Source organism: Pseudomonas sichuanensis, from assembly GCF_024749065.1.
GTDB lineage: Bacteria > Pseudomonadota > Gammaproteobacteria > Pseudomonadales > Pseudomonadaceae > Aquipseudomonas > Aquipseudomonas sichuanensis.
The window spans coordinates 391,868-853,240 of record NZ_CP087185.1; the positions used below are offsets into that span (position 1 = coordinate 391,868).

400 protein-coding genes, 10 tRNA genes, 3 rRNA genes, 1 other RNA gene, 3 pseudogenes and 1 riboswitch (2 of these 418 only partly in view) are annotated in these 461,373 nt (G+C 63.3%); of the genes and pseudogenes, 265 read left to right on the plus strand and 152 right to left on the minus strand.

Going from position 1 to position 461,373, the window contains the following annotated elements; translation table 11 throughout:
- The 7 genes from LOY51_RS01840 to LOY51_RS01870 all read left to right on the plus strand — a co-directional run.
- Positions 1-133: the final stretch of a sarcosine oxidase subunit beta family protein gene (locus LOY51_RS01840; protein ID WP_110992277.1), read on the plus strand. Its footprint begins 1,118 nt before the window's first position; the window shows 133 of its 1,251 coding nt (coding positions 1,119-1,251); its start codon lies beyond the left edge, outside the window; it ends in the stop codon at positions 131-133.
- Between the two features lie 16 nt (positions 134-149).
- The gene (locus LOY51_RS01845; protein ID WP_110992278.1) at positions 150-485 is read left to right on the plus strand and encodes a sarcosine oxidase subunit delta; all 336 of its coding nucleotides are present in this window, start codon (positions 150-152) and stop codon (positions 483-485) included.
- The gene (locus LOY51_RS01850) at positions 482-3,496 is read left to right on the plus strand and encodes a sarcosine oxidase subunit alpha (RefSeq protein ID WP_125462281.1); all 3,015 of its coding nucleotides are present in this window, start codon (positions 482-484) and stop codon (positions 3,494-3,496) included. The genes LOY51_RS01845 and LOY51_RS01850 overlap by 4 nt, the downstream gene beginning before the upstream one ends.
- A 143-nt stretch (positions 3,497-3,639) precedes the next feature.
- The gene (locus LOY51_RS01855; RefSeq protein WP_125462282.1) at positions 3,640-4,272 is read left to right on the plus strand and encodes a sarcosine oxidase subunit gamma; all 633 of its coding nucleotides are present in this window, start codon (positions 3,640-3,642) and stop codon (positions 4,270-4,272) included.
- 13 nt (positions 4,273-4,285) lie between these two features.
- Positions 4,286-5,143 (plus strand): formyltetrahydrofolate deformylase, encoded by an 858-nt coding sequence (purU, locus tag LOY51_RS01860; protein WP_125462283.1) that lies wholly within the window; start codon positions 4,286-4,288, stop codon positions 5,141-5,143.
- A 250-nt stretch (positions 5,144-5,393) separates the two neighbouring features.
- Positions 5,394-6,593 (plus strand): formaldehyde dehydrogenase, glutathione-independent, encoded by a 1,200-nt coding sequence (fdhA, locus tag LOY51_RS01865; protein WP_125857155.1) that lies wholly within the window; start codon positions 5,394-5,396, stop codon positions 6,591-6,593.
- 175 nt (positions 6,594-6,768) lie between these two features.
- A complete protein-coding gene (locus LOY51_RS01870; protein WP_125857156.1) occupies positions 6,769-7,341 on the plus strand; it encodes a DUF2780 domain-containing protein in 573 nt (190 codons plus the stop codon).
- A gap of 139 nt (positions 7,342-7,480) precedes the next feature.
- On the opposite strand, the gene LOY51_RS01875 is transcribed toward LOY51_RS01870, so the two are convergent.
- Positions 7,481-8,830 carry an APC family permease gene (locus LOY51_RS01875; protein ID WP_258644161.1) on the minus strand — a complete coding sequence of 450 codons (1,350 nt, stop codon included), beginning with the start codon at positions 8,828-8,830 and terminating at the stop codon, positions 7,481-7,483.
- A 296-nt stretch (positions 8,831-9,126) separates the two neighbouring features.
- Between LOY51_RS01875 and LOY51_RS01880 the strand changes: the two genes are divergently transcribed.
- A complete protein-coding gene (locus LOY51_RS01880; RefSeq protein ID WP_125857158.1) occupies positions 9,127-10,512 on the plus strand; it encodes a hypothetical protein in 1,386 nt (461 codons plus the stop codon).
- 173 nt (positions 10,513-10,685) lie between these two features.
- Here LOY51_RS01880 and yihG read toward each other — a convergent pair whose 3' ends face one another.
- A complete protein-coding gene (gene yihG, locus LOY51_RS01885; RefSeq protein WP_125857159.1) occupies positions 10,686-11,573 on the minus strand; it encodes a 1-acylglycerol-3-phosphate O-acyltransferase, YihG family in 888 nt (295 codons plus the stop codon).
- A gap of 182 nt (positions 11,574-11,755) precedes the next feature.
- Here yihG and rloA2 point away from each other — a divergent pair, with 182 nt between their 5' ends.
- The 4 genes from rloA2 (at position 11,756) to creD (ending at position 16,018) form a co-directional block, all read left to right on the plus strand.
- Complete coding sequence (rloA2, locus tag LOY51_RS01890) at positions 11,756-12,256, plus strand: retropepsin-like aspartic peptidase RloA2 (RefSeq protein WP_125857160.1); 501 nt, start codon at positions 11,756-11,758, stop codon at positions 12,254-12,256.
- A 108-nt stretch (positions 12,257-12,364) separates the two neighbouring features.
- Positions 12,365-13,045: a two-component system response regulator CreB gene (creB, locus tag LOY51_RS01895; protein WP_125462289.1), complete on the plus strand. Its 681-nt coding sequence runs from the start codon at positions 12,365-12,367 to the stop codon at positions 13,043-13,045.
- Positions 13,045-14,478 (plus strand): two-component system sensor histidine kinase CreC, encoded by a 1,434-nt coding sequence (creC, locus tag LOY51_RS01900; protein WP_125857161.1) that lies wholly within the window; start codon positions 13,045-13,047, stop codon positions 14,476-14,478. The genes creB and creC overlap by 1 nt, the downstream gene beginning before the upstream one ends.
- 211 nt (positions 14,479-14,689) lie before the next feature.
- Entirely contained in the window at positions 14,690-16,018 is a 1,329-nt protein-coding gene (creD, locus tag LOY51_RS01905; RefSeq protein WP_258644162.1) for a cell envelope integrity protein CreD, read from the plus strand.
- A 147-nt stretch (positions 16,019-16,165) separates the two neighbouring features.
- On the opposite strand, the gene LOY51_RS01910 is transcribed toward creD, so the two are convergent.
- The 5 genes from LOY51_RS01910 to aceE form a co-directional block, all read right to left on the minus strand.
- Positions 16,166-16,780 (minus strand): glutathione S-transferase, encoded by a 615-nt coding sequence (locus tag LOY51_RS01910; protein WP_125462293.1) that lies wholly within the window; start codon positions 16,778-16,780, stop codon positions 16,166-16,168.
- A gap of 3 nt (positions 16,781-16,783) precedes the next feature.
- Positions 16,784-17,452 (minus strand): peptide-methionine (S)-S-oxide reductase MsrA, encoded by a 669-nt coding sequence (msrA, locus tag LOY51_RS01915; RefSeq protein ID WP_125462294.1) that lies wholly within the window; start codon positions 17,450-17,452, stop codon positions 16,784-16,786.
- A gap of 151 nt (positions 17,453-17,603) precedes the next feature.
- Entirely contained in the window at positions 17,604-20,297 is a 2,694-nt protein-coding gene (locus tag LOY51_RS01920; RefSeq protein ID WP_125857163.1) for a putative bifunctional diguanylate cyclase/phosphodiesterase, read from the minus strand.
- Between the two features lie 327 nt (positions 20,298-20,624).
- Positions 20,625-22,259 (minus strand): dihydrolipoyllysine-residue acetyltransferase, encoded by a 1,635-nt coding sequence (aceF, locus tag LOY51_RS01925; protein ID WP_125857164.1) that lies wholly within the window; start codon positions 22,257-22,259, stop codon positions 20,625-20,627.
- Between the two features lie 13 nt (positions 22,260-22,272).
- A complete protein-coding gene (gene aceE, locus LOY51_RS01930) occupies positions 22,273-24,918 on the minus strand; it encodes a pyruvate dehydrogenase (acetyl-transferring), homodimeric type (protein WP_110992293.1) in 2,646 nt (881 codons plus the stop codon).
- Positions 24,919-25,301: 383 nt separating this feature from the next.
- On the opposite strand from aceE, the gene glnE reads away from it, so the two are divergent.
- From glnE to LOY51_RS01970, 8 genes are all read left to right on the plus strand, one after another.
- Positions 25,302-28,235, plus strand: a complete 2,934-nt coding sequence (gene glnE, locus LOY51_RS01935; RefSeq protein WP_258644163.1) for a bifunctional [glutamate--ammonia ligase]-adenylyl-L-tyrosine phosphorylase/[glutamate--ammonia-ligase] adenylyltransferase — start codon at positions 25,302-25,304, stop codon at positions 28,233-28,235.
- 174 nt (positions 28,236-28,409) lie between these two features.
- A complete protein-coding gene (waaF, locus tag LOY51_RS01940; RefSeq protein ID WP_258644164.1) occupies positions 28,410-29,459 on the plus strand; it encodes a lipopolysaccharide heptosyltransferase II in 1,050 nt (349 codons plus the stop codon).
- A complete protein-coding gene (gene waaC, locus LOY51_RS01945) occupies positions 29,460-30,518 on the plus strand; it encodes a lipopolysaccharide heptosyltransferase I (RefSeq protein WP_125857167.1) in 1,059 nt (352 codons plus the stop codon). It abuts the gene before it with no gap.
- Positions 30,518-31,642, plus strand: coding sequence for a glycosyltransferase family 4 protein (locus LOY51_RS01950; protein ID WP_125857168.1), 1,125 nt, complete (start codon positions 30,518-30,520; stop codon positions 31,640-31,642). The genes waaC and LOY51_RS01950 overlap by 1 nt, the downstream gene beginning before the upstream one ends.
- Entirely contained in the window at positions 31,639-32,445 is an 807-nt protein-coding gene (rfaP, locus tag LOY51_RS01955) for a lipopolysaccharide core heptose(I) kinase RfaP (protein WP_125462302.1), read from the plus strand. Before LOY51_RS01950 ends, rfaP begins: the two co-directional genes overlap by 4 nt.
- The gene (locus LOY51_RS01960) at positions 32,445-33,179 is read left to right on the plus strand and encodes a lipopolysaccharide kinase InaA family protein (protein ID WP_258644165.1); all 735 of its coding nucleotides are present in this window, start codon (positions 32,445-32,447) and stop codon (positions 33,177-33,179) included. Before rfaP ends, LOY51_RS01960 begins: the two co-directional genes overlap by 1 nt.
- Positions 33,176-33,928, plus strand: a complete 753-nt coding sequence (locus tag LOY51_RS01965) for a lipopolysaccharide kinase InaA family protein (protein ID WP_125462304.1) — start codon at positions 33,176-33,178, stop codon at positions 33,926-33,928. Before LOY51_RS01960 ends, LOY51_RS01965 begins: the two co-directional genes overlap by 4 nt.
- A complete protein-coding gene (locus LOY51_RS01970; protein ID WP_258644166.1) occupies positions 33,928-35,373 on the plus strand; it encodes a lipopolysaccharide kinase InaA family protein in 1,446 nt (481 codons plus the stop codon). Before LOY51_RS01965 ends, LOY51_RS01970 begins: the two co-directional genes overlap by 1 nt.
- Positions 35,374-35,499: 126 nt before the next feature.
- Here LOY51_RS01970 and LOY51_RS01975 read toward each other — a convergent pair whose 3' ends face one another.
- The 7 genes from LOY51_RS01975 to LOY51_RS02005 all read right to left on the minus strand — a co-directional run bounded on the left by LOY51_RS01975 (position 35,500) and on the right by LOY51_RS02005 (position 43,849).
- The gene (locus LOY51_RS01975) at positions 35,500-35,676 is read right to left on the minus strand and encodes a DUF4175 domain-containing protein (protein WP_145964608.1); all 177 of its coding nucleotides are present in this window, start codon (positions 35,674-35,676) and stop codon (positions 35,500-35,502) included.
- Positions 35,673-36,785, minus strand: a complete 1,113-nt coding sequence (locus tag LOY51_RS01980) for a PepSY-associated TM helix domain-containing protein (RefSeq protein WP_258644167.1) — start codon at positions 36,783-36,785, stop codon at positions 35,673-35,675. The genes LOY51_RS01975 and LOY51_RS01980 overlap by 4 nt, the downstream gene beginning before the upstream one ends.
- Positions 36,786-36,839: 54 nt before the next feature.
- The gene (locus LOY51_RS01985; protein WP_125857172.1) at positions 36,840-39,278 is read right to left on the minus strand and encodes a TonB-dependent siderophore receptor; all 2,439 of its coding nucleotides are present in this window, start codon (positions 39,276-39,278) and stop codon (positions 36,840-36,842) included.
- Between the two features lie 174 nt (positions 39,279-39,452).
- On the minus strand, positions 39,453-40,397 hold the full coding sequence (locus tag LOY51_RS01990) for a FecR domain-containing protein (RefSeq protein ID WP_258644168.1): 945 nt from the start codon (positions 40,395-40,397) through the stop codon (positions 39,453-39,455).
- The gene (locus tag LOY51_RS01995; RefSeq protein ID WP_258644169.1) at positions 40,394-40,912 is read right to left on the minus strand and encodes an RNA polymerase sigma factor; all 519 of its coding nucleotides are present in this window, start codon (positions 40,910-40,912) and stop codon (positions 40,394-40,396) included. Before LOY51_RS01995 ends, LOY51_RS01990 begins: the two co-directional genes overlap by 4 nt.
- A gap of 292 nt (positions 40,913-41,204) precedes the next feature.
- On the minus strand, positions 41,205-41,915 hold the full coding sequence (locus tag LOY51_RS02000) for a 3'-5' exonuclease (protein WP_125857175.1): 711 nt from the start codon (positions 41,913-41,915) through the stop codon (positions 41,205-41,207).
- Positions 41,912-43,849 carry a putative nucleotidyltransferase substrate binding domain-containing protein gene (locus tag LOY51_RS02005; RefSeq protein ID WP_258644170.1) on the minus strand — a complete coding sequence of 646 codons (1,938 nt, stop codon included), beginning with the start codon at positions 43,847-43,849 and terminating at the stop codon, positions 41,912-41,914. Before LOY51_RS02005 ends, LOY51_RS02000 begins: the two co-directional genes overlap by 4 nt.
- A 209-nt stretch (positions 43,850-44,058) precedes the next feature.
- Here LOY51_RS02005 and LOY51_RS02010 point away from each other — a divergent pair, with 209 nt between their 5' ends.
- Positions 44,059-44,508, plus strand: coding sequence for a response regulator (locus LOY51_RS02010; protein WP_125857177.1), 450 nt, complete (start codon positions 44,059-44,061; stop codon positions 44,506-44,508).
- Positions 44,509-44,585: 77 nt separating this feature from the next.
- Here LOY51_RS02010 and LOY51_RS02015 read toward each other — a convergent pair whose 3' ends face one another.
- On the minus strand, positions 44,586-46,763 hold the full coding sequence (locus tag LOY51_RS02015; protein ID WP_258644171.1) for a malate synthase G: 2,178 nt from the start codon (positions 46,761-46,763) through the stop codon (positions 44,586-44,588).
- Positions 46,764-47,222: 459 nt separating this feature from the next.
- On the opposite strand from LOY51_RS02015, the gene LOY51_RS02020 reads away from it, so the two are divergent.
- Entirely contained in the window at positions 47,223-47,741 is a 519-nt protein-coding gene (locus LOY51_RS02020; protein WP_125462313.1) for a glycine cleavage system transcriptional repressor, read from the plus strand.
- 333 nt (positions 47,742-48,074) lie between these two features.
- Here the strand turns inward: LOY51_RS02020 and rarD are convergent, their stop codons facing one another.
- The 4 genes from rarD to LOY51_RS02040 form a co-directional block, all read right to left on the minus strand.
- Positions 48,075-48,962 (minus strand): EamA family transporter RarD, encoded by an 888-nt coding sequence (gene rarD / locus LOY51_RS02025; RefSeq protein ID WP_125857179.1) that lies wholly within the window; start codon positions 48,960-48,962, stop codon positions 48,075-48,077.
- Between the two features lie 64 nt (positions 48,963-49,026).
- Complete coding sequence (locus LOY51_RS02030) at positions 49,027-50,001, minus strand: serine/threonine protein kinase (protein ID WP_125857180.1); 975 nt, start codon at positions 49,999-50,001, stop codon at positions 49,027-49,029.
- A gap of 69 nt (positions 50,002-50,070) precedes the next feature.
- A complete protein-coding gene (locus tag LOY51_RS02035; protein ID WP_258644172.1) occupies positions 50,071-50,835 on the minus strand; it encodes a TOBE domain-containing protein in 765 nt (254 codons plus the stop codon).
- A 57-nt stretch (positions 50,836-50,892) separates the two neighbouring features.
- Positions 50,893-51,630, minus strand: coding sequence for a ComFC family protein (locus tag LOY51_RS02040; RefSeq protein ID WP_258644173.1), 738 nt, complete (start codon positions 51,628-51,630; stop codon positions 50,893-50,895).
- Between the two features lie 89 nt (positions 51,631-51,719).
- On the opposite strand from LOY51_RS02040, the gene bioB reads away from it, so the two are divergent.
- The 9 genes from bioB (at position 51,720) to LOY51_RS02085 (ending at position 62,172) form a co-directional block, all read left to right on the plus strand.
- The gene (gene bioB, locus LOY51_RS02045) at positions 51,720-52,778 is read left to right on the plus strand and encodes a biotin synthase BioB (RefSeq protein WP_125857183.1); all 1,059 of its coding nucleotides are present in this window, start codon (positions 51,720-51,722) and stop codon (positions 52,776-52,778) included.
- A 2-nt stretch (positions 52,779-52,780) separates the two neighbouring features.
- Positions 52,781-53,953: an 8-amino-7-oxononanoate synthase gene (bioF, locus tag LOY51_RS02050; RefSeq protein WP_258644174.1), complete on the plus strand. Its 1,173-nt coding sequence runs from the start codon at positions 52,781-52,783 to the stop codon at positions 53,951-53,953.
- Positions 53,946-54,677 (plus strand): alpha/beta fold hydrolase, encoded by a 732-nt coding sequence (locus tag LOY51_RS02055; protein ID WP_125462320.1) that lies wholly within the window; start codon positions 53,946-53,948, stop codon positions 54,675-54,677. The genes bioF and LOY51_RS02055 overlap by 8 nt, the downstream gene beginning before the upstream one ends.
- Positions 54,670-55,494: a malonyl-ACP O-methyltransferase BioC gene (gene bioC, locus LOY51_RS02060; RefSeq protein WP_258644175.1), complete on the plus strand. Its 825-nt coding sequence runs from the start codon at positions 54,670-54,672 to the stop codon at positions 55,492-55,494. Before LOY51_RS02055 ends, bioC begins: the two co-directional genes overlap by 8 nt.
- A gap of 1 nt (position 55,495) precedes the next feature.
- Entirely contained in the window at positions 55,496-56,176 is a 681-nt protein-coding gene (bioD, locus tag LOY51_RS02065) for a dethiobiotin synthase (RefSeq protein ID WP_125857187.1), read from the plus strand.
- A 131-nt stretch (positions 56,177-56,307) separates the two neighbouring features.
- The gene (locus LOY51_RS02070; protein WP_125462323.1) at positions 56,308-56,604 is read left to right on the plus strand and encodes a pyrroloquinoline quinone biosynthesis protein PqqE; all 297 of its coding nucleotides are present in this window, start codon (positions 56,308-56,310) and stop codon (positions 56,602-56,604) included.
- A 265-nt stretch (positions 56,605-56,869) separates the two neighbouring features.
- Complete coding sequence (locus LOY51_RS02075; RefSeq protein ID WP_258644176.1) at positions 56,870-58,675, plus strand: phenylacyl-CoA dehydrogenase; 1,806 nt, start codon at positions 56,870-56,872, stop codon at positions 58,673-58,675.
- A 311-nt stretch (positions 58,676-58,986) separates the two neighbouring features.
- Complete coding sequence (locus LOY51_RS02080) at positions 58,987-60,270, plus strand: GGDEF domain-containing protein (protein WP_258644177.1); 1,284 nt, start codon at positions 58,987-58,989, stop codon at positions 60,268-60,270.
- Between the two features lie 123 nt (positions 60,271-60,393).
- Positions 60,394-62,172 carry an acyl-CoA dehydrogenase C-terminal domain-containing protein gene (locus LOY51_RS02085; RefSeq protein ID WP_258644178.1) on the plus strand — a complete coding sequence of 593 codons (1,779 nt, stop codon included), beginning with the start codon at positions 60,394-60,396 and terminating at the stop codon, positions 62,170-62,172.
- A gap of 373 nt (positions 62,173-62,545) precedes the next feature.
- Here the strand turns inward: LOY51_RS02085 and LOY51_RS02090 are convergent, their stop codons facing one another.
- Complete coding sequence (locus tag LOY51_RS02090; RefSeq protein WP_125462327.1) at positions 62,546-63,469, minus strand: LysR family transcriptional regulator; 924 nt, start codon at positions 63,467-63,469, stop codon at positions 62,546-62,548.
- 210 nt (positions 63,470-63,679) lie between these two features.
- Between LOY51_RS02090 and LOY51_RS02095 the strand changes: the two genes are divergently transcribed.
- Positions 63,680-64,957 carry an aspartate aminotransferase family protein gene (locus tag LOY51_RS02095; RefSeq protein ID WP_258644179.1) on the plus strand — a complete coding sequence of 426 codons (1,278 nt, stop codon included), beginning with the start codon at positions 63,680-63,682 and terminating at the stop codon, positions 64,955-64,957.
- Between the two features lie 165 nt (positions 64,958-65,122).
- A complete protein-coding gene (locus tag LOY51_RS02100) occupies positions 65,123-65,281 on the plus strand; it encodes a YqaE/Pmp3 family membrane protein (RefSeq protein WP_009681539.1) in 159 nt (52 codons plus the stop codon).
- A gap of 121 nt (positions 65,282-65,402) precedes the next feature.
- Here LOY51_RS02100 and LOY51_RS02105 read toward each other — a convergent pair whose 3' ends face one another.
- The 11 genes from LOY51_RS02105 to LOY51_RS02155 form a co-directional block, all read right to left on the minus strand.
- Positions 65,403-67,226 carry a S9 family peptidase gene (locus tag LOY51_RS02105; RefSeq protein WP_258644180.1) on the minus strand — a complete coding sequence of 608 codons (1,824 nt, stop codon included), beginning with the start codon at positions 67,224-67,226 and terminating at the stop codon, positions 65,403-65,405.
- The gene (gene pqqE / locus LOY51_RS02110) at positions 67,192-68,340 is read right to left on the minus strand and encodes a pyrroloquinoline quinone biosynthesis protein PqqE (RefSeq protein ID WP_258644181.1); all 1,149 of its coding nucleotides are present in this window, start codon (positions 68,338-68,340) and stop codon (positions 67,192-67,194) included. The genes LOY51_RS02105 and pqqE overlap by 35 nt, the downstream gene beginning before the upstream one ends.
- A complete protein-coding gene (pqqD, locus tag LOY51_RS02115; RefSeq protein ID WP_110994308.1) occupies positions 68,312-68,587 on the minus strand; it encodes a pyrroloquinoline quinone biosynthesis peptide chaperone PqqD in 276 nt (91 codons plus the stop codon). Before pqqD ends, pqqE begins: the two co-directional genes overlap by 29 nt.
- On the minus strand, positions 68,584-69,339 hold the full coding sequence (gene pqqC / locus LOY51_RS02120; RefSeq protein WP_125857192.1) for a pyrroloquinoline-quinone synthase PqqC: 756 nt from the start codon (positions 69,337-69,339) through the stop codon (positions 68,584-68,586). The genes pqqD and pqqC overlap by 4 nt, the downstream gene beginning before the upstream one ends.
- 122 nt (positions 69,340-69,461) lie before the next feature.
- Complete coding sequence (pqqB, locus tag LOY51_RS02125) at positions 69,462-70,373, minus strand: pyrroloquinoline quinone biosynthesis protein PqqB (protein WP_258644182.1); 912 nt, start codon at positions 70,371-70,373, stop codon at positions 69,462-69,464.
- 77 nt (positions 70,374-70,450) lie between these two features.
- The gene (gene pqqA / locus LOY51_RS02130) at positions 70,451-70,522 is read right to left on the minus strand and encodes a pyrroloquinoline quinone precursor peptide PqqA (protein WP_008365141.1); all 72 of its coding nucleotides are present in this window, start codon (positions 70,520-70,522) and stop codon (positions 70,451-70,453) included.
- 167 nt (positions 70,523-70,689) lie between these two features.
- Entirely contained in the window at positions 70,690-73,005 is a 2,316-nt protein-coding gene (gene pqqF / locus LOY51_RS02135; protein ID WP_258644183.1) for a pyrroloquinoline quinone biosynthesis protein PqqF, read from the minus strand.
- A 213-nt stretch (positions 73,006-73,218) separates the two neighbouring features.
- On the minus strand, positions 73,219-74,001 hold the full coding sequence (locus LOY51_RS02140) for a carbon-nitrogen hydrolase family protein (protein WP_258644184.1): 783 nt from the start codon (positions 73,999-74,001) through the stop codon (positions 73,219-73,221).
- A 16-nt stretch (positions 74,002-74,017) separates the two neighbouring features.
- Positions 74,018-75,700, minus strand: a complete 1,683-nt coding sequence (locus LOY51_RS02145; RefSeq protein ID WP_125857196.1) for a flavin monoamine oxidase family protein — start codon at positions 75,698-75,700, stop codon at positions 74,018-74,020.
- Between the two features lie 162 nt (positions 75,701-75,862).
- The gene (locus LOY51_RS02150) at positions 75,863-76,177 is read right to left on the minus strand and encodes a helix-turn-helix domain-containing protein (RefSeq protein ID WP_110994302.1); all 315 of its coding nucleotides are present in this window, start codon (positions 76,175-76,177) and stop codon (positions 75,863-75,865) included.
- Positions 76,155-76,517, minus strand: coding sequence for a toxin (locus LOY51_RS02155; RefSeq protein WP_125462334.1), 363 nt, complete (start codon positions 76,515-76,517; stop codon positions 76,155-76,157). Before LOY51_RS02155 ends, LOY51_RS02150 begins: the two co-directional genes overlap by 23 nt.
- A 490-nt stretch (positions 76,518-77,007) precedes the next feature.
- Between LOY51_RS02155 and LOY51_RS02160 the strand changes: the two genes are divergently transcribed.
- Positions 77,008-77,298, plus strand: a complete 291-nt coding sequence (locus tag LOY51_RS02160) for a DUF3077 domain-containing protein (RefSeq protein ID WP_258644185.1) — start codon at positions 77,008-77,010, stop codon at positions 77,296-77,298.
- Positions 77,299-77,316: 18 nt separating this feature from the next.
- Here LOY51_RS02160 and LOY51_RS02165 read toward each other — a convergent pair whose 3' ends face one another.
- Complete coding sequence (locus tag LOY51_RS02165) at positions 77,317-77,778, minus strand: Lrp/AsnC family transcriptional regulator (protein WP_125857199.1); 462 nt, start codon at positions 77,776-77,778, stop codon at positions 77,317-77,319.
- Between the two features lie 145 nt (positions 77,779-77,923).
- Between LOY51_RS02165 and LOY51_RS02170 the strand changes: the two genes are divergently transcribed.
- From LOY51_RS02170 to prfH, 3 genes are all read left to right on the plus strand, one after another.
- Complete coding sequence (locus tag LOY51_RS02170) at positions 77,924-78,616, plus strand: CatB-related O-acetyltransferase (protein WP_258644186.1); 693 nt, start codon at positions 77,924-77,926, stop codon at positions 78,614-78,616.
- A 517-nt stretch (positions 78,617-79,133) separates the two neighbouring features.
- Positions 79,134-80,270 carry an RNA ligase RtcB family protein gene (locus LOY51_RS02175; protein ID WP_011531823.1) on the plus strand — a complete coding sequence of 379 codons (1,137 nt, stop codon included), beginning with the start codon at positions 79,134-79,136 and terminating at the stop codon, positions 80,268-80,270.
- A complete protein-coding gene (gene prfH / locus LOY51_RS02180) occupies positions 80,270-80,890 on the plus strand; it encodes a peptide chain release factor H (protein WP_258644187.1) in 621 nt (206 codons plus the stop codon). The genes LOY51_RS02175 and prfH overlap by 1 nt, the downstream gene beginning before the upstream one ends.
- A 182-nt stretch (positions 80,891-81,072) precedes the next feature.
- Here the strand turns inward: prfH and LOY51_RS02185 are convergent.
- From LOY51_RS02185 to rpsU, 5 genes are all read right to left on the minus strand, one after another.
- Positions 81,073-81,149: transfer RNA gene (locus LOY51_RS02185), tRNA-Ile, on the minus strand.
- A gap of 17 nt (positions 81,150-81,166) precedes the next feature.
- Positions 81,167-84,910, minus strand: a complete 3,744-nt coding sequence (locus LOY51_RS02190) for a bifunctional diguanylate cyclase/phosphodiesterase (RefSeq protein ID WP_258644188.1) — start codon at positions 84,908-84,910, stop codon at positions 81,167-81,169.
- Between the two features lie 119 nt (positions 84,911-85,029).
- Positions 85,030-86,880, minus strand: coding sequence for an RNA polymerase sigma factor RpoD (gene rpoD, locus LOY51_RS02195; RefSeq protein ID WP_125462338.1), 1,851 nt, complete (start codon positions 86,878-86,880; stop codon positions 85,030-85,032).
- Positions 86,881-86,947: 67 nt separating this feature from the next.
- The gene (gene dnaG / locus LOY51_RS02200; protein ID WP_125857209.1) at positions 86,948-88,936 is read right to left on the minus strand and encodes a DNA primase; all 1,989 of its coding nucleotides are present in this window, start codon (positions 88,934-88,936) and stop codon (positions 86,948-86,950) included.
- Positions 88,937-89,211: 275 nt separating this feature from the next.
- Complete coding sequence (gene rpsU / locus LOY51_RS02205; protein ID WP_003255575.1) at positions 89,212-89,427, minus strand: 30S ribosomal protein S21; 216 nt, start codon at positions 89,425-89,427, stop codon at positions 89,212-89,214.
- A gap of 205 nt (positions 89,428-89,632) precedes the next feature.
- On the opposite strand from rpsU, the gene tsaD reads away from it, so the two are divergent.
- Positions 89,633-90,658 carry a tRNA (adenosine(37)-N6)-threonylcarbamoyltransferase complex transferase subunit TsaD gene (tsaD, locus tag LOY51_RS02210; protein WP_110994294.1) on the plus strand — a complete coding sequence of 342 codons (1,026 nt, stop codon included), beginning with the start codon at positions 89,633-89,635 and terminating at the stop codon, positions 90,656-90,658.
- A gap of 33 nt (positions 90,659-90,691) precedes the next feature.
- Here the strand turns inward: tsaD and plsY are convergent, their stop codons facing one another.
- Positions 90,692-91,261 carry a glycerol-3-phosphate 1-O-acyltransferase PlsY gene (gene plsY / locus LOY51_RS02215; RefSeq protein WP_258644189.1) on the minus strand — a complete coding sequence of 190 codons (570 nt, stop codon included), beginning with the start codon at positions 91,259-91,261 and terminating at the stop codon, positions 90,692-90,694.
- Between the two features lie 74 nt (positions 91,262-91,335).
- On the opposite strand from plsY, the gene folB reads away from it, so the two are divergent.
- Positions 91,336-91,692 carry a dihydroneopterin aldolase gene (gene folB, locus LOY51_RS02220; protein WP_110994292.1) on the plus strand — a complete coding sequence of 119 codons (357 nt, stop codon included), beginning with the start codon at positions 91,336-91,338 and terminating at the stop codon, positions 91,690-91,692.
- A complete protein-coding gene (folK, locus tag LOY51_RS02225) occupies positions 91,683-92,192 on the plus strand; it encodes a 2-amino-4-hydroxy-6-hydroxymethyldihydropteridine diphosphokinase (RefSeq protein ID WP_125462341.1) in 510 nt (169 codons plus the stop codon). The genes folB and folK (LOY51_RS02225) overlap by 10 nt, the downstream gene beginning before the upstream one ends.
- Positions 92,193-92,487: 295 nt before the next feature.
- Here folK (LOY51_RS02225) and LOY51_RS02230 read toward each other — a convergent pair whose 3' ends face one another.
- The 11 genes from LOY51_RS02230 to LOY51_RS02280 form a co-directional block, all read right to left on the minus strand.
- Complete coding sequence (locus LOY51_RS02230) at positions 92,488-93,585, minus strand: multifunctional CCA addition/repair protein (protein WP_258644190.1); 1,098 nt, start codon at positions 93,583-93,585, stop codon at positions 92,488-92,490.
- Between the two features lie 59 nt (positions 93,586-93,644).
- Positions 93,645-95,213, minus strand: coding sequence for a SpoVR family protein (locus LOY51_RS02235; protein ID WP_110994289.1), 1,569 nt, complete (start codon positions 95,211-95,213; stop codon positions 93,645-93,647).
- Positions 95,210-96,481 carry a YeaH/YhbH family protein gene (locus LOY51_RS02240; RefSeq protein ID WP_125462344.1) on the minus strand — a complete coding sequence of 424 codons (1,272 nt, stop codon included), beginning with the start codon at positions 96,479-96,481 and terminating at the stop codon, positions 95,210-95,212. The genes LOY51_RS02235 and LOY51_RS02240 overlap by 4 nt, the downstream gene beginning before the upstream one ends.
- Positions 96,482-96,615: 134 nt before the next feature.
- Entirely contained in the window at positions 96,616-98,538 is a 1,923-nt protein-coding gene (locus LOY51_RS02245) for a PrkA family serine protein kinase (RefSeq protein ID WP_125462345.1), read from the minus strand.
- A 284-nt stretch (positions 98,539-98,822) separates the two neighbouring features.
- A complete protein-coding gene (gene glpE / locus LOY51_RS02250) occupies positions 98,823-99,152 on the minus strand; it encodes a thiosulfate sulfurtransferase GlpE (protein WP_258644191.1) in 330 nt (109 codons plus the stop codon).
- Positions 99,153-99,165: 13 nt separating this feature from the next.
- Entirely contained in the window at positions 99,166-100,032 is an 867-nt protein-coding gene (locus tag LOY51_RS02255) for a symmetrical bis(5'-nucleosyl)-tetraphosphatase (RefSeq protein ID WP_125857212.1), read from the minus strand.
- Positions 100,032-100,412 carry a Co2+/Mg2+ efflux facilitator ApaG/CorD gene (gene apaG / locus LOY51_RS02260; RefSeq protein WP_125462348.1) on the minus strand — a complete coding sequence of 127 codons (381 nt, stop codon included), beginning with the start codon at positions 100,410-100,412 and terminating at the stop codon, positions 100,032-100,034. The genes LOY51_RS02255 and apaG overlap by 1 nt, the downstream gene beginning before the upstream one ends.
- A gap of 125 nt (positions 100,413-100,537) precedes the next feature.
- Positions 100,538-101,338, minus strand: a complete 801-nt coding sequence (gene rsmA / locus LOY51_RS02265; protein ID WP_125462349.1) for a 16S rRNA (adenine(1518)-N(6)/adenine(1519)-N(6))-dimethyltransferase RsmA — start codon at positions 101,336-101,338, stop codon at positions 100,538-100,540.
- Positions 101,335-102,324: a 4-hydroxythreonine-4-phosphate dehydrogenase PdxA gene (pdxA, locus tag LOY51_RS02270; protein WP_125857213.1), complete on the minus strand. Its 990-nt coding sequence runs from the start codon at positions 102,322-102,324 to the stop codon at positions 101,335-101,337. Before pdxA ends, rsmA begins: the two co-directional genes overlap by 4 nt.
- Positions 102,321-103,640, minus strand: a complete 1,320-nt coding sequence (surA, locus tag LOY51_RS02275; RefSeq protein ID WP_258644192.1) for a peptidylprolyl isomerase SurA — start codon at positions 103,638-103,640, stop codon at positions 102,321-102,323. The genes pdxA and surA overlap by 4 nt, the downstream gene beginning before the upstream one ends.
- Positions 103,621-106,455, minus strand: a complete 2,835-nt coding sequence (locus LOY51_RS02280) for an LPS-assembly protein LptD (RefSeq protein WP_125857214.1) — start codon at positions 106,453-106,455, stop codon at positions 103,621-103,623. Before LOY51_RS02280 ends, surA begins: the two co-directional genes overlap by 20 nt.
- Positions 106,456-106,586: 131 nt before the next feature.
- Here LOY51_RS02280 and LOY51_RS02285 point away from each other — a divergent pair, with 131 nt between their 5' ends.
- From LOY51_RS02285 to LOY51_RS02295, 3 genes are read left to right on the plus strand one after another with little or no spacing between them, the layout of a single operon-like run.
- A complete protein-coding gene (locus LOY51_RS02285; protein WP_258644193.1) occupies positions 106,587-107,606 on the plus strand; it encodes an aminoglycoside phosphotransferase family protein in 1,020 nt (339 codons plus the stop codon).
- Positions 107,603-108,274 carry an N-acetylmuramate alpha-1-phosphate uridylyltransferase MurU gene (murU, locus tag LOY51_RS02290; RefSeq protein ID WP_125462354.1) on the plus strand — a complete coding sequence of 224 codons (672 nt, stop codon included), beginning with the start codon at positions 107,603-107,605 and terminating at the stop codon, positions 108,272-108,274. The genes LOY51_RS02285 and murU overlap by 4 nt, the downstream gene beginning before the upstream one ends.
- Before the next feature lies 1 nt (position 108,275).
- Positions 108,276-109,040, plus strand: coding sequence for a TerB family tellurite resistance protein (locus LOY51_RS02295; protein ID WP_125462355.1), 765 nt, complete (start codon positions 108,276-108,278; stop codon positions 109,038-109,040).
- A gap of 46 nt (positions 109,041-109,086) precedes the next feature.
- On the opposite strand, the gene LOY51_RS02300 is transcribed toward LOY51_RS02295, so the two are convergent.
- Positions 109,087-110,088, minus strand: a complete 1,002-nt coding sequence (locus tag LOY51_RS02300) for an alpha/beta hydrolase family protein (RefSeq protein ID WP_258644194.1) — start codon at positions 110,086-110,088, stop codon at positions 109,087-109,089.
- Positions 110,089-110,183: 95 nt separating this feature from the next.
- Here LOY51_RS02300 and LOY51_RS02305 point away from each other — a divergent pair, with 95 nt between their 5' ends.
- From LOY51_RS02305 to LOY51_RS02365, 13 genes are all read left to right on the plus strand, one after another.
- Positions 110,184-112,583, plus strand: coding sequence for a PAS domain-containing sensor histidine kinase (locus tag LOY51_RS02305; RefSeq protein ID WP_125462357.1), 2,400 nt, complete (start codon positions 110,184-110,186; stop codon positions 112,581-112,583).
- The gene (locus LOY51_RS02310) at positions 112,577-113,209 is read left to right on the plus strand and encodes a response regulator (RefSeq protein WP_172670942.1); all 633 of its coding nucleotides are present in this window, start codon (positions 112,577-112,579) and stop codon (positions 113,207-113,209) included. Before LOY51_RS02305 ends, LOY51_RS02310 begins: the two co-directional genes overlap by 7 nt.
- Positions 113,210-113,513: 304 nt before the next feature.
- Positions 113,514-114,626 carry an ABC transporter ATP-binding protein gene (locus tag LOY51_RS02315; protein WP_110994274.1) on the plus strand — a complete coding sequence of 371 codons (1,113 nt, stop codon included), beginning with the start codon at positions 113,514-113,516 and terminating at the stop codon, positions 114,624-114,626.
- Between the two features lie 48 nt (positions 114,627-114,674).
- Positions 114,675-115,709: an ABC transporter substrate-binding protein gene (locus LOY51_RS02320; protein WP_258644195.1), complete on the plus strand. Its 1,035-nt coding sequence runs from the start codon at positions 114,675-114,677 to the stop codon at positions 115,707-115,709.
- Positions 115,710-115,889: 180 nt separating this feature from the next.
- Positions 115,890-117,137, plus strand: coding sequence for an ABC transporter permease (locus LOY51_RS02325; protein ID WP_110994272.1), 1,248 nt, complete (start codon positions 115,890-115,892; stop codon positions 117,135-117,137).
- 11 nt (positions 117,138-117,148) lie between these two features.
- Positions 117,149-117,976, plus strand: coding sequence for an ABC transporter permease (locus tag LOY51_RS02330; RefSeq protein WP_125462360.1), 828 nt, complete (start codon positions 117,149-117,151; stop codon positions 117,974-117,976).
- A gap of 290 nt (positions 117,977-118,266) precedes the next feature.
- Positions 118,267-118,941, plus strand: coding sequence for a ribulose-phosphate 3-epimerase (rpe, locus tag LOY51_RS02335; protein ID WP_125462361.1), 675 nt, complete (start codon positions 118,267-118,269; stop codon positions 118,939-118,941).
- Entirely contained in the window at positions 118,938-119,756 is an 819-nt protein-coding gene (locus LOY51_RS02340) for a phosphoglycolate phosphatase (RefSeq protein WP_125857220.1), read from the plus strand. The genes rpe and LOY51_RS02340 overlap by 4 nt, the downstream gene beginning before the upstream one ends.
- A 70-nt stretch (positions 119,757-119,826) precedes the next feature.
- A complete protein-coding gene (gene trpE, locus LOY51_RS02345) occupies positions 119,827-121,308 on the plus strand; it encodes an anthranilate synthase component I (RefSeq protein WP_258644196.1) in 1,482 nt (493 codons plus the stop codon).
- 75 nt (positions 121,309-121,383) lie between these two features.
- Positions 121,384-121,977 (plus strand): aminodeoxychorismate/anthranilate synthase component II, encoded by a 594-nt coding sequence (locus tag LOY51_RS02350; RefSeq protein ID WP_125857222.1) that lies wholly within the window; start codon positions 121,384-121,386, stop codon positions 121,975-121,977.
- 9 nt (positions 121,978-121,986) lie between these two features.
- The gene (trpD, locus tag LOY51_RS02355; protein WP_125857223.1) at positions 121,987-123,036 is read left to right on the plus strand and encodes an anthranilate phosphoribosyltransferase; all 1,050 of its coding nucleotides are present in this window, start codon (positions 121,987-121,989) and stop codon (positions 123,034-123,036) included.
- Positions 123,033-123,866, plus strand: coding sequence for an indole-3-glycerol phosphate synthase TrpC (trpC, locus tag LOY51_RS02360; protein ID WP_258644197.1), 834 nt, complete (start codon positions 123,033-123,035; stop codon positions 123,864-123,866). Before trpD ends, trpC begins: the two co-directional genes overlap by 4 nt.
- 167 nt (positions 123,867-124,033) lie before the next feature.
- Positions 124,034-124,738, plus strand: a complete 705-nt coding sequence (locus LOY51_RS02365; RefSeq protein ID WP_258644198.1) for a lipoate--protein ligase family protein — start codon at positions 124,034-124,036, stop codon at positions 124,736-124,738.
- Here the strand turns inward: LOY51_RS02365 and crp are convergent.
- Positions 124,735-125,379: a cAMP-activated global transcriptional regulator CRP gene (gene crp / locus LOY51_RS02370; protein ID WP_110994327.1), complete on the minus strand. Its 645-nt coding sequence runs from the start codon at positions 125,377-125,379 to the stop codon at positions 124,735-124,737. The two genes, LOY51_RS02365 and crp, sit on opposite strands and share 4 nt — an antisense overlap.
- A 191-nt stretch (positions 125,380-125,570) precedes the next feature.
- Here crp and LOY51_RS02375 point away from each other — a divergent pair, with 191 nt between their 5' ends.
- Positions 125,571-125,993: an OsmC family protein gene (locus LOY51_RS02375; protein ID WP_110994264.1), complete on the plus strand. Its 423-nt coding sequence runs from the start codon at positions 125,571-125,573 to the stop codon at positions 125,991-125,993.
- A gap of 20 nt (positions 125,994-126,013) precedes the next feature.
- Here the strand turns inward: LOY51_RS02375 and LOY51_RS02380 are convergent, their stop codons facing one another.
- From LOY51_RS02380 to hemJ, 7 genes are all read right to left on the minus strand, one after another.
- On the minus strand, positions 126,014-126,445 hold the full coding sequence (locus LOY51_RS02380; RefSeq protein WP_258644199.1) for a hypothetical protein: 432 nt from the start codon (positions 126,443-126,445) through the stop codon (positions 126,014-126,016).
- Positions 126,442-127,479 (minus strand): DUF2157 domain-containing protein, encoded by a 1,038-nt coding sequence (locus LOY51_RS02385; protein WP_258644200.1) that lies wholly within the window; start codon positions 127,477-127,479, stop codon positions 126,442-126,444. The genes LOY51_RS02380 and LOY51_RS02385 overlap by 4 nt, the downstream gene beginning before the upstream one ends.
- A gap of 10 nt (positions 127,480-127,489) precedes the next feature.
- Positions 127,490-128,137, minus strand: coding sequence for a 2-polyprenyl-3-methyl-6-methoxy-1,4-benzoquinone monooxygenase (gene coq7, locus LOY51_RS02390; RefSeq protein WP_258644201.1), 648 nt, complete (start codon positions 128,135-128,137; stop codon positions 127,490-127,492).
- 65 nt (positions 128,138-128,202) lie between these two features.
- Complete coding sequence (locus tag LOY51_RS02395) at positions 128,203-128,541, minus strand: histidine triad nucleotide-binding protein (protein WP_125857226.1); 339 nt, start codon at positions 128,539-128,541, stop codon at positions 128,203-128,205.
- 64 nt (positions 128,542-128,605) lie between these two features.
- The gene (locus LOY51_RS02400; RefSeq protein WP_258644202.1) at positions 128,606-129,382 is read right to left on the minus strand and encodes an SDR family NAD(P)-dependent oxidoreductase; all 777 of its coding nucleotides are present in this window, start codon (positions 129,380-129,382) and stop codon (positions 128,606-128,608) included.
- A gap of 51 nt (positions 129,383-129,433) precedes the next feature.
- Positions 129,434-130,390 carry an NAD(P)H-dependent flavin oxidoreductase gene (locus LOY51_RS02405; protein ID WP_258644203.1) on the minus strand — a complete coding sequence of 319 codons (957 nt, stop codon included), beginning with the start codon at positions 130,388-130,390 and terminating at the stop codon, positions 129,434-129,436.
- Positions 130,391-130,420: 30 nt separating this feature from the next.
- Positions 130,421-130,846: a protoporphyrinogen oxidase HemJ gene (gene hemJ / locus LOY51_RS02410; protein WP_110994259.1), complete on the minus strand. Its 426-nt coding sequence runs from the start codon at positions 130,844-130,846 to the stop codon at positions 130,421-130,423.
- Between the two features lie 140 nt (positions 130,847-130,986).
- Here hemJ and argC point away from each other — a divergent pair, with 140 nt between their 5' ends.
- On the plus strand, positions 130,987-132,021 hold the full coding sequence (gene argC / locus LOY51_RS02415; protein WP_110994258.1) for an N-acetyl-gamma-glutamyl-phosphate reductase: 1,035 nt from the start codon (positions 130,987-130,989) through the stop codon (positions 132,019-132,021).
- Between the two features lie 165 nt (positions 132,022-132,186).
- Positions 132,187-132,537 (plus strand): iron-sulfur cluster insertion protein ErpA, encoded by a 351-nt coding sequence (gene erpA / locus LOY51_RS02420; protein ID WP_125462372.1) that lies wholly within the window; start codon positions 132,187-132,189, stop codon positions 132,535-132,537.
- 60 nt (positions 132,538-132,597) lie between these two features.
- On the opposite strand, the gene LOY51_RS02425 is transcribed toward erpA, so the two are convergent.
- The gene (locus LOY51_RS02425) at positions 132,598-133,689 is read right to left on the minus strand and encodes an anhydro-N-acetylmuramic acid kinase (RefSeq protein WP_125857229.1); all 1,092 of its coding nucleotides are present in this window, start codon (positions 133,687-133,689) and stop codon (positions 132,598-132,600) included.
- A 4-nt stretch (positions 133,690-133,693) separates the two neighbouring features.
- A complete protein-coding gene (locus tag LOY51_RS02430) occupies positions 133,694-135,121 on the minus strand; it encodes a peptidoglycan DD-metalloendopeptidase family protein (protein ID WP_258644204.1) in 1,428 nt (475 codons plus the stop codon).
- 213 nt (positions 135,122-135,334) lie between these two features.
- Between LOY51_RS02430 and tyrS the strand changes: the two genes are divergently transcribed.
- The 56 genes from tyrS (at position 135,335) to bfr (ending at position 178,963) form a co-directional block, all read left to right on the plus strand.
- Positions 135,335-136,534: a tyrosine--tRNA ligase gene (gene tyrS / locus LOY51_RS02435; RefSeq protein ID WP_125861227.1), complete on the plus strand. Its 1,200-nt coding sequence runs from the start codon at positions 135,335-135,337 to the stop codon at positions 136,532-136,534.
- Positions 136,535-137,105: 571 nt separating this feature from the next.
- Positions 137,106-138,642, plus strand: a 16S ribosomal RNA gene (locus tag LOY51_RS02440).
- Positions 138,643-138,728: 86 nt separating this feature from the next.
- A tRNA-Ile gene (locus tag LOY51_RS02445) sits at positions 138,729-138,805 on the plus strand.
- A 24-nt stretch (positions 138,806-138,829) separates the two neighbouring features.
- Positions 138,830-138,905 (plus strand) — tRNA-Ala (locus LOY51_RS02450).
- Between the two features lie 245 nt (positions 138,906-139,150).
- Positions 139,151-142,044 (plus strand): 23S ribosomal RNA (locus LOY51_RS02455).
- Between the two features lie 133 nt (positions 142,045-142,177).
- A 5S ribosomal RNA gene (gene rrf, locus LOY51_RS02460) occupies positions 142,178-142,293 on the plus strand.
- Together the 16S, 23S and 5S rRNA genes with 2 tRNA genes alongside form the textbook arrangement of a ribosomal RNA operon.
- Before the next feature lie 167 nt (positions 142,294-142,460).
- Positions 142,461-143,420, plus strand: a complete 960-nt coding sequence (gene birA / locus LOY51_RS02465; protein ID WP_125462375.1) for a bifunctional biotin--[acetyl-CoA-carboxylase] ligase/biotin operon repressor BirA — start codon at positions 142,461-142,463, stop codon at positions 143,418-143,420.
- The gene (locus tag LOY51_RS02470; protein ID WP_125462376.1) at positions 143,410-144,159 is read left to right on the plus strand and encodes a pantothenate kinase; all 750 of its coding nucleotides are present in this window, start codon (positions 143,410-143,412) and stop codon (positions 144,157-144,159) included. The genes birA and LOY51_RS02470 overlap by 11 nt, the downstream gene beginning before the upstream one ends.
- A 7-nt stretch (positions 144,160-144,166) precedes the next feature.
- The gene (locus tag LOY51_RS02475) at positions 144,167-144,592 is read left to right on the plus strand and encodes a hypothetical protein (protein ID WP_125462377.1); all 426 of its coding nucleotides are present in this window, start codon (positions 144,167-144,169) and stop codon (positions 144,590-144,592) included.
- A gap of 153 nt (positions 144,593-144,745) precedes the next feature.
- Positions 144,746-144,829: transfer RNA gene (locus LOY51_RS02480), tRNA-Tyr, on the plus strand.
- A gap of 24 nt (positions 144,830-144,853) precedes the next feature.
- Positions 144,854-144,927, plus strand: a tRNA-Gly gene (locus LOY51_RS02485).
- A gap of 28 nt (positions 144,928-144,955) precedes the next feature.
- A tRNA-Thr gene (locus tag LOY51_RS02490) sits at positions 144,956-145,031 on the plus strand.
- 79 nt (positions 145,032-145,110) lie between these two features.
- Positions 145,111-146,304, plus strand: a complete 1,194-nt coding sequence (gene tuf / locus LOY51_RS02495) for an elongation factor Tu (RefSeq protein WP_258644205.1) — start codon at positions 145,111-145,113, stop codon at positions 146,302-146,304.
- A 54-nt stretch (positions 146,305-146,358) separates the two neighbouring features.
- Positions 146,359-146,434: transfer RNA gene (locus LOY51_RS02500), tRNA-Trp, on the plus strand.
- A 43-nt stretch (positions 146,435-146,477) separates the two neighbouring features.
- The gene (gene secE / locus LOY51_RS02505) at positions 146,478-146,846 is read left to right on the plus strand and encodes a preprotein translocase subunit SecE (RefSeq protein WP_125462379.1); all 369 of its coding nucleotides are present in this window, start codon (positions 146,478-146,480) and stop codon (positions 146,844-146,846) included.
- Between the two features lie 9 nt (positions 146,847-146,855).
- Positions 146,856-147,389 (plus strand): transcription termination/antitermination protein NusG, encoded by a 534-nt coding sequence (nusG, locus tag LOY51_RS02510; RefSeq protein WP_110996446.1) that lies wholly within the window; start codon positions 146,856-146,858, stop codon positions 147,387-147,389.
- Between the two features lie 119 nt (positions 147,390-147,508).
- Positions 147,509-147,940, plus strand: a complete 432-nt coding sequence (gene rplK / locus LOY51_RS02515) for a 50S ribosomal protein L11 (RefSeq protein ID WP_027595466.1) — start codon at positions 147,509-147,511, stop codon at positions 147,938-147,940.
- The gene (gene rplA, locus LOY51_RS02520; RefSeq protein ID WP_125462380.1) at positions 147,940-148,635 is read left to right on the plus strand and encodes a 50S ribosomal protein L1; all 696 of its coding nucleotides are present in this window, start codon (positions 147,940-147,942) and stop codon (positions 148,633-148,635) included. The genes rplK and rplA overlap by 1 nt, the downstream gene beginning before the upstream one ends.
- Before the next feature lie 199 nt (positions 148,636-148,834).
- Positions 148,835-149,335: a 50S ribosomal protein L10 gene (gene rplJ / locus LOY51_RS02525; RefSeq protein ID WP_110996444.1), complete on the plus strand. Its 501-nt coding sequence runs from the start codon at positions 148,835-148,837 to the stop codon at positions 149,333-149,335.
- A 77-nt stretch (positions 149,336-149,412) separates the two neighbouring features.
- Complete coding sequence (gene rplL, locus LOY51_RS02530; RefSeq protein ID WP_003255496.1) at positions 149,413-149,778, plus strand: 50S ribosomal protein L7/L12; 366 nt, start codon at positions 149,413-149,415, stop codon at positions 149,776-149,778.
- Positions 149,779-149,996: 218 nt separating this feature from the next.
- Positions 149,997-154,070 (plus strand): DNA-directed RNA polymerase subunit beta, encoded by a 4,074-nt coding sequence (gene rpoB / locus LOY51_RS02535; protein WP_125857232.1) that lies wholly within the window; start codon positions 149,997-149,999, stop codon positions 154,068-154,070.
- Positions 154,071-154,134: 64 nt separating this feature from the next.
- Positions 154,135-158,334, plus strand: coding sequence for a DNA-directed RNA polymerase subunit beta' (rpoC, locus tag LOY51_RS02540; protein ID WP_125462382.1), 4,200 nt, complete (start codon positions 154,135-154,137; stop codon positions 158,332-158,334).
- 211 nt (positions 158,335-158,545) lie between these two features.
- On the plus strand, positions 158,546-158,917 hold the full coding sequence (gene rpsL, locus LOY51_RS02545) for a 30S ribosomal protein S12 (protein ID WP_003255492.1): 372 nt from the start codon (positions 158,546-158,548) through the stop codon (positions 158,915-158,917).
- 106 nt (positions 158,918-159,023) lie between these two features.
- The gene (gene rpsG / locus LOY51_RS02550; RefSeq protein ID WP_003246741.1) at positions 159,024-159,494 is read left to right on the plus strand and encodes a 30S ribosomal protein S7; all 471 of its coding nucleotides are present in this window, start codon (positions 159,024-159,026) and stop codon (positions 159,492-159,494) included.
- Between the two features lie 30 nt (positions 159,495-159,524).
- The gene (gene fusA, locus LOY51_RS02555) at positions 159,525-161,672 is read left to right on the plus strand and encodes an elongation factor G (protein ID WP_125462383.1); all 2,148 of its coding nucleotides are present in this window, start codon (positions 159,525-159,527) and stop codon (positions 161,670-161,672) included.
- Between the two features lie 27 nt (positions 161,673-161,699).
- Positions 161,700-162,893, plus strand: coding sequence for an elongation factor Tu (gene tuf / locus LOY51_RS02560; protein ID WP_016497741.1), 1,194 nt, complete (start codon positions 161,700-161,702; stop codon positions 162,891-162,893).
- A 141-nt stretch (positions 162,894-163,034) separates the two neighbouring features.
- The gene (rpsJ, locus tag LOY51_RS02565) at positions 163,035-163,346 is read left to right on the plus strand and encodes a 30S ribosomal protein S10 (RefSeq protein ID WP_003186070.1); all 312 of its coding nucleotides are present in this window, start codon (positions 163,035-163,037) and stop codon (positions 163,344-163,346) included.
- A gap of 80 nt (positions 163,347-163,426) precedes the next feature.
- Entirely contained in the window at positions 163,427-164,062 is a 636-nt protein-coding gene (rplC, locus tag LOY51_RS02570) for a 50S ribosomal protein L3 (RefSeq protein WP_011531887.1), read from the plus strand.
- A gap of 12 nt (positions 164,063-164,074) precedes the next feature.
- Positions 164,075-164,677 carry a 50S ribosomal protein L4 gene (rplD, locus tag LOY51_RS02575; protein WP_003255485.1) on the plus strand — a complete coding sequence of 201 codons (603 nt, stop codon included), beginning with the start codon at positions 164,075-164,077 and terminating at the stop codon, positions 164,675-164,677.
- A complete protein-coding gene (gene rplW, locus LOY51_RS02580) occupies positions 164,674-164,973 on the plus strand; it encodes a 50S ribosomal protein L23 (RefSeq protein ID WP_003255484.1) in 300 nt (99 codons plus the stop codon). Before rplD ends, rplW begins: the two co-directional genes overlap by 4 nt.
- 14 nt (positions 164,974-164,987) lie before the next feature.
- Entirely contained in the window at positions 164,988-165,812 is an 825-nt protein-coding gene (rplB, locus tag LOY51_RS02585) for a 50S ribosomal protein L2 (protein ID WP_003255483.1), read from the plus strand.
- A 16-nt stretch (positions 165,813-165,828) separates the two neighbouring features.
- Positions 165,829-166,104 carry a 30S ribosomal protein S19 gene (gene rpsS / locus LOY51_RS02590; protein ID WP_003255482.1) on the plus strand — a complete coding sequence of 92 codons (276 nt, stop codon included), beginning with the start codon at positions 165,829-165,831 and terminating at the stop codon, positions 166,102-166,104.
- Positions 166,105-166,115: 11 nt separating this feature from the next.
- On the plus strand, positions 166,116-166,448 hold the full coding sequence (gene rplV, locus LOY51_RS02595) for a 50S ribosomal protein L22 (protein ID WP_003103908.1): 333 nt from the start codon (positions 166,116-166,118) through the stop codon (positions 166,446-166,448).
- Between the two features lie 13 nt (positions 166,449-166,461).
- Positions 166,462-167,148, plus strand: a complete 687-nt coding sequence (gene rpsC / locus LOY51_RS02600; protein WP_011531889.1) for a 30S ribosomal protein S3 — start codon at positions 166,462-166,464, stop codon at positions 167,146-167,148.
- Positions 167,149-167,160: 12 nt separating this feature from the next.
- Positions 167,161-167,574 (plus strand): 50S ribosomal protein L16, encoded by a 414-nt coding sequence (rplP, locus tag LOY51_RS02605; RefSeq protein ID WP_009397508.1) that lies wholly within the window; start codon positions 167,161-167,163, stop codon positions 167,572-167,574.
- The gene (gene rpmC, locus LOY51_RS02610) at positions 167,574-167,765 is read left to right on the plus strand and encodes a 50S ribosomal protein L29 (protein WP_002555481.1); all 192 of its coding nucleotides are present in this window, start codon (positions 167,574-167,576) and stop codon (positions 167,763-167,765) included. The genes rplP and rpmC overlap by 1 nt, the downstream gene beginning before the upstream one ends.
- A gap of 2 nt (positions 167,766-167,767) precedes the next feature.
- On the plus strand, positions 167,768-168,034 hold the full coding sequence (gene rpsQ, locus LOY51_RS02615) for a 30S ribosomal protein S17 (protein WP_003255478.1): 267 nt from the start codon (positions 167,768-167,770) through the stop codon (positions 168,032-168,034).
- A 23-nt stretch (positions 168,035-168,057) separates the two neighbouring features.
- Entirely contained in the window at positions 168,058-168,426 is a 369-nt protein-coding gene (rplN, locus tag LOY51_RS02620) for a 50S ribosomal protein L14 (protein WP_008089810.1), read from the plus strand.
- A gap of 11 nt (positions 168,427-168,437) precedes the next feature.
- The gene (rplX, locus tag LOY51_RS02625; RefSeq protein ID WP_125462384.1) at positions 168,438-168,752 is read left to right on the plus strand and encodes a 50S ribosomal protein L24; all 315 of its coding nucleotides are present in this window, start codon (positions 168,438-168,440) and stop codon (positions 168,750-168,752) included.
- A gap of 20 nt (positions 168,753-168,772) precedes the next feature.
- Positions 168,773-169,312: a 50S ribosomal protein L5 gene (gene rplE, locus LOY51_RS02630; RefSeq protein ID WP_003255474.1), complete on the plus strand. Its 540-nt coding sequence runs from the start codon at positions 168,773-168,775 to the stop codon at positions 169,310-169,312.
- A gap of 13 nt (positions 169,313-169,325) precedes the next feature.
- Positions 169,326-169,631, plus strand: a complete 306-nt coding sequence (gene rpsN / locus LOY51_RS02635) for a 30S ribosomal protein S14 (RefSeq protein WP_023629181.1) — start codon at positions 169,326-169,328, stop codon at positions 169,629-169,631.
- Between the two features lie 210 nt (positions 169,632-169,841).
- Positions 169,842-170,234 carry a 30S ribosomal protein S8 gene (gene rpsH, locus LOY51_RS02640; RefSeq protein ID WP_110996348.1) on the plus strand — a complete coding sequence of 131 codons (393 nt, stop codon included), beginning with the start codon at positions 169,842-169,844 and terminating at the stop codon, positions 170,232-170,234.
- Between the two features lie 12 nt (positions 170,235-170,246).
- Positions 170,247-170,780, plus strand: a complete 534-nt coding sequence (gene rplF / locus LOY51_RS02645; protein ID WP_110996349.1) for a 50S ribosomal protein L6 — start codon at positions 170,247-170,249, stop codon at positions 170,778-170,780.
- Positions 170,781-170,790: 10 nt separating this feature from the next.
- Entirely contained in the window at positions 170,791-171,141 is a 351-nt protein-coding gene (rplR, locus tag LOY51_RS02650) for a 50S ribosomal protein L18 (RefSeq protein ID WP_011531893.1), read from the plus strand.
- 3 nt (positions 171,142-171,144) lie between these two features.
- On the plus strand, positions 171,145-171,645 hold the full coding sequence (gene rpsE, locus LOY51_RS02655; protein ID WP_046857343.1) for a 30S ribosomal protein S5: 501 nt from the start codon (positions 171,145-171,147) through the stop codon (positions 171,643-171,645).
- 2 nt (positions 171,646-171,647) lie between these two features.
- Positions 171,648-171,824 carry a 50S ribosomal protein L30 gene (gene rpmD, locus LOY51_RS02660; protein ID WP_011531895.1) on the plus strand — a complete coding sequence of 59 codons (177 nt, stop codon included), beginning with the start codon at positions 171,648-171,650 and terminating at the stop codon, positions 171,822-171,824.
- 3 nt (positions 171,825-171,827) lie between these two features.
- Complete coding sequence (gene rplO, locus LOY51_RS02665; RefSeq protein ID WP_110996350.1) at positions 171,828-172,262, plus strand: 50S ribosomal protein L15; 435 nt, start codon at positions 171,828-171,830, stop codon at positions 172,260-172,262.
- Positions 172,263-173,594, plus strand: a complete 1,332-nt coding sequence (gene secY / locus LOY51_RS02670) for a preprotein translocase subunit SecY (RefSeq protein ID WP_003257108.1) — start codon at positions 172,263-172,265, stop codon at positions 173,592-173,594.
- Positions 173,595-173,624: 30 nt separating this feature from the next.
- Positions 173,625-173,741, plus strand: a complete 117-nt coding sequence (rpmJ, locus tag LOY51_RS02675) for a 50S ribosomal protein L36 (RefSeq protein WP_032116397.1) — start codon at positions 173,625-173,627, stop codon at positions 173,739-173,741.
- Positions 173,742-173,870: 129 nt separating this feature from the next.
- Positions 173,871-174,227, plus strand: a complete 357-nt coding sequence (gene rpsM, locus LOY51_RS02680; RefSeq protein WP_003255457.1) for a 30S ribosomal protein S13 — start codon at positions 173,871-173,873, stop codon at positions 174,225-174,227.
- An 18-nt stretch (positions 174,228-174,245) separates the two neighbouring features.
- Positions 174,246-174,635, plus strand: a complete 390-nt coding sequence (rpsK, locus tag LOY51_RS02685; RefSeq protein WP_003255454.1) for a 30S ribosomal protein S11 — start codon at positions 174,246-174,248, stop codon at positions 174,633-174,635.
- A 15-nt stretch (positions 174,636-174,650) separates the two neighbouring features.
- Positions 174,651-175,271: a 30S ribosomal protein S4 gene (gene rpsD, locus LOY51_RS02690; RefSeq protein ID WP_110996351.1), complete on the plus strand. Its 621-nt coding sequence runs from the start codon at positions 174,651-174,653 to the stop codon at positions 175,269-175,271.
- A 22-nt stretch (positions 175,272-175,293) separates the two neighbouring features.
- Positions 175,294-176,295, plus strand: coding sequence for a DNA-directed RNA polymerase subunit alpha (locus tag LOY51_RS02695; protein WP_003255452.1), 1,002 nt, complete (start codon positions 175,294-175,296; stop codon positions 176,293-176,295).
- Positions 176,296-176,337: 42 nt separating this feature from the next.
- Complete coding sequence (gene rplQ / locus LOY51_RS02700) at positions 176,338-176,724, plus strand: 50S ribosomal protein L17 (RefSeq protein WP_003255451.1); 387 nt, start codon at positions 176,338-176,340, stop codon at positions 176,722-176,724.
- A gap of 171 nt (positions 176,725-176,895) precedes the next feature.
- Positions 176,896-178,335: a catalase gene (locus LOY51_RS02705; protein ID WP_125857233.1), complete on the plus strand. Its 1,440-nt coding sequence runs from the start codon at positions 176,896-176,898 to the stop codon at positions 178,333-178,335.
- A 163-nt stretch (positions 178,336-178,498) separates the two neighbouring features.
- A complete protein-coding gene (gene bfr, locus LOY51_RS02710; RefSeq protein WP_110996353.1) occupies positions 178,499-178,963 on the plus strand; it encodes a bacterioferritin in 465 nt (154 codons plus the stop codon).
- 65 nt (positions 178,964-179,028) lie between these two features.
- Here bfr and uvrA read toward each other — a convergent pair whose 3' ends face one another.
- Positions 179,029-181,863 carry an excinuclease ABC subunit UvrA gene (gene uvrA / locus LOY51_RS02715; RefSeq protein WP_178125880.1) on the minus strand — a complete coding sequence of 945 codons (2,835 nt, stop codon included), beginning with the start codon at positions 181,861-181,863 and terminating at the stop codon, positions 179,029-179,031.
- Between the two features lie 129 nt (positions 181,864-181,992).
- Between uvrA and LOY51_RS02720 the strand changes: the two genes are divergently transcribed.
- The 24 genes from LOY51_RS02720 to LOY51_RS02835 all read left to right on the plus strand — a co-directional run bounded on the left by LOY51_RS02720 (position 181,993) and on the right by LOY51_RS02835 (position 218,452).
- On the plus strand, positions 181,993-183,387 hold the full coding sequence (locus tag LOY51_RS02720) for an MFS transporter (RefSeq protein WP_125462386.1): 1,395 nt from the start codon (positions 181,993-181,995) through the stop codon (positions 183,385-183,387).
- A 9-nt stretch (positions 183,388-183,396) separates the two neighbouring features.
- Positions 183,397-183,945, plus strand: coding sequence for a single-stranded DNA-binding protein (locus tag LOY51_RS02725; protein ID WP_110996355.1), 549 nt, complete (start codon positions 183,397-183,399; stop codon positions 183,943-183,945).
- A gap of 196 nt (positions 183,946-184,141) precedes the next feature.
- A complete protein-coding gene (locus tag LOY51_RS02730; RefSeq protein WP_258644206.1) occupies positions 184,142-186,475 on the plus strand; it encodes a hypothetical protein in 2,334 nt (777 codons plus the stop codon).
- Positions 186,472-187,674: a PcfJ domain-containing protein gene (locus LOY51_RS02735; protein WP_258644207.1), complete on the plus strand. Its 1,203-nt coding sequence runs from the start codon at positions 186,472-186,474 to the stop codon at positions 187,672-187,674. The genes LOY51_RS02730 and LOY51_RS02735 overlap by 4 nt, the downstream gene beginning before the upstream one ends.
- A gap of 10 nt (positions 187,675-187,684) precedes the next feature.
- Positions 187,685-188,341: a DUF1266 domain-containing protein gene (locus tag LOY51_RS02740; protein WP_125857236.1), complete on the plus strand. Its 657-nt coding sequence runs from the start codon at positions 187,685-187,687 to the stop codon at positions 188,339-188,341.
- Between the two features lie 443 nt (positions 188,342-188,784).
- Positions 188,785-190,341, plus strand: a complete 1,557-nt coding sequence (tssA, locus tag LOY51_RS02745) for a type VI secretion system protein TssA (RefSeq protein WP_258644219.1) — start codon at positions 188,785-188,787, stop codon at positions 190,339-190,341.
- A gap of 33 nt (positions 190,342-190,374) precedes the next feature.
- Complete coding sequence (gene tssB, locus LOY51_RS02750; RefSeq protein ID WP_110996291.1) at positions 190,375-190,875, plus strand: type VI secretion system contractile sheath small subunit; 501 nt, start codon at positions 190,375-190,377, stop codon at positions 190,873-190,875.
- Positions 190,876-190,903: 28 nt separating this feature from the next.
- A complete protein-coding gene (tssC, locus tag LOY51_RS02755; RefSeq protein WP_110996292.1) occupies positions 190,904-192,376 on the plus strand; it encodes a type VI secretion system contractile sheath large subunit in 1,473 nt (490 codons plus the stop codon).
- A 6-nt stretch (positions 192,377-192,382) separates the two neighbouring features.
- The gene (tssE, locus tag LOY51_RS02760; protein WP_125462391.1) at positions 192,383-192,805 is read left to right on the plus strand and encodes a type VI secretion system baseplate subunit TssE; all 423 of its coding nucleotides are present in this window, start codon (positions 192,383-192,385) and stop codon (positions 192,803-192,805) included.
- A 133-nt stretch (positions 192,806-192,938) separates the two neighbouring features.
- Positions 192,939-194,726 carry a type VI secretion system baseplate subunit TssF gene (tssF, locus tag LOY51_RS02765; RefSeq protein WP_110996294.1) on the plus strand — a complete coding sequence of 596 codons (1,788 nt, stop codon included), beginning with the start codon at positions 192,939-192,941 and terminating at the stop codon, positions 194,724-194,726.
- A complete protein-coding gene (gene tssG / locus LOY51_RS02770) occupies positions 194,690-195,697 on the plus strand; it encodes a type VI secretion system baseplate subunit TssG (RefSeq protein WP_125462392.1) in 1,008 nt (335 codons plus the stop codon). The genes tssF and tssG overlap by 37 nt, the downstream gene beginning before the upstream one ends.
- A gap of 12 nt (positions 195,698-195,709) precedes the next feature.
- Positions 195,710-198,328 (plus strand): type VI secretion system ATPase TssH, encoded by a 2,619-nt coding sequence (tssH, locus tag LOY51_RS02775; protein WP_508134340.1) that lies wholly within the window; start codon positions 195,710-195,712, stop codon positions 198,326-198,328.
- 10 nt (positions 198,329-198,338) lie between these two features.
- Positions 198,339-199,859 carry a sigma 54-interacting transcriptional regulator gene (locus LOY51_RS02780; protein WP_258644229.1) on the plus strand — a complete coding sequence of 507 codons (1,521 nt, stop codon included), beginning with the start codon at positions 198,339-198,341 and terminating at the stop codon, positions 199,857-199,859.
- 83 nt (positions 199,860-199,942) lie between these two features.
- Positions 199,943-200,083, plus strand: a complete 141-nt coding sequence (locus LOY51_RS02785) for a type VI secretion protein (RefSeq protein ID WP_125462395.1) — start codon at positions 199,943-199,945, stop codon at positions 200,081-200,083.
- 18 nt (positions 200,084-200,101) lie between these two features.
- The gene (gene tagH, locus LOY51_RS02790; RefSeq protein WP_258644232.1) at positions 200,102-201,283 is read left to right on the plus strand and encodes a type VI secretion system-associated FHA domain protein TagH; all 1,182 of its coding nucleotides are present in this window, start codon (positions 200,102-200,104) and stop codon (positions 201,281-201,283) included.
- Positions 201,284-201,288: 5 nt separating this feature from the next.
- A complete protein-coding gene (gene tssJ / locus LOY51_RS02795; protein WP_110996300.1) occupies positions 201,289-201,795 on the plus strand; it encodes a type VI secretion system lipoprotein TssJ in 507 nt (168 codons plus the stop codon).
- Positions 201,792-203,123, plus strand: coding sequence for a type VI secretion system baseplate subunit TssK (tssK, locus tag LOY51_RS02800; RefSeq protein WP_110996301.1), 1,332 nt, complete (start codon positions 201,792-201,794; stop codon positions 203,121-203,123). The genes tssJ and tssK overlap by 4 nt, the downstream gene beginning before the upstream one ends.
- 2 nt (positions 203,124-203,125) lie before the next feature.
- Positions 203,126-203,995 (plus strand): type IVB secretion system protein IcmH/DotU, encoded by an 870-nt coding sequence (gene icmH / locus LOY51_RS02805; protein ID WP_258644235.1) that lies wholly within the window; start codon positions 203,126-203,128, stop codon positions 203,993-203,995.
- Positions 203,996-204,009: 14 nt separating this feature from the next.
- Positions 204,010-207,537 carry a type VI secretion system membrane subunit TssM gene (gene tssM, locus LOY51_RS02810; protein ID WP_258644237.1) on the plus strand — a complete coding sequence of 1,176 codons (3,528 nt, stop codon included), beginning with the start codon at positions 204,010-204,012 and terminating at the stop codon, positions 207,535-207,537.
- Positions 207,537-208,265 carry a PP2C family protein-serine/threonine phosphatase gene (locus LOY51_RS02815; RefSeq protein ID WP_125462399.1) on the plus strand — a complete coding sequence of 243 codons (729 nt, stop codon included), beginning with the start codon at positions 207,537-207,539 and terminating at the stop codon, positions 208,263-208,265. The genes tssM and LOY51_RS02815 overlap by 1 nt, the downstream gene beginning before the upstream one ends.
- Positions 208,262-209,308 (plus strand): serine/threonine-protein kinase, encoded by a 1,047-nt coding sequence (locus tag LOY51_RS02820; protein ID WP_258644239.1) that lies wholly within the window; start codon positions 208,262-208,264, stop codon positions 209,306-209,308. Before LOY51_RS02815 ends, LOY51_RS02820 begins: the two co-directional genes overlap by 4 nt.
- A 51-nt stretch (positions 209,309-209,359) precedes the next feature.
- A complete protein-coding gene (locus LOY51_RS02825; RefSeq protein ID WP_258644256.1) occupies positions 209,360-212,335 on the plus strand; it encodes a type VI secretion system Vgr family protein in 2,976 nt (991 codons plus the stop codon).
- A complete protein-coding gene (locus LOY51_RS02830; RefSeq protein WP_258644257.1) occupies positions 212,332-217,086 on the plus strand; it encodes an RHS repeat-associated core domain-containing protein in 4,755 nt (1,584 codons plus the stop codon). The genes LOY51_RS02825 and LOY51_RS02830 overlap by 4 nt, the downstream gene beginning before the upstream one ends.
- 946 nt (positions 217,087-218,032) lie before the next feature.
- Positions 218,033-218,452, plus strand: coding sequence for a hypothetical protein (locus LOY51_RS02835; RefSeq protein ID WP_258644258.1), 420 nt, complete (start codon positions 218,033-218,035; stop codon positions 218,450-218,452).
- Between the two features lie 988 nt (positions 218,453-219,440).
- Here the strand turns inward: LOY51_RS02835 and LOY51_RS02840 are convergent.
- Positions 219,441-221,072: a hypothetical protein gene (locus LOY51_RS02840; RefSeq protein ID WP_258644260.1), complete on the minus strand. Its 1,632-nt coding sequence runs from the start codon at positions 221,070-221,072 to the stop codon at positions 219,441-219,443.
- 506 nt (positions 221,073-221,578) lie between these two features.
- On the opposite strand from LOY51_RS02840, the gene LOY51_RS02845 reads away from it, so the two are divergent.
- The 14 genes and pseudogenes from LOY51_RS02845 (at position 221,579) to LOY51_RS02910 (ending at position 238,053) form a co-directional block, all read left to right on the plus strand.
- Entirely contained in the window at positions 221,579-222,097 is a 519-nt protein-coding gene (locus tag LOY51_RS02845) for an Hcp family type VI secretion system effector (RefSeq protein ID WP_125462404.1), read from the plus strand.
- An 84-nt stretch (positions 222,098-222,181) separates the two neighbouring features.
- Entirely contained in the window at positions 222,182-225,193 is a 3,012-nt protein-coding gene (locus LOY51_RS02850) for a type VI secretion system Vgr family protein (RefSeq protein ID WP_258644262.1), read from the plus strand.
- The gene (locus tag LOY51_RS02855) at positions 225,190-229,893 is read left to right on the plus strand and encodes an RHS repeat-associated core domain-containing protein (RefSeq protein ID WP_223811881.1); all 4,704 of its coding nucleotides are present in this window, start codon (positions 225,190-225,192) and stop codon (positions 229,891-229,893) included. Before LOY51_RS02850 ends, LOY51_RS02855 begins: the two co-directional genes overlap by 4 nt.
- Positions 229,894-229,903: 10 nt before the next feature.
- Positions 229,904-230,518, plus strand: coding sequence for a DUF8309 domain-containing protein (locus tag LOY51_RS02860; protein ID WP_258644264.1), 615 nt, complete (start codon positions 229,904-229,906; stop codon positions 230,516-230,518).
- A 272-nt stretch (positions 230,519-230,790) separates the two neighbouring features.
- Positions 230,791-231,216, plus strand: a pseudogene (locus tag LOY51_RS02865) (RHS repeat domain-containing protein); the annotation flags it as partial.
- Positions 231,217-231,576: 360 nt separating this feature from the next.
- Positions 231,577-231,984: an Imm44 family immunity protein gene (locus LOY51_RS02870; protein WP_125857247.1), complete on the plus strand. Its 408-nt coding sequence runs from the start codon at positions 231,577-231,579 to the stop codon at positions 231,982-231,984.
- A 769-nt stretch (positions 231,985-232,753) separates the two neighbouring features.
- On the plus strand, positions 232,754-233,143 hold the full coding sequence (locus LOY51_RS02875; protein WP_223811883.1) for an Imm10 family immunity protein: 390 nt from the start codon (positions 232,754-232,756) through the stop codon (positions 233,141-233,143).
- Positions 233,144-233,696: 553 nt separating this feature from the next.
- On the plus strand, positions 233,697-234,212 hold the full coding sequence (locus LOY51_RS02880; protein WP_125857248.1) for a hypothetical protein: 516 nt from the start codon (positions 233,697-233,699) through the stop codon (positions 234,210-234,212).
- Positions 234,213-234,579: 367 nt separating this feature from the next.
- Positions 234,580-234,900 carry a hypothetical protein gene (locus LOY51_RS02885; RefSeq protein WP_125857249.1) on the plus strand — a complete coding sequence of 107 codons (321 nt, stop codon included), beginning with the start codon at positions 234,580-234,582 and terminating at the stop codon, positions 234,898-234,900.
- 52 nt (positions 234,901-234,952) lie between these two features.
- Positions 234,953-235,261, plus strand: a complete 309-nt coding sequence (locus LOY51_RS02890) for a hypothetical protein (RefSeq protein WP_125857250.1) — start codon at positions 234,953-234,955, stop codon at positions 235,259-235,261.
- A 328-nt stretch (positions 235,262-235,589) separates the two neighbouring features.
- On the plus strand, positions 235,590-236,180 hold the full coding sequence (locus tag LOY51_RS02895) for a hypothetical protein (RefSeq protein WP_125857251.1): 591 nt from the start codon (positions 235,590-235,592) through the stop codon (positions 236,178-236,180).
- A 304-nt stretch (positions 236,181-236,484) separates the two neighbouring features.
- Positions 236,485-236,808 carry a hypothetical protein gene (locus tag LOY51_RS02900; protein ID WP_125857252.1) on the plus strand — a complete coding sequence of 108 codons (324 nt, stop codon included), beginning with the start codon at positions 236,485-236,487 and terminating at the stop codon, positions 236,806-236,808.
- Between the two features lie 139 nt (positions 236,809-236,947).
- Positions 236,948-237,667, plus strand: a complete 720-nt coding sequence (locus tag LOY51_RS02905; protein ID WP_258644269.1) for an SMI1/KNR4 family protein — start codon at positions 236,948-236,950, stop codon at positions 237,665-237,667.
- A 122-nt stretch (positions 237,668-237,789) separates the two neighbouring features.
- Positions 237,790-238,053 carry a PAAR domain-containing protein gene (locus tag LOY51_RS02910; RefSeq protein ID WP_011531938.1) on the plus strand — a complete coding sequence of 88 codons (264 nt, stop codon included), beginning with the start codon at positions 237,790-237,792 and terminating at the stop codon, positions 238,051-238,053.
- 349 nt (positions 238,054-238,402) lie between these two features.
- Here the strand turns inward: LOY51_RS02910 and LOY51_RS02915 are convergent, their stop codons facing one another.
- The 7 genes from LOY51_RS02915 to LOY51_RS02945 all read right to left on the minus strand — a co-directional run bounded on the left by LOY51_RS02915 (position 238,403) and on the right by LOY51_RS02945 (position 245,969).
- Positions 238,403-239,788 (minus strand): TolC family outer membrane protein, encoded by a 1,386-nt coding sequence (locus tag LOY51_RS02915; protein ID WP_258644271.1) that lies wholly within the window; start codon positions 239,786-239,788, stop codon positions 238,403-238,405.
- A complete protein-coding gene (locus tag LOY51_RS02920) occupies positions 239,788-241,875 on the minus strand; it encodes a peptidase domain-containing ABC transporter (RefSeq protein ID WP_258644273.1) in 2,088 nt (695 codons plus the stop codon). Before LOY51_RS02920 ends, LOY51_RS02915 begins: the two co-directional genes overlap by 1 nt.
- A 37-nt stretch (positions 241,876-241,912) precedes the next feature.
- On the minus strand, positions 241,913-243,070 hold the full coding sequence (locus tag LOY51_RS02925) for a JmjC domain-containing protein (RefSeq protein ID WP_258644275.1): 1,158 nt from the start codon (positions 243,068-243,070) through the stop codon (positions 241,913-241,915).
- 752 nt (positions 243,071-243,822) lie between these two features.
- Positions 243,823-244,035 (minus strand): hypothetical protein, encoded by a 213-nt coding sequence (locus LOY51_RS02930; protein WP_125857256.1) that lies wholly within the window; start codon positions 244,033-244,035, stop codon positions 243,823-243,825.
- Between the two features lie 51 nt (positions 244,036-244,086).
- Positions 244,087-244,398, minus strand: coding sequence for a hypothetical protein (locus LOY51_RS02935; protein ID WP_125857257.1), 312 nt, complete (start codon positions 244,396-244,398; stop codon positions 244,087-244,089).
- A gap of 143 nt (positions 244,399-244,541) precedes the next feature.
- Positions 244,542-244,745, minus strand: a complete 204-nt coding sequence (locus LOY51_RS02940) for a LuxR C-terminal-related transcriptional regulator (RefSeq protein WP_125857258.1) — start codon at positions 244,743-244,745, stop codon at positions 244,542-244,544.
- A 42-nt stretch (positions 244,746-244,787) separates the two neighbouring features.
- Positions 244,788-245,969 carry an HlyD family secretion protein gene (locus LOY51_RS02945; RefSeq protein WP_258644277.1) on the minus strand — a complete coding sequence of 394 codons (1,182 nt, stop codon included), beginning with the start codon at positions 245,967-245,969 and terminating at the stop codon, positions 244,788-244,790.
- Between the two features lie 400 nt (positions 245,970-246,369).
- Between LOY51_RS02945 and fdnG the strand changes: the two genes are divergently transcribed.
- From fdnG to LOY51_RS02980, 7 genes are all read left to right on the plus strand, one after another.
- Complete coding sequence (gene fdnG / locus LOY51_RS02950) at positions 246,370-249,438, plus strand: formate dehydrogenase-N subunit alpha (RefSeq protein WP_258644279.1); 3,069 nt, start codon at positions 246,370-246,372, stop codon at positions 249,436-249,438.
- A complete protein-coding gene (gene fdxH / locus LOY51_RS02955; protein ID WP_125462412.1) occupies positions 249,438-250,388 on the plus strand; it encodes a formate dehydrogenase subunit beta in 951 nt (316 codons plus the stop codon). Before fdnG ends, fdxH begins: the two co-directional genes overlap by 1 nt.
- Complete coding sequence (locus LOY51_RS02960) at positions 250,385-251,041, plus strand: formate dehydrogenase subunit gamma (protein ID WP_258644282.1); 657 nt, start codon at positions 250,385-250,387, stop codon at positions 251,039-251,041. The genes fdxH and LOY51_RS02960 overlap by 4 nt, the downstream gene beginning before the upstream one ends.
- Positions 251,042-251,045: 4 nt before the next feature.
- Complete coding sequence (fdhE, locus tag LOY51_RS02965) at positions 251,046-251,972, plus strand: formate dehydrogenase accessory protein FdhE (RefSeq protein WP_258644284.1); 927 nt, start codon at positions 251,046-251,048, stop codon at positions 251,970-251,972.
- Positions 251,973-252,126: 154 nt separating this feature from the next.
- Positions 252,127-253,554, plus strand: coding sequence for an L-seryl-tRNA(Sec) selenium transferase (selA, locus tag LOY51_RS02970; protein ID WP_258644285.1), 1,428 nt, complete (start codon positions 252,127-252,129; stop codon positions 253,552-253,554).
- On the plus strand, positions 253,551-255,473 hold the full coding sequence (gene selB / locus LOY51_RS02975; protein ID WP_258646601.1) for a selenocysteine-specific translation elongation factor: 1,923 nt from the start codon (positions 253,551-253,553) through the stop codon (positions 255,471-255,473). Before selA ends, selB begins: the two co-directional genes overlap by 4 nt.
- Before the next feature lie 9 nt (positions 255,474-255,482).
- Positions 255,483-255,578: transfer RNA gene (locus LOY51_RS02980), tRNA-Sec, on the plus strand.
- A gap of 121 nt (positions 255,579-255,699) precedes the next feature.
- Here LOY51_RS02980 and LOY51_RS02985 read toward each other — a convergent pair.
- Positions 255,700-256,692: an asparaginase gene (locus LOY51_RS02985; protein ID WP_258644294.1), complete on the minus strand. Its 993-nt coding sequence runs from the start codon at positions 256,690-256,692 to the stop codon at positions 255,700-255,702.
- A gap of 149 nt (positions 256,693-256,841) precedes the next feature.
- On the minus strand, positions 256,842-258,284 hold the full coding sequence (locus LOY51_RS02990; RefSeq protein WP_125462417.1) for an alanine/glycine:cation symporter family protein: 1,443 nt from the start codon (positions 258,282-258,284) through the stop codon (positions 256,842-256,844).
- Between the two features lie 179 nt (positions 258,285-258,463).
- Between LOY51_RS02990 and LOY51_RS02995 the strand changes: the two genes are divergently transcribed.
- On the plus strand, positions 258,464-259,267 hold the full coding sequence (locus LOY51_RS02995) for a helix-turn-helix domain-containing protein (RefSeq protein WP_110993334.1): 804 nt from the start codon (positions 258,464-258,466) through the stop codon (positions 259,265-259,267).
- A 148-nt stretch (positions 259,268-259,415) separates the two neighbouring features.
- Here the strand turns inward: LOY51_RS02995 and LOY51_RS03000 are convergent, their stop codons facing one another.
- From LOY51_RS03000 to LOY51_RS03010, 3 genes are read right to left on the minus strand one after another with little or no spacing between them, the layout of a single operon-like run.
- On the minus strand, positions 259,416-260,255 hold the full coding sequence (locus LOY51_RS03000; protein ID WP_125462419.1) for an alpha/beta hydrolase: 840 nt from the start codon (positions 260,253-260,255) through the stop codon (positions 259,416-259,418).
- Between the two features lie 9 nt (positions 260,256-260,264).
- Positions 260,265-261,074, minus strand: coding sequence for a TSUP family transporter (locus LOY51_RS03005; RefSeq protein ID WP_258644304.1), 810 nt, complete (start codon positions 261,072-261,074; stop codon positions 260,265-260,267).
- A gap of 14 nt (positions 261,075-261,088) precedes the next feature.
- Positions 261,089-262,129, minus strand: a complete 1,041-nt coding sequence (locus LOY51_RS03010) for a Fe(II)-2OG oxygenase family protein (protein ID WP_258644306.1) — start codon at positions 262,127-262,129, stop codon at positions 261,089-261,091.
- 271 nt (positions 262,130-262,400) lie between these two features.
- Between LOY51_RS03010 and LOY51_RS03015 the strand changes: the two genes are divergently transcribed.
- Both LOY51_RS03015 and LOY51_RS03020 read left to right on the plus strand, forming a co-directional pair.
- Positions 262,401-263,285, plus strand: a complete 885-nt coding sequence (locus LOY51_RS03015; RefSeq protein ID WP_125857266.1) for a sugar nucleotide-binding protein — start codon at positions 262,401-262,403, stop codon at positions 263,283-263,285.
- Entirely contained in the window at positions 263,278-264,210 is a 933-nt protein-coding gene (locus LOY51_RS03020; RefSeq protein ID WP_125462422.1) for an NAD-dependent epimerase/dehydratase family protein, read from the plus strand. The genes LOY51_RS03015 and LOY51_RS03020 overlap by 8 nt, the downstream gene beginning before the upstream one ends.
- Before the next feature lie 164 nt (positions 264,211-264,374).
- On the opposite strand, the gene LOY51_RS03025 is transcribed toward LOY51_RS03020, so the two are convergent.
- Positions 264,375-264,818 (minus strand): winged helix-turn-helix transcriptional regulator, encoded by a 444-nt coding sequence (locus LOY51_RS03025; protein WP_258644326.1) that lies wholly within the window; start codon positions 264,816-264,818, stop codon positions 264,375-264,377.
- Between the two features lie 100 nt (positions 264,819-264,918).
- On the opposite strand from LOY51_RS03025, the gene LOY51_RS03030 reads away from it, so the two are divergent.
- Positions 264,919-266,163, plus strand: coding sequence for an MFS transporter (locus tag LOY51_RS03030; protein ID WP_258644328.1), 1,245 nt, complete (start codon positions 264,919-264,921; stop codon positions 266,161-266,163).
- Here LOY51_RS03030 and LOY51_RS03035 read toward each other — a convergent pair.
- The 5 genes from LOY51_RS03035 to LOY51_RS03055 form a co-directional block, all read right to left on the minus strand.
- A complete protein-coding gene (locus LOY51_RS03035) occupies positions 266,151-266,834 on the minus strand; it encodes an OmpW/AlkL family protein (RefSeq protein ID WP_258644334.1) in 684 nt (227 codons plus the stop codon). The genes LOY51_RS03030 and LOY51_RS03035 overlap by 13 nt on opposite strands.
- 109 nt (positions 266,835-266,943) lie before the next feature.
- Positions 266,944-267,456, minus strand: a complete 513-nt coding sequence (locus LOY51_RS03040) for a DUF3299 domain-containing protein (protein WP_125466147.1) — start codon at positions 267,454-267,456, stop codon at positions 266,944-266,946.
- Positions 267,457-267,626: 170 nt separating this feature from the next.
- Positions 267,627-268,892 (minus strand): ABC transporter permease, encoded by a 1,266-nt coding sequence (locus LOY51_RS03045; RefSeq protein ID WP_258644336.1) that lies wholly within the window; start codon positions 268,890-268,892, stop codon positions 267,627-267,629.
- Positions 268,892-269,602 carry an ABC transporter ATP-binding protein gene (locus tag LOY51_RS03050; RefSeq protein WP_258644338.1) on the minus strand — a complete coding sequence of 237 codons (711 nt, stop codon included), beginning with the start codon at positions 269,600-269,602 and terminating at the stop codon, positions 268,892-268,894. The genes LOY51_RS03045 and LOY51_RS03050 overlap by 1 nt, the downstream gene beginning before the upstream one ends.
- Positions 269,603-270,190 carry a DUF2796 domain-containing protein gene (locus LOY51_RS03055; protein ID WP_258644340.1) on the minus strand — a complete coding sequence of 196 codons (588 nt, stop codon included), beginning with the start codon at positions 270,188-270,190 and terminating at the stop codon, positions 269,603-269,605.
- Positions 270,191-270,322: 132 nt separating this feature from the next.
- Between LOY51_RS03055 and LOY51_RS03060 the strand changes: the two genes are divergently transcribed.
- The gene (locus tag LOY51_RS03060) at positions 270,323-270,667 is read left to right on the plus strand and encodes a hypothetical protein (RefSeq protein WP_258644348.1); all 345 of its coding nucleotides are present in this window, start codon (positions 270,323-270,325) and stop codon (positions 270,665-270,667) included.
- A gap of 124 nt (positions 270,668-270,791) precedes the next feature.
- On the opposite strand, the gene trxA is transcribed toward LOY51_RS03060, so the two are convergent.
- The 3 genes from trxA to LOY51_RS03075 are packed head-to-tail and all read right to left on the minus strand — an operon-like array spanning position 270,792 to position 272,805.
- Positions 270,792-271,664 carry a thioredoxin gene (gene trxA, locus LOY51_RS03065; RefSeq protein ID WP_258644358.1) on the minus strand — a complete coding sequence of 291 codons (873 nt, stop codon included), beginning with the start codon at positions 271,662-271,664 and terminating at the stop codon, positions 270,792-270,794.
- Positions 271,665-271,692: 28 nt separating this feature from the next.
- Positions 271,693-272,352 carry a class I SAM-dependent methyltransferase gene (locus LOY51_RS03070; RefSeq protein WP_258644360.1) on the minus strand — a complete coding sequence of 220 codons (660 nt, stop codon included), beginning with the start codon at positions 272,350-272,352 and terminating at the stop codon, positions 271,693-271,695.
- Positions 272,353-272,805, minus strand: a complete 453-nt coding sequence (locus LOY51_RS03075; protein WP_258644362.1) for a YbaY family lipoprotein — start codon at positions 272,803-272,805, stop codon at positions 272,353-272,355. It lies immediately after the preceding gene.
- Between the two features lie 96 nt (positions 272,806-272,901).
- Between LOY51_RS03075 and nrdR the strand changes: the two genes are divergently transcribed.
- The 12 genes from nrdR to LOY51_RS03135 all read left to right on the plus strand — a co-directional run bounded on the left by nrdR (position 272,902) and on the right by LOY51_RS03135 (position 281,758).
- The gene (gene nrdR / locus LOY51_RS03080; RefSeq protein ID WP_016393425.1) at positions 272,902-273,366 is read left to right on the plus strand and encodes a transcriptional regulator NrdR; all 465 of its coding nucleotides are present in this window, start codon (positions 272,902-272,904) and stop codon (positions 273,364-273,366) included.
- Between the two features lie 2 nt (positions 273,367-273,368).
- Entirely contained in the window at positions 273,369-274,499 is a 1,131-nt protein-coding gene (gene ribD, locus LOY51_RS03085) for a bifunctional diaminohydroxyphosphoribosylaminopyrimidine deaminase/5-amino-6-(5-phosphoribosylamino)uracil reductase RibD (RefSeq protein WP_258644364.1), read from the plus strand.
- A gap of 42 nt (positions 274,500-274,541) precedes the next feature.
- Positions 274,542-275,207: a riboflavin synthase gene (locus LOY51_RS03090; protein WP_110993350.1), complete on the plus strand. Its 666-nt coding sequence runs from the start codon at positions 274,542-274,544 to the stop codon at positions 275,205-275,207.
- Between the two features lie 18 nt (positions 275,208-275,225).
- Entirely contained in the window at positions 275,226-276,317 is a 1,092-nt protein-coding gene (ribBA, locus tag LOY51_RS03095; protein WP_110993351.1) for a bifunctional 3,4-dihydroxy-2-butanone-4-phosphate synthase/GTP cyclohydrolase II, read from the plus strand.
- A gap of 91 nt (positions 276,318-276,408) precedes the next feature.
- On the plus strand, positions 276,409-276,885 hold the full coding sequence (ribH, locus tag LOY51_RS03100) for a 6,7-dimethyl-8-ribityllumazine synthase (protein WP_110993352.1): 477 nt from the start codon (positions 276,409-276,411) through the stop codon (positions 276,883-276,885).
- A complete protein-coding gene (nusB, locus tag LOY51_RS03105; RefSeq protein WP_110993353.1) occupies positions 276,882-277,382 on the plus strand; it encodes a transcription antitermination factor NusB in 501 nt (166 codons plus the stop codon). The genes ribH and nusB overlap by 4 nt, the downstream gene beginning before the upstream one ends.
- 17 nt (positions 277,383-277,399) lie before the next feature.
- Positions 277,400-278,356, plus strand: coding sequence for a thiamine-phosphate kinase (gene thiL / locus LOY51_RS03110; protein ID WP_258644373.1), 957 nt, complete (start codon positions 277,400-277,402; stop codon positions 278,354-278,356).
- Positions 278,353-278,856 carry a phosphatidylglycerophosphatase A family protein gene (locus tag LOY51_RS03115; RefSeq protein ID WP_023632630.1) on the plus strand — a complete coding sequence of 168 codons (504 nt, stop codon included), beginning with the start codon at positions 278,353-278,355 and terminating at the stop codon, positions 278,854-278,856. Before thiL ends, LOY51_RS03115 begins: the two co-directional genes overlap by 4 nt.
- A 17-nt stretch (positions 278,857-278,873) precedes the next feature.
- On the plus strand, positions 278,874-279,614 hold the full coding sequence (locus LOY51_RS03120; RefSeq protein WP_258644374.1) for a substrate-binding periplasmic protein: 741 nt from the start codon (positions 278,874-278,876) through the stop codon (positions 279,612-279,614).
- Positions 279,615-279,912: 298 nt separating this feature from the next.
- Positions 279,913-280,530, plus strand: coding sequence for a GTP cyclohydrolase II (gene ribA, locus LOY51_RS03125; RefSeq protein WP_125462436.1), 618 nt, complete (start codon positions 279,913-279,915; stop codon positions 280,528-280,530).
- On the plus strand, positions 280,527-280,946 hold the full coding sequence (locus tag LOY51_RS03130; protein WP_258644375.1) for an MFS transporter: 420 nt from the start codon (positions 280,527-280,529) through the stop codon (positions 280,944-280,946). The genes ribA and LOY51_RS03130 overlap by 4 nt, the downstream gene beginning before the upstream one ends.
- A complete protein-coding gene (locus tag LOY51_RS03135; RefSeq protein WP_258644377.1) occupies positions 280,946-281,758 on the plus strand; it encodes a cobalamin-binding protein in 813 nt (270 codons plus the stop codon). Before LOY51_RS03130 ends, LOY51_RS03135 begins: the two co-directional genes overlap by 1 nt.
- On the opposite strand, the gene LOY51_RS03140 is transcribed toward LOY51_RS03135, so the two are convergent.
- The 4 genes from LOY51_RS03140 to LOY51_RS03155 form a co-directional block, all read right to left on the minus strand.
- Positions 281,736-283,610, minus strand: a complete 1,875-nt coding sequence (locus LOY51_RS03140; RefSeq protein ID WP_258644383.1) for a TonB-dependent receptor domain-containing protein — start codon at positions 283,608-283,610, stop codon at positions 281,736-281,738. The genes LOY51_RS03135 and LOY51_RS03140 overlap by 23 nt on opposite strands.
- Positions 283,611-283,704: 94 nt before the next feature.
- Positions 283,705-285,600 carry a 1-deoxy-D-xylulose-5-phosphate synthase gene (dxs, locus tag LOY51_RS03145; protein ID WP_258644385.1) on the minus strand — a complete coding sequence of 632 codons (1,896 nt, stop codon included), beginning with the start codon at positions 285,598-285,600 and terminating at the stop codon, positions 283,705-283,707.
- Between the two features lie 174 nt (positions 285,601-285,774).
- Complete coding sequence (gene ispA / locus LOY51_RS03150) at positions 285,775-286,662, minus strand: (2E,6E)-farnesyl diphosphate synthase (protein ID WP_258644391.1); 888 nt, start codon at positions 286,660-286,662, stop codon at positions 285,775-285,777.
- On the minus strand, positions 286,659-286,901 hold the full coding sequence (locus LOY51_RS03155) for an exodeoxyribonuclease VII small subunit (RefSeq protein WP_011531978.1): 243 nt from the start codon (positions 286,899-286,901) through the stop codon (positions 286,659-286,661). The genes ispA and LOY51_RS03155 overlap by 4 nt, the downstream gene beginning before the upstream one ends.
- 224 nt (positions 286,902-287,125) lie before the next feature.
- On the opposite strand from LOY51_RS03155, the gene LOY51_RS03160 reads away from it, so the two are divergent.
- From LOY51_RS03160 to LOY51_RS03170, 3 genes are read left to right on the plus strand one after another with little or no spacing between them, the layout of a single operon-like run.
- Positions 287,126-288,529 carry an MBOAT family O-acyltransferase gene (locus LOY51_RS03160; RefSeq protein ID WP_258644393.1) on the plus strand — a complete coding sequence of 468 codons (1,404 nt, stop codon included), beginning with the start codon at positions 287,126-287,128 and terminating at the stop codon, positions 288,527-288,529.
- Positions 288,516-289,643 (plus strand): SGNH/GDSL hydrolase family protein, encoded by a 1,128-nt coding sequence (locus tag LOY51_RS03165; protein WP_258644394.1) that lies wholly within the window; start codon positions 288,516-288,518, stop codon positions 289,641-289,643. The genes LOY51_RS03160 and LOY51_RS03165 overlap by 14 nt, the downstream gene beginning before the upstream one ends.
- Before the next feature lies 1 nt (position 289,644).
- Positions 289,645-290,838 carry an SGNH/GDSL hydrolase family protein gene (locus LOY51_RS03170; RefSeq protein ID WP_258644396.1) on the plus strand — a complete coding sequence of 398 codons (1,194 nt, stop codon included), beginning with the start codon at positions 289,645-289,647 and terminating at the stop codon, positions 290,836-290,838.
- A gap of 120 nt (positions 290,839-290,958) precedes the next feature.
- Here LOY51_RS03170 and ribB read toward each other — a convergent pair whose 3' ends face one another.
- Entirely contained in the window at positions 290,959-291,609 is a 651-nt protein-coding gene (ribB, locus tag LOY51_RS03175; RefSeq protein ID WP_258644403.1) for a 3,4-dihydroxy-2-butanone-4-phosphate synthase, read from the minus strand.
- Positions 291,610-291,689: 80 nt separating this feature from the next.
- A riboswitch (FMN riboswitch) is annotated at positions 291,690-291,831 on the minus strand.
- A 93-nt stretch (positions 291,832-291,924) separates the two neighbouring features.
- Between ribB and LOY51_RS03180 the strand changes: the two genes are divergently transcribed.
- From LOY51_RS03180 to LOY51_RS03195, 4 genes are all read left to right on the plus strand, one after another.
- Complete coding sequence (locus LOY51_RS03180) at positions 291,925-293,130, plus strand: RtcB family protein (protein WP_258644405.1); 1,206 nt, start codon at positions 291,925-291,927, stop codon at positions 293,128-293,130.
- Between the two features lie 100 nt (positions 293,131-293,230).
- Positions 293,231-294,214 (plus strand): zeta toxin family protein, encoded by a 984-nt coding sequence (locus tag LOY51_RS03185; protein ID WP_258644406.1) that lies wholly within the window; start codon positions 293,231-293,233, stop codon positions 294,212-294,214.
- Positions 294,215-294,372: 158 nt separating this feature from the next.
- Positions 294,373-294,603, plus strand: a complete 231-nt coding sequence (locus tag LOY51_RS03190; protein WP_125857287.1) for a type II toxin-antitoxin system ParD family antitoxin — start codon at positions 294,373-294,375, stop codon at positions 294,601-294,603.
- A complete protein-coding gene (locus LOY51_RS03195) occupies positions 294,600-294,935 on the plus strand; it encodes a type II toxin-antitoxin system RelE/ParE family toxin (RefSeq protein ID WP_258644408.1) in 336 nt (111 codons plus the stop codon). Before LOY51_RS03190 ends, LOY51_RS03195 begins: the two co-directional genes overlap by 4 nt.
- 309 nt (positions 294,936-295,244) lie before the next feature.
- On the opposite strand, the gene LOY51_RS03200 is transcribed toward LOY51_RS03195, so the two are convergent.
- The 9 genes from LOY51_RS03200 to exaC form a co-directional block, all read right to left on the minus strand.
- On the minus strand, positions 295,245-295,943 hold the full coding sequence (locus LOY51_RS03200; RefSeq protein WP_125857289.1) for a LexA family transcriptional regulator: 699 nt from the start codon (positions 295,941-295,943) through the stop codon (positions 295,245-295,247).
- A 163-nt stretch (positions 295,944-296,106) separates the two neighbouring features.
- A complete protein-coding gene (gene ppa, locus LOY51_RS03205; RefSeq protein WP_003255365.1) occupies positions 296,107-296,634 on the minus strand; it encodes an inorganic diphosphatase in 528 nt (175 codons plus the stop codon).
- A gap of 94 nt (positions 296,635-296,728) precedes the next feature.
- On the minus strand, positions 296,729-297,544 hold the full coding sequence (locus LOY51_RS03210) for a M90 family metallopeptidase (protein WP_125462450.1): 816 nt from the start codon (positions 297,542-297,544) through the stop codon (positions 296,729-296,731).
- Between the two features lie 5 nt (positions 297,545-297,549).
- Entirely contained in the window at positions 297,550-298,197 is a 648-nt protein-coding gene (locus LOY51_RS03215; protein ID WP_125462451.1) for a DedA family protein, read from the minus strand.
- A gap of 333 nt (positions 298,198-298,530) precedes the next feature.
- The gene (locus LOY51_RS03220) at positions 298,531-298,989 is read right to left on the minus strand and encodes a GNAT family N-acetyltransferase (RefSeq protein ID WP_125462452.1); all 459 of its coding nucleotides are present in this window, start codon (positions 298,987-298,989) and stop codon (positions 298,531-298,533) included.
- Between the two features lie 106 nt (positions 298,990-299,095).
- Entirely contained in the window at positions 299,096-299,914 is an 819-nt protein-coding gene (eutC, locus tag LOY51_RS03225; RefSeq protein WP_258644411.1) for an ethanolamine ammonia-lyase subunit EutC, read from the minus strand.
- An 8-nt stretch (positions 299,915-299,922) separates the two neighbouring features.
- Positions 299,923-301,317, minus strand: coding sequence for an ethanolamine ammonia-lyase subunit EutB (locus LOY51_RS03230; RefSeq protein ID WP_125462454.1), 1,395 nt, complete (start codon positions 301,315-301,317; stop codon positions 299,923-299,925).
- A gap of 49 nt (positions 301,318-301,366) precedes the next feature.
- The gene (gene eat, locus LOY51_RS03235) at positions 301,367-302,815 is read right to left on the minus strand and encodes an ethanolamine permease (RefSeq protein ID WP_125857293.1); all 1,449 of its coding nucleotides are present in this window, start codon (positions 302,813-302,815) and stop codon (positions 301,367-301,369) included.
- Positions 302,816-302,992: 177 nt separating this feature from the next.
- Complete coding sequence (gene exaC / locus LOY51_RS03240; protein WP_125462456.1) at positions 302,993-304,513, minus strand: acetaldehyde dehydrogenase ExaC; 1,521 nt, start codon at positions 304,511-304,513, stop codon at positions 302,993-302,995.
- A gap of 266 nt (positions 304,514-304,779) precedes the next feature.
- On the opposite strand from exaC, the gene LOY51_RS03245 reads away from it, so the two are divergent.
- The 4 genes from LOY51_RS03245 (at position 304,780) to LOY51_RS03260 (ending at position 309,073) form a co-directional block, all read left to right on the plus strand.
- Entirely contained in the window at positions 304,780-306,747 is a 1,968-nt protein-coding gene (locus LOY51_RS03245) for a sigma-54-dependent Fis family transcriptional regulator (RefSeq protein WP_125857294.1), read from the plus strand.
- A 66-nt stretch (positions 306,748-306,813) separates the two neighbouring features.
- Positions 306,814-308,163: a UDP-N-acetylmuramate:L-alanyl-gamma-D-glutamyl-meso-diaminopimelate ligase gene (gene mpl / locus LOY51_RS03250; RefSeq protein WP_125857295.1), complete on the plus strand. Its 1,350-nt coding sequence runs from the start codon at positions 306,814-306,816 to the stop codon at positions 308,161-308,163.
- Positions 308,160-308,789: a flavin prenyltransferase UbiX gene (gene ubiX / locus LOY51_RS03255; RefSeq protein ID WP_125462459.1), complete on the plus strand. Its 630-nt coding sequence runs from the start codon at positions 308,160-308,162 to the stop codon at positions 308,787-308,789. Before mpl ends, ubiX begins: the two co-directional genes overlap by 4 nt.
- Complete coding sequence (locus LOY51_RS03260; RefSeq protein WP_125857296.1) at positions 308,786-309,073, plus strand: YceK/YidQ family lipoprotein; 288 nt, start codon at positions 308,786-308,788, stop codon at positions 309,071-309,073. The genes ubiX and LOY51_RS03260 overlap by 4 nt, the downstream gene beginning before the upstream one ends.
- Positions 309,074-309,198: 125 nt before the next feature.
- Here LOY51_RS03260 and LOY51_RS03265 read toward each other — a convergent pair whose 3' ends face one another.
- From LOY51_RS03265 to LOY51_RS03275, 3 genes are all read right to left on the minus strand, one after another.
- The gene (locus tag LOY51_RS03265; protein WP_125462461.1) at positions 309,199-309,843 is read right to left on the minus strand and encodes an oxidoreductase; all 645 of its coding nucleotides are present in this window, start codon (positions 309,841-309,843) and stop codon (positions 309,199-309,201) included.
- Positions 309,844-309,869: 26 nt separating this feature from the next.
- A complete protein-coding gene (locus tag LOY51_RS03270) occupies positions 309,870-311,603 on the minus strand; it encodes a C13 family peptidase (protein ID WP_258644416.1) in 1,734 nt (577 codons plus the stop codon).
- A gap of 113 nt (positions 311,604-311,716) precedes the next feature.
- Positions 311,717-312,172 carry a MaoC family dehydratase gene (locus tag LOY51_RS03275; protein WP_125462463.1) on the minus strand — a complete coding sequence of 152 codons (456 nt, stop codon included), beginning with the start codon at positions 312,170-312,172 and terminating at the stop codon, positions 311,717-311,719.
- Between the two features lie 148 nt (positions 312,173-312,320).
- Between LOY51_RS03275 and LOY51_RS03280 the strand changes: the two genes are divergently transcribed.
- The 3 genes from LOY51_RS03280 to LOY51_RS03290 are packed head-to-tail and all read left to right on the plus strand — an operon-like array spanning position 312,321 to position 313,996.
- Positions 312,321-312,683 (plus strand): CidA/LrgA family protein, encoded by a 363-nt coding sequence (locus LOY51_RS03280; RefSeq protein ID WP_125857298.1) that lies wholly within the window; start codon positions 312,321-312,323, stop codon positions 312,681-312,683.
- Positions 312,680-313,396 (plus strand): LrgB family protein, encoded by a 717-nt coding sequence (locus LOY51_RS03285; RefSeq protein ID WP_110993385.1) that lies wholly within the window; start codon positions 312,680-312,682, stop codon positions 313,394-313,396. Before LOY51_RS03280 ends, LOY51_RS03285 begins: the two co-directional genes overlap by 4 nt.
- Positions 313,397-313,405: 9 nt before the next feature.
- Positions 313,406-313,996, plus strand: coding sequence for an LON peptidase substrate-binding domain-containing protein (locus LOY51_RS03290; RefSeq protein WP_125462465.1), 591 nt, complete (start codon positions 313,406-313,408; stop codon positions 313,994-313,996).
- 87 nt (positions 313,997-314,083) lie between these two features.
- Here LOY51_RS03290 and LOY51_RS03295 read toward each other — a convergent pair whose 3' ends face one another.
- Together LOY51_RS03295 and LOY51_RS03300 are read right to left on the minus strand one after the other, a co-directional pair.
- Positions 314,084-315,400 carry a bifunctional DedA family/phosphatase PAP2 family protein gene (locus LOY51_RS03295; protein WP_258644417.1) on the minus strand — a complete coding sequence of 439 codons (1,317 nt, stop codon included), beginning with the start codon at positions 315,398-315,400 and terminating at the stop codon, positions 314,084-314,086.
- 3 nt (positions 315,401-315,403) lie between these two features.
- On the minus strand, positions 315,404-316,096 hold the full coding sequence (locus tag LOY51_RS03300) for a DNA-3-methyladenine glycosylase (protein ID WP_258644418.1): 693 nt from the start codon (positions 316,094-316,096) through the stop codon (positions 315,404-315,406).
- Positions 316,097-316,393: 297 nt separating this feature from the next.
- Between LOY51_RS03300 and LOY51_RS03305 the strand changes: the two genes are divergently transcribed.
- From LOY51_RS03305 to LOY51_RS03365, 13 genes and pseudogenes are all read left to right on the plus strand, one after another.
- A complete protein-coding gene (locus LOY51_RS03305; RefSeq protein ID WP_125857301.1) occupies positions 316,394-317,665 on the plus strand; it encodes a glutamate-5-semialdehyde dehydrogenase in 1,272 nt (423 codons plus the stop codon).
- A 34-nt stretch (positions 317,666-317,699) separates the two neighbouring features.
- Complete coding sequence (gene nadD / locus LOY51_RS03310) at positions 317,700-318,326, plus strand: nicotinate-nucleotide adenylyltransferase (RefSeq protein ID WP_189654551.1); 627 nt, start codon at positions 317,700-317,702, stop codon at positions 318,324-318,326.
- 44 nt (positions 318,327-318,370) lie between these two features.
- Positions 318,371-318,799, plus strand: coding sequence for a ribosome silencing factor (gene rsfS, locus LOY51_RS03315; RefSeq protein ID WP_110993391.1), 429 nt, complete (start codon positions 318,371-318,373; stop codon positions 318,797-318,799).
- A 9-nt stretch (positions 318,800-318,808) separates the two neighbouring features.
- Positions 318,809-319,276 carry a 23S rRNA (pseudouridine(1915)-N(3))-methyltransferase RlmH gene (rlmH, locus tag LOY51_RS03320; RefSeq protein WP_258644430.1) on the plus strand — a complete coding sequence of 156 codons (468 nt, stop codon included), beginning with the start codon at positions 318,809-318,811 and terminating at the stop codon, positions 319,274-319,276.
- A 16-nt stretch (positions 319,277-319,292) separates the two neighbouring features.
- Positions 319,293-321,191, plus strand: a complete 1,899-nt coding sequence (gene mrdA, locus LOY51_RS03325) for a penicillin-binding protein 2 (protein ID WP_110993392.1) — start codon at positions 319,293-319,295, stop codon at positions 321,189-321,191.
- Between the two features lie 38 nt (positions 321,192-321,229).
- Positions 321,230-322,333, plus strand: a complete 1,104-nt coding sequence (gene rodA, locus LOY51_RS03330) for a rod shape-determining protein RodA (protein WP_189654552.1) — start codon at positions 321,230-321,232, stop codon at positions 322,331-322,333.
- A gap of 17 nt (positions 322,334-322,350) precedes the next feature.
- Positions 322,351-323,361 (plus strand): lytic murein transglycosylase B, encoded by a 1,011-nt coding sequence (gene mltB / locus LOY51_RS03335; RefSeq protein WP_125462471.1) that lies wholly within the window; start codon positions 322,351-322,353, stop codon positions 323,359-323,361.
- Positions 323,361-324,359 carry a septal ring lytic transglycosylase RlpA family protein gene (locus tag LOY51_RS03340; RefSeq protein WP_125462472.1) on the plus strand — a complete coding sequence of 333 codons (999 nt, stop codon included), beginning with the start codon at positions 323,361-323,363 and terminating at the stop codon, positions 324,357-324,359. Before mltB ends, LOY51_RS03340 begins: the two co-directional genes overlap by 1 nt.
- 258 nt (positions 324,360-324,617) lie before the next feature.
- Positions 324,618-325,778: a D-alanyl-D-alanine carboxypeptidase family protein gene (locus LOY51_RS03345; RefSeq protein WP_110993396.1), complete on the plus strand. Its 1,161-nt coding sequence runs from the start codon at positions 324,618-324,620 to the stop codon at positions 325,776-325,778.
- Positions 325,779-325,850: 72 nt separating this feature from the next.
- Positions 325,851-326,126 (plus strand): DUF493 domain-containing protein, encoded by a 276-nt coding sequence (locus LOY51_RS03350; protein ID WP_110993397.1) that lies wholly within the window; start codon positions 325,851-325,853, stop codon positions 326,124-326,126.
- Positions 326,126-326,773, plus strand: coding sequence for a lipoyl(octanoyl) transferase LipB (gene lipB, locus LOY51_RS03355; protein WP_125462473.1), 648 nt, complete (start codon positions 326,126-326,128; stop codon positions 326,771-326,773). The genes LOY51_RS03350 and lipB overlap by 1 nt, the downstream gene beginning before the upstream one ends.
- A 2-nt stretch (positions 326,774-326,775) precedes the next feature.
- Positions 326,776-327,791, plus strand: a pseudogene (gene lipA / locus LOY51_RS03360) (lipoyl synthase).
- Between the two features lie 97 nt (positions 327,792-327,888).
- Positions 327,889-328,827 (plus strand): S66 peptidase family protein, encoded by a 939-nt coding sequence (locus LOY51_RS03365; protein ID WP_258644434.1) that lies wholly within the window; start codon positions 327,889-327,891, stop codon positions 328,825-328,827.
- A gap of 120 nt (positions 328,828-328,947) precedes the next feature.
- On the opposite strand, the gene LOY51_RS03370 is transcribed toward LOY51_RS03365, so the two are convergent.
- Positions 328,948-330,261: a lytic murein transglycosylase gene (locus LOY51_RS03370; RefSeq protein WP_258644435.1), complete on the minus strand. Its 1,314-nt coding sequence runs from the start codon at positions 330,259-330,261 to the stop codon at positions 328,948-328,950.
- A gap of 250 nt (positions 330,262-330,511) precedes the next feature.
- A complete protein-coding gene (gene arfA / locus LOY51_RS03375) occupies positions 330,512-330,676 on the minus strand; it encodes an alternative ribosome rescue factor ArfA (RefSeq protein WP_125857306.1) in 165 nt (54 codons plus the stop codon).
- 448 nt (positions 330,677-331,124) lie between these two features.
- Between arfA and LOY51_RS03380 the strand changes: the two genes are divergently transcribed.
- Complete coding sequence (locus LOY51_RS03380; RefSeq protein WP_258644438.1) at positions 331,125-332,441, plus strand: hypothetical protein; 1,317 nt, start codon at positions 331,125-331,127, stop codon at positions 332,439-332,441.
- A 27-nt stretch (positions 332,442-332,468) separates the two neighbouring features.
- Here the strand turns inward: LOY51_RS03380 and holA are convergent, their stop codons facing one another.
- The 3 genes from holA to leuS form a co-directional block, all read right to left on the minus strand.
- Positions 332,469-333,506, minus strand: coding sequence for a DNA polymerase III subunit delta (gene holA / locus LOY51_RS03385; protein ID WP_125857309.1), 1,038 nt, complete (start codon positions 333,504-333,506; stop codon positions 332,469-332,471).
- Positions 333,507-333,542: 36 nt separating this feature from the next.
- Positions 333,543-334,148: an LPS-assembly lipoprotein LptE gene (locus tag LOY51_RS03390; protein ID WP_258644441.1), complete on the minus strand. Its 606-nt coding sequence runs from the start codon at positions 334,146-334,148 to the stop codon at positions 333,543-333,545.
- 61 nt (positions 334,149-334,209) lie between these two features.
- Complete coding sequence (leuS, locus tag LOY51_RS03395) at positions 334,210-336,816, minus strand: leucine--tRNA ligase (protein ID WP_258644442.1); 2,607 nt, start codon at positions 336,814-336,816, stop codon at positions 334,210-334,212.
- Between the two features lie 239 nt (positions 336,817-337,055).
- On the opposite strand from leuS, the gene LOY51_RS03400 reads away from it, so the two are divergent.
- Both LOY51_RS03400 and LOY51_RS03405 read left to right on the plus strand, forming a co-directional pair.
- Complete coding sequence (locus LOY51_RS03400; RefSeq protein WP_125462479.1) at positions 337,056-337,370, plus strand: hypothetical protein; 315 nt, start codon at positions 337,056-337,058, stop codon at positions 337,368-337,370.
- Positions 337,371-337,499: 129 nt separating this feature from the next.
- The gene (locus LOY51_RS03405) at positions 337,500-338,261 is read left to right on the plus strand and encodes a YdcF family protein (RefSeq protein WP_125462480.1); all 762 of its coding nucleotides are present in this window, start codon (positions 337,500-337,502) and stop codon (positions 338,259-338,261) included.
- Positions 338,262-338,513: 252 nt separating this feature from the next.
- On the opposite strand, the gene lnt is transcribed toward LOY51_RS03405, so the two are convergent.
- The 8 genes from lnt to LOY51_RS03445 form a co-directional block, all read right to left on the minus strand.
- Complete coding sequence (gene lnt / locus LOY51_RS03410; RefSeq protein ID WP_125857313.1) at positions 338,514-340,031, minus strand: apolipoprotein N-acyltransferase; 1,518 nt, start codon at positions 340,029-340,031, stop codon at positions 338,514-338,516.
- Positions 340,032-340,039: 8 nt separating this feature from the next.
- On the minus strand, positions 340,040-340,879 hold the full coding sequence (locus LOY51_RS03415) for a CorC family transporter (protein ID WP_110993410.1): 840 nt from the start codon (positions 340,877-340,879) through the stop codon (positions 340,040-340,042).
- A gap of 26 nt (positions 340,880-340,905) precedes the next feature.
- Complete coding sequence (ybeY, locus tag LOY51_RS03420; protein WP_258644452.1) at positions 340,906-341,379, minus strand: rRNA maturation RNase YbeY; 474 nt, start codon at positions 341,377-341,379, stop codon at positions 340,906-340,908.
- Positions 341,372-342,370 carry a PhoH family protein gene (locus LOY51_RS03425; protein WP_125462483.1) on the minus strand — a complete coding sequence of 333 codons (999 nt, stop codon included), beginning with the start codon at positions 342,368-342,370 and terminating at the stop codon, positions 341,372-341,374. The genes ybeY and LOY51_RS03425 overlap by 8 nt, the downstream gene beginning before the upstream one ends.
- Positions 342,371-342,632: 262 nt before the next feature.
- The gene (locus LOY51_RS03430; protein WP_125857315.1) at positions 342,633-343,178 is read right to left on the minus strand and encodes a tetratricopeptide repeat protein; all 546 of its coding nucleotides are present in this window, start codon (positions 343,176-343,178) and stop codon (positions 342,633-342,635) included.
- Between the two features lie 246 nt (positions 343,179-343,424).
- The gene (gene hemL / locus LOY51_RS03435; protein WP_125462485.1) at positions 343,425-344,708 is read right to left on the minus strand and encodes a glutamate-1-semialdehyde 2,1-aminomutase; all 1,284 of its coding nucleotides are present in this window, start codon (positions 344,706-344,708) and stop codon (positions 343,425-343,427) included.
- A gap of 17 nt (positions 344,709-344,725) precedes the next feature.
- Positions 344,726-345,349, minus strand: coding sequence for a thiamine phosphate synthase (gene thiE, locus LOY51_RS03440; protein WP_125462486.1), 624 nt, complete (start codon positions 345,347-345,349; stop codon positions 344,726-344,728).
- 14 nt (positions 345,350-345,363) lie between these two features.
- Positions 345,364-346,161 carry a hydroxymethylpyrimidine/phosphomethylpyrimidine kinase gene (locus tag LOY51_RS03445; RefSeq protein WP_125462487.1) on the minus strand — a complete coding sequence of 266 codons (798 nt, stop codon included), beginning with the start codon at positions 346,159-346,161 and terminating at the stop codon, positions 345,364-345,366.
- Positions 346,162-346,425: 264 nt separating this feature from the next.
- Between LOY51_RS03445 and LOY51_RS03450 the strand changes: the two genes are divergently transcribed.
- The 4 genes from LOY51_RS03450 to LOY51_RS03465 all read left to right on the plus strand — a co-directional run bounded on the left by LOY51_RS03450 (position 346,426) and on the right by LOY51_RS03465 (position 352,427).
- Entirely contained in the window at positions 346,426-348,417 is a 1,992-nt protein-coding gene (locus LOY51_RS03450; RefSeq protein ID WP_125462488.1) for a sensor histidine kinase, read from the plus strand.
- 109 nt (positions 348,418-348,526) lie between these two features.
- Positions 348,527-350,179, plus strand: a complete 1,653-nt coding sequence (locus LOY51_RS03455) for an acyl-CoA dehydrogenase family protein (protein WP_258644456.1) — start codon at positions 348,527-348,529, stop codon at positions 350,177-350,179.
- Between the two features lie 124 nt (positions 350,180-350,303).
- Positions 350,304-351,791 (plus strand): AMP nucleosidase, encoded by a 1,488-nt coding sequence (gene amn / locus LOY51_RS03460; protein WP_190306030.1) that lies wholly within the window; start codon positions 350,304-350,306, stop codon positions 351,789-351,791.
- 6 nt (positions 351,792-351,797) lie between these two features.
- Positions 351,798-352,427 (plus strand): pseudouridine synthase, encoded by a 630-nt coding sequence (locus LOY51_RS03465; RefSeq protein ID WP_125857318.1) that lies wholly within the window; start codon positions 351,798-351,800, stop codon positions 352,425-352,427.
- A 37-nt stretch (positions 352,428-352,464) separates the two neighbouring features.
- On the opposite strand, the gene LOY51_RS03470 is transcribed toward LOY51_RS03465, so the two are convergent.
- Together LOY51_RS03470 and LOY51_RS03475 are read right to left on the minus strand one after the other, a co-directional pair.
- Positions 352,465-352,668, minus strand: a complete 204-nt coding sequence (locus tag LOY51_RS03470) for a DUF2788 domain-containing protein (RefSeq protein ID WP_011535816.1) — start codon at positions 352,666-352,668, stop codon at positions 352,465-352,467.
- Between the two features lie 53 nt (positions 352,669-352,721).
- Positions 352,722-353,198, minus strand: coding sequence for an Lrp/AsnC family transcriptional regulator (locus tag LOY51_RS03475; RefSeq protein ID WP_125462492.1), 477 nt, complete (start codon positions 353,196-353,198; stop codon positions 352,722-352,724).
- 436 nt (positions 353,199-353,634) lie between these two features.
- On the opposite strand from LOY51_RS03475, the gene LOY51_RS03480 reads away from it, so the two are divergent.
- The gene (locus LOY51_RS03480; protein WP_258644458.1) at positions 353,635-354,441 is read left to right on the plus strand and encodes a DUF6515 family protein; all 807 of its coding nucleotides are present in this window, start codon (positions 353,635-353,637) and stop codon (positions 354,439-354,441) included.
- 147 nt (positions 354,442-354,588) lie between these two features.
- Here the strand turns inward: LOY51_RS03480 and LOY51_RS03485 are convergent, their stop codons facing one another.
- The gene (locus LOY51_RS03485) at positions 354,589-355,458 is read right to left on the minus strand and encodes a cation diffusion facilitator family transporter (protein ID WP_125462494.1); all 870 of its coding nucleotides are present in this window, start codon (positions 355,456-355,458) and stop codon (positions 354,589-354,591) included.
- Positions 355,459-355,483: 25 nt separating this feature from the next.
- Positions 355,484-355,903, minus strand: coding sequence for a periplasmic Zn2+ metallochaperone PmcY (gene pmcY / locus LOY51_RS03490; RefSeq protein WP_125462495.1), 420 nt, complete (start codon positions 355,901-355,903; stop codon positions 355,484-355,486).
- 122 nt (positions 355,904-356,025) lie between these two features.
- Between pmcY and hrpB the strand changes: the two genes are divergently transcribed.
- Positions 356,026-358,554, plus strand: a complete 2,529-nt coding sequence (gene hrpB / locus LOY51_RS03495; RefSeq protein ID WP_258644459.1) for an ATP-dependent helicase HrpB — start codon at positions 356,026-356,028, stop codon at positions 358,552-358,554.
- 51 nt (positions 358,555-358,605) lie between these two features.
- On the opposite strand, the gene LOY51_RS03500 is transcribed toward hrpB, so the two are convergent.
- Positions 358,606-359,097 carry a hypothetical protein gene (locus LOY51_RS03500; protein WP_258644460.1) on the minus strand — a complete coding sequence of 164 codons (492 nt, stop codon included), beginning with the start codon at positions 359,095-359,097 and terminating at the stop codon, positions 358,606-358,608.
- Between the two features lie 149 nt (positions 359,098-359,246).
- Complete coding sequence (locus LOY51_RS03505) at positions 359,247-359,903, minus strand: YciC family protein (protein ID WP_125857325.1); 657 nt, start codon at positions 359,901-359,903, stop codon at positions 359,247-359,249.
- 156 nt (positions 359,904-360,059) lie between these two features.
- On the opposite strand from LOY51_RS03505, the gene LOY51_RS03510 reads away from it, so the two are divergent.
- Together LOY51_RS03510 and LOY51_RS03515 are read left to right on the plus strand one after the other, a co-directional pair.
- The gene (locus LOY51_RS03510) at positions 360,060-360,803 is read left to right on the plus strand and encodes a DUF2076 domain-containing protein (RefSeq protein WP_125462498.1); all 744 of its coding nucleotides are present in this window, start codon (positions 360,060-360,062) and stop codon (positions 360,801-360,803) included.
- A 157-nt stretch (positions 360,804-360,960) separates the two neighbouring features.
- Positions 360,961-361,440 (plus strand): NYN domain-containing protein, encoded by a 480-nt coding sequence (locus LOY51_RS03515; RefSeq protein WP_258644462.1) that lies wholly within the window; start codon positions 360,961-360,963, stop codon positions 361,438-361,440.
- A 132-nt stretch (positions 361,441-361,572) separates the two neighbouring features.
- Here the strand turns inward: LOY51_RS03515 and LOY51_RS03520 are convergent, their stop codons facing one another.
- Entirely contained in the window at positions 361,573-362,031 is a 459-nt protein-coding gene (locus LOY51_RS03520; RefSeq protein WP_125857327.1) for an Lrp/AsnC family transcriptional regulator, read from the minus strand.
- A 154-nt stretch (positions 362,032-362,185) separates the two neighbouring features.
- Between LOY51_RS03520 and yedA the strand changes: the two genes are divergently transcribed.
- Positions 362,186-363,082: a drug/metabolite exporter YedA gene (gene yedA, locus LOY51_RS03525; RefSeq protein WP_110992753.1), complete on the plus strand. Its 897-nt coding sequence runs from the start codon at positions 362,186-362,188 to the stop codon at positions 363,080-363,082.
- A 182-nt stretch (positions 363,083-363,264) separates the two neighbouring features.
- Positions 363,265-364,596 carry an RNA helicase RhlE1 gene (gene rhlE1, locus LOY51_RS03530; RefSeq protein WP_258644467.1) on the plus strand — a complete coding sequence of 444 codons (1,332 nt, stop codon included), beginning with the start codon at positions 363,265-363,267 and terminating at the stop codon, positions 364,594-364,596.
- A gap of 108 nt (positions 364,597-364,704) precedes the next feature.
- Here rhlE1 and LOY51_RS03535 read toward each other — a convergent pair whose 3' ends face one another.
- From LOY51_RS03535 to pmrG, 3 genes are all read right to left on the minus strand, one after another.
- A complete protein-coding gene (locus LOY51_RS03535) occupies positions 364,705-365,946 on the minus strand; it encodes a TIGR03862 family flavoprotein (protein ID WP_125861239.1) in 1,242 nt (413 codons plus the stop codon).
- Between the two features lie 273 nt (positions 365,947-366,219).
- Positions 366,220-367,134, minus strand: a complete 915-nt coding sequence (locus tag LOY51_RS03540; protein ID WP_258644468.1) for a histone deacetylase family protein — start codon at positions 367,132-367,134, stop codon at positions 366,220-366,222.
- Between the two features lie 147 nt (positions 367,135-367,281).
- Complete coding sequence (gene pmrG / locus LOY51_RS03545; protein ID WP_258644470.1) at positions 367,282-367,968, minus strand: lipopolysaccharide core heptose(II)-phosphate phosphatase PmrG; 687 nt, start codon at positions 367,966-367,968, stop codon at positions 367,282-367,284.
- A 183-nt stretch (positions 367,969-368,151) separates the two neighbouring features.
- On the opposite strand from pmrG, the gene LOY51_RS03550 reads away from it, so the two are divergent.
- The 4 genes from LOY51_RS03550 (at position 368,152) to LOY51_RS03565 (ending at position 371,412) form a co-directional block, all read left to right on the plus strand.
- Positions 368,152-368,721 (plus strand): GNAT family N-acetyltransferase, encoded by a 570-nt coding sequence (locus tag LOY51_RS03550; protein WP_125857331.1) that lies wholly within the window; start codon positions 368,152-368,154, stop codon positions 368,719-368,721.
- A gap of 88 nt (positions 368,722-368,809) precedes the next feature.
- Entirely contained in the window at positions 368,810-369,679 is an 870-nt protein-coding gene (tesB, locus tag LOY51_RS03555) for an acyl-CoA thioesterase II (protein WP_125857332.1), read from the plus strand.
- Complete coding sequence (locus LOY51_RS03560; RefSeq protein ID WP_258644472.1) at positions 369,676-370,266, plus strand: HAD family hydrolase; 591 nt, start codon at positions 369,676-369,678, stop codon at positions 370,264-370,266. Before tesB ends, LOY51_RS03560 begins: the two co-directional genes overlap by 4 nt.
- 135 nt (positions 370,267-370,401) lie before the next feature.
- A complete protein-coding gene (locus tag LOY51_RS03565; RefSeq protein ID WP_125857334.1) occupies positions 370,402-371,412 on the plus strand; it encodes a zinc-dependent alcohol dehydrogenase family protein in 1,011 nt (336 codons plus the stop codon).
- Positions 371,413-371,805: 393 nt separating this feature from the next.
- Here the strand turns inward: LOY51_RS03565 and LOY51_RS03570 are convergent, their stop codons facing one another.
- Positions 371,806-373,179: an ATP-binding protein gene (locus LOY51_RS03570; RefSeq protein ID WP_258644473.1), complete on the minus strand. Its 1,374-nt coding sequence runs from the start codon at positions 373,177-373,179 to the stop codon at positions 371,806-371,808.
- Complete coding sequence (locus tag LOY51_RS03575; RefSeq protein WP_125462510.1) at positions 373,176-373,898, minus strand: response regulator; 723 nt, start codon at positions 373,896-373,898, stop codon at positions 373,176-373,178. Before LOY51_RS03575 ends, LOY51_RS03570 begins: the two co-directional genes overlap by 4 nt.
- Positions 373,899-374,080: 182 nt before the next feature.
- Here LOY51_RS03575 and LOY51_RS03580 point away from each other — a divergent pair, with 182 nt between their 5' ends.
- The 5 genes from LOY51_RS03580 to LOY51_RS03600 are packed head-to-tail and all read left to right on the plus strand — an operon-like array spanning position 374,081 to position 380,033.
- A complete protein-coding gene (locus LOY51_RS03580; protein ID WP_258644481.1) occupies positions 374,081-376,408 on the plus strand; it encodes a TonB-dependent receptor in 2,328 nt (775 codons plus the stop codon).
- Positions 376,408-377,088 (plus strand): Fe2+-dependent dioxygenase, encoded by a 681-nt coding sequence (locus tag LOY51_RS03585; protein ID WP_125462512.1) that lies wholly within the window; start codon positions 376,408-376,410, stop codon positions 377,086-377,088. The genes LOY51_RS03580 and LOY51_RS03585 overlap by 1 nt, the downstream gene beginning before the upstream one ends.
- Before the next feature lie 16 nt (positions 377,089-377,104).
- Positions 377,105-378,217, plus strand: a complete 1,113-nt coding sequence (locus LOY51_RS03590; RefSeq protein ID WP_258644483.1) for an ABC transporter substrate-binding protein — start codon at positions 377,105-377,107, stop codon at positions 378,215-378,217.
- On the plus strand, positions 378,214-379,275 hold the full coding sequence (locus LOY51_RS03595; RefSeq protein WP_125857340.1) for a FecCD family ABC transporter permease: 1,062 nt from the start codon (positions 378,214-378,216) through the stop codon (positions 379,273-379,275). Before LOY51_RS03590 ends, LOY51_RS03595 begins: the two co-directional genes overlap by 4 nt.
- The gene (locus LOY51_RS03600; RefSeq protein ID WP_258644485.1) at positions 379,272-380,033 is read left to right on the plus strand and encodes an ABC transporter ATP-binding protein; all 762 of its coding nucleotides are present in this window, start codon (positions 379,272-379,274) and stop codon (positions 380,031-380,033) included. The genes LOY51_RS03595 and LOY51_RS03600 overlap by 4 nt, the downstream gene beginning before the upstream one ends.
- A gap of 108 nt (positions 380,034-380,141) precedes the next feature.
- Here LOY51_RS03600 and LOY51_RS03605 read toward each other — a convergent pair whose 3' ends face one another.
- Positions 380,142-380,858, minus strand: coding sequence for a FadR/GntR family transcriptional regulator (locus tag LOY51_RS03605; protein WP_125857343.1), 717 nt, complete (start codon positions 380,856-380,858; stop codon positions 380,142-380,144).
- A 326-nt stretch (positions 380,859-381,184) separates the two neighbouring features.
- Between LOY51_RS03605 and LOY51_RS03610 the strand changes: the two genes are divergently transcribed.
- The 4 genes and pseudogenes from LOY51_RS03610 to LOY51_RS03625 form a co-directional block, all read left to right on the plus strand.
- Positions 381,185-382,522 (plus strand): MFS transporter, encoded by a 1,338-nt coding sequence (locus tag LOY51_RS03610; RefSeq protein ID WP_125462517.1) that lies wholly within the window; start codon positions 381,185-381,187, stop codon positions 382,520-382,522.
- 16 nt (positions 382,523-382,538) lie between these two features.
- Positions 382,539-383,894, plus strand: coding sequence for a glucarate dehydratase (gene gudD / locus LOY51_RS03615; RefSeq protein ID WP_258644493.1), 1,356 nt, complete (start codon positions 382,539-382,541; stop codon positions 383,892-383,894).
- A 481-nt stretch (positions 383,895-384,375) separates the two neighbouring features.
- Positions 384,376-385,767, plus strand: a complete 1,392-nt coding sequence (gene gabP / locus LOY51_RS03620) for a GABA permease (protein WP_125857347.1) — start codon at positions 384,376-384,378, stop codon at positions 385,765-385,767.
- Positions 385,768-385,913: 146 nt separating this feature from the next.
- A pseudogene (locus LOY51_RS03625) lies at positions 385,914-386,501 on the plus strand (DUF1016 N-terminal domain-containing protein); the annotation flags it as partial.
- A 2-nt stretch (positions 386,502-386,503) separates the two neighbouring features.
- On the opposite strand, the gene LOY51_RS03630 reads toward LOY51_RS03625, so the two are convergent.
- A complete protein-coding gene (locus LOY51_RS03630) occupies positions 386,504-387,379 on the minus strand; it encodes a LysR family transcriptional regulator (RefSeq protein ID WP_258644494.1) in 876 nt (291 codons plus the stop codon).
- Between the two features lie 188 nt (positions 387,380-387,567).
- Between LOY51_RS03630 and LOY51_RS03635 the strand changes: the two genes are divergently transcribed.
- From LOY51_RS03635 to LOY51_RS03665, 7 genes are all read left to right on the plus strand, one after another.
- Positions 387,568-389,112, plus strand: coding sequence for an MFS transporter (locus tag LOY51_RS03635; RefSeq protein WP_258644496.1), 1,545 nt, complete (start codon positions 387,568-387,570; stop codon positions 389,110-389,112).
- Positions 389,113-389,274: 162 nt separating this feature from the next.
- Positions 389,275-391,794, plus strand: coding sequence for an McrB family protein (locus tag LOY51_RS03640; protein WP_258644504.1), 2,520 nt, complete (start codon positions 389,275-389,277; stop codon positions 391,792-391,794).
- Entirely contained in the window at positions 391,791-393,116 is a 1,326-nt protein-coding gene (locus tag LOY51_RS03645; RefSeq protein ID WP_258644506.1) for an McrC family protein, read from the plus strand. Before LOY51_RS03640 ends, LOY51_RS03645 begins: the two co-directional genes overlap by 4 nt.
- Positions 393,117-393,451: 335 nt before the next feature.
- Positions 393,452-395,167 carry a class I SAM-dependent DNA methyltransferase gene (locus tag LOY51_RS03650; protein WP_258644507.1) on the plus strand — a complete coding sequence of 572 codons (1,716 nt, stop codon included), beginning with the start codon at positions 393,452-393,454 and terminating at the stop codon, positions 395,165-395,167.
- Position 395,168: 1 nt separating this feature from the next.
- Positions 395,169-396,425, plus strand: a complete 1,257-nt coding sequence (locus LOY51_RS03655; RefSeq protein ID WP_258644509.1) for a restriction endonuclease subunit S — start codon at positions 395,169-395,171, stop codon at positions 396,423-396,425.
- Complete coding sequence (locus LOY51_RS03660; protein WP_258644511.1) at positions 396,422-397,711, plus strand: FRG domain-containing protein; 1,290 nt, start codon at positions 396,422-396,424, stop codon at positions 397,709-397,711. Before LOY51_RS03655 ends, LOY51_RS03660 begins: the two co-directional genes overlap by 4 nt.
- Positions 397,712-397,809: 98 nt before the next feature.
- Positions 397,810-400,956 (plus strand): type I restriction endonuclease subunit R, encoded by a 3,147-nt coding sequence (locus LOY51_RS03665; RefSeq protein WP_258646603.1) that lies wholly within the window; start codon positions 397,810-397,812, stop codon positions 400,954-400,956.
- A gap of 1,349 nt (positions 400,957-402,305) precedes the next feature.
- Here LOY51_RS03665 and LOY51_RS03675 read toward each other — a convergent pair.
- From LOY51_RS03675 to LOY51_RS03710, 8 genes are all read right to left on the minus strand, one after another.
- Entirely contained in the window at positions 402,306-403,562 is a 1,257-nt protein-coding gene (locus tag LOY51_RS03675; protein WP_258644513.1) for an integrase domain-containing protein, read from the minus strand.
- A gap of 187 nt (positions 403,563-403,749) precedes the next feature.
- Positions 403,750-404,141: a transfer-messenger RNA gene (gene ssrA / locus LOY51_RS03680) on the minus strand.
- A 94-nt stretch (positions 404,142-404,235) separates the two neighbouring features.
- Complete coding sequence (locus LOY51_RS03685) at positions 404,236-404,529, minus strand: PA2433 domain-containing protein (RefSeq protein WP_258644514.1); 294 nt, start codon at positions 404,527-404,529, stop codon at positions 404,236-404,238.
- 216 nt (positions 404,530-404,745) lie between these two features.
- Complete coding sequence (locus tag LOY51_RS03690) at positions 404,746-404,991, minus strand: DUF3077 domain-containing protein (RefSeq protein WP_258644516.1); 246 nt, start codon at positions 404,989-404,991, stop codon at positions 404,746-404,748.
- Complete coding sequence (locus tag LOY51_RS03695; protein WP_258644517.1) at positions 404,988-405,227, minus strand: hypothetical protein; 240 nt, start codon at positions 405,225-405,227, stop codon at positions 404,988-404,990. Before LOY51_RS03695 ends, LOY51_RS03690 begins: the two co-directional genes overlap by 4 nt.
- Positions 405,228-405,980: 753 nt before the next feature.
- Entirely contained in the window at positions 405,981-408,791 is a 2,811-nt protein-coding gene (locus LOY51_RS03700) for an FAD-binding and (Fe-S)-binding domain-containing protein (protein WP_258644519.1), read from the minus strand.
- Positions 408,792-408,860: 69 nt separating this feature from the next.
- On the minus strand, positions 408,861-410,006 hold the full coding sequence (lldD, locus tag LOY51_RS03705; protein ID WP_110995190.1) for an FMN-dependent L-lactate dehydrogenase LldD: 1,146 nt from the start codon (positions 410,004-410,006) through the stop codon (positions 408,861-408,863).
- Positions 410,007-410,069: 63 nt separating this feature from the next.
- Complete coding sequence (locus LOY51_RS03710) at positions 410,070-411,740, minus strand: lactate permease LctP family transporter (RefSeq protein WP_258644522.1); 1,671 nt, start codon at positions 411,738-411,740, stop codon at positions 410,070-410,072.
- A gap of 261 nt (positions 411,741-412,001) precedes the next feature.
- Here LOY51_RS03710 and LOY51_RS03715 point away from each other — a divergent pair, with 261 nt between their 5' ends.
- On the plus strand, positions 412,002-412,769 hold the full coding sequence (locus LOY51_RS03715; RefSeq protein ID WP_125462528.1) for an FCD domain-containing protein: 768 nt from the start codon (positions 412,002-412,004) through the stop codon (positions 412,767-412,769).
- Positions 412,770-412,891: 122 nt separating this feature from the next.
- Here the strand turns inward: LOY51_RS03715 and smpB are convergent, their stop codons facing one another.
- The gene (gene smpB, locus LOY51_RS03720; protein ID WP_011532120.1) at positions 412,892-413,374 is read right to left on the minus strand and encodes an SsrA-binding protein SmpB; all 483 of its coding nucleotides are present in this window, start codon (positions 413,372-413,374) and stop codon (positions 412,892-412,894) included.
- A gap of 161 nt (positions 413,375-413,535) precedes the next feature.
- Between smpB and LOY51_RS03725 the strand changes: the two genes are divergently transcribed.
- Entirely contained in the window at positions 413,536-413,970 is a 435-nt protein-coding gene (locus LOY51_RS03725; protein ID WP_110995193.1) for a type II toxin-antitoxin system RatA family toxin, read from the plus strand.
- An 85-nt stretch (positions 413,971-414,055) separates the two neighbouring features.
- Here LOY51_RS03725 and LOY51_RS03730 read toward each other — a convergent pair whose 3' ends face one another.
- A complete protein-coding gene (locus LOY51_RS03730; protein ID WP_258644538.1) occupies positions 414,056-414,577 on the minus strand; it encodes an outer membrane protein assembly factor BamE in 522 nt (173 codons plus the stop codon).
- Between the two features lie 97 nt (positions 414,578-414,674).
- Between LOY51_RS03730 and fur the strand changes: the two genes are divergently transcribed.
- Entirely contained in the window at positions 414,675-415,079 is a 405-nt protein-coding gene (fur, locus tag LOY51_RS03735; RefSeq protein WP_028691268.1) for a ferric iron uptake transcriptional regulator, read from the plus strand.
- Between the two features lie 148 nt (positions 415,080-415,227).
- On the opposite strand, the gene recN is transcribed toward fur, so the two are convergent.
- Positions 415,228-416,901 (minus strand): DNA repair protein RecN, encoded by a 1,674-nt coding sequence (gene recN, locus LOY51_RS03740; protein WP_125857386.1) that lies wholly within the window; start codon positions 416,899-416,901, stop codon positions 415,228-415,230.
- A gap of 182 nt (positions 416,902-417,083) precedes the next feature.
- Here recN and grpE point away from each other — a divergent pair, with 182 nt between their 5' ends.
- From grpE to LOY51_RS03780, 8 genes are all read left to right on the plus strand, one after another.
- A complete protein-coding gene (gene grpE, locus LOY51_RS03745; RefSeq protein WP_125857388.1) occupies positions 417,084-417,638 on the plus strand; it encodes a nucleotide exchange factor GrpE in 555 nt (184 codons plus the stop codon).
- Between the two features lie 101 nt (positions 417,639-417,739).
- Positions 417,740-419,665 (plus strand): molecular chaperone DnaK, encoded by a 1,926-nt coding sequence (dnaK, locus tag LOY51_RS03750; RefSeq protein WP_125857389.1) that lies wholly within the window; start codon positions 417,740-417,742, stop codon positions 419,663-419,665.
- A gap of 212 nt (positions 419,666-419,877) precedes the next feature.
- A complete protein-coding gene (dnaJ, locus tag LOY51_RS03755) occupies positions 419,878-421,002 on the plus strand; it encodes a molecular chaperone DnaJ (RefSeq protein ID WP_125462532.1) in 1,125 nt (374 codons plus the stop codon).
- 13 nt (positions 421,003-421,015) lie between these two features.
- Positions 421,016-421,822 (plus strand): 4-hydroxy-tetrahydrodipicolinate reductase, encoded by an 807-nt coding sequence (gene dapB / locus LOY51_RS03760; RefSeq protein WP_125462533.1) that lies wholly within the window; start codon positions 421,016-421,018, stop codon positions 421,820-421,822.
- Between the two features lie 325 nt (positions 421,823-422,147).
- Entirely contained in the window at positions 422,148-423,284 is a 1,137-nt protein-coding gene (gene carA, locus LOY51_RS03765) for a glutamine-hydrolyzing carbamoyl-phosphate synthase small subunit (RefSeq protein WP_125857392.1), read from the plus strand.
- A gap of 106 nt (positions 423,285-423,390) precedes the next feature.
- Positions 423,391-426,612 carry a carbamoyl-phosphate synthase large subunit gene (gene carB, locus LOY51_RS03770; RefSeq protein WP_125857394.1) on the plus strand — a complete coding sequence of 1,074 codons (3,222 nt, stop codon included), beginning with the start codon at positions 423,391-423,393 and terminating at the stop codon, positions 426,610-426,612.
- Positions 426,609-427,091 (plus strand): transcription elongation factor GreA, encoded by a 483-nt coding sequence (gene greA, locus LOY51_RS03775; RefSeq protein ID WP_189654514.1) that lies wholly within the window; start codon positions 426,609-426,611, stop codon positions 427,089-427,091. Before carB ends, greA begins: the two co-directional genes overlap by 4 nt.
- The gene (locus LOY51_RS03780; RefSeq protein ID WP_110995202.1) at positions 427,069-427,518 is read left to right on the plus strand and encodes an MFS transporter; all 450 of its coding nucleotides are present in this window, start codon (positions 427,069-427,071) and stop codon (positions 427,516-427,518) included. The genes greA and LOY51_RS03780 overlap by 23 nt, the downstream gene beginning before the upstream one ends.
- Before the next feature lie 12 nt (positions 427,519-427,530).
- Here LOY51_RS03780 and LOY51_RS03785 read toward each other — a convergent pair whose 3' ends face one another.
- Complete coding sequence (locus tag LOY51_RS03785) at positions 427,531-427,839, minus strand: YhbY family RNA-binding protein (RefSeq protein ID WP_027595032.1); 309 nt, start codon at positions 427,837-427,839, stop codon at positions 427,531-427,533.
- Between the two features lie 102 nt (positions 427,840-427,941).
- Here LOY51_RS03785 and rlmE point away from each other — a divergent pair, with 102 nt between their 5' ends.
- The 16 genes from rlmE (at position 427,942) to LOY51_RS03865 (ending at position 443,943) form a co-directional block, all read left to right on the plus strand.
- The gene (gene rlmE, locus LOY51_RS03790; RefSeq protein WP_125462536.1) at positions 427,942-428,568 is read left to right on the plus strand and encodes a 23S rRNA (uridine(2552)-2'-O)-methyltransferase RlmE; all 627 of its coding nucleotides are present in this window, start codon (positions 427,942-427,944) and stop codon (positions 428,566-428,568) included.
- A 203-nt stretch (positions 428,569-428,771) separates the two neighbouring features.
- Positions 428,772-430,679: an ATP-dependent zinc metalloprotease FtsH gene (ftsH, locus tag LOY51_RS03795; RefSeq protein WP_110995204.1), complete on the plus strand. Its 1,908-nt coding sequence runs from the start codon at positions 428,772-428,774 to the stop codon at positions 430,677-430,679.
- Between the two features lie 8 nt (positions 430,680-430,687).
- Entirely contained in the window at positions 430,688-431,539 is an 852-nt protein-coding gene (gene folP, locus LOY51_RS03800) for a dihydropteroate synthase (protein ID WP_125857395.1), read from the plus strand.
- A 16-nt stretch (positions 431,540-431,555) separates the two neighbouring features.
- Positions 431,556-432,896, plus strand: a complete 1,341-nt coding sequence (gene glmM / locus LOY51_RS03805) for a phosphoglucosamine mutase (protein ID WP_125462538.1) — start codon at positions 431,556-431,558, stop codon at positions 432,894-432,896.
- 65 nt (positions 432,897-432,961) lie between these two features.
- Entirely contained in the window at positions 432,962-433,717 is a 756-nt protein-coding gene (gene tpiA, locus LOY51_RS03810) for a triose-phosphate isomerase (RefSeq protein WP_125857396.1), read from the plus strand.
- A gap of 3 nt (positions 433,718-433,720) precedes the next feature.
- Positions 433,721-434,113, plus strand: coding sequence for a preprotein translocase subunit SecG (secG, locus tag LOY51_RS03815; protein ID WP_011532138.1), 393 nt, complete (start codon positions 433,721-433,723; stop codon positions 434,111-434,113).
- A gap of 20 nt (positions 434,114-434,133) precedes the next feature.
- Positions 434,134-434,219 (plus strand) — tRNA-Leu (locus LOY51_RS03820).
- A gap of 99 nt (positions 434,220-434,318) precedes the next feature.
- Positions 434,319-434,395, plus strand: a tRNA-Met gene (locus LOY51_RS03825).
- Between the two features lie 129 nt (positions 434,396-434,524).
- Positions 434,525-434,983 (plus strand): ribosome maturation factor RimP, encoded by a 459-nt coding sequence (gene rimP, locus LOY51_RS03830; RefSeq protein WP_016391791.1) that lies wholly within the window; start codon positions 434,525-434,527, stop codon positions 434,981-434,983.
- A gap of 60 nt (positions 434,984-435,043) precedes the next feature.
- A complete protein-coding gene (gene nusA / locus LOY51_RS03835) occupies positions 435,044-436,525 on the plus strand; it encodes a transcription termination factor NusA (protein ID WP_125462540.1) in 1,482 nt (493 codons plus the stop codon).
- Positions 436,526-436,552: 27 nt separating this feature from the next.
- Positions 436,553-439,093 (plus strand): translation initiation factor IF-2, encoded by a 2,541-nt coding sequence (gene infB, locus LOY51_RS03840; RefSeq protein WP_125857397.1) that lies wholly within the window; start codon positions 436,553-436,555, stop codon positions 439,091-439,093.
- 116 nt (positions 439,094-439,209) lie between these two features.
- Positions 439,210-439,608 carry a 30S ribosome-binding factor RbfA gene (gene rbfA, locus LOY51_RS03845; RefSeq protein WP_110995210.1) on the plus strand — a complete coding sequence of 133 codons (399 nt, stop codon included), beginning with the start codon at positions 439,210-439,212 and terminating at the stop codon, positions 439,606-439,608.
- A 3-nt stretch (positions 439,609-439,611) separates the two neighbouring features.
- Positions 439,612-440,529, plus strand: coding sequence for a tRNA pseudouridine(55) synthase TruB (gene truB, locus LOY51_RS03850; protein WP_125462542.1), 918 nt, complete (start codon positions 439,612-439,614; stop codon positions 440,527-440,529).
- 149 nt (positions 440,530-440,678) lie between these two features.
- Positions 440,679-440,948 (plus strand): 30S ribosomal protein S15, encoded by a 270-nt coding sequence (gene rpsO, locus LOY51_RS03855; RefSeq protein ID WP_009404303.1) that lies wholly within the window; start codon positions 440,679-440,681, stop codon positions 440,946-440,948.
- A 244-nt stretch (positions 440,949-441,192) separates the two neighbouring features.
- Positions 441,193-443,298 carry a polyribonucleotide nucleotidyltransferase gene (gene pnp, locus LOY51_RS03860; protein WP_125462543.1) on the plus strand — a complete coding sequence of 702 codons (2,106 nt, stop codon included), beginning with the start codon at positions 441,193-441,195 and terminating at the stop codon, positions 443,296-443,298.
- Positions 443,299-443,592: 294 nt separating this feature from the next.
- Positions 443,593-443,943, plus strand: coding sequence for a BON domain-containing protein (locus LOY51_RS03865; RefSeq protein ID WP_125462544.1), 351 nt, complete (start codon positions 443,593-443,595; stop codon positions 443,941-443,943).
- 79 nt (positions 443,944-444,022) lie between these two features.
- On the opposite strand, the gene LOY51_RS03870 is transcribed toward LOY51_RS03865, so the two are convergent.
- A complete protein-coding gene (locus LOY51_RS03870; protein ID WP_110995996.1) occupies positions 444,023-444,325 on the minus strand; it encodes a heme-binding protein in 303 nt (100 codons plus the stop codon).
- A 60-nt stretch (positions 444,326-444,385) separates the two neighbouring features.
- On the opposite strand from LOY51_RS03870, the gene LOY51_RS03875 reads away from it, so the two are divergent.
- A complete protein-coding gene (locus LOY51_RS03875) occupies positions 444,386-444,799 on the plus strand; it encodes a VOC family protein (RefSeq protein ID WP_125857402.1) in 414 nt (137 codons plus the stop codon).
- Positions 444,800-445,021: 222 nt separating this feature from the next.
- Here LOY51_RS03875 and LOY51_RS03880 read toward each other — a convergent pair whose 3' ends face one another.
- The 10 genes from LOY51_RS03880 to LOY51_RS03925 all read right to left on the minus strand — a co-directional run.
- The gene (locus LOY51_RS03880; protein ID WP_258644588.1) at positions 445,022-447,958 is read right to left on the minus strand and encodes a DUF748 domain-containing protein; all 2,937 of its coding nucleotides are present in this window, start codon (positions 447,956-447,958) and stop codon (positions 445,022-445,024) included.
- A gap of 78 nt (positions 447,959-448,036) precedes the next feature.
- Entirely contained in the window at positions 448,037-448,906 is an 870-nt protein-coding gene (locus tag LOY51_RS03885; protein WP_258644595.1) for an oxygenase MpaB family protein, read from the minus strand.
- A 40-nt stretch (positions 448,907-448,946) separates the two neighbouring features.
- Complete coding sequence (acs, locus tag LOY51_RS03890) at positions 448,947-450,881, minus strand: acetate--CoA ligase (protein ID WP_258644597.1); 1,935 nt, start codon at positions 450,879-450,881, stop codon at positions 448,947-448,949.
- Positions 450,882-451,130: 249 nt separating this feature from the next.
- Positions 451,131-452,795, minus strand: a complete 1,665-nt coding sequence (pgi, locus tag LOY51_RS03895; protein WP_110995991.1) for a glucose-6-phosphate isomerase — start codon at positions 452,793-452,795, stop codon at positions 451,131-451,133.
- Positions 452,796-453,033: 238 nt separating this feature from the next.
- A complete protein-coding gene (gene panC / locus LOY51_RS03900; RefSeq protein WP_125857410.1) occupies positions 453,034-453,897 on the minus strand; it encodes a pantoate--beta-alanine ligase in 864 nt (287 codons plus the stop codon).
- Positions 453,894-454,694, minus strand: coding sequence for a 3-methyl-2-oxobutanoate hydroxymethyltransferase (gene panB, locus LOY51_RS03905; protein WP_125462551.1), 801 nt, complete (start codon positions 454,692-454,694; stop codon positions 453,894-453,896). The genes panC and panB overlap by 4 nt, the downstream gene beginning before the upstream one ends.
- Positions 454,695-454,944: 250 nt before the next feature.
- The gene (gene folK, locus LOY51_RS03910) at positions 454,945-455,424 is read right to left on the minus strand and encodes a 2-amino-4-hydroxy-6-hydroxymethyldihydropteridine diphosphokinase (RefSeq protein WP_125462552.1); all 480 of its coding nucleotides are present in this window, start codon (positions 455,422-455,424) and stop codon (positions 454,945-454,947) included.
- Positions 455,425-455,426: 2 nt separating this feature from the next.
- Positions 455,427-456,821, minus strand: coding sequence for a polynucleotide adenylyltransferase PcnB (locus tag LOY51_RS03915; RefSeq protein WP_258644610.1), 1,395 nt, complete (start codon positions 456,819-456,821; stop codon positions 455,427-455,429).
- A gap of 812 nt (positions 456,822-457,633) precedes the next feature.
- Positions 457,634-459,082, minus strand: coding sequence for a sigma-54-dependent transcriptional regulator (locus tag LOY51_RS03920; protein ID WP_125462555.1), 1,449 nt, complete (start codon positions 459,080-459,082; stop codon positions 457,634-457,636).
- Between the two features lie 4 nt (positions 459,083-459,086).
- A protein-coding gene (locus tag LOY51_RS03925) for a sensor histidine kinase (RefSeq protein ID WP_189654515.1) crosses the window boundary here: on the minus strand, positions 459,087-461,373 show its 3' portion. Its footprint extends 689 nt past the window's final position; 2,287 of the gene's 2,976 nt are visible here — the last part of the coding sequence; its start codon lies off the right edge, out of view — the gene reads right to left on this strand; it ends in the stop codon at positions 459,087-459,089.

A 461,373-nucleotide genomic window follows, 5' to 3' on the forward strand; every position in this document is an offset into this window, starting at 1 on the left:
GGGCTCGGGCAACGTGTTCGCCGCGAGCCTGGCCAAGGGCGAAATGCACCCACTGGCCGCGCCGTTCTCCATGGACCGTTTCTACAACGGTGCGCTGATCGACGAACACGGCGCTGCTGCCGTCGCCCACTGACCCGGAGACAACCGTCATGTTGCATATTTTCTGTCCCCACTGCGGCGAGCTGCGCTCCGAAGAAGAATTCCACGCTTCCGGCCAGGCCCACATCCCGCGCCCGCTGGACCCGGCCGCCTGCTCCGACGAGGAGTGGGGTACCTACATGTTCTTCCGCGACAACCCGCGTGGCATCCACCACGAACTGTGGGACCACGTTGCCGGCTGCCGCCAGTACTTCAACGTCACCCGTGACACCGTGACCTACGAAATTCTGGAAACCTACAAGATCGGCGAGAAGCCTCAAGTCACCGCTGCCGGCAAGCAAAGCGCGGCATCCGCGACCGCCAAGGGCCAAGGGGAAAAAGTATGAGCCAGACCTATCGCCTCGCCAGCGGCGGCCGTATCGACCGCAGCAAGGTGTTGAACTTCACCTTCAACGGCAAGACCTACCAGGGCTATGCCGGCGACAGCCTGGCTGCCGCCCTGCTGGCCAACGGCGTCGACATCGTCGGGCGCAGCTTCAAGTACTCGCGCCCCCGCGGCATCATCGCCGCCGGTACCGAAGAGCCGAACGCCATCCTGCAGATCGGCTCCAGCGAAGCCACCCAGATCCCCAACGTGCGTGCCACCCAGCAGGCGCTTTACGCAGGCCTGGTCGCCACCAGCACCAACGGCTGGCCGAACGTCAACAACGACGTCATGGGCATCCTCGGCAAGGTGGGCGGCAGCATGATGCCGCCGGGCTTCTACTACAAAACCTTCATGTACCCGAAATCGTTCTGGATGACCTACGAGAAGTACATCCGCAAAGCCGCAGGCCTTGGCCGTGCGCCGCTGCAGAACGATCCGGACAGCTACGACTACATGAACCAGCACTGCGACGTGCTGATCGTCGGCGCCGGCCCCGCTGGCCTGGCCGCTGCCCTGGCCGCCGCCCGCAGCGGTGCCCGGGTGATCCTGGCCGATGAACAGGAAGAGTTCGGCGGCAGCCTGCTCGACACCCGCGAAACCCTCGACGGCAAGCCCGCCGCCGACTGGGTCAACGCCGTGGTCAAAGAGTTGGAAAGCCTGCCGGAAGTGACCCTGCTGCCACGTGCCACGGTCAACGGCTACCACGACCATAACTTCCTGACCATTCACGAGCGCCTCACCGACCACCTCGGCGACCGCGCCCCGATCGGCCAGGTGCGCCACCGCGTGCACCGCGTGCGTGCCAAGCGTGTGGTGCTGGCCCCTGGCGCCCACGAGCGCCCGCTGGTGTACGGCAACAACGACGTGCCGGGCAACATGCTGGCCGGTGCGGTCTCCACCTACGTGCGCCGCTACGGTGTCGCGCCGGGCCGCAAGCTGGTGCTGTCGACCAACAACGATCACGCCTACCGCGCAGCGCTCGACTGGCACGACGCCGGCCTGCAAGTGGTGGCCATCGCCGACGCCCGCCACAACCCGCGTGGTTCGCTGGTTGAAGAAGCGCGTGCCAAGGGCATTCGCATTCTCACCTCCAGCGCCGTGGTCGAGGCCAAGGGCAGCAAGCATGTCACCGGCGCCCGTGTGGCCGCCATCGATGTAAAGGCACACAAGGTCACCAGCCCAGGCGAGACCCTCGAGTGCGACCTGATCGCCACCTCCGGCGGCTACAGCCCGATCGTCCACCTCGCTTCGCACCTGGGCGGTCGCCCGGTATGGCGTGACGACATCCTTGGCTTCGTGCCGGGCGATGCCCCGCAGAAGCGCGAGTGCGTCGGCGGCATCAACGGCGTCTATGCCCTCGGTGACGTGATTGCCGATGGTTTCGAAGGCGGCGCCCGCGCTGCCACCGAGGCCGGTTTCAAGGCCACCGTCGGCACCCTGCCGAAAACCGTGGCGCGCAAGGAAGAGGCCACCGTGGCGCTGTTCCAGGTGCCGCACGACAAGGGCAGCAAAGGGCCGAAGCAGTTCGTCGACCAGCAGAACGACGTCACCGCCGCCGGTATCGAACTGGCCACCCGCGAAGGCTTCGAGTCGGTCGAGCACGTCAAGCGCTATACCGCGCTGGGCTTCGGTACCGACCAGGGCAAGCTGGGCAACATCAACGGCCTGGCCATCGCCGCCCGTTCGATCGGCATCACCATCCCGGAAATGGGCACCACCATGTTCCGCCCCAACTACACGCCGGTGACCTTCGGCGCGGTAGCGGGCCGGCACTGTGGCCACCTGTTCGAGCCGGTGCGCTTCACCGCCCTGCATGCCTGGCACGTGAAGAACGGCGCCGAGTTCGAGGACGTCGGCCAGTGGAAGCGCCCGTGGTACTTCCCTAAAGCCGGCGAGGATATCCACGCTGCCGTGGCCCGCGAGTGCAAGGCCGTGCGTGACAGCGTCGGCCTGCTGGACGCCTCCACGCTCGGCAAGATCGACATCCAGGGGCCGGACGCGCGCGAGTTCCTCAACCGCATCTACACCAACGCCTGGACCAAGCTCGACGTGGGCAAGGCCCGCTACGGCCTGATGTGCAAAGAGGACGGCATGGTCTTCGACGACGGCGTGACCGCCTGCGTCGGCGACAACCACTTCATCATGACCACCACTACCGGCGGCGCCGCCCGTGTGTTGCAGTGGATGGAGCTGTACCACCAGACCGAATGGCCGGAACTGAAGGTGTACTTCACCTCGGTCACCGACCACTGGGCGACCATGACCCTGTCCGGCCCCAACAGCCGCAAGCTGCTCAGCGAGCTGACCGACATCGACATGGACAAGGAAGCCTTCCCGTTCATGACCTGGAAGGAAGGCAATGTCGGCGGCGTGCCGGCCCGGGTGTTCCGCATCTCGTTCACCGGCGAGCTGTCGTACGAAGTGAACGTGCAGGCCAACTACGCCATGGGCGTGCTGGAGCAGATCGTCGAGGCCGGCAAGAAGTACAACCTGACCCCGTACGGCACCGAGACCATGCACGTGCTGCGTGCCGAGAAGGGCTTCATCATCGTGGGCCAGGACACCGACGGTTCGATGAACCCGGACGACCTGAACATGAGCTGGTGCGTGGGCCGCAACAAGCCGTTCTCGTGGATCGGCCTGCGTGGCATGAACCGCGAAGACTGCCTGCGCGACAACCGCAAGCAGCTGGTGGGCCTCAAGCCGGTCGATCCCAAGGTGTGGCTGCCTGAAGGCGCCCAACTGGTGTTCGACCCCAAGCAACCGATCCCGATGGACATGGTCGGCCACGTCACCTCCAGCTATGCCTCCAACTCCCTGGGCTATTCGTTCGCCATGGGTGTGGTCAAGGGCGGCCTCAAGCGCATGGGCGAGCGGGTGTATTCGCCACAGGCCGATGGCAGCGTGATCGAGGCGGAAATCGTCTCCGCGGTGTTCTTCGATCCGAAGGGTGAGCGGCAGAACGTCTAAGGCTCCGGCTGACAACATCGGACACTGTGGGAGCGGGTTCACCCGCGAATGCGATGCTGGCTTTACCGCCGCATTCGCGGGTAAACCCGCTCCCACAGGTTCGGTGCCCGCTCTGACCCACAAGAATTCAAGGCAGGTAAGAAATGAGCGCTATCAACGTCTTCCAGCAAAACCCCGGCCCTGATGCCAAGGCTCAGTCGCCACTGCACCACGCCGACCTGGCCAGCCTGGTCGGCAAGGGCCGCAAGAACGCAGGCGTGACCCTGCGCGAGAAGAAATTCCTCGGTCACCTGACCCTCCGCGGCAACAGCCACGACCCGGCCTTCGCCGGCGCCGTGCACAAGGCCCTGGGCCTGGAGCTGCCGGTAGCCCTGACCGTGGTCGCCAACGGCGACATCTCGCTGCAATGGATGGGCCCGGACGAGTTCCTGCTGATCGTCCCCGGCGGCCAGGAAGTGGAAGTCGAGAACAAGCTGCGTGCAGCCCTCGACGGCCAGCACATCCAGGTGGTCAACGTCAGCGGCGGGCAGACCCTGCTCGAGCTGCGCGGCCCCAACGTGCGCGACGTGCTGATGAAATCCACTAGCTATGATGTTCACCCGAACAACTTCCCGGTGGGCAAGGCCGTGGGCACCGTGTTCGCCAAGTCGCAACTGGTGATCCGCCGCACCGCCGAAGACACCTGGGAGTTGATGATCCGCCGCAGCTTCTCCGACTACTGGTGGCTGTGGCTGCAGGACGCATCGGCCGAATACGGCCTGGCCATCGAAGCCTAAGGGAGTACACAGCATGAGTCGGGCACCGGACACCTGGATTCTCACTGCCGACTGCCCGAGCATGCTCGGCACCGTCGATGTGGTGACGCGTCATCTCTACGAGCAGCGCTGCTACGTCACCGAGCACCATTCCTTCGATGACCGGCTGTCGGGGCGGTTCTTCATTCGCGTGGAGTTCCGCGCCCCGGACGGCTTCGACGAGGGCGGCTTTCGGGCCGGCCTTGCCGCGCGCAGCGAAGCCTTCGGCATGGCCTTCGAGCTGACCGCACCGCATCACCGCCCCAAGGTGGTGATCATGGTGTCCAAGGCCGACCACTGCCTGAACGATCTGCTGTACCGCCAGCGCATCGGCCAACTGGCCATGGACGTGGTCGCGGTGGTGTCCAACCACCCTGACCTCGAGCCCCTGGCCCACTGGCACAAGATCCCTTACTACCACTTTGCCCTGGACCCCCACGACAAGCCGGCGCAGGAGCGCAAGGTGCTGGACGTGATCGAGCAGACCGGTGCGGAGCTGGTGATCCTCGCCCGCTACATGCAGGTGCTGTCGCCCGAGCTGTGCCGCCGGCTGGATGGTTGCGCGATCAACATCCACCACTCGCTGCTGCCGGGGTTCAAGGGCGCCAAGCCGTATCACCAGGCCTACAACAAGGGCGTGAAGATGGTCGGTGCCACCGCGCACTACATCAACAATGACCTGGACGAAGGGCCGATCATTGCCCAGGGCGTCGAGGTGGTGGACCACAGCCACTACCCCGAAGACCTGATTGCCAAGGGGCGCGATATCGAGTGCCTGACTTTGGCGCGAGCGGTGGGGTATCACATTGAGAAGCGGGTGTTCCTGAACGCCAATCGCACGGTCGTTCTTTAAACGCCTGCGCTGGCCCTTTCGCGGGTAAACCCGCTCCCACAGGTTCCATGCAATACCTGTGGGAGCGGGTTTACCCGCGAAAGGGCCGGCACATTTTCAACTGCCGCAAAAAGACATCCCCCTGTCGCAACCAGTCACTGCGACATCCCCCATCAGGCCCACAATTCCTGCATTCCAGAAACACATGCCGCCCATGGATGGCGGCGCTTCAACCAACGCTGCATAAATACAAATCAAGCGAGGTAAGAGCATGTCTGGCAATCGTGGAGTGGTGTATCTCGGCGCTGGCAAGGTCGAAGTACAGAAGATCGACTACCCGAAAATGCAGGACCCGCGCGGCAAGAAGATCGAACACGGCGTCATCCTCAAGGTGGTCTCCACCAACATCTGCGGCTCCGACCAGCACATGGTCCGTGGCCGCACCACTGCCCAGGTCGGCCTGGTTCTGGGCCATGAAATCACCGGTGAAATCGTCGAGCTGGGCCGTGACGTCGAGCGCCTGAAGATCGGTGACCTGGTATCGGTACCCTTCAACGTCGCCTGCGGCCGCTGCCGCTCCTGCAAAGAGATGCACACCGGCGTCTGCCTCACCGTCAACCCGGCCCGCGCCGGTGGCGCCTACGGTTACGTCGACATGGGTGACTGGACCGGCGGCCAGGCCGAATACGTGCTGGTGCCTTACGCCGACTTCAACCTGCTGAAACTGCCGGACCGCGACAAGGCCATGGAGAAAATCCGTGACCTGACCTGCCTGTCCGACATCCTGCCAACCGGTTATCACGGTGCCGTGACTGCCGGCGTTGGCCCAGGCAGCACCGTTTACGTAGCCGGTGCCGGCCCGGTCGGCCTGGCCGCCGCCGCGTCTGCCCGCCTGCTGGGCGCCGCCTGCGTGATCGTCGGCGACCTCAACCCGGCCCGCCTGGCCCACGCCAAGTCCCAGGGCTTCGAAGTGGTCGACCTGTCCAAGGACACCCCGCTGCACGAGCAGATCATCGACATCCTCGGTGAGCCAGAAGTGGACTGCGCCGTCGATGCCGTAGGCTTCGAGGCCCGTGGCCATGGCCACGAAGGCGCCAAGCATGAAGCGCCGGCCACCGTGCTGAACTCGCTGATGCAAGTCACCCGTGTGGCCGGCAGCATCGGTATCCCTGGCCTGTATGTGACCGAAGACCCGGGTGCGGTGGACGCCGCCGCCAAGATCGGTGCGCTGAGCATCCGCTTCGGCCTGGGTTGGGCCAAGTCGCACAGCTTCCACACCGGCCAGACCCCGACCATGAAGTACAACCGCCAGCTGATGCAGGCGATCATGTGGGACCGCATCAACATCGCCGAAGTGGTGGGCGTGCAGGTGATCAACCTAGACCAGGCGCCGGAAGGCTATGGCGAGTTCGATGCCGGCGTGCCGAAGAAATTCGTGATCGACCCGCACAAGATGTGGGGCGCGGCGTAACGGATGTGGAGTGAAAAGAGCCCCTCTTGCCGAGGGGCTTTTTCATGCCTGCTTGCGTCATGCGGCGAGGTATCGTCCAGCCCGAACAGCGCCGACAATCGGCCCGGAACAAAGGTTCAAACCTCCAGTCAAACCCCTCGTTTCCCGGCCATTCCGGCCGACGAGGTCCCTCCCGATGAAAGCATTCACCCTGGCAACCCTGATGACCCTGGCCGCAAGCCCGGTGTTCGCCTTCAACCTCAGCGACGTCGCCAATGCGGTATCCGCCACGCAAAACCAGGAGCAGGGCGCCCAGGTGCAGGCGCCTGCGGCCCAGGCCAACCTGCTCAACACCTTGGGCAGCGAGTTGAAAATCACCCCCGAGCAGGCCATCGGCGGCGCCGGGGCGATGCTGGGGCTGGCGCGCAACAACCTCAGCGGCGATGACTATGGCCAGTTGACCAAGGCCGTGCCGGGGCTGGACTTGCTCTCGGGTGCCAGTGCATTGGGCGGATTGAGCGGCCTGGGGCAGTTACTGGGCAACGGCAAGACCGACTCGCCGCTGGGCAATGCGCTGGGTGGTGAGGTGCAGAACCGCAACGACCTGGATACCGCGTTCAAGGCGCTGGGCCTGGATACCGGGATGATCGGGCAGTTTGCGCCGCTGATCCTGCAGTACCTGGGGCAGCAGGGGATTGCCGGGTCGTTGCTGCAGAACCTGGGGAATTTGTGGGCAACGCCGGCGCCTTTGGCCCAGCCATCGGTCTGAGGGACTTGCAGGGCCGCTGCTGGCCCTATCGCCGGCAAGCCGGCTCCCACAGAGAAATCACCGTCCTTAAGTGCTGCGGTGAAACTGTGGGAGCCGGCTTGCCGGCGATGAGGCCGGTGCAGCCAGCGCACATTTACCGTCAGGCGACTTCGGAGAAGTCCACCAGGCTCACTGGGCGACGGAAGCCAGCGGTCAGCACGGCCAAGTAGGCAAGCCCCAGGGCAAACCAGCAAAGGCCAATCACCAAGGTCAGCGCCGACAGGCTGGTCCACAGCCACAGGGTCAGGCCCAACCCCACCAGCGGCACCGCGCCATAGCGCAGCAACCCCTTGAGGTTGCGATGCGCGCTTTCATTCACCAGGTGCGTCTTCACCACCGCCAGGTTCACCGCCGAGAACGCCACCAGCGCGCCGAAGCTGATCAGCGAGGCCAGGGTGGCCAGGTCGATCACCAACGCCAGCAGCGAGAACGCCGACACCAGCAGGGTGGCGAATACTGGTGTGCCGAAGCGCGGCGACAGATAACCGAAGCTGCGCTGCGGCAGCACACGGTCGCGGCCCATGGTGAACAGGATGCGCGACACCGCCGCCTGCGAGGCCAGCGCCGAGCCCAGGCTGCCGGCGACGAAGGCGGCGGTGAAGAAGTTGGCGAGGAACTGCCCGCCGGCCTTGAGCATCACTTCGTTGGCCGCCGCATCGGCGTTGGCGAAGTGGCTGCCCGGCAGCACCAGTTGGCTGACATAGGCCAGCACGGTGAACAGCAGGCCAGCGCCCAGAGTGGTGAGGATGATCGCCCGGGGCACGTCGCGGCGGGCGTCCTTGCATTCTTCGGCCAGGGTGGAGACGGCGTCGAAGCCGAGGAACGACAGGCACAGCACCGCCGCCCCAGCCATCAGCGCGCCGAAGCCCGGTGCGCTGCCGTCACCGCGCAATGGCGCCAGCAAATCCACCGGCTGACCGGCCAGGCCCTGCCACGACAGGGCGACGAACACCCCGATGAAGACAATCTGCGCGCCGACGATCAGGTTGCTGGTTTTGGCCACCGAGTGGATGCCGATCACGTTGAGCACCGTCACCAGGGCGATGGAGGCCAGCACGATGGCCCAGGCCGGGATGGCCGGGAAGGCGATGTTGAGGAACAGCCCGATCAGCAGGTAGTTGATCATCGGGATGAACAGGTAATCGAGCAGTAGCGACCAGCCGGCCAGGAAGCCCACGTTGGGGCCGAAGGCCATGTTGGTGTAGGAGTACGCCGAGCCCGCGACGGGGAAGCGCCGGACCATGAAGCTGTAGGAGGTGGCGGTGAACAGCATGGCCAGCAGAGTGACCAGGTAGGCGCCGGCAGTGCGGCCACCGGTGAGCTCGGTGACGATGCCGTAGGTGGTGAAGATGGTCAGCGGGACCATGTACACCAGGCCGAAGAACACCAGGGCGGGCAGGCCCAGGACACGGCGCAGTTGCGCGGGGGCGGAGCAAGGTTGGGTTGCCATCGATCAATCCTGGCTTTTTTGTAGTTGTGGTTGATCGATTTTTATCCACCAGGGTGGCTGGTGACAAACAAAGAGTTGCTAATGTCGATTATAAATCTGGATTTTAATCTGGAACACACACGGCTCTCGTGGGGTGCCTGCTTCGGCAGCGTTGGCGCAACCTGATATTTTTGCTAGTTATGCGCAATCGCAGAGATCGCTAGTCTGGGCGGGCCAAGGAAACGACTGTCGAGCACACTGTTTGTAACTTCCTCAACAGCCGTTGCGCGTGCAAATGACTATTGAGTGAGTGTGCGATGAAGAGAAACTACGTTGCCCTGTTGTTATTGTTTTTACTCGCGGCCTGTGCCCCGCTAGTTGAAAAACCGCCAGCGCCGGTTTCCCCGCCCATCGGTGTCGAACAGGCGCCGCCCACGCTGTCGGCGGCGCAGAGCCTGCGCCTTAGGGGGCCTGCTGCTGCTGCACAACTCAAAGGCTGGTACGACCAGACTGCAGACAACTGCGGCTCTGCAACGCGTCCGTCGTTTTTGTGCTCGGGTGTAATGTTGCGCGGTACGCTCAGTCGGCAGAGCTATTTTCCCTGGGACCCAAGCCCAGGCTCAGTAGCCAGTGGAGGGGTGTCCTTTGCCTGGATTCGAACGGACACCAACTTCAGAGATTTACCAATGAACTACAATAACGGATTTATTTTTTATCCGGTGCTCGATACACCTGCAGGCAAAAACTCCGATATCCAGATCATGTGTTCGTTCCCATTCGACGGCTGGACGGATATCCGCAATCAGCAGGGTTGCGGTACCACCACGCAATACCCAACGCAAAGTCGACCGTGCAGTGACCAGGGTATCAACACGGGCCAGCAGTGGATTACCCACTTCAACGCGGCGGCCGACAAATACAAAGCCCAATGTGGCTGGAACGTGAGGGAAGGTCAGCCTAATACGGCGGATAGGTTCAAACAAAGCACCGTCGGGCGTTCGCTGATCACGACTTCCCATTGGTACGGCAACAACGAACTGCGCTTGGCCACTTGGGCGGCGGGGACAGGGGCGCAGTTGCCGATTCAATCGTTTTTCTATGTGGCGGGTACTGCAGGACTTGCGTCGGCCCAAGATGATCAGCGGCGTTACTATCAGGCCTACAATCAGGTAGTTCCGGTTATTCAACTGACGTTTGCTTCCAACAAAAACGCAAAAGCGTCATTCATCTACAATGAGTCTGATCAAGTGGTAGGGGGAGAGGAGGGGCCAGACCCTATCGCGCTAATTGATTTCGAGAACGTGCCGCTACAGGAAAATGTCAAGGAGTTTAGCGTTCCCAGTGGGAAGTTTGTGGCGGAAAGGCCGGCCGGCGTTATTACAGTGCATAATAGAGTGCCCCCGTTATATAATATTTCCGGTCATCACTTGTTTCTGAAGTCAGAATATTATGGGGGAGCTATTTTTACGCCGAATTCGCCGGTGGGTGGCGTTTCATTTGACTATTGGCATGGCGCGGGTACAACGAACAATGCGGGTTTTGTTAGATACGTAGGTGGGGGTATATATAATTTATCTATAGAGCCAGGAACGCTTGTTGGGCGAGTCAACTTCATGGCTCCACCGGGCAAGAAAATAGAAAGTATATCTATTCTCTTGGTCCCACCCTCCAGTGCTATTGATAATATCAAATTATATGAATAAGCCTGGTTAAGAGATAAGGTCAGTCCGAGGTGCCTGCTGGTGTTGGCAGCAGGCAAATCGGACTCATGTGTGCGCAATGATCCTACTCCGATGTTCCGCTACTGCCATGCACTGGGTTCGTCGTGTTTTGTGACCGCTTTCGCCAGCTGTACCTGCGGTTGGAGCGGATTGCGTTATCGCATTTGCGTGCGCAACTGCTCAATCCGCTGGTCCTTCTCCACCCACAGCTGGTTCACCCAAGCCTGCACCGTCTGGCGAAACACCGGGTCGTTCTCGTAATCCCCCGCGCACAGCGCCGGGTCCAGCTCACGCACGCGAATGTCGATGATCACCCGGCTGATGCTGCCGTTGAGCAGGTCCCAGAACCCCGGGGCCTTGTCGCCCGGGTAGACGATGGTCACGTCCAGCAACGCATCGAGCTGTTCGCCCAGCGCCGCCAGCACAAAGGCCACGCCGCCGGCCTTGGGTTTGAGCAGGTGGCGGTAGGGCGACTGCTGCTGGGCATGCTTGGCCTGGGTGAAGCGGGTGCCTTCGAGGTAGTTGACCACGGTCACCGGCTGGCGCTTGAACAGCTCGCAGGCGGCCTTGGTGATTTCCAGGTCCTTGCCCTTGAGCTCCGGGTGCTTGTCGAGGAAGGCCTTGCTGTAGCGCTTCATGAACGGGTAGTCCAGCCCCCACCAGGCCAGGCCCAGCAGCGGTACCCAGATCAGCTCCTTCTTGAGGAAGAACTTGAAGAACGGCACGCGGCGGTTGAGGCTTTCGATCAGCGCGGGGATGTCGACCCAGGTCTGGTGGTTGCTGATGCACAGGTACGAGGTGTCCTGGCGCAGGGTGTCGACGCCGCGCACTTCCCATTGGGTGGGGATGCACAGGGCGAAGATGGCCTTGTCGACTTCCGACCAGCTTTCGGCCATCCACATCACCCCGGCGGAGGCATAGTCGCGTCCGCGCCCGGGCAGCACCAGCTTGAGCAGGGCGAAAACCAGCAGCGGGCCGATCATCACCAGGGTGTTGAGCAGCAGCAGGGTGGTGGTGAGCAGGCCAGTCAGCAGGCGACGCATAAGGGAACTCTTGTTGTGTGAAAGGTACGGGCGGCAATGATAAGCAGCCCGGGGGCCTACGCCAAACGTCGTACGTCCATTAAGTGGCACAAATGTTTCACATTGTGTTGTTTAACCTGTGGCAACGAACCTATCCTGCCCGCGCAGTCTAAGCACTGACCCCTCTCAAGGAAGCCTGCCCCGTGAAACCCTTGCTTGCCCTGCTGTCCCTGCTGGCGTTGCCGGTCATGGCCGCCGAGCCCACGCTCTACGGCCGTTACGAGAACATCAAGTTGCCGGAGATCGGCGAAACCCTGAAAGCCAAGATGGACACCGGTGCCTACACCGCGTCGTTGTCGGCCAAGGATATCGAGCTGTTCAGCCGTGACGGCAAGGAATGGGTGCGCTTTCGCCTGGCAACCAAGGACGCCGATGGCAAGGTCTACGAGCATGAGGTTTCGCGCATCAGCAAGATCAAGAACCGCGCCGACGAGGACGAGGAGGGCGATGCCCCCGAGCTGTCCCGCCGCCCGGTAGTCGACCTGGAGCTGTGCCTGGGTGACGTGAAGCGCACCGTGGAGGTCAACCTGGTCGATCGCAGCAACTTCAACTATCCGTTGCTGGTCGGCGCCAAGGCGTTGAAGAAGTTCAAGGCGGCGGTGAACCCGGCCGAGAAATTCACCGCGGGCAAGCCGAGCTGCTGATTCGCCAACTGCAAGTTTCAAGCGACAAGCTGCAAGAAACAGCGGATCGGTGTAAGTTGCCGCGATCCGCTTTCACTTGAAGCTTGCAGCTTGAGGCTTGCCGCTCAGATGCCCCACATCCTCATCGTCGAAGACGAATCCGCCATCGCCGACACCCTGGTGTACGCCCTGCAGGCCGATGGCCACAGCACCGAATGGGTGACCCTGGGCAGTGCCGCGCTCGAGCAGCAGCGCCTGCGCCCGGCCGACCTGGTGATCCTCGACATTGGCCTGCCGGACATCAGCGGCTTCGAAACCTGCCGCCAACTGCGCCGCTTTACCGAGGTGCCGGTGATGTTCCTCAGTGCCCGCGACGCCGAGATCGACCGCGTGCTGGGCCTGGAAATCGGTGCCGACGACTACGTGGTCAAACCGTTCAGCCCGCGCGAAGTGGCGGCCCGGGTCAGGGCGATCCTCAAGCGCATGGCGCCACGCAGCGAGCCGGCCACAGACAGCACGCCGTTCCAGCTCGACAGCCTGGCCATGCGTATCGTCTATCGCAGCCAGGCGCTGGCGCTGACCCGCCACGAATTCCGCCTGCTGCAATGCCTGCTCGAACAACCGCGGCGGGTGTTCAGCCGCGAGCAGTTGCTCGATGGCCTGGGCGTGGCCTCGGACGTGGGCTACGAACGCACCATCGACAGCCATATCAAGAGCCTGCGCGCCAAGCTGCGCCAGGTGGCCGCCGACGCCGAACCGATCCAGACCCACCGCGGCCTGGGCTACAGCTACAGCCCGGAGCACGCCTGATGCGCCTGGGGATTCGCATCTTCCTGGTGTATTTCCTGTTCGTCGGGCTGGCCGGTTATTTTCTGCTCAATACCGTGCGCGAACAGATCCGCCCGGTGGTGCGCCAGTCCTCCGAGGAGACATTGGTGGACACCGCCAACCTGCTGGCGGAAATCCTCCATGACGACGTCAAGCACGGCACCCTGAACCAGAGCCGCCTGTCGCAGGTGCTGCAGTCCTACGGCGAGCGCCGCCCCAGCGCGCAGATCTGGGGGCTGGCGAAGAACCAGGTCAGCCACCGCATCTATGTCACCGACGCCAAGGGCATCGTGTTGCTCGACTCCAGCGGCCAGGCCCTGGGCAAGGACTATTCGCGCTGGAACGATGTCTACCTCACCCTGCGCGGGCAGTACGGCGCGCGCTCGACCCGCAGCGACCCGGACGACGAAAGCACCTCGGTGATGCACGTGGCGGCGCCGATCCTCGATGATGGGCAGATCATCGGCGTGGTGACGGTGGCCAAGCCCAACAGCTCGCTGCAACCCTACATCGACCGCTCCGAGAAGCGCCTGCTGACCCTTGGGCTGGGGTTGATCGTGCTCGGCCTGTTGGTCGGCGCGGCGCTGTCGTGGTGGCTGACCCGTTCGCTGCGCCGGCTCACCCACTATGCCCAGGCGGTCAGCGAAGGCGAGCGCGCCGCCTTGCCGCACTACAAGGGCGGCGAGCTGCAGCAGCTGGCCACGGCGGTGGAGCGCATGCGTACGCAGCTGGAAGGCAAGGCCTATGTCGAGCGCTACGTGCACACCCTTACCCATGAGCTGAAGAGCCCGTTGGCGGCGATCCGCGGCGCCTCGGAGCTGCTCCAGGGCCCCATGCCGGACGAGCAGCGGGCGCGCTTCGCCGGCAATATCGAGCGTGAGAGCGAGCGCCTGCAGCAGATGATCGAGCGCCTGCTCAACCTGGCCAGGGTCGAGCAGATGCAGGCGCTGGAGGACGAGCAGCAGGTGGCGTTGGCGGCGCTGGTCGATGAACTGCTGCTGGCCCATGGGGCGCGTATCGACAATGCCGGCTTGCAGGTGCGCCAGCGAGTGCCGGTGGATATGCGCCTGTGGTGCGACCCGTTCCTGATGCGCCAGGCGCTGGCCAACCTGTTGGACAACGCCCTGGACTTCACCCCGCAGGGCGGCGCCTTGCTGTTCGAGCTGGAGCGCGAGGGCGAGCGGGTGGCGCTGAGCCTGTTCAACCAGGGGCAGGCGATTCCCGAGTACGCGCTGGGGCGGGTGAGCGAGCGGTTCTATTCACTGCCAAGGCCGGATACCGGGCGCAAGAGCACCGGGCTGGGGTTGAACTTCGTCGCCGAGGTGATGCAGCTGCATGGCGGCTCGCTGGCGGTGGACAACGTCGAGGGTGGGGTGCGGGTGCGGCTCTGGTTGCCGGTGCGACGCTTCAGCTGACGCGTGGGAGCGGCGGTGCGCCGATGCGACTTGCCCCGCGATGAGGCCCGATCAGGCAGTGACGTTGCCCGGGTTGGCCTCATCGCGGGGCAAGCCCGCTCCCACGCAGTGTGTCGCCGTCCCTGCAATCTCCACACAATCTCCACATTCCCTCCCTGAGGGCTCCACGCAGCGGGCAGACACTGGCCCCATCGCACACGGAGCCTCACCCATGAACAAGACCCTCGGATTCAAGCTCGGTACCATCGCCGTGCTGATCCTGCTGTTGCTCATCCCGCTATTCATGATTGGCGGCCTCATCGACGAACGGCAGAGCCTGCGTGACGATGTGTTGCGCGATATCGCCCGCAGTTCCAGCTTCGAGCAGCAGATCAGCGGCCCGATGGTGGTGGTGCCCTACCGTAAGTACGAACGCCGCTGGATCGAAAAGGACGGCCAGAGCGTTCAGGAAACCTACACCCTCAATGGCAACCTGTACTTCCTGCCGGAAACCATGGATGCCGACATCGGCGTGGAGACCGAGCTGCGCGCCCGTGGCATCTACCAGGCCCGGCTGTTCCACGCCAAGGGCAGCATCAAGGGCCGTTTCAAGCTGCCCGAGCGCTGGGGCATCGACAAGGACTACGATGACTACCGCTTCGACAAACCGTACCTGGTGGTGGGCATCAGCGATATCCGCGGCATCGAGAGCGGCCTGGAGCTGAAGTTCGACGACCAGCAACTGGCCTTCGAGGCCGGCACCGGGTTGGACTGGATGCGCGCCGGGGTGCATGTGCCGCTGCCGCAGCTCGATGGCCAGCAGGCACGGGCCTTCGACTACGGCTTTGACATCGCCCTGCAGGGCACCGGCCAGCTGCATGTGTTGCCGGTGGGCCGCAGCAGCAGCGTGGCCATGCGCGCCAACTGGCCGCACCCCAGCTTCATCGGCAGCTACCTGCCGACTCGTCGCGACATCGACGACACCGGCTTCACCGCCCACTGGCAGACCTCGTTCTTTGCCACCAACCTGGAAGACGCTCTCGACCAGTGCGTCAGCCCGCAGGCATGCAACGTGTTCCTGGGCACCACCTTTGGCGTGAGCTTCGTCGATCCGGTCGACCAGTACCTCAAGAGCGAGCGGGCGATCAAATATGCGCTGCTGTTCATAGCCCTGACCTTCGCCGGTTTCTTCCTGTTCGAGGTGCTCAAGGGCCTGAGCGTGCACCCGGTGCAGTACATCCTGGTGGGCGTGGCCCTGGCATTCTTCTACCTGCTGTTGCTGTCGCTGTCGGAGCACCTGGGGTTTGGCCTGGCCTATGGGCTGTCGGCGTCGGGGTGTGTGCTGCTGATCGGCTTCTACCTGGCGCATGTACTGCGCAGCCTGGGGCGCGGGGTGGGCTTTGCGGCGGGGCTGGCGGCGTTGTACGGCATGCTTTATGGGCTGCTCAGCGCTGAAGATTACGCGCTGCTTATGGGCTCGCTACTGTGCTTTGGTTTGCTGGGGGTGTTCATGGTGCTGACCCGTCGGTTGGACTGGTCGCGGGTGGGGAGGTTGGGATGAGGGAGGATAGAGAGGTTGGGCGGTGGTTGGCCCTTAAAATTGGAATGTTGTTTCCTGTAACACCGAGGTGAGGCCTTCGCGGGTAAACCCGCTCCCACAGGTACGGCACAGATCCTGTGGGAGCGGGTTTACCCGCGAAGAGGCCCTTCAGCCTTGCGGCGCGGTGGCCAGCATCGACGCCCGCTGGCTCACCTCGGCATACCACGCCGCCAGCCCTGGCTGGCGCTCACGCCATCCGAAATCAGGCTGGCGCAGGTCCAGATACCCCAAGGCACAAGCCACGCCAATCGCCGCCAGGTCGAACCCCGAAGCCAGCTCCGCCAGGTGCTCGTGTTCAAGGTTGGCCAGGCTGCGACGGATCTTTTCGCCCTGTGCCTGGACCCAGCCGTCCCACTGCTTGTCCGCCGGGCGCAGGAAGGTTTCGTAGCGGGTACCCACCGCGGCATCCATGATCGCGTCGGCCTGGGAGGCCAGGGTCAGCCGGCGCCAGCGCGCCGAGCCTTCGCGGGGCAGCAGCGGGTTGCCGACGTGGCGGCTGTCGAGGTACTCGCAGATCACCCGGCTGTCATGCAGCACACTGCCGTCGTCCAGGCGCAGGGCCGGGATCTTGCCGATCGGGTTGCCCTCATTGAGCTGCTCGTCACCGCTCACCGGGCTGATATTCACGCCTTGCAGGGTGACGTCGCCCAGTTGCCCGGTCTCGTGCAGCACCACCATGACCTTGCGCACGAACGGCGACAGCGGCGAATGGAACAGGATCATGGCTCAGTTACCTTGCAGGCTGGGTGGCAGGCACACGCCCAGGCCGCCGATACCGCAATAGCCGTCGGGGTTCTTGGCCAGGTACTGCTGGTGGTAGGCCTCGGCGAAGTACACGGTCGGTGCCTGGTCGATCTCGGTGGTGATCTCGCCGAAGCCGGCCTTGCCCAGTTCGGCCTGGAAGGCGTCGCGGCTGGCCTTGGCCTCAATCAGTTGCTGCGGCGAGGTGCAGTAGATGGCCGAGCGGTACTGGGTGCCGATGTCGTTGCCCTGGCGCATGCCCTGGGTCGGGTTGTGCAGCTCCCAGAACATCGCCAGCAGTTCGCGGTAGCTGACCCGGTTCTTGTCGAACACCACCAGCACCACTTCGGTGTGGCCGGTCAGGCCCGAGCAGACTTCTTCGTAGGTGGGGTTGGGGGTGAAGCCGCCGGCATAGCCGACCACGGTGCTGACCACGCCTTCGCGCTGCCAGAAGCGGCGCTCGGCGCCCCAGAAGCAGCCCAGGCCGAAGATGGCGAAGTCGATGTCGCCCTCGAAGAACGGGCCGAGCAGCGGGGTGCCTTCGAAAACGTAGTGGAACTCGGGCAGGGTCATCGGGGTTTCGCGGCCAGGCAGGGCCTGTTCCGCGGTGGGCAGGACGTTTTTGTTCACCAGGATTTCCGAACGCAGGGTCATGGCCGTTCCTCTGTGTTTTTTCAGTGGGATAGGTGTTGGCCCCATCGCCGGCAAGCCGGCTCCCACAGGGATTGGATTGAACCCTGTGGGAGCCGGCTTGCCGGCGATAGGGCCCGAATGGCTTCTATAGTGCCCGAGGTTTGGGCCGCTGTCAGGCCAGCGGGCCACGCGGGTAGCGGCGCAGCTTTTCGGTCAGCTCGCGCCCGGGGATCGGCCGGTCGAACAGGTAGCCCTGGCCGACGTCGCAGCGGTGCCGGCGCAGGAACGCCAGCTGCTCCGGCGTCTCGATACCCTCGGCGACCACCTTGAGCTTGAGGTTGTGCGCCATGGCCACCACCGCCGAGGTGATCTCCATGTCGTCCTGGTTGTCGGGGATCTCGTTGATGAAGCTGCGGTCGATCTTGATGATGTCGATCGGGAACTTCTTCAGGTAGCTCAGCGACGAGTAGCCGGTGCCGAAGTCGTCCATGGCCAGCGTCAGGCCCAGGGCCTTGAGCTCGTCGAGCTGGCGGTGGGTGTCTTCGCTGGCTTCGAGCAGCAGGCCTTCGGTCAGTTCCAGCTCCAGCAGGTGCGGCGGCAGCGCCTCTTCCTTGATGATGCTGCCGATCGAGCTCACCAGCTCCGGGTCGGAGAACTGCTTGGGCGACAGGTTGATGGCCACGTGCAGGTTGCCCATGCCGGCCTCGCGCAGCTCCAGGCTCATGCGGCAGGCCTGGCGCACCACCCACTTGCCGATGGGGATGATCAGGCCGGTCTCTTCGGCCACGCTGATGAACTGGTCGGGGCGGATCATGCCGCGCTCCGGGTGGTTCCAGCGCAGCAGCGCCTCGAGCCCGAGCAGGCGGCCGCTGCGCAGGCACAGCTTGGGCTGGTAGAACACTTCCAGTTCGTTCTGGGTCAGCGCCCGGCGCAGGTTGTTCTCGACGAACAGCTTGTAGCTGGCCTCGGCGTTGAGCACTTCGGTGAACACTTGCACCTGGTGCTTGCCGTTGGCCTTGGCCTTGTGCAGGGCCAGGCCCGCGTTCTTCATCAGGGTGGCCGGGTCGCTGCCGTGCAGGGGGGCACAGGCCAGGCCCACGGAGGCGGTGACGTTGATCAGCTGATTGTCGACGAACATCGGTTTGTCGAGAGTGCGCAGCAACTGGTGGGCCACGCCCTGGCCGTCTTCGAGGGAGGTATCGTCGAGCAGCACGGCGAATTCGTTGCTGGCGAAGCGCGCCAGGCTGCCGCCGCTGCTCAGGCTGTTGCGCAGGCGCCGGGCCAGGCTGATCAGCAGTTTGTCGCCGGTCTGGTGGCCGAGGCTGTCGTTGATCCGCTTGAAGTTGTCGATGTCCACCAGCAGCAGGCAGATCGGGCTGCTGCTGTCGCGGGCGAAGCGCTCGTCGAGGTTGCGGATGAACGCCGGGCGATTGCCCAGGTTGGTCAGGTTGTCGGTGTAGGCCAGCCGCTCGATGCGTTGTTGCGCCAGCTTGGTCTGGGTGACGTCTTCGTAGATGCCGATGTAGTGCGTCAGCTCGCGGTTGTCGCCGTACACCTTGGAAATCGACAGTTGGCCCCAGTAAGGCTCGAGGTTCTTGCGCCGGCTTTTGAACTCGCCCTGCCAGCTGTTGCCCATGGCCAGGCTGGAGGGGGAGTCGAACAGCAGTTCGCTCAAGTTTTCCAGTGCCGGCAGCTCGGCCAGGTGGTGGCCCTGGACTTCCTCGGTGCTGTATTGGGTGATGGCGGTGAAGCTGGGGTTCACGTACTCCACCACGCCGTCGCGATTGACCAGCAGGAAGGCGCTGGCGCTCTGTTCCACGGCGCGCTGGAACAGGTGCAGCGCGTTGGCGGCGGTGCGCCGGTTGTGGTTGTTGATCACTTGCGCGAACTGGTCGGCCAGCTCGCCGGCGAAGGCGATCTCGTCCGACTGCCAGGCCCTTGGCCGGCCAGTCTGCTCCAGGCACAGCACCCCCACCACCTGGCCGTCGATGCGGATGCTGGCATCGAGCATGGCGTTGTCGTCGGTGGGGTAGAGCAGCTCGGCCATTTCGCGGGTGCGCGGGTCGTGGCTGGCGTTGTGGGCATCGATGGCGCGGCTGGCGTGCAGGGCTTCGAGGTAGTCGGGGAAGCGGCTGGCGTCGATCGGCTCGGGCAGGCGGTGCAGCCGCTCGTGGTGGTACCAGGCGCTGATCGGCTCCAGGCGTTGATCGTGCAGGTACCAGATGCTGGCGCTGTCGACCTTGTAGATCTCGCAGGCGCTCTGGGTGATCAGTTCGGCGGCTTCGAGCAGCGAGTTGCCGATGCTGTAGCGCTGGCGGGCCAGGCGCAGGATCAGGTCCTGCTGGGCACGCACCCGCTCCAGGTGTTCGAGCTGCTCCTGCTGGGCGCGCTGATTGAGCTGCAGGGCCAGTTGCAGGCGGTTGTTGCGGGATTCGAGATCGTTTGCGTCGAGGTCGGCGCTGTCGTCCTGCTGGTCGTCCATCACCGTCAGGTAGCCACGCAGCAGCTGGCGGTTGTGCTGCTTGTAGCTTTCGCCCGCTTCCAGCACGCGCAACGGCGTCGGGCCTGCGTGCAGGGTGTAGCGCACGCGGTAGTGGCCGCGCCGGGCCAGTTGCAGCTGGATCTCGTCGTGCAGTTTGTAGCGCGCCTCCGGCTCCATGAGGCTGGCGTAGGGCGAGCCGATCAAGGCGCAGAGTTCGGCGGCGGCCAGGCCGAATTGCCGCTCGCAGGCGGGGTCGACGTAGAGCATGGCCCAGCTGGCTTCGTTCAGCCGTTCGAAACGCAGCATGCCGAGCCGCGAGGGCACGGGGAGCTGCGTGACGACCTCGGCCGCCACTCGGCTGGCGGCATCGGGTTGGCTTTTCATCGAAGACTCGCTTGAACAGGGAGCGCCGCCTGGAAAGCGGCGCATCGGGCAAGGTTGCATCATGTCCCGTGGGCTGGCAAGCGGCCATGCGGGATGCTGTGTGCAGGTTGTCGGCAAACAAGATGAAATCTGAAGAAAAGCAGCTGCGAGCTTCGAGTTGCAAGCATCAAGCTGAGCGGTGTTGGGGCATGAACTGCTTTTTCTTGCAGCTTGCAGCTTGCGGCCTGCAGCTCAAAAAAAGCCCCGCCAATTGGCGGGGTTGAGGTACGAGCGTGGCAGCTCGAAAGGGGTGCCCGCCTTCCCGAGGGAAGGCGGGCAAACAGCGGGTTACAGCAGCATGGTGCGGATGTCGCCCAGCACGTCGCCCAGGCGCTTGGTGAAGCGCGCGGCGGCGGCGCCGTTGATCACACGGTGATCGTAGGACAGCGACAGCGGCAGCATCAGCTTGGGCTGGAAGGCCTTGCCATCCCAGACCGGCTGCATGGTCGCCTTGGAGACGCCCAGGATAGCCACTTCAGGCGCGTTGACGATCGGCGTGAAGCCGGTGCCGCCAATGTGGCCGAGGCTGGAGATGGTGAAGCAAGCACCTTGCATGTCGTCGGCCGACAGCTTTTTGGTGCGCGCCTTCTCGGCCAGCGCGGCGGCTTCGGCAGCCAGTTGCAGCAGGCTCTTCTGGTCGACGTTCTTGATCACAGGGACCAGCAGGCCATCCGGGGTGTCCACGGCGAAGCCGATGTGCACGTACTTCTTGCGGATGATCGCCTTGCCGCTTGGCGCCAGCGAGCTGTTGAAGTCCGGCAGTTCCTTGAGCAGGAAGGCGCAGGCCTTGAGCAGCAGCGGCAGCACGGTCAGCTTGACGCCGGCTTTTTCGGCGACGGCTTTCTGCGCGACGCGGAAGGCTTCCAGCTCGGTGATGTCGGCCGAGTCGAACTGGGTAACGTGCGGCACGTTCAGCCAGCTGCGGTGCAGGTTGGCGGCGCCGACCTGCATCAGGCGGGTCAGGGCCACTTCTTCCACTTCACCGAACTTGCTGAAGTCCACGGCCGGGATCGGCGGGATGCCTGCACCACCGGTAGCACCGGCGGCTGGAGCCTCCTTGGCCTTCTGCATCATGGCCTTGACGTAGACCTGAACGTCTTCTTTCAGGATACGGCCGTGCGGGCCGGTGGCGGCGACCGCACCCAGGTCGACACCGAATTCACGGGCCAGCTGGCGAACGGCAGGGCCGGCATGGACCTTGGCGTTGCTGCCGGCGGCCGGCGCGGTGGCGACCGGGGCTGGAGCAGGCGCGGCAGCCGGAGCGGCGGCCGGCGCAGCAGCTGGGGCAGGAGCGGCAGCCGGAGCAGCAGCGGCCGGAGCCGGTGCTGCTGCAGGGGCGGCGCCTGCGGCCTTGATCTTGAAGATCAGGTCGCCGGTGCCCACTTCGTCTTCCAGCTTGCACAGCACGGCTTCGATCACGCCGGCGCTAGGCGACGGGATTTCCATGGAGGCCTTGTCGGACTCCAGGGTGATCAGCGACTGGTCGGCTTCGACGGTGTCGCCGACCTTGACCAGCACTTCGATGATCTTGGCCTTGCCCGACGAGCCGATGTCCGGCACGTGGATGTCCTGCACGCTGGCGGCAACCGGGGCTGCTGCGGCTGGCGCGGCAGCTGGGGCGGCTTGCGCAGCCGGCGCCGGTGCGGCGGCCGGAGCAGCGGCGGCCGGAGCCTCGGGCGCGGAAGCTGCGCCCTCGACTTCCAGGACCAGCAGCTCGTCGCCTTCTTTCAGGCGGTCGCCCAGTTTGACCTTCAGTTCCTTGACGATGCCGGCCTTGGGGGCCGGGATCTCCATGGAGGCCTTGTCGGACTCCAGGGTCAGCAGGCTCTGGTCGGCCTCGATACGGTCACCGACCTTGACGAACAGCTCGATGATTTCACCTTCACCGCTGCCGATGTCAGGTACGCGAATGAGTTCGCTCACTTAAAAATACTCCTCAGCAGTCCAGTGGGTTGCGCTTGTCCGGGTCGATGCCGAACTTGACGATGGCGTCAGCCACAACCTTGGGTTCGATCTCGCCACGGTCAGCCAGGGCTTCCAGGGCAGCCAGCACCACGAAGTGACGGTCTACTTCGAAGAAGTGACGCAGCTTCTTGCGGCTGTCGCTGCGACCGTAACCGTCGGTACCCAGGACTTTGAATTCTTTGCTCGGTACCCACTGGCGAATCTGCTCGGCGAACAGCTTCATGTAGTCGGTGGAGGCGATGACCGGGCCTTTGCGGCCGGCCAGGCACTCTTCCACGTAGGTGGTCTGAGGCTTCTGGCCAGGCTTGAGGCGGTTGGCGCGTTCCACGGCCAGGCCGTCGCGGCGCAGTTCGTTGAAGCTGGTGACGCTCCATACGTCGGCACCGACGTTGAACTCTTCACGCAGGATCTTCGCCGCTTCGCGAACTTCGCGCAGGATGGTGCCGGAGCCCATCAGCTGTACGTGGTGCGCGGCTTCGCGGGTGTCTTCCTCGAGCAGGTACATGCCCTTGATGATGCCTTCCTCGACACCGGCCGGCATGGCTGGCTGCTGATAGGATTCGTTCATCACGGTGATGTAGTAGAAGATGTCCTGTTGCTCTTCGGTCATCTTCTTCATGCCGTCCTGGATGATCACCGCCAGCTCGTAGCCGTAGGTCGGATCGTAGGTGCGGCAGTTCGGGATGGTGCCCGCCATCATGTGGCTGTGACCGTCTTCGTGCTGCAGGCCTTCACCGTTGAGGGTGGTACGGCCGGCGGTACCGCCGATCAGGAAGCCACGGGTGCGGCTGTCGCCAGCGGCCCAGGCCAGGTCGCCGATACGCTGGAAGCCGAACATCGAGTAGAAGATGTAGAACGGCAGCATCGGCTGGTTGTGGCAGCTGTACGAAGTACCGGCAGCGATGAACGACGACATGGCGCCGGCTTCGTTGATGCCTTCTTCGAGGATCTGGCCCTTCTTGTCCTCGCGGTAGAACATCACCTGGTCTTTATCGACTGGCTCGTAGAGCTGGCCGACCGACGAGTAGATGCCCAGCTGGCGGAACATGCCTTCCATACCGAAGGTACGGGCTTCGTCCGGGATGATCGGCACGATGCGCTGGCCGATTTCCTTGTCCTTGACCAGCTGCGCGAGGATACGCACGAAGGCCATGGTGGTGGAGATTTCACGGTCGCCCGAGCCGTCCAGGATCGCTTTCAGCGTTTCCAGGGATGGGGTTGGTACGCTGAAGCTCTTGGCGCGGCGCTGCGGCACGAAACCACCCAGGGCTGCGCGGCGCTCGGCCAGGTACTTGGCTTCGGCGGAACCTTCTTCCGGCTTGAAGAACGGCAGGTTCTCAAGGTCGGCATCCTTGACCGGGATGTCGAAGCGGTCACGGAAGTGACGCAGGCTGTCGACGTCGACCTTCTTGGTGTTGTGCGCGGTGTTCTTGGCTTCGCCAGCACCGGTGCCGTAACCCTTGATGGTCTTGGCCAGGATGACGGTTGGCTGCTCTTTGTGGTTCACAGCCTGGTGGTAAGCCGCGTAGACCTTGTACGGGTCGTGGCCGCCACGGTTGAGCTTCCAGATCTCCTCGTCGGACAGGTCTTCGACCATGGCCTTGAGTTCTGGGGTATTGAAGAAGTTCTCACGAACGTACGCGCCGTCTTTGGCTTTGTAGTTCTGGTACTCGCCGTCGATGACTTCGTCCATGCGGCGCTGCAGGGCACCGTTGGTGTCCTTGGCCAGCAGTGGGTCCCAGAAACGGCCCCAGACCACTTTGTTGACGTTCCAGCCACCGCCGCGGAACACGCCTTCGAGTTCCTGGATGATCTTGCCGTTGCCGCGAACCGGGCCGTCGAGGCGCTGCAGGTTGCAGTTGATGACGAAGATCAGGTTGTCCAGCTTCTCGCGGCCGGCCAGGGCGATCGCGCCCAGGGATTCCGGCTCGTCGCACTCGCCGTCGCCCATGAAGCACCAGACCTTCTGCTTGCCGGCCGGGATGAAGCCACGGGCTTCCAGGTACTTCATGAAGCGTGCCTGGTAGATCGCCTGGATCGGGCCCAGGCCCATCGAAACGGTCGGGAACTGCCAGAAGTCAGGCATCAGCCAAGGGTGCGGGTACGAAGACAGGCCGTTGCCGTCCACTTCCTGACGGAAGTTGTTCATCTGGTCTTCGTTGATGCGGCCTTCCATGAAGGCGCGGGCGTAGACGCCTGGCGAAGCGTGGCCCTGGAAGAAGATCAGGTCGCCGCCGTGTTCTTCGGTCGGGGCCTGGAAGAAGTAGTTGAAGCCGATGTCGTACAGCGTGGCGCTGGAGGCGAAGCTCGAGATGTGGCCACCCAGGTCCGAGTCTTTCAGGTTGGTGCGCATGACCATGGCCAGGGCGTTCCAACGCACCATCGAGCGAATGCGGCGTTCCATGAACAGGTCGCCAGGCATGCGTGCTTCGTGGGTGACAGGGATGGTGTTGCGGTACGGCGTGGTGATGGCATACGGCAGCTGCGAGCCACTGCGGGTGGCCAGCTCGCCCATACGGGTCATCAGGTAATGAGCGCGGTCTTCGCCTTCTTTGTCGAGGACCGACTCCAGGGCATCCAGCCATTCCTGGGTTTCGATTGGATCGAGGTCTTGCATGGCTTGCTCCAGGGCGGAAAGGCCACCAGAATCGGGGGCCTGAGTTTGCGACTGGCCTTATGGGCAGACGTCGTGAATTCTTGGATTACCGGACAGTCATCCGGCGCGGTGTAGTTTTACTACAAATGCTTTCGGATTTCATGCTTTTGCACGGCATGGGTAGTAGTAAAACTACACAAATGCGACGGTTTGTCGCATCCCGGGTTGTGGGGAAAAACGTTCCCGTCGGTTGAATCTGTGTTCGAGTTAGGTGTTTGTTGATGTTTCTTACTAGAAAATCAAGATTTTCAGCTATTTCTAACTTTTGTATGACAGTCCAACCGTGGTCCGGCCCCCGTTCGACCGCTCCAACCCCTCTCTTTCACGCTGATCAAGGATAGACCATGCGCCTGCCTTTGCCGCTCGATCTGCCTGCCGCCCTGCAACCGCTGGTTGCCCGCAATCAACAGTTCCTGCGCGATGCGCTGGCCGGGCACCCTGAGCTGAACCCGGACAGCTGGAGCGTCGAGCAGCGACGGCAGTTCGACCAGGTGTGCGCCGCGAGCGACTTCGTGCTGGCCCAGGCCCAGCGCGACCCGGCCATGCTGTTCGGCCTGCTGCAAGGTGGCGAGCTCGATCGGCCCTATGCTCCGGGCGAGCTGCGTGGGCAGATCAACGCCGTGGCCCAGGCCGCCCAGAGCGAGGACGAACTGGCGCGCAACCTGCGCCGCGAGCGTAACCGCCAACAGCTGCGCATCATCTGGCGCGACATCACCCGCGCCGCGGCCCTGGGCGAAACCTGCCGCGACCTGTCCGACCTTGCCGATGCCTGTATAGATGAAGCCTATGCCTGGCTTTACCCACGCCACTGCCAGCAGTTCGGCACGCCTATCGGCAACCGCAGCGGCGAGGTGCAGCACATGGTGGTGCTGGGCATGGGCAAGCTGGGCGCGGTGGAGCTCAACCTGTCTTCCGACATCGACCTGATCTTCGCTTTCCCCGAAGGCGGCGAAACCACCGGGGTCAAGCGCTCGCTGGACAACCAGGAGTTCTTCACCCGGCTCGGCCAGCGGCTGATCAAGGCGCTCGACCCGGTCACCGTCGATGGTTTCGTGTTCCGCGTCGACATGCGCCTGCGCCCTTATGGCTCGGCCGGCTCGCTGGTGCTGAGCTTCAATGCGCTGGAGCAGTACTACCAGGACCAGGGCCGCGACTGGGAGCGCTACGCGATGATCAAGGCGCGGGTGGTGGCCGGCGACCAGGCGGCCGGCGCGCAGTTGCAGGAGATGCTGCGCCCGTTCGTGTACCGGCGTTACCTGGACTTCTCCGCCATCGAAGCGCTGCGCACCATGAAGCAGCTGATCCAGCAGGAAGTGCGGCGCAAAGGCATGGCCGACAACATCAAGCTTGGCGCCGGTGGCATCCGCGAGGTGGAGTTCATCGCCCAGGCCTTCCAGCTGATCCACGGCGGGCGCGACCTCAGCCTGCAGCAACGGCCCTTGCTGAAAGTGCTGGCGACCCTGGAGGGGCAGGGTTACCTGCCGCCGGCGGTGGTCGCCGAGCTGCGCGAGGGGTATGAGTTCCTGCGCTACACCGAACATGCGATCCAGGCCATCGCCGACCGCCAGACCCAGATGCTGCCGGATGACGACACCGACCGTGAGCGCATTGCCTACATGCTCGGCTTTGCCGACTGGGCCAGTTTCCACGCGCAATTGATGGAGTGGCGCGGGCGCATCGACTGGCACTTCCGCCAGGTGATCGCCGACCCCGATGAAGACGAAGCCGAGGGCGAGCTGGTGGTGGGCGGCGAATGGTCGCCGCTGTGGGAGCAGGCCCAGGATGAAGAGGCAGCCTGTCGCCAGCTCGAGGAAGCCGGCTTCAAACTACCCGCCGATGCCCTGCGCCGCTTGACCGCCCTGCGCGTCAGCCCGTCGCTGCGCTCGATGCAGCGTATCGGCCGCGAACGCCTGGACGCCTTCATTCCGCGCCTGCTGGCCCAGGCCGTGGAGCATGCCAACCCAGACCTGGTGCTGGAACGGGTGCTGCCACTGGTCGAGGCCGTGGCCCGTCGTTCGGCCTACCTGGTGCTGCTCACCGAAAACCCCGGCGCCCTGCGCCGCCTGCTGACCCTGTGCGCGGCCAGCCCGTGGATCGCCGAGCAGATCGCCCGTTACCCGTTGCTGCTCGACGAACTGCTCAACGAAGGCCGGCTGTTCAGCCCGCCCCTGGCGCCAGAGCTGGCCGCCGAGCTGCGCGAGCGCCTGACCCGCATCCCCGAAGACGACCTCGAACAGCAGATGGAAGCGTTGCGCCACTTCAAGCTGGCCCACAGCCTGCGCGTGGCGGCGTCCGAAATCACCGGCAACCTGCCATTGATGAAGGTCAGCGACTACCTGACCTGGCTCGCCGAAGCCATCCTCGACCAGGTGCTGGCCCTGGCCTGGCGCCAGACCGTCAGCCGCCATGGCCAGCCCAAGCGCAGTGATGGCAGCCTGTGCGATCCGGGCTTCATCATCGTCGGCTACGGCAAGGTCGGTGGCATCGAGCTGGGCCATGGCTCGGACCTGGACCTGGTGTTCATCCACGATGGCGACCCGCAGGCCGAAACCGATGGCGCCAAACCCATCGACAGCGCGCAGTTCTTCACCCGGTTGGGCCAGCGCATCATTCACCTGCTGACCACCCAGACCAACTCCGGGCAGCTTTATGACGTCGACATGCGCCTGCGCCCGTCCGGCGCCTCGGGCCTCTTGGTCAGCTCGCTCGGCGCCTTCGAGCGCTACCAGCAGAACGAAGCCTGGACCTGGGAACACCAGGCGCTGGTGCGCGCCCGCGTGCTGGTGGGTTGCAAGCAGGTGGCGGCGGCGTTCGAGACGGTGCGCGCGGGGGTGCTGGGCAAGGCCCGTGACCTGGATAAACTGCGCGCCGAAGTGAGTGAGATGCGCGCCAAGATGCGCGACAACCTTGGCACCAAGGGCACCGCTGCAGGTACCGCGAGCAACGCATTCGATGCCGGGCAACCCTTCGATATCAAGCAGGATGCCGGCGGTATCGTCGATATCGAATTTATGGTGCAATACGCCGCTTTGGCCTGGTCCCACGACCACGCGGCCATACTGCGCTGGACCGACAATATCCGCATCCTCGAAGAGCTGGAGCAGGCCGGGCTGATGCCCGCCGCCGACGCCGTGCTGCTGCGCGAGGTGTACAAGGCGTTCCGTGCGGCCTCGCACCGCCAGGCCCTGCAGAAGCAGGCCGGGGTGATCGATGCGGCGCAGTTCGTCGATGAGCGCCGCGAGGTGCGGCGGATCTGGGGGCAACTGGGGTTGAGTTGAAGCATCGCGGGGCAAGTCGCATCGGCGCACCGCCGCCCCCACGGTGCGTGGGAGCGGGCTTGCCCCGCGATTCGGACCCCAGTGGTACACTGCACGCCACATAGCCTGAATATAAAGAGGGGAGGCCAGGTTGTAACGCAGCCTGCAGCCTCCCCGAATGTTTCTGGATAAAGCATGAAAATACTGATCATTGGCCCCAGCTGGGTCGGCGACATGGTGATGGCGCAGACTTTGTTCCAGTGCCTGAAACAGCAGCACCCCGACTGCGAGATCGATGTGCTGGCCCCCGAGTGGAGCCGGCCGATCCTCGAGCGCATGCCCGAGGTGCGCCAGGCCTTGAGCTTCCCGCTCGGCCACGGCGCGCTGGAACTGGCTACCCGCCGGCGCATCGGCAAGTCGCTGGCCGGCCAGTACGACCAGGCGATCCTGCTGCCCAACTCGCTCAAGTCGGCGCTGGTGCCGTACTTCGCCGGCATCCCCAAACGCACCGGCTGGCGCGGCGAAATGCGCTACCTGCTGCTCAACGACGTGCGCAAGCTGGACAAGGCGCGCTACCCGCTGATGATCGAGCGCTTCATGGCCCTGGCCTACGCACCGGGCACCGAACTGCCGCAACCTTATCCACGCCCCAGCCTGCAGATCGAGGCCCAGAGCCTTGATGCGGCCGTGGCCAAGTTCAACCTGCAGCTGGACCGCCCGGTACTGGCCCTGTGCCCCGGTGCCGAGTTCGGCGAGGCCAAGCGCTGGCCGGCCGAGCATTACGCGCAAGTCGCCGATGCCATGATCCGCCAGGGCTGGCAGGTGTGGCTGTTCGGTTCGAAGAACGACCACCCGGTGGGCGAGCAGATCCGCGAGCGGCTGATCCCGGGCTTGCGTGAAGAATCGTACAACCTGGCCGGCGAAACCTCGCTGGCCGAGGCCATCGACCTGATGTCCTGCGCCAACGCCGTGGTCTCCAACGACTCCGGCCTGATGCACGTGGCCGCCGCCTTGAACCGCCCGCTGGTGGCGGTGTATGGCTCGACTTCGCCGGGCTTTACCCCGCCGCTGGCCGAGCAGGTCGAGGTGGTGCGCACCGGCATCGAGTGCAGCCCCTGCTTCGACCGCACCTGCCGCTTCGGCCACTACAATTGCCTGCGTCTGCTCGAGCCGGCCAAGGTGATCGCCGCCCTGCACCACCTGGGCGGGCCAAACCTGATCGATAGCGTGGCAGAGGTCGACTGAGTGCGGGTCCTGATCATCAAGACGTCGTCCCTGGGCGACGTCATCCACACCCTCCCGGCGCTCACCGACGCCGCCCACGCCATCCCCGGCATCCGTTTCGACTGGGTGGTGGAAGAGGGCTTTGCCGAGATCCCCAGCTGGCACCCGGCGGTCGACCAGGTGATCCCGGTGGCCATCCGCCGCTGGCGCAAGAACCTCTGGCAGACCATCAGGAGCGGCGAGTTCAAGGCCTTCAAGCAACGCCTGCGGGCGCGCAAGTACGACCTGGTGATCGACGCCCAGGGCCTGGTCAAGTCGGCCTGGCTGACCCGCTACGTGAAAGCGCCGGTGGCCGGGCTCGACCGCTATTCGGCCCGTGAAGGCCTGGCCAGTCGGTTCTATGACCGGCGCCTGTCGGTCGCCGTCGGCCAGCACGCCGTCGAGCGCGTGCGCCAGCTGTTTGCCCTGGCCCTGGCCTACGACCTGCCCGAGGGCCTGGGCAACTACGGCCTGGACCTCAACCGCCTGCAACTGCCGCCAGCGGCGCCCTACGTGGTGTTCCTGCATGGCACCACCTGGGCCACCAAACACTGGCCGGAAGCCTACTGGCGCGAGCTGGCCGAACGCATGGGCCGGCGCAAGCTGCAGGTGATGCTGCCGTGGGGCAACCCGGCGGAGAAGGCCCGCGCCGAGCGCATCGCCCAGGGCTTGAATAACTGCCAGGTGCTGCCCAAGTTGAACCTGGTCGGCGTCGCCCGCGTGCTGGCGGCCGCCAAGGCCTGCGTGGCGGTCGATACCGGCCTGGGCCACCTGGCCGCTGCGCTGGATGTGCCGACCATTTCGCTGTTCGGCCCCACCAACCCTGGTTTGACCGGTGCCTACGGACGCGCCCAGATCCACCAGGCGAGCAACTTCCCCTGCGCCCCGTGCCTGCAGAAGAAGTGCACCTACAAACCGAGCGCCGAGGATCTGCGCCGGTTCGATCTCAAACGCGAGTGGCCGCTGTGCTTCACTCGCCTGAATCCCGAGCATGTAGCGGGCCGCTTGAGCGCGCTGCTGCTGGCTGAGGATGTTCGTTGATGCAACTGGCTTTCGTGCTCTACAAATATTTCCCTTTTGGCGGGCTGCAGCGCGATTTCATGCGCATCGCCCTGGAGTGCCAGAAGCGTGGCCACCAGATCCGCGTGTACACGCTGATCTGGGAAGGTGATATTCCGCCGGGCTTCGAGGTGCTGGTGGCGCCGGTCAAGGCGCTGTTCAACCACCGCCGCAACGAGAAGCTCAGCGCCTGGATGGCGGCGGACCTGGCCAAGCGCCCGGTCGACCGCCTGATCGGCTTCAACAAGATGCCGGGGCTGGACGTGTATTACGCCGCCGACGGCTGCTTCGAGGACAAGGCCCAGACCCTGCGCGGTGGCCTGTACCGCCGCTGGGGCCGCTACCGCCATTTCGCCGAATACGAGCGGGCGGTGTTTGCCAAGGATGCCCACACCGAGATCCTGATGATCTCCGAAGTGCAGCAGCCCCTGTTCATCAAGCACTACGACACCCCCGAGGCACGCTTTCACCTGCTGCCGCCGGGGATCTCCCAGGACCGCCGCCGCCCGGCTGATGCCGACGCCATCCGTGCCGAATTCCGCAAAGAGTTCGGCCTGGCCGACGACGAACTGCTGCTGGTACAGATCGGTTCGGGCTTCAAGACCAAGGGTGTGGACCGCAGCCTCAAGGCCCTGGCCGCGCTGCCTTCGGCCCTGCGCAAGCGTACCCGGCTGATGGTCATCGGCCAGGACGACCCCAAGGTGTTCCAGCTGCAGAGCGCCACCCTGGGCCTGGGCGAGCAGGTGCAGTTCCTCAAGGGCCGCAGCGATATTCCGCGCTTCCTGCTGGGGGCCGACCTGCTGATCCACCCGGCGTACAACGAAAACACCGGCACCGTGCTGCTCGAAGCGCTGGTCGCCGGCCTGCCGGTGCTGGTCTCGAAGGTGTGCGGCTACGCCCACTACATCGCCGAGGCCGACAGCGGCCTGGTGCTGGACGACCCCTTCGAGCAGGAGCAGCTCAATAGCTACCTGCAACGCATGCTCGAAGACGCCGAGGCCCGCGCGGCCTGGTCGCGCAATGGCGTGGCCTTTGCCGACAGCGCCGACCTGTACAGCATGCCGCAGCATGCCGCCGACGTGATCCTCGGTCAGGAGACCGCATGAAGCTGATACTGGCCGAACCGTTCAAGCGCCTGTGGGCCGGGCGCGACCCGTTCGAGGCCGTCGAGCAGCTGCAAGGCGAGGTGTACCGCGAGCTGGAGGGCCGCCGCACGCTGCGTACCGAGGTCGATGGCGCGGGCTTTTTCGTCAAGATCCACCGTGGCATCGGCTGGGGCGAGATCTTCAAGAACCTGTTCAGCGCCAAGCTGCCGGTGCTCGGCGCCGGCCAGGAATGGCGGGCCATCCAGCGCCTGCACGAGGTCGGTGTGCCGACCATGACCGCGGTAGCCTACGGCGAGCGCGGCAGTAACCCGGCCACCCAGCATTCGTTCATCGTCACCGAAGAGCTGGCGCCGACCGTCAGCCTGGAAGACTTCAGCCTCGACTGGGTTCGTCAGCCGCCCGAGCCACGGCTCAAGCGTGCGCTGATCGCCGAAGTGGCGAAGATGACCGGCGGCATGCACCGCGCTGGCGTCAACCACCGCGACTGCTACATCTGCCATTTCCTGCTGCACACCGACCGCCCGGTGACGGCGGATGACTTCAAGCTGTCGGTGATCGACCTGCACCGAGCACAGACCCGGGCGACAATCACCCGGCGCTGGCGCGACAAGGACCTGGCTGCGCTGTACTTTTCGGCACTGGATATCGGCCTGACCCGCCGTGACAAGCTGCGCTTCCTGCGTGGCTACTTCCAGCGCCCTTTGCGCGAAGTGCTCAAGGAGGAAGCCGCACTGCTGGCCTGGCTGGAAAGCAAGGCGCAGAAACTCTATGAACGCAAGCAACGCTATGGGGATGCGCTCTGATGGCGGGTTGGACACTGGCGCCGGGCTACGAATGGCTGGCGGCGGACTTCGGTAGTTTGAACACGGTATTCGCCCTGCAGGGCGAACACCTGACCCGCGACCCGCTCAGCGAGGTCATCCGTGTGCAGCTCGACGGCGTCTGGTATTACGTCAAGCGCTACACCGGTGCCGGCAAGCACATGCGCCGTTACCTGGGGCGTCCGCGGATAAAGGCCGAATGGCAGAACCTCAAGCAGTTCGCCAAGTGGGGCATTCCCACCGCCGAGGTGGTTGCCTGGGGCCTGGAACGCAACGGCCTGGCCTTTGGCCGCGGGGCGATGATCACCCGCGAGCTGCCGAACACCGAGGACCTGTCGGCGTTGGCCGAGCGCAACGACCCACGCTTGCAGGATCGCGCCTGGGTCGACCATGTCAGCCGCCAGCTGGCCCGGCATACCCGCGAGATGCACGACCATCACTTCGCCCACAACGACCTGAAGTGGCGCAACCTGCTGGTGGACGATCAGGGCACGCTGTTCTTCATCGACTGCCCGACCGGCGATTTCTGGCGCGGCTTCATGCTCCGTCACCGGTTGATCAAGGACCTGGCGTGCCTGGACAAGGTCGCCAAATACCACCTGTCGGCGACCCAGCGCCTGCGCTTCTACCTGCAGTACCGCCGGCACGCGCGCCTGACTGCCCGCGACAAGCGGCGCATTCGCCAGGTGCTGAGCTTTTTCGAGGGAAGGGAATGACCGATTACCTGGCCAGCGCCGACCAGGCGCTGCTCAAGCGCCATGGCCTGAGCGATTTTGAAGCGCTGTGGGCGCTGCAGCTGGACGCCGTGGACGAGCCCAATACCGGCCGTGGCGGCTGGAGCAGCGTGTTCCGCCTGGAGCTGGAGGGCAAGGGCTACTACCTCAAGCGCCAGTGCGACTACCTGACCCGCAGCCTGCAACGGCCGTTTGGCGAACCGACGTTCGCCCGCGAATTCCGCAACATCAGCCGCTACCAGAAGCTGGATATCCCGGCGTTGCAGGCGGTGTTCTTCGGCGAGCGCAAGCAGGCCGGCCAGCACCGTGCGATCCTCATGACCCGCGCGCTGGATGACTGGAGCGACCTTGAGCGTTTGCTGGAGCAATGGCCGCAGCTGCCCGAGGCGCAGCGCCGGGGCATCCTGCAGGCGTGCGGCCAATTGGCCCGCACCCTGCACGGCGCCGGGCAGATGCATGGGTGTTTCTACCCCAAGCACATCTTCCTGCGCGAGCGCCGCGAAGGCTGGCAGGCGCAGCTGATCGACCTGGAGAAGACCCGCCCGCTGCTGTTCGGTCAGCGCGACCGGGTCAAGGACCTGGAGCCGCTGTTGCGTCGCGCCCGTGCCTGGAGCGAGGCGGATGTGCGCGAACTGCTCGGCGCCTACCTGCAACAGCCGGTGGACAGCGCGCAGGTGAATGCCTGGCTGCAACGCCTGACGCAACGCCGTCGCCATAAAGAGGCCCGCTGATGCACCTGTCCGAACTGAAGGACCTCGGGCGCAGCCCGTCGTTGCCGCTGACCGTCACCCTCGCCGATGCTGCGGGCATGGCTGACCTGCAACTGCTCAGCCTGCTGCGCGTGCTGCCCGGCCAGCGCTATGTCGGCGCCGGTATCTGGCGCGGCACCCCGGTGCTGGCCAAGCTGCTGGTGGGCGCTAACGCCGCCCGCCATTTCCAGCGTGAGCTCGATGGCGTGCGCCTTTTGGCCGAACAAGGCCTGACCACGCCGCAGTTGTTGGCCGATGGCCTGAAGGAAGGCGAGGGCGGCTGGCTGCTGTTCGAGTACCTCGATCACGCCGAAAGCCTGGCCGATGCCTGGGCCGCAGTGGAGCACCTGCCGATGCTCGCCGACGAGCAGCATACGGTGCTGGGCGAGGCGCTGACGGCAGTGGCGCAGATGCACGCCAAGGGCCTGTGGCAGGAAGACCTGCACCTGGACAACCTGCTGCGCCAGGAGGGCCGGGTGTACCTGATCGATGGCGCTGGCATCAAGGCCGAAACCCCTGGCCAGCAACTGTCGCGTCAGCGTGTGCTGGAAAACCTCGGGGTGCTGTTCGCCCAGTTGCCCAAGCGCCTGGAACCGTTCATCGAAGAGGCGCTGGTGCATTACCTGCTGGCCAACGGCGAGCACGCGCTGCCGCTCGAAGCCCTGCTGAAGCAGGTGGACAAGGTGCGCAACTGGCGCCTGAAGGATTACCTGGAGAAGGCCGGGCGCGAATGCACCCTGTTCAGCGTCAAGCGCACCCTGTCGGGCTTGCGCGCGGTGCGTCGCCCACAAGCCGAGGCGCTGCTGCCGGTGCTGGAGCAGGCCGATGCGTTGATCGACCAGGGCCACCTGTACAAGACCGGCGGTGCGGCGAGCGTCGCGCGGGTCGAGGTGGGCGGACGCACGCTGGTGCTCAAGCGCTACAACATCAAGAACACCGCGCACTGGTTCAAGCGCTTCTGGCGCCCGAGCCGGGCCTGGCATTCGTGGATCGAAGGCCACCGCCTGGAGTTCCTCGAAATTGCCACGCCACGCCCGCTGGCAGTGCTGGAAACCCGCACCCTGGGCTTGCGCAACCGCGCCTACCTGCTGACCGAGTATGTCGATGGGCCGGACCTGACCGCCTGCTTTGCGCCGTTCGTGGACAGCGGCGAGGCGCCGGATGAGCAGGTCGAGGCGCTGGTGCAGCTGATGCAGCAGCTGATCCGCGAACGCATCAGCCACGGTGACTTCAAGGGCCACAACCTGTTCTGGGACAACGGCCGCTGGTCGCTGATCGACCTCGATGCCATGTGCCAGCATGCCACCCAGCTCAGCTTCGCCCCGGCATTCGGCCGTGACCGCGCGCGGCTGCTGCGCAACTGGCCGCGCAGCAGTGCGTTGTATCAGCGGCTGGATCAGGTGCTGCCGCGCTTGGCGGAACACTGATCGAAGATCTAGCGTGGGAGCGGGCTTGACCCGCGATGCAGCCAGCACATGGGATGGCACCGGCTACGCCGGTGTTCGCGGGGCAAGCCCGCTCCCACGATCAAGACCGCTGAGGCCAGGGTCTGTCTAGCGTCGCCAGAACCCGCTCAGGCCCAGCACGGCCGAAGCCCCCAGGCCGATCCAGGCCAGGCTATCCCAGACCCCATCCCCGAGCAGCGCGGCGAACAGCCCGACGGAGCTCAGCAGCGCCACCAGCGCCGGCCAGGCGAAGATCCGCCCGGTGCTTTGCGAATTGTGGCTCATGCCCGCGCCTCCTTCGCTTTGCGCTGCTTGCCCCACCACAGGTACAGGCCGCTGCCGAGCACGATGATGGTCAGCACGTCGAGCACGGCCCAGAGGATCTGCATCGGCCGCCCGCCGTAGTCACCAAAATGCAGCGGCTGCGACAGGCCCATGGCGTCCATGTACCACGGGCGCTCGCCGACGGCGGTCACCTGCAGCGTGCGGGCGTCGATCAGTACTGGGGTGAACAGGTGCGAGGTCAGCGGCGTGGCGCCATTCATGAACACCGCGTAGTGGTGCTCGCTGGAAAAACGTGTGCCGGGGAAGGCGATGAAATCCGGGCGCATGCCAGGGGCGGCTTGTTCGGCGATATGCAGCAGCTGCGTGGCCGGTGCGCGTTCGGTGAGGGGCGGCGCCTCGCGGTAGGGCGCGACCATGGCCGCCAGGCTGTCGTTGCGCCAGGCGGCGATGACCAGGTCGGACAGTGCGCTGATCACCCCGGTGACGCCCACCACCAATGCCCAACTGAGGGTGACCACGCCGATCAGGTTGTGCAGGTCGAGCCAGCGCAGCCGTGATGATTTTTCGTGGCGCACGGTGGCGAACTTCAGGCGGCGCATGAACGGCGCGTAGAGCACGGTGCCGGAGACGATCGCCAGCACGAACAACACGCCCATGAAAGCCAGCAGCAGCTTGCCCGGCAGCCCGGCGAGCATGTCCACATGCAGGCGCAGCATCAGCATCATGAAGCCGCCGTTGGCAGCCGGCATGGCCACCGCCTCGCCGGTGCGGGCGTCGAGCATGAAGGTGTGCGAGTCGTTCGGGTCGGTGCCGGCGGTGGCGGCGGTGATCGCCACCACGCCATTGGGTTCGTCTTTCTCGTAACCGAAGTACTGCATCACCTCGCCGGGGCGGTGCTGCTCGGCCTTGAGCACCAGCTGCTGCAGGTCCAGGTGCGGGGTGCCTGCGGGCATCTCGCGCAGCTCTGGGGCTTCGCCCAGCAGGTGCTCGATCTCGTGGTGAAAGATCAGGGGCAGGCCGGTGAGGGCGAGCAGCAGCATGAAGAGGGTGCAGATGAGGCTGGTCCAGGTGTGGATCGCTGACCAGCGGCGGATGGTTGAGCTTTTCATCACGGTACCGTTTACGTCTGTTGGACCGTGGGGCTGCGCAGCAGCCCCGGTCACTCAGAACTTGTAGGTGGCGCTGGCGACGACGCTGCGCTGGTCGCCGTAGTAGCAGTAGAAGCTGTCGCAGGTGGAGATGTAGTCCTTGTCGAACAGGTTGGTCGCGTTGAGCGCCACCGACGCGCCCTTGAGGCTGTTGTCCAGGCGGCCGAGGTCGTAGTGCACCGAGGCGTCGAACACCGTGTAGGCGTCGGCCTTGCCCAGCCAGGTGTTGCCCTGGTCGCCATAGGTATTGCCGGTGTAGCGCGCGCCGGCACCGATGCCGAAGCCATCGAGCACGCCGCTGTGCCAGGTGTAGTCGGCCCACAGCGAGGCTTGCTGGTTGGGCATCAGTTGCAGGCGGTTGCCTTTGTACTGGCCATCCTGCACTTCGGACTTGGCCAGGGTGTAGGCGGCGATCACCTTGAGGTTTTCGGTGACGTCGGAGGTGGCTTCCAGCTCAAGGCCGCGCACCTTCACTTCGCCGGTCTGGCTGGTGACCGGCACCGCGCCGACGAAGCTGGTGACCGAGACGTTCTTCTGGGTCAGGTCATACACCGCTGCGCTGAGCAGGGTGTTGGAGCCGGGTGGCTGGTACTTGATGCCCAGTTCCCACTGCTGGCCTTCGGTTGGCTTGAGCGAGTTGCTCGAGGTGACGTCGGCCTTGCTGGTGGGCTGGAACGACTCGGCGTACGACAGGTAGGGCACCAAGCCCGAGTCGAACACGTAGCTGATCGCCGCGTTGCCGCTGAACTTGCGGTTGAGCTGGCTGTTGTCGGTGTCGTCCTTGATGAAGTGGGTATCGGTCTTCACCCAGTCCTGGCGGCCACCCAGGGTCAGGCGCCAGTTGTCGAGGGCCATCTGGTCCTGGATGTAGAGGCCGGTCTGGCGGGTTTTCTGGTCGTAGTCGTAGAACGCGTCGGAACGTGGCGGGCGGGTGATGGGCGCGCCGGTCACCGGGTTGTTCACATTGATGTCGGTGGCGCTGCCAAAGATCGCCGTGTAGTTGTTGTTCATGCGCTGGTGGTCCAGGCCGAGCAACAGGGTATGGCTGACGGCGCCGGTGTCGAAGTCGCCCTGCAGGTTGTTGTCGACGGCGAACTGGCTGATGTCCTCGTCGACGTTGGTGGTGCCGCGGCCGGTGTTGCCCTGGTCGTCCACGACAAAGCCAAAGGCGGCGAAGGCCGGGTTGTAGCTGCGCACGGTGACGGTCTGGAACGACAGGTCCGACTTGGTGTAACGCAGGTTCTGGCGGAACTGCCAGACATCGTTGATGCGGTGTTCGAACGCATAGCCCAACGCGTAGTAGGTGCGGTCGTAGAAGTCGTAGTCCGGATCGCCGAGGTTCTTGTGGTGGGAGATATCACCGAACGGCATCGAGATCTTGGTGCCCTGGATCGGGTAGAACTGGCTGGTGACGCCGGTGTCGTCACGGGTGAACTGGCTGAGGAAGGTCAGCTTGGTGTCGTCGTCGATGTTCCAGGTCAGGCTCGGCGCAATGTTGTAGCGCTTGTTCTCGATGTGGTCGATCTGCGTGTCGCTGTCGCGCACCACACCGCTGACGCCATAGAGGAACTGGCCCTGGTCGTCGATCTTGCCGGTGCTGGCGAAGTTGATCTGGCGATGGTTGTCGCTGCCGTACTGCACCTGGATCTCGTGGGCGCTTTCGGCTTGCGGGCGGCGGCTGACCATGTCCAGCAGGCCGCCGGGCGGGGTCTGGCCATACACCGACGAAGCCGGGCCGCGCAGCAGGGCCAGGCGGTCGAGGTTCCAGGTTTCGGCTTTCGGGTTGGCGTACACGCCGCGGGGCAGCGGCAGGCCATCGAGGAACTGGGTTGGCTCGAAGCCGCGCACCAGCATCCAGTCATAGCGGGTGTCGCTGCCGTAGCTGGCGGAGACGATGCCCGGCATGTATTTCACGGCGTCATCGAGGCTGTGCACGCCGCGGTCGTTCATTTGCTGGCGGGTGGCAACGGAGATCGAACGCGGTGCTTCCACCAGGGCGGTGTCGGTCTTGGTGCCGGCGGCGGTGCGCTTGGCGAGGTAGCCGTCTACCGGCCCCCAGGCGCTTTCGCTGTCGCTGGCGGCGTTGACGGTGGTTTCCGGCAAGGCCAGGGCCGTTTCGGGGACGGCCACCAGGCTGTAGCTGCCGGCGCTGCTTTGCTGCAGTTGCAGCCCGGTGCCGCGCAGGGCGGCCTGCAGGGCGCCGAGGGCGTCGTACTGGCCGCTGACCGGGGCCGAAGTGCGGCCGCTGACCAGGGCCGGGTCCAGGGCCAGGGTGATGCCGGCCTGGCTGGCGATCTGGTTCAGGGTGCTGGCCAGTGGTGCGCCGGGCAGCGCGTAGGTGCGCAGCGCCGACTGTTCGGCGGCGAACAGGGCGGGGCTGGTCAACGGGGCGGCCAGGCCGATGGCCAGGGCCATCAGGCTGGGGCGAAGCAAGGCATCAACAGCGCGGGACATGCGGCGGCTCCTCGACGGATAAGTGCTATCTGCTTCCTTGCCGAGTGAGTTTTGAAAAGTGACAGGGGGTGGGGGGAAAAAGCTGAAAGTTGCAAGCTTCAAGCTTCAAGAAAAAGCGGGATCTGCGGTGACCCGCTTTTTCTTGAAGCTTGCAGCTCGAAGCTTGCAGCTGCCTCAGCGTGCGCTGACGGTTACCCACCACGGTGTATGCCGCTCGATCTTCACCGGCAGTACCGGTTGCAGCGAGGCCAGCGCCAGGTCGGTGTTGGTCAGCGGGAAGCTGCCGCTCACGCGCAGGTCGGCGACCTCGTCGGCCACCCCCAGGTGGCCGCTGCGGTACTGGCCAAGGGTGGCCACCAGGTCGGCCAGGCGCACGTTGTCGACTACCAGCATGCCGCGGGTCCAGGCATCGGCACCGACCGCTACCGGGCTGACCGCGCCCAGGCCTTCGCTGTTCATCAGCACTTGCTGGCCTTCGCGCAGTACCTGCTCGTCGCCACTGTCGCGAGGTTTGGCGGCCACCGACGATTGCAGGACTTCCAGGCGGGTGCCGTCGGCTTCGCGCTTCACCAGGAAACGTGTGCCCAGCGGGCGCAGGCGGCCATCGGCGGTGCGTACTTGCAGTGGGCGGCTGTCCTCATGCCCGGTTTCCACGGATATCTCGCCCTGGTGCAGCACGATCAGCCGTTGTTCGCCCTGGAAGTCGATATCCACTGCGGTGTGGCTGTTCAGGCTCAGCAGCGTGCCGTCTTCCAGGCGCAGGGTGCGTAGTTCGCCGGTGGCGGTGCGTTGGTCGGCCAGCCAGTAGTCCGGCGACAGCGAGGGCATGCCGGCCCAGGCCAGCACGCCGCCGAGCAGCAGCATGCCGGCCAGCCCGCTGAGCCGTCGGCGCATGCTGGCGCGCGACTGCAACAGGGCATGGCGGGCGGGGCCGGCGGCAGTGTTGAAGCGCTGGTCGAGCAGGCTCAGTTGCAGCCAGGCGCGGGCGTGCTCTTCGTGGGCGGCATGCCAGCGCATGAATTCGTTGCGTTCGTCGGGGCTGCCGCTGCCTTCGTCCAGGCACAGCTTCCAGGCGATGGCGGCGTCCAGCACGGTGCTGGAGACGGGGCTGTTGTTCATGTCGGCTGCCCGTACAGGGCGATGTAGCACTGGCGCATGCCTTGGGCGATGTACTGGCGCACTCGGGACACCGAAACCCCCAGGCGCTGGGCGATTTCGGCATGGCCGAGGCCGTCCAGGCGGTTGTGCAGGAACGCGGCGCGCGCCTTGCTCGACAGCTTGCCGAGCAGGCGGTCGATGGCCTTGAGGTCTTCGAGGATCAGGTATTGCAGTTCTGGCGAGGGCTGTTCGGCTTCGGGCAACAGCGCAAGTTCCGCGAGGTAGGCCTGTTCCAGCGCGGCGCGGCGGAAGTAGTCGAACAGCAGGCCCTTGGCCACGGCAACCAGGAATGCGCGGGGTTCGCGGGGGGCGTCCAGCCGTTCGCGGCCGAGCAGGCGCACGAAGGTGTCCTGGCTCAGGTCTTCGGCGCGCTGGCGGCAGGCCGTGCTGCGTTGCAGCCAGGCGAGCAGCCAGCCGCGATGGTCGCGGTACAGCGCGCTGACCAGTTCGGCGTGTGGGCTCTGCGCAGACGTCAAGGAACGTCCCCCGATAAAGAATGCGTTAACTAACGATAATTATTCGCGATTGTCGCAGAGCCAGGGGTGGGGGCGCAATTGACGCTTATCGGATTGCCATTACGGTTGGATGCTTGCCATCTGTGCAGGAGCGGCCTTGCCGGGGCACTCGACCGGTGGGAAAGGGGCTGCCTTGCAGCTCTTCGCGGGTAAACCCGCTCCCACAGGATTGCGCACAATCTCAAGCCAACACTGTACCTGTGGGAGCGGGTTTACCCGCGAAAGGCCTACAGGGTGACATGAATCGCGGCCGTTAGAAGCCGTGACTCGGCATTTTGCGCCGACGCCACTGTTTAAGCCTTTGCTCCAGCTGCAACGGGCTGTCCAGTTGCTGGCGGCGGGCCTGGCTGAACAGGATCAGGGCCAGCTCGGCGGTTACCTGGGCGTCGGCACTGGCATGGTGGCGGGCTTGGACTTCGAGGCCGAAACGGGCGATCCAGTCATCCAGCCCGGCTTCACGCAGCACCGTGTCGGGGTTGAGCATGGGGGCCAGCTCCGCCACATCGAAAAACGGGTGCCGCAGGCGCAGGCCAAGGCTGTCCTGCAGCGCCCGCGCCAGCATGTGCTGGTCGAACGACGCGTGGAACGCCAGCACCGGGCTGTCGCCAATGAACGCCATGAGGTCGAGCAAGGCTTCTGCCGGATTACAACCGGCGGCCAGGGCGCTGGGGCCGAGGCCGTGGATCAGCACACTGGCGTTGGTCTTCTGCTCGGGGCGGTGCAGGGTGCGCTCGAACTGCTGGCCGAGGTCGATGGCACCATCCTCGATAGCCACCGCGCCGATCGACAGCACCTGGTCGCGGTTGAGGTTCAGGCCGCTGGTTTCCAGGTCGAGCACCACCCAGCGCTGCTCACGCAGGGAGCACACGGCCAGTGGCGCAGGCCCGGGCAGGGTGGCCAGGCGCTGGTGCTGGTGATCGTCCAGCGTGGGCGCCGGTGGGCGCAGCCAGGCGAACAGGTTCACAGCTGGTACCGCAAGGCCAGGCTGCTTTGCAGGCGCTGGGCCTGGCGCAGGGATTCGCGCAGGATGCGCCTGTCCAGGTGGTTGAGGCTGTCTGGGTCGAGGCGGTTGGAATACGCCAGGTTGGCGCGGGTCTGGCGCTGGTGTTGCTGCATGCGGGTCTGCTGGATGAAGTGGTAGGCCTCCTCGAAGGCGGCGCCGTCGAGTGCGTCGATGACGCCCTTGGCGACCAGTTGGCGCAGGCGCTCGAGGGTGTTGCAGGCTTTGATGCCATGGGCCAGGGCCAGCAGCCGCGCGCCGTCGACGAAGGGCGTCAGGCCCTGCACCTTGAGGTCGAGGGTGGCGGCCTTGTCGTCACCCTGGCGGGTCAGTACGAACTCGCGCAGGCGCCCCACCGGCGGGCGTTGGCGCAGGGCGTTGTCGGCCATCATGCGCTGGAAGATGCGGTTGTCGGCCACCTGTTCGAGCAGGCCTTGGCGCAACTGTTCACAGCCTTGTTCATCGCCCCACACGACGCGCAGGTCGAAGTAGATGCTCGAGCCCAGCAGGTTCTCCGGGCTGGCCTCGCGCACGAAGCCGGCGAAGCGCCGCGCCCACTCGCTGCGCGACAGGCACAACTCGGGGTTGCCGGCCATCACGTTGCCGGTGCAGAGGGTGAAGCCGCACTGGGCGAGGTTGTGGTTGATGTGCTGGGCCAGCGGCAACAGCCTGGCGCGGATGGCGTCGGCTTCGGCGCGGTCGCGAGCTTCGAAGAGGATGCCGTTGTCCTGGTCGGTGTGCAGGGTCTGTTCGCGGCGGCCTTCGCTGCCGAAGCACAGCCAGCTGAACGGCACGCCCGGGTCGCCGCGTTCGGCGATGGCCAGTTCGATCACCCGGCACACGGTGTGGTCGTTGAGCAGGGTGATGATCTGGGTGATCTGGGTCGAGGAGGCGCCGTGGGCGAGCATGCGTTCGACCAGTTGGCCGATCTCGCCACGCAACGACACCAGGCTGTCCAGCCGCGGGGCGTGGCGGATGGTGCGCGCCAGGTGCACCAGGTCGACCCGTTGCAGGGAGAACAGGTCGCGCTCGGAAATCACCCCGCACAGGCGCTGGTTGTCCACCAGGCAGACGTGGGCGATATGCCGTTCGGTCATGGCCATGGCGGCGTCGAAGGCGCTGGCCTGGGGGCTCAGGTAGAACGGCTTGGCGGTCATGTAGCGGTCGATCGGCGCGGTCAGCTCGGCGCTGGCATCGGCGACCACCTGGCGCAGGTCGCGCAGGGTGAAGATGCCGGTGGGGTAGCGTTGCGGGTCGACGATGACGATGCTCCCGACCTGTTGTTCGTGCATCAGCCGCACCGCTTCGCGCAGGGGCGTGTCGGGGCTGCACACCACCGGGTGGCGCATGGCCAGTTCGCCCAGCGGGGTGTTCAGCGAATACTGGGTGCCCAAGGTCTCGACCGCTTTCTGGCGCACCTGCTGGTTGACCTGGTCGAGCAGGCTGCTGACCCCGCGCAGGGCGAAGTCGCGGAACACGTCGGACAGGGAGAACACGCGGATGAACGCGGCTTTGTTCAATTGCAGGCAGAAGGTGTCTTCGCCTGCCAGGTGCTCGGTGCGGGTGGCGCGTTCGCCCAGCAATGCGGCCAGCGGGAAGCATTCGCCGCCGGTGATCTCGAAGGTGGTCTCGGTGCCCGGCCGGGTGACGTGCTGGCGCTCGCCGACCACACGGCCCTGCTTGACGATGTAAAAGTGCTCGACCGGGCCGTCGCTGGGCTTGATGATGCTTTCGCCAGCCGCGTAGAAGCGCAGCTGGCACTGCTCCACCAGGTAGGCCAGGTGGCTCTGTTCCATCTGGTTGAACGGCGCAAAGCGCTGCAGCAACTGCAGGGTGCCCTGGATGTTCTGCTGCACTGCGGTTTTGCCCGCCTGGCGGTAGGCGTCCTTTTTGCTCATGAAGCTGACCGTTTCGCTACGCCGAACTATATATATCTATCTATAGGGCTCGGCTTTGTTGTTCTCGGCCTCCATGGTCGGCTGGCCGCCTTGTGGTGCCCATTGGACGTAAGTCTAGAGGCACTGATGGCAAGGCCCCGACGAAAGGCGCACAGGGCGGTGCGGGTTTAGGGTCTTAGGGTTTGAGCGAGATTTTTGACGAGACGACCATGGCTGAGCATGACGACATATTGAGTGACGCCGAGCGTGAGGCGTTGGCCGTGGTGAGCGCGCCGGTGGCGCCCAAGCCGGTGGTACTGGTGGTGGATGACAACCCGGTGAACAGCCAGGCGCTGAGCTTGTATTTGAAGTCCAAGGGTATCGACAGTGTGACCGCAGGCAGTGCCAAGGATGCCCTGAAGATGGTGAGCGGAAAGTTGCCCATTGGCTTGATGATCACTGACCTGCGTATGGAGCCTAAGGATGGACTGGAACTGATTCGAGATATTCGTGGGTCGGAGCGGGCAGCTTTGTCGATCATCGTGGTGTCGGGCGACACCGATGTGAAGGAGGCGGTGGACGTGATGCACCTGGGGGTGGTGGATTTCCTGCTCAAGCCGGTGGACCTGGGCAAGTTGCTGGAGTTGGTGCGGCGGGAGCTGAGACTGGAGCAGGGCTGAAAACGATCGCGGGGCAAGCCCGCTCCCACGAAGTAACTCGTGGGAGCGGGCTTGCCCCGCGATGCGTTGCTGGCTGATTACAGCCCGTTACGCGCCTTGAACTCGCGGCGACGACGGTGCAGCACTGGCTCGGTGTAGCCGTTCGGCTGCTTGGCACCTTCAACCACCAGCTCGATAGCCGCCTGGAACGCGATGTTGTCATCGAAGTTCGGCGCCATCGGGCGGTACTGGGCGTCACCGGCGTTCTGCTTGTCCACCACCGCGGCCATGCGCTTGAGGCTTTCCAGCACCTGCTCCTGGGTGACCACGCCATGGCGCAGCCAGTTGGCCAGCAGCTGGGCCGAGATGCGCAGGGTGGCGCGGTCTTCCATCAGGCCGACATCGTTGATGTCCGGCACCTTCGAGCAACCTACACCGTGGTCGATCCAGCGCACCACGTAGCCGAGGATGCCCTGGGCGTTGTTGTCCAGCTCGTTGCGGATCTCGTCGGCCGACCAGTTGGTGTCGGCGGCCAGCGGGATGGTCAGGATGTCGTCCACCGAGGCCGGGGCACGCTGGGCCAGCTCGCGCTGACGAGCCTGCACGTCGACCTTGTGGTAGTGCAGGGCGTGCAGGGTGGCGGCGGTCGGCGATGGTACCCAGGCGGTGTTGGCGCCGGCCAGCGGGTGGGCGATCTTCTGCTCGAGCATCGCGGCCATCAGGTCGGGCATGGCCCACATGCCTTTGCCGATCTGCGCACGGCCTTGCAGGCCGGTGGCCAGGCCGACGTCGACGTTGTTGTTCTCGTAGGCGCCGATCCACTTCTCGTTCTTCATGGCGCCCTTGCGCACCACGGCGCCGGCTTCCATGGAGGTGTGGATTTCGTCACCGGTACGGTCGAGGAAGCCGGTGTTGATGAACACCACGCGCTCGGCGGCGGCCTTGATGCAGGACTTGAGGTTGACCGTGGTGCGGCGCTCCTCGTCCATGATGCCGACCTTGACGGTGTTGCGCTTCATGCCCAGCAGGTCTTCGACGCGGCTGAAGATTTCGGCGGCGAAGGCCACTTCTTCCGGGCCGTGCATCTTCGGCTTGACGATGTACACGCTGCCGCTGCGGGTGTTCTTGCGGCTGGTGTTGCCGTTGAGGTTGTGCAGGGCGATCAGGTTGGTGAACAGGCCGTCCTGGATGCCTTCGGGGATTTCGTTGCCCTGGGCGTCGAGGATCGCTGGGTTGGTCATCAGGTGACCCACGTTGCGCACGAACAGCAGCGAACGGCCGTGCAGGGTGACGCTGCCGCCGTTGGGGGCTGCGTATTCGCGGTCCGGGTTCATGGTGCGGGTGAAGGTCTTGCCGCCTTTGCTCACGCTTTCGGCCAGGTCGCCTTTCATCAGGCCCAGCCAGTTGCGGTAGACGATCACCTTGTCAGCGGCGTCGACGGCGGCGACCGAGTCTTCGCAGTCCATGATGGTGGTCAGCGCCGATTCCATCAGGATGTCTTTCACGCCGGCGGCGTCGGTGCTGCCGACCGGGGTACTGGCGTCGACCTGGATCTCGAAGTGCAGGCCGTTGTGCTTGAGCAGCACGGCGGTCGGTGCGGCGGCGTCGCCGTGGAAACCGATCAGTTGGGCGTCGTTACGCAGGCCGCTGTTGCTGCCGCCCTTGAGGGCCACGACCAGCTTGCCGCCTTCGATGCGGTAGGCGGTGGAGTCGACGTGGGAGCCGGCCGCCAGTGGCGCGGCTTCGTCGAGGAAGGCGCGGGCGAAGGCGATCACTTTGTTGCCACGCAGCTTGTTGTAGCCCTGACCCTTTTCGGCGCCGCCTTCATCGCTGATCACGTCGGTGCCGTACAGCGCGTCATACAGCGAGCCCCAGCGGGCGTTGGCGGCGTTCAGGGCGAAGCGGGCGTTCATCACCGGCACCACCAGCTGTGGGCCGGCCATGTGGGCGATTTCTTCGTCGACGTTTTGCGTGGTGGCCTGGAAATCGTCTGCTTGTGGCAGCAGGTAGCCGATTTCCTGGAGGAATGCTTTGTAGGCTACGGCGTCGTGGGCCTGGCCTTTGCGTGCCTGGTGCCAGGCATCGATCTTGGCTTGCAGCTCGTCGCGCTTGGCGAGCAGGGCTTTGTTCTTGGGAGCGAGGTCTTTGATGATCTCTGCCGCCCCGGCCCAGAACTTGTCGGCTTCGATGCCGGTTCCAGGGATCGCTTCGTTATTGACGAAGTCGTACAGGGCCTTGGCGACCTGAAGGCCACCGACTTGAACGTATCCAGTCATTGCTTGCCTCACCTCTGCTCAGCTATTTCGCTTTCGCTCTTCTGTATTAAGCCTGTAGCGCTTCTCTAAACACGGCACCAGTGCATGCACTCGTCGGGCGAGCGCGGCTGGGTGCGGCTCGCCAGACTGGCTGGCGGGCGGCTCGCGTATTTTCACAGGCGCCTTGGCAGACATCCAAACGACGCTTTGTAGTCCGCGTCGACGCATACTACATGAAGCAGCAGGCAGGTAAACATCAGACTAAAAGCGTCGCTGCGTGACCGATAAGTCGCGTAGGGTCACGCCGGGAGAGGGTATGTTCGCAAAAAACAGGTGGATTGTTCCAGATAAATCTTGAAACAGTACACGATTGGTCGGCCAGACTGTCCTGCGGCAGGTTGCCGCGCCTTGCCTATACTGATTCGGTCCCTGTTGTTCGGCCGTTTGACACGGCCCTGACCGAACCTGAAGGAGTGGCCTGTGGACCATCTCGTACTCACCGTGATCGCCCCCGACAAGGCCGGGCAGGTCGAACGTATTGCCCAATGCATCGCCGATCACAGCGGCAACTGGCTGGAGAGCCGTATGTCGCGCATGGCCGGGCAGTTCGCCGGGATCCTGCGGGTGGCGGTGCCTGCAGAGAACTACGACGAACTGGTCGTGTCGCTCAATAAATTGTCGAAATACGATATTCGCGTGCTGATCGCCGAGAGCGGCATCGAGCCGTCCTGTACCTGGAAGCCGATCGCCATGGAGCTGGTGGGCAACGACCGGCCGGGCATTGTCCGTGATATCACCCGGTTGCTGGCGGAGCAAGGGGTCAACGTCGAGCGTTTGAGCACCGAGGTGCGGCCGGCGCCGATGAGCAGCGAACCGCTGTTCCATGCCGACGCCCTGCTGGCGTTGCCGTTGACCTTGGCATTGGATGATTTGCAGCAGCGGCTGGAGAGCCTGGCGGATGATCTGATGGTGGAGTTGAAGTTGCGGCCGGAGGAGTGATTCGAAATCGCAGGGGCTGCTTGGCAGCCCTTTCGCGGCACAAGGCCGCTCCTACAGGTGACCGCGATCCCTTGTAGGAGCGGCCTTGTGCCGCGATGGGGCGCGAAGCGGCCCTGAGGTGGTTATCCCGATTTAACGGGGACGCTCCTGTGGATAACCTGGGGGCGTACCGCTACAGCCCAACAACGGTGCAGGCTGGCGCGATTTGAGCAAAAAACACCCAGTAATCAGTAGCTTGTGCACAAACCACGGGGACGAGGGTGTGGATAACCTCTGGAGCGCTTGCTGCAGGCCAAGCACGGCGTGGCCTGCAGGGGTTTGAGCATTATTTGATCAGTCGCGCTTGCGCAAACTGAGCCAGGCATCGACGCTGTACACGGCCAGGCCTGCCCAGATGCAGGCGAAGGCCATCAATGTGCTGGACGACAAATGCTCGCCGAACAGCAGCACCGCCTGCAGCAGCACCAGGGTCGGCGCCAGGTACTGCAGGAAGCCCAGGGTGGTGTACGGCAAGTGACGGGCGGCGGCGTTGAAGCATACCAACGGCACCAGGGTCACCGGGCCGGCGGCGATCAGCCACAGCGCTTCGCTGCTGCTGAAGAAGTCCAGGCTGGCGCTGTTGGCGGTGGGGTGCAGCAGCAGCCAGCCGATGGCCAATGGCACCAGCATCCAGGTTTCCACCACCAGCCCCGGCAACGCGGCCACCGGCGCCTGTTTACGAATCAAGCCATAAAAGCCGAACGACAGCGCCAGTGCCAGCGACACCCATGGCAGGCTGCCGACCTGCCACACCTGCTGTGCTACACCCAATGCCGCCAACCCCACCGCCAGCCATTGCAGACGGCGCAGGCGTTCGCCGAGCAGCAGCATGCCCAGCAGCACGTTGATCAGCGGGTTGATGTAGTAGCCCAGGCTGGCCTCGAGCATGCGCCCGTTGTTCACAGCCCACACGTAAGTCAGCCAGTTACCGGCGATCAGCGTGCCGCTCAGGGCCAGGATGGCCAGGCGGCGTGGGTTGTCACGCAGCTCGCGCCACCAGCCGGGGTGTTTCCACACCAGCAGCAACAACGAGCCGAACAGCGCCGACCACAGCACCCGATGGACGATGATTTCCACCGCCGGGACGCTCTGGATGGCTTTGAAGTACAGGGGGAACAGGCCCCAGATGATGTAGGCGCCGAGGCCCAGAATGTACCCGCGGCGCGGGTTGGCGGCGTGCATGCAGAATCCTTGCTTAGGTAGCTAAATAACGCGACGCCTATTGTAGACAGAGCGCGCTGTGCTTCTAGAACAATTTCAACGGTTGTTCATCCAGCGCAGCCATCTGTTCGCGCAGCGCGAGGATCTGGTCGCCCCAGTAACGCGGCTGGCCGAACCAGGGGAAGCTCGGCGGGAACGCCGGGTCGTCCCAGCGCCGCGCCAGCCAGGCGCTGTAGTGCAGTTGGCGCAGGGCGCGCAGGGGCTCGATCAGGGCCAGTTCGCGCGGGTCGAAATCGTGGAATTCGTTGTAGCCGTCGATCAGTTCGGCCAGCTGGCCCAGGCGCTCTTCGCGGCTGCCGGCGAGCATCATCCACAGGTCTTGTACCGCCGGGCCCATGCGGCAGTCGTCAAGGTCGACGACGTGGTAGGCCTCGTCGCGGTGCATCAGGTTGCCGGGGTGCAGGTCGCCGTGCAGGCGGATCAGCTTGTGCGGGGTACGTGCGTAGATGTCCTCGACGCGCTTGAGCAGGTCACGGGCCACCGATTCGAAAGCTGGAAGCAGCTCGCGGGGGACGAAATTGCCTTCGAGCAGGGTGCGCAGGGAGGCGTGGCCAAAGTTGTCCACAGCCAGTTGTTCGCGGTGTTCGAAGGGGCGGGTGGCACCGACCGCGTGCAGGCGGCCGAGCAGTTGGCCGAGGCGGTAGAGCTGGTCGAGGTTGCCCGGCTCGGGCGCATGCCCGCCGCGGCGAGGGAACAGGGCAAAGCGAAAGCCCTGGTGCTCGAACAGCGAACGGCCGTCGTGCTGCAGCGGCGCAACCACCGGCACCTCGCAGTCGGCCAGTTCGGCGCTGTAGGCATGCTCTTCGAGAATGGCCGCGTCGCTCCAGCGCCCCGGGCGATAGAACTTGGCGATCAGCGGCTGCGCGTCCTCGATACCCACCTGGTAGACCCGGTTTTCGTAGCTGTTCAGTGCCAGGACACGGGCATCGCTGAGAAAGCCCAGGCTTTCCACGGCATCGAGCACGAGGTCGGGGGTGAGGGTGTCGAAGGGGTGGGACATACAGGGCTCCAGGCGCGGGGACAGCGTGGGCGCATGGTAGCGCATTCCTCGCGGCAACCGCGGGCTGCGCTATACCGGTACGCCCAGCAGTACATAGGAGGGATGGAACTGCACCCGGATCTCGCAGCCTGCCCGTACCTGATGCTGCTCCAGCCATGGCTGCTCGGCGATCGCGCACAAGGTCTGGCCGTTGCCCAATACCAGGCGCACTTCGCGTTGCTCGCCGTCATCGGCCAGGACTTCCTCGACCGTGGCCTTGAGGCAATTGCTGCCGTGCTCGGCCTGCTCATCGGCGCCCAGCAACTGCAGCCAACCCGCTTTGAGCAGCGCCAGCACCGTGGCGCCCAGGGTCAGCTCGAGCCGTTCGGTACTGCCACGGGTGATCAAGGCTTCAATCTCCAGCCCGCCGCCGAGGGTCAGGCTGATACGGTCATGCCGGCCTTCGCGGCGCAGGCCGCTGATCCGCCCCTGCAACTGGTTGCGGGCACTGGTGCGCAGCATCAGACGCCCGAGCAAGTCGAGGTCGCTGCTGTGCTCTGCGGCTTCGAGCATCTGTGTCTGCAAGGCTTGCAGGCGCTGGTACAGGCGCAGCACGCGTTCGCCCTCGGCGGACAGCCGTGCGCCGCCGCCACCACGGCCGCCCGTGCTGCGCTCGACCAGCGGCTGGTCGGCGAGGTTGTTGAGCTCGTCGATGGCGTCCCAGGCGGCCTTGTAACTGATGCCGGCGGCCTTGGCGGCGCGGGTGATCGAGCCTTGTTCGGCGACATGCTGCAGCAGGGCAATGCGCTGCGGGCGGCGGGCGATGTGCTGGGTGAGCAGGGCGGGCAGGGACATGGGCGGGGTTCGGTTGTGCGGAAGATCCCGCGACGTTGCCGCCCGCACCCGGTCAAGTCAAGCCTGATCGGGCCTTGGCGTGCGCGCCAGGCAATAGATGTCGACGCGCCGGGCGCCCTGTTTGCGCAACAGGCTGGCGATGGCCTGGGCGGTGGCGCCGGTGGTCAGCACATCATCGATTACCGCCAGGTGCAGGCCTTCGACATCAGCGCCCGGGGCGAGGGCGAAGGCCTGGCGCAGGTTGCGCCGCCGGGCCTTGGCGCCCAGGGCCTGCTGGGCCTGGGTGTCGCGTGTGCGTTCGAGCAGCTGTTCGTCGCAGGGCAGTTGCAGTTGCGTGGCCAGCCAGCGGGCCAGCATCGCCGCCTGGTTGAAGCCGCGTTGGCGCAGGCGGCGGCTGGCCAGGGGGACGGGCAACAAGCGATCAGGCCGTGGCAGGTGTTCGTTGAAGCGATGTTCCAGGGCCTGGCCGAGCAACTCTGCCATCAGGCGGCCCATCGGCCACTGGCTGTTGTGCTTGAAGCGGCTGATCAGGCTGTCGACCGGAAAGCCGTAATGCCACAACGCAACGACCTGGTGGAACGCCGGTGCGCGGCGGCGGCAGCTGGCGCAGGTAAAGCCGTCCATCGGCAGTGGCAGCCCGCAGCGGCGGCATTGTTCGTGGAGCCAGGGCAGTTCGCTTTCGCAGGCCATGCACAGTGGCCAGGGCTGTTGCGCGGGTTCGTCGCAGAGCAAACAGTGGTGATCAATATTTATACACTTGTAAGCCAGTGATTTTATGTTTGGTTGACAGTTCATGGTCCTTCCGTAAATATGCGGGCTATCCGTGATGCGCTGGCGGGCTTTCCTGTCCCGGCGTCAGTCAGACCATAGATAAGGAAACGCCGATGAGCGCCAGCACAATTGCAACCACACGTCACGACTGGTCCCTGGCCGAGGTCAAGGCGCTGTTCCAGCAGCCGTTCAACGACCTGCTGTTCCAGGCGCAGACCATGCATCGCGCGCACTTCGACCCCAACCGCGTACAGGTATCGACCTTGCTGTCGATCAAGACCGGCGCCTGCCCGGAAGACTGCAAGTACTGCCCGCAGTCCGGCCACTACAACACCGGGCTGGAAAAACAGAAGCTGATGGAAGTGCAGAAGGTGCTGGAAGAAGCCGCCCGGGCCAAGGCCATCGGCTCTACCCGGTTCTGCATGGGCGCTGCGTGGAAGCACCCGTCGGCCAAGGACATGCCTTACGTGCTGGAGATGGTCAAAGGGGTCAAGGCCATGGGCCTGGAAACCTGCATGACCCTCGGCAAGCTCGACCAGGAGCAGACCCTGGCCCTGGCTCAGGCCGGCCTGGACTACTACAACCACAACCTCGACACCTCGCCGGAGTTCTACGGCAGCATCATCACCACCCGTACCTACAGCGAGCGCCTGCAGACCCTGGCCTACGTGCGTGATGCCGGCATGAAGATCTGCTCCGGCGGCATCCTCGGCATGGGCGAGTCGCTGGACGACCGCGCAGGCCTGCTGATCCAGCTGGCCAACCTGCCTGAGCACCCGGAATCGGTGCCGATCAACATGCTGGTCAAGGTCGCCGGCACGCCGTTGGCTGAAGAGGAAGACGTTGACCCGTTCGATTTCATCCGCATGCTGGCCGTTGCCCGCATCCTCATGCCCAAGTCCCACGTGCGCTTGTCCGCCGGCCGTGAACAGATGAACGAGCAGATGCAGGCCCTGGCCTTCATGGCTGGCGCCAACTCGATCTTCTACGGCGAAAAACTGCTGACCACCGCCAACCCGCAGGCCGACAAGGACATGCAGCTGTTCGCCCGCCTCGGCATCAAGCCCGAAGCCCGTGAAGAGCATGCCGACGAAGTGCATCAGGCCGCCATCGAGCAGGCAGTGGTCGAGCAGCGCAACAGCGCGCTGTTCTACGACGCAGCCTCGGCCTGAGCATGGCCTTCGACCTCGCCGCGCGGCTGGCCGAACGGCGTGCCGCGGACCTTTACCGTCAGCGGCCACTGCTGCAGAGCCCGCAGGGGCCGCAGGTGGTGGTCGATGGCCAGCCGCTGCTGGCCTTCTGCAGCAACGACTACCTGGGCCTGGCCAACCACCCCGAGGTGATCAAGGCCTGGTGCGACGGCGCCGAGCGCTGGGGTGTCGGCGGCGGTGCCTCGCACCTGGTGATCGGCCACAGCACACCGCACCACCAGGTCGAGGAGGCATTGGCCGAATTGACCGGGCGCCCGCGGGCACTGTTGTTCTCCACCGGTTACATGGCCAACCTTGGCGCCATCACCGCGCTGGTGGGGCAGGGCGACACGGTGTTGCAGGACCGCCTCAACCATGCCTCGTTGCTGGATGGCGGGCTGCTCAGTGGGGCGCGCTTCAGCCGCTACCTGCACAACGATCCGGCCAGCCTGGCCAGCCGCCTGGGCAAGGCCACCGGCAATACGCTGGTGGTCACCGATGGCGTGTTCAGCATGGACGGCGACTGCGCCGACCTGCCGGCCCTGGCTGAAGTGGCCCGCGCCCGTGGCGCCTGGCTGATGGTCGACGATGCCCATGGCCTGGGTACCTTGGGTGCCAAGGGTGGCGGTATCGTCGAGCACTTCGGGCTGGGCATCGAGGATGTGCCGGTGTTGATCGGCACGCTGGGCAAAGCCTGTGGCACGGCGGGCGCCTTCGTCGCGGGCAGCGAGGAACTGATCGAAGCACTGGTGCAATTCGCCCGCCCCTACATCTACACCACCAGCCAACCACCGGCGCTGGCCTGCGCCACGCTCAAGGCGCTGGAGTTGCTACGCCGGGAGACCTGGCGTCGCGAGCACCTGGCGGCGTTGATCCGCCAATTCCGCGAGGGCGCCGAGCAGATCGGCCTTACGCTGATGGACAGCCACACGGCGATCCAGCCGATCCTGATCGGTGATGCCGCCCGGGCGATGGCGTTGTCGCGCCGGCTGCGCGAGCGTGGCCTGCTGGTGACGGCTATTCGCCCACCCACCGTACCCGCCGGCAGCGCGCGGCTGCGGGTGACGCTGAGCGCCGCCCACAGTGAGGCGCAGGTCCAGCTATTGTTGAATGCATTGGCCGAGTGTTATCCGCCGCTGGAGGCCGCCGATGCGTAACCGTTTGATCCTTCTGCCCGGCTGGGGGCTGGGTACCGCGTCACTGGAACCGCTGGCCGCCAGCCTGCGTGCCCAGGACCTGCGCTTGCAGGTAGAGCTGATGCCGCTGCCGGAGCTGCCCCACAGCGACGTGCAGGCCTGGGTCGAACACCTCGACCGGCAGTTGCCGACCGATGCCTGGCTGGGTGGCTGGTCGCTGGGTGGCATGCTTGCCAGCGCCTTGGCCCACAAGCGTGGCGACCACTGCTGCGGGCTGCTCACCCTGGCCAGCAATCCCAGTTTCGTCGCCCGGCCGGACTGGCCCCATGGCATGGCAGCGGACACCTTTGGCACCTTCCTCGATGGCTGCCGCAGCCATACGCAGGTCACCCTCAAGCGCTTCCGCACCCTGTGCAGCGACGGCGCGCTGCAGCCGCGCACCTTGTTGCGTCAGTTGGGGGTGGGCGTGCCCGATACCGACCCGTTGTACCTGGCCACCGGCCTGGAAGTGTTGGCCAAGCTGGATACCCGCGCGGCACTGGAGCAGTACGGCGGCCCACAACTGCATCTGTTTGCCGGCAGTGACGCGCTGGTTCCGGCGGAGGCGGCCAAGGCGTTGAGCGAGTTGTTGCCGGACGTGGAAGTCGGCCTGGTCGAAGACAGTTCCCACGCCTTCCTGCTGGAATATCCGCAGGAGCTGGCGGCGGGCATCAAGAGTTTTTTGCATGAGAGTGGCGATGACTGACCTTTCCCAGCCGAGCCTGCCCGGCGGCCTGCCAGACAAACGCCAGGTGGCGGCCTCGTTCTCCCGCGCCGCCGCCAGCTACGACAGTGTCGCAGCCCTGCAGCGTGCGGTGGGGGTGACTCTGCTGGAAAAACTACCGGCCGACCTGGCGCCTGAGCGCTGGCTTGATCTGGGCAGCGGCACGGGGCACTTCAGCCGGGTGCTGGCGGCGCGTTTCGCCGGTGCCAGCGGCGTGGCCATGGATATCGCCGAGGGCATGCTGCGCCATGCTCGTGAGCAAGGTGGTGCGCAATATCACGTGGCGGGCGATGCCGAGCGCCTGCCGCTGGCCGATGGTAGTGTCGACCTGCTGTTCAGCAGTTTGGCGGTGCAGTGGTGTGGCCAGTTCGGCAGTGTTTTGAGCGAGGCTGGGCGGGTGTTGCGTCCGGGCGGTGTGATGGCGTTCAGCAGCTTGTGTGTCGGTACTCTCGATGAGTTGCGCGCCAGCTGGCAGGCGGTAGACGGCATGGTCCACGTTAACCGCTTCCGCCATTTCGAGGACTACCAGCGCCTGTGCGCGGGCAGCGGCCTGGAGCTGCTCGGGCTGGAGCGCCGCGCCCATGTGCTGCACTACCCGGACGTGCGCAGCCTGACCCACGAACTCAAGGCCCTTGGCGCGCACAACCTCAACCCTGGGCGCCCTTCGGGGCTCACCGGGCGGGCGCGGATGCAGGGGCTGCTGCAGGCTTACGAGCAGTTCCGCCAGCCCCAGGGGCTGCCGGCCACCTATCAGGTGGTCTACGGTGTGCTGCGTCAATCTGCGGCAGAGGGGCAGTAACATGAACCAGGCTTATTTCATCGCCGGCACCGACACTGACGTTGGCAAGACCACCATCGCCGCCGGCCTGCTGCATGCGGCGCGTCAGCGTGACTTGAGTACCCTGGCAGCCAAGCCGGTGGCGTCCGGTTGTGTGGTCACCCCCAAGGGGTTGCGCAACAGCGATGCCCTGGCGCTTATCGATGAAAGCTCGATCAAGCTGCCTTATGAGCAGGTCAATCCTTTCGCCTTCGAGCCGGCCATCGCCCCCCATGTCGCCGCGCGCGAAGCCGGGGTAGCGCTGAGTGTGCCGACGTTGCTGGAAGCCATGCACCATGTGCTGGCACAGAGTGCCGATTTCACCCTGGTCGAAGGTGCCGGGGGATGGCGCGTGCCGCTTTCGGACCACGCCAACCTGTCGGACCTGGCGATTGCCCTGAAGCTGCCGGTGATCCTGGTGGTTGGCGTGCGCCTCGGGTGTATCAACCACGCCCTGCTCAGTGCCGAGGCGATTGCCCGGGATGGCCTGCAACTGGCCGGTTGGGTGGCGAATATCGTCGACCCACGGACATCGCGGTTGGAAGATAACCTTTCCAGCCTGGCCGAGCGGCTGCCCGCGCCTTGCCTGGGGCGGGTGCCATGGCTCAAGCAGGCGAGTGCGGATGCAGTGGCCGCGCATCTGCAGCTGGATCTGCTGGACTAGACGGCCTGCCGGATGGCGGCATGATCCGGTCTATTGGCTGGCACTGGGCTATTAGGGATTTAAACGGGCCTTTTTCCGGCTGGCCTGCTTTAATAAGCCCTGTTCATTACCCAGCGTCACGGAGTCCTGACATGGAAATCAACGCAAGCTCCGCCTTCTACGCAGGCCTGGGGGCTATCCAGAACGGGCAGAACCGCGTCGACCAGGCCGCCCAGCAGATCGCCAGTGGCGCCGTCGAGCGTGGCAACACCAGCCAGTCCACCGACTACCAGGCCGAGCGCCTGCGTGGCGTCGACCGCAGCCAGCAGATGGACCTGGCCACCAGCACCGTGCAACTGGCGCTGGGCAAGCAGGAAGTCGAACTGGGCGTCAAAGTCGCCAAGGCCTCGGACGAAATGCTCGGTCGGTTCATCGACACCTACGCCTGATCGTCACCTCACATTCAGCAACATCGCGGGGCAAGCCCGCTCCCACGCCCCGCCCTGCGGCATTGCGTGGGAGTGGGCTTGCCCCGCCATGCGTTTAGAGGGTGGTGGCGTAAATGTCATGTTGGGCGGCGTAAATGACACTGAGCCTTCCTTGACATCGCAGCCACCTAAACGTAAGTTTCAAACAACTGTTTGATCGATAGCCGCCAAGCGTTGGTCGGTGTCAGCGGTCTCCCCAGAGAACTCATCACAGAGGTTCATCGCAATGCCTGATTACAAAGCTCCCTTGCGTGATATCCGCTTCGTCCGCGACGAACTGCTTGGCTATGAGGCGCACTATGCGAGCCTGCCGGCCTGCCAGGACGCCACGCCAGACATGGTGGACGCGATTCTTGAAGAAGGCGCGAAATTCTGTGAGCAGGTATTGGCCCCGCTGAACCGTGTCGGTGACCTGGAAGGCTGCACCTGGAGCGAGTCGGGCGTGAAAACGCCGACCGGTTTCAAGGAAGCCTACGAGCAATTCGTCGAAGGCGGCTGGCCGAGCCTGGCCCATGACGTCGAGCATGGCGGCCAGGGCCTGCCTGAGTCGCTGGGCCTGGCCCTGAGCGAGATGGTCGGTGAGTCGAACTGGTCGTGGGGCATGTACCCAGGCCTGTCCCACGGCGCGATGAACACCATCTCCGAGCACGGCACCCCCGAGCAGCAGCACACCTACCTGACCAAGCTGGTGTCCGGCGAGTGGACCGGCACCATGTGCCTGACCGAGCCGCACTGCGGTACCGACCTTGGCATGCTGCGCACCAAGGCCGAGCCTCAGGCCGACGGCAGCTACAAGGTGTCCGGCACCAAGATCTTTATCTCGGCCGGTGAACACGACATGGCCGACAACATCGTTCATATCGTCCTGGCCCGCCTGCCCGATGCGCCTGCCGGCACCAAAGGCATTTCGCTGTTCATCGTGCCCAAGTTCCTGCCAAACGCCGAAGGTGGCGTCGGTGAGCGCAACGGCGTGAGCTGCGGCTCGCTCGAGCACAAGATGGGCATCCACGGCAACGCCACCTGCGTCATGAACTTCGACAGCGCCACCGGCTACCTGATCGGCCCAGCCAACAAGGGCCTGAACTGCATGTTCACCTTCATGAACACCGCACGCCTGGGCACCGCACTGCAGGGCCTGGCCCACGCTGAAGTGGCGTTCCAGGGCGGCCTGAAGTACGCCCGTGATCGCCTGCAGATGCGCTCCCTGACGGGCCCGAAAGCGCCTGAAAAGGCGGCCGACCCGATCATCGTCCACCCCGACGTGCGCCGCATGCTGCTGACCATGAAGGCCTTCGCCGAAGGTAACCGTGCGATGGTCTACTTCACCGCCCAGCAGGTGGATATCGTCAAGTACAGCCAGGATGAAGAGGCCAAGAAAAAGGCCGACGCACTGCTGGCCTTCCTCACCCCGATCGCCAAGGCCTTCATGACCGAAGTCGGCTTTGAAGCTGCCAACCACGGCGTGCAGATCTACGGTGGCCACGGCTTCATCGCCGAGTGGGGCATGGAGCAGAACGTGCGCGACAGCCGCATTTCCATGCTGTACGAAGGCACCACCGGCATCCAGGCCCTCGACCTGCTCGGCCGCAAGGTGCTGATGACCCAGGGCGAGGCGCTCAAAGGCTTCACCAAGATCGTCCACAAGTTCTGCCAGGGCCAGGAAGGCAACGCTGCTACCAAAGAGTTCGTCGAGCCACTGGCGGCGATCAACAAGGAGTGGGGCGAGCTGACCATGAAGATCGGCATGGCGGCGATGAAGGATCGCGAGGAAGTCGGTGCCGCTTCGGTGGATTACCTGATGTATTCCGGCTATGCCTGCCTGGCCTACTTCTGGGCCGACATCGCTCGCCTGGCCGCCGAGAAGTTGGCTGCCGGCACCAGCGAAGAGGCGTTCTACACCGCCAAGCTGCAGACTGCGCGCTTCTACTTCCAGCGCATCCTGCCGCGCACCCGCACGCATGTCGCGGCGATCCTGTCTGGTGCCGACAACCTGATGGCGATGAAGGAAGACGATTTCGGTCTGTCCTACTAAGCCTGCCGGCTGTAGCAAAACCGTCTGCCGTTATCGGCAGGCGGTTTTTTTTTGCCCATCGATTCAGGTGGCCAAGTGGCAGAGGTCCGCCAGGCAGGGGTTCAGGCATCTCCAACGCGATCACGGAGCAAGCCCGTTCTTGCAAAAAGAAGGGAAAAGTCTGCAGAGATGTCGCATCCAGTAACGAGTGTGCCTCAAGCATGCACACCTGCCTGCCGTTAACCCGACGTCAAAATTTCATCTATTCAGGTGCACAGTGGATGAAGTAGGGGCACAATGCCATTATTGATCTGCCGGGTCGGAGATTACCCTTGTTTCGTCTATCCGCTGTACGCGCGAGCCACTTCCTGCCTTCGCTGATTCTTTTGCTGTCGGGCCTTGCCGCGGCCTATGTGAGGGACCTGAGTGTCTTCTTCACATCGCTGTTCAATGTGCTGCCCACCTTGGTCCTGCTGCTGGGCGGGGCCTATTGCGCGGTGTATCGCCGGCAGCGCGAGCTGTTCCTGATGGTCACGGTATACATCGCCTATTTCCTGCTCGACACCCAGACCGACTTCTACCGCGACAATGGCCGGGTGCGCGAGGATGCTGCGGTGATCTTCCACCTGGTCTGCCTGCTGCTCCCGGCGTTGTTCGGCCTGTATGCGGCCTGGCAGGAACGTACCCACCTGGCCCAGGACATGCTCGCCCGCTTTGCCGTGCTGTTTGCTGTCGGCAGCGTGGCGCTGGCGCTGGAGCAGAGCTTCCCCGAGGCCCTGTTGGGCTGGCTGGCGGAGATCCGCTGGCCGTCGCTGCATGGCCAGTGGATGAGCCTTATCCAGTTGGCCTACCCGCTGTTCATCGTCGTGTTCATCCTGCTGGTGGTGCAGTACCTGCGCGAGCCCCGGCCCTTGCATGCGGCACAGGTCATCGGGCTGATCGGTATCTTCTGGATGCTGCCCAAAACCTTCATTCTGCCGTTCACCCTGAACATCATGTGCAGCCAGGTGATGCTGATGATCGCTGCCGCCGTCTCCCACGAGGCCTATCAGATGGCCTTCCGCGACGAACTGACCGGCCTGCCGGGGCGCCGCGCATTGAACGAACGCATGCAGCGGTTGGGGCGCAACTACGTGATCGCCATGACCGACGTCGACCACTTCAAGAAATTCAACGATACCCATGGCCATGACGTCGGTGACCAGGTTCTGCGCCTGGTGGCCAGCCGCCTGTCCAAAGTCACCGGTGGTGGCCGAGCCTACCGCTATGGCGGCGAGGAGTTTGCCCTGGTGTTCGCTGGCAAGACCGCCGAGGAATGCCTGCCGCACCTGGAGGCGGTGCGCGAGATGATCGCCAACTACGCCATTCAGCTTCGCGACCAGAGCAACCGCCCGCAGGATGATGGCGCCGGCCGACAACGCCGTGCTGGCAACGGCAGCAGTACGGTTTCGGTCACCATCAGCATCGGTATCGCCGAGCGCCAGCTTGAGCATCGCAACCCCGAGCAAGTGCTCAAGTCCGCGGACCAGGCCCTGTACAGCGCCAAGGGCGCGGGGCGTAACTGCGTGATGACCTTCGGCCAGCAATCACAGCGCGGTGCCATTCGAATGGCGTGACCATGGCTGACCATTCGGTCGGATGATGACCCTATGTCTCGAAAAAGTTGTTCGGTTACACTGGCTACAACCCAGTGCCGCGGTCCCGTCGGACCGCCCCGAGCCTTATAGCGAGAGGTTGTCATGGCTGAATATAAAGCGCCCCTGCGCGATATGCGCTTCGTTCTCAATGAAGTCTTCGACGTGGCCACACTCTGGTCGCAGCTGCCTGCCCTGGCCGAGACGGTCGATGCCGACACCGCCATGGCCGTGCTGGAAGAGGCCGGCAAGGTCACCAGCAAGACCATTGCCCCGCTGAGCCGCGCCGCTGACGAAGAAGGCTGCCACTGGGACAACGGCGTAGTGCGCACCCCGGCAGGCTTCATCGAGGCCTACCAGACCTTTGCCGAAGGTGGCTGGGTGGGCGTGGGTGGCGATCCGCAGTTCGGCGGCATGGGCATGCCCAAGGCGATTTCCGCCCAGGTCGAAGAGATGGTCAACGCCTCGAGCCTGGCGTTTGGCCTGTACCCGATGCTCACCGCCGGTGCCTGCCTGTCGATCAACGCCCACGCCAGTGAGGCGCTGAAGGAGAAATACCTGCCGAACATGTACGCCGGCGTCTGGGCCGGTTCCATGTGCCTGACCGAGCCCCACGCCGGTACCGACCTGGGCATCATCCGCACCAAGGCCGAACCGCAGGCCGACGGCAGCTACAAGGTCAGCGGCACCAAGATCTTCATCACCGGTGGCGAGCACGACCTCACCGAGAACATCATTCATCTGGTGCTGGCCAAGCTGCCGGACGCACCGGCCGGCCCCAAAGGCATTTCGCTGTTCCTGGTGCCCAAGTTCCTGGTCAACGAAGACGGCAGCCTCGGTGCGCGCAACCCGGCCAACTGCGGCTCGATCGAGCACAAGATGGGCATCCAGGCCTCGGCCACCTGCGTGATGAACTTCGACGAGGCAGTCGGCTATATCGTGGGTGAGCCGAACAAGGGCCTGGCCGCCATGTTCACCATGATGAACTACGAGCGCCTGGGTGTTGGCATCCAGGGCCTGGCCTCGGCCGAGCGCTCGTACCAGAACGCCGTCGAGTACGCCCGCGACCGCCTGCAGAGCCGCGCGCCGACCGGCCCGCAGGCCAAGGACAAGGTCGCCGACCCGATCATCGTTCACCCGGACGTGCGTCGCATGCTGCTGACCATGAAAGCGCTGATCGAGGGTGGCCGGGCCTTCTCGAGCTACGTGGCGCTGCAACTCGACAGTGCCAAGTACAGCGAAGACGCCGCGACCCGCAAGCGCAGCGAAGAACTGGTGGCCCTGCTGACGCCAGTGGCCAAGGCCTTCCTCACCGACCTGGGCCTGGAGTGCACCGTGCACGGCCAGCAGGTGTTCGGTGGCCACGGCTATATCCGTGAGTGGGGTCAGGAGCAACTGGTACGTGATGTGCGCATCACCCAGATCTACGAAGGCACCAACGGCATCCAGGCCCTGGACCTGGTCGGTCGCAAGGTGGTGGCCAGCGGCGGCGCCTACTACCAGCTGTTTGCCGACGAGATCCGCCAGTTTGTCGTAGCCGCTGGCAGCGAGTTGGGTGAGTTCACCAAGCCGCTGGCGGCGTCCCTCGACCAGCTCGACGAACTGACGGCCTGGGTGCTGGACAAGGCCAAGGGCAACCCTAACGAGATCGGTGCGGCGTCGGTGGAGTACCTGCACGCGTTCGGTTACGTCGCCTATGCCTACATGTGGGCACTGATGGCCCGTGCGGCCAAGGCGGGCGAGGGCGATGCCGACTTCTACGGGGCCAAGCTGGGAACCGCACGGTTCTACTTCGCGCGGCTGTTGCCACGGGTGCATTCGTTGGTGGCTTCGGTGAAGGCGGGGAGCGATTCGCTCTATCTGCTGGACGCTGAACAGTTCTGATCAATCTGTGGGCTGCCCTGCCGCCCACTCCAGCCCGTCTGGCCCCTTGATCGGCAGCGCTTACGCAGGGGCACTACTTTCGTGGCCCTGTTTGTGATTAATCGGAAAGCTGGAAGCATCACCACCTGCTGACCTCGCCGTTTGCCAATGAATCCTTTTGTAAGCTTTGTCTTACATGACGTGGTGACTTTTCGCCCCTTTCCTAAGATTGGATCCACGGTTACTCTTTCTTACATGGACGTAGCGCAGGAAGCGCAATGGACAAACAGGGACACGAAAGGATCCTGCCAGGACGGTGGGGAGATAAGGATGTCAAAGGGAAACAGTCTAGGAAACCTCGCTTCGGCGGGGTTTTCTTTGTGCCTGTGTTTTTTCAGCCGAGCACGTCCAGCGGTGACACACCCAGCTGACGCGCGTCGGTCTCTGCTTCCAGCAGGGTGCGCAGCAGCTCCACAGACGCCTGCTGGCGCTGGGCATCGCGGAATACCAGGCCGACCTTCAGCGGTACCCGCGGCTCGCTCAAGGGCTTCCACAGCAGTGCCTGGTCATCCTCGGCAGCCTCTTTGGCCCGCCCTGGCAGGACGGTGGCCAGCGCCGTGTGCGCCAGGCTGTCGAGAATCCCCGCCATGTTGTTCATCTCTGCCTGTACCTGCGGCCTGCGGCCCAGGTTGGCCAGTTGCGCCTTCCAGATCTGGCGGATCTGGAACTCTTCACCCAGCATCAGCATCGGCAGTTCGGCCGCCTGGCGTAGCGAGACCTTCTTGAAGTCTTTCAAGGGGTGGGTATTGGGGATGACCAGCTGCAATTCGTCCTCATACAGCAACAAGCCGTGCAGTCCCGGTTGGCGCGGTGGCAGGTAGCTGATCCCGATATCCAGGTTGCCGTTGAGCAAGCGTCGCTCGATCTCCAGCCCCGACAGTTCATAGATCTGCACCACAAGGTGCGGCTGAGCCTTGCGCACGCGTTCCAGCAGCTGCGGCACCAGGCTTGGCCGCACGGTCTGCAGCACGCCGATGGCCAGGGTACGCAGCGACTGGCCCTTGAAGTTGCGCATGGCCTCGTGGGCCCGCTGCAGGCCATCGAGCAGTGGCAGAGCGTGGTTGTACAGGGTGTGGGCGGCCAGGGTTGGCAGCAGGCGTTTGTTGCTGCGTTCGAACAGGCTCAGGTCGAGGCTGTGCTCCAACTGACGGATCTGTTGCGACAGGGCCGGCTGGGACAGTGACAGGCGTTCGGCGGCGCGGCCCACATGGCCTTCTTCATACACCGCGACGAAATAACGCAGTTGGCGAAAATCCATAAGTGATACTTATCGAAAAAGCTGCAAAATCCAAATGGCCCCGAAGCGCCCCGAGGCCTAGTCTATCGCCGTATTCCAGTGGGTTACAGCGATCATCGAGGCGATTGTTACCCCGGATGAAAAACACTTTTGATAGGCAAGGCAAAATATCAAATCCGGCATTCGACCGGAGGCCTTGACCGCCGCCGACCGTGAATGGCTGGAGCCCTGATGAACCTGTTCAACCTGCGCCGCCCGGCCCCTGCCGTGGCAGCTCCCAAGCCGGTACCGATGCCCGAGCCCGCCACGGCGCAGCTATCGCGTGAACGGCTGATGCCCGGCAGCGAGCGTGCGGCGCAGGTGTTCGTGCGTGGCCAGGGTTCCTGGCTGTGGGACAGTGAAGGGCATGCCTACCTGGATTTCACCCAGGGCGGCGCGGTCAACAGCCTCGGCCACAGCCCGAACGTGCTGGTCAAGGCGTTGGGCAACCAGGCCCAGGCATTGATCAACCCGGGCGCGGGTTACCACAGCCGCAGCCTGCTCAGGCTGGTCGAGCTCCTGTGCCAGAGCACCGGCAGCGACCAGGCCTACCTGCTCAACAGCGGCGCCGAAGCCTGTGAAGGGGCGATCAAGCTGGCGCGCAAGTGGGGCCAGCTGCACCGTAACGGCGCCTACCACATCATTACCGCCAGCCAGGGCTGCCACGGGCGAAGCCTGGGTGCGCTGTCGGCTTCCGACCCGTTGCCGTGCAACCGCTGCGAGCCGGGGCTGCCGGGTTTCAGCAAGGTGCCGTTCAACGACCTCGCCGCGCTGCATGCGGCAGTGGACTCGCGCACCGTGGCGATCATGCTCGAACCGATCCAGGGTGAGGCCGGGGTGATCCCGGCCACCCGTGAATACCTCAAGGGTGTCGAGCAGTTGTGCCGTGAACTGGGCATCCTGCTGATCCTCGACGAGGTGCAAACCGGCGTAGGGCGTTGCGGTGCCCTGTTGGCGGAACACACCTACGGCGTGCGGGCCGACATCGTCACCCTGGGCAAGGGCCTGGGCGGCGGTGTGCCACTGGCGGCGTTACTGGCCCGTGGCTCGGCCTGCTGCGCCGCCCCCGGCGAGCTGGAAGGCAGCCACCACGGCAACGCACTGATGACCGCCGCTGGGCTTGCGGTGTTGCAGACCGTGCTGGAGCCGGGGTTCTTCGAGCAGGTACAGGACAGCGGTCGGCACCTGCGCGACGGCCTCAGCCGCCTGGCCGGGCGCTATGGCCAGGGCGAAGTGCGCGGCCAGGGCCTGCTGTGGGGCCTGCAGTTGCGCGATGACGCCGCCGCAGCCTTGGTCGAGGCCGCGCTGCATGAAGGGCTGCTGCTCAATGCACCGCAGGCCGATGTGGTGCGCTTCTCGCCGGCCCTGACCGTGAGCAAGGGCAACATCGACGAGATGCTCCTGCGCCTGGCCCGCGCCTTTGCCCGTGTGCACGCCCAGCAAGCCAACCGCCGCGAAGTGTCGGCCTGACCGCGCACCCGGGGTAACGAATTTCAACGAACCGTCTCGCGTTTCTGCGCATCGCCCTTGGCCTGTAGTGTTTGGCTCGGGGCGTTTTTTTTGCCTGGCGTTCAGTGATGGAACCACCGGGCGGTGCGGCTAGTCTTTGTTGAAACCCTTCAAGGAGCGTTTCGCATGGATTTCATTCGCATCATCATCGCCATCATCCTGCCGCCACTGGGGGTTTTCCTCCAGGTGGGTTTCGGTGGGGCGTTCTGGCTGAACATCCTGCTGACCTTGCTGGGGTACATTCCGGGCATCGTGCATGCGGTGTACATCATCGCCAAGCGTTGATGCCCGGGTAGCCTCATCGCCGGCAAGCCGGCTCCCACAGGCAAAGTGCAGGTCTTGAGTTCGGCGCGCTCAGGTGGGAGCCGGCTTGCCGGCGAAAGGGCTGCAAGGCAGCCCCGTCCATCTACCGGCCCAACACCCGGCAATAGAACTTCCACTCCTGCTCCAGCGCATGCGCCAGGTTCGCCGCCTGGCGAAACCCATGCCGCTCGCCGGGATAGAAATGCCCCTCGGCCTCGATGCCGTTGGCCCTGAGGGCGTCGAATATGCTGCGGGTCTGCTCCGGCACCACCACCGCGTCCAGCTCGCCCTGGAAGAACACCACCGGCACCTTGATCCGCCCGGCGTGCAGCAGCGGCGTGCGCTGGCGATAACGTTCGGCATCGCGCAGCGGGTCGCCGATCAACCAGTCGAGATAATCGCCCTCGAACTTGTGGGTCGCGCGGCCAAGTGCCTCAGGGTCGCTGACGCCATAAAGGCTGGCACCGGCGCGGAAGACCTGGCGGAACGCCAAGGCGCACAAGGTGGTATAGCCGCCGGCGCTGCCGCCGCGGATAAAGGCCTGGCTCGGCTCGATCAGGCCCTGTGAGGCGAGGTGGGCGACGGCGGCGCAGGCATCCTCCACGTCGCTCTCGCCCCAGCGCAGATGCAATGCCTGGCGGTAGGCACGGCCATAGCCGCTGCTGCCGCGGTAGTTGAGGTCGGCGACGGCGAAACCACGCTGGGTCCAGTACTGGATGCGTGGGTCGAGCACCGGGTAGCAGGCCGAGGTCGGGCCGCCGTGGATGAACACCAACAGTGGCGACGGTGTGCCACCGGCCATGGCAGGGTAGAAAAAGCCGTGGGCTACGCCATCGCCGCTGGCGTAGCGGATCGGCTGCGGGGTGCTGATGTGCGCGGCAGGCAGTACTTGCGCGCCGCCTGCCAGTACCTGGACGTCATGGTTGCTGCGGTCGATGGCGATCACTGCCGGCGGGCTGATCGGCGATGCGGCGATGGCGTAGATATGCCCTGCATCCATGGCCAGGCTGCGAAAGCGCGTATAGGCGCTGGCGTAACGCACCATCTCGCCCGTGTTGCTGCGTAGCCCGAGCTGGCCGAAGCCGTCCTCGAACCAGCTGGCCAGGTAGCTTTGCGGGCCAAGTGCCAGCCAGGTGCACGGCCCAAGTTGCCAGGGAGCCGCGGCGTGGTCGGCAATTGTCGAGGGCAGGCGCTGCCAGTGCCCATCGACCTCGCCCCAGGGCTGCCAGTAGCCGTCGAGGTCAGACAGGCAGTACAAGCGGCCCTGAGCATCGAAGCGCGGTTGTTGCAGGGACTCTGCGCCGCCGGCGATGCAGTGTGGTGCCCCCCACGCACCGCTGGCATCGCGCTTGCGACACATCAAGCGGGTGACGGTCCAGGGCTGATGCGGGCGGTCCCATTCAATCCAGGCCAGGCGGCAGCCATCGGCGCTGATGGCCGGTGTGGCATAGAAGTCGGCGCCTTCGGCGAGCACATCGCGCCGGCCTTCGGCAAGGGCAACCAAGCGGTGCTCGACGTGGCTGCCATGACGCTCCTCGACCGCCAGCACCTCACCCGCGTGCCACAACAAGTCGCCGTAACGGCAATCGATGTGCTGGGTCAGCCCGCGAGGTGGCGTGCCATCGAGCGCCTGGAGATAGACCTGTTGATCGTTCTCGTTGACGAACGCCAGGCCATCACCCGTGAGGCAGAAGCTGCCGCCACCATATTCGTACACCCGGCTGCGCACACTGAAGCCATCGGGGGTGAGGCAGTGGGCCTGTTGGTTGCGCCAGTGCCAGATACGGCAAGCGCCGTCGGCTGGGCGGAATTCATTCCAGAACAACCCTTGCTCACCGGCCTTGAGCTCGGCGAAGTCGGTGCCGGCGGCCACCGCCTGTGCGGCGCTGAATTCAGCCGCGGGCGATGACATGGGAGTTGCGCTCATTGCGGAAAGTCAGCTCTTCGATGGCAAGGGTGGCGTGCTCTGCCTCCTCGCGGGCCTTGAGGATGATGCCGTGGTCCGGCGATTTGCCGCACACAGGGTCGGCCTTGCTGGCATCGCCGGTGAGCATGAACGCCTGGCAGCGGCAGCCGCCGAAGTCCTTTTCCTTCTCGTCGCACGAGCGGCAGGGTTCGGGCATCCACTCATAACCGCGGAAGCGGTTGAAGCCGAACGAGTCGTACCAGATGTGGTGCAGGTCATGCTCGCGCACATTGGGGAACTGCACCGGCAACTGGCGCGCGCCATGGCACGGCAGGGCGGTGCCGTCGGGGGTGATGGTCAGGAACAGGCTGCCCCAGCCGTTCATGCAGGCTTTGGGGCGCTCTTCGTAGTAGTCCGGGGTGACGAAGATCAGCTTGCAGGGGTGGCCTTCGGCCTTGAGCTTGGCGCGATACTCGTTGGTGATGCACTCGGCGCGCTCCAGCTGCTCGCGGGTTGGCAGCAGGCCCAGGCGGTTGAGCTGCGCCCAGCCGTAGAACTGGCAGGTGGCGAGTTCGACGAAGTCGGCTTCCAGGGCGATGCACAGTTCGATGATGCGGTCGATCTTGTCGATGTTGTGCCGGTGCGTGACGAAGTTGAGCACCATCGGGTAGCCGTGGGCCTTCACTGCCCGGGCCATCGCCAGTTTCTGCGCGAACGCCTTCTTCGAGCCGGCCAGCAGGTTGTTCACTTGCTCGTCGCTGGCCTGGAAGCTGATCTGGATATGGTCCAGCCCGGCCTCTTTGAAGGCGGCAATCTTCTGCTCGGTCAGGCCGATGCCGGAGGTGATCAGGTTGGTGTAGTAACCCAGGCGCCGGGCTTCGCCGATCAGTTCGGCGAGGTCTTGGCGCACCAGCGGCTCGCCGCCGGAAAAACCGATTTGCGCAGCGCCCATCTCGCGGGCTTCGGCCATCACCTTGAACCACTGCTCGGTCGTCAGCTCCTTGCCCTGCTCGGCGAAGTCCAGCGGGTTGGAGCAGTACGGGCACTGCAACGGGCAGCGGTAGGTGAGCTCGGCCAGCAGCCACAAGGGCAGGCCGACCGGCACCTCAGGCGAGGGTGATCCAGTGTTCGGCACGGGCCACCTCCATGAATTGCTCGATATCGTCGGCGACTTCGGGCACACCGGGGAACTGCTGTTCAAGCTCGCTGATGATCGCCGCAACACTGCGTTGGCCATCGACCAGCCCGCCGATCAGACCGGCGCTGTCGTTGAGCTTGATCATGCCTTCGGGGTACAGCAGCACATGGCCCTTCTGCGCCGGCTCGTACTGGAAACGGTAGCCGGGGCGCCAGGCGGGCACCTGTTCACGATTGAAGCTCATAGGGCGATCCCCTTGTGCCAGACCCGTTCAGCCGTGACGCTGTGATAGGGCGGGCGGTTCAGTTCATAGGCCATGCTCATGGCGTCGAGCATGCTCCAGAGGATATCCAGCTTGAACTGCAGGATCTGAAGCATGCGCTCCTGCCCGGCACGGGTGGTGTAGTGCTTCAGGGTAATCGCCAGGCCGTGTTCCACATCGCGGCGGGCCTGGCCCAGGCGGGTGCGGAAGTACTCATAGCCGGCCGGGTCGATCCACGGGTAGTGCTGCGGCCAGCTGTCCAGCCGCGACTGGTGGATCTGCGGGGCGAACAGTTCGGTCAGCGAGCTGCTGGCAGCCTCCTGCCAACTGGCGCGGCGGGCGAAGTTGACGTAGGCGTCGACGGCAAAGCGCACGCCGGGCAGCACCAACTCCTGGCTGCGCAACTGGTCCGGGTCCAGGCCCACGGCCTGGCCCAGGCGTAGCCAGGCCTCGATGCCGCCGTCCTCGCCTGGGGCGCCGTCATGGTCGAGCAGGCGCTGGATCCACTCGCGGCGCACTTCGCGGTCCGGGCAGTTGGCCAGGATCGCCGCATCCTTCATCGGGATGTTGACCTGGTAATAGAAGCGGTTGGCCACCCAGCCCTGGATCTGCTCGCGGCTGGCGCGGCCCTGGTACATCGCCACGTGAAACGGGTGATGGATGTGGTAATAGGCGCCCTTGGCGCGCAGGGCCTGCTCGAATTCGGCAGGGGACATCGGTGTTGCGTCATTCATTCAGCGCACTCCCTTGGAATGAAACATCGGCCCCTGTGGGAGCGGGTTTACCCGCGAATGCTTCGGTGCAATCACTGCCGCATTCGCGGGTGAACCCGCTCCCACAGGCTTGTGCAGCACCTTCACAATTCGATGCTCATGCCATCGAAGGCCACTTCCACACCCCGACGCAGCACCTCGGCCTTTTCCGGCGAGTCTTCGTCGAGGATCGGGTTGGTGTTGTTGATGTGGATAAGCACCTTGCGCTGGCGCCCGAAGCCGTCCAGCACTTCGAGCATGCCGCCTGGGCCGTTCTGCGCCAGGTGGCCCATCTCGCGGCCGGTGCGGGTGCCAACACCGCGACGTTGCATCTCATCATCCTCCCACAGGGTGCCGTCGACCAGCAGGCAGTCGGCGCCGTGCATCATCTGCAACAGCTTGTCGTCGACTTGGCCCAGGCCAGGGGCATAGAACAGCTTGCCGCCGGTGCGGGTGTCCTCCACCAGCAGGCCCAGGTTGTCGCCCGGGTGCGGGTCGAAGCGGTGCGGCGAGTAAGGCGGTGCGGCGCTGCGCAGGGGGAAGGGGGTGAAGCGCAGGTTGGGGCAGGCGTCGATCACGAAGCTGCCTTCGAGCTCGATGCGGTTCCAGGTCAGGCCGCCGTTCCAATGGCTGAGCATGGTGAACAGCGGGAAACCGGTGGTCAGGTCCTGGTGGACCATGTCGGTGCACCACACCTTGTGCGGGCAGCCTTCGCGCAGGCTGAGCAGGCCGGTGGTGTGGTCGATCTGGCTGTCGAGCAAAACGATAGCGTCGATGCCGGTATCGCGCAGGGCGCGGGCCGGCTGCATGGGCGCAAAGGCCTGCAACTGGGCGCGGATGTCGGGCGAGGCGTTGCACAGGATCCAGTGCTCGCCGTCGTCGGACAGGGCGATCGACGACTGGGTGCGCGCGCTGGCGCGCAGGGTGCCGTCGCGGTAGCCCTTGCAGTTGACGCAGTTGCAGTTCCACTGGGGGAACCCGCCGCCGGCGGCGGAACCGAGAATCTGGATGTACATGGCTGATCTTTACCCGAAAACCGTATCCGAAAAACGACAACGCCCCGGCTGGCCGAGGCGTCGAATCACACTGGCGCTTAGCGGCTGGCGAAGTACATGGTGACTTCGAAGCCGATACGCAGGTCGGTGTAGGCAGGTTTGGTCCACATGGGTTGACTCCTTCCGGATGGGGTGGGTTGATCGGTTACTCATTGGGCCGCGCTTGGAGTGCGCGGTTCCATTGGCTGAGATTGCGCTATCTTACAAGAAAAATTTGTACTGAAAGGTTAATTCTTCGAAAAGCGCCATTGCATGATGGGTAACAATCGGCTGCGCGTCAGTGCCAGCTCGTGTTTGGTGCCGCAGCGTTGGCGAGGCATAGCCAACCGTGCTCGGCGTCGAGCAACCGGCGCAGGAGGTCGTCCAGATGCGCTTGCCCGACAGTGAGAATAGACCTGCTCATGTGGGAAAGATCCGAATTTTGTGTCGCCAGATGTGCCTGCCACGCCCATTCCGCGACTTCGGCGTTGCCCATGGCGCTTTCTTCTAACTGCCCGGCAAGCTGCTGGCGGGCGTTGCTGTCGAGGCTAACACCACCCTCCAGCAACTGGAGCAGGTGCCCGAGGATCTGCTCATGACTGGCATGGGGTGATTGCACGCCGAACAGCAGCCCGCCAACTCCTTCGACCTGACGAAAGGCGCTGAACACGGCATATCCCAGCTGCAGCTCGACCCGCAGGCGTTGGTACACCGGGCCTTGCAGCAAGTGTGCGAGCAGGCGGCCGGCCGCCTGCAGCTCAGTCGGTAACGGGCAGAACAGCAGCAGTGCCGGCTCGCTGCCAGACGTGTGTACCTGCCGCCACTGCCGGCCAGTGATCGCCACCTTCGCCCTGGGTGTGCCGGGTTGGCCCATGATCCCCTGCAAAGCAGCCCCCAGGGGGTTGTGCTGGGATGCCGCGAAGCCCACTGCCAGGCCCTGCCAGCGGGCTTGCTGCCACAGTGAGTCGAGCCAGGGCGGGGTGAGGATGCAGGATGGCTGCGGTTGTTCCTCACCGGCCATCAGCGCATCCGGTAGTGCCTTGAGCAGGGCACGTATCGGGATCAGCCCCGGTTCCACGGCAGCAGGGGCAGTCCAGTGCTCGGCGGCGGGGCTTTGCATGAGCGCGAGGGCCTCTTCGATACCTCTGATCACCGCCATCGGCTGGCCGGCGGCCTGCAGTTGCCAGTACTCACCGCTGGCACTGAAACGCAACTGCAGGGCAACACGCTCGGCGCGCTCCTGCAGCGGTTGCAGGGCGCGTTCGATGATTGCCTGGAAGCGTTGGCGCAGCGGTGACGGGATATGCCAACGCAAGTAGAGGCTGGCGAACTGGCGGTTGGGCGGCAGGTTGTCGTCGAGGGTCAGGGCCGTGGGTAGTGGGGCGCTGCGGGCTGGCATCGTGCTGTCCAGCAGCGGCTCTGCGGGTGGCAACTGCCAGCGGCCGCGGCCTGCGTGAGGCAAGCTGTCCAGCAACGTGGCGAAGGCAGCGAGGCCCTGCGCATCGAGCTTCTCAAAGGGCTGGCCACTGCTGTCGCGGCGCGCCAGTTCGAGCGCGCTGCAGCTTTGCTCGCGGCAATGCTGCAACTGGGCGTAGGCATCGTTCAACTGGGCAGCCGGCTGCCTGCGGATGAAGCCCAGCCAGCCGTGCAGCATCGACTGTGCCGTGCTCAGTGAGGCAGTGGCGGGCAGCAGCAGCTGGATATGCCAGAGCATCTGCCCGGCGTGGGCATAAAGCACTTGCGTCGTGCAGCCCTGCAGCCAGCCGCGCTGGCGCAGTTCGGCCAGCCAGCCGCCCGGTCGGCTGTCGTTGAGCAGGGTCAGTAGCAGGTCCAGTGCCTGTTCTGCCGCCGCGGGCAGGCCTTCATGGGCGAACAGCAGGTCATGGCGTGAGCCGCTGGCCGCGAGGGGCCGTAGTTGCCCGTCGAGCAGGGCCGCAGGGGTATCCCGTTGTTCCCGCACACCGGCCGGGAACAGCGCACCGAACTGTTCGCCCAATTGCTCCAGCTCGTCCAGTGGCTGTGGCCCGGCCAGGCTCAAGGTGATCTGGCCGCCCTGGTAGTAACGCCGATGGAAAGTGTTCAGTGCCTGCTGGAAGCCGCGAGCGTGCAGCGCCAGGCTGTGCCGGTTGCCCGCATGGAAGCCGCTGAGTGGATGGCGTGGCGACACCGACTGCAGCAGGCTGAACTGGCGTTGGGCTTCGGGGTTGCGCGACCAGGCGATGAACTCGGCGTGGATGACCTCGCGTTCACGACGCTGGCGTTCCAGGCCGAGGTCCGGTTCGATGAGCATTTGGCACAGGCGCTCCAAGCCACCGGCCAGTGCAACGGGCGGCACCTCGAAGAAAAAATCGGTGGTGCGCTCACGGGTGCTGGCGTTCACCTGGCCGCCCAGGCCCTGCACGTAGCGCATCAGGCCGTCTTGCAACGGGAAGCGGGCAGTGCCGAGGAAGAACAGGTGTTCAAGGAAATGGGCCAGGCCCGGCCACTTCGCTGGCGCATCATGGCTGCCGGCGTGTACCCGCAAGGCTGCAGCGGCGCGCTTGAGGCGCGGGGCGTGGCGCAGGGTCAGGTGCAGGCCGTTGGGCAGGTTCAGGTGACGGGTAGTGTCGGGCATGGCGCCATGCTAGCGCGCCAAAGCGATGTTGTCTGTCCTGGCCCATTCGCCGCCGAGCAGGCTCTCATAGAACTGCACATAACTTGCTGATTTAGGGGGACCTGTGGGAGCGGCTTTAGCCGCGAACACCGGCAAAGCCGGTGCCATCCACAGCGTCGTCCGCTTCGCGGCTGAAGCCGCTCCCACAAGGTGCGCGCTGGTATGCGCCCTCTGTCAGTGCAGGTCGCGGCGCAGATCCGCCAGGTACGGGAACGCCTCTCTCCCTTTCACCACTCGCTCGTGCTCCAGCTCCGCCAGCCATAACCCCTCGTCACGCCCGGCCATCGCCAGCAGGCTGCCGTCCGGCCCGACGATACTGCTCTGCCCGCAATACTGGATCTCGCCTTCGCTGCCACAGTAGTTGGCGTAGACCAGGTAGCACTGGTTCTCCTGCGCCCGCGAGCGTACGGTCACCTGGCAGACGAAGTCGTACGGCGCCATGTTCGCCGTCGGCACCAGGATCAGCTCGGCGCCAGCCAGTGCCAGGCGCCGGGCGTTCTCCGGGAACTCGATGTCGTAGCAGATCAGCAGGCCGACCTTCCAGCCGTCCAACTCGACCACCGGGAAGTGATTGGCGCCCGGGCTGAACATCGAACGGTCAAGTTCGCCGAACAGGTGGGTCTTGCGGTAGTTGCACAGGCTGCGGCCGTGGGCGTCGATCAACTGAACGCTGTTGTAGATCGCGCCGTCGTCGGCCCGCTCGGGGTAGCCGTAGACGATGGCGATGCGCTGAGCCTGGGCGATTTCCACCACGGTCATCGCCGAAGGGCCATCGTCGGCCTCGGCCAGGCGTTCCACCTGGTCCAGGCCAATGTTGTAGCCACTCAGGAACATCTCCGGGCACACCAGCAACTGGGCGCCTTGTTGGGCAGCCAGCTGGGCCTGGTGCTGCAGGCGTTCGAGGTTGCCGGGCACGTCCAGGGGGCCGGGCGTGCCCTGGAACAGGGCGATGCGCATCACGCTACTCCTTCGCTCAGTCGGCCAGGGCGATCGGTCCGATTTCATCGAACACATCGCCCGGGCCTGGGTTGTCCGGGTGGGTCTGGCCACCGAAGTGGTTCATGATACCCCACACCGCGTTCAGCGAAGTCTGCACCGCGCCTTCCACCCAGGCCGGGGTCCACGACACGTCGTCACCGGCGATGAAGATGCCGCGCTGCTCGGCGGGCATGTCCTGTTGCATGAAGTGCGCGTACATGCGCTGGTTGTAGCGATAGTGGCCCGGCAGCGCGCCCTTGAAGGCGCCGAGGAAGTGCGGGTCGGCCTCCCAGGAAATGGTGATCGGGTCGCCGATGATGTGCCCGGCGATGTCGGTCTTGGGGTAGATCTTCTTCAATGCGTCGAGGGCCAGCTGCACGCGCTTCTCGGTCGGGTGCGGCAGCATCTTCAAGGCATCGCTCATCCAGGCGTAGGACAGGCAGATCACCCCTGGCTTGTCGTCACCGTTGTCGAACAGGTAGGTGCCGCGGGTCAGGCGGTCGGTCAGGGTCATGCTCATCAGGTCGCGGCCGGTCTCTGGGTCTTTGTCTTTCCAGAATGGCCGGTCGACCATCACGAAGGTCTTCGACGACTGCATGTAGCGGGTGCGGTCCAGGGCCATCCACATCTTTTGCGAGAACAGCGCCTCCTCGCAGTCGATCTGGGTGGTCAGCAGCCAGCTCTGGCAGGTGGTGAGCACCGCCGCATAGTGGCGTACGTCGCCATAGTTGTCGGTAACGGCCAGCAGGCCATCGGAGGCCCGAGCGATGCGCTTGACCCCGGTGCGCGGTGCGCCGCCGTGCAGCGAACGCAGGCTGGTGCCGGCCGGCCAATGGGCGCAACGCTCCGGCACATGGCGCCAGATACCCTGCGGTACCTGCTCGACGCCGCCGACGACCAGGTGCTGATGATCGTCGCAGTTGGTCATGACCACCCGGAAGATTTCCAGCATCGAGTTGGGGAAGTCGGAGTCCCAGCCGCCGGTACCGAAGCCTACCTGGCCAAACACTTCGCGGTGCTGGAAGCTCAGCTTGGCGAACGAGCGCGAGGTGGCGACGAAGTCATAGAAGGTGCGGTCATCCCACAGCGGCACCAGCTTGTTCCACAGGTCTTTCAGGCGTGGCACATCGCGGTCGCGGATGGCCTGCTGGATATCGCTGAATTGTGCGCCGCTTTCCAGGGCGTCGGCCCAGGCATCGGCCACTTCGTGGAACAGCTGCGGCAGGTCGGCCTTGTTTTCGGCGTAGTAGGTCTGGCCTTCGAGGTCGATCACTGTGCTGCCCGAGGCAGGGGTGAGCGGGTTGGGGAAGGGTTTGGTTTCCAGGCCCAGCTTGTCGACGTAGTGATAGAACGCCGTGGACGACACCGGGAAGCGCATGCCGCCGAGCTCGGCAACGATGCCATCAGTGCCATTGAAGGCTTGCGAACGCAGGCGTCCTCCCAGCTTCGACGCCTCGTACACCACCGGCTTGAGGCCTAGCTTCATCAACTCGTAGGCCGCCACCAGCCCGGCAATGCCACCCCCCACAATCGCCACTTCCTCGCCATGCCGCGCCGCCGGGATGCTGCCCAGGCCGGCCGGGTGTTCCAGCCAGTCATCGAAGCCGAAGGGGAAGTCCGGGCCGAAGATGGTGATGGGTTTCTTGCCGTCGGCGGGGTGGCGGTTGTTCTTGTTCATGTAATGACCTTGCCAGAGAGGCTGCGCAGGGGGCGGAGCCTGAGTATAGAGAATGACTGGTGGCCATTTTATGAAGTGCGGTGTTCGTAAATAAGATGCAGAGTGGCGTCGTTATGTAGTTTGTTTCGTCGATATGTCGCTATGGCATCTCATATCGACGAATCAGCTCAAAGACGCCAGATGCTCGACTGTCTCGGGGTATTTCTGCACCAGGCGGATCAAGGCGATGGCCTGGGCGTTGGGTTGGGAGCGGCCTTGTTCCCAGTTCTCCAATGTGCGCGCGTTGGTGCGCAGGTAGGCGGCGAACACCGCGCGTGACATGTTCAGGCGCTGGCGCAGTTCGATCAGTTCGTTGGGTACCAGCGGTGCCAACTGTTCGAATTCGACCTTGTGCGAGCGCAGGGTGAGCTTGCCGGCCCGTTCGCCGGCGAGGGCGTCGAAGCCTTCGGTGAGTTCAGTGAAGATGTTGCGTGGCATTGGTTGTCCTCATCAGGTATTCGCGTTCCAGCAGGTGCTTGAGCGCTTGGCGTTGCTGGGCTGACAGGTCGTCCTGGACGTCCTTGCCGTAGAGCGTGAACAGCCAGAACTGCTGCCCGGCAGACCACCAGTAGTAGATGATCCGCGTGCCACCGCGTTTGCCCTTGTGCCGTTGAGTGTCCGCGAAGCGCACCTTCCTCAGGCCTCCCGTGCCCTTGATGACATCGCCGGCATGTGGGTGCATCAGGAGCAATCGCTGCAGCAGGCTGAAATCCTCATCGTCCAGAAGTTGAGGGCGATAGCGCTCGAAGGCGGGTAATTCGACAAATAGCGCATCCATGCTTTTGTACGTATCCTGCGTATAGTTTGTGGTGTGGTCGCCAAAGCGTCAATAGGGCGGACTGCTGTCAGCCTAAATGGGGAGGGGAGAAGAGGGAGGGGGAGAGAATTGCTGGATATGTCGCAGATAAAGGGCTGTAGCCTTGGATACCCCGTCTGTTCGGCATCTGCTGCGATGGGCTATCCAACCATTCCTACAGACCATCTAAAGATAGGGAATTATCCTACTTGCCTTGTCGCTCTGGTCTGGCTGCACGGGTAACTCTTCACGGCTAATTTCTTGCGGTCGCCGCACATTCGGTGACTGGGCGTGAGAAACCCATCCTTCAACTTGAGCGCCGAGGCATGCTTTATGGCAGCCGTGCGCGGGCAGGCTATCGCCTGGCCGGATTCCAAGTTGGCCGGTTTCTCACCCCGCGTACGGCTGCCACCTTATTCCTGTGAGAAGGAACAGAGGGCAGCTTTTCCTAGCTCAACTTGGAAACTGCGCCATGAAAAAAATCGTCCCCGACCCACCTCTGAAACTGAACCCAACCACCGAGCGTTCGTTCTGCACCTGCCAGTCCAGTCACCCGCCTATCTTCACCGTCCGCCCGGGCGTCGATGCCGCCGACGCGCTTGTGCATACCAGCATGTTGGCGTCCGCGATCCAGGAAATCGCCGACGACTACGCCCTGCATCACGCGCCCGAGGCGAATCGGGCGATGATCTGGTCGATCGTGCATTCGGCTGAAACCATCCGGGCGCTGACGGATGGCCTGCTCGGCGCGATGGAAGCCTGACGGCCGACCGCGGGGGAGTCAGCCCGGCTGCCCGCGGTCCACCTTGCTGCTGAGAATGATCGACGTAGTGGTCTTCTCGACCCCGTCGAGGCTACCGATCTGGTCGAGCAACTGGTCCAGCTGCTCCGGCGAATCGCTGTGCAACCAGGCCACATAGTCGAACTCGCCACTGACCGCACACAGCTGCTGCACCTGGCCCATGGCCGACAGCCGCCGCACCACCTCCTTGCCCGCGCGCGGCTGCACCTTGATCCCCACATAGGCTTGCAGCCCGCCACCGATCAGGCGCTGGCCAAGCCGTACGCCATAGCCGGTGATCACCTTGCTTTTCTCCAGCCGTGCCAGACGCGAATTCACCGTGGTGCGGGCGATGCCGAGCAGGCGGGCGAGGGTGGCGACGCTTTCGCGGGCATTGATCTGCAACAGGGCGATCAGCTGGCGGTCGATTTCGTCGAGGGCGATGGGGCGTGAGTCAGGCATGGCGAATCTCTGCAAGGGACGCGCTAGCCTAGCCAGCCGCCACGGTGCAGGGCAAGCGCTGGCTTTTGTAGCGCAAGCCGCTAATATTGCGGCCTCACGCCTCCCGGCAGGGATCGGGCGGCTACCATTGCAGGCGGAGTTGCAGATGAGTCTCAGGGACTGGTACTGGAAACGCTGGATTCGACGCCAGGGGGGCAAAGTCAGCCTGGGGGTGTCGAAGTTCGGCAAGCGCGCCGTACTCGACCTTGAGCAGGAGGTCCGCCTCGGCGATGTCATTCTCGACTGCCGCGAGCTGTCGATCGGCGCCCACACCTACATCCGCAGCGATTGCCTTCTGCAACTGGTCGAGTCGATCGGTCGCTTCTGCTCGATCGGCAGCGGTGCCGTGATCGGCCAGGAAAAGAACACCCATCCGGTTGATTGGCTAAGTACCCACCCGTTCCAGTACACCGGCACGCCCCTTGAATACACCGCGCGCGTGGACATGGCCAGCATTGGCCACGATGTGTGGATCGGACACAGCGCGATGGTGATGGAAGGGGTCAAGGTCGGCACCGGGGCGATCATCGCCACCCGTGCCGTGGTCACCCGGGACGTGCCGCCCTATGCCGTGGTGGCGGGTGTGCCTGCCAAGGTGGTCCGCTACCGCTATCCGCCAGAGATGATCGAGCGCCTGCTCGCCAGCCGTTGGTGGGAGCGTGACGTGCAGGCGTTGCAGCGCTTGCCGCTCAATGACCCGGCGGCCTGCCTGGCGGCAATCGAGCCACTTCCCCCGGCACGCTATGGGCGGATTCGCATCAGCCGTAAAGGTGGCGAGGTGTTGGCCGGCCCGCAGTGAGCACCCAGGCCACAGAAACGAAAAAGCCGCGCATCAGCGCGGCTTTTGTATTTTTGGTGGGCCCACACGGACTCGAACCGTGGACCAAAGGATTATGAGTTGCCTGGAGACGCTGCAAACCCAGTGAAACCGTACGTAGCTTAGCGTAGGCATAGTTAGCTGGAAATAGCGTGGTTACTGGTGTTTAGCGTAATTTGGCGAAATGGGTGGAAGCTGGGCACGATACCGCCAGTGTATTTTTTTTTTGTAGCGCGGAGCGGTCAGGTTTTTCGGCCATGACGTTGTTCACCTGGTAAACATGTGATCAAGGTTGTTGCAAGGTGGCAATTACACACCTAAGATGCCCGTCTTCTCTCACCCGACAGCAAAGGAGGTACATCATGCAACAGTTGATCACCCTTTGCAGGTCGCGCCTGGCTTGATCGCATTCGCCGCTACTCGTTAGCGGTACCGCAACGCCCGGCCTCTGGCCTGCCAATCCGAACATCTTTTTGTTTCAACCCATCAGGATTGGACTATGGGCACTTGCATTCGCAATTTGTCCGACGGCGCCGTATTGGTCGCCGCGGACGACACCTGGATCGAAGGAAAAGCGATCCAACAACTCGAAACCACCGCTCGCCTAGGGGGCATGCATCGGGTGGCCGGCATGCCGGACCTGCATCCGGGGCGTGGCTATCCGGTCGGCGCGGCATTCTTTTCCGTGGGGCGTTTGTACCCGGCGCTGGTCGGCAATGACATCGGCTGTGGCATGGCGCTGTGGCGCACGGACATCCCGACCGCCAAGCTGCATCTGGACAAGCTGGAGAAACGCCTTGGCAACCTCGACCTGCCGCTCGACGAGACGTGGCAGGAGGCCGTCGCCAGCTTCGGTTTGCCTGCCACGGGGCACGAGCGTTCTCTAGGCACCATTGGTGGTGGTAACCACTTCGCCGAGCTGCAGCAACTCGATGAAAACTACGACGATGCGGCCCTGGCAGCCTTGGGCATCGAGCGCAAACACCTGCTGTTGCTGGTGCACAGCGGCTCGCGTGGTTTGGGCGAGGCGATCTTGCGTGAGCAGGTCGACCTGTTCGGTCATCACGGACTGGAGGCGGGCAGCGAGGCCAGCACTCATTACCTGGGCCGGCACGACGGCGCGCTGCGTTTTGCCGAAGCCAACCGTCAGTTGATTGCCCGGCGCATGCTCGACCGCTTGCGTGCCGATGGCGATGTACTGCTCGACATCAACCACAACCTGGTGTCGCCAGCGCAGGTCGACGGGCTCGATGGTTGGCTGCATCGCAAAGGCGCCACACCGTCGGATCAGGGGGCGGTGGTGATCCCTGGTTCGCGCGGCGACTACAGCTACCTGGTACAGCCGATCGCCGACGAGCGTAGCCTGTTGTCCCTGGCCCATGGCGCCGGGCGCAAATGGATGCGCAGCGAGTGCAAGGACCGCCTCGCCTCGCGCTACAGCGTCGAGCAACTGAGTCGTACGGCACTAGGCAGCCGCGTGATCTGCGCCGACCGGGCGCTGATCTACGAGGAAGCGCCGGAGGCCTACAAGGCTATCGACTCGGTGGTGGGTGCCTTGCGTGAAGCGGGGTTGGTTCGCGTGCTGGCACGACTGAAACCGGTGCTCACCTACAAGACGCGCGGAGGGTGCTGCTGATGATCCTACTGCAACTCTCGGCGGCTCAGGGGCCGGAAGAATGTGCCCTGGCAGTGGCCAAGGCATTGCTCAGGCTGCAGGCCGAAGCGGATGCCCAGGCCGTGACGGTACGGATACTCGAAGAAGAGCCGGGGCCGCGGCGCGGTACCTTGCGCTCGGTGTTGCTGGCACTGGATGGCGAGCAGGCCGAGCGCCTGGCGGATCACTGGACGGGCTCACTGCAATGGACGTGCAGCAGTCCGTACCGGCCGGGGCATGCGCGCAAGAACTGGTTCTTTGGGGGCGCACGGTTTGCGCCACCGGCACCGGAATTGGCGAGCGAGATCCACTTCGAGACCTTGCGTTCGTCCGGGCCGGGTGGTCAGCATGTCAACACCACCGACTCGGCAGTGCGCGCCACGCACCTGGCCAGCGGCGTCAGCGTCAAGGTACAGAGCGAGCGTAGCCAGCACGCCAACAAACGCTTGGCGCTGCTGCTCATCGGTCAACGCCTGGCGCAACAGGCAGAGCAGGTCGACAGCGAACTGCGCGCGCAGCGGCGGTTGTTCCATCACCGCATCGAGCGTGGCAATCCACGTCGGGTGTTTCGCGGCGAGCGCTTCGAGCCGGCTGACGAGTAGATTGTGTGCGAATAGTCGTCGAGCAAAAGTCAGGCCGGGCGGCGTAGGTGATGCCGGCCCCACAAAAACGGATGAGGAAAGGACCCGGCTCGCACTCGGGTTTACGAGTTGCAACTGAGCACTCCGTATCTGAGGCGATCCCGCCAAAAACGCAAAAGCCGCGCAATGCGCGGCTTCGAAGATGGTGGGCCCACACGGACTCGAACCGTGGACCAAAGGATTATGAGTCCTCTGCTCTAACCAACTGAGCTATAGGCCCTCAGCAGGTGCCGCGGATTATAACGAGGGTTTCGATACCGTGCCATCCGAAAGATCCGATAGTGCTATGCGCAGGAAGGTAGCGGCGAACTCTGCGGGCGGCAGGGGCAGGCTGACGATGTAGCCCTGGATCTGTTCACAGCCCTCGGCGGCGAGGAAGCGCTGCTGGGCCTGGTTCTCCACACCCTCGGCAATGATGGTGAGCTGCATGCTGCGCCCGAGCGCAATGATCGCACGGGCGATGGCGGCGTCGTGGGGGTCATCCGGCAGGCCGCGGATGAACGACTGGTCGATCTTGAGGATGTCCAGCGGCAGGCGTTTGAGGTAACTGAGCGAGGAGTAGCCAGTGCCGAAATCGTCGATGGCCAGCTGCACGCCAAGCTGCTTGAGCTGGTAGAGCACGACCAGGGCTTCTTCGGCCTGGCTCATGATGAAGTTCTCGGTGATTTCCAGCTGCAGGTCGCCCGCCTTGAGCTGGTAGGTCCTGAGCAGTTGCTCGATGCGCTTGGCCAGGTTCGGTTGGCGCAGCTGGGCGCCGGCGAGGTTAATCGAGAGCGGGCCGAACGACTGGTAGTTCTTTTTCCACGCGTGCATCTGCCGGCAGGTCTGTTCCAGTACCCAGTCGCCAAGCTGGAGGATGGTGCCGTTCTCTTCGGCGAGGTGAATGAACTGCTCGGGCGGCACCTCGCCGAAGGTGGGATGGGTCCAGCGGATCAGTGCCTCAGCGCCTACCAGGCCCTGGGTCTTGAGGCTGAACTTGGGCTGGTAGCATAGGCTCAACTCGTTGCGTTCGATGGCGCGGCGCAGTTCGTGCTCGAGGGCGATGCGCTCGCTGGCCTGGGCGGTAAGGTCGCGGGTGTAGGCTTCGACGCGGTTGCGGCCCTTGGCTTTGGAACGGTACATCGCGGCGTCGGCGTTGCGGATCAGGGTGGCAACGTCGGTGCCGTCCTGTGGGTAAAGGCTGATGCCGATGCTGGCGCTGGTGAAGAACTCATGCTCGCCGGCCTGGAAGGGGGCATGGAAGCAGGCCAGCAGCTTGTTGGCGATGGCGCTGGCGTCGTCAGGCTTGTGCAGGCCGGGCAGCAGAATGATGAATTCGTCACCCCCCAGGCGGGCCACGGTATCGACGTCGCGCACCTGCTCCTTCAGGCGTTGGGCGATACCTTTGAGCAGCAGGTCGCCGACCGGGTGGCCGAGGCTGTCGTTGATGTGCTTGAAGCGGTCGAGGTCGAGGAACAGCACCGCACCCTGGCGGTTGGAGAGCTGGGCGCAAGCCAGCACGGCCTGCAGGCGGCTCTCGAACAGCGTGCGGTTGGGCAGGCCGGTCAGTGGGTCGTGATGAGCCTGGTAGTCGAGCTTGGCCTGGGCGTGCTTGAGGCTGGAGATGTCGGCGAATACGGCGACGAAGTGGGTGATCTCACGCTCGCTGTTGCGCACGGCGCTGATGGTCAGCCAGCTGGGGTAGAGCTCGCCGTTCTTGCGTTTGTTGTGGATCTCGCCCTGCCAGTGGCCTTCGGCGGTCAACTGGTGCCACATGGCGAGGTAGAAGGCGCTGTCGTGCTGGCCGGAGGCAAGCAGGCGAGGGGTCTGGCCGAGGGCTTCGATCTCGCTGTAGCCGGTGATTTCACTGAAGGCGCGGTTGACCGCGCTGATGCGCTGGTCGATGTCGGTGATCAGCACGCCTTCGGCGGTGTTCTCGAACACCGTGGCCGCCAGCTGCAGTTTTTCCTGCATCAGGTGGCGTTCGGTGATGTCGCGGGCGATGGTCAGCATGCAGTCGACGCCGCCGATCGGCAGTGGCCGGGCGGCCAGCTCGCACAGGCGGATCTGCCCGTCGCTGCGGCGGATATGGCAGCTGAAGTCGCGCACAGCGCCCTCGCGCTGGAGCCGTTCTATCAGGCGCTGGCGTTCGTTGAGGTCGACCCAGATGCCGAGGTCCAGGGAGGTCTGGTCGACGTTCGGGCTTATGTCGTAACCGGTCAGGCGGCAGAAGCCTTCATTGACCTCCAGCAGCAGGCCATCACTCTGGCGCGACAGCAGCAGTCCGTCTGGCGAGGCATGGAAGGCCTTGGCGAACTTTTCTTCCGAGGTTTGCAGTTGCTGCTGGGTCTCTTTCAGCTGGCTGATGTCGCGTACCGCCACCACCAAGGCCCGGGTGCCATCGAGGTCGAAGGCCTCGGCGGAGGTGAGGCCGGTGAACAGCTGGCCGTTGCTGCGGCGGAAGGTCATCTCGAGGTTGCGCACACCGCTGCGCTGCAGGCGTTCGAGCATGATCGGGCCAGTGCCGGCGACGCCCCACAGGTCGAGTTCGGTGGCGGTGCGGCCGAGTACCTGGTTCGGGCTCAAGCCGATCTGTTCTTCGAACGCTTCGTTGACCTCCAGCAGGCAGCCGTCGCTTTGCCGGGCGATGAGCAGGATGTCCGGGCACTGCTGGAATACCGAGGCGAACTTCTGCTCCGACAGGCGCAGGGCGTCCTCGGTGTGTTTGGTTTCGCTGATGTCGATCATCAGGCCGCGCATCAGCGGCTTGTGGCCGTGCTCGATCATGCTGACGATGTTGCGCACCCACAGGGCGTGACCGTCGGCGCGGATCACCCGATAGTCGAGGCTGTGATCACGCCCGGCGGCAGTCTCGCTGTCGCAATAGGCCTGAGCCCAGAGCGCGTCTTCCGGGTGCAGGATGCTGCGCCAGAAGCCGGGCTTGAGCCATTCGCTCAGCGGGTAGCCGAGCAGGTCTTCGGCATGGGGCGAAACATAGCTGTAGGTGAAATCGTTGGCGTCGGCCTCCCAGGCGATCGCCGACAGGCTCTCGACCAGGCCGCGATAGTGGTACTCGCTGCTGCGCAGCTCCTGCTCCAGGGCAATACGCCGGGAAATTTCCGAACTCAGTCGGCGGTTGATGCGAATCACCGCAGCGAGGATGGCTACCAGCAGCAGGACCGCAGGCAGGCCGTACAGCAGCATGTCATGCCAGAAGGTGCGTTGGTCGACGACATTGCCCACCCAGCGTTGCTGGATATGGCTGATTTCGCTGTTGCTCATGTCGGCCATGACCTTGTCGAGGATGGCCACGAGAATCTTCTGCTGCTGTGGCACGGCCATGGCCAGTTGGTAGCGGTAGGGCGTTTCGCCGCTGACGTAGAGGCCATCGAGCTTGAGCTGGCGAAGGCTCCAGATACTCGAGGCAAGGTCGCCGACCACGGCGTCCACGGCGTCGGTGGCCAGTGCCTGCAGCGTCGAGCTGACGTTGGGCATGGCCACCAGGTTGAGGTCCGGGTGGTGCGTGCGCAGCAGCTCGTGGGGGGCGTAGTTCTCTACCACGGCGATCTTCAGGCCGTAGAGGTCCTTGAGGCTGCGTGGTTGCGGGCCACCGGAGTGGGCCAGTATGACAATCGGGAAGTCCAGGTACGGGCGGGTGAAGGCCAGGTAGCTTTGGCGTTCCGGGGTGGACATGATGCCGGGCAGCAGGTCGATGCGGTTGCTGCGTGCCTGCTCGAGTACCTCGGTCCAACTGCTGGGCTCGACCGGTTTGAGCGTGACGCCCAGGCGCTCCTGGATAAGGGCGATGTAATCGGCGGCCAGTCCCTGGTAACGGCCTTCCTGGTCGCGAAATTCGAAGGGCGGCCATGAAGCGTCTATGCCCAGGCGCAGCTGCGGATGCGCGCTGAGCCAGGCTTGTTCCTCGTCAGTCAGGGTCAGGGCGCCGGCCGTTGTGTTCCAGACCATCAGGAGCAGCAACAGGAGGGCCGGCATCAAGGGCATAGCGGCCTCTCGATCAGGGGGTCTGAGTCGAGTGTAGACGGGCATCCTGCCAGCAGGGTGACGCCGGTCATGACCTTTTGTCACATAAGAAAAACCCCGGCCTGGGCCGGGGTTCGTCATCACTCGTCGAGGAAGGAGCGCAGATGCTCGCTTCGCGTCGGGTGGCGCAGCTTGCGCAGCGCCTTGGCTTCGATCTGACGGATCCGTTCACGGGTCACGTCGAACTGCTTGCCGACTTCTTCGAGGGTGTGGTCAGTGTTCATGTCGATGCCGAAACGCATGCGCAGCACTTTGGCTTCACGTGCGGTCAGGCCCGAGAGCACGTCACGGGTCGCTTCCTTGAGGCTTTCGACCGTGGCCACGTCGATCGGGGACTGCATGGTGGAGTCCTCGATGAAATCGCCCAGGTGCGAGTCTTCGTCGTCACCGATCGGCGTTTCCATGGAGATCGGCTCCTTGGCGATCTTCAATACCTTGCGGATCTTGTCCTCTGGCATCTCCATGCGTTCACCGAGCTCTTCCGGGGTCGGTTCACGACCCATTTCCTGCAGCATCTGCCGGGAAATGCGGTTGAGCTTGTTGATCGTCTCGATCATGTGCACCGGAATGCGGATGGTGCGTGCCTGGTCGGCGATCGAACGGGTGATCGCCTGGCGGATCCACCAGGTGGCATAGGTCGAGAACTTGTAGCCGCGACGGTATTCGAACTTGTCCACCGCCTTCATCAGGCCGATGTTGCCTTCCTGGATCAGGTCGAGGAACTGCAGGCCACGGTTGGTGTACTTCTTGGCGATGGAGATCACCAGACGCAGGTTCGCCTCGACCATTTCCTTCTTGGCGCGGCGGGCCTTGGCCTCACCGATGGACATGCGACGGTTGATTTCCTTGATTTCGGCAACGGTCAGGCCGGTCTCGGTCTCAAGGTCGATCAGTTTCTGCTGGCAGGCGACGATCGCGGCGTTTTTCTCACCCAGGGCAGCGGCCCATTTGGTGCTGCGCTTGGCGAGGTCACCGCTCCAGGTCTGGTCGGTCTCGTTGCTCGGGAACAGGCGCAGGAAGTCGGCACGTGGCATGCGCGCGTCACGCACGCACAGTTGCATGATGGCGCGTTCTTGCTGGCGCAGACGGTCCAGGGCGCTGCGAACGCGCTCTACCAGTGCTTCGAACTGCTTGGGCACCAGCTTGATCGGCATGAACAGATCAGCCAGGGCCTGCATGGCGCCAATGCTTTCGGCGTGGGTGCGGCCATGCTTCTTCAGCACCTTGAGGGTGATGACGAGCTGCTCGGAGACTGCACCGAATCGCTGGGCTGCAACGATAGGGTCCGGACCGCTTTCGGTCTCTTCCTCGTCGTCACTGCTCTCGGCGTTTTCTTCGTCTTCGTCTTCGTCTTCCTTCGCGGCAGCAGCCTTGGCACCTGGGATCGGTACTTCTTCGGTCGGCGCGGCGATGTTGTCATCAGGGTCGATATAACCGCTGAGGACGTCGGACAGACGGCCACCTTCGGAGGTGACGCGGTCGTATTCGCTGAGGATGTGGTCGACAGTGCCGGGGAAGTGAGCGATGGCGCCCATGACTTCACGGATGCCTTCCTCGATGCGCTTGGCGATTTCGATTTCGCCTTCGCGAGTCAGCAGCTCGACGGTACCCATTTCACGCATGTACATGCGCACCGGGTCGGTCGTGCGGCCGATATCGGTCTCAACTGCCGCCAACGCTGCGGCGGCCTCTTCGGCTGCGGCTTCGTCAGTGTCGGCTTCCGCCAACAACAGGGCATCCGCATCCGGAGCACTCTCGAATACGTTGATCCCCATGTCGTTGATCATGCGGATGATGTCTTCCACCTGCTCCGGATCTGAAATATCCTCGGGCAGGTGGTCGTTGACCTCCGCGTAAGTCAGGTAGCCCTGCTCACGACCGCGGGTGATCAACTCTTTGATGCGAGATTGCTGTTGCGCTTTTCCGGACATAACACCCTATCCACTGAAGGTCTTGGCGGGCAAAAAACAAGCCGAGGATTATACCCGAGCATGGACCTCACGCGCCAGATGAGGTCGGGTTTTGTGCGGGAACATTGCGGCGGAGCAAGTCACGAAGCTTGGCCGTTTCGTCCTCGTCCAAGCCAGTTAGACGAGATTTGCTGATCAAATGTTCCAAGCTGCGCTCGCGTTGGCGGGCGGACAAGCTAGTTATAGTGTCGAAAAACTGTTGTTCAAGGTTGTCGGCATCGATCAACCATTCCTTTTCCGCCAGGGCACGCAGCAAACGGCCTTGTTCGGTGCCATGCCAGCGTGCGATCAGCTGCATAGAGCTTAGCTTAGGATTCTTCTGCGCAGCCTCGATCAGGGCCACCAGCAATTGGCTGTAGAGTTGCTGCTCGTCGGCGAAATGACCGGCATCTTCGACCTTGCCGGCCAGCAACGGGTGGTGCAACAGCGTGCGCAGCGCCGATAGCGACGGTGGTTCCACCGGCGCCGGCACCCGCGGTGGTGCGTCGCCACGTTGGCCGTCGCGCTGCCAGGGCTTGCCGCCTTTCTTGTCCCACGGCTTACCTTCCCATTGTTTCTTGCCGCCCTTATTCGGTGTCCAGGGGCGTTGCTCCTGTTGCGCCGGGGCGTAGTCGGGCTGGTGCTGCAGGTCGCCATAGTCCGGGGTGTAGCTGGCCATGGCGTCGTAATCGAAGCCCGGGTCGTAATCCGGCACGCTGCTGGCGGCCGGCGCACTCTGCGCCAGTTGCTCCAGCTGCTGCGGGTCGAGGCCGGTGATCTCTTTCAGGCGGTTGCGCATCAGTTGGCGCAGGTTTGCCCCTGGAACCTTTTCGATCAGCGGGGCGGCCAGCGTGACCATGTGCGCCTTGCCTTCCAGCGAGCGCGGATCAGCCTCGTTGCTCAACTGCTCGAAGAAATAGTCGGCCAGCGGCTGGGCGTGCTGGTTGATGCGGGCATGGAAGGCGTCGGTGCCTTCGGCGCGGACCAGGCTGTCCGGGTCCTCGCCCTCGGGTAGGAACAGGAAGCGTGCGCGGCGGCCATCCTGCAGGCTCGGCAGGGTCGACTCCAGTGCGCGCCAGGCAGCCTTGCGCCCCGCCTGGTCGCCGTCGAAGCAGAACAGGACGCTGGGCACCACGCGGAACAGGCGCTTGAGATGTTCTTCGCTGGTGGCCGTGCCCAGTGTCGCCACGGCGTTGCGCAGCCCCTGCTGGGCCAGGGCGATGACGTCCATGTAGCCTTCGACGACGATGATTTCGTCGAGGTTGCGGTTGTTCTTGCGTGCCTCGTACAGGCCGTACAGCTCCTGGCCTTTATGGAATACCGGAGTTTCCGGGGAGTTCAGGTACTTGGGCTTGTCGTCGCCCAGTACCCGGCCGCCGAAGGCAATGACCCGGCCACGGCTATCGCGGATCGGGAACATCACGCGGTCGCGAAAACGGTCGTAACGCTTGCCGCTCTCGGCATTCTCGATCAGCAGGCCGGCATCGATCATGACCTTCTGCTGCAGCGCGTCGGCGCCCAGGTGCTTGAGCAGGTTGTCCCAGCCTGGCGGAGCGAAGCCCAGGCTGAAATCGCGGGCGATCTCGCCGGACAGGCCGCGCCCCTTGAGGTAGTCCACGGCCGCCTTGCGGGTCGGGTGGCTGCGCAGGGCCTGGCGATAGAATTCGCTGGCAGCTTCGAGCAGCGGGTACAGGGGGGAGTCGGTTGGTTGGCGCGGCTTCTGCCCCCGACGGCCCTCTTCGCGTGGCACTTCCATGCCGGCTGCACGGGCCAGCTCCTCGACCGCCTGGGGGAAGTCCAGGTTGTCGTGGTCCATGATGAAGCCCAGCGCGTTGCCGCCGGCGCCGCAGCCAAAGCAGTAGTAGAACTGCTTGTCGGGGCTGACGGTGAAGGAGGGCGACTTCTCCTTGTGGAACGGGCAGCAGGCGGAAAGATTCTTGCCGGTCTTCTTCAGTTGGACGCGCGAACTCACCACGTCGACGATGTCGGTGCGGTTCAGGAGGTCATCGATGAAGCTCTGGGGAATCAGCCCGGCCATGGCAGCCTCGTCATCTGGCAACTGGCAAGTCTAAACGCTTGTGCTCGGGTTTGGCGCGGGGTGTTGCGAAGGGGTATGTGCTCGTCACCAGCCTGTGAGGGCTCGTCAGAAAGGACGTGCACGTCTGGCCAATGGCCAGGTCTGACGTGTTGTTACAGGTTGCCCATGGCTTTTGCCGGGGCACCCCAGGCGCATGGCCAAGGGTTTGAAGCGACCGCTGCCATCTGCCCGGCACGAGGCCGGGCGGGGCAGAAGCTTTGCGTAGAACGGCTGTATTAGTACAGACGAACTGCGCGGCGCTGTTCGCGCTGAACTTTCTTCGCGTGACGCTTTACAGCGGCAGCGGCTTTGCGCTTACGCTCTGCGGTCGGCTTCTCATAAAACTCGCGGCTACGAACTTCAGCCAGTACACCGGCTTTTTCGCAGGAGCGCTTGAAACGACGCAGAGCTACGTCGAAGGGTTCGTTCTCTTTAACTTTGACGGCTGGCATCCAGGGCTACCTTAATTCATTACCGGGGTAGACGTGCTCCTGGCAAAACATAAGGTGTGCTGGAGTACGTCGGTTTTCAAGGGTTGCGGATGTTAACCCTTAGCTGGCAGGAATGCAAAGCCTCTGATCGAAAACCGCTGGTCGGCACAGGGTGCGGGGACTATCATGCGCGCCTTCGAATTCAGCCTCGACAGGGCACGAACCCATGCTAGTACTGGGATTGGAAACATCCTGCGACGAAACTGGCGTCGCATTATACGACAGCGAACGCGGCTTGTTGGCCGACGCGCTGTTCAGCCAGATCGACCTGCATCGCGCCTATGGTGGCGTGGTACCCGAGCTTGCCTCGCGCGACCACGTCAAGCGCATGCTGCCGCTGATCCGGCAGGTGCTGGAGGAGGCCGACTGCGTCGCCACCGAGATCGACGCCATCGCCTACACCGCGGGTCCTGGCCTGGTCGGCGCGTTGCTGGTGGGCGCCTCCTGCGCCCAGGCCCTGGCGTTTGCCTGGGATATCCCGGCGATCGGTGTGCACCATATGGAAGGGCACTTGCTGGCGCCGATGCTCGAAGAGCAGCCGCCGGAGTTTCCGTTCGTCGCTTTGTTGGTGTCGGGTGGTCATACCCAGCTGGTACGGGTCGATGGCATTGGCCAATACGAACTGCTCGGCGAGAGCCTGGACGATGCGGCCGGCGAGGCGTTCGACAAGACAGCCAAGCTGATCGGCCTCAATTATCCAGGTGGGCCTGAAATCGCTCGCCTGGCCGAGCAAGGCACCCCAGGGCGCTTCGTGTTCCCGCGGCCGATGTGCGACCGTCCAGGCCTGCAGTTCAGCTTCAGCGGCCTCAAGACGTTCGCCCTGAACACCTGGCAAAAATGCCGTGAGGCCGGGGACGACAACGAGCAAACCCGTTGCGACGTGTCGCTGGCGTTCCAGCAGGCGGTGGTGGAGACTCTGACCTTCAAGTGCAAGCGAGCACTCAAGCAGACCGGCCTCAAGCGCCTGGTGATCGCTGGTGGCGTGAGTGCCAATACCGCCCTGCGCACGTCACTGGAGACCATGCTGGCCGGCCTCAAGGGCAATGTCTATTACGCACGCCCGCGCTTCTGCACCGATAATGGCGCGATGATCGCCTATGCTGGCTGCCAGCGCCTGATGGCCGGGCAGCAGCAGGACCTGGCGATCAGCGTGCAGCCGCGCTGGCCGATGGAGCAACTGCCGGCACTGTAAGAATGTAAGAAAGGGCTGGGCTCGGGGAGCGTTTCAGAAATGCCGTTCGCGCCCGGCAAACAAGTCACGCAGATTGTTGCGATGGCGCCAGACGATCATCACCGTGAGCACAGTCATAGGTAGCAGGGCTGCTGGCTCGCGCCAGGCCAGCAGTGGCAGGGTGAGGGGCGTGGCGATCAGCGCGGCCAACGAGCTGGTGCGGGTGAGGTAGAAGGTCAGCAGCCAGGCGCCGATGGCAAGCAGGGCGGCCGGCAAGTACAGGGCCATGAGCATGCCAGCGGCAGTGGCCACACCCTTGCCGCCCTTGAAGCGGAAGTAGATCGGGAACAGATGGCCGACTACCGCGCAGATACCGACCCAGGCCTGCTCTTGCAGGTCCAGCTCGGCCAGGCGTGCCAGCAGCACTGGCAGCATGCCCTTGCACAGGTCGCCCAGCAGCGTCAGGATCGCCAGCTTGCGCCCGGCCAGGCGCAGCATGTTGGTGGCGCCGGCATTGCCCGAGCCGCTGGAACGGGGGTCGGGGCTGCCGCTGAGGCGGCTCAGGACGATGGCAAAGGACAGAGAGCCGAGCAGGTAGGCAAGCAGCGCCAGTGACCAAAACATGCTAACTATTCCGGGCGAGGACGCCCTGATTCTAACGGCGCCCGTCGCCCTTGTCGTGCTGTGGAGAGAAGTGCTTGGACAGAGTGTTCATCGAAGGCCTGGAAGTCGATACCGTGATCGGCGCCTACGACTGGGAGCGGGATATTCGCCAGTGCCTGCGCCTGGACCTGAGTTTCGCCTGGGACAACCGCCCGGCCGCTGCCGGTGATGACCTGTCGTTGGCACTGGACTATGCCAGTGTTTCGGCGCGGGTCCAGGCGTTTGCCGAGCAGGCTCGCTTCGAGCTGGTCGAGACGTTCGCCGAGCGCCTGGTGGCGGTGCTGATGGCCGAGTTCAACATCCCCTGGGTGCGCCTCAAGCTCACCAAGCCGGGCGCAGTGCCGGCGGCTCGCGGCGGCGTTGGCGTGGAGATCGAGCGCGGATGTCTCTGAACACGGTTTACCTCGGCCTGGGCAGCAACATCGACCGCGAGCGGCACTTGTGTGCGGGGCTCGATGCGTTGGCTGGCATGCTCAGCGGCATGCAGTGTTCGGCAGTGTTCGAGAGCCAGGCGGTGGGCATCAAGAGCGGCCCGTTCTACAACCTGGTGGTGCGCGGGCAAACCGAGTTGCCGCTGCTGGAGTTCGACCGTCGGCTCAAGTTCATCGAGGCGGAAAATGGCCGATATGCGCCGGACCGCAAGGGTTTGCCGCTGGATATCGATGTGCTGATGTACGGTGATCTGCACGGCACCTTCGATGGGTTGGTGCTGCCGCGTGCGGAAATCCTGAAAAATGCCTTTGTACTGTGGCCGCTATCGCTGCTTGCGCCGACGCTGATGCATCCAGGCGCCGGGAAAAGCATGGCACAGCTGTGGCATGAGGCGAGCATCGAACAGGTGCTGGCGCCGGTGCCGTTCGAGTGGCGTGGGTTGCAGTTGACCCCAGCGTGAGCCTGCGCCGCCCCTTCGCGGGCATAGAGCAGGTCTTGAGTTCGGCGCGGTCAGGTGGGAGCGGCTTTAGCCGCGAAGCAAGCGACGCGGTGGATGGCACCGGCTCTGCCGGTGTTCGCGGCTAAAGCCGCTCCCACATGGATCGCGCTCACCTCGAGGTAAGCATCGTACCTGTGGGAGCTGGCTTGTCAGCGATGAGGCCAGTACTGACGACATAAGACACTTGCTCCCACCTGACCGCGCCGAACTCAAGTCCTGCACTCTGCCTGTGGGAGCGGCGAAGAGGCCGGGCAGATTAAGCCGACTTGTAGGCTTCGAGTGACTTCAGGCGCTCGGCCTTGAGCGCTTCGCCCAGGCCCTGGCCGGTAAGCCCGGTTTCCAGCAATGGCTTCACATCCACGGCACGCGCCGCCTCTGCGGCCCCGCGCAAGTACTCGCCTTGTGGATAACCTGAGCCCAGCGTCGCCATCTCGCACGCGGCGATGAAGTCCTCGAAGCGCTGCGGCCGCCGGTACACGTCGAACTTCTGCAGCATCTCCAGCAGGCTTGCAGGCTCCAACGCCAGAGCATGGTCCGCTCGTTCGGCAAACTCCCCCACCAGCGCCGCCAGTTCCTGGCATTCGCGCGGGGCTTTGAGGCGCTGGTTGAGTGCCTTGATCGCGGCAGGCTGCAGCCCTCGCAGCAGGCACGCCCAGCGCACCGGCAGCGGCTGCTGACGCCTTGCCGCCTGGTGCAGCGCCGGCAATGTGTCAGCGCCGTGCGCAAGCTCGGGCATCAGTTCCACAAGCGCACCACAGCTACGCAGCACTTCAATGAACACCTGCGGCTCGGGTTCCATCAGCGCACGCTCGATCTCTTTCCAGCTGCGCTCGGCGGTCAGCGCCTGTAGTTCGCCCGACTCGGCAATCTGGCGCATCAGCCCCAAGGTTTCTTCGGCGACCTTGAAACCCAAGGGCGCGTAGCGGGCAGCAAAACGGGCAACACGTAGTACCCGCAGGGGATCTTCGGCGAACGCCGGGGAAACGTGGCGAAGGACGCGTTCATCCAGGTCGCGTTTGCCGTGGTAGGGATCGTACAGCGTGCCCTGTTCGTCCTCGGCCATGGCATTGATGGTCAGGTCGCGACGAATCAGGTCTTCTTCGAGGGTGACATCCGGGCTGGCGTGAAAGGTGAAACCGCCATAGCCACGGCCACTTTTGCGCTCGGTGCGGGCCAAGGCGTATTCCTCGCCCGTCTTCGGGTGAAGGAATACCGGGAAATCGGCACCGACGGGGCGAAAGCCCTGGGCCTGCATCTGTTCGACCGTGGCGCCGACCACCAACCAGTCGATGTCACTGACCGGGCGGCCGAGCAAGCGGTCGCGCACGGCACCGCCAACCTTGTAGATCTGCATGTGGAACCTCCATTACTGGCGACAGGATACCTTGTCGGCAGCAATGGAGGGGCGCTGCGCTAGAGGTGGTGCACCACGGCCAGGTCCATGCGCCCGTAGTCGCCGGCCTCGCCGTGTTCGCTGCGGGGCGGCATGTGGTGGGTTTTCATCACCTGGTCGCCCTGAACGGTCTCGAGGTGGATGTCGAAGCCCCATAGGCGGTGCAGGTGCTTGAGTACTTCGTCGGTGGAGTCGCCCAGTGGTTTACGGTTGTGCTGCTGATGGCGCAGGGTCAGGGAGCGGTCGCCGCGGCGGTCGATGCTCCAGATCTGCACGTTGGGTTCACGGTTGCCCAGGTTGTACTGGGCGGCCAACTGTTCACGGATGGTGCGATAGCCATCCTCGTCATGGATCGCCGGCACCAGCAGATCGTCGCGCTGGTCGTCGTCGAGAATGCTGAACAGCTTGAGGTCGCGCATCACTTTCGGTGACAGGTACTGCAGGATGAAACTCTCGTCCTTGAAGCTGCTCATGGCGAATTTGAGGGTGGAAAGCCAGTCACTGCCGGCAATGTCCGGGAACCAGCGGCGATCCTCTTCCGTCGGGTTTTCGCAGATACGGCGGATGTCGGTGTACATGGCAAACCCCAGGGCATAGGGGTTGATGCCGCTGTAATAGGGGCTGTCGAAGCCCGGCTGGAACACCACGCTGGTGTGCGACTGAAGGAACTCCATCATGAAGCCTTCGGTGATCAGTCCTTCGTCGTACAGGTCGTTCATCAGGGTGTAGTGCCAGAAGGTCGCCCAGCCCTCGTTCATCACCTGGGTTTGGCGCTGCGGGTAGAAATACTGCGCAATCTTGCGCACGATGCGCACCACTTCACGCTGCCAGGGTTCGAGCAGCGGCGCGTGTTTCTCGATGAAATACAGGATGTTTTCCTGAGGTTCGGCAGGGAAGCGCGCATCGTCGCGCTCGCCGCCCTTTTCGGTGCCTTTGGGGATGGTGCGCCACAGGTCGTTGATCTGCCGCTGCAGGTGTTCTTCGCGCTCCTTCTGCCGGCGGCGTTCCTCTTCGGCCGAGATCGGGTAGGGGCGTTTGTAGCGGTCGACGCCATAGTTCATCAGGGCGTGGCAGGAGTCGATCAGGTCCTCGACAGCGTCGATGCCGTGGCGCTCCTCGCACTGGGCGATGTACTGCTTGGCGAATACCAGGTAGTCGATGATGGAACTTGCGTCTGTCCAGGTACGGAACAGGTAGTTGCCCTTGAAGAAACTGTTGTGACCATAGCAGGCATGGGCGATCACCAGTGCCTGCATGCACATGGTGTTCTCTTCCATCAGGTAGGCGATGCACGGGTCGGAATTGATCACGATCTCGTAGGCCAGGCCCATCTGCCCACGGCTGTAGGATTTCTCGGTACTGAGAAATTGCTTGCCATAGGACCAGTGGTGATAACCCAACGGCATGCCCACGGACGCATAGGCGTCCATCATTTGCTCGGCGGTGATCACTTCGATCTGGTTTGGGTAGGTATCCAGCGCGTAACGCGCGGCCAGGCGACTGATCTCACGGTCGTAGGTCTGGATCAGCTCGAATGTCCATTCGGAGCCGGTGGAAATGGGTTGGCGTCTCTGCTCTCTGGCGGTCATGTGGCTAACCTGCGCTGGAAGAGTTCACGGAAGACCGGGTAGATGTCGCCGGCCGATACCAACTGTTGCTGGGCAAAGGTGTCGGGGAAACCCTCGCCGATGCGCTCGTATTCGTACCACAGCGCCTGATGCTCGCGCGGGGTGATTTCGACATAAGTGTAGTACTGCACGTGCGGCATGATCTGCTTGGACAGGATGTCGCGGCAGATCGGCGAGTCGTCGTTCCAGTTGTCACCGTCGGACGCCTGGGCGGCGTAGATGTTCCAGTCGCTGGCCGGGTAGCGCTCAGCCATGATTTCCTGCATCAGCTTGAGCGCACTGGAAACGATGGTGCCGCCGGTTTCGCGGGAGTAGAAGAATTCTTCCTCGTCGACTTCGCGGGCACTGGTGTGGTGCCGGATGAACACTACCTCGATGCGGTCATAGTTCCGCTTGAGGAACAAGTACAAGAGGATGAAAAAGCGTTTGGCGATGTCCTTGGTGGCCTGGGTCATGGAGCCGGAAACGTCCATCAGGCAGAACATCACCGCCTTGGAGCTGGGGTTGGGCTGCTTGACCAGCAGGTTGTACTTGAGGTCGAAGGTATCGAGGAACGGCAGGCGGTTGATACGTGCCTTGAGCCGCTCGATCTCGGCCTCGGTTTCCTGGATGTCGGTGAAATTGTCGGGCTCCTCGACTTTCAGCCGATCCAGCTCCTTTTGTGCTTCGCGCAACAGTGCGCGGCTGCTGCCCGTCAGGGCGATGCGCCGGGCATGGGCCGAACGCAGGGTGCGCACGATGTTGATGCGCGAGGGGTTGCCTTCGTTGGCGATCCCGGCGCGCACGGTCTTGAAGGTGTCGGCACCGGTCAGGTGGCGTTTGACCAGGTTGGGCAGCTCAAGGTCCTCGAACATGAATTCGAGAAACTCTTCCTGGGTGATCTGGAAGACGAAATCGTCCATGCCCTCGCCGGAGTTGCCGGCCTTGCCGCGCCCGCCACCCCCACCGCCGCCTTGTGGCCGAGCGATATGCTCACCTGCAGTGAACTCTTTGTTGCCGGGGTGGACGATGGTCTGCTTGCCGCCGCGACCGTGGTGCAGCACCGGTTCGTCGATGTCACGGCCCGGGATGCTGATCTGCTCGCCATGCTCCATGTCCATGATGGAGCGGCGGCTAACGGCCTCTTCGACGGCTTTCTTGATGTGCTCACGGTACCGCCGCAGAAAACGCTGGCGGTTGACCGTGCTCTTGTTCTTGCCGTTAAGGCGTCGGTCGATTACGTAGCTCATGATCCCTCCGGTGACTGGATGCAGCTACTGACTTCAAGCTGCAAGATGGAGCAGCCACCGCTGCTGAAAGCCGTAGCGCCAGAGCTCGCCCTGGCGCTGCGCGGCTTGCAGCTTGCGGCTTGTCGCTTGCCGCTTTATTGCGATTTGCGGACCCGCAGGTACCATTCCGACAGCAGGCGCACCTGTTTGTCGGTGTAGCCACGCTCGACCATCCGGGTGACGAAGTCGTTGTGCTTCTGTTGATCCTCCTTGCTGGCCTTGGCATTGAAGCTGATGACCGGCAGCAGGTCCTCGGTGTTGGAGAACATTTTCTTCTCGATGACCACCCGCAGCTTCTCGTAGCTGAGCCAGCTGGGGTTCTTGCCATTGTTGTTGGCCCGGGCGCGCAGCACGAAGTTGACGATTTCGTTGCGGAAGTCCTTCGGATTGCTGATGCCGGCCGGTTTCTCGATCTTCTCCAGCTCTTCGTTGAGGGCGATGCGGTTGAGGATCTCGCCGGTTTCCGGGTCGCGGTACTCCTGGTCCTGAATCCAGAAATCGGCATACAGCACGTAGCGGTCGAAGATGTTCTGGCCGTACTCGCTGTAGGACTCGAGGTAGGCGGTCTGGATTTCCTTGCCGATGAACTCGATGTAGCGCGGCGCCAGGTATTCCTTGAGGTAGCGCAGGTAGCGTTCGCGCACTTCGGCCGGGAATTGCTCCTGCTCGATCTGCTGCTCCAGCACATACAGCAGGTGCACCGGGTTGGCCGCGATTTCGTGCGGGTCGAAGTTGAACACCTTGGACAGGATCTTGAAGGCGAAGCGGGTCGACAGGCCGTTCATGCCCTCGTCGACGCCTGCCGAGTCGCGGTACTCCTGGATCGATTTGGCCTTGGGGTCGGTGTCCTTGAGATTCTCACCGTCATAGACCCGCATCTTCGAATAGATGTTGGAGTTTTCCGGCTCTTTGAGCCGCGAAAGCACGGTGAACTGGGCCAGCATCTTGAGGGTGTCGGGCGCGCAGTGGGCCTTGGCCAGCGAGCTGTTGACCAACAGTTTGTCGTAGATCTTGATCTCGTCGCTGACCCGCAGGCAGTAAGGCACCTTGACGATGTAGATACGGTCGATGAAGGCTTCGTTGTTCTTGTTGTTGCGGAAGGTGTGCCACTCCGATTCGTTGGAGTGGGCCAGCAGGATACCGGTATAGGGGATGGCCCCGAGGCCTTCGGTGCTGTTGTAGTTGCCTTCCTGGGTGGCGGTGAGCAACGGGTGCAGGACCTTGATCGGCGCCTTGAACATCTCGACGAATTCCATCAGGCCCTGGTTGGCCCGGCACAGCGCGCCCGAATAGCTGTAGGCATCGGCGTCGTTCTGCGGGAATTCTTCGAGCTTGCGGATATCCACCTTGCCGACCAGAGCAGAGATGTCCTGGTTGTTCTCGTCACCGGGTTCGGTCTTGGCGATGGCGATCTGGTTGAGGATCGAAGGATAGAGCTTGACCACCTTGAACTTGCTGATATCACCGCCGAACTCCTGCAGGCGTTTGGTGGCCCAGGGCGACATGATGGTGTTCAGGTAGCGGCGGTTGATGCCGTACTCTTCTTCGAGAATCGCGCCATCTTCGGTGGCGTTGAACAACCCCAGCGGTGACTCGAATACCGGCGAGCCCTTGATGGCATAGAAAGGTACTTTTTCCATCAGCTGCTTGAGTTTCTCGGCCAGCGACGATTTACCGCCGCCCACCGGGCCCAGCAGGTAGAGGATCTGCTTCTTCTCTTCCAGGCCTTGGGCGGCATGGCGGAAGTAGGAGACGATCTGGTCGATGCATTCTTCCATCCCGTGGAAGTCGGCAAAGGCCGGATAGCGGCGGATCACCTTGTTGGAGAAGATCCGCGACAGCCTGGAGTTGCTTGAGGTGTCGATCAGCTCTGGGTCGCCGATGGCCAGCAACAGCCGCTCGGCCGCCGAGGCATAGGCGCTGCGATCCTCTTTGCACAGCTCGAGGTACTCCTGCAGCGTGAGTTCTTCCTGGCGGGTGGACTCGAAACGTTGTTGGAAGTGGCTAAAAATGCTCATGACGTCACCTCGCTCGATACGTGGAGACGACGCCGGATCAGTCAGCCGATGCTGGCATGCAACCGGTTTTTGCCGGTTGCTGTATACCCCCCAGAACACCCTGAAACGCTACCGATGACCCGCACGCCGGTGTACCGGCTCTCCCCTTTTTTGGATGGCCTGGGCTTAAGGATAGTTGGTTATACGAGAGGTCAAGGGCGGGGGGCGAAGAAGACATCTGCGACCGTTCGTCAGGTCGGTCGCGAGCCCGCACGGAACGCGGGCTGCAGGAAAAATGAAAAAAATTATTCAGCGCTGCCCTGGGCGGTTTCGCCCGGGTAGGTGCTGCGCCACAGCTCGAAGCCTCCGTCGATGCTGTAGACGTTGGAAAAGCCCTGGCCGACGAGATAGGCGGCGGCGCTCTGGCTGGAGTTGCCGTGGTAGCAGACTACCAGTGTAGGTGCGTCGAGGTCGGCGTTGCGGATGAAGTCGGCAACCGAGTGGTTATCCAGATGAGTGGCGCCGCTGATGTGGCCGGCGGCATAGGCTTGTGGGTCGCGAATGTCGACCACGACCGCGCCTTGTTTACGCAGGGCGTGGGCCTGCTCGGGGGGGATGCGCTTGAATTCGCTCATGGGGGCGGTTCCTTCAGGGCTGATCGGTAGGGGCGGCCGGTGCTGCCGGCAGGCGAGGGGTGCCCTCGCGGGTGCAGTCGCAGCGGTGGTACTCGCCGCTGTCGACGTTGTACAGGGTCATGGCGCCACCCCAGACGCAGCCGGTGTCCAGGGCGATGACACCCCGCGCATCGACGCGGCCTTCAAGGGCGGCCCAGTGGCCGAAGATGATCTTCACATGGCGCGCACGACGGTCGGGGTGGTCGAACCATGGCTTGTAGCCTTTTGGCGCGCTGTCTGCGCCTTCCTTGGTCTTGAGGTCGAGCTTGCCGGCGGCGGTGCAGAAGCGCATGCGGGTGAAGTAGTTGGTGATCACCCGCAGGCGCTCGACGCCGGTGAGATCCTTGCTCCACTTGTTCGGCTCGTTGCCGTACATGCCGTCCAGGTAGAGCTTCAGGCGATTGTCGTCGCGCAGCACTTCCTCGACTTCGGCAGCCAGCTCCAGCGCTCTGCCCAGGGTCCATTGCGGCGGGATCCCGGCATGAACCATGGCGATGCCACGGGGCTCGTCGTAGTGCAGCAGCTTCTGCTGGCGCAGCCAGTCGAACAGCTGGTCGGCGTCCGGCGCTTCGATGATTTCGCGCAGGGTGTCGCTCTTCTTCAGGCGCTCGACGTTATGCCAGGCGGCCAGCAGGTGCAGGTCGTGGTTACCCAGCACACACACCAGGACGTGGCGGATGGAGTACAGGTAGCGCAGCGTTTCGAGCGACTCGGGGCCGCGGTTGACCAGGTCACCCACCAGCCACAGGCGATCGACGGCAGGGTCGAAGCGTACACGTTCGAGAAGGCACTTGAGCGGCTGCAGGCAGCCTTGCAGGTCACCGACCGCGTAAGTGGCCATCAGTGCAGGGCCCCGGGAACGGCTAGGCGGAAGGGTGCGATCTCGGCATCGAAGCGTTTACCGTCTTCGGCGAACATCTGATAGCTGCCCTGCATGGTGCCAACGCGGGTGGTGATGACCGCCCCGCTGCTGTAGGTGTGGCTCTGGCCTGGGTCGATCAGCGGTTGTTGGCCGATCACGCCGGCGCCGCGCACTTCCTCGACTTCGCCATCGCCATTGGTGATCAGCCAGTGACGTGACATCAGCTTGGCCTTGACCGTGCCGTTGTTCTGCACGGTGATGGTGTAGGCGAAAGCGAAGCGACTGTTTTCGGGGTCGGATTGTTCTTTGAGGTAGCGGGTCACGACGCTGACGTCGATCTGGTAGCGGGGGTCGGACATGCAAGGGCCTTGGGCGAACTGACGCAATAATGCAGTCTAGGCCATTGGCGGGGGGGAGGGCCAGTCATGGCTGATCGCGGGGCAAGCCCGCTCCCACGGGAGCGAGCCTGTGTTGCGACGTGGGGTCAGCCTTGCTGCTCGGCCAGCTTGTCGGCCAGGCGCACGAACGCTGCCAGGTCCAGTTGCTCGGGGCGCAGGCTGCCATCGACGCCTGCAGCCTCGATGGCCTGGCTGTCGAGCAGGCCCTTGAGAGTGTTGCGCAGGGTCTTGCGGCGCTGGTTGAACGCTTCGCGCACGACACGCTCCAGCAGCAGAGGGTCCTTGGCCGGGTAAGGCAGCACTTCATGGGGCACCAGGCGCACGATGGCCGAATCGACCTTCGGTGGTGGGTTGAAGGCGCCGGGGCCTACGTTGAACAGGTGTTCCACGCGGCAGTGGTACTGCACCATGATCGACAACCGCCCCCAGTCACCACCGCCAGGCCCTGCGGCCATGCGCTCGACCACTTCCTTCTGCAGCATGAAATGCATGTCGCGGATCAGGTTGGCGTGTGCCAGCAGGTGGAAGATCAGCGGCGTGGAGATGTTGTAGGGCAGGTTGCCCACGACCTTCAGGCTGCGTTGCGGTACGCCCAACTGATTGAAGTCGAACTTCAGGGCGTCGCCCTGGTGCAGGCGGAAATTGTCACGCCCGGCGAACTTGTGTTGCAGGATCGGCACCAGGTCCTTGTCCAGCTCCACCACGTCCAGTTGTGCGCCGCTGTTCAGCAGGCCCTCGGTGAGGGCGCCCTGGCCAGGGCCGATTTCCAGCAGGTTTTCGCCGGCCTTGGCGTGGATCGCCCGCAGAATGCGGTCGATGATTCCGGCGTCATGCAGGAAATTCTGGCCGAAGCGCTTGCGCGCCCGGTGTTGGTAATGCTCGGTCATGGTCGGTTCTCGGCCATCTGGTAGGCGGTTTCCAGGGCGACGCGCAGGCTGCCGGTGTCGATCTTGCCGGTGCCGGCCAGGTCCAGGGCGGTGCCGTGGTCGACCGAAGTACGGATGATCGGCAGGCCCAGCGTCACGTTGACCGCGGCGCCGAAGCCCTTGTACTTGAGTACGGGCAGGCCTTGGTCGTGGTACATCGCCAGCACTGCGTCGCAGTGCTCCAGATATTTGGGGGTAAACAGGGTATCGGCCGGTAATGGTCCGCGCAGGTCCATGCCTTCGGTACGCAGGCGCTCCAGTACGGGCTCGATGATGTCGATTTCTTCGCGGCCAAGGTGGCCGCCTTCGCCGGCATGCGGGTTGAGCCCGCAGACCAGGATGCGTGGTTTGCCGATGCCGAACTTGTCACGCATGTCCGCATGCAGGATGCGGGTCACGCGCTCCAGGCGCTCGGCGGTGATGGCGTCGGCAATGTCGCGCAGCGGCAGGTGCGTGGTCACCAGGGCCACGCGCAGGCCATGGGTGGCCAGCATCATGACCACCTGTGCGGTGTGGGTGAGCTCGGCAAGGAACTCGGTATGCCCGGAGAAGGCGATACCGCTCTCGTTGATCACGCCTTTGTGCACCGGGGCGGTGATCATCCCGGCAAAGTGCCCGTCAAGGCAGCCTTGCCCGGCGCGTGTCAGCGTTTCCAGCACGAATGCGGCGTTGGCCTGGTTCAGTTGCCCGGCGGCCACGGGTGCGGCCAAGGGCGTATCCCAGACGTACAGGCTGCCGGCAGGGGCAGGGTGTTCGGGCAGGTTGTCCGGGGTGACGGCCAGCAGGCTGACGGCCAGGCCCAGCTGCGTGGCCCGCTCGGCGAGCAGGTCACGGCTGGTGATGGCGATCAGGGGATGGGGCTGGGCCTCGGCGGCGAGCAGCAGGCACAGGTCGGGGCCTATGCCGGCTGGTTCGCCGGGTGTAACGGCAAAGCGCAGGGGCTTCACTGGGTGGCCTGGTCAGCGCCAGGCAGCTTGACTTCAACGTAGGCCTCGTCGCGGATCTGGCGCAGCCAGGTCTGCAGCTCTTCGTCGTACTTGCGGTTGCGCAGGACGCTCATGGCCTGCTGCTCACGGGCTTTTTCAGTGCTGTCGGTGGCGCGGCGGCCCAGCACTTCAAGCACGTGCCAGCCGTACTGGGTGCGGAACGGCTTGGTCACCACGCCTTGTTTGGCGTCGGCCATCTGCTCGCGGAATTCCGGGACCAGGCTGTCCGGGTCGACCCAGTTCAGGTCGCCACCGTGGAGTGCAGAGCCTGGGTCTTCCGAGAAGCTCTTGGCCAGGGTGGCAAAGTCTTCGCCGCTGTTGATCCGGTCGTACAGTTTTTCAGCGAGCTCCTTGGTGGCGGCTTCGCTGCGGATCTCGCTTGGCTTGATCAGGATGTGGCGTACATGCACTTCGTCACGCAGCACGCTCTCGCTGCCACCACGTTTCTCCTCGAGCTTGAGGATGATGAAGCCGTTGGGGATGCGAATAGGCTGGGTGACGTCGCCGGCGCTCATGCTGCTGAGCATCTTGGCGAAGTCCGGTGGCAGTTGGCCGGCTTTACGCCAGCCCATCTCGCCGCCTTCCAGGGCGTTCTCGCTGGCCGAGCGTGCGATGGCCAGTTGGCCGAAGTCAGCGCCTTGCTTGAGCTGCTGGTAGACGCCGCCCGCTTGGCGAGCTGCCGCCTGGATGGCTTCCGAGTTGGCGCCTTCCGTGGTCGGGATGAGGATGTTGGCCAGGCGGTATTCTTCCGACATCTGCATCTTGCCGAGGTCGGAGTTGAGGAAGTTCTTCACTTCCTGCTCGGACACCTGGATGCGTTCGGCGACACGACGCTGACGTACGCGGCTGATGATCATCTCGCGCTTGATCTGTTCGCGGGCGTCGTCGAACGACAGGCCATCATGGGCCAGGGCAGCACGGAACTGCTCCGGCGACATGCCATTGCGCTGGGCAATCGTGCCGACGGCCTGGTTCAGCTCCTCATCGGTGATGCGGATGCCCGAGCGCTCGCCGATCTGCAGTTGCAGGTTCTCGACGATCAGGCGCTCCAGCACCTGCTGCTCCAGCGCGCCGGCCGGCGGCACGCCGCCACCGCGCTTGGCGATGGTCTGCTGGACTTCACGCACGCGCTGGTCCAGTTGGCTCTGCATGACCACGTCGTTGTCGACGATGGCCACCACGCGGTCCAGGGACTGCGGTGCGGCATGCGCCGCGCCGCTGAGTAAAACGGCGCCCAACATCAGCGGGCGCAGACGATCAATAAGCTTGGTCTTCACGTTCACGATAACCTTGAATGCCTTTGTCCAGGAACGACTCAACCTTGTTGCCCACTACACCGCCGAGGCCCTTGAGCACGACTTGCAGGAAGATACCGTGGTCGCCCTTCTCGTTGTCCGGGACCGCCTGGCTGAAGTCGTCGTAGTCCATCCAGTAGCGGTTGATCAGGCGCAGCTTCCAGCAGCAGTTGTCGTACTCGAAACCACCCATGGCTTCCAGGGTGCGGTTGCGGTTGTAGTCGTGCTGCCAGCGCGCGATCACGCTCCACTGCGGAACGATCGGCCAGATGACCGAGAAGTCGTGCTGCTGGATCTTGTAGTAATCCTTGATGTAGCCCGGTTCGCCTGGAGTGCCGTAGTCACCGCCGCCAACTTTCCACAAGCCGGTCAGCGAGTCATAGGTGATCAGGTCGTTGCGGTAGCGGTAGCCGAGGTTGACGATCTTGTTCGGATTGTCTTCAGGCTGGTAGTGGAACATCGCGCTACCCGAGCGAGTGCTGCGGCTGTCCGGGTCCCAGTTGAAGTCCGAGTTGAAGCGCCAGTCGCGGTTGAAGGCGTACTCGTATTCCAGAGCGTACGGTGACACGTCCGACAGGCTGTCCTTGCGGGTGCTGTAGTCGATGCCTGGCAACTGGACCTTGCGGTCCTTGAAGTAGAACGCCTGGCCAATGCTGAAGCGCTGACGCTGGAAGCCGTTGTCCTCGATCCAGCGGTTGGTCACACCCAGCGACAGCTTGTTTTCGTCGCCGATGCGATCGGTGCCGCTGAAGCGGTTGTCGCGGAACAGCGAAGCGTAGTCGAAAAGGCGCTCGCTCGTATCGAAGATCGGAATGTCCTTCTGGTCCTTGTACGGGACGTAGAGGTAGAACAGTCTCGGCTCGAGGGTCTGGCGGTAATTGGTGCCGAACATCTGTGTGTTGCGGTCGAAGTACAGGCCGCTGTCGACGCTGAAGATCGGGATATCACGGTTCAGCGTGCTGTTGTAGCTGCCATAGCCCGGAAGGCCCGACTGCGTGATCGCCTGGGCCTGGCCCTGGCTGTCCAGGTCGAGGTCATAGCGGGTGACGGCGTACTTGAGTTTCGGCTTGATGTAGCCGTAGCTCGCTTCCATCGGCAGGCTGATGGCCGGTGCCGCGTGCAGGCGGGTACCGTTGGCACGGGCGATGCCGGTGACGCTCTCGTCAAGGCGGCGGCCGCCGAGGACATTGCCGTCAGCATCGGTCACGAGGCCGAGCGACTTGTCAGGCAGGCCATCCTTGTCGAACACCAGATCGTTCTTCAGGTCACGTTCGAAGCGAACGGCCTCGGCTTCGTAGCTGAGATCGAGCCCTTCAGGGTGATACGGCAGCAAGCCGGTGATCGAGAGCTGTGGAAGCTTGTCGTAAGGGGTGATCTGCGAAATGGTCGCCATTTCGTAGGCATGCACATTCAACCGGGCGGTGTAGTCGTCGCCACGGTAGTTGAGCGTGCCGCGCTGGTTGACGTAGTCCCGGCTCTCGACACCGATCTGGTCCGATTCCAGGTCCTGGAAGTAGAACGGGTCGCTGATGTCGGTGTAGTCCACCTCGCCCATCAGGCGATCATCCAGGCCGCCCTTGTGCTGCCAGTTGATCATCCAGCGTTCTTTCTTGTAGTCCGTCTGCAGCTTGCGGTCGTCGTCCTGATCGCTCAGGTAGGCGCCGCCGAACTGACCTTCGCTGGATTTGGTCAGGTAGCGGAACTCGCCTTCCATGAGCATGCCGCGCTTGGCCATGTAGCGCGGGTACAACGTGGCGTCGTAGTTCGGCGCCAGGTTGAAGTAGTACGGGGTGACCAGCATGAAGCCGGTATCGCTGCTGCTGCTGAACGATGGCGGCAGGAAGCCGGACTGCCGACGATCATCGATCGGGAAGTAGATGTACGGCGTATAGAAGACCGGGAAATCCTTGACCCGCAGCGTGACGTTGGTGGCAGTACCAAAGCCGGTGGCCGGGTTGAGGGTGATGTTGTTGCCCTTGAGCTGCCATGCGTTGCTGCCCGGCTCACAGGTGGTATAGGTACCGTCCTTGAGGCGGATGATCGCGTTTTCCGCGCGCTTGGCGTACAGCGCATTACCGCGGATGTGCGATTTGTGCATCACGTATTCGGCGTTGTCGACCCGGGCTTCGCCGGTGTCGAGCTGAATCTGTGCCTCATCACCGACTACCAGCGAGCCGTTGTCACGGATCTTGACGTTGCCCTTGAGCTCGCCACGGTTCTCGGCCTGGTACAGGTTGGCTTCGTCCGCTTCGGCCTGCATGCTGCCCTGGCGCATGACCACGTCACCGGCGAGGGTGGCGATCTGCTGCTCCTGCTGGTACTTGGAAACCTTGGCGTTGATGTAGGTCGGGGCTTCGTCCTTGGGCGTGGTGTCATCCATGCCCGGACGGATTGGCTCGATATAGGCGCCACCGCAGTACGGGCCGGTCTCGGCCAGTTGCGCGGCAGTGAGCTTCTCGCGGGGTACCCAGTCGAGGTGGCTGTAGTCTTCGCTGCGCGATTTCAGGGCGCGGCCCTTGCTCTCGGTAACCAGTACCGGCTTGTCGGCCTGTTCCTGGGCTACTTGCTCCGGTGTTTCATCACCGGAACTGGCGGCAGCGGCACCCGGATGAACCGGGCGAGGCGGCAGGTTACTGGCAGCCTTGGGCTTGCAGTCCCAGCCGCCGGAAGCGGACACTTGGCAGTCGAACTGCTCGGCTGCTAACGCATGCGGCATGGCCATAGGTTGCAGGGCCAGCAGACCGCCAGTGACCAGCAATGGAAACTTTCTACGAAACGCGGGGGATTTCAATGCCATCTTATTAGTCCGGGCTTCCTGCGTGCCATCTGCCCGCGTGTGGGGGCCGCACGCCTCTCGATGGTCTGAAAAAGATGCTGGATAATAAAGCATGACCCGCTTGACGGCTAGCGCCGTCGGAGACCCTTGTAATGCCCGACCAAGATGTACGTCTGCAACAACTGACTGCCTGGCTCGCCGAGCAGCTCGAGATTCTATTTCGCACCAACGGCTGGGGTGACGTGCCCGCCGGCAGCCTGACCGCCGCCAGCAGCGATGCGAGTTTCCGCCGCTACTTCCGCTGGGAGGGCGCCGGCCACAGCTTCGTGGTCATGGATGCGCCACCACCCCAGGAAAACTGCCGCCCGTTCGTTGCCATCGACCACCTGCTGGCCAGTGCGGGCGTGCATGTGCCGCAGATCCATGCCCAGGACCTTGAGCGCGGCTTCCTGCTTTTGGGCGATATGGGGCGCCAGACTTACCTGGACGTCATCGATGCCGACAACGCCGATGCCTTGTTCAAGGACGCCATCGAAGCCTTGCTGGCGTTCCAGCGCCTGCCGATGGACGCCCCGTTGCCTAGCTACGACGATGCGCTGCTGCGCCGCGAAGTCGAGCTGTTCCCGGAGTGGTACGTTGGCCGCGAGCTGGGCGCGAAGCTGACCGAGGCCCAGCAGGCCAGCTGGCAGCGGGTCAGCCAGCTGTTGATCGACAGCGCCCTGGCGCAACCTAAAGTACTGGTGCACCGCGACTACATGCCGCGCAACCTGATGCAAAGCACGCCGAACCCCGGCGTGCTGGATTTCCAGGACGCAGTCTACGGCCCGGTCACCTACGACATCACCTGCCTGTTCAAGGACGCTTTCCTCAGCTGGCCCCAGGCCCGCGTCGAGGGGTGGCTCAGCGATTACTGGCAAAAGGCCCAGGCTGCCGGTATTCCAGTACAGCCGGCATTCGAGGACTTCCACCGCGCCAGCGACCTGATGGGGGTGCAGCGCCACCTCAAGGTGATCGGCATTTTCGCCCGCATCTGTCACCGTGACGGCAAACCGCGCTACCTCACTGACGTACCGCGTTTCTTCGCCTATATAGATGAAGTGATTGGTCGTCGTCCGGAGTTGGCCGAGCTGGGCGCGCTGATCAGCGAACTCAAGGCCGGGGCCCATTCATGAAGGCAATGATCCTCGCGGCGGGCAAGGGCGAGCGCATGCGCCCACTGACCCTGCACACCCCCAAGCCGCTGGTGCCGGCCGCCGGCAAGCCATTGATCGAATACCACCTGGAAGCGCTGGCCCGAGCCGGCTTCACCGAAGTGGTCATCAACCATGCCTGGCTCGGCCAGCAGATCGAGGATCACCTGGGCGATGGCAGCCGCTTCGGCCTGCGCCTGCGCTACTCGCCGGAAGGCGAACCGCTGGAGACCGGCGGCGGCATCTTCAAGGCGCTGCCGCTGCTGGGTGATGCGCCGTTCGTGCTGGTCAACGGCGATATCTGGACCGACTACGACTTCAGCGCGTTGCAGGCGCCGTTGCAGGGGCTCGCGCACCTGGTGCTGGTAGACAACCCCGGGCACCACGGGCGAGGCGACTTCCGTCTGCTGGGCGAGCAGGTAACTGATGGCGATGACGCGCCCGGGACCCTGACTTTCAGCGGTATCTCGGTGCTCGACCCGGCGCTGTTCGACGCTTGCCAACCCGGCGCCTTCAAGCTCGCACCGCTATTGCGCAAGGCCATGGCTGCGGGCCAGGTGAGTGGCGAGCACTACCGGGGGCACTGGGTTGATGTCGGCACTGTCGAACGCCTGGCCGATGTCGAACGCCTGATTGGCGAGCGCGCCTGACATGTGGTGGCCAAGCACAGTGATTGGTGCCGGGGCCGGTTTCGCCATGGCCAGTATCCCCGGGGCTTTGCTCGGGGCGCTGCTGGGCCAGGCCATGGATCGGCGCCTGCGTCTGCAGGGATGGGAGGACATGCGCGAGCGCCTGGGCGGGCGCCCGGCGCTGCGCGACGAAGAGTTGCTGTTCGTGCTGCTTGGGCGTCTGGCCAAGAGCGATGGCCGGGTTGCCGAGGGGCATATCCAGCAGGCGCGTCAGGAAATGACCCGGCTGGACCTGGCGGAACCCGCGCGGCTGCGGGCGATTGCCGCGTTCAATCGGGGCAAGTCGGGCAAGGGCCGGTTGGGTCATTACCTGCGCCGGATCAAGTTGCAGCCGCATGCCGCCGAGGGCACCCTGCGCGCCTGCTGGCGAATGGTCTGGGCGGATGGCAAGGCCGGCCGGCATGAGCACGATCTGCTGCTGCGCTGGGGCGAGCAGCTTGGGCTCAGCCGTCAGCAGGTGCAGGCCCTGGCCAAGGAGTACGAGCCACGGCGGTCGTCCGTCGAAGGCGGTGTGATGACCTATGCCGCTGCCCTGCGTCTTCTTGGGGTGGAGCCGGACACCGAGGCCGACAAGGTCAAGCAGGCCTATCGGCGACTGCTTAGCCGGCACCATCCCGACAAGCTGGTGGGCAGTGGTGCCAGTGAGGCCAAGGTGCGCGAGGCGACCGAGCACACGCGCGAGCTGCACCAGGCCTATGCCCTGATCCGCAAGCGGCGGGGCCTCTAACTAAGTTATCGCGGGGCAAGCTCGCATCGGCGCCCCGCGATGATCGTCACTGTTCCTGCGGTGTCAGCCAGCCGCGAACCCGACGTAGCAACTGCTCTTGCTCCGCTGCCTTGTTACCCGGCATGGCCATCAGCGAAATCTGCCGGTACGCGCTGTCCTTCTGCCGCTTGCTGGCCTGCAGGCGCTGCTCGGCGGCCAGGCGGTCCTGGGGGCGCGAGGTGTAGTAGAGGTCGGCGGTCGGCACTTTCAGGGTCGGGGTGAGGCTCAGCAGGTCGTGCTCGACCCGTGCGGGCGTCTGCGCCGCGACCATCACCAGTTTCTGTACCTCTGGCGGCTGCTTTTCGCTGAGGTAGCGCGCCGCCCAGTAGGCGCCGCTGCCGTTGCCCAGCAGCACGATGCTGCGTGCCTGTTGCTGTTGCGCATAGGCCACGGCGGCATCCAGGCGGGCGAAGATGCGCTCGGCGTCGTCCTGGTCGGTGTGTTCGTCGGCCTTGGCGGCGTCGGTGCTTTCGGCGGTGTCCGCCTCGGCGGCCGTGGCCTGGGCAACGTTGGCGTTGGCGTCTGCGGGGGTATCCTTGGTCGGCGCTGTTTCACCTGCGTCCTTGGCCGGTTCTGCGGCGGGCTTGGCCTCGGCGCGCGCCTGCGGGCGTTCGGCCAGCAGGTCTGGAAGGCTCACGCTCAAGGTGTGCCAGCCGACATCGGGGAAGCCACGGCGCAACGGCCCGACCGTGGTCGGCCAGTCGGCGCTTTCGCCGGCACCGGGGACGATGATCAGCGCACCTTTCGGGTCGCTGTCGTTGGCCGGCTTCCACAGCGCCAGGAAGTGTTCGCCGTTGGCCTGCAGGGTCTGCTGCTCGGCCTTGGGCACCTGGCGCTCGAGGGCCAGGGCATCGTCCTGGCTGCGTTCGGCCAGCGCCGGGCGCACTACGGGGGCAGGGGCAGCCTCGGCGGCGGCATCGGTTTTTTCGGCATCGGCCGCTTGCGCGCCGAGGGGCAGGAGCGCGGCCAGGCAGAACATGGCCAGCGTCGTGCGATAGAGTGTGAGCATGGATCGGTCCAAGGCCATAAAGTTATCGGCAGCCTAATAGTATTTGTCCGCGACGGCCACGTCAGGTGGCCGTCCTTGCCAAGACGAGCGTAGAGATGAAGCGAGTGCGTTGCCTGTGGGTTATCGGCTGGTTGTGTCTACCCTTGATCGCTTTGGCGCGCCCGGAGGCGCCGCCTTCGGTAGTGCTGGAGCCTGCCCAGCAACAGTGGCTGGAGGCGCATCGCAGCCTGCGGGTCGGCCTGGTGCTGCAAGCGCCCTATGCCCAGTTCGACAGGCGTTTGCAGCAGTTCTACGGGGCCAACGTCGAGCTGGTCAGTGCGCTGGCCCAGGCCCTCAGGCTCGACCTGACCTGGCGCGGTTTCACCGATGAAGCGGCGCTGGAGCACGCGTTGCAAGCTGGCGAGATCGATTTTGCCCCAGGCCTGACCCAGACCCCCGCCAGCCTGCGCAACTGGTTGTTCAGCGACCCGTACATGCGCGTGCCGCAACTGGTGGTGGGCCTGCGCAGCGGTGCGGTGGCGGTGGACCTGGAGAAGCTCGGCGCCAACGACCGAGTGGCGGTGCGCATGCCATCCAGGCTCGCCGACTACCTGCGCGGCAACTACGGCAACCTCAACCTGCAAGGCGTGCCCAACGAGCGTGAGGCCCTGCAACTGGTGCTGGGCGGGCAGGCCGGTTTTGCCGTGCTGGACGAGGCGCAGCTCAGTCGCCTGTCCCGCGAGAGTGAGTTTGGTGAGCTGGCCGTGGTCGGTGACATCGGCCTGCCGCAATTGCTACGGGTGGGTTCGCGGCGCGACTGGCCGCTGTTGGCCGACGTCCTTGAGCGTGGGCTGCAGGCCATGCCGGCCAAGGACCTCGAGCAGATCCACCAACGCTGGCTGCAACCGAAATACCCGCGCTTCTCCGAATCGCCCGGTTTCTGGCAGAACCTCGCCTTGCTGTTCGGCCTGTTGCTGTTGTGCGCCCTGGCCACGCTGGTGTGGCAGCGTCGCCAACAGCGAGGGCTGGAGCGCGGATTGCTGGCGGCACGCGAGAGCCTGGCCGAGCGCCAGACCCGCGAGCAGGCGCTGCGCCTGAGCCAGTTCTCCATCGACCAGAGCACTGTCGGGATTCTGTGGGTCAACTGGGACAGCCACGTGCGCTACGCCAACCACGCCGCCGAACGCATGCTCGGTTTTGCCGAGAACGCCTTGCTTGAGCGCCCGCTGATCGACATCGAGCCCACCCTGGCCATGGACCGCTGGCTGGCGCTGTGGAAGCGCGCCCGTGGCGGCGAAGGCGAGTTGCAGTTCGAGAGCCAGTGCCGCTGCGCCGATGGCAGCTTGCTGCCGGTCGACCTGTCGCTGTCGTTCCTGCGTTTTCGCGATGCCGAATACCTGGTGGTGTTCCTCACCGATGTCACCGAGCGCCGCCGGGCGCTGGCCGCCCTGCGCGAAAGCGAAGCTCGGCTCAAGGGGATCGCCGGCAACGTGCCGGGGCTGGTGTTCCGCCTGGAGCGCGACGCCGCCGAAGGCGAGTTGGAGTTCCCCTATATCAGTGAAGGCAGCGAAGCGCTGGTCGGTTACACCCCGGCGGCGATCCAGCACCCTGACATGGGCCTGCGCAACCTGGTGCATCCGCAGGACCGCGCCGATTATCACCGGGTTCAGGACATGGCCCTGGCCACTGACCAGGACTGGTCGTGGCAGGGCCGCATCCTCACCCGTCAGGGCGAGCAGCGCTGGGCCGACATCAAGGCCACCACCCGGCGCCTGGCCGATGGCCGAGTGGTGTGGGACGGGGTGGTCTGGGACATCACCCAGGGCAAGCAGGCCGAGTTGGCGCTGGCCGCGTCCCAGGAGCAACTGCGCGAGTTGTCGGCGCACCTGGAGAGCGTGCGCGAAGAGGAGAAGGCGCGGATTGCCCGCGAGGTGCACGACGAACTGGGGCAGATGCTGACGGTGCTCAAGCTTGAAGTGTCGATGTGCGAGCTGGCGTTCGCCGAACTGGACCCCGCTCTCAACGAGCGCCTGTCCAGCATGAAACGCCTGATCGCCCAGTTGTTCCAGCTGGTTCGCGACGTGGCCACGGCCCTGCGCCCACCGATCCTCGACGCCGGTATCGCCTCGGCCATCGAGTGGCAGGCGCGGCGCTTTGAAGCGCGCACGCAGATACCCTGTCTGGTGCAGGTGCCGGACAATCTGCCACCCTTGAGTGATGCCAAGGCCATCGGCCTGTTCCGTATCCTGCAGGAGGCGCTGACTAACGTGATGCGCCATGCCCAGGCGCACACGGTGCAGATCGATCTGGTGCACGAGGCAGGGCAGTTGCGCATGACCGTGATCGACGACGGCGTGGGGTTTGCCATGGAGGCGGCGCGGCCGACGTCGTTCGGCCTGGTGGGTGTGCGTGAGCGGGTGTTGATGCTCGGTGGCAGCATGAGCCTGGACAGCGAACCGGGCGAGGGCACCAGCCTGAGCGTGGCGATTCCTTTGAAGCAGGAGAAACAATCGTGATTCGAGTGCTGGTGGCCGAAGACCACACCATCGTCCGGGAAGGCATCAAGCAATTGATCGGCCTGGCCAAGGACATGCAGGTGGCGGGCGAGGCGGGCAATGGCGAGCAGTTGCTCGAGACCCTGCGCCACACGCCCTGCGAGGTGGTGCTGCTGGATATCTCCATGCCTGGGGTGAACGGCCTGGAGGCGATCCCGCGGATCCGCGCGCTGAACAACCCGCCGGCGATCCTGATGCTGTCGATGCATGACGAAGCGCAGATGGCGGCGCGGGCGCTCAAGGCCGGTGCGGCGGGCTATGCCACCAAGGACAGCGACCCGGCGCTGCTGCTCACGGCCATCCGCCGGGTGGCCGGGGGCGGGCGTTACATCGACCCGGCCCTGGCCGACCGCATGGTGTTCGAGGTGGGCCTGACCGAAACCCGGCCGCTGCACACACTACTGTCGGAGCGCGAGTTCTCGGTGTTCGAGCGCCTGGCCCAGGGCGCCAACGTCAACGACATTGCCCTGCAGCTGGCGCTGTCGAGCAAGACCATCAGCACCCACAAGGCGCGGCTGATGCAGAAGCTCAAGGTCAACTCGCTGGCGGAGCTGGTGAAGTACGCCATGGAGCACAAGCTGGTGTGAGTGTTCTGGTTGCGACAGCCAGTGCAGCGGCCTTGCCCATATCCCTGTGGGAGCGGGTTTACCCGCGAATGGGCCTGACCTGCTGATCTCGGTGGCTGCACCGGCCTCTTCGCGGGTTAACCCGCTCCCACAGGCTCGGCGTGAACCCTGATTGGCATTCCAAACGCGCCATCCTTGTAGGGCGATCCCTACAACAAGTCTTCCATCCGGATGATGGCATTCTCTCAGTGCCCCCGATTTTCGGGCGTTTGCGCCTCTTCTACTCTTTTGCCTACGCAGTCATTCCAACAAGAAGGTGCAGGGCATGAGCGAGGCGAATTCGAACGAGACGCTGGTCAGCTTCCGTGGTGTACAGAAGAGCTACGACGGCGAATCGCTGATCGTCAAAGACCTCAACCTGGACATTCGCAAGGGTGAATTCCTGACCCTGCTCGGCCCCTCCGGCTCGGGCAAGACCACCAGCCTGATGATGCTGGCCGGCTTCGAAACCCCTACCGCCGGCGAGATCCAGCTGGCCGGGCGCTCGATCAACAACGTGCCGCCGCACAAGCGCGACATTGGCATGGTGTTCCAGAACTACGCGCTGTTCCCGCACATGACCGTGGCCGAGAACCTGGCCTTCCCGCTGACCGTGCGCAACCTGAGCAAGACCGACGTCAGCGAGCGGGTCAAGCGTGTGCTCAACATGGTCCAACTCGATGCTTTCGCCAAGCGCTACCCCGGGCAGCTGTCCGGCGGCCAGCAGCAGCGCGTGGCGCTGGCCCGGGCCTTGGTGTTCGAACCCCAGCTGGTGTTGATGGACGAACCGCTCGGCGCCCTCGACAAGCAACTGCGCGAACACATGCAGATGGAAATCAAGCATATCCATCAGCGTCTGGGCGTGACCGTGGTGTACGTGACCCATGACCAGGGCGAGGCGCTGACCATGTCCGACCGGGTGGCGGTGTTCCACCAGGGCGAGATCCAGCAGATCGCCGACCCGCGCACCCTCTACGAAGAACCCTGCAACACCTTCGTCGCCAACTTCATCGGTGAGAACAACCGTATCAACGGCACCCTGCTGGCCAGCGATGGCAAGCGTTGCCAGGTGCAGTTGGGCCGCGGCGAGCGGGTCGAGGCGCTGGCGGTCAACGTCGGCCAGGCCGGCGAGCCGGTCACCCTGTCGATTCGCCCCGAGCGCGTGCGCCTCAACGGCCACAGCGAAAGCTGCGTCAACCGCTTCTCCGGCCGGGTGGCCGAGTTCATCTACCTGGGCGATCACGTGCGGGTGCGCCTGGAAGTCTGCGGCAAGGCCGACTTCTTCGTGAAGCAGCCGATTGCCGAACTCGACCCGGCCCTGGCCGTGGGCGATGTGGTACCGCTGGGCTGGGAGGTGGAGCACGCCCGCGCGCTCGATCCGATTGCACAAGCCCACTGATGGACTGATGGATTGCTTCACCAACCCTGTACTGTGGAGAGAATAATAATGCGCAAGCAGTTGAAACTGACCGCCCTGGCCCTGGGGCTGTTCGCCGCCGGCCAGGCCATGGCCGCGGACCTGACGGTGGTGTCGTTCGGTGGCGCCAACAAGGCGGCCCAGGTCAAGGCGTTCTACGAGCCATGGGAGAAGGCCGGCAAGGGCAAGATCGTCGCCGGTGAGTACAACGGGGAAATGGCCAAGATCAAGGCCATGGTCGACACCAACAGCGTTTCGTGGAACCTGGTCGAGGTCGAGTCGCCGGAGCTGGCGCGCGGCTGTGACGAGGGCATGTTCGAGGAACTCGACCCGGCCCTGTTCGGCAACGAAAGCGATTACGTCAAGGGTGCCATCCAGCCGTGCGGCGTTGGCTTCTTCGTCTGGTCCACGGTCATGGCCTATAACGCTGACAAGCTCAAGACCGCGCCCACCAGCTGGGCCGATTTCTGGGACACGAAAAAATTCCCGGGCAAGCGCGGCCTGCGCAAGGGCGCCAAGTACACCCTGGAGTTCGCCTTGATGGCCGACGGCGTGGCGCCGAAGGATGTCTATCAGGTGCTGGGCACCAAGGAGGGTGTGGACCGCGCCTTCAAGAAACTCGACGAGCTCAAGCCGAGCATCCAGTGGTGGGAAGCCGGTGCTCAGCCGCCGCAGTACCTGGCCTCGGGTGACGTGGTCATGAGCTCGGCCTACAACGGCCGCATCGCCGCTGTGCAGAAAGAGAGCAACCTCAAGGTGGTATGGAACGGTGGCATCTACGACTTCGACGCCTGGGCCATCCCGAAAGGTGCCAAGGATGCCGAAGAGGCGAAGAAATTCATCACCTACAGCGTCCAGCCCGAGCAGCAGAAGATCTACTCCGAGAACATCGCCTACGGTCCGGCCAACAGCAAAGCCGTGAGCCTGCTGTCGGACGAGGTGAAGAAAGACATGCCGACCACGCCTGAGAACATTGCCAACCAGGTGCAGATCGACGTGGCCTTCTGGGCCGACAACAGCGAGCAGTTGGAGCAACGCTTCAACGCCTGGGCGGCGAAGAAGTAACGCCCGGGACATTGGGCCGCCACGCGGCCCATCGCCGGCAAGCCGGCTCCCACAGGTAAAGCGTCAAGCCTGAGGGTGTCGCACTACTTGTGGGAGCCGGCTTGCCGGCGATGGGGCGCGCAGCGGCCCCAATTGCAGCTTTACCAGGCTCCCTGTTTCCCTGTTTTCCCGGAGTTCGCCATGGCCATTGCAGTGCCCCTCAACGAAGGCGCAGGTAAAAGCCTCAAACAGCGCCTCAAGCATGCCGAGCGGGTCAACCGCTGGAAGGCCCAGGCGTTGATCGCGCCGCTGGCGCTGTTCCTCCTGCTGGTGTTCCTGGTGCCGATTGCGGCGCTGCTATACAAGAGCGTCGGCAACCCCGAAGTGGTCGCCGGCCTGCCGCGCACCGTCGAGGCCGTGGCGCAGTGGGACGGCAAGAGCCTGCCCGGCGAGGAGGCCTACAAGGCCCTGAGCCAGGACCTGGCCGAATCACGCAAGAACCAGACGCTGGGCGATCTGTCCAAACGCCTGAACATGGAACTGGCCGGCTACCGCAGCCTGCTGGCCAAGACTGCGCGGGCCCTGCCGTTCAAGGCGGAGCCCGCTTCTTATAAAGATGCCTTGCAGACGCTGGACGAGCGCTGGGGTGACCCGGCCTACTGGCAGGCAATCCGCCGCAACACCAGCAGCGTCACGCCGTTCTACCTGCTGGCGGCGCTCGATCACCGTATCGACGACCTCGGTGAGCTGGCCAAGGCCACGCCGGACCAGGCCATCTACCTCGACATCTTTGCCCGCACCCTGTGGATGGGCGTGGTGATCACCGCCATCTGCCTGGTGCTGGCCTATCCGCTGGCCTACCTGCTGGCCAACCTGCCCACCCGGCAGAGCAACCTGCTGATGATCCTGGTGCTGCTGCCGTTCTGGACCTCGATCCTGGTGCGGGTGGCGGCGTGGATCGTGCTGCTGCAGTCGGGCGGGCTGATCAACAGCGCGCTGATGGCCATGGGCATCATCGACCAGCCGCTGGAACTGGTGTTCAACCGCACTGGCGTGTACATCTCGATGGTGCACATCCTGCTGCCGTTCATGATCCTGCCGCTGTACAGCGTGATGAAGGGTATCTCGCCCAGCTACATGCGTGCGGCGATCTCGCTGGGCTGCCACCCGTTCGCCAGCTTCTGGCGGGTGTACTTCCCGCAGACCTACGCCGGCGTCGGTGCCGGTTGCCTGTTGGTGTTCATCATCTCGATCGGCTACTACATCACCCCGGCACTGCTGGGCAGCCCGAACGACCAGATGGTCAGCTACTTCGTCGCCTTCTACACCAACACCAGCATCAACTGGGGCATGGCCACCGCGCTGGGCGGGTTGCTGCTGCTGGCCACCGTGGTGCTGTACCTGATCTATAGCTGGCTGGTCGGCGCCAGCCGCCTGCGCCTGAGCTGAGGAGCCTTGTCATGCTGAGCCCCTACATGTCGCCCGTGGAGCGGGTGTGGTTCTACACCTTGCGCATTCTCTGCGGGCTGGTGCTGCTGTTCCTGGTGCTGCCGGTGCTGGTGATCGTGCCGCTGTCGTTCAACAGCGGGAGTTTCCTGGTGTACCCGCTGCAGGGCTTCTCGCTGCACTGGTACCAGGACTTCTTCGCCTCGGCCGAGTGGATGCGTTCGCTGAAGAACAGCATCATCGTCGCCCCGGCGGCGACGGTGCTGGCCATGGTGTTCGGCACCCTGGCCTCGATCGGCCTGACTCGCGGCGACTTCCCCGGCAAGTCGCTGGTGATGGCGCTGGTAATCTCGCCGATGGTGGTGCCGGTGGTGATCATCGGTGTGGCGAGTTATCTGTTCTTTGCCCCCCTGGGCATGGGCAACAGCTTCATCTCGCTGATTCTGGTGCACGCGGTGCTGGGTGTGCCGTTCGTGATCATCACCGTGTCGGCCACGTTGCAGGGCTTCAACTACAACCTGGTGCGTGCGGCAGCCAGCCTTGGCGCTTCGCCGTTGCTGACCTTCCGTCGGGTGACCTTGCCGTTGATTGCCCCTGGGGTGATCTCGGGTGCGCTGTTCGCCTTTGCCACGTCGTTCGATGAAGTGGTGGTCACGTTGTTCCTTGCCGGGCCGGAGCAGGCGACCCTGCCACGGCAGATGTTCAGCGGCATTCGTGAGAACCTCAGCCCGACCATCGCGGCGGCGGCGACCTTGCTGATCGCGTTTTCGGTGGTGCTGCTGCTGACCCTGGAGTGGTTGCGCGGGCGCAGCGAGAAGTTGAGGACCCAGCAGCCGGGCTGATTTTCGGATGCCTGTACCGGCCTCTTCGCGGGTAAACCCGCTCTCACATGGACCGCGCTAACCTCGAGGCAAGCATCGTACCTGTGGGAGCTGGCTTGCAAGCGATGAGGCCAGCACTGACAACATAAGACAGTTGCTCCACAGGTTATGTGCAGCTCTCGAGATCTGCGCGATCCCTGTGGGAGCGGGTTTACCCGCGAAGGGCCGGCACAGGATTGACACCAATCAGCCCCGATCCGCTTCCCTGGGTTACAATGCGCGCCACCGTGATTCTGCCCAACAGGTGCGCCATGCAGCCCTACGCTATTGCCCCCTCCATTCTTTCCGCCGATTTCGCCCGCCTGGGCGAGGACGTCGACAAGGTTCTGGCCGCCGGGGCCGACATCGTCCACTTCGATGTCATGGACAACCACTACGTACCCAACCTGACCATCGGCCCGATGGTCTGCACCGCGCTGCGCAAGTACGGCGTGACCGCGCCGATCGACGTGCACCTGATGGTGAGCCCGGTCGATCGCATCATCGGCGACTTCATCGAAGCCGGCGCCACCTACATCACCTTCCACCCGGAAGCCACCCAGCACATCGACCGCTCGCTGCAGCTGATCCGCGACGGCGGCTGCAAGGCCGGCCTGGTGTTCAACCCGGCCACCGGCCTGGATGCGCTGAAGTACGTGATGGACAAGATCGACATGGTCCTGCTGATGAGCGTCAACCCAGGCTTCGGCGGGCAGAAGTTCATCCCCGGTACCCTCGACAAGCTGCGTGAGGCCCGTGCACTGATCGACGCCAGCGGCCGTGATATCCGCCTGGAGATCGACGGCGGCGTCAACGTCAACAACATCCGCGAAATCGCCGCAGCTGGCGCCGACACCTTCGTTGCCGGTTCGGCGATCTTCAACGCCCCGGACTATCAGGAAGTGATCGCCAAGATGCGTGCCGAAATGGCGCTGGCACGCGCATGAGCGGCTTCGAGCAGCTGTTCCCGGGGACGCTGCCCAGGCTGGTGATGTTCGATCTGGATGGCACCCTGATCGATTCGGTCCCCGACCTGGCCGCAGCCGTCGACCGCATGCTGCTCGAACTCGGGCGCGAGCCCGCCGGGCTCGACGCCGTGCGTCACTGGGTGGGCAACGGCGCCCAGGTGCTGGTGCGCCGGGCGCTGGCCGGTGGCCTGGACCACGACAGCGTGGACGATGCCCTGGCCGAGCGCGCGCTGGCGCTGTTCATGGAGGCCTACGCCGACAGCCATGAGTTGACCGTCGTCTACCCCGGTGTACGCGACACCCTGCGCTGGCTGAGCAAGCAGGGCGTGGAGATGGCGCTGATCACCAACAAGCCCGAGCGCTTCGTTGCCCCCTTGCTCGACCAGATGAAGATCGGGCGCTACTTCCGCTGGATCATCGGCGGCGACACCCTGCCACAGAAAAAACCCGACCCGGCGGCGCTGCTGTTCGTGATGCAGATGGCCGGTGTGGCGCCTGCACAGTCGCTGTTCATCGGCGATTCGCGCAGCGACGTGCTGGCGGCGAAAGCAGCCGGGGTGCAGTGCGTCGGCCTGAGCTATGGCTACAACCATGGCCGCCCCATCGACGAGGAGTCTCCCAGCCTGGTGATCAGCGACCTGCGCCTGCTGCTGCCTGGTTGCTTAGTCACCGACACTGGGATAACGTTGGCGGACCTTCAAGCCCCGCACAGCAGAGACAACGACGTGGTGGTTACTGGCAAATTCTGGATGAAAGTCATCAAGGCCCTGGCCCGCTGGCGCTGGCGCGCCTGACTTATGCCCGCCGGCGCCTGCCGGCCCGTCCGCTTGCCTGACCCCATTGCTGCTTGCCACGAGGCTACACATGACCCGCGAAGAATTCCTGCGCCTGGCCGCTGCCGGCTATAACCGCATCCCCCTGGCCCGCGAAACCCTGGCCGACTTCGATACCCCCCTGTCGATCTACCTCAAACTGGCCGACCAACCTAACTCGTACCTGCTCGAATCCGTGCAGGGCGGCGAGAAGTGGGGCCGTTATTCGATGATCGGCCTGCCGTCGCGCACCGTCATGCGTGTGCATGGCTACCACGTGAGCATCCTGCAGGATGGCGTGGAAGTGGAAAGCCATGACGTCGAAGACCCGCTGGCCTTCGTCGAGGCCTTCAAGGATCGCTACAAGGTCGCCGACATTCCGGGCCTGCCGCGTTTCAACGGTGGCCTGGTCGGCTACTTCGGCTACGACTGCGTGCGCTACGTGGAAAAACGCCTGGGCGCCTGCCCGAACCCGGACCCGCTGGGGGTGCCGGACATCCTGCTGATGGTCTCCGACGCCGTGGTGGTGTTCGACAACCTGGCGGGCAAGATGCACGCCATCGTGCTGGTCGACCCCAGCGACGAGCAGGCCTTCGAGCAAGGCCAGGCCCGTCTTGAAGGCCTGCTGGAGAAACTTCGCCAGCCGATCACCCCGCGCCGCGGCCTCGACCTGGATGGCCCGATGGCGGCCGAGCCGGCGTTCCGCTCCAGCTTCACCCAGGGTGACTACGAACGCGCGGTGGACACCGTCAAGGAGTACATCCTCGCCGGTGACTGCATGCAGGTGGTGCCGTCGCAGCGCATGTCCATCGATTTTGCGGCCGCTCCGATCGACCTCTACCGTGCCCTGCGCTGCTTCAACCCGACGCCCTACATGTACTTCTTCAACTTCGGCGACTTCCATGTAGTGGGCAGTTCGCCGGAAGTGCTGGTGCGGGTCGAGGACAACCTGGTCACGGTACGCCCGATCGCCGGTACCCGCCCGCGCGGCGCCACCGAAGAGGCCGACCGCGCCCTGGAAGACGACCTGCTGTCGGATGACAAGGAAATCGCCGAGCACTTGATGCTGATCGACCTGGGCCGCAACGACGTGGGGCGTGTGTCGTCCACCGGCAGCGTGCGCCTGACCGAGAAGATGGTGATCGAGCGCTATTCGAACGTGATGCACATCGTCTCCAATGTCACCGGCCAACTGGCCGAGGGGCTGACGGCAATGGATGCGCTGCGGGCGATCCTGCCGGCGGGCACCCTGTCGGGGGCGCCGAAGATCCGCGCCATGGAAATCATCGATGAGCTGGAACCGGTCAAGCGCGGTGTCTACGGCGGTGCCGTGGGCTACTTCGCCTGGAACGGCAACATGGATACCGCCATCGCCATCCGCACCGCGGTGATCAAGGATGGCGAGCTGCATGTGCAGGCCGGCGGCGGCATCGTCGCCGACTCGGTGCCGGCACTGGAGTGGGAAGAAACCATCAACAAGCGTCGGGCGATGTTCCGCGCGGTGGCCCTCGCCGAGCAGACCAGCAAACGCTGAGCAGGCCGTGGTCCATGAACCCGGCGGGCCGCCACGCGCCCCCGGAGTCCCCCGTATTCAAGAGGTTCGTTCCAGATGCTACTGATGATCGACAACTACGACTCCTTCACCTACAACGTCGTGCAGTACCTCGGCGAGCTGGGTGCCGAGGTCAAGGTCATCCGCAATGACGAGATGACCATCGCCCAGATCGAAGCCCTCAACCCCGAGCGCATCGTGGTTTCCCCCGGCCCCTGCACCCCGAGCGAAGCCGGTGTGTCCATCGAGGCGATCCTGCACTTCGCCGGCAAGTTGCCGATTCTGGGCGTCTGCCTTGGCCATCAGTCGATCGGCCAGGCCTTCGGCGGTGACGTGGTGCGTGCCCGCCAAGTGATGCATGGCAAGACCAGCCCGGTGGTGCACCGTGACCTGGGCGTATTCGCCAGCCTCAACAACCCGCTGACCGTTACCCGTTACCACTCGCTGGTGGTCAAGCGCGAGACGCTGCCGGACTGCCTGGAAGTGACCGCCTGGACCGCCCACGCCGATGGCTCGGTCGACGAGATCATGGGCCTGCGCCACAAGACACTGAATATCGAAGGGGTGCAGTTCCACCCCGAGTCCATCCTGACCGAGCAGGGCCACGAGCTGTTCGCCAATTTCCTCAAGCAGACCGGCGGCCGCCGCTAAGGATCGATCATGGATATCAAGACTGCGTTGAGCCGTATCGTCGGCCACCTGGACCTGAGCACCGATGAAATGCGCGAGGTCATGCGCCAGATCATGACCGGTCAGTGCAGCGAGGCGCAGATCGGCGCCTTCCTGATGGGCATGCGCATGAAGAGCGAAAGCATCGACGAGATCGTCGGCGCGGTGTCGGTGATGCGCGAGCTGGCCGACAAGGTCGAACTCAAGAGCCTCGACGGCGTGGTCGACATCGTCGGCACCGGCGGCGATGGCGCCAACATCTTCAACGTCTCCACCGCGTCGTCGTTCGTCCTCGCGGCCGCCGGCTGCCCGGTGGCCAAGCACGGCAACCGCGCGGTGTCCGGCAAGAGCGGCAGCGCCGACCTGCTGGAAGCCGCCGGTATCTACCTGAACCTCACCCCGGTGCAGGTCGCCCGCTGCATTGACAGCCTGGGGATCGGTTTCATGTTCGCCCAGAGCCACCACAAGGCCATGAAGTATGCCGCCGGCCCGCGTCGCGAGCTGGGGCTGCGCACCCTGTTCAACATGCTCGGCCCGCTTACGAATCCGGCCGGGGTGAAGCATCAGGTGGTCGGGGTGTTCAACCAGGCGCTGTGCCGCCCGCTGGCCGAAGTGCTGCAGCGCCTTGGCAGCAAGCATGTGCTGGTGGTGCATTCCAAGGACGGTCTGGACGAGTTCAGCCTGGCCGCGCCCACCTTCGTTGCCGAACTGAAGAATGACCAGATCACCGAGTATTGGGTCGAGCCCGAAGACCTCGGCATGAAGAGCCAGAGCCTGCACGGCCTGGCGGTCGATGGCCCGCAGGCGTCGCTGGACTTGATCCGTGACGCATTGGGCCGGCGCAAGACCGAGAACGGCCAGAAGGCCGCCGAAATGATCGTGCTCAATGCCGGTGCGGCGCTGTACGCCGCCGATCACGCCATGACCCTGGCCCAGGGCGTGGAACTGGCCCACGACGTGCTGCACACCGGGCTGGCCTGGGAAAAGCTGCAGGAGCTGGGCGCCTTTACCGCGGTATTCAAAGTGGAGAACGAAGCATGAGCGTGCCGACGGTGCTGGAAAGGATCATCGCCCGCAAGTTCCAGGAAGTGGCCGAGCGCAGTGCGCGGGTCAGCCTCGCCGAACTGGAGCGCCTGGCCAAGGCGGCTGACGCCCCGCGCGGCTTCGCCAATGCCCTGATCGAGCAGGCCAAGCGCAAGCAGCCGGCGGTGATCGCCGAAATCAAGAAGGCTTCGCCAAGCAAGGGTGTGATTCGCGAGCACTTCGTGCCGGCCGAGATCGCGGTCAGCTATGAAAAAGGCGGGGCGACCTGCCTGTCGGTGCTGACCGACGTGGATTACTTCCAGGGTGCCGACGCGTACCTGCAGCAGGCCCGCGCCGCGGTGTCGCTGCCGGTGATCCGCAAGGACTTCATGGTTGACCCGTACCAGATCGTCGAAGCTCGCGCCTTGGGGGCCGATTGCGTGCTGCTTATCGTCTCGGCGCTGGATGACGTGAAGATGGCCGAGCTGGCCGCCACGGCCAAGGACGTCGGCCTCGACGTGCTGGTCGAAGTGCACGACGGCGATGAGCTGGAGCGCGCGCTGAAGACCCTCGATACCCCGCTGGTCGGCGTCAACAACCGTAACCTGCACACCTTCGAGGTCAGCCTGGAGACCACGCTCGACCTGCTGCCGCGCATCCCCCGCGATCGCCTGGCCATCACCGAGAGTGGCATCCTCAATCGGGCCGATGTCGAGTTGATGGCAATCAACGAGGTGTATTCGTTCCTGGTTGGCGAGGCGTTCATGCGCGCCGAACAGCCGGGGCTGGAACTGCAGCGGCTGTTCTTCCCTGATCAGGTGAAGAAGACCGTTCAACAACTGGACTGAGCAAACGAAGCCGGCGTTTCTGCCGGCTTTTTTATATGCCTGCAATGGCCCTTTCGCGGGTAAACCCGCTCCCACAGGTCCATCACAGGCCTCTAAGGCAGCACGTACCCTGTGGGAGCGGGTTTACCCGCGAAGAGGCCGGCAAAGATAACAACATAGGTGGATCAATGACCGATCAACCCCTGGCCCTGACTGTCGAACAGGGCCTGCACGCTGAGCAGGAATTGCTGGCCGCCGTGTGCCGTGGCGAGCGTGACGCTGGCGTGCTGTTCTGGCGCCCCACCGATCATGCGCTGGTGATGCCACGCCGGATGAGTCGTCTGGATAACTTCGAAGCCGCCTGCGCCGAGTTGGCGATCGCCGGCTGGCCGGTACTGCTGCGCGAAACCGGTGGTGAGCCTGTGCCGCAGTCGCACTCAACCGTGAACGTGGCGCTGGTCTACGTCGCACCGCGCAGCGAAGGCGATCACGGGCGCATCGAGAATGCCTACGAGCGACTGTGCCTGCCACTGTGCGATGTACTGCGCGAGTGGGGTGGGGTGGCGTCGGTGGGGGAAATCGATGGCGCCTTCTGCGATGGCCGTTACAACGTCAACCTGAACGGCCGCAAACTGGTCGGCACTGCCCAGCGCTGGCGCCAGGGCCTGGGTGGCAAGCGCCCGGTGGTGTTGGTGCATGGTGCACTGCTGCTGGACAACGAGCGCGAATCGATGGCGGCGGCGGTCAATCGTTTCAATGAATGTTGCGAGCTTGAACAGCGTTGCCGGGCCGACAGCCATATCGCCTTGCATGAAGTGGCGCCACAGGCGCCCTGGTTCGAGCGCCTTTCCTTGGCCTATGCCGAAGTCATTGCCGGGTTGCCCAAGGACTAACGGGTGCCGTAGACCACCATGGTCTTGCCCTTCACCTGCACCAGGCTGCGCTCCTCGAGATCCTTGAGGACGCGGCCGACCATTTCCCGCGAACAGCCGACGATGCGTCCGATCTCCTGGCGGGTGATCTTGATCTGCATGCCGTCGGGGTGGGTCATGGCGTCTGGCTGCCTGCACAGTTCGAGCAGGCAACGGGCAACCCGGCCGGTCACGTCGAAGAAGGCCAGGTCGCCGACCTTGCGCGTGGTGTTGCGCAGCCGCTGGGCCATTTGCGCGCCGAGGGCGTAGAGAATCTCCGGGTCCTGGCGGCCCAGCTCGCGGAATTTGTCGTAGCTGATCTCGGCCACTTCGCATTCGGTCTTGGCCCGCACCCAGGCGCTGCGCTGATGCTCCTGGCCGGCGGGCTCGAACAGGCCCAGCTCACCAAAGAAGTCGCCGTTGTTGAGGTAGGCGATGATCATCTCGTGGCCGTCGTCGTCCTCGATCAGGATGGTCACCGAGCCTTTGATGATGAACGAGAGGGTCTCGGCCCGGTCGCCCGCGCAGATGATGTTGCTTTTGGCGGCGTAGCGACGGCGCTGGCAGTGCACCAGCAGCTTTTCGATGTTCTTGATCTTGGGCGCAAGGGCTGAGGAGACCATCACGAAATCCTGTTCGATGTGAGGCATTGGCTTTTTATTGAGGCTGCCTGGCGTGATGCGCCAGTCATTTGGCGCCAGCTTATCAGACACGTGTCCATGTATCGGCATTAAAGCGCTGCGCCTTGAGCTTTTCCGACAGCGTCACAAGGTCTAAGCTGGCACCCTTTTTACGAGATCGGGAGTCCGGATAGATGAAGGCACGCATCCAGTGGGCGGGTGAAGCAATGTTCCTCGGCGAGTCGGGGAGTGGCCATGTGGTGGTCATGGACGGCCCGCCCGAAGCCGGCGGCCGCAACCTTGGCGTGCGCCCGATGGAAATGCTGCTGTTGGGGCTGGGCGGTTGCAGCAGCTTCGACGTGGTCAGCATCCTCAAGAAGTCGCGTCAGGCGGTGGAGAGCTGCGAAGCTTTCCTGGAAGCCGAGCGCGCCAGTGAGGACCCCAAGGTGTTCACCAAGATCCATATGAACTTCGTGGTCAAAGGGCGTGGGCTGAAAGAAGCACAGGTCAAGCGCGCGGTGGAGCTGTCGGCCGAAAAATATTGCTCGGCATCGATCATGCTCGAGCGAGCCGGGGTGGAAATCACCCACGGTTACGAGATTGTCGAACTCGCGTGACCGGCAATGGCGCCTGGTTGTCAGGCGCTTTGCAGGTTCAGCCGCTCAGCGGCCAGTAGCCAGGCGACGCCCGGGGCGAGCGCGAGCAGCAGCAACGGGATGTTGAACAGCAGTAGCCCGAGTATTTCGCTGGTGCTCCAGGTGTTGCCGAAACTTTGGGCAAACAGCATGCACTGCAGCAGTGCCGTGACCAAGGCGGCCAAGCTGAACAGGGCGATGAGCGTACGACGCTTGCGGCAGTTGTAAGCCGGCAGAAGGAACAGCAGCAGCCCAGGCACTGTGAACAGCAGCAGCTCGACCACACTGTTGCTGTCGGGCTCGCCGAGGTCTGGCAGTTGCAGGCTGAATGCGGTTTGCCTGATGGCCGCCGTCATCAGGCAGACAAACGCATAGGCAACCGGTATCAGCCCGAGGCTTTGCAGCAACCGAGCCGTGGTCAGTCGGAACTTCAACGGCGCAACGCCGGCAGCAACTGCAACAGGCGCTCGGGTAGCTTGGCCCGCAGCTGTGCACTCAAGGCTTCCCGTCGTTTCTGGTACAGCAGGCCCAGGCCGATGACGCCAAGGCCGATCAGGGTGAGCACCAGCGGGAACAGCAGCGAGTCGGCAAATACCTCGTAGGACAGATAGCCGAGGTAGGCCGCCACGCCCATCGCCCCGAATACCATGAACACCGGCCGGCGCAACAACACGGCCAGCCCCATCAGCCCCAGGTTGATCAGGCAATACAATGCCTTGCCCAGTTCGCTGGCGCTGTCCATCGACGTCAGCCCGCCCCAGAACGCCAGCAGGCCTGCCAGATAGCCCCAGCCAGCGTAGTCCTGGCGGGTGCGGCCATCGACACCGACGAACACCACCAGGACGACCAGGCCGAACCACACCGAGACCGTTCGTCGCTGCTCCCAGCTGAACACATCGCCATACACCCACTCGGTCAGGTCCATGGACATGAACCACAGTGCGAGTGCGATCGGCATGACGATGAACGGGAAGGGCACCAGGCGCAGCATCAGCAGGCCAGCCACCACGGTTGCGGCCTCCATGGCCAGCCAGCCGCCCTGCACATAGGTGTAGTACTGGTGATAGTCACCCTGGGCATCGTCCAGCGGCCACCAGCCCACCAGCCGTTCCACGGCGAAAACCGCCAGCGGCACGATACTCACCGCGACGGCCGCCAGCACGCCGGCGGCGATGGGCTGCCCACGGCGTTGCAGGGACAGGGCGAACAGGGTGAGGGTGGCGATGTAGAGCAGGGCGATGGCCAGCAGTGCACTGTCGCCGATCCGCATCCAGGCTTCGGTGAGCAACCAGCCCATCGCCCCCATGATCAGCAGGGCGCCGAAGTAGAAGGCGACGTGGGCCAGCTGGAAGCTGCCGCGGCTTTGTGGCTGCTGGCGCAGGAAGTCCAGCAGCGCATGGTCCTGGCCCGGTTGCAGTACACCGGCGTCTACCGCGCGTGCCAGGTCCTTGGCGTCGAAGCGTTCCATGCGCTGTGCCTCAGATGCGGTAGGTGCTCTTGGTCATGACCTTGGCCATCAGGCTCATGCCGAACCGGATGGGCGCCGGGAAACGATAGCCACCAGCTTCCAGCGCGGACTCGGCGTGGTGCTCTTCGTCGACGCGCATCTGTTCGAGGATGGCGCGGGATTTGCTATCGCTCTCGGGGATCTGCTCAAGGTGCTCGTCCAGGTGTTTGCACACCTGATGCTCGGTGGCGGCGACGAAACCCAGGCTGACCTTGTCGCTGACCAGGCCGGCGAGTGCGCCGATGCCGAAGGACATGCCATAGAACAACGGGTTGAGCACGCTGGGGTGGCTGTTGAGCTGGCGAATACGCTGCTCGCACCAGGCCAGGTGGTCGATTTCTTCTTCTGCCGCATGCTCCATGGCCTTGCGCACCTGGGGCAGCTTGGCGGTCAGGGCCTGGCCCTGGTAGAGCGCCTGGGCGCAGACTTCACCGGTGTGGTTGATGCGCATCAGGCCGGCGACATGGCGGCTCTGCTGCTCGTCGAGTTCGGCGTCGGGCTGGATGATCGCCGGTGACGGGCGCGAAGGTTGGCCGCTGAAGGGGAGCAGGGTGCGCATGGCGGTATCGGCCTGCAGCAACAAGCGGTCGAGCGGCGAGTAGTGACGTTCGGTAGCCATCGGGCACCTCCACTAGAGTGTGCCCGACAGTTTACCGCAATCGGCTGGAGGGGGCTTGCCCTGGATCAGCCCGGTGGCCAGTGCATCTGGCGCTGGCCAAGCACGTGCATATGGATGTGGTAGACGGTCTGGCCACCTTGGGGGTTGCAGTTCATGACGACGCGGAAGCCTTCCTCGCAGCCTTGCTCGATGGCCAGGCGCTGGGCGGTGAAGAGGATGTGCCCGGCCAGGGCTTTGTCTTCTTCGGTCAGGTCGTTGAGGGTGCGGATGTGTTTCTTCGGGATGACCAGGAAATGGACCGGCGCCGCGGGGGCGATATCCTTGAAGGCGAGGATCTGGTCATCTTCGTAGATGATATCCGCCGGGATTTCCCGGTTGATGATTTTGAGGAATAGATCGTCCACAGCACATGCTCCATGGTGAGTGTCCGGGCCGAGTGTACTGAGCCCGCTGCCACTCGCCCAGTGCTTATTCCATGCCGACCGGGCAGTAGCGGCGGTGGATCACGCCGGCCAGCTTGCGCGCCAACCAGCGCGGCAACAGGCGCGGGGCAAAGGCCAGCCAGCGGTTGCGCCGGCCTGGGATGATCCGCGCGCGGTTCTTGTCCAGGGCGCGTACTGTGTACAGCGCGATCTCCTCGGGGCTCGGGCTGTTGTCGTCGAGGCGGGGAATACGCCGGCGCGATGAACGAACCGGCCCTGGGCACAGCACCGAGACTTTGATCCCGGCGCGCCCGAGCTCTTCGCGCAAGGCTTCGCTGAAGCTGAGCACATAGGCCTTGCTGGCGGCGTAGGCGGCCATCCAGGGGCCGGGCGCGACCCCGGCCAGGCCTGCGACATTGAGGATCTGTCCGCCACCCTGCACGGCCATCAGGTTGCCGATGGCATGGCACAGGCGGCTCAGGGCCAGGATATTGACCTCCAGCAGGTCCTGCTCGTCGGCCCATTCATGGGCAAGGAAGGGCCCGTAGGTGCGTTGGCCTGCGCAGTTGACCAGCAGGTCGATGCGCCGCTCGCCTTCCTCCAGCTCAAGCACGAACCCCGACAGGCGCAGGGGCTGGCTGAGGTCGCAGGCGCGGAACAGCACTTCCACGCCAAAACGCTGGGTCAGTTCGATGGCCACCGGCTCCAGCGTCTCGCGCTGGCGTGCCACCAGGATCAGATTGCGCCCGCGCCGCGCCAGGGCCTCCGCCAGGGCCAGGCCCAGGCCGGTGGAAGCGCCGGTAATCATGGCGTAACGGGTCATGCAAGGCTCCTGGGGCGTAAGGGGCGCCTAGTTTACAGCCTGGTTGGTTTGCTACAAGGCGTTGCTGCGTAGCTGTTGGGCGCGATCCAGGGCGCCTCGGTATTCGCTGTGCAGGCGTTCGATCAGGGCTGCGGCGCTGGGCAGGTCGTTGATCTCGCCGACGCCCTGGCCTGCGGACCAGACGGTCTTCCAGGCCTTGGCTTCCTCGTCCAGCGGCTTGAGCTTGCCGGCCTCATGGCTGCTGGTGAGCGCCGCCAGGTCGTAACCGGCATGGTCCAGGCTTTGCCGCAGAAAGCTGGCAGGGATGCCGGATACTGCTGGCGTATGGATGATATCGGCGGCGGTTGCGCCGAGGATCATCTGTTTATAGGCGTCCTGTGCCTGGCTCTCACGGGTGGCGATGAAGCGTGTGCCCATGTAGCCCAGGTCTGCCCCCAGCAATTGTGCCGCGAGCAATTCGTGGCCATGGTTGAGGCAGCCTGCCAGCAGCAGGGTCTTGTCGAAGAACTGGCGGATCTCGGCGATCAGGGCGAACGGGCTCCAAGTCCCGGCATGGCCACCAGCGCCTGCTGCCACGGCGATCAGTCCATCGACACCGGCCTCTGCCGCTTTCTGCGCGTGGCGCCGGGTGGTCACGTCATGGAACACCAGGCCGCCGTAGCTGTGCACTGCGTCCACCACCTCCTTCACTGCACCGAGGCTGGTGATGACGATGGGCACGCGATGCTCGACGCACAGGGCCAGGTCGGCCTGCAGACGCGGATTGCTCGGATGGACGATCAGGTTGACTGCATAGGGTGCTGGCGCCTGCAACTGAGCCAGGCCTGCTTCGATCTCCTCCAGCCAGGCCTTGAAGCCGGCGCTGTCGCGCTGGTTGAGCGCAGGGAAGCTGCCCACCACACCGCTGGCGCAACAGGCCAGCACCAGTTGCGGATTGGAAATCAGGAACATCGGCGCGGCCACCAGTGGCAGGCGCAGCCGCTGTTGCAGCAAGGCGGGCAGGGACATGGCGAAACTCCTGTGCAGGGCGGGTTATCGTCAGAACGGTTTGACCACCACCAGAATTACGATCCCCAGCAGGATCAGTACCGGCGCCTCGTTGAACCAGCGGTAGTACACATGGCTGCGGGTATTGGTGCCGGCGGCGAAGCGTTTGCGCTGGGCGCCGCAGATATGATGGTAGGCGGTCAGCAGCACCACCAGGGTCAACTTGGCGTGCAGCCAGCCCTGGCTCAGCCAGCCGGGGTTGAGGTAGAGCATCCAGCCGCCGAACACATAGGTGGCGATCATCGCCGGGTTCATGATGCCCCGGTACAGCTTGCGTTCCATGGTGATGAAGCGGTCGAGGCTGATGCTGTCCTGGCTCTGGGCGTGGTAGACGAACAGGCGTGGCAGGTAGAACAGGCCGGCGAACCAGCAAACCACGCTGACGATGTGCAGCGCCTTGATCCATAGATAGAGCATGTGCGGTTCCTTCAGGTTTTCACGGTCGTGCGAATAGTAGTGGGCAAGCGCCGAAGGGTCATGGGAATAGTTGTTACAGGCCTGCCGGGCCCCTATTATCGTGCGCTTTCCAGTGGGCTCGTTGATAAGGGGCAAGCGTTATGATCAAGGTCGGTATCGTCGGCGGCACGGGTTACACCGGTGTCGAACTGCTGCGTCTGCTGGCGCAGCATCCACAGGCCGAAGTGGCGGTCATCACTTCGCGCTCCGAAGCGGGCGTGGCGGTTGCCGACATGTACCCCAACCTGCGCGGCCACTACGACGGGCTGTGTTTCAGCGTGCCGGACAGCAAGGCGCTGGGCGCCTGTGATGTGGTGTTCTTCGCTACCCCGCACGGCGTGGCCCACGCCCTGGCCGGCGAGCTGCTGGCGGCGGGCACCAAGGTCATCGACCTGTCCGCCGACTTCCGCCTGCAGGACGCTGTGGAGTGGGGCAAGTGGTACGGGCAGCCGCACGGCGCGCCTGAACTGCTCAAGGACGCGGTCTACGGCCTGCCTGAAGTGAACCGCGAGAAGATCCGCCAGGCGCGCCTGATCGCCGTGCCCGGTTGCTACCCGACCGCTACCCAACTGGGCTTCCTGCCGTTGCTGGAAGCTGGCCTGGCCGACCCTTCGCGGCTGATCGCCGACTGCAAGTCTGGCGTCAGTGGTGCAGGCCGTGGTGCCGCCGTAGGTTCGCTGTTCTGCGAGGCCGGCGAAAGCATGAAGGCCTATGCAGTCAAAGGGCATCGCCATCTGCCGGAAATCAGCCAAGGCCTGCGTCTGGCCGCAGGCAAGGACATCGGCCTGACCTTCGTGCCCCACCTGACCCCAATGATCCGCGGCATTCACGCCACCCTTTATGCCAACGTCGTTGATACGTCGGTCGATTTGCAGGCGCTGTTCGAAAAGCGCTATGCCAACGAACCGTTCGTCGACGTGATGCCGGCCGGCAGCCACCCGGAGACCCGCAGCGTGCGCGGCGCCAACGTCTGCCGTATCGCTGTGCACCGGCCACAGGGTGGCGACCTGGTGGTGGTACTGTCGGTGATCGACAACCTGGTCAAGGGCGCGTCCGGCCAGGCGGTGCAGAACCTGAACATCCTGTTCGGCCTGGACGAGCGCATGGGCCTGTCCCACGCCGGCCTGCTGCCTTAAAGCAGTGGCAAGTTGCAAGCTTCAAGCTGCAAGCGGGGCTGTCGTATTCGGCTTGCAGCTTGCGGCTAGTCGCTTGCAGCTTTCGTATTGTTGACCAATTTTCTCGGACAAGCGGATAATACGCGCCATCGAGTTTTATGGCGGCACTGCGCCGGGAGAATCAGCATGAGCGTCGAAACCTTCACCCCCACGGCTTTGGAATTCACCCCAGGGGCTGCACACAAGGTGAAGACCCTGGTCAGCGAAGAGGGCAACGAGCGTCTGAAGCTGCGCGTTTTCGTGACGGGCGGTGGTTGCTCGGGCTTCCAGTACGGCTTCACCTTCGATGAAGACGTGGCCGAGGATGACACCATCGTCGAGCGTGAAGGCGTCGCGCTGGTGGTCGACCCGATGAGCTTCCAGTACCTGGCGGGCGCCGAAGTGGACTACCAGGAAGGCCTGGAAGGTTCGCGCTTCGTGATCAAGAACCCGAATGCCAGCACCACCTGTGGCTGTGGTTCGTCGTTCTCGATCTGATCCATGAGCTGACATGAAAACGCCGCGCAATTGCGCGGCGTTTTGCATTGTGCGGGCTGGTTAAGCGGAATAGATGGCGCCGAGGACGCGCAGGCCCCTGGCGGCAGTGACGCTGGGCCGGTTGGCGGGGATGCGTGCCAGGCAGCAATGGGCCAGCCAGGCAAAGGCCATGGCCTCGACCCAGTCCGGATCGACGCCGTGGGCCGCGGTGCTGGACACCTGGGCACCCGGCAGCAGTTGCGCCAAGCGTGCCATCAGCGCGCCGTTGCGGGCGCCTCCGCCGCACACCAGCAAGGCTTCGGTGCCTTGTTGAGCCTGGCCTAGCGAGTCGATGATGCTGCGTGCGGTCAGCTCCAGCAGGGTGGCCTGTACATCTTCGTCGCGGTAGCTGGGCAGTTGGGCGAGATGGCCGTCGAGCCAAGGCAGGTTGAAGACCTCGCGGCCGGTGCTTTTCGGGCCGCTGCCAGCGAAGAACGGGTCGCTCAGCAGTGCATGGAGCAAGTCCGGCTGCACCGCCCCGCTCGCCGCCCAGGCGCCATCGGCATCAAATACCTGGCCGCGCTTGCGCTCGATCCAGGCATCCAGCAGCACATTGCCCGGCCCGCAGTCGAAGCCATGCACTGGCTTGCCGGTCTCGATCAGGCTGAGGTTGCTGAAGCCGCCCACATTGAGAATCGCCAGGCGCTGGCCAAGGTGGCCGAACAGCGCTTCGTGGAAGGCCGGCACCAGTGGCGCGCCCTGGCCGCCCGCCGCGACGTCGCGGCGCCTGAAGTCACCGACCACGCAGATGCCGGTCAGCTCGGCCAGCAGCGCCGGGTTGCCGATCTGTACCGTAAAGCCGCGGGCAGGTTCGTGGCGAATGGTCTGCCCATGGCTGCCGATGGCGTCGATCGCATCGGGCTGCAGGCCTTGCTCGCGCAGCAGGTAGTTGATCCCTTCGGCGGCGAGGGTTGCCCAGTGGTTCTCCGCCAGTGCCGCGCGGGCGATCTCGTCGGGGCCGCTGGCGCAGAGGCCAAGCAGCTGTTGGCGCAGGTCGGTGGGCATGGGGATGTAGTGGGTGGCGAGCAGCCGAAGCTGCTCGCGTTGTTCGATCAGGGCGATGTCCAGGCCATCAAGGCTGGTCCCGGACATCACGCCAAGATAGAGCGCCATGTGGTCAGCGCTTGTTGGCGGCGAGCAGGGTGGCCTTTTCCTGATCCATACGGGCGATCAAGGGTTGGCTCTGCTGGTTGAAGCGCGCGCGCTCAGCCTTGGCGATCGGGTCGGCCATCGGCACCTTCTGGCTCAGTGGGTCGACGTGCACGCCGTTGACCTGGAACTCGTAGTGCAGGTGTGGACCGGTCGACAGGCCGGTAGTGCCGATGTAGCCGATGACCTGGCCTTGTTTGACGCTGCTGCCGGTCTTGATGCCCTTGGCGAAGCCCTGCATGTGGCCGTACAGAGTCTTGTACGCGTTGCCGTGGGCAATGATCACGGTGTTGCCATAGCCACCACGGCGCCCGGCCAGCTCGATGCGCCCATCGCCGGCGGCCTTGATTGGTGTGCCGCGCGGGGCGGCGTAATCGACACCCTTGTGGGCGCGGATCTTGTTCAGAATCGGGTGTTTGCGGCCGGCGGAAAAGCGCGAACTGATGCGGGCGAAGTCCACCGGCGTACGGATGAACGCCTTGCGCAGGCTGTTGCCGTCGGCTGTGTAGTAGTTGGTGTTGCCTTGCTTGTTGGTGTAGCGCACGGCGGTGTAGGTCTTGCCGCGGTTGGTGAAGCGGGCCGACAGGATGTTGCCGGTACCGACCACCTTGCCGTCCATCATCTTCTGCTCGTAGACCACGTCGAATTCGTCGCCCGGGCGGATGTCCTGGGCGAAGTCGATGTCGTAACCGAGGATGCGTGCCATGTCCATGGTCATGCTGTGGGACAGGCCCGCGCGCTGGGCCGAGGCCGAAAGCGAACTCTTGATAACACCGTGGGCGTAGGCGGTTCGCATGACCGGCTTGCTGACTTCGCGATCGAAGCTGAAGCCCTTGTCGGTGCGGGTCAGGCGGATGGTTTCGAGGTTGCTGACCTTGCTGTGCAGGCTGGTCAGTTGGCCGTTCTTGTCCAGTTCGAACTGCAGCACCTGGCCATGCTTGAGCTGGCTGAACTGCTTGGCTTGCTTGTTGCTCGCCAGCAGGTCGTGGACGGCGTTGGCCGGCAGGCCGACCTTGTTGAACAGTGTGGAGAGCGTATCGCCGCGGGCCACGACTACCTCGCGGTGGCCGGGGGCCTTGTCTTCCTGTTTGGCGACTGGGGCGGGCTCTGGCTTGCTCTCGGGCTTGGCCTGGGCGGTGTCCGCTTCATCGCCTTCGATCTGGGCGAAGGGCGAGTCGGTGTGTTGTTCGGATTGCACCAGTGGCGCGACGCGGGACTCTTCCTTCAGCTGCTCTGCCGGACTCTCCAGCTCCAGGCTGAGCGTGGTTTTCTTGGCTTCTACTTCGCTGGAAGGGAATACCAGCAAGGCCAGGCTGAGGAGAGCAGCGATGCCGCTGGCGGCCAACAGATGGCTTTTCGGATAAAGCGGGGGCGCTTTAGGCGTTTCGTTGGTCATAAGTGAGGTGACTTTGAAAAGGATGAAGTGGAAAAGATGAATGACATGATGAAGATGAAATAACTGTATAAAATATAACCAAAACCATTCTCGCGCAAGGGCGCGTAGACGTTGCGTTGCGCCGTTCGGGTCACATTCCGTTGCGAAACTTGTATTTGATGGCCGATCTTGTATGGTTGGCTCCCCTTGAATCTGAGCCTTGCGGGTCTGTCTATGAAGTCTGTTGAAGAGCAGCTGGCGCTAATCAAGCGCGGTGCGGAAGAGGTATTGGTCGAGTCGGAACTGGTGGAGAAGCTCAAGCGCGGCCAACCGCTGCGTATCAAAGCGGGCTTCGACCCTACCGCGCCGGACCTGCACCTGGGCCACACGGTGCTGATCAACAAGCTGCGCCAATTCCAGGATCTGGGCCACCAGGTGATCTTCCTGATTGGTGACTTCACCGGCATGATCGGTGACCCGAGCGGCAAGAGTGCCACTCGCCCGCCGCTGACGCGCGAACAGGTGCTGGATAACGCCGAGACCTATAAGCAGCAGGTGTTCAAGATTCTTGATCCGGCCAAGACCGAGGTCGCGTTCAACTCCACCTGGATGGATAAGCTCACGCCGGCTGATTTCATCCGCCTGGCCTCGCAGTACACGGTCGCGCGCATGCTCGAGCGTGACGACTTCGACAAGCGCTACAGCAGCAATCAGCCGATCGCGATCCATGAGTTCCTCTATCCGCTGGTACAGGGCTATGACTCGGTGGCGCTGAAGGCGGACGTCGAGCTGGGTGGTACGGACCAGAAGTTCAACCTGTTGATGGGGCGTGAGCTGCAGCGCTCTTATGGTCAGGAGGCTCAGAACATCGTCACCATGCCGCTGCTCGAAGGGCTTGATGGCGTGAAGAAGATGTCCAAGTCGTTGGGTAACTACGTCGGTATCCAGGAAGCGCCGGGTGTGATGTTCAGCAAGCTCGTGTCGATTCCGGACACTTTGATGTGGCGTTACTTCGAGCTGCTCAGCTTCCGTTCCATGGAAGAGATCGACCAGTTCCGTGCAGATGTGGCGCAGGGCGCGAATCCGCGTGACATCAAGATCAAGCTGGCGGAAGAAATCGTTGCGCGCTTCCATGGTGAAGAGGCTGCTGCCAGCGCTCACCGTGCGGCGGGTAATCGGATGAAGGAAGGCGAGCTGCCTGAGGATCTGCCCGAGATCGAAGTCGCTGCGGCTGAAAGCTTGCCGATTGCTGCTGTGTTGAACCGGGCTGGGCTTGTGAAAAACTCGGCTCAGGCACGGGATCTGCTCAGTGCTGGCGCCGTGAAGGTTGATGGTGCGGTGGTTGAGCGTGATTTCATGTTTGCCCTGGGCGCTACCCATGTGTGCCAGGCGGGTAAGAAAGCCTTTGGGCGGGTTACTCTCAAGGCTGAGTGATCTCCTGGTGGCGTAGCTATATAGAAGCGGGGAGGCCGACAGGCCTCCCCGCTTTGTTTTTGAGGTAAATAAAGCTTTCTTGAAATTAAAGGTTGACGGGGTTTCAGATCCCCTTATAATGCGCCCCACTTCCAGCGACAACGGAACGCAAAACTCCTTGAAATTCAACGAGTTAAGCGAATCGAAAGCTCCGGAGGCGTTTCGGTCTCAGGATCGGCAGCGGTGAAAAAGGTGGTTGACAGCAGGTTGTAACGCTGTATGATTCGCCTCCCGCTACGAGAGATCGCAGCGAGTTAAGCGGTTGAAGCTAAACGAGTTTCTCGGAAAGAACTTCAAAATAAACGCTTGACAGCAAATGAGGAAAGCGTAGAATGCGCGCCTCGGTTGAGACGAAAAGCTCTTAGCCAAACGCTCTTTAACAAATTGAATCAAGCAATTCGTGTGGGTGCTTGTGAGTACGGACTGATAGTCAAAAAGATTATCAGCATCACAAGTGGCCATGCGAGAAATCACATAGTCATTTGAGATTGCTGAGCCAAGTTTAGGGTTTCTTAAAAATCCAAGCAGTATTGAACTGAAGAGTTTGATCATGGCTCAGATTGAACGCTGGCGGCAGGCCTAACACATGCAAGTCGAGCGGATGAGAAGAGCTTGCTCTTCGATTCAGCGGCGGACGGGTGAGTAATGCCTAGGAATCTGCCTGGTAGTGGGGGACAACGTTTCGAAAGGAACGCTAATACCGCATACGTCCTACGGGAGAAAGCAGGGGACCTTCGGGCCTTGCGCTATCAGATGAGCCTAGGTCGGATTAGCTAGTTGGTGAGGTAATGGCTCACCAAGGCGACGATCCGTAACTGGTCTGAGAGGATGATCAGTCACACTGGAACTGAGACACGGTCCAGACTCCTACGGGAGGCAGCAGTGGGGAATATTGGACAATGGGCGAAAGCCTGATCCAGCCATGCCGCGTGTGTGAAGAAGGTCTTCGGATTGTAAAGCACTTTAAGTTGGGAGGAAGGGCAGTAAGTTAATACCTTGCTGTTTTGACGTTACCGACAGAATAAGCACCGGCTAACTCTGTGCCAGCAGCCGCGGTAATACAGAGGGTGCAAGCGTTAATCGGAATTACTGGGCGTAAAGCGCGCGTAGGTGGTTCGTTAAGTTGGATGTGAAAGCCCCGGGCTCAACCTGGGAACTGCATCCAAAACTGGCGAGCTAGAGTATGGTAGAGGGTGGTGGAATTTCCTGTGTAGCGGTGAAATGCGTAGATATAGGAAGGAACACCAGTGGCGAAGGCGACCACCTGGACTGATACTGACACTGAGGTGCGAAAGCGTGGGGAGCAAACAGGATTAGATACCCTGGTAGTCCACGCCGTAAACGATGTCAACTAGCCGTTGGAATCCTTGAGATTTTAGTGGCGCAGCTAACGCATTAAGTTGACCGCCTGGGGAGTACGGCCGCAAGGTTAAAACTCAAATGAATTGACGGGGGCCCGCACAAGCGGTGGAGCATGTGGTTTAATTCGAAGCAACGCGAAGAACCTTACCAGGCCTTGACATGCAGAGAACTTTCCAGAGATGGATTGGTGCCTTCGGGAACTCTGACACAGGTGCTGCATGGCTGTCGTCAGCTCGTGTCGTGAGATGTTGGGTTAAGTCCCGTAACGAGCGCAACCCTTGTCCTTAGTTACCAGCACGTTATGGTGGGCACTCTAAGGAGACTGCCGGTGACAAACCGGAGGAAGGTGGGGATGACGTCAAGTCATCATGGCCCTTACGGCCTGGGCTACACACGTGCTACAATGGTCGGTACAGAGGGTTGCCAAGCCGCGAGGTGGAGCTAATCTCACAAAACCGATCGTAGTCCGGATCGCAGTCTGCAACTCGACTGCGTGAAGTCGGAATCGCTAGTAATCGCAAATCAGAATGTTGCGGTGAATACGTTCCCGGGCCTTGTACACACCGCCCGTCACACCATGGGAGTGGGTTGCACCAGAAGTAGCTAGTCTAACCTTCGGGAGGACGGTTACCACGGTGTGATTCATGACTGGGGTGAAGTCGTAACAAGGTAGCCGTAGGGGAACCTGCGGCTGGATCACCTCCTTAATCGACGACATCAGCCTGCTGATGAGCTCCCACACGAATTGCTTGATTCATTGTGTAAAGACGATGCTGTAACGCAACCCTGTTATAGGTCTGTAGCTCAGTTGGTTAGAGCGCACCCCTGATAAGGGTGAGGTCGGCAGTTCAAATCTGCCCAGACCTACCAATTACTTGGTGCGGCTGGTCAAATGGGGCCATAGCTCAGCTGGGAGAGCGCCTGCCTTGCACGCAGGAGGTCAGCGGTTCGATCCCGCTTGGCTCCACCACTCTTTCAGGTTTCGCAGCACTGCTCAGAACTTAGAAATGAACATTCGGCAATGAATGTTGATTTCTGACTTTTGTCAGATCGTTCTTTAAAAATTCGGATATGTGATAGATAGACTGACATGCACTTTCACTGGTGTGTGATCAGGCTAAGGTAAAATTTGTGAGTTCTGCTCTTAACTGAGCGAAATGCGAATTTTCGGCGAATGTCGTCTTCACAGTATAACCAGATTGCTTGGGGTTATATGGTCAAGTGAAGAAGCGCATACGGTGGATGCCTTGGCAGTCAGAGGCGATGAAAGACGTGGTAGCCTGCGATAAGCTTTGGGGAGTCGGCAAACAGACTGTGATCCAGAGATCTCTGAATGGGGGAACCCAGCCAGCATAAGCTGGTTATCTTGTACTGAATACATAGGTGCAAGAGGCGAACCAGGGGAACTGAAACATCTAAGTACCCTGAGGAAAAGAAATCAACCGAGATTCCCTTAGTAGTGGCGAGCGAACGGGGACCAGCCCTTAAGTTGGTTTGAGATTAGTGGAACGCTCTGGAAAGTGCGGCCATAGTGGGTGATAGCCCCGTACACGAAAATCTCTTATCAATGAAATCGAGTAGGACGGAGCACGAGAAACTTTGTCTGAATATGGGGGGACCATCCTCCAAGGCTAAATACTACTGACTGACCGATAGTGAACCAGTACCGTGAGGGAAAGGCGAAAAGAACCCCGGAGAGGGGAGTGAAATAGAACCTGAAACCGTATGCGTACAAGCAGTGGGAGCCTACTTTGTTAGGTGACTGCGTACCTTTTGTATAATGGGTCAGCGACTTATATTCAGTGGCGAGCTTAACCGAATAGGGGAGGCGTAGCGAAAGCGAGTCTTAATAGGGCGCTTTAGTCGCTGGGTATAGACCCGAAACCGGGCGATCTATCCATGGGCAGGTTGAAGGTTAGGTAACACTGACTGGAGGACCGAACCGACTACCGTTGAAAAGTTAGCGGATGACCTGTGGATCGGAGTGAAAGGCTAATCAAGCTCGGAGATAGCTGGTTCTCCTCGAAAGCTATTTAGGTAGCGCCTCATGTATCACTGTAGGGGGTAGAGCACTGTTTCGGCTAGGGGGTCATCCCGACTTACCAAACCGATGCAAACTCCGAATACCTACAAGTGCCGAGCATGGGAGACACACGGCGGGTGCTAACGTCCGTCGTGAAAAGGGAAACAACCCAGACCGTCAGCTAAGGTCCCAAAGTCATGGTTAAGTGGGAAACGATGTGGGAAGGCTTAGACAGCTAGGAGGTTGGCTTAGAAGCAGCCACCCTTTAAAGAAAGCGTAATAGCTCACTAGTCGAGTCGGCCTGCGCGGAAGATGTAACGGGGCTCAAACCATGCACCGAAGCTACGGGTATCACCTTTTGGTGATGCGGTAGAGGAGCGTTCTGTAAGCCTGTGAAGGTGAGTTGAGAAGCTTGCTGGAGGTATCAGAAGTGCGAATGCTGACATGAGTAACGACAATGGGAGTGAAAAACTCCCACGCCGAAAGACCAAGGTTTCCTGCGCAACGTTAATCGACGCAGGGTTAGTCGGTCCCTAAGGCGAGGCTGAAAAGCGTAGTCGATGGAAAACAGGTTAATATTCCTGTACTTCCAGTTATTGCGATGGAGGGACGGAGAAGGCTAGGCCAGCTTGGCGTTGGTTGTCCAAGTTTAAGGTGGTAGGCTGAGATCTTAGGCAAATCCGGGATCTCAAGGCCGAGAGCTGATGACGAGTGCTCTTTAGAGCGCGAAGTGGTTGATGCCATGCTTCCAAGAAAAGCTCCTAAGCTTCAGATAACTGGGAACCGTACCCCAAACCGACACAGGTGGTTAGGTAGAGAATACCAAGGCGCTTGAGAGAACTCGGGTGAAGGAACTAGGCAAAATGGCACCGTAACTTCGGGAGAAGGTGCGCCGGCGAGGGTGAAGGACTTGCTCCGTAAGCCCATGCCGGTCGAAGATACCAGGCCGCTGCGACTGTTTATTAAAAACACAGCACTCTGCAAACACGAAAGTGGACGTATAGGGTGTGACGCCTGCCCGGTGCCGGAAGGTTAATTGATGGGGTTAGCGCAAGCGAAGCTCTTGATCGAAGCCCCGGTAAACGGCGGCCGTAACTATAACGGTCCTAAGGTAGCGAAATTCCTTGTCGGGTAAGTTCCGACCTGCACGAATGGCGTAACGATGGCGGCGCTGTCTCCACCCGAGACTCAGTGAAATTGAAATCGCTGTGAAGATGCAGTGTATCCGCGGCTAGACGGAAAGACCCCGTGAACCTTTACTATAGCTTTGCACTGGACTTTGAGCTTGCTTGTGTAGGATAGGTGGGAGGCTTTGAAGTGGGGACGCCAGTTCTCATGGAGCCATCCTTGAAATACCACCCTGGCAACCTTGAGGTTCTAACTCAGGTCCGTTATCCGGATCGAGGACAGTGTATGGTGGGTAGTTTGACTGGGGCGGTCTCCTCCCAAAGAGTAACGGAGGAGTACGAAGGTGCGCTCAGACCGGTCGGAAATCGGTCGTAGAGTATAAAGGCAAAAGCGCGCTTGACTGCGAGACAAACACGTCGAGCAGGTACGAAAGTAGGTCTTAGTGATCCGGTGGTTCTGTATGGAAGGGCCATCGCTCAACGGATAAAAGGTACTCCGGGGATAACAGGCTGATACCGCCCAAGAGTTCATATCGACGGCGGTGTTTGGCACCTCGATGTCGGCTCATCACATCCTGGGGCTGAAGCCGGTCCCAAGGGTATGGCTGTTCGCCATTTAAAGTGGTACGCGAGCTGGGTTTAGAACGTCGTGAGACAGTTCGGTCCCTATCTGCCGTGGACGTTTGAGATTTGAGAGGGGCTGCTCCTAGTACGAGAGGACCGGAGTGGACGAACCTCTGGTGTTCCGGTTGTCACGCCAGTGGCATTGCCGGGTAGCTATGTTCGGAAGAGATAACCGCTGAAAGCATCTAAGCGGGAAACTTGCCTCAAGATGAGATCTCACTGGGATCTTGAATCCCCTAAAGGGCCGTCGAAGACTACGACGTTGATAGGTTGGGTGTGTAAGCGCTGTGAGGCGTTGAGCTAACCAATACTAATTGCCCGTGAGGCTTGACCATATAACACCCAAGCAATTTGCGCGTAAGCCGAATTGTGGTGGTGAAGACGAAAGACCCGAAGATTCGCAACATCACAAATCACATATCTGAATTAGCCAAGAGTGTTCCTAAGACATTCTGGGCAACCGAATTTCTTGACGACCATAGAGCATTGGAACCACCTGATCCCATCCCGAACTCAGTAGTGAAACGATGCATCGCCGATGGTAGTGTGGGGTTTCCCCATGTGAGAGTAGGTCATCGTCAAGATTCATTCCGCAAAACCCCTATCTGCGCATGCAGGTAGGGGTTTTGTCTTTTCCGGAAGAAAATATTGCAATGTCGACGACGGTTTCCTCCCTTGAGGGTGGCCCTTTTCCTATGCAAGGCTTCGGGGCGTGGCTATCATGCCAGCCTTATTCCGAGTCGAGACTGGCATGCTGAAGTTGTTGAATCTCCTCAAGGATGGCCGGTTCCATTCCGGAGAAGCACTGGGGGCGGCCCTTGGTGTAAGCCGCAGTGCCGTCTGGAAACAGCTGCAACATCTTGAGAGTGAGCTGAACCTGACCATCCATAAGGTCCGTGGGCGCGGCTATCAGCTGGCAGCGCCGTTGAACCTGCTGGAATCGCACGCGATTACCGCGTTCTCCCAGGGCGAACAGTGGCCTGTGTTCATCCATGAAAGCATCGACTCGACCAATGCCGAGGGCTTACGGCTTGCGGCGCAAGGCCAGACTGCTCCCTTTCTGGTGCTTGCCGAGCGCCAGACGGCCGGTCGTGGTCGTCGCGGGCGGCAGTGGGTAAGCCCGTTTGCTGAAAACCTTTATTACAGCCTGGTGTTGCGGGTTGAGGGTGGCATGCGTCAGCTCGAGGGGCTGAGTCTGGTGGTTGGCCTGGCGGTAATGCGTACCTTGCAAGCTTTCGGGCTCAAGGATGTCGGGCTCAAGTGGCCAAACGATGTTCTGGTAAGGGGGCGCAAGATCACCGGGATCCTGCTGGAGTTGGTCGGCGATCCGGCCGATGTCTGTCATGTGGTGCTGGGTATCGGCATCAATGTGAATATGCAGTCCAGTGAGCAGATCGACCAGCAATGGACCTCCATGCGTAGCGAAGCTGGTCTGGTGGTTGATCGTAATAAATTGGTTGCTTTACTCAGTCAGCAGCTGCAGCACGAGCTGGCGCGTCATCGCCGATACGGCTTCGCCGCGTTCCAGGAGGAGTGGGAGCAAGCGCACCTGTGGCAGGGGCGCAAAGTCTCCTTGGTGGCAGGCAATACCCGCATCGATGGGGTGGCGCGAGGTGTGGATGGTCAAGGCGGCTTGCGTCTTGATGTAGATGGTGTGGAAAAGAGCTTCAGCGGTGGCGAGCTCAGTCTGAGGTTGCGTGATGATTCTTGAGCTCGACTGCGGGAACAGCTTTATCAAATGGCGGGTGATACACACTGCAGATGCGGCTATCACTGGGGGCGGAATCGTCGACTCTGACCAGGCCCTTGTAGCTGCTATCGGTGCGCTTCCTGGCTTGCACCTGGCGGGAGGGCGAATGGTCAGCGTGCGTAGCGAAGAAGAAACTACGGCACTTTGTGCTCTTCTTCAGCAAGCCTTCGCCATCGACGTTAAAGTGGCTCAGCCGGTGCAGGAAATGGCCGGGGTGCGCAATGGCTATGAGGATTTCCAGCGCCTGGGCATGGATCGCTGGCTGGGTGCCCTGGGCGCTTTCCACTTGGCCAAAGCTGCTTGCCTGGTCATTGACTTCGGCACTGCGGCCAAGGCGGACTTTGTTGCGGCCGATGGTGAGCATCTGGGGGGGTATATTTGCCCTGGCATGCCGCTGATGCGCAGTCAGTTGCGGACCCACACGCGCCGTATCCGCTATGACGATGCATCGGCTGAGCGTGCTCTTAGCAGCCTGGCTCCTGGGCGCTCTACGGTAGAGGCAGTAGAGCGTGGCTGTGTGCTGATGCTCCAGGGTTTTGCCCGGACGCAAATCGAGCAGGCGAAAGCCTTGTGGGGTGATGACTTTACGATTTTCCTCACGGGTGGAGATGCCCCGTTGGTGCATGAGGCCGTTCCCCAGGCGCGGATCGTGCCGGATCTGGTATTCGTTGGTCTGGCCATGGCCTGCCCTTTGAGTTGAGGTGTCTATGCGCTGGTTGTTTCTGCTGTTACTGGTGCTGAACGTTTTCTATTACGTATGGCATCAGCAGGAGGCTCCGCTGAGGGTCAAAGAGGTCGCACCTCTCTCTTTATATAAAGGCAGCCAGCAAGAGATTCGTCTGCTGCGTGAAACGGGAGTTGCGACACCAGCCAGGCGCCGGGATGAATGCCTGGTGGTGGGTGGGCTTGCTGGGCGGGAGCAGCTCGATGCGCTACGTCAGCGGTTACTGAGCCTCGATATCGCCTCGCAGCCGGTCGCAGGACAGTTGCCTGGATCCGACGGGTTGTGGCTCAAGGTGGCCCCTGAAGGCGAGCGTTTGCTGGACCAGTCGGTGCTGGCCATTCTTTCCAAGGATTTCAAAGACTTAAAACACAAAATTATTTTGTGCGAGGGTATTGCAACTGCTGAATAGCTTGATAGAATGGCGCCCGCTTCACAGGGAACGCCACTCAGGTAGCAGAACCAGAAGCAGTGTCAAAGTGGCTAACCTTCAGATTTGATTGAAAAAATTTGAAAAAAAAGCTTGACACTAGGGCGGCAGCCAAATAGAATGTCGGCCACATCTGGAGGGATTCCCGAGCGGCCAAAGGGGACGGACTGTAAATCCGTTGCGCGAGCTTCGAAGGTTCGAATCCTTCTCCCTCCACCAGTTTTAGCGAGAGCCGCAAGCTCCGCGGGTATAGTTTAGTGGTAGAACCTCAGCCTTCCAAGCTGATGATGCGGGTTCGATTCCCGCTACCCGCTCCAAGTTTGCAGTTGTTGCGCAAAGTGTTTCGCTCTTGTAGCTCAGTTGGTAGAGCACACCCTTGGTAAGGGTGAGGTCAGCGGTTCAAGTCCGCTCAAGAGCTCCATATAAACAAGGCAGATATGAAAATATCTGCCTTTGTTTTATCAGCGGTATGACTATTTCTTCTGCGGAGGACTGTATCGATGGCTAAGGAAAAGTTTGATCGTTCCCTACCTCACGTTAACGTCGGCACTATCGGCCACGTTGACCACGGTAAGACTACTCTGACTGCAGCGCTGACCCGCGTCTGCTCCGAAGTTTTCGGTTCGGCCGTCGTTGAGTTCGACAAGATCGACTCGGCTCCGGAAGAAAAAGCTCGCGGTATCACCATCAACACCGCGCACGTCGAGTACAACTCGAACATTCGTCACTACGCTCACGTTGACTGCCCAGGTCACGCTGACTACGTGAAGAACATGATCACCGGTGCTGCCCAGATGGACGGCGCGATCCTGGTTTGCTCGGCCGCCGATGGTCCGATGCCACAAACCCGTGAGCACATCCTGCTGTCCCGCCAGGTTGGCGTTCCGTACATCGTGGTCTTCCTGAACAAGGCTGACCTGGTAGACGACGCTGAGCTGCTGGAGCTGGTCGAGATGGAAGTTCGCGACCTGCTGTCCACCTACGACTTCCCAGGCGACGACACCCCGATCATCATCGGTTCGGCTCGTATGGCCCTGGAAGGCAAAGACGACAACGAGATGGGTACCAGCGCTGTTAAGAAGCTGGTTGAAACTCTGGACAGCTACATCCCAGAGCCAGAGCGTGCTATCGACAAGCCGTTCCTGATGCCAATCGAAGACGTGTTCTCGATCTCCGGTCGCGGTACCGTTGTTACCGGCCGTATCGAGCGCGGTATCGTTCGCGTTCAAGACCCGCTGGAAATCGTTGGTCTGCGTGACACCGCCACCACCACCTGCACCGGCGTTGAGATGTTCCGCAAGCTGCTGGACGAAGGTCGTGCTGGCGAGAACTGCGGCGTCCTGCTGCGTGGTACCAAGCGTGACGACGTTGAGCGTGGCCAGGTTCTGGTCAAGCCAGGTTCGGTCAAGCCGCACACCAAGTTCACCGCAGAAGTCTACGTTCTGTCGAAGGAAGAAGGCGGTCGTCACACTCCGTTCTTCAAGGGCTACCGTCCTCAGTTCTACTTCCGTACCACTGACGTGACTGGTAACTGCGAACTGCCGGAAGGCGTTGAAATGGTAATGCCAGGTGACAACATTCAGATGACTGTCACCCTGATCAAGACCATCGCAATGGAAGACGGTCTGCGCTTCGCCATCCGTGAAGGCGGTCGTACCGTCGGCGCCGGCGTCGTAGCAAAAATTATCGAATAAGTAGTTGATTTACTTGATCAGGCCGGTATAATGGCCGGCCTGATACAGCGTTACAGGTCAGTAGCTCAATTGGCAGAGCGACGGTCTCCAAAACCGTAGGTTGGGGGTTCGATTCCCTCCTGACCTGCCATTCACCTCGGTGTGATGGCTTTCTTCTTACAGGATCCTCCTCGATGACCCCCAAAACTGAAGCCCAAGAATCGCGTTTTGATCTGTTCAAGTGGCTGGCTGTAGTGGCTTTGGTGGTTGTTGCTGTCGTGGGTAATCAGTATTACTCGGCATCGCCGATCCTGTATCGCGTTCTCGCACTTCTTGCTCTGGCTGCGGCTGCTGGCTTTGTTGCCCTGCAGACTGCGAAGGGTAAGTCGTTTTTTGCGTTGGCGAAGGAAGCTCGTACTGAGATCCGTAAAGTCGTGTGGCCGACCCGCCAAGAAACCACTCAGACCACGCTCATCGTAGTGGCTGTTGTTCTGGTTATGGCACTGCTGCTGTGGGGGCTAGACTCCCTGCTCGGCTGGGCGGTCTCCTTGATTGTTGGCTAAGGGTGTCCCGTGGCTAAGCGTTGGTACGTAGTGCATGCTTACTCGGGTTACGAGAAGCATGTGATGCGCTCCCTGGTAGAGCGCGTCAAGCTGGCTGGCATGGAAGATGAGTTCGGCGAGATCCTGGTCCCGACCGAAGAAGTCGTCGAGATGCGCAACGGCCAGAAGCGCAAAAGTGAGCGCAAATTCTTCCCTGGCTATGTGCTGGTCCAGATGGAAATGAACGAAGGGACTTGGCACCTTGTCAAGGATACCCCTCGCGTCATGGGTTTCATTGGTGGTACCGCAGACAAGCCTGCGCCGATCACCGATAAAGAGGCTGAGGCCATCCTGCGTCGCGTAGCCGATGGCAGTGACAAGCCGAAGCCGAAGACGCTGTTCGAGCCGGGTGAAGTGGTTCGCGTCATTGATGGGCCATTCGCCGACTTCAATGGCAGTGTCGAAGAGGTTAACTACGAGAAGAGCCGTCTGCAGGTTGCAGTGCTCATTTTCGGTCGCTCTACTCCGGTGGAGCTCGAGTTCAGCCAGGTCGAGAAGGTCTAGCCGAACGAAGCATCCCATACCCCGCAGCCCTATGTGCTGCGGGGTTTTGTCGTCACTGGGATAAAACGCAAGTCATCCGGGGAGCCATCTGGCGTTCGTACCCGATATTGGAGTAGCTCATGGCTAAGAAGATTCAGGCTTACATCAAGCTGCAAGTAAAGGCCGGCCAGGCCAACCCTAGCCCACCCGTTGGTCCAGCACTGGGTCAACACGGTGTGAACATCATGGAATTCTGCAAGGCCTTCAACGCCCGTACTCAGGGTCAAGAAGCCGGCCTGCCGACTCCTGTGATCATCACTGTCTACAGTGACCGTAGCTTCACCTTCGAAACCAAGAGCACCCCTGCCTCGGTTCTGCTGAAGAAAGCTGCTGGCCTGACCAGCGGTTCGGCTCGCCCGAACACTGTCAAGGTCGGTACCGTGACCCGCGCTCAGCTGGAAGAGATCGCCAAAACCAAACAGGCTGATCTGACCGCTGCTGACCTGGACGCTGCTGTACGCACCATCGCTGGCTCTGCCCGCAGCATGGGCCTGAACGTGGAGGGTGTGTAATGGCTAAGCTGACCAAGCGCCAAAAGGCTATCGCCGAGAAAATCGAAGCAGGCAAGGCCTACAACTTCGAAGAAGCCGCAGCTCTGCTGGCTTCGCTGCCGAACGCCAAATTCGTCGAGTCGTATGACATCGCCGTAAACCTCGGTGTTGACCCGCGTAAATCCGACCAGGTTGTACGTAGCGCTACCGTGCTGCCACACGGCACTGGCAAGACCGTGCGCGTTGCCGTCTTCACCCAGGGCCCAGCTGCTGAGGCTGCTCTGGCTGCCGGCGCTGACCGTGTAGGTATGGATGACCTGGCTGCCGAAATGAAAGCCGGCGACCTGAACTATGACGTTGTTATCGCATCGCCTGATGCCATGCGCGTTGTGGGTCAGCTGGGTCAGGTTCTGGGTCCTCGCGGCCTGATGCCTAACCCGAAAGTCGGTACCGTTTCGCCAGACGTAGCCACTGCCGTGAAAAACGCCAAGGCTGGTCAGGTTCGCTACCGCACCGACAAAAACGGTATCATCCACACCTCCGTTGGCAAAGTCGGCTTCGAAGCTGGCAAGCTGAAGGAAAACGTTGAAGCCCTGATCGCTGATCTGAAGCGTATCAAGCCGGCTTCCTCGAAAGGTATCTACGTCAAGCGCGTTACCCTGAGCACCACCATGGGCCCAGGTCTGATCATCGATCAGAGCTCGCTGAGCGTGTAAGACAATGTTGGCGGGTGTCATGCCCGCCAACAGCAAAAATTGGGGTCCCTGCCTGGCGGGGGCTATCCAAGACCGTAGGCGGCGCAAGCCTTAAACAACCAGCCTACGCAGATGGTGCTCCCGGTTCCTTACCGAATCAGACACCAAAACGACATCCGGCTTCGGCCAGATGAAACGGTAACAAGCAGGAGTTTTACCCGTGGCAATTAAACTCGAAGACAAGAAGGCCATCGTCGCTGAAGTCAACGAGGCTGCCAAAGTCGCTCTGTCCGCTGTCGTGGCTGATGCCCGTGGTGTGACTGTAGGCGCAATGACCGGACTCCGTAAAGAGGCTCGTGAAGCTGGCGTATACGTACGTGTCGTACGTAACACCCTGCTCAAGCGCGCTGTTGCTGACACTGAATTCAGTGTCCTCAACGACGCCTTCACTGGCCCTACCCTGATCGCTTTCTCCAACGAACACCCGGGCGCTGCTGCCCGTCTGTTCAAAGAGTTCGCCAAGGGTCAGAGCAAGTTCGAGATCAAGGCAGCTGCGTTTGACGGCAAGTTCATTGCAGCGAACCAGATCGACGTGTTGGCTACCCTGCCGACCCGCGACGAGGCCATCGCGAAGCTGATGAGCGTGATCCAAGGCGCTACCAGCAAGCTGGCCCGCACCCTGGCAGCTATTCGCGACCAGAAAGAAGCAACCGCCGCCTAAGGCGCGCGAAACTCTTTCGAATCATACGTTTAATTTGATAGCTGCTTAGGCTGTCACCCCAATACAGGATTTAAGTCATGTCCCTGACTAACGAGCAAATCATCGAAGCAATCGGCCAGAAAACCGTTCTGGAAGTTGTTGAGCTGATCAAAGCAATGGAAGAAACCTTCGGCGTTACCGCTGCTGTTGCCGCTGCTGGCCCAGCTGCTGCTGCTGCCGTTGTTGAAGAGCAGACCGAGTTCAACGTTGTTCTGGTTGAAGCCGGCGACAAGAAAGTGAACGTCATTAAAGCCGTTCGCGAGCTGACCGGTCTGGGCCTGAAAGAAGCCAAAGAGAAAGTCGATGGCGCTCCTCAGGTTGTAGCTGAAGGCGTTTCGAAAGAAGCCGCTGAAGACGCTAAGAAGAAGCTGGAAGAAGCAGGCGCCAAAGTCGAGCTGAAGTAATTTCGACTGTGCGATGCCAGCCTGAGCGTTAAGCGAAGGGCTGATGGCTGGTGGCTTATGCCACCGGCCTTTTTCCGTTATTGGTGGCCGATCAGGTCGGCCCCGATAACGAGCAGTAACCACCATGAGGGTGGCGCAAACCAAGGGGTTTGCACGATTTTCTGGCTGCTCCCGCCGGGAGATGCCAAACAAGCAGGTGACCAAGCTGGGGAATGCTGATGGCTTACTCATACACTGAGAAAAAACGTATCCGCAAGGACTTTAGCAAGTTGCCGGACGTCATGGACGTGCCTTACCTCCTGGCAATCCAGCTGGATTCGTATCGCGAATTCCTGCAGGCAGGAGCATCCAAGGACCAGTTCCGCGACATCGGCCTGCATGCGGCCTTCAAATCGGTATTCCCGATCATCAGCTACTCCGGCAATGCTGCCCTGGAGTACGTCGGCTACCGCCTGGGTGAGCCGGCCTTCGATGTGAAGGAATGTGTCCTGCGCGGTGTGACCTTCGCGGTCCCGCTGCGGGTGAAGGTGCGCCTGATCATCTTCGACAAGGAATCGTCGAACAAAGCGATCAAGGACATCAAAGAGCAAGAAGTCTACATGGGTGAAATCCCCCTGATGACTGAGAACGGTACCTTCGTTATCAACGGTACCGAGCGTGTGATCGTCTCCCAGCTGCACCGTTCGCCTGGTGTGTTCTTCGACCACGACCGTGGTAAGACCCACAGCTCGGGCAAGCTGCTGTACTCCGCACGCATCATCCCTTACCGCGGTTCGTGGCTGGACTTCGAGTTCGACCCGAAGGACTGCGTGTTCGTTCGTATCGACCGTCGCCGCAAGCTGCCGGCCTCGGTACTGCTGCGCGCCCTGGGTTACAGCACCGAAGAGGTTCTGAACACCTTCTACACCACCAACGTTTTCCACGTTTCCGGCGAAAAACTGAGCCTGGAGCTGGTGCCTCAGCGTCTGCGTGGTGAAGTCGCGGTCATGGACATCCACGACGATTCCGGCAAGGTCATCGTCGAGCAGGGCCGTCGTATCACCGCACGCCACATCAACCAGCTGGAAAAGGCTGGCGTGAAACAGCTGGACGTGCCGCTGGAATACATGTTGGGCCGCACCACCGCCAAGGCGATCGTGCACCCGGCTACCGGCGAGATCCTGGCCGAGTGCAACACCGAGCTGACCACCGACCTGCTGGTCAAGGTCGCCAAGGCTCAGGTCGTTCGCATCGAAACGCTGTACACCAACGACATCGACTGCGGTCCGTTCATTTCGGACACCCTGAAGATCGACACCACCAGCAACCAACTGGAAGCGCTGGTCGAGATCTACCGCATGATGCGTCCGGGCGAGCCGCCAACCAAGGACGCCGCCGAGACCCTGTTCAACAACCTGTTCTTCAGCGCCGAGCGTTACGACCTGTCCGCCGTTGGCCGCATGAAGTTCAACCGTCGTATCGGTCGTACCGAGATCGAAGGTTCGGGCGTGCTGAGCAAGGAAGATATCGTCGAGGTTCTCAAGACCCTGGTCGACATCCGTAACGGCAAAGGCATCGTCGACGACATCGACCACCTGGGTAACCGTCGTGTCCGTTGCGTCGGCGAGATGGCCGAGAACCAGTTCCGCGTTGGCCTGGTGCGCGTGGAACGTGCGGTCAAAGAGCGTCTGTCGATGGCTGAAAGCGAAGGCCTGATGCCGCAAGACCTGATCAACGCCAAGCCGGTTGCGGCGGCGGTGAAAGAGTTCTTCGGCTCCAGCCAGCTCTCGCAGTTCATGGACCAGAACAACCCGCTCTCCGAGATCACCCACAAGCGCCGTGTCTCTGCACTCGGCCCTGGCGGTCTGACCCGTGAGCGTGCTGGCTTTGAAGTCCGTGACGTACACCCGACCCACTACGGCCGTGTGTGCCCGATCGAAACGCCGGAAGGCCCGAACATCGGTCTGATCAACTCCCTGGCGGCCTATGCCCGCACCAACCAGTACGGCTTCCTGGAAAGCCCGTACCGCGTGGTGAAAGAGGGTGTGGTCAGCGACGACATCGTGTTCCTGTCCGCGATCGAAGAAGCCGATCACGTCATTGCCCAGGCTTCGGCCGCAATGAACGAGAAGAAGCAACTGATCGACGAGCTGGTAGCGGTCCGTCACCTGAACGAATTCACCGTCAAGGCGCCGGAAGACGTCACCCTGATGGACGTTTCGCCGAAGCAGGTAGTTTCGGTTGCTGCGTCGCTGATTCCGTTCCTCGAGCACGACGACGCCAACCGTGCGTTGATGGGTTCGAACATGCAGCGTCAGGCTGTACCTACTCTGCGTGCCGACAAGCCGCTGGTCGGTACCGGCATGGAGCGCAACGTTGCCCGTGACTCCGGCGTCTGCGTCGTGGCCCGTCGTGGCGGCGTGATCGACTCCGTCGATGCCAGCCGTATCGTGGTGCGTGTTGCCGATGACGAAGTAGAAACCGGTGAAGCCGGTGTCGATATCTACAACCTGACCAAATACACCCGTTCCAACCAGAACACCTGCATCAACCAGCGTCCGCTGGTGAGCAAGGGTGACGTGGTCAAGCGCAACGACATCATGGCCGACGGCCCGTCCACCGACATGGGTGAACTGGCGCTGGGCCAGAACATGCGCATCGCGTTCATGGCCTGGAACGGTTTCAACTTCGAAGACTCCATCTGTCTGTCGGAGCGCGTGGTTCAGGAAGACCGCTTCACCACGATCCACATCCAGGAACTGACCTGTGTGGCCCGTGACACCAAGCTTGGCCCAGAGGAAATCACCGCGGACATCCCGAACGTGGGTGAAGCTGCGCTGAACAAGCTGGACGAAGCCGGTATCGTCTACGTAGGTGCCGAAGTCGGCGCTGGCGACATCCTGGTCGGCAAGGTCACCCCGAAAGGCGAGACCCAGCTGACGCCGGAAGAAAAACTGCTGCGCGCGATCTTCGGTGAGAAGGCCAGCGACGTCAAAGACACCTCCCTGCGCGTGCCGACCGGCACCAAGGGTACCGTCATCGACGTACAGGTCTTCACCCGTGATGGCGTTGAGCGCGACAGCCGCGCCCTGTCCATCGAGAAGATGCAGCTGGACGAGATCCGCAAGGACCTGAACGAAGAGTTCCGCATCGTTGAAGGCGCAACCTTCGAGCGTCTGCGTTCCGCGCTGAACGGCCAGGTGGTTGACGGTGGTGCGGGCCTGAAGAAAGGCACCGTGATCACTGACGACGTGCTGAACGGTCTGGAGCACGGCCAGTGGTTCAAGCTGCGCATGGCTGAAGATGCACTGAACGAGCAGCTGGAAAAGGCTCAGCAGTACATCGTCGACCGCCGCCGTCTGCTGGACGACAAGTTCGAAGACAAAAAGCGCAAGCTGCAGCAGGGCGATGACCTCGCACCGGGCGTACTGAAGATCGTCAAGGTCTACCTGGCAATCCGTCGTCGCATCCAGCCGGGCGACAAGATGGCCGGTCGTCACGGTAACAAAGGTGTGGTCTCGGTGATCATGCCGGTTGAAGACATGCCGCACGACGCCAACGGTACGCCGGTCGACGTCGTACTGAACCCGCTGGGCGTACCTTCGCGTATGAACGTCGGTCAGATCCTTGAAACCCACCTGGGCCTCGCGGCCAAGGGCCTGGGCGAGAAGATCGATCGCATGATCGAAGAGCAGCGCAAAGCCGCTGAGCTGCGTGGTTTCCTCACCGAGATCTACAACGAGATCGGTGGTCGTCAGGAGAACCTGGACGAGTTCACCGACGAAGAGATCCTCGCCCTGGCGCACAACTTGAAGAAGGGCGTGCCAATGGCCACTCCAGTCTTCGACGGTGCCAAGGAGAGCGAGATCAAGGCCATGCTGAAACTGGCAGACCTGCCAGAAAGCGGCCAGATGGTGCTGTTCGATGGCCGTACCGGCAACAAGTTCGAGCGTCCTGTGACCGTCGGTTACATGTACATGCTCAAGCTGAACCACTTGGTGGACGACAAGATGCACGCGCGTTCCACTGGTTCTTACAGCCTGGTTACCCAGCAGCCGCTGGGTGGTAAGGCGCAGTTCGGTGGTCAGCGTTTCGGGGAGATGGAAGTGTGGGCGCTGGAAGCATACGGCGCGGCATACACCCTGCAAGAAATGCTCACAGTGAAGTCGGACGACGTGAACGGCCGTACCAAGATGTACAAGAACATCGTGGATGGCGATCACCGTATGGAGCCGGGCATGCCCGAGTCCTTCAACGTGTTGATCAAAGAGATCCGTTCGCTCGGTATCGACATCGATCTGGAAACCGAATAACACGTGACGCGAAGGGGAGTGCGGCAGCTGATGCCCACTCCCTGCTCCGCCAGGAGGAAAGGCCTTGAAAGACCTACTGAATTTGCTGAAAAACCAGGGTCAAGTCGAAGAGTTCGACGCCATCCGTATCGGTCTGGCGTCGCCTGAAATGATCCGTTCGTGGTCGTTCGGTGAAGTCAAAAAGCCCGAGACCATCAACTACCGTACGTTCAAGCCTGAGCGTGACGGCCTGTTCTGCGCCAAGATCTTTGGCCCAGTCAAGGACTACGAGTGCCTGTGCGGCAAGTACAAGCGCCTGAAGCACCGTGGTGTGATCTGCGAGAAGTGCGGCGTTGAAGTCGCCCTGGCCAAGGTTCGCCGTGAGCGCATGGCGCACATCGAGCTGGCCTCGCCGGTTGCCCACATCTGGTTCCTGAAGTCGCTGCCGTCCCGTATCGGCCTGCTGATGGACATGACCCTGCGTGACATCGAGCGCGTGCTCTACTTCGAGAGCTACGTCGTGATCGACCCGGGCATGACCACCCTCGAGAAGGGTCAGCTGCTCAACGACGAACAGTACTTCGAAGCGCTGGAAGAGTTCGGTGACGACTTCGACGCCCGCATGGGTGCCGAGGCTGTCCGCGAGCTGCTGCACGCTATCGACCTGGAGCACGAGATTGGCCGCCTGCGCGAAGAAATTCCGCAAACCAACTCGGAAACCAAGATCAAGAAGCTGTCCAAGCGCCTGAAGCTGATGGAAGCTTTCCAGGGCTCGGGCAACCTGCCTGAGTGGATGGTCCTGACCGTCCTGCCAGTTCTGCCGCCGGACCTGCGTCCGCTGGTACCGCTGGATGGCGGCCGCTTCGCGACCTCTGACCTGAACGATCTGTATCGTCGGGTGATCAACCGTAACAACCGTCTGAAGCGCCTGCTCGATCTGTCGGCGCCGGACATCATCGTGCGCAACGAAAAGCGCATGCTGCAGGAGGCGGTCGACGCCCTGCTCGACAACGGCCGTCGCGGTCGCGCCATCACTGGCTCGAACAAGCGTCCGCTGAAGTCGCTGGCCGACATGATCAAAGGTAAGCAAGGTCGCTTCCGTCAGAACTTGCTCGGTAAGCGCGTGGACTACTCCGGTCGTTCGGTAATTACCGTAGGCCCGACCCTGCGCCTGCACCAGTGCGGTCTGCCGAAGAAGATGGCCCTCGAGCTGTTCAAACCGTTCATTTTCGGCAAGCTGGAAATGCGTGGTCTGGCGACCACCATCAAGGCCGCCAAGAAGATGGTCGAGCGCGAGCTGCCAGAGGTGTGGGACGTTCTCGCCGAAGTGATTCGCGAACACCCCGTACTGCTCAACCGTGCACCGACCCTTCACCGTCTGGGTATCCAGGCCTTTGAACCGGTACTGATCGAAGGTAAGGCGATTCAGCTGCACCCGCTGGTCTGCGCCGCGTACAACGCCGACTTCGACGGTGACCAGATGGCCGTTCACGTGCCGCTGACGCTGGAAGCCCAGCTCGAAGCGCGCGCGCTGATGATGTCGACCAACAACATTCTGTCGCCAGCCAACGGTGAGCCAATCATCGTTCCGTCGCAGGACGTTGTACTGGGTCTGTACTACATGACCCGTGAAGCCATCAACGCCAAGGGCGAAGGTCGCGTATTCGCCGACCTGCAGGAAGTCGACCGCGTATTCCGCGCCGGCGAAGCTGCCCTGCACGCGAAAATCAAGGTTCGTATCAACGAAACCGTGAAAGAGCGTGATGGTTCGGTAGTCAAGAACACCCGCATCGTCGACACCACCGTCGGCCGTGCGCTGCTGTTCCAGGTTGTACCGGCAGGCCTGCCGTACGACGTGGTCAACCAGCCGATGAAGAAGAAGGCGATCTCCAAGCTGATCAACCAGTGCTACCGCGTGGTTGGTCTGAAAGAGACCGTTATCTTCGCTGACCAGCTGATGTACACCGGTTTCGCTTACTCGACCATTTCCGGCGTTTCCATCGGTGTTAACGACTTCGTTATCCCGGACGAGAAAGCCCGCATCATCGGTAACGCTACCGATGAAGTGAAGGAAATCGAGAGCCAGTATGCCTCCGGCCTGGTAACCCAGGGCGAGAAGTACAACAAGGTCATCGACTTGTGGTCGAAGGCGAACGACGAAGTGTCCAAGGCGATGATGGCCAACCTCTCGAAAGAGAAGGTCATCGACCGCGAAGGCAAGGAAGTCGAGCAAGAATCCTTCAACTCGATGTACATGATGGCTGACTCCGGTGCTCGTGGTTCCGCGGCCCAGATCCGTCAGCTGGCCGGTATGCGTGGCCTGATGGCCAAGCCGGACGGCTCGATCATCGAGACGCCGATCACCGCGAACTTCCGTGAAGGTCTGAGCGTACTGCAGTACTTCATCTCGACTCACGGTGCTCGTAAAGGTCTGGCGGATACCGCACTGAAGACAGCTAACTCCGGTTACCTGACTCGCCGTCTGGTGGACGTTGCCCAGGATCTGGTCGTGACCGAGATCGACTGCGGCACCGATCAGGGCCTGCTGATGACCCCGCACATCGAAGGCGGCGACGTTGTCGAGCCGCTGGGTGAGCGCGTACTGGGTCGTGTCATCGCCCGTGACGTGTTCAAGCCAGGTACCGAGGACGTCATCGTTCCTGCCGGCACCCTGGTCGACGAGCAGTGGGTCGAGTTCATCGAGCTGAACAGCATCGACGAAGTGGTCGTGCGTTCGCCGATCAGCTGCGAAACCCGCTACGGCATCTGCGCCAAGTGCTACGGTCGCGACCTGGCTCGCGGTCACCAGGTGAACATCGGTGAAGCTGTCGGCGTTATCGCTGCACAGTCGATCGGTGAGCCGGGTACCCAGCTGACCATGCGTACGTTCCACATCGGTGGTGCTGCAAGCCGTACTTCGGCTGCCGACAGCGTCCAGGTGAAGAACGGCGGTATGGTGCGTCTGCACAACCTGAAGCAGGTCGAGCGTGCCGATGGCAACCTGGTTGCCGTGTCGCGTTCCGGCGAACTGGCCATTGCCGATGAATTCGGTCGTGAGCGTGAGCGCTACAAGCTGCCTTACGGTGCGGTAATTTCGGTCAAGGAAGGTGACAAGGTCGAAGCTGGCGCCATCGTCGCCAAGTGGGACCCGCACACCCACCCGATCGTTACCGAGCTGAAAGGTACCGTGACCTTCGTGGGCATGGAAGAAAACATCACCATCAAGCGCCAGACCGACGAACTGACCGGTCTGACCAACATTGAAGTCCTGGACGTCAAGGATCGCCCTGCCGCAGGCAAGGAAATCCGTCCGGCCATCAAGATGGTCGATGCCAATGGCAAGGATCTGTACCTGCCAGGTACCGACGTACCTGCTCAGTACTTCCTGCCAGCCAACGCCCTCGTCGGTGTGGCTGACGGTGCTCAGATCGGCGTCGGTGATGTTATTGCGCGTATCCCGCAAGAAACCTCGAAGACCCGTGACATCACCGGTGGTCTGCCACGTGTTGCCGACCTGTTCGAAGCGCGTCGTCCGAAAGAAGCCTCGATTCTGGCTGAAGTCAGCGGCACCATTGCCTTCGGTAAAGAGACCAAGGGCAAGCGCCGTCTGGTCATCACCCCGACCGATGGCAGCGATCCGTACGAAGAGCTGATTCCGAAGTGGCGCCACCTGAACGTCTTCGAAGGCGAACAGGTAAACCGCGGCGAAGTTATCTCCGACGGCCCGAGCGATCCGCACGACATCCTGCGTCTGCTGGGTGTCAGCGCGCTGGCGAAGTACATCGTCAACGAGATCCAGGACGTTTACCGTCTGCAAGGCGTTAAGATCAACGACAAGCACATCGAGACCATCCTGCGTCAGATGCTGCGCAAGGTCGAGATCGCCGAGTCGGGCGACTCCAGCTTCATCAAGGGCGACCAGATGGAACTGACTCACGTGCTGGTCGAGAACGAGCGTCTCGCCGCCGAAGACAAGTTCATCTCGAAGTTCACCCGTGTGCTGCTGGGTATCACCAAGGCCTCGCTGTCGACCGAATCGTTCATCTCCGCGGCTTCCTTCCAGGAAACCACCCGCGTACTGACCGAAGCGGCCGTTACCGGCAAGCGCGATTACCTGCGCGGCCTGAAAGAGAACGTGGTCGTGGGTCGTCTGATCCCGGCCGGTACCGGTCTGGCCTATCACAGCGAGCGCAAGCGCCGCCGTGAAGCCGACAAGCCGCTGCGTGTGAGCGCCAGTGAGGTGGAAGCCGCACTGACCGAAGCGCTGAACTCCAGCGGTAACTAAGTACAGGGCAGGGCCCCGGCAAACCCCGCGCGACCATCGATGACATGAAATGTTGCCGATGATCGGGCGGGGAGGGCCGGGGCCTCGTCTTGACTGGGTGCAAGATCCTCCGTAGACTTTTGTACCCTTAAATTTGGTGAGGCTCCGTCTCGCCAATTTTTGGCTTTCTTGCAAGACAATTGAGTCGCAAGGCAATCAGTGGAGCTAGTAGATGGCAACTATCAACCAGCTGGTACGTCAGCCGCGTAAGCGTTCGGTCGAGAAATCGGACGTTCCTGCGCTGCAGAACTGCCCGCAACGTCGTGGCGTGTGCACCCGCGTGTACACCACTACGCCGAAAAAACCTAACTCGGCACTGCGTAAAGTATGCCGTGTGCGTCTGACCAACGGTTTCGAGGTTTCCTCGTACATCGGTGGTGAAGGCCACAACCTGCAAGAGCACAGCGTCGTCCTGATCCGTGGCGGCCGTGTAAAAGACTTGCCAGGTGTTCGTTACCACACCGTTCGCGGCTCTCTGGATACTTCGGGCGTCAAAGGCCGTAACCAGGGTCGTTCGAAGTACGGTACCAAGCGTCCGAAGTAATCGGCCGTTTGCAGACATCCATTTTTTTGAGTCGATAAGAGTAAGGTCGGGCAGGGGTCGAAGACCCACGTCCCGGGCTAACCTGAAGACCGTTTGAGGGCTTATCATGCCAAGACGTCGTGTAGCAGCAAAACGTGAGATCCTTGACGATCCGAAGTACGGATCCCAGATCCTCGCCAAGTTCATGAACCACGTGATGGAAAGCGGCAAGAAGGCCGTAGCCGAGCGCATCGTTTACGGTGCCCTGGATACCGTCAAAGCACGCAAGAACAGCGACCCCCTGGAAATCTTCGAGAAAGCTCTCGACGCCATCGCTCCGCTGGTCGAAGTTAAGTCCCGCCGTGTTGGCGGTGCCACTTACCAGGTCCCGGTTGAAGTTCGTCCATCCCGTCGTAACGCTCTGGCAATGCGCTGGCTCGTAGACTACGCCCGCAAGCGCGGCGAGAAGTCGATGGCCCTGCGCCTGGCCGGTGAACTGCTGGATGCTGCCGAAGGCAAAGGTGCTGCAGTCAAGAAGCGTGAAGACGTTCACCGTATGGCTGAAGCCAACAAAGCGTTCTCGCACTACCGCTTCTAATTCAAGCATCAATCATTTTGCGAGGGCTTTATGGCTCGTACTACAGCAATTAACCGCTACCGTAACATTGGTATCTGTGCCCACGTTGACGCGGGCAAGACCACCACTACCGAGCGGATCCTGTTCTACACAGGTCTGAGCCACAAGATGGGCGAGGTGCATGACGGCGCCGCGACCACCGACTGGATGGTGCAGGAGCAGGAGCGCGGTATCACCATTACCTCCGCTGCCGTTACCACCTTCTGGAAAGGTTCCCGTGGTCAGTACGACAACTACCGCGTAAACGTCATCGATACCCCCGGCCACGTTGACTTCACCATTGAAGTAGAGCGTTCGCTGCGCGTACTCGACGGCGCGGTCGTTGTGTTCTGCGGTACCTCCGGCGTTGAGCCGCAGTCCGAAACCGTATGGCGTCAAGCCAACAAGTACGGCGTTCCACGTGTTGTTTACGTGAACAAGATGGACCGTGCTGGTGCCAACTTCCTGCGCGTTATCGGCCAGATCAAGAACCGCCTGGGTCACACCCCGGTTCCGGTCCAGCTGGCTATCGGTGCAGAAGACGACTTCCAGGGTCAGGTTGACCTGATCAAGATGAAAGCCATCTACTGGAACGACGACGACAAAGGTACTACCTACCGCGAGGAAGAGATTCCTGCTGAGCTGGTGGACCTGGCCAACGAATGGCGCAGCAACATGGTTGAGGCTGCTGCCGAGGCCAACGAAGAGCTGATGAACAAGTACCTTGAAGAAGGTGACCTGTCCGTCGAAGACATCAAGGCTGGTCTGCGCGCCCGTACCCTGGCGAGCGAGATCGTTCCTGCAGTCTGCGGTTCCTCGTTCAAGAACAAGGGCGTTCCCCTGGTTCTCGATGCCGTTATCGACTTCCTGCCTGCTCCGACCGAAATCCCGGCGATCAAGGGTATCCACCCTGACCTGATCGACGTGCCGAAGGACGAAGTCACCGCAGAGCAGTACGATGAGCGTCCTGCTGACGACAACGAGCCGTTCTCGGCCCTGGCGTTCAAGATTGCCACCGACCCGTTCGTTGGTACTCTGACCTTCGTCCGCGTTTACTCGGGCTTCCTGACCTCCGGTGACTCCGTCATCAACTCGGTCAAGGGCAAGAAAGAGCGCGTTGGTCGTATGGTGCAGATGCACGCCAACCAGCGTGAAGAGATCAAAGAAGTACGCGCTGGCGACATCGCTGCTCTGATCGGCATGAAGGACGTCACCACCGGTGACACCCTGTGCAACGCCGACAAGCCGATCATTCTCGAGCGTATGGACTTCCCTGAGCCGGTAATCTCGCTCTCCGTAGAGCCGAAAACCAAGGCTGACCAGGAGAAGATGGGTATCGCTCTGGGCAAGCTGGCCCAGGAAGACCCGTCGTTCCGCGTCAAGACCGACGAAGAAACCGGCCAGACCATCATCTCCGGTATGGGTGAGCTGCACCTGGACATCCTCGTTGACCGCATGAAGCGCGAGTTCAACGTCGAGTGCAACGTCGGCAAGCCGCAGGTTTCGTACCGCGAGAAGATCACCAAGTCCAACGTCGAGATCGAAGGTAAGTTCGTTCGTCAGTCGGGTGGTCGTGGTCAGTTCGGTCACTGCTGGATCCGTTTCTCGGAGCCGGACGTGGACGACAAAGGCAATATCACCGAAGGTCTGGTGTTCTCCAACGAAGTCGTTGGTGGTGTGATTCCTAAGGAATTCATCGCCCCGATCCAGAAGGGCATCGAAGAGCAGATGAAAAACGGCGTTGTTGCCGGCTATCCGCTGCTCGGCCTGAAGGCCACGGTATTCGACGGTTCGTACCACGACGTCGACTCCAACGAAATGGCGTTCAAAATCGCTGCTTCGATGGCCACCAAGCAACTGGCCCAGAAGGGCGGTGGCGTGGTCCTCGAACCGATCATGAAGGTCGAAGTTGTAACCCCGGAAGATTACCTGGGTGACGTGATGGGTGACCTGAGCCGTCGTCGTGGGATGATCCAGGGTAATGAAGACTCGGTGTCCGGCAAGGTAATCACTGCTGAGGTGCCGCTCGGAGAGATGTTCGGTTACGCGACCGACGTTCGTTCCATGTCTCAGGGTCGCGCAAGCTACTCCATGGAATTCTCCAAATACGCCGAAGCTCCGTCGAACATCGTCGAAGCACTCGTTAAAAAACAAGGCTAATCCCCTTTAGGCAAGAGGTTCACTGTCGTGGCTAAAGAAAAATTTGATCGTTCCCTTCCCCACGTTAACGTCGGCACCATCGGCCACGTTGACCACGGTAAGACCACTCTGACCGCAGCTCTGACCCGCGTCTGCTCCGAAGTTTTCGGTTCGGCCGTCGTTGAGTTCGACAAGATCGACTCGGCTCCGGAAGAAAAAGCTCGCGGTATCACCATCAACACCGCGCACGTCGAGTACAACTCGAACATTCGTCACTACGCTCACGTTGACTGCCCAGGTCACGCTGACTACGTGAAGAACATGATCACCGGTGCTGCCCAGATGGACGGCGCGATCCTGGTTTGCTCGGCCGCCGATGGTCCGATGCCACAAACCCGTGAGCACATCCTGCTGTCCCGCCAGGTTGGCGTTCCGTACATCGTGGTCTTCCTGAACAAGGCTGACCTGGTAGACGACGCTGAGCTGCTGGAACTGGTCGAGATGGAAGTTCGCGACCTGCTGTCCACCTACGACTTCCCAGGCGACGACACCCCGATCATCATCGGTTCGGCTCGTATGGCTCTGGAAGGCAAAGACGACAACGAAATGGGCACCACCGCTGTCAAGCGTCTGGTTGAAACTCTGGACAGCTACATCCCAGAGCCAGAGCGTGCTATCGACAAGCCGTTCCTGATGCCAATCGAAGACGTGTTCTCGATCTCCGGTCGCGGTACCGTTGTTACCGGCCGTATCGAGCGCGGTATCGTTCGCGTTCAAGACCCGCTGGAAATCGTTGGTCTGCGTGACACCACCACCACCACCTGCACCGGCGTTGAGATGTTCCGCAAGCTGCTGGACGAAGGTCGTGCTGGCGAGAACTGCGGCGTCCTGCTGCGTGGTACCAAGCGTGACGACGTTGAGCGTGGTCAGGTTCTGGTCAAGCCAGGTTCGGTCAAGCCGCACACCAAGTTCACCGCAGAAGTCTACGTTCTGTCGAAGGAAGAAGGCGGTCGTCACACTCCGTTCTTCAAAGGCTACCGTCCTCAGTTCTACTTCCGTACCACTGACGTGACCGGTAACTGCGAACTGCCGGAAGGCGTTGAAATGGTAATGCCAGGTGACAACATTCAGATGACTGTCACCCTGATCAAGACCATCGCAATGGAAGACGGTCTGCGCTTCGCCATCCGTGAAGGCGGTCGTACCGTCGGCGCCGGCGTCGTAGCCAAAATCATCGAGTAATCACTCGACCGATTGAAAAAGCCCCCGCTCAGCGGGGGCTTTTTTTATTGGGTTGACACTAAATTGGGGCGTCTATAGAATCACGCCTCCTTTTAGCGGGCGTAGTGCGTCCGTTGGGAACAGCCTGGAGTCTGAAATCCAATGCAAAATCAGCAAATCCGTATCAGGTTGAAGGCTTTCGACCATCGCCTGATCGACCAATCCACCCAGGAAATCGTGGAAACCGCGAAACGTACTGGTGCACAAGTGCGTGGTCCAATTCCACTGCCTACCCGCAAAGAGCGTTTCACCGTTCTGGTCTCCCCGCACGTCAACAAAGACGCGCGTGACCAGTACGAGATTCGCACTCATAAGCGTGTTCTGGACATCGTCCAGCCAACGGATAAAACCGTTGACGCGCTGATGAAGCTTGATCTGGCGGCCGGTGTGGAAGTACAGATCAGCCTCGGCTAAGACTTCGGTCTGGTCGTGTAACGCTCTGAAATGGGCGGCCATAGCGGGTGAAAGCCCCGTACACTCATGAGGTTTACAACATGACTATTGGTGTAGTCGGTCGAAAAGCGGGTATGACCCGTATTTTCACCGAAGAAGGTGTCTCCATTCCGGTCACGGTCATTGAGATCGAGCCGAATCGCGTCACCCAGTTCAAAACCGAAGAAACTGATGGCTACCGTGCAGTGCAAGTCACTGTCGGCGAGCGTCGTGCTTCGCGTGTGACCGCCGCTCAGGCTGGCCACTTTGCCAAGGCCAACGTTGCCGCTGGTCGCGGTGTCTGGGAGTTCCGTCTTGAAGAAGGCGATTTCCAGGCTGGCGATCTGATCAAAGCTGAACTCTTCACTGCAGGCCAGCTGGTAGACGTAACCGGTCAGTCCAAAGGTAAAGGCTTCGCCGGTACCATCAAGCGCTGGAACTTCCGTGGTCAAGATAACACCCACGGTAACTCCGTATCGCACCGTGTCCCTGGCTCCATCGGCCAGTGCCAGACTCCTGGTCGTGTATTCAAGGGCAAGAAAATGTCCGGTCACATGGGCGCTGAGCGCGTGACTGTGCAGTCCCTGGAAGTAGTACGCGTAGACGCTGAACGCAACCTGCTGCTGATCAAGGGTGCCGTTCCAGGCGCTACTGGCGGCGACGTGGTTGTGCGTCCAGCTGTCAAGGCTCGCGGGTAAGGGGAAACTGACATGCAACTTAATGTAAATGACGCTCAGGCGATCGAAGTTTCCGAACTGACTTTCGGTGGCGAATTCAACGAGACGCTGGTACACCAAGCAGTCGTGGCCTACATGGCCGGCGGCCGTCAGGGCACCAAGCAGCAGAAGACCCGTTCTGACGTGGCCGGTGGCGGTAAGCGCCCATGGCGTCAGAAAGGTACTGGCCGTGCTCGTGCCGGTACTACCCGTGGTCCGATCTGGCGTGGCGGTGGTGTAACCTTCGCAGCTCGTCCTCAGGATCACTCGCAGAAGCTCAACAAGAAGATGTATCGCGCAGCTCTGCGCTCCATCCTCGCTGAGCTGGTGCGTAGCGACCGTCTGGTCGTGGTTCAGGACTTCGCTGTTGAAGCACCGAAAACCAAAGACCTGCTGAACAAGCTGAACGGCATGGGTCTGAGCGATGTTCTGATCGTTTCGGACGCTGTTGATCAGAACCTGTACCTGGCTGCTCGCAACCTGCCGCACGTCGATGTACGTGACGTTCAAGGTTCCGACCCGGTCAGTCTGATCGCATACGAGAAGGTGTTGATCACCGTCTCGGCCGTGAAGAAATTCGAGGAGCTGCTGGGATGAACCAGGAACGCGTATTCAAAGTCCTCCTTGGCCCGCACGTTTCCGAGAAGGCTACCGTTCTGGCTGAGAAGAAAGGCCAGTTCGTATTCAAGGTTGCTACCGATGCAACCAAGCTGGAAATCAAGAAAGCTGTCGAAGGCCTGTTCAACGTAAAAGTTGAAAACGTGTCGACTGTTAACGTTCTGGGTAAAACCAAGCGTACCGCACGTGGTCTGGGCAAGCGTAATGACTGGAAGAAGGCAATCGTCTCCCTTCAGCCAGGCCAAGATCTCGATTTCAGCAGCAGTGCTGAGTAAGGAAGGGGTGCATCATGGCAATCGTTAAATGCAAACCGACTTCCCCTGGCCGCCGTTTTGTGGTCAAGGTGGTCAACAAGGAGCTGCACAAAGGCGCTCCTCACGCACCGCTGATCGAGAAAAAATCGAAGTCTGGTGGTCGTAACAACAATGGCCGCATCACCACGCGTCACGTGGGTGGTGGTCATAAGCAGCATTACCGTCTGGTCGACTTCCGTCGCAACGACAAGGATGGCATTCCAGCCACCGTCGAGCGTATCGAATACGACCCGAACCGTACTGCTCACATCGCCCTGCTGTGCTACGCAGACGGTGAGCGTCGCTACATCATCGCCCCTAAAGGCGTGAGCGCTGGCGACCAGCTGATTGCAGGTGCCCTGGCCCCAATCAAGGCCGGTAACTCCCTGCAGCTGCGCAACATTCCAGTAGGTAGCACCATTCACGGCATCGAACTGAAGCCGGGTAAAGGTGCTCAGATCGCTCGTTCCGCTGGTGCTTCGGCTCAGCTGATCGCTCGCGAAGGTGTCTACGTGACCCTGCGTCTGCGCTCTGGTGAAATGCGTAAAGTCCTGGCTGAGTGCCGTGCGACCCTGGGCGAAGTCTCGAACTCCGAGCACAGCCTGCGTTCGCTGGGTAAAGCTGGTGCCAAACGCTGGCGCGGCGTTCGCCCAACCGTTCGTGGTGTTGCCATGAACCCGGTTGACCACCCGCATGGTGGTGGTGAAGGTCGTACCTCCGGTGGTCGTCATCCGGTATCGCCATGGGGCTTCCCAACCAAGGGTGCTAAAACCCGTGGTAATAAGCGTACCGACAACATGATCGTCCGTCGTCGCAAGTAACTAGAGGGATACGACAGTGCCACGTTCTCTGAAAAAAGGTCCTTTTATCGATCTTCACCTGTTGAAGAAGGTCGAAGTGGCGGTGGAGAAGAACGATCGCAAGCCAGTTAAAACCTGGTCGCGCCGTTCGATGATCCTGCCACAAATGGTCGGTCTGACCATCGCGGTACACAACGGTCGCCAACACGTCCCAGTTCTCGTGAACGAAGACATGGTCGGCCACAAACTGGGCGAGTTCGCCGGTACCCGCACCTATCGCGGGCACGTGGCTGACAAGAAAGCCAAGCGTTAAGGGGTAAGGAAATGGAAGTAGCCGCTAAGTTGTCGGGCGCTCGCATCTCCGCCCAGAAAGCCCGCTTGGTCGCCGACCAGATCCGCGGGAAGAAGGTGGGCGAAGCGCTCAACCTGTTGGCCTTCAGCAGCAAAAAAGCCGCTGAAATCATGAAGAAAGTCCTCGAGTCGGCCGTTGCCAACGCCGAACACAACGAAGGCGCAGACGTTGATGACCTGAAGGTCTCCACCGTCTTCGTCAACGAAGGGCGTTCGCTGAAGCGCATCATGCCGCGTGCCAAAGGCCGCGCTGATCGCATCGTCAAGCGGTCTTGCCATATCACTGTCAAGGTTGCGGACAAGTAACGGAGTCGATCAGATGGGTCAGAAAGTACATCCCACTGGCATTCGCCTGGGAATCGTCAAGGAGCACACCTCCGTCTGGTACGCAGACGGCGCGACTTACGCAGATTACCTGCTGAAGGATCTGCAAACTCGTGAGTACCTCCAAGACAAACTAAAAAGCGCGTCCGTAAGCCGTATCGATATTCATCGTCCGGCTCAAACTGCACGCATCACCATCCACACCGCTCGTCCCGGTATCGTTATCGGCAAGAAAGGTGAAGATGTTGAGAAGCTGCGTCAGGACCTGACCAAGCAGATGGGTGTGCCTGTGCACATCAACATCGAAGAGATCCGCAAGCCGGAACTCGACGCTATGCTGGTTGCTCAGAGCGTAGCCCAGCAGCTGGAACGCCGCGTAATGTTCCGTCGCGCCATGAAGCGCGCCGTACAGAACGCCATGCGTATTGGTGCCAAGGGCATCAAGATCCAGGTGAGCGGTCGTCTCGGCGGTGCCGAGATCGCACGTACCGAGTGGTATCGCGAAGGTCGTGTGCCCCTGCACACCCTGCGTGCCGATATCGACTACAACACCTACGAAGCTCACACCACCTACGGTGTGATCGGTGTCAAGGTTTGGATCTTCAAAGGCGAAGTGATTGGTGGTCGCCAGGAAGAGCTGAAGCCTCAAGCACCAGCGCCTCGTAAAAAAGCTGCTAAGTAAGGGGTACGCCAAATGTTGCAACCAAAGCGTACAAAATTCCGCAAGCAGATGACTGGCCACAACCGTGGTCTGGCACTGCGCGGTAGCAAGGTCAGCTTCGGCGAGTTCGCTCTGAAAGCTGTCGCCCGCGGTCGTCTCACCGCTCGCCAGATCGAGTCGGCACGTCGTGCCCTGACCCGTCACGTTAAGCGTGGCGGCAAGATCTGGATCCGTGTGTTCCCGGACAAGCCGGTTACCAAGAAGCCTCTCGAAGTGCGGATGGGTAAAGGTAAGGGTTCCGTGGAATACTGGGTTGCCCAGATTCAGCCAGGCAAAGTCCTGTACGAGATCGAGGGTGTTTCTGAAGAGCTGGCGCGCGAAGCTTTCGCCCTGGCCGCTGCAAAGCTGCCTCTCGCCACCTCCTTTGTTAAGCGGACGGTGATGTGATGAAAGCGAATGAACTTCGTGAAAAATCCGCACAGCAACTGAATGAGCAACTGCTCGGCTTGCTGCGCGACCAGTTCAATCTGCGCATGCAGAAAGCAACTGGCCAGTTGGGGCAGTCGCACCTGCTCTCGCAAGTTAAGCGTGACATCGCTCGCGTGAAAACTGTGCTCAACCAGCAGGCAGGTAAGTGATCATGGCTGAAGCTGAAAAAACCGTCCGTACGCTGACTGGCCGTGTCGTCAGCGACAAAATGGACAAGACCATCACCGTTCTGATCGAGCGTCGCGTAAAGCACCCGATCTACGGTAAATACGTTAAGCGTTCGACTAAGCTGCACGCGCACGACGAAGCCAACCAGTGCAAGATCGGCGACAAGGTTTCCATTCGCGAAACCCGTCCGCTGGCCAAGACCAAGTCCTGGGCACTGGTTGAAGTCCTCGAACGCGCTGTTGAAGTCTAAGGGCTAGGGGTCGGAGAAATTTTATGATTCAGACTCAATCCATGCTCGATGTGGCCGATAACAGCGGCGCTCGTCGCGTCATGTGCATCAAGGTGCTCGGCGGTTCGCACCGCCGTTACGCCGGCATCGGTGACATCATCAAGGTAACCGTCAAGGAAGCAATTCCGCGCGGTAAGGTCAAAAAAGGCCAAGTGATGACTGCTGTTGTCGTCCGTACCCGTCACGGTGTACGTCGCGCTGACGGTTCCATCATTCGTTTCGACGGCAACGCTGCTGTTCTGCTGAACACCAAGCAAGAGCCGATCGGCACTCGCATCTTCGGGCCAGTGACCCGTGAACTTCGTACCGAGAAGTTCATGAAGATCGTCTCGCTCGCCCCTGAAGTGCTCTAAGGAGATCCGACATGCAAAAGATTCGTCGTGACGACGAGATCATCGTGATCGCCGGCAAAGACAAAGGTAAGCGCGGTAAGGTGCTGAAGGTTCTCGCTGATGACCGTTTGGTCGTCGGTGGTGTCAACCTGGTCAAGCGTCATACCAAGCCTAACCCGATGGCGGGCGTCCAGGGCGGTATCGTCGAGAAAGAAGCGCCACTGCACGCTTCCAACGTTGCCATCTTCAACAGCGAAACCAACAAAGCTGACCGCGTTGGTTTCAAAGTAGAAGAAGGTAAGAAAATTCGTGTCTTCAAGTCGACCCAAAAAGCGGTTGATGCTTGAACACTGCTAGGTAGAAGACCATGGCACGACTGAAAGAGATTTACCGGAACGAAATCGCTCCTAAGCTTAAGGAAGAACTTAAGCTGTCGAACGTGATGGAAGTTCCTCGCGTTACCAAAATCACCCTGAACATGGGTCTGGGCGAAGCGATCGGCGACAAGAAAGTCATCGAGCACGCTGTAGCTGACCTGGAAAAGATCACCGGTCAAAAGCCGGTCGTGACTTTCGCTCGCAAATCCATCGCTGGCTTCAAAGTCCGCGAAGGCTGGCCGATCGGCGTCAAGGTGACCCTGCGTAGCGACAAGATGTACGAATTCCTGGACCGCCTGCTGGCGATCTCCCTGCCTCGGGTTCGCGACTTCCGCGGCCTGAATGCCAAGTCCTTCGATGGTCGTGGCAACTACAGCATGGGCGTGAAAGAGCAGATCATCTTCCCGGAAATCGACTACGACAAGATCGATGCTCTGCGCGGTTTGGACATCACCCTGACCACCACTGCTCGTTCGGACGACGAAGGCCGCGCTCTGCTGCGTGCTTTCAAGTTCCCGTTCCGCAACTGATTGGAGTAGGAAAATGGCCAAGAAGAGCATGAAAAACCGCGAGCTGAAGCGTCAGCTCACGGTAGCCAAGTACGCCAAAAAGCGTGCCGAGCTGAAAGCGACCATCGTCAACCTGAACGCCTCTCCAGAAGAGCGTTTCGCTGCCGTTGTCGCTCTGCAGAAGCAGCCACGTGACGCTAGCGCCTCGCGCATGCGTAACCGCTGCCGCATCACCGGTCGTCCGCACGGCGTGTACCGCAAGTTCGGCCTCGGCCGTAACAAGCTGCGCGAAGCCGCCATGCGTGGTGATGTGCCAGGTCTGGTCAAGGCCAGCTGGTAATCCCGGTTGGCGTGACCGCCGGCGGAAGGGGAGAAATCTTCCGACCGCCGGTGACCTCGCAAAGAAACAAGCCCCTATATGGGGCTTGTTTCGTTTCTGCCTTGTGTCTAGAATGACCGGCTCACCTGAGCCTGGGTTTTTTACCCTGCCTGCCCGGGTGGTTGTGATAGCCGCAAGGCTAATAATTCTTGTATCAGGAGCATCTAGCCCATGAGTATGCAGGACCCGTTAGCGGACATGCTAACTCGCATCCGTAATGCCCAGATGGCTGAAAAGTCTGTCGTAAGCATGCCTTCCTCCACGCTGAAGGTCGCGGTTGCCAAAGTACTGAAAGACGAAGGTTACATCGCCGGCTACGAAGTCAGCGGCGAAGCCAAGCCTTCCCTGTCGATCGAACTGAAGTACTTCGAAGGCCGTCCGGTCATCGAGGAACTGAAGCGCACCAGCCGTCCAGGCCTGCGCCAGTACAAGGCCGTCACTGACCTGCCGAAAGTACGTGGCGGTCTGGGCGTGTCTATCGTCTCCACCAACAAAGGTGTGATGACTGACCGCGCTGCGCGCGCTGCCGGTGTCGGCGGCGAAGTTCTGTGCACAGTGTTCTAAGGGGAGATAGGCATGTCTCGCGTCGCTAAGAACCCCGTTAAGCTGCCAGCAGGCGTCGAAGTCAAATTCGCCGGTCAGCAGCTTTCGGTGAAGGGTGCCAAGGGCACTCTCGAACTGAACGTTCACTCGTCTGTTGAAGTTACCGAAGAAGCTGGCGAGCTGCGTTTCGTCGCTCGCAACGGTGATCAGCAAGCTCGCGCCATGGCCGGTACCACCCGCGCCCTGGTGAACAACATGGTCCAGGGCGTAAGCCAAGGCTTCGAGCGCAAGCTCCAGCTGGTCGGTGTTGGTTACAAGGCACAGGCCAAGGGCACCATCCTGAACCTGGCTCTGGGCTTCTCGCACCCAGTGGATTACGAACTGCCAGCCGGTATCACCGCTGAAACTCCTAGCCAGACCGACATCCTGATCAAGGGTATCGACAAGCAGCTGGTAGGTCAGGTGGCCGCTGAAGTCCGCGGTTTCCGTCCGCCAGAGCCTTACAAGGGCAAGGGTGTGCGTTACGCGGATGAAGTAGTCCGTCGTAAAGAAGCCAAGAAGAAGTAGGGCCTAGCAAATGACCGACAAAAAAGTTACTCGACTGCGTCGCGCTCGCAAAGCACGCCTGAAAATGCACGAGCTCGAAGCCGTGCGTCTGTGCGTGTTCCGCTCCTCGCAGCACATCTACGCCCAGGTCATCTCGGCCGACGGCAGCAAGGTTCTGGCAAGTGCCTCGACCTTGGACAAAGAACTGCGTGATGGTGCCACCGGCAACATCGACGCGGCCACTAAGGTTGGCAAGCTGGTAGCTGAGCGTGCGAAAGCCGCCGGTGTATCTCAAGTTGCCTTTGACCGTTCCGGCTTCAAGTACCATGGCCGCGTCAAAGCGCTGGCTGATGCTGCTCGTGAAGGCGGGCTGGAGTTCTAAGTTATGGCAAATAACGATCAAAAGCGCGACGAAGGCTACATCGAGAAGCTGGTTCAAGTTAACCGCGTTGCCAAGACCGTCAAAGGCGGCCGTATCTTCACCTTCACCGCGCTGACCGTGGTAGGTGATGGCAAAGGCCGCGTTGGCTTCGGCCGTGGCAAATCGCGCGAAGTACCAGCTGCGATCCAGAAAGCCATGGAAGCTGCTCGTCGCAACATGATTCAGGTTGACCTGAAAGGCACCACTCTGCAGTACGCCACCAAGGCCGCCCACGGCGCCTCGAAGGTTTACATGCAGCCTGCCTCGGAAGGTACCGGTATCATCGCCGGTGGCGCAATGCGTGCCGTCCTGGAAGTTGCTGGCGTTCAGAACGTCCTGGCCAAGTGCTACGGCTCGACCAACCCAGTGAACGTGGTACACGCCACCTTCAAGGGTCTGAAAGCCATGCAATCCCCTGAGTCCATTGCTGCCAAGCGCGGCAAGACTGTTGAGGAGATCCGCTGATCATGGCAACCGTTAAAGTTACGCTGATCAAGAGCGTCTCGGGCCGTATCCCTAACCACAAACTGTGCGTCAAGGGTCTGGGTCTGCGTCGTATCGGTCACACTGTAGAAGTCCAGGATACTCCCGAGAACCGCGGGATGATCAACAAGGCTTACTACATGCTGAAGGTCGAGGGTTAATCGATGAAACTCAATGATCTGAGTCCAGCGCCGGGTTCCCGTCGCGAGAAGCACCGTCCGGGCCGTGGTATCGGTAGCGGTCTGGGCAAGACTGGTGGCCGTGGTCACAAAGGTCAGACTTCGCGTTCCGGTGGCACCATTGCTCCAGGCTTCGAAGGCGGTCAACAGCCGCTGCACCGTCGCCTGCCGAAGTTCGGCTTCGTATCCCTGAAAGCCATGGACCGCGCAGAAGTGCGTCTGTCCGAGCTGGCCAAGGTGGAAGGCGATCTGATCACCGTTCAGTCCCTCAAGGACGCCAACGTGATCGGCCAGCACGTACAGCGCGTGAAAATCATGCTGTCGGGCGAAGTCACTCGCGCAGTCACCCTTAAGGGTATCGCCGTCACCAAAGGTGCACGTGCGGCTATCGAAGCAGCTGGCGGCAAGTTCGAGGAATAAATGGCTAAGCAAGGTGCTCTCTCTTCGCTCGGCAAGGGCGGGATGTCGGAACTCTGGGCTCGTCTGCGTTTTCTGTTCATGGCGATCATCGTCTATCGGATTGGCGCGCACATCCCGGTACCAGGCATTAACCCGGACCGTCTCGCGGATCTGTTCCGGCAGAATGAGGGGACCATTCTTAGCTTGTTCAACATGTTTTCCGGCGGCGCGCTGGAGCGTATGAGCATCTTTGCACTGGGGATCATGCCGTACATCTCGGCATCGATCATCATGCAGCTTATGACCGCTGTCAGCCCGCAGCTGGAGCAGTTGAAGAAGGAAGGTGAAGCTGGCCGTCGCAAGATCAGCCAGTACACCCGCTACGGCACCGTAATCCTGGCGCTGGTTCAAGCCATTGGCATGTCCATTGGCCTGGCCAACCAGGGCGTGGCGTTTTCTGTTGGCCTCGGCTTCCATGTCGTCGCCGTCTCCACCTTCGTGGCAGGCGCGATGTTCATGATGTGGCTGGGTGAGCAGATCACCGAGCGCGGTGTGGGCAACGGTATCTCGATGTTGATCTTCGCAGGTATCGTTGCCGGTCTTCCGAGAGCAATCGGGCAGTCTTTCGAGTCTGCGCGTACAGGCGATATCAACATCTTCGCCCTGGTCGCTATCGGTTTGCTGGCAGTAGCGATTATCGGTTTCGTGGTGTTCATTGAGCGTGGTCAGCGTCGTATCGCCGTTCACTACGCCAAGCGTCAGCAGGGCCGCAAGGTCTTCGCTGCGCAGACCAGCCACCTGCCGCTGAAAGTGAACATGGCGGGCGTAATCCCGGCCATTTTCGCGAGCAGCATCTTGCTGTTCCCGGCTTCGCTGGGTGCCTGGTTCGGTCAGTCCGAAGGTATGGGCTGGCTGCAGGACATCTCGCAGTCGATCGCTCCTGGTCAGCCGTTGAACATTCTGCTGTTTAGTGCAGGGATCATTTTCTTCTGCTTCTTCTACACAGCGTTGATGTTCAATCCGAAAGACGTAGCGGAAAACCTGAAGAAGTCCGGTGCCTTTATTCCGGGTATCCGTCCTGGTGAGCAGTCGGCGCGCTACATTGATGGCGTTCTGACCCGTTTGACCATGTTCGGTGCTCTTTACATGATGGCCGTGTGCCTGCTGCCCCAGTTCCTGGTGGTGGCTGCAAACGTGCCGTTCTACCTTGGCGGGACCTCGTTGCTGATTGTGGTAGTGGTTGTGATGGACTTCATGTCCCAAGTACAATCGCACCTCGTTTCGCACCAGTACGAATCCCTGATGAAGAAAGCCAACCTGAAAGGCTACGGCGGCAGCGGTCTGCTGCGCTGATCTAGCCCCTTAAGGTTCGAGGAGTCGGTAATGAAAGTTCGTGCATCGGTGAAAAAGCTGTGCCGCAACTGCAAGATTATTCGTCGCGAAGGTATCGTGCGCGTGATCTGCAGCGTGGAACCGCGTCACAAGCAGCGCCAAGGCTGAGTGTGATCTGCGTCAAACCCAGCAGCTAGTGTGCTGCTGGGTTGATTATTCGTTTCTACAGCGATATTATCTCGCGCCCTATTTCTTGGCTTCCGGGGCGTAGGTAGCTGTCAATTGGAGTCCCACTGAATGGCCCGTATTGCAGGCGTCAACATTCCAGATAACAAGCATACTGTTATCTCGCTGACCTACATCTATGGTGTCGGTCGCACTACTGCACAGAAAATCTGTGCAGACGCTGGTGTCAACCCAGCCGCAAAGATCAAGGATCTGAGCGACGAGCAAATCGAAACCCTGCGTGGCGAAGTTGCGAAGTTCACCACCGAAGGTGACCTGCGTCGTGACATCAACATGAAGATCAAACGCTTGATGGACCTGGGTTGCTACCGCGGCCTGCGTCATCGTAAAGGTCTGCCGGTTCGCGGTCAGCGCACCAAGACCAACGCACGCACCCGTAAGGGCCCGCGTAAGCCGATCCGCAAGTAATCGCCCAGGAATATAGACATGGCAAAACCTGCTGCTCGTCCTCGTAAAAAAGTCAAAAAGACAGTGGTTGATGGCATCGCCCACATCCATGCGTCTTTCAACAACACCATCGTGACCATCACCGACCGTCAGGGCAACGCACTGTCCTGGGCGACCTCCGGTGGTTCGGGTTTCCGTGGTTCGCGCAAATCCACCCCGTTCGCAGCTCAGATCGCTGCTGAGCGTGCTGGTCAAGCTGCGCTGGAATACGGCCTGAAAAACCTCGACGTCAACGTCAAGGGTCCAGGTCCGGGTCGTGAATCCGCCGTTCGTGCACTGAACAGCTGCGGCTACAAGATCGCCAGCATCACCGACGTGACGCCAATCCCGCATAACGGGTGCCGTCCGCCGAAGAAGCGTCGCGTGTAATCAGGAGACAGATAAATGGCACGTTACATTGGTCCAAAATGCAAACTGTCTCGCCGTGAAGGCACTGACCTGTTCCTGAAGAGCGGCGTTCGCGCTCTGGAATCGAAGTGCAACATCGAAGCAGCCCCAGGTATCCACGGCCAGCGCCGTGGCCGTCAGTCCGACTACGGTACCCAGCTGCGCGAGAAACAAAAAGTTCGTCGTATCTACGGTGTTCTGGAGCGTCAATTCCGCGGTTACTACCAAGCGGCTGCCTCGAAGAAAGGCGCCACCGGTGAGAACCTGCTGCAGATGCTCGAGTCCCGTCTGGACAACGTCGTCTACCGTATGGGCTTCGGTTCTACCCGTTCCGAGTCCCGTCAGCTGGTTTCGCACAAAGCAATCAGCGTCAACGGCAAGACCGTGAACATTCCATCCTACCAAGTTCGTCCGGGTGACGTGGTCGCAGTTCGCGAGAAGTCGCTGAACCAGCTGCGCATTGTTCAAGCCCTTGAACTGTGCTCTCAGCGTGGCCGCGTTGAGTGGGTAGACGTGGATGCTGCTAAAAAGTCGGGCGTTTTCAAGAACGTTCCTGCTCGCAGCGACCTGTCCGCCGACATCAACGAAAACCTGATTGTCGAGCTCTACTCCAAGTAAGGGCTAGAAAATAGGTGCATCCATGCAGATTTCGGTAAATGAGTTTCTGACACCCCGCCACATTGATGTGCAGGTTGTCAGTCCAACCCGCGCCAAGATCACGCTCGAGCCTCTCGAGCGTGGCTTCGGCCATACCCTGGGCAACGCGCTGCGCCGCATCCTGTTGTCCTCCATGCCTGGCTGTGCAGTAGTCGAGGCCGAGATCGATGGCGTACTCCATGAGTACTCCGCGATCGAAGGTGTACAGGAAGACGTCATTGAAATCCTGTTGAACCTGAAAGGCCTGGCTATCAAGCTGCACGGTCGTGACGAAGTTACGCTGACCTTGTCGAAAAAGGGTTCGGGGGTGGTTACCGCTGCCGATATTCAGCTGGATCACGATGTCGAGATCGTCAACCCCGATCACGTAATCGCGAACCTGGCGTCCAACGGCGCCCTGAACATGAAGCTCACTGTAGCTCGTGGTCGCGGTTACGAGCCGGCCGACTCCCGTCAGACCGACGAAGACGAAAGCCGTAGCATTGGCCGTCTGCAGCTGGACGCTTCGTTCAGCCCGGTGCGTCGTATCGCCTATGTGGTCGAGAACGCCCGTGTTGAACAGCGTACCAACCTGGACAAACTGGTCATCGATCTGGAAACCAACGGTACCCTGGATCCTGAAGAGGCCATCCGTCGTGCCGCGACCATCCTGCAACAGCAGCTGGCCGCGTTCGTCGACCTCAAGGGTGACAGCGAGCCGGTCGTGGTCGAGCAGGAAGACGAGATCGATCCGATCCTGCTGCGCCCGGTTGACGACCTGGAACTGACCGTACGTTCGGCCAACTGCCTCAAGGCGGAGAACATCTACTACATCGGCGACCTGATTCAGCGTACCGAAGTAGAGCTGTTGAAGACTCCTAACCTGGGCAAGAAGTCCCTGACTGAAATCAAGGACGTCCTGGCCTCCCGTGGTCTGTCTCTCGGCATGCGCCTCGACAACTGGCCGCCTGCAAGCCTTAAGAAAGACGACAAGGCGACAGCCTGATCGTCGTAATCACCGAACGTTGTGTTTGGTAAGGAATGAATCATGCGTCATCGTAAAAGTGGACGTCACCTGAGCCGTACCAGCTCTCACCGCAAAGCTATGTTCCAGAACATGGCTGTGTCGCTGATCGAGCACGAGCTGATCAAAACCACCCTGCCGAAAGCCAAGGAACTGCGCCGCGTTGCCGAGCCGCTGATCACCCTGGCCAAGGAAGACAGCGTTGCCAACCGTCGTCTGGCCTTCGACCGTACTCGTTCGAAGTCCGCTGTTGGCAAACTGTTCAACGACCTGGGCAAGCGTTACGCCACCCGTCAGGGCGGCTACCTGCGCATCCTGAAGTGCGGTTTCCGCGCTGGCGACAACGCTCCTATGGCGTACGTCGAGCTGGTTGATCGTCCGGTCGGTGGTGCTGTAGAAGCTGCCGAGTAAGACGTTCTGTCTGCTACAAAGAACCGGGCCTAGTGCCCGGTTTTTTGTTGCCTGATGAATTGTCATTTTCTATTGATGCAAGTCAGGCAATGAATTTGTTCGTGTCACACCGCTCGTCAATACTCTCTCCAAGCCGATTAGCCGGCCGTTCAAGACCGATAAGGAGAGCCCATGAGCAAGATTCTCACCACCGCCAGCGGTGCACCTGTAGCCGATAACCAGAATTCCCGTTCCGCCGGCCCGCGCGGCCCGCTGTTGCTCGACGATTTCCACCTGCTCGAGAAGCTCGCTCACTTCAACCGCGAGAACATTCCTGAGCGCCGGGTACATGCCAAAGGCTCGGGCGCCTACGGTACTTTCACCGTTACCCGCGACATCACCGGCTACACCAGCGCCAAGCTGTTCAGCGCCGTCGGCAAGCAGACCGAAACCTTCTTGCGGTTCTCCACCGTGGGTGGCGAGCGCGGATCTGCTGATACCGAGCGCGACCCGCGTGGCTTTGCGGTCAAGTTCTACACCGAGGAAGGCAACTGGGACATTGTCGGCAACAACACGCCGGTCTTCTTCATTCGTGACCCGCTGAAATTCCCGGATTTCATTCACACCCAGAAGCGCCACCCGCAGAGCAACCTGAAGAACGCCCAGATGATGTGGGACTTCTGGTCGCATTCGCCGGAGGCGCTGCATCAGGTCACCATCCTGTTCTCCGATCGCGGCATCCCGGACGGCTACCGCCACATGCACGGTTTCGGCAGCCATACCTACAGCCTGATCAACGACAAGGGTGAGCGCACTTGGGTCAAGTGGCACTACAAGACGCAACAGGGCATCAAGAACCTGGCCCCTGCCGAAGCCGCGCGCCTGGCCGGCAGCGACCCTGATTACGCCCAGCGCGACCTGTTCGAGGCCATCGAACGTGGCGATTACCCGCGCTGGACCGTGTGCATCCAGGTGATGAGCGAAGCCGAGGCTGCATGCCGTCAGGAGAACCCGTTCGACGTAACCAAGACCTGGTCGCAAAAGGACTATCCGCTGATCGAGGTCGGCGTGCTGGAGCTCAACCGCAACCCGCTCAACTACTTCGCCGAAGTCGAGCAGGCCACGTTCGGCCCGAGCAACATGGTCCCGGGCGTGGGGCTGTCGCCAGACCGTATGCTGCAAGGGCGCGTATTCGCCTACGCCGACGCCCACCGCTACCGCGTGGGTACCAATCACCAGCATCTGCCGGTGAACGCGCCGCGCAGTCCCGTGCACAGTTACCAGCGCGATGGCGCCATGGCCAGCGGCAGCTACGGCAGCGCGCCGAACTACGAACCGAACAGCTTCAGCGATGCACCCAAGCAGTCGCCGCGTCATGCCGAGCCGTCGTTGGCCCTCAATGGTGCGGCTGATCGCTACGATCACCGTGAGGACAACGACTACTACAGCCATGCCGGCGCACTGTTCCGCCTGATGAGCAACGAACAGCGAGCACTGCTGATCAACAACATCGCCGGTACCATGGCCAATGTCAGCGAGGACGTCATCCAGCGCCAACTGCAGCACTTCTACAAGGCCGATCCGGCCTATGCGCAAGGCATTGCCAAAGCCCTGGGCATAACCCTTGCCTAAGTCGAAGTGATAAAAAGAACCGCCCTCATTTGGGCGGTTTTTCAATGAAAATCACTACGGTTTAGCCGATTATTTGCCGTTAATTGCGCATTTTCCCGTGACCACGCGCAAAAGCTGGTTCAAACTATGAGCTGTCGAAGTATTCACAGGGAGAAGCAGGGCGATGCAAGGTCACCCGGACGTAATCAACTACCTCGTCATGTTGCTGAAGGGCGAACTGGCAGCACGCGATCAATACTTCATCCATTCGCGGATGTATGAAGATTGGGGCCTGGGCAAGCTCTTCGAGCGCATCAACCACGAGATGGAAGAAGAGACGCAGCACGCCGATGCGCTGATGCGCCGTATCCTCATGCTCGAAGGCACCCCGGACATGCGCGCTGACGATCTGGAAGTGGGCAAGACCGTGCCCGAGATGATCGCTGCCGACCTCAAGCTCGAGTACAAAGTCCGCGCCGCGCTGTGCAAGGGCATCGAGCTGTGCGAGCTGCACAAAGACTACATCAGCCGCGACATCCTGCGCGCGCAGTTGGCAGATACCGAAGAAGATCACACCTACTGGCTAGAGAAGCAGCAGGGCCTGATCAAGGCTATCGGCCTGGAAAACTACCTGCAGTCGCAGATGTAAGTTATCCACAGCTGCAAAAAAGCCCCTGTCACTCACATGGCAGGGGCTTTTTCATGGGCGCGAGATCAGGCTCGATCTCGCTCCAGCAGTGGTTTCAGATAGTGCCCGGTATAGGACTGCTGCTTCTCGGCCAGCTCTTCGGGCGTACCGACGGCAATGATCTGCCCGCCCTTGGAGCCACCCTCCGGCCCCAGGTCCACCAACCAGTCCGCCGTCTTGATCACATCCAGGTTGTGCTCGATGACCACCACGGTGTTGCCGTGGTCGCGCAGACGATGCAGCACGTCCAGCAGTTGCTGGATATCGGCGAAGTGCAAGCCTGTGGTCGGCTCGTCGAGGATGTACAGGGTCTTGCCGGTATCGCGCTTGGACAGCTCGCGCGACAGCTTGACCCGCTGCGCCTCGCCGCCCGACAGCGTGGTGGCTGACTGCCCCAGCTTGATGTAGGAAAGCCCCACGTCCATCAGCGTCTGCAGCTTGCGCGCCAGTGCTGGCACCGCGTCGAAGAACCCACGGGCATCCTCGATGGTCATTTCCAGCACCTCGTGGATGTTCTTGCCCTTGTACTTGATCTCCAGGGTTTCGCGGTTATAGCGCTTGCTCTTGCACACATCGCACGGCACGTAGATGTCCGGCAGGAAGTGCATTTCCACCTTGATCAGGCCGTCGCCCTGGCACGCCTCGCAGCGCCCGCCCTTGACGTTGAACGAGAAGCGCCCCGGGCCATAGCCACGGGAGCGCGCCTCCGGCACACCGGCGAACAGCTCACGGATCGGTGTGAAGATGCCGGTATAGGTCGCCGGGTTTGAACGCGGCGTGCGACCGATCGGGCTCTGGTCGATATCGACCACCTTGTCCAGGTGTTGCAGGCCATCGATGCTGCTGTGCGGCGCCGGCTCCAGGGTGCTGGCACCGTTGAGCGCGGTGGCCGCCAGGGGGAACAGGGTGTTGTTGATCAGCGTCGATTTACCCGAGCCGGACACACCGGTCACGCAGGTCAAAAGGCCAATCGGCAGTTCCAGGTCGACGTTCTGCAGGTTGTTGCCGCGCGCGCCCTTGAGCTTGAGCGACAGCTTCTTGTTGCGCGGGGTGCGCTTGGCCGGCACGACGATCTTCTTGCGCCCGGACAGGTACTTGCCGGTCAGCGAATCGGGGTGCGCCATCACCTCGTCCGGTGTGCCTTCGGCGACGATCTGCCCGCCATGCACGCCGGCCCCAGGGCCGATATCCACCACGTAGTCGGCCAGGCGGATGGCATCCTCGTCGTGCTCCACCACGATCACCGTGTTGCCCAGGTCGCGCAGGTGGTTGAGGGTGGCCAGCAGGCGGTCGTTGTCCCGTTGATGAAGGCCGATGGACGGTTCATCGAGGATGTACATGACGCCCACCAGGCCGGCGCCGATCTGGCTGGCCAGGCGGATCCGCTGGGCCTCGCCGCCGGACAGGGTGTCGGCGCTGCGGTCGAGGGTCAGGTAGTCGAGGCCGACGTTGACCAGGAACTGCAGGCGCTCGCAGATCTCCTTGAGGATCTTCGCCGCGATCTCGCCACGGCGGCCGGTCAGGGTCAGGTCGCTGAAGTAGTTGCTGGCTTCACCGATCGGCAGGTTGGTCACCGCCGGCAGGGTCTTCTCGCCCACCCACACATGCCGCGCCTCACGGCGCAGGCGGGTGCCGCGGCAGTCGGGGCAGGGCTGGGTGCCAAGGAACTTGGCCAGCTCTTCGCGCACGGTGGCCGACTCGGTCTCGCGGTAGCGGCGCTCGAGGTTGGGCACGATGCCTTCGAACGGGTGCGAGCGCTTGACGATATCGCCCCGGTCGTTGAGGTACTTGAAGTCGACGCTTTGCTTGCCGCTGCCGTGCAGGATGACCTTCTGGTCCTCGGCCGAAAGCTCGCCGAACGGCTGCTCAAGGCTGAAGCCATAGTGCGCCGCCAGCGAACCGAGCATCTGGAAGTAGTAGACGTTACGCCGGTCCCAGCCGCGTATCGCCCCCTCGGCCAGGGTCAGCTCGCTGTTGACCAGGCGCTTGGTATCGAAGAACTGCTTCACCCCCAGGCCATCGCAGGTCGGGCAGGCGCCGGCCGGGTTGTTGAAGGAGAACAGCTTCGGTTCCAGCTCGCTGATCGCATGGCCGCAGATCGGGCAGGCGAAGCGCGCGGAGAAGATCGTCTCTTCGCCGTCCTCGTCATCCATCGGCGCTACCAGGGCGATGCCGTCCGCCAGCTTTAGCGCGGTCTCGAACGACTCGGCCAGGCGCTGTTGCAGGTCGGCACGCACCTTGAAGCGGTCTACCACCACATCGATGCTGTGCTTCTTCTGCTTGTCCAGCTTGGGCAGTTCGTCCAGCTCGTAGAGCTTGCCGTTGACCCGCGCACGCACGAAGCCCTGGGCGCGCAATTCGTCGAACACCGCCAGGTGCTCACCCTTGCGCTCGCGGACCACCGGTGCCAGCAGCATCAGCTTGCTGCCTTCGGGGTTTTCCAGCACCAGGTCGACCATCTGGCTGATCGTTTGCGCTTCCAGCGGGATGTCGTGGTCCGGGCAGCGCGGCGTGCCCACCCGCGCATAGAGCAGGCGCAGGTAGTCGTAGATCTCGGTGATGGTGCCCACGGTGGAGCGCGGGTTGTGCGAGGTGGACTTCTGCTCGATGGAAATCGCCGGCGACAGGCCTTCGATGGTGTCGACGTCGGGCTTTTCCATCATCGACAGGAACTGCCGGGCGTAGGCCGACAGCGATTCCACATAGCGGCGCTGGCCCTCGGCATACAGCGTGTCGAACGCCAGCGACGACTTGCCGGAGCCGGACAGGCCGGTGATCACGATCAGCTTGTCCCGCGGTAGCGTGAGGTCGATGTTCTTCAGGTTGTGGGTACGTGCCCCACGAATCAGGATCTTGTCCACTGCGGCCTCGCTCGGCGGGCATAAACAAAGGAGTATACGGCGCGCTGCCAGTACGCGGCAAAGCGTCGCGCAGATGCCGCCAAGCCGTCGGACTGATAGAATCGCCGCCGGTTCACACGAGGTTAATCCATGCACGACACCCACAACGAGCGCATGAGTGGCAGCGAAACCCGCGCCGCTAGCGGCCTGGCCCTGGTCTTTGCCTTTCGTATGCTGGGCATGTTCATGGTATTGCCGGTGCTGGCCACCTACGGCATGGACCTGGCCGGTGCCACGCCTGCGCTGATCGGCCTGGCCATCGGCGCCTATGGCCTGACCCAGGCCGTGCTGCAGATTCCGTTCGGCATGATCTCCGACCGCATCGGCCGCCGCCCGGTGATCTACCTGGGCTTGGTGATCTTCGCCCTCGGCAGCGTGCTGGCGGCCCAGGCCGACTCGATCTGGGGCGTGATCGCCGGGCGCATCCTGCAAGGTGCCGGGGCCATTTCCGCAGCCGTCATGGCGCTGCTGTCCGACCTCACCCGTGAGCAACACCGCACCAAGGCCATGGCCATGATCGGCATGAGCATCGGCCTGTCGTTTGCCGTTGCCATGGTCGTCGGGCCGCTGCTGACTCGCGCCTTCGGCTTGTCAGGATTGTTCCTCGCCACTGCAGGACTTGCCCTGGTCGGTATCGCCCTGATCGCCTTCGTCGTGCCCAACACCCACAAGACCCTGCAGCACCGCGAGTCCGGCGTGGCCCGTCAGGCCCTGGGCCCGACCCTGCGCCATCCGGACCTTCTGCGCCTGGACGTGGGCATTTTCGTCCTGCACGCCATCCTCATGGCCAGCTTCGTCGCGCTGCCGCTGGCCTTCGTCGAACGCGGCGGGCTGCCGAAGGAAGAACACTGGTGGGTGTACCTGACCGCGCTGCTGGTTTCATTTTTTGCAATGATCCCCTTCATCATCTACGGCGAGAAGAAGCGCAAGATGAAACGCGTGCTGCTTGGCGCGGTCAGTGTATTGTTGCTGGTGGAGCTGTTCTTCTGGCAGTGGGCTGACAACTTGCGCGGACTGGTGATCGGCACCGTGGTATTCTTTACCGCCTTCAACCTGTTGGAGGCATCCTTGCCTTCGCTGGTCAGCAAGGTGTCGCCCGCCGGTGGCAAAGGGACTGCAATGGGTGTGTACTCCACCAGTCAGTTCCTGGGTGCCGCGCTGGGAGGAATCATCGGTGGCTGGTTGTTCCAGCACGGTGGCCTGAGCATGGTGTTTCTCGGTTGCGCGGGGCTGTGTGCCCTGTGGCTGGTCACTGCGTTGCGCATGAACGAGCCGCCTTACGTGACCAGCCTGCGCATGCCGCTGACGCCAGAGGCAGTCCGGGAAGCCGGGCTTACCGAGCGCCTGATGGCCGTGCCGGGTGTGACCGACGCCGTGGTGGTGGCAGAAGAAGCCGCCATCTATATCAAACTGGATACGAAAATTTTGGACCGTGCGACCCTCGAGCGTCTGGTGAACCCAGCCTCTTCGGCGTGCGAAGCCTAGGAGAACGTTATGGCCCGTGGGGTTAACAAAGTCATTCTGGTCGGTACCTGCGGTCAGGATCCCGAAGTCCGCTACCTGCCCAACGGTAACGCCGTGACCAACCTGAGCCTGGCCACCAGCGAGCAGTGGACCGACAAGCAGTCCGGCCAGAAGGTCGAGCGCACCGAGTGGCACCGCGTTTCGCTGTTCGGCAAGGTTGCCGAAATCGCCGGCGAGTACCTGCGCAAAGGTTCGCAGGTGTACATCGAAGGCAAGCTGCAAACCCGCGAGTGGGAAAAAGACGGCATCAAGCGCTACACCACCGAGATCATTGTCGACATCAACGGCACCATGCAGTTGCTTGGCGGCCGTCCGCAGAACCAGCAGGGTGGCGGCGACCAGTACAACCAGGGTGGTGGCAACAACTACAACCAGGGTGGCGGCCAGCAGCAGTACAACCAGGCCCCGCGTCAGCAAGCCCAGCGTCCTCAGCAGGCGCCACAGCGCCCAGCGCCGCAGCAGCCGGCTCCGCAGCCAGCCGCCGACTTCGACAGCTTCGACGACGATATTCCGTTCTGATCGCAAGCGCTCGGCGTTACGCCAACTCGAAAAACCCAGGGCCTGTGCCCTGGGTTTTTTTATGGCCCCTCGCGCAGTAACGCAATCACCGACTGATGGCATATTGGCGCCAGGAATCTTGGCTTTGTCTGGCGCAACTGGTAGCGTGCGCGCCACGACGCACAGGGTGTGCGCAGGTCATCACAGGGAGCAGCACATGACAGTCGCCAATACCGTCATTACCGGCATTGAACTCGAGCAATTGCTGGACCGCCTCGACGGCGTCCTCCAGGACCATGGCGCTGCCGCGCTGCTGGAGCAACTGCAGGCCGAGCCGCTGCAAGCCGACTCGATCGGCTCGATCGAGCGCCTGCATGTGCTGTGGGTCAACGCCGGTGACCTCCACGCCGCCACCCGCGTGCTCGAGCATGACGGCCAACGCCTGCTTGAACACTGCGACCCCGCCGCCCGCGCCGAACTGAGCATGTGCCTGCTGCTCAAGCGCCTGCGCCTGGCCAATTACTGCGACGACGAAGCGCTGCTGGAGCAACTGCTCGACCAAGCCCAGGCCATGGCCCAGGTCGCGCCGGACTATGACGTCGAGCACTACCGCCGCGCGCGTATCTTCGAGCAGCTCGAGCAGCGTTGCCTGGCGCTGGCGCTCAAGGCCATCGATGCCCGCCACGCCCTGACCCTGCTCAACCCCGGGCGTGCCAGCCTGCGCGCCTGGGATCAGGCCGACCGCGCCTGCCGCCGCGCCTGGGCGCTGCACAACCACCAGCAGCAGGCCGAAGCCCACGAGGTCGCCCTCGAAGCTGTGGCCGCGTTGCGCCAGGCCGGCCCGGACCAGGACATCGACCAGGGCGACTGGACCTGGCTGGGCAATAGCCTGATCGAGCTGATCCCGTTGCGCCTGGCCATGTTCGAGCAACCGGTGATGGCGCTGATCGCCGACCTGCCGCTGGCCCAGCGCCGCGAGTGGGAAGTGCGCCTGGCGCGCCTCGCCGCCCGGGCCATGCATGCCCAGGGCGACCTGCCGGGCGCCTTGCGCATCCTGCCGGCCGCGGCCATTGCCCTGGACTGCGAAGGCGACAACAGCTTCATCGCCTATGAGCTGCCTTGGCTGGTCGAGGCAGGCGAAATCGAACGGGCAGGGCGCCGAGCCTTCCACGAGATCTACGACCTGCGCGCAACCGCCGGGCCGGTCTCGGCACAGGTGGTGGTCGAGCGCCTGCTCGCCCAGGACCCGAGCGTCTGGTGGCCACTGTGCGTCATGCGCGCCTGTGACAGTGAAGAGGTGCTGGAGCACTTCCTGGCGTGCCTGCCGGCCCTCGACGAGTCGCCAGCGGGGAAGGGCGCGCTGCTCGAAGCGCTGTACGACGATGGCGAACAGCCCGAACGGCTCGCGCGTCTGTATGCCCTGGCCCTGGCCGAGGCCCAGCGCATCGCCCCGCGCCACCCCTGGATCCTGCGCTTGCAGGCCGTGCGCGACCGGCAGGCCGGGCGCATCGACGCCGTCACCGAGCTGGCCCTGCTGCAGGAAGCCTTCGCCAGCGGCCAGTTGGATGATCACCGCAGCAGCTATGCCCTGATGTACGCCACGGCCAGTGCGCAGGGCCTGCTCGCTGCCTTGCACCTGCCACCATTCACCCTGGCCAGTGGCTACGACTACTACAACCACGGCTGCAAGCTGTCGGGGCTGGTCGAGCACTTCATCGAAACCCTCACGCCCGAGCAGCAGGCGCAAGCCTGGCACTTGAGCGAGATGGCCCAGCGCGAAAGCTACGAGCGCGGCCAGGCATGCCTGGAGCGCTACTTCGCCAGCGGCCAGGGGCATCGCGGCGACGGTTGCGCGCACCTGTACTCGATGCTGTGCAACAACCTGGCGATCAACTACCGCTACCTCAAGGGCCAGGAGCGCATCGCGGCGTCCATCGAACTGCACCAGCGCGGCATCGACGCCAGCCCCTTCGCCGAGCACTACCACGGCCTGCTCAACGCCCAGCTCGCCCTCGACGACCACGCGGCGGTGTGCCAGGCGGCGGAAGCCCTGTGGCACTTCGTCCTGGCCCATGGCTACGGCCGTCACGACCCGGATGGCTACATCGGCAAGGTCGCCAGGGCGCTGTATTTCCTCGACCGTGACCACGAGATCACGATCTGGCTGCAACGCCTGCTCGACTGGCAGGCCGAGCAGGAAATCACCGATCAGCAAGTGGACTACGACGGCCTGCGCTGCCGGATGAAGGTAGCCCTGCACCTGGCCCCCACCCAGCCGGACGCCGCGCTGGCGCTGTGGCAGCGCTTTGAAGCGATCATCGTTGGCCACAACGACACGCTGCTGACCTGGGATGCCGGTGACCTGTTCAAGAACCTCGGTCGCAAGGATGAAGCCATCGCTCGCTACACCGCGGCACTGGCCCTGTGTGCCGGCAGCGAGGCGCCCCACGACGTGGCCAACGCCGCCACCCTGCGCCAGGTCATCGACGAGATGCAGCAGGAGCCGGTGCAGGCGCCTGCGGCCAAGCGCTGGTGGCAAGTGTGGAAATGATCGCCACCCCGCGCGCCGGCGCCTATGCGCCGCGCAACCTGCTCAACGCCGAAGCGCTCAAGCGCCGCCTTGAGCAACGCAGCCAGGCCAGGGGCGACGAAGCGCCGGTGCGTAGCTGGCTGCTCAACCATTTCTACCGCCAGCTGGTCGGCAACTTCGAGCCGGTGCACAGGGTGCACAGCCTCGAGCAGGCCGCGACCTTGCTGCAAGGCCAGGCCGTGCCAGCCTGGGTCGGCCGCCACCTGGAACAGGCGGCCAAGGCGGATGGCGCCGTGACGCTCGCCTGGCTCGACCCGGAGCACCCCGCGGTGCTGGAGCAGGAAGCGATGCTGGTGGAGTTCCTCGCTGCGCGCAAAGGCACGGCGCTGGACGGCAAGCTCGAACGCATCAACTGCCCGCAGGCCCTGGCGCTGTGGCACCAGGAACACGCCCGCATGGCCGCGCGCCAGGCCCAGGGATGGCGCCAGAGCCGGCCCGAGGCAGTGCGCCAGGTAGTGGAATGCGCCGAGCACGCGCTGGTCGAGCTGCTGCCGGACGGCCCGCACCTGCGTGAAGAAATGGCCTTCGAAAGCTACGTGATGCGCCACTGCCTCGGCCAGTTCGCCGACCGTCGCGCCCTGCACGGTGGCTACGGCGAAAGCTACGCCGAGGCCGTGGAGGCCGGGCGCATGCGCATCTTCAGCCTGCGCGATGGCCAGGGCCAGCCGCACATCACCATCAGCCTGCTGGTCATGGCCGACGGCAGCCTGCGCCTCGACCAGCTCAAGGGTAAACAGAACCGCCCGCCGGTCGCCCGCTACCTGGACGACGTACTCAGGTGCCTGAACGCCCTGGGCACCGACCGGCAAACGCCGGCGGATTGCCTGGCCATCGGTGTGGTGCGCTGTGACGCGGGCTGGTGCCGGCTGGAGGCGGTGACCGACCCCGCTACCCAGGCGCGGCTGATCGCCCAGCACCCGCAGTTGTTCGACCGTTTTGCCGCGCCGTCGGCGCTGGTGGAATGGCTGGTGGCGGCGCGTCAGCCCGAACAGTTGCGGGCGACGCCACCGCGTACCGCCACGTTGCGCTACGCCTTGCGCCACCTGCTTGGCCAGCCCGTACACGACGGCCCGGTCTACGCCACTGAAGCCGTGACCTGGCCCGGCATGACCGCGGCCATGGCCGCTGGCATCGCCGATTGGCTATCCACCCAACGCTGAGGCTATTGCGATGTTGATCTTCCTGGGCATGCTGGTCGCCACCTGGCTCCTTGCACGCTGGCTGCGCCCGCGCGCGCCGGATTTCGAGCTGTACAGCCCCCGCAGGCACCTTGCGCTGGCGCTGGCGAGCCCCATGGCGGAGGCCATGCAGGTGGACGGTTTCTACAACAAGCACTGCACGAACTTCACGCAAAGTGCCCAGGACTTCCTGCGCATCCCCTTGCTGCACATCGTTGGTCTGCAAGGCAGCGCCAGCGACGAAGAGATCCAGCGCTACTTCGCCACCGACTTCGAGCGCCAGTGGTTCCGCCTTGACCTGCTCAACTTGCAACCAACCGACGACCCGCGTGCCGCGCTGGCCTTCGCCTGCCTGCGCTGCGCCTTTCTCGTGCGCTGCGCCCTGTTGCTGGGTTGGCTGGCGCCCGACATTGGCTGGCGCGTGCTGTTGCTCAACGCCCAGCGCGCCCAGGACTGTTTCGATGGCTGGGCGGATTTCGGCGCGGCCTATCTTGCCGGTCGTCGGCAATGGGTCGGGGCCTTTCGCGCCGATTCGTTGGGTCTTTTTGACGAACAGCGGCTTCAGGCATTGCTGGCGCCCGAGGGGCGTTGGGCCGAGCTGCCGTGGCGCGAAGTGCCTGCATTGAGTCCAGAACTTCAGCCGGCATGAGCGCATGTTCTTGTTGCAAGATGCTGCGGGGCTCGATGTAGGAATGCCCTGAAATTTGATTCAAGTAATTGTGTTTCGAGCGCATCACTGATTACTGTTGCGGCCCTTCAATGAAGTCTGGTGTTGGCGCTAACATGTGTTGTTGCTTATGTGTGTGAAATTTAAGTTAAAACAACGGAATATTGTTTCAAGCATTAACCTGACAACTTTCCCAGGTGGGTCAGGGTATATATGAGTGCCATCAGGGAAACCCCTAGAAGCCCGCTGCTCCTGTGTTTGCTATCCATTTGAGTGATTGCAAAGCGCTATTGATAGCATTAGGCTATTTGACCGTTTGATCGACTGCCCACCGGATTGTGGGCTGAATCAATAGAACTTCCAGATCGGCAAATCCTGAACGTCAGTTCCAGGGTCGATGGCGAGGTTCTAACTGTGAGAAAAGGATGTCCTACTCTTCGAAGCTGGCCGCGCGCTATCTTGAACTTGGCAAAAACGCTGTCTCCCCCGGGTCTTTCGGCGGTGAAGACGTGCGTTTTTCCACCGAGTTCGAAGCCCTCGAAAGCGAGCTGACCCGCGCCCAGTCGATCCACGCCAGCGGCCAGGTGGACTGGCTGAAAATCCTCGAGAACAGCGAAGCGCTATTGCGCGACCAGTCCAAGGATCTGCGCGTGGCCTCGTGGTTCACCTGGGCCCTGTTCCAGCGTGAATCCTACGCCGGCCTGCTGGCCGGCATCAGCGTGCTGCGCGAGCTGTGCGAGCAGCATTGGGACGACGTCCACCCCGCCAAACCCCGTACCCGTTCCGCCGCCATCAGCTGGTTGGTGCCGCGCCTTGAACAGGCGCTGGGTGCCGACATCGCCATCAAGGAGCAGTTGCCGCTGTTCCAGCAGATGGTCGAGCAGCTAAGCGGCCTGGAGGCGGCGCTGTCCGCCCGGCTGGGCGACGACGCGCCCCTGCTGCTGCCGATCTGCCGCGCACTCAAGGGCCAGGTCCAGCGCTCCGCCGACAACGAACCACAACCCGGCGCAGTCGGCGCCATCGTCGCCCAGGTCAAGCAGGCCGCCACCCAGCTGTTCACCCCCGGCGAGCCGGTGGAGAACGAAAAGGACGCCAACAAGGCCCTGCGCGCCCAGCAAGAGCAGGGCCGGCAGCTGTGCGTATGGTGGCAGCGGCAGAAAGCCACCGACCTGCGCGCCCTGCGCCTGAACCGCACGCTGCTGTGGTTGCCCATCGAAGCGATGCCCGAGCGCAACGCCGAGAACGTCACCGCCCTGCGCGGCCTGCCCGCCGACAAACTCAAGAGCTACAAGGACCGCTTCGAGCAGGGCAACTATGCCGACCTGCTGGTGGAGCTGGAAAACAGCGTGGCCAAGGCACCGTTCTGGTTCGACGGCCAGCGCCTGGTGTGGGAGTGCTGCCAGGCCCTGAACGTCGAAGCCGGCATGCGCGAAGTGGAGATGAACTTCGCCTCGCTGTTGCAACGCCTGCCCAGCGTCATCGAGCTCAAGTTCCACGACGGCACCCCGTTCGCCGACCCCGAGACCCGCGCCTGGGTCGCCGCCCAGGTCACCCCCCACCTGCAAACCGCCGTGGCCCAGCCAGTGGCCGAGCCCGGCGTGCGCCAGGCTCCCTGGGATGAGGCCCTGGAGGCGAGCCTGCCGATCCTGCGCAAGGACGGCCTCAAGAGCGCGGTGCAGCACCTCAAGCAGCAGATGCAGGGCGCCCACGGCGGGCGCGAGCGCTTTTTCTGGCAACTGAGCCAGGCGCGCCTCTGCTACACGGCCAAGAAATACGAACTGGCCAAGACCCAACTGGAAGCCCTCGACGAGCAACTGCGCCAATCCGGCCTGGATGCCTGGGAGCCAGACCTGTCGTTGCAGGTATTGCACCTGTTGCACACCTGCTGCGAGCTGCTGCCGCAGAACCATGTGGTGCGCGAACGCAAGGACGAGATCTACCGCAGGCTGTGCCACCTCGATCTCGAAGTCGTACTCGAATAGGCCCAAGGGCCATAACCCTCAAGGAGAAAACCAATGGCCAAAGAAGGCTCGGTAGCCCCCAAGGAACGCATCAACGTTACCTTCAAACCCGCCACCGGCGGAGCTCAGGAAGAGATCGAACTGCCATTGAAGCTGCTGGCGATCGGTGACTACACCCTGCGTGCCGACGATCGCAAGATCGAAGACCGCAAGCCGATCAGCATCGACAAGATGAACTTCGACGAAGTGCTGGCCAAGCAGGAACTGAGCATGACCCTGGCCGTGCCGAACCGCCTGCAGGAAGGCGCCGAAGGCGACGAGCTGGCGGTGAGCCTGCGCGTCAACACCATGAAGGACTTCAACCCGGCCAGCCTGGTCGAGCAAGTCCCTGAGCTGAAGAAGCTGATGGAGCTGCGCGAAGCCCTGGTTGCCCTGAAAGGCCCGCTGGGCAACGCCCCGGCCTTCCGCAAGGCCATCGAAGGTGTGCTGGCCGACAACGAGTCCCGCGAGCGCGTGCTCGGCGAGCTGGGCCTGAACGCTCAGCCGGACGCCTGATCCCCCTAGTCAAGGAAGCCTAATTGCCATGAGCACCGCAGCAGAGCAACAGAGCGCCGAGAACAGCGAATTCAGCATTCTCGACAGCATCATCGCCGAAACCCGCCTGACCCCGGATGACGAAGCCTACGACATCGCCAAGCGCGGCGTGTCGGCCTTCATCGAAGAACTGCTCAAGCCGCAGAATGACGGCGAGCCGGTCAAGAAAGCGCTGGTCGACCGCATGATCGCCGAGATCGATGCCAAACTCAGCCGCCAGATGGACGAGATCCTCCACCACCCGGACTTCCAGTCCATGGAGTCCGCCTGGCGCGGCCTGCAGTTGCTGGTCGACCGCACCAACTTCCGCGAAAACATCAAGATCGAGATCCTCAACGTCTCCAAGCAGGACCTGCTGGACGACTTCGAAGACTCGCCGGAAGTCATGCAGGCTGGCCTGTACAAGCACATCTACACCGCTGAATACGGCCAGTTCGGTGGCCAGCCGGTCGGCGCGGTCATCGCCAACTACTTCATGTCGCCGAGCTCGCCAGACGTCAAGCTGATGCAGTACGTCTCCAGCGTCGCCTGCATGTCCCACGCGCCATTCATCGCCGCGGCCGGCCCGAAATTCTTCGGCCTCGAAAGCTTCACCGGCCTGCCCGACCTGAAGGACCTGAAGGATCACTTCGAAGGCCCGCAGTTCACCAAGTGGCAGAGCTTCCGCGAGTCCGAGGACGCGCGCTACATCGGCCTGACCGTGCCGCGTTTCCTGCTGCGCAACCCGTACGACCCGGAAGAGAACCCGGTCAAGTCGTTCGTCTACAAGGAAACCGTGGCCAACAGCCACGAGCACTACCTGTGGGGCAACACCGCCTACGCCTTCGGCACCAAACTGACCGACAGCTTCGCCAAGTTCCGCTGGTGCCCGAACATCATCGGCCCGCAGAGCGGTGGCGCGGTGGAAGACCTGCCGCTGCACCACTTCGAGAGCATGGGCGAGATCGAGACCAAGATCCCGACCGAAGTGCTGGTGTCCGACCGTCGCGAGTACGAGCTGGCCGAAGAGGGCTTCATCGCCCTGACCATGCGCAAGGGCAGCGACAACGCGGCGTTCTTCTCGGCCAACTCGGCGCAGAAACCGAAGTTCTTCGGCATCAGCGCCGAAGGCAAGACTGCCGAGCTGAACTACAAGCTGGGCACCCAGCTGCCGTACATGATGATCGTCAACCGCCTGGCCCACTACATCAAGGTCCTGCAGCGCGAGCAGCTGGGCTCCTGGAAGGAACGCACCGACCTGGAGCTGGAACTGAACAAGTGGATCCGCCAGTACGTGGCCGACCAGGAGAACCCGAGCGCCGAAGTGCGTGGCCGTCGTCCGCTGCGCGCCGCCCAGGTGATCGTCAGCGACGTGGAAGGTGAGCCGGGCTGGTACCGCGTCAGCCTGAACGTGCGTCCGCACTTCAAGTACATGGGCGCCGACTTCACCCTGTCGCTGGTCGGCAAGCTGGACAAGGAGTAAGCGACGATGGGCAATGGTTACGGAAGCCTGTTCGAGCGCCTGAGCGGCGAAGCCGACCAGCGCGCCAACTGGCGGCGTGAAGACGCCGCCATGGCTTCCGTGGCCGCTCATCTGGCGAAGATGCTCAGCACCCGGGCCGGCAGCGTGCAGACGCTCGCCGACTACGGGCTGCCCGACCTCAACGACATGCGCCTGAGCCTGCACGACGCGCTCAGCCAGGCACGCCGGGCCATCGAGTACTTCATCGAAGCCTACGAACCGCGCATGTCCGATGTCCGGGTGGTGTCCCGCCCGCGTGATCACGATCAGCTCAAGCTGGCTTTCAGCATCGAAGGCCAGCTTGAGGTGGACGGAATCAAGCGCCAGGTCAGTTTTGCCGCGCGCCTGGATGGCAGCGGGCAAGTCAGAGTCAGTCAAGGAGACGAGTGATGTTGCGCCTCCCATAGCCTGAGTTTTCCCCCAACCCTTGCGCGGCAAACGGTCGGCCCAGTGGCCCGGCCCCGCGCATGCGCAGTACCGGCCACTGGCGGTACCCGAGAGCTGAATTCAGGCGGAACGACGGATGTCCTTCAATTACTACTACCAAAGCGAGCTGACGGCACTGCGCCAGCTGGGTCGGCGTTTTGCCGAACGCAGCCCGGCGCTGGCGCCGTACCTCGGCCAGGCCGGGCGCGACCCGGACGTCGAGCGCCTGCTTGAAGGTTTTGCCTTCCTCACCGGCCGCCTGCGGCAGAAGCTCGACGACGAACTGCCCGAGCTGACCCACTCGCTGATGCACCTGCTGTGGCCGAACTACATGCGCCCGCTGCCGGCCTTCAGCATCCTGCAGTTCGACCCTCTGCGCCAGGCCGGCCCGGCGCTGCGGGTCGAGCGTGACACCCCGGTGGAAGGCCGGCCGATCGAGGGCGTCAGCTGCCGCTTTCGCACCTGCTACCCCACCGAAGTTTTGCCCCTGCGCCTGAGCGCGCTGAACTACTCGCTCAATGGCCAGGGCGCGCTGCTCAGTCTGCGCCTGGACATGAACTGCGACGGCAACCTGGGCGACGTCAAGCTCAGCAAGCTGCGCCTGCACCTGGCCGGCGAGCGCTACATCAGCCAGATGCTCTACCTGAGCCTGCTGCGCGGCCTGGCGGGCATCGAGCTGATGCCGCTGGACAGCCACGGCAAACCGATGGTCAACGCCAAGGGCGAGCCGCTGCTGCTGCGTGCACCGGCGGCCAAGGTGCATCCGGTGGGCTTCGCCGAGGAAGAGGCGCTGATTCCCTACCCGCTGAACACCTTCCGCGGCTACCGCTTCCTGCAGGAGTACTTCGCCTTCCAGGACAAGTTCCTGTTCGTCGACGTGACCGGCCTGGACGTGCTGCAGAGCCTGCCCGAGGAAACCCTCAAGCAGGTGCATGGCATCGAGCTGCGCTTCGACATCCGCCAGGGCGAGGCCCAGCGCCTGCGCCCGACCCTGGACAACGTCAAGCTGTACTGCACGCCGATCGCCAACCTGTTCAAGCACGACGCCCTGCCTATCCGCCTGGATGGCAAGCAGGACGAATACCTGCTGCTGCCGGCCGAGCTCGACCCCGAGCACTGCGGGGTGTTCTCGGTCGACGGCGTGACCGGCTGGAGCCCCGGCGGCCTCGGCTACCAGAGCTACGTACCCTTCGAATCGTTCGAGCACGACGCCAGCTTCGACGTGCCGGAGAACCGCTCGCACTACAGCATCCGCCAGCGCTCCTCGCTGCTGCATGACGGCCTCGACACCTACTTGAGCTTCGGCGTACACCAGGCCGAATCCCACGAGACGCTGTCGATCGAGCTCACCTGCACCAACCAGAACCTGCCGCGTCGCCTGAAGCTCGGCGACATCTGCATGCTCAGCGAAGAGACCCCCGAGTTCCTCACCTTCCGCAACATCACCCCGGTCACCGCCAGCTACGCGCCGCCGCTGAACCGCGACTTCCTGTGGAAGCTGATCAGCAACATGTCGCTGAACTACCTGTCGCTGGCCGACGTTGATGCACTCAAGGTGATCCTCGAAACCTACGACCTGCCGCGTTACTACGACCAGCACGCGGAAAAGGTCAGCCGCCGCCTGCTTGGCGGGCTCAAGGCGATCCGCCACCAGCACGTCGACCGCCTGCACCGTGGCCTGCCGCTGCGCGGCCTGCGCACGGAACTGACAATCGACCCGGAGGGCTACATCGGCGAGGGCGACCTGTTCGTCTTCGCCTCGGTGCTCAATGAATTCTTCGCACTCTACGCCAGCCTCAACTCGTACCACGAGCTGCGGGTGAAAAGCACACAGGGGGAGGTGTACCAATGGACACCACGCATGGGCCTGCAACCGCTGCTGTAAGCCGGCTCAGCCGGAGCATCCGCGAGTACTCGCTGTTCCAGGCCGTGCTGCTGGTGATGGAACAGCTGCGCGAGGCGTACCCGTACCTGGAAGACGAAGAGCTTTACGACCTGGTCGAGTTCCAGGCCAACCCCAGCCTCGGTTTCCCCGGCAGCGACGTCGACCGCATCGAGTTCTTCCGCGAGCACGGCCAGCTGCGCGCGCGCATGCGCTTCAACCTGATCGGCCTGGTCGGCTCCAGCTCGCCGCTGCCGGCGTTCTACGGCGAACAGGCGCTGGGCGACAACGAGGACGGCAACCCCACGCGGATGTTCCTCGACCTGTTCCACCACCGCCTGCAACGCCTGATGCTGCCGATCTGGCGCAAGTACCGCTACCGAGCCAGCTTCGAGAGCGGCGCGCTGGATGGCTTCTCGTCGCACCTGTTCGCCCTGATCGGCCTGGGCGGCGACCAGATCCGCCAGGCCAAGGAACTGAACTGGAAACGCCTGCTGCCGTACCTCGGCGTACTCAGCCTGCGCGCCCACTCGGCGGCGCTGATCGAGGCCGTGCTGCGTTACTACTTCAAGCACGCCGACCTGGTGATCGAGCAATGCCTGGAACGGCGCGTCGACATCCTCGAAGAGCAGTGCAACCGCCTGGGGCTGGCCAACAGCCTGCTGGGCGAGGACGCCGTGCTGGGCGAGCGCGTGCGCGACCGCAGCGGCAAGTTCCGCATCCACATCACCCAGCTGGACTGGCAGCGCTTTCACGAATTCCTGCCGATCGGTTTCGGCTACCAGCCGCTGTGCGCGCTGACCCGCTTCACCCTGCGCGACCCGCTGGACTACGACATCCGCCTGGAGTTGCGCCGTGAAGAGATCCGCGAGCTGCGCATCGGCGAACAGAACGTCTGCCACCTGGGCTGGACCAGCTGGCTGGGTCGCGAGCGCGCCGATGGCGTGGTGACCCTGGGAAGCAAAATTCATTAAGGACCAATGGCCATGATCAACGTAGACCTGCAACAACTCGTCCAGGCCCTGGACGCCGACAGCCGCCGCGACCTGGAGCGCTCCGCCGAGCGCTGCGTCGCCCGCGGCGGCAGCAAGATCCTCATCGAGGACCTGCTGCTGGGCCTGCTCGAGCGCCCCGACAGCCTGTTGCAGCGTGCGCTGCAGGACGCCGCGATCGATACCGGCGCGTTCAGCGCCGCGCTGCAACCCAATGTCGAGCACAGCGCCACCCGTAACCCGGTGTTTGCCCCGGAGCTGGTGCAGTGGCTGCAGGACGCGTTGCTGGTCTCCAACCTCGAGCTGGGCCAGAGCCAGGTCGACCAGGCCGCGCTGATCCTCGGCCTGCTGCGCAACCCGCTGCGCTATGCCGGCAGCCGCTATCACAAGCTGCTCGGCGGCCTGGATATCGAACGCCTCAAGGGCTACGCCCTGGCCCAGCAACCGGCCGCCGCCAAGGCCCCCGGCGCGCCCCAGGGCGAATCGATGTTGCAGCGCTTCACCCACAACCTCACCCAGCAGGCCCGTGACGGCAAGCTCGACCCGGTACTGTGCCGCGACGCGTCGATCCGCCAGATGATCGATATCCTCGCTCGCCGGCGCAAGAACAACCCGATCGTGGTCGGCGAAGCCGGCGTGGGCAAGACCGCCGTGGTCGAAGGCCTGGCCGCGCGCATCGTCGCTGGCGAAGTGCCGCCGGCACTGCAAGGGGTCGACCTGCTGGCGCTGGACATGGGCCTGTTGCAGGCTGGCGCCAGCGTCAAAGGCGAGTTCGAGCGCCGCCTCAAGGGGGTGATCGACGAGGTCAAGGCCGCGCCGCGCCCGGTGATCCTGTTCATCGACGAAGCCCACACGCTGATCGGTGCCGGCGGTAACGCCGGTGGCTCCGACGCCGCCAACCTGCTCAAGCCAGCCCTGGCCCGTGGCGAGCTGCGCACCATCGCCGCCACCACCTGGGCCGAGTACAAGAAGTACTTCGAGAAAGACCCGGCCCTGGCCCGTCGCTTCCAGCCGGTGCAGCTGCTCGAGCCCACCGTGGGCGAGGCGGTGACCATCCTGCGTGGCCTGGCCCAGCTGTACGAGAAGAGCCACGGCATCTACCTGCGCGACGACGCCGTGGTCGCTGCCGCCGAACTGTCGGCGCGCTACCTGACCGGCCGGCAGCTGCCCGACAAGGCCGTCGACGTGCTCGACACCGCCTGCGCCCGGGTGCGCATCAGCCTGGCTGCCGCCCCCGACAGCCTCGAGCGCCTGCGTGCCGAACTGGCCGAGGGCGAACGCCAGCGCAACGCCCTGCGCCGTGACGCCGAGGCGGGCCTGGCCATCGATCACGAGGCCTTCGCCGCCCTCGAGCAGCGCCTGGCCGAAGCCCACGGGCAAGAGATCGAACTGGCCGCCCGCTGGGCCCGTCAGCGTGAGCTGGCCGAGCAGGTACTGGAGCTGCGCCAGCAGGTTGCCAACGCCGCCGTCGCACCGGCCGCGCAAGCCGAAGGCGAGGAGGGCGAGGCCGTCGTCGAAGGCGAAAGCCGCGAACAGCTGCAACAACGCCTGGCCGAGACCCATCAGGCCCTGCTCGACGCCCAGGCCGAAGAACGCCTGGTCAGCGCCGAAGTGTGCCCACGCCTGGTGGCCGAGGTGATCAGCGCCTGGACCGGCGTGCCGCTGAGCCAACTGGCCCGCGAGCACAACGCCAAGGTGATCACCTTCGCCGACGACCTGCGCGCCCGCATCCGTGGCCAGGAGCAGGCCGTGCATGCGCTCAACCGCTCCATGCGTGCCACCGCCGCCGGCCTGAACAAGCCCGACGCACCGGTGGGCGTGTTCCTGCTGGTCGGCCCCAGCGGCGTCGGCAAGACCGAAACCGCGCTGGCGCTGGCCGACCTGCTGTACGGCGGCGACCGCTTCATCACCACCATCAACATGTCCGAGTTCCAGGAGAAGCACACCGTCTCGCGCCTCATCGGCGCGCCGCCCGGCTACGTCGGTTACGGCGAAGGCGGCATGCTCACCGAGGCGGTGCGCCAGAAGCCGTATTCGGTGGTGCTGCTGGACGAGGTGGAGAAGGCCGACCCGGACGTGCTCAACCTGTTCTATCAGATCTTCGACAAGGGCGTGGCCAACGACGGCGAAGGCCGCCAGATCGACTTCCGCAACACGCTGATCCTGATGACCTCCAACCTGGCCAGCGACCAGATCAGCGCCCTGTGCGAAAACGGCGAGCGCCCTGACGCCGAGCTGCTCGAACAGCACATCCGCCCGGCGCTCAGCCGCCACTTCAAGCCGGCGCTGCTGGCGCGCATGCGCGTGGTGCCGTACTACCCGGTGGGCGGCCCGGTGCTGCGCGAGCTGATCGAAATCAAGCTGGGCCGCCTGGGCGAGCGTTTGCAGCGTCGGCAACTGGCGTTCAGCCACTGCCAGGCCCTGGTCGACCACCTGGCCGAGCGCTGCAGCCAGAGCGAAGCCGGCGCGCGCCTGATCGACCACCTGATCGACACCCACGTGCTGCCCAAGGTCGCCGACCGCCTGCTCGACGCCATGGCCAGCGGCGAGGCGATCAGCCGCGTACACGCCACCCTCGACGGGGATGCCGGCGTGACCTGCGAGTTCGCCTGAGGTGGGGGTGATGTTCACGCACGTGCCCCAACCGCTGGCCTACGCCGAAGCGCTGCTGGGCACCTTCACCGAGCTGGCGCGGGCAACTGACGAGCAAGGCCTGCTGCAGGCACTGGTGCCGGCCGTGGCCGAGCTCAGCGGCTGCCCGCTGGTGCAGGTCTACCTGCTCGACCCGACCCACACCCGGCTCGGGCTCGAAGCCGCCTGGCTCGACGGGCGGCTGCTGGCGCGTGACTGCTCCAGCCTGCCGGCCGACTACAACGGCGAGCAGCTGTTGCAGTTCGCCCTGTGCCAGAACCGCGTGGTGAACATCAGCGACCTTTCCGCCAGCCTGTTCGACACCAGCTTCCTGCCCAGCCAGGCCACGCCCTGGCAAGCACTGCTGGCGGTGCCCCTGCTGACCGCGCAACAGCGGGTGGCCGGGGTGCTGTTGTGCGTGAACCGCGTGCGCGGCGGGCTTGAAGCCTTCGCCGACTCCCTCGGCCAGCTCGGCAGCTTCACCATGGGCCAACTGCAACTGCTGCGCCGCCTGCACCAGCCCGGGCCACAGCCCCAGGCGAGCGGCCGCGCCCCGGTGGCCGCCAGCAGCTACGGCCTGATCGGGCAGAGCCCGGCCATGCGCCAGACCTGCCAGATGATCAGCAAGGTCCTGCACAGCCCCTACACCGTGCTGCTGCGCGGCGAGACCGGCACCGGCAAGGAACTGGTGGCCCGCGCCATCCACGACTACGGCCCGCGCCGCTCCGGCGCGCTGGTGGTACAGAACTGCGCAGCCTTCCCCGAGAGCCTGCTGGAGAGCGAACTGTTCGGCTACCGCAAAGGCGCCTTCACCGGTGCCGACCGCGACCGCCCGGGGCTGTTCGATGCCGCCGACGGCGGCACCCTGCTGCTCGACGAGATCGGTGACATGCCCCTGGCCCTGCAGGCCAAGCTGCTGCGCGTGCTGCAAGAGGGCGAGATCCGCCCGCTGGGCGCCAACGTCACCCACAAGATCGACGTGCGCATCATCGCCGCCACCCACCGCGACCTGGCGCAGATGGTCGCCGACGGCCTGTTCCGCGAAGACCTCTACTACCGCCTGGCGCAGTTCCCCATCGAGCTGCCGCCGCTGCGCCAGCGCGTCGGCGATGTCATCACCCTGGCCCGGCACTTCTGCGACAAGGCCTGCACTTTCCTGCAGCGCAGCCCGGTGGGCTGGACCCAGGCCGCCCTCGATCATCTCGAAAGCTACGCCTTCCCCGGCAACGTGCGCGAGCTCAAGGGCCTGGTGGAGCGCGCGGTGCTGCTGTGCGAAGGCGATGCGCTGGAGGTCGGCCACTTCTCGTTGAACCTGGCCGAACCGCCGCCCGAAGACAACGAGCTGAACCTGCGCGAGCGCCTCGAGAAGGTCGAGCGCAGCCTGCTGCTCGACTGCCTGCGCAAGCACGACGGCAACCAGACCCTGGCCGCCCGCGAACTCGGGCTGCCGCGGCGCACCCTGCTGTACCGGCTGGGTCGCCTGAACATCCAGATCGGCGATTGCGAGGGCTGACCGGCATGACCCCGACACTTACTCCCTTTACCCCAGGCGCACCTGTAACGGTGCCTGCCTCATCCGCACATGGAGCCGCCCCCATGCTTCACCGTTACTGCCGGGCCAGCTTGCTGGCCCTGCTCACCGCGTTCGCCCTGGCCGGTTGCACAGGCAACTACAAGTTCGACGACGACAGCTACCGCCCCCTGGGAGATCCCCAGGCCCTCAACCGTGACAACTGAGCGCAAGGAGCCCTGACCATGGAACTGGTTTTCGAACTGCTCGACAAACGCCAGCACGGCCGCACCGACTCGCCGAACAAGACCTTTGGCCGCGCCGGTGGCGAGATCGGCCGGGCCAAGGACTGCCACTGGTGCATTGAGGACGACAAGCGTCACCTGTCCAGCCATCACGCCCAGGTCACCTACCAGAACGGCGCGTTCTTCCTCACCGACACCAGCAGCAACGGCATCCGCCTGGCCAGCAGCGGTGCACAGTTGCGCAAGGGCGAGCTGCACCGCATCGAGCAAGGTGCGATTTACCGCATGGGTGACATCGAGGTGCGCGCGCGGCTGATCGACAGCGAGGCCGGCTACGACGTCGGCCTGGGCATGCCGGGTGGCGCCATCATCCCCGACGACGCCTTCCTCGAACTCGACCCCATCAGCGCCCTGGACCACGAAGAAACGCGCCTGCAACCGATGGACGAGCTGGCCGCCCTGGCCATGCCCGAGCCCCCGGCGCGCCAGCGTGCCGATTACGCGCAGATCGACCAGGAAAGCCTGATCGTGCCGACCCTGGTACCGGCGGTGGCGCCAGAGCCCGCACCGGTGCCGGCCCCGCGCGAACGCCGCGACGACGCCTTCTGGAAGCGCTTCGGCGCGGCCCTGGGCGTCGATCTGGACAACCTCGACGAGCAGGCCCGCGAAGACCTCGCGGTGCGGGCCGCCGGGCTGCTGCGCCATAGCGTCGCCGGGCTGCAACAGAGCCTGCGCACCCGCAGCGAGCTGAAGAACGAACTGCGCCTGTCGCTGACCACCCCGCAAAGCGCCAGCCGCAACCCGATCAAGGCGCCGCTGGAAGCCGACCAGGTGCTCGGCGACCTGCTCAAGCCGCGCCGTGGCGGCCAGCTGTCTGCCGAGCAGGCAGTGGCCCAGGCCTTCCGCGACCTCCAGGCGCACCAGGTGGCCATGCTCGGCGCCAGCCGCCAGGCCCTGCGCAGCACCCTGGAGCATTTCGCCCCGGAGCAGCTGGCGCTGCAATTCGAGCGTCAGGGCCGCCGTGGCCTGTTCGGCAGCCGCTGGAAGGCCTACGTGCGCTACCACCAGGCCCTGGTGGGCAACGAAGACTGGAGCGAGCGCCTGCTGACCAAGGACTTCGCCCGCACTTACGAAGAGCAGGTCCGCCTGATCGCTTCGCTCAATCACGACCCGCAAGGATAAAACCCATGACTCGCATCACCCGCACGATGCTCAGGGCGACGTGGGCCCTGGCCACCCTGTCCTGGCTGGCCGGCTGCAGCGCCCTGTCGCCGTACTCGCACATGACCAAGCTCGACCTCACCCTGACCGCCACCGACCAGCTCAACCTGGACATCAACGGCCGGCCGTCGCCGGTGGTGGTGCGCCTGTACGAGCTCAAGCACCCGGTGGCCTTCGAGAGCACCGATTTCTTCACCCTCTACCAGCGCCCGAAAGAAGCCCTGTCGCAGGACATGGTGGCCACCGAGGAGCACGAACTGCGCCCCGGCGAAACCCTGAGCCTGAAGCTCAGCATCGACCCCGACAGCCGCTTCGTCGGCGTCATGGCCGCCTACCGCGACCTCGACCAGGCGCAGTGGCGCCGGGTGCAGGCCATTCGCGCCGGCGAGCGGGTCACCGCCAACCTCTACCTCGACCAGGCCGGCATCCACAACGGTGTGCCGGCCGTGGCGCAAGCGGGTGATCAGCGATGAACGTGCACAAGGTAGTCTGGCAGGAAGGGATGCTGCTGCGTCCCCAGCATTTCCAGCACAACGACCGTTACTACGACAGCCAGATGAAGACCCGCACCCAGCTGCTGGGCACCTACACCTACGGCTTCATCAACCTGGAAATCGACCTGCAGTTCCTCAACATGGGCAAGCTGGTGATCAGCCGCGCCGCCGGCATCCTGCCTGACGGCAGCCTGTTCGAGCTCGACGGCAGCAGCGAGCCGCTGGCCCTGGACGTGCCACCGAACACCGGCGCCACGCCGATCTTCATGGCCCTGCCACTGGTCACCGGCAACCACATCGAGGCGCGCCGCCCCGAGCAGTCCGATGTGCTGACCCGCTACACCACCTACGAGGTGGAGGTGTCCGACTCCAACGCCGGCGACGACAACAGCAGCCAGATCAACTGCGCGCGCCCGGACTTCCGCCTGCTGCTGGGCGAGCAACAAACCGACCAGGCCTACGTCAAGCTCAAGGTCTGCGAGATCCTCGATACCTCGCCCGACGGCGTCATCAGCCTCGACCCGAACTTCGTGCCCACCTACATTCGCACACACGCCTCGGTGTACCTGCTGTCGTGCCTCAAAGAGGTCATCAGCATGCTGGCGCTGCGTGGCGACACCCTGGCCGAGCGCATCCGCTCCAACGGCAAGGTCGGTGGCGCCGAGGTCGGCGACTTCATGATGCTGCAGCTGATCAACCGCACCGAAATGCTCCTGCGCCACTACCTGAGCCTGGAGCAGGTGCACCCCGAAGAGTTGTACCGCACCTTCCTGATCATGCTCGGCGACCTGTCGACCTTCTCCAGCGACACCAAGCGCCCGCGCCTGGATGCCCGTTACCAGCACAGCGACCAGGGCGCGAGCTTCCGCAAGCTGATGGAGTCGATCCGCCAGGTACTGTCGATGGTGCTCGAACAGCACGCCATCGAGCTGGAACTGCAACAGCGCCAGTACGGCATCCTGGTGTCGCCGCTGCACGACCCGGGCCTGCTCACCACCGCCTCGTTCGTGCTGGCCGCCAGTGCCAACTGCGAGTCCGAGGAGCTGCGCCAGCGCCTGCCGTCGCACCTCAAGGTCGGCCCGGTGGAGCGCATCCGCCAGCTGGTCAACCTGCACCTGCCCGGGCTCAAGGTCAAACCGCTGCCGGTGGCGCCGCGGCAGATCCCGTTCCACGCCAACAAGACCTATTTCATCGTCGAACTCGACGCCGAAGATCGCAAGAAGATGGACGGTTCCGGTGGCTTCGCCTTCCACGTCACCAGTGAGTTCTCCGATCTCGAACTGAAATTCTGGGCCATCAGGAACTGAGCATGAGCAAGGACATGGATACCCCTCAGGACGACAAGACCGTCCTGTTCAACCAGGATGGCTCGGCACCGCAAGGGCAGGCCCTGACCGCCCTGGGCAGCTCGGCGCGGGCCGAGCCGCTGGAGCAGCGCATGGTCTATTCGGCGCGCCTGCCCTCGAGCGGCAGCTTCAGCGTCGGCCTCAACCCGCTGGTGGCCGCCGCCAGCGAGCTGCTCTCGGAAGTGGTACGGCTCAAGCACAGCGACACCGCCGAAGACCTGAACAACCTCAAGGAGCGCCTGAGCACCTGCGTGCGTGCCTTCGAGGCGCGCATCCATTACGAGGGCGTGGAGAGCGGCCAGGTCACCGTGGCCCGCTACCTGCTGTGCACCGTGGTCGACGAGGCGGTGGTCACCACACCCTGGGGCAACGAGAGCCAGTGGTCGCAGATGAGCCTGCTCAGCGCCTTCCACAACGAGACCTTCGGCGGCGAGAAGTTCTTCTCGCTGCTCGACCGCATGTCGAAGAACCCGGTCAAGCATCTGGCGATGCTCGAACTGATGTACCTGTGCCTGTCGCTGGGCTTCGAGGGCAAGTACCGGGTCATCGACCGCGGCATGTCCGAGCTCGAGGGCATCCGTGACGCACTGTTCCGGCAGATCCGCCAGCTGCGCGGCGACGTGCCGCGCGAGCTGTCGCCGCGTTGGGAGGGGCTCGACCAGCAACGCAACAGCCCGGTGCGCATCGTGCCGTGGTGGAGCGTGGCGTTGTTCACCCTGGTGTGCCTGGTGGTGATGTATTCCGGTTTCGCCTGGGTACTGGGCGAACAGCGCGCGACCGTCCTGCAACCCTTCCAGACGCTCGAGCAGCCAGCGGCCCAACCGCGGCAGTGACACAAGGACCTGTGATGAAGAATTTTTTCAAGAAAGTAGGCGCCTTCCTCGCCAAGACCTGGGTCTGGAGCCTGCTGCTGGTGCTGGCCCTGGCGCTGCTGGTGTGGTTCGCCGGCCCGTTGCTGGCCGTGGCCGACAACAAGTTCTGGGAAGACGCCGCCGCGCGGTTGCTGACCATCAGCGTGCTGTTTCTGGTGTGGGGCCTGTGGATGGTGTTCGCCAGCTGGCGCGCCAACAACCGCAAGCAGGAAGAGCTTGAGAGCGAGGACGGCCGCGAGCGCCTGGAACGCGAAGAGCGCAAGGACGAGGAGGCCAGGGAGATCAAGGCCCGCTTCAAGCATGCCTTGTCCACCCTCAAGCATTCGAGCCTGTATGGCGGGCGCAGCGAACGCTGGCGCCGCGACCTGCCCTGGTACCTGGTGCTCGGCCCCCAGGGCGCGGGCAAGACCAGCCTGATCGACCATTCGGGCCTGGAGTTCCCGATCAACGCGCTGGAGCGCAAGCTCGCCCGTGATCCGTCCAGCGGCGATTTCTGCGATTTCTACTTCGCCGAACAGGCCGTGCTGGTGGACACCGCCGGGCGCTTCCTCAACCAGTCCGACAGCGAGATCGACGGCAGCGCCTGGCGCGTGCTGCTCGACCAGCTGCGCCTGCGCCGACGCAACCGCCCGCTCAACGGCGTGGTGGTCACCGTGCCGCTGGACACCCTGTTGGGGGGCGAGGCGGCGGTCAACGACCTGGCGCAGAAAGTCCGCTCGCGCTTGCAGGAGCTGCGCCAGCGCCTGCACGTCGAAGTGCCGGTGTACCTGGTGCTGAGCAAGACCGACCGCCTGCAAGGCTTTGACGCCTTCTTCGACCAGCAGTCGCGCGAAGAGAACGAGCAAGTGTTCGGCATCACCTTCGGCAAGGGCCAGAACGGCGCCGACACCGAGCTGCTGGCCAAGGAATTCCAGGGCCTGCTGCAACGCCTGGGCGACCAGGTCACCCAGCGCATGCATCACGAGCGCAACACCCAGCGCCGCGCGCGCATCCTCGACTTCCCGCACCAGCTGGGGCGCATCGGCGACCAGCTGTGCCTGTTCGTCGACGCCGCCTTCACTGGCAACCGCTACCAGCGCGCCAGCCAACTGCGCGGCTTCTACCTGACCAGCGCGCCGCATCAGGCGCCGCGGGTCGACAGCGACAACGGCTTCCACCCCGGCCAGCCCGGCCGTGGCGCGGTGCAGGGCCGCTCGCGCTTCACCCTGCAACTGTTCAGCCGGGTGATCTTCCCCGAGTACGACCTGGCCGGCCTCGACCAGCGCGAACGCCGCCGCATCCACTGGGGCCAGCGTGCCGTCTACCTCGGTGCCCTGGGCGCCCTGGCGCTGTTCGGCGCGCTGTGGGCTGGCAGTTTCTCCGGCAACCACGAGCGCCTGGAACAGGTGCGTGAGCTGGGCCGTCAATGGCAGCGCCAACACCTTGCCCTGGATGCCCGCGATGACGCCCTGGCCGCGCTCAAGCCGCTGGACACCGCCTGGCAGGCCTCTCGCGTGTTCCCCGTGCCCGGCGATGTCTCGCTGCTGCAACGCGGCGGCCTGTACCAGGGCGTGCCGGCCAACGAGGTGCTGCAACCGGCCTACCAGCGCGAGCTGGAAACCGTGCTGCTGCCCCGGGTGGCGCAGATGGTCGAAGGGCAGATCCGCAGCAACCTGAAAAACCGCGAGCGCCTGCTCAACAGCCTGCGCGCCTACCTGATGCTCGGCCTGCCCGAGCGTCGCGACCAGGCCTGGCTCAAGGACTGGGTGGCGGCCGGCTGGTCGCAGCGCTACAACGGCAACACGGCCGCCCAGGACAGCCTGAACACCCACTTCGGGCGCCTGCTCGAGCAATCGTTCGCCTACCCGCTCAACGACGCCCTGGTGGCCCAGGCCCGCCAGGTGCTGCGCGCCGAATCGCTGGCCAGCGTGGTGTACCGCGTGCTGCGCGAACAGGCCCGCAGCCTGCCCGAATACCGTCTCAGCCAGCAGCTCGGGCCGCAGGCCGCGCAGTTCGTCGGCATCGACTACCCGATCCCCGGCTTCTACACCTCCCAGGGTTACCAGCAGTACTTCTCGGTGCAGGGCGCCAACCTGGTCAACGACATCCTGCGCGACAACTGGGTGCTCGGCGAGGGCAGCGGCATCAGCGACATGGACATGCGCCGCCTGATGGTGGAGCTGGAGCAGCTGTACTTCCGCGACTACGCCAACTACTGGGGCGAGGCGGTCAACCAGGTCGGCCTGATCCCGTTCAGCGACGCAGGCGAAGGCGCCGATCAGCTGTCGGCGCTGACCGCCGCCAACTCGCCGCTGCTGCTGTTGCTCACCGAGGTGCGCGAGAACACCCGCTTCCCGGTACTGGCCGAAGCCACCGACGAAGGCAACCCGGCCGCCGAAGCCGCCGCCAACAAGGCCGTGGCCAAGAAGCTCGGCAAGGGTGGCGCGGCCGTGGCCGGTGCCGTGGCCGACAAGGCCCGCGACGCTCTGGCCAAGAAGCCGCTGCCGGACACTGCGCGCATGGCCCTGCAACGGCGCTTCGAGCCGCTGCACCGGCTGCTCGACGACAACAACGGCCCGGGCCCCGACCTGGCGCCGACCCTGCAAGCGCTCAACGACCTGCAGCAGCAACTGGCCGGCCTGGCCCGCTCCAACCAGGCCGAAGAAGCCTCGTACCAGATGGCCAAGGCGCGCATGTCGGGGCAACGTGACGCCCTGAGCAGCCTGCGCAACGGCACCGTGCGCCTGCCGCGCCCGGTGGCCGGCTGGTTCAACCTGCTGTCCGACGACATCTGGCGCATGGTGCTCAACGACACCTACACCTACCTCAACCAGCGCTACCAGAGCGAGCTGTACAGCCACTACGGCCGCACCATCGAGTCGCGCTACCCGTTCAACGCCCATGGCACCAGCGACGTGGCGATCAGCGACTTCCGCGACTTCTTCAAGGCCCAGGGCGTGGCGGATCGCTTCTTCGACACCTACATGCGCCCGTTCGTCAGCGGTGAGCCCGGCGCCTACCGCCTGCGCAGCCTCGACGGCCAGAGCCTGCCGATGACCAAGGCGTACCTCGAACAGATGAGCGCCGCCCAGACCATCCGCCAGAGCTTCTTCGCGCAGAACCCCGAAGAGCCGCAGGTGCAGTTCAAGCTCGAGCCGTACACCCTCGACCCGGCGGTGAGCCGCGCCGAGTTCCGCTTCGGCGACACGGTGATCGACTACCGCCACGGCCCGATCGTCTCCACCAGCCTGAAGTGGCCGACCGAAGCCCAGGACGGCAACACCAGCCTGACCCTGGAGCAGCTCAACGGCCGCCCCATGGCGCTGGAGAAGAACGGTGGCCCGTGGTCGCTGTTCCGCCTGCTCGACCTGATGCAGACCGAGTACCTCAAGGGCCGCGACACCATGGTGCTCAAGGCCAATGTCGGCGGCATGCGCGCCAACTACCTGCTGACCAGCCAGCGCGCGCCGAACCCGTTCGACCTGAGCGTGCTGCGCGGCTTCCGCCTGCCAGGGGAGCTGTGATGCGCGCAGCCAGCCCTTGGCGCAGCGCGGCGCGCACCGACCCCGGCAAGGTCCGTGCGCGCAACGAGGACGCCTTTCTCGACTGCCCGCAGCACGGGCTGTGGGCGGTCGCCGACGGCATGGGCGGCCATGAGGCCGGTGATATCGCCAGCCAGATGATCGTCGAGAGCCTGGCCGATCTGCCGGCCGCCAGCAGTTTCGACGAGCGCGTGCTCGCCGTGCGCCAGTGCCTGCACTGGATCAACCGGCGCCTGGGCCAGGAGCTGACGGTGAGCGTCGCCGGCCAGGCGCGGGTGATCGGCAGCACCGTGGTGACCCTGCTGCTCGACGGCCGCCGCGGCGCCTGCGTGTGGGCCGGCGACAGCCGCTGCTACCTGTGGCGCGGCCAGCGCCTGTACCAGCTGACCCGCGACCACTCGCTGCAACAGCAGCTGATGGACCAGCAAAGCATGAGCGCCGAGCAGGCCCGCGAGCACCCCTCGGCCCGGGCCCTGACCCGCGCCGTCGGCGCCAGCGCCAGCCTCACCCTGGAAGTGCTGGAGTTCGAGGCGCAGCCGGGCGACGTGTTCCTGCTGTGCAGTGACGGCCTCTACGACGGCCTTGAGAGCGGCGGCCTGGGCCACGCCCTGGACCTGGCCTCGCCCGGCGAGGCCCTGCAACGCCTGTTCGACACCGCCCTGGGCGGCGCGGCGAAAGACAACCTGACCGCAGTGGTGATCCACCGATGAACCTTGGCAGCGGCGACGCGCTCGACGTGCTCGACGCCCTTGAGCAGGGCAGCGAGTCGACTTACTTTGCATTCACCCAGGCCAGCGAGGCCGAGCCCGCCCGCACCGGCAAGGCGCGGCGCAAGCGGCGCGGCAAGGGCCGCGCGCAACCCGCGCCGGCCCCGGCCGTGCGGGCGCTGGCGCCGATCCCCGACGTGCTCGCCGGGCGCTACCGCCTGGAACGCCTGCTCGGCGCCGGCGGCATGGGCCTGGTGTATCGCGCCCGCGACCTGTTGCAGGAGGGCTTCGGTGACCCACAACCGTTGCTGGCGGTGAAGCTGATGAGCGACCAGCTGGCCACGGCGCCCGACGCCAACGCCCTGCTGTTCAACGAGTTCGCCCTCACCAGCCGCCTGCGCCACCCCAACCTGGTGCGCCTGCAAGGCTTCGCCATCGACCCGCAGAGCGAACGCGGCTTCATCACCATGGAGCTGATGCGCGGCACCTCGCTGGACCGCCTGCTCTGTGACCAGCCGCTGGGCCTGGCCTGGGCGCAAGTGCGCGAGATCGCCGTGCCGCTGCTCGACGCCCTGGCCTGCGTGCATGCCCAGGGCGTGGTGCACGGCGACCTCAAGCCCAGCAACGTGATGCTCGGCGACGACGGCCTGCGGCTGTTCGACTTCGGCCTGGGCCTGGCCCTGGACGGCCCGCTGGCCGGCCTGCCGCACCTGAGCCATGGCCGCTTCGAAGCCTGGACCCCGGCCTACGCCGCCCCCGAACTGTTCGAGGGCGGCACGCCGAGTACTGCCAGCGACCTGTATGCGGTGGCGTGCGTGCTGTACGAGCTGATTACCGGCCGCCACCCCTTCGAGCGCGTGCCGTCGCTCAAGGCCCGTGACCAAGGCATGCAGCTGACAGCCAAGGCCCCGCCCGGCATGCCAGGCAAGGCCTGGGCCGCGCTGCGCCGGGCCCTGGCCTTCGACCCCGAGCAGCGCCGCGTCGATGCCGGGCAGCTGCGCGACGCCTTCGCCGCGCAAGGCTTCTGGGCCAGGCTCCGGCGATGACGCCAGACCACGGACGCATTAACACGAATTCACGCACATAGAGGGACAAGGATGTTTGCCGCCGCGAACCAGACCCATTTCAGCCTGCACATCGACGGGTTGGAGCATGACTTCCAAGTGCTTGCCTTCGATGGCAACGAAGCCATCAGCCAGCCCTACGCCATCGACCTGGAGCTGGTCAGCGAGCGCCCTTCGCTGGACCTGGAAAACCTGCTGCACAAGCCCGCGTTCCTTCAACTCGGCGACGACGGCCGGGGCCTGCACGGCCTGATCTACCGCGCCGCGCAAGGCGAGGCAGGCAAGCGCCTGACCCGCTACCAGGTGACCCTGCGCCCGCAGCTGGCGTACCTGGCCCACCGCATCAACCAGCGCATGTTCCAGCACATGACCGTGCCGAAGATCATTGCCCAGGTGCTGGAAGAGCACGGCATTCTTGCCAACGCCTATCAGTTCCAGCTCGGTGCCGTGTATCCGGACCGTGAGTACTGCGTGCAGTACGACGAGTCCAACCTGCAATTCATCCAGCGGTTGTGCGAAGAGGAGGGGATCCACTACCACTTCCGCCACAGCGCCGACGGCCACCAACTGGTGTTCGGCGACGACCAGACGGTGTTCCCCAAGCTGGCGCCGGTGCAGTTCCAGCACGACTCCGGCCTGGTCGCCGACACGCCGATGATCAAGCGCTTCGCCCTGCGCCTGGAAACCCGCACCAGCAGCGTCACCCGTCGCGATTACGACTTCAAGAAGCCGCTGATCCAGCTCGAAGGCGCCGCCGACAGCCTCGACGAACCGGCCCTGGAAGACTACGACTACCCCGGCCGCTTCCTCGACCGACCACGCGGCAAGCACCTGGCCACCCGCGCTCTGGAACGCCACCGCAGCGACTACCAGCAGGCCAGCGGCGACAGCGACCAGCCGCTGCTCGCCAGCGGGCACTTCCTCACCCTGGGCAGCCACCCCAACGCCCAGTGGAACGACCTGTGGCTGCTCACTGACGTGCACCACCAGGGGCGCCAGCCGCAGGTACTGGAAGAGGCCATCACCAGCGACGTCGACGCCAAGTACGATGGCTTCCAGCAGGGCTACCGCAACTTCTTCGTGGTTACCCCGTGGCAGCAGCCGTACCGTCCGCCGCTGAAACACCCGAAACCCAAGGTGCTGGGTGATCAGCGCGCCGTGGTCAGCGGGCCGGCTGGTGAAGAGATATACTGCGACGAGTTCGGCCGCATCAAGGTGCAGTTCTTCTGGGACCGCGAAGGCCAGGCCGACGACAAGTCCAGCGTGTGGATGCGCGTGGCTTCGAGCTGGGCCGGGCAGGGCATCGCCGGGCTGCAACTGCCGCGCATCGGCATGGAGGTATTGGTCAGCTTCCTCGAAGGCGACCCCGACCAACCGCTGGTGACCGGCTGCCTGTACCACGGCGTGAACATGCCGCACTACAAGCTGCCCGACCTCAAGACCCTGGCCACCATCAAGAGCAAGGAATACAAGGGCAGCCGCGGCAACGAACTGCGCATCGACGACACAACCAGCGAAATCAGCATCGCGCTACGCAGTGACCATGGCGCCAGTGCGCTGAACCTCGGTTACCTGACCCACCCCAGACCGAGTGGCGGCGCGCCACGTGGTGAGGGTTTCGAACTGCGCACCGACCGCCACGGCGCCATCCGCGCTGCTGGCGGTTTATTGCTCACCACCGAGCCCCGCGCCAACGAAGCCAAGCACCACAAGGACCTGCCCGAGACCGCCGAACGCCTGGCCACCGCCAGCGACCAGCAGGACAGCCTGGCGGAACTTGCCAAGCAGATGCAGGCCCAGGAGCCCGGTGACCAGGACACCGTGGCCAAGGACCTGCACAAGCAGCACCAGGGCATTCTCGGCAGCGGCCCGGGCGACCTGACGAAAAACGAATTCGCCGAATTCACCCAACCGCACCTGGTGGTGTCGAGCCCCGCCGGTATCGCCCTGACCACCCCGGGCCCCAACCACCTCACCAGCGGCAGCCACCTGGCCCTGAGCAGCACCGGCCACACCAGCATGGCCATCGGCAAGCGCCTGCTGGCCAGTGCCAGCCAAGGCATGCGCCTGTTCGTGCAGAGCCTCGGCCTACGCCTGGTGGCAGCCTCCGGCGACATCGATTTCCGCGCGCTGAAGGACAACATCAACCTGTTGGCCAAGCTCGACATCACCGCCAACGCCGACCGCATCACCCTCAAGGCCAAGACCGAGCTGGTGGTACAAGGCGGCGGCAGCGGCACGACCTACAACGCCGGCGGCATCACCCATGTCACCAGCGCCAACTACACCGCCCACGCCGCGCAGTTCGCCCATATCGGCGGGGCGAGCATGGCCGGCACCTTCCCCGAACCGCCCAAGCCGGGCAAGGGTGCGCTGGAGCTGTTCAACCTGTACGCCAACACCAAAGGCATCAAGGCCGGCGACTACGAGGTCACCGATGCCCTGGGCACGCTGCTCAAGGGCGCGCTGGACGGGCAGGGGTTCAATACCGTCTCCGGCGCGGCGCCGGGGCCGGCCATGGCCAAGTTTGGCCTCGACACGGCCGATACCTGGAGCCTCGGCAGCTTCGCCAAGGGGCTGCCCTGGCCGAAGCTGCCCGTGGCCGAAGAGGGCACGCCGTCGCTGCTCGAATCGATGTACGCCAAGCTCGCCCCCGACGGCAGCGGCGGCATGCTGGACAAGGCCAAGCAACTGGCCAGCAGTGGCATGAGCGCGGCGAAGACCGGCATGGGCCTGCTCAAGACCGGGCAGAACACCCTGCAAAGCGCGCAGCAGGTGCAAGCCGCGCTCAAGGGCGGCGTGGCTGGCCTGCCGCAACTGGCCTCTGCCGCCAGCTCGGCGCTGCCGGCCGCTTCTGGCGCACTGGGCGCCGCCGGCAAGGCTGGCGCCGCCGTCCAGGGCGCCATGGCCAGCCTGCCCAAGTTGCCGACCCTGCCCAAACTCCCCGACTTCAAGGCGCCGAGCCTGAACACCCTGACTGACCTGATGCCAGGCGAGCTGATCTCATGACTGCACAGAATGCCGCAACAAACGAAAACGCCCGTGCCCCTCAGGTCGCGATCACCCCACTCGCCGAGGTGCAGATCGAGGACGTTGGCCGTGGCGCGGTGGTGTTCGATACCTGGCTGCGCAACACCAGCGCCAGCTTCGTCACCCTCGAACGCCTCAAGGGCGTGGCTGGCAACGTGGCCGTGGCCGGTAACATCATCGCCCTGGTGGATGCCTTGGGCGATATCGCCATCCTCACCCGCAACAAGGTGCCCGACCCGATCGATTGCGCCACCTACGGCATCAACCTGATTGGCCTGGTCACCTCGCCCGCCAGCGCGGCGGCGGCCCGCATGGCCCTGCGCCCGATGCTGTTCATCGTGCGCCAGGAGGGCAAGCAAGTGCTGGGCGATGCGCTGATCGAGCTGATGGTCGGCCACCTCAACGCCGATATCGTCGGCAGCATCGACGACTTCGTCGGCCAGGCCGCAGGCAATCTCAAGGCCGCACTGGCCGACGCTGCCACCCTCGGCGAGCAGCTGATCCTCGACATCGCCGGCGGCTTGGCCGCCCTGGCCGCTGGCCCGGCTCCCGCCAGCGTGGCGGCCGGTGGCGGGGGCAGCCTGCTGCTGCATGACCCGCAAGCCAGCATCGGCAACTACCTGGCCGGTGCCTTCAACGCCTACAAGAGTGCCGGCAAGGGCATGACCAGCGCCGACGTCAGCCCCGCGCTCAGCGCCGCCGGCAAGACTGAGCTGCTGGCCCACAGCGCCCGCCTGCGCCTGCTGGCGCCGCTGGTGCGCGGCGAGATCCTCAAGCTTGGCGATGCCGGCAGCTCCGGCTCCATCGAGGCCCTGCGCCTGACCCTGGCCAGCAGCGTCAAGCAGTGGCGCCAGCGCAACCCGCAACAGGTGGTGGCGAACGTCAAGGCGGGCGGCACCAGCAAGGCTCGCCACCAGCTGGCCGAAGGCAAAGTTGAGACGCAAAAGGAGCAGATGCCTGCCTCCCAGGCCCCCAACCAGTGCAAGAACGGCGCCCCGGCCAACACCTGCAACAGCATCAACTTCGCCCTGGGCAGCGAGACCCTGCAGCACACCGACTTCAGCCTGCCCGGCCCGTTCCCGATCAGCTGGACCCGCACCTACCACTCGCGCCTGGCCGGCCTCGACAGCGGCAGCCTCGGCGCCCGCTGGATCACCGCGTTCACCACCTGCATCGATGTGCAGGACGATGGCCTGCTGCTGCACGATATCGACGGCCGCAGCCACGCCTACCCGCTGCCCAAGGTCGGCAAAACCCATTACGACGCGGTCGAGTACCGTGGCCTGACCCGCACCACCGACACCCAGCTCATCCTGTCGCGCGGGCAGGAGCGCCACGAGACCTACGAGCGCGTCGGCGAGCGCTTCCACCTGGTGCATATCGTCATGCGCAACGGCGTCGGCGCGATGCTGCACTACGAGCACAGCCACAACGGCCGCCCGGTGCTGTCGGACATCAACACCTACGCCGACAACGACCCGTCCAAAGTCCACCTGCAACTGGGCACGCTGCTCGATGACCACGGCCATATCCAGGGCCTGTGGCAAGTGGTCGACGGCAAGCCGCTGCGCCAGCTGTGCGCCTATCACTACGACGACCAGGGCGACCTGATCGCCGCCCAAGATGAACATGGCGCCGCCTGGCGTTACCAGTACCAGCACCACCTGATCACCCGCTACACCGACCGCACCGAGCGCGGCCTCAACCTGGAATGGGACGGCAGCGGCCCGCACGCCCGGGCGATTCGCGAATGGGCCGACGATGGCAGCTTCGAAACCCGCCTGGCGTGGGATGAGCACATCCGCCTGACCACCGTGACCGACGCCCACGGCGGCCAGACCCGCCACTACTACGACGCCGAGGGCTACACCTACCGCATCCAGCACGCTGACGAGCGCTCCGAGTGGCTGTTCCGCGACGCCCGCAAGAACGTGATCCGCCACCTGCACGCCGACGGCAGCCAGGACCGCTTCACCTACGATGAACGCAGCAACCGCCTGCAGCACATCCGCGCCGACCATACCGTGGTGCACTACGCCTACGACGACAAGGACCAGCTGATCAAGATCAGCGATGCCGAAGGCGGCCTGTGGCTGCGCGACTACGACGACGCCGGCAACCTGGTCGAAACGGTCGACCCGCTGGGCAACAAGACCGAGTTCGCCTACACCTCCACCGGGCAGCTCAAGGCGGTCAAGGACGCCAACGGCAACGAGAAGAAGATGGCGTACAACGACGCCGGGCAACTGCTCGAGTACACCGACTGTTCCGGAAAGACCAGTAAATGGGAGTACGACGAACTGGGCCGCCTGGTGCAGGCCAGCAATGCGCTGGGCGAGAGCATCCAGTACGCCTACAAGGCGGGGCAGTTGAGCAAGGTCACCCATGCGGACATGACCGAGGAGCGTTTCGAGCGCGATGCCGAAGGCCGGTTGCTGGCCCATGTCGATGCGCTGGACCGGTGTACCACCTGGAGCTATACCCGCGCCGGGATGCTCGCCGAGCGTGTCGATGCGCTGGAGCACAAGCTGCGCTACCGCTGGGACAAGCTCGGCCGGTTGCTCAGTCTGGAGAACCAGAACGAGAGCCGCGCCAGCTTCGTTTACGACCTGGCCGGGCGCCGCCTGGAAGAGACCGGCTTCGATGGCCTGACCACCCGCTACCAGTACGACCCGAGCAGCGGTCGGCTGGCGAGCAGCCAGGTTGGCCAGCGCCGCATCGACCTGCGCTTCGATGCCATGGGTCGCCTGGTCGAGCGCTGCGCAAGCCAGGGCGATCAGCAGCAGAGCGAAACCTTTGCCTACGATGGCAACGGCAAGTTGATCCAGGCACTCAATGCCGTCAGCAAGCTGCAGTGGTTCTACGATGACGCCGGCAACCTGACCCGCGAGCATCAGCACTACCTGATGACCGGCGACCCGATGGTGGCCGTGTGGCGCCATGAGTACGATGCGCTGAACCGCCGCACCGCCACAATCCGCCCGGACGGTCACAAGGTCAGCTGGCTGACCTACGGCAGCGGCCACCTGCTGGGCATGACCCTCGATCAGCACGAGATGCTCGCCTACGAGCGCGATGACCTGCACCGCGAAGTGGTGCGCCACCAGGGCAACAAGCTCATGCAGATGCAGCGCTGGGGCAAGACGGGGCTCCCCGAAGAGCAATGGCTCGGCAGCCATGACGGCAAGACTGCCCTGCTCAAGCGCCAGTATGAATACGACACGGTGGGGCAGTTGACCGATATCCACGACAGCCGCCGTGGCCAACTGGCGTATCAGTACGACCCCCTGGGGCGCTTGCTGCAGGCCAACAGCCGCCTGGGCGCCGAAACCTTCGCCTTCGACCCAGCGGGCAACCTGCTGGATGAAACCCAGCAGCTCAACCGCCCCCTGGAAGAGGACGCCCGGCGCAACAAGGTGATGGACAACCTGCTGCGCACCTATGCCGGCAGCCAGTACCGCTACGACGAGCGCGGCAACCTGAGCCATCGCCTGCAAGACGGTGCGCAGGCGCACTTCACCTGGGACCTGTTCAACCGGTTGGTGCGTTACAACGACGACAGGCTCAAGGTCGAATACAGCTATGACGCCCTGGGTCGTCGCTTGCACAAGCATTCGCTCGCCCATTACTGGGACAAGCCCGAAGCCGGCACCGGCTGGAACCAGTTGGAGCGGGCCAGGCGCCAGCGTGAACTGCACTGCGGCTTCACCCTGTATGGCTGGGACGGCGAAACCCTGGCCTGGGAAAGCTCGCCGCCGCTGGATGAGGGCGATACCGGCCGCACCGTGCACTACCTGTACGAGCCCGGCAGCTTCGTGCCGGTCGCCCAGGCCCTGCACAACCGCCCGGTACGCCTGTTCAAACAGCCGGACTGGGCGGGGCGCGAGTACGATTTCGACCGTGATCCGCTGTGGCACACCGAGGTCAAACCGCAAGCCTTCGATGCCATGGCCTGGTACCACTGTGACCATCTGGGCACGCCGCAAGAGCTCACCGATGAGCAGGGGGACGTGGTCTGGAGTGCGCATTACACCGCATGGGGCGAAATACGCGAGGAGCGAACGGAGCAAGCCAGATTGCAGGGGGTGAGCAACCCGATTCGCTTCCAGGGGCAATACCAGGACCCGGAAACGGCGCTGCACTACAACCGCTATCGGTATTACGAGCCGAAGATGGCGCGGTATGTGTCCAGGGACCCGATTGGGCTGCAGGGTGGGATGAACGTCTACAGCTACGTGAGTAATACACCGGCTATGCGAGCGGATCCCCTAGGACTTTTTGGGATGGATATGCCGGGAGCCGCGCAGCGTGCTTCTTTGGGATCCTGGATGATGCAGAATGGCGAGTCTCCGGAGGAAATTTCCAAAGCGATGGCGCCTCCACCCCCTGTGTCGGTGGCTACTTTTGAATGTAAGGCGGGGCTGACAGCAGCGTTAGGTCTTGGCTTGTCCGGAAGTGTCGCTGTCAATTCGCGTAGTGGCATGGGAGCTACCGCTAGTTACCAGACGTCCACGATTGCCGCACGTGCTTCTGCAAGCTGTGGCTTGAAGATCGCAGACCCTAATGCAAAGCCGTTACCGGTCGCACTAGGGGGGGCAGTGGGGTTAGGGCTTCTCAATATCGAGGCTACCCAAACTTCAACTTATCCTGATATCTATATCGGCATTGGGCCGGGTGTTGGTCCAGAAATAAAAGCGCCCCTAAATCCTAGTTTGAATGTGGCTTATTGAGGTTTTTGTATGTGTGATGGAATTGATATTGCAAGGAAGTTGCTGTTTGCATTTTGCATGCTTATGCTTTTTCTGACGATCGTATATATGGCTGTTTATGCGAAAAGGGAAAAGATTGATTTTAATACAGTTGGCGGTTTGCTTGAGGTGTATCGGCGTGCGTTTGCGCGTGAGCATAAAATGCTATTTTGGGTGGTTCTTGTTGGAGTGTATGTGAATACGTTGATCTTGCTATTTTCATTTGGGCTTTATTACTGGGGGCTCTCTGAGGGGTGTGTCTTCAAACTGAGCGGTAGATGGTCAAATCTGTAGAGTTTCGGTGTGTTACAGGTGCTTTGGGCTGATGACTTCGACCGCGTGGTCCTGTGGTAAAGAAAATAAGTACCACAGGACTTCGACTTCATTACCCTGTACATCTGTGATCATATGGGCACCCCAGGAACTCACCGATGAGCAGAAGGGCGTGGTTTGAAGTGTGACAGGATCACGACGGTAGGTTTTGTGTGACATGTCATTCTTGTGACTGGATTGGTACCTTTCACCATTTTCAAGGGTGATGTATGTGTGAAATTATTCAGTTTGTGAGAATTGCTTTATTTGTGATCTGTGCTGGGTTGGTTTTTGCTTCGATCATTTGTGCGAACGCAGATTGCAAGAAAGTGGGTGTGAATATGAATACCTTCGAAGGCATGCTTGAGATGTATCGGAGGGTGTTTAAATTCGAGAATAGGCTTTTGTCTATCTTAGTGCTGTTCAGCATGTACGGTGGGACTTTGATGGTGTTGGGGCTTGTGAGCTTGACATTCTGGGGTGAGGCGCAGGGGTGCGATTTTCATATCAATGATCGGTCCATAAGGTAGCCGGATACGGCGAGTACAGCGATGGCATCTTCGGTCCCCATCCGTAAAAAGCCATTGCCGATAGCGCCAGGGGAGCCGTGAGGTTAGTGCTTCTCGATATCAGGGCTGCCCTGAATTCAGCATGCCCTGATATCTATATTGATGTAGGCCCTGGCATTGGCCCTGAACGACTCGTTTTTATCTATTTTTTAGTTAAATGGGAATTTATTGTGTGTGGATGGTTGGAGCTGTTGGTTGAGGTTGTGTATTGGGGGTTGGCAATTATGTTGGTCGTCACAGTGCTCTACGGGTATTTTTATTCAAAGAGAAACGGGGTAAATATGAATACTTTTCCTGGGCTTTTTGAATTATTTGGTCATGTTTTTACGTTTAAGAATAAGGTGTTGTCCGGGCTATTTATTTTCTCTATGTACGGTGGTGCGATTATCGGTGTTGGTTTGATTGTGTTGATTTTTTATGCGCAATCCAAGGGGTGCAATATTCATGTCAAAGGCAGTATAGGTTGACATTCAGGTGTGTGTTGTGAGGCTTAGGGGCTGTTGATCAGTGTGCTTACGAAAAGTCCAGGGACCTTTGCTGTCAATCCGCGCTGCCTCATAAAGAGCCTGGATCTTGGTTTGAATGTGGCTAGTTGAGGTTTTTGTATGTGTGATGGAGTTTCCATTGAATCCGGATATATCTGTTCCGGTTGAGTAGTGGGTTCATTTATGTGTGATAACCTTAGTAAGTTGGCGTATTTGATATTTTGGCTTTCGTTTTTTTGGATTGGCCTGTCTGCGCTGTATGCCCATTCTTATTGCAAGAAGAATGGAGTTGATATGAATGCGTTTCCTGGTTTGTTTGAGCTGTATCGAAGGGTGTTTCGTTTTGAAAGCAAGAGACTATCAGCTGTAATATTGTTGGCTATTCTGGGTGGTGCAGTCATGGCTGTAGGAATGAGTTTTTTAATATCTTATGCTAAGGATGTTGGTTGCGTTATTAATATACGGACGTGAAGTGCGAGTTGCTTCAAGTCATCAGGGTCGCCGGCTTTGCACTCTGTGTGGTTGCGGGGCTGATTGCCGTACTTTCTGCACACTCATACTGCAAAAAGAACGGGATCAACATGAATACCTTCGAGGGCATGTTCGAAATGTACCGACGGGTTTTCAAGTTTGAGAACAAACGCCTGTCGATACTGATGTTGTCTACCACCTATGGGGGGCGGTGTTGATGGTGGGGGTTGCCGCCATTACGTTCTGGGGGCAGGCGCAAGGGTGTGACTTCCACATCAACCGTTTAGCGCGCTGACCGGTGGAGGACTTACCCCGTGATCTGCCGCAACGCGGCAGCAAAGCCCGAATTCGCGGCGTCTTTGACACTATTTGATATCGGGTACAGGAGCGCTTCGCGCTCCATCGCGGGGCAAGCCCGCTCCTACAGTAAGACAGTTGTTCCCACAAAACTTTTCTTACAGAGCCTAGACACAAACTCCCCCGGCATAGAGTGCGCCCGTCAATCCTGCTTCCCGGGAGCGCCAAATCCATACCCACCCAACACGTCTCGACGAATGCTGGTCCCCAGGGAATACAGCCTGTCCTGTTGAGGTGCAGCCCAGTCAATCGCCGCACTGGCCAGGGCAAGGGTCAGGCCGAGGGCTTCCTCGCCCTGCTGCGGCAGGTCGCCCGCCGACACCTTCGGCTTGCTGGTAACCAGCGAAACGCTGGCCAACAGCACCACGTACACCCCCAACAGTTTCAGGTACAGACCAAGCGGTTGTGCCTTCATCAGGCGCAACAGGTAGGACAGCGCACGGAATCCATGCACGGCCAGCCCACAGAGGATCAGCAGGGCAGCCACGCCGGGGGTGATCAGATCGCGGTAGCTGTCGCGGCCCAGGGTCGAAAGATCGCCCGCCGCGGCGACGCGCTGCTTCATCAGTTCACGGGCGTCGTGCTGCAGCGTGGGCAGGTAGACCGAGCGCACGTAATACTCCTCGGTCAGGTAGGCATACAGGGTGAGGCTCGGCGGCAGCGCCAAGTCCTGGCGCCACTGCCCCTGGATGGCATCCACCGCCAGGAACGCCGGGCGCTTGAGGCCGGGTTCGATCCAGCCGGCATTGATCCGCTGCTGCAGCAGTGTTGCGTAGTGGTTGCGTGCGTCACGTCGCACCTGGCTGGCCACGGCGCGGTTGAAACCGGGGCGGTCGTCGGGCCGCCAGAGGTCGTTGACCGGTACGTTCATCTGCTCGCGCAGGACATGGCGCACGTCTTGCCATTCGCTGCTGGGCAGGGTCCAGGGGTTGAGGTTGCGCCCGCGGCTGCTGAGCAGGCGCAGGTAGTCGGTCCAGGCCTGGCCCTGGCGCTGGAGGATGGCCAGGCGGCTGGTGGCCCCGGCGTAGTAAAGGCTGGCGCGACGGTACTGGCGGTAGTTGTCTTCCTGCCGCCCGGTGGCCTGGCGGTAGCGTTCATAGTTGCGCTGCAGGCCGCCGCGCTGCTGGTCGGCGAGTTGTTCGAACAAGGCCTGCGGCGTCAGGCCTTCTGTGGCCTTCAGCGCGGTGATGTGCGGCAGGCGCAGGGCCAGTTCGGCCAGGCGCAGCTTGCCTTGCGGGCTGCGCAGTTGCTCGGCTGTTGCGGCCTGGCCGTCCAGGCGCAGGTCGTGTTGCAGCATCAGGTTGAGCAACGGGATGCCGAAGGCGGCCCGGGCCTGCTGTTCGGGGCTGGCCTGTTCGACCAGGCTGTCCACCAGCAGGCGCTGGGCGTGATAACCGAGGTACAGGCAGCTGCCGCAGGTGATCAAGGCCCAGAGTACCGTGCGCCCGAACGGCCAACCCTGGCGCATGCTCTTGCGCAGCAGGCAACTGAGTACCAGCAGGGCCAGGGCGGCGGCGCCCAGCCATTGGCCCTGGCGGGCGAAATTTTGCAGCAGGGAATGTGGCACGAGGCTGCCGACCAGATCGGTCAGTTGCGCGAGGTAGCCCAGCGCGAGCACCAGGTAGATCACGGTCGGTACCAGCATCAGCCGCGCAAAGCAGCATTCCTGGGCGCGGGTCAGCGGCAGGTCGCCACCCCACAAGGCGCGGGCCAGGCGTTGCCAGGGTGTGTGTTCCTGGCCATGGGCGGAGCGTAGCAACAAGGCGCCGATCATCAGGCACTGCCTGCTTGGCAAAGGAAAAGGGCAGGGCTGGGCGAAGTGGGCTCTGGGGTGTTCACGCGCGGCTTTCCTTGTCGAATCTGTGGAGCGTCCATTAAATGCGGCGCGATAGTAGCACGTTGATGTTAGCGGCGCGGGGGCAGCCCTGAGCCATGCGCAGGATGGCCTGTAAACCATGGGAAGATCTGGTCGCTGACTTTTTGCTCAAGTGCGCAAGAAGTTGCGCACTTCAATGTGGATAAGTCTGTGGATAAGCGCTGTGGGCATTGCTGTGTATGGCCTGCAGCCATCTGCGCAACTTTTTGCCAGCACTGCGCAAGAAGTTGCGCAACTTTTGAATGCTCATCGCTCAAGTATGCACTCGAATGGATGGCTTTGCTAAATAACTAATTGAATTTATTGATTATTTTTCAATTGGCACAGCTCTTGTATCGAAAGCTGCTCCCGCTCGGCAATTTCCTGCCGTCTGCGCGACTTTTTTCTTACGCAAGGAGAGCACCATGGCAACACCAGCCTACATGTCCGTCACTGGCGAAAAACAAGGCCTGATCACCGCTGGCGCGTTCACCGCCGACTCGGTGGGCAACACCTACCAGGAAGGCCACGAAGACCAGGTGATGGTCCAGGGCTTCGAGCACGAAGTGATCATCCCGCGTGACCCGCAATCCGGCCAGCCGACCGGCCAGCGCGTGCACAAACCAGTGAAAATCACCAAGGTCTTCGACAAGGCTTCGCCGCTGCTGCTGGCTGCCCTGACCTCGGGCGAGCGCATGACCAAGATCGAGATCAAGTGGTACCGCACCTCGGCCCAGGGCACCCAGGAGCACTACTACACCACCGTCCTGGAAGACGCGATCATCGTCGACATCAAGGACTACATGCACAACTGCCAGGACCCGAGCAACGCTCACTTCACCCACCTGGAAGACGTGCACTTCACCTACCGCAAGATCACCTGGACCCACGAAGTGTCCGGTACTTCCGGTTCCGACGACTGGCGCGCGCCGGTCGCAGGCTAAGCCTGGACCCCACCGTAGCCCGCCGCGCTTGCGCCGCGGGCTGCGGTCGTTTCACCAGCCCATTCTCGCTACAGAGGGACAAGGATGTTTGCCGCCGCGAACCAGACCCACTTCAGCTTGCATATCGATGGCCTGGAGCATGATTTCCAGGTGCTCGCCTTCGACGGCACGGAAGCCATCAGCCAGGCCTACGCCATCGACCTGGAGCTGGTCAGCGAGCACCCCTCGCTGAACCTGGAAAACCTGCTGCACAAGCCTGCGTTCCTACAGCTCGGCGATGACGGGCGGGGCCTGCACGGCCTGATCTACCGTGCAGCGCAAGGCGAGGCGGGCAAGCGCCTGACCCGCTACCAGGTCACCCTGCGCCCGCAGCTGGCGTACCTGGCCCACCGCATCAACCAGCGCATGTTCCAGCACATGAGCGTGCCGAAGATCATTGCCCAGGTGCTCGAAGAGCACGGCATTCTTGGCAACGCCTACCAGTTCCAATTGGGCGCGACGTACCCCGAGCGCGAGTACTGCGTGCAGTACGACGAGTCCAACCTGCAATTCATCCAGCGCCTGTGCGAAGAAGAGGGCATTCACTACCACTTCCGCCACAGCGCTGCCGGCCACCAACTGGTGTTCGGCGACGACCAGACCGTGTTCCGCAAGTTGGCCCCGGTGGCCTACCAGCAGGATGCCGGGCTGGTGGCCGACACGCCGATGATCAAGCGCTTCGGCCTGCGCGTGGAAACCCGCACAAGCAGCGTCACCCGTCGCGACTACGACTTCAAGAAGCCGCTGATCCAGCTCGAAGGCGAGTCGGTCAGCCACGCCGAGCCTGAGCTGGAAGACTACGACTACCCCGGGCGCTTTCTCGACCGCGCCCGCGGCAAGCACCTGGCCACCCGCGCCCTGGAACGCCACCGCAGCGACTTCCGCCTGGCCGAAGGCCACAGCGACCAGCCCTTGCTCGCCAGCGGGCACTTCCTGACCCTGGCCAGCCACCCCAATGCCGCCTGGAATGACCTCTGGCTGCTGCTTGAAGTGACCCACCAGGGCCGCCAGCCGCAGGTGCTGGAAGAAGCCATCACCAGCGATATCGACGCGAAACATGACGGTTTCCAGCAGGGCTACCGCAACCAGTTCAGCGCCACCCCGTGGGATGCGGCCTATCGCCCGCCCCTGAACCACCCCAAGCCACGCATCCTCGGCACCCAGCGCGCCGTGGTCAGCGGCCCGGCCGGCGAAGAGATCTACTGCGACGAATTCGGCCGCATCAAGGTGCAGTTCTTCTGGGACCGCGAGGGCCAGTCCGACGACAAGTCCAGCGTGTGGATGCGTGTCGCCAGCAGTTGGGCCGGGCAGGGCATCGCCGGGCTGCAACTGCCACGCATCGGCATGGAGGTACTGGTCAGCTTCCTCGAAGGCGACCCCGACCAACCGCTGGTGACCGGCTGCCTGTACCACGGCGTGAACATGCCGCACTACAAGCTGCCTGACCTCAAGACCCTGGCCACCATCAAGAGCAAGGAATACAAGGGCAGCCGCGGCAACGAACTGCGCATCGACGACACCACCAGCGAAATCAGCATCGGCCTGCGCAGCGACCACGGCGCGAGTGCGCTGAACCTCGGCTACCTCACTCACCCCAGGCCGAGCGGCGGCGCCCCGCGCGGTGAAGGTTTCGAGCTGCGCACCGACCGCCACGGCGCCATCCGCGCTGCGGGCGGTTTGTTGCTCACCACCGAGCCCCGCGCCAACGAAGCCAAGCACCACAAGGACCTGCCCGAAACCGCCGAACGCCTGGCTACCGCCAGCGACCAGCAGGACAGCCTGGCGGAACTTGCCAAGCAGATGCAGGCCCAGGAACCCGGCGACCAGGACGACGTCGCCAAGCGTTTGCACGAGCAGCACCAGGGCATCCTCGGCAGCGGCCCGGTCAACCAGAGCGCCAACGAATTCCCCGAGTTCGCCCAGCCGCACCTGGTGCTCTCCAGCCCTGCCGGTATCGCCCTGACCACCCCGGGCCCCAACCACATCACCACCGGCGAGCACCTGGCCCTGAGCAGCACCGGCCACACCAGCCTGACCGCCGGCAAACGCCTGTTGGCCAGCGCCAGCCAAGGCATGCGCCTGTTCGTGCAGAGCCTGGGCTGGAAGCTGGTGTCGGCCTCCGGCGACATCGATATCCGCGCCCTGAAAGACAACATCAACCTGCTGGCCAAGCTCGACGTCACCGCCAACGCCGACCGCATCGTGCTCACCGCCAAGACCGAGCTGGTGCTGCAGGGCGGCGGCAGCGGCACGACCTACAACGCCGGCGGCATCACCCACGTCACCAGCGCCAACTACACCGCCAAGGCTGCGCAGTTCGCCCATATCGGCGCGGCGAGCAAGGCCGGCACCTTCCCCGAGCCGCCCAAACCGGGCAAGGGCAACCTCGAGCTGTTGTACCAGTACGCCAACAGCAAGGGCGTGAAGACTGGCGACTACGACGTGATCGACGCCCTGGGCAAGTCGATCAAGGGCAAGCTCGACGGTCAGGGTTTCAACATGGCCAGCGGCGCCGCCGCCGGCCCGCTGTGGGTCGACTTCGGCCTGGACCCGGCCGACACCTGGGCCGACGGCAGCCACTTCGGTGCTGGCGTCTGGCCGGCGAAGACCGACTTCAACGACATCGCCCCCGGCCAACAGGCCGTGGTCGGCGAGGTGCTGAGCGCCGGCAAGGGCGCCGACGGCCTGCTGGGCAAGGGCCTGGCACTGGCCCAGCAAGGCATGGACAAGGGCAAGGGATTGGTACAGAACGCGATGGCACAAGGTAAAGCGATGATCGGCCCCGGTGGCACAGGGATGCTGGAGCAGGGCAAGGCCCTGGCCGGCACTGGCATGCAACTGGCGAAAAGCGGCCAGGCCGCGCTGCAGAAGGTGCAGCAGGTCAAGGCCGCAGTCGGCGGCGACACCGGCGCCATGGCCCAACTGGCCAGCAATGTGGTGCCCGGCGCGGCGCCCGCGCTCAAGGCCGCCAACGCGGCCCGTCAGTTGCCGAGCCTGCCCACGCTCACCCCACCGCTCAACCCGGCGAAAAGCCTGAGCAGTGAGGTGCTGGCATGACCGACGCCAAGCAGCGCGAACCGCAGGTCGCCGTCGCCCCCCTCAACACCATCGATGCCAAGGACGTCGGCCGCGGCGCCGCCGCCTTCGACGCCTGGCTGCAATCGGTCAGCGGTGGCTACGTCACCCTCGAACGGATCAAGACCGTGGCCGGCGCACTGCCGGTGGTGGGCAACATCATGGCCCTGGTCGATGCCCTGGGCGACGTGGTGACCCTGGTCAAGAGCAAGAACCGCCAGCTGCTCGACTGGGTGAGCCTGGGCATCAACCTGATCGGCGTGCTGCCGGCGCCGCCGACCATGGCCGCGGCGCGCATGAGCCTGCGCCCGACCCTGTTCCTGGTGCGTCAGGAGCTGCGCAACAGCGCCAAGATGCTGCTGGGCGATTCGCTGATCACCGTGCTGATCGGCCATCTCAACGCCACCATCGCCGGCACCATCGACGACTTCGTCAAGCAGGCCCAGCCGAAGCTCGCGGGCATCCTCGCCGACGCCGGCGCGCTCGGCACCAAGATGACCAGCGAGATCGCCACGGGGCTGGAGAAGGTTGCCCTGAGCCAGTTGGACGCCAAGGGCGACATGTCGAAGGCGGGCAAACAGGCGTCCGCCGCCGCCGACAAGCTGCTCAACGATCCAAAGGCCGCCTTCAGCAACTTCTTAGGCGCGGTGCACAGTGCCTACAAGGCTGCCGGCAAGGGGCTGGCCAACAGCGCGACGAGCAAGCTGCTGCCGGACGAAATCAAGACCAAGGTGCTGGCCAACACCGGCCAGCTGCGTGCGTTGGGCCCGGAGATGGCCCGGCAGTTGAACAAGCTGGCTGACCCGGGTACGCAGATGAGCATCGGTTGGATGCTCAATGTGCTGGGCGGGGCGGTGAAGGGGTTCCGCAAGCGCAACAAGAATGGGCAGCCGGGGGTGAGCAAGCCGGGGACCACCACGCAGGTGGAGCGGGAGAAGGGCAAGGGGGAGTTGGCGGTCAGTGGGTCGCAGGCAAAAGCGGAAAGTACGCCCAGTCCCAAACGTAAGCCCTGCCCACCAGAACCCAAGGCACGTACAGGCCACAGCATCAGTTTCTCGCTGGGTTCCGAGTTCATCCTGCATACCGATTTCAGTTTGCCTGGACCGTTCCCCATCGAATGGGAGCGAACCTATCACTCGCGCCTGGCCGAATATGACCAGGGCAGCCTCGGGGCGCGCTGGATCACCGAGTTCACCACCCGTATCGACGTGGTGGGCAAGGGCCTGCTGTTCCATGACCACGACGGTCGCAGCCATGCCTTCGAGCTGCCCAAGGTCGAGAAGTCGCTGTACAACGCCATCGAGGACCTGCTGCTGGTTCGCAGCCGTGAAAACGAGCTGGTGATCTGCCGAGGTTTCGAGCGCAAGGAATACTACCTGCGCGTCGAGGATCGTTATTACCTGCAGAAGATCACCCTCAACAACGGTGCCGGTTGCATGCTGCACTATGAGCACCACCACGAGGGGCGTCCGGTGCTGTCGGACATCATTACCTTCCAGGGTGATGTGAAAGATGTGCTGCGCCACCTCGGCACCCTGATCGACGACCACGGCCATATCACCGGCCTGTGGGAAATGCGCGACGGCCAGCCGCTGAGGCAGCTGTGCGCCTACCACTACGATGACCAGGGCGATCTGACTGCTGCTCAGGATGAAAACGGCGCGGCCTGGCACTACCAGTACCAGAATCACTTGGTGACCCGGTACACCGACCGCACCGGTCGCGGCATGAACCTGCAATGGGATGGCAGTGCCTTCGATGCCAAGGCCATCCGCGAATGGGCCGACGATGGTAGCTTCGACACTAGGCTTGAGTGGGATGAGAACATCCGCCTGACCTACGTCACCGACGCCCACGGTCAGGAGACTTGGTACTACTACGACATCCAGGGTCGCCTTTATCGCGTCCGCTACCCCGACGAGCGCTCGGAATGGTTGTTCCGCGATGAGCGCAAGAAGCTTTTGCGCCACGTCCACCTGGATGGCAGTGAAGACCGCTACGACTACGACGAGCAAGGCAGCGTCATTCGCCATATCCGTGCCGACCACAGTCAGACGCACTTCGCCTATGACGACCGTCGCCACCTGATCAAGATCCGCGATGCCGAAGGTGGTTTGTGGCTGCGTGACTACGACAAGCAGGGCAACCTGGTCGAAACCACAGACCCGCTGGGCCACAAGACCGAGTTCGCCTATACGCCCTCCGGCCTGGTCAAGGCGATCAAGGACGCCAACGGCAACGAGAAGAAGCTGGCGTACAACGGGGCGGATCAGCTGGTCGAGTACACCGACTGCTCGGGCAAGACCAGCCAATGGGAGTACGACGATTTCGGCCAATTGGTGCTGTTCACCGATGCCGCGGGCAACAAGACAGTCTACGAATACAAGGCCGGCCAACTGGCCAAAGTCATTCACCCGGACAACACCGAGGAACGCTTCGAGCGCGATGCCGAAGGCCGCCTGCTGGCGCACTCCGATGCGCTGAACCGGTGTACTACCTGGGCCTACAACGCTGTTGGTCTGCTCACCGAGCGCGTGGATGCTGCTGAGCACACCCTGCATTACCGTTGGGACAAGCTCGGCCGCCTGATTGGCCTGGAGAACGAGAACGAGAGCAAGGCCACCTTCCACTTCGACCCGGTTGGTCGCCTGCTGGAAGAAAAGGGCTTCGACGGCCTGGTCACGCGGTACGAGTACGACGCTGAAAGCGGGCGTCTGAACAGCACCTATGTTGGGCAGCGTCGTACCCAGGTGACCTTCGATGCCGTGGGGCGAATCGTTTCCCGAGTTGCCAGCCAGGGCGATCAACGCGAAGAAGAGACCTTCGCCTACGACCGCAACGGCAAGCTGATCCAGGCAATCAACGCCGCCAGCAAGCTGCAATGGTTCCACGACGAAGCCGGCAACCTTACTCGCGAACATCAGCACTACCTGGGCACCGAGGTGCCGATGGTTGCGGTGTGGCAGCACGAATACGATGCGCTGAACCTGCGTACGGCGACGATTCGCCCCGACGGACACAAGGTCAGTGTGCTCACCTACGGCAGCGGTCACGTGCTGGGCATGACCCTCGACCAGCACGAACTGTTGGCCTACGAGCGCGACGACCTGCACCGCGAAGTGGCGCGGCATCAGGGCAACCAGCTGATGCAAACCCAGGCGTGGGATCCGGCCGGGCGTCTTCAGGAGCAACTGCTGGGCAGCCACGATGGCAAGTCCACCCTGCTCAAACGGCAGTATCAATACGATGCGGTTGGCCAGCTGACCGATATCCACGACACCCGCCGTGGCCATCTGGCCTATCAGTACGATCCCGTTGGTCGCTTGCTGCAAGCCACTAGCCGCCTTGGTGTCGAGACCTTTGCCTTCGACCCGGCCGGCAACCTGCTGGACGACAAGACCCAGGAACTCAATCGTCCGCTGGAAAGCGACCCACGTCGTAACAAGCTGATGGACAACCTGCTGCGTGAATACGCCGGGACCCATTACCAGTACGACGAACGCGGCAACCTGGTCCATCGTCTGCACAACGGCGAACACGCGCGACTCGGTTGGGACCTGTTCGACCGTCTGAGCCGTTTCGATGACAGCAAGCTCAGCGTGGTGTACAGCTACGACGCATTGGGCCGCCGTCTGCACAAACACTCCACTGCGCATCATCAGGACGATCCGCGTGCCGGCAGTGGCTGGAACCAGATGCAGCGCGCCAAGCGCCAGCGCGAACTGGGGTGTGGCTACACCCTTTATGGCTGGGACGGCGATACCCTCGCCTGGGAAAGCTCGCCGCCGCAGGACGAAGGCGAGACCGGGCGCACGGTGCATTACCTGTACGAGCCGGGCAACTTTGTGCCGGTTGCTCAGGCGTTGCGCAAGGAGCCGATTCGCTTGCTGCGCCAACCGGACTGGAGCGGCCGGGAGTACGACTTCGATCAGGACCCGCTGTGGCAGCACGAGGTCAAACCGCAACCGATCGACGCCATTGCCTGGTACCAATGCGACCACCTCGGTACGCCGATGGAGCTTACCGACCACACTGGCGAAGTGGCGTGGGCGGGGCAGTACAAGGCCTGGGGTGAAGTGCGCGAGGTACGCTCGGAGTGGGCCAAGCAGCTTGGGATGACGAACCCTATTCGCTTCCAGGGTCAGTACCACGATCACGAGACGGGGCTGCACTACAACCGCTATCGGTACTATGATCCGAGGGTTGGGCGGTTTGTGGGCCAGGACCCGATCAGTTATAGCGGTGGTTTCAATCTTTATGCGTATACACGTAACCCTACGACCTGGGTTGACCCGTTGGGGCTTGCAGGTAATCCCGCAAATGCGACACATGTCACGTACCATGCAATTGATAAAGAAACTGGTAAGCCTTATATAGGCTACGCAAGCATGCCAGGTGATCAGGCGGGTCGCGATGTTGTTAAATATCGTTACAATGGAAACTATGATCGCTTTGGTGGAACAGCTCCAACAGTCCTGTATCGAGGATATGGGCAAGAAGGTAAAGCAACTGCTAGAGGCCTGGAGCAGCATTATTTCCTTGAGAATGATGGCTTGGACGGTACCGCTAACCGTCAGAATCCTGTAGGCGCAGGTAACGCAAGGCGGCAAGAGTATTCTGACGCGGCAAATCGGCATTTAGAATCACAGGCGGCCAATGGCTCGGTAGTTTGCGAAATTTAAAGGTTGTATGATGAGAAAAAGAATAGTTTGGAAGTTTGGGGAGTTTGTTGTTCTTCAGGTGCGGGAGGATCTTTACACCGTTGCTCGCATGTTGAGCGGTGCAATGTTATGTGTGTACGATGTCTTTCGTCAGGAAGATTGCTGGGATGATGTTAATTGGGGTGATGTGAAACCACTGTTTCATATATTTGTCGGTGCGGTTGTTCTGAAAGAATTGGGCGTTCGAAAAATCTCAGTTGAAGGGGTGCAAGAGTGTTGTTTGACCCCGCAAAGATACTGGATTGTTGCGTATACTTCTTTGGATAAGGGGCATTTCAAAGGCGGTCGTGACACTTTCTCTCTGTACGGCGGGCGATTAGTGGATTTGAGCGGCGGCGACCGTGTAGAGACTTACGAAGCTCCGGTCATAAAACATGACTTATCAGTTGTGGAGGATCGTGAAATTATTGAGGGGCACGAGTTGGTAAATATGTGGGGTGATGAAGATCTTTCGGATAGGCTTGCACGTTATTATGATTCTGGGATAAATCGAGATGATCTGAAATTCGAGATTTTTCCAGGGCTGTGGAATGATCGAGAAGCATTGCGGCCTCTGACAAGAAGATTGCCTATTCCTATGCGTTAAGCTGGTATACGACCAACAGCTCTACCTAATTGTTTTCTGGAGGGCCTTCAGGAATCACAGGTTTAGTTAGGCATTGTTGAAGTGTTTCACCGCCGATTCATTAGTCTGGGGCGGAGGTCGGCCTGCTGCCGGCGCCGCCGACCCTGTTCCTGGTGCGCCAGGGGCTGCGTAACAGCGCCAAGATGCTGCTGGGCGATCCGCTGATCACGGTACTGATCGGCCACTTCAACGCCACTATCTCGTGCCGGTGGCCCAGCACTGCATAACCCTCGATCCGTTTGCTGCGCGAGCCCAACTGGAGCGATCGCGAGTACGACTTCGATCAGGATCCGTTGTGGCAACAAGAGATCAAACCGCAACCGATCGATGCGATCCTCTGGTACCAGTGCGACCACCTGGGCACGCCGATGGAGCTGACCGACCACACTGGCGAGGTGGCGTGGACGGCGCAGTACAAGGCCTGGGGTGAGATCAAGGAAACCCGTTCGGAGTGGGCCAAGCAGATTGGGTTGAGCAACCCGATCCGTTTCCAGGGGCAGTACCACGACCATGAGACGGGGCTGCACTACAACCGCTATCGGTACTATGATCCGAGGGCTGGGCGGTTCATAAACCAGGACCCGATCAGTTACACCGGTGGCTTGAACCTGTTTGCGTATGCGCCGAACCCTGTTGAGTGGGTTGACCCGTTAGGGTTGTGGAAAGGGCAACCGCGTCAGGCGGGTGGTAAGTTTGCGGCGGGGAAAGATCCATCCAAGCCATGCCCGTGTGAATCGGATGGTACCCATGGGAATAGCCACAATTCGACCAAACCTGCGATTGGCTACACACTGAGAGATCGAAAGTCGGGTGAGGTTATGAAGTATGGCGAAACTACAATGGGTAAAAAGCGGTACACGCAAAAATACCTCGACGATAATGGTGTGGAAATGCAAGAGGAAGCATCTGGGAGCAAGAAGGAGATGCACTCTTGGCAGCATAAAAAAATCCTTGAGTATAAGGCTGCAAATGGTGGCAAGAGGCCTCCATTAAATAAAAGTGATTACTAGGAGTCGCTGATGGATTTTTGGATGTCGAGCGAAAAGCACATTCTAGTAGGTGATTCAGAGAGAGTTGCGCGTAATACAGTTGAGCCTGTTATCTCTGAGTTGCTCGAAGGTGTCGAGCTCTCATGTGGTGCAAAAAAATGGAGTGTCATAACTATAGTTATGCCCGACGAGCGAGTTGGTGATTATCCGGAAGTTAAGCGTTACCACAAGGCGAGGCAAGTTATTGAGCTTCGTGTGCAACTGCCTTTCTATAAGTTTAAAGAGGCAGGTGGCTCCGAGCAAATTGGTTTGGTGCTTGATGCATTAACGCGCTCGGTCGACATGATGAAAGAGATAAAAAGCTTGAAGCTAACAGGTGAGGAATATTCCATGCTAAAAAAAATCGTTGAGAAGGCCCGGTTGGAGCTAAAAGTCTAGGGCAGAATTATATGAGTCGCCGAGGGGGAGCGTGATTACTTGCTCCCAGAGGCGGCACTTATTGGCAGGCAAACTGAGCAGATTGGCCTGCACAATCCAATCCGCTTTCAGGGGCAGTATCACGACTCTGAGGCAGGGCTAAACTAGAGCCGCAATCGCGACTATGATCCGAAGGCTGGGCGATTCATAAACTGGGAATCGATCAGTCTCATCGGTGGCTTGAGCATATTTGCTTATGCGCCTACGAGAGGTAGTAAGCGTCTATCGCTAATATGAGCGTCTATTAAATTGGTGCTTTATGATATTTGGAGTGACCAGTGAGCAGCATGCGCTTATCGGTGATGCGGAGCATATTGCACGCAACAAAATATAGCCGGTTATGGTGCGATTGCTGGAGGATGTTGTCCTCGAATGTGGTGCGGAGAAAATGACTTTTATCTCTATTGTGATGCCTGAGGAATTGGTTGCTGAGTATCCTGAGGTTAAGCGCTATCACAAAGCTAGAAAAGTCGTTGAGGCACGTGTGCAGCTTCCTTTTTATGAGTTCAAGTAGGCGGATAGTGTCCAGCAGGTGGGGTTGATGCTCGATGCGCTGGTTCGATAAATTGATATGCTTGGTAAGATAAGAAGCTTGAGGCTTACGAGGAGCGACTATTACATGCTCAAGAGAACAGTTGAAAAGGCGCGAGTACAACTGGCAGCTGACTTGCATTGAAGTGAAAGGGGAGTAATTACTCGTCTACTACAGGCCTCCGGAAGCGGAAATAGCATGGCTATGGATAATAAGTTTACAGCGATATGTTTTAATTCCTCTAGAGAAGAGGATGCTCTGATAGTCGGTTTTGCGGATAGCCATGATGAGCCTTCGGAGTTCATCATTTTACAAAGATCGGATGAGATTGATGATCAGGATGAAGACCTTGGGCAGGATACTTATTATGTTGAGGTTGGAAGTCCGGGTGTTGCTGGTTATGGTGGCCTAAAGAAGGTAGAGATTTTTGTAGATAAGGTTGTATTTAGTTTCGTTGAAGCCTATGGATGGGTGCAGTCACTCAACTCAGTTCAAGTCAATATTTCAAGCTCTGTCGTGGAAAGCGAAGAGATTTTTTTGGCTTTAAATGATGTTTTCATGGGGGAAGTAACTCTTCTTAGGTACTGACTTAACTCTGTATAGGCGCCGGTAGCACCGCTTGCTTTGTGGCTAATGGCCTGTGCCGAGCAGGGTCTATCATCAGGGCCACCAGCTGATGCAAAACCATGCCTAAGAATCAGCAGGGCGCTTACAAGAGAAACTCCTGGGTGGTCATGACGGTAAGTCCACGCTGCTCAAGCGCTGGGATCCATTCGATGCAGTCGGCCAACAGGCCGATATCCGCGATACCCGCCGTGGTCACCTGGCCTATCAGTACGATCTGGTTGGCTGCCCGCTGCAAACCACCAGCCGCCTCGGTGCCGAGACCTATGCCTTCGATCCGGCAGGCAATCTGCTGGACGAGGAAACTTAGGAACTAAATCGCCCGCTGGGGAGCGATCCACGCAGTAACAAGATGGACATGCGGAGGCCAGCATTATCAAAAGGTACGCAGAGAAAAATAATATGATGATGCAGGAAAATGCGGCCAGCAGGCCAATATGCGTGAACTGCGAGGAAACAATCATGGGGTATGGTGCCAAGCCTGTGTCGCCGTTGAAGCGGAATAGAGGTTGAGAGCATGAGTGATGATGAGCGAGTTGGGCTTTATGTCGTGCTGAAGTCACTTGATCGCCTTACGGTGCTGTTAGAGGGCAAAGGTATCGTAATCCCGACCGTATTTATTGGTTTGCTCGATCAGGCATGGAGGTGGCTTGCGGAAGGCAAAAAAGTCACTCTCAAAGGGGTAGAGAAAGCCATGCGAAGCACTGTTGTTGATGAGCAAGATGCTAAAGCAGAGGGTATTCTGCTAAATATGTACTTGTACGCTCTGTCAGATCTTGCTCAGTATTTCAAAGAGGGTGAACTTGAGAGCTTGGAGTGTGTGGAGGCAGCTGTTATTGATTTTTATGACTTCTATGTAGCTCAGATGCATTTGGAGAGCATAGGTGGTACAGGGGCGGTAGTGTTCAGCGCCGCTCAAGAAACAGCGGTGAAGGAGGATCCGATCTTCGCCGGTGAATTATCAATGTTAAGCGCTGATCGTGCATTTTCCAAAAAACAGGTCGGTTGGTCAGGTATTGAATCGACTCGTTGAGGCATTACTTTTCGCTGGGGAAATAAGTTATTGGTGACATTTAAAGCAATTAACTCACTACGCCTTGGCTCGATCATTGAGTGCAGGTCCAAGGCCCTTGCCAGCAGCGGCCTACAACTGGCAAGAAGTGGCCAGGCTGCGCATGTGAAATAGAGTGTATCTGGAGCATGCCAGTAATAAATCGTTGTCAAAAATTGAGGTGCAGAAAAATATCAGATCAAGGAAGATAAAGGTCTGGATTATATAGAGGCTGACGTTGAGGATAGCAGGTTGGAGTGGGTGGGCAAGTCCCGCTATCATAAACAATAGTTGGCGGTCAAAGGTGATCTTGAACTGAGAAATCATACGGTGGTGCGAAGGAAGTTATATGAGAATTGAGAATGAAGAAATCTCCCTGAGCAGGAAAGATGTGGACGCCATATTGAGAGAGGTAGAGTTTATCTTGGTGTCGCTTGGAAGATTGAATCGGCACTATGAAAGTGAGTCAATTGCGGACCTAGCAGATTGTGAAGATTACTGTGCGGCGATCACGAAATTTATTGATTCCGAGCGGGTGACTGACAGGTTGGCAAAAATGAGAATGATAATTTCTTCAAAATTCGATGATACGCTAGGCGATGATGATATGGATGATCTGGAGAGGGTTTTGGATAAAATTGAGTTTTGGGAGCGGCCGGGGGATGTATAGCTTCGGCGGTTCAGAGTGGATCAAAATTTAACTCAGTAGGGAGGGGAAGTAGTTGCGTGAAGAACAAGATGTAACAATCTCTGGTGAAGAGGCTGTAGATATTCTTTGGGAGTTGGAGTACCTCCTGATTTCATTAAGGAATATCGGGCTGCATTACTATATGCGTGAAGAGGTTGCCGCGAAAGATGAAAGGGGCTATCGCGTGGAAACTGCAAGGTTTATATGTGATTCTCAAATGATTTCTAGGCTGGAGAAGATTAAAGGTAAGCTTTCGGATAGGTTTGAGGCGTGCTGTGGTCGAGAGGAGTTGGATTTGCTCCGTAAGAAGCTTAAAAGGAAACGTTTTTGGAAAGCGGAGTGATTTCTAAAGATGAAAGGGGACAGATTTGTTTTTTATTCTAATTTCTGCCGGCTGGGATCAAGTGGCGCAGAACTGAAGTTCCGGCAGAGAAATTTAACTTGATTCGATAGGCTTTTTGACGGGCAAAGCAGGCGGACAACAGTCGGTTTGTGGACGAGCCTACGCAAGTCGCCGCTAAATGCATCTAGCAAAAGAATCAGGCTGGACAGAAGTTAGGGTTGAGAAAATAAATCTGTTCCCTTTTTTAAGTGGCTGAACTCACGAAGCTCAAGGGTGTTTCACAAGCGAATCACGGTAGTGGAATAAGCTCTGTCAATAGGTAAGCCAGATGAATTACTTGAAATGTAATGTTTTTGAACTGTGCTTGAGCTATTTGATGGGTGCGTCAAGCATCAAAGCTGAGACGTTTGGCTTGAGGGCCTTTGGCGAGGCTGAGCTTAAAACAGAAAATTTTGATATGGTTGGCGATGCAGATGATTTTTGCCTCTATGAGAAGGACTATCTCGCTGTCCATTTCGTGCGCTCCGTGGATGTGATACTAAAGCGTTATTTTTTCAATGGAAGAGAAAGTGGTTGTGGTATTTCTCTCTCGCCGGGTGTTCGATTAGTTCCTTTGCTGAAAAGGATTATTTCACGGGGCCTAAGTGTGGAGTTTTATTTGCACGAGGGTGCTCTTGATGGGGCGGTGGTGGTCGGAGGGAATTCGATAGTAAGATTTTCTGAGAATCGCTCAGGTACGGCATACGAGGTGCGGGATTTGGAGTCGGATCAGCTCCTGAATAATGAGGAGGCTGCCGTAAGCTCAATTAGAAAATCGATGTCTCGCATTTTAGTTGCAACGCCGCAAGACAGGGGCAAGGTGGTGGCTCTTGATCGACTGCTCACGTACTTAAAAAGGCGAGGAGTTTTACAGCCGTGACCCACGATTACCTCTAGAGTCAAAAGTGCGAATCTCTCAAGGGTTCAAGCTGACCGGCATCTGTTCCAAAGGCAGCTACTTCAGCGGTAATATTTGGACGGCCAAAAACCGGTTTCGCGAAGTTGTTCTCAGACAGCAGGCCGTGGACGTTGGAGTCAAGAGAGGCTGGATTAGGACCTTGCCGCGTTGAACCATTAGTGGGATTCCAAGAGCTTGAGGCAATCGGGGTACACCTAATCGTAATCAGTAAGACGATCCACAATCCCGCAGACCTGCCTACCGTTCGAAAAAGGCCGCATAGATCATGAGCTACGAATACCGCCTTGTTTTTGATGACCCTGCTGCGTTGCAGCGAGTTATCGAAAGAATTCGCACCTGTAAGGCGCATGTCGGAGAGGGTGAAGGAGTTGTGTGTCTCAAAGATCAGAAACAGTCAACATTAGCTGCTTATGATGTGCGGCTGACCAGGCTTGGCTCACTTTCTGCGTGGTTGGAGGTCAGTTTTAGGTCGCTGGAGTTGTATGAGCTCTTTAGTACTTCATTGGCAGGGGCAAATGTGAGGTGCTTTGAAGATGGCGACCTTGATGACGAGGTGACCCTGAGAGAGGCGTTCAGGATTAAAAATTGAACCATTTAGCAGAGCTAAAGAAGGAAAAGCTCGCTGCCGTTAGTCGCGCTGCACGGTCCCTCGCATTTCCAAAGGGAAGGGCCAATAGCAATACCCACAAACCGAGGTACACTTGTTGAGCTATGGCTCGCGAGCGACCTTGTCCGATGCACGGCAGGTTTACACGGATGCAGACGCTGATGTAGCACAACGAAGGAAAGTTGATTTGACGGACATTCAGATAACCCGCCTGGAAAAACTGTTGTCGATCACAGGTGAGCCCCTGGCCCTGCCCGACACGCTCGATGCACGTAGTCGCGCCCTGGCGGGCCCGCGGGCCAATGAACTCGAAAGCCTGCTCTTGCGGTGCAATGGCTTCTACGCCTTTGAAAGCGCTTTGCATGTGTTCGCCACAGGGGCCACCGCGCCGGGCAGCGAATCCAGCCTGCAGCAGTGGAATGACCCGGAGTTGTGGCGCTTCGAATTTCCTGAACTGGAGGAAGCGCCAGTGTTGTTCTTCGCCGAGGACGTATTCGGTGTGCAGTTCTGCCTGCGCCAGGGCCAGGTGCACACATTCGACCCGGAAACAGGCGGGTTCGAATACCTGGCTGATGACCTGGAGGGTTGGGCAGCAGCAGTTCTGGCGGATTACAAGGTGCTGACCGGTTGGCCCCTGGCGAACGCCTGGCAAACGCTGCACGGCCCCCTGGCCCAGGGCCAGCGATTGCTGCCACTCACCGGGTTTGCCTTCGGTGGATCGTTCTCGGTGGATAACCTGCACGCAGGCAATGCCATCGAGGGCATGCGCTACCGGGGTTGCATCGCACGGCAGATGGCAGGAGTGGCCGATGGCTCGGTGGTAAAACTCTCAGTGCCCTGACGGGCTGCCCTTGTCACCCTCAGCACATCAATCGGACTGATGGCCTATAGCCTCTGATCTGCCACGCCATGTTAGGCTTTGCCACCGGCATCGACGCCACCTTACTGACACGGAGTTCCCCCATGAAAGACATCATCCGCCTCGGCGATTCCACCACCCACGGTGGCAAGGTGCTCGGCTCCTTCGGCAACACCAACGTCAACGGCAAGCCCATCGCCGGTGTCGGGCACATGGTCAGCTGCCCGCTGTGCAAGGGCGTGTTCCCCATCGTCGAAGGCAGCGCCACCTACAACGTCGACGGCACCCCGGTCGCCCTCGATGGCCACAAGACCGCCTGCGGCGCGGCGCTGATCGCCAGCGGCCCGAAAAGCGGTGTCGCCAGCTGAAATTGGCCTGAGGGGACGACACATACCCAGTGGGCAACCGTCTTCTTGTACAGGTCGGGCTGGCCGGTGCCAGACTCCGCGTCGCCGGCATCGCGGGGCAAGCCCGATCCCACGCCATGCAGACTGCCCGAAAAGCGGTGTCGCCAGCTGAGATTGGCCTGCGGGGACGACACATACCCAGTGGGCAACCGTCTTCTTGTACAGGCCGGGCTGGCCGCTGCCAGACTCCGCGTCGCCGGCATCGCGGGGCAAGCCCGCTCCCACGCCATGCAGACTGCTCGAAATGCAGTTCCATGCACGACAAGGAAGCCTGATTGATGGATGGGTATCTCGGGGATGCGGTGACCCTCTAGTTCACCGCGTAACCTGTGGGAGCGGGTTTACCCGCGAAAGCGCCGGGCGCTTCACCTTCGTTTTCACGGGCAAGCGTTGAGCCAAGCAGCCGGTTGACCTCATGCAGGTCGCTTTCCATCAGGCCGCCCACGGCTGCCTTCAAGCGCAGCTGGGCCTGCAGGGTGTCGTAGCGCGCTCGGGACAGCTGTTGCACGATGTCGGTGAAACGCCCCTGGGCCTCCAGCACGTCGATGCTCACGCGCACCCCCACCCGGTATCCAAGCCGGTTGGCCTCCAACGCCGATCTGGCCGAGATTCTCGCCGCCTCCAGCGCCTGCACCTGGGCCCTGCCATCGAGTACACCCAGCCAGGCCTCACGCACCTGCAACTGCGCGGTGCGCTTGGCTTCCTCGTACTGGGCCTCGCCTTGGGCGCTCAATGCCTGGGCCTGGCGCACCGCCGAGCTGGGGCGCCCACCCGCGTACAGCGGCAGGCTCAGGCGCAGGCTGACACTGGTAAGGTCGCTGCGCGCGGCGCCGATGTTCGGCTGCTGCTGCACCCCTTGGCTTGCCACCAGGTCGAGCGTAGGCAGGTGCTCGGCCTTGCGGCTGCGCACTTCGTTTTGCGCGATGGCCAGGCGCAAGGCTTGCGTCTGGACCTCGTAGGCGTCTTGCTGCGCCGCAGCCAACCAGGCGCCGATATTGGCGGGGTACGGTGGGGCCAGGCTCACGCCCTCGCGCAGGCCCTGCAGGGGGCCGGGGGTTCGGCCGATGATCCGCGCCAGTCCGTGGCGGGCCAGTTCGACCTGGCTGGCGGCCTTGATCGATGCAGCCAGGGCCGCGTCGGCGCTGGCTTGTGCCTCGTGCACGTCGGCAATGCTGACGTTGCCCAGCTCGAAATGCTTGCGGGCGCTGGCCAGTTGCTGGGTATCGGCGGCATGCTGCTGGCGCAGGGCATCCACGCTTGCCTCCGCGCTCAGGATCGCGAAGTAGGCTTCGGCCACGCGCAGCAACAGCGCCTGGCGCGCTTCGTGGTAGCGACTGATGGCCAGGGCGGTCTGTTGGCTGCCCTGCTGGTACTGGACCCAGTTCTGCCAACGGAACAGCGGTTGCACCAGTTGGATGCTGTAGGTCCGGCTCTGGCGGCGATGAGTCATCGCCCCGTTGTCGAGCTGGTACTGGGTGCGGTTCCAGGCGTTCTGCGCCTGCAGGGACAGTTCGGGCAGCAGGCCGGCGCGGGCTTGTACCTTGGCTTCCAGCCCTGCCTGGTGTTCGGCCTTGGCCGCCGACCATTGCTGGTCGTTGAGCAGGGCGCCCTGGTAAATGCTTAGCAGGTCGTCGGCCTGGGTGGGCAGCGCCAGGCACCCCAGCGCCAAGGCGAGCAGGCGTGCGGCAATGGGCATCAGGCAGGCTCCGGCAGGGCTGCGCGCCGCCAGTCTTCGACGATCGCTCCTTTCTCAAGGCGCACCACGCGGCTGGCCAGGGCAATGGTTTCCTGGCGATGGGCGATGCTGACGCGGGTCATGCGCATTTGCTGCATGGCTTTTGCCACGCATTGCTCACTGTGCAGGTCCAGGTGGCTGGTGGCTTCGTCCAGGGCCAGGATCTTCGGTTGCTTGTACAGCGCCCGAGCCAGCAGCAAGCGTTGTCGCTGGCCGCCGGACAGGCCGCTGCCCATCTCCGCCACCAGGGTCTGGTAGCCCATGGGCATCTGACTGATCGTGTCGTGGATATGGGCATGCCGCGCCGCCGTTTCGATCCCGCCCTGGTCGGCGTGAGGATCGAAGCAGGCGATGTTCTCGGCGAGGGAGCCGGCCAGCAGATGGTCATCCTGCATCACCGAACCCACCAGGCCGCGCAGCCCCTCGACTCCCATTTGGCGCACAGGTATATCGCCGATCCGTATTTCGCCTTCAGCGGGTTGCAGCAGGCCGAGCATCAGTTTGAACAGCGTGGACTTGCCGCAGCCCGATGCGCCGACGATCGCCAGCGAGTCGCCGGCAGCAATGGTCAGGGACAGGTTACGCAGGATCCAGGGCTCCCCTTCGGCATAGCGGAAGGAAACATCCCGGAACTCCAGGCAGGGCTCGATGCGCTGCATGTCGGTTTCCAGCTGCGTCATCGGCTCGGTGGGTTCCAGAGCGATATCCGCCAGGCGCTCGGCATGCAACGACAGCATCCTGATCTCGACCCCCAGGTCGATCAATTTGCTGGCGCGCCCGGTGAACTGGCTCTTGTAGGCCAGGAAGGCGAGCAACATGCCCAGCGACAGCCCGCCCTCCAGCACCGCCAGGCCGCCGATATACAACAGCAACATGCCTTCAATGCCGAAGATCAGGGTATTGAGGCTGGCGAATGCCAACAGCATCTTCTGGGTGGCGACGTCGCGATTCTGCACATCGGCCAGCAGGTTCTGCCAGGTGGCCAGGCGCGCCGAGGTCATGTTGAACAGCTTCAGTGGCATGACCGTGCGGATGGTTTCGAGGAAGTACGAGTTCTCCCGGGCGGCCAGCACGATTCGCTCCTCCGAGGCATTGCGCAAGGGGTGGTAGAACGCCAGGCGCAGGGCCGCGTACAGCAGCACCGCCACCCCGACGATGCCGGTCAGCGTGGTGCTGTACAACAGCATCATGCCCAAGGTAATGAAGGTGACCAGGGCATCCAGCACCACGGTGATGGCGCCATTGGTGAAGACCGTGCGAATGGCCGCCAGCGACTGGAAACGTGCGGTGATGTCCCCCAGCTGGCGCTTTTCGAAGAACGGCCAGGGCAGGCGCAACAGGTGGTTGAAGAGGTTGCCTGACCATTGCAGGGCCAGTTGCTGGTTGAGGCGCAGGTTCATCCAGCCCCGGGCCATGCGCAGGGCGAAGTCGATCAGCATCAGCAGGCAGCCCCCTATCACGGCCAGGAGCAACAATTGGCGGTCGGCGGAAACCAGGGCGCCGTCGACCACCCACTGCGTGACTTGGGGCGAGAGCAGGGCCACCACCTCCAGCGCCAGGGCCAGCACCAGGATGTTGCCCAGCGCACGCTTGAGCCCCTGTACCCGGCCGGTCAACGCCCTCAGCCGCAGGCGCGGCTTGTGCTGGGCGGGCACGAACTCGGCGTTGGGCGAAAGCTCCAGGGCCACCCCGGTAAAGTGCCGAGAGGCTTCTTCCAACGTGATCATCTGGCGGCCCCGGGCGGGGTCGAGAATCACCAGGCGGCCGGCCTTGAACGCCTCCAGCACCACGAAATGGTTCAGGTTCCAGTGCAGGATGCAGGGGGTGCGCAGCTGGCGGATTTCCTCGAGTTCAAGGCGCAATGGCCGGCAGGTGAACGCCAGCTGCTGAGCGTGGCGGATCAGTTGCGCCAGGCTGGTGCCTTTACTTGAAACGGCAAAGCGCCGGCGCAGGGTCGCCAGGTCCAGATGCAGGCCATGGGTGGCGGCGATCATCACCAGACAGGCCAGGCCGCACTCCTGGCTTTCGGCCTGCAGGGTCACGCGCATGGTCTGAATATCCTGACTGGAGAGGGCAGCCTGCTGCTCATGGGCGGCTCAACTCCAGGATGTCCTGACAGCACAGGTCGTGAATCAGGGTTCGAAGTTTGCTGGGGGGCATATCGGCCAGGACAGCGATCAGTTGGTCCAGACGGACTCCCGGCTGGTCATCAATGCAGCGCACCACGCGCAACGCCGATTCATCCAGGGTGATTCGAGAACCATTGGCGATCAGGTGACCCTGAGCGATCGACGCGGTGCGGTTGGCGGCAAGTCGTAACTGGGCATCATCTGGTAAAGGTGCCATGGCGGGGTTGCCGAAGAGATCTATGGCCAGTGGCGTATCGATACGTTGGGCCGCGTCAAAAGCCTCCATGAACTGTTGGTAGTGATCAGCATCGGTGAGGCGTTCGGCCAGATGGGCGGCGAGTGACGACAGGTTGTCGCGGTCGTGCTCGAAGCTGCTCATCGACTGGCGCGCTGCCAGTAGCTCCGGGAGCTTTTGCGTTGTCCAGTGCAAGTAGTCCAGGGTGTGGGCAGGGAAGGTGCCGACGGAAAGATGGAAGGTTTCTTCCTCGAAGGGCAGCGGGTTGTGCCACCAGCCTCGCGGCAGGTAAAGGATGTCGCCTGGCTCGAGGACAAGATCCATGCAGGGTTCGGTTGGGCAGGGATAGTCATGCTCCAGGTCTTTGCTCTGCTGCATGAACAATGGCTCGGCGAAACTTGGCGGGTAGATGAGCCAGCGTTTGCGACCGATCAATTGGATGGCGAATATGTCCCGGGTGTCCCAGTGGGTCTGGAAGGATGCCTGGCGGCCGAAGGCGGCATACACGCTGCTGACGGTTTGTCGGCCTGTGAAGTGCGCCACCTGGCGGGCCAGGGCGTGGATCTTGGGTTCGTTGACGAGCTTGTTGGCGATCAGGGTTGCGCCATTCTTGAGACGCTCATAGACCGCCGACTTGATCAGTCGGTGCCTGACCATGCCGACGTCATAGAAGGTTTCGATGTACTCCTGCTTGGGGACCAGGCCGTTGTGGAGGATCTTGAAGTCGTCTGTATCAATAGACGCTCGCTCGATGATCTCATTGGCGTCGGGCCAGGAAAAAGATAGCGGTGTGCTAATGGCGTTACTGATTACAAGTGGCGATTTACCTTGGTGAAGGCGAGTGAAGTCGTGCTTCGTGATTTTGAAGTCAATGATCATGGTTGTCGGTATGAAAGATATCTTGAGGCCGGTGTTTGGAGTGTTAATTATGTGTGGTCTAGTTTTCCAGGCACAGGTGATTTATCAACTGATGCGACCATCTGTTGGAGAGGTAAGCTGATAGGATGGTTGAAGGGAATACTAATAGGAAAATATCAAGCGACTTTGATGTTCGCCAGCCGGATATCAAAAGCAGTGCCTTGATGATTAGTACGCCGGCCAGCATTAAGAGTGATGATGAGAAAAACTGTACGGCGCCAACACAAGTCATATTTGGTTTCTCTGAGTAAGGATGGATTTTATGTTCATCAGGGGGACGTTACTCAACGGTTGTAGTTGGCTCCGGAAGTATCCAGCCCACGCCTTATCACTTCACCAATCATTCCCCAATAAAAACTAATTTTTCCAACCGTTATGAAAGCTGTGGCATTGGAATAGACTCCAGTAGGTTCGCCAATGATTAGATTGGACGGATTGCTCGGGAGAGAATGTATTTCTGCTTTGTGAGGTTGAAGTTATTTGAGGTTTCTGTTGTTAGTTTGTCAGTCCGAGCAGGGAACCTAACGCCTGTGAATAAGTGGTTGTGATGTGAGCAGCAATTATGGCGGGCGCTCCGGTGAGCAATGAAAATTCTAGAGGTTCTGGAATTCTTGGTTTAAAAATTAGAAGAAGTATTTTTATTAGGGTGCAACTGATCAGTGCTACGCCTACTGTAAGGCTGAGCCTGATTGCTTCAAGGGGCTCCATGTCTATCACTCGATTATGCCTAAGGCGATGGCCAGTGTGCGTGACAATTTATCGGCGATGTGGAGCGCTGTTAATGTGGAGAAGGTGATGGCGAACGGAAGATATAATGGGTCTGATATGTCTTTCTTGAAATAAAAAAGTATGTGCTTTGTTGCAAGCACGATTGTCAGGCTTGCGCCTATTGTGAGTGCAAATTTTAATGCATCTAAGGCATCCATATTTTAATTGTCCATAGCTGATGGCGCGCATTGGAAGTGTGGTTTTAACGGCTATCGGTTGTAGTTAGTCCCGGCGGCATTCATCCAATTACTCATCATTCCGCCTGCCATTCCGCCATAAAAACTGGCCTGTGTGCCTGCGATAGCTCCGGCTGCAACGGCTTGCGCACCCGCAGGGCCTGCGATGAAGCCGCTGATGGCACCTGCCGCTACAGTCGTTGCGAAACCATTCATTGAGCCTTCACCTGTCATGCTTTGGTACCCGATGTAGCCGGCCCCGGCGATGGCTGCATTGACAACAGCTCCGGGGATACCGTACCCGCCTGCGATCAGCTCGAGTTCTTCGATTAGTAAATCCTTCATAGCGTGTCTCCTGAAATATGGGGTAGTAGGTAGTTGTTTACCTTCGGTTGAATCGCTTGGTGTAAATCTAATTTGAGTCTAAAGCTTTATGTTTGGCTTTCAGAACGGGTAGCGCTGTAATGCTGCACTCGTTTGATGCGCCTTCATATCCGACAGGTGTCGTGGTGGCCTGATAAATGCGCTGCCATCAATGTCGAGCGAGAGTGCGTGCAGTGTTTTCGAAGCAGCGATGACACATGGTCGCGTACCGTGTAATCGCTGATATGTAAATCAATTGCGATCTGCTTGTTGGTCTTGCCGAGCAACAGCAGCCGCAGTACTTCTGACTCACGTGGTGTCAAATTCATCGTTTCCCCGTAATAGTTGGGCATCGCCCTTGTTGAAAATGCTTAATCCCGTAATCGCCCCGTTACCGAATACAAAGGCTCCAACGCCCATTCATACAGCCGCCGTCGGTCCTGGATGACATCCGCCTCCAGCAACATGCCCGCTTGTAATGGCTGCTCATGCCCAAAGACCCTGATGCTGTTCGCGTCGAGCGCCACCGTGACCCCATAGAACAGTTCAGGTGGCCCGCCCTGGCCTTGCAGCGACGAGGCGATATGGGACGGCAGCTCCTGAACGGCATAGGGGCTTTGGGTGATACTCACCACTCGGCCCCGAGCCATGCCGAACTTCTGGTACGGATAGGCGGCATAGCGCATCAACACTGGCTGCCCTGGCTCGATGAAACCGGCCTGACGGGACGCTGCATACAAATGAGCGTTCAAGTTCGAACCCTCCGGCAGCAAGCTGGCGAGCACCGTGCCCGCGCTGACTTGCTGGCCGACTTGTACGTTCAAGCCGGTAACCGTCCCGGCATGGGGCGCCACGATCCTTGTTTCGCTACGTGCTCCGTTTTCCGCCTGCTCTTGCTTGATCTGAGCCATGGCCCCGTCCACGTCACTCGTCTCGTCGCGGTGGCGCAAACCTGCTTCCTGCTGCTGGGCCAGTAGCCCAGTGCGTTCGCGCTCTAGGCCGGCACGTGCACGTTGGGTAGCCTGCAGTTGGCCTTGCAGGGCCAATAACTCGCTCTCGGCGGTCTGCAATTGGGCAGCGGCAATGAACCCGGCCGCTGCCAGTTGCTGTTGGCGTGCAAAGTGGGCATGCGCCAGTTCCACCCGGCGTTTCAGAAGGCGGTGTTCTTCGCTGAACTGACGAAGCTCGCTGGCGATGGTGGTGAGGCGGCTGTCGAGCATCCGCTGTTGCCCCGACAAGCGTTCATCCGCCAGGGCCTGGCGCCTCTCGAGTATTACCTGGCGCTTTTGCAGTTGCTCGGCAATCAATGCCTGCGTGTCACCCAGCCCTGATTGACGTTCACCCGAGATCACTACCAGCACATCACCTTTGTCGACGCGTTGCCCCTCTGTGGCCAGCACCTCGCTGAGGATCCCGGTGCCGGGCGCGCTCAGGCGCAACATACCCTGCTCGGGCATCAACAGGCCGTGCAAGGTGGCCTTGCGTGTGTAGCTGCCGAAGTAGGCGAACGCCGAGATCATGACGATTAGAAGACCGGCCAGCAGGGCTATCAACCAATAGCTCAGGGGCTGATCGACAAGGACCTTGCCGAGTTGTTGTGCCCGCGATGCGCAAACGGCTTCGGGTCGATACAGGGGCTGGGTGGGTAATGGCGCAGAGGGCATTGGCTGGCGAAATCTTGGGCGTGTGGGGTTGGCAGAAGGAAAGTAGCGGCTCCGCCTGCGAGTCGATGCCGTCCATCACGCCCTGGCAGGTAGGAATGCTCCCGCTGATCCGTGGCCCCGGGAGAGTGCGGCATGAACCCGGCACTCACTCCAATCATGACCCAGGTCATCCCCCTTCCCGAATTCTTGACTAGTCTTAACCGTTGGCGGCCTATGTGTGCCGCCACCGTGAAGTCCCTGAGGCGCCGGCCATGTCCCGCGCGCCCGAGAACCTGATCAGGAGTGCACGATGGACCTCAACCGTCGGCAATTCTTCAAGGTCGCCGCCGTCGGCCTTGGAGGCTCGAGCCTTGCGGCGTTGGGCATGGCCCCAACCCCCGCATTTGCCGAGCAGGTGCGCCACTTCAAGCTGGCGCACACCAAAGAAACCCGTAACACCTGCCCCTACTGCTCGGTCGGCTGCGGCCTGATCATGTACAGCCAGGGCGATGCGGGCAAAAACGTCAAACAGAGCATCATCCACATCGAGGGCGACGCGGACCATCCGGTCAACCGCGGCACCCTGTGCCCCAAAGGCGCGGGCCTGCTGGACTTTATCCACAGCCCGAGCCGCCTCAAGTACCCCGAGATCCGCAAGCCGGGCAGCAAGGAATGGACCCGCATCGAGTGGGACGAAGCCCTCGACCGCATCGCCGACCTGATGAAAAAGGACCGCGATGCCAACTTCATCGAGAAGAACGCCCAGGGCCAGACGGTCAACCGTTGGCTCACCACGGGCTTCCTTGCCGCGTCCGCCGCTTCCAGCGAAGCGGGCTACCTGACGCACAAGGTGATCCGTTCGACCGGCATGCTGGGGTTCGATAACCAGGCGCGTGTCTGACACGGCCCGACGGTGGCAAGTCTTGCCCCGACGTACGGCCGTGGCGCGATGACCAATCACTGGTCTGACATCGCCAACGCAAACCTGGTCCTGGTGATGGGCGGCAATGCCGCTGAAGCGCACCCGTGCGGCTTCAAGTGGGTGACCGAAGCCAAGGCGCACAACAAGGCGCGGCTGATCGTGGTCGACCCGCGGTTCACCCGTACCGCTTCGGTAGCCGATTACTACGCACCGATTCGCACCGGCAGCGACATCGCCTTCATGGGCGGGCTGATCAACTACCTGCTGAGCAACGACAAGATCCAGCACGAGTACGTGCGCAACTACACCGACGTGTCGTTCATCGTCAAAGAAAGCTATGGCTTCGAGGACGGGCTGTTCAGCGGCTATGACGCGGCCAAGCGCGTGTACGCCGACAAGTCCGGCTGGGGCTACGAGCTGGGCGAGGATGGCTTTGCCAAGGTCGACCCGACCTTGCAGCACCCGCGTTGCGTCTACCAGCTGATGAAGCAGCACTACAGCCGCTACACGCCGGAGCTGGCGAGCATGACCTGCGGCATGCCCCAGGACCAGATGATGAAAGTCTGGGAAGAGATCGCCACCTGCTCGGTGCCGGGCAAGACCATGACGATCCTCTACGCCCTGGGCTGGACCCAGCACTCCATCGGCGCGCAGATCATCCGCAGTGCGGCCATGGTGCAGTTGCTGCTGGGCAACGTCGGCATGCCGGGTGGCGGGGTCAACGCCCTGCGCGGGCACTCCAACATCCAGGGCCTGACCGACCTGGGCCTGCTGTCGAACTCGCTGCCGGGTTACCTCACCCTGGCTGGCGATGCCGAGCAGGACTACGCCAGCTACATCGACAAGCGCGCCTCCAAACCGCTGCGCCCCGGGCAGTTGTCGTACTGGCAGAACTACGGCAAGTTCCACGTCAGCCTGATGAAGGCCTGGTACGGCGCCAACGCCACCGCCGAAAACAACTGGGGCTACGACTGGCTGCCCAAGCTCGACGTGCCGGCCTACGACGTGCTGCGCATGTTCGAGATGATGGGCCAGGGCAAGGTCAACGGCTACATGTGCCAGGGCTTCAACCCGATTGCCGCGCTGCCGGACAAGAACCGCGTCACCGCCGCGCTGGCCAAGCTCAAGTGGCTGGTGATCATGGACCCGCTGGCCACCGAAACCTCCGAGTTCTGGCGTAACGCCGGCCCGTTCAACGACGTCGACACGGCCAACATCCAAACCGAGGTGATTCGCCTGCCCACCACCTGCTTCGCCGAGGAAGACGGCTCGCTGGTCAACAGCAGCCGCTGGCTGCAGTGGCACTGGAAGGGCGCCGACGGCCCGGGCGAAACCCGCACCGACGTGCACATCATGAGCGAACTGTTCCTGCGCCTGCGCAAGCGTTACCAGGCCGAGGGCGGCGCTTACCCCGACGCGATGCTCAACATCAGCTGGCCCTACAAGGTCCCTGAAGAGCCATCCCCCGAGGAGCTGGCCAAGGAGATGAACGGCTGGGCGGTCAGCGACCTCACCGACGCCAGCGGCGCCACGCTCAAGGCCGGGCAACAGCTGGCCGGCTTCGCCCAGATGAAGGACGACGGCAGCACGGCGTCCGGGTGCTGGATCTTCGCCGGCAGCTGGACCGAGCAGGGCAACCAGATGGCCCGCCGCGACAACAGCGACCCGTACGGCATGCACCAGGTGCAGAACTGGGCCTGGGCCTGGCCGGCCAACCGTCGCATCCTCTACAACCGCGCCTCCAGCGACCCGCAAGGCAAGCCGTGGGACCCGGAGAAAAAACGCCTGGTGTGGTGGAACGGCAAGGCCTGGACCGGCACCGACGTGCCGGACTTCAAGGTCGACTCGCCGCCGGAAGCGGGGATGAACCCGTTCATCATGAACCCCGAGGGCGTGGCCCGGTTCTTCGCCATCGACAAGATGGCCGAGGGGCCGTTCCCCGAGCACTACGAGCCGTTCGAGACGCCGATCGGGATCAACCCGCTGCACCCGCAGAACAAGAAGGCCACCAGCAATCCGGCCGGGCGCATCTTCGATTCGGTGTGGGACACCCTCGGCACCCACGACGAGTTCCCTTACGCGGCAACCACCTACCGGCTGACCGAGCACTTCCACTTCTGGAGCAAGCATTGCCGGCTCAACGCCATCGCCCAGCCCGAGCAGTTCGTCGAAATCGGCGAGGTGCTGGCCAACGAGAAAGGCATCAAGGCCGGCGACCGGGTGCGGGTGTCGAGCAAGCGCGGGCATATCGACGCGGTGGCGGTGGTGACCAAGCGGATTCGCCCGCTGCAGGTCAACAACCAGACCGTGCACCAGATCGGCATCCCGCTGCACTGGGGCTTCACCGGCAGCACGCGGCACGGCTACCTGACCAACACCCTGGTGCCGTTCCTCGGTGATGGCAACACCCAGACGCCGGAGTCCAAGTCGTTCCTCGTCAAAGTGGAGAAACTCTGATGGCCAGCCAAGACATCATTGCCCGCTCCGCCACCACCACCGTGCCGCCCTCGGTACGCCAGCAGCAGGAAGTCGCCAAGCTGATCGACACCACCAAGTGCATCGGCTGCAAGGCCTGCCAGGTGGCGTGCTCGGAGTGGAACGAACTGCGTGACGAGGTGGGCCACAACCACGGCACCTACGACAACCCCCAGGACCTGTCCGCCGAAACCTGGACCCTGATGCGCTTCACCGAGCACGAGCGCGACGATGGCAACCTGGAGTGGCTGATCCGCAAGGATGGCTGCATGCACTGCGCCGACCCCGGTTGCCTGAAGGCCTGCCCGAGCCCGGGGGCGATCATCAAGCATGCCAACGGCATCGTCGACTTCAACCAGGACCACTGCATCGGCTGCGGTTACTGCATCACCGGCTGCCCGTTCAACATCCCGCGCATCTCGCAGAAGGACCACAAGGCGTACAAGTGCACCCTGTGTTCCGACCGCGTCAGCGTGGGCCTGGAGCCGGCCTGCGTGAAGACCTGCCCCACCGGGGCGATCGTCTTCGGCAGCAAGGAAGAGATGAAGGTGCATGCCGACGAGCGCATCGTCGATCTGAAATCGCGAGGCTTTGAGAACGCCGGGCTGTACGACCCGGATGGCGTCGGCGGCACCCACGTGATGTATGTGCTGCACCATGCCGACACGCCACGGATCTACGCTGGCCTGCCGGATCAGCCGGTGATCAGCCCGCTGGTGGGGCTGTGGAAAGGCTTCACCAAGCCGCTGGCGCTGCTGGCCATGGGCGCAGCGGTGCTGGCCGGGTTCTTCCACTACGTGCGCGTCGGGCCGCAGCGGGTCGAGGAGGACGAACACCCGGCGCCTGTGGATAACACGGTCCATCAGGTGGATCCGGCGGTGCATGTCTATGATCCGAACCGCCCGGGCGGGCAGGGGGAGCAGCGGCCATGAACGACGACAAACCGATCCTGCGCTACAACGCCAACGAACGCAGCAACCACTGGGTGGTGGCGATCCTGTTCGTGCTGGCCGGCCTGTCGGGGCTGGCGCTGTTCCACCCGGCGCTGTTCTGGCTCAGCCACCTGTTCGGCGGCGGCCCCTGGACGCGGATCCTGCACCCGTTCATCGGCGTGGCGATGTTCGTGTTCTTCCTCGGGCTGGTACTGCGCTTCTGGCGCGCCAACTTCATCACCGCCAACGACCGCCTGTGGCTGCGCCGCGTCGACCGTGTGATGCTCAACCAGGAAGAGGGCGTACCGCCGGTGGGCAAGTACAACGCCGGGCAGAAGCTGCTGTTCTGGACCCTGCTGGCCTGCATGCTGGTGCTGCTGGTCAGCGGCGTGGTGATCTGGCGGGCGTACTTCAGCCACTGGTTCGGCATCGACGTCATACGCCTGTCGGCGCTGTTGCATGCCCTGGCGGCGTTCGTGCTGATCCTCAGCATCATCGTGCATATCTATGCCGGGATCTGGATCAAGGGCTCGATCGGCGCCATGCTGCATGGCTGGGTCAGCCGCGCCTGGGCACGCAAGCACCATGAACTCTGGTACCGCGATGTGACCGGCGACAAGACGCCGAGCAATCACGGCCGTAAGGAAGGATGACCGTTTGAGCACGATTCTCGAACCCGGGCAGATCGAAGCGTCGGCAGTGATGCCGCCGTTTCTGCACCTGCCCCCCGCCAACCTGTTCGAACTGCGGGCCGCGCGGTTGCAGTACCTGGCCGAGGGCAATGCCTTGGGTGAGTACCTGCAATGGGTTGCGCAGCTTTGTCGGATCCAGCAGCTGCTTGTGGATAACCCGCCCGGCGCCTTGCCGGTGGCCGCAGAGCGCCAGCGCCTGTGCATAAGCCATGGCTTGCCGCCGCTGGCGGCCGACAGCCTGGTGCGCGAAGGGCCGTGGTTGCCGTGGTTGCAGGCGCTGCTCGAGCATTTCAAGGTCGACGCCGAGGGCCCCTTGGCCGATGCGTTGCAAACCCTGCGCGACGCGGACGACAGCCAGCGCAAAGGCTGGGGCATCGCCTTGCTGGGTGGCCAGTACGATGGGCTGCCGGCGGCGCTGGTGCCCTTCATCGGCGCCGCGTTGCAGGCGGCCTGGTCGAGCTGGTTGCTGGCGCTGCCCGAACCCGAGCTCAAGCCCGCTGGCAGCCTGGCGCAATGCCCGGCTTGCGGTTCGCCAGCCATGGCCGGGGTGGTGCGTAACCGCGGCAAGCACAACGGCCTGCGCTACCTGGCCTGCTCGCTGTGTGCCTGCGAATGGCATGTGGTGCGGGTCAAATGCGTGTATTGCGAGTCGAGCAAGGACTTGCGCTACAGCCACTTCGAAGACGACCGCTACGCAGCAGGCAAGGCGCCGCTGCGCGCCGAATGTTGCCCGGGGTGCCAGAGCTATTTGAAGCAGAGCTATCTGGAGAACGACGCCGCCGCCGAAGCGCTGGCCGACGACCTGGCGAGCCTGGCGCTGGACATCCGCCTGGAGGAGGAGGGGTTCCATCGCCTGGCGCCGAACCTGCTGTTGGCGCCGGGTGGGGAGTGAGTGTCTACACTGCAGTACCGAGCCGCCCTTTTCGCGGGTAAACCCGCTCCCACAGGAATTGCGCTGGCATCATGGCCGGTGCCGTACCTGTGGGAGCGGGTTTACCCGCGAATGGGCCAGAAAGGACAACGGATCAGTTCAAGGTAGTACCTGAATGTCTTCAACCCTCGCCAGCTCCACCCCACGCCTGCCCTCCATCGACACCCTGCTGCGCCACCCAGCCTGCGCCCCACTGATCGACCGCCACGGCCGCGACGCTACGCTGGCCACCCTGCGCCAACTGCTCGACGACCTGCGCGAGCCAGCTCGTCTCGGCCAACTGAATGCCACCGAACTGACCGCCGAAGTCCTCCTGGGCCGCGCCGGCGAGCGCCTGGCCATCCAGCAACGCAGCCAGGTCCGCCGGGTGTTCAACCTCACCGGCACGGTTCTGCACACCAACCTGGGCCGGGCATTGCTGCCCGAAGAAGCCATCGAGGCGATGCAGACTGCCGCCCGTTACCCACTCAACCTCGAGTTCGACCTGGCCACCGGCAAGCGCGGCGACCGCGACGACCTGATCGAAGGCCTGATCCGCGAGCTGACCGGCGCTGAAGCCGTCACCGTGGTCAACAACAATGCCGCCGCCGTGCTGTTGGCGCTCAACAGCCTGGGCGCGCGCAAGGAAGGCATCATCTCCCGCGGCGAGCTGATCGAGATCGGCGGCGCCTTCCGCATCCCCGACATCATGGCCCGCGCCGGCGTGAAGCTGCACGAGATCGGCACCACCAACCGCACCCATGCCCGCGACTACGAAGGCGCGATCAACCCGCGCACCGGGCTGCTGATGCGCGTGCACTGCAGCAACTACAGCATTCAGGGTTTCACCACCCAGGTGCCTACCGCCGAGCTGGCACGCATTGCCCACCAACACCAGTTGCCGTTGCTCGAAGACCTGGGCAGCGGCAGCCTGCTCGACCTCACCCGCTGGGGCCTGCCGGCCGAACCGACGGTGCGCCAGGCCCTGGCCGACGGCGCCGATATCGTCACCTTCAGCGGCGACAAGCTGCTCGGTGGCCCACAGGCCGGGATCATCGTCGGGCGCAAGGACCTGATCGCGAAGATCAAGAAAAACCCGCTCAAGCGCGCCCTGCGTGTGGACAAGATCACCCTCGCCGCGCTGGAAGCGGTGCTGGCGCTGTACCGCAACCTCGACCGCCTGGCCGAACGCCTGCCGAGCTTGCGCCTGCTGACCCGCAGCCAGGCTGAAATCCAGGCCCAGGCACTGCGCCTGGCCCCTGACCTCCGGTCCCACCTGGGTGAACAATGGGCCGTTACCGTGGAGCCGGCACTAGGCATGATCGGCAGCGGCAGCCAGCCCGTGGCGCGCCTGCCCAGTGCCGCCCTGTGCCTGCGCCCGCAGGTGTCGAAGAAGCTGCGGGGCCGCAGCCTGCACGTGCTGGAGCGGGCCCTGCGCGATTTGCCGGTGCCGGTGCTCGGCCGCATCGACGACGATGCCCTGTGGCTCGACCTGCGCCAGCTCGATGACGAGGCCCAGTGGCTGACGCAACTGCCGGCGCTGCAACTGGGGCCGGTACAGTGATCGTCGGCACCGCCGGGCATATCGACCATGGCAAGACCGCGCTGCTGCAAGCCCTGACCGGCCAGGCCGGCGACACCCGCCAGGAAGAGCGCGCGCGGGGCATGACCATCGACCTCGGCTACCGCTACGCGGCGCTGGCCGAGGGGGCGCCGCTGACCGGCTTCATCGATGTGCCCGGGCACGAGCGCTTTATCCACAACATGCTGGCCGGCGCCCACGGCATCGACCTGGTGCTGCTGGTGGTGGCCGCCGACGACGGCGTCATGCCGCAGACCCGCGAGCACCTGGCGATCATCGAGTTGCTGGGCATTGCCCAGGCGTTGGTGGCGATCAGCAAGTGCGACCGGGTCGAGCCGGCGCGGCTGCTCGAGGTGCAGGCGCAGGTTGCCGAACTGCTGGCGCCCGGGCCCTATGCGGGGGCGTTGCAGTTCCCGGTTTCGAGCTTGAGCGGCGAAGGGGTCGAGGCGCTGCGCGAGGCATTGCTCGTCGCTGAACGACAGGTTCATCGGCGCAGTGCGCGCGGGGGCTTTCGGCTGGCCGTGGACCGCGTCTTTGCCGTGTCCGGCGCGGGCATCGTGGTCACGGGCACGGCGTTGGCCGGGCAGGTCAGCGCCGGTGACACACTGCTGCTTGGCAAGGCCGGCAAACCGGTGCGGGTGCGCGGATTGCACGCACAGAACCAGGCTGCGCTGATAGCCGAAGCCGGGCAGCGGGTAGCGCTGAACATCACTGGCGAACGCCTGGCGATCGAGCAGGTGCATCGTGGCGATTGGTTGCTGCCCGAGTGGCTGCATGCGCCCAGTGTGCGGGTCGATATCGAACTGACCTTGCTGGCCTCGGAAACCCGCACCTTCGAACATTTCAGTGCGGTGCACGTGCACCTCGGCACCCAGGACGTGACGGCCCGGGTGGCGCTGCTGGAAGGTGAAAAGCTGGGCGCCGGCGAGCGCATGTTCGCCCAGTTGCTGCTCAATGCACCCTTGCAGGCGGTGCACGGCGATCGCCTGGTGCTGCGCGACCAGCGCGCCCAACGCACGCTGGGTGGCGGCCGGGTGCTCGACCCATTCGCCCCGAGCCGGCAACGCCGCAGTGAGGTGCGTTTGCGCCAGTTGCAGGTGCTGCGTGATGCCATCGAGCTGGAGCAGGCCTTGCCTGCGCTGCTCGAAACCGCCCCCGCAGGGCTCGACCCGCAGCGCCTGGAGCGCCAGTTCAACCGCCGGCGTGAAACCTGGCAGCTGCCAGACCACGTGGTGGTGATCGCCACGCGCCAGGGCCAGCTGTTGTTTGCCCGTGAGCAATGGCAGGCACTCAAGCAACAGCTGCTGGCGCGCCTGGCGCAGTTCCATGAGCAGGAGCCCGACCAGCTCGGCCCCGACCGTGACCGGCTCCGCCGCTTCTGCGCCTTGCCGCTGGAGCGCCCGGCGTTCGTCAGCTTGCTGGATGAGCTGCTCGGTGACGGCGCGATCGGCAGCAGTGGGCCCTGGCTGCACTTGCCGGATCACAAGGTTCAATTGAGCGAGGCCGATGCGGCCTTGTGGGCGCGTTTGCAACCGCGCCTGCTGGCGGGCGACTACGATCCACCGTGGGTCAGGACCCTGGCCGGGGAACTGCAACGCGAAGAGGCCGAAGTGCGGCTGTTGCTGCGCAAGTTGGCAAGGCTGGGCGTGGTGCACCAGGTGGTGCGTGACCTGTTCTACCCGCAGGACACGCTAAGGCGCATGGCAGAGCTGCTGTTGCAGCTGGCGGCGGGATCGCCGATAGTACAGGTCGCCGCGTTTCGCGACAGCTTGGGCATCGGTCGCAAGCGCAGTGTGCAGATACTCGAATACTTCGACCGCATCGGCCTGACCCGCAGGGTCGGCGACCAGCGTCACATTCGTACCGACAGTGCCCTGGCCCAGCAGCAGGCCGAGCACTGAACGATCCAAGGAAGGCAATCGCGCCCGGTGGCGCGGCCGGGCTTCAAACCCGGTTGGGGACGGCATCCGTTCCCGGGCAGGTTCGACTCCCGCTGCCTTCCGCCATTCATTCTGTTGGGGCTGCTTTGCAGCCCTTTCGCGACACAAGGCCGCTCCTACAGGGAAACGCAATTCCCCTGTAGGAGCGGCCTTGTGTCGCGAAAGGGGCGCAAAGCGCCCCCAGCATTCAGTTGGCGCGCTCCCCGCACAGGTCCAGCGCAAACCAGTGCTCAGCCGCATCGGCATCCAGCCCCGCCCCCAGCAGCGCAAACAACTTGCCCAGGGCCGCCTCACGGGTCATGCCACCGCCACTCACCAGCCCGGTATCGCGCAGGCGGCTACCGGCGGCGTAGGTATCGAACACCACCGAACCTTCCGGGCACTGGCTGATGGCGACGATCATCACGCCGCCCTGGCGGGCGTCATGCAGCACGTCGAGCAGCGCCTGGTCGTCGGACGGCCCGGTGCCGCTGCCATAGCACTCCAGCACCAGCCCCTGCACGCCACTGTCGAACAGGCCGCGCAAGTGCTCGGCGGCAAGGCCCGGGAACACCGGCATCACCGCCAGCTTGACCGGCTGGCGCTTCTGGCGGTAGTCCAGGCGAGTCGGTAGTTCCGGAGCACGCGGGCCCTCACGGTGGCGGGGCAGGGCAGTGAAGGCGTCGAACGCCTCGCTACGCAGCTTCGACGCACGGCAGCCATGCAGCAGCTGGCCGTGGAAGTACAGCTGCACGCCGTCTTCCAGGCCGCTTTCGAACAGGCGCAGGGCGCCGATCAGGTTGGCCCAGGCATCGCTGTCCGGCGCGCCGGCCGGCAGCATCGAGCCGGTCAGCAGCACCGGCACCGGCAGGCCCAGCAGCAGGAACGACAGGGCCGCGGCGCTGTAGGCCAGGGTATCGGTGCCGTGCAGTACCAGCACGCCGTCGTGGCCCTGCTGCTCGACCGCCTCGACGATGGCGTCGCGCATTGCCAGCCAGTTGGCCTGCTGCATGTTGGCGCTGTCGATCAGCGGGTTCAGTTCACGCAGGGTCCAGGGTAACTGGGGGGCATCGGCGCAAGCGGCAAAGTGCTCGCGCATGCGTGCGTCGAAGCCGCCGGCTGGCGCCAGGCCTTCGGCGGACTGCAACATGCCGATGGTGCCACCGGTGTAGAGGACGAGGAGATTCTTGACTGCACGCATTGGAGCATTCCGTAGCGATGTCAGGCCCTGTCGCGGCGTATGCCCGGGGCAGCGCGATCCCCAGTGGGAGCCGGCTTGCCGACGAGGGGCCTGAAGACGAAGAAAGAGTCAGCCGCCCACGGACGGGGCGGCTGGGGCAGGGGAGAATATCAGCGCTGGGTTTGCGCTTGGGCAGCGCGATTGTCAGCGGCTGTTTCAGCCTGCGGATTGGCCGGCCAGGCGGCACGGTCCAGGTCCAGATCGGTGAACTTGCTCGAGTCGAACACCGGCTGCTTGATGCCAGCCTTGCGCTGCTCGTCGTAGTCGCGCATCACCCGCAGGCCGACCTTGAACAGCAGGGCCAGGGCCACCAGGTTGACGAACGCCAGGCAGGTCATGGTGATGTCGGCGAAGGCGAACACGGTCGACAGGTCCTGCATCGAACCCCAGACCACCAGTGCCAGCACCAGGCCGCGGAAGGTCATCAGCACAACGCGGTTGCGGGTCAGGAACTGCAGGCTGTTCTCGCCCAGGTAGTAGTTGTAGAGGATGCAGGTGAACACGAACAGCGACAGTGCGACGCTGACGAAGATGCGGCCCCAGTCACCCACCACGGCGGCCAGCGAGTTCTGGGTCAGGACGATGCCGTCACCTTCGAAGCCAGGGGTGTAGAAGCCCGACAGCAGGATCAGCAGCGCGGTGCAGGTGCAGATCACGAAGGTGTCGAGGAACACGCTGAAGGCCTGGACCACGCCCTGGGCGCCAGGGTGTTTCACCGCGGCCACGGCGGCGACGTTCGGCGCACTGCCCAGGCCCGCTTCGTTGGCGAACACGCCACGCTTCACGCCCATGACGATGGCGCTGCCGAGCAGGCCGGCGAACGCAGGGTCAAGGCCGAAGGCGCTCTTGAAGATGGTTTCCAGCATGGCCGGTACGTGTTCGATCTGGGTGCCGATCACGTACAGGGTCACGCCGATGTAGGCCAGGGTCTTGATCGGTACCAGCAGGTCGGACACCGCGGCGATGCGCTTGATGCCACCGATGAAGGTGATGGCCAGCAGCACGGCCAGGACGATACCGGTCTGACGAGGGTCGAAGGCAAAGGCGTTCTGCAGCGAGTGGGTCACGGTGTACGACTGCAGGCCGATGAAGGCAAAGCCGTAGGTGACCAGCAGCAGGATCGAGAACACGATCGCCATGCTCTTGAGCTTCAGGCCGTGCTGGATGTAGTACGCCGGGCCGCCGCGGTACAGGCCGTCGCCGTCGGCGCGCTTGTAGACCTGGGCCAGGGTGCATTCGAAGAAGCTGCTGGACATGCCCACCAGTGCGGTGACCCACATCCAGAACACGGCGCCTGGGCCGCCGAGGGTCACGGCGATACCGACACCGGCGATGTTACCGGCGCCGACGCGGCCGGCCAGGCTCAGCATCAGGGCCTGGAACGAGCTCAGCTGGCCTGCCTGGCCACGCAGGGATTCCTTGAACACACTGAACATGTGGCCGAAGTGGCGGAACTGCACGAACCGCGAGCGGATGGTGAAGTAGCTGCCGAGACCGACGATCAGCACGATGAGGAGCTTCCCCGAAAGGAAATCGTTGAGTGCTTCGAGCATTTTGAAATGACCTCGATTCTTATTGTTCGTGTGGAAAATCTGCGGACGGCAGGCGCACCGCGATTGATTGGGGCGCAGGGTGGGTCATGACAACTGCGGTTACAATTTCGCGGGTTGCTCTGTTTTGGTGCGACTTGATGCTAGAATTGCATCACTCGCATCATCTGGACCCCGGTATCATGGGCGATCACTTCGCTGACAACCTTAAATTGGCCTGTAGCCACTACCGCTCTATCTCGGAGGTTTGCCGGCAGCTGTCGATCAACCGCGGGCAGTTCAACAAGTACCTGAGCGGGCAAAGCCGGCCGACGCCGTACAACCTCAAACGGATTGGTGACTTCTTCGGCGTCGAGGATTACGAGCTGGGTTTGCCGCCCGAACAGTTCGCCCGCCTGATCGGCGCGCGCAACCCGGCCGCGCAGCAGAACAACCCGATCAGTGAGCTGTTCAAGCCGCTCAACGACCATGTCGTCAACCTGTCGCGCTACTGCGGTTACTACTTCGAATACTCCAATTGCATGTCGGTGCCAGGCTTGATCCTGGTGTCGCTGGTGCATCTGCGCGAAGAACGTGAGCGCTACCTGTTCGAGCGCCAGGAGCGCCAGGAGCGCAGCAGCGCCACCGACCCCCACGCCGAGGTGCGCTGCCGCTACCTGGGGGCGGCGTTCCAGTTGCAGGATCGCCTGTTCCTGGTGGACTACGAGTCGCTGACCTTGAACGAGATGAGCCAGACCATCCTCATCCCCAGCTTCAAGAGCCGCATCACACGCCTCAATGGCCTGAAAACCGGCGTGTCCAGCGGCGACCGGCGTAACCCGGCGTGCACCCGCGTGGTCTGGGAGTACCTGGGCGAGGAGATCAACCGGATCAACGCCTTCCGTCAGGTGCGCCTGTATCGCCCGGATGACCCGCGCATCGACGACGATATCCGCGACCGGCTGAGCGCGGGTTCCATCAGCAACGGCCTGTTCGAGATCGAGTGATAGGTTAAGCGCGATCCTGTAGGAGCGGCCTTGTGCCGCGAACGGGTCGCGAAGCGGCCCCAGATTTTCAGCTACGCAATACAAATTGCCGGGGCTGCTGTGCAGCCCTTTCGCGGCACAAGGCCGCTCCTACAGGCGTCAGGCGAGTTCAGTCCAGGATGAACGCCCCCACCGCCTGCGCCACCTGATCCGCCACCTCCGGCCGGTCACGCAGGTGGGCGGCAATGCCATGGTCGCAGTCGGTGAGCATCAGGCACTCCACATGCGGCGCCGGCACAGAGCGCAGCAGGCTGTGGGTAACTTCCTCGGGGATCGGGCTGTAACGCTCGACACCCGCCATTCGCCGGACCCCCGCCGACGTCCCGGCCCCCTGGCCGTGCACCCGCGAGTTGAGCCCGTCGTATTCGCCGATCACCAGCAGCACGCGGCCCTGGAACTGGCGCAGAAAGGCATAGCTGTCGCAGTCGAGAAACGCGAAAGGCTTGCGGATCGCCGCCGTGAACGCCGGGCCGAAGGGCGCGCTGTGGGCGGCGTCGGGGTACACCGCCGGGCAGATCAGCACCAGCTTGCGCACATTCGGGCGCTGCGCCGCCAGCTTGAGGGCGATGGCGCCGCCCAGGCTGTGGCCGATCAGGGTGTCGCTACGGCTGTCCAGATGCTGGTGGAAGCGCAAGGCTTCCTGCAGGTTGCTGGCCAGCGAGGCATCCTTTGCCCCCGGTTCGCTGGCCAGGCTATGGCCGGACAGGTTGCCGGTCAGCGAGCCGATGCCCTGCTGCTGCAGGCGGTACAGCAGCGGGTTGAGCCGAGTGAAGTCCGAACGGGCGCCGCCGACCACGAACACCGGTGGCGCCCGTTCGCTGTCCGGCAACAGCAGGCGGGCCTGCTGGCGATAACCGTCGAAGGCTTCGTCAATGAAGCGCTCGGCGCCGGGGGCGGGTTCGTTGTACTGCCAGAGAGCGCGTTGCGCGGTGGTTACCCCGAGGTCCATCTCTTGCTCCTATGAAAACTGACTGCTTACCCATTCGCCGAGCGGGTTGTCAGCACTGGCCAGCAGTTTTAGCGCCATGATGCAGCAGACGCTGACCAGCAGCGGCCTGATCAGCCGGGGCCCAAAACGCACGGCGCAGCGGGCGCCCAGTTGTGCGCCGGTAAAGGCTGCACCAGCCATCGTCAGTGCCAGTGGCCAGATGATCGCGCCACCAAGGGCGAACACTGATAACGCACCCAGATTACACGCAGCGTTCAGCAGTTTGCTGGTGCACACCGCGCGCATCAAGTGCTGCCCGAGCAGGAGCACACAAGCAAGCATGAAAAACGAACCAACCCCAGGGCCGAATACGCCGTCATAGAAGCCAATCAACGGCGCCACGCCCAGGCAGAACAGGCGTAGCGACACTTTCGCCTTGCGCTCCTGCTCTCGCGGTTTGGGGCTGAAGGCAAACCAGGCAGCGACCAAAATCAGCAGAACAGGCACGCAGGCCTGCAGCAGGTCATGGGGAATCAAACTGATTGATAGCGCGCCCAGGGCGCCGCCAATGAATGCCATAAGCGCCATGGGCAGGCCGCCGTGCCAGTCGATCATGCCTTTGCGGGCAAAGGCTACGGTCGCAGAAACGGTCGCCGAAGTGGCTTGGAACTTATTGGTTGCGATGGCCGCCAGGGGGTCGATACCGGCGATGAACAACACAGGTAAGGTCAACAGGCCACCACCACCGGCAATCGCGTCGAAAAAACCGGCCAGCAATGCGACAGCGGCCAGCAGAAGCAGCATTTCAATATTTATCGCTTGCGTGAAATTTTCCAGCATGGGGAAGCTCCAGCTCAGCCGCGTACCAGCAACGGGTCGTCGCGGATGATCAACGGGCGCGCGAAAGGGGAGTAGCCGAACAGGCGTACCAGCAGGCGGCGGTTGTCCATGACGGTGTCTCGGCCATGCAAGGCTCGACAGTTGTTGATCAGCAGGGCCTTGTCGGCTTGCAGTACAAAGGGGAGGGGCTGCGCTTGCATGAGCAATGCCTGGAAGGCATCGAGCGCTCGCTCGGCGGCTTTGCTGGCGTGATCGTTGAGTGAAAAGCGGTAGGCGTTGTAGCGCAGGCTGAAGCCGCCGTTGGCATCGAATTGCAGGATGGGGACGGCTTTGCCAGCCTGCCCTTGGCCATTGACGAAGCATTCGCTACGGGTGAAATCGAAGGAGCAGGAGGTCAATGCCAAGGCATGCAGCCCCCCTAGTCTTTCGATAATGCCGGCCATGGGGATGATGTGGGTCGGTTCCTGCGCAGGGTTCCACCGTGCAGCGAGAATCAGCGCTGATGGCGCGGGAGAGTGCCCGTCGTGGGCTATCACCGAACAGTTATAGGGCGCTTCGGTGTGCGCACCCAGCCGGAGGCCAGAATGCGAGCTGAGTTCGACGGGCCTTCGTCTGTCCTCGTCGGGACGTTGCGTAGTTCCGCCACCTTTGAAGTTGGCAACTAGACGCACATGCTTGCCATCGTTGTCGATATCGAAGGCGAATGCACGATAGCGTGCAAGCGCCAGCAGCAATTGGTTGCGCGAGGCGAGGTACAGAGTGCCCTGATCCTGCTCCAGCTCACTTTGACAAGGCAGGTATTCGGGCAGCGGATCGTCAGGACTATGCATCTGTGAGAACAGGAGGGCCGACAAGTGGCCTTCGGTAAAGCGCTGAAGGGTAGTTCGCTGGTCAGGCGTAAGGGTTGCCCTCAGCGCTTCGGCATATTCATTGGCCTTCTGGGCAACGCCGCAGGCCTGCGGCCCCCCTGAGTTTGCGAGTTCCTGGCTGAAACCTGTCAATGCCAACGCCTGAACCGGGTTGAATTGCAGGTAGGCGACTTCCAAGTCTTTCATGAGCTACGTTCCATGTTGTTGAGGGTGTGCTGAAAAATTTTGCCCGTCGGTACCGGCGATAAGGCACGGCGGCTATTGGATCTACTTACCTCACCTTTCAAAAGCCGGACTGCTCCCGTTCGCTTGTCGGTCGTTTCCTGGGTTTGTAAAGGCAGCAGGGCTGAGCAAGGCAGGGAAAACGCATGTATGACAGGCCCAGGTTGGACTTCGCCCCACGGAAACCGCAAAATGCCCCCTTTCCTCCATCGATCTGAGCGGACTTGTTGACCCTATGCGTATGCGCCTGATGCTGTTGGGTGGAGGCAATGCCCTCGGGCAAGCATTGATTCGTCTTGGCGCCGAGGAAGACATCGCCTTCCTGGCACCGCGCCCCCCGGAAACCGGCTGGGCCCCGGCCAGCCTGACCCTGTTGCTCGACGAGCACCGCCCCGACGCGGTGGTCAACCTTGCCTATTACTTCGACTGGTTCCAGGCCGAGTCGGTCAGCGAACAGCGTCTGGCCCAGCAGGAGCGTGCGGTGGAGCGGCTCGCCGAACTGTGCCAGCACCACGAAATGATCCTGGTGCAGCCTTCCAGCTACCGGGTGTTCGATGGCTCGCGCGCCACGGCCTACAGCGAGAAGGACGAACCGGTACCGCTCGGCTTGCGTGGCCAGGCCCTGTGGCGCATCGAGCAGAGCGTGCGCGCCACCTGCCCGCAGCATGTGCTGCTGCGCTTCGGCTGGCTGCTCGACGAAAGCCGCGACGGTGCGCTCGGGCGTTTCCTGACCCGCGCCGAACAACCGCAGGAGCTGCTGCTGGCCGACGACCGGCGCGGCAACCCGACGCCGGTAGATGACGCCGCGCGGGTCATCCTCTCGGTGCTCAAGCAGCTCGACTGCAAGGCGCCGCTGTGGGGCACCTACCACTACGCCGGCAACGAGGCCACCACGCCGCTGGCGCTGGGCCAGGCGATCCTCGGCGAAGCCGCGCAGTGGCACAAGCTGGCCGTGCAGCAACCGACCGCCCAGGCCCATGCCGCGCGCCCGGATGCCAGTGAAGAGCCGCAGCATGCGGTGCTGGCCTGCAAGAAGATCCTTCACACTTTCGGCATCAAGCCGCGCGCCTGGCGTGCCGGCTTGCCGCCCCTACTGGACCGTTTCTACCGACATGGCTGATGCCCCCATCCTGATCACCGGCGGTGCCGGCTTCATTGGCTCCCACCTGTGCGATGCGCTGCTGGAAAAAGGCTACGCGGTACGCATTCTCGATGACCTGTCCACCGGCAAGCGCAGCAACCTGCAACTCGGCCACCCGCAGTTGCAACTGATCGAGGGCGATGTCGCCGATGCGGCGCTGGTCGCGCGTGCGGCCGCCGGTTGCCGGGCCGTGGTGCACTTGGCCGCGGTAGCCTCGGTGCAGGCGTCGGTCGAGGACCCGGTAAAAACCCACCAGAGCAATTTCATCGGCACGCTCAACGTCTGTGAAGCGATGCGCCAGCATGGCGTGCGCCGGGTGCTGTTCGCCTCCAGCGCGGCGGTGTACGGCAACAATGGCGAAGGCCAGTCCATCGCCGAGGACACGCCCAAGGCACCGCTGACCCCGTACGCGGTGGACAAGCTGGCCAGCGAGCAATACCTGGATTTCTACCGTCGCCAGCACGGCCTGGAGCCGGTGGTATTCCGCTTCTTCAATATCTTTGGCCCGCGCCAGGACCCGTCTTCGCCGTATTCCGGGGTGATCAGCATCTTCTGCGAGCGTGCCACCAGCGGCAAACCCATCATGGTGTTCGGCGATGGTGAACAGACCCGCGATTTCCTGTATGTCGGCGACCTGGTCCAGGTGATGGTCCAGGCGCTGGAGCAGCCGACGGTGGAAGAGGGCGCGGTGAACATCGGCCTGAATCAGGCGACTTCGCTGAACCAGTTGCTCAAGGCCCTGGAACAGGTGATCGGCAGCCTGCCGCCGATCAGCCACGGCCCGGCGCGTTCCGGGGATATCCGCCATTCGCGGGCGGACAATGCGCGGCTGCTGGCGCGCTTCGACTTCCCCGAGCCAACGCCCTTCGTTGAAGGCGTGGCACGGTTGCTCGGCAAGGCCTGAGCGCGCATATCCCAGGCCTTGCGCGTCCTTGTAGGAGCGGCCTTGTGTCGCGAAAGGGCCGCAGCGCGGCCCCAGGATTTCAGCGCGAAAGCAGATATCGCCGGGGCTGCTCTGCAGCCCTTTCGCGACACAAGGCCGCTCCTACAGGGGACGTGCAAGCCCGCTCAGTGGGCATGCCGAACCAACCGCCGCTGGCACTGCTCCGGCTCCACCACTCGCCCATCCTCAGCCCGCACCTGCAGCGTCTCCAACCCCTGGCCGCGATCATCGACCAGTTGCGAGCGTGACTCCCCTTCCGTGAACAGATACCGCTCCCCCCACTGGCGCAAGCCGATCACGATCGGGAACACCGCGCGCCCCTGCTCGGTCAGCACGTACTCCTTGTAGGCACTGCCATCGGAGGCGGGTTGTTGCACCAGCAGGCCGGCCTCGACCAGCAGCTTCAGGCGCGTGGCGAGGATGTTCTTCGCCAGCCCCAGGTTCTTCTGCCATTCGCTGAAGCGGCGCAGGCCATCGAAGGCATCGCGCAGGATCATCAGCGCCCAGCGATCGCCGAGCACTTCCAGTGCGCGGGCCACGGGGCATTGCTGGTTGTTGTCGTCGAGCATGGGCCATTCCTGATCAATGTTGGTTGCAGATTAAAACCACATTTGCTAGAAATCCAGTTGTGGTTTCAAAACGAAACCGGAATCTGTCGAGGACTGTGCAATGCCATCTGCCTCATCTGTACCGCCGCCATTGACCCGTGGTCTGACGCAGCTGCTGGCGCTCGCCTGCGGCCTTGCGGTGGCCACCGTGTATCTGTCCCAGCCGCTGTTGGAGTCCATGGCCGGCAGCCTGGGTATCGCCCAGGCGCAGGTCGGCCTGGTGGTCAGCGCGACCCAGGCCGGGTATGCCGCAGGGTTGCTGCTGATCGTGCCGCTGGGCGACCTGTTCGCTCGCAAGCGGCTGATCCTCACGCAACTGGTGCTGGCGGCTGTTGCCCTGCTGGCGGTGGCGTCGAGCCTTGACTGGGCAATGCTGCTGGCGGCCATGGGCATGGTCGGGCTGATGGCGGTGGTGGTGCAGGTGATGGTGGCCCACGCCGCCACACTGGCCACCCCCGCGCAACAGGGGCAAGCGGTGGGTACGGTCACCAGCGGTGTGGTGCTGGGCATCCTGCTGGCACGCCTGGCCTCGGGGTTGGTGGCCGATCTGGCGGGTTGGCGTACGGTTTATTGCGTGGCTGCGGGCCTTGCCCTGCTGATGGCGCTGTTGCTCGCCTGGCGTTTGCCCGAGGCACCACCGCGCGGCGTGCGACAGGGGTATCTGGCCCTGCTGGGGTCGGTGTTCGCGCTGTACCGCCACGACCCGCTGTTGCGCCAGCGGGGCACCTTCGCCCTGCTGATCTTTGCCGCCTTCAGTGTGCTGTGGAGTGCCATGGTGCTGCCCCTGAGCGCCGCGCCGCTGGCGCTGGACCATACCCAGGTCGGCCTGTTCGGCCTGGCGGGGGTTGCCGGTGCCCTGGCGGCCGCACGTGCCGGGCGCCTGGCCGACCGTGGGCAAGGGCAGCAGACCACCGGCCTGGCGCTGGGGTTGCTGGTGCTGTCATGGTTGCCGATTGCCCTGCTCGAGCACTCGTTGCTGGCGCTGCTGCTGGGCGTGCTGCTGCTGGACTTCGCCGTGCAGGCGGTGCACGTGACCAACCAGAGCCTGCTGCTGGCCGGGCGTGGCGAGATGGCCAGCCGGCTGATCGGTGCCTACATGTGCTGCTACTCGCTGGGCAGCGGGCTGGGTGCGGTGGCCGCGACCTGGGTCTACGGGCAATGGGGCTGGGCCGCCGTGTGCGGGTTGGGGGCCGGCATCAGTGGCCTTGCCCTGGGGTACTGGGTGTACCTGTGGCGGCTGGGCCAGAATGAAAAAGCCCGCTCAGGCGAGCGGGCTTGTCGGGCGGTACTGGATCAGAACTTGTAGCCCAGGCCCACCATGTAGACCCACGGGTCGACGTCCACGTCGACCTTGGTCTTGCCCACGCCCAGGGCGCTCGGGCCGTCGATGGTGGCCTTGGTGTCGATGTCGACGTACCAGACCGCGGCGTTGAACAGCAGGTTTTCGGTGAGCATGTAGTCCATGCCCAGCTGGCCGGCGAGCCCGACCGAGTCCTTCAGCTTCATGTTGCTGAAGCCTTGCGCCTTGCGGTTGCTGCTCAGGTCTTCATCGAAGAACAGGGTGTAGTTCAGGCCCACGCCGGCGTATGGCTGGAACTTGGAGCTGGCCTCCATCGGGTAGTACTGCAGCGACAGGGTCGGTGGCAGTTGCTTGATGTCGGCCAGTTTGCCGTCCAGGCCGGCACCCAGGCCCTTCACGCCGACGGTGTGCTTGAACGGGGTGGCGGCCAGCAGCTCCAGGCCGATGTGGTCGGTCAGCATGTAGGCGAATGCCAGGCCCAGTTGGGTATCGCTGTCCAGGGTCGCCTTGGTGCCCGACACCTTGGCGCCATCGAGTTTGATGTCGCCGCTGTTCTCGTTCGGCGCGGTGGTGATGGCGCCGGAACGGATGATGAAATCACCTGCCTGGTGGGCGTGGGCAACAGGGGCTGCGAGCGCCAACGCGACGAGCGAGGCACTGAGCAAGGACTTGTTCATGGAAGCTCCCAAAGGACGTGAGTAATCGAGTAGTCCAATGGTACGAAGCTGACTAAACAGAAAGTTTGACCCAGCTCAACGAAGCCGTGTCATGAGCCCCTGTCAGTGCTCACTTCAGCTCATAGGCGTAGATTTTCTCCGCTTCCATCTGGTAACCGGCATCGGCCAGTTCGCTGCTGCTGGCCTTGACCTGCATCGTCCCCTCGATCCAGTACGGCTGGTAGAGGTCTTCGACGCGCACGCCCATCTCGCTGAAGATATGCACGATCTGGTTCGACGGCGGTGGCGGCACATGGATGCAGGCGCCGTAGTAGGGCACCAGCAGGAACTCGGTGGTGCGGCCCTCTTCGCTGACCTCCAGCGGCACGATGTAGCCGGGCAGCTTCACCTGCTGGCCATCGAGTGCCTTGACCACCGGCGCGTCGGGTGCTTGCTGGCGCGCGGCTGGGGCAGATTCGGAAAGCGCACTGCCGATCTGCGACAGGTCGTGTAGCGGGGCCAGTTGCGGCGGGATGATCGGGGCGCCCTCGGGGATCAGTGCGGGCCAGTCCAGTTCACGGGGCTCACTGGCCCAAAGCGGCAGACAGAGCAGCAGCAAGGCCAGGAGCAGGAGGTAACGCAGAAGGGCAGCGTGGGAGCGGGCTTGCCCCGCGAAGACCGGCGAAGCCGGTGCCAAGCTGCGCGGTGCCTGTTTCGCGGGGCAAGTCGCAGCGGCGCACCGCCGCTCCCACGGATGGGTTTTAAGCGTGCTTTTTTCTGTGGTGACGCCGAGGTGCATGATCAGGCCCGCTCTCAAAGATGAATCGACAGCCCATCGGCCAGCGACTGCCGATAGGCGCGCCAGGCCGGCACGCTGCCCATCAGCAGCGCCGCGCCGAGGATGATCCCCAGCAACGTCCACTCATGCGCACTCGGCCAATCCAGCGGCAGGTACAGCCCGTAGTTGGCCTGTACATAGCCCTGGGCGAGGGCGATCCCGGCATACAGCAAGCCCAGCCCGGCGGCGATCCCGGCCACGGCCAGGGCCAGTGCTTCGAGTACCAGCAACCCGGCGATGTGCCACGGCCGGGCCCCCACCGAACGCAGGATGGCCATCTCCCGGCGGCGTTCGTTGAGGCTGGTGAGGATCGCCGTGAGCATGCCGATCAGCCCGGTCAGCACCACGAACAGCGAGACCACGAACAGCGCCTGCTCGGCCGTGCCCATCAGGCTCCACAGTTCTTGCAGCGCCACGCCGGGCAGGATCGCCAGCAGCGGCTCGTTGCGGTACTCGTTGATCTCGCGTTGCAGGCTGAAGGTGGCGATCTTGTTGTTCAAGCCGAGCATGAACGCGGTGATCGCCGCCGGTTGCAGGTCCATGCCGCGGGCCTGCTCGGCGCTGATGCGCCCGGCACCACGCGCCGGCACGCCGTTGTGCCAGTCGATGTGAATCGCCTCCATGCCCGCCAGGCTGATGTGCAGGGTGCGGTCCACCGGGGTGCCGGTACGCTTGAGCACGCCAACCACGGTGAATGGCTTGTCGTCGTGCTTGACCAGGCTGATGGCGGCTACACCGTGGGCCAGCACCAGTTTGTCGCCGAGCTTGTAGTGCAGCGCGTCGGCCACTTCGGCCCCCAGCACCACTTCGAACGGGTCGTCGGCGAAGGGCCGGCCCTGGCTCAGCTCGAGGTGCTGGCGGCGGCCGTACTGATAGTGCGCGAAGTAGTCGCCGGTGGTGCCCATCACCCGGTAGCCACGGTGCGAGTCACCCAGGGAAATAGGGATGGCCCACTTGACCCGTGGGTCCTTGGCGTACTGCTGGTAGCTGTCCCAGCGAATGTTGTTGGTGGCGTTGCCGATGCGGAACACCGAATACAGCAGCAGGTTCACCGAGCCCGAACGGGCGCCGACGATCAGGTCGGTGCCGCTGATGGTGCTGGCGAAGCTGGCGCGGGCTTCGGTGCGCACCCGCTCGACTGCCAGCAGCAGGCACACCGACAGGGCGATGGCGAAGGCGGTGAGCAGGGCGGTGAAACGGCGGTTGGCCAGGCTGGCCAGGGCAAGGCGGAGCAGGTACATCAGGCCTCCCGGGGCGTGGCGGCGCGGTTGAGTTCGGCCAGGGACAGGTGACGGTCGAACAGCGGCGCCAGGCTCTGGTCATGGCTGACGAACAGCAGGCTGGAGCCGGCCGCGCGGCATTCGTCGAACAGCAGGCGGATGAAGGCTTCACGGGTGTCGGCATCGAGCGCCGAGGTGGGTTCGTCGGCGATCACCAGTTCGGGCTGGCCGATCAGTGCCCGGGCGGCGGCGACGCGTTGCTGCTGGCCGATCGACAGGCTGCCGGCACGTCGGGCGAGCAGGCCGGAGTCATTCAACCCCAGGTGCGCCAGCAGGTGCGCGGCGGCCTGGTCGACGCTGCCATGGCGCTGGCTGGCGCGCTCGGCACGGGACTTCGAGAAGCGGCAGGGTAGCTCGACGTTCTCGCGCACCGACAGGAACGGCAGCAGGTTGAACTGCTGGAAGATGTAGCCGGTGTGGTCGACCCGAAAACGGTCGCGGGCGCCCTGGCTCAAGCTGGCAAGGTCCTGGCCAAGCAACTGGATACGCCCCTGGCCCGGGCGGTTCACCCCGCCCAGCAGGCCGAGCAGGGTGGTCTTGCCGCTGCCGCTGGGGCCCTTGAGGAACAGCGCCTCGCCGGCTTCCAGGCGGAACTCGCGGATATCCAGCAGCGGCGCCTGGCCGGGCCAGGCGAACACCAGGTCATGCAGCTCGATCAGCGCCTGGCTCATTCAGAACGCGACCACGGCCTTGGCCGCAGTGGCCTCGACGCCTTTCTGGCCGTTTGGGCCGATCAGTTGCACGTTGATCTTCTGGGTTTGCGGGAAGGCCTTGAACAGCGGGCCAAGGTCGAGCTGGGCGAGCTTGGCCGGGGTGGCGCAGGTGAACTGGTAGTGGGCGTTGACATCGGCGTGCTGGTGGCCGTGTTCGTGTTCGTGTTCGTGTTCGTGCGCGTCGCCATCGTCGTCGGCATGGGCGGCGTCGCCGAACAGCGGGCTTTCAAGCTCTTGCGCTTCATCCTTGCAGCCGGCGGCCTGGGCCAGGCCGAACAGCTTAAGCGGTTGCTCCAGCTGCTGGCGCGCGGCGGCGACCTTGGCCTTGTCGGCGTCGGTGCTGGCGGCGTGCTCGAAGCCGACCAGGTTCATGGCCGGGCTGTCCAGCTCCAGCTCCAGGGTGTTGCCGTCGAGCACCACGTTGAGCTTGGCCACGCCATGCTCGTGGGCGGCGAGGGTGCCGTGATCATGATCATGCTCGTCGTGGGCATGGGCCACGGCCAGGGGCAGCAGGGCAAAGGGCAGGGCGAGCAGCAGACGACGCATGAACGGCTCCAGGGGGCTTGGAATGATTTGGTAATGTTATAACAATTTTTCTGCGCCTCGCCAGCCTGCCTGGCACAGGTTTCATGTTCGTGGGAGCATGACGGCATTCAGCCCTGGTACGAGGAAGGCAGCGTGAGAATTCGTGGACAGATCGGTGAATGGCCGGTGGATTTGACCATCGAGCTGGCGCCGGAAGAGTGGGCGCAGTTGGGGCGTCGGCTGGAGCAGCCTGCGCTGGTCGAAAACGCCCCGGTGAGTGCCAGCCCCGTGCCACGCCAGGATGACGGGCAGTGGATGGCCGCGCGTGATGTGTTGCGCCAAGCCGGGCAGATGAGCGGGCCCGAGTTGCTCGATCGCCTGGAAGGGCTCGCCGGCAGCACGGCGGCGGGCAAGCGCCTGCTGGTGCGGCTGCGGCACAGCAGTGAGGTGAAGGTGGAAAGCGGCGTGGATGCGCCGGTGTATCACTGGGTGGGGTGAACCAGCAGGTTCTGTGCTGGCATTTTCGCGGGTAAACCCGCTCCCACAGGGATCGCGCTGTTCTTGAATCCTGTGGGAGCGGGTTTACCTGCGAACGAGGGCGAAGCCCTCGCCAATTATTGGATCAGAACATCGCCGCCGACAGTTTGCGGCGGTACACCCCCACCAGCGGATGATCGCTGCCCAGCAGCTCGAACACCTGCAGCAGCGCCTTCTGCGGCAAGCCGTTCTCGTAGCCACGGTTACGCTGGAACAGCTTGAGCAGCCCGTCCAGCGCCGCTTCGTACTGCTGGCGCGCCAGTTGCTGGATGCACAGTTGGTAGCTGGCCTCGTCATCCTGCGGGTTCTGCGCCAGGCGGCTTTTCAGCTCGGCGGCTTCCGGCAGGCTGGCGGCCTGGCGCAGGAAGGTCAGCTGGGCCTTGGCGCCTGCCAGGGCTGCTTTGTGCTCGTCGGTTTTTACCGCGTCCAGCACCACTTGCGCCTCGCCCAGCTCACCGCGTTCGGCCAGGCAGCGGGCGTACAGGATCAGCGCCTCGGCGTTGCTGTTGTCTTCACCCAGCAGCACCTGCAGCAGCGCTTCGGCCTCGCTGAAACGGCTCTCGGCGAACAGCGCCTTGGCCTGCTCCAGTGGCGCGGCGGTTGGCGGCGCGGGCATCTGCACATGGGGCTCGAGCATGGTGCGGATGGCCGACTCGGGTTGGGCGCCGGCAAAACCGTCGACCGGCTGGCCGTCCTTGAACAGCACCACGGTCGGCAGGCTGCGGATGCCGAACTGGGCCACCACCTGCTGCTCGACGTCGCAATTGATCTTGGCCAGCAGCAGCTCGCCCTGGTAGCCCTCGGTGATCTTCGCCAGCAGCGGCATCAGCGCCTTGCACGGCGCGCACCACTCGGCCCAGAAGTCGACCAGGACGGGTTTGTGGAAGGAGTTCTCGATGACCAGTTGCTGGAAGGTGGCATCGGTGGCATCGAAGATGTACTGCGTTTCCTGGCTCATCGTGACTCTCGCAAACGTGAATGCCCCACTATAAAGGCTCGCGGCTGGCGTGGTACAGGCTGACCCGGCGGAATTCGTGCGGCTCGGCCAGGTCCGGCAGGGTCAGGGCCTCGAGCACGCCCAGCGGGCGGTATTGCGGGTGGCTGAAGTCGCGCACGCGCGAATCCGCCACCAGCGCCTGGCGGCCACGGCTGAGGAATTCATCCAGCAACGGCAGGTTGGCGCGGTCGTACAGCACATCGGCGACCAGGATCAGGTCGAAGCGGTCGGCCTCGGCGAAGAAGTCGCTGCTGTAGTTCAGCGCCACGCCATTGAGCGCGGCGTTGGCGCGGCAGGCGTCGAGGGCCAGCGGGTCGAGGTCGCAGGCCACCACCTCAAGCGCGCCCGCCCGGGCCGCGGCGATACCGGCAATGCCGGAGCCGGCGCCGAAGTCCAGCACGCGCTTGCCGCGCACCCACTCCGGGCGCTCGGCCAGGTAGCGCGCCATGGCCAGGCCGCTGGCCCAGCAGAAGCTCCAGTAGGGCGGTTCTTCGAGGATGCGCTGGGTTTCCTCGCTGCTGAATTCACGGTCCATGTTCTGGTCGTCGATCAGCCAAAGCTTCAGGGCGCACCCGGGCAGCTCGCTGACCACCAGGCGCGCTTCGCCGATCAGGCCGCTCAGGGCCTGTTGCAGGGCGTGCGGTGCCATTTACGGGGCCTTTTCGAAACGCAGCGGGCCAGTGGCCTGGGTTTCGGCCTGGGCGATGCGCACCGGTGGCAGGTGCATGATCAGCTGGCCGGACTGGCTGGCACGGCCACGCAGCTCCACGCGGGCCCCGGCGGGGAAGGCTTCGGGGTTGAAGCGCAGCTGGTAGGGCAGGGCCTGGCCGGTACCGGTCAGGGTGCTGCTGGCCAGCAGCTGTTGCGGGCGGCCACGGTCGTCGATAACCAGCAGTGCCAGTTCGACGTCGGCGCCGGCGGGGATCTCCATCAGCGTGCCGCTCAACTCGCGCTGGTAGGCCGGCAGCGGGCCGAGTGGCTGGGCTTTTTTCGCCACCTTGGCCGGCACGGGCGCGGGGGCCTGCTCAGGCTTTGGTCGGTCGCTGCCGCAAGCGGCGAGCAGGGCGGCGGCGCACAGCACGACGAGCGCTCGATAGTGCATGGTGTAGTCCTTGGCGGGCAGAATTGCATGGATGGTAGCTTGTCTTGCCAGTGCAATGCGCTACCATGGCCCTCCCTTTTTTTGTTGCCTGCCACCATGCACTGTCCGTTTTGCGGTGCCAACGACACCAAGGTCATCGACTCGCGCCTGGTCGCCGAGGGCGAACAGGTTCGTCGCCGTCGCGAATGCGTCGCCTGCGGCGAGCGTTTCACCACCTTCGAAACCGCCGAGCTGGTCCTGCCACGGCTGATCAAGCAGGACGGCACGCGCCAGCCCTTCGATGAAGACAAGCTGCGCGCCGGCATGCAGCGCGCGCTGGAGAAGCGGCCGGTCAGCGTCGAGCGCCTGGAAGCGGCGCTGGCGCATATCAAGAGTCGCCTGCGCGCCACCGGCGAGCGGGAAGTGAAGTCACTGGTGGTCGGTGAGCTGGTGATGGCCGAGCTGCGCAAGCTCGACGAAGTCGCCTACATCCGTTTTGCCTCGGTCTACCGGCGTTTCCAGGACCTCGACGAGTTCCGCGAAGAAATCGACCGCCTGGCCCGTGAGCCAGCCAAAGAGTAAGCATGACCAGCCAAGCCGCCATTCTCGACGCCCACTACATGGCCCGGGCCGTGGAACTGGCCCGCAAGGGCCTCTACACCACCCACCCCAACCCACGCGTAGGCTGCGTGATCGTGCGCGATGGCGAGGTGGTCGGTGAAGGCTGGCACGTGCGCGCCGGCGAGCCCCATGCCGAAGTCCACGCCCTGCGCCAGGCCGGCGAGCGCGCCCGTGGTGCCTGTGCCTACGTCACCCTCGAGCCTTGCAGCCACCATGGCCGCACGCCGCCGTGCGCCGAAGCGCTGGTCAAGGCCGGCGTGGCGCGGGTGGTGGCGGCCATGCAGGACCCCAACCCGCAAGTGGCCGGCAATGGCCTGCGCCGCCTGCAAGAGGCCGGGATCGAAGTGGCCAGTGGCGTGCTCGAAGCCGAAGCCCGTGCCCTCAACCCTGGTTTCCTCAAGCGCATGGAGCACGGCCTGCCGTTCGTTCGCGTCAAGCTGGCGATGAGCCTGGACGGCCGCACCGCCATGGCCAGCGGCGAAAGCCAGTGGATCACCGGCCCCGCCGCCCGCTCGGCGGTGCAGCGCCTGCGCGCGCGCTCCAGCGTGGTACTGACCAGCGCCGCCAGTGTGCTGCAGGACCAGGCGCGGATGACCATACGCGCTGAACAGTTGGGCCTGGACGCCGAGCTCACGGCCCTGGCCTTGTCGCGCCCGCCGTTGCGGGTATTGATCGACGGCCGCCTGCGCCTGCCACTGGACGCGCCTTTCTTCCAGGCCGGCCCGGCGCTGGTGATCACCGCCGCCGGTGATGATCCGCGCTATGCCGCCGCTGGCCACGAACTGATCAACCTGCCCGGCAGCGACGGCCAGATCGACCTGCCGGCGCTGCTGCGCACCCTGGCCGGGCGCGGCGTCAACGAAATCCTGCTTGAGGCCGGTGCCGGCCTGGTCGGTGCCTTCGCCCGCCAGGGCCTGGTCGACGAGTTCCAGCTGTTCGTCGCCGGCACCTTCCTCGGCTCCGCTGCCCGCCCGCTGCTGGACTGGCCGCTGGCGCAGATGAGCGAGGCGCCGCGGCTGAAGATCACCGAAATGCGCGCAGTCGGCGATGACTGGCGAGTCACTGCCATCCCCCTGCCGGCCCCCGGCGTATAATGCCGGGCTTGCCCCGCGCAGCCTGTCTTTGAGGAGAACAGCATGTTCACCGGCATCATCGAATCCATCGGCACCATCCGCAGCATGACCCCCAAGGGCGGTGACGTGCGCGTTTATGTAGAAACCGGCAAGCTCGACCTGGGCGACGTCAAGCTCGGCGACAGCATCGCCGTCAACGGCGTGTGCCTGACCGCCGTCGAACTGCCCGGCGACGGCTTCTGGGCCGACGTCAGCGTCGAGACCCTCAAGCGCACCGCCATGGTCGATCTGAAGACCGGCAGCCGGGTCAACCTGGAAAAGGCCCTCACGCCCACCACCCGCCTGGGTGGTCACCTGGTCAGCGGCCACGTCGACGGCGTCGGCGAGATCGTCTCGCGCGCCGATAACGCCCGCGCCATCCAGTTCCGCGTGCGCGCACCCAAAGAGCTGGCCAAGTACATCGCCCACAAGGGCTCGATCACCGTCGACGGCACCAGCCTGACGGTCAACGAAGTCGATGGCGCCGAGTTCGAGCTGACCATCGTCCCGCATACCCTGTCCGAAACCATCATGGCCGACTACCGCGCAGGGCGTCGGGTGAACCTTGAGGTCGACCTGCTGGCCCGTTACCTGGAGCGTCTGCTGCTGGGCGACAAGGCCGCCGAGCCGAGCAAGGGCAGTGGCATTACCGAAAGCTTCCTGGCCGCCAACGGCTTCTTGAAATCCTGATTGAGAAGGGGGTGCCGCGTGGCGCTCAACAGCATCGAAGAACTGGTTGAAGACATCCGCCAGGGCAAAATGGTCATCCTCATGGATGACGAAGACCGCGAGAACGAAGGCGACATCATCATGGCGGCCGAGTGCTGCCTGCCTGAGCACATCAACTTCATGGCCAAGCACGCCCGTGGCCTGATCTGCATGCCGATGACCCGCGAGCGCTGCGAAACCCTGAAGCTGCCGCTGATGGCGCCGCGCAACGGTTCCGGTTTCGGCACCAAGTTCACCGTGTCGATCGAGGCCGCCGAGGGTGTCACCACCGGCATCTCCGCCGCCGACCGCGCGCGCACCGTGCAGGCCGCCGCCGCCAAGGACGCCAAGGCCGAAGACATCGTCAGCCCTGGCCACATCTTCCCGCTGATGGCCCAGCCCGGTGGCACCCTGGCCCGCGCCGGCCACACCGAAGCCGCCTGCGACCTGGCGCGCATGGCCGGTTTCGAGCCGAGCGGGGTGATCTGCGAAGTGATGAACGACGACGGCACCATGTCGCGCCGCGCCGAGCTGGAAGTGTTCGCCGCCGAGCACGGCCTGAAGATCGGCACCATCGCCGACCTGATCCACTACCGCATGATCCACGAGCGCACCGTGCAGCGGGTTTCCGAGCAGCCGATCGAGAGCGAGCTGGGTGAATTCAACCTGGTCACCTACCGTGACGCGGTGGAAGGCGATGTGCACATGGCCCTCACCCTCGGCAAGATCTGCGCCGAAGAGCCGACCCTGGTACGGGTGCACAACATGGACCCGCTGCGCGACCTGCTGATGGTCAAGCAGCCGGGCCGCTGGAGCCTGCGCGCGGCCATGGCCGCCGTGGCCGAAGCCGGCAGCGGCGTGGTGCTGCTGCTGGGCCACCCGCTGGACGGCGACGTGCTGCTGGCGCACATCCGCGAAAGCGCGGGCGATGCGCAACCCAAGGCACCGACCACCTACAGCACCGTTGGCGCCGGCTCGCAGATCCTGCGCGACCTCGGTGTGCGCAAGATGCGCCTGATGAGTTCGCCAATGAAGTTCAATGCGATATCCGGATTCGATCTGGAAGTTGTAGAATACGTGCCCTCCGAGTGACTTGAGGCGGCTTGATCGCCTTCCAACTCGAGTCAAAACCCTCCCGAGGCCGCCACAGCGCGGCCTCGCTCTTGAAGATGAGAACTCAAGAATGACCCTGAAGACCATCGAAGGTACCTTCATCGCCCCCAAAGGTCGCTATGCTTTGGTGGTTGGCCGCTTCAACAGCTTCGTCGTCGAAAGCCTGGTAAGCGGTGCAGTCGATGCCCTGGTACGCCACGGCGTCAGCGAAAGCGACATCACCATCATCCGTGCCCCGGGCGCCTTTGAAATCCCGCTGGTGGCACAGAAAGTCGCCCAGCAAGGCAACTACGACGCGATCATCGCCCTGGGCGCCGTGATCCGTGGCGGTACCCCGCACTTCGAATACGTGGCGGGCGAGTGCACCAAGGGCCTGGCCCAGGTGTCCATGGAGTTCGGTGTTCCGGTGGCCTTCGGCGTGCTGACCGTCGACTCCATCGAACAGGCCATCGAGCGCTCCGGCACCAAGGCCGGCAACAAAGGTGCTGAAGCTGCCCTGTCCGCTCTGGAAATGGTCAGCCTGCTGGCGCAGTTGGAGGCCAAGTGATTAGCGACGAAAGCGATCGTTTCAACCCGCGCGATCCGAAACCTGCGGATGCCGGCAAGCCCTCGAAGAGCGCCAAGCGTCGCGAAGCCCGCAAGCTCGCCACCCAGGCCCTCTACCAGTGGCACATGGCCAAGCATTCGCTGAACGAGGTCGAAGCGCAGTTCCGGGTCGACAACGATTTCACCGATATCGACGGCGCCTACTTCCGCGAGATCCTGCACGGGGTCCCGGCGAAGAAGAGCGAAATCGACGAAGCACTCAAGCCTTGCCTGGACACCCCGCTCGAAGAGCTCGACCCGGTCGAACTGGCGGTTCTGCGCCTGTCCACCTGGGAGCTGATCATGCGCGCCGACGTACCCTACCGCGTAGTGATCAACGAAGGTGTGGAACTGGCGAAAGTGTTCGGCGCCACCGACGGCCACAAGTTCGTCAACGGCGTGCTGGACAAGCTGGCTCCGCGTCTGCGTGAGGCGGAAGTCAAGGCGAACAAGCGCTGAGTGCGCGCCTGCCGGCCATGGGTGAGTTCGAGCTGATCAGCCATTACTTCGCCGCCGCGCCCTGTGCGCAGGGCGGCGAAGGCGTGGCCCTGGGCATCGGCGACGATTGCGCCCTGCTGGACATTCCCGCCGGCGAACAGTTGGCGATCTCCACCGACACCCTCGTGGCCGGTGTGCATTTCCCCGCAGTCTGCGACCCCTTGCTGCTTGGCCAGCGTGCGCTGGCCGTGGCGGTCAGCGACCTGGCGGCCATGGGTGCCACGGCGATCGGCTTCACCCTCGCGCTCACCTTGCCCCAGGTCGGCCCCGACTGGCTCGAAGGCTTCGCCGACGGCCTCGGGCGCATGGCCCGGCGCTGCGGCATCAGCCTGATCGGCGGCGACACCACCCGTGGCCCGCTGAGCATCACCGTGACCGTGTTCGGCCGGGTACCGACCGGCCAGGCGCTGCGCCGCAGTGGCGCGCGCCCGGGCGACCTGCTGTGTGTCGGCGGTGATCTGGGCAATGCGGCCGGGGCGCTGCCGTTGGTGCTGGGCGAGCGCGAGGCCATCGACGAGGTGGCTGGGCCGCTGCTTGAGCACTATTGGTCGCCGCTGCCGCAACTGCAGCTTGGCGAGCGCTTGCGTAGCCTGGCCACGGCGGCGCTGGATATCTCCGATGGCCTGCTGGCCGATTGCGGGCACATCGCCAAGGCGTCCGGCGTGGCATTGCAGGTGAACCTGGCGCAGGTGCCAGTGTCTGGCGCCTTGCAGGCCTTGCTCGGCCATGAAGGGGCGTTGCACGCGGCGCTCACCGGTGGCGATGACTACGTACTGGCGTTCACCGTACCCGAGGCGGCTCTGGCGACCCTGGGCGCTGGCGTGCACGTGATCGGCCATGTGCTGGAAGGCCAGGGCGTGACCCTGCGCGACCCGCAGGGCCGGGACATCACCCCGCAACAGCGGGGCTATCAACATTTCAGGGAGACACCGTGACCGACCACCCCAACCAGGTGCCTGCGGAGTTCGTTCCGCCTTCGGTCTGGCGCAATCCGTGGCACTTCATCGCCTTCGGCTTCGGCTCCGGCACTTTGCCCAAGGCCCCTGGGACCTGGGGCTCGCTGGTGGCGCTGCCGTTCATTCCGCTGTGGCAGATGTTGCCCGACTGGGGCTACTGGCTGCTGCTGGGCATCAGCATGCTGTTCGGTGTGTGGTTGTGCGGCAAGGTGGCCAATGACTTGCGCGTCCACGATCATGAAGGCATTGTCTGGGACGAAATCGTTGGCATGTGGATCACCCTGTGGCTGGTGCCGGAAGGCTGGCAGTGGCTGCTCGCAGGGTTCCTGATGTTCCGCTTCTTCGACATCCTCAAGCCGTGGCCGATCCGCTGGGTCGACCGGCATGTGCATGGCGGGTTCGGGATCATGCTCGACGATATCCTGGCCGGGGTATTTGCCTGGCTGGGCATGCAGGTTCTGGTGTGGGCGGTGGCCTGAAACACAGGAGTGTTGTGATGGGCGTGAGGACTGTTGTACTGGCATTGATGCTGCTCGTCGCCCCGGCCGTCATGGCCCGCGAGACGCCCGCACAGGTGCGCCTGGTCAGCGAGGAATGGCTCGACTACACCAACGCCGATGGCAGCGGGGTGGCCTGGGACGTGCTGCGCAAGGTGTTCGAGCCGGCAGGGGTCAAGGTCGTCACCCAAAGCGCGCCGTACAGCCGTGCAGTAGGCCTGGTCAGGCGTGGCGAGGCCGATGCCTGGGTTGGCTCGTACAAGGAAGAGAACGAGGACAACCTCTACCCGCGCTGGCACTTCGACATGGACCACATCTACGCCCTGGGCCTGGCCGGCAAGGCACAGCCCACGCCCGAAAACGTCGGCCAGTATCGCCTGGCCTGGGTGCGCGGCTATGACTACGCCAGCTACCTGCCCAACGTGCACAACTTCCGTGAGGTTCAGCGCCGCGAGGGCATCCTGCCGATGCTCGAGCATGACCGGGTGGACTTTTACATCGATGCGCAGACCGAAGTCGACTATGTGCTTGGGCAGTCGCCACACCCCGAGCGTTTTCGCAGCACCCACGTCGCCGAGCTGCCGCTGTACCTGGCCTTTACCCGTAGCGAGCAGGGCAAGGCCCTGAGTGCGCTGTTCGACAAGCGCATGGCCGAGCTGGTGCGCAGCGGTGAGTTGAAGCCGATCTTCGAGCGCTGGAAGCAGCCGTATCCGTTCAGCGCCGACAGCCAACCGCATTGAGAGCGGCTGGTGGTTTCCACTGTTGGCGCTGATCCTGTGGGAGCGGCTTTAGCCGCGAACACCGGCGAAGCCGGTGCCATCCACTGCGTTGCCTGTTTCGCGGCTAAAGCCGCTCCCACAGGGTTCGCGCCAGCGTCCTGATAATCAGCAGGGCAGTTGTTCCCAGGTGCATGCAGCGCGCGCTCCCCATAAGCATCGAACTTTTCGATCTTAAGCGGCGATATTCAGCCTGCGCACCCGCGCCGGGCTGCTGATACAATCGGCCCAACTGAAATTTCCCACTTCCCAGGAGCACAACGTGCCCGTCGTCTTTGTCGCCGCTTGCAAACTCCCGACCCCCTACGCGATTTTCACCATGCATGGTTTCCTCGACGAAGCCACCGGCCGTGAGCACGTGGTGCTCAGCCTGGGTGACATTGCCGACGGCGAGCCGGTGTTGGGGCGGCTGCACTCCGAGTGCCTGACCGGCGATGCGCTGTTCAGCCAGCGTTGCGACTGCGGTTCACAGCTGGACGCCGCGCTGCAGGCCATCGCCCGCGAAGGCCGTGGCGTGCTGCTGTACCTGCGCCAGGAAGGCCGTGGCATTGGCCTGCTGAACAAGATCCGCGCCTACGAGCTGCAGGACGGCGGCGCCGACACCGTCGAGGCCAACGAGCGCCTGGGCTTCGCCGCCGACCAGCGTGACTACGCCATGTGCCTGCCGATGCTCGAGCACCTGGGCGTCAGCGCGCTGCGCTTGATGACCAACAACCCGCGCAAGGTCAAAGCCCTGACCGACATGCACATCAAGGTCGCCGAGCGCGTGCCGCTGCACACTGGCCACAACCCGCACAACCGCCTGTACCTGGCCACCAAGGCCGACAAGCTGGGCCACATGATGGGCAACAAGCACCAGGGCGAGGTGCCGCAGGCGTGACCCGTGGCGAGGTGAAGCGGCGCCTGGCGCTGGCCTGGTGGCAGTACCTGGCGGTCGGCCTGGTGCCGTTGCCGGTGATGGCCTGGGCTTTCGGTGGCGGCGAGCCGCTGATCCCGGTGCTGGCCATGCCGCTGTTCATCGCCGGTGCAGCCACCATGTTCCTCAGCCTGCCGCGCTTTGGCGCCTACAAGCGCACGCTGATCGCCACCGACAAGCTCCTCGGCAGTGCCGAGGAGCCGGCCGCCTGGATCGAGTTGGCGCGGGTGCGGCGCCTGGCCATGCTGTATGCCTGCTTCCCGGCCTGGGTCGCCGCCTTGTCGGTGCTGGTCGGGCTGGAGGCGGTGCCGCAGATTCTCCTGGCGATTTCCACCGTGGTGCTGTTGTACCTCTACCGCATTCCGCGCCAGCTCGGCTGATGCGGGCGCTGCTCGTCCTGTTTGCACTGCTGAGCTTCGGCGCCCTGGCCGAGGCTGCGCCGCGGGTGGTCAGCCTGGCGCCGTCCATGACCGAGATCGTCGTCGAGTTGCAGGCACAGGACCTGCTGGTCGGCCTGCTCGATGGCGGTGAACGCCCGGCGTCGCTGCAGGATCTACCTTCGGTGGGGCGCCACGGGCAACTGGACATGGAGCGGCTGCTCAGCCTCAAACCCGACCTGCTGCTGCTCTGGCCCGGCAGCGTGGCGCCTGCGCAGCGCGACCAGCTGCGACGCCTGGGCATCGCCACCTTCAGCGCCGAGCCCGGCGACCTCGACCAGTTGATCACCCAGATTGAAGCCATCGCCCAGCGCCTGGGGCGTGACGAGCAGGGGCGCGTGTACGCGGCCGGCCTGCGTGAACGGCTGAACGGCCTGCGCGAACGCTACCGGCGCCAGACGCCGTTGCGGGTGTTCTACCAGGTGTGGGACAAGCCCCTGTACACCTTGGGTGGGCGGCAGGTGGTCAGCGATGCGTTGCGGGTCTGCGGGGCGCGCAATGTGTTCGATGACCTCACGCAGCCGGCGCCACAGGTCAGCCTGGAGTCGGTACTGCTGCGTGACCCGCAGGTGATCCTCGCTGGCGACCCGGCGCAACTGGCCAGCTGGCGTAGCTGGCCGAAGCTGAGCGCCGTGGCCGCTGGCTACCTGCTGGTGGTGCCGGACAAGGGCCTGGAGCGGCCCAGCGGGCAGATGATCGAGGCCACGGCACGCTTGTGTGCCTTGCTGGACGCTACAGCGCCGGTGTCCAGGTGACGCTGAGCAGCCAGGTTCGACCCTCTTCGCGGTAGCCGTACGGGCTGGCGTCGAAGCTGTACAGGGCGCGGCTGTACTCTTTGTCCAGCAGGTTGTCGAGCTTGAGCTCCAGCTTTACCTCATCCGTCGCCGACCAGCCGCCGCGCAGGCCGAGCAGGCCGTAGCCACCCAGGCTATTGCGGTTGGCTTCGTCGTCGTAGCTGCCGCTGACGGCCTGCCAGCTACCGCCCAGGCTGAAACGCTCGAACTGCCGATCAAGGTCCAGGCTCAGCGTGCGCCGGGCGCGGCGGGCCAGGGTGTGGCCGCTGTCACGGTCGCGCGGGTCGATCAGCGCCAGGCCGAGCTGGCTGTGCCACTCGCCCCATTGCTGCTGCAGCCCCAGTTCGAAGCCATTGATGCGGGCCGAGGCTACGTTGCGTGGGATCGAGTCGGCGCCGAAGATGATCGCGTCGCGCAGGTCGGTGCGGTACAGCGAGGCTTCCAGGCGGCTGTCGGCGGTCAGCTGGCTACGCCATTGCAGCTCGTAGCTCTTCGAGCGCTCAGGGTCCAGGTTCGGGTTGCTGTACTGCGGGTAGTACAGGTCGTTGAAGGTCGGCGCGCGGAACCCCTCGCTGTAGGACAGCAGCAGGTCGTTGCTGGCGTTGACGGGCAGGGTGAGGCTGGCGCTCCAGGTGTTCTGGCCGCCGAACTGCTGGTTCTGGTCGCGACGCAGCCCCAGCTCGGTGGAGAACCATTCACCCGTGTAGCGATGCTGGGCGAAGATCGCGCGGTTCCAGCGGCTGTCCTCGTCGAAGTCGGTGCTGGCATGCACCCGGTCCTGGTACCAGTCGCCGCCGAGCAGCAGGTTGTTGCGTGCATCCAGGGTGAAATCGTTCTGCCAGGTGACCTGGTCGCGGTAGGTGTTGAACACCTGGCGTTCGTTGCTGAGCTTGTCGCGCTTGTCGTCACGATTTTCGCTGTGGCCCAGCTCCAGGCGTGAATGCCAGGCGTCGTTGAGCTGGGTGTCCAGGTAGGTGCCGAGGCTGCTGACGGTGAAGTCGGTATAGGGCTTCTGGCCGAAGCTCTTGAAGGTGGCCGGGTCGAAGCGGCCGAACGGGTTGTCATATTCGCTGCGCCCGCGGCTGTCGAGCAGGTTCAGCCCGGCCTCGAAGCGTTCGTTGAGCACGTGGCTCAGGCTCAGGTTCAGCGAGCGGTCGCGGTAGGCATCATGGTCGCCGTCGCTGGCGAATGACGGGCCGGTCGAATCGAGCCCGGCGGTCTCGTCCAGGCTGGCGCCCAGGTTGAAACGGGTGTCGCCATCGCCGCCGGACAGGCCCAGGCTGCGTTGCCAGGCCTGGTTGCTGCCGGCCGCCAGGCGCAGGCGGGGCTGCAGGCCCTGGCCGTCGCCACGGCGGGTGAAGATCTGGATCACCCCGCCGATGGCGTCGCTGCCGTACACCGCCGAACGCGAGCCGCGCAGCACTTCCACCCGTTCTATCTGATCGACGTCGAGAAACTGCAGGCCGCTGTCGCCGGAGGTGGCGTTGGCGATGCGCACGCCATCGACCAGCACCAGCGTCTGCGCGGCCTTGGTGCCACGGATGAAGATGCCGGGCAGGCTGCCACGGCCGCCGGTTGGAGCTACTTGCACGCCGGGCACGCGGGTGAGCAGGTCGCTGACGCTGGTGGGTTGCAGGCGGTCGATGTCGCTGCGGGTGAACACCGTGTTGGCGGCGCTGGTGGCGCTGCGCGATTCGACCTGACGGCTGGCGCTGATCAGTACGTCGGGGAGCTTGAGGGCGTCGTCGCGGGAGGGTTCGGCGGCCAGGGCGGCGGCAGGGAGGCAGAGCAGGGAAAGCGTAGAGATCTTCATGGGCAGTTCAATTGAAATCGCGGGGCAAGTCGCATCGGCGCACCGCCGCTCCCACGCAGTCTCCGTGGGAGCGGACTTGCCCCGCGATAGGGTCTTACAGGCCGAGCTTGGCCATTCGGGCTTTGACGGCAGCCTCGATCCCGGCGGCATCCAGCCCGCACTCGGCGAGCATCTGCGCAGGCTTTGCATGCTCGACATAGATGTCCGGCAGGCCCAGGTGCAGCAGCGGCTTGACCACCGCCTCGCGGGCGAGGAACTCACCCACGGCAGCGCCGGCACCGCCCATGATGGCGTTTTCTTCGACGGTCACCAGCAGCTCATGGCCAGCGGCCATTTCCAGCACCAGGGCTTCGTCCAGCGGTTTGACGAAGCGCATGTCGACCACGGTGGCGTCGATCTCTTCGGCGACCTGCAGGGCTTCGCTCAGTTGCACGCCGAACACCAGCAGGGCGACCTTGCTGCCCCGGCGGCGGACCACGCCCTTGCCGATCTCCAGGGGCTCGAGGTCGCCGCTGATCGGCGCGTTCGGGCCGGTGCCACGCGGGTAGCGCACAGCCGCCGGGCCCTTGTAGTGGTGGCCGGTGCTGAGCATCTTGCGCAGCTCGTTCTCGTCGCTCGGGGTCATTACCAGCATCCCGGGGATGCAGCGCAGGTACGACAGGTCGTAGGCCCCGGCGTGGGTCGGGCCGTCCTCGCCGACCAGGCCGGCGCGGTCGATGGCGAACAGCACGTCGAGGTCCTGCACCGCCACGTCGTGGATCAGTTGGTCATAGGCGCGCTGCAGGAAGGTGGAGTAGATCGCCACTACTGGCTTTGCACCTTCGCAGGCCATGCCGGCGGCCAGGGTGACCGCGTGCTGTTCGGCAATCGCCACGTCGAAGTAGCGCTCGGGGTAGCGTTCGCTGAAGTCGACCAGGTCCGAGCCTTCCTTCATCGCCGGGGTGATGCCCACCAGGCGGTTGTCGGCGGCGGCCATGTCGCACAGCCACTGGCCGAACACTGCGGAGTACTTTGGCCCGCTCGGCTTTTTCGGCGCGACCGGCTTGTTGGCCGGCTCCAGCTTGGTGATGGCGTGGTAGCCGATCGGGTCGACCTCGGCCGGGGCGAAGCCCTTGCCCTTTTTGGTCACCACGTGCAGGAACTGCGGGCCCTTGAGGTCACGCATGTTGCGCAGGGTGGCGATCATGGTCGGCAGGTCGTGGCCGTCGATCGGGCCGATGTAGTTCCAGCCCAGCTCTTCGAACAGGGTGCCGGGCACCAGCATGCCCTTGGCATATTCCTCGGTGCGGCGGGCGATTTCCCAGGCGCCAGGCAGGCGTGACAGCACTTTCTTGCTGCCCTCGCGCATGCTGGCGTAGGTGCGACTGGACAGAATCTTGGCCAGGTAGTTGGACAGCCCGCCGACGTTGCGCGAGATCGACATGTCGTTGTCATTGAGAATGACCAGCATGTCGGCATTCACTTCCTGCGCGTGGTTCAGCGCTTCGAAGGCCATGCCGGCGGTCAGTGCGCCATCGCCGATCACCGCGATGGATTTGCGCGGATCGTTCTGCAGGCGGGCGGCGATGGCCATGCCCAGCGCGGCGCTGATCGAGGTGCTGGAGTGACCGACGCCAAAGGTGTCGTACTCGCTCTCGCTACGGCGCGGGAAAGCGGCGATGCCGTCCTTCTGGCGCAGCGACAACATGCGGTTGCGCCGGCCGGTGAGGATCTTGTGCGGGTAGGCCTGGTGACCGACGTCCCACACCAGCCGGTCATCCGGGGTGTCGAAGACGTAGTGCAGGGCGATGGTCAGCTCGATGACGCCCAGGCCGGCACCGAAATGCCCGCCGGTCTGCCCCACGGTATAGAGCAGTTCCTGGCGCAGCTCGTCGGCCAAAGGCTCGAGGTCGGCTTCGGCCAGCCGGCGCAGGCCAGCAGGCGTGTCGGCGCGGTCGAGCAACGGCGTGACCGGGCGTTCGCGGGGGATCTCTTGAAACGTCGTGGGCATCAGGCGAGTCGTTATAGGTTTGAAGACGCGGCAGTTTACCCCATTGTGGGAAAAGCTGCCCATTCAAGCGGGGGCCTACGCCCTCTGTGGGAGCGGGTTTACCCGCGAATGCGATGTTGCATCAACTACCGCATTCGCGGGTAAACCCGCTCCCACAGGGGGAGGCGTCAAGGTTCAATGACGGCGTTCGACGATATAGCGGGCCAGGGCCCGCAGCGGCTCGGCGCTGTCACCGAAGCCGGCGAGGGCGCCCAGCGCCTGGTCGCGCAGTTCCAGGGCATAGGCCTTGGCGGCGTCCAGCCCGAGCAGCGCCGGGTAGGTCGGTTTGTGGCGGGCGATGTCGGCGCCCTGGCGTTTGCCCAGGGTGGCGGTGTCGCTCTCCACATCGAGGATGTCGTCCTGCACCTGGAAGGCCAGGCCGATGGCCTGTGCATAAGTCTGCAGGGCGTCGAGCTGGGCCTGTTCGGCGCGGGCGCTGGCCAGGGCGCCGAGGCGCACGCTGGCTTCGATCAGCGCGCCGGTCTTGTGCCGGTGCATGTACTCCAGGGCCTGCTGGTCGAGCTTGACGCCCACCGAGCCAAGGTCGATGGCCTGGCCGCCGACCATGCCGGCGGGGCCCGCGGCCTTGGCCAGGGCCTGGACCATCTGCAGACGGATGCTGTCGGCCTGGGGGCTCAGCGCCGGGTCGAGCAGGGCGCTGAACGCCAGGCTTTGCAGGCCGTCGCCGGCGAGGATGGCGCAGGCTTCGTCGAAGGCTTTGTGGGTGGTCGGTTGGCCGCGACGCAGGTCGTCGTCGTCCATTGCCGGCAGGTCGTCATGCACCAGCGAGTAGGCGTGGATCAGTTCCACCGCGCAGGCCGCACCGTTGGCCTGTTCGGCCGGCGCGCCCAGGGCCTCGCAGGCGGCGTAGGCGAGCAGCGGGCGCACGCGCTTGCCACCGTTCATCACGCTGTAGCGCATGGCGGCGTACAGGCGCTCGAGTTCTTTGGAGGGGGCCTTGAACAGCGTTTCCAGTGCGGCGTCGACCCGCTCCTGGGCGCTGGCCTGGTAACCGCCGATCATGCTTCTGGCTCCGCGTCGAACGGCTGGGCAGCCAGCTCGCCGTCACGTTCCAGCAGGATCTGCACCTTTTGCTCGGCCTGGGCCAGGGCGCCCTGGCAGTCACGGGTCAGGGCGATGCCTTGTTCGAAGGCGGCCAGCGACTCTTCCAGCGACAATTCACCGTTCTCCAGGCGCTCGACCAGGGCTTGCAGGTCGGCGAGGGACTGTTCGAAATCGATGGAGGCTTTTTTGCGGGCCATGGCGACTGTCTCGGTGGTATTCAGAACGGCGCGACACTAGCAGAGCGGGGCAGGGGGAGCAAATCAGCAAGGCTTTGGTCTTATTTTGTAGCATTTGTGCCGGTGCGGATGTCTTGCAAATCCAGTCGTTTTCAGATTGTGAGGGGGTTGGCCCTCTGCCATACTCCGCGCCCTCTGGCCCGCGGGCTGGCACCCCCCTTTGATGTCACGTAACGGACTACGTTGTGAGCTTCCTTTCGATCGAATTCGGCCTCTGCTTCACGCTGTTCTTCATTGTCTACTGGAGCCTGTGCTGGAGTGCACGGCTACAGAACCTCCTGCTACTGGCGGCAAGCTATGGCCTGGTGGCGAGTTTCAGCCTGAACTCGCTGTACATCCTGCTGGGCTACAGCGCACTGGTGTACCTGCTTGGGCTGCTGGTCGGGCGCTACCCCGGGCGCCGGTTCTGCGGCGTGCTGCTGCTGACCTTGGTGCTGGGCTGCTTCTACCTGTTCAAGTACCAGGCATTCTTCGTCGAAGGCGTGCAAGCCGCGCTGGCGGCGGCCGGGCTGGACGTGTCGCTGCCGTTGCTGGAACTGCTGGTGCCCATCGGCCTGTCGTTCTACACCTTCCATTCGGTCAGCTACCTGGTATCGATCAACCGTCGCGAACTGGCGCCGGCCACGGCGCTGGACCTGGCCCTGTACCTGGCGTTCTTCCCCAGCCTTGTGGCCGGCCCGGTCAACCGCGCCCTGCACATGCTGCCGCAGATCCGCCCGCAGGGCATGCGCCAGGTACTGGAGCCGCAGCGGGCACTGGGGCTGATCGCGCTGGCGGTGGTCAAGCTGTTCTTCCTCAGCGCCTGGCTGGGCAGCGAGTGGGTCGACCCGGTGTTCGAAACCCCGGGCAGCTTCACCCCCGAGCAGGTGCTGCTGAGCGTGTACGGCTACAGCCTGCTGATCTACTTCAACTTCAGCGGCTACACCAACCTGGTCACCGGCATCGCCTTGCTGCTGGGGTTCCGCCTGCCGGAGAACTTCAACGCACCTTATGCCGCGCACAACCTCAAGGAGTTCTGGGGGCGCTGGCACATCAGCCTGTCGCGTTTCATCCGCGACTACGTCTATATCCCGCTGGGCGGTAACCGCAAGGGCGTGTGGCGCGGCAACCTGAACATGCTGCTGGCGATGCTGGTTTCCGGGCTGTGGCATGGCGCCAGCATCAACTTCATCCTGTGGGGCGCGCTGCACGGGGTTGGCCTTGCCCTCTCGAAGCTGTTCAGCCAGCTGCTGCCAGGCTTTGCGCAGATGCCGGGCGCTGGCCTGCTGGCACGCCTGATGACCTTCCACTACGTGGCTTTTGCCTGGATCTTCTTCCGCAGCCCGACGCTGGACGGCGCCGTCGAGATGCTCGGCGACATCGCCCAACTGAGCCTGGCCGGGCTCAACAGCGCCACCGGCCTGATGCTGCTGGCCTGCGTGCTGTACATCGCCACTTATCCACAGTGGCTGGCAGTGCTGCGCAAGGGCTTTGCCGCCAGCCAGCGGCTGCCCTGGCAGCTTTACCCCGTGCCGTTGGGGATTGGCGTGTCGCTGGTGATTTTCGCTTCGCAATCGGGTGTGCCGGGGTTCATCTATGCAAGCTTCTGATAGCAAACAGCTGTTTCAGGTGCAGATGGGCGCGGCCCGTGCGTTGTACGCGATCGTGGTCACGACCGCCTTGTTGTTCTGGCTGAACCAGGACTCGATCAGGCTGTACTGCCAGCAGAAGTACCACCAGAGCTGCGAGATCCCGCTGCTCGGCCAACTGCCGGCCTGGCGCTTCGGGGCGCAACTGACGGCGGCGCTGGAGCAGGGCCGCGACAGCGTCATCGCGCAACTGCAAGAGGCGCAGCAGCAGGTCGCAGGCCCATTGCCCGAGGTGCTGCCCGCGCCGATGCCGGTGGTCACGGTCAACCTGGAAACACCGGCGGCGCTGGCCCAGCCCTTGCCGGCGACGCCAGTGGCCTTGCCTGCGCCTGCACCCCAGCATGCCCTGCCGCCCCAGGTGGCCGTTGCAGCACCGCCGGCGGCACCAGCCCCGACCTTGCTGCAACCTGGCACCGTGGTTTCCCTGGCCGCCGGCGACGACGTACTGCTGGTCGGCGACTCGCTGATGCAGGGCGTGGCCCCGCACCTGGCCAACAGCCTGCGCAAGCGCTACCAGATCCGCACGGTCAACCTCAGCAAGCAGAGTACCGGCCTTGCCTACCCGGGCTTCTTCAACTGGCCGAAAACCGTGGCCGAGACCCTCGCCCACGAGCCGAACATCCGCCTGATGGTGGTGTTCCTCGGCCCCAACGACCCCTGGGACATGCCCCAGGGCAAGGGTAAGCCGTTCCTGCGCTTCAAGTCGCCGGAGTGGGAAGTGGCCTATCGTGCACGTATCGACTCGATCCTCGACCAGGCCCGTGCGCACAACGTGCAGGTGCTGTGGGTCGGGCCGCCGAACATGGAGAAGCCGCGGCTGTCCACGGCCATGGGCTACCTGAGCGACCTGTACCAGCAGCAGACTGCGCTGTACGGCCAGCACTATGTGTCGGCCAACCCGATCCTGGGCTATACCGACGACGGGTTCGCCGCGACGGTGCTGACGCCCGAGGGCAAGCGGGTCAAGGTGCGGGTCGATGACGGCATTCATTTCACCATCACGGGCCAGAAGATGATCGCCGCACAGGTACTGTCGCTGATCAGCTTGCCAGGCCTGACCGTTACAGGACACTAAGATGCGCCAATGGCATCACTTGCTGGGCCTGGCCCTGCTGATCAGCGCCGTACCTGCGTGCAGCACCGGCGCCAACAGCGTGGCCACCCAGCCCGCCGCACGGCCGGCAGCCGCGCCCGTTGTGCGCCAGGACGGCAATGTTGGCCTGCTCGCCGGCAAGTTGCGCAATGCCGGCCGCGCGCCGGTTGGCATCGTCCAGCTGGGCGATTCGCACACCGCCGCCGACCTGTTCAGCGGTGAGCTGCGCCGCCTGCTGCAGGCGCAATACGGCGATGGCGGTATCGGCCTGGTGCCGGCCTCGTCGGTGCCGGGTATCCGCAATGACCGGGTGATCATCAAGAGCGAGGCGCGCCAGTGGCAACTGGTGTCGGCACGCAACCAGCAAAGCAGTCAGTTCCCGCTTGGCGGTTACCTGTCGCTGCCGCAGGCCAACCGCTCCAGCGTGCTGTTGCAGGCGCGCGATGAAGACCGCCAGCGCTACAAGGTTTCGGCGCTGTACCAGTCCACCGGCAATGCCACGGTGCTGGCCAACGGCGGCCAGCGTCGCCCTTTGGCCATCACCAACGGGCAGTGGCGCTTCAGCCCGGCCTTCGCCAATCTCGGCCTGCCGCTGCAACTGGGCGTGGAGGGCGGGGGCAACATCGCGTTGGGCGGCTGGTACCTGCAGGGGCAGAAGAATGCCGGGGTGATCTACTCGGCGCTGGGCATCAATGGTGCCCGCCAGGAGGTGGTGGACAAGTGGCAGCCGGGTTGGCTGGACAGCCTCAAGGCTGTGCGACCGGACCTGGTGATCCTGGCCTATGGCACCAACGAGGCCTTCGACGACACGCTCGACCTGGGGCTGTACCAGTCGCAGCTGGAGGCGACGCTGCGCAGCCTGCGCAAGGACCTGCCGCAGGCAGCGATCCTGCTGGTCGGGCCGCCGGACTCTATCAAGCGGCGCAAGGCGGGCAGTTGCGCGGCGCGTCAACCACAGCCGCTGGCGTCGGTGATCCGCATTCAGAAGCAACTGGCACAGCGGCACAAGGCGCTGTTCTGGGACTGGCAGGCGTTCATGGGCGGGCCGTGCTCGATTGCCGGTTGGCAGGCCAATGGGCTGGCGCGGCCAGACCTGGTGCACCTGACGGCTGACGGCTATCGCAAGAGTGCGGCGGGGTTGTATGCGTTCTTGAAGGGGCCGTTGGGGCTGCGTTGAGCTTCAGGCCCTATCGCCGGCAAGCCGGCTCCCACCCCGACCGTATAAACCCAAGCTATGCGCTATCCCTGTGGGAGCCGGCTTGCCGGCGATAGGGGCGCAAAGCGCCCCCGACAAAGGTCAGGCCGGCTCGGTCTCAAGCGCCAGCATGGCTTGGCGATAGCGCGCCAGCTCCTCGATGGTCAGCACCGGCAGGTTGTACTGCCGGGCATACACCGCTACCTGCTCACCCCGGGCCATGCTGCCATCGGGGTTCATCAATTCGCACAGCACCGCCGCCGGGCGCAGGCCGGCCAGGCGCGCCAGGTCCACCGAGCCTTCGGTGTGGCCGCGGCGGGTCAGCACGCCGCCGTCGCGGGCGCGCAGCGGGAACACGTGGCCGGGGCTGACGATATGCCGCTGCTGCGCGGTGGAGCGCAGCGCCGCTTCGATGGTGGTGATGCGGTCCTGTGCCGAGACGCCGGTGCTCACGCCCTCGGCCGCCTCGATGGTGACGGTGAAACCGGTACCGTGGCGGGCCTGGTTGTTCGGCACCATAGGCGCCAGCTGCAGGGCGTCGACGGTGGCTTCGTCCAGGCACAGGCAGACGATGCCGCTGCAGTCGCGGATCATCATGGCCATGGTCTGCAGCGAAAGGTTCTCGGCGGCGGCGACGATATCGGCTTCGTCCTCGCGGTCGTCGTCGTCGAGCAGCAGCACCGGGCGCCCGGCCTGGAAGGCGGCGATGGCGGCAGTGACGTTGGGGAATTGCTTGTTGAGCAAGGTGGACATGAAACGCTCCTCGTGAATGATCGATGAACGTCTCGGGGCGAACAAAATGCGCGCGCAGGGGCGCCCGGATGGCCCCTGCCTGACGCCTTCTTTCATCCGGACTATGACCGTCGGCTCTGGAGTCGCACCAGATCTGCTGACCCCCGGCATGGCCGGGGCGCTCGCGGGCTCATCTTTCGATTTACCGCCGGTGGGGACTTTCACCCCGCCCTGAAGACCGGGCAAGCATACAGCACTGTGCCACCTTGCTGGCAAGCGGCCGGTCTACGACCTTCGGCGGTATCATGGCGGCAACAGCTCTGCGGAAGCGATGACATGGACACCTTGCAAGGCGCCGGCGGCAAGCCGATCAAACTGTGGACCGACGGCGTGCCGGTCGAAGACGAGGCCCGCAAACAATTGCTCAACACGGCGCAGATGCCGTTCATCTTCAAGCACCTGGCGGTGATGCCGGACGTGCACCTGGGCAAGGGCTCGACCATCGGCAGCGTGATCCCCACCCTAGGCGCGATCATCCCGGCGGCGGTGGGGGTGGACATCGGCTGCGGCATGATCGCCGCGCGGACCTCGCTGCATGCCCGTGACCTGCCGGACAACCTGCACGGCCTGCGTACGGCCATCGAGCAGGCCGTGCCCCACGGCAAGACCTTCGGTCGCCGCGACCAGGGCGCCTGGGACAACGTGCCCAGGCAAGCCGACCAGCAGTGGCAAGGCCTGGCCGGGCGCTTCAAGGCCATCACCGACAAATATCCACGGCTGGAAAAGACCAATAACCGCCAGCACCTGGGCACCCTGGGCGGTGGCAACCACTTCATCGAGGTCTGCCTGGACGAGGCCGACCGGGTCTGGTTCATGTTGCACAGTGGCTCGCGGGGCGTCGGCAATGCCATCGGCAACCTGTTCATCGAGCTGGCCCAGGCCGACATGCGCCAGCATCTGGCCAATCTGCCGGACAAGGACCTGGCCTATTTCGAAGAGGGCAGCCGGCATTTCGCCGACTACGTGGAGGCGGTGGAGTGGGCCCAGGATTTCGCCCGGCACAACCGCGAGCTGATGATGAAGGCGGTAGTGGCAGCCACTCGCAAGGTGCTGGGCAAACCGTTCGAGGCCAGCCTCGAGGCGGTCAACTGCCACCACAACTATGTGCAGAAGGAACAACACTTCGGCCGTGAAGTGCTGGTGACGCGCAAAGGGGCGGTGTCGGCGCAGAAGGGGCAGTTGGGCATCATCCCGGGCTCCATGGGCGCCAAGAGTTTCATCGTGCGCGGCCTGGGCAACGAGGAATCGTTCTGCTCGTGCAGCCATGGTGCAGGCCGGGTGATGAGTCGCACCAAGGCCAAGAGTCGCTTCAGCGTCGATGACCAGCGGCGCGCCACGGCCCATGTCGAGTGCCGCAAGGACAAGGACGTGATCGACGAGATCCCGATGGCCTACAAGGATATCGACGCGGTCATGCTGGCCCAGCGCGAGTTGGTCGAGGTGGTGCATACCCTGCGCCAGGTGGTGTGCGTGAAAGGCTGAAGTTGCGACCAGAGGCTGCGTTATCTACCGCAGGCATCGCCTGAGCGGGCTCTACCTTTTTGGCTCGCCCACTCCCGGGCAGCCAACAGGAATGACCAGCATGTCCCAGCGCCACACCTTCACCGCCGAAGACGTTGCAGCCGCTTTCGAAACCCTCGAACCCCTTCTGTTCAACCGCAAACGACGGACCGACGCCCAGGGCAACCCGGCGCCGAAAATGCTGGTCGTGGCCGGCGCCGAAGGCTCGGGCAAGACCTATCTGCTCAACAACTCGCTGCTGGCGAGCAGGCGCTATGACGACTACGTCAGTCTCTACGACCCGGCTTATCGCAAGCTGCATCCACAGTACGAGCAGATGAAGGCCGGCGGTGGCCGGTATGTCTACGCCCACACCGAGCAGTTCATCTGGCAGTTGGGCGGCAAGCTCTTCGAGCATGCGCTGGCCAACCACTACGACATCATCATGGAGACCGCGCTGGACGACGCGGCCTTCGCCGATGTACCGGCCCTGGCACTGCAGGCGGGTTACCAGTTGGAGCTGCACCTGATCGCCTGCCAGAAGGAATTCGGTCATTGGAACACCCTGGAGCGCGGGGTGAAGAGCGTTGCCGAGGACCAGCTCGAACGCTTCGTTTCCCTCAGCAAGATCGAGGCGTCGCAAGCCAATGCCGCGAGGATCATCGATGCCTTCGAGGCCGCCTGCCTGGTCAGTCCCGGATCGCAGATCAGCTTGTACCAACGGGGCATGGAAACCGACCGGGAGAGCAGATTGCTGTGCCGCAGCGTCTGCTCCACAGCGTTGCAACTGGTACCGCAGGCGGCAGGGGCCGATGAAGCGTACTTCCAGCCGCCCCATATAGAGGGGCGGTTCGAGATTCGCCGTACGTCCCTGGATCAGGTGCCCAGTACCTATCCGCAGTACTTCCAGCTGGTGCATACCGGCATGGTCGATGATCAGGTGCGCAGCAACATGCTCAAGGCTTGCTGCGCAACGCTGGGCAAGGCCCAGGCGTTGAGTGAGCGGATCCCGGCCGACGTGTTCCGCGAACTGTCCCTGTATGTGCTCAAGTACTTGCATCCCTGAGCATCAGGGGTGTCACTCGGCTGGGCTGTTGAATGCTTGGCTTGGTGCTGGCGTTTCGTCGCAGGGGTAATGCTTGGCCATCCTTCTGTCGTGCAGGGCTTCAACACTGTTTTCTGGGGTGTATGCTTTGGCAAATTTTGGCAAATCCGGACGCCGCCATGAGCACCATGAACATTTCCCTGCCGGACTCATTGAAGTCGTTCGTTGACGATCAGGTCAGCCAGCGCGGCTACAGCACCAGTAGCGAGTACGTGCGCGAACTGATCCGAAAGGATCAGGATCGGCAACATCTACGGGGGCTGCTTCTGGCCGGGGCTGGCTCGGCTCCCACCACTTCGGTGGATGATGACTACTTCGAATCACTGCGGGCAAAGGTACGCAGGGGGTGAAGGCAACGGCCAAGCCAGTGATTCCCCGAGTGCTCGCGCGTGAAGATGTCGAGCATGCTGTCAGTTACTACCTTGCTGAGGCTACAGAGCAAGTCGCAGTCGGATTCATCGATGCGCTTCAGCAAGGCTACGGGCATATCAGCCGCCATCCGACATCGGGTATCAGCCGCTATGTCCACGATCTGGATCTGCCTGGGTTGTTCTGCTGGCCGTTGAAGCGTTACCCCTACCTGGTGTTCTACGTCGAGCGCGATGACCACATTGATGTTTGGCGTGTTTTGCATGCCAAGCGCGACATTGCTCAATGGTTGGCCGACGACCTCATCCATTAGTTCGATGGGGGCGCGTAAGACGCGCATGACAACCTCAGGCTATGCCCGGTGGCAGAAAAATGCGGGGGTAGGGTGCAGGCATTAAAAAGCCGGCTTGTGGCCGGCTTCTCGGGGACGATCTTGGCTCATTTTTGATAAGCCGCAATCGCCTTAAACGGTTGGCAACATGGCCTGAAAAAGATGGCGGACGGCTGTGTGAGGCGTCGCCAGGCCCTCTGCAATGCGGCTTGCACCATCAGGGGGCGTGATGTGGCGCGTAGCATACTAGGGCTCGCCGGGGATGCCCAGCAAAAAGTGGTGCGAAGTGTTTCAGCATGGCCGCGCCGGGCGCAGGCAGGACCACCAGAACACCCAGCCGAGGATCTGCAGTTTCTGCGTTCTGCGCTGTGGGGCGGTGAAGCGCTCGACCGGGTGGTTGAGGCGGTCGTGGCTGTGCAGGCACAAGGTGCCGTTGTTGCCTTGGGTGAGTCGGTGCACGCGCAACTGTCCGTTGTGCAGCAGTGCGTAGTATTCGCCTTCGATCACCCGGGTGAGGGTGGAGTCGATGGCCAGCAGCGTGCCCTGGGGCAATAGCGGCGCCATGTTGCTGGCCGGCATGCCGATACAGAAGGCGTTGTGCGCGGCAACGCCGACGCTGTCGAGGGCTTGGCGGGGGATCGGTTGGAACAGCCCGGGTGTGGCACTCAGGCTACCCTGCTGCAGCTGGTGCAAGGGCAGTTGCACGCTTTGTGTGCCCAGCGCCAGCAGCGGCGCTGGGCCCTCGGTGGGAGCATGCGCAGGGCGGGCAGGCGCGAGAGGGTCGGGATGTTTGGGGCCTTCGCCGCTACGTAGCCAGCGCGGGTACACGCAGAACAGGTCGGCGATTTCGTCGAGCCGAGCTTGTGGCACGCCACGCTTGAACCAGTTGTTGATGTGTTGGGGCGTGACGTTGCGCTGGGCAGCAAAGTCGGAAGGGGTCAGGTTGCACTCCTGCAGGAGGGCTTTGAGGCGATCACCGGATGAGTTCATGGTGGCGAGTCTATCGCCCTCATTAATGTGTGGAAATGAACTCGATGTGGAGGCGATCTGTGGGAATCATTGCGGTTCGCAGGCATTTGCCTAGGAGCAAGTAGGAATTTTCCATCGCCCACAAAAAAGCCCTGCCGAGGCAGGGCTTTTTCATGCATCAGCTTCAGCCCTTGTAGGCAGCAACCGACTTGGTGATCGCGGCGCGGGCGGCGTCAGCGCCTTCCCAGCCTTCGATCTTGACCCACTTGCCCTTCTCCAGATCCTTGTAGTTGGCGAAGAAGTGCTCGATCTGCTGGATCAGCAGGGCTGGCAGGTCGGTGTATTCCTTCACGTCAACGTACAGCTGGGACAGCTTGTCGTGCGGGACGGCGATGACCTTGGCGTCGCCGCCGCCGTCGTCGGTCATGTTCAGCACGCCGACCGGGCGGGCACGGATGACCGAGCCTGGGGCAACCGGGTACGGGGTGACGACCAGCACGTCCAGCGGATCACCGTCGTCAGCCAGGGTGTTGGGGATGAAACCGTAGTTGGCCGGGTAGAACATCGGGGTGGCCATGAAGCGGTCGACGAACAGGGTGTCGCTGTCCTTGTCGATTTCGTACTTGATCGGCGCGTGGTTGGCCGGGATCTCGATAGCGACGTAGATGTCGTTCGGCAGGTCTTTGCCAGCCGGGATCTTGCTGTAGCTCATTGGGCTATGCCCCCGTGTTTGATCAAAAAAAAGTGGCGCGATTATAGGCACATTCCGACAGGGCATGCCACGCCCGGCCTGATGTGCGGGGCTGTCAGGCGTGGTTTTCGCGGTAGTCCGGATGCTCGGCCTGCAGGCGTGCCAGACGGGCCAGCGGGTCCTGGCGGTAGAACAGCGACAACTGAAGGTAGACCTTTGGATAAGCGGCGTGCAGCAGGTCGGGGGCGCTGAAGAAGTACTCACTGCTGACGGCAAAGAACTCCGCCGGATTCTCGGCCGCGTAGGGGTCGATGGCGGTCTCTGCGTCGGGGTTGGCGTCGAGCTGACGGTTCAGGTCGTCGTAGGCGTGCTGCATGGCGTTGGCCCAGTCTTCGACCTGCATGCCGCTGTGCAGCGGCGGCAGGCCGTTGGCGTCGCCATTGAGCATGTCGAGCTTGTGCGCCAGTTCGTGGATTACCAGGTTGTAGGCCTCCCAGCCGCCGCTGGCCAGCACCCCCGGCCAGGCCAGGATCACCGGGCCCTGTTGCCAGGCTTCGCCACTGTGCTCGGCATCCCACACGTGTTCCACGCCGCTGCTGTCGCGGTGGCGCTGGGGGCTGACGAAGTCGTCGGGGTAGAGAATGAGCTCATGGAAGCCCTGGTACCAGTTCAGCTCGCCCAGGTGCAGCAGTGGCAGCTGGGCCTGGGCGGCGAGGAACAGACGCTGCTGGTCATCCAGTTCGACCCCGGGCAGGGCGGTCAGGTGCTTGTCGTGCAGGAACAGCACGCAAGCCTCGCGCAGCCAGCGGTCTTCGTCGTCGCTGATGCCGTCGAGCACTGGCAGGCGCTGGCGAATGGCCTGCCACAGTTGATCATCGACCGGGTAGCGGGCCAGGGTGCGCCGGCGCCGCCAGGCGCTGAACGACCACATTTGCGTCAGTGGGCCTTGGCGGTGCGGCCCAGGCGGCCGCGCAGCAGGCCGAGGAGCATCGGCACCAGCGACAGGATGATGATGGCCACCACCATCAGCGACAGGTGTTGCTTGATGAACGGCACATTGCCGAAGAAGTAGCCCAGCGTGACCAGGCCGCCCACCCACAGCAGCGAGCCGGTCACGCTGAAGGCCAGGAAGCGCGGGTAGTGCATGTGGGCAATGCCGGCGACGAACGGCGCGAAGGTACGCAGGATCGGCAGGAAGCGGGCGAGGGTGACGGTCTTGCCGCCATGGCGGGCGTAGAAGTCGTGGGTCCGCTGCAGGTAGTCCTGGCGGAAGATCTTCGACTTGGGGTTGCTGAACAGCCGCTCGCCTGCCGTGCGCCCGATCACATAGTTGGTGCTGTCGCCGAGGATCGCTGCCGCCATCAGCAGGCCGGCCAGCAGCACCGGGTCCATGCCGCCGCCTGCGGCCACGGCACCGGCGATGAACAACAGCGAGTCACCCGGCAGGAAAGGCATCACCACCAGGCCGGTTTCGCAGAAAATCACGGCGAACAGGATGGCGTAGATCCAGGGGCCGTAGTTGGTGACCAGCAGATCAAGGTAGGCATCGAGATGCAGGATGAGGTCCAGCGGGTTGAAATCCATGTACAGCACCTGAGTTCATGACCCGCTTCCACGGGCGCGCGATGACGGACAGCGTCTTGGGCGTGGGCAGATTCACCTGGGGAAAGGTAACTTTTCACACATGACTGGACGGGGATTATACGGCGAAGTCGCGATCGTGCCCGGAGAGTTTGTAGCGGGGGGTTACGATGGACTCACGCATAACCTGTGGGAGTGGCTTTAGCCGCGAAGCAAGCGACGCGATGCATGGCACCGGCTGCGCCGGTGTTCGCGGCTGAAGCCGCTCCCACAGGGCCTGCCATGCCAATTACATCTGTGCAGATCTGTGAGAACAGCCTCGCGCAGCGCTTGCGATCAATCCTGGCTGATCGGCAGGATGTAGTTCTCGAACTCGGTGTCCTTGCGAAAACCCATGGACTCGTAGGTCTTGCGCGCCACCTCGTTGTCGCTGCTGGTGGACACGCGCATGCGCACGGCGTTCGATTCCTTGGCCATCTTCTTGGCTTCGCGCATCAGGTGGTCGGCCACCAGCATGCGCCGCGAGTCTTCGGCGACGTAGATATCGTTGAGGATCCACACACGTTTGAGCGACAGCGACGAGAAGCTCGGGTAGAGCTGGCAGAAACCCAGCAACTTGCTGTCGTCGTCGACGGGCAGGGCGAGGTAGATGATCGATTCGCCGCGCTTGAGGCGCTTTTCCAGGAAGCTGCGGGAGCTGTCCGGGTATGGCAGCTGGCCATAGAACTCACGGTACTTCACAAACAACGGCGTGAGCAGGTCGAGGTGCTCCAGGGTAGCCTTGATGATTCGCATGTGCGGGCCTCAGTGTCCATTTAGGGGATACGGCGGATTGCCAGCAGTCAACTGCATGCTGCCTAAAGCAGCCTACAAGTGCAATCCGCCTTCCGTGACATGTTTTTTACCCTTCTCCTAGCAGGAAGTTTCCATTTTTTTTGCCCGAATTGTCACTTTCAATGCTGTGGACCTCGGCCTCATCCTTCAGATTCACCCCCGACAGTTGCCTTTTGCAGGCTTCGCGCATCAGGTACAGCAGGCGATGGGCGGCCATGCCATAGCTCAGGCCTTCCAGGCGCACGTTGGAAATGCAGTTGCGATAGGCGTCGGTCAGGCCGACCTTGGGCGCGTAGGTGAAGTACAGCCCGAGGCTGTCGGGCGAGCTCAGCCCCGGGCGTTCGCCGATCAGCATCACGGTCATGCGTGCCTTGAGCAGTTCGCCCACTTCATCGGCCACCGCCACCCGGCCTTGTTCCACCAGCACCACCGGGGCGCTGGTCCAGCCGTCGGCGGCGGCCTGCTCCTCGAAGCGGCTGAGGAAGGGCAGGGTGTGGCGGTGCACGGCCAGGGCCGACAGGCCGTCGGCGACGACGATGGCCAGGTCGACGCCCGCCGGGTTGGCCTGGGCGTGTTCACGCAGTTGCTGGGCAGAGTCCGCGTGCAGGCGCCGGCCAAGGTCGGGGCGCTGCAGGTACTGGTTGCGGTCGCTGGCGGCGCTGTGCAGCAGCAGGCTGGCGCGGCCACGATCACTGAGCTGCTGGCGCAGGCCGGCATGGTCGAAGGGCAGGTGCACGGCATCGCGGGCCTGGGCGTGGGCGTACTGGAAGTCCAGTTGGGCGCTGGTCGGCAGGCTGATACCGGTGCGGCCCAGGGCGATGCGCGCCGGGGTGAGGTTACGCAGGGCCTGCCAGGGGTTTTGCTCGGTGGGGGTATGTCGGTCCATGGGCGCTCCTAGGCCAGCTGCGCGAGCGCGTGGCGGAAGGCCGGCGGCAGGTTGTCGCCGAAGCGGACACGGCCATCGGCCTGGGTGAAGATGCCGGTGCGTTCGAGCCACGCTTCGAATTCCGGCCCGGGTTTGAGGCCGAGGGTTTGCCGTGCATACAGCGCATCGTGGAACGAGGTGGTCTGGTAGTTGAGCATGATGTCGTCGGAGCCGGGGATGCCCATGATGAAGTTGATCCCGGCCACGCCCAGCAGGGTAAGCAGGGTGTCCATGTCGTCCTGGTCGGCTTCGGCATGGTTGGTGTAGCAGATGTCGCAGCCCATCGGCACGCCCAGCAGCTTGCCGCAGAAGTGGTCCTCGAGGCCGGCGCGGATGATCTGCTTGCCGTTGTAGAGATACTCCGGGCCGATGAAGCCGACCACGGTGTTGACCAGGAAGGGTTTGAAATGCCGGGCCACGGCATAGGCGCGGGTTTCGCAGGTTTGCTGGTCGACGCCGTGGTGGGCGTTGGCCGACAGGGCGCTGCCCTGGCCGGTTTCGAAGTACATCAGGTTTTGCCCGAGGGTGCCGCGCTTGAGTGACAGCCCGGCCTCGTAGCCTTCCTGCAGCACGTTGAGGTTGATGCCGAAGCCGGCATTCGCCGCTTCCGTGCCGGCGATCGACTGGAACACCAGGTCCAGTGGCACGCCACGGTTGATCGCCTCGATGCTGGTGGTGACGTGGGTCAGCACGCAGGACTGGGTGGGGATCTGGTAGCGCTGGATGATGTTGTCGAGCATCACCAGCAGGTCGCAGATCGAGGCGATGCTGTCGGTGGCCGGGTTGATGCCGATCATGGCATCGCCGTTGCCGTACAGCAGGCCGTCGAGGATGCTGGCGGCGATCCCGGCGGGTTCGTCGGTGGGGTGGTTGGGTTGCAGTCGTGTCGACAGCCGCCCACGCAGGCCCATGGTGCCGCGGAAGGCGGTGACCACACGGATCTTCTGCGCCACCAGCACCAGGTCCTGCACACGCATGATCTTCGACACGGCCGCGGCCATTTCTGGTGTCAGGCCGGGGGCCAGGGCGCGCAGGCTGTGCTCGTCGGCCTGCTCGCCGAGCAGCCAGTCGCGCAGGCCGCCGACGGTCAGGTGGCTGACCGGGGCGAAGGCCTGCGGGTCATGGCTGTCGATGATCAGCCGGGTGACTTCATCGTCTTCGTAGGGGATCAGCGCTTCGCTGAGGAAATGCTTGAGCGGGATATTGGCCAGGGCCATCTGCGCGGCGACCCGTTCGCCATCGTTGCTGGCGGCCACCCCGGCCAGGTAGTCGCCCGAGCGTGCCGGGCTGGCCTTGGCCATGACCTCTTTGAGGCTGTCGAAACGGTAGAGCTGGTTGCCCACCGTGTGTACGAAACTTGCCATACAGAATCTCCAGAGCGCCGCAGGGCTGGCCTGCGGCGCGGGTCGACGATCAGTGCAGGGCCTCTTCGGCCTTCTGGATCGCGGCGAATTCCTCTTCCGGCGTGCCGGCCACCAGGTGGTGGCGGCTGTAGAACGCAAAGTAGGCAATCAACACCGCGTAGATCACCGCGGCGCCAATCACCACCCGCGGGTCGACCAGGAAGCCGGCGACCACGGCGATACAGGCCAGCACCAGGGCCACGCCCGAGGTGAAGATGCCACCGGGGGTGCGATACGGGCGCTCCATTTTCGGGCGACGGATACGCAGGGTGATGTGCGCGGCCATCATCAGCACATAGGACAGCGTAGCGCCGAATACCGCCACCAGGATCAGCAGGTCGCCCTGGCCGGTCAGCGACAGGGCGAAGCCGATGATCCCGGGGATCACCAGGGCCAGTACCGGGGCCTTGCTCTTGTTGGTCTGCGACAGTTTGCGCGGCAGGTAGCCGGCACGGGACAGTGCGAAGATCTGCCGCGAATAGGCGTAGATGATCGAGAAGAAGCTGGCAATCAGGCCGGCCAGGCCGACCAGGTTGACGAACCCGCCCATCCAGGTGGAGCCGCCGTAGGCTTTGGCCAGCGCTTCGACCAGCGGGTTGCCCGAGGCCTTGAGGGCGTCGGCCCCTGCGCCGCCGGGGCCGACCACCAGGATCAGCAGGGCGAAGGCCAGCAGCACCAGCATGGCGCCGATCAGGCCGCGCGGCAGGTCACGTTTGGGGTTCTTGGTTTCTTCGGCGGCCAGGGGCACGCCTTCGACGGCGAGGAAGAACCAGATCGCATAGGGGATCGCGGCCCACACGCCGACATAACCGAACGGCAGGAAGCTGCTGGCACCGACAGCGTCGGTCTTGGCGATGTCGAACAGGTTGGCTGCATCGAAATGGGGCACCATGCCGATCAGGAACACCGCCAGGGCGATGGCGGCGACGGCGGTGATGATGAACATCAGTTTCAGTGCCTCACCCACGCCGAAGATGTGGATGCCGATGAAGATGATGTAGAACGCCAGGTAGATCATCCAGCCGCCGATGCCGAACAGCGACTGGCAGTAGGCACCGATGAACACGGCGATTGCTGCGGGGGCGATGGCGTATTCGATGAGGATCGCCGTGCCGGTAAGGAAGCCGCCCCAGGGCCCGAAAGCGCTGCGGGCAAAGCCGTAGCCGCCGCCGGCGGTGGGGATCATCGAGGACAGCTCGGCCAGCGAGAAGCACATGCACAGGTACATGGTGGCCATCAGCAAGGTGGCGAGGAACATGCCGCCCCAGCCGCCCTGGGCCAGGCCGAAGTTCCAGCCGGCGTAGTCGCCGGAAATCACGTAGGCCACGCCCAGGCCGACCAGCAGGACCCAGCCGGCGGCACCTTTTTTCAGTTCACGTTGCTGGAAATACTCGGAATTGACCTTTTCAAAGTCGACGGAAGAGCTTGCCGGCGCGCCGGCGGAATGATCGCTTGGCATGGATTCACCTGTTTTTCTTCTTGGTGGCCGGAAGGGTTCCGGGCCGATGGTGATGGGTACTGCAGGAAGCGAGCCATAGAGCAGCTACAAGCCGCAAGCTACAAGCTGCAAGATAGAGCGGACGCAGGCGGACAGCTCTTTCTTGCCGCTTGTAGCTTGCAGCTTGAAGCTGTTTCTTTAGAAGAAGCCCAGCGGGTTGATGTCGTAGCTCACCAGCAGGTTCTTGGTCTGCTGGTAGTGGTCGAGCATCATCTTGTGGGTTTCACGGCCGACGCCGGACTTTTTGTAGCCACCGAACGCGGCATGCGCCGGGTAAAGGTGGTAGCAGTTGGTCCACACACGGCCGGCCTTGATGCCGCGGCCCATGCGGTAGGCGCGGTTGATGTCGCGGGTCCACACACCGGCGCCGAGGCCGAACTCGGTGTCGTTGGCAATCGCCAGGGCTTCGGCTTCGTCCTTGAAGGTGGTGACGCTGACCACCGGGCCGAAGATTTCTTCCTGGAACACGCGCATCTTGTTGTTGCCCTTGAGCAGGGTCGGCTGAATGTAGTAACCCGTGGCCAGCGAGCCTTCGAGTTGCTCCACCTTGCCGCCGGTCAGCAGCTCGGCGCCTTCTTCCTGGGCGATCTTCAGGTAGGACTGGATCTTGTCGAACTGCTGCTGCGAGGCCTGGGCGCCGACCATGGTGTCGGTGTCCAGCGGGTCGCCGCGCTTGATCTGCAGCACCTTCTTCATCACCACTTCCATGAACTGCGGGTAGATCGACTCCTGTACCAGCGCCCGCGACGGGCAGGTGCACACTTCGCCCTGGTTGAAGAACGCCAGCACCATGCCTTCGGCGGCCTTGTCGATGAAGCTCGGCTCGGCCTGCATGATGTCTTCGAAGTACACGTTCGGCGACTTGCCGCCCAGTTCGACGGTGGACGGGATGATGTTCTCGGCCGCGCACTTCATGATGTGCGAGCCGACCGGGGTGGAGCCGGTGAAGGCGATCTTGGCGATGCGCTTGCTGGTGGCCAGCGCTTCACCGGCCTCGCGGCCATAGCCTTGCACCACGTTGAGCACGCCTTTGGGCAGCAGGTCGCCGATCAGCTCCAGCAGCACGGTGATGCCCAGCGGGGTCTGTTCGGCTGGCTTGAGCACCACGCAGTTGCCGGCGGCCAGGGCCGGGGCGAGCTTCCAGGCGGCCATCAGCAGCGGGAAGTTCCAGGGGATGATTTGCCCGACCACGCCCAGCGGCTCGTGGATGTGGTAGGCCACGGTGTTCTCGTTGATCTCGGCGGCGCCGCCTTCCTGGGCGCGGATGCAGCCGGCGAAGTAGCGGAAGTGGTCGACGGCCAGCGGGATGTCGGCGTTGAGGGTTTCGCGGATCGGCTTGCCGTTGTCCCAGGTTTCGGTGATGGCCAGCAGTTCGAGGTTCTGCTCGATGCGGTCGGCGATCTTCAGCAGCACGTTGGAGCGGTCCTGCACTGAAGTGCGGCCCCAGGCATCGGCGGCGGCGTGGGCGGCGTCGAGGGCCTTGTCGATGTCTTCGGCAGTGGAACGAGGGAACTCGGCGATCGGCTGGCCGTTCACCGGCGAGGTGTTGGTGAAGTACTCACCCTTTACCGGAGGAACGAACTCACCACCGATGTAGTTGCCGTAGCGGGTCTTGAAGTTGACCTTGGCGCCCTCGGTACCGGGATGTGCGTAACGCATGGTGTGTCTCCTGGTCATTGTGATTGTTGCGGAGTTACCAAGCGTAGAGCAAAGGTCGGGCCAGTGCCGTCGGGCCCTTGCAGATCAATGACTTGGGTCATTTTTTCAGGCGGGTCGACACGGCCCTGTACCAAGGCTGGCACGGGCCGGGTGACATTTTGTACCGTTCATGGCACAGCCGGTGACTCGGTGGTCAGCCAGCATTGCAAAGCGCTCGTGCCTGGAGGATGCTGGCGCAACGCTCTATCTGCGGAGAACAACAACAAATGCAGAGCAATTCGTTCAGCCGCCACGCCCAGCAAGTGCTGACTGTCGCCCATGGCCAGGCCAGCGGGCCAGGCAGCGACCCCTCCATCGCCCGCTCCTGGCTGCGTTGCCTGGAGGACTATCACCTCGACCCTGCGCGCGCCCAGGCCCCGGTGGTGCTCGAACACGGCCGCCTGCTGGAAAGCCGCGAGCGCCTGCAGCAGGTGCTGCAGATCGCCGACAACGAGATGAACAGCCTGCACCAGCAGCTTTCGGGCAGCGGGCATGCGGTGCTGCTCACCGATGCCCGCGGGGTGATCCTCAACTGTGTGACCGCACCCGGCGAGCGGCGCATTTTCGAGCGTGCCGGGTTGTGGCTTGGTGCCGACTGGAGCGAGGCGCGCGAGGGCACCAACGGCATCGGCACCTGCCTGGTCGAGCGCCAGGCGCTGACCATCCACCAGGGCGAGCACTTTCGTGGCCGTCATACCGGCCTGACCTGCTCGGCCAGCCCGGTGTTCGATCCCCACGGTGAACTGCTGGCGGTGCTCGACGTGTCGTCGGCGCGGCCGGATGTGTCGCGCCAGAGCCAGTTCCACACCATGGCGCTGGTCAACCTGTCGGCGAAGATGATCGAGAGCTGTTACTTCCTGCGCCACTTCGAGCAGCAATGGCTGCTGCGTTTCCACCTGCAGGCCGAATCGGTCGGTTTGTTCAGCGAGGGCTTGCTGGCGTTCGACGGCGACGGGCGGATCTGCGCTGCCAACCAGAGCGCGCTGAACCTGCTGGGCAGCATTCGTGGGGGCGTGCTGGGCAAGCCGGTTGATCGGTTCTTTGCCTGCAGTCATGACGAACTGTTCAGCCGCGCCACGGCGCAAGGCAGCACGGCGTGGCCACTGCATACCCGTGATGGCCGGCAGGTGTTCGCCAGCCTGCGCGGCCAGGCGCGTAAACCTGTGTGGTCGGTGCCGGCGGCGTTGCCCCAGGCACGCCAGGCCGCCGAGCCGGGCATCTGCCTGCTCGACCCGGCGTTGCAGCATGACTTTCGCCGGGCCGTGCGGGTCTTCGAACGTGATGTGCCGCTGCTGCTGCGCGGTGAGACCGGGTGTGGCAAGGAGGCGTTCGCCCAGGCCGTGCACCAGGCCAGTGCCCGCCGTCACAAACCCTTCGTGGCGATCAACTGCGCGTCGATCCCGGAAAGCCTGATCGAGAGCGAGCTGTTCGGCTATCGCGGCGGCAGTTTCACCGGGGCACGCAAGGAAGGCATGCGCGGCAAGCTGTTGCAGGCCGATGGCGGCACCCTGTTGCTCGACGAGATCGGCGACATGCCGCTGGCGTTGCAGACCCGCTTGCTGCGGGTGCTGGAAGAGCGTCAGGTGGTGCCGATTGGCGGTGAACCGCAAGCTGTGGATGTGCGCATCATCAGCGCCACCCACCGCGATTTGCTCGAGCGGGTGGCGCAGGGGGGCTTTCGCGAAGACCTTTATTACCGCCTCAATGGCCTGGAGGTGGCGTTGCCGGCGCTGCGCGAGCGCAGTGACAAAGGGCAGTTGCTGGACTTTTTGCTGGGTCAGGAGGCCGAAGGGCAGGCGCTGGCTATCGAGCCCGCGGCGCGCCAGGCGCTGCTCGATTTTGCCTGGCCGGGTAACGTGCGGCAGATGCGTAACGTGCTGCGCACGCTGGTGGCGTTGTGTGATGAGGGCCTGATCGAGTTTCAGGACCTCCCGGCTTTGGTTCGTAACGTGGGAGCGGGCTTGCCCCGCGATGGCGTCCGACCAGGCAAGGACGATGGCCCTGCCGACGCCATCGCGGGGCAAGCCCGCTCCCACAATGGTCATGCTCGCCTTGAGAATGCCGAACGTGATGCATTGCTGGCAGTACTGGAAGCAAACCGCTGGCACATGACCCACGTCGCCGAGCACTTGGGCATCAGCCGCAACACCCTGTATCGGAAACTGCGCAAACACGGCATCGCCAGAGCCGGCTGAGCGAAACAGCGGGTGCGATTTCCCGCGCCCTGGGCTACCCTGCGTCGACGTTTTGCGAGGTCGACCATGCACATTCATATTCTCGGTATTTGCGGCACTTTCATGGGCTCGCTGGCGGTGCTGGCCAAGGCACTTGGCCATCGCGTCACCGGCTCGGACGCCAACGTCTATCCGCCCATGAGCACCCAGCTCGAAGCCCAGGGCATCGAGCTCACCCAGGGCTATGACCCTGCACAACTGGAGCCGGCCCCGGACCTGGTGGTGATCGGCAACGCCATGTCGCGGGGCAACCCGGCGGTGGAGTACGTGCTGAACAAGGGCCTGCCTTATGTGTCCGGCCCGCAGTGGCTGGCCGACCATGTGCTGCAGGGCCGCTGGGTGCTGGCAGTGGCCGGTACCCACGGCAAGACCACCACCAGCAGCATGCTGGCCTGGGTGCTCGAACACGCCGGCATGAGCCCGGGCTTCCTCATCGGTGGCGTGCCGCAGAACTTTTCGGTCTCCGCCCGCCTGGGCGATACGCCGTTCTTCGTGGTCGAGGCCGACGAATACGACAGCGCGTTCTTCGACAAGCGCTCGAAGTTCGTCCACTACCACCCGCGCACCGCGATCCTCAACAACCTTGAGTTCGATCACGCGGACATCTTCCCGGACCTTGCAGCCATCGAGCGGCAGTTCCATCACCTGGTGCGCACCATCCCGAGCGAAGGCCTGGTCATCCACCCGACCACCGAGCAGGCCCTGGAGCGGGTGATCGGCATGGGCTGCTGGACCCCGGTGCAGACCACCGGCGAGGGTGGCCAATGGCAGGCGCGCCTGCTCAGTGCCGACGGCTCGCGCTTCGAAGTGCTGTTCGGCGGTGAGGTGCAAGGCGTGGTGGACTGGGAAATGACCGGCCAGCATAACGTCGCCAACGCCCTGGCCACCCTGGCCGCCGCCCGTCATGTCGGTGTGGTGCCGGCCATGGCCATCGACGGCCTGAGTGCGTTCAAGAGTGTGAAGCGGCGCATGGAGAAGGTTGCCGAGGTGCAGGGCGTGACCATCTACGACGACTTCGCCCACCACCCGACCGCCATCGCCACCACCCTCGATGGCCTGCGCAAGCGCGTCGGCGAGGCACCGGTGATTGCGGTGATCGAGCCGCGCTCCAACTCCATGAAGCTCGGCGCGCACCGCGATGGCTTGCCGGAAAGCGTCAACGATGCCGACCAGGTGATCTGGTATGCCCCGGCCAACCTGGGCTGGGACCTTGCCGCCACGGCCGCCCAGTGCAAGGTACCCAGTGTGGTCGCCGACAGCCTCGAAGCGATCATCGAACGCATCAAGGGCCAGGCCCGCCCGGGCACCCATGTGGTGATCATGAGCAACGGCGGTTTCGGCGGCCTGCATGGCAAGCTGGCCGAGGCACTGAAGTGAACGGGCCGCAGCGCATCACCCTGGCCATGACCGGCGCCTCTGGGGCGCAATATGGCCTGCGCCTGCTCGACTGCCTGGTGCGTGAGGACCGCGAGGTGCACTTCCTCATCTCCAAGGCTGCGCAACTGGTGATGGCTACCGAGACCGATGTGCTGCTGCCGGCCAAGCCTCAGGCGATGCAGGCCTTCCTCACCGAGTACACCGGCGCCGCCGATGGGCAGATCCGTGTGTATGGCAAGGAAGACTGGATGTCGCCGGTGGCTTCAGGCTCCGGCGCGCCGGCGGCGATGGTGGTGGTGCCCTGTTCCACCGGTACGCTCTCGGCGATTGCCACCGGTGCCTGCAACAACCTGATCGAACGCGCGGCCGACGTCACACTCAAGGAGCGACGCCAGTTGATCCTGGTGCCGCGTGAAGCACCGTTCTCCACCATCCACCTGGAGAACATGCTCAAGCTTTCGCAGATGGGCGCGGTGATCCTGCCGGCGGCGCCGGGCTTCTACCACCAGCCGCAGACCATCGACGACCTGGTCGATTTCGTCGTGGCGCGGATTCTCAACCTGCTGAACATTCCCCAGGACATGCTGCCGCGCTGGGGTGAGCATCACTACGGGGTCGACGATTGAGGCGGGTTCTGTTCGGGCTGCTGGTGCTGACCCAGCTTGGCGGTTGCGCCACGGTGCGCACGCTGGACGCGAACAAGCCGGGCGCCCCGGTGGTGTATGCCGGAACGCGGCTGGACCTGTATGTGATGAATGGCGGCTGTTGCCCGCAAGATCACTTCGGTGCGCTGGCGCCGGCCTATCCGGGGCTGGACCTGCCGGGGAGCGCGTTGCTCGATACCTTGCTGTTGCCGTTGTCGTTGCTGACGGCGGCGGGGATTGGCTTTAACGCCACAGGTGGGCTGTAGCAAAAGGTTAGTCATTGATCAGGTAGAGACTGTGGGAGCGGGTTTACCCGCGAATGCGTCTTTGGGGTCAATGGCGCATTTGCGGGTGAACCCGCTCCCACAGGTTATGCACTTCGCGTTTCAATTCACTTTTTGCCCAGCCTGCGCAGTTCGTCCGACTCGACCACCCGAATCCCGTCCTCTTCTTCCAGCGCCAGGCGCCACAGCGCCCTGGCCAGCGTACAGGCCTCGATCCCACGATACTTGCCCGGGATCAGCCGGGAGAAGGGCGCGGCCATGCGCTCTCCCAGTCGAGGTTCGATGCGCTCGCCCAGCAGCAATGACGGCCGCACGATGGTCAGCTGCGGCCAGTCCTGACGCTTGAGCGCCTCTTCCATCTCGCCCTTGACCCGGTTGTAGAAGATCGAAGATTTTGCGTCGGCCCCCAGCGCGCTGATCACCAGCAGGTGGCGCGCCCCCATCTCGCGGGCGCGCTTGCTGAAGGCCACGACCATGTCCAGGTCGACCGCACGGAAGGCGTTTTCCGAGCCGGCCTGCTTGAGTGTGGTGCCCAGGCAGCAGAAGGCGATATCGACACGGCCGGCCAGTTGCGGGAGAAACACGGCCGGGTCACCCACCGGGTTTTCCAGGTGCGGGTGCTCGGCCAGCGGCCGGCGAGTCGGCGCCAGCACGCGGCTGATGGTGGGCTCGTTGAGCAGGCGGTCGAGCAGGTGTTCACCCGTCAGACCCGTGGCACCGGCAAGCAGGACATGCTGAGGCGTCAAGTACATGATGTCTCTCCCTTGTTACACACAGCTTAGTGGGTGGCAGGTATTTTTGCCTGTTCGCCCGGTACTGGCTGTGTGCTATTGCGCAAGGCTTGTTCGGCCTGTTGGCGGCGCAGGCGCTGCCAGTGCGTGACCACGGCCGGCGGCGCCCAGAGCTGCGGCTCAGAGGCTTCGAAACCTTCCCTTCTCTCCCGTTCGGCAACACTTTGCCGCGCCAGTTCAAACGCCTGTTTCAGGTCGTCGGTCTGGTTCAATGCCTGGGCGAACAGGGCATCGCCGAAATAGGTGAAGTCGGCCTCTTCCGAGCAGCCGAACGATACCCGGTCGGGGCGGGCGGCGGTCATGATCAAGGTCCGGTCGTCCTTGAGCGGGGCGATATAGCCACCGGAGTAGCAGGCGGAGACAACGATGACCTTGTCGCGGTCCTTGAGGGGGGCGAGGGCGCTGGCCAGCTCGTCGGCGGTCAGGTCGGCCAGTTGCAGACGCGGCTGGTCGAGCACCAGCTGGTGGTCATGGCTGCCGTGGCTGGTCAGGTAGACGAACACCAGGTCTTCCGGGCCGCTGCGCTCGGCGATCACGCGAGCGGCGCGGGTGAGGTTCTCGCGGGTGGCCATGGGGCGGTCGGCAAGGTGGTCGCGGTGGTTGACCAGGGTCACCTGGCCATGGGCGCCGAAGCGAACCTTGAGCATGTTGCTGACGTAGTCGGCCTCGCGCATGAACACGCTTTGCTGGCCATCGCCGGCCACCACGAGGCTGTACAGCTGCACGGGGGGGAGCGAGCGCGGCACCTTGCTCAGGGCATCGTCCAGCAGCTTGCCCTGGTTGAGCAGGGCCAGGTCGAGTGGGTCGGGCAGCAGCTTGCTGTTCTCGTCACGCACACGCACGCCGTTGGTCCAGAAGCCAGCCTCGACCCGGCCGTCGGGGCGGGTCAGGCGGCCATGGCCCTGATAGGCGTCGTCGGCGAAGCCGCCAATGTACTCGCTGCCATCGGCCAGTTGCAGGCTGCCGTTGCCGTTGAACTTCCAGTCACGAAAAGCCCCTTTGTAGCGGCTGCCGTCGCTGCCCAGCAGTTCGCCCTGGCCCACCAGCGAGCCATCCTTGAAGTCGCCGATCCACACATCGCCGTCGGCATTCTCGTAGCGCCCTCGGCCTTCGAGGCGGTTGTCCTTGAACTCACCGATGTACTGCTCGCCGTCGGCGCTGTCGTAGGTGCCGGCGCCCTGCAACTGGCCGTCGATGAAATGGCCGCTGAACTGATTGCCGCTGGCATCGCTGCGTACCCCGGCGCCATTGGGCTTGCCTTTGGCGAACAGGCCCTGGTAACGGCTGCCGTCGGCCAGGTCGAGCTGGCCGGCGCCGTCGTACTGGTCGTCCTTGAACTGGCCGCGGTAGGTCTGGTCATGTTGCTTGAGGGTGCCTTCGCCGTCGCGGCGGCCGTGCTTGAAGGTGCCGGCGTAATGGCTGCCTGGGGTGGTGAGGTCGCCCAGGCCCTGGAACAGCCCGGCGGCGAACTGGCCACGGTAGACCTCGCCGTTGCTGCCGTGCCATTCGCCCTGGCCATGCCATTGGCCATCCTTGAAGGTGCCGGCGTACCAGCTGCCATTGGGGTAGTCGATGCGCCCCTCGCCCTGCAACAGGCCGTTGACCACCTGGCCCCGGTAGCGGCCGCCATCGGGCAGGCGGGCGTCAGGTGGCGACAAGGGTTCGCCATCGCCGCAGGCGGCGAGCAGCAGGATCAGGGTCAGGGGTAGCAGGGGGCGCATGGCGGGTTCCGGGCCGAACGATGCATGGAGTATGCCGCACAATGCGTGAAAGGGTGAATTGGGGCGTTTGTGGGAGTGGGTAAGCCCACTCCCACAGGTGTTCAGTCAGCCCTTCAGACGAAGCAGAGCGACAGCGGCTCGGCGATATAGGCAGGTTTCTCCTCACCTTCGATCTCGAGGGTGACGGTGGCCTTGAGCAGCCACTGGCCGGGCTTCTTCTCGATGGCGTCGGTCAGGTCCACCTTCAGCCGCACATTGCTGTCGACTTTGACCGGTTGGATGAAGCGCACGCTGTCCAGGCCGTAGTTGACCACCATCTTCAGGCCTTCGGGCAGCACCAGCAGGTCCTCCATCAGCTTGGGAATCAGCGACAGCGTGAGGAAACCATGGGCGATGGTGGTGCCGAATGGGGTCTTCGCCGCTTTGACCGGGTCGACATGGATGAACTGGAAATCGCCGGTGGCCTCGGCGAACAGGTTGATGCGTTGCTGATCGATCTTCAGCCAGGCGGAACGTCCCAGTTCCTTACCAACGTACTGCGAAAGCTCTGTAACTGGTACATGGGGCATCGCGACTCTCCAGGTTGTCATTTGGTACGAAGGTGCAAGATCAGCACGGCCAGCCGTTGCAGTCAAGTTATGCCTTTTTCGCCGAATATCGCCTTATAGCCGCGTGCTTGGCGTGCTTATAATGGCCGCCTGCTTTCAGGAGGTCTTTATGCTGTTGCGTGGGTTGACCTGGCTGGTGCTGTTCCAGCTGCTGGGGACGGCGATCAATCATCTGTTCCTGCCTATCCTGCCCGGGCCGATCATCGGCCTGTTGCTGCTGTTGGCCTTCCTGATGGCGCGCGGTGAAGTGGGCAAGCCGCTCAACGAAGCCGCCAGCAGTCTGCTGCGCTACCTGCCGTTGCTGCTGGTGCCGCCGGCTGTGGGGGTGATGGTCTACGCCAGGGACATTGCCGCCGACTTCTGGGCCATCGCCGGCGCCTTGCTGATCTCCTGCCTGGTGACCCTGGTGTTCGTTGGCGTGCTGATGCAGAAGCTGATCCACCGCCAGGGCAAGCGCGAGGAGCTGCCATGACCCTCGACTGGCATGGCGCGCTCGACGCGGTGATCCATCATCCGTTGTTCGGCATCGGTATCACCCTGGCGGCCTATCAGTTGGTGCTGGCGGCTTATGAAAAGACCCGCTGGATCTTCCTGCAGCCGGTGCTGGTGTCGATGCTGGTGGTGATCGGCGTGCTGCTGGTGTGCGGCATCGATTACGCCGAGTACCGCAAGAGCACCGAGATCATGGGTACGCTGCTGGGGCCGGCTACCGTTGCCCTGGCGGTGCCGCTCTACCTGAACCTGCGACGCATCCGTCAGCTGTTCTGGCCGACATTTACTACGCTGGTAATCGGAGGTTTGTTCGCCACGCTGGCCTGTCTGGCCCTGGGCTGGTGGTTCGGTGCCGAGCACATGATTCTGATGACCATGGCGCCCAAGTCGGTCACCTCGCCGATCGCCATGCTGGTGGCCGAACAGATTGGTGGCGTGGCGGCGCTGGCGGCGGTGTTCGTGCTGATCACCGGGGTGATCGGGGCGATCTTCGGCCCGGCGCTGTTGACCCGCTTCGGTGTGCTCAGCCCCGAGGCCCGGGGCATGGCCCTTGGCGTAACCGCCCACGCGGTGGGTACCTCGGTGGCCTTGCAGGAAAGTGATGAATGCGGCGCCTTCGCCGCGCTGGCGATGAGCCTGATGGGGGTGGCCACGGCGGTGTTCCTGCCGTTGGCGGTCAGCCTGGTGGCATGAGGACTTGAGATGACGTTACCGCTGTTTCCCCTCAATACCGTGCTGTTCCCCGGTTGCCTGCTCGACCTGCAGATCTTCGAGGCGCGCTACCTGGACATGATCGGCCGCTGCATGAAGCAAGGTGCAGGCTTTGGTGTGGTGTGCATCCTCGAGGGCGAGCAGGTGGGCAAGGCCCCGCCGGCGGTGGCATCGATAGGTTGTGAGGCGCTGATCCGCGATTTCGTGCAGCAGGACAATGGCCTGCTGGGGATTCGCGTCGAAGGTGTGCGGCGCTTCAGTGTCGAGCAGACCGAGGTGCAGAAGGACCAGTTGCTGGTCGGTGAAGTCAACTGGCTGCCGGAACTGGCCGACAGTCCGCTGGTAGAGCAGGACGATGACCTGCTGGCGCTACTGCTGGCGCTGGGCGAGCACCCGATGGTCGAGGCGCTGGACATGCCGCGTGACGTGGATGGGCGGCAGTCGCTGGGCAACCAGCTCGCCTATCTGTTGCCGTTCATGGAAGAAGACAAGCTCGATTTGCTGGCGATCGATTCGCCGCAGCAACGATTGGAGGCGATCCAGGCGTTGCTGGAGCGGATTCAGGGTGAGCTGTTCGCCTGAATGCATCATTGGCCCCTTCGCGGCTGAAGCCGCTCCCACAGGGGCTGCGTATAACCTGTGGGAGCGGCTTTAGCCGCGCAGTCGCCCTCAATACTGATAACGCAGCAACGCCTTCGGCAATGCATGCAGCACAAAGAACGCCAGCAGCGCGACACACGCCGGCAGCACCAGCCACCACACCCGTTGCGACAAGGCCGTGAGCGGCTGGCGATACTGCACCAGCGTCAGGCCCAGCGCGCACACGCAACACGCCAACAGCGCCCCGGCCAGGATATCGGTCGGCCAGTGTGCCCCCAGGTACACCCGCGACAGGGCGATCGCCAGGGCCGGCAGGCAGCCCAGCACCACCCAGGTCAGGCGCATGCGCGGTGGTTGCCCGCGCCCGGCCAGTACCGCCAGCACCAGGAAGAAGGCGAACGCCGCCGAACTGTGGCCGCTGGGCATGCTGTAGCTGGTCAGCGGGTCGCTCAGCACCTCCGGGCGGGCCCGGGCGAACAGCCATTTCAGCGTGCCATTGGCGATTGCCGTGCCGATCAGTACCGAGCCTGCGAACAGTGCATGGCGCCACTGCCGGGCCAGCAGCAACAGCCCGGTCAGCAGGCCGCCGAGGAAGAACTGGGTACGGAAATCGCCCAGGCGGGTGATCATCACCACGGCGCCGTCGAGTGCCTGGCTGCGGTGCTCCTGCACCAGGGTCATCACCCCTTGGTCGAATTCGCTCAGGTACGGCCAGCCGACGAACAGGGCGGCCACCGCCACGCCGCTGAGCGCGGCGACCAGGCGGGTGCCGTGGCGCTGGTCGCGGATGCTGCTGTTCAGGCTCAGGCCAATCAATACCGCAAGGGTGCCGACGATGATCCCGGCATCCAGCCAGAACCCCTCGGGCAGCGGCAGGCGCATGGCGGCGCCGGTGGCCCAGCCAGGCAGCAGGTAGGCCACCGACCAGCCGGCGCCGGCCACCAGGCTGACGGCGATGAAGCGCGGCAGCGGCATGTCGAACATGCCCGCGACCATCGGCAGCATCGGCCGCAGCGGGCCGATGAAGCGGCCCACCAGCAGGCTGGCGATGCCGTAGCGCTGGAAGTAGGCCTCGGCGCTGCCAATCCATTGCGGGTGGCTGCGCAGCAGCGGCAGGCGGCGGATGTTCTGGTGGAAATACTTGCCCACAGCATAGGAAATGGCGTCACCCAGCAGGCCGCCGAGGAAACCCAGCAACAGGGTTTCGCCCAGGCTGAAGGCGCCGCTGCCGGCCAGCACGGCGACAGCGAACAGCAGTACGGTGCCGGGCACGATGATGCCGGCGATCGCCAGGCATTCCACGCAGGCCACCACGAAGATCGCCAGGCCCAGCCACTGCGGGTTGGCGCCAAGCCAGGAGGTCAGGCTGTCTAGCCATTGGCCCATGGGTCAGTTTCCTTGTTCGAGAATGAAGAAGTCTTGGCCTTCGACCTGGCCGCGGCGCAGTGGGTTGCGCGTGCAGTAGCGGGCATATTCGGCGTCGACGAAACGATAGGGCAGGTGCTCGTCACGGCCGTGGGGGATCCCCAGTCGGGCGGCCTGCAGCACCCGGGGCACGCGGATGCCGCAGTCCTCGACGTACAACCGCTCGGGGTCGAAGCGCTGGGCGTCCCAGTGCGGCACCTTGAGGCCCATGGCCCGGCATAACAGGGTCTGGCCGTTGCACAGGCGTTCTGGCGGGCGCAGGTTGCCGCTGGCGTCGGGGTTGTTCAGTTGCATCTGCGCCAGGCTGTTTTCGTCGGACAGGGCATCGACCCAAGGGTAGGCGGACTTGATCAGCACCGCGTTGCCCGGGCCATGGGCGCTGAAGTTCAGTGAGTCACCGCCGCGGGCGTAGTACATGTAGATATGCCCGCCATCGAGGAACAGCGCCTTGCGCTTTTCGGTAAAGCCCAGGGACGCGTGGCTGCCCTTGTCGGTGAGGTAGTAGGCCTCTGTCTCGATGATCCGCGCTGCCAGCCAGAGATTGCCGTGACGGTGGCGGATCACCTTGCCGAGCAGGTCGCGGGCGAGGGTCTGGGCGTCGCGGTCGAAAAAGCTGTCGGGCAGGGCGCGGGCCGGGCAGGGGGCGTGTTCGGGCATGCGGGCGGTTCGTGGCGGTAAAGCCGGGGATGATAGCAATGATTGGCTTAATCGAGGCTGAATCGCGGGCTGCTTCATCGCTGGCAAGCCAGCTCCCACAGGAGGGTGCCAAGCCTGTGGGAGCTGGCTTGCCAGCGATGACGGTAGTGCAGGTGTGGGATTTTTCGATAAGGCTGGTTACATCTTTCCTACACATCGACGCCCACCATTTTCTACCATCCGCCACCCACCGCTGGGCGTACCGAAGCGCGCCAGTTATAATCAGCCGATTTCCCCTTTCGCCAAGACACCGAGCCCATGACTGAGTCCGTTCTTGACTACATGACCCGCCTGGGTCACGCCGCCCGTGAGGCCTCGCGGGTCATCGGCCGTGCCAGCACCGCGCAGAAGAATCGCGCCCTGCAGGCCGCCGCCGACGCGCTGGACGCCGCCCGCGACGTGCTCACCGCAGCCAATGAACAGGACCTTGCCAACGGCCGTGCCAATGGCCTGGAGCCCGCACTGCTGGACCGCCTGGCACTCACCCCGGCGCGTATCGACGGCATGATCACCGGCCTGCGCCAGGTGGCCAGCCTGCCGGACCCGGTCGGCGCCATGCGGGACATGAGCTACCGCCCGTCGGGCATCCAGGTCGGCAAGATGCGCGTGCCGCTGGGGGTGATCGGGATCATCTACGAATCGCGTCCCAACGTGACCATCGACGCCGCCAGCCTGTGCCTCAAGTCGGGCAACGCCACCATCCTGCGCGGCGGCTCCGAAGCCATCCATTCCAACCGCGCCATTGCCACCTGCATCCAGCGTGGCCTGGCCGAAGCCGGCCTGCCGCCGGCGGTGGTGCAGGTGGTCGAGACCACCGACCGCGCCGCGGTGGGCGCGCTGATCAGCATGCCTGAGTTCGTCGATGTGATCGTGCCGCGCGGCGGCCGTGGCCTGATCGAACGCATCAGCCGTGATGCGCGGGTGCCGGTGATCAAGCACCTGGACGGTATCTGCCACGTTTTCGTCGACGAACACGCCGACCTGGACAAGGCCTGGCGCGTTGCCTTCAACGCCAAGACCTACCGCTACGGCATCTGCGGCGCCATGGAAACGCTGCTGGTCGACCAGCGCGTGGCCGAGCGCTTCCTGCCGGAGATGGCCCGCCGCTTCCAGGAAAAGGGCGTCGAGCTGCGCGGCTGCCAGCGCACCCAGGCGATCATCGACTGCCAGCCGGCCACTGAAGACGACTGGCACACCGAATACCTCGACGCGATCCTGTCGATCCGTGTGGTCGACGGCCTGGACCAGGCCATCGAGCACATCAACCACTATGGCTCGCACCACACCGATTCGATCATCACCGAACACCAGGGCCAGGCCCGGCGCTTCATCGCCGAGGTCGACTCGGCGTCGGTCATGCTCAACACCCCGACCTGCTTCGCCGATGGCTTCGAGTACGGCCTGGGCGCGGAGATCGGCATTTCCACCGACAAGCTGCATGCCCGCGGCCCGGTCGGCCTGGAAGGCCTGACCTGCGAGAAGTACGTGGTGATCGGCGACGGCCAGCTGCGCGGCCAGGAGTCCTGCTGAGTTGAGCAAGGCGGTGGCGGTCCGGCGCGTCGGCATGCTCGGCGGTACCTTCGACCCGGTGCATATCGGTCACCTGCGCAGTGCGCTGGAAGTGGCCGAGTTCATGCACCTGGACGAGTTGCGCCTGCTGCCCAACGCCCGCCCGCCGCACCGCGATACGCCGCAAGTGGCGGCGCAGGACCGCTTGGCCATGGTGCGCAGCGCCGTAGAGGGTGTCGGCTGCCTGAGCGTGGACGCCCGCGAGCTGGCGCGCGACAAGCCGTCGTACACCATCGACACCCTCGAATCGGTGCGTGCCGAGCTGAATGGGCACGACCAGTTGTTCCTGATCATGGGCTGGGACGCGTTCTGCGGCCTGCCCAGCTGGCACCGCTGGGAAGAGTTGTTGCAACACTGTCACATCCTGGTGCTGCAACGCCCGGATGCTGATGTCGAACCCCCTGACGAGCTGCGCAACCTGCTGGCTGCGCGCTCACAGAACGACCCCACCGCCATGTCCGGCCCGGCGGGGCACATTTCGTTCGTCTGGCAGACGCCGCTTGCGGTGTCCGCCACGCAGATCCGACAGCTGCTGGCCAGCGGCAAGTCGGCGCGGTTCCTGGTGCCGGACGCAGTACTGGCCTATATCGAGGCGCACGATCTGTATCGTGCGTCCAACTGACGGCGCCCACGGGCGCCTCATTCAATGAGTTGAACGAGTTTTATATGACCAAGCAGAAAATCAATGGCATCAGTGGCGAAGAGCTGGTCGCGCTGACCAAGGCCGCGCTGGAAGACGTCAAGGCCCAGGACATCCAGGTTATCGACGTGCGCGAGAAGCACAGCCTGACCGACTTCATGATCATCGCCACCGGTACTTCCAATCGCCAGATCAACGCGATGCTGGAAAAGGTCCGTGAAGCGGTCAAGGCCAAGGGCGCTCAGCCACTGGGCGAAGAAGGCAAGGGCGACAGCGACTGGGTGCTGCTGGACCTGAACGACGTCATCGTGCACATGATGACCGCCGCCGCGCGCCAGTTCTACGACCTGGAGCGCCTGTGGCTGGGTGCCGAGCAGAGCCGCGCCAACGATGGCAAGCACCACAGCCCGGAGCACGCGCACGAGTATTCCGACAAGCTCAAAGACCGGGAATAAGGAAGCGTCGTGCGTCTGCGTCTGATCGCGGTCGGCTCGCGCATGCCCAAGTGGGTCGAGGAAGGCTGGCATGAATATGCCAAGCGCCTGCCCCCGGAGCTTGCGCTCGAGCTGGTGGAAATCCCGCTGAATACCCGCGGCAAGAACGCCGATGTCGCCCGCCTGATCCGTCAGGAGGGCGAGGCGATGCTGGGCAAGGTGCAGCCCGGGGAACGCATCGTCACGCTGGAGGTCCATGGCAAGCCGTGGAGTACCGAGCAGCTGGCGGGCGAACTGGATCGTTGGCGCCTGGATGCGCGTACGGTCAACCTGATGGTGGGCGGCCCGGAAGGGCTGGCGCCGGAGGTCTGCGCACGCAGCGAGCAGCGCTGGTCGCTGTCGCCGCTGACGTTGCCGCACCCGTTGGTAAGGATACTGATCGGCGAGCAGATCTATCGCGCCTGGACCGTGCTGTCCGGGCATCCGTACCACAAATGAACCTGTAAGCCCGCCGATGCCGCAGCAGATCCGCCTCAAGGACCACGAGAAAGACGCCCGCCTGGTGCGCAACCGCGTCGTCGTGGGCGCCGTGGCGGTGGTGCTGCTCGTCTGCGTATTGATCGCCCGGCTCTACTTCCTTCAGGTCATCCAGTTCGACTACCACTCGACGCTGTCGGAAAACAACCGGGTGCATGTGCAGCCGATCCCGCCGACCCGCGGGCTGATCTTCGACCGCAACGGGGTGATCGTCGCCGACAACCGGCCCAGCTTCAGCCTGGTGATGACCCGCGAGCGCTCCGGCAACCCTGGCAAGTGGCAGGAAGTGCTGGATGTGATCGTCGAGGTGCTGGAGCTCACCCCGGATGACCGCGCCCTGTTCGAAAAACGCATGAAGCAGGGGCGTCGGCCATTCGAGCCGGTGCCGATCCTGTTCGAGCTCAACGAAGAACAGATCGCCCGTATCGCGGTCAACCAGTTCCGCCTGCCCGGTGTCGAGGTGGCGGCGCAGTTGGTGCGTCACTACCCGCAGGGCGCGCACTTTGCCCACTCGGTGGGCTACGTGGGGCGGATCAACGAGAAAGAGCTGAAGACCCTCGACCCGGTGAACTACAGCGGCACCCACCACATCGGCAAGACCGGCATCGAGCGATTCTACGAAGACGACCTGCACGGCCAGGTGGGCTACGAGGAAGTCGAGACCAATGCCCGGGGCCGGGTGCTGCGGGTGCTCAAGCGCACCGACCCCAAGCCGGGCAAGGATATCGTGCTGAGCCTCGACATCAAGCTGCAGGAAGCGGCCGAGCAGGCGCTGGGCGGGCGGCGCGGCGCGATCGTGGCGCTCGACCCGCGCACCGGCGAAGTGCTGGCGATGGTCAGCCAGCCGAGTTTCGACCCCAACCTGTTCGTCACCGGCATCAGCTTCAAGGCCTATGCCGAGCTGCGCGACTCGATCGACCGGCCACTGTTCAACCGTGTGCTGCGCGGCCTGTACCCGCCGGGCTCGACCATCAAGCCGGCGGTGGCCATTGCCGGCCTGGACAGTGGGGTGGTGACCGCCTCCAGCCGGGTGTTCGACCCGGGCTACTACCAACTGCCCAACTACGACCACAAGTACCGCAACTGGAACCGCACCGGCGATGGCTGGGTGGACCTGGATGTGGCGATCATGCGCTCGAATGACACGTACTTCTACGATCTTGCACACAAGATGGGCATCGACCGCTTGTCCAACTACATGAACCGGTTCGGCATCGGGCAGAAGGTCTCGCTGGACATGTTCGAGGAATCCCCCGGCCTGATGCCGTCCCGCGAATGGAAGCGCGCCACCCGCCGCCAGGCTTGGTTCCCGGGCGAAACGCTGATCCTCGGTATCGGCCAGGGCTACATGCAGACCACGCCGCTGCAGCTGGCCCAGGCCACCGCGCTGATCGCCAACAAGGGGGTGTGGAACCGCCCGCACCTGGCCAAGACCATCGAAGGCCAGCCGCCGGTGGACGAGAACCCGATGGAGAACATCGTCCTGCGCGACAAGTCCGACTGGGCCAAGGTCACCCATGGCATGGAGCAGGTGATGCACGGTGCCCGTGGTACCGCGCGCAAGGCGGCCCTTGGCTCGCAATACCGTATCGCCGGCAAGAGCGGCACCGCGCAGGTGGTGGCGATCAAGCAGGGCGAGAAGTACGACCGCAACAAGCTCCAGGAGCGCCACCGCGACCACGCCCTGTTCGTTGCCTTCGCCCCCGCCGAAGACCCGAAGATCGTGGTCTCGGTGATGGTCGAGAACGGCGAGTCCGGCTCCGGTGTCGCCGCCCCCGTGGTACGCCAGGTCATGGACGCCTGGCTGCTCGACGAGAACGGCCGGCTCAAGCCTGAGTTCGGCCCCGCCACAGTCGCCCAGGAAACGGCCCCGTGATGAACAACTTCGATCGCATGCTCTCCAGCGAAGACGTGATGCGCCGGCGCGCCAGCTTCCTGCAGCGCATCCACGTCGACGGCCCCTTGCTGCTCATCCTGCTGACGCTGGCCGCCGGCAGCCTGTTCGTGCTGTATTCGGCCAGCGGCAAGAACTGGGACCTGCTGATGAAGCAGGCCACCTCCTTCGGCATCGGCCTGGTGTCGATGTTCATCATTGCCCAGCTGGAGCCGCGCTTCATGGCACGCTGGGTGCCGCTGGCCTACCTCACCGGGGTGATGCTGCTGGTGGTGGTGGACGTGATGGGCCACAACGCCATGGGCGCCACGCGCTGGATCAACATCCCCGGGGTGATTCGCTTCCAGCCCTCGGAGTTCATGAAGATCATCATGCCGGCGACCATCGCCTGGTACCTGTCCAAGCGCACCCTGCCGCCGCATCTGAAGCACGTGGCGATCAGCCTGGTGCTGATCGGCGTACCGTTCATCCTCATCGTGCGCCAGCCCGACCTCGGCACGGCGCTGCTGATCCTCGCCTCCGGCGCCTTCGTGCTGTTCATGGGCGGCCTGCGCTGGCGCTGGATCATCAGTGTGATCGCTGCTGCGGTGCCGGTGGCAGTGGCCATGTGGTTCTTCGTCATGCACGACTACCAGAAGCAGCGCGTGCTGACCTTCCTCGACCCGGAAAGCGACCCGCTGGGCACCGGCTGGAACATCATCCAGTCCAAGGCGGCGATCGGCTCGGGCGGGGTGTTCGGCAAGGGCTGGCTGCTGGGCACCCAGTCGCACCTGGACTTCCTGCCGGAAAGCCACACCGACTTCATCATCGCCGTGCTGGGCGAGGAATTCGGCCTGGTCGGCATTTGCCTGCTGCTGCTGATCTACATGCTGCTGATCGGCCGTGGGCTGATGATCACGGCCCAGGCGCAGACCCTGTTCGGCAAGCTGCTCGCAGGCAGCCTGACCATGACCTTCTTTGTTTATGTGTTCGTCAATATCGGTATGGTCAGCGGCCTTCTGCCCGTGGTGGGTGTGCCGCTGCCCTTCATCAGCTATGGCGGAACTTCGTTGGTGACGCTGCTGTCAGCGTTTGGCGTTCTGATGTCGATCCATACGCACCGCAAATGGATTGCTCAAGTTTGAAAAAGGTGAAGAATTCAATGCAAGCAGTGCGTGGCTGGTTTGCCCGTTGTGTGCCGTGGATCGGTGTGGTGGGCCTGTGCGGCGCTGTCCAGCAAGCCCTTGCCGGCGATTACGACGGCTCGCCCCAGGTGGCCGAGTTCGTTGGCGAGATGACCCGTGATTACGGCTTTGCCAGTGAGCAGTTGCTGGGCGTGTTCAGCGAGGTACAGCGCAAGCAGGCGATCCTCGACGCGATCTCGCGGCCGGCCGAGCGGGTCAAGCCGTGGAAAGAGTACCGCCCGATGTTCATCACCGACGCGCGCATCGCCCGCGGGGTGGACTTCTGGCGCCAGCACGAGGCGGTGCTGGCCCGCGCCGAGCAGGAATACGGCGTGCCGGCGCAGTACATCGTCTCGATCATCGGCGTGGAGACCTTCTTCGGCCGCAACACCGGCAACTACCGGGTGATCGACGCACTGTCCACCCTCGGTTTCGACTACCCGCCGCGTGCCGAATTCTTCCGCAAGGAGCTGCGCGAGTTCCTGCTGCTGGCCCGTGACGAGCAGCTCGACCCGCTGACGCTCAAGGGCTCCTACGCCGGCGCCATGGGCCTGCCGCAGTTCATGCCGAGCAGCTTTCGCAACTACGCGGTGGATTTCGACGGCGACGGCCACATCAATATCTGGAACAACCCTGACGATGCCATCGGCAGCGTCGCCAGCTACTTCAAGCGTCACGGCTGGGTAGCCGGTGGGGCCGTGGTCAGCCGCGCGCAGGTCGCAGGCGCCAGCGCCGACGAAGGCCTGACCACCGGCATCGAGCCGGTCAAGACCGTGGGGCAGTTGCGAGCGCTGGGCTGGTCGAGTCATGATGCGCTGCGCGATGATCTGCCGGTCACCGCCTTCCGCCTGGAAGGTGAGTACGGCCCCGAGTACTGGATGGGCCAGAAGAACTTCTACGCGATCACTCGCTATAACCGCAGCGTGATGTATGCCATGGCGGTGCATCAGCTTGCCGAACAGCTGGTTCAAGCACGGGGCGTCAAGTAATGCGCGCAATCATCTCTGCCAACACCTTCAAGCTGCTGACCTGCGTCACCGTCGGCATGCTCCTGGTCAGCTGCTCCAGCAGCCGCCCGACCTCCCAGGGCAGCGGCAACGCGGTGCGTTCGCAGCCGGGCCTGGACATCAACCGCGCCCACAAGGATGGCGCGCCGTGGTGGGACGTGGACGTCAACAAGATCCCCGATGCCACCCCGACCGTGCACACCGGCAACTACAAGGCCAACCCGTACACGGTGCTGGGCAAGACCTATTACCCGATGCAGGACTCGCGCAACTACCGCGCCGAGGGCACTGCCTCGTGGTACGGCACCAAGTTCCACGGGCAGAACACCGCCAACGGCGAACTGTACGACCTCTATGGCATGAGCGCGGCGCACAAGACCTTGCCGCTGCCGGCCTACGTGCGGGTAACCAACCTGGCCAACGGCCGCAGCGTGATCCTGCGGGTCAACGACCGTGGGCCGTTCTATTCCGACCGCATCATCGACCTGTCCTACGCTGCGGCGAAGAAGCTCGGCTATGCCGAGAGCGGTACCGCCCATGTGCGCGTCGAAGGTATCGACCCGCAGCAATGGTGGGCCCAGCGTGGCCAGCAGCCGCCGCTGATGCTCAAGGAGCCGCAGGTCGCCCAGGCCCAGCCGATCGCCGCCAGCACCGGGCGTGTCGAGCAGTGGACCCCGCCGCCGCAGCAGCACGCGGCACCCGTGGTGCCGGTGCAGCTGAGCGGCAACAACGTGCCGAACAGCAACGGTGGCAGCATCCTGCAGGTGGGCGCCTTCGCCAACCCGGACGCCGCCGAGCTGCTGCGCTCCAAGCTGAGCACCATGGTCAGTGCGCCGGTGTTCATCAGCTCTGTCGTGCGTAACCAGCAGACCCTGCACCGAGTCCGCCTGGGGCCGATCAACAGCCAGGGCGAAATCCAGCAGACTCAGGACAGCATTCGCCTGGCCAATCTCGGCCAGGCCAAAGTCGTCACCGACTAGCAGCGGCAAGCTTCAAGAAAAAGCCACGGTGCACGCCTGCTCTTTCTTGCCGCTTGAAGCTTGCGGCTTGCAGCTCTTGCTGTCGGTTTGTTCATGAATTGCCGGGCGTTGCCATGTACAATGCCCGCTTTTGCCCGCAGCGGCATTAGGTCGCACTTTTGCGGGCCAGGCCATTGGCCATAAAACTAGACTGACGGGGCGCCGGGCACACGATGTGGCCCGCGGAACATCAGACCATTAGCGATTTACGAGAGACGGATGAACATCACCAACCTTGCCAAACGACTTTGCCTGCCTGTTCTGCTGCTGATCACGCCTGTCGCCTTCGCGGCCGAGCAGATGATGCCGGCACCACCGCAACTGGCCGCCAAGTCCTATGTACTCATGGACGCGGCCAGCGGCAACGTGCTGGTCGAGAACAACGGTGACGAGCGTCTGCCGCCAGCCAGCCTGACCAAGCTGATGACCGCTTACATCGCCACCCTCGACATCCGTCGTGGCCAGATCGGCGAGAACGACCCGGTGACCGTCAGCGAAAACGCCTGGCGCACCGGCGGTTCGCGCATGTTCATCAAGGTCGGCAGCCAGGTGACCGTCAGCGACCTGCTGCACGGCATCATCATCCAGTCCGGCAACGATGCATCGGTGGCCCTGTCCGAGCACATCGCCGGCAGCGAAGACGCCTTCGCCGACATGATGAACAAGACTGCCGCCGATCTGGGCATGGGCAACAGCCACTTCATGAACCCGACCGGCCTGCCGAACCCGGAGCACTACTCCTCGGCCCACGACATGGCCCTGCTGGCACGCGCGATCATCAACGAAGACCCTGCGCACTACGCCATCTACTCGCAGAAAGAGTTCTTCTGGAACAACATCAAGCAGCCTAACCGCAACCTGCTGCTGTGGCGCGACAAGACCGTCGACGGCCTGAAAACCGGCCACACCGACGAAGCCGGCTACTGCATGGTCGCCTCCGCCGTACGTGACGGCCAGCGCCTGATCGCCGTGGTGTTCGGCACCAACAGCGAGCAATCGCGTGCCGCTGAAACGCAAAAGCTGCTGACCTACGGCTTCCGCTTCTTCGAAACCCAGACCTTCTATCAGAAGGGCACCGAGCTGACTCAGGCCCCGGTATGGAAAGGCGCGACCAATCAGGTCAAAGCCGGCCTGGCCAACGACCTGACCATGACCATGCCTAAAGGCCAGTTGAAACGCCTGCAGGCTTCGATGAGCATGAATCCGCAATTGACCGCTCCGATCGCCAAAGGTGACGTGATCGGCAAAGTGGAAGTCAAACTGGACGAGAAAGTGATTCACAGCGCCGACCTGATCGCCCTCGATGGCGTGGAAGAAGCTGGTTTCTTCGGCCGTATGTGGGACAGCATCCGCCTGTTCTTCTATGGTTTGTTCAACTGATACGTGACCTGCATGCCCCCGTGAACCAGGCGGGGGCGTTGCTGTTGCCACGGCTTACGAGGCCATCCCGCAATGAGCGAAGAAGACGTCAAGTCGCATAAGATCGAATTCCCTTGCGAGGACTATCCGATCAAAGTGATCGGCGATACCGTGGTCGGTTTCAAGGACACGGTGATCGAGATCCTCAGCAAGTACGCCAAGGTCGATCTGGCCACGCTGGCGGAGCGCCAGAGCAAGGAAGGCAAGTACACCACGGTGCAACTGCACATCATTGCCGAAAGCGAAGATCAACTGCACGACATCAACAGTGCCCTGCGTGCCACCGGCATCGTGAAAATGGTGCTGTGATGAGCGCATGCCTCGGTATCCGCGAGCTCGGCCTGCAGCCCTATGAACCGGTGCTGGAGGCCATGCGTCGCTTTACCGAGGCGCGTGGCCCGGATGCCCAGGACGAAGTCTGGCTGGTGGAGCACCCGGCGGTGTTCACCCAGGGCCAGGCTGGCAAGGCCGAGCATCTGCTGGTGCCTGGCGACATCCCGGTGGTGAAGACCGATCGCGGCGGCCAGGTGACCTACCACGGCCCCGGCCAATTGGTCGCCTACCTGCTGCTGGATGTGCGCCGCCTGGGCTTTGGTGTGCGCGAACTGGTCAGCCGCATCGAGCAGACGCTGATCGAGCTGCTCGCCAGCTACGGCGTGCAGGCTAACGCCAAGCCCGATGCCCCTGGCGTATATGTCGATGGAGCGAAAATCGCCTCCCTTGGCCTGCGAATCCGCAACGGTCGTTGCTTCCACGGCCTTGCTCTGAATGTGGACATGGACCTTGCGCCATTCCGCCGAATCAATCCCTGTGGGTATGCGGGGCTGGCGATGACCCAGTTGCGCGACCTGGCAGGCCCGATCGAACTCGACGAGGTCAGGACAAGGCTGCGCGGACAGCTGGTCAAGCACCTCGACTACGCTGAGCAGACGACCCTCACGGGCGGAATCGACTGAATATGACAACTGTGCAAGAAGCCGTGCCTAACCTGATCCCGTCGCAAGACGTCACCTCGCGCCCCGCGCCCAAGAAAGTCGAAGCCGGCGTGAAGCTGCGCGGCGCCGAAAAGGTGGCGCGCATTCCGGTGAAGATCATCCCCACCGAAGAACTGCCGAAGAAACCCGACTGGATTCGCGTGCGCATCCCGGTTTCGCCGGAAGTCGACCGTATCAAGCAGCTGCTGCGCAAGCACAAGCTGCACAGCGTGTGCGAAGAGGCCTCCTGCCCGAACCTGGGGAGTGCTTCTCGGGTGGCACCGCCACCTTCATGATCATGGGTGACATCTGCACCCGTCGCTGCCCGTTCTGCGACGTCGGCCATGGCCGGCCGAAACCGTTGGACCTGGACGAGCCGAAGAACCTTGCCGTGGCCATCGCCGACCTGCGCTTGAAGTACGTGGTGATCACTTCTGTGGACCGCGACGACCTGCGCGACGGCGGTGCCCAGCACTTCGCCGACTGCATTCGCGAGATTCGCGCGCTGTCGCCGGGTGTGCAGCTCGAGACCCTGGTGCCGGACTACCGCGGCCGTATGGACGTGGCGCTGGAAATCACCGCGCAGACCCCGCCGGATGTGTTCAACCACAACCTCGAAACCGTACCGCGCCTGTACAAGGCCGCGCGCCCGGGCTCGGACTACGACTGGTCGCTGGACCTGCTGCAGAAGTTCAAGCAGATGGTGCCGCACGTACCGACCAAGTCCGGGCTGATGCTGGGCCTGGGCGAGACCGACGAGGAAGTGATCGAGGTCATGCACCGCATGCGTGAGCACGAGATCGACATGCTCACCCTCGGCCAGTACCTGCAGCCGTCGCGCAGCCACCTGCCGGTGCAGCGCTTCGTGCACCCGGACACCTTCGCCTGGTTCGCCGAGGAAGGCTACAAGATGGGCTTCAAGAACGTCGCTTCCGGCCCGCTGGTACGCTCCTCTTACCACGCCGACCAGCAGGCTCACGAAGCCAAGATCAAGCTCTGAAGCGGGCTTGAGCTGAACATGCCGATGCGCGCTGAGAGGCGGCATCGGCTTTTTTTTAGCTGTAAGTTTCGAGCGACAAGCTGCAAGGAGTAGCGCGATGAATTGCGTGGAGACCGTTGAAACCCTGCTGCCTGGGGCTCTGTCCGGCAATGCCCGGTTCGCTATCGTCGCCCCGGCAGGGCCGGCCCGACTGGATGCAGACAAGGCTCGCCAGTGGTTCGACAGCCGTGGGTATCAATGCCGCATCTACCCAGGCGTCAACCAGGCCGATGGGTACCTGGCGGGCAGTGATCAACAGCGCCTGCAAGACCTGCACGATGCCTTCCAGGCCCCGGACATCGACGCCATTGTGTGCATGCGTGGCGGCTACGGCAGCATGCGCCTGCTGGATGCGCTGGACTTCGACCTGATCCGTCGCCACCCCAAGCCGCTGGTGGGCTACAGCGATATCACCGCGCTGCATACGGCGCTCAATCGGCATGCCGGGCTGATTACCTTCCACGGCGCGATGCTCAATGCCGATCTGTTGGGGGGCAAGCTGGAGCCGACGGTGAACTCACTGTTCGAGCAGTTGGGTGGGCGGCTGGGGGAGGGTGATGCCATTGTTCACCCGGCGGCCTACCCGCTGACCACGGTTGTGCCGGGTGTGGCGAGCGGGCGGCTGGTTGGCGGTAACCTGTCGTTGCTGGGCGCAACGCTGGGGACTGTGGCCGAGATCGATTGCGAGGGCGCGATCCTCTTTATCGAGGACGTCAACGAGCCGCTGTACCGGCTTGACCGGCTGCTGACCCAGTTGCGCCTGGCGGGCAAGCTGCAAGGCCTGCGGGGCGTGCTGGTGGGAGACTTTGCCGGGGTGACGGTTGCAGCGATGACGCCGCTGCTGCTGGATATCTTCGGTCCGCTTGGGGTGCCGGTACTGGCCGGGTGGCGCAGCGGTCACTGTGATCCGAACCTGTGTTTGCCGATGGGGGCCAGAGTGCGGCTGGATGCTGAAGAGCAGCACCTGGTGCTTTCGCAGGATCTGTTCAGGGGTTGAGATCGCCGGGGCTGCTTTGCAGCCCTATCGCGGCGCGAGGCCGCTCCTACAGGTAGGTCGCATTTCTCTGTAGGAGCGGCCTTGTGCCGCGAAAGGGGCGCAAAGCGCCCCTCATATTCACTAGCGGCGCAGGCTATCCAGCAATTTGTGCGTCGGATAGCCATCAGCCGGCCAGCCCTGCGCTTGCTGCGCATTGCGAATGGCCTTGCGGGTGTTGGCGCCGATGATGCCATCGGGGTTACCCGCCTCGTGCCCGCTGGCGTTGAGCAGGGTCTGCAGTTCGATTCGCTCGCTGCGGCTCAAGGGCAGGTCGTCTTTCGGCCAGCTACCGGCGATGAAGCCCCAGCCATAGAACCGATCGCCCAGCAGGCTGACCGCCAGCGCGTAGGACGACGAGTTGTTGTACTTGAGGATCGCGCGGAAGTTGTCCAGCACCAGGAACGCCGGGCCGCGAGCGCCAGCCGGCAGCAGCAGGGCGGCGGACAGTTGGCTGCTGTTGGCCGGCAGCTGGGTGCCCGTCGGTAGTTTCACGCCCAGCTGCAACCATTCGTTGACGCTCTTGCGCTGGCTGCCGTCGGCCAGCCAGTAGTCGAAGCCGGCAGGTACCTGCACTTCGAAGCCCCAGGGTTGGCCGCGTTTCCAGCCAGACGCCTGCAAATAGTGCGCGGTCGACGCCAGGGCGTCGGCGGTGCTGTTCCAGATATCGCGGCGACCATCACCGTCGAAGTCCACGGCGTGGGTCAGGTAGGTGGTGGGGATGAACTGGGTCTGGCCCATGGCCCCGGCCCAGGAGCCGCGCATGGCGTCGGGCTGGATGTCGCCGTTCTGCAGGATCTGCAGGGCGGCGATCAGCTGGTCTTGGGCGAACTGCGGGCGACGGCCTTCGTAAGCCAGGGTGGCCAGCGAGCGGATCACCGATTTGCTGCCCTGGAACTGGCCGAAGTTGCTCTCCATGCCCCACACCGACACCAGCACCTGGCGGTCGACACCATAGCGTTGCTCGATGCGGGCCAGCAGCTCGGCGTTCTGCTCAAGCAGCTTCTTGCCGTTGCGCACGCGCAGGGGTGAGAGCGCGCCGTCCAGGTATTCCCAGACCGGGCGGGTGAACTCGGGTTGGCTGCGGTCGGCCTTGATCACGTCCATGTCCGGGGTGACGCCGAGGAAGGCACGGTCGAACAGGTTCGGGCTGATGCCGGCTTGCAGGGCCTGTTGACGGAAACCCGCCTGCCATTGGGCAAAAGTCTGCAGGGGCTGGATTTCTGTGCTGGTGTCGGCGCTGGTACCGGGCAGCGTCACTACAGGGGCGGGCTGGGCAGGTGCCAGCGGTAGGGCGTCGGCGGCGGTGGGTTTCTCAGCGCAGGCGACGAGCAGGACGAAGCTGGTGGCTGCGATCAGCTGGCGGGGGGGCCAGCGGTGGGAAAGGCTGGAAAGCATGCACAGGTCCAAGGCTTACAGGTCAGGCGTGAACCTTACCATGGCTGCCGGGCCGACCGGAAAATTATGCATGTGAGCAATCGTATCGATGGGCGCTTGCTCAAGTGATTGTCAACTGACAGAACTGTCAGTTGTGCCTGGATACGCCGTTTTATATGTTGCGTATCGTCAGGAAGTTTAATGGTCGTTGTATCAGTGAAGTTTTCCGCAAACTTTAGAAGTTCGTTCGCTTGTCCGTCGAACAGTAATTTCAGGCGGCCATTAAGCAAGAAGCCTCCCAATCTCTCGATTGGAAGGCTTCGCGGCGGTAGCTGCCTTTGCCCTTTTCCGGTTTTTCCTGGCGGCAGCGGAACAGGGGTTGGGCGACGATCGACTTGGCTTTGTTGGGCGGATGCTTCTTGGATTTCCTGGTCATTTCGATACCTCTCGAGTAGGGCGGGCAGAGTAAGCCATCCCTGGACTACCGAGCCAATTGATTGAAACTATGTGAGGATGGCGTCGATGAACATCACAAGATCAACAAAGCCAAGCTTGGCCCTACCGTTAGTGATGTTCATTATTCTGGGCTTGAGTGGCTGTATCGGGCCGCGTGTCGATGAGCCCTTGCGCCCCCCTCCAGCGCCACCGCAGCCATCGGGGGTACTTGATGTCGCGGCCCGCCTCAATGCGCGTTATGCGAGCACGGTGGAGAATTGCAGCAATGGCGGGGCTGCCCTTGAATGCTCGGGGGTACTGATCAGGCGCTCGAGCTCCAGCAACTTCTGGGTACACAGTGCGGCGGCTGCAAAATTGGGTTCGGTCACTTTCTCCTACCTGCGTGCCGATGCGACGGTTCGCGGGCGGATGCCAGTGGCTTCATCTTCATGGACAAGCAGACTGCCCAGCAGCAAGGCAAGTCATGGGCTGAGCCGCGCTGTATCTATCCGTTGATCGCAGGTACTCAGAATGCCGGAAGGCCGGAAAATGGCTGCGGTTTTGCGACACGTGCGGGCGCTGAGCAAAGCACCTGTCGCGGGTTGGCCGTCCCAGCTGTGACTCCCGAGTTATGGATAGCGAATTTTAAAAGGTTCGGGTCGAATCCCAGTAATCAATGCTCGCTGAGCACGCGTGATGCCAAACAGTTCATGGCCAGTCTCAAGGTGCGGGGTTCTTTGGAACAGGCCAGCACCCTGCTGAACGAACTGTTGATCCCGACCTGGGATGTGAACACGCCGGAGCGGTTGCCCATCGAAGCCTTCTTCTACAACGCTGCTAGTCCCGGCAGCCTGATCACCGCCCAGATGCTGCGTCACGATTACCGCGTGCGAACGGGCTTGTCGCTACCGATCGTCACGCTTGACTTCGCGAAACCAACAGGCGAGCGCTTCGCTCAGCGTGCAGCGGACCAGGAGGATGGCTGGCAGGTAGCCGACCGGCTCAATGCTCGTTTCGTTGACAGGTCCAGGCAATGCGCAGATGGGCGTGCGCCGGTGTATTGCAATGGGGTGCTGGCGCGCGCCACGCAATACAGCACCGCGTTCCATGCCTGGAACCCCAACCCCAACACCAATCCCAAAGATGCTGTTTCGTTCTCGTACATGAGAGCGGACGTCAAGACGGTAAAACTGTTCTACCCACAGGGGCTGATTTTCGACCGCTTGGGATACACCTCCGGCCCTGGGCTCGTTGCGATTGAGCCGCTGTGTATCTACATGGCTGATGCCAATACCTGGAGTCGCAGCACGCAGGGGTGCGGGCCTGGTACGGACTTCCCTACCGACAGCAAACCTTGCGCGTCAATGGATATCAATACCTTGGATGCGCTCGGCACGCACTTTCGAAAAGTACCGGCAGATCCGACCTGGCAGCGTCTGCATCACCAGTGCAGCTTGGCGATCCAACCGGCTAGTTTCATGCTTGCAATCGACGGGCGCACGCAGTTCATCGTTGGCACTGAGAACCAGTTCTACGGCTACAACGAAATCATGTTGAGAGCATGGGCGCAGAATATTCCTGACAGTCTGCCCTTGGATGCGATCTTCTACACCTCGGCCGGTGGCACTGCCGCCCTGACCCAAGCCAAACAGATCCAGCAGGATCTGTTCCGCAGCTCTGCCAGCCTGATCAAGCCGGTGGTGCGCATTGACCTCAGTGCGACTGGCCAGGCGTTCAGCTATCGCCGGGAAGACCAAGGCTATTGATGACGCGCTGAGATGGCGTCAGGCGGCCTACTCTGCTGGCAGAGTGAGTCGCTGCCCGGCCATCAGCAGCGACAAGCGCGCCAGGCTGGTCCATGGCGACCCCTGGGCCTGCCCTTTGATTTGCGCATCAATACGCTGGGCATCCTGCAACAGCATGGCCCAGCGCTGCGCCGAGAGGCGTTGCAGGGCCTTGCTCACCAGCGGACGGCGCTTGTCCCACACCGGTGGCCGGGCCTGGCTGAAGGCCTTGTCCAGCGGCACCCCCTGGCTGAACTGCTGGGCCAGCCCCGCCAGCAGGCGCAGCTCGCGGGCCAGGGCCCAGAGGATCACCGGCGGCTCGACACCTTCCCCGCGCAGCCCCTCGAGCATGCGCAGGGCATGGGCGGCCTCGCCGTTGAGGATGGCATCGACCAGGCCGAACACATCAAAACGTGCGCTGTCGGCAACCGCCGCCTGCACGGTCTCGACGGTGATCTGGTTGCCATCGGCCAACAGCTTGAGCTTTTCGATTTCCTGGGCGGCGGCCAGCAGGTTGCCTTCGACCCTGGCAGCGATCATGTCGACCGCATCGCGCTGGGCTGTCAGGCCGGCCTGTGAGAGGCGCTGGTTGATCCACTGCGGCAACTGCTGGGCGTCCACCGGCCAGATCTGGATGAACTGGCAGTGACCGCCCTCGATCAGTGCCTTGCCCCACTTGGTTTTCTGCGCGCTGCCATCGAGCTTAGGCAGGCTGATCAGCAGCAAGGTGTCTTCAGCGGGGTTGGCGCAGTACTCGATGAGTGCGGCCGCGCCCTTGTCGCCAGGCTTGCCTGAAGGCAGGCGCAACTCCAGCAGGCGGCGCTGGGCGAACAGCGAGAGGCTGGCACCGGCCAGCAACAGGTTGCCCCAGTCGAAGTTGGCATCGGCGCTGAACACCTGGCGCTCGTCGTAACCTTGCTGGCGCGCGGCGCCTCGAATGGCGTCGGCGGCTTCCTGGCACAGCAGCGGGTCGTCGCCGCTGACGATATACACAGGCGCCAGCTGGCCCTGCAGATGTTTGTTGAGTTGGGCTGGGGAGAGTTTCATGGCGAAAGGCGGGGTGCCGGGGCACCCCGTTCAGGCTCAGTTGGCCGGGACTTCCAGCGGGGACTGCTGGGGCGTCTCGTCGCGGACGCGTTGTGCTTCCTGCAGTGCCTGGGCTTCGGCGCGGGCGCGTTCGTCGGCCTTGTGCTGCAGGTCGGCCAGACGATCCGGGGTCAGCTGTTGCAGGCGGACCATCATGTTCTGCACCAGGTCGCTGCGCATTTCCTGACGAACCTGGGTCGCTTCCTGACCGGAGCCGGTGATGTTGTTGCCATCGTGCACGTAGTAGCGCTGCACTTGCAGTTTGTCTTCCAGCAGCACGGTGTCGTTCTGGCCTTCGATGGCATAGTTCAGCACTGTGGTCAGCTCGTATTCGGCCGAGCGGTTACCACCGCTGTAGGTCGCCGCGCGCTGGGTTTCCTGTTCGTTGGTGAGTACCAGCTTGTACGGCGCACCGCTGTATACCCTTACCTCGCTGTTTTCCAAAGTGCGGCGCAACTGCTTGACGGTCTCGCCGTAAGCGTTGCGGGCGCTGAGGTCCAGCTCCTTGATGGTCAGTTCGGTGGTGCCGGTGCCGCGCAGCTGGAAACCACAGGCGCTGAGCAGTACGGCCAGGCCCATTACCAGCAGATTGCGTTTGATCATGTTGTAGCTCCCTCGTGGGCCGAATACGCCCGCCCGCGGCATTCGCGGGCGGGCGTTGCCATCAATTGGCGACGATGTTGACCAGCTTGCCCGGTACCACGATGACCTTGCGGATGGTCAGGCCATCGGTGAAGCGCAGGACATTCTCGTTGTTGCGGGCGGCCGCTTCGATCTCCTCGCGGCTGGCGGCGGCAGGCATGTCCACCTGGCCGCGCAGCTTGCCGTTGACCTGTACCACCAGCGTGACGGTGTCCTGCACCAGCGCGCTTTCGTCAACGGCTGGCCAGCCGGCGTCGATCACGGCCTGGTCGTGGCCCAGGTGCTTCCACAGCTCGTGGGAAATGTGCGGGGTGATCGGCGACAGCAGCAGGGTCACGGCTTCGAGGCCTTCCTGCAGCAGGGCGCGGTCCTGGGCGGTGGCTTGCGGGGCCTTTTCCAGTACGTTCATCACGGTCATCACCTGGGCGATGGCGGTGTTGAACTTGTGGAACTGGCCGACATCGGTGCTGGCCTGCTTGATCGCCGCGTGGATGGCGCGGCGGATGACTTTTTGTGCGTCGTCGAGCGAGGCGACATCCAGCTTGCCTGGCAGGCCCTGGGCAACGTGGGCCTGGGCCAGGCGCCAGACACGGCGCAGGAAGCGGCTCGCGCCCTCGACGCCGGAGTCGGACCATTCCAGGCTCATGTCGGGCGGCGAGGCGAACATCATGAACAGGCGGCAGGTGTCGGCGCCGTAGACGTCGATCATCGACTGCGGGTCGACGCCGTTGTTCTTCGACTTCGACATCTTCTCGGTGCCGCCGATTTCCACCGGCAGGCCGTCGGTCTTCAGGCGTGCGCCGATGATCTTGGCTTTGGCATCGCGCTCGATCTCGACATCGGCCGGGTTGAACCAGTCCTTGCCGCCGTTGCTGGCAACGCGGTAGTAGGTTTCGGCGACGACCATGCCCTGGGTGAGCAGGTTCTTGAACGGCTCGTTGGAGGTGACCAGGCCTTCGTCGCGCATCAGCTTGTGGAAGAAGCGCGCGTACAGCAGGTGCAGGATGGCGTGCTCGATGCCACCGATGTACTGGTCGACCGGCAGCCAGTGGTTGGCAGCTTTGGGGTCTACCAGGCCCTTGTCGTAGTTCGGCGAGGCGTAGCGGGCGAAGTACCAGGACGACTCGACGAAGGTGTCCATGGTGTCGGTTTCGCGCTTGGCCGCGGTGCCGCATTTCGGGCAGGTGCATTCATAGAATTCGGGCATGCGCGCCAGCGGCGAGCCGGCGCCGTCCGGCACCACGTTCTCCGGCAGGGTGACCGGCAGTTGGTCTTCCGGCACCGGCACGTCGCCGCACGCTGGGCAGTGGATGATCGGGATCGGGCAGCCCCAGTAGCGCTGGCGGCTGATACCCCAGTCGCGCAGGCGGAACTGGGTGCGCGACTTGCCGAGGTCCTTGCGGATCAGGGCGGCTTCCATGGCGTCGAAGGCGCCGGCGAAATCCAGGCCATCGAATTCGCCGGAGTTGATCAGTTGGCCGTGCTCGCCATAGGCGGCCTGCCATTCGCTGGAAACTTCGTCACCGGCGCTGGTGCGCACAACGGCCTTCACCGGCAGGTTGTACTTGTGGGCGAACTCGAAGTCGCGCTCGTCGTGGGCCGGCACGGCCATCACGGCGCCGTCGCCGTAGTGCATCAGCACGTAGTTGGCGACCCACACCGGCAGCTTCTCGCCGGTCAGCGGGTGTTCGACCAGCAGGGAAGTGGCCATGCCCTTCTTCTCCTGGGTGGCCATGTCGGCTTCGGCGACGCTGCCGCTCTTGCACTCGTCGATGAACGCCTGCAGCGCCGGGTTGCCCTGGGCGGCCTGGGTGGCCAGCGGGTGCTCGGCGGCGACGGCGACGTAAGTGGCGCCCATCAGGGTGTCGGGGCGGGTGGTGAAGACTTTCAGCGTGCCTTCGTGGCCGATGCTGGCCTGGTCGTAGGGGAACTGCACTTCCATGCCGCGCGACTTGCCGATCCAGTTGCGCTGCATGGTCTTGACCTGCTCAGGCCAGCCCGGCAGCTCGTCGAGGCTTTCCAGCAGCTCGTCGGCGTAGTCGGTGATGCGGAAGTAGTACATCGGGATTTCGCGCTTTTCGATCAGCGCGCCCGAGCGCCAGCCACGGCCGTCGATGACCTGCTCGTTGGCCAGCACGGTCTGATCGGCCGGGTCCCAGTTCACGGTACCGTTCTTGCGGTAGATGATGCCTTTCTCGAACAGGCGGGTGAACAGCCACTGCTCCCAGCGGTAGTAGTCCGGCTTGCAGGTGGTGACTTCACGGGCCCAATCGATACCAAGGCCCAGGCTCTTGAGCTGGGTCTTCATGTAGTCGATGTTTTCGTAAGTCCACTTGGCCGGGGCGACGTTGTTCTTCATCGCCGCGTTTTCCGCCGGCATGCCGAAGGCGTCCCAGCCCATCGGCTGCAGGACGTTCTTGCCCAGCATGCGCTGGTAGCGGGCAATCACGTCGCCGATGGTGTAGTTGCGCACGTGGCCCATGTGTAGCTTGCCGCTCGGGTACGGGAACATCGACAGGCAGTAGTAGGTGTCCTTGCCTGGCTGTTCGGTAACAGCGAACGACTGTTGCTCGTCCCAGAACTTCTGGGCGGCGGCTTCGATATCACGGGGCGTGTATTGTTCGTGCATGGCTACTTTTTAACTGAGAGAGAAAGGACCCTGTTTCCAGGCAGCGGAACCTCGCTGCGACCGGCACTCCGGTGTCGATAGAGTGAACGCCGTAGCATACATGAGCGCCGCGCATCGTGGGAAACCCTGATTGCGTCCCCCGCCGCGCGGGCCGTTGGTCGCGGCGGGCAGCTGCTTTTCATGACAACGCTAAGCTCATTTGTGGGGGGAGATATTCTTACCTTCAATGAGGTGAACGGATGGGAGAGTCGCAACTACCTGCAAGCAAACCGGAGCTTTACGAACGCCTGATCGACCGCTTGGGCCTGGCACTGGAAGTGGCCAGAACCTCGGTACGATTGCGCGACGAGATGCCTGCCGAACTGGAATTGCGTGGCCTGAGCCACGCCGAGTTCGAGGTGATCAAGGCCTACCTGGAGTCACTCCCGGCAGGTCGCCATGCAAGCGCCGGTGCCTACCCGCAACCGGAACCATCCTCGGCCAGGATCATCTGGCTCAAGGATCGAAAACGCGCCACTGCTCCAGCAAGATCCAGGACGCAGCCATCCCGATAGCCGTTCAGGTTTGCAGGCGCACGTGCTCACGCGCCGGTTCTTCAATACCCACACTGCGATCGGCGTCGACCTCCCCTTGAGGCCCGACGCCGATCCTCTTAGGCTGCATGCCTTCCATGGAGGTGTGCGATGCCGATTCGCTTTTTCATCAAACAATGGCTGATGCCGCCGGGCGTGCTGCTGCTGTTGCTGCTGGCGGCCTGGTGGTGGCGCCGGCGCCGGCCGCGCCTGGCGGCTGCGTGCTTTGCACTGGGCCTGGGCGGGCTGTGGCTGATGAGCCTGCCGTTGGTCGTGGAGCAGGCGGCCCGGCAGTTGGAAACGGAGCCTGCGTTGGCGCCGCAGAGCTGGGCGAGCCTGGCAAGCCGTGCCGATGCCATCGTGGTGCTCGGCGCCGGGCGTGATCGAGGCGATCCGGCCTGGGGCGGCAGCGATCAACCTTCCTACCTGGCCCTGGAGCGCATGCGCTATGCCGCGCAACTGGCCAAGGCGTCCGGATTGCCGGTGCTGACCAGCGGCGGCCTGCACTATGGCACGCCGCCGAGTGAGGCGCAGTTGATGGCTGAGCGGCTGCAGGCAGATTTCGGTGTCTCGGTCAGCTGGAAGGAAGAGGCCAGCCACACCACTTGGGAGAACGCCGCGCTCAGCGCGCAGGTTTTGCAGCCGCTGGGGATCCGCCGTGTGGTGGTGGTGACCCAGGCCTGGCACATGCAGCGCTCGCGCTGGAGCTTTGAGCGTGCCGGGTTCGAGGTGGTGCCGGCGCCGGTGGGATTCCTCGGGCGCGATCATGCCCGGCCGTTCGCGGGGTTGCTGCCAGAAAGCCGGGCGATCTGGCAGAGCGGGCAGTTGCTGAACGAGGCGGTGGGGCTGGTGGGGTATCGGCTGTTCTACTGATTCTTGCACCGCAGGTGCCGGCCTCTTCGCGGCGGTTCGACGCCTCGATAAACCCGCTCCCACAGCTACTATGCAAGCCTTGAGGGCCGCGGCGAACCCGTGGGAGCAACTGTCTTATGTTGTCAGTGCTGGCCTCATCGCTGGCAAGCCAGCTCCCACAGGTACGATGCTTGCCTCGAGGTTGGCGCGGTCCATGTGGGAGCGGGTTTATCGAAGCGTCGAACCGCCGCGAAGAGGCCCTTGCGAGCGCTATCAGACGGTCTTGGCAATCCGCCCGGCCAGCAACGCCCAACCCAGCAGCAATGCACAGACAATCGCCAGCGGCCACGAACGCCATTGCAGGTAAGGCGTCAGCTGTTGCATCGGCACTACCTCGCCATACAGCACCGCACGCTCGAACTGCGGGATCTGCGTGGTGATCTTGCCGAACGGGTCGATCAGCGCGGTCACGCCGTTGTTGGTGGCGCGGATCATCCAGCGGCCGGCTTCCAGTGCCCGCATCTGCGCCATCTGCAGGTGCTGCAGCGGGCCGATCGAGGTGCCGAACCAGGTGTCGTTGCTGATGGTCAGCAGCAGGTCGCTGCGGGCTGCCAGGCTGGCGGCAAACTCGGGGTAGACCACTTCGTAGCAGATGTACGGCGCAATCTGGTAGCCCTTGGCCTGCAGCAGCGGCTGGTCCGCGGGGCCGCGGGCAAAGTCCGACATCGGCAGGTTGAAGAACTCGATCGCCCCGCGCAGCATGTCCTGCAGCGGCACGTATTCACCGAACGGCACCAGCTTCTGCTTGAGGTACAGGCCGTCGCCTTCACCGGCTACGGTGATGCCGTTGAAGTAGCGCCGCTGGTGGTGGACCATCTGCCGTACCGGCACCCCGGTGATCAGCGCCGAATGCCGCTCGGCGGCAAACGCCCCCATCATGTCGATGTAGCCCTGGGCCTGGTCCTTGAGCACCGGTACCGCGGTTTCCGGCCAGATCAGCAGGTCTACCGGTTTTGAGCTGAAGCTCATGTCACGGTACAGCGCCAGCTGAGCGTTGACGTGGGCCGGGTCCCATTTCAGGTCCTGTTCGACGTTGCCCTGCAGCGCGGCGACCTTGAGCGGGTCGCCGGCCGGCTGGGTCCAGGCGTGGCCCTTGAGCGCCATGCCGACGACCCAGGGCGCCACCAGCAACACGGCGCCGATGGCCAGGAACGATGGGCGCGCGCGCAGGCGGAGCAGGTTGCACAGCAATGCCGCAGTCAGCGCAAGGCAGAACGACACCAGCCACACACCGCCGAGCGGCGCCAGCCCGGCCAAGGGGCCGTCAAGCTGGCTGTAGCCGGCGTAGAGCCATGGGAAGCCGGTCAGGAACCAGCCGCGGAAAGCTTCCTGCAGCAGCCACAGCGCAGCGAAGCTCAGCGCATCGGCCAAAGGCGCCTCGTCGCGGCGCAACCAGCGCGCCCAGAGCCAGGCCGGCAAGGCGAAGAAAAACGCCAGGCAGGCGAAGAACGCCAGCAGCAGCAGGATCGCCAGCAACGGCGAGGCGCCGCCGTAGGTGTTCATGCTGACGTAGATCCACCAGGTGCCGGCGCCATACAGGCCGAAGCCGAAGCTCCAGCCGCGGGCCAGGGCCTGGCGCGGGCTGAGGGTACGCAGGCCGGCGTAGAACAGGGCGATGGACAGCAGCGCCAACGGCCAGATGTCGAATGGCGCCAGGGCCAGGAGGGTGGAAGCGCCGGCCACCATGGCCAGCAGGTTACCGGGCCAGCCGGGGCGGGTGATCCAGCGCATGTTCGTCCTTAACGGTTGATCGGTGTCAGGCGTAGCAGGTGTATCCGCCGGCTGTCGGCGTTGAGAATGCGGAAGCGGTAGCCGCCGATCTCGGTGGTCTCGTTGCGTTTGGGCAGGTGGCCGAACGCACTCATCACCAGGCCGCCGACCGTGTCGAACTCGTCATCGGAGAATTCGCTGTCGAAGAACTCGTTGAAGTTCTCGATCGGGGTGAGTGCCTTGACCAGGAAGTCGCCGCTGGGCAGCGGCTTGATGTAGCTGTCTTCCTCGACGTCGTGCTCGTCTTCGATGTCGCCGACGATCTGTTCAAGCACGTCTTCGATGGTGACCAGGCCGGCCACACCGCCGTATTCGTCGATGACGATGGCCATGTGGTTGTGGTTGGCGCGGAACTCGCGCAACAGCACGTTCAGGCGCTTGGACTCGGGCACGAAGGTGGCCGGGCGCAGCAGGTCCTTGATGTTGAAGCTGTCGCCGTTCTCTTTGAGGATCAGCGGCAGCAGGTCCTTGGCGAGCAGGATGCCAAGCACATCGTCATGGCTCTCGCCGATCACCGGGTAGCGCGAGTGCGCGGCATCGATCACCGCTGGCAGAAACTCGCGTGGCGACTGGCTGGCCTTGATGCTGATCATCTGCGAGCGCGGCACCATGATGTCGCGCACCTGCAGGTCGGCGACCTGGATGGCGCCTTCGACGATGGTCAGCGCTTCGCTGTCGAGCAGCTTGTTCTGATGGGCTTCGCGCAGCAGTTCAAGCAGCTGCTGGCGGTTTTTCGGCTCATGGGCAAAAGCCTGGGTCAGTTTACCCAGCCAGGACTTTTGCCCGTTGCTCGATCGGTCTTCGCTCATGGCGGTTACTCGTGTTCCTTGCAGTGTCAGTGTGTGATTGGGTCGGTTTCGTCGTCGGCGTACGGGTCCGGGTGACCCAGTTCCGCCAGCAATTCCCGTTCCAGCGCTTCCATCTCTTCGGCTTCGTCGTCGTCGATGTGGTCGTAGCCGAGCAGGTGCAGGCAGCCATGGATGACCAGATGGGCCCAGTGCGCTTCGGGGGATTTGCCTTGTTCTTGAGCTTCGCGCTCGACCACGGCGACACAGATCACCAGGTCGCCGAGCAGCGGGATGTCCAACAGATCGTCGGGCACGTCGGCGGGGAAGGACAGCACGTTGGTCGCGTAGTCCTTGTGCCGGTAGGTGTGGTTAAGCTCGCGGCCTTCGGCTTCGTCGACCAGGCGGATGGTCATCTCGGAGTCGGCGCTGCGCTGGCGCAGGGCAAGCTCGCACCAGCGACGGAAGAGGGCGTCATCCGGGCTGGCGGCATCCGTTGCCCGTTGCAGATCGAGTTCAAGCATCTTTGCCGCGCGCCTCGGGTTGGGCCTGTCGGGCTTCGAAGCGGTCGTAGGCTTCGACGATGCGTTGCACCAACGGATGGCGCACCACGTCCTTGGGCTGGAAATGGGTGAAGCTGATGCCAGGCACGTCCTTGAGCACCTCGATCACATGAGCCAGGCCCGACTTGGTGCCGCGTGGCAGGTCGACCTGGGTGATGTCACCAGTGATCACCGCGGTCGAGCCGAAGCCGATGCGGGTGAGGAACATCTTCATCTGTTCGAGCGTGGTGTTCTGGCTCTCGTCGAGGATGATGAAGCTGTTGTTGAGCGTGCGGCCGCGCATGTAGGCCAGCGGGGCGATCTCGATCACCTGGCGCTCGATGAGCTTGGCCACGTGTTCGAAGCCAAGCATCTCGTACAGCGCGTCGTACAGCGGGCGCAGGTACGGGTCGATCTTCTGGGCCAGGTCGCCGGGCAGGAAGCCGAGCTTCTCGCCAGCCTCGACCGCCGGGCGCACCAGCAGGATGCGGCGCACCTGCTCGCGCTCCAGCGCATCCACGGCGCAGGCCACAGCCAGGTAGGTCTTGCCGGTACCGGCCGGGCCGACGCCGAAGTTGATGTCGTTGGCCAGGATCTCTTTGACGTAGCGTTGCTGATTGACGCCGCGCGGCGTGATTTTACCCTTGCGCGTGCGCAGCGAGACGCTGACTTCATTGACAGCGGGGTTGCCGATGTTCTCGACCGCTGATTCCTGGAGATAGAGATGGACCGTTTCCGGCGACAGCTCGCTGGCCTTGGCCTCGCGATAGAGGCGGCGCAGCAACTGTTCAGCGGCGGAGGTGGTCTTGGGTTCGCCGATCAGCTCGAATTGATTGCCGCGGTTGCGGATTTCGATGGCCAGGCGTTGCTCGATCAGGCGCAAGTGCTCGTCGAACTGGCCGCACAGGTTGGCGAAACGGTTGGCCTCGAAAGGTTCGAGGATGAAGCGATGGGGTTGTATGGGTGCGTTCAAGGTGGTTTTTAGCCGCTCGACGGCAATGAATGTGAGCTCAAGAATAACCCTTGAGTGGCAGTGGCGAAAGCACTGAAACGATCAAGGGTCGGTAGTGCCCTTGGCGGCCTCATCGCGGGGCAAGCCCGCTCCCACGTTATGGCCTGTTTTGGGCTGCCTCCAAAAACAGTTCCGTGTGCTCCGCAATGGAGCCGGCGCGAGCACGGGAAATCCTCGACCCATCTTGATCGGCATTTCTTACGTCCGTGTGATAGGGCTGTCGTCAGGGGAGGGGAGAGAACGGGGTGCGCCCTTCGGCGTTCTGCAGTTCCAGCAGGTACTTGCGGAAGATCTGGCCGAGCACCTGGGTGGCATGCTCAAGCTCGTCGCGCGGCATTTGCTCGGTGACTTCGTCGGCCATGTCCAGTGCATCTTCGGCGCCGTTGACCGCAGCCATCTTCAGCAGGATGTAGGCCTGCACGTTGTTGGCCTTGACTCCTTCGCCGTGGAAGAACATCGAACCGAGGCGATACTGCGACTGGGCGTGGCCCTGCAGTGAGGCCTTCTCGAACCACTTGAGTGCATTGTCGAGGTGACGGGGGGTACCGCTGTAATAGAACTCGCCCAGCTCGTACTGTGCTTCGGCATCCCCGGATTCCGCCGTTTGCTCGCAGGCCTTCAGGGCAGTCTCCTGATCCTCCGGCGCGGCATTCAGCGTGCAGCGGCCCGTCGCTGGAATCAGCAACGAGTTACCGCCCTCCGCCAGGGCCAGCAGGGGCTGAAGAAGCAACAGGCAGCCCATGGTCAGGGCGCGGCCGGTGCGGTTCATGGGGATCGACTTACCTCTGCAAAGCTACGGCCAAGGTCTCTGGTGGCACATTATGGGATAAGCAGCGCCAACCTTACAAAGTTTTACTGGAAATTCTACACCCCGAGCCAAGGCTGCTGATTTTGCCAGTGTTTGTGAGAGGGGTCACATTCACCGGCCAGATCGCGGGGCAAGCCCGCTCCCACGCAGAGCTGAGTCACGTGGGAGCGGGCTTGCCCCGCGATCTGGCCAGTACCGGCAGGCGCCTTACTTCAGCTTGGCGAATGCCCGCTCGGCCGCATCCAGGGTGATCTGCAGCTCTTTGTCGCCGTGGGCGATGGAGGTGAAGCCCGCCTCGAACGCACTCGGCGCCAGGTACACGCCGCCGTCGAGCATCAGGTGGAAGAAGCGCTTGAAACGGTCCGCATCGCTGGCCATCACGTCGTCGAAGGTGACGATGTCATCGGCGCCGCTGAAGTACAGGCCGAACATGGCGCCCGCCTGCGTGGTGACGAACGGGATGCCGGCGGCATCGGCGCGCTGCTGCAGGCCGTCGAGCATGCGGCTGGTGTAGGCGCTGAGCTCGTCGTGGAAGCCCGGGCGGCTGATCAGCTTGAGGGTGGTCAGGCCGGCCGCCATGGCCAGCGGGTTACCGGACAGGGTGCCGGCCTGGTAGACCGGGCCGAGCGGGGCGATGCAGCCCATGATTTCGCGCTTGCCGCCGAAGCAGCCGACCGGCATGCCGCCACCGACGATCTTGCCGAAGGTCGACAGGTCGGGGGTGATGCCGTAGTAGCCCTGGGCACCGCCCAGGGAGACACGGAAGCCGGTCATCACTTCGTCGAAGATCAGCACTACGCCGTGCTTGTCGCACAGTGCGCGCAGGCCTTCGAGGAAGCCCGGCGCCGGTGGTACGCAGTTCATGTTGCCGGCCACCGGCTCGACGATGATGCAGGCCACGGTCTGGCCGACTTCGGCGAGGGTTTTCTCGACCGCGGCGATGTCGTTGAACGGCAGCGTCAGGGTGTGCTTGGCGAAGTCCGCCGGTACGCCGGCAGAGCTGGGCACGCCCTGGGTCAGCAGGCCCGAGCCGGCCTTGACCAGCAGGCTGTCGGAATGGCCGTGGTAGCAGCCTTCGAACTTGATGATGGCGTCACGGCCGGTGTAGCCACGGGCCAGGCGGATGGCGCTCATGGTGGCTTCGGTGCCGGAGCTGACCATTCGCACCATCTCCATCGATGGCACCAGCGAGCAGACCAGGTCGGCCATCTCGGTTTCCATGGCGGTCGGGGCGCCGTAGGACAGGCCGTGCTGCAACTGATTACGCACGGCGTCCAGTACGTCCGGGTGGCCGTGGCCGAGGATCATCGGGCCCCACGAGCCGACGTAGTCGACGTAGCGCTTGTCATCCTCGTCGACGACGTAGGCGCCTTCGGCGTGCTTGAAGAACAGCGGAGTGCCGCCGACGCTCTTGAAAGCGCGGACCGGCGAGTTGACGCCGCCGGGGATGTGCTTCTGGGCTTGGGCGAACAGGGCTTCGGAACGGGACATGGGATCTTCTCTCGAAATCAGGAAGCGAACAGGGCGTTGAAGGCGCGGGCGCGGCGGGTGACTTCCTGCGCGCTGTCGGCACCGAACAGGCCGTGGATCACCGCCAGCAGGTCGGCGCCATGGGCGACCAGCGGGGCGGCGTTGTCGAGGGTAATGCCGCCGATCACGGCGATCGGCAACTTGACCTGGGCGCGGGCCTGTTCCAGCAGATCGACGCTGGCGGCCGGCGCGCCCGGCTTGGTGACAGAATTGAAGAAGCGGCCGAAGGCGACGTAGTTGGCGCCTTCCTTGGCGGCCTGCTGGGCAAGCTCAAGGCTGGCGTGGCAGGTGGAACCGATGATGGCCTGGCGGCCGAGCAGGGCGCGGGCCGGCGTGAGCGGGCCGTCGGTCTGGCCCAGGTGCACGCCGACGCCCAGGCGTGCGGCCAGTTCGGCGTCGTCGTTGATGATCAGCTGGGTGCCGTAGCGCTCGCACAAGGTCATCAGCGCTTCGGCCTCGCGCAGGCGGCGCGCGGCATCGTCACTCTTGTCGCGGTACTGCAGCAGGCAGACGCCGCCTTCGAGTGCCGCCTCGACGTGGCTGAGGAAACGGCCGGCGAGCAGCTGGCTGTCGGTGATTGCATACAGACCGCGGAGCTTCATCGGGTGGCCTCGTGTCAGGAGCAGAAATCCAGGGGCAGGCGGCGCGGCACGTACTGGCCCTTGCCCAGTTGCTCGGCGTCACGCAGGGTGCGCCAGGTGTAGTCCAGGGCGCTGCGCACGGCGCTTTGCAGCTGCTCGCCAAGGGCCAGGCGGCCGGCCAGGGCGCTGGCCAGGGTGCAGCCCGAGCCGTGATAACTGCCGGGCAGGCGTTGGCAGGTCCAGGTGTGCTGCTGGCCATCGCGGCTGTACAGGCGGTTGTGAATTTCGTCCTCGTCGCCGTGGCCGCCGGTGATCAGCAGGTGCTCGACGAATGGCAGCAGCTTGGCGGCGCACTCGTCGGCGGTGCCGTCCGGCAGTTCGGCGAGGATACGCGCCTCGGGCAGGTTCGGCGTGGCGATGGTGGCCAGCGGTAGCAGGCGCTCGCGCAGTGCGTAGCCGACCTCGTCCTTGCCCAGGCGGCCACCGCCGCCGGCGCGCAGCACCGGGTCGCAGACCAGCGGCAGGTGCGGGTGAGCCTTGAGCAGTTCGGCCACGGTGTCGACCATTTCGATCGAGCCGAGCATGCCCAGCTTGACCGCGGCCACGGTGGAGTCGGCCAGCACGGCGTTGGCCTGGGCCAGCACCCACTCGCGGTCGAGCACGCGGAAGTCGGAAACGTTGACGGTATCCTGCACGGTCAGGGCGGTCACGGCCGGTGCGGCGTGACAGCCTTGGGCGATCAGGGCTTCGATATCTGCCTGCAGCCCGGCGCCACCACTTGGGTCGTGGCCGGAGAGACAGAGGACAACGGGGCGGGAGCTGTAGGTATTCATGGTCGGCGAGCTTATCACCAAACCTTTTTGTGCGGATCGGTCGCCGCGCAAGATTTGCTGATCGAGTGGTCAGGATGGTCGCGATGCTTCTCCTGTAATGCGCATGCTAGAGCTGTTTCATGCAAATTTAGTGTGGCCTCTGGTCTTGCCGGAAAGCTATGCTAGAGTGCTCGGATAATTCGATCAACGGACTCTGCCGGATCACGTCGTCTCAAAGGGAAGGGAGGCAACGCGACGCGAACGGACAGGCCATGCTGGGGCTGTATGCGCTATTTGCTGATTGTGCTTCTGGGCTGCTTGCCCCTGTTCGCCGGGGCGGTCGAATTCGACGCCAGCACCTCACGACTGCCACTGGGCAGGTTCATGCAGGTCTACGAGGACCACGATGGCAGCGCCAGTATTGGCCAGGTCAGCGCGCCTGCCTTTGCCAGCCGTTTTCAGGCGCACCCCCATGAGGTGCTCAATGCCGGTTACTCGACCTCGGTGTTCTGGCTGCGAATCGACCTGAACTACGCCGCCACCCCCTCCGCCGCGCCGCGCCAATGGTTGCTGGAGCTGGCTTACCCGCCGCTGGACCATCTCGAACTCTACCTGCCGGATGCCCAAGGGGTATTTCGCCTGGCCCAGCGCACTGGCGATGCATTGCCCTATGCCAGCCGGCAGATTCGCCAGAACAACTACCTGTTCGAGCTGCCCCTGCAACCTGGGCAGGCAACCACCGCCTACCTGCGCCTGCACAGCCAGGGTTCGGTGCAGGCGCCGCTGACGCTGTGGTCGACCCAGGCGTACCTTGAAGACCAGCCCACCCGCCTGTATGTGCTGGGCATGATCTATGGCGTGCTGCTGGTGATGCTGGTCTACAACCTGTTCATCTACCTCAGCGTGCGCGATGTCAGTTACCTCTACTACATCCTCTACATCGCCTCCTTCGGCTTGTACCAGGTGTCGGTCAACGGCGCCGGTATCGCCTACTTCTGGCCGGACAGCCCGTGGTGGGCGAATGCCGCGACGCCCCTGTTCATCGGCGCCGCCGGGCTGTTCGGCTGCCAGTTCGCCCGCCATTTCCTGCAACTGGGCCGGCTCAGCCGTGGTTTCGACCGCCTGCTGATGGCGCTGATGGCGGGTGGCGCGCTGGTCATGGTGCTGGCGGTGACCCTGCGTTACGGCATTGCGCTGCGCATGGCCACTGTGCTGGCGCTGTTGTTCACCGTGAGCATCTTCAGCGCAGGCCTGTACGCCTGGTGGCGCGGGGTGCGGGTGGCGCGCTGGTTCATCATCGCCTGGACCGCCTTCCTGCTGGGCGGGCTGGTCAACACCCTGATGGTGCTGGGCTATCTGCCTAATGTGTTCCTTACCATGTACGCCAGCCAGCTCGGCTCGGCGCTGGAGGTGGCGTTGCTGTCACTGGCCCTGGCCGACCGCATCAACAGCCTGCGCGAGCAGCAGGCCCAGGCCCTGCGCGAGACCGGGCGCACCCTCGAGCAACTGAACCAGCAACTGGCCCACAGCAATCGCCTGAAAGACGAGTTCCTTGCCACCGTCACCCATGAGCTGCGCACCCCGATGAACGGCGTGATCGGCTCGTTGGAGCTGCTGCACACCCTGCCCATGAGCGCCGAGCAGGCCCAGTACCACCGCACGGCCGCCGGTTCCGCCCAGGACATGATGGCCATGGTCGACGACATCCTCATCCTCACCGAGTTGCAGGCCGGCCGCCTGCGCAACCACGGTGTGCCGTTCAGCCTGCGCCGCCTGCTCCAGGAACTGCGTGCCGGTTACGCCGGTCAGGCGCTGGCCAAGGGCTTGTACCTGACCCTGGATATCCCCGCCGACGTGCCCGACAGCCTGGTGGGCGATGCGCAGAAGCTCGCCCGCTGCCTGGCCTGCCTGGTGGATAACGGCCTCAAGTTCACCCATCAGGGGGGCGTGACCGTTCAGGTGCGTGGCCGGCGCATCGGGCCCGACCGGCTGGCGCTGAGCCTGACCGTCAGCGACAGCGGCATCGGTTTCGAAGACCTCGACCAGGCCGTGCTGTACCAGCGCTTCTTCCAGGTCGATGGTTCGATGACGCGGCGCTACGGCGGCCTGGGCATCGGCCTGTCGATCTGCCGCCAATTGGGCGAACTGGTTGGCGCGCAGCTGTCGCACGAGTCTACCCCGGGGTTGGGCAGCCGCTTCGAACTGAGCCTGATCCTGACCGTGGCCCAGGTGCAGGTGACTTCCAGCCGGGCGGCGACGGGGCGCAGGCGCTACTGACGGGCGGGCAGGAAATGATCTGCTCATCGGCAGTTTTGTCACTTTGACTGTGCGGGCTGCGGTGCTTCACTGGGTTTTCCAGGCATGAGCGGATCCATGAGGCCCCCCGATGAACCTGCACCAGTTCGCCGAAACCCACGAAGTCACCAATCAGCCGCCGCCCCTCGACGGCGCCAACCTGTACCGCCTCGACCAGCCCTTGCAGGAATGGTCGCGGCGCTTTGGCGCCGGCTGGGCCGAGCCGCGGATCGATGCCTACGGGGCACTGGCCGGCGGCCCGCTGATGGCCGCCGGGTTCCTCGCCAATGCGCACAAACCCGAGTTCAGCAGCCATGATCGCTACGGCCATCGGGTGGATCTGGTGGAGTTCCATCCCGCCTACCACGAGCTGATGCGCACCGCGGTCGAGCATGGCCTGCCCTCGCTGCCCTGGGCCGAGCCGCGCGCGGGTGCCCATGTTGCGCGGGCCGCCATGACCTACCTGCACAGCCAGGCCGAAGCCGGAACCGGCTGCCCGCTGACCATGACTTTCGCCGCCGTGCCGGCGCTGCGGCTGCAGCCGGAGCTGGCCAGCTACTGGTTGCCGAAGATCCTCGCCCGCGAATACGACCCGCGCAACGTCGGCGACCGGCACAAGGCCGGGGTGACCATCGGCATGGCCATGACCGAGAAGCAGGGCGGCACCGATGTGCGCGCCAATACTACCCGCGCCTACCCGGTAGGCGCGCCAGGCCCGGGCCAGGCCTATGAACTGGTGGGGCACAAATGGTTCTGCTCGGCGCCCATGTGCGACGCCTTCCTCACCCTGGCCCAGACCGACAAGGGCCTGAGCTGCTTCCTGCTGCCGCGCCACCGCCCGGACGACCAGCGCAACCAGTTCTATATCCAGCGCCTGAAGAACAAACTCGGCAATTGCTCCAATGCCTCCAGCGAGGTGGAGTTCCGTGGCGCCCTGGCGTGGATGATCGGCGAAGAGGGCCGGGGTGTGCCGACCATCATCGAGATGGTGGCCATGACCCGCTTCGATTGCATGGTCGGCTCCAGCGCGCTGATGCGCCAGGCGCTGACCCAGGCCGCCCATCACTGCGCCCACCGCAAGGTCGGCGGGCGGGTGCTGAGCGAGCAGCCGCTGATGCAGAACGTGCTCGCCGACCTGGCCCTGGAGAGCGAGGCGGCGCTGGCCCTGAGCCTGCGCATGGGCCAGGCCCTGGAGCAGCTCGACGACCCGCAGCAAGCGCATTTCGCCCGCCTGGTGACGGCGGTGGGCAAGTACTGGATCTGCAAGCGCGCGCCGGGGATGATCAACGAGGCTGCCGAATGCCTGGGCGGTGCGGGCTATGTCGAGGACAGCATCCTGCCGCGGCTGTACCGTGAGGCGCCGGTCAACTCGACCTGGGAAGGCTCCGGCAACGTGCAGTGCCTGGATGTGCTGCGGGCGCTGTCGAAGGAGCCGGGCGTGCTGGATGCGTTGTTCATCGAGCTGGGCGATGGCCATGGCGATCCACGCCTGGCGGCGTTCATCGGCAACCTCAAAGGGGCGTTTGCCGATACCGGCGACATTCAGTACCGGGCGCGGCAACTGACCGAAGACATTGCCGTGGCATTGCAGGCCAAGCTGCTGCTCGAGGCCGGTAATGCGACGGTCAGCGATGCCTTCATCGCCAGCCGCCTCGGTGGCGGTGGCCGGGTCTATGGCGCATTGCCGCGTGGAGTGGATGCACAGGCCCTGGTCGCGCGGGCTACGCCGGTCTGGGGCGGATAACGACATCGCGGGGCAAGCCCGCTCCCACGATGCCGTCGTGGGAGCGGGCTTGCCCCGCGAAAGGCTCAGCGCCGATTATCGGGGGTGTATTTGCCTGGCAACGCAGGCAAGATGGCTGTCATGCATGTCAGAAGACAGGAAGCCCAGCGTGAGCCAAGCGTTTGAAGTCGTTGATACCCCCGAACAGGCCGTCGACCGTCTGGCGGCCCTCCACGAGCAAGCCACCGGCGCCCTGAGCCAGGCCCTCAAGCGCTACCTCAAGGACCGTACCGAACCGGGCCAGGACGAGCGTGCGCTGTTCCGCTACCCGGCGCTGCGCCTGACCTACTTCAGCCAGGGCGAAGTCGCCGCCACCACCCGCGCCTACGCCAAGGTCCAGGTGGCCGGCACCTACAGCGTCACCGTCACCCAGCCCGCCGCGTTCCGTGGCTACCTGCTGGAGCAATTGCGGCCATTGATGCACGACTACACGGTGACCGTGGAAGTCGGCGTCAGCGAACAGAACATCCCGTACCCCTACGTGGTCGACCAGGGCGACGAACTGGCCGGCAGCGGCATCACCGCCGCGCAGCTGGCGCGGGTGTTCCCCAGCACCGACCTGTCGGCCGCCACCGACAACATCGCCGATGGCCTGTACGACTGGGAAAGCGCCGAGACTCTGCCGCTGGCGTTGTTCGACGCGGCCCGTGTCGACTTCTCGCTGCGCCGCCTGGTGCACTACACCGGCAGCGACTGGCGGCACATGCAGCCGTGGATCCTGCTGACCAACTACCACCGCTACGTCGACCAGTTCATCAGCCATGGCCTTGAGCAGTTGCGCGAGGACCCACGCTTCGTGCGCATGGTCCTGCCGGGCAACGTGGTCATCGAAAAGGGCATGGACAACGGCGAGGCCCAGGCCCTGGTGGCCAGCGTGGTCTGGCACCGCTACCAGATGCCGGCCTACCACCTGATCGCCGCCGACGGCGATGGCGTCACCCTGGTCAATATCGGCGTCGGCCCTTCCAACGCCAAGAACATCACCGACCACCTGGCGGTGCTGCGCCCGCACTGCTGGCTGATGATCGGCCACTGTGGCGGCCTGCGTCAGTCGCAGACCATCGGCGACTACGTGCTGGCCCACGCCTACATGCGCCGTGACGGCATCCTCGACCGCGTGGTGCCGCCGAACATCCCGATCCCGGCCCTGGCCGAAGTGCAGCTGGCGCTGCAGGAAGCGGCGGCGCAGGTTACCGGCGAGCGTGGCGAGGAACTCAAGAAGCGCCTGCGCACCGGTACCGTGCTCACCTACGACGACCGCAACTGGGAGCTGCGCTGGGCCCAGGAACGCCCGCTGATCAACCTGTCGCGTGCCGTGGCGGTGGACATGGAAAGCGGCACCATCGCCGCGCAGGGCTACCGGCTGCGGGTGCCGTACGGCACCTTGCTGTGTGTATCCGACAAACCGCTGCACAGCGAGATCAAGCTGCCCGGCTCGGCCAACGCCTTCTACAACCGCGCGGTCAGCCAGCACCTGAAGATCGGCATCGCCGCCCTCGACCTGCTGCGTACCGAGCTCAACTCGCTGCACTCGCGTAAACTGCGCAGCTTCGATGAGCCGCCGTTCCGCTGAGGATCCATGCCCCTGCCACCACGCAATACTCCGCGCCGCCCGGCGGCGCGGCCTTCCGGCCCACGTCGCCAGGCCAAGGTGCCGCCGGCCGAACCGCGCCTGATCCTGTTCAACAAGCCGTTCGACGTGCTCACGCAGTTCAGCGACGGCGAAGGGCGGGCCACGCTCAAGGACTTCATCGACATCCCCGGTATCTATCCGGCCGGGCGCCTGGACCGCGACAGCGAAGGTTTGCTGCTGCTGACCAACGATGGGCGCCTGCAGGCACGTATCGCCGACCCCAAGCACAAGCTGGCCAAGACCTACTGGGTGCAGGTGGAGGGTGAGCCGAGCGCGGAGCAGTTGCAGCGCCTGCGCGACGGCGTCGAGCTCAATGATGGCCCGACCTTGCCAGCCGAAGCCCGCTTGCTCGACGAGCCCACGCTATGGCCACGCAACCCGCCGGTGCGCTTTCGCAAGAGCGTGCCGACGGCGTGGCTGGAACTGGTGATTCGTGAAGGGCGCAACCGCCAGGTGCGGCGCATGACCGCGGCGGTGGGCTTGCCGACCTTGCGGCTGGTGCGGGTGAGGATTGGTGACTGGACAATCGAAGGGCTGGAGCAGGGGACGTGGCGGGAAGTGCCGCCGAAGCTCTGATCGCTATCGCCGATGCGACTTGCCCCGCGATAGGTCCCTAAACCCCTTCCAGAAACCCCACCACCACGCTCTTGATGATGAACGCCAGCACGCCCAGGCCCAGCACGAAGAACAGGATCAGCGTGCCGAAGCGGCCAGCCTTGGATTTTTTCGCCAGGTCCCAGACGATGAAGCCCATGAAGGCGATCAGCACGGTGACGAGGACGATCATCATCCACTCTTCGAATACGGCGGGATCCATCGGTCAACTCCAGGCAGGATAAGAGCCCGATCATACGCCGGGCGCGCAGGGTTTCAACGCAGGTGGGTCAATGGCAGCTCGGTGCTGGCCAGCACCTGGTTGAGCACGAAGCTCGAACGTACGCTGGTCACGCCGTCGATGCGGGTGAGGCTGCCGAGCAGCAGCTTCTGGTAGTGATCCATGTCTGGTACCACCACCTTGAGCTGATAGTCGGCGTCCATCCCGGTGACCAGGCTGCACTCCAGCACTTGCGGCAGGTTACGGATCGCCGCCTCGAAGGTTTCGAAACGCTCGGGGGTGTGGCGGTCCATGCCGATCAGCACATAGGCGGTCAGGCTCAGGCCGAGCTTCTTGCGGTCCAGCAGCGCCACCTGGCGCGAGATGTAGCCGTCGTCTTCGAGCTGCTTGACCCGGCGCGAGCAAGGGGAGGGCGACAGGCCGATGCGCTCGGCCAGTTCCTGGTTGGAGATGCGCGCGTCACGCTGCAATTCGGCAAGGATGCTCAGGTCATAGCGGTCGAGCTTGCTCATGAATAGGGCCTTTTCTGTTCGGATTGCGGCGAATTATCGATCCTGAGTGAAAAATTGCGCAAGCGGTATTTATCAGAGCAATCTTCGCAATCCTCTGCCCCCCAGGCTCGCCTATCTTTATCACCAGAATCACTGCCCGGACATCAGTCCACGGCGAGGCGCCCCAGACGGGCGCTCGCGGCCAGCCCTCCAACCGGATCGGCACGGCCCCCGGGCTACGCACTGCCCAGAAGGCGGCGCGAGGTGAGCCGGTACCACAAGTGCCGAGCACGGACGACAATTCCCGAAGGGAGGCCGCAAGGCCTCCCTTTTTTATTGCGCCGGTATTTCTGCTCGCGCTGCGCCCGGCCGCTGTCTGCTTTTTCATCAGCCGGCCTTGTGCGGCGCGTTAGACTGCCTGCAGTACAGGCAGGGGTCATTGACTGAGAGGAACAACATGAGGTCATGCATCTGGCAGTTGGCAGGTGTTGGTTTGCTGGGCATCGGTATCAGCCTGGGCGCCTTGGCCCAAGGGCCGGGAGACGGCCCGCAGGACCCCAATGGCGGGCGTGGTTCGCCGCTCAACTCGCGTGACGAAGTGCGCCAGACCCAGCCGCCACGCCAAGGCTATTACCAGGACATCCCGCGCCGGCATGACGACAACCGTCACTGGCAGGCCGGTGGCCCCGGTCAGCGACCAGGCGGCGACTGGTCGGGGCGGCCGGACGGCCATGGCGATGGTTGGGGCCCCGGGCCGCAGTATCGCCCCGGGCATACCGTCGATCGCTTCCCGGACCGCTCCTGGCAAGTGCCCTACCGCGGCCAGGATTACTACTACTCCGGTGGTTACTGGTATCGCCCCCATGGCGGCGGTTACGTCGTGGTCAGGCCGCCTTACGGGGTGAGGGTCAGCTACTTGCCGCCCTATGCGCGCGAAGTCTGGCTGGGCGGAGCACTGTTCTTCCTGGTGGCCGACACCTATTACCAGTACCAGGCCAGCAGCGCCGAGTACGTGGTGGTCAACCCGCCCACGGTGGCGCCAGCGCCGCAACCGGCAGGTGGTTACGATGTGATCGCCTATCCGCTGTATGGCCAGGGCCCGGAGCAGCAGGAACAGGACCGTTATCAGTGCCATCGCTGGGCCGTCAGCCAGAGTGGTTTTGACCCGGCAACCGCCAGCTATGCGCCGCCGCCGAACGTGGCAGACAGCTATCGACGGGCATTGGGCGCTTGCTTGAGCGGGCGGGGTTACAGCATCAACTGATGCCAAACTGTGGGAGCCGGCTTGCCGGCGATGCAGTTTTTGGGCACCGGCTTCGCCGGTGATCGCCGGCAAGCCGGCTCCCACAGGGTTATGCATTTCTTTAGACCAGCGCGGTCAAGGTGGGAGCTGGCTTGCCAGCGATGAGGCCTACACCGGATCTGCATGCACGATCACATCTGCCCGTGGATAACGCTCGCGGATCGCCTGGGAGGCCTGCACGCACAACCCATGGGCCTGATGCAGCGGCAGTTCACCCGGCAATTCCAGGTGCAGTTGCACGAACCAGTGGCTCCCCGACACCCGCGTGCGCAGGTCGTGCGCGCCCTTGACCCCAGGGATCGCCAGCACCGCTTCGAGCATGCGCTCGCCGATGTCGGCCGGCAGTTCCTGGTCCATCAGGATCGCCGTGCTCTCGCGGGCGATCTGCACCGCGCTCCACAGGATGTACAGGGCGATACCCAGGCCAAACAGCGCATCCAGCTGTGGCCAGCCCAGGCGCGCCAGCAGCAGGGCCAGCAGGATGCTGCCATTGAGCAGCAGGTCGGAGCGGTAGTGCAGTGAATCGGCGCGCACCGCGGTCGAGCCGGTGATACGGATCACCCTGCGCTGCAACGCCAGCAGCGCCAAGGTCAGCACCAGCGACAGCAGCATCACCGCGATACCTGCCCCGGTATCGCCCAGCGGCTGCGGCGACTGCAACCGCTGCACGGCCTGCACCCCGATCAATACCGCACTGACCCCGATGAACAGCGCCTGCGCCATGCCGGCCAGGGCTTCGGCCTTGCCGTGGCCAAAACGGTGGTCGTCGTCGGCCGGGCGCAACGCGTAGTGCACCGCGAGCAGGTTGAGGAAGGAGGCGACGGCATCCAGCGCCGAGTCGGTAAGCCCGGCCAGCAGGCTCACCGAGCCGCTCAGCCACCAGGCCACGGCCTTGCTCAGCACCAGGATGCTGGCCACCGCCAGGGATGCGCGGGTGGCCAGGCGCAGCAGGCGTTGGTGTTCGCTGGTCACGGTCATGCGCCGGGGTTCGTCCTTGTGGGTTTCAGGCTGCCGGTACCAGGCCGAGGGCCGCCAGTTGCTCGACGCTGCCGCGCTGCTGGATCAGCCGTGGGTCGTTCAGCGGCAGGCGCTGGCCCAGTTCGCTTTCGAGAATAGCCTGCAGCTTGATCCTGTCGACCTGGCCGTCGGCATTGATGGCGGGCTTGAGCTTGGCCGGGTCGACCTGCGCGGAGTAGCCGCCGGGGTAGTAGATGGCGCCCGTGGCGAAGTCGATGCCGAAGGCGATCAGGCCGGGGATGATGTAGAACAGCAGGCCGACGGCATCCAGCGCGGCGATCATCGGGTCGATCTTGCCTTCGATCTGCCCGCGACGGTCAGGGAAGAAAACCGTGCCGCAGGCCGTCAGTTGGGTCAGCAGGGTGGCGACAAGGGCGCCACCGATGACGCGGGAAGCGATGCGCATGTGAATCTCCGGTAAAGGTAACCACGACAAAGGGCGCGGCAGCGGCCGGCGCCTGAAGCTTAAGACCATGATAGGGCAGGCCAGGTTCGCCGTTATACTCGGGCGATTGTTCGAGGACCACCATGATTTCATTACCGATCGATGCCGTACTGCCTGACCTGCGCCTGGCCCTGGGGGCCCGCGACGAAGCCGTGCTCGAGGCGCCGCCCGGCGCCGGCAAGACCACCCGCGTGCCCTTGGCCCTGCTCGACGAACCCTGGCTGGCCGGGCAGACCATCCTCATGCTCGAACCCCGCCGCCTGGCCGCCCGCGCCGCCGCCGAGCGGCTGGCCAGCGAGCTGGGCGAGAAGGTCGGGGAAACGGTGGGCTATCGCATCCGCCTGGACAGCAAGGTTGGCCCCAACACCCGCATCGAAGTGGTCACCGAAGGCATTCTCACCCGCCGCTTGCAGAGCGACCCGGCACTGGAGGGGGTGGGGCTGCTGATTTTCGACGAATTCCACGAGCGCAGCCTCGACGCCGACCTGGCCCTGGCGCTGAGCCTCAATGGCCGCGGCTTGCTGCGTGACGAACTGCCGCTGAAGATCCTGCTGATGTCGGCCACCCTGGAGGGCGAGCGCCTGTCGCGGCTGCTGGATGACGCCCCGGTAGTCAGCAGCCAGGGCCGTATGCACCCGGTGGACATTCGTTGGAGCCGGCCCTTCCAGCCAGGCGAGTTCGTCGAACCGCGGGTGGTCGACTGTGTGCTGCAGGCGCTCGCCGATGAAGGCGGCAGCCTGCTGGTGTTCCTCCCCGGGCAGGCTGAGATCCGCCGGGTGCACCAGGCCTTGCAGGAGGCCCTGGGCGAGCGCCCCGGCATCCTGCTCTGCCCGCTGCACGGCGAGCTCGACCTGAATGCCCAGCGCGCAGCCATCGAACCGGCGCCCCAAGGCCAGCGCAAGGTGGTGCTGGCCACCAACATCGCCGAGACCAGCCTGACCATCGACGGCGTGCGCGTGGTGATCGATGCAGGCCTTGCACGGGTGCCGCGCTTCGACCCCGGCAGCGGCATGACCCGCCTCGACACCCAGCGCATCTCCCGCGCCAGCGCCACCCAGCGGGCCGGCCGTGCCGGGCGCCTGGAGCCGGGCGTGTGCTACCGCCTGTGGTCCGAGGCGCAGCATGATCAACTGGCGGCCCATGGCAGCGCCGAGATCCTCCAGGCCGACCTGGCCGGTCTGGCCCTGCAACTGGCGCGCTGGGGCGTACCGCCCGAACAACTGAGCTGGCTCGACCAACCGCCCACTGCCGCCTTCGCCCAGGCCCAGGACCTGCTGGCACGGCTCGGTGCCTTCAAGCCCGGCCAACGCGGGCAGTTGAGCGCCCACGGCCAGGCCATGGCCGAGTTGCCGGCGCACCCGCGCATCGCCCACCTGCTGCTGCGCGGCCAGGACCTGGGGCTGGCCGACATGGCCTGCGACGTCGCGGCCTTGCTGGGCGAGCGTGACATCCTGCGCGGCGGCGGCGCCGACCTGCATTCGCGGCTGAGCGTGCTCAGCGGTGAAAGCAGAACCTCACGCGGCGGCCAGGGCGGCGTGCAACGTGCCCGGCAACTGGCCCGGCAATACCGTGGGCAATTGCGTGGCAAACCCCGCAGCCCAGTGGCGGATCCCGAGCATCCGCGCTGGCTCGGTGCCCTGCTGGCGCTGGCCTACCCCGACCGTGTCGCCCAGCAGCGTCGCGAAGGCGGCGCCGAATACCGCCTGGCCAACGGCCGTGCGGCGCTGTTCGGCGAAGCCGATGCGTTGATGAAATGCCCCTGGCTGGTGATCGCCGACCTCGGCAGCCGCCAGGGCCAGCGCGAGGAGCGCATTTACCTGGCCGCCGAATTCGAGCGGGCACTGTTCGATGATGTGCTTGCCGAGCAGGTCGAACAGCTCGACCTGCTCGACTGGGACGAGCGCGAGCAGGTGCTGCGCGCCGAACGCCAGCGCAAGGTCGGTGAACTGGTGCTCAGCCGCGAGCCGCTGCCCGGCCTTGCCGATGATGCCCGCGCCAAGGCCTTGCTCGGCCTGGTGCGGCGCAAGGGCCTGAACCTGCTGACCTGGACCCCCGAACTGCGCCAGTGGCAGGCCCGGGTTGCGCTGCTGCGCCAACTGGACCTGGAGAAAGACGGCCAGAGCGAGTGGCCCGACCTGTGCGACGACGCGCTACTGGCCAGCCTGGAAGACTGGTTGCAACCGTACCTGGGCAAGGTCTCACGCCTGAGCCATTTCGCCGCGCTGGACCTGTCGTCGATCCTGCGCAACCTGCTGCCCTGGCCGTTGCCCCAGCGCCTGGACGAGCTGGCCCCGGCGCATCTGAGCGTGCCTTCGGGCTCGAACATCCGCCTGGACTACAGCGAACAGCCGCCGATTCTTGCCGTGCGCTTGCAGGAGCTGTTCGGCCTGGCCGACACCCCACGCATCGCCGGTGGCCGCCTGCAAGTCAAGCTGCACCTGCTGTCACCGGCACGCCGGCCGGTGCAGGTCACCCAGGACCTGGCCAACTTCTGGCGTACCACCTATGCCGAAGTGAAGAAGGATTTGAAAGGGCGTTATCCCAAGCACTACTGGCCGGACAACCCGCTGGTGGCCGAGGCCACGGCGCGGGCCAAGCCCAGAGGCACCTGACGAGGCTGGGCAGGCTAACCGGCGGGTGCCAAGGATGTCCCGAGAGCATCCTTACAAGGCACGTACGATCAGGTACTCGCACAGCTCGCCGGTTTGCACGGTGAGGCCAGCGACATCTGCACCATTGCCCGGCAACGCCTTGACCTGATGACCCTGCTGATCCCGGAGCAGGCACATGACCCGGTCTTTTTGCCACTCGAGCGGTTGTACCTTCCAGTACTGTTGCGTACTTGCTCGTGGATAGAGGCCGAGTCGCCCGTTGCTGTCGATGTCCAGCTGCCGTGTGCTGTCTCTGGCCAGCGACAGCGTGAAGTGAAGGCGCTCGGGCCCCTTGGAATGAAAGCGGAAGAGGAAGGCTTCGGCCGGGTCGGTACCTCCAGTCTGCAGCCAGCCCGTATCACTGCGAACATCCACCCCGAAACTGAAATCGTGGCGTGTGGCTTGCAGGTGAATGGGCGACCAACGCTGGCCTTGCCGTAGGTAGATCTGGCCGATGAAGGAATGGCCATCGGCCCAGGCGTTTGCGGTTTGGGACATGCTCAAGCTGAGTTCTCCTGAATGTGCGCTGCGCCAGTCGAAGTTCGGGCTGGAGCGACGCTCATTAGGCAGCAGGTGGGCAAAGGGGGGCAGCTTGAGCGGTTTCCTGGTCGTGTGGTGGTTCCTCGTGCCTGGTGATCAGGCACGGACCAAACTCAGGCCGCCGCTTCGCTCTCCAGCAGCATGAACAGGCGGTACAGCACCACGGTGCTGAACAGCTGCAGGAAGCCGCTGAGGCTATCCAGGGCCAGTTGCACGCCTGGCTGCGGCTCGGGGAATACCGTCAGCAGCAAGCCATCGATCAGCCACAGCGGCGCCAGCACCGACAGCATGCACACCATGATGCGCATGAAGTGCCCGGTGGTCATGCGCGCGCTGGTGCGCATCGACTCGACCACTGGCAGGCCGCGCAGCACCAGCAGGTATTCGGCGAACACCAGGTTCACCATGATCCACACGCCCGGGAAGATGAACAGCATCAGGCCCGCCATGATCAGCAGCGAGCTGATCAGGATCAGCAGCGCCAGCGCCGGCCACAGCTGCAAGGCGCGGGCGAACAGGTTGCGCTTGGCGATCGCGTCGCCGTTGCTGCGGGTGTCGAGGTAAAGGATCAGTGCCGCGCTGTACAGCGGGTAGAACAGCAGGCTGACCAACATGCCGTAGGCAGGCGAAGCCTGCTCGCCAAGCTCGCGGTAGAGCAATTGGCTGCACAGTGCCTCGAGCACCACCAACGGCAGGCACAACTGAAGGATGCTCACCAGGTGGCGGCGGAAGAAGTACAGGGAGTCGCGCAGAACGCTCAGCGGATTCATCGGTCAACATCGCATGGCAGAAAAAGCAGGGCGTAACTTTAGCCCAGACCGCTCGCTTGCTGAAAAAAGTTTCATGGCCCGGGCGATTGAATCGCCCGGCCGGGCCCCCCATCTTTGAGCCTGTCCGCTGTCCAGTTCAGCCCATGAGGTCGCTTGATGAACACTGAAGAACAAACCCTGATCGACGGCCTGTTCGGCCGCCTCAAGCAAGCCGAGGACCCGGCCCAGCCGCGCGATGCCCAGGCCCAGGCGTGCATCGAGCAGCATCTGCGCCAGCAGCCAGCGGCGCCGTACTACATGGCCCAGGCGATCCTGGTGCAGGAGGCTGCGATCAAGCGCCTGGACGAGCAGAACAAGCAGCTCGAGGCCGAGCTCAAGCAGGCCCGTGCCCAGGTTGAAGCGACCCGTTCCAGCGCCGGTAATGGTGGCGGTGGTTTCCTGTCCAGCATCTTTGGTGGCGGTGCCGGTGCCCGCAGCCCGGAACCACAGCGCTCGGTTGCGCCGCCGCCGTCCGCTGCCGGTGGCTGGCGCGAGCCTGCCCCGCAAGCCTACGCCCCTCCTCAACCACAGCAGGGCTTCGGCGCGGCGCCTGCGCCGGCACGCAGTGGCGCCAGCAGCTTCCTTGGCGGGGCGATGCAGACGGCCGCCGGGGTGGCCGGCGGCGTGCTGCTGGCCCAGGGCATCAGCAGCCTGTTCAATCATCACTCGCAGCCTGAAGAGGTGGTCGAGGTGATCAAGGAAGAACCCGCGCCGGCCAGCGACACAGGCGGCTGGAACGACCAGGGTGGCCAGCAGCAGGTGGCCGACAACGGTGGCTGGGGTAGTGACCAGGGTGGTTTTGCCGATACCGACTACGGCAGTGATGATGGCGGCTTCTTCTCGGACGACGACTACGTCTGAGGGCTCTGGCATACTCGCTGGCACTCGGGGGCGCGTTGCGCCCCTTTCGCGGGCAAGCCCGCTCCCACAGAAGGCCGCGCATAACCTGTGGGAGCGGGCTTGCCCGCGAAAGGGCTCTGCAACAGCCTCCTTCACGGATTCAGCGAGGTCACCACGCGTGAAGAGAATCGCCCTGTTCGCCGACGTGCAGAACCTCTACTACACGGTTCGCCAGGGCCACGGCTGCCATTTCAACTATGCCGCGCTGTGGGCCGAGGTCAGCCGCGAAGGGCAGATTGTCGAAGCAGTGGCCTACGCCATCGACCGCGGCGACAGCAAGCAGCAACAGTTCCAGCAGATCCTGCGCAACCTCGGTTTCGAGGTGCGCCTCAAACCCTACATCCAGCGTGCCGATGGCTCGGCCAAGGGCGACTGGGACGTGGGCATCACCCTCGATGTGATCGAGGCGGCGGCGCGGGTCGATCAGGTGGTGCTGGCCTCCGGTGATGGGGATTTCGACTTGTTGCTGGAGCGGGCGATGCAGCGCCACGGCGTCGAAACCGTGGTCTATGGCGTGCCAGGGCTGACGGCGTTGTCGGTGATCCGCGCGGCCAGCCGCTACGTGCCGATCGAGGGCAAGCTGCTGCTGCGTCGTTGAAGGCCAATCGCGGGGCAAGTCGCATCGGCGCACCGCCGCTCCCACACTGATCGCGGCAAGTTTTTAAATTGTGAACAAAACAGTTGCTCCCATAGTAATCGTGGGAGCGGGCTTGCCCCGCGATTGGCTATTTCATCCCTTCCTGCCATTGCCCTCCAGATGCCCCAGCGGCACCCGCCGCTCCACCGCACTCGACAGAATGATCGAGGTCTTGCTGAAGCCCAGCTGAGACACCCGGTTGATCAGCGCCTCCAATTCACCCATCGAAGCCACCGCCGCCTGCATGATCACGCAAGGGTCGCCGGTGACCCGGTGGCACTCGGTCAATTCAGGGATGTTCGCCAGCACGTCATAGGCCTGCTGGTTGCCATGGCTGGCCAGGCGCAGCTCCATCACGCACTGGATCGGCAGGCCGATCTTTTCCAGGTCGACCTTGGCCGTGTAGCCACTGATCACCCCGCTGGCCTCGAGCTTGGCGACCCGCTCGGCCACCGCCGGGGCCGACAGGTTGACCTGGCGCGCCAGCTGCGCGTAAGTGGCCCGGCCGTCTTCCAGCAGGGCGGCGAGGAGCATGCGGTCGTATTTGTCCATGGCGATTCCTGGTGGCTTTGCAATCGATGGTCAAGGCTGTGCATAACCATGCTTTGCAAAGTGTTTCGGTGATTTAAACGTGTTTTGTAACTTAAGTTTGCCCGTGGCCCTTTCTAAACTAAGCCACCCGTAAACGGATTTCGAGCCCCCTGCCATGACTGCCTCCCGTCGCTTCCCCTTGCTGCTTGTCGGCGCCTTTCTTGCCCTGTACCTGGTCTGGGGCTCGACCTACCTGTTCATCCGCATCGGCGTGGAGTCCTGGCCACCGCTGATGATGGCGGGTGTGCGCTTCGTGATTGCCGGCAGCCTGCTGTATGGCTTTTTGCGTTGGCGCGGGGCGCCGGCTCCCACCTGGGCGCAATGGCGCGCGGCCGGGGCGATCGGTTTTTTGCTGCTCAGCTGCGGCAACGGTGGCGTGACCCTGGCCGAGCACGCCGGGGTAGCCTCGGGCGTGGCTGCCTTGGCGGTGGCGACCGTGCCGCTGTTCACCCTGGTGTTCGGCCTGCTGTTCGGCCACCGCAATTCGCGCCTGGAATGGGCGGGCATCGCCCTCGGCCTGGTGGGCATCGGCATGCTCAACATGGGTTCGAACCTGCAGGCCAGCCCCATGGGTGCTGCGCTGATCCTGTTTGCCGCGGCGGCCTGGGCCTTCGGCTCGGTGTGGAGCAAGCAACTGCCGCTGCCCCAGGGCGCCATGGCCAGCGCCGCGGAAATGCTGGTGGGCGGTGCCGCGCTGCTGATCGGCAGCGCTCTGAGCGGTGAGCGTCTGACCCAGATGCCCAGCGCCGCTGGTTGGGGCGCGCTGGCCTACCTGGTGCTGTTCGGTTCGATCCTCGCCTTCAGCGCCTACATGTACCTGCTCAAGCACGTGCGCCCGGCGGCGGCCACCAGCTATGCCTACGTCAACCCGGCAGTGGCGGTGTTGCTGGGGATCGTCTTTGCCGGCGAGCAGATCGGCGCCGAGGAGTGCCTGGCGATGGCGGTGATCATCGGCGCGGTGGTGCTGATCGGCCTGCCGCAGTGGCGCAAGGCGCCTGCGGCGGTGAGCTGACGTCAGCGACGAGATGTCGTGTCCGTGGGAGCGGGCTTGCCCCGCGATACCGGCGTAGCCGGTGCCATCCAATCGCGGGGCAAGCCCGCTCCCACGAATGCCCGCTCCCACGAAACCCCACTCCCCCTACAGCCCATTGCGTTAAACTTGCCGCCTTCGCTGAACCCCCTGACGGTATTGCCATGAATTTCGCCCAACTCGGCCTGATCGAACCGCTGCTGCGCACCTTGCAGACGCTGGACTACAGCACACCCACCCCGGTCCAGGCCAAGGCCATCCCCGCCGTGCTCGCTGGCCGCGACCTGATGGCCGCCGCCCAGACCGGCACCGGCAAGACCGCAGGCTTTGCCCTGCCGGTGCTGCAGGGCCTGGCCCTGGAAGGCGAGAAGGTCGCCAGCAACTCGATCCGCGCGCTGGTGCTGGTGCCCACCCGCGAACTGGCCGAGCAGGTCCACGCCAACGTGCGCGAATATGCCGAGAACCTGCCGCTGTCCACCTACGCGGTATACGGCGGGGTCAGCATCAACCCGCAGATGATGCGCCTGCGCCGTGGCGTCGACCTGCTGGTGGCCACCCCCGGCCGGTTGCTCGATCTGTTCCGCCAGAACGCCATCAAGTTCGGCCAGGTGCAGACCTTGGTACTCGACGAAGCCGACCGCATGCTCGACCTGGGCTTTGCCGAAGAGCTGCGCTCGGTGTACGCCGCGCTGCCGCGCAAGCGCCAGACCCTGCTGTTCTCGGCCACCTTCTCCGAGCAGATCCGCCTGCTCGCCGGCCTTGCGTTGAACGACCCGCTGAGCATCGAAGTCAGCCCGCGCAACGCCGCCGCCACCACCGTCAAGCAATGGCTGGTGCCGGTGGACAAGAAGCGCAAGGCCGACCTGTTCTGCCACCTGCTGCGCAAGCAGCGCTGGTCCCAGGTGCTGGTGTTCGCCAAGACCCGCAACGGCGTGGACCAGCTGGTCGAGCGCCTGCTCGCCGAAGGCGTCAACGCCGATGGCATCCACGGCGATCGCCCGCAGGCCACCCGCCAGCGCGCGCTGGACAGCTTCAAGGCCCGTGAGGTCCAGGTGCTGGTGGCCACCGATGTCGCCGCGCGCGGCCTGGACATCGACGACCTGCCGCTGGTGGTCAACCTCGACCTGCCGATCGTGGCCGAAGACTACGTGCACCGCATCGGGCGCACCGGCCGTGCTGGTAACAAGGGTGAGGCGATCTCGCTGGTGTGCGCTGACGAAGTGCAGATGCTCGCGTCGATCGAGACCTTGATTCGCCAGCAGTTGCCACGCCATGAAGAGCCGGATTTCATCCCTGATCACCGGGTGCCGATGATCGATGCCAGTGGCCAGGTGGTGAAGAAACCGAAGAAGCCTAAAAAGCCGAAAGAGAACAGCGCCAAGCGCGGGCTGGGGCGTTGGATGGACAGCGACGAGGGCGGGGCCGCGGCGCCGTCGGTCAAGGCGGTGCGCAAGGTGCCGAGCTTTAACGGTGGGCCGCGCAAGCGTAAGCCATAAGCTGGCACGAGCCCTGTGGGAGCGGGTTCACCCGCGAAGAATCCAACGCTGTGTATGGCACGGGCTTCGCCCGTGTTCGCGGGTAAACCCGCTCCCACAGGGGGCGGGTCAGCTTTGGAGTTTCAGCCAGTCTGCTGCTGCCTTACCCGCCCGCAATCCGCTGGCAAAGCACGCCGTCAGCAGATACCCCCCGGTCGGCGCCTCCCAGTCCAGCATCTCGCCGGCGCAGAACACCCCGGGCATGGCCCGCAGCATCAACCCCTCATCCAGCGCCTCGAAGCGCACCCCACCAGCACTGCTGATCGCCTCATCCAGCGGCCGCGTGCGCACCAGCGTGATTGGCAGCGCCTTGATGGCTGCCGCCAGGCGCTCGGGGTCGGCAAAGGCCGCCTGATCGGTCAGCTCACGCAGCAGCGCCGCCTTCACCCCCTCGATCCCCAACTGGCTGTGCAGGTGCTTGGCCATCGAACGCGAGCCACGGGGCTTGGCCAGGGCCTGGGCGATCTTGTCCACAGGCCGGTCCGGCAGCAGGTCGAGCAGCAAGGTGCCACGCCCGTCGCGGTTGATCGCTTCGCGCACCGCCGCCGACCAGGCATACACCAGGCTGCCTTCAACGCCTTGCGCGGTGAGGATGAACTCACCTTTGCGCGGCACCGCGCCGGGCACGCTCAGGGCAATGTTCTTCAGCGGCGCGCCGGCGAACTTGCTTCGCAGAAGTTCGCTCCAGCCCGCCACCTCGAAGCCGCAGTTGCTCGCCTGCAGCGGCGAGATATCCACAGCCCGTTCGCCGAGCAGCGGCACCCAGGCGCCGTCCGAACCCAGGCGTGCCCAGCTGCCGCCGCCGAGGGCGAGCACCACGGCGTCGGCCTGGAGCTGCAATTCCCCCTGTGGATAAGCGATCCGCAAGGCACCTTCGGCCGTCCAGCCCAGCCAGCGGTGGCGCGTGTGGATAACTACCCCGGCCTCGCGCAGGCGCTTGAGCCAGGCGCGCAGCAGTGGCGCGGCCTTCATGTCGCGGGGGAACACCCGGCCCGAGGTGCCGATGAAGGTTTCGATGCCCAGCCCGTGAATCCACTGGCGCAGGGCCTCGGCGTCGAAGTGGCGCAGCAGGCCGTCGAGCTCGCCCTGGCGCTCGGCGTAGCGCCCGACGAAGGCGGGGTAGGGCTCGGAATGGGTGATGTTCATGCCGCCAACCCCGGCCAGCAGGAACTTGCGGCCCACCGAAGGCATGGCATCGAACACCTGCACCGCCGCCCCGCGCCGGGCCAGTGCCTCGGCGGCCATCAGGCCGGCGGGGCCGCCACCGATCACGGCGACAAGGGGAGGGGAGGCAGGGCGAGGATCGTTCATGGTCGGCAGCAGGCTGTGGAAAAGAGCGCGCATTCTACCCCAGCCAGGCATCTGCAAGTACTGTTCAAAAAATGATCAGTATCTTGCAGGCCAGGCAGACAAAGGGCTGGAGGTGCTTTCCCGCAGGTTATCCACAGCCGGTTCCACAGTCATTGTGAACAACCATGGCGCCTACCGCGTAGCGCTGATCAAAAAACGATCAAGACTTTGCAGGCCACGCAGGCAAAGGGCTGTAGGCGCTTTCCAGCAGGTTATCCACAAGCGGTTCCACAGTCATTGTGAACAACCCATGACACGCGCCGCGCTGTGGTGGAGGATGCCGTGGCGCCGGGCCAGGGCTTCGCGATCCTTGCTGTAGCCGCCGCCGATCACCCCGACCACCGGGATATCGCGGCCCAGGCACTGGCGCAACACATGTTCGTCGCGGGCGGCCAGGCCTTGGTCGGTCAGTTGCAGGTAACCCAGGGCGTCGTCCTTGTGCACATCGACACCGGCGTCGTACAGCACCAGGTCTGGCTGGTACAGCGGCAGCAGGTAGTTGAGCGCGTCCTCGACCACCTTCAGGTACGCGCTGTCGTTCATGCCGCGGGGCAGGGGAATGTCCCAGTCGCTTTTGGCCTTGCGGGCGGGGAAGTTCTGCTCGCAGTGCAGCGACACGGTGATCGCCTCGGGGGTGTCGTGCAGGATGCGCGCGGTGCCGTCGCCCTGGTGCACGTCGCAGTCGAAGATCAGCACCCGGTGCACGCGGCCGGCTTCCAGCAGGTAGCGGCTGATCACCGCCAGGTCGTTGAAGATGCAGAACCCGGCCGGGTGGTCGTAGTGGGCATGGTGGGTGCCGCCGGCCAGGTGGCAGGCGATGCCGTGCTGCAGGGCCAGTTCGGCCGTGAGCAGCGAGCCGCCCACCGCGCGCACCGTGCGCCGCGCCAGCGCCTCGCTCCAGGGCAGGCCCAGGCGGCGCTGGTCCTCGCGGGACAGTTCACCGTGCATGTAGCGCTCGATGTAGTCGCGGTCGTGGGCCAGGGCGAGGATGTCGTTGGGGCAGATCTCGGGGCGCAGCAGCGCCGCGTCGGTGGTCAGCCCGCTGTCGACCAGGTGGTCGCGCAGCAGGCGGAACTTGTCCATCGGGAAGCGATGGTCCGGCGGGAATTCAGGGCTGTAGTCGTCGTGGTAGATCAGCGGCAGGGGCATGGCGGTTTCGTGAGGTGGGCCTGTGCCGATCTTGCCAGTTTTGTATTGGCAATGTGGGCCCAATCGCCGGCAAGCCGGCTCCCACAAGCATCAGTGCAGCCCTGTGGGAGCCGGCTTGCCGGCGATTGGGCCTGAAAATTCAATGCATCACTTACCGGAGGACGCCAACACCCGCTGCCAGTCCGGCTCGTTCATGCGCCCGAGGATCCTGGCCTTGCCCTCGCCGTTCACCGACACGAACAGCGCACTGGCATACCCGCTCTCGCGCTCCCCTCCCGCGACGCGTTGCTGGCGGGCGAAGTGGTCGATGCAGCCATTGTGGGTGACCAGCACCAGGTTGTGGCCGCTGCGCTTGCGTGCCAGAGCTTCGTCGGCGAACTGCTTGTCACAGGTTTCCAGCCAGTCCTGGGTGGCAGCGTCCTGGCCCAGCAGGAAGTGCGAAGTCTGCCGGGTGCGCAGCTTCGGGCTGCTGTACACGTCCGCCCCGGCCAAGCCCAGTTGCCGCAGGCCCTGGCCCACCCGGCCAGCCGCTTCGCTGCCGGCAACGGTGATACCGGTGGGGTCGTCCAGGCATGGCCCGGGGGCGCTGTCGCAGCGTTCGGCATGGCGGATCATCACCAGCACCGCGCCATCTTTCCATTGCTGCAACAGGCCGCTTTCGCTCAGCTGTTGCTCGTTGCCAAGGTCCACGATGTGCGTCCTCGTCGCCAGCCAGGTACATACGCCGGCCACGGCCATCAACAGGCCGATGGCGGCACTGATCAGCTTGCGCGAACGTCGGCGCTTGAGGCGGGCCGCAAGGGCAGGGTCGTGCAAGGTCGTGCTGGAAAGCATGTGTCACTCCGATGGCAGTGCGGCGTCGACTGTGGCCGCTGTAATGCCAGGCATTGTGCGAAGCGGCCTGTCGGAGGCCGGTGAAGTGGATGTGAAAAAAACATCCGGCAGCGGCGGCCTGGATGAAACTTCATTCGGCGGCCTACGCTGTAAACTGCCAGACCGCGATTCCGGAGCCCCCCGATGCCCCCCATCCTCGAACTGGAAAGCGCCCGCCTGGTGTTGCGCCAATGGCAGGACGACGACCTGCGTGAGTTCGCCGCGCTGTGCGCCGACCCCCAGGTGATGCGCTATTTCCCGGCACCGATGACCCGCCTGGAGGCCGCCGCGCTGATCGGCCGGGTGCGTGGCCATTTCAATGAATTCGGCTTTGGCCTGTGGGCGCTGGAGCGCAAGGACAGCGGCGCCTTCATCGGCATGACCGGGCTGCTCAACGTCAATTTCGAGGCCCCGTTCGGCCCGGCGGTGGAGATCGGCTGGCGCCTGGCCCGGCGCCACTGGGGGCTGGGGTTTGCCAGCGAGGCGGCCTGGACCTGCCTGCGCTGTGCTTTCGCCCAATTGCACCTGGAGGAGGTGGTGTCGTTCACTACCGAGGGCAATCTGCCGTCGCAGAAAGTCATGCAGGCCATCGGCATGCAGCAGGACCTGGACGGCAGCTTCGAACACCCCCGTCTGCCCGCTGGCCACCCGCTGCGCCCCCACGTGCTGTACCGCATCGACCGGGCCCGATGGCAGGACACCCTGCGTGGCTGACGGGGATGCCCCTCGACGGGGCCGCCGACAAACCCTGTATCATTTGCCGGTATAACCGCGCCGTAATGCCTTGCCAGGAGAACCTTCCATGAGTCACGTACTGGACGACCTTGTCGACCTGTTGAGCCTAGAGTCCATCGAGGAGAACCTGTTCCGTGGCCGCAGCCAGGACCTGGGCTTCCGCCAGCTGTACGGCGGCCAGGTGCTCGGCCAGTCGCTGTCGGCGGCCAGCCAGACGGTCGAGGACGCCCGCCACGTGCATTCGCTGCACGGCTATTTTTTGCGCCCCGGTGACGCCAGCATGCCGGTGGTCTACTCGGTGGACCGCGTGCGTGACGGCGGCAGCTTCAGCACCCGGCGGGTGACGGCGATCCAGAAGGGCCAGCCGATCTTCACCTGCAGCGCGTCGTTCCAGTACGACGAAGAAGGCTTTGAACACCAGGTGCAGATGCCCGACGTGGTCGGCCCGGAGAACCTGCCCAGCGAAGTCGAACTGGCCAGCGCCATGGCCGACCAGTTGCCTGAGCGCATCCGCGACAAGGTGCTGTGCGCCAAGCCGATCGAAATCCGCCCGGTCACCGAGCGCGACCCGTTCAACCCTAAGCCGGGCGACCCGGTCAAGTACGCCTGGTTCCGCGCCGACGGCAACCTGGCGGACACCCCCGCGCTGCACAAGTACCTGCTGGCCTACGCCTCGGACTTCGGCCTGCTGACCACCGCGCTGCTGCCCCATGGCAAGTCGGTGTGGCAGAAGGACATGCAGATCGCCAGCCTCGACCACTCGCTGTGGTTCCACCGCAACCTGCGCGCCGACGAGTGGCTGCTGTACGCCACCGACAGCCCCTGGGCCGGCAATGCCCGTGGCTTCTGCCGTGGCAGCATCTTCAACCGCGCCGGGCAATTGGTGGCCTCGTCGACCCAGGAAGGCCTGATCCGTCACCGCAAGGACTGGGCATGAGCCTCGGCGATATCCGCCACTGGGTGTTCGACATGGACGGCACCCTGACCGTCGCGGTGCATGACTTTGCGGCCATTCGCGAGGCGCTCGACATCCCGGCCGAGCACGACATCCTCACCCACCTGGCCGCACTGCCGGCTCCGGAGGCGCAGGCCAAGCATGCCTGGTTGCTGGAGCATGAGCGCGACCTGGCGATTGCCTCGCAAGCCTCTGAAGGCGCGGTGGAGCTGGTACGCGAATTGGCCGGGCGCGGTTGCCGCCTGGCGATCCTGACCCGCAACGCCCGCGAGCTGGCCCATGTCACCCTGGAAGCCATCGGCCTGGCCGACTGCTTCCCGATCGAGCATGTGCTTGGCCGCGACGAGGCGACGCCCAAGCCCGACCCGGACGGGTTGTTGCAGATTGCCCGGGCATGGGCGGTGGCCCCGGGCGAGATGGTGATGGTCGGCGACTATCGCTTTGACCTGGATTGCGGGCGAGCCGCCGGCACCAGGACCGTGCTGGTCAACCTGCCGGACAACCCCTGGCCGGAGCTGGTCGACTGGCATGCGGCGGATTGCCGGGCGCTGAGGGCGTTGCTGGGCTGATGGCCCAATCGCGGGGCAAGCCCGCTCCCACGCCCCCTGCGCATGTCTACCTGCGCGTGGGAGCGGGCTTGCCCCGCGATCGGTCAGACCTGTCTAAGCTGCTCTGCACCTTTCCCCTCGATGGAGACCCCTCGAATGAGCAGCAAGGCGATCTACGTCCTCCCCGGCGGCGGCTACGACAAGGTCCAGGTCGGCACCTGCGAAGCCGCCGCGCCCAGCGCCGGCGAAATCACCGTGCGCCTGCACGCCAGTTCCCTCAACTACCATGACTTCGCCGTGGTCAGCGGCATGTGGGGCCCGAGCGAGCGGCGCATCCCCATGGCCGATGGCGCCGGCGAGGTGACCGCGGTCGGTGCTGGGGTCACTGAGTTCAAGGTCGGCGATGCGGTGGTCAGCACCTTCTTCCCCGACTGGCTCGCCGGCCAGGCCCAGGTCGAAGGCTTCGCCAGCGTGCCCGGCGACGGCATCGACGGCTATGCCCGCGAGCAGGTGACCGCCCGCGCCACGTCCTTCACCCACGCCCCCAAAGGCTACAGCCACGCCGAGGCGGCCACCCTGACCACCGCCGGCCTTACCGCCTGGCGGGCGCTGATGAGCGACGACCACCTCAAGCCCGGCGACACGGTGCTGGTGCAAGGCACCGGCGGCGTTTCGATCTTCGCCCTGCAGTTCGCCAAGCTGGCCGGCGCCACGGTGATCGCCACCTCGTCCAGCGATGCCAAGCTCGAACGGCTCAAGGCGCTGGGCGCCGACCACCTGATCAATTACAAGACCACCCCGGCGTGGGGTGAGCAGGTGCGCAAGCTCACCGACAATCGTGGTGTCGATCATGTGATCGAGGTGGGCGGCCCGGCCACGCTCGAGCAATCGATGATCGCCGCACGGATTGGTGGCCATGTGTCGTTGATCGGCATCCTCACTGGCGTGGCCGGGCAGTTGCCGCTGGTTCAGGCGCTGGTGCGGCAGATTCGCCTGCAAGGGGTGCTGGTGGGCTGCCGCGAGCAGCAGCAGGCGATGGTTCGCGCTATCGATGCCAATGGCTTGCGGCCGGTGGTGGACAAGCACTTTGAGTTGGAGCAGATCGTCGAGGCGTTCAGGTATCAGGAGAGCAACAAGCATTTTGGGAAGATTTGCTTGAGTTGGTGAGCTGCTGGTCAGGGCTTTTGAGGCGGGGGCCATGTAGGTGTTCGTCATGGGATCGCATTTGGGCGAACAGGTGCATGGCGATGGATTTGCAGCGCCCTTGAGATCGAGCGCCGCCCGCGCGGCGCATCGCTGGCAAGCCAGCTCCCACATTTGTTTCGGGCCAGTTACTCCTGTTGTTTCATCGCTGTACGCCTTGTTGGCACGACGCGGTATTGAGGTGGGCACCACTGGCGCCTCGCCTGACTTGAGACATGCAGCAAGGCGGGCAGCGGTACCCTCACAGGCATAATTGGCCCGAAACAGATGTGGGAGCTGGCTTGCCAGCGATGCGCCGCGCGGGCGGCGCTCGATCTCACAGGCACTGCAACCCTGTCGGCAAACACCAGCAAGCCATCACGCCCCGCCCGCACGAGGCAAATCCACAGTAACCAGCAACCCACCCCCCAGCCGCGCCCCCAGCGTCAGCGAACCACCATGGGCGCTGGCGATACCGGCAGCAATGCTCAGCCCCAGGCCATGCCCCCCACCACTGCGCGACGGGTCAACCTGATAAAACGGTTCGAGCACCTGGCCCAGGTGCTCGCTGGCGATACCCGGCCCACGGTCACCCACCTGGATACGCAAGCGCTCCGGGCTATCGTGCACCTCAATATCCACAGGCCCCGGCGCATGCTGGTGGGCGTTGTCCAGCAGGTTCTGCAAGCAGCGGCGCAGGCCGCTGGCATGGGCGTTGAGCGGGCGGGCCTGGCCGTGCAGGCGCAGCTCGCCACCGAGGTCTTCGAAGTCGGCCTGCAGGGCGCGCAGCAGCGCGTCGATATCCACAGGCTCGCGGGCATTTTCCAGCTCGCCGCTGCGCAAGAAGTCCAGGCTGGCGGCCACCATGTCTTCCATCTGCTGCAGGTCAGCGCGAAAGCGCTGGCGCAGGTTCTCCTGCCCCAGCAGTTCGGTGCGCAGGCGCAGGCGGGTGATGGGCGTACGCAGGTCGTGGGACACGGCGGCAAAGAAACGGGTGCGCTCGGCGATGCTGTCGATCAGCCGTTGCTGCATGGCGTTGAACGCCTGGGCCGCCTGGCGCACCTCCTGGGGGCCATCGAGGTTCAGCGGCGGGCGGTGGATATCCTGGCCCAGGGCTTCGGCGGCGGCGGCCATCTGCCTGAGCGGGCGCAGGGCGATACGCACCGCGATCAAGGCCAGCAGCACCACTACCACGGTGCGCAGCAGGTAGATGCGGAACAGGAAATCGAACACCAGCGAGCCGATCGAGGCGCTGCGCCAACCCTGGTCTTCGGTGCTTTGCAGGTACAGCAACTGGCCGTCGGGCAGGGTCAGCTCGACCACGCTGCGCACACTGGCCGGCGCCCCGCGCATCAGCAGGCCGGCGCCACCGGGCTGGTTGTCGGGGGCGAGCAGTTGCAGGTGCAGCAGGCGCAGGGGCGCCGGCGCGCCGGTGCGTTCGCTGAGCAACCGGCGCAGCAGGGCGTCCTGCTCGGGCGTGGCCGGTGCGAGCCCGGCCGGAGCTGCGGGCAACTGCTGCCAGCGCGACGACGCCATGCCTTCGAGCAACGCCGGCAACTGCGCCGGGCGCTCGCGGGCCACCTGCAACAGGTCGGCCAGGCGCCCGGCGAGCAGGCGCAGGGGGATTTCCAGCACCTGGGTCTGACGCACTTCGTACCAGATGCTGCTGGTGAGCAGCTGCGAGGCGAGCATGCCACCGACCAGGATCAGCACCAGGCGGCCATGCAGCGAACGTGGCCAGCCGCGCTTCATTCGCTGGCCACGTCATTGACCGTGAGCATGTAGCCCTCGTTGCGCACGGTGCGGATCAGCGCCGGGTTGCGCGGGTGGTCGCCCAGGTGCTGGCGCAGGCGGCTGACGCACACATCGATGCTGCGGTCGAAGGGTTCGCGCTCGCGGTCGAACACATGGTTGAGCAAAAAATCCCGGCTCAGGGCGCGGTTGGGGTGCTGCAGGAACAGCCGCAGCAAGCGGTAGTCGGAGCTGCCCAGGCTGACCACCAGGCCATCAGGCGAGCGCAACTGGCGGGTGGCGGTGTCCAGGCGCCAGCCGGCGAAGCGCAGCTGGCTGGCCTCATCCACACGGGCGCGCTCGGGGAAGCTCTGGGTGCGGCGCAGCACCACCTTGATCCGCGCCAGCAGCTCGCGTGGGTCGAACGGCTTGGCCAGGTAGTCGTCGGCGCCCATCTCCAGGCCGACGATGCGGTCCACCAGGGTGCCGCGGGCGGTCAGCATGATCACCGGGATATTGCTTTGCACCCGCAGCTCGCGGCACAGGGTCAGGCCGTCTTCGCCGGGCAGCATCAGGTCCAGTACCACCAGGTCGACCAGGCGCTCGGCCAGGCAGCGGCGCATGTCGCGGCCATGGGCCGCCACCGACGTGCGCAGGCCAGCTTCTTCCAGGTAGAGGGACAGCAACTGGCGGATCTCGGGGTCGTCATCGACGATCAGGATGTGGTCGGGCTTGGACATGGGGCGGGCCTGTTGGTTGGAAGCGCAGGGCACCTTACACCGCGCTTGCTTCAGCGAATGTAACGGAATGTTTTGGGCGACCGAAGGCCTGCCGGGCCGTACATTTGCGCACACAAGATGGCGTGGGGCCGTCTTTAGAATTGCGCCACTCAAATGCGACTGATTTTCTTTAAGGACTTCACATGCCCCACGCATCCTCCCCGCGCCTCCCGGCGACCCTGGCGCCGGCCTTCGGCCTGATGCTGGGCGCCTGCGCCTTGCCAGCCCTGGCCGACACGCTCGACCTGCCCGCCACCCGGGTGGACGGCAAGCAGGACCGCTACAAGGTCGACACGGTGACCTCGAGCAAGATCACCACGCCCTTGCTGGACGCGCCGCAGAGCATCAGCGTGGTGCCGCGCGCGGTGCTGGAGGAGCAGAACGCGCAGAGCCTGCAGGAGGTGTTGCGCAATGTGCCGGGCATCACCTTCATGTCGGGTGAGGGCAACCTGGGCTGGGGTGACCTGTTCTCCATTCGCGGTTTTGCCGCCGAGCAGAGCATGACCGTCGATGGCGTGCGCGACGCCGGCATGACCAGCCGCAACGACACCTTCAACCTGGAGCAGGCCGAGGTCTACAAGGGCACCGGCTCCGTGGAGTCGGGGGTGTCGGCCGTGGGCGGCAGCGTCAACCTGGTCAGCAAGCGTGCGCACCTGGGCGATGCCGGCAAGCTCTCGGCGGGCATCGGCACAGACAACTACAAGCGCCTGACCGCCGACGTCAACCGCCAGCTCAATGACACCAGCGCCGTGCGCGTCAACCTGATGAAGCACTACAACGCGGTGGCCGAGCGCGACGAGGTGGACTACGACCGCTGGGGCCTGGCCACCTCGTTCGGTTTCGGCCTGGGCACCGACACCCGCCTGTGGCTCGACGCGTTCTACCAGAAAGACCGCAACACCCCGGATGGCGGTGTACCGATCCAGCGCGGCACCGATGGCAAGCGCATGCCGGGCGTCGACCGCGATGCCTGGTACGGCGATTCGAGCCTGTATACCCAGCGCAGCGAAACCCGCTCGCTGACCGGCCTGTTCGAGCACGATTTCAGCGACGACCTGACCTTGCGCAACCAGCTGCGCTGGCAGCAGACCGACAACTGGGCGGTGCTGTCGCCGGCCCGTTTCGTCGCCGCCAATGCCGACGGCAGCCGCACCTGCACCGGCACCCGCTGCGCCAGCCTGGGCTATGTCGGGCTGGGGCCGCGCAGCTCGATCAACGGTATCAGCGCCTACACCGACTACGCCAACAGCGCCAGTGGCTACGGCTACCTGCGCGGCAGCGACTTCGGCCTGTCCAAGCGCTACGAGATCGTCGACAACCAGACCGACCTGCGTTTCAACCTCGACACCGGCGGCATTCACCACGAGGCCGTGACGGGGGTCGAGCTGTACCGCGAAACCTACGGCGGCCTGCACAAGAGCATGAAGGTGCCGGACGGTTCGATGTTCTTCAACCTGTCCGACCCGGCCCACAGCTTTGCCTCGACCCGTACCGACAAGGGCTACGGCGACCCGCGCAGCGTAGTGAAGGACGCAGCCCTGTACGCTTCCGACACCCTCACCCTGGACCCGCAATGGCAACTGCTGCTGGCCCTGCGGTACGACCACTGGCAGGTCGACAGCGAGCGCTCCACCGGCAGCAGCAGTAGCCGCGACGATGCCTTCGGCGGGCGTGCGGGGGTGGTCTACAAGCCGCTGCCCAATGGCAGCATCTACCTGTCCTACAGCCAGGCCGCGCAGCCGTCGGCGGTGGGGGCCAGCACCAACAACCAGATCTACGGCGCGGCCAGCACCGAGGCCTACAAGCCGGCGGTGTCGAAAACCTACGAGCTGGGCACCAAGTGGGAACTGCTCGACGAGCGCCTGAACCTGACTGCCGCGCTGTTCCGCACCGAGCTCGAAGACAGCTGGGAATACAGCGAAGGCGAGACCTCGCCGGTGCGTGCGCTGCCGGCCAAGCGGGTCGATGGCCTCGAGCTGGGCCTGCAGGGGCAGCTCACCCAGCGCTGGTCGGCCTATGCCGGTTTCGCCGCGATGAAGAGCCGCCAGACCAAGGGCGCCAACAAGGGCGAGGAAGCCAAGAACGTCCCCGACCTGACCGCCAACCTGTGGACCACCTACGACCTCACCGACCAGCTCAGCGTCAGCTACGGGGCCGACTACGTGGGGCGGCGCCGCTACAGCGACAACAAGTACGTCGGCGGGCTGAACAACAACAGCAGCTACGCCAATGGGCCGAGCGGGGTCTACACGGTCTACACCCGCGACCATGAGAAGGCGCCGTCCTACTGGTTGCACAGCCTGGCGGCGCGCTACAAGGTCGACCGCCAGACCACGCTCAACCTGAACGTGTCGAACCTGTTCAACACCTTCTACTACAGCCGCGTCGGTGCCTCGCTCGACGGCTTCCAGCTGTACGGCGTGCCGGGGGCCGGGCGCACCCTGACCGCCAGCGTGGATTACAGCTTCTGATGCTGGTGCAGATCGAAAACCTGTTCAGCGCCGACGAACTGCGCGAACTGCGCCAGCAATTGCTGGCGCAGCCCTGGGTCGATGGCAAGGCCACGGCCGGCGTGCAGTCGGCCCAGGCCAAGCACAACCGCCAGCTGGACGAGGACGACCCGGTCGCCCGCCAGCTGGGCGGGCTGATCCTGCAGCGGCTGTCGGACAACCCGCTGTTCATGTCCGCCGCTCTGCCCAAGCGCATCTACCCGCCGCTGTTCAATCGCTACGCGGCGGGCGAGGGGTTCGGCTTTCACATCGACAACGCCATCCGCGGCATCAAGGGCGTGCGCGAGCGGGTACGTACAGACCTGTCGGCGACCTTGTTCCTGGCTGAACCGGACAGCTACGACGGCGGCGAACTGGTGATCCGCGACACCTTCGGCGAGCGTCAGGTCAAGCTGCCGGCCGGGCACCTGGTGTTGTACCCGGGCAGCAGTGTGCACCGGGTAGCGCCTGTGACCCGGGGCGAGCGCCTGGCGGCGTTCTTCTGGATCGAAAGCCTGGTGCGCGAGGACAGCCAGCGCAGCCTGCTGCTGGACATGGACGTGGCGATCCAGCGCCTGACGGCACAACAGGCCGACGCCGGCTCGTTGCTGGAACTGACCGGCGTGTACCACAACCTGCTCCGTCGCTGGGGCGACACCTGACCTTGGGAGGTCACCCATGTTTCAAACATCTTCCTGGCGGCGCCTGCTGGCGCTGCCCTTGATGCTCGGTGCCTGGCTTGGCCTGGCGCAACCGGCCAGCGCGGTGCAGGTCACCGATGTGCTGGGGCGCACGGTCACGGTCGCGCAAACGCCACAGCGTATCGTGCTTGGCGAGGGCCGGCTGTTCTTCGCCCTGGCCTTGCTCGACCGCGACAACCCCTTCGGGCGGGTGGTCGGCTGGCAGAACGACATGCGCCTGCTCGACCCGCACACCTATGAGGCGTACGCCAGGCGCTATCCGCAGATCGGCAAACTGCCGTTGATCGGCCAGGCCTCGGAGCAGAGCGTCAGCGCCGAGCAGATCCTGGCCTTGAAGCCGGACCTGGCGGTGTTCAGCATCGCCGGTGAGGGCCCGACCCAGCACAGCCCGGTGGCCGACCTGCTGGCCAAGGCCGGGGTCCCGGTAGTGTTCATCGACTTTCGCGTGCACCCGATCGAGAACACCCGGGTCAGCCTGCGTGCGCTCGGCACACTGCTCGACCGTGAGCAGCAGGCCGAGCAATACCTGAGCCTGTATGACCGGCACCTGAAGCAGGTCACCGACGCGGTGGCCGGGCTGCCCGACAGCCAGCGGCCGAAGGTGTTCCTCGAACTGCTGGCCGGGGTCTGGCAGGCGCCGGGGCACACCACCGGCAAGAGCGGGCTGGGCAGCCTGGTGGCGGCCGTCGGCGGGCATAACATCGGCGCCGATGTGGTCCCCGGTGCAGTGGGCGACGTGAGTGTCGAGTACGTGCTGCAGGCCGATCCCGACGTGTACATCGCCACCGGCAACCGCGCACCGGGTGTGCTGCTGGGGGCCGGCGTGGCCACCGACACCGCGCGCCAGAGCCTGGCGCGGATTACCGCCCGGCCCGAGTTCGCGCCGCTGCGGCCGATCCAGGCCGGGCAGGCTCATGGCTTGTGGCATGACTTCTACAACTCACCGTTCAACATCCTCGCCATCGAAGCCATGGCGCGCTGGATTCACCCTGAGCGCTTCAAGGACCTCGACCCGCAGGCCACCCTGGCCGAGATCAATCGCCTGTTGAACATCGGCCTGGACGGCCAGTACTGGGTCGACGCCCGGTGACCGCGTTGGCGCAGGATGGCGCAGCCCTGGCGGCCGGGCGCTACCGGCGCCTGCTGTGGCGGCGCAGCGGGCTGGTGCTGGGGTTGGCGGCGCTGTTGCTGCTGTCGGTGTTGCTGGACCTGGCCAGTGGTGCCTCGGGCATGGGCCTGGGGCAACTGCTGCACGGACTGCTCGACCCCGCGACCCTGAGCGGCACCGAGCGGGTGATCATCTGGAACGTGCGCCTGCCCTATTCGCTGATGGCGGTGTTGGTGGGGGCTGCGTTGGCCCTGGCCGGGGCCGAGATGCAGGCGATCCTCGACAACCCGCTGGCCAGCCCGTTCACCCTGGGCGTGTCGTCGGCGGCGGCACTCGGCGCGTCGCTGGCCATCGCTTATCCGCTGGGCGTGGCCTGGCTGGCGCCGGGCGTGCAGGTGACGCTGATGGCGTTCGTCTTCGCCTGCCTGTCGGTGGTGTTGCTGCAGGCCATGGCGCGGCTGCGCGGCGCCGGCGTCGAGAGCCTGGTGCTGTTCGGCATTGCCCTGGTGTTCAGCTGCAATGCGCTGGTGTCGCTGCTGCAATTGCTGGCGACCGAGGACGTGCTGCAGCAGCTGGTGTTCTGGACCCTGGGCAGCGTGGCCAGGGCCGACTGGCAGAAGCTCGGCATCCTCGCCTTGGTGCTGGCCGTGTTGTTGCCCTTCTCGCTGCGCGCAGCGCCGGCCATGACCCTGCTGCGCATGGGCGAGGAGCGGGCGCGCAGCTTTGGTGTCGACACCCGGCGCCTGCGTTTCGCCTCGCTGGTGCGCATCAGCCTGCTGTCGGCCACTGCCGTGGCCTTCGTCGGCACCATCGGTTTCGTCGGCCTGGTGGGGCCGCATATCGCCCGTTTGCTGGTGGGCGAGGATCAGCGCTTCCTGCTGCCGGCGAGCGCGCTGGTGGGTGCACTGCTGCTGTCGCTGTCGTCGATTGCCAGCAAGCTGATCCTGCCCGGGGTGATCGTGCCGGTGGGCATCGTCACCGCGCTGGTGGGGGTGCCGGTGTTCGTGGTGCTGGTGTTCCGCCGGGGGAGAAACCTGTGAGCCTGTTGATCGATCAATTGTCGGTGGCGTATGGCGCACGGCAGGTACTGCACCAGGTGACCTTGCCTGAGTTGCCGGCTGGCAGCCTGGTGGCGCTGGTGGGGCCGAACGGCGCGGGCAAGTCGACCTTGCTGCGCGCGTTGGCGGGGCTTGAACCTATGCAGGGTTCGCTGACGCTGGACGGTGATCAGGTGACCCGGCTGGGCGTTGCCGAGCGCTCGCGGCGGCTGGCTTACATGCCCCAGCAACTGCCCCCGGGGATCGCCCTGGGGGTGCTGGAAAGCATCATCGTCGGCTTGCGCGTGAGCGGGGCCGACAACCCGCTGGGTACGGCGTTCGAGGCGCTGCGCCGGTTGGGCATCGAGCACCTGGCCGAGCAGCCGTTGGCCAGCCTGTCCGGGGGGCAGCGGCAACTGGTGGCCCTGGCCCAGCTGCTGGCGCGCAACCCGCGAGTATTGCTGCTGGATGAGCCCACCAGCGCGCTGGACCTGCATTACCAGTTGCGGGTGATGGATGCGGTGCGTGAGCGGGTGGTCGCCCATCGCTTGCTGGCGGTGGCGGTGCTGCACGACATCAACCTGGCGGCCAGCCATGCCGACTGGCTGGTGGTGCTCAGTGCGGGGCGGGTGGTGGCCTGCGGTGCACCGGAGCAGGTGCTGGTGCCGGGGGTGCTGGCTGAGGTGTATGGCGTCGAGGCGCGGGTGGAGCGCTGTTCGCGGGGGCGTTTGCAGGTGTTGGTGGATCGGGCGGTGGGGTGAGCTTTGCGGGCCCTATCGCGGGGCAAGCCCGCTCCCACGGATGGCTTACCGCCAACAAGGTAACTCACTCGTGGGAGCGGGCTTGCCCCGCGATAGGGCCCGAACGGATTACACCGGTGCTTGATCCGGCACCAACCGATCTCGGCTGTTGGACAGGTGCAAGCACACCGCTGCCCGCGCGGCGTCCGGGTCCTGGCGGCGGATGGCATTGAGGATCGCCTCGTGCTCCAGGTTGGCCAGGTACGCCTGCCTTGCCAGCCTGGCCCCGGCGCGGTCGGCCTGGGCCAGGCGGTTGCGCGGGATCAGCGCGCTGCCCAGGTGCGCCATCATCTCGCCGAAGTACAGGTTGCCGGTGGCCTCGGCGATCAGCAGGTGGAAGCGCCGGTCGGCTTCGATGCAACTGTCGCCGGCGGCGGCCAGGTCTTGATAGTCGTCCAGGGCCTGGCGCATCTGCGCCAGGTGCCGATCGGTGCGGCGCAAGGCGGCCAGCGCGGCAGCCTGGCCTTCCAGGCCGATGCGCAGCTCCAGCAGGTCACGCACGCTGGCGGCGCTTTCGGCGCCCACCCGCAGGCCGGCCTGGGCCTGGCGTTCGATGACGAAGGTGCCGATGCCGTGGCGCGGCTCCACCAGGCCCGAGGCCTGCAACTTGGACAGCGCTTCACGGACCACGGTGCGGCTGATGCCGTGTTCACGCACCAGGGTGTTTTCCGAGGGCAAGCGGTCGCCGGGCCTGAAGGTGCCCAGCAGGATCTGCTGGGTCAGGCTCGAGACCAGGTCGTGGGCGCGGCTGTGGCCGCGTTTGCGCGGGGTGTCTTGGGTGTCCATGCGGAGCTCGCTGAGGCGCCGGCACAAGTGGCTGGCCGATCCGCCGAGCCTAGCAGGCTTACTTGTACGACAAGTTAAAAAAATGAAAATAATTCACCCCATTAACCAGCCGCCGTTACTTGCGCGTGGGTGACTTGTTTTTATCTTTTCGTTGCTTTTAGGCGTTTTATCTACTTGTATTTTGCTTTTTACTGCCTGTTTTCGATCTTGTCGTACAACTTTGCGGCGCCTATGATTCGCTCACCTGGATGTCAGACAACAGGGTGTTTGCCCAACGCCCGGACCTCCATCGACCCGCACAAAAACAATTAGTGGGAGATACACCTGTGAACCACACCCTCGATCCGTCCGCCGGGCGCGATGCCGTGCTGAGCAGCGCGGTGGCCAAGGTCAAGCGCCACGTCCTGCCGCTGTTCGTCATCATGTTCATCGTCAACTACCTGGACCGCGTCAACATCGGTTTCGTCCGCCCGCACCTGGAGAGTGACCTGGGTATCAGCGCGGCGGCCTATGGCTTCGGCGCCGGGCTGTTCTTCATCGGTTACGCGCTGTTCGAAGTGCCGTCGAACATGCTGCTGCAGAAGGTCGGCGCGCGCCTGTGGCTGACCCGCATCATGTTCACCTGGGGCCTGGTGGCCACCGCCATGGCCTTCGTGCAGAACGAAACCCAGTTCTACGTGCTGCGCTTTCTGCTGGGGGTCGCCGAGGCCGGGTTCTTCCCCGGGGTGATCTACTACTTCACCCGCTGGCTGCCGGCCGCCGAACGCGGCAAGGCCATCGCCATCTTCCTCAGCGGCTCGGCCGTGGCCTCGTTGATCTCCGGGCCGTTGGCCGGGGCGCTGATGCAGATCCAGGGCATGGGCCTGCACGGCTGGCAATGGATGCTGTTCATCGAAGGCATGGCCTCGGTGGCGCTGTGCTTCTTCGTGTTCTTCTGGCTCGACTCCAAACCCCATGACGCCAAGTGGCTGAGCCGCGAAGAGCAGGACGCACTGGTGGCGGCCATCGACCAGGAGCAGCGCGAGCGCGAGGCGGGCGGGGTGGTCAAGGCGTCGTCCTGGAGCCTGCTCAAGGACCGCCAGATCCTGCTGTTCTGCCTGATCTACTTCTGCATCCAGCTGACCATCTATGCCGCGACCTTCTGGCTGCCGAGCATCATCAAGCGCATGGGCGACCTCAGCGACCTGCAGGTGGGCTTCTTCAACTCCATCCCCTGGCTGATCTCGATCATCGCCATGTACAGCTTCGCGGCCTGCGCCCGGCGCTGGCGCTTCCAGCAGGCCTGGGTGGCGGCGGCGCTGCTGGTGGCGGCTACCGGCATGTTCATGTCCACCACCGGCGGGCCGGTGTTCGCCTTCGTCGCCGTGTGCTTTGCGGCCATCGGTTTCAAGGCGGCCTCGTCGCTGTTCTGGCCAATCCCCCAGGGCTACCTGGATGCACGGATCGCCGCGGCGGTGATCGCCCTGATCAACTCGGTGGGCAACCTCGGCGGCTTCGTCGCCCCCACCACCTTCGGCTTGCTGGAGCAGCAGACGGGTTCGATCCAGGGCGGTTTGTACGGCTTGGCGGTGACCTCGGTAGTGGCTGCCATCGCGGTGTTCTTCGTCCGTACCCGCGCCAAGGGCGTGCCTGCCCAAGACCTCAAGGCCGCCTCGGCCAACTGATTGCGAGAGAGACCTCATGAACATGCACAGCACCCCACAGGTTCAACACGATACCCCGGTAGTCACCGACCTGCGCGTGGTCCCGGTGGCCGGCCACGACAGCATGCTGCTCAACCTCAGCGGCGCCCATGGCCCGTACTTCACCCGCAACGTGGTGATACTGCGCGACAGTGCCGGTAACACCGGCCTGGGCGAAGTGCCTGGCGGCGAAGCCATTCGCCAGACCCTGGAAGACGCCCGCGCGCTGGTGGTCGGCCAGCCCATCGGCCACTACCAGCGCGTGCTCAACGCCATGCGCCAGAGCTTCGCCGGGCGCGATGCCGGCGGGCGTGGCCTGCAGACCTTCGACCTGCGCATCACCGTGCATGCGGTGACTGCCATCGAGTCGGCGCTGCTCGACCTGCTCGGCCAGCACCTGGGCGTGCCCATGGCCGCGCTGCTCGGCGAAGGGCAGCAACGCGAAGCAGTGAAGATGCTCGGCTATCTGTTCTACGTCGGTGACCGCAACCGGACCGACCTGGCCTATCGCAACGAGGCCGACGCCGATGACGACTGGTTGCGCCTGCGCCATGAACAGGCCATGACCCCGGAGGCGGTGGTGCGCCTGGCCGAAGCCGCCAAGGCCCGCTATGGCTTCAACGACTTCAAGCTCAAGGGCGGGGTGCTGCGCGGCGAGGAGGAGATGGAAGCCGTCACCGCACTGGCCGAACGCTTCCCCGAGGCGCGCATCACCCTCGACCCCAACGGTGCCTGGTCGCTGAAAGAGGCCATCGCTTTGTGCCGCGACAAGCACGCTGTGCTGGCCTATGCCGAAGACCCCTGTGGCGCCGAGAACGGCTACTCCGGCCGTGAGGTGATGGCCGAGTTCCGCCGTGCCACCGGCCTGCCCACCGCCACCAACATGATCGCCACCGACTGGCGGCAGATGGGCCATGCGATCCAGTCGCAGGCGGTGGACATCCCCCTGGCCGACCCGCACTTCTGGACCCTGCAGGGCTCGGTGCGGGTGGCGCAGATGTGCCACGACTGGGGCCTGACCTGGGGCTCGCATTCCAACAACCACTTCGATATTTCGCTGGCCATGTTCACCCAGGTGGCCGCCGCCGCGCCGGGCGAGATCACCGCCATCGACACCCACTGGATCTGGCAGGACGGCCAGCGCCTGACCCGCGAGCCACTGCGCATCGTCGACGGCCATGTGCGGGTGCCGGAGCGTCCGGGGTTGGGTGTGCAGCTGGATGAAGATCAGCTGGCCAAGGCCCATGAGTGCTACCGCAACATGGGGCTGGGGGCGCGTGATGACAGCGTGGCGATGCAGTACCTGGTGCCGGGGTGGGCGTTCGACAACAAGCGGCCTTGCCTGGTGCGTTGATTTCTGTGCGGGCCTCATCGCCGGCAAGCCGGCTCCCACAGGGTTTGCGCTGAACCTGTGGGAGCCGGCTTGCCGGCGATGAGGCCAGACATGACCACACAACAGTTCCCTGCTGCCATCCGACACACCGCGTGTCGATCAGGCGTAGGCAGACGCCTGTGCAGCACAGCCCCGGGAGACCGGGGCTTTTTTGTGGGCGCCTGGCCCATGTCGTTTCCAGACAAGCCAATCACGACATCTGACGGGATCGGGCACGGGGTGTCGTGATCGCGAACCTGCGGGACGTTCTCGAACAATTTCCCCGGGCCCCGCGCGGCTTAAATAACTCCCCGGATCGTTCGGTGCGTGGCTCTGCAAAAGCGTGAAGAAGTTCAACAACAGCGCCTGAGCGACGTGTCATTCTTATTGTTTTTCAAGGAGATGCTTTTTCGCCTGTACCTGCCCGTCCCTTCCTTGTGTCAGCAAAAAGAGAACAAGATCAATGAGCACCGTGGGATCTGATGGCAACCTTGCACAAGGTTTCAAGCCGCGTCATGTAACGATGCTGTCCATCGCCGGCATCATCGGCGCCGGGCTTTTCGTAGGTTCCGGGCACGCCATCGCGGCGGCCGGGCCCGCCACCATACTTTCTTATTTCGTCGCCGGCACCCTGGTGGTGCTGGTGATGCGCATGCTCGGCGAAATGGCCGTGGCACACCCCGACACTGGGTCGTTCTCCACCTACGCCGACCAGGCCATCGGCCGCTGGGCCGGCTACACCATCGGCTGGCTGTACTGGTGGTTCTGGGTGCTGGTGATCCCCATCGAGGCCCTGGCCGCGGGGCATGTGCTCAACGCCTGGTTCCCCCAGGTGGACAGCTGGATCTTCGCCCTGGCCTCGGTGCTGCTGCTGGCCTGCACCAACCTGTTCAGCGTGGCCAAGTACGGCGAGTTCGAGTTCTGGTTCGCGATCCTCAAGGTCACGGCGATCCTCGGCTTCATCGGCCTGGGCTTCGCCGCGCTGATGGGCTGGCTGCCCAACCGCGAAGTCAGCGGCTTGAGCACGTTGATGGCCGAGCATGGCGGCTTCACGCCCAAGGGCTGGTCGGCGGTGATCGGCGCCTTCATCACCGTGATGTTCAGCTTCATCGGCACCGAGGCGGTGACCATTGCCGCGTCCGAATCCAGCGACCCTGCGCGCAACATCGCCAAGGCCACCCGCTCGGTGATCTGGCGCATCAGCACCTTCTATATCCTGTCGATCTTCGTGATCATCTCGGTGGTGCCGTGGAACGACCCGCAGCTGGCGGTGGTGGGTTCGTACCAGCGTGCGCTGGAAATCATGAACATCCCCAACGCTGCGTTGATGGTCGATTTCGTGGTGCTGATCGCGGTGACCAGCTGCATGAACTCGTCGATCTACATCGCCTCGCGGATGATGTACTCGCTGGCCAAGCGCGGCGATGCCCCGGCGTTTCTCAAGGAAACCTCCAAGGTGGGCGTGCCGCGTGCGGCGGTGTTCGGCAGCACCCTGATCGGTGCGGCCATCGCCATCCTCAACTACTTCGCACCCAAGGGCGTGTTCGAGTTCCTGCTGGCCAGCTCCGGCGCCATCGCCTTGCTGGTGTACCTGGTGATCGCCATTTCGCAGCTGCGCATGCGTGGCCGCCTGGAGCGTGAAAACGCCAACCTCAAGTTCAAGATGTGGCTGTTCCCATGGCTGACCTGGGCGGTGATCATCTTCATCAGCTGTGCGCTGGGAGTGATGATGTTCACCGAGGAGCACCGGGCCGAGGTGAGCGCAACGCTGGGGCTGGCAATCGTGATTTCGTTCCTGGGGATCGTGACCACGCGGGGGCATGCGCGGGTGGTCGGGGCGCGGTCGATGGGCTGATGGCTTTGTCGTGAACGAGAGGGCGCCACTGGGCGCCCTCTTTGCGTTTTGCAACAGTTTCACCTGCGGGCGCGGGTGAGGGGCGGGGGCAGACTCTGGCGGGTTTTCACTCTTTGCCATGGAGTCGTTGCATGAATATTGAAGTCATGGGCGCGCCTGCGCCCGCTGCCAGGGATGAGCGTTTCGATGAGGTGCTGACACTGATCAAGTCGGCCCGCCAGCGCGCGGTGCAGGCCGTGAACACTCAACTGATCGAGCTCTATTGGCAGGTGGGGGCTTTCATCAGCCACAAACTGGAACGGGCCGAGTGGGGCGATGGGGTGGTCAGCCAGTTGGCAGAACATCTGGCGTTGACTCAGCCAGGCTTGCGGGGGTTCACCCGCGTCAATCTGTTCCGCATGCGGCAGTTTTACGAGGCTTACCGGGGTGACGAAATAGTCTCCCCACTGGTGAGACAATTGCCGTGGAGCCACAACATGATCGTTGTGGGGCAGTGCAAGGGGGCTGAAGAGCGGCTGTTCTACCTGCGCATGGCCATCCAGAAGAAATGGTCCAAGCGTGAACTGGAACGCCAACTCAAGGCCGCGCTGTTCGAGCGCAGCGTGACGCAACCGGCCAAGGCATCGGCCGCGCTCACCCAGGCCCATCCGGCGGCTCTGGAGGTGTTCCGCGATGCCTACATGATCGAGTTCCTCGGCCTGCCGGGCGGGCACGCCGAGGCCAAGCTGCAGGAGTTCTACGCGCTGGATGTCGAGCGCACCGCTTCGATATAGCGGGCGACGGCCGGTGACTTCTCGAAGCGCCGGTGCAACAGGCTCAACCACGAGCTTGCCTGGCAATCCTCGACAGGCCGGTAGTTCACCTGCGGCAAGTTGATCCGCCGCACAACCGATTCCGGCACCAGCGCAACGCCCTGGCCTAGCGATACCAGGGTGATCACCGCCACCAGGCTGCCCGGCTGTGGGCCCAGGCGTGGGACGAAACCACCCTGTGCGGCGACCTCCAGGGTGCCGGAGATCTGCTCGGGGAGGATGAAGGTTTCATTGGCCAGGCGCTTGGCCGGGAGCTGCTTGAGCTCGTTCAGGCGCGAGCCGGCGGGCAGCGCCAGGACGAAGCCTTCTTCATGCAGGGGAATCGCCTCCAGCCCGTCCGGCAGTTCCATCGGCGAGCGTACGTAGGCCAGGTCCAGCTGGCCGTCGAGCACCTGCGTGGGCAGCGCATCCATGGGCGCCTCGCGGATATTCAGATGCACCCCGGGGTGGGCGTCACTGAAGCGGGTCACTTGCTGCTGCAAGGTGCCGGAGTAGGCCGCCGAAGCCACATAGCCCAGCTCGATGCGCCCACTGTCGCCACGTGCGGCGCGCTGCGCGCTGAGTTGCGCGGCGTCGAACTGGCGCACCGCTTGCTCGGCTTCCACCCGCAATGCTTCGCCCGCGGCGGTCAGGCGCACCTCGCGCTGGCTGCGCTGGAACAGCAGCACGCCCAGTGCTTTCTCCATGTCCTGGATCTGCCGGCTGAGGGTGGGCGGGGCGATGCCCAGCTGCTCGGCGGCACGGGTGAAGTGGCCGTGGCGAGCGACGCTGAGAAAGTAGCGGAAGTGGCGGATTTCCATGGGGCCTCGTTAGCCGGGGGCTAATGACGCAGGACGTGGCGGCTAACAAGCCCGGCGCCCGGCGGCGTTATGGTGAGGGCAACACTACAAGGCTGGCGTCGCGGCGGCAAAGCCCGATGACCGGCCGAGCCTCAATGCCATCGCCGGGCATCTCGCGGTCCGCGATGGTGTCCCCTTGGAGCCTTGCCATGTCCACCTCCGCCTCTGCGCGTTTCACCCTGTTCACCGCCTCGGCCGTGTGCGCCCTGATCATCCTCGACACCAACATCGTTGCCGTCAGCCTGCCCAGCATCGCCCGCGACCTGTCCGGCTCATTCGCCGACATCGAATGGGTAGTCAGCGCCTACCTGCTGGCCTTCGCCGCCTGCCTGTTGCCCGCCGGCAGCCTGGCCGACCGCTTTGGCCGACGGCGCATGCTGCTGTTCGGGCTGGCACTGTTTGCCCTGGCTTCCCTGGCCTGCGGTGCTGCGCCGAACCTGCTGTGGCTCGACCTGGCCCGTGCCGGCAAAGGCGTGGGCGCCGCGCTGCTGCTCACCGCCGCCCTGGCCGCCATCGGCCACCGCTTCCATGAGCCACAGGAACGCCTACGCGCCTGGGCCTTCTGGGGCGCCTGCATGGGCGCCACCATCACCTTTGCGCCGCTGCTCGGCGGGCTGATCGCCAGTACCCTGGGCTGGCGCTGGATCTTTTACATCAACTTGCCGCTGGTGGCGGTGCTGGCGCTGATGGTGCTGCGCAGCGTCGAAGAGTCCCGCGACAGCGCTGCCGCTCGGCTTGATCCGTTGGGCAGCCTGACCTTTGCCGGTAGCCTGGGCTACCTGATTTGGGCGCTTATCGATGCCAACCAGGTTGGCTGGGACAGCGCACCTACCTTGGGCCGTCTGGTGATCGCGGCCTTTTTGTTCGGCCTGTTCGTGATGGTCGAACGCAGCCAGGCACGGCCCATGATTGATCTGCAACTGATGCGTAGTGGGCGGTTCATTGGTGCCTTGTTGGGGATGTTTGCCTACGCCGCTTGTGCCCAGGTGATGATGACCTTGTTGCCGCTGTACCTGCAGAACGGGTTGCAATTGTCGGCGCTTGAAGCGGGGGCGGGGATGTTGCCGTTTGCCGTGGCGATGCTGCTGACCCCGCGGTTGGGCATGCGCCTGGCGGCGAGGTTGAGTGCGGCGCAGGTGTTTGCGTTGGGTTTGGTGTTGGTGGGGGTGGGGAATCTGGCCTGTGCCTGGGCGGTTGGGGAGGGGGGCTATGGGGCTTTTGCCCTGGCCAGCTTGGTGCTGGGGGCGGGGGCAGGGTTGCTTAATGGTGATACGCAGAAAAACATCATGGCTTGCGTGCCACGTGAGCGGACTGGGATGGCATCGGGGTTGAGTACTACTACGCGGTTTGGGGCGATTGTGTTGGCGATTGGGATTCTTGGTGGGGTGCTGGCGGCGCGTAGTGGGCAGTTGTTGCGTGAGGCCATGGCTGGGGTGGCGCCGGAGGCGCTGGGGAAGGTTGGGGAGATGGCGACTCGGGTGGCGGCGGGGGATTTGCAGGCGGCGTTGGGGATGCTTGAGCCGGGGGGGCGCGAGGTGGTGGCGCCGTTGGCGCGGGGGGCGTTTGTGGGTGGGTTTGAGGCGGTGTTGCAGAGCGCAGGTGTGGCGGCGTTGGTGTTTGCGCTGATCGTGGGTGTGTTGCTCGCTCGGCCATTGCCTGTGCTGCTGGAGCCCGCTGCGGTGAAAGCCCGCTGATCGAATATGGGCCTGGCGATCAGCTTTGCCAGCCGATAAGGTGAGCGGCTTGGCAAAGTGATGGCACGAGCGACTGCCTCTGGTTTCCCCGGGGTGTCTATCACCTGTTTTCGAGTAATGGCTGGCCCCTTTGGGGCGTGGGCGGCAGTGGGAGAGTTTTATATGAGTGAGTTGGCCCAGGCATTGCCGAATGACAGTGAGGCAATGGGTTTGGCAGCGGCTAGCCAGCATGTGCAAGTTCAAGCCTCGACAAGGCCGACCTATGCGTTGATGTTGGGGGATGGGCCGCTGAAGATCTGGAACGGCGATTACCGTGAGGGCCTGTTCAGTGAAGTTGGCAAGGGCGATGAGCTGACGTTGCTCTGCAGCGACACCCGGCGGGAAGAGGGTGATAGCGTCTACTTGATTCGCCTGGCGGAACAGCCGCATGGCATCGTGGCGAAAGGCACAATTACCAGATCGGTTCAGATCAATTCGGAAAAGGCCGATCTCGCAACCCCCCGAAACAGGGTCGGTGTCCGTATCGATGAGCTAAGGGCATCCTGCGCCGACGGCTTGCTACCCCTTGTACTGCTGAACATGGCATTGCCTGGGGAAAACTGGAGCCAGCAGGTCTCTGGCAGGCCCATTGACCAAGCGATTGTGCCGGCCCTTGACCGTTTGTGGCAGGTTGGCCAGCACAAGCACAGCTTGCGTCAATACATCGAATGGAGTTCGGCTGATAAACGCGAGTCTTGCCCCGGTTGGCTCGCAGACTACCGGGCCATTACTCAGCTCGCCGACAGCTTGAGCAAAGGGGCTACCAATCTTGAGCGGCCGGCGTTGGAGCGCTTGTGGCTAGAGCGGGAAAATGGTGTTTCCAGCCTGAAGCTTGGGCTGTTGTCTCGCAGCGAGTTCGACAGCCAGTTTGAGCAGCTTGCCGAGATCACGCGGTCGATCATGAAGGACGCGACGCCCGATCATTTCAAGCAGATTGCCAAGCGTTGGATGGCCGGCGTTAGGGCCGGCGACTTCAGCATGAATCGACCTGCGATGATCAGCCGCGTGTTCGCTGCCTTTTCACCTGAGCGCTACACATCGCTGTTGAAAGTGGACGACTGCCAGTTCTTGCTTGGCAAATTGAATGCGCAGTTCCAACTGCCGCAGGTTGTGGTAGCGGAACAAGGTTGGTGTGAACTCAATGCGCAACTCAAAGGGTGTGTCGAGGCATCTGGTACGCCTCAGGCCGCTGTTCTGGAAAACAACATTGCACTGTGGCAGTTGTTGAAGGCCTTCAAAGAAACCAAGGCCGTGCAGGGAGACGAAGATATGCAAGGAGACCCAGGCGTGAAAGGTTTAGATATCCCATTGAATCAAATCCTGTTCGGCCCGCCTGGCACCGGTAAGACCTACGCCACCATCGACCATGCACTGCAGATCCTCGACCCCGGGTTGTTGGCTGAAAACAGCGGAGACGATGACGAAACACGCAGGCTGCTGAAGGCCCGTTTTGATGAGTTGATCGAAGAAAAGCGCATTCGCTTCGTGACCTTCCATCAGAGCTTGAGTTACGAAGACTTCATCGAAGGGCTGAAGGCGAGCAGCGAAAATGGCCAGATTCGCTATCACCCAGAAGACGGTATTTTCAAAGCAATCTGTACGGATGCCAGAGCGGTTACCGGGTTGCCGAGCCTAGACGAGCAGCTTTCGCAGTTCGTCGAGCAGGCGGCGGAAAGTCCAGTGGTCCTTGAAACGACTCGCGGCAAACGTTTTTCCGTGGTGTATCGAGACGGTAACACCACGTTGACGTGCAGGCCTGAAGCGGCTGTAACTGAGTTAACCCTGCCGGCCAATATTGACCATGTGCGTCAGCTTCTTCATGGCGTGCGTGCTCAGAACATCTACTGCGAAAGTTATGTCAGAGGTATCGCCGACCATATCAAGGCCGAGTTTTCGAAGCTTCAAGGCCCAGCTCAGGGCGATGTGACCCGCAAGCCCTATGTCTTGATTATCGATGAGATCAACAGGGGTAACGTGTCGCGGATCTTTGGCGAGTTAATCACTCTGATCGAGCCCTCCAAGCGCCAAGGCGCCGGGGAGTGCTTGCCGGTGGTGCTGCCCTATTCGAGGGAGCCGTTCACCGTGCCGGACAACCTCTACATCATCGGTACGATGAATACCGCCGACCGTTCCCTAGCAGGGTTGGACGTCGCCCTGCGCCGGCGCTTCACATTCCAGGAAATGTCACCACGGCCACAACTGCTGGGTGAGGTTCAAGTTCAGGGGGTGAACATCGGTGAGCTGTTGCAGACGCTGAACCAGCGCATCGAGGTGTTGTTGGGTCGGGACCACTGCTTGGGCCACGCCTATTTCATGCCGTTGAAGCAAGACAACTCGCTGACGCGGCTGAAGACGATCTTCAGAAATCAGATTCTGCCACTGCTGCAGGAATACTTTTTCGAAGACTGGCAGCGCATTCAGTGGGTCTTCAATGACCATCGAAAGCCGCAGGGTGACCGCTTTGTGCAGCAGGGCGTACCAGACATGGCGGAATTGTTTGGCACTCTCAACGTGCCGGCGCAGGGTTCGGTATGGCGTATCAACGATTCGGCGTTCGAGCGAATTGCTGCCTATAAGGGCATCATTGTCGCGGATACCGAGGGCAAGGTGCCGGTAGAAGCGTTAGAGGAGGCGGGTGCGTGAGTGCATTCGTCACCGTTCGCGAATATGCCCGCCTGACCACGGCCGCAGTCGCGCCGGGTAACCTTGATTGTGCGCAGATATCTGAAAGTGCTTTCGACTGGCTCTGCGAGTTGAGCGCGAGCTTCAAGCGCAATGGCGCCACATTGCTGCAGGTCGAGGGGCGGCGCGAGCTGAAGTGGGATTCCTATGTGGGCGTACTGGAAACCCCTTGCGGCACACGCCTGGAGATTCTCCCCAAGCACCATGAAGAGGGCGACTGCCGGGTGAAGAGCCGGCGCCTGCTGCGCAAGCTGATCCAGCATGCGCTGCAGCTCAAGCCGCGTGAAGTTTCGGTGGCCAGCCTGGAGTTGTTCGATGCGCCGCTCAGCGAGTGGGTTATAGGGCAGTTTCTTGCCGAGCTGGATTTGCTGGTAAAGCGCGGCTTGCGCTTTGACTACCAGCGAATCGATGAAGAGCAGCGCTTTTTGCGAGGCCAGCTCAATGTGGTAGCGCAGATGCGCCAGCCACCTGGGCGGCAGCACCACTTCCAGATTCGCCACGACGTGTATTTGCCGGACCGCGCCGAAAACCGCTTGCTCAAGCTGGCACTGGAGCGCGTGGCCAAGGGTACCCAGGATGCCGCTAATTGGCGCCTGGCCAACGAGCTGCGGGCGATGCTCGCCGACGTGCCGGCCAGCCGGCAGGTGAGCCAGGATTTACGGGCCTGGAGCCGTGATCGACTGATGGCCCATTACCAGGCGATCAAGCCTTGGTGCGAGTTGATTCTCAAGCAGCAGATGCCGATTGCGGTCAGTGGGGAATGGCGGGGGGTGAGCCTGTTGTTCCCCATGGAGAAGTTATTCGAAAAATATGTGCAAGGCTGGCTAAGCCGTCGGTTGGCGCCGTCAGTTTGCCTTACTGCTCCGGCATCACAGCACAGTCTGTGCCTGCACGATGGTCGCCCGGTGTTCGGCCTGGAGCCCGACTTGCTGTTGTCGATGGGTGAGCGTGCGTGGGTACTGGATACTAAGTGGAAGCGGCTGGATGGGAGTGACAGGCAGGGTTTGTTCGGCTTGAGCCAGGCTGATTTCTACCAGCTGTTTGCTTACGGCCAGAAGTATCTGGCTGGAAGGGGTGAGTTGGCGTTGATCTATCCACAGACCGCTCAGTTTTCACAACCCTTGCGCCCCTTTGATTTCAGCGATCAGTTGCGGCTTTGGGTGTTGCCGTTCGATCTGGATGAAGATGAGCTTTTGGCAGGTGAGGGGGTGGAGTTCATGTGCTGTATACGCCAGTACGATCAGGTGCTGCTGAGTAGGGAGAGAGCGAGCGCCGTCAATTAGAGCCATCGGTCGGTTCCTTCAAATTCGTGGCGAAGGGCGGTTAATCCGCCTCTGTCCTGCTCGCAATCTTAGTACCGCATACGCAGCGTGCGCGATCTTGTTGATGCCAGTCTCGGCTTCGTCAGCAGTTGGCTGGTTTGTCTGCCCGCGTAGCTCTCCTTACTCCGTCACTGGCAATTCGCTATGGCATTACCTGCAGCATGGTGTGTATCGTTCCGCGCAACACGAAAAGAGGGGCTCGCTGCCCCCAGGCATCGAGCAGTTGGGTGCCAATTTATTGCATGTAGGACACTCTCCACTGCACCAGTCGAGCTTAGTCATTAGGGAATGATCCGATGAACCCCGTCGAACAACAGTTTTTTACCGACCTGGAAAAAAAGCTCTGGACCGCCGCTGACAAGCTGCGCTCCAACTTGGATGCCGCCGTCTACAAGCATGTGGTGCTGGGCCTGATTTTCCTGAAATATGTCTCTGATGCCTTCGAAGAGCGGCAGAAAGAGCTGCGTGAGCAGTTCTCTAATCCGGATCACGACTACTACATGGACCCTGCCGAGTTTGGAAACGGATACGAGCAAGCACTCCAGGGTGAGCTGGAAGCACGCGACTACTACACCGAGAAAAACGTCTTCTGGGTGCCGCTGGAAGCGCGCTGGCAAACTCTGCGCGACTGCGCCCAGCTACCCCCCAAGGCGCCGCTGCCCTGGAACAAGCCGGGCAAGAACGAGCCGGAAGAAATGCGTAGCGTGGGTTGGTTGATCGACAACGCCATGGAGGCCATCGAGCGCGAGAACGAGAAGAAGCTCAAGAACGTTCTCAACAAGGACTTCGCCCGCACTCAGATCGACAGCCACAAGCTGGCCGACCTTATCGCCCACTTCTCTGATACCGACTTCAACCGCAAGGACTACAACGGTCAGCCACTGGGTCTGAAAAGCAAAGACATCCTCGGCCACGTCTACGAATACTTCTTGGGCCAGTTTGCGCTGGCTGAGGGCAAGAAGGGCGGCCAGTACTACACACCCAAGAGCATCGTCACCCTCATCGTTGAAATGCTGCAACCCTTCAAGGGCCGCGTGTACGATCCTGCCATGGGCTCAGGTGGTTTTTTTGTGCAGAGCGAGGAATTCATCGAGTCGCATGGCGGCAAGGTCGCCAACGGTAAAACCGGGCAAATCAGCGTCTACGGCCAGGAGAGCAACCCCACTACCTGGCGCCTGGCTGCGATGAATATGGCCATTCGTGGCATCGATTTCAATTTCGGTGGCGGGGCGGCAGACACGCTGACTAATCCTCTTCACATGAACTTGACACACAAGTTCGACTACGTAATGGCTAACCCGCCTTTCAACATGAAGGAATGGTGGAGCGAAAAGCTGGCTAACGACCCTCGATGGGACGTGGCAGGTACACCGCCACAAGGCAACGCCAACTTCGCTTGGTTGCAGCATATGTTCTACCATTTGGCTCCTGCAGGGAGCATGGCACTGCTGCTGGCCAATGGCTCTATGAGCAGTAACACTAACAACGAAGGTGACATTCGCAAAAAGCTAATTGAGGACGACTACGTTGAATGCATGGTCGCGCTACCCGGTCAGCTATTTACTAATACTCAGATCCCGGCTTGCATCTGGTTTCTCACCCGAGATAAACGCAATGGTCTGGCACTGAACAAGCAGAAGCGTGATCGGCGTGGCGAGTTCCTGTTCATCGATGCACGCCAGCTCGGCTACATGAAGGACCGCGTTCTGCGCGACTTCACGCTGGATGACATCAAGAGTGTATCCGATATCTTTCATGCTTGGCAGATGGGTGAAGGCTATGAAGACGTGGCGGGCTTCTGCTATTCCGCTTCACTGGACGAAGTCCGCAAACACGAGCATATATTGACACCGGGACGCTATGTAGGCACAGAAGAGCAGAAGGATGACGGGGAAGTATTTGCCGATAAGATGGCGCGGCTGACTGCGCAGTTGGTCGCGCAGTATGATCAGAGTGCCAACTTGGAGCAGGAGATCAGGAAAAATCTGGCGGGGCTAGGTTATGGCTTCTGAAATGAATTGGTTTGAGAAGCCTCTTGGAGAGGTCACAAACAACCACGATGGCAAGAGGCGACCAGTCAAGGAGTCAGAACGCAAGAAGGGACCGTTTCCCTACTATGGTGCGTCTGGCGTCGTAGACTATGTGGATGGTTACCTTTTCGACGGGAGCTATCTGTTAGTTGGAGAGGATGGCGAAAACCTTCGAAGCAGGCAGACTCCTATCGCGTTTATGGCTCATGGACGGTTCTGGGTTAACAATCACGCGCACATAATTACCGGAAACGGTGAAGTATCAACCGAGTATTTGCGCTATTTTTTGCAAAATTCAGACATCCAGCCGTATCTCACTGGCGCTGTGATGCCTAAATTGACTCAGGGTAATCTGAACCGAATTCCAGTTCGCTACCCCTTACCGCAATATCAGCAGGCGATAGTGGGGATTCTCGGTAGTCTTGACAACAAAATCGACCTCAACCGCGGCATCAATCAAACCCTCGAAGCCATGGCGCAAGCCATCTTCAAATCGTGGTTCATCGACTTTGAACCAGTCAAGGCTAAGATCGCCGCCAAACTAGAAGGGCGCGACACGTTGCGCGCAGCTATGAGCGCCATCAGCGGAAAACCAGACGCTGAACTCAGCATCCTGCCGCGTGAACAGTTCGACCAACTCGCAGCGACTGCTGCGCTGTTTCCCGAAGAAATGGAAGAGTTGGATTTGGCGGAGGTTCCAAAGGGGTGGAGCATACAGCGCGTCGGAAACCTTCTTGAATTGGTTTACGGTAAAGCTCTCAAATCCACTGACCGCAAAGAAGGCTCCGTTCCTGTTTATGGTTCCGGTGGCATTACTGGCTATCACGATACTGCGTTAGTTTCTCATTGTTCAGTTATCGTTGGTCGGAAGGGGACCGTAGGCAGTTTGTACTGGGAAGACGAGCCGTTTTTTCCTATTGATACCACTTTTTATGTGCGACCTATAAAGTCCCCTCTCACATATTGCTACTATGCCTTGCAGACTTTGGGGCTCGAAAAAATGAACACTGATGCTGCAGTACCTGGCCTCAATCGCGAGAATGTCTATCGTCTCGAATTAGTTCGACCAGATATATCTGTTTTGCAGAGTTTTGATAGAGCGGTTTCGACGCTGCGAAGTGCCATCCGCACGAATTCGGATTTGAACAAAACGCTGGCCAACCTGCGCGACACTTTGCTTCCGAAACTCCTCTCTGGCGAGTTGTCCATCGCTGAACTCATGGCGGAGGACGGAGCATGAGCAATATAGCGCAAGCTTCGGCTGAGGCCGCCGCCCCGCAGTCCAGTGATTACTTTAAGAAAATTCCTCTGTGGAACGCCCAAGACAGTTTCAAGCGTTTCGAGACTATCGCTGATGAAATAAGCGGGCGCATACCAGTCACGCGATTGGAGTCTTGGCGCGAATTCACACATCTGCTGGAGAGCGACTTTTTCAACCGCCTTGGTGTACAGCTAGTGTTTCGTGGGCATCGCCGCTTTGACTGGAGCTTGATGCCAACGCTGGGACGATTGACTACCAATGGCATAGTCACCGAACGCTTGGCGCTGGATCAGTTGGAGCGGTTCAAGCGTGCGGTGCGTGGTCGCCTGAACGATGCTGCCATGGTGGATGAAGACGACGAGTTGTGGTCGATTGGCCAACACCACGGCCTCATGACTCCACTGCTGGACTGGACTTACTCGCCTTACGTAGCGCTTTTCTTCGCCTTCCACAAGGAAGATAGTAAGGAAGAAGCCGCCAATCCCTACCGCGCTGTATACGTGCTCAACAAGAGCTTTCTTGCGGGGCATGAAAGCGAAACCGGTATTCGGCTGTGGGAGCCGCGCCGAGATGACCACGGCCGCTTAGTGAACCAGGCGGGTCTGTTCACCTTTTCACCCACAGACGCCACCATCGAAAACAAACTCGCTAATGTGCTGGCCGACGATGAGTTATTTGAGGACGAAGAGCTGCGTGCGGCATCCGAAGAGGAGCAGCCCGGCATTCTGGCCCGCTACATCTGTAAAATTTACATCCGCAATGAGGAGCGTGATGCCTGCCTGCGCCACCTGCGGCGCATGAATGTGCACCACGCCAGCCTGTTCCCTGACCTGCTGGGCGCCTCGGAGTATTGCAATGTAATCACCACGGAGGCCGAGATGGCCGCAGCCGTGCAGCAGCGCGGCAAGCACCTTGAACTCACTATTGCGCAGAACGCGACAGCAATGGATCAAGTGAATGAAGAGGTAGTGCCTTCGGCAATGGCCGTAACCACGCTTACCAGCATCGAAGACGTGCTGAGACAGCCTGTGGGGGCAGGGCAGGTGGAGCCGGGCCGAATTACCCTGATTGCCGAAGAGCTCGCTTCGTCCATCGCCAAGAACAAGGTGGTGGATTGGGAAAACCGTGATGCAGTGCAGGCTCGCCTGCGCAACGTGGCGCGCGTGGTGCTGAAAAATTTCGGCTACCCGCAGGCGTTGCGTGAGCAAGTAGCGGAGCAGGTAGTTGTTTTGGCCAGGTCGGCAGAGGGTGAAGCTCAGAAATGATGGATATTCAGTCGCTCGAAGACCTCGATTTGCTGCGCGGGGCCTACTGCACGACCAGCACCCTGCCAAATACCTCTGAGGCTGAGACCTGAGCCATGATGAACGAACAGCAACTCGAAGATCTGTGCATTGGCTGGTTTCAGGAGGCCGGCTGGCACTTTCTGCGCGGGCCAGACCTCGCCCCCGAGGGTGTTAGCCCTGAGCGCACTGACTATAGACAGGTACTCCTGCGCGATCGCTTGCTGGCCGCCCTGGCGCGCATCAACCCACAGATTCCGCTTGTGGCATTGGAACAGGCAGTGCACGTCGTGCAGACCATTAGCGAGCCGCAGATGGTGGTGCGCAATCGCGCCTTTCACCGATTGTTGCTCTCGGGTGTGGCGGTGGAGTTTTCGGTAGGAGATGAGAAGAAAACCGATCTGGTGCACTTGATCGACTTTGCTAGCCCCAAGCGAAACGAATTCCTGGTGATTAACCAGTTCACTGTGACGGGCACCAAACAGCCCAGACGGCCTGACCTAGTGGCCTTCATCAACGGCCTTCCGTTGGCGGTGATCGAACTGAAGAGCCCGGCCAATGAGCAGACTGACGTGTGGGATGCCTTTAACCAGTTGCAGACTTACAAGGGCGAGATCGGCGATTTGTTCAACAGCAATGTGGCATTAGTGGTCAGCGATGGCTGGACGGCGCGCGTGGGCTCGCTCACTGCCAACGCGGAACGCATGTTGCCCTGGCGCACCGTCGCCAACGAAGACGACCGGCCCTGCCTGCAACAGGAGTTGGAAACCGTGGTGCGTGGCTTTTTTGCCCCCGAATTGTTTCTCGACTACATCCGTCACTTCGTGCTGTTCGAGCAGGATGGCGATGCCGTCATCAAGAAAATCGCAGGCTATCACCAGTTTCACGCCGTGCGTGAGGCGGTGCGCGCCACGGTGATTGCGGCCAGCTCGCCCGACAAGGGCTTGCTGGAGGTGCGAGAAGAACGTACCACTTATGGTAAAGAGGTAAAACCGGGCTCGCGCAAGGCCGGTGTGGTGTGGCATACCCAGGGTTCTGGGAAGAGCATCACCATGGCCTGCTACGCTGGCAAGCTGCTGCAACAGCCCGAAATGAAGAACCCGACGCTGGTAGTAGTGACGGACCGCAATGATTTGGACGGGCAACTGTTTGCCACCTTCTGCGCGGCCGGAGACTTGCTCAAGACCACGCCGCTGCAGGCAGGCAGTCGCGATGAACTGCGCGAAATGCTGGCCTCGCGTCAGGCCGGCGGTATCATCTTCACCACGGTGCAGAAGTTTGCCCTGTTGGATGAGGAGGATGAGCACCCGCTGATGTCCGATCGCTCCAACATCGTGGTCATCTCTGACGAAGCTCACCGCAGCCAGTACGGCATGAAGGGACGCTTTGACGAGAAGGCGGGAAAGTTTGTGTTCGGCTATGCCAAGCACCTGCGCGACGCGTTGAAGAACGCCACCTTTATCGGCTTTACCGGCACACCGATAGCCCTGGAGGACAAGGACACTCGCGCGGTGTTCGGCGACTACGTCAGCATCTATGATATTCAAGATGCAGTGGACGATGGCGCGACGGTACCCATCTACTACGAGAGCCGCCTGGCCAGGTTGGATGTGAGGCAGGCCGAAATCGATGCGCTGAACGAACAAGTCGATGAGGTGGTGGAGGACGAAGAGGACATCGTCAGCCGCGAGAAGACCAAAAGCGAGTGGGCTGCACTGGAAAAACTGGTGGGTGCCGAGCCGCGGCTAGTGCAAGTAGCCAAGGACTTGGTCGAGCACTTCGAAATCCGCAGCGCGACGATGGATGGCAAGGCTATGATCGTCTGCATGAGCCGCGACATCTGCGCCCAGCTTTACAAGGCCATCGTCACCCTGCGGCCTGATTGGCACGACGACGATCCGGAAAAAGGCGCTATTAAGGTGGTGATGACCGGATCGGCTGCCGATAAGGAGTTGCTGCAGCCCCACCTGTACAGCAAGCAGGTGAAGAAGCGGCTGGAAAAGCGCTTCAAGGATGGCAAAGACCCTTTGAAGCTGGTGATCGTGCGCGACATGTGGCTGACCGGCTTTGATGCGCCCTGCTGCCACACCATGTACGTGGATAAGCCCATGAAGGGCCACAACCTGATGCAGGCCATTGCAAGGGTTAACCGAGTATTCAAGAACAAGCCGGGTGGCTTGGTAGTGGACTACATCGGTATCGCCAATGAGTTGAAGGCTGCACTCAAGACCTACACCGAAGCCAAAGGCAAAGGCGACCCCACGCACAACGCCGCCGAGGCTCTGGCCGTGTTGCTGGAGAAGATGGATATCTTGCGCGGCATGATGCACGGCTGCGACTACAGCGGGTTCGAGACGAGGGCGGCGGCACTGTTGGTGCCCTGTGCCAATCATCTGCTGGGCCTGAAGGATGGCAAGCAACGCTTCCTCGACACCATGGTGGCTGTGGCCAAGGCCTATTCGCTGTGCGGCACGCTGGATGAGGCTGCCGCGCTGCGCAAAGAGATCGCCTTTTTCTCGGCCATCAAGGCGGCTATCACCAAGTTCACCACGGTGGACAAGAAGCGCTCCAACGAAGAGAAGAACAGTGCGCTCAAACAGATTCTGGACAACGCCATCGTCTCCGATGGCGTGGCGGATATCTTTGCGTTGGCCGGACTAGACAAGCCCAATATAGGCCTACTATCGGATGAGTTTCTCGAAGACGTGCGCCGAATGGAAAGCCGCAATTTGGCTGTGGATCTGCTGGAAAAGCTGTTGCGCGACGAAATCAAGGCTCGGGCACGCAACAACGTGGTGCAGGAGAAGAAGTACGGCGACCGCTTACTGGAAACTCTGCGCAAATACCATAACCGTGCTGTTGAGACGGCTCAGGTCATCGAGGAGCTGATTCAAATGGCCAAGGAGTTCCAAGCTGTGCTGGAACGCGAGGCGGCTTTGGGTTTGAGTCAGGATGAGATTGCATTCTACGATGCGCTGGCTAACAACGAGAGCGCAGTGCGCGAGCTGGGTGATGACATCTTGAAGAAAATTGCTGTCGAGATCACGGAGAAACTCAGATCCAGCACCACGGTGGACTGGCAGGTGCGCGAGAGCGTGCGTGCGCGACTACGAATTTTGGTGCGGAGATGCTTGCAGAAGTGGAGGTACCCGCCTGACCAGCAAGCCGATGCGGTTGAGTTGGTCCTCAAGCAGGCGGAGTCACTGTCAAACAGCTGGTCACTGTAAGCGTCCCCTTGCAGCTCGGTATCGGCTGAGTCGATGGAGCAACAGCTAAACTAGAGGCTGGGTGTGGGTCAAAGTGTGGGTCGAGAATGACTTTATTTGTTCGACCCTTGCTCCGCTTAGCTTTCAGGCATTAAAAAGCTGGCTTGTGGGCGGCATTGGCACTGAATCAACAGATTGCGATACAGCATGGTCGGCCAACCCCTTCCGATTGATGTGCCTCGGATCATTGATGCTGGGCCCGAACGGCATTACTTCACGAATGCCTGACACCGATCACACTGCGTCTTGCCTGTGCCGCAGTGGTTTCCGCCGAAAATGTCCTTCAGCACCTGTGGCCCTTAGCTCAATTGTCAGTCGTAGCCGAAATTGCGACCATCGCATTTACCCACCATTGTCATGTAGATCACCTCACTTGCCATTCTCCGATCCTGGCCCCACGTCATCCCGCCAAGAATGTTGAGTGTTATCAGGGATCAAGGCCCCTGCGACCTGTGGGGAGTGTCCACTACGCGGGACTGGCGGCTCCTTACGACCGGGAGCAAGGGCATCTCATGATCTGGTCTCCTGAACACCGTTGCCGGTGGGCAGGTGGAGGCAGTGCTGGCTGACTAAACCAGCGCCTGCAGATCCTGAGCCGGGTGAACGCAGCAATGCGATGACCGAGGCATGCCTGACTGTCAGTCAGGTGCAGTCCATTCCTTGGTCTGCGGCACCATCATCTACAGCGCTGTTGCTGGTGACATCGGCGTTTGTCGCGCCGATTGTCACGAGGGGGAATGCCGCAAAGCCATGTGCGATCAGGGCTGCAGCAATGTTAGAAGTGCCCGTCTCTTTCCAGAAGAAAGAGACGGGCACAGGTTGGCGCAAGATTCGGCCAAGCGGATAGGTTGTTGCAGGGCAGCGGAGTAGGAGGTGTTGTTTGGCGCACGAGGGCCATATGTGAAAGAGCATCCATCACCGGGGAGGTGACCGGGCGAGCTGCCGGACGCGAATCGCCATTTGGGGGGAGAACCACCGCAGGAGCGGCGTGACCTTCAAGGTTCGGGCCACCTGGGTTGCTGTCATCGACAGCGTTTGCACGGCCAGTTCTACGCCTGTGGATCAACCCGGTCAAGGTTCGAAAATCAGCGCCACTTCGGGCTTTAAGAGCGGTTATCCACCGGTGGAATTCCGTGGTAAATCCTGGGCAACGTGGTCGCTTTTAGCTCTTCAAATTGAGGTCCTTCCAAACAGGGCGGCTTTGCAGCCCTGTTTGGAAGGACCCTTGCTGAGAAGCGGATAAGCGAGGCTGCTTGCCCCGGATCTTGAGCGTTCAGTTGTTGCTGCTGCCGTTCTTGCGCCGTACAGAACTAGCGAATCGGCACCACGTTCTTGTCTCTGACTTGGCCGTACGCTGAGGCGAGCAGGCTGCCGGTGGCGGCTTTCTGGATGTACTCACTCCACCAAGCCATCATCGGGCGCCGGCGCTCAATGTAGTCGGCTCGGTTGTAGGCGCTGCGCACCTCATCCTTGTCGACGTGCGCCAGTGCCACTTCGATGAGCTCCGGGTCCCACCCATGTTCATTCAAGATGGTGCTGGCCATAGAGCGCATGCCGTGGCTGACCAAGCGGTCCTGGAAGCCCATGCGTTTCAACGCCATGTTGGCCGTTTGGCTATTGGCATGAGTACGCGGGTTTCTGTCAGCCGGGAAGACGTATTCGCGATGGCCGCTGTGAGTCTTCAGTGACTCCAACAACGCGACAGCGTGGTCACTCAAAGGAATGCTGTGTGGGCGGCGCTTCTTCATCCGCTCCGCAGGGATAGTCCAGACACGCCTTTCAAAGTCGATCTCTGCCCAGCGAGTAGTCGCTGCCTCGGCGGGGCGAGTCATCGTGTGCAACTGCCATTCGATCAGGCAACGGGTGGTGCGTTTGATGCTGGCGTTCGCGATCTCCAGCATGAGCTCCGGGAGCTCTTCGGGTGGAAGTGCAGCCATGTTCTCTTTCTTGGGCTTCTTGAAAACCGCCCTGATCCCACTGAGCGGGTTGGCGAAGATCAGGCCGGAGTTGACGCCGTAGGTCATGATCTCGTTTAGCCGCTGGCTGAGACGCTTGACCGTCTCCAGGCTGCCTTTAGCTTCGATTGGACGAAGCAATGCGATCACCATCGGCGCGGTGATTTTCGTAAGTGGTGTCGTCTTCAAATCGGGGAACACGTGCAGCGTGAGCGACCGCCAGATGTCCTCGGCGTAGGCTGGGGTGACCGAGTCTTTCTTGAGCTCGAACCAAGCGGTGGCCACGTTCTCGAAGGTGTGTTCCGTTTCTGCGCGCTTGGCTTCATTCAGCGTGTTGCGCTGCACCTTCGGATCGATGCCCTGTGCGAGCAGTTCGCGTGCATCGACTGCCATCTTTCGTGCATTCGCCAGCGACAGTTCGGGGTAGGTCCCGAAGCCAATGTTGATGCGCTTCTTGGTCACCGGTTCGCGGTAGTTGAAATTCCACAGCAACGAGCCGTTGCTGCGTACGCGGAGCTGCAAACCGTCACCGTCCGTGAGGACGTAATCCTTGGACGCGGGTTTGACTCCCTTGAGTTGTCGATCGGAGAGGCGGAGGTTTTGAGCAGGCATGAGATTGTCCTCAAGCACTGATTCGGTATTCCAAAGATTAGCACCGGGTGAGCTGGAATACCGCCTGGAATACCCGAATGGCTGGAACTCAAAAACTCTTGAAAGACCGCAAAAGCGCTGGAAGCCGCGTATTTACTGGCTTTCAGGCACAAAAAAAGACGTCCTTGGACGTCTTTTTTTGATCATTTGGTGGAGCCGGGGGGATTTGAACCCCCGTCCGCCAGTACTCCGCTGTCGGTACTACATGCTTAGCCGTGTCTACTGATTTAATCCGCAGCCGCCCGACGGGCAGGGTGCTTTGGATGAGTTGGGTAAGTTTTAGTCGCTTCGCCCCCAACGTGCTGCACGACGATCCTGTTCTGTATGACAATCATTTCGGGTTTACAGGCATCCCCTGATGATTGCTGGAGCCGAAGCTACCAGGAGAGCGGGCTCAGCTGCTTACGCAGCGAGAGCGTAGCCCTCGTAGTTTTCGTCATTGGCAACTATAGAAAGTTGCAACAGTGGATTTACGAGTTCTGTTACCAACTCGGCATGCACCTAGAGTTTCGCTACCGGCGTCGAATCCTAATCGGCCCCACACTCAGCTCTAGCTGACCGTACCTTTCGGCACGTAGGACGGAGTATACGCCCTTGAGCGGGCGGCGTCGACTGTCGCCGCCCTTCGCTGGGCTCAGGCACCGCTGCCGCCGGAGCCGTTGCCGCCTTTTTCGGTTTTTTCCAGGCGTTCGAGCACCTTGCTGGTGATGGCGATGCATTCCTTGGTATCGCCCGAGGCCTGGGCGGCCTTGGCTTTGTCGACGTGTTCGGTGACGGCTTTGTCCATGCCTTCGGAGGTGGCGCCGGCGGTGGCCATGGCGTCGTCGATTTTCTGCAGGTTGAGGGTGCACAGGTCATCGGCGGCGAATACGGGCGAGGCCAGCAGGGTGGCGGCCGCGAACAGGGCGGATAGCGCAGTACCTTTCATGGGTGTCTCCTCGTGAGGCCTCGGGAAGGTGGGCCTGTTGGGTGGACTGCCGGGGATTGGTGAGGGTTCAATTGGTTTGAGGGCCGGGGCTAAGGGCTCGCAGCGCCGGGCAAGCTGGGTCTGATTTTTGTATTGCTAGATGGATTGTCGGGGCTGCTGCGCAGCCCTTTCGCGGCACAAGGCCGCTCCTACAGGGGAGCGGCGTTGGCTTTGGGGTCAGTGACCCATGCCGAGCTCCAGGTCGTCGATCAGGGCCTTGGCCATGGCGCTGAGGATGCGGGCGGTGCCGCCGGCGATCAGGTCGCCTTCCATTTCGGCTTCGCAGGTTAGGTGGCGGATGCAGCCTAGCAATACCGACAGTTCGCTAAAGGCATGCTGGAAGGGGATGCCGGGCTGGATGCGGTAAAGCTCCAGGCAGGTGGTGGTGCCTGAGGTGGTCCAGTGGCTGGATGGCTCGGTCATGGCTGCGCTCCTGTTTCGTGGCGGATCAGGGGGTAGAGCAGCTGGTTGAGGTAGATGCAGGTGTTCAGCAGGGTTTGGCGCTGTTCTTCGCTGTTGATGTCGAAGTACATGTCGAGGACTTCGCGCAGGCAGGCCATCAGGGAGGTGGCTTCGGCGCGGGCGGCTTCGGGGGTGAGGTCGGGGGAGATGGACAGGTAAGGGAAGAAACGGGGTGGGTCGGGGACGATCTTTTTCATGGTTAACACTCCTGCGCAATTCAAGAATGCTGCCATCCAGGCCTTTCTCACGGGACAAAGGGTGGCAGCCGTGCACGGGGTGAGAAACCGAGGCGCAAGAGAAACTCGGCCAGACCGAAGTCTGCCCGGGCACGGCTGCCATAACTGGAACGCCGACAATTACGCTACGGGTTCTCACACCCGGTCACCAAATATGGCGACCGGGTGAAGTTAGCCCTGAGGGATTTCCCCGACAACGCAGCAACTTCCGGCAGATGCGTAGGATAGTTCCCAAGCCTTCTGGGCTGAAGCATTTGGTTGCAGGTTCGGAAATGTCTTACGGGTTTAGGGGTAAGCCTTGGAAGGGGCTGGCTGGCCACCGCGTCAGGGCACCAGGTGCCAGGCGAAAGCTTTGCAGTGCCCTTGAGATCGAGCGCCGCCCGCGCGGCGCATCGCGGCACAAGGCCGCTCCTACATCTGTTTCGGGCCAATGAGTCCTGTGAAAGTACCGCTGCCCGCCTTGGCGCATGCCTTGAGCCATGTGGGGCGGCGGCAACGCCCACACTGAAACCGCGTCGTACTAACAAGGCGGACCAGGGAATGGCACAGGAGAGACTGGCCCGAAACAGATGTAGGAGCGGCCTTGTGCCGCGATGCGCCGCGCGGGCGGCGCTCGATCTGATAGGCGCTGCAAAAACATCGGCGAACACCTGGTGGCCCTCACCAAATATCCCGGCATGCACCTACCCGTCTTGACGCAATCGCCACCAACAATCAGACCGCCCGCGCCCGTGTCACCCGATCCACCAGATACACCAACCCGTGATAGTCGATCCCACTATGGCTCGACAGCCCAATCTCACAGGTACGGCTGGTAGAAATCCCTTCACTGCAATACTGCACCGCATCCTTGAGCGTACGCAGCGAGTGGGCATTGAGCTCGGGCGTGGTGAATCCCTTGTCGCCGGCAAACCCACAGCAGTGGATACCTTCAGGAACAACCACATTCTTGCTGCACCGCCGCGCCAAATCGATCAGCGCCTGGCTCTCGCCCAGGTGCTGGGTGCTGCAGGTCACATGCACGGCCACCGGTTCATCCTGGGGAGTGAACTCCAGCTTGTTGACCAGGTGGGTGCGAATGAACCGCACCGGGTCGTACAGGTCCAGCCGGGTTTCGCCCAGGTCCTGCACCAGGCGCAGGGTGCAGGGGCTGGTGTCGCAGTAGATCGGATCGAGGCCGCCGCGGCTGGCGTGCAGCAGGGCGGTGATCAGCTCCTGGCGTTTGTGCTCGGCCTGCTCGGGGTAGCCCTTGGAGGCGAACGGCTGGCCGCAGCACAGGCTGTCGGCGTTGTCGGGGAACACCACCTGGTAACCGGCCTTTTCCAGCAGGGCGCGGGTCTTGTCCAGCAGCGAGCTTTGTTCGCGGTCGGCGTAGGCGGGGCCCATCACGCGGGAGACGCAGGCGGCCAGGTAGACCACCCGGGGGCGGGCATCGTTGCTCGGTGCGTTGAGCGCGATGGCGCGCAGGGGCTGCGGCATGGCTGGGGTCCACAGCGGCAGGCGGCCGTTGCTGGCTTTGCTCAGGCTGGCGCTGAGGCGGGCCATGCGTGGCGCGCCCAGCAACTTGCGGGCGCCGTTGGCGGCGGCCAGGGTCAGGCGGGCGCCGCGCAGGGTGATGTGGAAGTGCTCGGCCAGCCAGTCGGCGGCCTTGACGTGCTCGGCAGCCTGGGCGCGCAGCTTCTTCACCAGCTCGCCAGTGTTGATGCCCACCGGGCAGCGTTGGGCGCACAGGCCGGTGGCGGCGCAAGTGTCGATGCCTTGGTACTGGTAAGTGTGCAGCAGCTCGCGGGTGTCGACGCCGGCGCGCTTCTTCGCCTGGATATCGCGCCACATGACGATGCGCTGGCGGGGGCTGAGGGTGAGGCCTTTGGACGGGCACACCGGCTCGCAGAAGCCGCACTCGATGCACTTGTCGACGATCTCGTCGGCGGCGGGCAGCGGCTTGAGGTTCTTCAGGTGGATGTCCGGGTCTTCGCTCAGCACCACGTCGGGGTTGAGGATGCCGTTGGGGTCGAGCAGGCGCTTGAGTTGCCACATCAACTGGTAGGCGTCCTTGCCCCATTCCAGCTCGACGAAGGGCGCCATGTTGCGCCCGGTGCCGTGCTCGGCCTTGAGCGAGCCGCCGAACTCCACCGCCACCAGTTGCGCCACGTCGTCCATGAAGGCCTGGTAGCGGGCCACTTCCTCGGCGCTGTTGAAGCCCTGGGTGAATACGAAGTGCAGGTTGCCTTCCAGGGCGTGGCCGAAAATGATCGCCTCGTCGTAGTGGTGCTTGTCGAACAGCTGGATCAGGCGGTTGACGCCCTCGGCCAGTTGCTCGATGGGGAAGGTGACGTCTTCGATGATCACGGTGGTGCCGGTCTGGCGCACGGCGCCGACGGCGGGGAAGGTGTCCTTGCGGATCTTCCACAGCTGGTTGTATACCGCTGGGTTTTCGCTGAACTCGACCTTCTGTTCCAGCGGGTAGTCGGCAATCGACGCCATCACCTGTTGCAGCTGCTCGTGCAGCAGGCTCTGGCTCGCGGCCCGGCACTCGATCAGCAGGGCGCATGCGTTGGCCGAGAGGTCCTTGACCCACGCCGGCATGCCCGGCATTTCCTGCACCGAGCGCAGGCTGCGGCGGTCGAGCAGTTCGACGGCGGATACCGGCTGGCGCTTGAGCACGGTCACGGCGCGGCAGCAGCTTTCCACGGTGGGGAACACCAGCAGGGCGCTGGCCTTGTGCGGGTGGTCGGGCACGGTGTCGTAGGTGACGGCGCTGATGAAGCCGAGGGTGCCTTCGGAACCGACCAGCAGGTGCTGGAGGATGTCGAGCGGCTGGTCGTAGTCCACCAGTGCGTTGAGCGACAGACCGGTCGTGTTTTTCAGCCGGTACTTGTGGCGGATGCGGTCGGCCAGTTCGGTGTTGGCGCGGGTCTCGCGGCCCAGACGGGCGAGTTCGTCGAGCAGGCTGGCATGGCTTTGTTCGAAGGCGGCGACGCTGGCCGGGTCTTCGCTGTCCAGGCGGGTGCCGTCGGCCAGCACCAGGCGCAGGCCGGCCAGGGTGTGGTAGGTGTTCTGCGCGGTGCCGCAGCACATGCCGCTGGCGTTGTTGGCGACGATGCCGCCGATCTTGCAGGCGTTGATCGAGGCCGGGTCGGGGCCGATCTTGCGTCCGTAAGGGGCCAGCCAGGCGTTGGCCTGGGCGCCGATGACACCGGGTTGCAGGCGGATCTGCTCGCCCTGGCCGCGTATCTCGCGGCCATTCCAGCTATCGCCGAGCACGATCAGCACCGAGTCGCTGATGGCCTGGCCAGACAGGCTGGTGCCGGCGGCGCGGAAGGTGACCGGCACGCGCTCGCGCTGGGCCAGCTTAAGCAGGCCGACCACTTCGTCTTCGGACTCCACGCGTACCACCAGCTTGGGGATCAGCCGGTAGAAGCTGGCGTCGGTGCCGAAGGCCAGGGTCGAGGTGGGGTCGTCGAAGCGGCGTTCGGCGGGGATCAGGCGCTCGGCATCACGCAGGAACGCGGCGGGCAGGCTCATGCAGTCTCCTCGCGGGGCCGCGGCGTCTGACGCGCGGCGTGCCCCGGGTTTTCAGGCGGTAGCGGGCGCTCAGGCGCCCAGTTCGCGGACCAGCGAGTCGCGGGTGATCTCGCTGATGGACTTGGCGCCGGTCAGCACCATGGCCACGCGCATTTCCTTCTCGAACAGCTCCAGCAGGTTCTTCACCCCGGCCTCGCCGTGGGTAGCCAGGGCATAGAGGAAGGCGCGACCGATCAGCACGGTGTCGGCGCCCAGGGCGATCATGCGCACCACGTCGAGGCCGCTGCGGATGCCGGAGTCGGCGAGGATCTTGATATCGCCCTTCACCGCGTCGGCGATGGCCGGCAGGGCGCGGGCGCTGGACAGCACGCCGTCGAGCTGGCGGCCGCCGTGGTTGGAGACGACGATGCCGTCGGCGCCGAACTTGACCGCGTCGCGGGCGTCATCGGCGTCGAGGATGCCCTTGATGATCATCGGGCCGTCCCAGAATTCGCGGATCCACTCCAGGTCTTTCCAGGAGATGGACGGGTCGAAGTTGTTGCCCAGCCAGCCGATGTAGTCGGCAAGGCCGGTGGGGTTGCCACGGTAGGCGGAGATGTTGCCCAGGTCGTGGGGGCGGCCCATCACGCCGACGTCCCAGGCCCATTGCGGGTGGGTCATGGCTTGCAGCACACGGCGCAGCGGGCCGTTGGCGCCGCTCATGCCGGAGTGGGCGTCGCGGTAGCGGGCGCCGGGCACGGGCATGTCGACGGTGAACACCAGGGTTTTCACGCCGGCGGCCTTGGCGCGCTCCAGGGCGTTGCGCATGAAGCCGCGGTCCTTGAGCACGTACAGCTGGAACCACATGGGCCGGTCGATGGCCGGGGCCACTTCTTCGATCGGGCACACCGACACGGTGGACATGGTGAAGGGGATACCGTGGGCGGCGGCGGCGCGGGCGGCCTGCACTTCGCCGCGGCGGGCGTACATGCCGGTGAGGCCGACCGGGGCCAGGGCCACGGGCATGCTCAGGGTTTCGTTGAACAGCTTGGTCTCGAGGCTGAGCTCGGACATGTTGTTCAGCACGCGCTGGCGCAGGGCGATGCTGGCCAGGTCCGACACGTTGTGGCGCAGGGTGTGTTCGGCGTAGGCGCCGCCGTCGGCGTAGTGGAACAGGAAGGGGGGCAGCTTGCGTTGGGCCGCGGCGCGATAGTCGGTGGAGGCGGAAATGATCATGGATTCTCGCAGCGTGGGTTGAAGGAGATGCCGGGCGCTGTGGCGCGCCCGGCCCCTTTCACTTTAGTGATGAACCAGCATGCCGGTCAGCCAGTAGGCCTGGACCAGGGTGATCAGGCCGACGATGGTGGCGAAGAACAGGCTGTGCTTGACGGTGAAGCGGAACAGGTCGGATTCCTTGCCCACCAGGCCAGTGGCGGCGCAAGCCACGGCGATCGACTGCGGCGAGATCATCTTGCCGGTCACGCCGCCGCTGGTGTTGGCAGCTACCAGCAGGGTGTCGTTCACGCCGATCTGGTGCGCGGTGGTGGCCTGCAGCGAGCTGAACAGGGCGTTGGACGAGGTGTCGGAGCCAGTCAGGAACACGCCCAGCCAGCCAAGGAACGGCGAGAAGAACGGGAACGCCGCGCCGGTGCCGGCCAGTACCAGGGCCATGGTCGAAGACATGCCCGAGTAGTTGGTGACGAAGGCGAAGGCCAGCACCATGCCGATGGACAGGATCGGCCAGCGCAGCTCCCAGAAGGTCTCTTTGAAAGTGGTCAGACCAGTTTTGAAATTGATCTTCAGCACGGCCATGGAGATCAGCGCGGAGAGGAAGATCGCGGTGCCGGTGGCGGAGATCGGGTCGAGCTTGAACACCGCGGGCATGGCGGTGGGCGCGGCGACGATCGGCGCGGTCTTGATCACCAGTTGGTCGAGGTGCGGGATGGCGAAGTTGAACACGAAGTTGTACATCGCGCCGCCCGGGGCGAACGCAGCCTTGAACGGCTTGAGGGTCCAGATGGTCACCAGCACGGTGAGGATCAGGAACGGCGACCAGGCCTTGAAGATTTCGCCGAAGCTGTATGGGCTCGGCTGGCTGCCGCTTGGCTGCACCACGGCGGCGCCGACGCTGCCCTTGGCTTCGCTGAACGAGCGCTTGGGCTGCCAGACCTTGAGGAACAGGGTCAGGGCGATCAGGCTGGCCAGGGCCGAGGTGATGTCGGGCAGCTCTGGGCCGATGAAGTTGGAGGTGAAGTACTGGGTGACGGCGAAGCTCAGGCCGGCTACCAGGGCGGCAGGCCAGGTTTCCTTCACGCCGCGCAGGCCGTCCATCATGAACACCAGCCAGAACGGCACGAACAGCGACAGCAGCGGCAGCTGGCGGCCGGTCATGGCGCCGATGTGGAAGGCGTCGATGCCGGTCACTTGGCCTGCAACGATGATCGGGATGCCGAGGGCGCCGAAGGCCACCGGAGCGGTATTGGCGATCAGGCACAGGCCGGCGGCGTACAGCGGGTTGAAGCCCAGGCCCACCAGCAGCGCGGCGGTGATGGCCACGGGGGCGCCGAAGCCGGCGGCTCCTTCGAGGAAGGCACCGAAGCAGAAGCCGATCAGCAGCACTTGCAGGCGCTGGTCATCGGTGATCGACAGCACCGAGCTGCGGATGACTTCGAACTGGCCGCTCTTGACCGTGAGTTTGTAGAGGAACACCGCGGCAACGATGATCCAGGCAATCGGCCAGAGGCCGTAGAGGAAGCCGTAACCTGCGGCGGCGAAGGCCATGTCGACAGGCATCTGGAAGGCGAAGATCGCCACCAGGATCGACAGCGCGAGGGTGATGCTGCCGGCGACGTGGCCTTTGAGGCGGAACACGGCGAGGGCAAGGAAGAAGAACACGATAGGGATGACCGCCGCCAGTGCGGACAGACCAAGACTACCAAGCGGGCTATAGAGTTGTTGCCAGGTTTGCATATGGGGTGGCCCCTTAATTTTTGTTGGTAAGGCACTGGCATTGGATAATTGGTAAGACCAATTTACAATGGCTGGTCGCTAGGTTAAAAGCGACATTGCGGGTGTGTCAATTTGTCCCGTGCAAAACTTTGGTCGGATGCCGATGAGCGGGCGCCTGATGGGTGGCTAAAATCGCCGGCTGATGGGTGTTGGCACGGGCCGGATAGGCGCAGAATAGGCGCCCCCGGGATCCGCACGCCGGGGTTTGTGGAGAGCATGTAGATGGTTTTTGATCAGGTCCGCCAACGGCGCCTGTCCGACGACATCGTCGATCGGTTGGAAGGGATGATTCTGGAAGGCACGCTGACTTCGGGGCAGCGGCTGCCGGCCGAGCGCGCGCTGGCCGAGCAGTTCGGTGTGTCCCGCCCGTCGTTGCGCGAGGCTATCCAGAAGCTGGTGGCCAAGGGGTTGCTGGTCAGTCGCCAGGGTGGTGGCAACTATGTGGCTGAGTCGCTGGGTTCGACCTTCAGCGACCCTTTGCTGAAGCTGCTCGAAGGCAGCCCTGAGGCGCAGCGTGACCTGTTGGAGTTCCGTCACACGCTGGAGGCTTCATGCGCTTACTACGCGGCGCAGCGTGCCACAGGGCCTGACCGTGAGCGGCTGAAGGTGGCATTCGATGCCTTGCAGGATTGCTATAACCGGGTCGGTGAAGTCGACCGGGCAGAGGAGGGCGCGGCCGATGCGCGGTTCCATCTGGCGATCGCCGAGGCCAGCCACAATGCTGTGTTGCTGCATACCATCCGTGGGCTGTTCGACCTGCTCAAACGCAACGTGGTGACCAATATCGGCGGTATGTACCAGCAGCGCAGCGAGACGCGCGACATGTTGATCAGCCAGCACCGTGAGTTGTACGAGGCGATTGTCGAGGGGCGTGCCGAGGATGCGCGGGAGGTTTCCAGCCGGCACATTCTGTATGTGCAGGAGGTGCTGGAAGAGGCGCAGGAAGAGGCCCAGCGGGTGGCGCGGGCGGAGCGGCGCAGCGGGCGGTAGGCCGGTGTGATGGCATTCGCGGGTAAACCCGCTCCCACAGGTATGGCGCCGAATCTGAATTCAGCGCCATACCTGTGGGAGCGGGTTTACCCGCGAAGCAGGCATCGCGGTCGAAAGGCGGATTACTCTTCCTTGCCCTTGTTGCGCATGGTGCGCTGCAGCTCGCGGTTGGAATCGCGTTCGCGCACGGTGTCGCGCTTGTCGAATTCCTTCTTGCCCTTGCCGAGTGCGATCTCGCACTTGATCAGGTGCTTGCTCCAGTACAGCGACATCGCCACGCAGGTATAGCCCTTCTGCGCCACGGCCGCTTCGAGGCGCTCAAGCTCGCGCTTGTTCAGCAGCAGCTTGCGCGTGCGGATCGGGTCGGCGATGACGTGGGTGCTGGCGGTGGTCAGCGGGGTGATGTGGCTGCCGAACAGCCAGGCTTCGCCATCCTTGAGCAGCACGTAGCTGTCGGTCAGGTGCGCCTTGCCGGCCCGCAGGCTCTTTACTTCCCAACCGGACAGGACCAGCCCGGCCTCGAACTTGTGTTCGATGAAGTAATCGTGTCGCGCCTTTTTGTTTTGCGCGATGGTCCCGGTCGGATGTTTCTTTTGCTTAGCCATAGGGGCGGCATTATAGGGAGTCGCCGCGTCCTCGGCTATGGGGTTTAGGTGCGCTTGAGCCTGTTGTGTGAATCCCGGACAATACTGCCCTTGCTCTGATCAACAGAATCGTATTCGAGGCGCTATGTAGCGCTGCCGTCCCGTTTGGAAGTGACGCCTGGATGACTACCCATATTCAACGCTCCGCCCTGCTGCCTTACCCTGCCCAGGCGCTCTACGACCTGGTCAACGATGTGGCCAGCTACCCGGCGTTTTTGCCTTGGTGCTCGGCCTCGACGGTGATCGAGAGCAGCGACACGCACATGCGCGCCAGGCTGGAGGTGGCCAAAGGTGGCATCAGCCAGCACTTCGTCACGCGCAATGTGCTGGTGCCGGGGCAGTCGATCGAAATGAACCTTGAAGAGGGGCCGTTCTCCCAGCTGCATGGCTTGTGGGTGTTCAAGCCGCTTGGCGAGAAGGCCTGCAAGATCAGCCTCGATCTGTCGTTCGACTATGCCGGTGCGTTGGTGCGCGCAACCTTGGGGCCGCTGTTCAATCAGGCTGCCAATACCATGGTTGATGCGTTCTGCGAGCGTGCCAAGCAACTGAATGCCTAAGGCGTCGGCAGTCACTTAAGCCTGCCAGGCGGTCGCCCAATAAAAAGCCCGGACAGTGTCCGGGCTTTTTCGTTGTCGCCTGCGGTTATTGCGGCGAGGTGTCCAGCGGTGCTGGCGTCGGGACCGGGGTGGTCTCGATGGTGTCGATCTCTTTTTGCAGTGTCTCTTCCAGCGAGCCTGGTTTGGCCGGTTTTTCCGGTTGCTGGCTTTGCTGGTGCGCCGGGCTGACCGTGGTATCGCCGCTGCCGCCAAGGATTTCCTGGTCGCGGCTGACGCCTGGCATGAAGTCGCCGGCCAGGCTGACCAGTTGGTCGCTCTCGTTGAAGAAAATGCTCATGCGCTCTTGCTGGCGCTGACCGCCACCAGGCTGCAGGCTGTACAGGTAGTCCCACCGATTGGTGTGGAAGGGGTCCTGGATCAGCGGGTTGCCCATGATAAACCTTACTTGCCGGCGGGTCATTCCCGGGCGTAATTGGTCTATCATGTCCTGCGTGACGACATTGCCCTGCTGGATGTCGATTTTGTAAACCCCGGGAAACGAGCAACCGGCGAGTGCGAGCAGTCCCACTAGGGTGAGGCTGGTTAGCAAGAGCTTGGTGTTTTGCATCGGTGGGCGACTTCCACTATCTTGGCTGGACAACGTAAACCCCGATCATACCCGTATTAAGAGAAGCTGCGAAGCAGCATCGGCGAGAAAGCTGACCATGGTTGAAAATAGCGAATTGCGCAAAGCGGGCCTCAAGGTAACCCTGCCTCGAGTCAAGATTCTTCAGATGCTCGACTCCGCCGAGCAGCGTCACATGAGTGCGGAGGATGTCTACAAGGCACTGATGGAAGCTGGCGAAGATGTCGGCCTGGCGACCGTGTACCGCGTGCTGACTCAGTTCGAAGCGGCTGGCCTGGTGGAGCGTCACAACTTCGATGGCGGCCATGCAGTGTTCGAGTTGGCGGATGGCAAGCACCACGACCACATGGTCAACGTGGACAGCGGTGAAGTCATTGAATTCTTCGATGCCGAAATTGAGAAGCGCCAGAAAGAGATCGTTGCCGAGCACGGCTTCGAGCTGGTGGACCACAATCTGGTCCTCTATGTGCGTAAAAAGAAGTAACGATTTAGCTCGTTACTGACGACAAAGGCGACCTTCGGGTCGCCTTTGTGCTTTCTAAGAAGTGGTTGAGGGGGCGTGGGAGCAACTGTCTTATGCTGTCAGTGCTGGCCTCATCGCTGGCAAGCCCGCTCCCACGGATCACGCGACCTCAAGTTTTGCTGGTCACTACCATCTTGCGTGCATGAGCCAGCGATTCTTTGGTCAGGTCGATGCCGCCGAGCATCCGCGCCACTTCCTCGACCCGCTCGCGCTTGGCCAGGCTGGCCACGGCGGTGTGGGTGGTGTCGCTGTTGCGCACCTTGTGCACGAACAGGTGGTGGTGCCCCTGCGCCGCTACCTGCGGCAGGTGGGTCACGGTCAGTACCTGGCCGCGTTCACCCAGGCGGCGCAGCAACTGGCCGACGATCTCGGCGGTGGGGCCGCCGATGCCGACGTCCACTTCGTCGAACACCAGCGTGGGGATGCGCGAGGTCTGTGCGGTGATCACCTGGATCGCCAGGCTGATGCGCGACAGCTCGCCGCCCGAGGCCACCTTGGCCAAGGCTTTGAGCGGCTGCCCCGGGTTGGCGCTGACCAGCAGTTCGATCTGCTCCAGCCCGTGGGGTGAGAGGTCACCATTGTCGAAGGGGGTAAGCGCGATGCTGAAGCGCCCGCCCGGCATGCCCAAGCGTTGGATTTCCTGCTCCACAGCGGTGGCAAGCTGTTTGGCGGCCTGTTCACGCAGGGCGCTCAGTTCGCGGGCCCGCTCTTTATAGTGTTGGGCAAAGGCTGCCAGCTCTTCGCCGAGGCGTTCGATCGATTCATCGCTGGCATTCAGGCCTTCGATCTCTTCCATCAGGCGCTGCTGCAGCTGCGGCAGCTCGGTGGGGTGCACGCGGTGCTTGCGGGCGAGGGTATAGATAGTGTCGAGCCGCTCTTCGAGTGCCTGCAGGCGCAGTGGGTCGGCATCGAAGTTGTCGAGGAAGCGGTTCAGTTCACCGACGGCTTCTTCCACCTGGATTTGTGCGCTGGCGATCAGGTTGACCGCCTCGCCCAGGGCTCTGGGTGCATTGCTGACTGCGGTGAGGCGGTTGAGGCTGACGGTCAGGGCGCTGAGTACGTTGCCCGAGTCGCTTTCGCTGCACTGGTCGATAACCTGGCGGCAGATGCCGAACAGTGCCTCGGCGTTGGTCAGGTTCTTGTGTTCCTGCTCCAGCAGCTCCAGCTCGTTTTCGCCGAGCCCGAGGTTGTCCAGTTCTTCGAGCTGGTAGCTCAGCAGCTGGTGGCGTGCGCGCTGCTCGTCGCCGGAGTTGCTCAGGCGCTCGAGCTCCTGGCGGGTCTGGTTCCAGCGCTTGGCTGCAAGCTGTACCTGGCGAGCGAGGTCGATGGCGCCGGCATACTCGTCCACCAGGCGGCGGTGGGTGTCGGTTTTGAGCAGGGACTGATGTTCGTGCTGGCTGTGGATGTCGATCAGCAGCTCGCCCAGGGCCTTGAGGTCACCGAGCGGGCAGGGCGTGCCATTGATGTAGCCGCGGCTGCGGCCCTCGGCGGTGATCACTCGGCGCAGGATGCAGGGCCCGTCGCTCTCGAGGTCGCGTTCGGCGAGCCAGCCATGGGCCTCGGGGATGTCCACCAGGTCGAAGGTGGCGAGGATGTCCGCCTTGTCTGCGCCTGGGCGTACCACGCCACTATCGGCACGATCGCCCAGCGCCAGGCCGAGGGCGTCGAGCATGATCGATTTGCCGGCCCCGGTTTCGCCGGTGATGACGGACATGCCGCGGGCGAGTTCGAGGTCGAGGTGTTCGACGATGGCGTAGTTGTGAATGGACAGGTGCACCAGCATGTGGGCGGCTCCCGAAGATGTTGTCTGGATATTTATACAGTGCTTTTTGCTGGTCTGACAATGCCCGGCTGATGAATGTGGATTTCCCGCGCAGCCCTTGAACCTGGTTTTTCCGACCCCATATAGCCGGCAAGACAAGGCGAGCCTGGCTCGCACAACAGAAATTGTGGAGGAGATACCCAATGGCTGACGAACAGCTGGATGAAAAGAACCTGAACCCCGAAGAGGCCGTTGCAGCTACCGCCGACGCCCGCGTTCTGGAGCTCGAGGAGCAGCTGGCCGCCGCCAAGGATCAATCCCTTCGCGTCGCTGCAGAAGCGCAGAACAGCGTTCGTCGCGCTGAGCAGGAAGTCGACAAGGCCCGCAAGTTCGCCCTGGAGAAGTTCGCCGGCGACCTGTTGCCGATCATCGACAGCCTGGAGCGTGGCCTGGAGCTGTCCAGCGCCGACGACGAGGCCATCAAGCCAATGCGCGATGGCATCGAGCTGACCCTGAAGATGTTCCAGGACACCCTCAAGCGCTACAACCTCGAAGCCATCGACCCGCACGGCCAGCCGTTCAACGCCGAGCACCATCAGGCGATGGCCATGCAGGAAAGCGCCGAGGTCGAGCCGAACAGCGTGCTGAACGTGTTCCAGAAGGGTTACCTGCTCAACGGCCGTCTGCTGCGCCCCGCCATGGTGGTGGTCAGCAAGGCGCCGGCGGCAGCTCAGCCATCTATCAACGAGAAGGCTTGAAATCCTGCTGGGCATCCCCATCTAGGTGTCAAGCACTCAAGTCTTTCCGCAGTCGTCTTGTGTAGTCGCTGCGACCAAATTCAAGTTTCGGGAGAGTTAACATGGGCAAAATCATCGGTATCGACCTGGGGACCACCAACTCCTGCGTCTCCGTGCTGGAAAACGGCACTGCCAAAGTCATCGAGAACGCTGAAGGCGCGCGTACCACGCCTTCGATCATCGCCTACGCCAACGACGGCGAGATCCTGGTTGGTCAGTCGGCCAAGCGCCAGGCAGTCACCAACCCGCACAACACCCTGTTCGCGGTGAAGCGCCTGATCGGCCGCCGTTTCGACGAAGAGGTAGTACAGAAAGACATCAAGCTGGTGCCTTACAAGATCGTCAAGGCCGGCAACGGTGACGCCTGGGTTGAGGCCGCCGACAAGCAGATGGCTCCGCCGCAGATCAGCGCCGAAGTCCTGAAGAAGATGAAGAAGACCGCCGAAGACTACCTCGGCGAGGCAGTCACCGAAGCGGTCATCACCGTGCCGGCCTACTTCAACGACAGCCAGCGCCAGGCGACCAAAGACGCCGGCCGCATCGCTGGCCTGGACGTGAAACGCATCATCAACGAACCGACCGCCGCCGCGCTGGCTTATGGCATGGACAAGGCCAAGGGCGACCATACCGTCATCGTCTATGACCTGGGTGGTGGTACCTTCGACGTATCGGTCATCGAAATCGCCGAAGTCGACGGTGAGCACCAGTTCGAAGTACTGGCCACCAACGGCGACACCTTCCTGGGTGGCGAAGACTTCGACATGCGCCTGATCGACTACCTCGTCGACGAGTTCAAGAAAGAGTCCGGCATGGACCTGAAGAACGATCCGCTGGCCCTGCAGCGCCTGAAAGAAGCCGCTGAAAAGGCCAAGATCGAGCTGTCCTCGGCTCAGTCGACCGACGTCAACCTGCCGTACATCACTGCAGATGCCACCGGTCCTAAGCACCTGAACGTGAAGATCTCCCGCGCCAAGCTGGAGTCGCTGGTCGAAGACCTGGTCAACCGTACCATCGAGCCATGCCGCATCGCTCTGAAAGACGCTGGCATCGACGCCAGCAAGATCGACGACGTGATCCTGGTCGGTGGCCAGACACGTATGCCGATGGTGCAGAAAGCCGTTGCCGACTTCTTCGGTAAAGAAGCGCGTAAAGACGTCAACCCTGACGAAGCCGTGGCCATGGGTGCTGCCATCCAGGGCGCCGTACTGGCCGGTGACGTCAAAGACGTACTGCTGCTGGACGTCAGCCCGCTGACCCTGGGTATCGAAACCATGGGTGGCGTGATGACCGCGCTGATCGAGAAGAACACCACCATCCCGACCAAGAAGTCGCAGGTGTTCTCGACCGCCGACGACAACCAAGGTGCCGTGACCATCCACGTGCTGCAGGGCGAGCGCAAGCAAGCTTCGCAGAACAAGTCGCTGGGCAAGTTCGACCTGGCTGACATTCCGCCAGCACCACGCGGCGTGCCACAAATTGAAGTGACCTTCGACATCGACGCCAACGGCATCCTGCACGTCGGCGCCAAAGACAAGGCCACCGGCAAGGCTCAGTCGATCGTGATCAAGGCCAACTCCGGCCTGTCCGACGAAGAGATCGAGAAAATGGTGCGTGACGCCGAGGCCAATGCCGAGGAAGACCGCAAGTTCGAAGAGCTGGCCGCAGCCCGTAACCAGGGTGACGCGCTGGTTCACTCGACCCGCAAGATGGTCAATGAGGCTGGTGACAAGGTCACTGCCGAAGAGAAGACTGCCATCGAGGCTGCCGTGGTTGCCCTGGAAGCCGCCGTCAAAGGCGACGACAAGGCTGCCATCGACGCCAAGGTCGAGGAGCTGTCCAAGGTTTCCGCGCCGGTTGCTCAGAAGATGTACGCAGAGCAGGCCGAGCAGCCGCAGGGCGGCGCCCAGCAGCAGGCCGAGCCAGAAGCCAAGCACGATGACGTGGTTGACGCCGAGTTCGAAGAAGTAAAAGACAACAACAAGCAGTAATGCCTGCATGTTGTCGGCCAGCTCAGCGGCGTTTGCCGGTGAGCTGGTAGGATGTCGCCGCGCGGGGGCTTGCTCCCGCGTTGGCGTGTCTGGAACACGAGAATTATTTACAGCATCTGTCTGGGCGCATTCGCGTATGGCGGCAGGTGCTGACGGCACGACGCAATGATTGCGCACCGTGTGCCGAACGCCCACAAGAGTGCAAATGACCTATGGCAAAGCGTGATTTTTATGAGGTCCTGGGTGTCGAGCGAGGCGCCAGCGAAGGTGATCTCAAGAAGGCCTATCGCCGCCTGGCGATGAAGTACCACCCGGACCGCAACCCCGGTGATAAGGCGTCGGAAGACAGCTTCAAGGAGGCCAACGAGGCCTACGAAGTGTTGTCTGATGCCAGCAAGCGCGCGGCGTACGACCAGTACGGCCACGCCGGCGTCGACCCGAGCATGGGTGGCGGTGGTGCGGGCTTCGGCGGCGCCAACTTCTCCGACATCTTCGGCGATGTCTTCAGTGACTTCTTTGGTGGCGGCCGTGGTGGCTCGCGTGGCGGCGCTCAGCGCGGCAGCGACCTGCGCTACACCCTTGAGCTGAATCTTGAGGAAGCGGTGCGTGGCACCACGGTCAGCATTCGCGTGCCTACCCTTGTCAACTGCGCGCCGTGCGACGGTTCGGGCGCCAAGAAGGGCTCGACCCCGTCGACCTGCCCGACCTGTGGCGGTATCGGCCAGGTGCGCATGCAGCAGGGCTTCTTCTCGGTGCAGCAGACCTGCCCGCGCTGCCATGGCCAAGGCAAGATCATCACCGACCCTTGCAATTCCTGCCATGGCGAAGGCCGTGTCGAGGAATACAAGACCTTGTCGGTCAAGGTGCCGGCTGGCGTCGATACCGGCGACCGCATTCGCCTGTCCGGCGAAGGCGAGGCGGGGGCTCATGGCGGCCCGACCGGCGACCTGTACGTGGTGGTCAGCGTGCGTGAGCACGGCATCTTCCAGCGCGACGGCAAGCACCTGTACTGCGAAGTGCCGATCAGCTACACCGACGCAGCCCTGGGCGGCGAGCTGGAAGTGCCGACCCTGGACGGCCGCGTGAAGCTGAAAATCCCGGAAGGCACCCAGACCGGCAAGCAGTTCCGCCTACGCGGTAAGGGTGTGGCGCCGGTGCGTGGCGGTGCGGCGGGTGACCTGCTGTGTCGTGTGGCGGTGGAAACCCCGGTCAACCTCAGCCGTCGCCAGCGCGAGCTGCTCGAAGAGCTGCGTGACTCCCTCGAGGGCGACAGCTCCCACTCGCCCAAGGCCAGTGGCTGGTTCGAAGGCGTGAAGCGCTTCTTCGGCGATCTCTGAGAAGGAACAGGCTATGCGACGTATTGCAGTGATGGGCGCGGCAGGGCGGATGGGCAAGACCCTCGTCGAGGCGGTGCAGCAACAGGCGCCACAGGCGGGCCTGACGGCGGCGATCGATCGTCCCGACAGCTCGCTGGTCGGGGCCGATGCCGGTGAGCTGGCGGCCCTGGGCCGGATCGGCGTGACGATCTGCGACGACCTGGCCAAGGTGGTCGACGAGTTCGATGTGCTGATCGACTTCACCCACCCTTCGGTGACCCTGAAGAACCTGGCGTTCTGCCGCAAGGCGGGCAAGGCCATGGTCATCGGTACCACCGGTTTCACGCCTGAAGAGAAAGAGCAACTGGCCGAGGCGGGCAGGGAGATCCCGATCGTCTTCGCCGCCAACTTCAGCGTGGGCGTCAACCTGAGCCTCAAGCTGCTGGACATGGCAGCCCGGGTGCTGGGTGATGACGTGGATATCGAGATCATCGAGGCGCACCACCGGCACAAGGTCGATGCACCTTCGGGTACCGCGCTGCGCATGGGTGAAGTGGTCGCCAATGCACTGGGGCGTGACCTGCAGGAAGTCGCGGTCTATGGTCGTGAAGGCCAGACCGGCGCCCGTGACCGCAAGACCATCGGTTTTGCCACGGTGCGTGCCGGCGACGTGGTCGGTGATCACACCGTGCTGTTCGCCGCCGAAGGTGAGCGCCTGGAGATCACCCACAAGGCGTCGAGCCGCATGACCTTCGCCAAGGGTGCGGTACGTGCCGCGCTGTGGCTGGATGGGCGTGAGCCTGGGCTGTACGACATGCAGGATGTGCTCGAGCTGCGTTGAGCCGTTAGCGCGGCGTTGGTTTCTTCGCGGGTAAACCCGCTCCCACAGAGATGGCGCAGGGCTGAAGGTGCGCGGTCCCTGTGGGAGCGGGTTTACCCGCGAAGAGGTCGCCGCCGAAGTCAGCCTGTCGCATCCATGTGTTTTAGAGGCACATCTGCGGTAGACCCAAAACGCACTTTTCTGTAAGCTACAGCTTTAGTGTGTCCACTAAAAGCGCGCAGCGAATTGAATTCAGCACATGAAAGCGGGGTGACGTGTCCATACGTCACTCCGCTTTTTTGCAACCTGCGATCGCCCTTTCATGCTTGATCTACGGGAGGTCTTCTTGACAAAGCCAGCCATACTCGCCCTTGCCGACGGCAGTATTTTTCGCGGTGAAGCCATCGGTGCCGACGGTCAGACCGTTGGTGAGGTGGTGTTCAACACTGCTATGACCGGCTACCAGGAAATCCTTACAGACCCTTCCTATGCCCAGCAAATCGTTACCCTGACCTACCCGCACATCGGCAACACCGGCACCACGCCGGAAGATGCCGAGTCGAACCGCGTCTGGTCCGCCGGCCTAGTCATCCGTGACCTGCCGCTGCTGGCCAGCAACTGGCGTAACACCCAGTCGCTGCCTGACTACCTCAAGGCCAACAATGTCGTCGCCATCGCTGGCATCGACACCCGTCGCCTGACCCGTATCCTGCGTGAAAAAGGTGCTCAGAACGGCTGCATCCTCGCTGGTGACAACATCACCGAAGAGCAGGCCATCGCCGCTGCCCGCGCCTTCCCGGGCCTGAAGGGCATGGACCTGGCCAAGGTCGTTTCCACCAAAGAGCGCTACGAGTGGCGCTCCAGCGTGTGGGAGCTGAAAACCGACAGCCACCCGACCCTCGAAGCCGCCGACCTGCCGTACCACGTGGTCGCCTTCGACTACGGCGTCAAGCTGAACATCCTGCGCATGCTGGTTGCTCGCGGCTGCCGCGTGACCGTGGTGCCGGCGCAAACCCCGGCCAGCGAAGTGCTCGCGCTCAACCCCGATGGCGTGTTCCTGTCCAACGGCCCTGGCGATCCCGAGCCATGCGACTACGCCATCCAGGCGATCAAAGAGATCCTCGACACCGAGATCCCGGTGTTCGGCATCTGCCTCGGCCACCAACTGCTGGCCCTGGCCTCCGGCGCCAAGACCGTGAAGATGGGCCACGGCCACCACGGTGCCAACCACCCGGTCCAGGACCTGGACACCGGCGTGGTCATGATCACCAGCCAGAACCACGGTTTCGCCGTTGACGAAGCCACGCTGCCGGCTAACGTACGCGCCATCCACAAGTCGCTGTTCGACGGCACCCTGCAGGGTATCGAGCGCACCGACAAGAGCGCGTTCAGCTTCCAGGGCCACCCTGAAGCGAGCCCAGGCCCGACCGACGTCGCGCCACTGTTCGATCGTTTCATCGATGCCATGGCCAAGCGCCGCTGAGCATCCTGCTGCAAGGCCCCGGGGCGGCGTGTGCCGCGCCCGGAAGCGCCTGACCCAGATTGTTCAAGACGGCTTGCCGACTGACCCGCGGATTTGAGTGACAACCATGCCAAAACGTACAGACATCAAAAGCATCCTGATTCTCGGCGCTGGCCCGATCGTGATCGGCCAGGCCTGCGAATTCGACTACTCCGGCGCCCAGGCCTGTAAGGCCCTGCGCGAGGAAGGTTTCCGCGTCATCCTGGTGAACTCCAACCCGGCCACCATCATGACCGACCCGGCCATGGCCGACGCTACCTACATCGAGCCGATCAAATGGCAGTCGGTGGCCAAGATCATCGAGAAAGAGCGCCCGGACGCGGTGCTGCCGACCATGGGTGGCCAGACTGCACTGAACTGCGCCCTGGACCTGGAGCGCCACGGCGTTCTGGAGAAGTTCGGCGTGGAGATGATCGGTGCCAACGCCGACACCATCGACAAGGCTGAAGACCGTTCGCGCTTCGACAAGGCCATGAAAGACATCGGCCTGGAGTGCCCGCGCTCCGGTATCGCCCACAGCATGGAAGAGGCCAACGCGGTCCTCGAGAAGCTCGGCTTCCCATGCATCATCCGCCCGTCGTTCACCATGGGCGGCACCGGCGGCGGTATCGCCTACAACCGTGAAGAGTTCGAAGAAATCTGCACCCGCGGTCTGGACCTGTCGCCGACCAAAGAGCTGCTGATCGACGAATCGCTGATCGGCTGGAAAGAGTACGAGATGGAAGTGGTCCGCGACAAAAAGGACAACTGCATCATCGTCTGCTCGATCGAAAACTTCGACCCGATGGGCGTGCACACCGGTGACTCGATCACCGTTGCTCCAGCGCAGACCCTGACCGACAAGGAATACCAGATCATGCGCAACGCCTCGCTGGCGGTGCTGCGTGAGATCGGTGTTGAAACCGGCGGTTCCAACGTGCAGTTCGGTATCTGCCCGAACACTGGCCGCATGGTCGTGATCGAGATGAACCCGCGCGTATCGCGTTCGTCTGCCCTGGCTTCCAAGGCCACCGGCTTCCCGATCGCCAAGATCGCCGCCAAGCTGGCCATTGGTTACACCCTCGACGAGCTGCAGAACGACATCACCGGCGGCCGTACCCCGGCGTCGTTCGAACCGTCGATCGACTACGTCGTCACCAAGCTGCCACGCTTCGCCTTCGAGAAATTCCCGAAAGCCGACGCCCGTCTGACCACCCAGATGAAATCCGTGGGTGAAGTCATGGCCATCGGCCGTACCTTCCAGGAATCCCTGCAGAAAGCCCTGCGCGGCCTGGAAGTAGGCGCCTGCGGCCTCGACCCGAAAGTCGACCTGGCCAGCCCTGAGGCTGCCAGCATCCTCAAGCGCGAGCTGACCGTGCCGGGCGCCGAGCGTATCTGGTACGTGGCCGACGCCATGCGTTCGGGCATGACCTGCGAAGAAATCTTTGCCCTGACCGGCATCGACATGTGGTTCCTGGTGCAGATGGAAGATCTGATCAAGGAAGAAGAGAAGGTCAAGACCCTGGCCCTGTCGGCGATCGACAAGGACTACATGCTGCGCCTCAAGCGCAAGGGCTTCTCGGATCAGCGTCTGGCCGTGCTGCTGGGCATCACCGACAAGAACCTGCGCCGTCACCGCCACAAGCTGGAAGTGTTCCCGGTGTACAAGCGCGTCGACACCTGCGCCGCCGAGTTCGCCACCGACACCGCCTACCTGTACTCGACCTATGAGGAAGAGTGCGAGGCCAACCCGTCGACCCGTGACAAGATCATGATCCTCGGTGGTGGCCCTAACCGTATCGGCCAGGGCATCGAGTTCGACTACTGCTGCGTGCACGCGGCACTGGCCCTGCGTGAAGACGGTTACGAGACCATCATGGTCAACTGCAACCCGGAAACCGTCTCCACCGACTACGACACCTCCGACCGCCTGTACTTCGAGCCGCTGACCCTGGAAGACGTGCTGGAAGTCTGCCGCGTCGAGAAGCCGAAGGGCGTCATCGTCCACTACGGCGGCCAGACCCCGCTGAAACTGGCTCGCGCCCTGGAAGAAGCTGGCGTGCCGATCATCGGTACCAGCCCTGACGCCATCGACCGCGCCGAAGACCGCGAGCGCTTCCAGCAGATGGTTCAGCGCCTGAGCCTGCTGCAGCCGCCAAACGCCACCGTGCGCAGCGAAGACGAAGCCATCGTTGCCGCTGGCAAGATCGGTTACCCGCTGGTGGTGCGTCCGTCCTACGTACTGGGCGGCCGTGCCATGGAAATCGTCTACGAGCTGGACGAGCTGAAACGCTACCTGCGTGAAGCGGTGCAGGTGTCCAACGACAGCCCGGTACTGCTCGACCACTTCCTCAACTGCGCCATCGAGATGGACGTGGATGCGGTGTGCGACGGCACCGACGTGGTAATCGGCGCGATCATGCAGCACATCGAGCAGGCCGGCGTTCACTCCGGTGACTCGGCGTGCTCGCTGCCGCCGTACTCGCTGAGCCAGGACGTGCAGGACCAGGTTCGCGACCAGGTCAAGAAGATGGCCCTGGAGCTGGGCGTGGTTGGCCTGATGAACGTGCAGCTGGCCCTGCAGGGCGACAAGATCTACGTGATCGAAGTCAACCCGCGCGCTTCGCGTACCGTGCCGTTCGTTTCCAAGTGCATCGGCACTTCGCTGGCGATGATCGCCGCCCGTGTCATGGCCGGCAAAACCCTGAAAGAGCTGGGCTTCACCCAGGAAATCATCCCGAACTTCTACAGCGTCAAGGAAGCGGTATTCCCGTTCGCCAAGTTCCCAGGGGTTGACCCGATCCTCGGCCCTGAGATGAAATCGACCGGTGAAGTGATGGGCGTCGGTGACAGCTTCGGTGAAGCCTTCGCCAAGGCCCAGATGGGCGCCAGCGAAGTGCTGCCGACCGGCGGTACCGCGTTCATCAGCGTGCGTGACGACGACAAGCCACAAGTGGCTGGCGTTGCCCGCGACCTGATCGCCCTGGGCTTCGAAGTGGTCGCCACTGCTGGCACCGCGAAGATCATCGAGGCTGCTGGCCTGAAGGTGCGTCGCGTTAACAAGGTGACCGAAGGTCGTCCGCACGTGGTCGACATGATCAAGAACGACGAAGTGTCGCTGATCATCAACACCACCGAAGGCCGCCAGTCGATCGCCGACTCGTACTCGATTCGTCGCAATGCGCTGCAGCACAAGATTTACTGCACCACTACCATTGCGGCCGGTGAAGCCATCTGCGAAGCGCTGAAATTCGGCCCTGAAAAGACCGTTCGTCGCTTGCAGGATCTGCATGCAGGACTTAAAGCATGAGCATTACCAAGTACCCGATGACCGTCCAGGGCGCTCGCGCCCTGGAAGAGGAGCACCTGTTCCTGAGCAAGACCGAGCGCCCGCGCCTGAGCCAGGCGATCGGTGAAGCCCGTGAGCTGGGTGACCTCAAGGAAAACGCCGAATACCACGCCGCCCGCGAAGAGCAGGGCATGGTCGAGGCGCGTATCCGTGATATCGAAGGCCGTCTGCAGAACTCGGTGGTGATCGACGTGACCACTATCGCTCACACCGGCAAGGTGATTTTCGGGACCACCGTGGACCTGGAAAACACCGAGACCGGCGATCAGGTGACCTACCAGATCGTCGGCGAGGACGAAGCCGACATCAAGAAGGGCAAGCTCTCGGCGGGTGCGCCAATTGCCCGTGCCATCATCGGCAAGGAAGAAGGTGACATCGTCGTCGTCAAGACGCCAAGTGGCACGGTCGAGTACGAGATTGTCGAAGTCAAGCACATCTGACCGGCGCCTGCGGGCGCCATCCCTCGAGGGGATCCTCTGGCAACTGGCCCAGGTATTCTGGGTCGGTGGCCTGTGGGTGTTCCATGTGGGGCTGGTGCCGGCGCTCAAGGTCAGTGGCCTTGCGCCGCTGCTGGTGCATGATGTGGCCGGGCAGATCGACCGCTGGTTGATCGGCGTGGCGATGCTCGGGCTGTTGACCCAGCTGGCGGTATTGGCGAGGGTGGACGGCCTGGCGGCCTGGTGGCGGCAGTTCCGTGGGCAGATGTTGCTGCTTGGCTTTGCTGCCTGTGTCAGCTACTACACGCTGCGCTACGGTATTTCCGTGGGTGAACGCTGGCAGATGTTCTGCTTCTTGGTGCTGGGTTTTTCCGGCATCGTGCTGGTGGCCCAGCCAGTTCCGGTCAGGGCGCGCAAGGCGCGCCACTGATCGGCTCCACCCTTACTTGAAGCGGTGGATGTTGGACAGCTGCTTGTTCGGCTGTGGGTTCTTGCGGTAGATCAGCGCTTTCTTGCCGATGGTCTGCACCAGCTCGGCGCGGCCGACCTTGCACAGTTCGGCGATCGCGGCGGCGCGCTCTTCACGGTCTTCCGAACGGATTTCGACCTTGATCAGCTCGTGATCGGCCAGGGCGCGCTCCAGTTCGGCGGCGACGCCTTCGTTCACACCGTTGCCAGCAACGATCAGGACCGGCTTCAGGTCATGACCAATGGACTTGTATTGCTTCTTCTGCTCGTTATTGAGCGGCATAATCTGACCCTTTTCGTCTGATTCTGTAAAATTGACGGGCATTTTACCCGAGGGCCCCTGGCTCCGCCCAGTCAAACACGACGCATATCATCGAGGTGCCCCGTGGTACAACGTTCCAAAAGCAGCGCAAACTGGCTGCGCGAGCATTTCAACGACCCTTTTGTGAAACAGGCGCAGAAGGATGGCTACCGCTCGCGTGCGAGCTACAAACTGCTGGAGATCCAGGAGAAAGACCGCCTGATCCGTCCCGGCATGAGCGTGATCGACCTCGGCGCAGCGCCAGGTGGCTGGTCGCAGGTGACCAGTCGTCTGATTGGTGGCCAAGGGCGGTTGATCGCCTCGGACATCCTGGAAATGGACTCGATCCCGGACGTGACCTTCATCCAGGGGGACTTCACCCAGGACGAAGTGTTGCAGCAGATCCTGGCAGCGGTCGGCGATTCGCACGTAGACCTTGTGATTTCCGATATGGCCCCCAATATGAGTGGTACGCCCGCGGTGGACATGCCGCGCGCCATGTTCCTCTGTGAGCTGGCTCTGGATCTGGCAACCCGCGTGCTTAAGCCGGGCGGGGATTTCCTGATCAAGATTTTCCAGGGCGAAGGTTTCGACATGTACCTGAAGGACGTGCGCAGCAAGTTCGACAAGGTGCAGATGCGCAAGCCATCGTCCTCGCGGGATCGCTCCCGTGAACAGTACCTGTTGGGCAAGGGTTTCAAAGGGGCATGAAAGGCGTACTGCGGGGTGGCCGATAGTTAATTCCAATCAGCCGCCCCGTCTGGATTGTCCGAACTTCGTGTAGTCTAGCTTTCACAAAGGGTTACAGACGGTGCCTGCGGTTGCGTAGGTAATGTAGTAAGTTAGGGCGATGAATATCATGCGAGGCACGGCTGCGTCGTGCGCCGGCCTCAGAGGGTAGCGAATTGAACGACATGGCAAAGAATCTGATCCTGTGGTTGATCATCGCCGCCGTCCTGGTGACGGTGATGAACAACTTCTCCAGCCCTAACGAGCCGCAGACCCTCAACTATTCCGACTTCATCCAGCAGGTCAAGGATGGCAAGGTCGAGCGCGTGACCGTCGACGGCTACATCATTACCGGCAAGCGCACCGACGGCGACAACTTCAAGACCGTGCGTCCGGCCATCACCGACAACGGCCTGATCGGCGATCTGGTCGACAACCACGTGACCGTCGAGGGCAAGCAGCCCGAGCAGCAGAGCATCTGGACTCAGTTGCTGGTGGCGAGCTTCCCGATCCTGGTGATCATCGCCGTGTTCATGTTCTTCATGCGCCAGATGCAGGGCGGTGCCGGCGGTAAAGGCGGCCCGATGAGCTTTGGCAAGAGCAAGGCGCGCCTGCTCTCCGAAGACCAGGTCAAGACCACGCTGGCTGACGTCGCGGGTTGCGACGAGGCCAAGGAAGAGGTCGGCGAGCTGGTCGAGTTCCTGCGCGACCCGGGCAAGTTCCAGCGCCTGGGTGGCCGTATCCCGCGTGGCGTGCTGATGGTGGGCCCACCTGGTACCGGTAAGACCCTGCTGGCCAAGGCCATCGCCGGTGAAGCCAAAGTGCCGTTCTTCACTATCTCGGGTTCCGACTTCGTTGAAATGTTCGTCGGTGTCGGTGCCAGCCGTGTGCGCGACATGTTCGAGCAGGCGAAGAAGCACGCCCCCTGCATCATCTTCATCGACGAAATCGATGCCGTCGGTCGCCACCGTGGCGCCGGCATGGGCGGCGGTCACGACGAGCGTGAGCAGACCCTCAACCAGCTGCTGGTCGAGATGGATGGCTTCGAGATGAACGATGGCATCATCGTCATCGCCGCGACCAACCGTCCGGACGTGCTCGACCCGGCGCTGCTGCGCCCGGGCCGCTTCGACCGCCAGGTGGTGGTCGGCCTGCCGGACATCCGTGGCCGTGAGCAGATCCTCAAGGTCCACATGCGCAAGGTGCCGATTGGCGAGAACGTCAACCCGGCGGTCATTGCTCGCGGCACCCCTGGTTTCTCCGGTGCCGACCTGGCCAACCTGGTCAACGAGGCGTCGCTGTTCGCCGCCCGCGCCAGCAAGCGCGTGGTCGAGATGAAGGAGTTCGAGCTGGCCAAGGACAAGATCATGATGGGCGCCGAGCGCAAGACCATGGTCATGTCCGAGAAAGAGAAGCAGAACACCGCTTATCACGAAGCCGGTCACGCCATCGTTGGTCGCGTGGTACCTGAGCATGATCCTGTCTACAAAGTGTCGATCATCCCGCGTGGTCGCGCGCTGGGTGTGACCATGTTCCTGCCGGAAGAGGACCGCTACAGCCTGTCCAAGCGCGCCCTGATCAGCCAGATCTGCTCGCTGTACGGTGGCCGTATCGCCGAAGAAATGACCCTGGGCTTCGATGGCGTCACCACCGGTGCCTCCAACGACATCATGCGTGCCAGCCAGATTGCCCGGAACATGGTCACCAAGTGGGGCCTGTCCGAGAAGCTCGGGCCGCTGATGTACGCGGAAGAAGAGGGCGAAGTGTTCCTCGGTCGCAGCGCCGGCAGCCAGCACGCCAGCGTGTCGGGCGAGACCGCCAAGATGATCGACTCGGAAGTGCGCGCGATCATCGATCAGTGCTACGCCACGGCCAAGCAGATCCTCACCGACAACCGTGACAAGCTCGACGCCATGGCCGAAGCATTGATGAAGTACGAAACCATCGATGCCGACCAGATCGACGACATCATGGCGGGCCGCACTCCGCGTGAACCGCGTGACTGGGACAATGATGCCGGCACTTCCGGCAACCAGGCCTCCCAGGGTGATCGTCCGGAGTCGCCGATCGGCGGCCCAGCGGCTCAACACTAAGGGTAGCCATGAGTTCACAGCAGTACCCGACCCGGTTGCCTTGCGGCAACCGGGTTCTTGATTTGTCCCGTACCCATGTCATGGGTATCCTCAATATCACCCCCGATTCCTTCTCCGACGGCGGGCGCTTCAGCCAGCGCGACGCGGCGCTGCGTCACGCCGAGGCGATGGTGGCCGCAGGCGCGACCCTGGTCGATGTCGGCGGCGAGTCCACGCGACCCGGTGCCCGGGCTGTTTCGCCCCTCGAGGAACTGGAACGCGTGGCGCCCATCGTTGAAGCGATCAGCAGCCGCCTTGATGTGATCATCTCCGTGGATACCTCGACGCCCGCAGTCATGCGCGAGTCGGCCCGCGTTGGTGCCGGCCTGATCAACGACGTGCGCGCCCTGGAGCGCGACGGTGCGCTTGATGCCGCTGCCGCTACAGGGTTGCCGGTGTGCCTGATGCACATGCGCGGCGAGCCGGGCAACATGCAGGACAATCCGCATTACGAGGATGTGACCGCCGACGTCACGCGCTACCTTGAGCAGCGCATGGCGGCCTGTGCGGCGGTCGGCATCGACGCCGATCGTATCGTCCTCGATCCCGGGTTTGGGTTTGCCAAGACCCTCGAGCACAACCTGAGCCTGTTCAAACACATGGAAGCGCTTTACCGCCTCGGGCGGCCACTGTTGGTGGGCGTCTCGCGCAAGAGCATGATTGGCCTCACGCTGGATCGCCCGGTAGGTGAGCGGCTCTACGGCAGCCTGGCGCTGGCGGCACTGGCCATGACCAAGGGCGCGAGCATCCTGCGCGTTCATGATGTCGCCGAAACGGTCGATGTAGTGCGCATGATCGCCGCCGTGCAGAGCGCCGAATAAGAAAACTGGAGTCCCTATGAGCAGAAAATACTTTGGTACCGATGGTATCCGTGGTCGCGTTGGCCAGTTCCCCATCACCCCGGACTTCATGCTGAAACTCGGCTGGGCCGCGGGCATGGCCTTCCGCAAGCAGGGTCACTGCCGTGTGCTGGTCGGCAAGGACACCCGTATCTCCGGCTACATGTTCGAGTCGGCGCTCGAGGCTGGCCTTTCTGCCGCCGGTGCCGATGTGATGCTGCTCGGGCCGATGCCGACCCCGGCGATCGCCTACCTTACCCGCACCTTCCACGCCGAAGCCGGTATCGTCATCAGTGCGTCGCACAACCCGCACGACGACAATGGCATCAAGTTCTTCTCGGGCAATGGCACCAAGCTGCCGGACGAAGTCGAGTTGATGATCGAGGAGTTGCTCGACCAGCCGATGACCGTCGTCGATTCGGGCAAGCTGGGCAAGGTTTCGCGCATCAACGATGCGGCCGGCCGCTACATCGAGTTCTGCAAGAGCAGCGTGCCTACCAGCACCAGTTTCGAAGGCCTCAAGGTCGTGGTGGACTGCGCCCACGGCGCCACCTACAAAGTTGCCCCCAGCGTGTTCCGTGAGCTGGGCGCTGATGTGACGGTGCTGCATGCCGCACCGGATGGCCTGAACATCAACGAAGGCTGCGGTTCGACGCACATCGAGTCGTTGCAGGCTGCGGTACTGGTTGGGCATGCCGACCTGGGTATCGCCTTTGACGGCGATGGTGACCGGGTGCTGATGGTCGATCACACCGGCGCCATCGTCGACGGTGATGAGCTGCTGTACATCATCGGCCGCGACCTGCACGAGCGCGGCAAGCTGCAGGGTGGCGTGGTGGGTACCTTGATGAGCAACCTTGGCCTGGAGCTGGCGTTCAAGGAACTGGACATTCCGTTCGTGCGAGCGAAAGTCGGCGACCGCTATGTCATGGCCGAACTGATTGAGCGCGAGTGGCTGCTGGGGGGGGAAAACTCCGGGCATGTCGTGTGCTGCAACCACACAACCACTGGTGATGCGATCATCGCCGCGCTGCAGGTGCTGATGGCCCTCAAGCGTCGCGGCGAAACCCTTGCCCAGGCGCGCCAGGGCGTGCGCAAGTGCCCTCAGGTGTTGATCAATGTGCGCTTCGAAGCAGGCAAGAGCGACCCGTTGAAAAACCCTCTGGTGAAAGCCGCAAGCGACAAGGCGACCGAAGACATGGCGGGGCGCGGGCGTGTGCTGTTGCGCAAGTCCGGCACCGAGCCACTGGTGCGCGTCATGGTCGAGGGCGACGACGAAAACCAGGTGCGTGGCCATGCCGAAGCCCTGGCCAAGCTGGTCGCTGAAGTTTGTGCCTGAAGAGGCTTGCCAGCGCAGATCGGGTTGGGTAAGATCTGCGCCCACTTTGACCGACGAGGTAAAGCATGCGTCGCCCCATGGTAGCTGGTAACTGGAAGATGCACGGTACCCGCGCCAGCGTCGCTGAGCTGACTCAGGGCTTGGGCAATCTGCCCCTGCCAAGCGGTGTGGAAGTCGCGGTGTTTCCGCCATCCCTGTTCATTGATCAAGTGATCAAGGGCCTGGAAGGAAAGGGAATCACCGTTGGCGCACAGAATTCTGCTGTACAGCCTGAACAAGGCGCGCTGACCGGCGAAGTTGCACCGAGTCAGTTGGCTGAAGTTGGTTGCAAATATGTTCTGGTCGGGCATTCCGAGCGTCGCCAAATTATTGGTGAAACTAACGAAGTGCTAAATCAAAAGTTTGCAGCTGCTCAGAAAAGTGGTTTGACGCCAGTGCTCTGTATAGGGGAAACTCTCGAAGAGCGCGAGGCAGGCAAGACGCTTGAAGTTGTAGGGCGTCAACTAAGCAGTGTTATCGACGCGTTCGGTATTGCCGCTTTTGCCAACGCAGTAATTGCCTATGAGCCTGTATGGGCCATCGGTACTGGTTTGACGGCCTCGCCACAGCAAGCCCAGGATGTGCATGCAGCCATCCGCAAGCAGTTGGCGGCGAAGGACGCCGAAGTTGCAGCTAACGTGCAGCTTCTCTACGGCGGCAGCGTGAAGGCGGCCAATGCGGCCGAACTGTTCGGCATGCCGGATATCGATGGGGGGCTCATTGGTGGAGCGTCCCTGAATGCAGACGAATTCGGTGCAATTTGTCGCGCCGCAGGAAACTGAACAATGCTGGAAACAGTCGTAGTTGTTTTTCATCTGTTGGCGGCATTGGCACTGGTAGTAATGGTGCTGCTGCAACAGGGTAAAGGTGCGGAAGCAGGTGCATCTTTCGGCGCAGGTGCTTCAAATACTGTGTTCGGAAGCCAAGGTTCCGCTACCTTTTTGAGTAAAGTTACTGCTATACTTGCCGCCACTTTCTTTTTGACTGCACTTGGGTTAGGATACTTCGCCAAGCAGCAGGCTCACCAGCTGACTCAAGCTGGTCTGCCAGATCCAGCAGTGCTGGAAGTCAAAGAGCAAAAACCGGCAGTCAACGATGATGTACCGGTGCTCCAGCAGCAGAAGAGCGAAACCACCAACTCTGGTGATGTACCTCCTCCGGCGAAAGAGCAGCAGTAACGGGTTTCAAATGTAGTATTGCCGAGGTGGTGGAATTGGTAGACACGCAACCTTGAGGTGGTTGTGCCCATAGGGTGTAGGGGTTCGAGTCCCCTTCTCGGTACCAATTGAAGCAAGAGAGCCCGCTTTAAGCGGGCTTTCTTGTAGGTGGAGGTTGGATTGACCCTCAAGGGGGTTCGGTCTTATACTTTCGCCCCAGCTTTGTCGCGGGGTGGAGCAGCTTGGTAGCTCGTCGGGCTCATAACCCGAAGGTCGTTGGTTCAAATCCAGCCCCCGCAACCAGCTTCAGCGGAGCCCCTTTTCAGGGGCTTTTTGCTAGCCAACAGTTTTCGGCGTCGTTGTCCTACGGCGCTTTCAGGGATGGGCGCTTCGCCCATTTTTTATTTGCACAGCATGCACGAGGGGGTTCAGGTGTCGAGCAAGCTAGAACAGTTGCAGGCCTTGTTGGCCCCAGTGGTCGAGGGGCTGGGCTATCAGTGCTGGGGGATCGAATACGTCTCCCAAGGTAAGCATTCGGTACTGCGTATCTACATCGACAAGGAAGGCGGCATTCTGGTGGAGGACTGCGAAGCGGTCAGCCGTCAGGCCAGCGCCATCCTGGATGTGGAAGACCCGATCAGCAGTGAATACACCCTCGAGGTTTCCTCTCCAGGCATGGATCGCCCGCTGTTCACTCTGGAACAGTTTGCCTCGCATGCCGGCGAGCAAGTGAAGATCAAGCTGCGTACGCCCTTCGAAGGTCGTCGTAACTTCCAGGGCCTTCTCCGCGGTGTGGAGGAGCAGGATGTGGTGGTCCAGGTGGATAACCATGAGTTCCTGCTGCCGATCGACTCGATCGACAAGGCCAATATTATTCCCAGTTTTGACTGAGACGTGCCGGGCCCGGCGGAAATTTACGGGCCCAATGGCTTGCGCAAGGCGAGGCGTACGATGAGCAAAGAAGTACTGCTGGTTGTTGAATCGGTATCCAACGAAAAGGGTGTACCGCCCGGCGTCATTTTCGAGGCGCTGGAAGTGGCTCTGGCCACTGCAACCAAAAAGCGTTTTGAGGACGAAGTCGACCTGCGTGTGGAAATCAACCGCCACACCGGTAGCTACGAAACGTTCCGTCGTTGGACGGTCGTCGAGGAAGCGGATCTGGATGATCCGGCAATCGAGGTCTGGCCAGCAAAAATTCAGGAAAGTCATCCTGAAGCCAAAGTTGGCGACGTGATCGAAGAGAAGATCGAATCGATCGAGTTCGGTCGCATTGCTGCGCAAACCGCCAAGCAAGTCATCGTGCAGAAGGTTCGCGAAGCTGAGCGCGCCCAGGTGGTCGACGCCTACCGCGAACGCGTTGGCGAGATCATCTCCGGTACCGTGAAGAAGGTCACCCGCGACAACGTCATCGTCGACCTGGGCAACAACGCCGAAGCGCTGCTGGCCCGTGAAGACATCATCCCCCGTGAGACCTTCCGGGTCGGTGTGCGCCTGCGTGCACTGCTCAAGGAAATCCGCACCGAGAACCGTGGCCCGCAGCTGATCCTGTCGCGCACCGCGCCGCAGATGCTGATCGAGCTGTTCCGCATCGAAGTGCCGGAAATCGCCGAAGGCCTTATCGAAGTCATGGCCGCCTCCCGTGATCCGGGATCGCGTGCCAAGATCGCCGTCCGCTCCAAGGACAAGCGCATCGACCCACAAGGTGCCTGTATCGGCATGCGTGGTTCGCGCGTCCAAGCCGTATCCGGCGAGTTGGGTGGCGAGCGTGTGGATATCGTCCTCTGGGACGAGAACCCGGCGCAGTTCGTCATCAACGCCATGTCGCCGGCAGAGGTTGCCGCGATCATCGTTGACGAAGACGCCCATGCGATGGATATCGCCGTTGGTGCCGACAACCTGGCTCAGGCCATTGGTCGTGGCGGTCAGAACGTTCGTCTGGCCAGTCAGCTGACCGGCTGGACCCTGAACGTGATGACCGAGTCGGACATCCAGGCCAAGCAACAGGCTGAAACCGGCGACATCCTGCGTAATTTTGTTGAGGAACTGGAAGTCGACGAAGAACTGGCACAAGTGCTGGTCGACGAAGGCTTCACCAACCTTGAAGAAATTGCCTACGTACCGTTGGAAGAAATGCTCAACATCGATGGCTTTGACGAAGAAATCGTCAATGAGCTCCGCGCTCGAGCCAAGGACCGTTTGTTGACCAAGGCCATCGCTACCGAAGAAAAACTGGCAGACGCCCATCCGGCCGAAGACCTGCTCTCCCTCGAGGGCATGGACAAGGACCTGGCGGCCGAACTGGCGGTGCGCGGCGTGGTTAACCGCGAAGACCTGGCCGAGCAGTCGATCGACGATCTGCTCGACATCGACGGCATCGACGAAGAGCGTGCCGGCAAGTTGATCATGGCCGCCCGAGCCCACTGGTTCGAGTAATTAGGCGCGGCCTGAGGAGAGAAGTGCATGACGCAAGTCACGGTGAAAGAACTGGCCCAAGAGGTCGAGGCACCGGTAGAGCGCCTGCTGCAGCAGATGCGTGAGGCAGGTCTGCCGCACACCGACGCCGGTCAGGTAGTGACCGACAATGAGAAGCAGACCCTGCTGACTCATTTGAAAAGCAGCCACAAGAGCAAGGCGGAAGAGCCGCGCAAGATTACCTTGCAGCGCAAAACCACCAGCACCCTGCGTGTCGCCGGTAGCAAGAGCATCAGCGTAGAAGTACGCAAGAAGAAAGTATTCGTGCAGCGCAGCCCGGAAGAGATCCAGGCTGAGCAGAAGCGCGAGCAGGAAGAGCGCCGCGCGGCTGAAAACGCCGCTCGCGAGAAGGTCGAAGCCGAAGTGCGTCAGCGCAACGAGGAGCAGGCACGCCGTCAGGCCGCCGAAGCCCCGGCCGCTGCCCCGGTAGCCAAGGCCGAGCCTGCCGCTGTTGCTGCCCCGGTAGTGGCCAATGCGCCGGTGTCCGAAGACGCCGCCGCGCGTGCTGCCGAGCGCAAGAAAGACGAGACCCGTCGCAACGAAAGCCGCAGCCGTGATGACGATCGTCGTGGTGGTGGCCCAGCTGCTGCCGGCCGTGGCGAAGCGCCGCGCATGTCGGTCAAGGTCAAGGTCAAGGAGAAGGAAAAGGCTCCGACTCCACGCGCCGCGCCACGCACCACCGAAGAAGAAAGCGATGGTTTCCGTCGTGGTCGCGGTGGCAAGAGCAAAGGCAAGAAGCGCAACCAGCATGGCTTCCAGAGCCCGTCCGGCCCCGTCATCCGTGACGTGACCATCGGCGAGACCATCACGGTTTCGGACCTGGCCCAGCGCATGTCGGTCAAAGGTGCTGAAGTCGTCAAGTTCATGTTCAAGATGGGCACTCCGGTCACCATCAACCAGGTGCTCGACCAGGAAACCGCTCAGCTGGTAGCAGAAGAGCTGGGTCACAAGGTCACCCTGGTCAGCGATACCGCCCTGGAAGACTCCCTGGCCGAATCGCTGAAGTTCGAAGGTGAAGTCGAATCGCGCGCGCCGGTCGTTACCGTCATGGGTCACGTTGACCATGGTAAGACCTCGCTGCTCGACTACATCCGTCGTGCCAAGGTTGCTGCTGGCGAAGCCGGTGGCATCACCCAGCACATCGGTGCCTACCACGTCGAAACCGACCGTGGCATGGTCACCTTCCTCGACACCCCAGGCCACGCTGCGTTTACTCAGATGCGTGCCCGTGGTGCCAAGGCCACCGACATCGTCATCCTGGTGGTGGCGGCGGACGACGGCGTGATGCCGCAGACCCGCGAAGCCGTTCAGCATGCCAAGGCTGCTGGCGTGCCGCTGGTGGTTGCCGTGAACAAGATCGACAAGCCGGGTGCCGACCTCGATCGCATCCGCAACGAGCTGGCCGTCGAAGGCGTCACCTCCGAGGACTGGGGTGGTGACACTCCGTTCGTCAAGGTGTCGGCGAAGATGGGTACCGGTGTCGACGAACTGCTCGAAGCCGTACTGCTGCAGGCCGAGATTCTCGAACTGACCGCCACCCCGACGGCTCCAGGTCGCGGTGTCGTGGTTGAATCGCGTCTGGACAAAGGCCGTGGCCCGGTTGCCACCATCCTGGTTCAGGACGGCACCCTGCGTCAGGGCGACATGGTCCTGGTCGGCTCCAACTATGGCCGCGTGCGTGCCATGCTCGACGAGAACGGCAAGCCTGTGAAGGAAGCTGGCCCGTCGATCCCGGTCGAGATCCTCGGCCTGGATGGCACTCCGGACGCCGGTGACGAAATGTCCGTGGTGGCCGACGAGAAGAAAGCCCGTGAAGTTGCCCTGTTCCGTCAAGGCAAGTTCCGTGAGGTCAAGCTGGCTCGTGCTCACGCCGGCAAGCTGGAAAACATCTTCGAGACCATGGGTCAGGAAGAGAAGAAGACCCTCAACATCGTCCTCAAGACCGATGTGCGTGGCTCCCTGGAAGCGCTGCAGGGCTCGCTCGGCGGCCTGGGCAACGACGAAGTTCAGGTGCGTGTGATCGGTGGCGGCGTCGGTGGTATCACCGAGAGCGACGCCAACCTGGCACTGGCCTCGAACGCGGTGCTGTTCGGCTTCAACGTGCGTGCCGATGCCGGTGCGCGCCGGATCGTCGAGCAGGAAGGTCTGGATATGCGTTACTACAACGTGATCTACGACATCATCGAAGACGTCAAGAAAGCCCTGACCGGCATGCTCGGCAGCGATGTTCGCGAGAACATCCTGGGTGTCGCCGAAGTGCGTGACGTGTTCCGTTCGCCGAAGTTCGGCGCCATCGCTGGCTGTATGGTCATCGAGGGTACCGTGTACCGCAACCGTCCGATCCGCGTACTGCGCGACGACGTTGTGATCTTCGAAGGCGAGCTGGAATCGCTGCGTCGCTTCAAGGACGATGCTTCCGAAGTGCGTAACGGCATGGAGTGCGGTATTGGCGTCAAGAGCTACAACGACGTCAAGGTCGGCGACAAGATCGAAGTCTTCGAGAAAGTCCAGGTGGCTCGTACCCTTTAAGGGCGAGCCCGCTGCCAACCCCCGTCGTACGGCGGTTGGCAGCGCCTCTGCAGGTAGCGCCCGGTCAGGCTTGTGTCTGAACCGGGCGTTTGCCGCTTTAGAAACAGGTAGCAAAAATGGCAAAAGAATACAGCCGTACCCAACGTATCGGCGATCAGATGCAGCGCGAGCTGGCCGAACTGATCCGCCGCGAAGTCAAGGACCCACGCGTGGGCCTGGTGACCATCACCGCCGTCGACGTCAGCCGCGACGTGGGCCATGCCAAGGTCTTCATCACCGTCATGGGTGAAGAAACCCCGGACGCCGTGCAGCAGTCGCTCAAGGCCCTCAACAGTGCCGCCAGCTTCCTGCGCCTGCACCTGGGCCGCTCGATGCAGCTGCGCAGCGTGCCGCAACTGCATTTCCACTTCGATGAAAGCGTCAGCCGTGGCGTGCACCTGTCGGCACTGATCGAGCGGGCGGTCGCCGAAGACCGTCTGCACAAGGATGCCGACGAGCCGGGCGCCAAGGAGTAAGCGGTGGCCCAGGTCAAACGTATCCGCCGCAACGTCAGCGGCATCATCCTGCTCGACAAGCCGCTGGGGTTCACCTCCAACGCCGCGTTGCAGAAGGTCCGCTGGTTGCTCAATGCCGAGAAGGCCGGCCACACCGGCAGCCTCGACCCACTGGCCAGCGGCGTGCTGCCGCTGTGCTTCGGTGAAGCGACCAAGTTCTCGCAGTACCTGCTCGAGTCCGACAAGGGCTACGAAACGGTCATGCAGATGGGGCAGACTACCAACACCGGTGATGCCGAGGGCGAAGTCCTGCAGACCCGTGAGGTGACCGTCGGTCGCGCCGACATCGAGGCAGTGCTGCCGCGTTTTCGCGGCCCGATCAGCCAGATACCGCCGATGTACTCGGCGCTCAAGCGTGACGGCCAGCCGCTTTACAAGCTGGCACGTGCAGGAGAGGTAGTGGAGCGCGAGGCGCGTTCTGTTACTATTGGCCGCTTGGAGTTGCTCGAGTGCGAAGGCACCCGTGCACGGCTGAGCGTAGGATGCAGCAAAGGCACCTATATCCGTACCCTGGTGGAGGATATTGGCGAGGCACTTGGCTGTGGCGCCTATGTCGCCGAACTGCGCAGGACCCAGGCCGGGCCCTTCGCACTGGCACAGACCGTGACCCTCGAGGAGCTCGAACAGGCCCACGCCGAAGGTGGCAACGAAGCGCTCGATCGCTTCCTCATGCCGTCCGACAGCGGGCTGCAGGACTGGCCGCTGTTGAGCCTTTCCGAGCACAGTGCGTTCTACTGGCTGCACGGCCAGGCCGTACGTGCTCCGGATGCGCCGCAGTTCGGCATGGTCCGCGTACAGGATCACAACGGTCGCTTCATCGGTATCGGTGAAGTGAGCGAAGACGGGCGCGTGGCGCCGCGTCGGCTGATTCGGTCGGAATGACCGGAACCGCAGGCCCAGGCTTCGGCTAAAGCCTGCGGATACAAGGGTGGCTGTCAGTAGGCACGGTCACACCTTTTTTATTAATACAGGGATCAAGTCCCTGGCCTATTGGACCCCGCTTGCGGGATCCGTTTATCAGGAGAAGCCACATGGCCCTCAGCGTTGAAGAAAAAGCTCAAATCGTTGCCGACTACCAGCAAGCTGCTGGCGATACTGGTAGCCCGGAAGTTCAGGTTGCTCTGCTGACCGCGAACATCAACAAGCTGCAAGGCCACTTCAAGGCCAACGGCAAAGACCACCACTCGCGTCGTGGCCTGATCCGTATGGTTAACCAGCGTCGTAAGCTGCTGGACTACCTGAAGGGCAAAGACACCACTCGTTACAGCGCCCTGATCGGTCGCCTGGGCCTGCGTCGCTAATAGCGGCCTGGTCAGTGGTGTGCATGGCGGACTCATCGGCAACGCTGCCTGGCAGCGTTTCCGTTGGGCACGCCATGCGTATCTTCGAGGTTGGCAGCCTGGCAATGCCGAGCGGGATTTCCGCTCGGCGCCAGGCTCCCAGCCTCGTGTTGTATCTGGACGGTCAATGGGGCCGATTCCCTGTTCTGCCCAAGAATTCGCAAGAAACCAGTTCCCCCAGAGCCACTGAAAAAGGTAGGAAACCGTGAACCCGGTAATCAAGCAATTCCAGTTCGGTCAATCGACCGTTACCCTCGAAACGGGCCGCATTGCCCGTCAGGCCACCGGCGCTGTGCTGGTCACCGTCGACAACGATGTCACCGTGCTGGTGACCGTGGTCGGTGCCAAGCAGGCAGACCCGAGCAAGGGCTTCTTCCCGCTGTCCGTGCACTACCAGGAAAAGACCTACGCCGCTGGCAAGATCCCAGGTGGTTTCTTCAAGCGTGAAGGCCGCCCATCCGAAAAAGAAACCCTGACTTCGCGCCTGATCGACCGCCCGATCCGCCCGCTGTTCCCAGAAGGTTTCATGAACGAAGTGCAGGTCGTCTGCACCGTGGTTTCCACCAGCAAGAAGACCGATCCGGACATCGCTGCGATGATCGGTACCTCGGCTGCCCTGGCCATTTCCGGCATTCCGTTCGAAGGCCCGATCGGCGCCGCCCGCGTTGCCTTCCACGAAAGCACCGGCTACCTGCTGAACCCGACTTACGAGCAGCAGGCCGCTTCGAGCCTGGACATGGTCGTAGCCGGTACCGCCGATGCCGTACTGATGGTTGAATCGGAAGCCAAAGAGCTGACCGAAGACCAGATGCTGGGCGCCGTGCTGTTCGCCCACGACGAATTCCAGGCCGTGATCAAGGCTGTCAAAGAGCTGGCTGCCGAAGCCGCCAAGCCGACCTGGGACTGGAAACCGGCCGTTGCCAACACCGAGCTGTTCAACGCCATCCGCGCCGAGTTCGGCGAGGCGGTCTCCCAGGGCTACACCATCACCGTCAAGGCCGACCGTTACGCGCGCCTGGGCGAGCTGCGCGACCAGGCGGTTGCCAAGTTCTCCGGTGAAGAAGGCCAGCCATCGGCCGGTGAAGTCAAAGACATCTTCGGCGAGATCGAATACCGCACCGTTCGCGAGAACATCGTCAACGGCAAGCCACGTATCGACGGCCGCGACACCAAGACCGTGCGCCCGCTGAACATCGAAGTCGGCGTACTGCCGAAGACCCACGGTTCGGCCCTGTTCACCCGTGGCGAAACCCAGGCCCTGGTGGTTGCCACCCTCGGCACCGCGCGTGACGCCCAGCTGCTGGACACCCTCGAAGGCGAGAAGAAAGACCCCTTCATGCTGCACTACAACTTCCCACCGTTCTCGGTAGGCGAGTGTGGTCGCATGGGCGGTGCTGGCCGTCGCGAAATCGGTCACGGCCGTCTGGCCCGTCGTTCGGTCCAGGCCATGCTGCCGGCCGCTGACGTGTTCCCGTACACCATCCGCGTCGTATCGGAAATCACCGAGTCCAACGGCTCCAGCTCCATGGCTTCGGTCTGTGGCGCTTCCCTGGCCCTGATGGACGCTGGTGTGCCGATGAAAGCACCGGTGGCCGGTATCGCCATGGGCCTGGTCAAGGAAGGCGAGAAGTTCGCCATTCTGACCGACATCCTGGGTGACGAAGACCACCTGGGCGACATGGACTTCAAGGTAGCCGGTACCGCCAAAGGTGTTACCGCGCTGCAGATGGACATCAAGATCAACGGCATCACCGAAGAGATCATGGAAATCGCCCTGGGCCAGGCCCTGGAAGCGCGCCTGAACATCCTCGGCCAGATGAACCAGATCATTGGCCAGTCGCGCACCGAGCTGTCGGCTAACGCACCGACCATGATCGCGATGAAGATCGACACCGACAAGATCCGTGACGTCATCGGTAAAGGCGGCGCCACCATCCGCGGCATCTGTGAAGAAACCAAGGCTTCGATCGACATCGAAGACGACGGTTCGATCAAGATCTTCGGCGAAACCAAGGAAGCGGCTGAAGCTGCCAAGCAGCGCATCCTGGGCATCACCGCAGAAGCCGAGATCGGCAAGATCTATGTCGGTAAGGTCGAGCGTATCGTCGACTTCGGCGCCTTCGTCAACATCCTGCCGGGCAAGGACGGCCTGGTGCACATCTCCATGCTCAGCGATGCGCGTGTAGAGAAGGTCACCGACATCCTGAAGGAAGGCCAGGAAGTCGAAGTTCTGGTACTGGACGTGGACAACCGCGGCCGTATCAAACTGTCGATCAAAGACGTCGCCGCTGCCAAGGCATCGGGCGTCTAAGCATTTCGATGCTGGAAAGAAGGACCCTTCGGGGTCCTTTTTTTATGGGCGTCGGTCATGCCCGTCGAACCGCTGGAGGCTGGGCACATTCCCTGCGGGCGAGCTTGCAACTTGCACTCAACAATACCCTCATACTTGCAAATTGCACGATCCATCATGTCGTGCGATTTTTATAAGTAACTGATTTATAAGGCTTAATTAAAATGCAAAAACCTGGCACAGCCCCTGCAACATCACTCCTACCTGACGCCAGGAACCACGGCGCAGACCTTTCGAAAAACAGGAGTGACTCTCATGAAGAAATTCGCCATTGCTGCCGCTACTGCTACCGCTCTGACCCTGACCATGGCTAACGCGGCGTTTGCTGCCCAGTCCACCCAGGCCCCGATGACGCTTGCGGCCGGTGAGGTGACCAAAGCCAAGGAAGCTACCTCCGATACCTGGATCACCACCAAGGTGAAGGCTGACCTGATGACCGAGAAAGGCGTACCGGGCAGCGATATCAAGGTCGAAACCAACAAGGGCGTTGTGTCGCTGTCGTCCGAAACGGCGATTACCGATGCGCAGAAAGAGATGGCAATCGCCATCGCCAAGAAAATCAAGGGCGTACAGGCCGTCTCGGCTGATGGCCTGAAGTCCGAATAAGGGATGTCCCGTCGGCCAAAGGGAATTGGCCACCTTTCACGCAAAAGCCCCGGCACCTGCCGGGGCTTTTGCTTATGCATCAGACCCCGGGATTGCGGGCGATCACATCACTCTCGAAGCACACCTGTTCCAGGATCAACGGCTCCACCAATGGCCGGCTGTCGCGAAAGTGCGCGGTCTGGGTATGGGCCTCGTAGGCCGCGTCGTCGCGGTAGATCTCGTACAGGTAGATCACCTGCGGGTCTTCGCGGTCCACCGACACATCGAACACCAGGCAGCCTGGCTCGGTAGCGACCGAGGCAGCCGCATTGGCTTTGATGGCGCTGAGAAAGGCTTCGGTCGTACCGGGCTTCACGCGCGTCTTGATAAACAGGCTATACACAGGCGCTTCCTTTTGTTTTAAATTCGCACTCGAATTGTATACAAAAATGGAGTCCTGACCATGACCGATCTACCTGCCCGCCCGGGCCGACTCAACGGCCTGCGCCACATTGCCCTGCTGGTGCCCAATCTGGAGGAGTGCGAGCGCTTCTATGTCGATGTGCTGGGCATGGAAGTACTCAATCGCGCCAACGAGGACCTGGTCTATCTCACCTGCGGTAACGACAACCTCTCGTTGGGGCGCGGCGCAGGCGCTGCCAATGGCCTGCAAACCCTGGATCACTATGGCTTCATCGTCGACAGCGTGGAGGAGCTGGAGGCCTGGTACCAGTACTTCAAGGCCCAAGGCGTGACCTTGCTTGACCGCCCGTTCAACCATGGCGACGGTGCGCGCAGCTTCCATTTGCTGGACCCGGCGGGGAACAAGGTACAGCCGCTGTATCACCCGTCGGTGTCGGGGCAGCGGTTGGTTTGAGTGTTTGATTTATGGCGATCGCAGGTGTGGCTGATCCTGCGCCGCTGGGAGCGACTTATCTGTGCTGTGGCTGTCGGCCTCATCGCCGGCAAGCCGGCTCCCACAGGTACGGCGCTGACCTTGACGATCACGCGATCCCTGTGGGAGCTGGCTTGTCGTGGCGACGAACCGCAGCGATGAGCTCAGCACAGGCCTCATCAAGCGGTATGGGCGTATGCCAAGTTACTCGGCATCCAGATGCAGCGGCGTTACCACCCGGCCATCGCTCTCGGCCTGGCCGAGGGATGCGTCGATGAAGTACACCCGGTCATCTTCGAGCTGCCCTTTGTCCACCAGGTAGTCCTTGATGCTGCTGGCCCGTTCCTGGCCGAGGGTACGCAGCAGCGGGGCACTCTCGGCCCAGGACTTGATCACCGCCTCGCGCAGCTTGGTGGTGCGCTCATCACGACCGAGCTTTTCCCACTCGGCGGGCGGTTGCTGCTTCAGCCGGGTGCGGTAGATACCTTCGAGCATGGGCGGCTTGTCGCTGTCATCAACCACCAGCAGGGACGGGTTGGCCGGCACCTTGTCGCCACGGCGCTGCAGTACCTTGTACCAGGTGGCCTGGTATTCGCGCTCCAGGCGCTGCTGGGCGATCAGCGGGCCATCGCTGCCCTGGGCGGCGGTACCTTCGATCTCCAGGCGCAGCTCCGGGCGCGACTTGAGCGCAGAGGCCAGTTTGTCCAGCGAGGCCTGGGCGTCGCTGCTGAGCTCGCTTGAACCTGCGGCGAACGAGACATTGCCCAGATCTTCCGCACCACCGCCAGAGACCAACCCGCCGATGAACTTGAACGGCGCCTGGGCGGCGCGCAGCACCAGGTTGCGCAGGGTCTGCCAGACGATCGGCATCACGCTGAACTGCGGGTTGTTGAGGTCGCCGGAGATCGGCAGTTCGATGGAGATCTTGCCCTCGGTATCCTTGAGCAGCGCCACTGCCAGGCGGATCGGCAGGTCCACCGCGTCCGGGCTGTCGACCTTCTCGCCCAGTTGCAGTTGCTCGACCACCAGCTTGTTCTCGGCTTTCAGCTGGCCGTTGGTGATCAGGTAATGCAGGTCAAGGTTCAGGCGCCCCTTGCGGATGCGGAAGCCCGCGAACTTGCCCGAGTAGGGGGTCAGGGTGGTCAGTTCGACGCGCTTGAAGCTGGTGGCGATATCCAGGCTGGCCAGCGGGTTGAACGGGTTGAGCGCGCCCTTGATGGTCACCGGCGCGTAACGGTCGACCTTGCCTTTGATGTCCACCTTGGCCGGTTGCGGCTTGCGGTTGTCGAGGGTGCCGACCTGGCCGTTGAGCTGTTGCACGGCGGTGGCGAAGTTGGGGGTCAGGGTCAGGTCGGCGAAGTTGGCCGAGCCGTCGTTGATGCTGATCTGGCCGATGCGGATGCCCAGCGGCTTGCTGCTGCCGGCAGTGGCGGGCTTGCTCTGGGAGGCCGCAGGCGCCCCGGCGGGTTGCGGGATCAGCAGGTCACTGACGTTGGTGGTGCGGTCTTCGTTGATGATGAAGCGCGCATAGGGTTGCAGCAGGGTCACCTTGTCGATCGACAGGGCGTCGCCATGCACATAGGACAGGCCATCGACGTTGACCTGCTGCCATTTGACGAAGTCGCGGTTCTTGATGGTGTCCAGGGTGTGCAGCTGGTTGACCTGGGCCTTGCCGCCAATGTCGAACGCCAGCGGCTCGGTGCTCTTCAGGTTCACTTTGAGGTCGCTGGACAGCATGCCGCTGCGCAGTTCCAGGCGAATGAACGGGCTGATGTAGGCCTGGGCCACGCGCAGGTCGATGTCGCGGGTGGCCACATCGAGCTTGGCGGTGATCGGTGCAAGGTTGACCTCGCCTGCGGCCTGCAGTTTGCCCTGCTTGCCCACGCCGGTATCGAGCTTGAGGGTGAAGGGCGACTGGTTGAGGCTGTCGAAGTTCTGCAGGTCGAGGTTGAGCGGGCCGACGTCCAGGGCCACAGGTTCCTTCTGGCTGCGGTCGGCCAGATGGATCATGTAGTTGCGCGCCTGTACGTCCTTGAGCAATACCTGCCAGGGCTTGCTCGGCGCCTTGGCGGCCTTTTCCTTGTCGGTGGGTTCGGCGGCAGCAGGCTCGGCCTTTTCCTTGGGGGTGGCCTTGGCCGGCTGGCTGGCGAACAGCTTCTGCCAGTCGAGCTGGCCATCCTTCTCCAGCGCCGCCCAGGTTTCGAGTTTTTCGCTGCGGATCTTGCCGACGGTCACCAACTGCTTGGCCAGGTCGATGGACGTTTCGCTGACCTCCAGGCTGGCCAGGCGCGCCAGCGGTCGGCCGTCGGGGGCCTTGATGGCGAACGGCGCAATGCGCACGGCGGTCTGGTCCAGCAACAGCTCGGTCTCTTTGGCCAGGCTGAGCTTGTAATGGGTGTCGAGGTTGATGACGCCATCTTCCAGCACCAGGGGCACAGCGTCGCGTACGTAGGGCCAGAACGCTTTCATCTTGCCGTCGGTGACTTTCAGCGTGCCTTCGGAGGCGATCGGCGCGAGGCTTAGGGTACCGCTCCAATCGATGCGCCCGCCGTTGGGGCCGTTGGCCACCAGGGTCATGTCGGCGTTGTCGTCAGGCAGGGTACTGAGGTTCTTGAGCTCCAGGTTCATCGAGTCGTAGATGAACTCGATCGGCTCGCTGGGGCGCTGGTCCTCGAAGTGCAGGTAGCCTTCGCTGAGCTTGATGCTGCCGATGCGCAGCGGGAATGGGTCGCTGGGTGGCTCTTCGGCTTTTGGCTCACTGGGTGGCAGCTTGAACAGCTGGGTCAGGTTGAGGCTGCCATCCTTGGCGAACAGCAGCTCGGTGCGCGGCTTGTCCAGCTCAACGGCTTCCAGGTGCAGGGCCTTGGTCCACAGGCTGTCGAGTGCCAGGTTGGCGTACAGCCGTTCGAAACCGACCTGCTCCTTGCCGGGCTCACCAATCTGCAGGCCCCACAGCGTCAGCTCGAGGCTGAACGGGTTGAGTTCGATGCGCTGCAGGTGCGCCGGCACGGTGGCGTGCTGCGCCAACTGCTGGTTGGCAATGCGCAGTGCGATGCCGGGGAGAATAAGGAAGCCGAGCAGGCTGTACAGGGCCACCAGGGCCAGCAATGCGCCGAAGGCGCGAGTCAATCCTTTGTGCATGTGTCGCTTCGTCTGTAGCAGGCTGGAGTGCTTGGAGTATGGCACGTTCAACAGGTTCCGCCGGGGTCGGAAAACACCTCATTCAATCCCCATGCGCCGCCTTGCGCGGTGCGCCGAACCGTCGCGCATGGCCCAGCGCAGCACCGGGGCGGTGTTGGCCAGGCCCAGGCGGATCAGGCGCCTGGCCAGCAGGCCTTGCTGCAGGCCTAGCATCTGCTGGGCCCAGCCTGGCAGCAGGTCCGCTCCCGCTTTAAGCATCAGTTTGCCCACCGGCTCGGCCATGCGGCTGGGTGCCGGCGCCTTGAACAGGATGTCGATCACTTCCAGGCTGCGGGCATCACAGAGCAGCTGTGGGCGCATGCGTTGCAGGTAGTCCTCGACCTGGCTGCAGGAGCGCGGCACGTCGCGGGCGCCCAGGCGCTCGGCGATCAGGGCGATCTCGTTGTAGTAGGCGTCCTGATCGGCACGGGGCAGGCCGGGGTTGCGGTAGCGCAGATGGGCGGCGAGAAAGCTGCTCACTTCGGCCACATGCACCCAGGTCAACAGGTCGGGGTCGCTGGCGGCATAAGGGCGCCCGTCCGCGGCGGTGCCGACCACCTTGAGATGGATGGTGCGTACCTTGTCGATGAGCCACTCGGCGTCGCGGGTCGAGCCGAACGTGGTGCCGGAGATGAACTGGCTGGTACGGCGCAGGCGGCCGAGCAGGTCTTCGCGAAAGTTCGAATGGTCCCACACGCCAGCCAGTGCCAGTGGGTGCAGCAACTGCAACATCAACGCACTGATGCCACCCACCAGCATGCTCGGGAAGTCGCCGTGCACCTGCCAGCTGATGCTCTGAGGGCCGAACAGCCCTGGGTCGCCTTTGGGCGATTCCAGGTCGAGCTGGCCGAGGGCCAGCCCGGTAAGGCTCATGACCTGGGTTTCGATGCGGCGGCGTAGGGCTTCCATGGCGACCTTGCGGGCAGGGCAGCCCTGCCCGGGCCGCGGGTTACTGGTTGAGACGCTTGTCGATCAGGCCCTGGACCACGCTCGGGTCGGCGAGGGTGGAGGTATCTCCCAGGTTGTCCAGTTCGTTGCAGGCGATCTTGCGCAGTATACGCCGCATGATCTTGCCTGAGCGGGTCTTGGGCAGGGCCGGGGCCCACTGGATCAACTCCGGCTTGGCGAAACTGCCGATCTCCTTGCTGACCAGCGCCAGTAACTCGGCCTTGAGCGCATCGTCCGGGGTGACACCGTTCATGGGGGTGACGAAGGCATACACGCCCTGGCCTTTGAGGTCGTGGGGGTAACCCACCACCGCAGCTTCGGCGACACTGTCGTGCAGCACCAGCGCGCTCTCGACCTCGGCGGTGCCGATGCGGTGGCCGGAAACATTGATCACATCGTCGATGCGCCCGGTGATCCAGTAGTCGCCATCGGCGTCGCGGCGGGCGCCGTCGCCGGTGAAGTAATAGCCGGGCAGGGGTTTGAAGTAGGTGTCGACCATGCGCTGATGGTCGCCATAGACACTGCGGATCTGCCCTGGCCAACTGGCCTTGATCGCCAGCAGCCCGGCGCCGGGGCCTTCGATGAGCTTGCCTTTTTCGTCCAGTAATACAGGTTGCACGCCGAACATGGGCTGGGTGGCGCAGCCGGGCTTGAGGCGCTGGGTGCCGGGGAGAGGGGTGAGCATGATGCCGCCAGTCTCGGTCTGCCACCAGGTGTCGACGATGGGGCAGCGCTGCTGCCCGACCGCCTCGAAATACCACTCCCAGGCTTCGGGGTTGATCGGTTCGCCGACGCTGCCGAGCAGGCGCAGGCTCTGGCGCGAGGTGCCTTGCAAGGGGCCTGAGCCTTCGCGCATCAAGGCGCGCAGGGCGGTGGGCGCGGTATAGAAGATATTCACCCGGTGCTTGTCCACCACCTGCCAGAAGCGCGAGGTGTCGGGGTAGTTGGGCACGCCCTCGAACATCAGCGAGATCGCCCCGTTGGCCAGCGGGCCGTAGACGATGTAGCTGTGGCCGGTTACCCAGCCGACATCGGCGGTGCACCAGAACACCTCGCCGTCGCGGTAATCGAACACCAGCTTGAAGGTCATCGTGGCCTGCAGCAGGTAGCCGGCGGTGCTGTGCAGCACGCCCTTGGGTTTGCCGGTGCTGCCGGAGGTGTAGAGGATGAACAGCGGGTCTTCGGCCGCCATGGGTTCGGGCGGGCAGTCATCGCCGGCCTTTTCGGTGGCCTCGTGGTACCAGAGGTCGCGGCCGTCGCTCCAGGCCACATCGCCCCCGGTGCGGCGCACCACCAGCACGCTGCTGACATTGGGGCAGTTGGCCAGGGCTTTGTCGACGTTCTGTTTGAGCGGTATGCGTTTGCCGCCACGCACCCCTTCGTCGGCCGTGATCACGGTGCGGCAGTCGGCGTCGAGGATGCGGTCACGCAGGGCGTCGGGCGAGAAACCGCCGAACACCACCGAGTGGATGGCGCCGATGCGTGTGCAGGCGAGCATGGCGTAGGCGGCTTCGGGGATCATCGGCATGTACAGGCACACGCGGCCGCCTTTCTTTACCCCGCGTGCTTTGAGCGCATTGGCCAGGCGGCAAACCTGGCGGTGCAGTTCGCGGTAGCTGATGGCCTTGCTGTCGTTCGGGTCGTCGCCTTCCCACAGCAAAGCCGTCTGCTCGCCGCGCTGGGCCAGGTGGCGATCGATGCAGTTGTAGGAGACGTTGAGCTGGCCGCCGTCGAACCAGCGCGCCGAGCCGGTATTCAGGTCGCATTGCTGCACGCTGGCCCAGGGCTTGATCCAGTCCAGGCGTTTGGCCTGTTCGGCCCAGAAAGTGTCGGGGTTTTCCACCGACTGGCGGTAGAGGCGGCGGTAGTCGTCGTCGGTCAATTCGGCGGCCTGGCAGACGGCCAGGGCCTGGGGGTAGTTGCGGATATCGAACATGGCGGGTGGTCCTGCTCTTGTTGGGGAGTGGGACTGCGGCGGCTATTCGATGGACAGTGTAGAAGGTGGGGGTGTTCCTGGAGGCGCGGAAATCGTGCGATCTGTGGGAGCGGCTTTAGCCGCGAAGCAGGCGGCGCGGTGGATGGCACCGGCTTCGCCGGTGTTCGCGGCTGAAGCCGCTCCCACAGGCCCGTGCAAATCCGCGAGTTATTTGCAGGCCTGTGAGAGCGGTCGTATATCAGCTAGACATCAACCGCGATGACGGCCGCGGAAGTAGTTGATCAGACCCTGGGTAGAGCCATCCTCGGCGCTTTCTTCGAGGCTGCCGACCAGGCGCTGATACACGCCCTTGCCCAGCTCCTTGCCCAGCTCCACGCCCCACTGGTCGAAGGCGTTGATACCCCAGATCACGCTCTGCACGAAGACCTTGTGCTCGTACATGGCCACCAGCGCGCCAAGCCGGCGCGGGCTGATGCGCTCGACCACCAGGGTATTGCTCGGGCGGTTGCCCGGGATCACCTTGTGCGGGGCGAGCTTGGCGATGTCGGCTTCGTTGAGGCCCTTGGCGCGCAGTTCGGCTTCGGCTTCCTCGCGGGTCTTGCCGAGCATCAGCGCCTGGCTCTGCGACAGGCAGTTGGCATACAGCCACTGGTGATGGTCGGCCACCGGATTGAAGCTCACCACCGGCACGATGAAGTCGGCCGGGATCATCTGGGTGCCCTGGTGCAGCAACTGGTGGTAGGCGTGCTGGCCGTTGCAGCCCACGCCGCCCCAGATCACCGGGCCGGTATCGGTTTTCACCGGGGTGCCGTCGGTCAGCACGCTCTTGCCGTTGGACTCCATGTCCAGCTGCTGCAGGTGCTTGGTGATGTTGCGCAGGTAGTGGTCGTACGGCAGGATCGCGTGGCTCTTGGCGCCCCAGAAGTTGCCGTACCACACGCCCAGCAGGGCCAGCAGCACCGGCATGTTCTTGTCGAACGGCGCGGTCTGGAAGTGCTGGTCCATGGTGTAGGCGCCGGACAGCAGCTCCTTGAAGTTGGCGGTGCCGATGGCCAGGGCAATCGGCAGGCCGATGGCCGACCACAGCGAGTAACGCCCGCCGACCCAGTCCCACATCGGGAAGATGTTCTCTTCGCGGATGCCAAAGGCCACGGCGGCGGCCTTGTTGCTCGACACGGCGATGAAGTGGCGGTAAAGCTCGGCTTCCGAACCACCCTGGGCCAGGTACCAGGTGCGGGCGGCCATGGCGTTCTTCAGGGTTTCGAGGGTGTTGAACGACTTCGACGAGACGATGAACAGGGTGGTTTCGGCGCGCAGGTTGGCCGACAGTTCATGGAATTCGCTGCCGTCGATGTTGGCCAGGTAGTGGCAACGGACACCGCGCTGGGCATAGGGCAGCAGGGCTTCGGAGACCAGTTCCGGGCCGAGGAACGAGCCGCCGATGCCGATGTTGACCACGTCGGTGATCGGTTTTTCGCTGTAGCCGCGCCACAGGCCGTCGTGGATGCGGCCGACCAGCTCGGTGATCTGGTTCAGCACTTTGTGCACTTCCGGCATCACGTTGGCGCCGTTGACGCTGAGCTTGTCACCGACCGGGCGGCGCAGCGCGGTGTGCAGCACCGGGCGGCCTTCCGAGCCGTTGATGATTTCGCCGCTGAACATCGACTTGATGGCGTCGCCCAGTTCGACTTCGTTGGCCAGGTTCACCAGCAGTTCGCGGGTCTGCTCGTTGATGAGGTTCTTCGAGTAGTCGAGGAACAACCCGCAACAGCTCAGGGAAAACTGTTCGAAGCGCTTGCCGTCGGCGGCGAAGGCTTCGCGCATGCTGAAGCCCTGCATGGCGTCGCGGTGTTGCTGAAGCGCCTGCCAGGCGGGCAGCGCCGTCACATCGTGGGGAGTACGGTAATACGCCATTGCGGATGGTTTCCTTGGTGCATGGTCAGGCTATGACACTGGCGATCTTTGCCAGTTGCAAGCTGCTCATTATAGGCATTGGTCGCAAAGCGGGAATGGGGGGGCGGGGGGCGGTGAATGAAATATTCTGGTTCCGTGGGAGCGGGCTTGCCCCGCGATACCGGCGCAGCCGGTGCCATCCATCGCGGGGCAAGCCCGCTCCCACGGAACCTCTATAAATCAATTGGTTAAAGCTGGGTCAGGCGGTCGTCGCTTCCAGGTGCAGGTACAGGTTGTCGATCAACCGGGTGTTACCCATGTACGCCGCCGCAATCACTACCAGGTCACGGTCATCGACCTGTGCCGGGCGCAGGGTCAGCGCATGGCGTACTTCCAGGTAGTCCTTACGGAACCCCGCCGCTTCGAGTTGCGCCTGCCCTTCAGCGATCAGCGCCGCGAAATCACGCTGGCCACGGCGAATGGCCTCTGCCATGCCGCTAAGGGTGCGATACAGCGCAGGCGCCGCCGCGCGCTGCTCGGCGCTCAGGTAACCATTGCGCGACGACAGCGCCAGGCCATCCTCGGCGCGCACGGTCGGCTCGCCAAGGATCTGGATCGGCATGTTCAGGTCGCGAACCATGGCGCGGATTACCGCCAGTTGCTGGAAGTCCTTCTCACCGAATACGGCAAGGTCGGGCTGGACCATGTTGAACAGCTTGCTGACCACGGTCGCCACGCCTTCGAAGTGCCCGGGGCGGCTGGCACCGCACAGGCCTTCGGACAACTGCGGCACGCTGACCCGGGTCTGCACGGCCATGCCATCGGGGTACATCTCCTCGACGGTGGGGGTGAACAGCAGGTGGCAGCCCGCTTGGAGCAGTTTTTCCTGATCGGCGGCGAGGGTGCGTGGGTATTTGTCCAGGTCTTCGCCGGCACCGAACTGCAGCGGGTTGACGAAGATGCTGGCAACCACGAAGTCGGCGCGCTGGGCGGCCTTGGTCACCAGCGCGGCGTGGCCGCTGTGCAGGTTGCCCATGGTCGGCACGAACGCGATGCGCTTGCCCTCGCCACGGGCACGGGCCACGGCGGCGCGCAGTTCAAGGACGGTCTTGACGGTATTCATGCGCTGAACCCATGTTCACTGGCGGGGAAACTGACGTCTTTCACGGCTTGCACATAGGCTTTGAACGCGCTGTCGATGTCCGGCTGGCCGGCCATGAAGTTCTTCACGAACTTCGGCACGCGGCCGCTGAGGGACAGGCCGAGCATGTCGTGCAGCACCAGCACCTGGCCATCGGTGGCGCTACCGGCACCGATACCGATCACCGGAATGGCCACTGCCTGGGTGATCTCTGCGGCCAGCTCGCTGGGCACGCACTCGAGCAGCAGCATGGCGGCGCCGGCTTGCTCCAGGGCGATGGCATCGGCGCGCATCTGCCGCGCCTGGGCTTCCTGGCGGCCTTGGACCTTGTAGCCGCCGAGCACGTTGACGGTCTGTGGCGTGAGGCCCATGTGCGCGCACACCGGCACGCCGCGTTCGGCCAGCAGGCGGATGGTCTCGGCCAGCCAGGCGGCGCCTTCGATCTTGACCATGTGGGCGCCGGCGCGCATCAACTGGGCGGCGTTGCTGAACGCCAGCTCAGGGGTGGCATGGGCCATGAAGGGCAGGTCGCTGAGGATCAGCGCGCCGTCGTTGCCGCGTTTGACGCAGGCGGTGTGGTAGGCCATGTCGTCGTTGCTGACGGGCAGGGTGCTGTCATGCCCTTGCAGGACCATTCCCAGGGAGTCGCCCACCAGCAGGATTTCCACGCCGGCCTGGCTTGCGGCCTTGGCGAAGGTTGCGTCATAGCAGGTCAGCATGGTGATTTTTTCACCCTTGGCCTTCAGGCCATGCAGGGTGGTCAGGGTTACTTCAGGCATGTAGGGGCATCCTCGTTCAGGCGCTGTGAAAGACAACTGCGTACAACGCGTGTATTCATCAAGCGGAGCGGCACATCATCGTCTGTGATGTTCGGGCACAGGTCCGTCCGGGCCTAAATGGGTGATTGCGGCATAGTGGCGCCGCGGGACGCCTATAGTCGTGAGCGGGGTGGGGGAAGTCAATGACCCGTGTTACCGCATTGTTACGCGGTGGGTGTTACTGGCGTTACCGCCGTCTGAAACGCCCGTTTTACAGGCGTTCCAGGCCGACGAACGGGCAATCCTGAAGCATTTGCTGCAGGCTGCGGCCATCGGCGAGGCGGAAGTCGGCGTCGACCAGCTCGGCGAGCGGGTAGAGCACGAAGGGGCGGGCGTGCATGTGGTAATGCGGTACTTTCAGGCGCGGCACGTCGATGAGCTGGTCACCGAACAGCAGCACGTCCAGGTCGAGGGTGCGCGGCCCCCAGCGTTCCTGGCGGACCCGGCCCTGGTCGTTCTCGATGGCTTGCAGGGCGTCGAGCAGGTCAAGCGGCGCCAGCCGGGTATCGATGGCCGCCACGGCATTGGTGTAGCGCGGCTGGCCGGGCAGCAGCGAGTCGCTGGTGTACAGCGCCGAAGCCGCTGCCAGGCGAGTGTCGGCCAGCACATCCAGCGCCTGCAGGGCGCTGCGCAGCTGCTCGGCGGGCTCGTCGAGGTTGCTGCCCAGGCCGATGTAGGCGCGGGTATTCATGCTCAGTCCCACGCCTGGTCGTCGTCACGCTTGCGTTTGCTGGGGCTGCGCTTGCGTTTGCGCGGGCCTGCGCCTGTGCTGGCACCGTCGTCGCGGTTGCCCAGTTCGCGAATCATGTCGCGGCGCTGGCTGTCATTGGCGTCCTGGTAGTCGGTCCACCATTGGCCCAGGCCATCGGTTTCCTCGCCTGCGCTTTCACGTAGCAGCAGGAAATCGTAGCCGGCGCGGAAACGCGGGTTGTCGAGCAGCATGTCGGCGCGTTTGCCGCTACGCCGTGGCAAGCGCTCCTGCATGTCCCAGATCTCGCGGATCGGCAGGGTGAAACGCTTGGGGATGGCAATGCGTTGGCACTGCTCGGCGATCAGGTCGTGGGCCGCGCCATTCATGGCTGGGATCGGCGGCACGCCTTGGCTCTGCAGGTGCAGCGCGCGGCCTGGCAGGGCTGGCCAGAGCAGGGCGGCGAAGAGGAACGCAGGCGTGACCGGCTTGCCCTGCTTGACGCGCAGGTCGGTGTTGGCCAGGGCCTGGCTGATCAGTGTGTGGGTGTAGGTCGGGCGCTCTTCCAGGGCATGGGCACTGGCAGGGAACAACGGCTCGAACAACTCCAGGTCGACCAGCATCTCGAAGGCCAATGCGCCCTGGCCGTTGAGGAACAGCTTGAGGGTTTCTTCGAACAAACGTGCCGGCGGGATCTCGCGCAGCAGCTTGGCCAGCTGGCGGATCGGTTGCACGGTGTGCTTTTCGATGCCGAAGTTCAGCTTGGCGGCGAAGCGCACGGCGCGCAGCATGCGCACCGGGTCTTCCTGGTAGCGGTGCGTTGGGTCGCCGATCAGGCGCAGCAGGCGGTTGCGCACATCGTGCACGCCGTTGGCGTAATCGAGCACGCGCTCGTTGACCGGGTCGTAGTACAGGGCGTTGATGGTGAAGTCGCGGCGTTGCGCGTCTTCCTCAAGGGTGCCGTACACGTTGTCGCGCAGGATGCGGCCGCTGGCATTGTGCGAGGAGCGGTGGCTGTCGGCCTGGTCCTCGTCCGAGTGCGGGGCACGGAAGGTGGCGACTTCGATGATCTCGCGACCGAAATGCACGTGAACCAGCTTGAAGCGCCGGCCAATGATGCGGGCGTTGCGGAACTCGGCGCGCACCTGTTCGGGGGTGGCGCTGGTGGCGACGTCGAAGTCCTTGGGCGTGATGCCCAGCATCAGGTCGCGCACGCAGCCACCGACCAGATAGGCCTGGTAGCCGGCCGCCTGCAGGCGCTCGACGATGCTCACGGCATGGCGGCTGAACTGGCTGCGCTGCAGCGAGTGCTGGCTCTTGTTGATCACTTCAGGCGTGGTGCGCCTGTGGTGCTGGCCGGGGACCGGCGGGCGGAACGACTGGAACAGCTTCTTCAGCATGGGATGCACTGTTTGAAGGAATGTTCGGCCAAGGATAGGAGAATGGCCGCATGATGGGCGGGGATTCTAGCATTTACTGGGGGAATGGTGTAGGCGGCGTGCCAAGGGGCGTGGCAGACGCCCAGAAACGACAATGGGGAGCCGAAGCTCCCCACCAAGTCGTTGTGTGCTCTTATTGTTTTTTTGCTGGGCTTCTTGTTTTTGTTGAGTGCCCTGTTCACAAATCTCGAAGCTTGTAAACGACCCCTAAACCAGGGGTGAAGAGCAAACGGATTGCTTTGGTCGCCGAGTTGATGCTGATCTTTCGATCCAATCAGTTCAGGTGCTGCTTTTGAGTGCAGTTTTTGTTGTTCTCTGTCTGATCGTGGGGCAAGCCCCAAACACAGCTCCTCTCCAAAAGAATCAGTTAGCTGCGCCTCCGCCGTCTTGTTTTTATTGTGCGTGAGCCGTTTCGTCTTGTTCTTATTCTGAGTTGCAGTGCTTGTTATTGTTCTTGTACCAGACATATAGCAGATGCCGTGCCAACTTTTGAAAAGCCAATGAATCCGGGGGTTTTGGCCATTTCGACGGCTGTCCGCGCCGGGCAAATGTGGAAATTTCGTTACCGTACGCCTCGTGGGCTGTTACGCCGAAGGGCAGAGGTAACAGATTTTTGCGGGAACTGATCTGTTACCGCGCTTCCCTCAAAAGCATCGCGGGCGGTGCGGCGGTCCGACAAGCCCGCTCCCACGCTAGGTGCTCCTGTATGGGCATCAGGCGTGGGAGCGGGCTTGTCGGGACGCCGCACCGCCCGCGATAGGTATGACGGTGTATCAGTTGTCGCTGGTGGCGTTGCTCTTGCGCCGCGGAATGCCCAGGCGCTGGCGACGCTCCCACAGGCACTTGCGGCTGACGCCCAGCTTGCGCGCCAGTTCCGTCTCGGTCATGTGGTCCTGGTGTTCAAGGACGAAGTGCTGGAAGTAGTCCTCCAGCGACAGGTCTTCGGTGGGCTCGTGGCTGGCGTTGCTGGCGGCGTTGCTGACCAGGGAGGGCAGGTGGGCCAGGCCATCGACCTCTTCGAGGTCGCTGAGCTCGATGTCGATGCCCAGCAGGTCTGCGGAAATCTCCGCGCTCTCGCTCAGGATCACCGCGCGCTCCACGGCGTTCTCCAGCTCGCGCACGTTGCCCGGCCAGCTGTAGTGACGGATGGCCTGTTCGGCTTCGTGGGAGAAGTGCAGGTCGTCGCGGCCGATGCGCGCGCTCTGGCGGGCGAGGAAGGTGTCGGCGATTTCGTTGACGTCGCTGCCGCGCTCGCGCAGGGCGGGCAGCTTGAGCGCAATCACGTGCAGGCGGTAATACAGGTCTTCACGGAACTGGCCGGCCTTGGCCAGGTTCTTCAGGTCACGGTGGGTCGCTGCGATCAGGCGCACATCGACCTTTTGCGACTGTACCGAGCCGACCCGGCGGATCTCGCCTTCCTGCAGTACGCGCAGCAGGCGGGCTTGTGCCTCAAGCGGCAGCTCGCCGATCTCGTCGAGGAACAGGGTGCCGCCATCGGCCGCTTCGACCAGGCCGGCACGGCCGGCACTGGCACCGGTGAACGCCCCTTTCTCGTGGCCGAACAGTTCGGATTCGATCAGGGTTTCCGGGATCGCCGCGCAGTTCACCGAGATCATCGGTGCCTTGGCCCGGCGCGAAAGATTGTGCAGGGCGCGGGCGACCAGCTCCTTGCCGGTGCCGGACTCGCCCTGGATCAGCACGTTGGAGTCGGTGGGCGCGACCTTGCGGATCTTGACGAACAGGTCCTGCATGGGCGCGCAGGAACCGATGATGCCGATTTCGCCATTGGCGGCTGCGGGGCTGGACTTGTCCGCGCCGGCCTTGCCATTGGTGGGCCGCGGTTCGGCGACCGCTGCTGCGGCCGGCGCGTTCTGCCGGTCGCGCAGGATGCGCGCGACGGCTTGCAGCATTTCGTCGTGGTCGAAGGGCTTGGCGATGTAGTCCACCGCGCCCATTTTCATCGAGTCCACCGCCGAGCGCAGGCTGGCGTAGCTGGTCATGATCAGTACCGGCGTGCCCTGGCCAAGCTTGATCAGCTCGGTGCCGGGGGCGCCGGGCAGGCGCAGGTCGCTGACGATCAGGTCAAAGGTGGCGATGCTGAAGCGTTCCTGGGCTTCCTGCACCGAGCCGGCTTCGCTGACCTGGTACTGGTTGCGTTCGAGCAGGCGGCGCAGGGCCGAACGGATGATGGTTTCGTCTTCGACGATCAGAATGTGCGGCATTGATTCAATTCTCTCGACGGTCTCGAATTACAGGGGACGTCGCTACGACATGCCGGGGCAGGGTCACGCGGATCCGGGTACCACGTTGGCGCTCGATGTCGGCCGGGCTGTCGATGGTGATTTGCCCATAATGCTCTTCCACGATGGAATAGACCAGAGCGAGCCCCAGTCCGGTTCCCTCGCCTGGGTCCTTGGTGGTGAAGAAGGGTTCGAACAGGCGATCCATGATGCTTTTCGGGATGCCGCTGCCCTCGTCCTCGACGATCAGGTCGACGGTGTGATCGCTGACTTCGCTGCGCACGCGTACGGCACTGCCGGCCGGGGAGGCGTCGCGGGCGTTGGACAGCAGGTTGATCAGCACCTGGGCCAGGCGCTGCGGGTCGCCCTCGGCCCAGTGGTCGGGGTCGCACAGGTTGAAGAACTGTACTTCGAAATTGCGCCGGTTCAGCGCCAGCAGACCAATGGCGTCCTGCGCCACTTCGGCGAGGCACACCGGCTCCTCGCTGTTCTGCTGGCTGCCGCCGGCATGGGCAAAGCTCATCAGTGACTGGACGATGCGCGACACGCGCTTGGTCTGTTCGAGGATCTGGCTGGACAGCTCGATGATCTCGCCATCGCCCTCGCGCTCTTCACGCAGGTTCTGCGCAAGGCAGGCGATGCCGGTGATCGGGTTGCCGATTTCGTGGGCAACGCCTGCGGCCAGGCGGCCGATGCTGGCCAGGCGCTCGGAGTGCACCAGCTTGTCTTCCAGGGCCTGGGTTTCGGTGAGGTCCTCGACCAGCAGCACCAGGCCGCTGTTGCCCGGTGCCAGTGGCTCGTCGATGGCCGCCTTGTGCAGGTTGAGCCAGCGTGGCTGGCCATCGAGGGCCAGGCGCTGCTTGTGCAGGTGCTCGTCGGGTACGTTGATGAACCCCTGCAAAAGGCCGCGCCAAGGTTCGCCAATGGTCACCAGGCGCGAGCCGACCACGTGCTTGGCGGCGATGCCTGTGAGTTCTTCCATCGCCTTGTTCCACATCAGGATTTCCTGGTCCTTGGCCAGCGAGCAGACGCCCATGGGCAGCTCCTGCAAGGTCTGGCGGTGGTAGCGGCGCAGGGCGTCGAGCTCGGCGGCGAGGCCGGTCAGGCGCGAGTGGTAGTCCTCGAGGCGGCTCTCTATGAAGTGGATGTCTTCGGTGACGTAGTTTTCGTTGCCGGACTTGTACGGCAGGAAGGTCTCGACCATGTCCTGGGCCACGCTCGGGCCCATCAGGCCGGAGAGGTTGGCCTCGATGCGGTCGCGCAGGCGACGCAGGGCGTAGGGGCGGCGCTCGTCGAACGGCAGGTAAAGGTCACGCAGGGCTTGCTCGACTTCCTTCTGTGCGGCCTTGGCGCCCAGTGGCTTGGCAAGCTGGGTTGCGAACTCCTGGGGCGAGGCAGCGTGCAGCTCGCGGCGTTGCGGGCGACGCACGTTGTCCACCGCGCAGGCTTCGGCGGCACTGACCTCTTCGCTGCTGGCATTGGTGAACAGCGAAATCAGGGTGAACAGCAGGACGTTGGCCGCCAACGAGGCGATGGCCGCCATGTGCCAGCTGGTGTCGTCCAGCACGTAGATCATGTCCAGCAACGGAATGTAGAAGCCCTGCAGGTTACCCAGCAGCGGCAGGAGCATGGTCACCATCCACACCAGCATGCCGGCCAGCAGGCCGGCGATGAAACCGCGGCGGTTGGCGGTCGGCCAGTACAGCACCGAAAGCACGCCGGGCAGGAACTGCAGGGTGGCGACGAAGGCGACGATGCCGAGGTTGGCCAGGCTCTGGTGGTTGTTCTGGGTCAGGTAGAAGACGAAACCTGCGGTGATGATGGCGACGATCAGCGCCCGGCGGGTCCACTTCAGCCAGCGGTAGATGTTGCCTTCGGCCGGTGGCTGGTACAGCGGCAGCACCAGGTGGTTGAGGGCCATGCCCGACAGCGCCAGGGTGGTGACGATGATCAGCCCGCTGGCGGCCGACAGCCCGCCGACATAGGCCAGCAAGGCCAGGGCCTGGTTGTTGGCGGCGATGCCCAGCCCCAGGGTGAAGTATTCCGGGTTGGTGCTGGCGCCCAGGCGCAGGCCGGCCCACAGCACCAGCGGCACGGCCAGGCTCATCAGCAGCAGGAACAGCGGCAGGCCCCAGCTGGCGCTGACCAGCGAGCGTGGGCTGAGGTTTTCGGTGAAGGCCATGTGGTACATGTGCGGCATCACGATCGCCGAGGCGAAGAACACCAGCAGCAGGGTGCGCCACGGGCCTTCCTGCAACGGCGTATGCAGGGCG

Coding starts and splice junctions, on each gene's coding strand:
- rpoB (WP_125857232.1), top strand. CDS start 149,997: ATGGCTTACTCATACACTGAGAAAAAACGTATCCGCAAGGACTTTAGC.
- LOY51_RS03585 (WP_125462512.1), top strand. CDS start 376,408: ATGCTGGTGCAGATCGAAAACCTGTTCAGCGCCGACGAACTGCGCGAA.
- rpsO (WP_009404303.1), top strand. CDS start 440,679: ATGGCCCTCAGCGTTGAAGAAAAAGCTCAAATCGTTGCCGACTACCAG.
- apaG (WP_125462348.1), bottom strand. CDS start 100,412: ATGTCCGACCCCCGCTACCAGATCGACGTCAGCGTCGTGACCCGCTAC.
- LOY51_RS03200 (WP_125857289.1), bottom strand. CDS start 295,943: ATGAACTCATCCGGTGATCGCCTCAAAGCCCTCCTGCAGGAGTGCAAC.
- panC (WP_125857410.1), bottom strand. CDS start 453,897: ATGAATACCGTCAAGACCGTCCTTGAACTGCGCGCCGCCGTGGCCCGT.
- LOY51_RS01950 (WP_125857168.1), top strand. CDS start 30,518: ATGCAACTGGCTTTCGTGCTCTACAAATATTTCCCTTTTGGCGGGCTG.
- LOY51_RS03450 (WP_125462488.1), top strand. CDS start 346,426: ATGCGCTATTTGCTGATTGTGCTTCTGGGCTGCTTGCCCCTGTTCGCC.
- LOY51_RS02150 (WP_110994302.1), bottom strand. CDS start 76,177: ATGCCACGCAACATCTTCACTGAACTCACCGAAGGCTTCGACGCCCTC.
- rarD (WP_125857179.1), bottom strand. CDS start 48,962: ATGCACGCCGCCAACCCGCGCCGCGGGTACATTCTGGGCCTCGGCGCC.
- LOY51_RS02705 (WP_125857233.1), top strand. CDS start 176,896: ATGAGCAAGATTCTCACCACCGCCAGCGGTGCACCTGTAGCCGATAAC.
- LOY51_RS02385 (WP_258644200.1), bottom strand. CDS start 127,479: ATGGAACGCTTCGACGCCAAGGACCTGGCACGCGCGGTAGACGCCGGT.
- LOY51_RS02005 (WP_258644170.1), bottom strand. CDS start 43,849: ATGAGCAAAAAGGACGCCTACCGCCAGGCGGGCAAAACCGCAGTGCAG.
- LOY51_RS02900 (WP_125857252.1), top strand. CDS start 236,485: ATGAGCTACGAATACCGCCTTGTTTTTGATGACCCTGCTGCGTTGCAG.
- tssE (WP_125462391.1), top strand. CDS start 192,383: ATGGGCAATGGTTACGGAAGCCTGTTCGAGCGCCTGAGCGGCGAAGCC.
- mpl (WP_125857295.1), top strand. CDS start 306,814: ATGCACATTCATATTCTCGGTATTTGCGGCACTTTCATGGGCTCGCTG.
- rpsD (WP_110996351.1), top strand. CDS start 174,651: ATGGCACGTTACATTGGTCCAAAATGCAAACTGTCTCGCCGTGAAGGC.
- rplK (WP_027595466.1), top strand. CDS start 147,509: ATGGCTAAGAAGATTCAGGCTTACATCAAGCTGCAAGTAAAGGCCGGC.
- waaF (WP_258644164.1), top strand. CDS start 28,410: ATGAAAATACTGATCATTGGCCCCAGCTGGGTCGGCGACATGGTGATG.
- LOY51_RS02870 (WP_125857247.1), top strand. CDS start 231,577: ATGGATTTTTGGATGTCGAGCGAAAAGCACATTCTAGTAGGTGATTCA.
- LOY51_RS03290 (WP_125462465.1), top strand. CDS start 313,406: ATGACGTTACCGCTGTTTCCCCTCAATACCGTGCTGTTCCCCGGTTGC.
- LOY51_RS03070 (WP_258644360.1), bottom strand. CDS start 272,352: ATGGCACCGCACGCCCTGCAACAGGCCCTGAGCGGCCTGATCGGCGAA.
- recN (WP_125857386.1), bottom strand. CDS start 416,901: ATGCTGGTGCACCTGTCCATTCACAACTACGCCATCGTCGAACACCTC.
- bioD (WP_125857187.1), top strand. CDS start 55,496: ATGAACCAGGCTTATTTCATCGCCGGCACCGACACTGACGTTGGCAAG.
- LOY51_RS01970 (WP_258644166.1), top strand. CDS start 33,928: ATGCACCTGTCCGAACTGAAGGACCTCGGGCGCAGCCCGTCGTTGCCG.
- tssA (WP_258644219.1), top strand. CDS start 188,785: ATGTCCTACTCTTCGAAGCTGGCCGCGCGCTATCTTGAACTTGGCAAA.
- LOY51_RS03445 (WP_125462487.1), bottom strand. CDS start 346,161: ATGAATACCTACAGCTCCCGCCCCGTTGTCCTCTGTCTCTCCGGCCAC.
- LOY51_RS02405 (WP_258644203.1), bottom strand. CDS start 130,390: ATGTCCCTGCCCGCCTTGCTGCAACAGCGGCTGCGCCTGCCACTGGTG.
- LOY51_RS02075 (WP_258644176.1), top strand. CDS start 56,870: ATGCCTGATTACAAAGCTCCCTTGCGTGATATCCGCTTCGTCCGCGAC.
- LOY51_RS01980 (WP_258644167.1), bottom strand. CDS start 36,785: ATGAAAAGCTCAACCATCCGCCGCTGGTCAGCGATCCACACCTGGACC.
- LOY51_RS03350 (WP_110993397.1), top strand. CDS start 325,851: ATGAGCGAAGAAGACGTCAAGTCGCATAAGATCGAATTCCCTTGCGAG.
- LOY51_RS02990 (WP_125462417.1), bottom strand. CDS start 258,284: ATGCTCGAAGCACTCAACGATTTCCTTTCGGGGAAGCTCCTCATCGTG.
- LOY51_RS03570 (WP_258644473.1), bottom strand. CDS start 373,179: ATGAAGCGCGGCTGGCCACGTTCGCTGCATGGCCGCCTGGTGCTGATC.
- LOY51_RS02815 (WP_125462399.1), top strand. CDS start 207,537: ATGCGCGCAGCCAGCCCTTGGCGCAGCGCGGCGCGCACCGACCCCGGC.
- LOY51_RS03380 (WP_258644438.1), top strand. CDS start 331,125: ATGGACAAGCAGACTGCCCAGCAGCAAGGCAAGTCATGGGCTGAGCCG.
- tssB (WP_110996291.1), top strand. CDS start 190,375: ATGGCCAAAGAAGGCTCGGTAGCCCCCAAGGAACGCATCAACGTTACC.
- LOY51_RS01870 (WP_125857156.1), top strand. CDS start 6,769: ATGAAAGCATTCACCCTGGCAACCCTGATGACCCTGGCCGCAAGCCCG.
- dnaK (WP_125857389.1), top strand. CDS start 417,740: ATGGGCAAAATCATCGGTATCGACCTGGGGACCACCAACTCCTGCGTC.
- LOY51_RS02740 (WP_125857236.1), top strand. CDS start 187,685: ATGTTGATCTTCCTGGGCATGCTGGTCGCCACCTGGCTCCTTGCACGC.
- lldD (WP_110995190.1), bottom strand. CDS start 410,006: ATGATCATTTCCGCCTCCACCGACTATCGCGCCGCGGCCCAACGCAAG.
- rhlE1 (WP_258644467.1), top strand. CDS start 363,265: ATGAATTTCGCCCAACTCGGCCTGATCGAACCGCTGCTGCGCACCTTG.
- fur (WP_028691268.1), top strand. CDS start 414,675: ATGGTTGAAAATAGCGAATTGCGCAAAGCGGGCCTCAAGGTAACCCTG.
- rplV (WP_003103908.1), top strand. CDS start 166,116: ATGGAAGTAGCCGCTAAGTTGTCGGGCGCTCGCATCTCCGCCCAGAAA.
- LOY51_RS02820 (WP_258644239.1), top strand. CDS start 208,262: ATGAACCTTGGCAGCGGCGACGCGCTCGACGTGCTCGACGCCCTTGAG.
- LOY51_RS02695 (WP_003255452.1), top strand. CDS start 175,294: ATGCAGATTTCGGTAAATGAGTTTCTGACACCCCGCCACATTGATGTG.
- LOY51_RS03155 (WP_011531978.1), bottom strand. CDS start 286,901: ATGGCCCGCAAAAAAGCCTCCATCGATTTCGAACAGTCCCTCGCCGAC.
- fdhA (WP_125857155.1), top strand. CDS start 5,394: ATGTCTGGCAATCGTGGAGTGGTGTATCTCGGCGCTGGCAAGGTCGAA.
- LOY51_RS02170 (WP_258644186.1), top strand. CDS start 77,924: ATGAGTCTCAGGGACTGGTACTGGAAACGCTGGATTCGACGCCAGGGG.
- tssC (WP_110996292.1), top strand. CDS start 190,904: ATGAGCACCGCAGCAGAGCAACAGAGCGCCGAGAACAGCGAATTCAGC.
- LOY51_RS02915 (WP_258644271.1), bottom strand. CDS start 239,788: ATGCCCATTGCCGCACGCCTGCTCGCCTTGGCGCTGGGGTGCCTGGCG.
- bioB (WP_125857183.1), top strand. CDS start 51,720: ATGAGCGCCAGCACAATTGCAACCACACGTCACGACTGGTCCCTGGCC.
- LOY51_RS03660 (WP_258644511.1), top strand. CDS start 396,422: ATGAGCAATATAGCGCAAGCTTCGGCTGAGGCCGCCGCCCCGCAGTCC.
- LOY51_RS03135 (WP_258644377.1), top strand. CDS start 280,946: ATGCGGGCGCTGCTCGTCCTGTTTGCACTGCTGAGCTTCGGCGCCCTG.
- LOY51_RS02100 (WP_009681539.1), top strand. CDS start 65,123: ATGGATTTCATTCGCATCATCATCGCCATCATCCTGCCGCCACTGGGG.
- LOY51_RS02035 (WP_258644172.1), bottom strand. CDS start 50,835: ATGTCCCTGCCCGCCCTGCTCACCCAGCACATCGCCCGCCGCCCGCAG.
- LOY51_RS03075 (WP_258644362.1), bottom strand. CDS start 272,805: ATGCACTATCGAGCGCTCGTCGTGCTGTGCGCCGCCGCCCTGCTCGCC.
- rpsM (WP_003255457.1), top strand. CDS start 173,871: ATGGCCCGTATTGCAGGCGTCAACATTCCAGATAACAAGCATACTGTT.
- LOY51_RS03020 (WP_125462422.1), top strand. CDS start 263,278: ATGGCTGATGCCCCCATCCTGATCACCGGCGGTGCCGGCTTCATTGGC.
- LOY51_RS02930 (WP_125857256.1), bottom strand. CDS start 244,035: ATGGATGCCTTAGATGCATTAAAATTTGCACTCACAATAGGCGCAAGC.
- LOY51_RS01850 (WP_125462281.1), top strand. CDS start 482: ATGAGCCAGACCTATCGCCTCGCCAGCGGCGGCCGTATCGACCGCAGC.
- rpmC (WP_002555481.1), top strand. CDS start 167,574: ATGAAAGCGAATGAACTTCGTGAAAAATCCGCACAGCAACTGAATGAG.
- LOY51_RS03230 (WP_125462454.1), bottom strand. CDS start 301,317: ATGGCAAGTTTCGTACACACGGTGGGCAACCAGCTCTACCGTTTCGAC.
- rplR (WP_011531893.1), top strand. CDS start 170,791: ATGACCGACAAAAAAGTTACTCGACTGCGTCGCGCTCGCAAAGCACGC.
- LOY51_RS03575 (WP_125462510.1), bottom strand. CDS start 373,898: ATGTCCAAGCCCGACCACATCCTGATCGTCGATGACGACCCCGAGATC.
- LOY51_RS03215 (WP_125462451.1), bottom strand. CDS start 298,197: ATGGATTTCAACCCGCTGGACCTCATCCTGCATCTCGATGCCTACCTT.
- nrdR (WP_016393425.1), top strand. CDS start 272,902: ATGCACTGTCCGTTTTGCGGTGCCAACGACACCAAGGTCATCGACTCG.
- LOY51_RS03885 (WP_258644595.1), bottom strand. CDS start 448,906: ATGGAAGCCCTACGCCGCCGCATCGAAACCCAGGTCATGAGCCTTACC.
- LOY51_RS03035 (WP_258644334.1), bottom strand. CDS start 266,834: ATGAACAAGTCCTTGCTCAGTGCCTCGCTCGTCGCGTTGGCGCTCGCA.
- LOY51_RS02725 (WP_110996355.1), top strand. CDS start 183,397: ATGGCCCGTGGGGTTAACAAAGTCATTCTGGTCGGTACCTGCGGTCAG.
- pqqB (WP_258644182.1), bottom strand. CDS start 70,373: ATGTACATCCAGATTCTCGGTTCCGCCGCCGGCGGCGGGTTCCCCCAG.
- LOY51_RS03700 (WP_258644519.1), bottom strand. CDS start 408,791: ATGAGCCTGCCCGCCGCGTTCCTGCGTGATGCCGAGCGCCTGATCCCC.
- LOY51_RS01965 (WP_125462304.1), top strand. CDS start 33,176: ATGACCGATTACCTGGCCAGCGCCGACCAGGCGCTGCTCAAGCGCCAT.
- LOY51_RS01990 (WP_258644168.1), bottom strand. CDS start 40,397: ATGAACAACAGCCCCGTCTCCAGCACCGTGCTGGACGCCGCCATCGCC.
- LOY51_RS03190 (WP_125857287.1), top strand. CDS start 294,373: ATGAGCACCATGAACATTTCCCTGCCGGACTCATTGAAGTCGTTCGTT.
- LOY51_RS03540 (WP_258644468.1), bottom strand. CDS start 367,134: ATGCCCCTGCCGCTGATCTACCACGACGACTACAGCCCTGAATTCCCG.
- rfaP (WP_125462302.1), top strand. CDS start 31,639: ATGAAGCTGATACTGGCCGAACCGTTCAAGCGCCTGTGGGCCGGGCGC.
- rplN (WP_008089810.1), top strand. CDS start 168,058: ATGATTCAGACTCAATCCATGCTCGATGTGGCCGATAACAGCGGCGCT.
- LOY51_RS03690 (WP_258644516.1), bottom strand. CDS start 404,991: ATGACCGAGCCATCCAGCCACTGGACCACCTCAGGCACCACCACCTGC.
- LOY51_RS01960 (WP_258644165.1), top strand. CDS start 32,445: ATGGCGGGTTGGACACTGGCGCCGGGCTACGAATGGCTGGCGGCGGAC.
- LOY51_RS02840 (WP_258644260.1), bottom strand. CDS start 221,072: ATGATCGGCGCCTTGTTGCTACGCTCCGCCCATGGCCAGGAACACACA.
- LOY51_RS03270 (WP_258644416.1), bottom strand. CDS start 311,603: ATGCGCCCCCTGCTACCCCTGACCCTGATCCTGCTGCTCGCCGCCTGC.
- creD (WP_258644162.1), top strand. CDS start 14,690: ATGAACAAGACCCTCGGATTCAAGCTCGGTACCATCGCCGTGCTGATC.
- tssG (WP_125462392.1), top strand. CDS start 194,690: ATGGACACCACGCATGGGCCTGCAACCGCTGCTGTAAGCCGGCTCAGC.
- fusA (WP_125462383.1), top strand. CDS start 159,525: ATGGCTCGTACTACAGCAATTAACCGCTACCGTAACATTGGTATCTGT.
- tssH (WP_508134340.1), top strand. CDS start 195,710: ATGATCAACGTAGACCTGCAACAACTCGTCCAGGCCCTGGACGCCGAC.
- LOY51_RS03300 (WP_258644418.1), bottom strand. CDS start 316,096: ATGCCCGAACACGCCCCCTGCCCGGCCCGCGCCCTGCCCGACAGCTTT.
- LOY51_RS02240 (WP_125462344.1), bottom strand. CDS start 96,481: ATGAGCTACGTAATCGACCGACGCCTTAACGGCAAGAACAAGAGCACG.
- rpsN (WP_023629181.1), top strand. CDS start 169,326: ATGGCCAAGAAGAGCATGAAAAACCGCGAGCTGAAGCGTCAGCTCACG.
- pmrG (WP_258644470.1), bottom strand. CDS start 367,968: ATGCTTTCCAGCACGACCTTGCACGACCCTGCCCTTGCGGCCCGCCTC.
- yedA (WP_110992753.1), top strand. CDS start 362,186: ATGACTGCCTCCCGTCGCTTCCCCTTGCTGCTTGTCGGCGCCTTTCTT.
- nadD (WP_189654551.1), top strand. CDS start 317,700: ATGCTCGGCGGTACCTTCGACCCGGTGCATATCGGTCACCTGCGCAGT.
- glpE (WP_258644191.1), bottom strand. CDS start 99,152: ATGAGCGAATTCAAGCGCATCCCCCCCGAGCAGGCCCACGCCCTGCGT.
- LOY51_RS02995 (WP_110993334.1), top strand. CDS start 258,464: ATGGGCGATCACTTCGCTGACAACCTTAAATTGGCCTGTAGCCACTAC.
- carB (WP_125857394.1), top strand. CDS start 423,391: ATGCCAAAACGTACAGACATCAAAAGCATCCTGATTCTCGGCGCTGGC.
- dapB (WP_125462533.1), top strand. CDS start 421,016: ATGCGACGTATTGCAGTGATGGGCGCGGCAGGGCGGATGGGCAAGACC.
- rplA (WP_125462380.1), top strand. CDS start 147,940: ATGGCTAAGCTGACCAAGCGCCAAAAGGCTATCGCCGAGAAAATCGAA.
- LOY51_RS02140 (WP_258644184.1), bottom strand. CDS start 74,001: ATGCGCATCGCCCTGTTCCAGGGCACGCCCGGCCCCCTGGACGTGCCC.
- tagH (WP_258644232.1), top strand. CDS start 200,102: ATGGAACTGGTTTTCGAACTGCTCGACAAACGCCAGCACGGCCGCACC.
- LOY51_RS03295 (WP_258644417.1), bottom strand. CDS start 315,400: ATGGGCCAATGGCTAGACAGCCTGACCTCCTGGCTTGGCGCCAACCCG.
- LOY51_RS02015 (WP_258644171.1), bottom strand. CDS start 46,763: ATGACTGGATACGTTCAAGTCGGTGGCCTTCAGGTCGCCAAGGCCCTG.
- LOY51_RS01910 (WP_125462293.1), bottom strand. CDS start 16,780: ATGATCCTGTTCCATTCGCCGCTGTCGCCGTTCGTGCGCAAGGTCATG.
- LOY51_RS02325 (WP_110994272.1), top strand. CDS start 115,890: ATGGCCATTGCAGTGCCCCTCAACGAAGGCGCAGGTAAAAGCCTCAAA.
- LOY51_RS03210 (WP_125462450.1), bottom strand. CDS start 297,544: ATGTGGTCGTTCAGCGCCTGGCGGCGCCGGCGCACCCTGGCCCGCTAC.
- LOY51_RS03455 (WP_258644456.1), top strand. CDS start 348,527: ATGAACCTGCACCAGTTCGCCGAAACCCACGAAGTCACCAATCAGCCG.
- LOY51_RS02860 (WP_258644264.1), top strand. CDS start 229,904: ATGAGAAAAAGAATAGTTTGGAAGTTTGGGGAGTTTGTTGTTCTTCAG.
- rplW (WP_003255484.1), top strand. CDS start 164,674: ATGAACCAGGAACGCGTATTCAAAGTCCTCCTTGGCCCGCACGTTTCC.
- LOY51_RS03565 (WP_125857334.1), top strand. CDS start 370,402: ATGAGCAGCAAGGCGATCTACGTCCTCCCCGGCGGCGGCTACGACAAG.
- rpsH (WP_110996348.1), top strand. CDS start 169,842: ATGAGTATGCAGGACCCGTTAGCGGACATGCTAACTCGCATCCGTAAT.
- rplB (WP_003255483.1), top strand. CDS start 164,988: ATGGCAATCGTTAAATGCAAACCGACTTCCCCTGGCCGCCGTTTTGTG.
- ppa (WP_003255365.1), bottom strand. CDS start 296,634: ATGAGCTACAGCAAGATCCCGGCTGGCAAAGACCTGCCGAACGACATC.
- rpsQ (WP_003255478.1), top strand. CDS start 167,768: ATGGCTGAAGCTGAAAAAACCGTCCGTACGCTGACTGGCCGTGTCGTC.
- LOY51_RS03470 (WP_011535816.1), bottom strand. CDS start 352,668: ATGGATCCCGCCGTATTCGAAGAGTGGATGATGATCGTCCTCGTCACC.
- LOY51_RS01875 (WP_258644161.1), bottom strand. CDS start 8,830: ATGGCAACCCAACCTTGCTCCGCCCCCGCGCAACTGCGCCGTGTCCTG.
- LOY51_RS01845 (WP_110992278.1), top strand. CDS start 150: ATGTTGCATATTTTCTGTCCCCACTGCGGCGAGCTGCGCTCCGAAGAA.
- LOY51_RS03650 (WP_258644507.1), top strand. CDS start 393,452: ATGAACCCCGTCGAACAACAGTTTTTTACCGACCTGGAAAAAAAGCTC.
- rplL (WP_003255496.1), top strand. CDS start 149,413: ATGTCCCTGACTAACGAGCAAATCATCGAAGCAATCGGCCAGAAAACC.
- LOY51_RS03120 (WP_258644374.1), top strand. CDS start 278,874: ATGGGCGTGAGGACTGTTGTACTGGCATTGATGCTGCTCGTCGCCCCG.
- rplC (WP_011531887.1), top strand. CDS start 163,427: ATGACTATTGGTGTAGTCGGTCGAAAAGCGGGTATGACCCGTATTTTC.
- trxA (WP_258644358.1), bottom strand. CDS start 271,664: ATGAGCCAGGAAACGCAGTACATCTTCGATGCCACCGATGCCACCTTC.
- ftsH (WP_110995204.1), top strand. CDS start 428,772: ATGGCAAAGAATCTGATCCTGTGGTTGATCATCGCCGCCGTCCTGGTG.
- tssK (WP_110996301.1), top strand. CDS start 201,792: ATGAACGTGCACAAGGTAGTCTGGCAGGAAGGGATGCTGCTGCGTCCC.
- tssM (WP_258644237.1), top strand. CDS start 204,010: ATGAAGAATTTTTTCAAGAAAGTAGGCGCCTTCCTCGCCAAGACCTGG.
- LOY51_RS03185 (WP_258644406.1), top strand. CDS start 293,231: ATGTCCCAGCGCCACACCTTCACCGCCGAAGACGTTGCAGCCGCTTTC.
- LOY51_RS02175 (WP_011531823.1), top strand. CDS start 79,134: ATGGGCACTTGCATTCGCAATTTGTCCGACGGCGCCGTATTGGTCGCC.
- tpiA (WP_125857396.1), top strand. CDS start 432,962: ATGCGTCGCCCCATGGTAGCTGGTAACTGGAAGATGCACGGTACCCGC.
- LOY51_RS02190 (WP_258644188.1), bottom strand. CDS start 84,910: ATGCCCTTGATGCCGGCCCTCCTGTTGCTGCTCCTGATGGTCTGGAAC.
- rpsE (WP_046857343.1), top strand. CDS start 171,145: ATGGCAAATAACGATCAAAAGCGCGACGAAGGCTACATCGAGAAGCTG.
- LOY51_RS01920 (WP_125857163.1), bottom strand. CDS start 20,297: ATGAAAAGCCAACCCGATGCCGCCAGCCGAGTGGCGGCCGAGGTCGTC.
- folK (WP_125462341.1), top strand. CDS start 91,683: ATGTCTCTGAACACGGTTTACCTCGGCCTGGGCAGCAACATCGACCGC.
- icmH (WP_258644235.1), top strand. CDS start 203,126: ATGAGCAAGGACATGGATACCCCTCAGGACGACAAGACCGTCCTGTTC.
- gabP (WP_125857347.1), top strand. CDS start 384,376: ATGAGCACCGTGGGATCTGATGGCAACCTTGCACAAGGTTTCAAGCCG.
- crp (WP_110994327.1), bottom strand. CDS start 125,379: ATGGTCTCCTCAGCCCTTGCGCCCAAGATCAAGAACATCGAAAAGCTG.
- bfr (WP_110996353.1), top strand. CDS start 178,499: ATGCAAGGTCACCCGGACGTAATCAACTACCTCGTCATGTTGCTGAAG.
- prfH (WP_258644187.1), top strand. CDS start 80,270: ATGATCCTACTGCAACTCTCGGCGGCTCAGGGGCCGGAAGAATGTGCC.
- birA (WP_125462375.1), top strand. CDS start 142,461: ATGCTGAAGTTGTTGAATCTCCTCAAGGATGGCCGGTTCCATTCCGGA.
- LOY51_RS03630 (WP_258644494.1), bottom strand. CDS start 387,379: ATGGAAATCCGCCACTTCCGCTACTTTCTCAGCGTCGCTCGCCACGGC.
- ribH (WP_110993352.1), top strand. CDS start 276,409: ATGACCCTGAAGACCATCGAAGGTACCTTCATCGCCCCCAAAGGTCGC.
- LOY51_RS03880 (WP_258644588.1), bottom strand. CDS start 447,958: ATGCACAAAGGATTGACTCGCGCCTTCGGCGCATTGCTGGCCCTGGTG.
- holA (WP_125857309.1), bottom strand. CDS start 333,506: ATGAAACTCTCCCCAGCCCAACTCAACAAACATCTGCAGGGCCAGCTG.
- rpsC (WP_011531889.1), top strand. CDS start 166,462: ATGGGTCAGAAAGTACATCCCACTGGCATTCGCCTGGGAATCGTCAAG.
- thiE (WP_125462486.1), bottom strand. CDS start 345,349: ATGAAGCTCCGCGGTCTGTATGCAATCACCGACAGCCAGCTGCTCGCC.
- rpsK (WP_003255454.1), top strand. CDS start 174,246: ATGGCAAAACCTGCTGCTCGTCCTCGTAAAAAAGTCAAAAAGACAGTG.
- LOY51_RS02315 (WP_110994274.1), top strand. CDS start 113,514: ATGAGCGAGGCGAATTCGAACGAGACGCTGGTCAGCTTCCGTGGTGTA.
- LOY51_RS02825 (WP_258644256.1), top strand. CDS start 209,360: ATGTTTGCCGCCGCGAACCAGACCCATTTCAGCCTGCACATCGACGGG.
- LOY51_RS03590 (WP_258644483.1), top strand. CDS start 377,105: ATGTTTCAAACATCTTCCTGGCGGCGCCTGCTGGCGCTGCCCTTGATG.
- LOY51_RS03340 (WP_125462472.1), top strand. CDS start 323,361: ATGCGCGCAATCATCTCTGCCAACACCTTCAAGCTGCTGACCTGCGTC.
- creC (WP_125857161.1), top strand. CDS start 13,045: ATGCGCCTGGGGATTCGCATCTTCCTGGTGTATTTCCTGTTCGTCGGG.
- erpA (WP_125462372.1), top strand. CDS start 132,187: ATGAGCGTCGAAACCTTCACCCCCACGGCTTTGGAATTCACCCCAGGG.
- rsmA (WP_125462349.1), bottom strand. CDS start 101,338: ATGACCGAGCATTACCAACACCGGGCGCGCAAGCGCTTCGGCCAGAAT.
- trpC (WP_258644197.1), top strand. CDS start 123,033: ATGAGCGTGCCGACGGTGCTGGAAAGGATCATCGCCCGCAAGTTCCAG.
- LOY51_RS03550 (WP_125857331.1), top strand. CDS start 368,152: ATGCCCCCCATCCTCGAACTGGAAAGCGCCCGCCTGGTGTTGCGCCAA.
- folK (WP_125462552.1), bottom strand. CDS start 455,424: ATGAATACCCGCGCCTACATCGGCCTGGGCAGCAACCTCGACGAGCCC.
- LOY51_RS03730 (WP_258644538.1), bottom strand. CDS start 414,577: ATGCAAAACACCAAGCTCTTGCTAACCAGCCTCACCCTAGTGGGACTG.
- LOY51_RS02925 (WP_258644275.1), bottom strand. CDS start 243,070: ATGATCATTGACTTCAAAATCACGAAGCACGACTTCACTCGCCTTCAC.
- LOY51_RS02845 (WP_125462404.1), top strand. CDS start 221,579: ATGGCAACACCAGCCTACATGTCCGTCACTGGCGAAAAACAAGGCCTG.
- ispA (WP_258644391.1), bottom strand. CDS start 286,662: ATGATCGGCGGTTACCAGGCCAGCGCCCAGGAGCGGGTCGACGCCGCA.
- coq7 (WP_258644201.1), bottom strand. CDS start 128,137: ATGGCTACCGAACGTCACTACTCGCCGCTCGACCGCTTGTTGCTGCAG.
- rpsG (WP_003246741.1), top strand. CDS start 159,024: ATGCCAAGACGTCGTGTAGCAGCAAAACGTGAGATCCTTGACGATCCG.
- rplX (WP_125462384.1), top strand. CDS start 168,438: ATGCAAAAGATTCGTCGTGACGACGAGATCATCGTGATCGCCGGCAAA.
- rpmJ (WP_032116397.1), top strand. CDS start 173,625: ATGAAAGTTCGTGCATCGGTGAAAAAGCTGTGCCGCAACTGCAAGATT.
- LOY51_RS03695 (WP_258644517.1), bottom strand. CDS start 405,227: ATGAAAAAGATCGTCCCCGACCCACCCCGTTTCTTCCCTTACCTGTCC.
- LOY51_RS02285 (WP_258644193.1), top strand. CDS start 106,587: ATGCCCGACCAAGATGTACGTCTGCAACAACTGACTGCCTGGCTCGCC.
- LOY51_RS02780 (WP_258644229.1), top strand. CDS start 198,339: ATGTTCACGCACGTGCCCCAACCGCTGGCCTACGCCGAAGCGCTGCTG.
- LOY51_RS03485 (WP_125462494.1), bottom strand. CDS start 355,458: ATGACCGTGACCAGCGAACACCAACGCCTGCTGCGCCTGGCCACCCGC.
- LOY51_RS03370 (WP_258644435.1), bottom strand. CDS start 330,261: ATGCTTTCCAGCCTTTCCCACCGCTGGCCCCCCCGCCAGCTGATCGCA.
- LOY51_RS03505 (WP_125857325.1), bottom strand. CDS start 359,903: ATGAATCCGCTGAGCGTTCTGCGCGACTCCCTGTACTTCTTCCGCCGC.
- arfA (WP_125857306.1), bottom strand. CDS start 330,676: ATGACCAGGAAATCCAAGAAGCATCCGCCCAACAAAGCCAAGTCGATC.
- LOY51_RS02920 (WP_258644273.1), bottom strand. CDS start 241,875: ATGCGCGTGACCCTGCAGGCCGAAAGCCAGGAGTGCGGCCTGGCCTGT.
- LOY51_RS02850 (WP_258644262.1), top strand. CDS start 222,182: ATGTTTGCCGCCGCGAACCAGACCCACTTCAGCTTGCATATCGATGGC.
- LOY51_RS03665 (WP_258646603.1), top strand. CDS start 397,810: ATGAACGAACAGCAACTCGAAGATCTGTGCATTGGCTGGTTTCAGGAG.
- LOY51_RS02365 (WP_258644198.1), top strand. CDS start 124,034: ATGACCGATCAACCCCTGGCCCTGACTGTCGAACAGGGCCTGCACGCT.
- LOY51_RS02255 (WP_125857212.1), bottom strand. CDS start 100,032: ATGGCCACTTACGCGGTCGGTGACCTGCAAGGCTGCCTGCAGCCGCTC.
- LOY51_RS03635 (WP_258644496.1), top strand. CDS start 387,568: ATGTCCACCTCCGCCTCTGCGCGTTTCACCCTGTTCACCGCCTCGGCC.
- rplF (WP_110996349.1), top strand. CDS start 170,247: ATGTCTCGCGTCGCTAAGAACCCCGTTAAGCTGCCAGCAGGCGTCGAA.
- LOY51_RS02160 (WP_258644185.1), top strand. CDS start 77,008: ATGAAAAAAATCGTCCCCGACCCACCTCTGAAACTGAACCCAACCACC.
- LOY51_RS03090 (WP_110993350.1), top strand. CDS start 274,542: ATGTTCACCGGCATCATCGAATCCATCGGCACCATCCGCAGCATGACC.
- LOY51_RS03710 (WP_258644522.1), bottom strand. CDS start 411,740: ATGCAAACCTGGCAACAACTCTATAGCCCGCTTGGTAGTCTTGGTCTG.
- LOY51_RS02280 (WP_125857214.1), bottom strand. CDS start 106,455: ATGGCATTGAAATCCCCCGCGTTTCGTAGAAAGTTTCCATTGCTGGTC.
- LOY51_RS02090 (WP_125462327.1), bottom strand. CDS start 63,469: ATGGATTTTCGCCAACTGCGTTATTTCGTCGCGGTGTATGAAGAAGGC.
- LOY51_RS03715 (WP_125462528.1), top strand. CDS start 412,002: ATGGTTTTTGATCAGGTCCGCCAACGGCGCCTGTCCGACGACATCGTC.
- glmM (WP_125462538.1), top strand. CDS start 431,556: ATGAGCAGAAAATACTTTGGTACCGATGGTATCCGTGGTCGCGTTGGC.
- LOY51_RS03005 (WP_258644304.1), bottom strand. CDS start 261,074: ATGCTGGAAAATTTCACGCAAGCGATAAATATTGAAATGCTGCTTCTG.
- aceE (WP_110992293.1), bottom strand. CDS start 24,918: ATGCAAGACCTCGATCCAATCGAAACCCAGGAATGGCTGGATGCCCTG.
- LOY51_RS02785 (WP_125462395.1), top strand. CDS start 199,943: ATGCTTCACCGTTACTGCCGGGCCAGCTTGCTGGCCCTGCTCACCGCG.
- LOY51_RS02305 (WP_125462357.1), top strand. CDS start 110,184: ATGAAGCGAGTGCGTTGCCTGTGGGTTATCGGCTGGTTGTGTCTACCC.
- acs (WP_258644597.1), bottom strand. CDS start 450,881: ATGTTCGATATCCGCAACTACCCCCAGGCCCTGGCCGTCTGCCAGGCC.
- LOY51_RS03560 (WP_258644472.1), top strand. CDS start 369,676: ATGAGCCTCGGCGATATCCGCCACTGGGTGTTCGACATGGACGGCACC.
- bioC (WP_258644175.1), top strand. CDS start 54,670: ATGACTGACCTTTCCCAGCCGAGCCTGCCCGGCGGCCTGCCAGACAAA.
- secG (WP_011532138.1), top strand. CDS start 433,721: ATGCTGGAAACAGTCGTAGTTGTTTTTCATCTGTTGGCGGCATTGGCA.
- purU (WP_125462283.1), top strand. CDS start 4,286: ATGAGTCGGGCACCGGACACCTGGATTCTCACTGCCGACTGCCCGAGC.
- LOY51_RS03480 (WP_258644458.1), top strand. CDS start 353,635: ATGAGGTCATGCATCTGGCAGTTGGCAGGTGTTGGTTTGCTGGGCATC.
- LOY51_RS03675 (WP_258644513.1), bottom strand. CDS start 403,562: ATGCCTGCTCAAAACCTCCGCCTCTCCGATCGACAACTCAAGGGAGTC.
- LOY51_RS03365 (WP_258644434.1), top strand. CDS start 327,889: ATGAATTGCGTGGAGACCGTTGAAACCCTGCTGCCTGGGGCTCTGTCC.
- creB (WP_125462289.1), top strand. CDS start 12,365: ATGCCCCACATCCTCATCGTCGAAGACGAATCCGCCATCGCCGACACC.
- amn (WP_190306030.1), top strand. CDS start 350,304: ATGTCAGAAGACAGGAAGCCCAGCGTGAGCCAAGCGTTTGAAGTCGTT.
- LOY51_RS03025 (WP_258644326.1), bottom strand. CDS start 264,818: ATGCTCGACGACAACAACCAGCAATGCCCCGTGGCCCGCGCACTGGAA.
- LOY51_RS02430 (WP_258644204.1), bottom strand. CDS start 135,121: ATGACCAACGAAACGCCTAAAGCGCCCCCGCTTTATCCGAAAAGCCAT.
- rplD (WP_003255485.1), top strand. CDS start 164,075: ATGCAACTTAATGTAAATGACGCTCAGGCGATCGAAGTTTCCGAACTG.
- hrpB (WP_258644459.1), top strand. CDS start 356,026: ATGATTTCATTACCGATCGATGCCGTACTGCCTGACCTGCGCCTGGCC.
- LOY51_RS02475 (WP_125462377.1), top strand. CDS start 144,167: ATGCGCTGGTTGTTTCTGCTGTTACTGGTGCTGAACGTTTTCTATTAC.
- LOY51_RS03405 (WP_125462480.1), top strand. CDS start 337,500: ATGCCGATTCGCTTTTTCATCAAACAATGGCTGATGCCGCCGGGCGTG.
- LOY51_RS02880 (WP_125857248.1), top strand. CDS start 233,697: ATGAGTGATGATGAGCGAGTTGGGCTTTATGTCGTGCTGAAGTCACTT.
- LOY51_RS03725 (WP_110995193.1), top strand. CDS start 413,536: ATGACTACCCATATTCAACGCTCCGCCCTGCTGCCTTACCCTGCCCAG.
- hemL (WP_125462485.1), bottom strand. CDS start 344,708: ATGTCCCGTTCCGAAGCCCTGTTCGCCCAAGCCCAGAAGCACATCCCC.
- LOY51_RS02040 (WP_258644173.1), bottom strand. CDS start 51,630: ATGAACTGTCAACCAAACATAAAATCACTGGCTTACAAGTGTATAAAT.
- rplQ (WP_003255451.1), top strand. CDS start 176,338: ATGCGTCATCGTAAAAGTGGACGTCACCTGAGCCGTACCAGCTCTCAC.
- LOY51_RS03170 (WP_258644396.1), top strand. CDS start 289,645: ATGCGCCAATGGCATCACTTGCTGGGCCTGGCCCTGCTGATCAGCGCC.
- ribB (WP_258644403.1), bottom strand. CDS start 291,609: ATGTCCACCTTGCTCAACAAGCAATTCCCCAACGTCACTGCCGCCATC.
- rplE (WP_003255474.1), top strand. CDS start 168,773: ATGGCACGACTGAAAGAGATTTACCGGAACGAAATCGCTCCTAAGCTT.
- LOY51_RS02235 (WP_110994289.1), bottom strand. CDS start 95,213: ATGACCGCCAGAGAGCAGAGACGCCAACCCATTTCCACCGGCTCCGAA.
- LOY51_RS03785 (WP_027595032.1), bottom strand. CDS start 427,839: ATGCCGCTCAATAACGAGCAGAAGAAGCAATACAAGTCCATTGGTCAT.
- LOY51_RS03520 (WP_125857327.1), bottom strand. CDS start 362,031: ATGGACAAATACGACCGCATGCTCCTCGCCGCCCTGCTGGAAGACGGC.
- rplP (WP_009397508.1), top strand. CDS start 167,161: ATGTTGCAACCAAAGCGTACAAAATTCCGCAAGCAGATGACTGGCCAC.
- tuf (WP_258644205.1), top strand. CDS start 145,111: ATGGCTAAGGAAAAGTTTGATCGTTCCCTACCTCACGTTAACGTCGGC.
- LOY51_RS01855 (WP_125462282.1), top strand. CDS start 3,640: ATGAGCGCTATCAACGTCTTCCAGCAAAACCCCGGCCCTGATGCCAAG.
- LOY51_RS01975 (WP_145964608.1), bottom strand. CDS start 35,676: ATGAGCCACAATTCGCAAAGCACCGGGCGGATCTTCGCCTGGCCGGCG.
- thiL (WP_258644373.1), top strand. CDS start 277,400: ATGGGTGAGTTCGAGCTGATCAGCCATTACTTCGCCGCCGCGCCCTGT.
- LOY51_RS02230 (WP_258644190.1), bottom strand. CDS start 93,585: ATGCAGATCTACAAGGTTGGCGGTGCCGTGCGCGACCGCTTGCTCGGC.
- LOY51_RS02855 (WP_223811881.1), top strand. CDS start 225,190: ATGACCGACGCCAAGCAGCGCGAACCGCAGGTCGCCGTCGCCCCCCTC.
- LOY51_RS02070 (WP_125462323.1), top strand. CDS start 56,308: ATGGAAATCAACGCAAGCTCCGCCTTCTACGCAGGCCTGGGGGCTATC.
- LOY51_RS02935 (WP_125857257.1), bottom strand. CDS start 244,398: ATGAAGGATTTACTAATCGAAGAACTCGAGCTGATCGCAGGCGGGTAC.
- eutC (WP_258644411.1), bottom strand. CDS start 299,914: ATGGACCGACATACCCCCACCGAGCAAAACCCCTGGCAGGCCCTGCGT.
- LOY51_RS02910 (WP_011531938.1), top strand. CDS start 237,790: ATGAAAGACATCATCCGCCTCGGCGATTCCACCACCCACGGTGGCAAG.
- pqqF (WP_258644183.1), bottom strand. CDS start 73,005: ATGCCCGACACTACCCGTCACCTGAACCTGCCCAACGGCCTGCACCTG.
- tesB (WP_125857332.1), top strand. CDS start 368,810: ATGAGTCACGTACTGGACGACCTTGTCGACCTGTTGAGCCTAGAGTCC.
- yihG (WP_125857159.1), bottom strand. CDS start 11,573: ATGCGTCGCCTGCTGACTGGCCTGCTCACCACCACCCTGCTGCTGCTC.
- LOY51_RS02375 (WP_110994264.1), top strand. CDS start 125,571: ATGAAGGCACGCATCCAGTGGGCGGGTGAAGCAATGTTCCTCGGCGAG.
- pmcY (WP_125462495.1), bottom strand. CDS start 355,903: ATGCGCATCGCTTCCCGCGTCATCGGTGGCGCCCTTGTCGCCACCCTG.
- LOY51_RS02885 (WP_125857249.1), top strand. CDS start 234,580: ATGAGAATTGAGAATGAAGAAATCTCCCTGAGCAGGAAAGATGTGGAC.
- trpD (WP_125857223.1), top strand. CDS start 121,987: ATGGATATCAAGACTGCGTTGAGCCGTATCGTCGGCCACCTGGACCTG.
- ybeY (WP_258644452.1), bottom strand. CDS start 341,379: ATGCTTGAACTCGATCTGCAACGGGCAACGGATGCCGCCAGCCCGGAT.
- murU (WP_125462354.1), top strand. CDS start 107,603: ATGAAGGCAATGATCCTCGCGGCGGGCAAGGGCGAGCGCATGCGCCCA.
- dnaG (WP_125857209.1), bottom strand. CDS start 88,936: ATGGCCGGGCTGATTCCCCAGAGCTTCATCGATGACCTCCTGAACCGC.
- mltB (WP_125462471.1), top strand. CDS start 322,351: ATGCAAGCAGTGCGTGGCTGGTTTGCCCGTTGTGTGCCGTGGATCGGT.
- LOY51_RS03865 (WP_125462544.1), top strand. CDS start 443,593: ATGAAGAAATTCGCCATTGCTGCCGCTACTGCTACCGCTCTGACCCTG.
- LOY51_RS02165 (WP_125857199.1), bottom strand. CDS start 77,778: ATGCCTGACTCACGCCCCATCGCCCTCGACGAAATCGACCGCCAGCTG.
- LOY51_RS03875 (WP_125857402.1), top strand. CDS start 444,386: ATGACCGATCTACCTGCCCGCCCGGGCCGACTCAACGGCCTGCGCCAC.
- LOY51_RS03015 (WP_125857266.1), top strand. CDS start 262,401: ATGCGTATGCGCCTGATGCTGTTGGGTGGAGGCAATGCCCTCGGGCAA.
- LOY51_RS01985 (WP_125857172.1), bottom strand. CDS start 39,278: ATGTCCCGCGCTGTTGATGCCTTGCTTCGCCCCAGCCTGATGGCCCTG.
- greA (WP_189654514.1), top strand. CDS start 426,609: ATGAGCATTACCAAGTACCCGATGACCGTCCAGGGCGCTCGCGCCCTG.
- LOY51_RS03640 (WP_258644504.1), top strand. CDS start 389,275: ATGAGTGAGTTGGCCCAGGCATTGCCGAATGACAGTGAGGCAATGGGT.
- LOY51_RS02940 (WP_125857258.1), bottom strand. CDS start 244,745: ATGAATTTGACACCACGTGAGTCAGAAGTACTGCGGCTGCTGTTGCTC.
- ribD (WP_258644364.1), top strand. CDS start 273,369: ATGACCAGCCAAGCCGCCATTCTCGACGCCCACTACATGGCCCGGGCC.
- LOY51_RS03245 (WP_125857294.1), top strand. CDS start 304,780: ATGCAGAGCAATTCGTTCAGCCGCCACGCCCAGCAAGTGCTGACTGTC.
- LOY51_RS02720 (WP_125462386.1), top strand. CDS start 181,993: ATGCACGACACCCACAACGAGCGCATGAGTGGCAGCGAAACCCGCGCC.
- folP (WP_125857395.1), top strand. CDS start 430,688: ATGAGTTCACAGCAGTACCCGACCCGGTTGCCTTGCGGCAACCGGGTT.
- LOY51_RS02055 (WP_125462320.1), top strand. CDS start 53,946: ATGCGTAACCGTTTGATCCTTCTGCCCGGCTGGGGGCTGGGTACCGCG.
- tssJ (WP_110996300.1), top strand. CDS start 201,289: ATGACTCGCATCACCCGCACGATGCTCAGGGCGACGTGGGCCCTGGCC.
- rpsJ (WP_003186070.1), top strand. CDS start 163,035: ATGCAAAATCAGCAAATCCGTATCAGGTTGAAGGCTTTCGACCATCGC.
- LOY51_RS02085 (WP_258644178.1), top strand. CDS start 60,394: ATGGCTGAATATAAAGCGCCCCTGCGCGATATGCGCTTCGTTCTCAAT.
- LOY51_RS02400 (WP_258644202.1), bottom strand. CDS start 129,382: ATGACCCGTTACGCCATGATTACCGGCGCTTCCACCGGCCTGGGCCTG.
- LOY51_RS02985 (WP_258644294.1), bottom strand. CDS start 256,692: ATGCGTGCAGTCAAGAATCTCCTCGTCCTCTACACCGGTGGCACCATC.
- secY (WP_003257108.1), top strand. CDS start 172,263: ATGGCTAAGCAAGGTGCTCTCTCTTCGCTCGGCAAGGGCGGGATGTCG.
- fdxH (WP_125462412.1), top strand. CDS start 249,438: ATGGCCAGCCAAGACATCATTGCCCGCTCCGCCACCACCACCGTGCCG.
- LOY51_RS01880 (WP_125857158.1), top strand. CDS start 9,127: ATGAAGAGAAACTACGTTGCCCTGTTGTTATTGTTTTTACTCGCGGCC.
- grpE (WP_125857388.1), top strand. CDS start 417,084: ATGGCTGACGAACAGCTGGATGAAAAGAACCTGAACCCCGAAGAGGCC.
- LOY51_RS03605 (WP_125857343.1), bottom strand. CDS start 380,858: ATGGACACCCAAGACACCCCGCGCAAACGCGGCCACAGCCGCGCCCAC.
- tyrS (WP_125861227.1), top strand. CDS start 135,335: ATGAAGTCTGTTGAAGAGCAGCTGGCGCTAATCAAGCGCGGTGCGGAA.
- LOY51_RS03685 (WP_258644514.1), bottom strand. CDS start 404,529: ATGAAAGGTACTGCGCTATCCGCCCTGTTCGCGGCCGCCACCCTGCTG.
- LOY51_RS03465 (WP_125857318.1), top strand. CDS start 351,798: ATGCCCCTGCCACCACGCAATACTCCGCGCCGCCCGGCGGCGCGGCCT.
- LOY51_RS02350 (WP_125857222.1), top strand. CDS start 121,384: ATGCTACTGATGATCGACAACTACGACTCCTTCACCTACAACGTCGTG.
- plsY (WP_258644189.1), bottom strand. CDS start 91,261: ATGTTTTGGTCACTGGCGCTGCTTGCCTACCTGCTCGGCTCTCTGTCC.
- LOY51_RS03400 (WP_125462479.1), top strand. CDS start 337,056: ATGGGAGAGTCGCAACTACCTGCAAGCAAACCGGAGCTTTACGAACGC.
- rbfA (WP_110995210.1), top strand. CDS start 439,210: ATGGCAAAAGAATACAGCCGTACCCAACGTATCGGCGATCAGATGCAG.
- argC (WP_110994258.1), top strand. CDS start 130,987: ATGATCAAGGTCGGTATCGTCGGCGGCACGGGTTACACCGGTGTCGAA.
- LOY51_RS02295 (WP_125462355.1), top strand. CDS start 108,276: ATGTGGTGGCCAAGCACAGTGATTGGTGCCGGGGCCGGTTTCGCCATG.
- rpe (WP_125462361.1), top strand. CDS start 118,267: ATGCAGCCCTACGCTATTGCCCCCTCCATTCTTTCCGCCGATTTCGCC.
- exaC (WP_125462456.1), bottom strand. CDS start 304,513: ATGCGTTACGCACATCCCGGTACCGAGGGCGCCAAGGTCAACTTCAAG.
- rpsU (WP_003255575.1), bottom strand. CDS start 89,427: ATGCCAGCCGTCAAAGTTAAAGAGAACGAACCCTTCGACGTAGCTCTG.
- secE (WP_125462379.1), top strand. CDS start 146,478: ATGACCCCCAAAACTGAAGCCCAAGAATCGCGTTTTGATCTGTTCAAG.
- LOY51_RS02105 (WP_258644180.1), bottom strand. CDS start 67,226: ATGAGCGCAACTCCCATGTCATCGCCCGCGGCTGAATTCAGCGCCGCA.
- smpB (WP_011532120.1), bottom strand. CDS start 413,374: ATGGCTAAGCAAAAGAAACATCCGACCGGGACCATCGCGCAAAACAAA.
- LOY51_RS03055 (WP_258644340.1), bottom strand. CDS start 270,190: ATGCGTCGTCTGCTGCTCGCCCTGCCCTTTGCCCTGCTGCCCCTGGCC.
- LOY51_RS02895 (WP_125857251.1), top strand. CDS start 235,590: ATGAATTACTTGAAATGTAATGTTTTTGAACTGTGCTTGAGCTATTTG.
- dnaJ (WP_125462532.1), top strand. CDS start 419,878: ATGGCAAAGCGTGATTTTTATGAGGTCCTGGGTGTCGAGCGAGGCGCC.
- LOY51_RS02245 (WP_125462345.1), bottom strand. CDS start 98,538: ATGAGCATTTTTAGCCACTTCCAACAACGTTTCGAGTCCACCCGCCAG.
- tsaD (WP_110994294.1), top strand. CDS start 89,633: ATGCTAGTACTGGGATTGGAAACATCCTGCGACGAAACTGGCGTCGCA.
- rpoD (WP_125462338.1), bottom strand. CDS start 86,880: ATGTCCGGAAAAGCGCAACAGCAATCTCGCATCAAAGAGTTGATCACC.
- glnE (WP_258644163.1), top strand. CDS start 25,302: ATGCGCCTGCCTTTGCCGCTCGATCTGCCTGCCGCCCTGCAACCGCTG.
- rplO (WP_110996350.1), top strand. CDS start 171,828: ATGAAACTCAATGATCTGAGTCCAGCGCCGGGTTCCCGTCGCGAGAAG.
- LOY51_RS02145 (WP_125857196.1), bottom strand. CDS start 75,700: ATGAACAAGAACAACCGCCACCCCGCCGACGGCAAGAAACCCATCACC.
- rsfS (WP_110993391.1), top strand. CDS start 318,371: ATGACCAAGCAGAAAATCAATGGCATCAGTGGCGAAGAGCTGGTCGCG.
- LOY51_RS02875 (WP_223811883.1), top strand. CDS start 232,754: ATGGCTATGGATAATAAGTTTACAGCGATATGTTTTAATTCCTCTAGA.
- leuS (WP_258644442.1), bottom strand. CDS start 336,816: ATGCACGAACAATACACGCCCCGTGATATCGAAGCCGCCGCCCAGAAG.
- rodA (WP_189654552.1), top strand. CDS start 321,230: ATGCGCCGGCGCGCCAGCTTCCTGCAGCGCATCCACGTCGACGGCCCC.
- pqqC (WP_125857192.1), bottom strand. CDS start 69,339: ATGAATGACGCAACACCGATGTCCCCTGCCGAATTCGAGCAGGCCCTG.
- LOY51_RS02030 (WP_125857180.1), bottom strand. CDS start 50,001: ATGTCCCACCCCTTCGACACCCTCACCCCCGACCTCGTGCTCGATGCC.
- LOY51_RS03510 (WP_125462498.1), top strand. CDS start 360,060: ATGAACACTGAAGAACAAACCCTGATCGACGGCCTGTTCGGCCGCCTC.
- trpE (WP_258644196.1), top strand. CDS start 119,827: ATGACCCGCGAAGAATTCCTGCGCCTGGCCGCTGCCGGCTATAACCGC.
- rpmD (WP_011531895.1), top strand. CDS start 171,648: ATGGCAACCGTTAAAGTTACGCTGATCAAGAGCGTCTCGGGCCGTATC.
- pgi (WP_110995991.1), bottom strand. CDS start 452,795: ATGGCGTATTACCGTACTCCCCACGATGTGACGGCGCTGCCCGCCTGG.
- LOY51_RS02300 (WP_258644194.1), bottom strand. CDS start 110,088: ATGCTCACACTCTATCGCACGACGCTGGCCATGTTCTGCCTGGCCGCG.
- LOY51_RS03140 (WP_258644383.1), bottom strand. CDS start 283,610: ATGAAGATCTCTACGCTTTCCCTGCTCTGCCTCCCTGCCGCCGCCCTG.
- LOY51_RS03280 (WP_125857298.1), top strand. CDS start 312,321: ATGCTGTTGCGTGGGTTGACCTGGCTGGTGCTGTTCCAGCTGCTGGGG.
- gudD (WP_258644493.1), top strand. CDS start 382,539: ATGAACATGCACAGCACCCCACAGGTTCAACACGATACCCCGGTAGTC.
- lnt (WP_125857313.1), bottom strand. CDS start 340,031: ATGCGCTGGATCACCCGCCCCGGCTGGCCCGGTAACCTGCTGGCCATG.
- LOY51_RS03305 (WP_125857301.1), top strand. CDS start 316,394: ATGACTGAGTCCGTTCTTGACTACATGACCCGCCTGGGTCACGCCGCC.
- LOY51_RS03030 (WP_258644328.1), top strand. CDS start 264,919: ATGCCATCTGCCTCATCTGTACCGCCGCCATTGACCCGTGGTCTGACG.
- LOY51_RS03535 (WP_125861239.1), bottom strand. CDS start 365,946: ATGAACGATCCTCGCCCTGCCTCCCCTCCCCTTGTCGCCGTGATCGGT.
- LOY51_RS02735 (WP_258644207.1), top strand. CDS start 186,472: ATGATCGCCACCCCGCGCGCCGGCGCCTATGCGCCGCGCAACCTGCTC.
- LOY51_RS03415 (WP_110993410.1), bottom strand. CDS start 340,879: ATGAGCGAAGACCGATCGAGCAACGGGCAAAAGTCCTGGCTGGGTAAA.
- LOY51_RS02730 (WP_258644206.1), top strand. CDS start 184,142: ATGACAGTCGCCAATACCGTCATTACCGGCATTGAACTCGAGCAATTG.
- LOY51_RS02830 (WP_258644257.1), top strand. CDS start 212,332: ATGACTGCACAGAATGCCGCAACAAACGAAAACGCCCGTGCCCCTCAG.
- LOY51_RS03165 (WP_258644394.1), top strand. CDS start 288,516: ATGCAAGCTTCTGATAGCAAACAGCTGTTTCAGGTGCAGATGGGCGCG.
- LOY51_RS02425 (WP_125857229.1), bottom strand. CDS start 133,689: ATGGCGCTCTATCTTGGCGTGATGTCCGGGACCAGCCTTGATGGCCTG.
- LOY51_RS02320 (WP_258644195.1), top strand. CDS start 114,675: ATGCGCAAGCAGTTGAAACTGACCGCCCTGGCCCTGGGGCTGTTCGCC.
- LOY51_RS03220 (WP_125462452.1), bottom strand. CDS start 298,989: ATGCGAATCATCAAGGCTACCCTGGAGCACCTCGACCTGCTCACGCCG.
- LOY51_RS02155 (WP_125462334.1), bottom strand. CDS start 76,517: ATGGATGCGCTATTTGTCGAATTACCCGCCTTCGAGCGCTATCGCCCT.
- selA (WP_258644285.1), top strand. CDS start 252,127: ATGTCTTCAACCCTCGCCAGCTCCACCCCACGCCTGCCCTCCATCGAC.
- LOY51_RS03920 (WP_125462555.1), bottom strand. CDS start 459,082: ATGCCGCACATTCTGATCGTCGAAGACGAAACCATCATCCGTTCGGCC.
- panB (WP_125462551.1), bottom strand. CDS start 454,694: ATGCCTGAAGTAACCCTGACCACCCTGCATGGCCTGAAGGCCAAGGGT.
- LOY51_RS03000 (WP_125462419.1), bottom strand. CDS start 260,255: ATGGACCTCGGGGTAACCACCGCGCAACGCGCTCTCTGGCAGTACAAC.
- dxs (WP_258644385.1), bottom strand. CDS start 285,600: ATGCCCACGACGTTTCAAGAGATCCCCCGCGAACGCCCGGTCACGCCG.
- LOY51_RS03180 (WP_258644405.1), top strand. CDS start 291,925: ATGGACACCTTGCAAGGCGCCGGCGGCAAGCCGATCAAACTGTGGACC.
- LOY51_RS02095 (WP_258644179.1), top strand. CDS start 63,680: ATGAACCTGTTCAACCTGCGCCGCCCGGCCCCTGCCGTGGCAGCTCCC.
- LOY51_RS03390 (WP_258644441.1), bottom strand. CDS start 334,148: ATGATCAAACGCAATCTGCTGGTAATGGGCCTGGCCGTACTGCTCAGC.
- LOY51_RS03430 (WP_125857315.1), bottom strand. CDS start 343,178: ATGAACCGCACCGGCCGCGCCCTGACCATGGGCTGCCTGTTGCTTCTT.
- LOY51_RS02470 (WP_125462376.1), top strand. CDS start 143,410: ATGATTCTTGAGCTCGACTGCGGGAACAGCTTTATCAAATGGCGGGTG.
- LOY51_RS03580 (WP_258644481.1), top strand. CDS start 374,081: ATGCCCCACGCATCCTCCCCGCGCCTCCCGGCGACCCTGGCGCCGGCC.
- lipB (WP_125462473.1), top strand. CDS start 326,126: ATGAGCGCATGCCTCGGTATCCGCGAGCTCGGCCTGCAGCCCTATGAA.
- LOY51_RS03265 (WP_125462461.1), bottom strand. CDS start 309,843: ATGTACTTGACGCCTCAGCATGTCCTGCTTGCCGGTGCCACGGGTCTG.
- nusA (WP_125462540.1), top strand. CDS start 435,044: ATGAGCAAAGAAGTACTGCTGGTTGTTGAATCGGTATCCAACGAAAAG.
- rpsL (WP_003255492.1), top strand. CDS start 158,546: ATGGCAACTATCAACCAGCTGGTACGTCAGCCGCGTAAGCGTTCGGTC.
- infB (WP_125857397.1), top strand. CDS start 436,553: ATGACGCAAGTCACGGTGAAAGAACTGGCCCAAGAGGTCGAGGCACCG.
- hemJ (WP_110994259.1), bottom strand. CDS start 130,846: ATGCTCTATCTATGGATCAAGGCGCTGCACATCGTCAGCGTGGTTTGC.
- LOY51_RS03275 (WP_125462463.1), bottom strand. CDS start 312,172: ATGCCCCATGTACCAGTTACAGAGCTTTCGCAGTACGTTGGTAAGGAA.
- LOY51_RS02960 (WP_258644282.1), top strand. CDS start 250,385: ATGAACGACGACAAACCGATCCTGCGCTACAACGCCAACGAACGCAGC.
- LOY51_RS03285 (WP_110993385.1), top strand. CDS start 312,680: ATGACCCTCGACTGGCATGGCGCGCTCGACGCGGTGATCCATCATCCG.
- LOY51_RS03655 (WP_258644509.1), top strand. CDS start 395,169: ATGAATTGGTTTGAGAAGCCTCTTGGAGAGGTCACAAACAACCACGAT.
- tssF (WP_110996294.1), top strand. CDS start 192,939: ATGTCCTTCAATTACTACTACCAAAGCGAGCTGACGGCACTGCGCCAG.
- mrdA (WP_110993392.1), top strand. CDS start 319,293: ATGCCGCAGCAGATCCGCCTCAAGGACCACGAGAAAGACGCCCGCCTG.
- bioF (WP_258644174.1), top strand. CDS start 52,781: ATGGCCTTCGACCTCGCCGCGCGGCTGGCCGAACGGCGTGCCGCGGAC.
- LOY51_RS03345 (WP_110993396.1), top strand. CDS start 324,618: ATGAACATCACCAACCTTGCCAAACGACTTTGCCTGCCTGTTCTGCTG.
- LOY51_RS03045 (WP_258644336.1), bottom strand. CDS start 268,892: ATGTACCTGCTCCGCCTTGCCCTGGCCAGCCTGGCCAACCGCCGTTTC.
- LOY51_RS02330 (WP_125462360.1), top strand. CDS start 117,149: ATGCTGAGCCCCTACATGTCGCCCGTGGAGCGGGTGTGGTTCTACACC.
- LOY51_RS02340 (WP_125857220.1), top strand. CDS start 118,938: ATGAGCGGCTTCGAGCAGCTGTTCCCGGGGACGCTGCCCAGGCTGGTG.
- pqqD (WP_110994308.1), bottom strand. CDS start 68,587: ATGAGCTTCAATCGTGAACAGGTGCCCGCCTGGCGCCCCGGCTACCGT.
- LOY51_RS02010 (WP_125857177.1), top strand. CDS start 44,059: ATGGCTGAGCATGACGACATATTGAGTGACGCCGAGCGTGAGGCGTTG.
- LOY51_RS03475 (WP_125462492.1), bottom strand. CDS start 353,198: ATGAGCAAGCTCGACCGCTATGACCTGAGCATCCTTGCCGAATTGCAG.
- msrA (WP_125462294.1), bottom strand. CDS start 17,452: ATGACCCTGCGTTCGGAAATCCTGGTGAACAAAAACGTCCTGCCCACC.
- LOY51_RS03050 (WP_258644338.1), bottom strand. CDS start 269,602: ATGAGCCAGGCGCTGATCGAGCTGCATGACCTGGTGTTCGCCTGGCCC.
- LOY51_RS03915 (WP_258644610.1), bottom strand. CDS start 456,821: ATGCTGAAGAAGCTGTTCCAGTCGTTCCGCCCGCCGGTCCCCGGCCAG.
- LOY51_RS03010 (WP_258644306.1), bottom strand. CDS start 262,129: ATGAAAGACTTGGAAGTCGCCTACCTGCAATTCAACCCGGTTCAGGCG.
- eat (WP_125857293.1), bottom strand. CDS start 302,815: ATGCCAAGCGATCATTCCGCCGGCGCGCCGGCAAGCTCTTCCGTCGAC.